Origin of the sequence: Flocculibacter collagenilyticus (assembly GCF_016469335.1) — a bacterium.
Classification (GTDB): domain Bacteria; phylum Pseudomonadota; class Gammaproteobacteria; order Enterobacterales; family Alteromonadaceae; genus Flocculibacter; species Flocculibacter collagenilyticus.
Genome location: NZ_CP059888.1, coordinates 3,517,745 through 3,973,578, shown reverse-complemented (window position 1 = coordinate 3,973,578; position 455,834 = coordinate 3,517,745). Strand labels below are relative to the sequence as shown.

Genomic DNA, 455,834 nt, shown 5'->3' with positions numbered 1-455,834 from the left:
AGTGTAATTGTGTAAGTTATAAAAAGGTTATCCATATTTTCCACTTATACATGTGGATAACTGACTAATTTTTGATGTTTTATCACTTAAAAATATAGTTAGAATACAAAGGATCAATACAGATCCGAGATCAACCGGCATCAATAAATACAAGTTTGAACCGGCAAACCACCAACGATCATCACTGATCCTCCCCCGCTAACATATTGATCTCTGCCCCTAAGACACAATATCACCACGATATACCGCTAACCTTGCAATATAACGTTGACTTTTTGTTCAGTAGTCCGTAAAATCGCGCCTCTTTTGTAAATCAACGAAAAGGATCGCTACCTTTTTGTTATTGTAATAACCGATCGGACGGACATTAATATGAAACGTACATTTCAACCTAGCGTACTAAAACGCAAACGCGACCATGGCTTCCGTGCTCGCATGGCTACTAAAAACGGCCGTAAATGTTTAGCACGTCGTCGTGCTAAAGGTCGTGCTAAACTATCTGCTTAATTAGCATTTAGGTGGTAGAGCATACCTTCGGAAGGGAGTTAAGACTTTTAACTCCCTCTCAGTTTTCCCGCATATTCAATGAACCAGCCAAAGCTGCATCTCCTTTCTTTACTGTTTTAGCAAAACCTAATCAATTATCACATCCTCGTATTGGCATTACTGTCGCTAAAAAACGAGTGAAAAAAGCCGTTAATCGAAATACCGTTAAGCGAATCGTAAGAGAAAGTTTTCGTTTAAATCAGCATAATCTTCCTCCAATAGATATTGTAATCATGGCCAAGTCAGGCATTGATCAGCAAACTAATGCTGAATTATTTAAACAATTGGAAAAGCTATGGCGCAAAATCGCACAGCGTACCAGTCAGGAGTAATTCTGCTAATTCGCGGCTACCAAAAATGGATTAGCCCGCTATTTGCACCAAGCTGTCGTTTTACTCCAACTTGTTCACATTATGCTATTGAGGCAATTTCTCGATTTGGCGTAATAAAAGGTTGTTGGTTATCGGGCAAACGTATTTTAAAATGTCACCCTTTGCACGCTGGGGGAAATGACCCAGTTCCTGAACTTAAAAATAAAGACGAGAAATAAGCTGTTATGGAATCGCAACGTTCATTTATGTTTATCGGTCTGTTGTTAGTATCGTTTCTACTTTACCAACAATGGCAATTAGATTACGGGCCAAAGCCAGTAATTACCGAGACACAATCACAACAAGATACTCAAGCCGCCTCTGTGAATAATCAGGCTGACGATGTACCTGCATCTTCTGATTCTGAAATTTCTGTAGCAGCGGCCTCTCGCCAAGTTATTAATGTTAAAACGAACGTATTTGATATCGATATCGATACCAAAGGTGGCGACATTATTTCTTCAACATTGCTAAAGTTTCCTGTTGAGCAAGGTGGCGAAGAAAAACTGCATTTATTTACACCAAATAACGACAAGTTGTATATTGCACAAAGTGGTTTAGTGGGTCGTGATGGTCCTGACGCAAGTAGTAAAGGGCGTCCGGTATACACCAGCGCACAAACTGACTACCAAGTGACTGATGGCAAACTAACAGTGCCTTTAACATACACAAACGAATTTGGCATGACGTTTACGAAAACGTTTACCTTTGACGCCAACAGTTACGCCATTGAAGTAAAATACGACGTCACTAATAACACTAGCGACATTCGTACCGTACAGTTTTATGGTCAATTAAAGCAAAGCATTGCGGGTGACGAAGGCAGTATGATGATGCCAACTTACCGCGGCGCAGCATACTCTACACAAGACGACACATACGAAAAGTATGACTTTGACGACATGGTCGATCGTAACCTTAATAAACCAACGTTAGGTGGTTGGGTTGCGATGATCCAACATTACTTTGTGTCTGCGTGGATCCCACAAAGTGATGATCAAAATACTTTATACAGCCGAGTGGTTTCTGGTGGTAACGGCATTGTTGGTGCGAAGTCATCTCCAATAGATATTCAGCCAGGCGAGAATATGACTTACTCTGCCATGCTGTATAACGGTCCAAAAGATCAAGATGTGCTTGAACAACTTTCTCCTACATTAGACCTAACCGTTGATTACGGTATTTTCTGGTTTATCTCTCAGCCATTATTCTGGTTATTGAAAGTGCTGTATGGTTTAGTTCACAACTGGGGCTTTGCAATTATTTTGATTACGATTATCGTGAAAACGGTAATGTATCCACTAACGAAAGCACAATACACCTCAATGGCGAAAATGCGTAACCTACAGCCTAAACTCGCTTCATTAAAAGAGCGTTATGGTGAAGACCGCCAAAAAATGGGTCAAGCCATGATGGAGCTGTATCGCAAAGAAAAAGTTAATCCTATGGGTGGCTGTTTACCCATGCTAATTCAAATGCCAATTTTCTTAGCGCTTTACTGGGTATTTTTAGAAAGTACCGAGCTACGTCAAGCAGAGTTTGGTTTATGGATTACTGATTTATCTGCAAAAGACCCGTACTTTGTATTACCAATTTTATTTGGTGCGAGTATGTTCTTAATGCAGAAGTTACAACCTACGCCAATGACAGATCCGATGCAGCAAAAAATCATGATGTGGATGCCAGTAATGTTCTCGGTATTCTTCTTATGGTTCCCTGCTGGTCTAGTACTTTACTGGTTAGTGAGTAACTTAATCTCAATTGCACAAATGCTTATCATTTATCGTGCAATGGATAAAGACAAAGAAAAAGCCAAGGCCAAATAACAGGCCGTTGGGGATGCAGCTAAGCGACAAGCATCTGAATCCCCATAAGCTTAGATAAACTAAGCGATTAGGCTGAAGATGCGCAGTCAACAACGCTACATCTTCAAATGGGACAGATATAAAAAGGTGGCGTAAGTCACCTTTTTTTGTAGCGGGTATCAACGACTGCTATGCTTGCCAAACCAATGTATTTAATTTATTTAGACAACTTATAGCGCTTCAATCATGACAGACCAAGCCTCATCAAATAGCTCACAACAATCAGCAGCGACATTCGATAGCCCTGATACTATTGTTGCACAAGCCACCGCTCCCGGTCGTGGTGGTGTAGGCATAGTGCGTGTTTCAGGCCCAGCCGCAACATTAGTAGCAGAGCGTATATTAGGTAAAGTACCCAAGGTACGTTACGCCGAGTATTTACCGTTTAAGGATGAACAACAACAGCCATTGGATGAAGGGATTGCACTCTTTTTTAAAGCCCCTCACTCATTCACTGGTGAAGACGTGCTAGAGCTACAAGGTCATGGTGGCCCTGTCATTATTGATATGCTAATTCGCGCTATTTGCCAAATCGGTAATATTCGTATTGCCCGCCCTGGTGAGTTCAGTGAGCGCGCATTTCTCAATGATAAAATCGACTTAACTCAAGCTGAAGCCATTGCCGATTTAATTGATTCAAACTCTGAACAAGCGGCTCGTTCAGCATTACAGTCGTTGCAAGGTGAGTTTTCTGAAAAAATTCATACGTTAGTTGAACACGTGATCCATTTACGTATGTACGTTGAGGCAGCGATTGACTTTCCAGATGAAGAAATAGATTTTTTGTCTGACGGCAAAGTAGCGCAAGATCTCAACAATATCATCACTAGCTTAGAAGCGGTTCGCTCGGAAGCTAAACAAGGCAGTATTATCCGTGAAGGCATGCGCGTGGTTATCGCAGGCCGCCCAAATGCGGGTAAATCTAGCTTACTCAATGCACTAGCTGGCCGTGATGCCGCTATTGTCACAGACATTGCCGGCACCACTCGTGACGTGCTGCGTGAACACATTCATATTGATGGAATGCCTCTGCACATTATCGACACCGCTGGTCTACGTGAAAGCCCAGACAAGGTGGAGCAAATAGGTATTCAACGTGCTTGGGATGAAATAAAACAGGCCGACCGCGTACTCTTTATGGTAGACGCAACCACAACAGATGAAACTGATCCTCACAAAATTTGGCCAGAATTTGTCGCGCGATTACCAGAGAACATAGGGTTAACCGTGATCCGCAATAAAGTCGATTTATCAGGTGAAAGTGCTGGCCAATCAGACGCAAATCAGCATCCCGTGTACCATTTATCTGCTAAAGACGGCAGCGGTATTACGTTGCTTAAACAGCATCTTAAAGATTGTATGGGCTTTCAAGGCTCAACAGAAGGTGGCTTCATGGCACGCCGTCGTCACTTAGACGCACTCGACAATGCTGCACACCATTTATACTCAGGAAAAGACCAACTAGAAGCACACATTGCAGGCGAAATACTGGCTGAAGAGCTACGTATTACACAGCAATACCTCAATGAAATTACTGGCGAATTTAGTTCTGATGATTTATTGGGCAAAATTTTCAGTAGCTTTTGTATCGGTAAATAATCAACTTGCCTTTGTTGCTCACATAGCTTGCCGCGAGAAACTTTCTTCGGCAAGCTCAATTAATGATGATAAATATTTTCCACATCCATGCCATGTAACACTTCACCCACGTCAAGCAATTGAAAATCTTCTAAATCCAGTACATCTAATACCTGCGCGCCGAAACGCTCCCAGTCACTATCAAAACTTGCGTTACATAATTTACCTGGCGCACCAACCATGTGCTCAGCTAATTTTAACAGTGCAAATAATTGCTTTTCTGTCGCTTCGCCCGACGCCAGCATAATTGAACAACTATGATGATACGCAATTACGTTAGACATCGCCGCATCCAGTCCCCATGTTTGTGCAATTAAAAAGCCAAGCACTTCATGTGACGATGCAATTTCACGTTCTTCATATTCACTGATTGACTCTTCAGTTTGCTCATAAGCGTGCCGTAGCACATCGGGGTAATCTGGGCGTTGATCAAAAATTAACGCTATCCCAGCATCATGAAACATACCTACCGTGTAAGCTTCGTCCGCCATTCCTAAATCAAGGTGCTTGGCTAATGCCGAACAAGCATTGGCTACTTGCGTAGAGGTATTCCACAACTTATGGGTGAATGCGTCTTCATTGCCACCACTTACAGCAAAACGTAGCGCCACACTGCGCACTAATTTAATCAGCCGATGTAGACCTAAAAAAATACAAGCATGCTCTATTGAGTTCACTTTTCGGGATAATCCCATTACAGGCGAATTAACTACCTTTAGTGTAAATCCAGCAATGCCAATATCCTGATTTATCAGATGAGCAATCGTTTTTATATCTGGCGAATCGCTTTCAATTTCTTCTTGTAATTTCACCAACATGTCAGGACGAGGGGGAATGGTGAAGCCTTCGAGTAGTTTATCTATTTTTGCAAGGTCCACGGGAGTTGCCATTTAAATCACCAACGTAACTTATCATTTATCAGCAAGAGAAAATTAACTTTAAGAGCAAAGTTAACCACGATATTAAGAATATAGATGGGGTTTCTAAAACTTACCAAATGATTTAGGAGCTTTATTGATAAACATATATGTATTTAATTTTAAAATAACTTTTCCGCTCTGTTTGTACCTATAACACTTCAAGTAGCGTTATCCATACTAAGTTTTATTAGGGAAATCAGGTCGCTACCAATTCGCATTAGGCAAGGGAAAATAAAGCCACTAACACCGCCAACACCACCGCAATAGCAAAACATAAACGAATTGCCCTCGCCCATGTTGGGTTACTAAAAACGTGTTTAAGCATGGCACCGAATAGCAGCCATAACCCGTCAACTATGATTGCAACCACAAAGCACACCAATGCCATCACAACCAAACTATATTTCGCATCATGAGCTGTATTGTATTGAGAGAATAAGGCGAGAAATGCGGCATACGCTTTAGGGTTAACTAAATTAAGAATAAAGCCGTCAGCTAAAGAAGGTAAGGCAGCCTTGTTATTATCAGCGCTAATCATTGGTGCGCGTGCAATTTTAAACGCCACGTAAATAATATACAGCACGCCGATGATTTGTAGCACTAACCCCATTTTTGGCCATTGGGTTAACAGTGCCGCTAAACCAAGCCCAGTAGCAATAATCACCCACGCTAAACCACCCAAGATGCCAATTAAAAATGGTGTACTTTGCTTTACACCAAATGTCGCGCCTGTAGCCGCTAACGCTAACGGAGCTGGCCCGGGCGAACCTAACAATAACGCCGTTGCAGTTGCTAATAAAATTAATTGCTCTGTCATCAATGTCACACCTATCATTTACACTGTAATGTATTTACAGCTACATCAATATGTTAGGCGTAGTATGCAGTAATGCTTTCATCTACACTAATCACGCTAATTAACATTGAACATTAACGCCGAATATAATTGCGTATAACACGCTGTACCAATCTAAGGAAAGTAATCACATGATAGTAATACTGGCAGCAGATATTTTCGGTATAAAAGACTATCTATATCAATTTGCCGAAGAGCTTAGTCAGGCAGGATTTAAGCCGTTAATCGTATCGCCTTACTCAATTAATACGCCGCCGTTTTATCACGAAACGGAGGCTTACCAGCATTTTTGCAGCGTGACTAGCGTTGAAAAATACACCGCGAAATTAGCAGATATTGTTGCCAGCCAAACCGATAACGTCATTATAGTTGGATTTAGCGTAGGAGCAGCCGCTAGCTATGTATTAGCCACATCCACGCCCGTTAACAAAGTTATTGCCTTTTATGGTAGTCAAATACGTCATTACAGCCACTTAGCGCCGCTGTGTGAACTGCTAGCAATACTACCTGAAAGTGAGCAGCACTTTTGTATTTCATCGTTACACAGCAGTCTTACGCGCCATCACAATGTAACGTGTATGCCTACTCCTTATCAACATGGCTTTATGAACCCGCATTCAAGCGCGTATCAAGTCACTGCCGCACATAATTGGCAAAGCAAAGTCATCACCCTACTTCACACACCCACACCATAAATGCGATATTCGATTAAGATTTGTAATAAACATTTGCTATTAACTTATGCCATAATTACGCCCACTTTTTAGCAAAGAACTACATCGTATTTATGAAACATATTGAAATTATTATTGGTAGCCAAATGGGCGGTGCTGAATATACCGCTGAACAAATGGAACAAAAGCTAACAGCTAAAGGCTGGAGCGTGAACTTACACGAAACGCCGCAGCTAGATGCCATGTCAACAAAGAATGTAATTTGGTTAGTATGTACGTCGACCCACGGCGCAGGCGATCTACCAGATAATATTCAACCGTTTTATGATGAGTTAGACGCACAGTCGCCAGATCTTAGTGAACTAGAATATAGCGTGTTGTGTATTGGAGATAGCAGCTACGACACCTACTGTGGTGCTGGAACAACTATGGATCAAAAATTGGCCGAATTAGGTGCTAAACAAATTACCGAAATGGCTGCCATTGATGTAATGGAGCATCCACTGCCTGAAGAGTTTGCTTTAGAATGGTTAGACAGCTGGATAAAAAAAGCCAGTCAGTAACCAGCTTAAGTGTAACACTGAAGATCTGATGTGCAGGTAATGTGCAGGTGATGAGGTAATCGCCTGCATATTACGACACATGCGCAGTACAATATTCGCTTATACGCATAACGGTTAATGCTTTGCGTGTGCCCTTTGCGTTACTTTATAACCAACCAAATATAACAAGCCAGTTATTAACCATACCCACGCTGCCAAAAGAGCAAAGTCTGTTACCAGCTCAGGCTTTCTTACCCACAATTGCAGCGCCAGTAAACCACGAATAATGCATAGCGTAGCAATGGCATAAATACCAAACGTTAGTAACGGCAATTTACGAATCACCTTCGCGCCCGACAACGCATATAAACCAAGCAATACAAAAATGGCTGACACAAAAGTAGTGCCTAACGGCGCTAATAATGTGCCTAACGGCGCTAATAATGTGCCTTGTTTTGCCGACTCAATAATTTGTGGAGGTGCCATTTGTGCTGCATAACACGCGGGGCCTAACGCAATACACGACATGTGCGCTATCGCTGTACCAAACGCTACCAGCGCAGCAATCATTAAACAAACGCTTCCTAAACGCATACCAATACAACCCTTTTCTTAATACTAAAAGCTGACTTTGCCACGCATTTGTTTAACCTTACCACGCTGGTTCTTCTTATCCATACGTTTACGCTGAGACGATTTCGTAGGCTTGGTTGGACGACGTGACTTTTGGATCACGGTGGCAGATCGGATTAACGCCACTAAACGATTAATAGCATCTTCACGATTGAGTTCTTGAGTACGAAATTGCTGCGCTTTTAAAATAACCTCGCCTTCTTTGGTAATGCGGCTATCTTTCAGTGCAAGTAGGCGTTCTTTATAAAATTCAGGAAGACTAGAATTGCGAATATTAAAACGTAAATGAATAGCACTGGACACTTTATTGACGTTTTGCCCACCCGCGCCTTGCGCACGGATCGCAGTTAGCTCAACTTCTTCGGGCTTTATACTAACGGCGTTAGAAATAATAATCATGCTGGTATTCTTATGGCGGGATCGCCCTTGGTTTAAAAATAAAGCCGTAACACTTCTATTGCTACGGCTTTGCTATTATAACCAAATCCCCAAATAAGGATACCTAAAGAAATTAAGCCGCATGCTGAAGCACAACCTCTTTATCTACGATTGCTGGTGCATTTCTTTCTTTAGCGAACAACCAATAAAACATGGGCAGAATAAATAGGGTAAATAACGTGCCTACTAACATGCCAACCACGAGAATAATACCAATACTATTCCGTGCTTCTGCGCCTGCGCCCGTTACCAACACTAAGGGAAAGTGGCCAAAAACAGTAGCAGCCGTTGTCATTAAAATAGGGCGTAACCGCGTTTGCGCCGCTTCCGTTATAGCTTGCAGTTTTGACTTACCCGCTTCTTGCACACTGTTAGCAAATTCCACAATTAAAATACCGTTCTTCGCAATTAAGCCGATTAACGTAATCAAACCTATTTGCGAGTAAATGTTTAACGTGGTTAAACCAAAGAAAGGCAAGATTAATGCCCCTGAAAGCGCTAAGAATACACAGCCACCAAACACAATAAGGGGATCTCTAAAGCTATTAAATTGAATGGTTAAAATAAGATAAACAATAAATAATGAAAGCCCCATGGTGGTAATCAATTGGCCACTGGAGCGTCTAATCTCACGCGACTCACCCGCATAATCCACATAATAGTGTGCAGGTAGAATATCTGCCGCAGCTTGCTCTAATGCCGCTAACGCCTTTTCTTTGGTTGATGATGGCAAAATACCACCAAACACACGGAACGCGTTCTGTTGCCCGAATGAGTTTAATTGCCTTGGTGCGGTTTGCCACTGTATTGAAGCGACCGCAGCTAAGGTAATAAGATCGCCCGACGGTGTTTTAATGGGTAACGATAAGATTTCGTCAGGATTTGAACGACTTACTTCATCCAATATGGGAATAACTTTATAGGCTTTTCCACTTGCATCATAACGGTTAGCGTAATTCGTTGTTAGATAAACGCTTAACTGCTCACTCACACTGCTCATCGTCATATTGTGATCAGCAATTTTATTGGCATCAAATGACAGCAGCATTTGTGGTAAATCAATTTTCAAATCGGTGTCTGCATATAAAAATTCACCACTTTGAAATGCGGCACCAACGAGTTTGTCAGCATATTCTTTCATCTCTTCGTATGGCGCTGCGGCTTTTACAATAAATTCAATATCAAATTGACCCGCCGTAGGTAATGAAGACGGCATGATGGGTAATAAATTCAGTCCTGCCGAACCTGATAAGTAACCGTAAATTTCTGGCAGCTTTTCACTGGTGCTGTAATCGCGTTCGGAAGACGACTTAAACTCTAAGCCACCGAAGCCACCAGCAGGGTATAAGTTTTGCCACATTTGATTCGTCCCTTCGATAGCAAGCAATGAATCAACCACACTGGTCATTCTGTCTTCGTTATAAGTAAGTGAAGAATCTGGCGGCGACTGCACTAACACAAAGATATTGCTTTGATCTTCAATGGGCGCGAGCTCTTTTGCTGACCCTAAATAAAAAGGCACCATCAGCAGTGTAACTACAAATGCAAAGACGATGAGTTGCGGCGTCCATGCAAAACAACGTTTCAGCACGCTTACATAACGCTGGCTTAATGCATCAAACAGCGCATTCACTTTTTTAGTAAAGCGGCTTTCTTTGCCCCCTTCTAGTGCCACATTGGCACTCATAATTGGCGATAAAGTTATCGCAATAATGCCTGAAATAATCACCGCAATCGCTAGTGAGAAAGCAAATTCTTTAAATAAAATACCGGTTAAGCCGTCCAAAAAGCCAATGGGTATATACACCATCGCCAGCGTCAGCGTCATTGAAATAATCGGAATTAATAATTGTCTGGAACTGATTAAAGCAGCTTGCAAACGCGAGTGTCCATTACGCATATGACGACTCACATTTTCTACCACCACAATGGCATCATCCACCACTAATCCAACTGATAAAACAATCGCTAGCACAGTAAGTAAATTAAGCGAGAAGCCCACTAAATAAATGGCTGCAATTGCGCCTAAAATAGAAATAGGAATAGTCACTAAAGGCACTAATGCAGTGCGCATTGACCCCATCATTAACAGCACCACAATGCCCACAATAATTATGGTTTCAACTAAGGTGGTTGTAATTTCTTTGAGTGAATCACGCATGTACAACGTGCCATCATAAGCAAAGTTGATGCTAAGGCCGTTGGGTAGCGTTTTATTGATTTCAGCAACCGATTGGTAAAGCTTGTCACCTATGGCAATTTCATTTTCCCCCGGTAACGGCCACACCGCTAAATACACAGTATCTTCTTGGTTTAATCTCGCACTGATCATTGGCTGAGTATGCGCACGTTCTATACGGGCAATGTCTTTTAAGTGTATATTTCTGTTACCTAAGTTTTTAACAATGATGTTTTCAAACTCAGCCACGGTTTGTAATTGGGTATTAGCCACAATATCTATTTTTTGCTGCTGACTATCCGTAAAGCCAAAAGTGGCCAGTGTGTTATTGGCTTTTAATGCTTGGTTGATGTCGGCTGCACTTAAACCATAGGCATGCATTTGATCAGGCGCTAGCCAAATACGCATGGCAGGTGTTCTATTCCCTTCGATATCTACTTTTTGTACGCCCGGTATGTTATTCAAAATTGGCGTGACTTGGCGACTCATAAAGTCGGTAATGGCTGTTAAGTCATAGCCCTGCGTTTTTACATTTAAATAAAATAAGGCATGAGGACGGTCGGTTCGACTTACCGTGATAACAGGATCTTCTGCGGCTTGGGGTAATTCAAAACCTACCTGACTTAATTTTGCCGACATTTCTGCCAGTGCCCGCGTGCTATCTTCGTTTAAATTTAGCCATGCCGTGACTGTACTTGAGCCTGCTTTAGACACCGAGTCAACATAATCAACCCCCGGTACGGTAGACGCTACCCGTTCAATCGGATCAGTCACAAAGCCTTTGATAATGTCTGCCGATGCTCCGGTGTAATTCGTGGTAATCACTAACGAAGCACTTTCCAGCCGAGGAAACTGCATCACTGAAATATATACCAGTGCATAAATTCCAGCACAGCAAAATGCGATAGACAATATAATGGACAGAATCGGTTTATTGACAAACTTATCTACCCAACTACCAGCGTTGGCTCGAGCACTCATAATGACGCTCCTTGCACTGACTGCGTGGCGTTATCGTCTGTTGTGGTGTTGGCCGCAGGCACAATATTCACTTTAATCGTAGGCCACAGTTTAAAGCTTCCTTCTAACGCAATTAACTCGCCCCCTGATAAACCCGACTCAATTACTACATGATTCGCTTTGCGCGCTAACACTTTCACTTCTTGGCGATAAGCACGATGAGTTCCCTGTTCATCTTGATTAATCAAATAAACAAACTGACTTAACCGGTCTGACACTAATGCTAAATTAGGCACATGAATTTTTTGCTGTACCTCTGCAATCGGCACCGTTACATTCACCATATGGTTATGACGCAACACCAAATCGGCATTTAATAGTTTCGCACGATATTTAAGGTGCCTGGTATTGTGAGTAAACACTGGAGAAACCGAAGCGACTTGCGCAGTCACGCCTTGATTATCGGCATCGGGTGTCGTTACTAATACTTTGGTATTTAGCACTAACTTTGGGTAATGCTGTGGAATATGAAAATCTATCCAACTATAGTCTTTGCTGCCAATAATCTGTGCAACTTGGCTATTCGCCGTTAAATACTGTCCCACTTGTAAGTCGTGAATATCCATCATGCCATCGAACGGCGCTTTAATTATTTTTTTATCAATTACGGTTTCCAGCACCGCAATGTCGGCCCTAAACACGTCTTGTTGTGTTAGTGCTTCTTCTAGCTTCTCTTCACTAATTTTGTTGGTTTTAAATAGCTTTTCGTAGCGACGTACCACCTTTTCCTGCAATGCCAATTTAGCTTTTGCTGCGGTCAGCTGCGCTTGTTCAATTCTGTGATCGAGAATCAATAAAATATCATCTTGCTTAACTGTTTCACCGGATGAAAAATACAGCTGTGAAATTGTGCCGGCTAATTCATTACTGATATTGAGTGTTTGCCTTGCCTGATTGACACCTTTTACCGTTAAGGTTGGTTGATACTGAGACTGATCAACCACTAATGTTGTGATCGTCGCTGTTGGTTCTCCCATATTGTTTTGTTTGCTATCAGCAATTAACGTTTGTTTATACAGCACAATACTAGAAACAATAAGCGCGATTAAAGTAATGGCAATAAACCATTTTATGTATTTCATGTGACGAATTCCTTCTGTTGACGAGTAAGGTGCTGAGTCTGACGTCTGCCTCAGCACGCTTTACTCACGGTAAAAACGATTTACCAAAACATTTGCAAACTTAAGCGCTAAGCAACGGGCCTGTATTCCGCGCTTTCTTGCTTAAGCTGACTATGTGCAACAGCAAGTTGACCTGCTACTTCGGCGGTATTAATCAACACTTTCATGTTGGCTGTTGCCGACCGCCCCTGCGTGACCTCATCAATGGCATGCATGATGTACTTCGTCACACCGTTACCCGATACACCATCACGTTTTGCAGCGGCAATGGCTTTATTGATCTCGGCATCAATTTCGTTACTGTCGATGGCATCTTCTTCCTTCGTTGGCGTGGTAATTAATACCGCACCTTTTTTGCCTAAATTCCAATACGTTTCGATGGTGCGCGCAATCATATGCGGATCATCAATGCGGTGTGGGCTTGGCAAGCCGCTAGAGCGACAATAAAATGCAGGAAAATCGTCATAACGATAAGAAACCAAAGGCACACACTGCGTTTCTAAAAACTCCATCGTTAACCCCAAATCCAATATGTTCTTCGCACCAGCGCATACCACCGCCACTTTTGAGCGCGTAAACTGAATTAAATCTGACGAAATATCCATGCTGGTTTCAGCACCTCGGTGAACACCACCAATCCCTGCTGATGAAAAAAATGGAATATTAGCTAGCTCTGCCGCCACCAGCGACGATGCCACCGTTGACGCGCCTAAGCCGCCCTTTGCTAATACCACAGGCAAATCTCGGCTAGACACTTTTGGAATGCCGCTTTCGGTGGCAAAACGCGTTTTCATGTGATCGGTCATGCCTATCAAAAACTGGCCATTCTCAATGCCAATGGTCGCAGGGATCGCACCGCCCTTCCTTACGGCTTCTTCGACTAAGTTTGCCGTTTCAAGGTTGTACGGATACTTAAGACCATGGCTAATTACATTAGACTCAAGCGCGACAACCGGCAGACCTTGCTGAATGGCATCATGCACTTCTTCAGTAAAGATCAATGGAATTGGGCTATGGGTATCTTTTATTGCTTTGTTCATTCGCGTTCCCTTATGCAAGCGTTTCTGTATTGGTGTTTGATGCCATGGCTTTTAGGCTCGTTGATAGCTCATCAATCCCTGACTGTTTTAACAAACTGTAGTGATCGGCGGTTAACTCTATGACGGTTGGAGTTTGACGTGAGAAGCCATGACTATTTTCAATAAACGAATAATTGTCGCCCTGCGCCTTAAGAATGGTGATCTTGGCCTTTAGCTGACGTTCTTGTAGCTCTTTGAATGAATACTCAAACTCATAGGTTTGTTTAACAATTTGCGTAATTCTCAGCACCAACCCCACATCTAAGTGCGGATAACGCTCGTTAATAAAAGTCGCAAAGCTGATTTCGTCTTTTGCCACTTTCAAGCATTGTTTTAGCGCTGGGCTGTCAATATTGTGCGCAAATACCGAGAACAGTATGGTCACAAACCCTAAATTATTGAACGTGGGTTGATTACCATGTTGCGATTCCATTTCTGCATGCAACTTTGGCGAACCGGGCGCAATTAATACCAGCTCTTTAACGTCATCACCCTGCTGTTCTAATTGATAAGCCGTTTCAAATGCGACACGTGCCCCAAACGAATATCCCCACAATGTATAAGGACCAGTAGGCTGCTGGCGTTTTATCGCAGCAATATCACGCGTCGCCATTTCCGCAATCGTTGGGTAAGGCATTTCGCCTTCATTGATCCCGTAAGCTTGAATGCCCACAAACGGCTGATGGATATGCGCTGAATTGGCAAGTAAGCGTAAATTCATTGGATAACCACCTAATCCAGGCCAGCAATAAATCGGCTTCTCGCTGACTGACACTTCACTGTTTATTGCATCTGGTTTATTGCCTTTGCTAAGTGGGATCAGTCGTGATGAAGGTCGGCTATTTTGCTCTGTCACCTTGCGTGCTAACGCCTCTACCGTTGGCGCTTCAAACAGTACTTGTAACGGCAATTGAATTTGAAATTGTTTATTAATTTTATTGATCATCGACACTGCCATCAGTGAATTACCACCTGACTCGAAAAAGTCGTCCGTCACTGACACGGCATCCCACTTCATCGCAGCTTTCCAAATATCGCCAAGCTTCTCTTCAACCTCGGTTCTTGGTGCAATAAATGGCTTATCAATTTGGTCGCTATTAAGCGCTTCACTGGCTTCTAGCGCTTTGTAATCAATTTTTCCGTTTGCTGTTTGTGGCAGTGCATCCATAATAATGATTTTGTTGGGCACCATATAATTAGGCAGCAAGTTCAATAAATCATCTTTAATCATTTCAACCGGGCCACGCATGTGAATGGTATCTTCTTTCATCCCTTCACTTTCACGTTGCTCGTCACTAATTCTGCCCCCAATACAGAAATAGAAGGCCGACACCTCTAATTGGTTTCTGTTTAAGATGGATTTGATACGAGTTGCTGATGGTAAGTCATTACCTGACTTAGAGCTGTACCCCGACGACATTAAGCCTAAGTTTAAGTCGTTCATTTGTAATAACTGAAGCTTTCTACCCAAGGCAATGTAATGTTGCCAGCTAAGCTCTGACTCACACACCATTGAAATACCAAAGCTGGCACGCTCGTATACTTGTTGATTAATCGCAATTACATCTTTTTTCAGAATGAGTTCATCATCAAGCCGCACTAATTGATTATCACGATACTGATATTGTCCCGCAGGCATGCCAGCGATGCGGTCAGCATGGGTTTGTACATAAATGGCCACGTCTTGCTTGGTCGGCTTATTACAAAACGAAACCAGTGGAAAGCTTCCTAAATAGAAATCCTCTTCCGCACAATCTAAATGCGGTTTAACACTGTCAATGAATTCGCCTGTTCCTACTGATAAACCGTAGCTTGGTAAAATCTTGTCGAATAAACCCAACATGTGACCCACTTCCATTTCCAACACTTCTTGAATGTTGTTTTTGTAAACGGGTTCAATGGCACTGTTTTTACCCATAAAGTGAATATTGATTGCGGGTTGTGAAGACGGTGTCACCGAGGTAATTAAAATCAGCTCGTGATGCACTGGATGATAGTAATAAACGCCACTTTCTAAGCCAGCAATATGGTGCATTTCCAAATACATTTGCGTTGCATATAACGCGCCCGGCGAGGCATAACCGTATTTTGGTAGTAGTCGCTCTGGACTAGAAAACTGGCCAAAGTTACGCAGTAATTTACTAAGCGACTCAAAGTTTAAATCAGACAAGTCAATCGCAGAGGTTAACGGTGGCTGGGCAGATAACAACGTGAGTAAATCCTCTTTTGCCACCTCACCACCTTCAAAAAAGCGGTATGTTTTACGCGAATAGGCCAAGGCACGTTGCGCTGGAGTCGCGTCTTTATGTAATAGCGTAATTAATGTTTGATTATCATCGTCACGCTCGCGACAGCCTTTATTAGATAACTGTGCTTTAACTTGCAACTTACTCTTTTTCGACTGATGGTGTGCGCCGTGGTTACCTTGGTCCATTAACGCGGCTTCTTTTGGGTTTAGCTCTATACATGCAATTAAGTTCTGAAAGCTTGTTCTTGCATCATGCTTAATAATCATCGCGGCATTTTTAACCCAGCTATGATCTTCAATCGCTAAACGAATTTCATCTAACTCAACTCTAAAGCCACGTAATTTAATTTGGTTATCAACGCGCCCCGAAAACTGCACAGAGCCATTATCATTCCAGTATGCTAAATCTCCTGTTCGGTATAACTTCTCACTTAACGCCTGTTCATCTGTATGAATAAATGGATTATCAACAAAGCGTTCATTGGTCATATCTGCTTTATGCAAATAACCTCGCGCTAATTGAATACCACCAATAAACAATTCTCCAATCTCACCGACTGCGGCCTTTTCGCCTTTACTATCTAAAATATAATATTGCGTATTAGCAACCGGATAACCGATAGACAATGCATTAGGACCACCTGCAACCTGCGCTTTATCAATCACGTATGCAGAAGAGTTTATTGTGCACTCCGTTGGCCCGTATAAATTAACCAGTGTTGTTTCTGGCAATGTTTCAAAACATTGATTAGCAAGGTGTTTTGTTAAAATCTCACCGCCGCTGAAGATGTGTTTTAGCGAGGTGCAATCATGCGCCCCAATCGTATCCAACATCGCTTGCAGCAACGTAGGTACACACTGGAATGAAGTGACTTGATGGCGAATAATGGTTTTGATAATCCCTTCAGGATCACGATAAACGCCAGGTGCGCCAACAACGACTGTTGCTCCAAAACAAGGAGCCAATATCTCCCATTGCGCCGCATCAAAACTCATTGGCGTTTTTTGCAATACGATGGTGTGCTTATCAAAGCGATATGCTTGCTGTAGCCATGCCATTTGGTTCACAATACTTTTGTGTTCAATCATTACCCCTTTAGGCCTGCCAGTACTGCCAGAGGTGTAAATGATGTAAGCCAAATTGCTTGCAGCGACTGTGCTTTCTAATGTTAATAGCGCGCTGGTTGATAAGTCTTTGCTATAAAAATGAATATCTGACGGTGTAATAATGGTCACATGGTTAGGAATTAAGCTGGTTAATCGCGCCTTTAAATTATCTTGGCAGAAAACCACTTCAATCTTTGAATCTTCAACCATGTATTTAATGCGTTCTTCAGGGTATTCAGGCGATAGTGGCAAATATGCGGCACCAGCCAGAATAATTCCCCAACTGCCAATCATTAGCTCCATTGATGGATCAACAAACAAACCAACACACGTATCTGGCGTAATACCTATAAATTGCAGATATTGAGCTAATTCAGCGCTTTGCTGAGCCAACTCCTGATAAGTGAGTGACTCATGATCGTAAATAACCGCTGTATGGTCTGGTTGCTTTTTCACTTGTTCAATAAATAGATCTGTTAAGCATCTATTGTCAGTGATCGATGTAGATGGATTGTTATTAGTAAAAGTTTCCATAATCGAATTTTTAATTCCTTTACCGTTGCGAGTACAAATATCTTTTGCACATTTCATGTAAGGTAACTCTGTTTAATGAAGATACACTTACGGTGTTGAAAAATCTGAGTCTCGTACAACAAAAACTAAAAGCTCAGCAGTTAATAGCCGCTAAATCTTGCAAAGCGTGCTGCCAATAATAAACCTTGATGACAAGTTACTACATATCAAGATACTTTATATAAAGATACATGAAGAAAAACAATAGTCAACTATCTTTACGTAAAGAAAAAATAGTGTTACTGTCGCTTTATGAAAAAAGATCATGTAGATACAGTACTAGAGCAGTGGGAAAAAGAACGTCCTGACTTGGATTCATCCCCTATGGCGGTGATGGGTAGGTTAGTTAGAACTAGTAGTTTTTTTCATGCCGAATTGCAAAAGGTGTTCTCAACGTTTAGCCTGAACAGCGGCGAATTTGACGTGCTTGCCACGTTATTACGCACAGGAAAACCTTACGAGCTTACGCCTAATCAGCTTTTAAATACGTTAATGCTATCGTCAGGCGCAATGACAAATCGAGTGGATCGACTAGAAGCAAAAGGTTACGTAAAACGCTCTCCTGATCCCAACGACCGTCGCGGCGTATTAGTTTCATTAACCGATGAAGGCTATAAACTAATTAGTGAAGTGATAGTTGCTCATGTTGATAAAGGTAACTTTTTAGTTAGCCCCCTTTCGAAGCAAGAGCAAACCGAGCTTGCTGACTTACTAAAAAAGCTGATTTTGGCGCATCAGAAAAACGATAGTTCGATTAGTTAAACACTATCATCCTTCTATTTAACTTCTTATTTATGATTGAACCCTAACAGCTGACTCTTTTCAGCTGCTAGGCTTAAAAGGGCGTCACTATTACTTAGCGAGTTTCTGCGACGTTTTCCGTAATTCAGCTAAATATTTATCAACACAAAGGGGAGTTTTTAGTGGGCTGGTGTCTGTTATATTCAAATGCTTTACAAAGTCCACTTGCTCGCCAGACACGTGCTGTCTGATCGCTAACTGACCTTCAAGTGCTCTTTCCACCGCTGTCGATGGGTGCTCTACATCGATTCCCAGCGCTAGTCTTTCTTCTAATATCCATTTGTCCAGTTTCTCATAGCGCTCCCTCAAATCCTGCTCTGCTTCCGTTAATAAAGACTCAACAGGTAGCTCGATGAATAAAGCTTCTTTGGCAGTAAGTGCTGTAAACGTGGCAAACCCACCTTCACTAAAGTTATTTAATCCCCAGTAAGCATAAATAAATGCTTCCTTAATGTGCTCTGCACTTTCTCGCCTTGAACCTTCATCATAACTTAGCTTTGCGGTAACGAGTGAACGACGAACTAAATGCTTAAGCGCATAATAAGATGCTCCTTGTACTAATAACCGCTTGGCAATTTCACTTTTTTTACCTTGGTCAGCCAGTGAATGTTGAACAAACGCCACCATAGCCCATTTATCATCATTAAAAGCCAATGCCTCTAATTGTTCTAGTGGCAATGCTTCATAGGGTTTCATTAAGTTAACGTTAGGAAAGTACCTTTCATCCATATGAAACTCAAAAGGATCCTCTCTAAATGATGCCTTTCCTATTATTCTATTCCACTCTTCAGCTTGAGTTTGCGCATAAAGATTATCGCTTTCATTTAATTCAACGTCAGGAAAACACCATTCATCTTCGTAGTTTTTCTTCGGTGGGCTTGCTTTATTTGTAGTCATTGCTGACAGCTCCACTTTTTCTGTGATGCCATTATCTACAAGTTTATTACTCGCTTTATGCGATAGAGAACCAGCCCTATCAGCGGGCTGCGCCTTAGTATTTATCTCAATGATATTAGCTGCACTCTCATTTGTGTTCTCACAGGTAAGGCATTCATCACTAGAATAACCCACGCTCAAAAAGATAATGGCGACAGTACTTAGGCACATTCCAAGCCAAAGCTTATTTTTATTTTTCAATGATATTTACCTTGTTTGCGTTAGAGATAAAAACGGTAGGCTAAAAGACACATACACTTACCGTGCTTTTGCTGTAACTCAAAAAAGTAAGAGGATTGTTTAAGTGTAAAAATAAGGAGAGATTGATGCATTCCATGGCTCATTTAACTTCATTTAATTAAAGGTCTTCGCTATTTAGGTTGACTATTTTAATGCTTTCTAGCTCGTTTACAATATTATCTATGAGGCATAGTGCACTGACCATTGCTTTGGGTATGGCTGGAAAAATGCCGCAGGGAGAGTGCGGCATTGCATGGTTGGACTAAGCAGCATCCTTGCCGCATGGTTGTCACACAAGCATATTGTTATTCTCGCTGCTAGAGATGCGCCTCCAACGAGCAAGAATGCACAATATTAGGTAAAGCACAGTCAACCTCGACTATGTTTTATTAAGCTACAGACATTTCTAAAGCAGGATAATCGGTGTATCCGCGATGGTCGCCACCGTAAAGCGTGTTACCATCCATTTCATTGAATGGCGCGCCTTCTTTGATGCGTGTGATTAAGTCTGGGTTGGCGATGAATAACGCACCAAAACATACGGCATCGGCGGTATTATTACTTAGCACTTTTTCAGCAATCTCAGGTGTTACTGGGCCAGACTCAGACGTTTCATGTGGGTTGAGTAAAAATGCACCTTGCCACTGTTGGCGTAACGCTAAAATATGTTCACGATTACCTGCTTCCATTATGTGAATAAATGCAATATCCGGTAGGCGTGATAATAAATCTTGATACTGCGCAACTGATTCTGCTTCATGGATATCGTTGTAAGGATTATCCGGAGAAAGACGAATACCAGTGCGCGCTTTACCAATTTCTGCAATGACTGCGTCAACGACATCTAAGGTAAAATTAGAACGCCTCGAGATATCACCACCGTATATATCGTTACGTTGATTAGTATTGTCAGATAAAAACTGATGCAATAAAAAGCCATTACCGGCATGAATTTCCACGCCATCAAACCCTGCACGGATCGCGTTCTTAGCAGCACGCGCAAAGTCTTCTATTGTTTGTTTTATCGCCTCTACCGTTAGTGCTATGGGTGTGGGGTAATCTTCCATACCTGTAGGGGTAAATGTTTGACCTTGCGCTGCAATGGGGCTTGGGCCTACGGGTAAATGTTGACTTGGATATAAAGAAGGATGACCAATACGGCCTGCATGCATTAATTGCGCAATAATTTTACCGCCTTTTGCGTGCACCGCCGCCGTCACTTGTTTCCATGATTCAACTTGTGCTTCGCTATGTAAGCCCGGCGAATTCATAAAACCCTGTCCTTGCTGGCTAGGCTGTATACCTTCAGAAATAATTAGCCCTGCATCGGCACGCTGTGCGTAATACGTTGCCATTAAGGGGGTCGCTAAACCTTCTGTGGTGGCGCGATTACGGCTCATAGGAGCCATAATAATACGATTTTGTAATTTCATATCGCCTAACTTTATGGCGTCGAACATATCTAACCCAGATGTTTGATTAGTCATAATTAGTTTCCTTGTGTGCTTTTTATATTTATTTGATTGAGCGGATCAGTAGCGATGGTTGCACCTTTAGTCGTAACAAGTGTCGGCCCTGCTGGCTTGCGGCTATCTGACTGCGCGTTAGTAGTTGGTTTAGCTTGACGAGGTTGTGCCATTAAAATTGCGGCAATAATCGCAACGGCACCTGCAATTTGATAAAGGTTAAAGGTTTGATTTAAAAATACATATCCTAAAATAGTGGCAGTCAGTGGACTGGCGAAAGAAATAAACGACACACTGATGGCCGGTAAACGCTCAAGACCTTTAAACCAAATCATATATGAAAGCACGGCACCGAAAACACTGAGATAAATGTAACCAATCCAGTTATTTAAGGTTAAAGTGCTGGGTAACGTTTCGTGCATAAATGCCAGCGGTAATAAAACCAATCCGCCCACGGCTAATTGCCAGCCTGTAAAATTAAGCACGCTCACGCCTTCAGGTCGCCCCCAACGTTTAGTCAGCACTATGCCTATTGCCATGCTTAATGCACCAGCAAGCCCTGCAAATACGCCCGTTGAGTCTAATGTTTCAACCGGTTTAAGAACTAAAAGCGCCACACCGAGAATCCCGACGGCACATGCTGCAATTTGCAACATTTTAATGCGCTGGCTTAATAAAAGTGCGCCCAGTACCAAGACTAAAATAGGCTGGCACGACATAACTAATGCAGCAATGCCGCCAGGCAAGTGATATGCCGCAACAAATAAGAAGTAGAAGAATGCGCCAATATTTAATGCTCCCAATACTATTGCTCTAAACCACCACACGCCTTTGGGCAATTTGCCACCGATTAATAATAACAATAACCCCGCAGGTAATGCCCTGATCACAGAAGCAAATAAAGGAGTGTCAGCTGGTAGTAGCTCTGTTGTTACCAAATATGTGCTTCCCCAGATAATGGGGGCAATAGCAGTAATAAGGGCATACTTAATGAGGTTATTTATCATTATCTTGCTCCTGAGTCTTGAGTACCGAAATATCGATCACCAAAATCACCAATGCCGGGCACCATAAAGGCATGCTCGTTCATCCGTTTTTCAATTGATGAGGTAACGATACGAAGCTTTGGATATGCTTCTGTTATTCTTTTGATCCCGTCTGGCGACGCTAGCAAGTTAATAAAGATGATGTTTTCTTCTTTAACGCCATGTTCTAACAACACATTTAGCGCTTCTATTGCTGATCCACCCGTGGCCAACATGGGCTCAAGCAGCAAAACATGGCGACTGGCAATATCTTCAGGCAAGTTGCTATAAGAATATGTTGCTAATTTGGTTTCTTTATCGCGCTGTACCAGTATTTTGCCTAATGGAATGCCAGCAAATACTGAGCGTAATTCGGTTTCCATGCTTTCACCAGCACGGATAACGGATACGGCACATACGTCAGTGGCAAGTTCAAGCCCTTCAAAGGTTTCACCTATAGGTGTAACCACTGATTGTGAGCGAAATGGTAGTAAATTAATGCCAGCTTCTAATAGCAAGCGGATCACTTGATCCGAATAATAAATAAAATCTTCTTGGCTAGTTGTTTTGTCGCGTATTTGTAAATGAAGCGACAGCAGCTGATTAGTTTGTGGTAAAACATGCACTGCATTTTCACAAAACATACTTAAAATCCCTGTATTTAATTTTAGTAATGGTTGATTCATAACAGCACTAGCAAGTTAACAACCGAGCATTATATTTATGTGTCAACTTGCCAGTATGTAATTAGTCGGCTTAAGCACCTTCAATTTCTGCAAACGCTTTGTTTGCTTCAGCAAAAAATTTCTTTACCTTATTACGATCTTTTCTACCGTCAGGGCCTTCAAGTCCGGTGTGCGCATCAACCGCAGCAGGTTTAACTTTACGAATTGCATCTGCAACGTTGTCTGGGTTCAAGCCACCAGCCATCATTAATGGCTTAGGTGAACGACGCACTAATTCAGCACTTACGTCCCAGTTATGAGTTAGCCCAGTCGCGCCTTTCGCGCCCGTTTTAGGATCAAATGTGTCTGTAATAAACATGTCCACATATTCAGCACACTCATCCACCAGTGTTAATAATTCGTCAGCGTTATCTTCTTTCACTACTAAGCTTTTTAGTACGTAAAGATCGGGACGCATTTGTTTAAGTTTACGAAGCTCTGCCACTTCAACGTCACCGTGTAGTTGCACAGCGGTAAAACCTAATTCTGTACAAAATTGGCTAATTTCGTCTGCTTTAACCATATAGCTGATTAATACACCCGCTTGCGGAGCAGATAAACTTTCAATAATTTTCTTTGCCGCAGGTTCAGAAATATCATCTTTACCTGAAGGTAAACGCAGTGGAAAACCTAACCACTGAACGCCTTCGTCAGCGATTAATTTTGCTTCATTCTCGTCAATAATCCCTGCGACTTGTATTAGCTTTTCCATTAATTTGGATCCTTATTGTTTTAAAATTTCTTATCTATTAACAAGATAACTCGTTAATACGTAAATTGTGTGTAAGGTTAATATACGTTTATATAAAGTATCTCTTCATAAAGATACTTTATATAAAGTTACATACTTTTAAGATACTGTCAAATTTAAAATGTCATTTATCGATAATAAACTTGATAGGTTAGGCGCTTGATTAATAGAAAATTAATGCTACTGTCGAAACGGTGATTAGGCTTGGTACCTAATTCACTCACATGCAGGTTGCCCTGTATTTAAATAACAATAACTAAGGAAAGAACGATGTCTGAAACTAACGCACGCCGCCGTGGTGCCATTGACTATATTGAGCTCCCTTCTAATGACTTAACCAAGTCTGAATCTTTTTTCAGTGAGCTATTTGGCTGGACCTTTCAAAGCTATAGCCCAGAATACTTAGCGTTTAATGACGGGCATACCGATGGCGGTTTTTATGTAAGTGACTTAAAAGCTAATACCGAAAATGGCTCTGCACTAGTGGTGTTTTACCATGAAGATTTAGAAAACCTCTGTAAACAGGTGACCAACTTAGGCGGCAGTATTAAAAAGGAAATATTTAGTTTTCCGGGAGGTCGTCGTTTTCACTTTACCGACTTAACCGGCAACGAATACGCGGTGTGGAGCGACAAGTAAAGTCACTCTTCATGCCCTACTAGACATAAAAAAACGGCGAAGCTTTTATACTTCGCCGTTTTTACATTAAACTTTTTACATTAAACGTAGTTAAGAATTGTAAGCCTTAGATTATGGACGACAGCCGCGGCGCGTACATAAACGACGCAGTAACACAAAGTCAGTAGCTGTAAAGCGACCGTCTTGGTTTAGGTCTAATTCAGGGTCAATCTCATCACCGTTACGGACTGCACGTAAAAATAACAATAAGTCATTTCTATCTACATCACCGTCACCATCTAAATCACCTAATACACCGGCATCAAGCTGGAAGCTCATTAATACAGGATCGTGATCAGACATACGGTATGCATCAGCCGCATAGAAGTCGATAAGCTGTTGGCTAGATTTCTTCTCAGTATTGTAATCTAGCGCTAATGGCTCGTCGGCATTAATGTGCCAGTCTTTCGTATCTACGGCTTTTTCCAGTAGGCTAGCAGACGCTAGGCCATGATCTAAATAACCAAACTCACCACCAAAGCTATACGAGTACGCATTTTCACCATTAAAGTGCTTAATTAGGTTAGTGAAACCTACCTCAGTGAAGGCACGGATTGGATCTTCCATGGCGTAGGCGTTTAAGTCACCCATCACAAGTACATCTTCGTCAGCAGTGATAGTAGGCTCGTTGGCTAACCAAGTAATTAGCGCTTGTGCTTGTGCAGTACGGCGAGCGTTATAACAGCCTTGGCCATCGCCTTGGTCTTTGTCATCACCCGATGCACCACCGCATGCTTTTGCTTTAAAGTGGTTAACCACAACCGATAACGCTTCATTATTACTGGTTAATGCAAAACGTTGCGCTAATGGCGGACGATTAAAGATAGCGTCCATATTAATTGCAGGAGCGCCTACAGGCGTTACCGTTGCCACTTTATAAAGTAGTGCAACAGCAATTTCGTCAGTACCTAACGCGGTGCCTGTATCAATAGCAGCGTACACAGTTTCACCTAACGCGGTATTTAAACGATTCACTAGCTCAGTAACAACACTGTTCGCTGAAAAACCGTCATTCTCAATTTCCATTAGGCCAATAATATCAGCGTTCATTGCCAATAGTGCTGCCACTGTTTTATCAATTTGACGTTGGTATTCTTCAGCAGTATCAGCACCGCGTGAGGTAGGGAAACCTGCGCCTTGGCCGTCACCGTTAAATAAGTTTAATACGTTAATACTTGCTACCGTTAGGTTGCCTTGCGTCAACTCTGGCTCGGCAGTGCGCGCATTATCATGCGAGAAACTTGGTGCTTCTGTTGGCACTACGCGGTATTTGCCATAGCTAAAGTCAACAACACCCGTTAATGCTGTTACCGTGTCGCCATTACGTAATGTGTTGCTGGCACTTAAACCACCAGTAGGATAAATAACGTTTTCAGGGTAAGTACCTGACACACCATCGTCGAGCGTGATCTTATTCAGTGCATTTTCAGCTGCTAAGTTTAGGGCGGCTTCAGAATTTGGTAAGAACTTGTTAGTAGGCTTATATAAACGACCGTTAGACAGTGTTACTTCACCGTATTTAAACAGGTCTTTGTTATCACTTACTGTTAATGGGTTAGTAATAGTAACATACATGCCTTCATGCGCTTCTTGATGCTCTGCAGACGCGAACGGTAACACTAACGCTTGAGCAGTAAACTCAGCACTACCACAATTAAGCGCTGCCGCACTTGCTGCTAGTTGGGTTTTACCATAACGCTCTTCAACTTTACCAACCACACGAACTCGGTCGCCTACATCAGGCATACCGTCGTTATTACCATAATAAACGTATATACCTTCAGACGTTAGTGTATTGTTGTCTTGGTGCTCAGTATCTTCTAACAAATAGAAGCCTTTAGACGCTGGGAATGTCGCTGTTACAATCGCTTCCAATATATGGTTTTCATTACGTACTGGAGATTCAAATCCCTCACCTTGAATAGCATTAATGGCTGTTGCTGGATCTGCACACTGGCCAATTACCGGATCTTCGTTACCACCGCTATCAGGGCCTGTGCCTGGTGTACCGTAGTCGCCAGCACCATAAGTTTCACTGGACTCTGCAACCCAATTACTACCAACGTTATTATCAGTAGACGCATCAATTAAGGTCATTGATTTGCCCGAAGGATCTGGCCAAACCGCACCACCATCGTATGCTACAGTATCTACAACGTCACCACTTGGTGTTACTAGTACAATTTCGTCTGCGCCATTTGATAGCGTCATTCCGTTACCATACGCGTAAGCAACTGAAGTTAAGCCGCCATTAACGTTACTGTCGCCATTTTTAGCAAATACTGCGTAACTATTCGCAGCAATGATAACGTCAGTGGTAATAGTAAATGAATCTGAACCATCGTCACGAATGGTCCAACCATTTAAATTAACAGGGCTTGAATCTGTGTTTAAAATTTCAAACCACTCACCTTTATCATCGTTTACTGCACTTGGGTTTTGCATCACTTCAGTGATAACTAGATTACCAGTTGGCGTACCCGGATCGGTTGGGTTGTCATTACCACAAGCTGGCGCTGAGTATAATGTATCTACCCACTCTGGATGGTCAACAAACGGGTTACGGTTACCTTGGTATTGGTAAATTTTATTGTTACGGTGCTGCTCAGTTGCATCTACTGGATCAGCTTGATGCCATTCTAATAAACGACATAAACGACCTAAAGCAGGCTCACCCACACTCGTTAAGCTATCGACAACTCGTAAATCTGGCGTTAGGTTATCCGCACCTTCATAGCGTGTATCCATGTACATCACCATACGTGCAACATCACCTTTTACTGCATCTCTTGGCTCAAAAGAGTCGTTATCAACGCGATTAATTGGGGATTCTGGTAATGCTGAGTCGCTGTTATCAAAATCTAAATTGCCACGCGAGGCATTAACTGAAATATCAGTTGGGCGTAAGTGGTGAATATCGGTGTAAGCACGGTAACCTGAGCTTGAGAAGCCATGGCTTTTCGGCCATACGTGTTCACGGTTCCAATTATCTGGGTTGTTGCTTTGACTGCCACTACCGTTCGACCATTTAGCAAGTGTCGTGCCTTTGTAGAACAATGTAACATTGTTGGTGTTACTTGGATCTTCATCCGTTGCAGTTAACGCTGTCCAAACTTCACTATAAGTAAGCTGACGGTGATTTTGCGAAATAATTGCATTGATAGCAGCTTTAATCTCTCCAGCAGATAAATTGTTATTTACCGCTGCAATGGCATTGGCATAATAAACCGCATCATCAAACGCGGTTGGATCTGCAATTGGGTCTAGGTCAGGACAGTTATAACAGGCGTCACGTAATTGACCACCTGTGCCCGGGTCTGTGGGATCAGTCGGATCCGTTGGGTCTGTAGGGTCGGTTGGATCTGTCGGATCAGTGCCATCACCCGGTGCGTAACCCGTTAGTGGAAATGGATTTGGCGCAGTAGCATTTGATGTTTGACCGTCTAATGCATTTGGGCCGCTAAACACCCAGTTAGCCGCAACAAATGTGCTGCCATCAGGACCTGTGCTGGCGTTACGCGATGCCCAACCGTCAAGGTATTCCCACGCTTGGCCAGAACCATCGGTATTAATATCACCAAACACATCAATTACTGTACCGTTACAGTAAAGCTCTATCGCATCATCGCCATTAATGTTAGCAGCACCATGTGTATAAGTGGGCGCAAAGCCAAAAAAGTCAGCAAATTTAACGCCTTCAGAAGCTACATAAATATAAGAACCTGCCGTTGCTGAAGCAGCAGGAAAAGTAAACTCTTGACCGTCTGTGCCACCGCCATTATTAGCAGAACCAATACCACACACACTTAAGTCTGTAATATCGTTTGATACATATAATTGAACGGCTTTGGGTAAGCCACCTGGTAATGGACCATCAATCACACCTGTTAATACTAGATCGCTTGCGTTGGCAGTCGCTGCACAACTTAGCGCTAGTAAGGCGGAAATTTTATACTTCATTTGTAACTCCTGAGCGTAGGGGTAAATTTCAAAAATGTTGAATTAATTGAAAGCGATAAATACAGGAGAAGAATTTAATACAGAGGTATGACTAGATGATGACAGTTTAAGCAAATCCATTCAGACAAACCTGATGCAAAAAACGCTCACTCCGTTTTATTATTATTTTGTAATTTTTATTTTTTCTACATCAAAGTCATAGGCAATTAAGCAAAACTTGTCCAATAATACATTGTGAAAAAGTTTCACAATTTTTACTGATTTGGACACTGTTTTTCACACTCAAACCACTCATTCACAAACTCTGTTTTTCTCATTTTTTTGTGAATTGCAATTCGCTTGAAACCAGCGCTACATCAGCGTTTAATTGATTTATTGAACGCTTAAAAAAGTGGGTAAATGATACCAGCTACTGATGGAAAAATAACCTGATTTTTTATTACCTTTATGGAATAAAATTACATAACAAATCCTCATTTAACGGTACAACCAGCTGCAAAGTGCATTTGTACCTTAGATTTATTACTATTATTTGTAGTTGATTTTCATCGTCTATTTCAGCCACACCAGACTGGTAAAATTAACGCTTGAATATCAAACAAAGGTGCCACACTTATTACACTCATATATACTCTGCCTCACGCTTCACTTTATAAAGAATTCAAGGAAACATAATGAAACTGTATGGCTCAACAACGTCCCCTTACGTTCGCCGCTTACGTATTTGGCTAGATGGTTCGCCATTTGAATTTTTTAATATGGATATTTTTGATGAACCACAACGACAAGTGCTGCGTGAAAAGAACCCGATTTTAAAAATTCCCTTTATTGAAGATGGCGAGCAATGCATTTTCGACTCAAGGCAAATTGTCAGATATATCAGCAGTAAGGGGAGTGATAACACAAGCTCAGCTTACCCTTCAGAAACGCTAAATTGGTCAGCTGAAAATACCTTATCCATGATTGACGCTGCGAATGATGCCCTTGTTAACATGCTAGTGTTAACGCGCAGCGGTTATGATACCAACGATGACACCTTATATTTTAATTTGCACCGCGAACGTTTAGCGCTCACATTTGAACAATTAAATAATAAAGTGCTAGCAGGCGAGTTTGCCAACTGGGACTACCTGTCCATCAGTTTATATTGTCTGATAGATTGGGCGTTATTTAGATCGCTCTACCACTTTGAAAACTACCCTAACCTCGTTGCCTTTCATCATATGCACAACCACAGAGCATCTGTTGTAGCTACAGATCCACGAGGCTAGTGTGAGAAAATTTAGAAACGCGACAGATGCACCGGTAACCAGCTTTAACTGGCAAGCGCTAAATTCACTTTGGCCATTTATGTTAGAGTTTAAGCAACGAGTATTTTTAGCGCTAAGCTGCCTTATTTTTGCCAAAGTCGCCAGTGTTGGCTTGCCGTTTATTCTAAAATATATTGTTGATGATTTAGAGCAAGCAAACGATTTAAAAACAGCAATCATCGCTGTCCCTTTCGCATTAATCATTGCCTATGGCGTGGTGCGTTTTCTTAATGTGATCCTAGGCGAAGTGCGCGATACTTTATTTGGGCGCGTCACTGAACGCGCGATGCGACGGGTTGGATTACAAGTCTTTAATCATCTGCATAAATTAGATCTCAACTTTCACTTAAATCGACAAACTGGTGGACTATCTCGCGACATGGAGCGCGGTACGTCGGGGATCAGCTTCCTGATGCGTTTTATGGTATTCAATATTGTGCCCACACTATTGGAAATCCTGTTTGTGGTTGGCATCCTGTTCTATAACTACGGCGTATACTTTGCGCTGATCACCTTTGTATCAGTTGCGCTATATATTGCTTATACCGCTGTTGCTACTGAGTGGCGCACCCATTATGTACGCGAAGCTAACGCCGCCGACTCCACCAGCAATAGCCGAGCAATAGACAGTTTACTTAATTATGAAACCGTAAAATATTTCAATAATGAGCAGTTTGAAGCCGACAGATATGACAAAGAGTTAGCCAGCTGGGAAGATGCGCGTCGCAAAAATCGCCTTACATTATTTGCCTTAAATGGCGGACAAGCATTAATCATCGCCACCGCAATGACCAGCATGCTCGCACTCGCAGGCTACCGCGTAGCCGAACAAACCATGACGCTCGGCGACTTTGTTTTAATTAATGCCTTTATGATGCAAATTTTTATGCCGCTGAACTTTTTAGGGTTTGTATACCGTGAAATTAAAGGTTCATTGGCGAATATTGAAAACATGTTTGGGTTAATAAAACAAACGTCAACAATTGTTGATGATAAAAACGCTAAAGAAATCAAAGTTTCACGTGGAACCATTGCCTTTCATAATGTCGACTTTGCCTACCACAGTGAACGGCCAATCTTAAAGCAGCTTAGTTTTGACGTTGCAGCCGGGCACAAAGTCGCCATTGTGGGCGAAAGTGGCGCAGGAAAGTCGACCATAGGTAAACTGCTTTTTCGATTTTATGATCCCACTGCAGGCAGCATCACCATCGACGGCCAAAACATTAAGCACATGACGCAACATTCCCTACGTCAATCCATTGGGATTGTTCCGCAAGATACCGTTTTATTCAACGACAGCATTTTTGAAAATGTGCGCTACGGCAACCCACAAGCTGACGAACAACAAGTATGGCAAGCGATTGAGTTGGCACATTTAAATCACTTTGTACAATCACTGCCTGAAAAAGAACATACGGTTGTGGGCGAACGAGGGCTAAAACTGTCTGGTGGTGAAAAACAGCGTGTTGCCATTGCGCGCACAATTTTAAAACGTCCCCCAATCTTGTTATTTGATGAAGCCACCTCATCCCTTGATTCCGGTTCCGAGCAAGCAATTCTTAGCGCACTAAAAGAAATTGCTGAAGGCCACACTTCATTGGTGATCGCACATCGCTTATCAACAGTGATAGATGCAGACAACATTATTGTGTTGCAACAAGGAGAAATTGCAGAGCAAGGCACCCACAGTGAGCTGCTTGCCAAACAAGGATTATATGCAAAAATGTGGGCCATGCAGCAAGAAGAAAAGCACACAGCCGCTTCCACAAACATCGGCGATACGACAACAACAACGGAAAATAACCATGCTCGATAAATACGCCATGTTAGAAGCCATAAACACCACCATGCCTTTCGGCAAATATGCGGGCAGTAAATTATTAGACTTACCCGAACCATACTTAGTGTGGTTTCATCAACAAGGTTTTCCTGAAGGCAAGTTAGGCCAACAACTCGCCCTGATGTATGAAATAAAACGCAACGGGCTTGAAAAAATACTAAGGCCACTGGTGCATAACTAATATTAGCTAAACACTTTCTCATAAAAACAAGCAAAATTAATCACATGCACTACTCTTTAGGTTATTAACTTTAATGTGTTAAGCAATAAAAACCTAAATGATTTCTGCACCTTTACCTAAAAGTGAACAAGATAGAATACTGACACTACAGAACTATGCCGTACTAGACTCGGATGAGGAAACATTATTCGATGATATTACGTTTGTTGCGGCAGAAATATGTGAAGTGCCAATTGCACTGATCTCTTTAATTGACTCTGATCGACAATGGTTTAAGTCAAGGTTTGGCTTGGACGCCAAAGAAACACCAAGAAACATTGCCTTTTGTGCTCATGCCATACTTAGTGACGAGATAATAGAAATTCCTGACGCAAAACTCGATCCTCGCTTTGAAGATAATCCACTAGTTACTGGCGCCCCATATATTCGCTTTTATGCAGGCGCGCCACTTATAGCACCAAATGGGGAGAAAATAGGCACGTTGTGTGTGATTGACCGCGAACCCAAACGCCTTGACGATAAGCAAAAAAATCTACTAAAAGTGTTAGCAAGAGATGTGGTTGCACAATTAGAGATACGCAATAAAACTCAGGCACTTAAAGAAAGCCAAGAGTTACAAACATTAATAAATGAAACAAACCAAGATTTAATTTTTGTCAAAGACGAAGAGTTCAAAATTGTATATGCCAACAAAGCTTTTATGAACATATACCCCAAAGAATTACATGACAAAGTGCTGGGCTTCACAACAATAGAAGAATATAGCCCAGAGCAAGCAGAATTCTTTTTAACGCAAGACAGAATCGCGTTTGAAAAAGGTAAAAGCCAAATCGTCGAAACAATCCATTTACCCAATAAAGAAAAGCGGGTGTTAAATAGCACCAAGCAACGCTTCACCAGTGTAGGCGGTCAACGCTATATTTTATGTGTGTCACATGACATTACAGAGCGTGAGCTATTAATGGATGAGTTAAAACAAACCAATCGAGATTTGGATGATTTTGCTTATATTGCATCACACGATTTAAAGGCTCCGCTTAATGCCGTAAAAAGGTTGCTTGAATGGATAAAAGAAGACTGTGAACATTTGTTACCCGAAGATAGCTTGGAAAATTTTCATTTAGCTATTGGCCGAGTTAATCGTATGCACAAATTACTTAAAGACTTACTGTCATACGCTCGTATCAATAAAAGCTACGAAAACAGCGAAGTCGTCAACTTAACGGAGTGTGTTAATAGTCTTCATAATCTACTTGATGTGCCTGATAGCTTCACCATAACAGCAGAAAGTAAAGTCATAGTTGTACCGCGTATTCCATTAGAAACGATTATTCGAAACCTAATTTCTAATAGTATTAAACATCACCATCAAGAAAGTGGCACCATCAAAATAACCTGCGATGAAACCAAAGCCGAGTATATTCTCACAGTTTCTGATGACGGACCGGGTATCGAACAAAAGTATCATCAAAAAGTTTTTGAATTGTTTCAAACCCTTAAACCTCGAGATACTGTTGAAGGCAGTGGTATGGGGTTATCAGTCGTCAAGCGACTAACTGAACACTATGGTGGCAGCGTGAATATCTCTGCTAATAAGCCAAGTGGTACGGTGTTTACAATTCATTGGCCCAAAGAAAATGTGGCTAAAAAAATAAAAGAGACATTTAATGACTAAATTCTCCGACAATAATGAAGACATAAATATTACAACTTTATTTGTTGTAGAAGATGATGATGTCGACTTTAAAACGCTTATGCGCGCAATGAAAAAACGTAAAATAACTAATCCAGTTATACGGGCCTACGATGGCCTTGAAGCACTAGAAATGCTAAAGAAAAATGAAATTCCAAAGCCATTTATTATGTTGGTCGATTTACAAATGCCCAGAATGAGCGGGAGTGAATTATTACAAAAAATTCGACAAGAGGATGAGTTAAAAACCAATGTTGTTTTCATCTTAACCACATCTCAAGATGTCAATGACATACGACAAAGCTACGAAAATCAGGTTGCAGGTTATTTTTTGAAGGACGATGCCGAACAGAGTATCTTTCGCGTAGTTGATGCCATTGATGCTTATTGGAACATAGTACAATTACCACGGTAGGTTAGCATGAATATATTAATTGTTGATGATGATGTTGTTGATAGAAAAATAATTAAACGTACCATCGCAAAAAAGAATATCAACGCTAAGGTCACTGAAGTCTCTTCTGTTCAAGAAGGTTTAGAAAAATTAGCAAAGCATGACTTTGATATTATTTTGCTCGACTTTAGAATGCCTAAAGTCGATGGTATCGAAATGGTAATCGAGCTTCGTTCCCGTACTGATTTAGGTAGAACTGCCATCATCATGATGAGTTCGTCAGAAAGCGAGCAACTAGCAATAAACTGTATAGAAGCTGGGGCTCAAGACTTTATCGCTAAAAGTGAGCTGACCGAATCAAAACTGCAACGCGCCATCATACATGCACAAAAACGATTTACTTTAGAAAAGAAACTACACGACAGCTATATGACCGCTAAACGTATGGCTGAAAAGGATCAGCTTACTGGGCTTTCGAATCGTTACCACTTCGAAGAGAACTTAAGGGTGATGCTAGCCAATACACGGCGCACGAACGAGAAAGTGGCGTTATTGATGCTCGATTTGGACAACTTTAAATACGTTAATGACTCTTTTGGTCATGATGCTGGCGATCAATTATTGATACAAATTGTGCAGCGAATTGGCCGTTGCTTAAGAAAAGACGAAGGGTTTGCCAGATTAGGTGGAGATGAGTTCGCTATTCTAATATGCGGCATAAACTCGATGGGAGAAATAAGCAATATTGCTCAACGCATATTAGCAGTATTTGAAGCCACGTTTAACCTTAACGGGCATGAGGTCAGCAGCGGTGTAAGTATAGGTGTAGCGTTGTACCCTATTAATACCTATAAAAGTGAAGAGCTAATGAAATTTGCCGATATTGCCATGTATCGAGCAAAGCAAAGCGGTAAAAACACTGTTTGTTTTTATGAACAAAAAATGCAAGAAGAGTTTAGCCAACGTTATGCGATCCAAACCGCTATAAAAAAAGCTATCCAACAGTCTTCATTTGAGCTGCATTTTCAGCCAGTTTTTGCAATAAAAGATAATCAACTTACCAGTTTTGAAGCATTAATTCGTTGGCCCACACATAGTGAGACCAAGTATACACCTGATGTTTTTATCCCCATTGCAGAAGAAACGCATCAAATTTATGATATAGGTAACTGGGTTATTGAGAATGCTATACAACACCTAGCACATTGGCAGAAAAAAACATCCCAAGACATTTCTGTTTCTATCAATATTTCCCCTGTTCAATTACAACAAGATAACACCACAAATTTTATAAAAACAAACATTACAAAACACAACATTAAACCAGCCAATGTTATTTTAGAAATAACTGAAACCGCCTTATTTAAAGAAAGTGATAAGATAAAAAGTTCACTGGAAATACTATCAAAATTCGGTTGTAGGATAGCATTAGACGACTTTGGCACAGGTTACTCTTCCATTTCTCACTTAATCACATACCCAATAGATATTGTAAAAATTGATAAATCGTTGTTTTCCCAAAACAACGAAGACATTAAAAGAGTTAAAATTTTTAAAGGTTTAGCATTAATGCTGAAAACACTCGACTTTTCCATTATCGCCGAAGGTGTAGAAACACAAGAGCAACTGACATTATGCAAAGAGTTAAGTATTCATAAGGTGCAAGGATACTTATTAGGTAAGCCCACCAGCACCAGCGAGATTGAGGATAAATATATCGACGACTAAATTAAGTAAAGAATAACGACTGTGACGAAATACTGTGGTTAAATAAAGAAGAACAACCCTATTCTAAAAATAACCTAACGGTAAGAAGTCATCATGAGCCAATTTAGCGAATTAACCCACCCACTTATTCAGCATAAATTAACTGAAATGCGTGACAAGCACACGCCGAAAAAACTGTTTAATCAAAACTTGTTCGAAATAACCCAACTGATGACCTACGCAGTAACCCAAGATTTACCACTGCAAACTACAACCGTAACCACTCCCTTGTGCGACTATGAAGCACCAACCTTGTTAGATGACAATATTGTTATTGTGCCAATTCTACGTGCTGGGCTTGGTATGTCGCACGCGGTTGAAGCGCTCATTCCCACCGCTAGCATTGGCTGCATAGGCGTATATCGTGATGAAGAAACCAAGCGCCCGGTTGAGTATTTAATCAAATTACCTGATCTCACCAATAAACAAATCATAGTAACCGATCCAATGCTAGCAACGGGCCATTCCGCCGCTTATGCGATTAAGCTATTAGTTGAACGTGGCGCAACAGAGCAAAACATAAGACTGATGACGCTAGTGGCTTGCCCGGAAGGATTACAGGTGATTGCTGAAGCTTTTCCGCAAGTTCACACGTATACCGCTGCGTTAGACAGTCATTTAGACGAAAATGCTTATATTGTGCCCGGGTTAGGCGATGCAGGTGACCGGTTGTTTGGAACAGAGCATTAACCTACTCTCAATTGTTGTTCGTTCGACAAATAAAAAAGGCGCTTACATTTACGTTAAGCGCCTTTAAAATTAATAATAGAGTAGCTGTTGATTAAGCTACTTTAGTCATAATGTCTGGACAAATATCTTCGAGTAAACGGCGTGCTAGTGTTTGATAGCAGCCAAAGTCGGTCCAATCTTGAATGAGTAACTGCGTGTTGTAGCGGCGGCAAATATGCGGTAAAAACGTATCGTGGCAGTCAGACACTAGCTGCAAATATTCCTGCGTAGTACCTGCTTCAGCATCACGTGAACGTGCCAACATACGTTGATATGACTTCACTGGATCTGACTTTAGGTAGACGACCGCTGACACTTGCGGGTAATCTGTTAATTTGTCTTGAATGTCGTAGTAATAGTCTAAATCTTTACCGTCTGGACGACAGGCTTCAGCCAAATTCGCTTGGCAAAACACTAAGTCTGAAAATAACGAACGTTCAATAACATAGTTATAGTTTGGATCTAACCCTTGGCAAATATCGGCGCGCTTGTTAGTAATATAACGCTGAAACTCTATGCGACGACTAGGGTCAACCGTAAACGCTTTAAGTAAGCGTTGAAACTCAGGATCAGTGTCTACGTCTTCAATAATTAAGCGCCATTGTTCTGTAGAGCTCGTATTCAGCTCGTTAACCAGTTGTGGTAATAACGTGGACTTACCCACTCCAATATTGCCTTCAATTGCAATTAATTTAAACTGATTAACATTCGTCATACAACACCTCTAAAAAATCGACGAGCAAGACTATCAGAGTATTAAATTGAATAAAATGCTAGGGGAAAGGCTTTCGTTATTTGATGGTTTAAACGGTCAAAATAGAAACGATATGCGCATATTTCAACCGTTTTAAAATTAAAAAAATAGCGTCTATTTTATTTTTTTAAAAAAAATTCGTACTCACTGTGGTTTTTAATTTGCGATGTATCAAATTCTGTATGTTGTAATGGCTCGTTTGCTAATACACTATTAACAACTTGCTTGTTAAAATCGAGCACGCTATCCATCGCCAAATATTCTTCAACGGGCATCCATCGTGCTTTGCCAATTTCTGTTTCATCAATTTGAATGTCAAAGCTAGTGGGATACAAACGACACACCGCATAGATGTTAGACGTACTGAATTGTCCGCCATGATAATGGCGAAACCCAATTAAGCCGCCAAAAGTGGTGGAAATGCCTGTTTCCTCGAATACTTCTCGTCTAACCCCATCTGCAATCATTTCGCCCGGCTCTAACATCCCCCCCGGAAACTTAAACAGGTTAGGACGCGTGGCCATATGCAACTGTTCGACAATAGTCAGAATTTGGTTATCTTCACTGATCACCACCCCACCCGTTCCAATGGTATGAGTCGCAAAGTTAGGTACTTCAGATCCTGCCTCTAATCGTTTAGTTAACGTTAGCTGCTCATTTTTAGCATGATGGAACGTAAACCCCTGCTCAATGGCAACAGGTATATGCGAAGATAACGTTTGTGGCACTGAAAGCCACACCACTTTATATTGCTGCTGTTGCCAATCAAGTAATGAAGCCACCAGCTGCAGCTTAAATTCTGCAACATCGGTAGGTAACTTATCAGCTAATACTTGAATACCTTGGTAAATGTTTGGGGTTGCAGCAAGGGTGTTATTAGAGTGCATTTAATAGGCTCCAAGTACTTTATATTAATAATTAAAAAAGGCCTTAATAAATATTAAGGCCTTTTTTAGCTTATGCCTGTGTAGCGGCTATAAATTCAGGGTCTGTGAACAACTCACCTAAAAGCTTCTGGATAATCACAGGATAATTAATTTGCCCGTTAGGTATAGCTACCGCTCCAACAAAAGAAGAGTCCCATTCGTGCTTAGCACTAAGTGTTTTTTGATAAGTTACTTTTTCGTCTTGCTTAACCGTAAACTTTACTGTCATATCACCTTCTCCAATAGAGAAGCCTGAAATATCAATATTATTCTTTAAAAGTACGCCTTCTACTTGAATATTAGATACGCTTGAATAAAGCTTAGCTTGTTCTAATTCTTGCTTCAAAGCACTTTCTAAGTACTTTCCGAAAGACTTTTCAATTGGAGAAACAAAAGAAGATCCTCTTAAAGAAAGCTTATTAACTTTTTTTGAATCTTTAATAGTACCAACATCCATTTTATTTAGAGAGGCTAACTTCAACTTCTGAGTATTATCTAACGAAACCTGATAATTAGGTGCAACAACGGTACAAGCACTCAATAACACACTTGCTAATATAATTAAAATTCTCATTTTTTATCCTTATAGCTTAGCGCTGTTATTTAATTCTACTGCCAATTTCTTAAATGCTTCTTCTGAAGCTCTATGAGCTGAAAGGCCGAAATCTTTAACAAACTCTTTGAATTCTGCGTGACCTTTACCAGTTACCGTTTTATCCCAAACTAAATTACCAGCTTTATCGAGCGCCTTAATCGTAAGATTAAAAGTGAAGTCAGTCGCAGGCCAAGTCATTAAGCTTTTTGAGCTTGAATCTGTAACAATTTTTGGAATAAAAATAAGGGAGATGTTTTGTTCTTCAATAAACTTTTTGTCATCTAATGAAGCAACTGTCCAAACATTTTTGAACTTACCTGAAAGTACTTTATGTAAAGCTGCTTCCGTATCTTTATACGGTGTATATGTAATTTTATCACCGCCACCGCCTGGTGTTACCACCTTGCGATTTTTTTCTTCCTTAGCAATATAATACCCAACTACAGCATCACTTTTATTCTCTGACTCTTCTAGTTGAGTTAAATTTGGACTTATTTGAATTTGATGCGCACATCCCGTTACAAATAACGTCGCTATCACCAAAACTGGTTTTAATAGGTTTTTCATTATTGTTCTCTACTACTTAAATTTAAAGTGATAGTGAAATGGAACAATAGTGCAAAATAATTGAATTCCATTTCGATTACTATCAATATGAGTTGTCTTTTTTGACGGCGAGAATTGTATAGTTTGCTAAGATAAATTCAAACTAAAATTACTGCTAGTTTACAATTAATGTGAGAGCTTCAATAACATGAATTATTTAATATTCGGATATATTCTTTTCTATCAATAAGTTAATTTATCTCAACCTCCAACTGCGCTAAAAAGCCTTTCATATACTCTATTCTTTGTCGTGCTTCTTGTTTTGCGCCTGTGGTTTGCATTAACTCTGCAAGTTTAAATAATTTTACATAAAAGTGGTCAACGCTAAATTGCTTGTCTTGTGGTGATCGGGTATGACAAAACGGGTCGTCTTGATTGTAAAAACTTGCGCCGAATGATGCGCCAGTAATAAAACAACGCACAATACCTATTGCACCTAGCCCGTCTAATCGGTCAGCATCCTGTACTATTTTAGCTTCAAGCGATGTTGCAGAAATGCCTGCACTGAAACTGTGCGCTTCTACGGCATGGCATACCTCATCAATCCACGCTGGTGGATAATCAATACTACTTAGAAATCGTTTTGCTTCTTGTGCTGCTAACGTAGAGGCTTGCGCCCTGTCTGGATGGTTTTTAGGTAACGTGATGCAATCATGTAACCATGCCCCGGCAATAACAACTTCGATGTTACAAGGGTGGTTAAGGGACTCTTTTGCCGCTATCGATTTTGCATTAGCCACCACCCGCATCACATGATTTATATCATGAGCGGGATCGGTGCTAATCCGTTCACTCATGTATTGATAGAAATGAGCTTCGTATTTGGACGTATAAGAGGTTAATCCTGTGGTGTTATCTGGCATAAACTAATGTCTTCTAAAGAAAGTAATAATAACGACAATATCAAGTAAACGCTGTGGCCTTTTAATCTAGTGTTCAGCAGGCTTTTCAGGCCATAAAATATGACAAAATTTATCATCTTCATCTTTACTGATCAGAATTCTAGCAAACACTTCTTGCTGATTAACATCAGCTGCGATTGAACGATTTAGGCCAATAATTACCTCGGCGTAGTCTTCTGGATCAGGCACAAAATCCAATGAGGCTAACCAAATAGCTTCCTGTGGATCGCGCGCTTCAACAAAACCAATTTGTTCCGCTTGTTGATCAAATTCATCGAGCTTCTCAGCACTTAAATTATCTTCTGCTAATTCATAAAAAATATCTTCGGCGAGTTCGGAAACCTGTTCAATGGATAACATGCGTAAGCCTTTTAATGATTGAGAGTAGCGCTATTGTAACCGAGCCAACGCCGAGTTGTTGACCATTTACAGCAAAAAATTGTTAGTTATCGCAAATAACTGGTTGCCACTAATAAAATATGGTAACAAGAAGCTCAAATAATAAAGTCAGTCGTTATGGCTTGTGCGTTCGTTGCTACACCATATCCTGCAATAAAATATCTAACACCGTACCTGTACAACTATTTTGGTATGCCGTTAGGCCTAGCGCCAATGTGCGCTAACCAAAAAAATGATGATAAAATTTACAGAGAATTACATGAAAAAACTTTCTATTTCTGCAGTTGCAGCTGCATTACTACTTGCGGGTTGTGGTGATGATGCCGCACAAACAATAACGACATCAACAGAAACACCTGCAAGTGCTTCGTCAAGCAAAACACTATCAGAAGTGAGCATCAGCAACCCATTTTTTAGCGATTATCAAACACCGTACGGCATCCCTCCATTTGAAAAAATTAAACTGGCACATTACAAGCCTGCGTTTATGAAAGGCATTGCCGAGCATAAAGCAGAGATTGAACAAATTGCCAATAATACCGCGCCAGCCACGTTTGAAAATACGATTGTAGCAATGGAGCGCGCTGGTCAGTTATTAAGTAAAGTTGAGTATGTGTTTTATAACCTAACGTCTGCCAATACCAGTGATGAAATGCAGGCGTTATCAAAAGAAATGTCTCCATTACTGTCTTCACACAGCGATGATATTAATTTAAACGCTAAACTCTTTGCGCGTGTAAAGTCGGTTTATGACAACCAAGAAAGGTTAAATTTAAACACTGCTCAAGCTAAGTTATTGAAAGACAATTACATTAGCTTTACGCGTAATGGTGCCAACTTAAACGACACTCAAAAAACAACATTGCGTAGCTTAAATGAACAGCTTAGTAAGCTGTCGATAGAGTTTGGTGAAAATGCCTTAAAAGAAGTACAAAACTTCAAATTAGTGATCGATAAGAAAGAAGACTTAGCTGGATTGTCAGACAGCGTGATTGCTGCTGCCGCCGACACCGCTAAAAAGCAAGGATTAGAAGGTAAGTGGGTATTTACAACTAGCCGACCTAGCTTCACACCATTCGTTACTTACGCCGATAATCGTGAGCTACGCCAGCAAATGTTTGAAGCGTACACCAACGTAGCAAACAATGATAATGAGTTCGACAATAAAGAAATTGTTGCCAAAATGGCCGCATTACGTGCTGAAAAAGCCCAGTTACTCGGTTATAAAACCCACGCGCATTATGTGTTAGAAGAACGCACAGCTAAAACACCTGAAAATGCTTATGCATTGTTAAATAAAGTATGGCCAGCTGCCATTGCACGTGCCAAAGCTGAAGTGAAAGACATGCAAGCATTGGCTAACAAACAAGGTGACAACATTACCATTGCAGCATGGGACCACTGGTACTACGCTGAAAAAATCCGTAAAGCTAAATACGATTTAGACGAAGAACTTACTCGTCCTTACTTCTCACTGGAAGCCACTTTAGATGGCGTATTTTATACGGTTAACCAATTATTCGGCTTAACAGTAAAAGAGCGTCATGACTTACCGAAATACCATGACGATGTGCGTACCTTTGAAGTATTCGACAAAGACGGCTCTTTATTAGGTATCTTTTTAACCGATCATTATGTGCGTGACAGCAAACGTGCAGGCGCATGGATGAATGCATACCGTAAACAACATAAAGTTGATGGTAAAAATATCAAACCTATTATTGTTAACGTACTAAACTACCCTCGCCCAACCGCTGATCAGCCATCGTTACTTACCTTTGATCAAGCAAGCACATTGTTCCATGAGTTTGGTCATGCCTTACATGGCTTATTGTCTGATGGTGTGTACGAATCTCAAACTGGCACAGCAGTACCACGTGACTTTGTTGAGTACCCGTCACAAGTAATGGAAAACTGGATGACAGAACCACAAGTGCTAGCAAAATTTGCAAAACACTACCAAACCGGTGAAGTGATCCCACAAGCCATGATTGAAAAAATTCAAGCTGCTGCACAATTTAACCAAGGCTTTGGCACCACTGAATATTTAGCCGCAGCGTATTTAGATTTATACTGGCATACACTTGAAACAACCGATTTAAAAGACACCGCACAATTTGAAAAAGCGGCCATGGCAGAGTTAGGGTTAATCGACGAAATTGCACCGCGTTATCGCAGTACTTATTTCCGCCATATTTTCTCTGGTGGCTACTCAGCTGGTTATTACAGCTACATTTGGTCAGAACAGTTTGATGCTGATACGTATGACGCATTTAAAGAAAACGGTATTTTTGATCAAAAAACCGCGCAATCATTCCGCGACAATATTTTATCTCAAGGTGGTACCGATGATGCCCTTACCTTATTTAAAAAGTTCCGCGGCCGTGACGCAAAAGTAGAGCCGTTACTGAAGAAAAAAGGACTGGTTGTCGCAGACAAGGCGTCAAAACTGTAAGCGAAACACCATGCATACCACCATAGCTCACTTGCGTGAGCTATGGTATTTCAATCATTTAGGTAGAAAAATACGCGCTATCTAATCCCTCGTTTCATACAAAAATCTGCAATTCCAACTACACTTGTTTTTACTAAACCCGCTGAATTTAACCTAATAAACTGTTAATTCAGTTAGTTATCACAATAAGTAACTTGAGTTGGATGCTGCATGAAAATAATTAATAACTTATCCTTTAAAATAAAGCTGCTCATGCTGGTGTTAATACCTTTATTGGGTTGTTTGTATTTTAGTTTGACTCAAGTCATTGCTGACTTTCAAAAGCGACAAGTGTTAAACGATATATCAGAACTATCACAGCTCGCTATCTTAAATAACGCGATGGTTCACGAACTGCAAAAAGAAAGAGGGATGTCGGCAGTTTACATTGGCTCTAATGGTCAACGTTTCAAGACCGAGTTAAGCCAGCAACATGCGCTGACAGATACACAAAAAAACAAAGTTTCACAGTTTATTAGTCATCTTGATAGCACCACCGATGAAGCTAACACGCTTATTAAGCAAATACAGGCTAAGCTTGCTGAATTAGATTCCATAAGACAACAAATATTAGCGCTCACTATTTCAAAGCCAGATGCACTTAACTATTACACAACTACCAACCACTCAGTTTTATTATTTACCAATTATTTTATTTCTATTAGTCCAAAAGAAACGGTAAACATTGCGACCGCTTACTACAATTTTTTAGAAGCGAAAGAACGAGCAGGCATAGAACGCGCCGTTGCAAGTGGCGGCTTGGCAAACAATCGTTTCTCTAGCGATAACTTTGAAAAGCTAATTAGTTTAATTACCGCACAAAATATTTACACCCAACAGTTTTTGTTGTCGGCAAGTCAGCCCACTCAGCAGCAGTACCAGTCAATGCTAAATGACAATGCGGTAAAAGAAGTGATGCGTATTAGAAAACTCATTATTAACATTGGGGCAAGTGGCCCGTATGAAACAGAGGCGGCTTACTGGTTCGACATGGCAACAAAGCGCATTAACTTACTAAAAAATAATGAAAACTATATTGCTGAACACTTTGCTAATGAAATTGACACCCTATTAAGCAATATGAATACGCAATTACTCGTTAATCTTGCCACTGTGATCATAGTCATCCTGATTACCGCGTTCGTTGCATATACGATATTAACCGTGATGCTAAAACAGCTAGATAGCTTAGTACTTACGCTGAAGAAAGTCGCTAAAGAGCACGATTTAACGGCACGAAGCGAAATATATACCCGTGACGAATTAGGTAATATGGCAATGGCACTCAATAATACCCTAGAGTCGTTTGCTGGCGCTATCGATCAAATTAGCAATAACAGTGTTAAACTTTCCGAATCAGCTAATGAAACGGCAACCACCATCCAACTCAACACGGTTAGTATACAAAGTCAGCAAGATGAAACCGCTCAAGTTGCTACTGCAATTGAACAAATGAGTGCAACCGTAGAAGAGGTCGCGCGCAGTGCAAGCCAAGCGCTTCAAACTGCACAAAATGCCAATAACAAAGCCATCAACAGCCAAACTGTTGTAGGTGAGTCATTAACTGCAATCGATAATTTAGTGCAACAAGTAAATGAAATTGGCAGCCGTATTAGTACGTTACACGAAACAAGCAACCAAATTGTTACCGTTATTGATGTAATAAAAAGTGTTGCAGAACAAACTAACCTCTTAGCGTTGAATGCAGCCATTGAAGCCGCCCGAGCAGGAGAACAAGGACGAGGCTTTGCCGTTGTTGCCGACGAAGTGCGTACCTTAGCTCAGCGCACCCAAACGTCCACCGTAGAGATAGAAACCATTATTAACCAACTGCAACAAGAAGCAGATAATGCTTATAAAGAAATTGATAGCTCGCAAGAAAATGTGAAAAAGACCGTTGAAAGCGCTGAAAAAATAGAATTCTCGCTGACCGAAATAGTAACTGGCATTTCAGACATTAATGCCATGATTGAACAAATTGCCACAGCAACAGAAGAACAAGTCAGTGTGACCACCGAAATTAATAAAAATATTTCTGATATAGATTCCGCCACCAAACAAATTGCACAAGGCTCGGAACAAGTATCAAATTCAGCCAACAATCAGGCGTCTTTAGCCAATAATTTACAACAACTTGCCACTACTTATCGAATTTAGTGGCTAACGATAATAAATACATCACTTATAACGGTTAGTTTTAGTGTTGCTTAAGGCAATTTTACACGCCTATCGCTTATCTCGAAGGTTTACGCATAAACTGCTGATAAAAAATCCGCTGTATCGCTATGGCCTGCAGAGGTTCAATCAGTTTAAATTGCACCGTACAACCAGCGGTGCATTGGCTTAATCTAAAAGCATCAACAGGTAAAATGTTACCTAATACAGGATAGCCTCCTAAGGTTTGGCGATCTTTTAAAAGTATAATCGGCTCACCACTTGGGGGAACTTGCACCGCGGCAAAACTGATCCCTTGCGAGCAAGTGAGCTCGTTCATATTGCTCAGGGGATTAATCGTGCTAGCGCTAGTGCTATTGTTATGTTGAGCGCGTAGTCGATACCCCATGCGATCGCTGTGACTGGTTACCTGAAACCTATGCGCTAATAAATAATCCATTGTTGGTTGCGATAATGCATCAAATTGATACCCGGGTATCAAGCGTAACGGTAATACCTGCTTTTCATTCGTACCATAATAATGTGGAATAAATTTAGGTGATAGACTGCGCAAACCCGACATATCCTCAAGCCCAACCGCATGGCAGGCTAATAAATCACCTTGTGCTATTTTGCTGCCATCTTGATTAAACCCACCTATTTTTTCGCGCTCAACGGTAGCACAACTGCCCCACATATCGGCGCAAATAAAGCCGTTCATCACTGCAAAATAACTATAAACACCTCTTCTGGCATAACCTAGTTTAATTTCGTCTCCTCGGCTAATTGTATGAACATGCCAAAGCGGTTTGGCTATGCCATTAATCGTGAAAGTGCATTGTGCGCCCGTTACCACAACACAGGTATCTACTTGTGCGATTAATTGCAGCCCACCTATCGTCACTTCCAATTGCGGGGTATGCAGTGCGTTTCCTAATAACTGATTCGCCCATAAATAGGCATATTCATCCATGACACCGCCTGTTGTTACGCCTAACGGTAAAGCGTTTAATCGCCCACCGTCTTGCACCGTAGTATATACGCCCGACTGTTTGACCAGAAAACCGGACTTAGTCAAGTTGCCCTCCTAATTCGAGAAACGTATGGCGGCTAATCGCATTAAATTGCACTGCTAACCCTAAAGACAATAAGGAATATGGCGCTGTTGTAGGATCAAATAAAGTAACAGGCGTACGGCCAATAACATGCCAGCCTGCTGGTGAAGACTGTGGATAAATGGCAGTTTTATTACCCGCAATGGCCACACTGCCCGCAGCAACATTGGTAACAGGAGTGGCTTTTCTGGGGAGTTGTAGTGGCGAAGGTAATTCAGCTAGATAACCAAAACCAGGAGCAAAGCCTATTGCCTCAACATGATAAGTTGGCGCGCAATGCAGTTCGATGATTTGCTCGACAGATAATTGCAACTTTTGACTAATCGCGAGCAGATCCGCTGCTACTTCATTGTCATAATAAACCGGAATAGTAAGTACCGAGTCATGGGATTTACTTTGCTCGTTATCCTTATCGTTTATGGGTTCAGCGTTAATCAGCTGATGAGTGTTAACACCAGGCAAAACCAGGCTTAAACATGCAGCTAAACGTTCTACACACTGCAGATGATCCAAAATCATCACATCAAACGTTAACAGTATCTGATGGTACGCGCCAAAATTAACCACAAAATGAGGATCAGCAGCTTTTAATCCTGTACTAATCGTATTAATCACATCAGAACCACACCTTTGTTGACTGTTTTCAATATGTGTATTGAAAAATGAAAGCAACAGTCCATCCACGCCAGCTACACGGATTTCAATTAAAAAACCTGCAATATGTAAGGTGTTAATGAGGGCTTTATGCTGGGTAATCGTATTCACCTACTGTTTATTCACATTCGCTTTAGCCATTAGATACTGTCGCTCGTGACTAATGCCAATGCAAAGGGTCAACCGCGTAATAACGACAAAATAACTGGTACATGTGCGGATAATGGCGAGCAAAATCTTGTGTTTGTTCAAAAAACACTTCCGATGCCACTGCAAAAAACTCAGCAGGATTGGTTGCGCCATAATAATCAAACAAACTGGCCTGCCCCGTCGCCTGTTGATATTTTAATTGCTTAAATGCTTGATCTAATGCATCAGACCACTGCTGATAATTTATCGAGCTAGGTAATAACGGCGCTCCATTAGCATGACCACTTTCTTGATCTAGCTGGTGGGCGAATTCATGAATAACCACATTACTGCCATCACACGGATCTTCAGCTCCCGCCACTGTATCTTGCCAAGATAAGATCACTTTGCCCAATTGCCAGCTTTCGCCCAACATAACGGTACGTCTTTCGGTTTCTAAACCGGCATGATCCAGCTCTCTTTGCGTTTTCGCAAATGCACCAGGATATACAACTATCCGCTCTAACTTCGGATAATAATTTGTTTTCCGATTTAACAGCAGTAAACATGCTTGCAGCGCGATCGTGACTTTTATTTCATCAGTAATGTTTAAATTAGCGCCACCAACAAAGGTTTTTTCGGCAATAAACACCTGCACATGCTTCTTTAATTGTAGCTGCAAGTCGGCAGGCATTTTTTTAAAATATGGAAAACGGCGTTTAATAATTTCACGCCACGCTTTAGGAAAGGCTTGTTGTTTAATTTTATGACGTTGATACGCTTGCCAATAAGGCTTACCAAAAATCCAACCTAATATAACCATACCAATGGCTAATATAATTAATAATTGCAACTCACTCTCTCTTATCCTGCCAGTATTTAGCAAGGTGTTACACCACAGATATAAATGAGATAAGGCTAATAATCGGATTCACAAGCCATCTTGTTATTCTATTCTGAACTAAGTTAAGATAACTTTTAATGTGATCAGCTAAGGCTCGTTATTTTATGATTCAGTGTTGCTAGCGTCACACATCGCTTTGAGTTGCTTAATCACATGGATCGCAGCAGGATTATCACCATGAACGCACAAGGTTGAAGCATTCAGTAATAATGAATTGCCAGATAATGTGGTGATGGCTGAGCCATTTATCAAATGACTCGCCTGAGTATATATTTGGCTTTCATCAGTATACACAGCGCCTGATTGACTGCGTTCAATCAGTTTACCGTCGTCACCATAAGCACGATCAGCAAATGCTTCAAACCGTAATTTAATATTATAAGACTGTGCAAGTGCAGCCCACTTATCATTATCTTTTGTCGCCATCACACACAAAAATAACGTAGGGTCGTAGGCGTGTATTGCCTCTACTATTGCACAAAAAATATCTGGATCTTGATGCATGTCATGATACAGCGCACCATGCGGCTTAACATACTCCAGCTTAACCTGTTGTGACTGACAAAGCGCAGCTAATGCTCCCACTTGATATAGTATTAATGCGTAAATTTCATTGGGACTAAATGCCATGCTCCGACGGCCAAACCCTTGTAAATCAGGGTATCCCGGATGTGCGCCCACACTTACATGATGCTGCTTCGCTAACCGAATAGTGTTTAACATAATACTTGGATCAGAAGCATGAAAACCGCATGCAATATTTGCCATATCAATATACGGCATGATCTTTTCGTCCGATTGCAGCGACCAGATCCCAAAACTTTCGCCAAGATCACTATTCAATTTCATTCTATTTTTCATTATTTAGGACAAATTTCCAGTAAGACACAAAAAAATACGATCATTGAGTAAATTCCTAAAATGCGATTGATCGTAGTTATACACAGATCATAGCTGATCAACAAAACAACTCATAACACGACACATAAATAAAAATAAACCATTGAATTAAAAGAAATTAATTTATAATCTCGATTAAATAGGATCTTTCTTTCACAATCAACACAGAGTTATCAACAGATTTAGTCTGTATATAACCTATATGTGCATAAGTTAACGATCTAATCATGTATATCCTATTATTATCCTATGCAGCAAATCTAAACTTTATTGCCCTGTGGATAAACCATGCTTTTGATCCCAGCTTATTTGCCTGTTGATCCAAGCTAATACACATCAATTGATCTAACCTAACGTTATGATCTAAAAATAATAAAACGACTTACTCACAGAGATCGTCTGATCTAATAATAAGATCAATAAAAGATCTTTAAATAGATCTTATATATATTAAGTAGGATCCTTTAAATAACTTGAACATTATTTAACCATTTATCTTCTGATAAAATAGAGGTAGAATACGCGCCCTTTTTGAGTTATCTCATTAATGCTGTTTTTAGATCTACTTGTTGGAGTTGTGTTTCTATGTTTTATCATGAACATTTTGATGTCATCGTTGTTGGTGGTGGTCATGCAGGTACCGAAGCTGCCTTAGCCTCTGCACGTATGGGCGTCAATACCTTATTATTAACACACAATGTTGATACGTTAGGTCAAATGTCATGCAACCCTGCTATCGGTGGTATTGGTAAAGGCCATTTAGTAAAAGAAGTTGATGCGCTGGGTGGATCAATGGCATTAGCCATCGATAAAGCCGGGATCCAATTTCGAACACTCAACTCTTCTAAAGGCCCTGCGGTTCGTGCAACTCGTGCACAAGCGGATCGCCAATTATACAAATCAGCCATTCGAGAAACGTTAGAAAATCAACCCAACTTAAAAATATTCCAACAATCTTGTGATGATCTCATTGTTGAAAACGATCAAGTTACAGGTGTTGTAACGACTATGGGATTGAAGTTTTCTGCGCGTACCGTAGTACTAACCGTAGGAACATTTCTAGGTGGTCAAATTCACATTGGTTTAGAAAACTTTAGTGGTGGTCGTGCTGGTGATCCACCATCGATCGCATTAGCTAATCGTTTACGTGCTCTACCATTTCGTGTTGATCGCTTAAAAACAGGTACACCCCCTCGAATTGATGCGAGAACCATTGATTTTACTAAGCTTCAAGCGCAGCCGGGCGATAACCCAACACCTGTATTTTCTTTTATGGGTAAACAAAGCGATCATCCAACGCAGATCCCATGTTATATCACGTACACCAATGAACAAACGCACGATGTGATCCGCAATAATTTGGATCGCAGTCCAATGTATGCAGGTGTTATTGATGGCATTGGGCCAAGATATTGTCCGTCTATTGAAGACAAAGTCATGCGCTTTGCAGATAAAGACAAACACCAGATCTTCATTGAGCCAGAAGGGTTAACAACCCATGAAATTTATCCTAATGGCATATCGACAAGCTTACCGTTTGACGTGCAGGTAAAAATTGTTCAGTCAATGGAAGGGTTTGAAAATGCACACATTGTGCGACCGGGTTATGCGATTGAATATGATTATTTTGATCCAAGGGATCTCAACCAATCTTTAGAAACAAAGTTTATTCGTGGACTATTCTTCGCTGGGCAAATTAACGGTACTACCGGTTACGAAGAAGCGGCTGCACAAGGTTTGATTGCAGGGATGAATGCGGCACTTCAAGTTCAAGAGAAAGCAGCATGGAGCCCACGTCGCGACCAAGCTTACATGGGCGTATTGATAGATGACTTATCAACGTTAGGTACTAAAGAACCTTACCGCATGTTTACTAGCCGTGCAGAGTATCGTTTGCTGTTACGTGAAGACAATGCTGACATTCGCTTAACAGAAAAAGGCCGTGAGTTAGGTTTGGTTGATGATCAACGTTGGGCTGCATTTAATGAAAAAATGGACGTGATGGAAAAAGAGCGCCAGCGACTCAAAGATACATGGATCCATAAAAATCACGAACAAATTGATGCGGTTAATAACTTGCTCAAATCACCAATAACCCGTGAGGCGAGTTTAGAAGATCTTGTTCGTCGTCCAGAAGTGAGCTACTTTGAGTTGATGCAAATTCCTACATTGGGACCCGCGCCAGAAAACCACCAAGCAGCGGAACAGGCTGAGATCCAAATTAAGTATCAAGGGTATATTGATCGTCAATTAGATGAAATTGCTAAGCAGCAACGCCACGAAAATACATTATTGCCTCGCGATTTTGATTATGCGTCAGTGTCTGGTTTATCCAACGAAGTCATTGCAAAATTAAATGACGCACAGCCAGAAACCGTAGGTAAAGCATCACGTATTTCAGGCATTACACCTGCTGCGATATCGTTGTTATTAGTTTTTATGAAAAAACAAGGGATCTTGCGTAAATCTGCCTAAGATCGTTTGCTGATTTTGATTCTCTAGTGCAGTTAACTAAGTTCAAGTTAATTGCACTAAGCTTAAGCGTCACAAGGAAATTCCATTGAACTCTTCAGATCCAACACTTATCTCGCAATTAACTGCTTTAATCAAACAAACATCACTCACAGTAACCGAGTCACAAATTACTCAACTAGTTGGCTATGTAAATTTATTGCACAAATGGAACAAAGCTTATAATTTAACCTCAGTACGCAATCCTGAAGAGATGCTGGTAAAACATATCATGGACAGTTTAGCGGTAACCGATTATCTTACCGAAAAGCGTTACATTGATGTTGGCACTGGTCCGGGGTTACCGGGTATTCCGCTAGCCATCGTGAACCCAGATAAACACTTTGTGCTACTAGATAGCTTAGGTAAGCGCGTTAGGTTTTTAAATCAAGTGAAATTAGAGCTTGGATTAACTAATATTGAGCCTGTACAATCAAGGGTTGAAGATTACAAGCCAAATATACCGCTTGATGCAGTTTTAAGCCGTGCCTTTGCGTCTATCAGTGATATGGTCAATTGGTGCCAGCACCTTATTGAGCCTGGTAAGCAATTTTTAGCCATGAAAGGCCAGCTTAATGAACAAGAAATGGCGCAATTACCGGAAAATGTTTCAGTGATACAGACAAATAATTTGTTTGTGCCACAATTGGAAGGCGAAAGGCATTTAGTTCAGTTGCAAAAGCAGTAAAAATAACACCTGTAATCATATATAACGACGATAATTAGAGCGGATGTCTGCTCAACTACTTTTCAAAATAATCAGGGGTAACAGTGGCAAAAACAATTGCAATTGCCAATCAAAAAGGTGGTGTTGGAAAAACAACCACAGCAGTTAATTTAGCTGCTTCATTAGCTGCCACCAAGCGTAAAGTATTGCTTATCGATCTTGATCCTCAAGGTAATGCCACTATGGGTAGTGGTATTGATAAATACGAATCTCCTGCAACCTGTTACGAACTCCTCGTTGAAGAAAAACCATTAGCACAAGTCGTTAGTAAAGACACTTCGGGTGAATACGATTTAGTAGCAGGTAATAGCGACTTAACCGCGGTTGAAATTAAATTAATGGAAATGCTAGGCCGCGAAGTGCGTTTACGTAATGCGTTAAAAGCCGCGCAAGATGAATACGACTTTATTTTTATTGACTGTCCACCGTCTTTAAATATGCTAACCGTAAATGCAATGGCGGCGGCAGATTCTGTATTAGTGCCAATGCAGTGTGAATATTATGCCCTTGAAGGCTTAACAGCATTAATGAATACCATAGAGCAGCTGGCGTCATTTGTTAATCCAGCATTGCAAATTGAAGGTATTTTGCGCACCATGTACGATCCGCGTAATCGCTTGGCAAACGATGTGTCTGAGCAACTAAAACATCATTTTGGTGAAAAAGTATACCGCACGGTGATCCCACGTAATGTTCGCTTAGCGGAAGCTCCCAGTTTTGGTGCTCCGGCGATGTATTACGATAAATCATCGACAGGTGCGAAAGCGTACCTCGCGTTAGCGGGTGAAATGATTCGCCGCGAAGAAACTAAAAAAACAAAAGACTCAGTATCTGCATAAATGCAGATTGATTAAGCGGCACACCGCATTTTACAAGGGTTTAAAACATGTCAGTTAAAAAACGTGGCCTTGGCAGAGGCTTAGATGCCTTATTAACATCTGCCAAGCCATCTGAATCAGCGGTTGAAGCACAACCAGCAGCTGCCGAACACACGGAACCTAAGCAACAAGAATTACAACACTTACCGGTTGAACAATTAAGGCCTGGTAAATATCAGCCACGCAAAGATATGTCTGAGGACGCGTTAGAAGACTTAGCTAACTCGATTAAAGCGCAAGGCGTGATCCAGCCGATAGTCGTGCGAGAAATCAATCCCAATGACTTTGAAATTATTGCCGGTGAGCGTCGCTGGCGCGCGGCACAATTAGCCCAATTAGACGTTGTCCCTTGTTTAATTAAAAGTGTGCCAGACGAAGCCGCAGTAGCAATTGCACTGATTGAAAATATTCAGCGTGAAGATTTAAATGCGATGGAAGAAGCCATCGCGTTAGACCGACTAATGAAAGAGTTTGAATTAACCCATCAGCAAACTGCAGATGCGGTAGGCAAATCACGTACAACGGTCACCAACTTATTACGACTAAATCAACTCAACGATGAAGTAAAAACACTACTAGAGCATGGTGACTTAGAAATGGGGCATGCCCGTGCATTATTAGCATTATCGGGTGATGAGCAAACCACAATTGCCCGTCAGGTGGTGGCGAAAGCACTTACGGTACGTGATACCGAAAAGTTGATCCGTAAAATTTTAGAACCAGTAGAAGAAAAGCAAAAAACGGATAAAGATCCTGATGTTTCACTACTAGAAACACAGCTTTCAGAGAATTTAGGCGCTAAAGTAGACATTAATTACAACCGTAAAGGCAAAGGTAAAATGGTGATTTCTTATGCCTCGTTAGAAGAGCTTGACGGTATTATCGCTAAAATAAATCAAGAGCAATCAGATTTCTAAAATTAATCAGCATCTTGATAGAGTGAAAAGTAAACATTAACTGTGCGAGAAGGCGCGGTTATTCCTTGCAAAACTGGCGTAAATCAGTATACTTTCGCCAGTTTTTTTGTGCCTTGTAATAAATTGTTACGCAGGGCATTACAGAGGTTAAACATAAAGTGGCAGAACAAATAGCCAAACCCAGACGACAACAAGCGTTTAAATGGGTTGCATTTCAAGGGCTTATCGTAATCATTCTGTCACTGATTAGTTATATTGGTTGGGGATCACAATACGCTTCATCGACATTTTTCGGTGGCGCTGTCGTTGTTATCCCTAACTTTGTTTTTACTGTTTATGCTTTTCGCTTTGCAGGAGCAAGACAGGCAAAACAAATTGTTGCGTCAATGTCGCGTGGAGTGAGCTTAAAACTTTTTTTAACTGCAGTACTGTCAGTATTAGCGTTAAAAGGAGGGCAATTAAACAGCGCGGCATTTTTTGTGGCCTTTTTTATTGTGCTAATGACGCAATGGCTATTACCAGTTTTCTTTAAACAACAAAAATTAGGGTAATTTAACTATGGCAGCGGGTGGAGAGCAAACACAGTCTCAATACATCATCCACCATTTGACCAACTGGTCTGTCGGCGAAGGGTTTTGGACCTGGCACGTCGATACACTGATCTGGTCAATTGGTTTAGGTTTAATTTTTCTGGCAATTTTCCGTAGTGCCGCTAAAAAAGCAGATACGGGCGTACCAGGTAAATTTCAATGTTTCATTGAAATGATTGTCGAATTTGTCAATGATACCGTTACGGGTACCTTCCATGGCAGAAACCCATTAATTGCTCCGTTAGCGCTAACTATTTTCGTATGGGTATTGCTAATGAACTTAATGGATTTAGTGCCTGTCGACTTTATTCCTTATCTAGCACAAGTTATTGGTGAACATGTATTTGGCATGGATCCTCATCATGTATACATGAAAGTGGTACCTACTACTGACTTGAACATGACATTTGCACTTTCTATCGGTGTATTTGTTCTCATGATTTACTACTCAATTAAAATTAAGGGTATTGGCGGCTTCATGAAAGAGCTTTCTTTTACGCCATTTAACCACTGGGCATTTATTCCAGTAAACCTAGTACTTGAGTTAGTTACTTTATTCGCTAAGCCGTTATCACTAGCACTACGTTTGTTTGGTAACTTATATGCGGGTGAGCTTATCTTTATTCTAATTGCATTGACTGGGCTTTATCAGCTACCAATGCACTTTGTTTGGGCGGTCTTCCACTTGTTGGTAATTCCTCTTCAAGCATTTATCTTCATGATGCTGACGATTGTTTACTTAAGCATGGCTCACGAAGATCATTAATAAATAATTTTACAATTTAACTTTAACTTTCAATTTAAACTTAACTAAAAAAAGGTGAAATAAAAATGGGTGAACTTTATATTGCTGTTGGTATCCTAATCGGTCTTTGTGCTTTAGGTCCTGCAATCGGTTTCGGTATCCTAGGTGGTAAATTCCTAGAAGCATCAGCACGTCAACCTGAGTTAGCTCCTGCACTACAAACTCGTATGTTCATCGTAGCTGGTCTAATCGATGCTATCGCGATGATCGGTGTAGCAATCGCTCTATACATGTTGTTCGTTCTAGGTGCTGCATAATCATTAGTGTAAAGCGTTTTTTAGAACAATTAACATATTAAGGAGCAGCGCTTGTGAATATCAACGCCACTCTATTGGGTGAATTAATTGCATTTATAGTGTTTGTTTGGTTCTGCATGAAGTTTGTGTGGCCACCACTCATTGGAGCAATTGAAGAGCGCCAAAAGAAAATTGAAGAAGGTTTAGCAGCGACAGATCGTGCTGAAAAAGACCTTCAGTTGGCTCAAGAAAAAGCAGCTGAGAAGCTGAAAGAAGCGAAACAGCAAGCGGCAGAAATCATCGAACAAGCTAAAAAGCGTGGTACGCAAATTGTTGATGAAGAGTCGCAACGCGGCCAAGAAGAGCGTGAGAAAATCATTGCTCAAGGTCACGCTGAGATTGAAGCCGAAAGAAATCGTGCAAAAGAAGATTTACGTAAACAAGTTGCAGTGTTAGCTGTTGCTGGTGCGGAGAAGATTCTTGAGCGTCAAATTGACGAAGCTGCGCATAGCGACATTGTTGAAAAACTTGTTGCTGAGCTATAAAGGAGAGAATGAGCATGTCTGAATTGACTACCGTTGCTCGTCCTTATGCTAAAGCAGCATTTGATTTTGCTGTTGAGCAGGGCGCTATTGATAAATGGTTAGAGATGCTGGTTTTTGCATCTGAAGTAGCTAAAAATGAAGCTATGGTTCAATTTATTAATGGTGCTGCCTCTCCTGATAAAATGTCTGGAACATTTATTCAAATTTGTGGAGAGCAGCTCAACGAACACGGCCAGAACTTAATTAAAGTAATGGCTGAAAATGGACGTCTACCAGCACTACCTGGTGTCGCTGACATGTTTGCTGAATTAAAAGCTGAATATGAAAAAGAAGTAACTGTAGATGTAGCATCTGCAACCACTTTAAGTGATGCACAACAGGATAAATTAAGTGCTGCGCTAGAGCATCGTCTCGCACGCAAAGTTAAGCTGAATTGCAGTGTAGATCCTACTGTAGTTGGCGGCATGGTAATCAGAGCCGGCGACACTGTTATTGATGGATCTATTCGCGGCAAATTAAATCGTTTAGCCGATACACTGCAATCATAATTGGGGAAAGAGCATGCAACTGAATTCCACTGAAATTGCTGAACTGATCAAACAACGTATTGAGCAGTTTGAAGTTGTTAGTGAAGCTCGTAACGAAGGTACTATCGTATCTGTAACTGACGGTATCATCCGCATTCACGGTCTAGCTGACTGTATGCAAGGTGAGATGATCGAGCTTCCTGGCAACCGTTTTGCAATGGCACTAAACCTTGAGCGTGACTCAGTAGGTGCTGTTGTAATGGGACCTTACGCTGATTTGCAAGAAGGTCAAAAAGTTCACTCTACTGGTCGTATTCTTGAAGTACCAGTAGGTCGTAACTTATTAGGTCGTGTTGTAAACACACTAGGTCAACCAATCGATGGTAAAGGCCCTATTGATTCTGACGGATTCCAACCTGTTGAGAAAATTGCTCCGGGTGTAATCGAGCGTCAATCAGTAGATCAGCCAGTACAAATTGGTTACAAATCTATCGACTCTATGATCCCTGTAGGTCGTGGTCAGCGTGAGCTTATCATCGGTGACCGTCAAACAGGTAAAACAGCACTTGCAATCGATGCCATTATCAACCAAAAAGGTACTGGCGTTAAATGTGTGTATGTAGCTGTTGGTCAGAAAGCGTCTACTATTGCAAACGTTGTACGTAAACTAGAAGAGCACGGTGCATTAGAGCACACAATCGTTGTTGCATCTTCTGCGTCTGAATCAGCTGCGCTTCAATTCTTAGCGCCGTATGCTGGTTGTACAATGGGTGAATACTTCCGTGACCGTGGTGAAGACGCGTTAATCGTATACGATGACTTGTCTAAGCAAGCTGTTGCGTATCGTCAAATTTCACTACTTCTTCGTCGTCCGCCAGGTCGTGAAGCATACCCTGGTGATGTTTTCTATCTTCACTCACGTCTTCTAGAGCGTGCATCTCGTGTAAACGAGCACTACGTTGAAGCGTACACAAAAGGTGAAGTGAAAGGTAAGACAGGTTCATTAACTGCACTACCAATCATTGAAACACAAGCTGGTGACGTTTCTGCATTCGTACCTACTAACGTAATTTCAATTACTGATGGTCAAATCTTCCTTGAAACTGACTTATTCAACGCAGGTATTCGTCCTGCTGTGAATGCGGGTATCTCAGTATCTCGTGTTGGTGGTGCAGCGCAAACTAAAATCATCAAGAAACTAGGTGGTGGTATCCGTCTAGCACTAGCACAGTATCGTGAACTTGCAGCATTTGCTCAGTTCGCTTCTGATCTTGATGATGCGACTCGTGCACAATTAGAGCATGGTCAACGTGTTACCGAATTAATGAAGCAGAAGCAATTTGCACCAATGTCAGTTGCTGACATGGGCGTTTCTATCTTCGCTGTTGAAAAAGGCTACATGAACGACGTTCAGAATGACAAAATTCAGGACTTCGAAGGTGCGCTTCTTTCATTCATGAACAGTGAATATGCTGAGCTAATGGCTAACATTAACGAAACTGGTAATTACAACGGCGAGATTGAAGCAAGTCTTAAAGAAGGTATTGAGAAATTTAAGGCTACTCAAACTTGGTAATTAACCTTAGGTGGCAATGTAAGTTGTCACCTATTAACGTTTCGGAGAAATAGTCATGGCCGGCGGTAAAGAGATAAAAACCAAGATCGGGAGTATTAAGAATACTCAAAAGATCACTAGCGCTATGGAAATGGTTGCTGCGTCAAAAATGAAAAAGGCGCAAGAACGTATGGCTTCAAGCCGTCCGTATGCAGAAAACATGCGTAAAGTGATCGGTCATATCGCGCAAGGTAACCTTGAATATCGCCATCCATATTTGGAAGAGCGTGAGGTTAAGCGTGTAGGTTATATCATAATTTCGTCAGATCGCGGCTTATGTGGTGGCTTGAATACAAATGAATTCAAAGCAGCTGCAAAAGATATTAAACATTACCAAGACAGTGGCGTTGAAATAGATTTCGCCGCTATCGGCTCAAAAGCATCAGGCTTTTTTAGTCGTTTTGGTGGTAATGTGGTAGCTGCAAAGTCTGGCTTAGGCGATGCGCCATCTGTACAAGATGTAGTTGGTGCTGTACGCGTGATGTTACAAGCATTTGACGAAGGCAAGATTGACCGCTTATTTGTGGTATACAATAAATTTGTAAATACCATGAAGCAAGAACCAACGATCGATCAGCTATTACCTTTGCCAAAGGCAGAAGATGAACAATTGGCCCACCGTTGGGATTACATTTACGAACCGGATCCAAAACATATTTTGGACGCATTATTAATTCGTTATGTTGAATCTCAAGTATACCAAGGTGTAGTCGAGAACGCTGCGTCAGAGCAAGCGGCTCGAATGGTTGCGATGAAAGCTGCAACCGATAATGCAGGCAACTTAATTGATGACTTGCAACTGGTATACAACAAAGCTCGTCAAGCAGCAATTACTCAGGAAATTTCTGAAATTGTTAGCGGCGCGGCTTCGGTGTAAGCAAAGGTAAAGTATTTTAAAAGATTAGAGGAATAGTCATGAGTCAAGGTAAGGTTGTCCAAATCATTGGCGCCGTTGTGGACATTGAGTTTCCACAAGATGCAGTCCCTCAAGTATATGATGCAATTAGAATCACTGAAGGTGATTTATCTGGACTGACACTTGAAGTTCAGCAGCAGCTTGGCGGCGGCGTTGTGCGCGCGATCGCACTTGGTACTACAGACGGTCTACGTCGTGGTATCGCAGTAGAAAATACTGGTAACCCAATTATGGTTCCAGTGGGTACAGCAACACTTGGTCGTATTATGGATGTATTAGGTAATCCAATCGACGAAGCTGGCCCAATTGGTGAAGAGACGAGAATGTCTATTCACCGTGAAGCACCTTCTTACGAAGATCAGTCAAGCTCGACTGAACTTTTAGAAACTGGTATCAAAGTAATCGACTTAGTATGTCCTTTCGCGAAAGGTGGTAAAGTTGGTTTATTCGGTGGTGCTGGTGTAGGTAAAACAGTAAACATGATGGAACTTATCCGTAACATCGCAATCGAGCACAGCGGCTACTCAGTATTCGCTGGTGTTGGTGAGCGTACTCGTGAGGGTAACGATTTCTATCATGAAATGAACGAATCAAACGTACTAGATAAAGTATCACTAGTATATGGTCAGATGAACGAGCCACCAGGAAACCGTTTACGTGTAGCACTAACGGGTCTAACAATGGCTGAAAAATTCCGTGACGAAGGTCGTGACGTACTATTTTTCGTAGATAACATCTACCGTTATACACTAGCAGGTACAGAAGTATCAGCACTATTAGGTCGTATGCCTTCTGCGGTAGGTTACCAGCCTACGCTAGCTGAAGAAATGGGTGTACTTCAAGAGCGTATTACTTCAACTAAGACAGGTTCAATCACTTCAATCCAAGCGGTATACGTACCAGCGGATGATTTGACTGACCCATCTCCAGCAACAACGTTTGCTCACTTAGATGCAACAGTAGTACTTTCACGTGATATCGCGTCTTTAGGTATTTACCCTGCGGTTGATCCACTAGACTCGACTTCTCGTCAGCTTGATCCGCTAGTAGTGGGTAACGAGCACTATGAAGTAGCACGTGGTGTTCAAACAATTCTACAGCGTTATAAAGAGCTGAAAGATATCATTGCTATCTTAGGTATGGACGAGCTATCTGAAGAAGATAAGCAAGTTGTTAACCGTGCTCGTAAGATTCAACGTTTCTTATCACAGCCTTTCTTCGTAGCAGAAGTATTTACAGGCTCTCCAGGTAAGTATGTATCACTTAAAGACACAATCAGTGGCTTTAAAGGTATTCTGGACGGTGAATTCGATCACTTGCCAGAGCAAGCATTCTACATGGTAGGTTCAATTGAAGAAGCGCTTGAAAAAGCGAAAGGCATGTAATTAACCTGTAGGAGGTTTGAATGGCGGCTATGACTGTACATCTGGATGTAGTAAGCGCGGAACAGAACATTTTTTCTGGTCGTGTTGAGACTATCCAGGTCACTGGTAGCGAAGGTGATTTAGGTATTTATCCTGGTCACGCACCTCTTTTGACTGCCCTTAAACCTGGAATGGTTCGCTTGGTTAAGCAGCACGGTGTTGAAGAGCTGATTTACATTGCGGGAGGAATTTTAGAAGTTCAACCTGGTAATGTATCGGTACTAGCTGATGTAGCTACACGTGCTACGGATCTAGATGAAGCAGCGGCACTAGAAGCTAAGAAAAATGCTGAAGAGTTAATTGCTAACCCTTCAAACGATTTTAACTATGCTGAAGCTGCATCTGAGCTAGCGCAAGCTATTGCTCAACTTAGAGTTATCAATAAGTTGAAAAAGCAAATAGGTTAATCGCTTAATCATCCAAATAAATACAAAAGCCCAGCAGTTGCTGGGTTTTTTTATGCCTGTCAGCAAATGGGTGCTAAAGCAAATAAGTGGATGAATGAGAATTACTTAACAAAACATGCGCACATGGTTTGTTTGGAGCTTATATTCGTGCTTTGGTGCTATGCGTTGAGTTTGCATCTGTTAAACACTCGCAATACACTGTGACAACGTTTGTTGATCTATTCTTATTAGTAGTGGAGCCAATCGCTAATGAGTCCAGAAAATTGCCCAAAATGTAATGGCACCATTCAGCCATTGAGTATGACACTTTGCTGGTTTCCATTTTTCTTACGTTGCTCTCATTGCAATGTTAAATTAAAGCTGAAATCTTATAGAGTATTAGCGTTAACTGCTGTTGCATATATTGCGCTTATGATAGTCAGCATTATGTTAGTGCCGTTTGTTAGAAGTTATGGCTTAGGCATACTGTTGGGTGTATTTGGCTGGTATGTTGTTTATTATTATGCAGCTAGATATATGTTGAATAAAGATAACTTGCAGCTTTTAGAGTAAAGCACTAGATAGCTTCAATCTATTTCAGCACATACTACCGCTGCACATAAATTGAATAATAACGGTAGAATTTTACTCGCGCTGTGTTGTAGTACAACTTCCATCACCGCTCTTGTTGTAGGTAATGCGTATTTGAAAACATGCTACCCCTCTTTTTTATTATTGTGATAAAAATCGACAATAAAGCTTTTGTAAAAATATCCTACCATCAATGATTTTTTGAACAGTAACGCCAGGGCAAGAGCATTTTAATTTCCCCTTACAAGTAGTTCAGCTCTAAAATCATCATCTAATGCCGCCATTTTTAGCTTTCGCTTCATGCTGGCTTTTTTTGTTGTATCTGTTTTCACAATATTCAACGCCAATTTTCTAAATGCGCTCATGACTTCGGCTGCATTGCCCCGCCTAATACGTGAATCGTCTTCATGGAATGTCATATCTAGCGTCCAGTGTAAGCAGTTTTCAACGCCCCAGTGATTGCGAATTATGCCATTTAATCGCTCTGCATTTAGCCCCAATGAGCTGATGTAATAACGCGTTTCGGAAGTCATTTTATCTCCAATATGACGCTTAGACTCTACACTGACGACCGTTTGAATACTGCTCCAGTTTTCATTATCGGTTATCCAATTGTTATCAATTTCCAATTGGGTACACGTTCTTTCTTCTATTCGACCATGGCCGCTGTCAATGTGCGCATAAATACTATGAGCTGTGTTAACGAGTTTTTCTCTGTGGCACTTATGAAACCATGCTTGAACCTCTTCATTGAGTGTACTTTGATTGCCTTTTAGTGCAATGACGTAATCAGCACCTTTGGATTGAATTTTCTTTGTAATTGCGTGCTGACATCCCATAGCGTCTAACGTAACGGTTGCACCTTTTACATCAAGTAAATCCAGCAGCTTGGGGATAGCTGTTATCTCATTGGATTTATCATCTACTTTTTGTTGTCCTAGTACCAGACCATTGCCACAACTCCATGCACTGACCATATGCAACGGGTTCTTTCTGTCTTTGGTTGTGAAGCTTCTACGAGCGGTTTTTCCATCAATGGCGATAACTTCGCCATTCACTTGCTCGGCGATTTCATTTACCCAATTGATAAAGCTGGTTTGAATGGCTACAGGGTCTAAACGGCTCATTACTCGGGCTATGGTGTCATGCTTGGGAATACCATTTGCAAAGGGGAGATAACGCTTTAACCAGTCAACTTTTACATGTCCGAAATCTTCGATATCTTCCCAGCCTTCTGCGCCTGATAGCACGGCACAGATAGATAAAAATAAAATATCTATCAACTCATGCTTTTTACAACGGTCTATTCGCGGGTCTTCTATGATGGAAAAGTAAGTGATGAAGTTGTTGGTCATGCTAGGAAACCTGTAGTTATTATTTCCTGCTCTGATCATGAAAATATCATTTAGTTCAATTTATAATGATCTTGCCCTGACAGTAACGCGCTTCTAATATGCAACGTTATTGAATAAACCCTGTAGTCGTGATAAAAAGCCTGCGAATATTATTAACATAGTTAAATGGAAATTCACAATTACAGGATTATAGATGCTTATATTAAATAGCATATATTTAACCGCAGTACGGTACGTATCAAAAGCTACTCGTACAGGGATGAAATTAACTAACAATAAGGATGAACTTCAAATGCATTTAAACAATTCTAATATTAATAAACCAACCGCTGCTTATATTTTTGCTTCATGGGGCGCATTGGCAATAGGTGTGCTTGGCTACTTAATCGGACTTTGGAACGCGACGTTAGAGTTGAATGAAAAAGGCTATTATTTTGCCGTTTTTTTATTAGCAATGTTTGCTGCTGTTACATTACAAAAAACGATTAGAGATAAAGAAGAGGGTATTCCTGTTACGAATATATTTGCTGGGATGTGTTGGTTTGCATTTTCTTCAGCGATTGCTCTTTTAGTGGTTGGGCTTATAAATGCGACAATGCTATTAAGTGAAAAAGGCTTTTATGGGATGTCGTTTGTGCTCTCATTATTTGCCATCATAACGATACAAAAAAATATCAGAGACATGACGAACGAACAAGGCATGACAGATCCCGCCGCATTCCCTCGCGCTACCCAAGGTTTAGATGCAACTTTAGAAGCTGCCAGTATTATTGACTAACACATGAATGTGTCTGGCTAGAGAAAGTCATTAAATTTACTTACAACCTGTTTCTCACCTTGAAGTCTAATTAAGCATTAAACTTTAAGGTGAAAGCTTAGTATTTAGAAGGGGATTAGGCACTAAATCTCCCATATTTTTTTCAATGAGCTGCTGATTAAATCTACTCCAATCAAATTGCCAAGGATCTGACTTTCTATCAGGAGCAATGTGTACGTGGCCAACAATACTGCTGATGGGGAATTGTTGCGCGAGAAGGTGCGATAATTGGCTTACTGCATCATATTGCTCATCAGTGTATCCAGAGTCCTCAGTGGCAATCAGTTCTATCCCAATACTAAAGTCATTCAACCTTGTTCTACCGTCTATAGGATGCTCGCTGGCTCCTGCATGCCAAGCTCGCATGTTGGGGGCTACCAATTCAAATGTATTACCATCGCGGGCAATTAAATAATGTGCTGAAACATGATGATGGTGCAAACACTGACAGCATTGCTCGGGCATGAACTTGTCTGCTTGGCAGGTTGCAAACGGATTGTACATAGAGTGCAAGACTAGGGTGTCAATTTGTGTATTGGCGGGCCGGTGATCAAAATCGGGAAGAGTAAGCTGACGCTGAATTTTCATTAGAGTTATGACTTGATATTTATTAATTACTATTTATCCTATCACTTTTATTTTGGAAGCCTCAATAATGACAGTAAATATTGCACAGTGGCCAAAAGCTAAGCAAGAAGCCATTCAACATGATTTAATGGCTTCGTTGTGGGTACACAATGTAAAAATTGGCAAAATGAGTAAAGCGGATATCGAGTTTAAAATTCGCGATACGTTTAATAACCCCGAGTTGCAGCAGCACTTACGTAACCGTGTAGATTACTACATGCACATGCCCGCATCAGGCTATTAACGCAACCACCGTATGCGAGCACAATCTTAGTATTAGTCTCAATATTAGTGAAACACTTGGCTACTAAAATGCGCGGTTTTATAACCCTTAGTTAATTTAATAAAGTCACTATGGCTGAGGTGAATTAAGGTTTGATGATCACCTGCTTCTAAATACACATCAGCTTGATCAAACAAGGCTTCATCATATACTGCATCCATTTCATAAGCCTTGGCGACTGGCGGCACAGCACCATGTTCACAGTCACTAAATAACTTAAATACTTCCTGCTCGTTAATTAAATGAAACTCTCGGTGCGTAGCATCATTCAATTTCGACAAGCTTATTTTGTTATTGCCCGGTAACACCGCCATTACTTTTTTCCCTTCATGGTCGGCCAACATCACAGCTTTAGCTATATTCGCAAATGGGATCTGAGAGGATATTGCGGTAGATAGCGAGTTGTTACTATGCGGGTGTTCAACCACATCGAAAGGAATTTGATTATTTTTTAAGTATGAATAGACTCGGTTAGCAACGGTCATATTGTCCTCCTACTTATTAATGGTTAGCTGGGTTCAGCGTGCTGTAGGACTTATAATTATAGCAGTCAATTGGTTTTCTGCGTTGTGATAGGTACCTATATTGTGCGGCCAAAAAACACGGGCTAGCCACTTCTGTTTATCCTGTTCTATAAGTGAGCTACTTAGTGGCTGGTTGTTCGTAAATATAATAACTGCAACGTCTTGCTTCATTGAGAATATGTTCAACCCGCTCGACATGCACACTTTCGCCAAGCACGGTTCGAAAAGTTGCTAATTCTGATCGACAAAAATTTTGGCAGCTTGCTGCTGCAGCGCAAATAGGGCAGTGATTTTCAATTAAAAGAAAGCCTTTTTGGTGAGGCTCATATACGGCCATATAGCCTTCCTGTTCTCGCAAGTGTGTAAGCTTAGCCACTTTATTTTCTAAGCTATCGCTCGGCTTAATAGACGATAAGTAAAGCGCTTGCGTGTGTTGCTCGCGTTGGGTAATCATTTTATTTAGGCCTTCGTCACCGAAGATAGATTTAACGGAATCGAGCATTTGAATCGTGAGTTCAGCGTGGCGGTCGGGAAAGCGCTGATGACCCGCAGGCGTTAACTGCCAGTATTTGGCGGGGCGACCTCGTTTTTCCGCTTTATCAAATGTGCTTACTAGCCCTTCACTTTCTAATACCTGTAAGTGCTGCCGTGAACCCATCGAGGTCATATCAAGGGTGTGCGCTAAGGTTTGCGCGGTTTGTGGCCCATCGGATTTTAATAGATAAAGAATTCGCTCACTATTTACTTTTTTAGCCATAATTACAAAAGAGTTATGTTGGTATAGGACAAGTATAAACGCTACTTAATAAGATAAACACTTTATTTATTTTAAGGGTATTGAGCAAGTTGGCTTAGTATTTAGTGGGCTGTTAAATATTCATCGGTTTAATAAAACCACTTAACACTAGATGGCGTACTAACTTTATCAATCATTATTTTATGATGGCGTGATAAATGGCAAGAGCAGATGCAATCGAAGAGTTGATCATTGCCCGACACAAGTGGGGGCGCGGATTTCGCTATAACTACCCAGACGGTGAATGGATAACGTGTAAGCAAGTGCTCAAGCGCATTAAAAATTTAACCATTCCACCTTCATGGCAAAAGGTAAGAATTAATGACAAGCCAGATGCTAAATTGCAGGCATTAGGTCATGACAGCCGTGAGCGGCGTCAGTATATTTACCATCCTCATTGGCAGCAGCGTCAACAGCAAAAAAAGTTTGCCAAGTTAACTGAATTTGGCGTGCATTTACCCGCCATGCGCAGCTATTGTGTCTCACTGCTGGAGCAAAATAGCTGGTCGAAGGAAAAAGTATTGGCACTCATGGTGTTGGTGCTTGATCAAACAGGCATTCGTATTGGTAATGCCAAATACACTCAAGAGAACGACACCTATGGTTTATCAACACTCAGGCGCAAGCATATTCAACTGGTTAAAGACGACTTACAGTTCAGCTTTGTAGGCAAAAGCAATAAACCGCGACAAGTGAATATTTCATGTCCAACACTGGTGGACGCAATAAAACAAAGCGCTGATCAACCAGGCTACGATGTATTCAGGTATCAAAACGAAAAGCGGCAATGGGTGGATGTGGATAATTACGATGTGAATGCATTTATTCAGTCTTATATGCACCCAGAGTTTTCTTGTAAAGATTTCCGCATGTGGACAGCTTGCCGCTTAGCCATTGAGCTTTATCCTGAGGCTAAACACATTAAACAGCAACAACCACGTAGCAGTATTTTTAATATATTAGTTAAATTAGTGGCCGCAGAGCTGGGTAATACAGTAAAAATATGTCGTGACTATTATTTACACCCTAAACTGACTAAGGCAATAAAAGCTAACCAATTACCCATTGTGAATAATTTACCATGTGATCATGAATTGAATGAAGCGTTAACGGAATCGGAATGTATTTTGATGGATGTGCTTAATTAGCCGTTACAGCACGCTGGTGGCAGTAACATCGTTGATAACAATATTCACTGCTACGCATGCAGTGAATATCGCTGTTTATACTATGTTGCTAATTACTTAGCGAGCTCGAGAACTTTAGCCACGAGTTTTTCAATGCCTGAGTTAGCTTCTACAATGGAACCTGCCAACATATAAGCAGGAGTACTAACAACTTTGTGTTCTTCATCAACTACAATTTGTGACACCGTACTGTCTACATGGTCACCACCCATTGCTTGCACGGCCGCGGCCGTATCACGGTCAATCCCTATCGTTAATGAGGTATTTTTCCCATATATATGTGGGATCATCACAGGTGAAATACAAATATAGCCCGCAGGTTTTTTGGCATCCGCAAATTGTTTACAGGCTTGCAGTACGTCTTCGTGTATTTCACACTCAGCGCCTTTAACTGCAAAGTTACATAAATTTTTAGCTGCACCAAAACCGCCTGGCAAAATAAGCGCATCAAAATCATCTGCTTGTAACTCAGTAAGTGGTTTTACATTACCCCGTGCGATGCGCGCCGCCTCTACAAGCACATTGCGGGTTACACCGCTTGTTTCTTCGCCAGTAAGATGATTAATGACATGGTGCTGCTCAATATCAGGGGCAAAACATTGGTAGCTGGCTTCAGATTTTTCAAGATGAAGTAAGGTTAATACGGCTTCATGTATTTCAGATCCGTCGTATACGCCGCAGCCACTTAAAATAATTGCTACTTTTTTCATTTGTGCTCCTTTGTTTAAATAATGAGAGGTTATCGCTAAACCTAAGCGTCTAAACCGCATAAATACTAGCTTATGCTAAATAATTATTTAAGGCTGTATTTTTAGCTTAAAAAAAGTTTAATATTTTTCTTTTAATCTACCTTGTTTATGGTAGTCTAGCTCTCCGATTTTTCCTTTATTGGTTAAATTTTGAACGGGCTTAGTAAACGTTTACTGTCACCAGCAAATAATAAGCACTACTAAGATCCTTTTCCACACGATGGAAAATAATAATAAAAAACAAAAGGATCGTCAGATTTCTCCTTTTATTTATTAAAATTCAAAAACTTACGTTCAGCGCTTCGCTTCTGGAACGATCTCCTTAGGCATATTTGCTGATCTTATAAACAAAGTTATCCACAACTTGTTATTCCCATGATCCCACTTCAAACCTAGGTTTTTATTGATTATTAGTACATTGATCGCTAGGGTTCATATTCTGTTATAAACAACAATTAATTTGTGATTGAGAAGATCAAAATGGCTCAGATTCCGCAAAATCCTTTTATTCTTGTAGACGGCTCTTCCTATTTATTTCGCGCTTATCATTCTCCACCGCATCTCACTAATTCAAAAGGTGAAGCAACAGGTGCCATTTATGGTGTAGTAAACATGCTTAAAAGCTTAATTAGGCAGTTTGAACCTACGCATATGGTGGTGGTATTTGATGCCAAAGGTCCTACGTTCCGTAATGATATGTATGCTGACTATAAAGCGCATCGCCCACCAATGCCGGACGATTTGCGTACGCAAATAGAGCCGCTACATAACATCATTAAAGCCATGGGCTTACCGTTAATTAGCATTGAAGGCGTAGAGGCCGATGATGTGATTGGTACGTTGGCTTGTCATGCTGCTAAGCAAGGTCACCATACGCTAATCAGTACGGGTGATAAAGACATGGCACAGTTGGTTAATGAGCATGTGACGTTAATCAATACCATGACAGACACCGTATTAGATCCAGCAGGCGTAAAAGAAAAATTTGGCATAGAAGCTGATCTGATCATCGACTATTTAGCGTTGATGGGCGATAAAATTGATAACATTCCGGGCTTACCAGGAGTCGGAGAAAAAACTGCACTGGCACTATTGCAGGGCTTGGGATCAATTGAAAGTATTTATGAAAATATTGATAAAGTGGCTGATCTTGGTTTTCGCGGCTCGAAAAAAATGCCTGAAAAATTGCAAGAGCACAAAGCGCAATTAACACTGTCTTATGAATTAGCGACGATCAAACTTGATGTTGAAGTGGACGAAGACATCGAGCAGCTAAAAGTGACAGAGCCAGATGCTGATCGATTAGCAGAATTGTACGGCGCTTGTGAATTTAGGCGTTGGCTGGCAGAAGTGTTAGATGGTACAAGCCCAATTCAACAGGCGGCACAGCACAATTTAGGTGCAGAGCCTGTTAAGTCAGCGCCTACCATCGATCGCAGTGCTTACCAAACGCTATTAACTGAAACTGATTTAAACAGCTGGTGTGCTTTATTAAAAGAAGCTGAACTGTTTGCTTTTGATACGGAAACCACCAGCTTAGATTATATGAAAGCAGAGTTGGTTGGTATGTCATTTGCGGTAGAAAAAGACGGGAAAATACTGGCTGCGTATCTACCCCTTGCCCATGACTATATTGATGCACCTGAACAGCTTTCCAAAGCAGTAGTATTTAAGGCGCTTGCGCCGATATTAGAAAGCGAAGAACACGCCAAAGTTGGCCAAAATTTGAAGTACGATAAAAGCGTATTGGCACGTGCTGGCATCGTATTACGTGGTATTAAATACGATACGATGTTGGAGTCGTATGTATTTAATAGTGTGGGCTCGCGTCATGATATGGATAGCTTAGCACTTAAGTACCTGTCGCATAAAAACATTAGCTTTGAAGAGATTGCAGGTAAAGGCAAAAAACAATTAACCTTTAATCAAATTGACTTAGCGCAAGCTGCTCCTTATGCCGCGGAAGATGCAGATATTACTTTGCGATTACATCAAGCACTGTGGCCGAAAATAGAAGCAGAACCAAGCCTTTTGACCGTGTTTAACGATATAGAGATGCCGTTGGTGTCGGTGTTATCTCAAGTAGAACGAAATGGTGTGTTAATTGAAAGCCAAACGCTAAACGTACACAGCCAGCAGTTAGCTGTACGTTTAATGGAGCTAGAACAAGAAGCCTATGACATTGCAGGTAAAGAGTTTAACTTAGCATCCCCAAAGCAGCTGCAAGAAATTTTATTCGAGCAGCTGGGCTTACCTGTTATTAAGAAAACGCCAAAAGGTGCACCATCTACTGCTGAAGAAGTGTTGGTAGAATTGGCACATGACTACCCATTACCGAAAATCATTATTGAGCACCGCGGCTTAAGTAAGCTTAAATCAACTTATACGGATAAACTGCCGTTGATGGTGAACGAGCATACAGGGCGAGTTCATACGTCATATCACCAAGCCGTTACAGCAACAGGGCGCTTATCATCAACCGATCCTAACTTGCAAAATATTCCAATTCGTAATGCGGAAGGTCGTCGTATTCGTCAGGCATTTATTGCACCAAAAGACCATAAAATTGTGGCGGCTGACTATTCACAAATAGAGTTACGGATAATGGCGCACCTATCGCAAGACAAAGGCTTATTAAATGCATTTGCTAGTGGCCAAGACATTCATAAAGCAACGGCTGCGGAAGTGTTTGATGTGGCAATTGACAAGGTGACTAGTGAACAACGACGCAGCGCAAAAGCAGTAAACTTTGGCTTAATTTATGGCATGTCAGCATTTGGTTTATCTCGTCAGCTAAATATTCCGCGTGGCGAAGCGCAAAAGTATATGGATTTATATTTTGAGCGTTTTCCTGGTGTGCTTGAATATATGGAACGTACGCGCGAGTCTGCAAGAGATAAGGGCTATGTAGAGACTATTTTTGGCCGTCGATTACACTTACCAGAAATTAAAGCACAAAATGGTGCCAGACGAAAAGCCGCAGAGCGTGCTGCGATTAATGCTCCGATGCAAGGCACGGCCGCTGACATTATTAAACTAGCAATGATTAAAGTTGCTAACTGGATTGATGCGGAAGCCAGTGACGATGTAACCATGATCATGCAAGTGCACGATGAATTAGTGTTTGAGGTAAAAAATGAAGCGGTTGATCAAGTGATACCTAAAATACAAGCGATTATGGCTGATGCGGCTAGTTTAGATGTTCCATTATTAGCAGAAGCTGATGTGGGTGATTGTTGGGATGAAGCGCATTAATCAGCGTAAGCAAAACAAGGGTGAACTGAGAAAATAAAATTAATTTAAAAAAATGATAATTAATTTGAACTTTTAGGGATCAGGTTAGTCCTACTTAATAGCAGTAACGTTTTAGAAAGTTTTTTCTCTCCCTTTATGTAAATAGTTTTGACCCCGTCATGATGGCGGGGTTTTTTTTTGACTTCGATTTATGCATTGACTTATTAAAAAATTAACCTACACAAAACTGTAATATTTATCCGTTATATCAAGTTGTTTTGATGGTTTTCGTATAATTTGTAGTGTTTATTGGTAATAAAATTACAAAATAGGCTTTAATTTTCTTTATTAGGTGTGTATAGTTTCGCCTGTAGGGTACAGAGGTACGAAGGTTGTTATCTTCAAACCTTTTGTTTAGCCCTGGCAGGCACCTGCTGGGGCAATTTTTCTTCTTCACCTACTACCCACATTTCACACGTTTATCTTATCTAACGTCACTATCAAAGCCACAATACAACCGGTTTATAATTTCTAGTATATTTAGCTATTTAGGCTAGTTTCTTGTGCATAAAATAAGTAACCTAAGCGCTTAAGTTGATGTAAGGAAAGGCAACGTGAACGCGGAATTAAAACAAAAGATACTGGCTGTATGCGACCAAAAAATTAAGCAAAAGGGCAACAACGTAGGGCTGTCGTTTTACGCTTTTTTTGCGAATAAGAACGATAATCCCGAGCAACTAATGGAAGTGGCTACTTGGTGGATTCAAACTCATCAGCTAGATCATTTTGAAAAAGCGATAAAAATCAAACAAATGATAGAAATATCAAACCACTAGTTAGCGTTTCATGGCTAACACTAAAACGAACAAATTATACAAGGCACAACAATGACTCAACAGCAAGCTTATCCGATTGGTCAACCCGGTAAAAAATGGCAACAAGAAGAAAAGCAAACCTGGCTGGCTCAGCAAAGTGTTAAGCGCTCATATCAAGAGGAAGTGGTAGCAAAAATAACACCGTTAGCTAACCGTTTCAGTGTAGAGCAGTACGGTGCGCTTTCTTATGATGAGTCACGCTATCCACTATACATTGTGAAAAGTCAGCAGTGGGACGAAACTAAGCCCACAGTGTTAGTCACTGGTGGCGTTCATGGTTATGAAACCAGTGGGGTTCATGGCGCGATTCGTTTTTTGGAAACCGTTGCCACTGAATACCAGAACCAATTTAATATTCTGGTTGTGCCCTGTGTGAGTCCATGGGGATATGAAACGATTAATCGATGGAATCCCAATGCCGTCGATCCAAATCGTTCATTTTTGAGTAATAGCCCAGCGGAAGAGTCAGCGAAGCTAATGGAGTGTCTATCTAGCATTCAAGCAAACATTACCAGTGAAATTATTGCTCATTTCGATTTACATGAAACGACCGATACTGACAACACCGAATTCCGACCTGCTTTAGCTGCCCGTGACGCCTCTACTCATACTAATTGGAATATTCCAGACGGCTTTTATTTAGTTGCCGACGTTAAGCAGCCACAAACTGCCTTTCAAACCGCTATTATAGAATCTGTTGCGAAAGTTACTCATATAGCCCCAGCCGATGAAAACGGCAAATTAATTGGGGTCGCCATTGAGCAAGAAGGTGTCATTAATTACGCAGCAGCAGGGTTAGGGCTGTGTATGGGAGTGACGAATGCGATATATAAAACAACAACGGAAGTTTACCCAGACAGCCCAAAAGTAGACGACGAAAATTGTATTAATGCGCAAGTGGCTGCAATCGTGGGTGGATTAGCTTTTATTGTGGAGTAAGTGCAAGAGTATACATAGATAGTGGTTTATTGGGCTGATAACTTACGAACATGTTTTGCAACAATATTAATAAAAATATAATATACCAGCCCACATTTATTTACACATAAACAAGGACAGTATGAGTTGGCCACAGTTTCATTTTAAGTGCCGTTTTTTCACACAATATCTACAGCAAGGACGAACTATTGCTGAAGCCGAGCAGCAGTATCAGAACAGTGGATTATCTACACTTCATTCAAATCATCAACTTGAGCCAGCGCAGCAAAGCTTATTTGAACGCGCCGCGGTCGTTAGCAATAAGCAAGTGAGTGCAGGTCTAAAGGTTGAGCACAGTGCGCTGGCTTATTATGCTGGGCTAGATTTAGAACAGAAACTAAAAGCGTCAAAAAAGTATGAGTCAATATTAAATAAGCTTTATTATATGGTGTCTTTAGCGTTGATTTACATCGCGCTTAGTAGTGTTCATAAGGTGTTTGTGCACCCTGTTTTTTCTGAGTTCATTGCGCAATATCCACGATTAAATAATCCTTATTTTGAAGCATTTAATATGGTTTGGATGGTAGGCTTGATAGTGTCTGCAAGCATAATCGCGTTTAGCTTTATGATCAGTGTGTTGATCAAAAATATGGATAAGATCATCATTCAAGGAGCCACTCAGTGGCAGAAATCTATTTTACCCAAGTCAATATTGTTAGAAGTGAATGAACTTAACAATATTATTACACTGCCCATAAAAGATGAAAGCCTTGATAGCGAACTGTATAAAAAGATCCATACAATAAGTGAGTTGGGATTAGATAAAAATATTGAATTATTTAGCTTATTTAATAAACACACAGAGAGATTGGAACAAAAAGTGTGGCAAATGATAAGTAGAATGCAGCTGTTACTGGCACCCATCCTTTTCTGCAGCATCGCATTTTATATTATTAATATTTATATCCCTATCTTTTCAATTGGAGAAGTAATGTCATGAAGGAAAATGGATTTACACTGATAGAATTGATGGTTGTGGTCGCAATAGTTGGCATTTTGTCATCAGTTGCATTACCTCAATATCATATGTACACCTTGAAAACGCATGTCGTTGAAGCTTACCAATACGCTGACAATATCCGTCAACCCGTTACTGAGTATTATGGAAAACATCTGCGCTTTCCTGAAAATAACCAACAAGCAGGGTTGCCTGCGCCTGATAAGCTTATTTCTAATAAAATAGAAAGTGTATCAATTAAAAATGGCGCAATTCATATCCTTCTTGGCAACAATGTGCCGGAACCGTTACAGGGAAAGTATTTAAGTTTTCGTCCAGCGGTCGTTGAAGGTAGTGCAGTTAGCCCTATTTCATGGCTGTGTGGCTATGCAGAGGCAGTAAAGGGGATGACTGCGATAGGTCAAAATAAAACAGACATTGATGTCGAGCACCTAGCGGGCGACTGCATTAAAATGGATGCTTAACGAGATAACTGTGTACCAAAAGATAAAGTACTATTGAGGGTTACCTTTTAATGAAACACGCATATAACGCTGTAGGGTTAGTTTTATTCATCAACCTGTTAATGAGCATCAGTGCAGCCGCACAATCAATAAACACTAATCCGTTTAACGATGGTCCTTATATTCTTATTGAAGGTGATAAGTTTATTAGTAAGTCGATTGAAAACGGTAAGGTCATAGTCCAACGTAGTGAGCAAACATTCCCTACCGACTTTGCTGCAGAAGCGACGTACTATCAAGGTGTGACTCATATTGCGGCAATCAGTGACATCCACGGTCAGCATGATATTTTTCTTAATATCTTAAAAAATAACAAGGTTATTAATCAGCAACATCAATGGATATATGGAGACGGACACTTAGTCATTACGGGTGATATATTCGATAGAGGGCCGCAAGTGCTAGATAGCTTATGGTTTGTGTTCAATTTAGAGCAACAGGCAAAGGCTGCTGGTGGTAAGGTGCATTTTTTATTAGGTAATCATGAATACATGGTATTACGTGGTCGACTAGATTATTTACACCCTAATTACCATCAAACGGCTACGTTACTTAATACGGATTACAAGGCGCTGTTTAATGAGCAAACTGTTTTAGGTCGTTGGTTAAGATCAAAAGCTACGGTGATAAAAATTAATGATACGGTATTTTTACACGGCGGTATTTCAACAAAATTACTCTCTTCACAGCTAGATTTACACGACATTAATCAGCATTTTCGAGCCAGTATCGGTTTGTCTAAAACCGCAGTGAAGCAGCACCCTATTTACTCGCAGTTACATGCTTCTTCAGGGCCAATTTGGTACCGAGGGTATTTTGATGCGGGGTTAACCAATACAGTGGTTGATCAAATTCTTAGTATATTAAAAGCATCACGCATTGTTGTTGGTCACACATCAGGCGAAGAAATAAAACAACTAAATGATGGTCGCATTTTTGCTGTTGATACCAGCATCAAAAACGGTGAAGACGGTGAAATATTACTTTTTAATAATCAGTCTGCATACCGCGGCACCTATACGGGTGAAAAAATAAAGCTGCTATAACCAATTAATTCGTAAAGGATACATTATGGGTACCTATATTCTGCTCTTACGTGCAATTAATGTAGGTGGCAAAAACTTACTGCCAATGAAAGAGCTAGTGCCTTTGCTTGAAACGTTGGGCTATCACCATATACAAACCTACATTCAAACTGGCAACGTAGTATTTCAAAGTGAACAGTTGCCATGTACGGATACTATTCAAAAATCCATTGAGCAACAATTTTCGTTTAAACCATCATTGATGATACTCACATTAGATGCGTTTAACGAAGCATTAGCAAATAACCCGTTTAAACAGCGCGAAGGTAAGCTAGTGCATTATTATTTCTGCCAGCCACAACCTAGCCTTGATTTAGATAAGATTAACCAGCTTAAAACACCAACCGAGCTGTACGCATACCATAATCATGTGTTTTATTTATATGCACCTGACGGTATTGGCCGTTCCAAGTTAGTTGCTAATATTGAAAAGTGCCTTGGTGTTGATGCAACAGGAAGAAACTTAAATACGGTTAATAAGTTACAAACCATGCTGCTAAATAAAAGTATGAAATCTGAGTAAAGTTAAGCTAGTAGTGCTTGGAAATTTGTGTTGTCCTAAGTTCAATACAGGCTCTTTGATTATGTCATCACTTATATTTGATTAGCGCCCAGCATATTTACAATCTTCTCTTTACAAACACTTCTATTGATAACCCATAAGCTATAGCTAATCGGTAACACCTCAATTCCTGCTCGTTTGAAAATTTTATATGTGTCTAACTCAAAGAAGCCTTCCCATGGTCCAGGGTATCCAATTAGGTCAAGTGCAAGATATTTATCTTTATGTTTACACAAAATATCTATTTCAACTCCCGCAATCGTATACCCAGACCATGTTTCTATTTTTAGTTTTTTTAATTCCGATATAATTTCATTCTGAAACTCGTCAAGTTGAGGCTTTGTTAAATGAATCGCTTTAAACTGACCAACTGAATTCATGTATCGCTTCAATAAGTTGCTTTCTGAAAGCGTTGCTTCGTCTATAGATAAAAACAACACTTGTTTCTGCCTTGCGCGAGTAATGGTGACGTTAAACACATCTTCTCTGTTTAAGTATGCCGTAGTTCTCTTTGAATTATTATCTACTGCAAAAGAAATGAACATGACATCTCTTTCTTCCCCTTGAAATCCAAACGGCGTTGCTACGCGTATTTTATGTTTAGTGATCTCAGACTCAGTAAAACAAGAATTAACAGTCTTAGACAAGTATTCTGCTTGATGTCTAAATGGAGAAATAACACCAATACTGTGAATTAGTCCCGTTTGGCCATCTTCATTAATTTGTTGTTTTATTGATTCGATCAGGTGCGATGCTTCTATCTCATTTATCCCTGCATTATTTCTAATGCCATTCACTCGCTTAACATGAAGATACCCACTACTGGTACAGGGTCTGTGCTGCATAACTTTTAGCTTATTTTGGTAAAAAGAGTGGTTACTAAAATGAATTATTTCCGGCTTGCTTCTGAAATGTTCGTCCAAAAAGGCAAGTTGCTGATGGCTATTAAGCATACATAATGCTAGATCTAGAATGGAGTTGTCTCGATAGCTCAGTACACCATTAGTACTGGTTGATACGTTATTTTTAGATAAGAGTTGAGCCTCTTTATTTTTAGCGAGAAAGGAGTAATGTTTTAGTTGTTTCGTATCTCCTATCACTATCGCTCTTTTTGCGCGATATAGCGCAGGCAAACAGCTAGTAATATTGCACTGTGTCGCCTCATCAATAATCACTAAATCAAACATTTCTGCTTTTAATGGTAATACTCGATACAATGAATTTAGGCTTACAAGCCAAACTGGAAAAGCTGACAGTAGTGCTGAGTATTCAATATCGTTAAATTGCTCGAATTGTTTTTTTGATGTTCGACTACGAATAGCCTTGTTGAAGGCCTGAAGTGATTTTCGATGCGTTTCAACTAGCGTTTTTAAATTCTCATTTTTTATTGCATTTAGATAATTACTTGCAAGCTTTTCTCGTATTGACTGCTTAGAGTTGATCTTCTCTAAAGAGGACCACTCTTGGGTTAACCTGTGGATCTCATTTCGAGTAAAAGCTAAATATATGCTTTTCATCCAGCGCGAATTACTTTCATCAAGGCGCTTTATTCTTTGGCCGTTATACACCGTTTTTTGACAATACTTAATAAAGCGTTTTTCTAGTTTATTTAAGGTGTTATTAATTTCACTTAACTCTGATTCGCATGTTATAGGGTGTGTTTGTATATCGTTGGAGTAGTAGCCAGATAGTAGATCAGATATGTAGCTTTTTAACTTTTTTAGGAATTCACTTTGACCAGCCCTAATAGATACATCTCCAAGATTAAAGTTGCCCTCTAATTTTTCTGAGATTACATCAAGAGCTGTCTCATTGTTTGCAACAATAAGTACCGATTCACCTCTTGCGATATGCTCTGCTGCTATTGCTGCAATTGTGTAAGTTTTGCCTGTTCCTGGTGGCCCTGAAACACAGCCCAAACTTGCATTCGCCGCAATGGAAATAACCTTTTTTTGAGAAATGGAAAGTAACCCCGGCAGATAGTCATACTTTAGTTTTTTCTGATAATACGGCGTGTTAGAGGTATCAAAAAGGTTTGCTAAAGGAGGTGATAATGTATCTGAAGAAATTATTGTTTCGAGCTCATGCAGAATACCTCGATTGCTTTTTGATCTTTCAACAAATGCAAGCACAGAGGCTGGCAGTAGTGAGGGTATTTTCTGTCTAAGTGCTCTTTTTAACGCTTTGGCATCTACAAGTGAGGGATAATTTAGTAGCTCAACAAGGTTTAGTTTGTGAGGGCTATTCTTTAATAACGCAGTCCAATAGGATGGAGAGTGGTAATCACCTAAGTTATCATCTTGTAAAGTGCTATTTCCTTCTGGTAAGAGAGTTTGAATTAATGACTCATTAATTTCTAGTACGTGACTTTTTAATGAAAAGTAATAATCACCTTTATCTTTTATTATTTCAGCCTCATTGAATACTAATGGTGCTACAACAGTTTTCACTTCGCCATTTATCTCTAGTCTTCCTGTAATCATAAAGCGGGCATACAGTAGCACTCGTTCTCTTTGATACAAATTGATACGCTTTATCATTTGCGAAGCAAAACTTTCAGGTATGGGAAGTCTAGGAAGAAAACCAGAGCCTAAGTCATCTTGCCCTTCTAAGATGAGGTAATCTTCGCTATTTAGTTTAGTGAGATTCCATAAATTAAGATCTGCGCTGTCTTCTTTATAGCAATCTCGATAATAAGAAAGGGTGTTTTTAATATTCAACACAAAGATTCCACAATAAGGTTACTAAAACTTCTTGGTAGTTCAACTGCTCCACAAATATAGTTGTTGCAGGTTATTGAATCTATCGAGATGTTGACGCGATATAGAGGGCAAGCATTATTATGCGGAAAGTTTACTATATAGACAACCAGCCAATAATTTACAGAAATAAAAAATTAGAGTAAATACTTTAATTTTTTATTTGGTTGGGTATAATGGCATCAGTTTTTAATTTGTTCGATTAAAAACGCCCTGTAGATTTAACAATTTGAATAGCTTCTCCCCGATTGCTATAACCAGCTGAATTTGTCAGCTGGTTTTTTTTTTGCCTGATTTTCTTCTGAATAATACTGTAATGCTTGTGTATGACTATCTTCGACTATTGAATGCGTTGATGGAGCATACTAAGAGGCGGCTGTGCTTTACTCTTTGATTGACGGGTTTTGATTGAAGGGTGTAGTAGCGTTTGAATGAAAATATTTGCGGCTAGTGGCTTGGCGAAAAAAAGCTGCAAAAGTTGATTTGCAGCTTATCTATGGTGTGGGCTTATGATACGGGCTTATTTTTGAGTCTATGAAGCTTGATCGTCTTCGTCAGCTAGTGTGCTGATGTGCTGAGCCTCTTCACTGTTTGCGCCATTGGCTGCTGCGTTATCTTGGCCAAAATCATCACTGAACCATTCATCAAGTTTTTGCGATAGCTCTTTCACCCCGAAGTGTTTTAACGATGAAAAGGCGTGCACCGTAACATCACCTTGGAAAGCGAGTGAAGCTTCGCGAATTTTTAACAGTTCCGCTTTGCGCTTACCGGATTTTAATTTATCTGCCTTGGTAAGTAGCACTAAAACAGGGATATTGCTGTCTACCGCCCAAAAAATTAAATCTTGATCGAGATCTTTCATCGGATGGCGAATGTCCATTAATACCACTAAGCCACGTAAGCATTCGCGCTTTTCTAAGTATTCACCTAATGATTTTTGCCATTTCAGCTTCATTTCTAGTGGTACTTTTGCAAAGCCATAGCCAGGTAAGTCGATAAGGCGGCGATCTTCGCCAATATCAAACGCATTAATAAGCTGAGTACGACCCGGGGTTTTACTGGTTCTTGCTAAACCTTTCTGGTGAGTTAGCGTGTTTAAGGCACTAGATTTACCGGCGTTAGAACGACCAGCAAATGCGACTTCCATTCCACCGTTAGGTAGTCTGCGAATATCTGGCGCGCTAGTTAAAAACGTTGCGCCTGTGTAATTGAATCGAGATTTAGCCACGCTAAGCTCCTATATAAATTTCGCGCTATTTTACTGTATCACCCTAGGGTGCACAATGGTGGTGCTATAGTCGGTTTAGTACAAAATCAGAACTAATCATAACTTTTGAGCCAAGAAACAACGAAAGAGGGTTGTTTTTCTATGAAATTTTGTCATTAGAAGTTTTACTGCCATAATATTTGTGTAAAATATAGCGGTTCATAAATAAATATAACTTGCCTGCCAGCACATGCAGGGACAAAACAGAGAAATAACCATGAAGAAATTTGCACTATCTTTAACTTTGTTAGTAGGGCTAGTCGGCGGTGTAAACGCGGCTGAGGGCGATCCAGAAGCTGGAAAAGCAAAGGCAGCAACGTGTGCCGCTTGTCATGGTGCTGATGGTAATAGTATGGTTGATATGTACCCTAAAATTGCAGGGCAACATGCTGAGTACATTTATAAGCAATTAAAAGAATTTAAATTAGGCATGACGTCTGGCGGTAGCGAAGGCCGAGTTGACCCAGTAATGGGTGGGATGGCGATGCCGTTATCTGATCAAGATATGAAAGATGTATCAGCATTTTTTGCTAGCCAAACCATGACGCAAGGTGCAACACCAGAAAACGTGATTGAAAAAGGTGAAGCGTTATACCGTGGTGGCGACTTAGAGCGTGGTATTCCTGCTTGTCAGGCGTGTCATGGTCCGCGTGGTGTAGGTCAAAGTCTTGCAGGCTTTCCTATGATATCTTTCCAACATGCAAATTATACAAAAATTCAGTTAGAAAAATTCCGTAGTGGTGAGCGTGCAAACGACATGAATGCCATTATGCGCGACATTGCTAAAAAGCTAACTGATGAAGATATTGAAATTCTTTCTAAGTATGTTGCTGGTTTACACTAGTCAGATGTAAATATCGCGCTGATAAAGCGTTTAAACTTGTATTAAGGGTAGCTAAACGGCTGCCCTTTTTGTTTATGTATCGCTAATCTTTAATATATAGCGCTGGTGACGGAGTAAAAAAGCATAAAAGTGCTCTTGATCAGTTGAAAAATAAATTTGTGACCCTATCTATAATTTAGGTTCATTGGTAAGACCGCTTTTGGCTTTATTGTTAGCGATTGTCATGCTGCCAAATAATATTAACTAATTAGTGATTGAAATTGTTAATAAAAAATTCAAATAGCCTTCTAGATGCTGTTTTAGCTATTCCCGCTCGTAAGATATCTCTCACAAAATATGTAAGACTTTACCCATTAATAAATGTAAGAGATTGCCTTAATTAAATTTATTTTTAACATTAACTATTGAAAATATAGGTCTTTTTTTAATCGCTTTAAAAAAAGTTCATTTTTTTTGTAAAAAGGTGTTGTTTGAAATTGAGGATTCAGTAAATTGTTTACCGTCGTTTAACAACAGGGTTGGCAGTTAGATTTAACTGTATTAAACCACTGAGCTTAGCAACAAAAATAATAACAATAAAAAAATAATAAAGCAGGGCAAAACGACTAGGATAGCGAAAGAAGGAAGTGACCCTAATTGGGTATAGAGAAATACACAACAATGATGTATTTGCTGCTATACGATAGGGATGCTCTAGGGACGAACTAAGAAAGCGTTAGCGGAAGACCAATAAAAAGAAATACATACACGGATGTTAAACAAAAAAAATACGGATAACTAATAAAGACTAAGACAGGGGTGTCGACTTTAGGGATGGAACTCCATGTAGAATTGTAGTCGAAATGGTACGAGTGTCATAAATGCGCTAAGCTGATTAAGCTGTGCGACACTAAATTAATAGGCGGAAGAGTTTAACTCTTTCGCCTTTTTTATATGCGCTGTTTACATTACACTGCCTTTCAACTTACGCCTTCGTATCTTTAACCGCTAAAGTAATTAATCATGTTTAACCGATCAGAGCCAAATTTATCTTGCCCGTTATGTGCGCACTTCACAGTCACTCCCTTCCATCAAGATAAAAAGCGGGAGTATTTGCGTTGTGTGCAGTGCGCATTAGTCTTTGTGCCTGCGCAATTTCATTTATCTGCTGAGGACGAGAAGGCGGAATACGACAAGCATGAGAACGATGTAACTGATAGTGGATACGTAAATTTTTTACAACGTGCGGCTAACCCGTTGCTTGAGCGACTATCAACCGTTTCAACCAGATTGAGTGGGCTCGACTTTGGTTGTGGGCCAGCACCTGCACTGGCTGAGCTACTGCAAGCTGCGGGGCACAACGTTGCGCTATACGATTACTACTATCATCCTGATAATGCAGTATTGTCGCGACAATACGATTTTGTTACTTGTACCGAAGTGATAGAGCATTTTAATCAACCTGCGGAAGGTTGGGCACAACTGCTTTCATTATTAAAGCCGCAAGGACACTTAGTTATTATGACCAAGTTAGTGATAGACGAAGCTCGGTTTAGTCAATGGCACTACAAAAATGATCCCACGCACGTTAGCTTTTTTAGCCGTGAAACGTTTGATTTTTTAGCAGATAAACATCATCTTTCCGTAGAGTATGTGGGTAATGATGTCATCTTATTCCAATCGCGCACTGGTTAATTTTAATCAGTCTGGTAAATACGTATGCGTGCAACGTGTGAATGAGTTAAAATAAAAGCAATTGTGTATCGCTAAGAAGCTATTATGACTCGTATAAAGAAATCTCGTAAATCTGGCCCGTTGGCCCCTCGTAAATTACCAAAAGAAGAACAAGACCGCACTGTCGTTGATCCGAAAGCCAAAAAGCGCAAAGGCAATAAGCCGGGTAGTCGCCATTCAATTGATGCGACTAAGGCACCAACAAGCCAGCAAGCTAATAAAAACCAAGACAAGCGCCATGGTAGCCGTACTCCAATTGCGTTAACGCCTGTTGAAGAACCTAAACTACGTGAAGATTTAAAGCCGCAAGTTAAATTGAAGAAAGTAGATAACGCTGAAAAGTTAACACCAGAGCAAGAATTAGCTGCAATTGAATCAAATGAACAGCTGCTAGCGCTAATGGAGCGAGTAGAAAATGGCGAAATTTTGCAGGGCAAAGAAGCTAAATTCTTTAATAAGCAAATGGCGCGTCATGCAGAGCTGTATGAAATCTTAGGCTTAGACGAAGAAGAAGAGAGCGACGATCCGCTTTCTAATATCGATAAACTAGGCTGGGAAGATGATTACCAAGCTGAGAAAGATAAGCTATAACACTATCGGTATGAGCAACATAGGTACTATTAAATGAATGCTTATTGGCTTATCGCCATTGTGATTGGTGCATCAATTATTGCTGCACTCTCTTATTATGCTGGCAAGCTGTTATGGCAGGTTAAACAGCAATCTATTAAACAACAAAAGCAGCAACAAGCTGCATTAGCTAAGCGTGAAGAGCGCAAAGAGTCGATGCGAGAAAGCATAGTGTTTATCGCAAAAGCCATGCTAGAAAAACAATGTGAAATGTCGGAAGGCTGTTTAAGAATTTGGATGTTACTCGAGTATTACCTTGAGGATCCTAAACCAGATTATCAACGTTTATATCCCGGCGTATTTGCCATGTACGATGCAATTAAAGACATGCCAACGCATGAAGCGCGTAACAAATACAGCAAAAAAGAAATTAGAAAAATGGATATGGAGCGCTACCGTGCGGAAGACAAGCACGAAGAGCAAGTGGTAATTGATTTAGAACAGCTGATAGTGAGCTTTGATAGACCATCAACCAGTATTCATTAAATAAACATCGATATTGAAGTTTAGCGGGGCGTAACAGAATAAATATTTTGTTGCGCTTTTTTTGTACTTTATCGAGAGGGAAGGCTGGCTAAAAATGGCGCTCTCGGCAGGAATCGAACCTGCAACTTAACTTCCGGAGAGTCACGTGATATCCATTTCACTACGAGAGCGCAAATTTAGGCTTCGAATTCTATAAAAAAACGCGCGTCTTTGCGAGCTATCTTACCGAACTTACTTAATTTTATCTTTTTTAATGTGTGTTTGTACGTTAACTAACCAGCCTGACGCTTACTAAAACAGTTTATTTTTCAGCGTTAAGTGAAGATTGAGACGTTGGAATAAGCGGTAATACGATGGTGGCGACGGCACCATCACCATCGAGTTTATTTTTTAGTGATAACTGACCATTGTGGTTTTGGATGATTTGTCGCGATAAGGTTAAACCAATACCGCTACCTTGTGTTTTTGTGGTGTAGAAAGGCACAAATAAATTATTTAGGTTAGCGATCCCGGTTCCTGAGTCTTCAATTTGTATGTGTAACTGTGTTTGGTGGCGTTGTTGTTTTTTAGAGTTTGATTGCGTAGAAAACGATGCGGTATTGCTCACATGTGCGCTTATTTTTATCGGAGGCGTATTTGTACTCGGCAATGAGGTATTGTCAGGGGTATTAGCTTGGACGCTGGCTTCTTTTGCATTTTTTAGTAGGTTGATAAGCACTTGTTCTATTTGTTGAGGGTCAACATATACCTCGTGAGGCAGTGCGTTGTCAGTTGAGTGCTGACTTAGTTGGCTACAGTCGATGTTTAGCTGATGATCGGCTTCGACCATTAATGAGCAAGTTTTATTGATCAGAGCCCGCCAATCTGTAGGTTGTCGCTGTGGGTTGGGTAAATGAGTAAGCTGGCTATACTGGGCAATGAAGCGCTGTAGTGATTGACCGCGTTCATGAATAATATTGAGGCCGTCATTAAATTGCAGCAAGGTGTGATTAATCGTTGATTGTGTTTCATTGTCATTGCTTGTGTTATGTTGTTGTTCTGCAAGGCGGGCGAGTTTATTACGCATGGTGTGGCTAAAACTGATGATCGGCGCTAATGAATTATTTAATTCATGGCTGAGTACGCGAAGTAAACTCTGCCATGCTTGTCGCTCTTGCTCGCGTAACAATCGGTCTGCGCGTGTGATCAAATATAATTGATGCGTGGTTCCATGACTCATAAAGCTATCTCGGTACACAAAACAGCTGGTATCAACGAGTGTGGCATCGTCCCGCTTATCTGACGTTAACTCCCCATTTGAATGGTGCTGGATGAGCGGTAGCTCAATAATGCCAGAACTGTTTGGTAGCGCTAATTTTTGCAGCAAGCTTGCGGCTATTTGAACGTTGTCAGAAAGAGAAGTATCGGCTGTTCTTGTATTAAACAATAGGCGTTGTGCTGCGCGGTTGGCCATAATGACTTGCCCGTGTTTATTGCAGCTAAAAATCATCGCATCCATCTGCTCAATGACTTTTTCTAATAATAACTGGCTCTCTTGTGCACTCATTTTATGCTGTTGTAGTGTTTCAGCGAGTAAGTTTATTTGTGCTAATAAGTCGGTAAATGCTTGGCTTTTATGTTGTCTACCACGCAATGAATAATCGCCTTCAATCATTGCTTCTACTAAGTTTGAAATGGTGTGCAACTGTTGCTCGGTGTTTTGCTGCACGGCATAGGTTGCGTAGCTGATCACAAGAGCAAGTATTATCATTGTACAAATGATGAGATACACCGAAATACCAGACCACCATAATGAAATGGCCGCGATGAGCAAACTGGGAATTGCTGCGAGTAACACTAACCCTTGTTGGGTATGAGTAAATGTAAATGCCATGATTAAGAAGGTTCGGTAAATTTTGATAAGCGACGATAATAACCGCTGCGGCTTAAACCAAGCGACTTAGCTGTTTGCGATACGTTACCGTTAAAGTGTTCCAGCCGTTGTATCATGCTTTGTTGTTCAATTTCGTTTAACGTTAGCAGTATGTCATTGGGTGAAGCGTGAGTGCTGGTAGTTTCATGCGTGGGAGCTGCGGTTAAGCTAAGTTGACTGGCTTCAATCTTGTTATTAACGGCGCTAAATACCGCCCGCTCCATGGTGTGATTCAGTTCGCGAACATTCCCCGGCCAAGCATAATGAGTGAGTGTGTGTTTTGCTGATTCGGTTAATACAATATTGGCTTTGCGATATTTATGGCAATGCTGTTGCAAGAACTGCTGCGCTAAAGGAATAATATCTGTTTGGCGTTCCCGCAGTGCAGGTACACGTAATTCGATGGTGTTTAAACGATAATATAAGTCTTGGCGAAATAAACTATCTTTAATCGCTTGGTCTAAATTAGCGTTTGTGGCTGAAATCACACGCACATCACTATGTAGGGTTTGATTACTGCCGACAGGTTCAAAGGACTTTTCTTCTAACACCCTTAATAACGTTGCTTGTTGTGGTAATGGAATATTGGCCAGCTCATCGAAAAAGAGTGTGCCGTGATCCGCCATTTCAAAGCGACCAATGCGGTTTTCTTTCGCATCGGTAAATGCGCCTTTTTTATGGCCAAACATTTCACTTTCAAAAAGAGTATCGGGAATTGCACCCATATTAACTGCAATGAATGGCTGTGTTTGACGAGCTGAAGCTTGGTGAATGTAATGTGCCAGTAAGCTTTTACCTGTGCCATTTTCACCAGTTAATAATATATTCATGTCTGACTGGGCGAGCTGACGCAACTGTTGCATTAACTGTTGCATCACAGGTGACACTGCAATAATTGCTGAGCCTGGATCAGTGGCTGTGTTGCTAAGACCTGTAAGCTGTTCACTTAGTTGTGCATTGAGCTGTTTATTATGTTGCGAAAGCCGAGCAACTTGATGCTCGGTTTCTATCATATGTAATTGCGTTTTAATGGCATGTACAAGGTGTTCGTCATTCCATGGTTTTTGCACAAAATCGCTCGCGCCTGCTTTTAGTGCATTAACGGCAATGTCTATTGTGGCCCAACCGGTCATCACAATGATGGGTAAGCGTGAGTCAGTATGTGCTTGATGTTGTGCTAACAACTCGCCGATTAACGTTAAGCCTTCTTCGCCCGACGTGGTGTCGCGTTGGAAGTTCATGTCCATTAATACTAAATCGATGGTTTGCTGCTGCAATGCCGCTTTAGTCGCGCTGGGCGTGGTGGTAGCTACAACAGTGAAGTCATCTTCCAATAAAAATTTCAGGCTGGCGATAATATTGATGTCGTCGTCGGCAATTAAAATAGTGTGGGTCATTCAGTTATTCTTCTTAATCGGGCACAGCTAGCCAGCCTAGAACATGACTAGGCTGGCTTTAACAGTTATACAGTTACCATATTCAATTGTTATTCATAACGCAATGCATGGCTGGGTTCTAATGTAACTGCTTTGCGAGCAGGAAGGTATACTGCCGTTAATACAACGAACGTAAGCAACACGCACACGGTAACTGCAATGGTGGGAAACATATAAACTGGCAGGTGCCCTTCAGAAAAATTGTAGAATATATATGAAATGGCGCTAAACAATAGCAGGCTAACGCTTAAGCCCGTGAGTAGTTGCCAGCTACCTTGACGTAAGAATAGTTTAATTAATTGCTGCTCACTGGCACCTACCGCACGACGTATGCCAATTTCATGGGTGCGTTGCACCACTGCGTTGGCGGTAATACCATAAATGCCTGTTACCGCGAGCAATAATGCAAATGCGCCGGCTGAAAAAGTTATATTTGCCATTAATTTCATACTGCTTCGCATCATGCTGAAATTTCTTTCTGCTGAACGCACTTCGTAGTTTTCAATTGCACTGTCTAGCTGGAATAAACGTTGGTAAAACTGTTTTTCAGCTGTTTTTTCATTACCAGAGTATTTCATTTTTACTTTCAACCATGGCGTTGGGTATTGATAGCCAGAAATATACACCTCATCTTCAACGCTTTTGTGGCTAAATATACTGCTGCCATTCATACGGTCTGAAATGACGCCCACAATGCTAAATGGCACTGGCTGGTCATTAATTTTTAATTGTATTTGCTGTTCTAGCGCTGTACTCAATGGCTGCGATGGCCAATGACGCTTAACAAAAGACTCACTAACCACAATAACGCGTCTTGCATTGTGCGAATCGTGATGGCTTAAGTGCCTGCCAGCCATGATGCGTAAGCCATGTAATTCGGTTTTGCCTACTAGTGCGACGGTGTTTATTTTGGGCCATTGTTCATCATCCATATTCTCTGAACCCAGTAAGTTAAAAGGTAGGTGATCGATATAATGCCAATTAACGGCATTGTCGATATTCGGTTGCTGATTTAAGGCGTCAACGAGTGATTGAGTAAATTGTCTTTGTTGTTGTTCATTAGCGTATCGCTGCTCTGGTAATACGATTTCGGCCATTAATACCTTAGAAAAGTCTTCGCCTAAGTCCATATTTAACAAATGCATTGAAATCATGGCAGAAACACCACCAATCATCATCAGCAAGGCAATAATAAATATTTGAACAGTGACTAAAAAACGAGAGACTCTGCCCGCTTTGCGGCCTTGTGCACCGCGTGTACCGTCGCGCAATGTAATGTTGATATCTTGCTGAGTTGCACGATAAGCCGGTACAAATGAGGCTAAGAAAATCGTCGTTACGGTAAAAGCAATTGCCATTAATAACGTGGGGAAATCAAATTGCCAACGCCACCAAAATGGACGATTGGTAGATAGCTCGCTTTGAAGTACTACATTAGTAAAGTCGAGCGCGCCAGCAACCAATAGTACCGCTAAAATGCCGCCAACAACGCAAATGATCACGCCTTCCCACATCAGTTGGCTAATCAATCGGCTTGAGGTTGCACCAAGTGCGGCGCGTATCGCTGTTTCCTTATTGCGTTGCACCGCACGCGCTAATAGCAGGTTGCCAACGTTAATACAGGCAAGCAGTAAAATAAGAAAGGCGACAATATTAAGAAACGCGAAAATCATGGTGCCTTGATTGTCGGCTTGCGCCATCGCGAAGGTGTTCAACTTAACGGTGATGTTGCCTGCTGTTTTTTGATAATGCGTAACATTTTCTTGGTAAAGAGTATTAACCGCCTGCGTCATTTCTTGATTGGCCGACGCCACGGAAACATGTGGCTTTAAGCGAGCAAAAGCGCGAATACTCTCTGTACTTGATGCGGTGGGTGTTAACATCTTTTTGGGCATAGGTAGCCATAATTGGCTGCTAACTGGGAATAAGTAACCCTTAGGCATCACACCAATAACGGTGGTCGGTGTTTGATTAATATTAATGACCTTACCAATAACCGACGTGGGATCGCTGTTTTGTTGTTGTCCGCTGAAATAGCCTTGCCACAGATTAAAACTCAATACCACTACAGGAGGTGCATCAGCCTGCATGTCAGTATGGTCAATGGTTCTACCTGCGATAGGTGACACCTGAGTAAACGGAAAAAAGTTGGCTTCTACGTATGAACCCCGGGCATTATAGGCTTCGTCATCAAACATAATCAGGCTATTAGTGCTTTGGTAAACGCCAAACTCCTTAAATGCAGTAAATTGCTTTCTTGCGGTTAAAAGCTCATAAGCTGGCAAAAGACGGTGATTACCATTGATAAAGTTAGTAACACGATAAATGGATTCGCCGTTGGGTAACGGTAATGGCTTATAAAGCATTGAGTACAAAAAAGAAAACGTAAACAAGCTAATGGCTAAGCCACCTGTTAATACAAGCAAAGTAATGCCGGTGAACTTTGGCGCTTTTAGCAGTAACCGTAAGGCGTACTTAATATCAATCCAAACAGACATAATAGCTTCCTAAAAAGATGAAACAGCAAGATTTGTGGTGTTGTAATTGTCAGCAACAATTTTGCCATCAAACATATCAATTTGGCGGCTGGCTCGCTTTGCAGAAGCTTCATCATGGGTCACCATTACAATTGTGCAGCCTTCACGATGTAAATCGTCAAGCAACGCCATCACAGCGGCTGCGTTTTTCGAATCTAAGTTACCTGTTGGCTCATCCGCTAAAATAAAGTCAGGGTTATTAACTAGCGCTCTTGCCACCGCGACACGTTGTTGTTGTCCGCCAGATAATTGCGACGGAAAATGTTGTTTACGGTGCTGCATTTGTACTTTTTTTAGTACGCTATCAACGCGTTGTTGTCGTTCTTTTTTACTTAGGGTGGGTGTTTGATAGGTCAGAGGAAGCATCACATTTTCGGCCACAGTCAGATCTGAAATAAGATTAAACGACTGAAACACAAAGCCAATATGCTGACCGCGAATACGGGCGCGTTGATTACGGTTTAACGCTGCTACATCTTGATTTTGTAGCATTATGCTGCCTTGTGTTGGCGTGTCTAGTAAACCGAGAATAGCCAGTAACGTCGATTTACCACAGCCTGATGGCCCGCTAAGAGAAACATATTCACCTTTTTTAATACTAAGATTAATATTGCTAATCGCACGTGTTTCTATCTCGTCGGTAAAAAATATTTTATTGATGTCATTCAGTGTAACCAGTGTTTCTGTGTGTTGGCTGTTATTCATTCTTATTTTCCTTAATTAATCAGTACGTGTTCGTGCGTTAACCATTCGTCAGTATTTGAAATAACGATACGTTCACCTTGATTAAGCCCAGCTTCAATTTGAATATAATTCACTGACCGTTGGCCAAAGGTGACGTTCGTTTTGGTGGCTAGCTGGCCATCAGGTGAAATACGGTAAACAAATGCCTCGCTAAGGCGGGGTGAAAACGCGGGACGTTTAACAAAAGTGGTTTGCTCAAATTCACTGATGATAATGCGCCCCTCTACATTCAAATCGGGCCTTGCTTCACTGGGTAAGTCGTCAACCATTTTCACATCTATTTTCACCATGCCGTTGATTACCGCAGGGTCGATTCGTGCTACTTCCCCGAGTACTTGCGACTGGCGCGTATCAATCCACACTTTTTGGCCTCGTTGAATATGTTGCACCTGTAACTCTTGTACATCTAATTCAGCAATCAGTTTATTTTGGTTGGCGATAAGCGCAACGGCGTCCCCTTGATGAACTTGCTCACCTAAATTTAATGACACTTGTTGTACCACACCTGCATTGGTGGCGACGACAGTGAGTGCGGCAACTTCGTCTTGAATCTGCTGATAATTGTTGGTTACTAACCCCAATTTGGCATGATGTGCTTGTTGAATGGCTGTTAGGTTGGTTTGCATTTTTACTAACCGTTTTTGCTGCGCTTGCCAGCGGTGGTGCTGCTGTTTTAGTTCTAGCTCAGTGCGCTTGAATTCAATAGCCGATATTGACCCTTTGCGCTGGGCGATAAGATTACGCTCGGCATCTAGCTTCAGTTTAATGGCTTGGTAGTTAAATTGCGCTTGAATAACACTGGTTTCAAGTTCAAGCAATTGCGATTCTAACGCCACTAGTGCAGCATGATGCTCAGCTTTGGTTGCTTTAACTTCCCATTCAGCGTGTTTCAGTTGACGCACTAACGACGGATTAAAGAGGGTGAGTAGCGTTTGCCCTTTAGCGACCACGCTACCCGGCTTTACTAGTACCTGCTCAACTCTGCCGCTTACTTGGGCTGACTCCCAGCGCATGATGTCTGGCTTTAATACGCCGATACCGCGTATTTCTACATTAAACTTGCCCTTCTCTACGACTGCGGTTTGAATGCTACTTTCTTTCACAATGTAGGACGCATCCCCCAAAAAATGGCTTTTAATCGCCCATGCTGCAATAGGAATGATTGCCAACAAAATAAAATAATAATACTTGTTCATTTTGCGCAGTGTAGATTTGCCTGATAACTGTCTTTGAATATCCATAGTACTTTTCCAATACATGATGATATCTAGTTATAACAAGCTTTATGCCAGAATGAATTTGTATGTAAGTTATTGAATTTAATGGTATTGCCTTTGGTGTGATAGTTTTTTATAAACTAGGTGTGTCATTGTCGACACAGTTCACAATATAACGTGTCTCGATTATGACGCAGGTAAAATGATATTCAGTTCGGTTTTAGCGAGTGTTAGTAAAGCAATTAAATGATTACATCACCAATGTCGCGCCTTTATATTATCAAGGCATGAGGTGGTGCAGCGAATGCCATTAGATTTTAATCAAATGGAGCTGCTTTTTGAGTAACTTGGTATTTGCACAATCTTTTCGGTAATAAACAATAGCCGCAAGACAACGGCTATAAAAATACCTACAATGACGACTTTAATGTTGTATGGGTGAACGTTGTTTTGTTTTCACTAGAATCTGTTTTAAAGCGCTCTATTCCACAATTTTTAGTGGTGTTTGCCGCTATTTTCTACACCTTTTATGCACCCGAGCAGGTCTCGCAGTGGTTTTCTCAACTTAATTGGTTAAGCCATATTATGCTAGTGGTAGCGGCGGCAATTTCGTGGCAATTTGGTCGAACGCGCATCGTGTATTTGTCATTACTTCTGCTGGCACTGCTACTTCAAGATCATATTGCTGCTACCTTTTTTAATTTTCAGCCGAGCATTCTTTTTACCAGCTGCATTTTAACAAGTACACTTTTAATGCTAGATAAAGACCGCGGTATCAAAGTAAACACCAGCTTAATTTATCTCGTCGTATTTGTATTGCTTACTGTATTCGCCGACTTTTTATGGCAGCTGTCACACAATGTAAATGCCGTTAGTAGTGACTCGTCATTCATCAATCATTTAGTGGCGGCAATCCGATGGGTTGAGCAATTATATGCAGGACTATCGAATACCATTTCTGCGCAATTAACAGGTGACGTATTTGTTCTCTATGGGGTAGTAATTATAGCTGCGCTGGTGAGGTTAGTGTGGCTGCCAACCAATACTCACACGGCTATTTTTGTCACAATAATCAGCTTAGTGTATTTACAATTTCAAACGAGTGAAACACCAATAAGCACGGTGTTACTGCATAGTGTAATTTTAACGTTATCGGGTATTTTTATTCTCTCAGCATTAATAGACAGCCATAATATGGCGTTTAAAGATGAGTTAACGGGTATACCGTCGCGCCGTGCACTGATGCAATATGTTCCCACTTTGGGGCGTAAATACGTTGTTGTAATGGCGGATGTAGATCATTTTAAAAAGTTTAACGACACCTATGGTCACGATGTCGGCGACCAAGTATTAAAGCTGGTGGCCGCGAAGCTTAATCAAGTAACAGGTGGTGGCAAGGCATTTCGTTATGGTGGCGAAGAATTTACGCTGGTGTTTCCGAACAAGTCGAATCAAGAGGTTGTTCCTCATTTAGACGTATTGCGCCAAGCTATTGCTGACTACGACATTGTATTGCGTGGTAAAGACAGGCCTGTAACTAGTGAGCAAGATCGGAAAACAAAAACTCCTGCAAAACAGAAAACCGTTAATGTAACCATTAGTTTAGGGTTAGCCAGTCGTAGCAAAGAAATGAGTGAATTTCATGCCATTATGAAGCAAGCCGACGAAGCGTTATATCGTGCTAAAAAAGCAGGGCGAAATTGTGTTAAGGAATAGGATTAATCCATAGTGCTTGTTAATCACATGCGCTCGTTATACTCTGCTTCAGGAAGTCGCAGTATTGTCGACGGCAGGTATTTATCCCAACCACGTTGGGTTTATAGTGAATGATTAAAGATAAACACAAATACACAGTATGCATTATCTGTTCGACAATTTTGAATTTAATAGTGAAACATTAATACTCACCCAACAAGGCGAAACACTCGATTTACGCCCTTACGAATTGAAATTACTCGCTTTTTTAATAAGTAACGCTGATTCCGTTGTGAGCAAAGAAGCGATCCTAGAGCATGTTTGGCAAGGGAAAGTGGTTGCAGATCAGGTGGTTTTTCAGAATATCAGTCATTTAAGACGTATTTTTGGTAGCGAAGCCATCAAAACCTACTCAAAGCGAGGTTATCAGTGGCAGCCACACGTTAAGATAAAAGTGTCTGAAGAGCAAGCACCTGATACACGCAATCTAAATACGCGCAATCTGAGAGCATCCAGTTCTGCTACTAATACAAATAAGCGCAATATGAGTCGTATTATGGCGTTTTCCGCAACCGCGCTCGCTTTTTTGTGTATATTGATAATAGGCGGTTATGTAAATTCAGGCTCAGCTTCGCTTAATACCACTCAATTTAGCGTGATCCCATTAAAGGGAATGCAAGAACACACCACACACGCTTTATTACAAGAGAATGAAATTCGTTTCACCATTAACCAAGATATAACTTACCAAGACTTTTTAAATTCGTATGAATATATCTCACCTGCGACAGCGATGCATGAAGGTGTGTTTCTTACAGGTGAAGTACGGACCACCGTTCACCTTGATCAGCCCACACTCCATCTAGATTTTCTTATTAAAAGCGCACAAATTGACTGGCGCGGTAACATTGCAGGGCGTTCGTTAACAGACATATTTACTGAATTATCAGATCATATTAGTCAGCCAGCGCTAAAAGCACTCTTTGCTACTACGTTAAAGCCAGAAAATAAACTGGCAAAATTGCAAATAGCCCATCAAGCCAATCCAGAAGACGTAATAATATTGAGTAATTTAATTGAATTACTAGTCGGCCAACATGAGCTAGATAAAGCGATGGTGTTTGCTGAGAAACTACTTCAGCTAAGCGCTCAGCAGTCGTCTCCCTATTACCAAGGTGTGGCACTGTTAAAGCAAAGTGCCGTGCTTGCCTTGAAAAAACTGTATCCTTTAAGTGGCAAGAAACTTAAGCGTGCGATGTCATTGTTTGCGTCAATTCAAGATCACAAACAACTCGCTGACAGTTTGCTAGTATCCACTTGGCTTGCGCATTATCAAAAAGATTATCAAGCCATTAAAACCAGTTTGCTGTCAGCCGTAAATGAAGCCAATTTAGCAAGCGATCCCCTTAAAGAGATCAATGCGTTAACTTACTTATCTGTGATGGCGCACAAGTACAAGCAAGACAAAGATAAATACCACTATCTGCATATTGCCGAGAAAAAAATCGAAGCATATCGTTTGCCCGATCACCACAAAGCGGTGATCCCTTATCATTACGCTATATTTGGCCACAACACCGATGCAAGCGAACCTCACTATAAACAAGTTATAGCGCTGACTCAGCAGGTAAAACACCACAAGTTAGCACAATCAAGTCAACGTAGTTTATTAACGTATTATCTTAATAAAGGCCGTGAAGATGATGCCGTGGCGTTGTTGAATACGTTGGAGGATGACGACGCATCAGCATTATATTTACGCATGCAATATGCCAAATATAAAAATAATCACGCTGAAATCACCGCACATGCAATACGAGCATTTGAATTAGCTGAAGGGAAAGGAGAAAGAATACTGAGTTTGGATGTTGCGTTAGCGCTATGTGACCTATCGCCAAGCAGCCATGCTTTTTACTGCCAATTTATTCAAGAGCAAGCCCCTCAACATTGGCTGGATAGGCGGAAAATCAACCTCGATAGTTTATCTGTATAAGATTATTGGCAGTGGGACAGTTAGTTCTCTTACTTATAACACCCACTGCATTGAATTGAGAGAATATTACTGGATGATAGTTTCAGCCAAACGAAATCCTTCACCTAACGCACTTGGATTGTCTTTACCTGCGTGCCCTCCGCCAGTGATTAGCGCGCGCCTTTCACTGAAACCATAAGAGCCTCCTTTTTTCAGTATTTTAGCGTCTGCGGCGTCGCATCCTTTAGTCCAAGCGCTGCCATCAAGTGGTGCGTTCTCATAATCGTTATGTTCACAATCTTCAACAAATTCAAACACATTTCCTAGCATATCGTGCAATCCGAAAGGGTTCGCCTGAAAAGAACCAACTTTAGCGGTGTACTCAACACCATCATCGCAGTTTACGCCTTTCGGTTTCTGCTTGTAATCACGGTACATCGCAACTTCGCCAGATTGATCTAAGATATTGGCGTATTTGCAAATTTCTGATGCATCATTGCCAAAATAATACACTGTTGTTTGATTACCAAGTGCCGCATATTCCCATTCAGCTTCTGTCGGTAACCGAAAACTTCTTCCGGTTTTATTGCTTAACCATTTGGCGTAGGCCTTGGCGTCATACCAAGTTACACACATAACAGGGTGCTTATCTGAAGGCGCATAAGCGTTATCTGACCAACTGCCTTTTTCTCGCTTCATAAACCATTTATAGCTAGGCGTTTTTTCTGACCAGTTCCAGCAAACGTCTCGGGTTTTGTGTCCTGTAGCGTTCACAAATTGCCTAAATTCTCCTACCGTGATCTCATACTTAGCCAACTTAAAGCGTTTAACATTCACCTGTTGCTTTAACATACCGTTATTGGACTCACGTTCACGAACATAACTACCAGCCGGAATGGTTTGCATTTCTGGTAAAGTGAAAGACGCTTGGTGGGCAAAAGAGGAAAAAGTACTAAAACCTAACATGCTCACTATTGCTAACTGAACACTACATTGCATGTATGAATGATGAATAAACTGCATTGTTACTCCATTAAAACTATGACACTGAGTTAAGAAATAACAACTTATACAGACGCAGCGTTAAGATCTTATAAAAAATCTATTTTATTGATTTAATTGTAATAATAGAAAAATAATAGATTTTATATTTGTCGTGAAAGCCTTAAATACACTTGGTATTTACGTTTGGGGTGATAAATTATTTATTGCTAAAGCGCTCAATTTCGTCGGCTAATTCTTGATCCCAATTAACGTCAATATTGAATTTACCTGTTGGCTCTAGAGTGAATGCTGCTCGATTCCATTTTTTTCCAGAGTCAAATGATGTGATTTTATGAAGTCGATGAAAGTCGCTGATTATTCTTCGGTCAAAGTTCCTAAATTTAAATGAAATAAAGTCATTACTCTTAGTTTTGTAACCTCCTTCAAGTTCCAGTGCACTTTCATCATAGTACTCTACTGTAATAAAAGCATTAGCCCAGTCATTTATGAAAATGTTATCTACCATGTTGTCTGCAATACTTTGATGTATATTTTCAATCGTCAAACTAGCCTCCAAGATTATTGTTTATTTTACATACTTTTCTATATCATTTATTTCGTAAAATATATCAAAATGTTCTGGGCTTTTACTATCGAGTTATAGCGGCGCTCATTTGTACATTGAGGAACTTTTCGCCCGTGTATTTATATGCCCTACGCTGCGTTGGTGCTGCTTTTGCGACATTTGGTAACTGGCGGTATAGGGCACGCACTATCATAATGACTGAGGGCACTTATTAGCTTAAGATTTTTGGTTGAGCGTCGATTTTTTAACACCTAGTCACGGCATAAAATACGTGACTAGGTGTGAGGTGGATAGTGAATACTATTGGTTATGCGGTAGTGCATTAGACATCGCAACAATATCCGCCATTACGCGCTTTTCACCTAATGAAGCTAAAAAGGATAAATGTTCAAGCACTGGTACTTTTTTTAAGTTTTCTAATTTAGGCTCTCCACCAAGTGCAAGGGCAGGCTCAAAACCATACATTTCGTCAGAAGAAAGCTCGCCAAGTTTTTCAGCTGCTCGTTCAAAAAGAGGTTTATCGTTAATGTCTTTTTGCTCCATGCTTTCTTTGCTCAGACAAGAAAAAAATAAATCAACACTCATTGTCGGGCCGTTTTCGTTAAGCTTTGCTGTTTTATCTGTAGGGAAAATCATTCCGAAGTTACTTTCGATACTGAGGCTCTGGCCAGACTTTTCCCCCCAAATAAATAGTTCGCCAAACGCACTGCGAGCAATCACATAATAAGCATCATTCTCTGGAAAAGGGGTGTCTTGTAGCCACTCTTGTAAAATATCTTCATAATCTTCTGGATTTACCGTCCAAAATAATCCTTCTCCCCAACCGCAAAAGCCATATTCTTGCCAACACTCAATTAAACGATCAGGTAATTTTCCTGTGTATTTTGCTATTACATCTTTGGCTGGGGCTACTGCTTTGATAGCAGGACCAAAACCTTCGTAATTATAAAAATCATCAAATAGTGCGTTCATTCTCTTATTTACACCTGTGTAATTTCACATTCATATTGGTATTTTGGCCAAATTCGACTAATGCTTTTTTGCTTCAATATCCATTAGCTCAACGCACTTACTAGCCCATAATTTTTGACTGAACGTGGATTTTTTAACACCTAGTCACGGCATAAAATACGTGACTAGGTGAAATGAGGTGGATAGTGAATACTATTGGTTATGCGGTAGTGCATTTGACATCGCGACAATGTCAGCCATTACGCGCTTTTCACCTAATGAAGCTAAAAAGGATAAATGCTCAAGCACAGGCACTTTTTTTAGGTTTTCTAATTTAGGCTCACCACCTAGTGCAAGCGCTGGTTCAAAACCATACATTTCGTCGGAGGATAACTCTCCGAGCTTTTTGAATGTTCGTTCAAATAGCGGTTTATCATCTATACCTAACAAGTCTATAGATTCTTTATATAAACTTGAAAAAAATAGCTCAATAGTCAATGTCGCTCCATCTTCATTCAGATCGTCTGTACAATCGGTTGGAAATATCATTCCGTAATTTCCCTCAATCTTAATGCTTTGACCAGTCCTCTCCCCCCATACAAACAATTTGCCAAACGCACCACGTGCAATTACATAATAGTCATCGTTCTCTTCAAAAGGTGTGCCTTGCAACCATTCTCGTAAAATATCTTCATAATCATCTGGGTTTACCGTCCAAAATAATCCGTCCCCCCAACCGCAAAAGCCATATTCTTGCCAGTACTCTAATAGCCTATCAGGTAACTTACCTTTGTATTTATCTAAGGTTGCTTGGCTTGGGGTTATACTTTTTATTGCAGGCCCAAAGCCACTAAAGTTATAAAATTCATCAAAATATTCATTCATTTATTTACACCTGTGTAATTTCACATGCATATTGGTATTTTGGCCAAATTCGACTAATACTTTTTTTGCTTCAATATCCATTAGCTCAACGCACTTACTAGCCCATGATTTTTGACTGAACGTGGATTCTTTAACACCTAATCACGGCATAAATATATGACTAGGTGTGAGGTGGATAGTGAATACTATTGGTTATGCGGTAGTGCATTAGACATCGCAACAATGTCAGCCATTACGCGCTTTTCACCTAATGAAGCTAAAAAGGATAAATGCTCAAGAACAGGTACTTTTTTTAAGTTTTCTAATTTAGGCTCACCACCTAGTGCAAGGGCAGGCTCAAAACCGTACATTTCGTCGGGGGAAAGCTCGCCGAGTTTTTTTACAGCACGCTCAAATATAAGTTCATCCTTATCATCTTTTTTATTTAACGACTCTTTCCTCTTACACGCAAAGAAACTATCTAATACTGCATCTTGTCCTCTTCTCGCAAGTGAATCACTCTCATCTGTAGGAAAGATCATGCTGAAAGAAGGTTCAAGAGTAAGGCTTTGCCCTGACTGTTTTCCCCATACGAACAGCTCCCCAAACGCACTACGCGCAATCACATAATAAATATCATTTTCTTCAAAGGGTGTCCCTTGCAGCCATTCTTGTAAAATATCTTCATAGTCCTCTGGGTTTACTGTCCAAAATAATCCGTCACCCCAACCGCAAAATCCATATTCTTGCCAGTACTCTAATAACCTGTCTGGTAACCTGCCTTTGTACTCATCTAAAATTGCTTGGCTTGGAGGTATACTTTTTATTGCAGGACCAAAGCCCTTAAAATTATAGAAATTATCGAAAGCTTTATTCATGTTTTTATTTACACCTGTGTAAATTGATATTCATTTTAGTGTGAGGCCCATATACTTCTAGTGTTTTCTGCGCCTCTATATCCATTAAGTCAACACGCTTACTTACTGCACCACCTTTTCTATTCCACTGGGAACCAATTGACTGATTGACACTAGCATCACCTAAATCTAGAACTTTATCATAACCACCTGCGATCATATCGGGATTGTGTAGAGCATTTAACGTTTTCATATCCTGCTTAACTAATGCAGCTATTTTATTCTCAGCTTCAAGACCATAAAAACCCTCTTCTTCAAGTTGTTTTTCATATTTCTCTATAAGTTTTGACTTAAACTTTTCTCGAGCTTCCTTCTGCGCAGCTCCTGTTCCTTTACGGCCAATCTCTTTAAAGGCTTTTCGGTTATCAAGATATTCTTTCACGGTCATGTTATTCAGGCCAGCTTGTTGCCCTGCTAGCTGTCGGTCATACTCTGCCACATTGCCTTTTTTATTTTTCTTAAAACAGGCTACATCATGTTGTTTCATCTTAACAACTTTTGCGCCTTTTAAGTCATTCCCTTCTGGCTTATCTAACTCCGCTGTTTTTACTTTATTAGGTGTATTTGTATTCCCTCGATGCGGCAATTCCCCTTCATACTTCTGTATCGCTTGATTGACTTTTCCTTCAATCTGGCTGGTGGCGTGGTTAATACCTTGGTCGATTTTCGGTAACAGATTACGCAAGGCTTGTTCGGTGTGGGTGAAGTTCTCAATAGCTTCTCTTGGTAATGACCAGCGGATGAAGGCGGTGTTTAAGATTTCGTTTAACGCATCGGCCACGGTGGTGATTTTTTCTTTAATCAGTTGGCTGCTTTGTTTGCCTAAGTCTTGCCAGTCTATCTTGTTGATATAGGCGATAGGGTCGCCGTAACCGAGTTTTCTAAGTACCGCGGCGGCGGTGGCAATGGCGTTGTCGATGTGTTTGACAATCACTTTGCCTACGCCTTTGACTGCGGAGCCAACAACAGGCACAAAGCCTATACCTGTGAGGGTGAGGGCTATCCAACCGTCGGTGTCGTTGGCGTCATTATCGTCGGTCAGTAGCATGGCGTTGGCACACACATCACGACAATCCATGATTTGGTCGACAACAGGTATCATTGAGATAAGGCTGCCCACCACAATTTGGCTGGTGCTGGGGTGTTCGTTAAAGTCGCCTTGTAAGGTGCCCCATAACCAATCACCCGCTTGTGCGCCCAGTTGGCCTGCTTGGTCGAGTAGGCTGGTATCGCCTTGCTCCACCATTTTGACCGCTTGTGTCGGGGTGATTTTACCGTATAGCGGATTGGGGGTGGTGTGAGCATCTTTTAATTGGTAGTCGCGGGTGTCTTCACCGAGCTGAATTAAGTACTGCCCCAGTGGCATGTTGGGGATAGTGGCTTGCCCTTGGCCGTCTAATTGCCCACTGACTTGGGTGCCGTCACTGACGGTCAGGATATAAGGGGCGTGCTGCACTGGCTCGCCATCTTGGTATTGATAGGCTAACTGAATATCGTTCGGAGTCACATCTGCCACGGTGTCGTCATTTAGCGTTAATGGCGGTACGCGTGGAATGGTACTTGGTGACACTGTACTCGGTGCACTGGCCGTCTCTGGTCCACTAATTTGATAATCAACGGGGCCGTCTAGGGTAATCATTGCGCCGTTTAAGGTGAGCATGTCTTTACCGATGAGGCTAACGTTACCTTGGCTGTCGAGCTTAATTTCTCCGCCTTGGTTGTGCAGGCGAATGTCACCTTGGCCTGTGCCTTTAATGGTGATATTGCCATCCACCTGTAACACAGTGCTGCCTTGTGGCACGCTGAGGTTAATAGCGCCGTTGGGGGTGTTGATGGCAATGTCGCTGTTAGCATGGGCATTCACACTGCGACCACTTAACCAGCTGATATCGGCGTTGGCGGTGTGGGTTTGGCTGCCGGTGTGCGTGTCTAACGTAGTGGCGGCTTGATAATGCATACTGTCTTTGGCGGTGGTTTGGCTAATTGTGCCAGTAACATCAATACATTGATTGCCGTGTACTACATAACGTACATCGGCCTCTTCTGCGTGCAGGCATAAATCGGTGCCTGCATATAAATTCACACTGCCAAACCGACTCACCCATTCCAACATGGGTTGAGTACTGCCATTTAGCACAATGTGCTGCGCACTTTGCTCTGGGGTTACCCCTAAGGTGTGTAATAAAATTTGCGGGGCGGTGGGGCTGTCATCAAATAATAGTTGATGGCCTGCACTGCTGGTCAGTCGATTATGGTGTGGCGTGGCTGAGGTCACCACGGACGGTTGTGCTTCGTTCATGCAAAACCCGACAATATAACTCTGGTTCGGGTCGTTGTTCATGCAGCCAACTAATACTTGGCTGTCGTTGACTAAAGGAAAATGCCAGCCTGTGGCGTGTGATTGATTGGCACAGGCATACATGGCGAGCTTTTTTAATGGTCGCCCACCTTGACCAACCGCACGTGCTGTATCATCAAATACTAACCGTGTTATATAGTCACCCTGTGCGGTTAATTGGGCATGTTGACTGGGTGACTCAACACGTGCCGAAAATAGCATGGGTTTATCAGTAGGACGCGGCATGGTTGATTTATATGGCGTACTACGGGGAATACAGGTAACCGTACAACTGTGCTTACTTAAGCCGTCTTGGCGTGATTCATCAGCAGGTTGTTGACTGGTGTGCGACACCTTAATACATAAGTAATCGCCACTGGCATTTAAGCGTGAGCGGTCATCAAGGGTAAAACTACATCCGGCAAAGATATCTGGCACATTACCAGTGAGTGTCAATGTGGTGGCTAAGGCTTGTTGAGCGAGGCTTTGATGGGTTGCGAATGATGCGGCGGCTGATACCGTTTCAGCGACTGGCTCATAATGGGCAAGGTGCTTACCTTGGCCTGCCCGAGCAGCATTAGCACGCGCAGTCGCGGTGTCGTTATCGGGGTGACTGCCATGACGCAGTGGTGGGTGCGACAATGTAGTGGTGGTCACCCGATTGGCGGTATAGCGGCACCGCTCTTCGATACTGTTAAAGCCAACAAACGGCAGGCGCGCTCGGCCTTGTGTTTGGTTACTGGTATTAGTACCAGTATTGGTATTGGTACTGGCATTCCCATGAAGCTCAGAGCTTTTATCAAGCTGTAATCCCGCACGGTCAAACCCATACGAGGAATACACGGCAATAGCCGTACGAGATAAATACGGGCTACGTAAATTGCCATCACTGATGACCAGTATTTCTTGCTGATGCTGAGTTTCAAACCAATACAATAAGCCGTATTGCGCCACAATGCGTTGAAACAACTGGTAGTTTGATTCCATGGCCTGCACAAACTGCGGGCAACCGGGAAGCGATTGAGACAAGCGCCAATCAATTTGGCTAGGATGATAACCCGCTTCACTGGCTAAACAGGTTAACAAGGTGGCAACATCGGTATCAACAAACACCCGACTGTGCTCGGTGCCTTGGAGTGCTTCTAAGCGAGAGGTTAAGGTAATAGCAAAACGACGATAGGGAACAGGCACGTGATGGGTACTGCTATTAGACAGCATAAAACGGCCACGCGCTTCCACTTCGCACACTGCGCCCGCTAACATGCGGGAGTGGCCGTCTGGGGCAATAAACTCCAGCACCACGCTTTGACCTAATATAGAAAAACAATCAACCGTTTGAGGGACTTCTATCCAAACACAATAACGAAATGCACCGTTTAACTGCTCTTCTCCTGCCACATGCATTACCGACAAACGCGAATCTAAACAATGCAACGCAATGCGCGTACGTGACAGGTCCTTTGTCATGGGGAATACCTCTGTGAAAAAACATGAATGACGAAACTAAAAATGTATTTTCACTATTTAATGCTATTAATGCAACTTAATTTTCACAAAGGTTAAAGTGGTTCGTCTTAAAATAAATTATCGCTAATGAAGAAGGCGCCCTTAATAATTAAGGAACTGACGAAAGCTGGTGTTACTTTCCAGTGCAGCTTTGGTGCCTTTTAAAGAGAACCGTTTACCGCACAAATCGTAATGACTTAAATTAGCAATGTTATTGATAATAGCTTCGCTATCTAGCGGTGAAAACGTGGCCGTATAGTCGTACCCATCAAGTCGTTCTACGGTAAGCGGTCTATATGAAGCCGCGTTATTAAACGTAAGCGTTTGGCAACGTTCATCGCCAACCGCTGTGCGCAGTGTCCACACAGAAACTGCATCAGCGGTGTGCTCTGTACTGCTTTCAGCCTGCCAGTTAATCATTAAACTTTGATGTTCATCTAATAGTAAACTAAAGTCGGTCGGCATTAATAAGCGTGCTTGAATGTTAACAGTTTCAGGAGGCGCTTGCGTAACCGCTGCGTCTTCAGTATGTGTCGCATCGTTGGACTCAGGATCAGATAGTAATGAAATAAGCAGCACAACCACAATAATGACTATTCCAGCAATGCCCATGATTAATATTTTAGGGTTAAGCTGTTTAGCGGTATGAATAACAGGAGAGCAATACGCTTCAAGCTTTTGCCAGTATTGTGTTAGTCCAGGAATGGCGTGAGGATCATGAGTAGCATCATCTTGTGCGCTTTCATGAGGGGCGGCTTGATTACTCGTTTTAACCGTAGGTGCTTTATTGGGCTGATGCGATACGTGAACGTGTGGCTCTATTGTTTCAGCGTGTGCCGATTTTTTGGGGGCTGAAGTAGTTGCTTTCACTTCAGGTTGTTGGTGCACTTCATGCTCTTCAGGGTGAAGAACATGATCATTAAACTTAGGCTCTATGCGCCGTGTAATCTTTGGTTGGTTGTTTTCTGGATTAAGTAACTTAGTTAAAGACTTAATGATTTTCACGATTCCTCCAAACAAACAACCAGTTAAAAAATAAGTAACGTATAGCGTAAAGTAATGAATCTAATACGTTAGTTTAGCCGAAAAGGCTAAAAAGGTGGATGAATGTAGCATAGAACGTTTTTAATACCAATATTATCCCCTTCATACTTGAAGATGCCTCGTTGTTAACGGCACGCTTTCATCCTAATCACTTAGTCAGCCCAAGCGATTAGGATAAATTTCAAAATGAAGAAGCGTGAGTGCGTATTAATGTGTACTGGAGGTTGGCTGCGTTTCTTCTTCAGGTTTATTCACGGGTTCTTCGTCCCATTCTTGGTATGGCGCGCCATCGATCATCCATTGTGGGGCAGGTTTGCCCTTCAAATGGTGATCAAAAAATGCTTTCATTTTTATGGTGTAGTCTACTTTGTTGGGGTACTTCTTAAGGTGGTGAGGTTCACCTTCATATTGCAACATAATCACGGGCTTATTAAGTCGTCGCATAGCAAGGTACATTTCAATACCTTGTTGCCATGGTACTGCACCGTCAATGTCGCCGAATTGAATTAAGAGTGGTGTGTTAATGCGATCGGCGTAGAACACAGGTGAATTTTCAATATATAAATTTAGCTTATCGAATAAGCTTGCGCCGATACGGCTTTGCCCTTGCTCATATTGAAACTGTCGAGCTAAGCCAGACTTTAAGCGAATGCCACTGTAAGCGCTGGTCATATTTGTTACTGGTGCACCAGCAACTGCCGCTTTGAATATGTCGGTTTGAGTGATTACAAAAGCGGTTTGATAACCAGACCAACTATGGCCATGTAAACCAATGGCGTCTGGATCCGCCACTCCCATATTAATAATTTTTTGGATACCCGGTACAAGTGAGTCTGTTGCTGATTTACCGGGGGTACCTACATCAAATTTAATATCTGGCAAGAACACCGCATAATCGTGGCTGGTGTAATACGGAAAGTTTGGACGATGATTCACTTTCATCGGATTAAATTGGTACATGCGCTGAGTAAAATAGCGATAGTAATAGACTAATACAGGGTATTTTTTTCCGGCTTGGTAATTAGCAGGCTTAATTAAAATACCTTGTAATGGCTTGCCTGTATTGGAACGCCAATCAATTAACTCTGGTTTACCCCAGTTAAAATCTTTGATTTGAGGATTTACATTGGTGACTTTGTTCGGGTTAGCAAAATCGCTTGATGTGACCCACAGGTCAGGAAACTCATGCATGTCTTCTTGAGTAAACAGCAATACGTCTGCATCATCAGCGTTGGCAACATAAGAGAAGGTTTTTTGCGCTTCGATAAGTTTTTTTAGCGATGCAGAGCGTAAGTTAAGCTGATAAAACCCAGAGTGTTTTAATTTATCGTAATAGGCATGAAGTAACAGCGGCTTGTTAACATCAATCACCTCAGTTTCGTTATCGGTATCGATAATACGGTAAACCACTTCGCGATTGCGGCCGTCATTTTGTGTTAGGTTTAGCGCGCGCCCAGACACATTGAGTTGCCATACATCATATCTGTCATAAACTAAAACGCTATCGCCTTGTGCTAACCAGCCTGCAATGCCATAACTGGGCGTGCGGCTTGGATAGTCGTGCAGCTCATTAGCAAAAGACACATCTAAGGATTGGGTAAAGTTACTTTTGCGCATGTTTTTCGCGTCAAATACATGAAACGCTTGGTCTTGGTAATACGCCACATAGCGACCATTTGGCGACACATGGGCGATTTCATCAGCAAGTACTTTTTTGCTGATTAAAACCTTTTTCCCTGTTTTTAAATCCACATGATATAAATCATGAAAGAAGCCTTCCCATGTCATGTTTTTATAATACGGCAGTGGATTATGTCCCAGCACGGCATGGTTATTTTCAGTAATGTCGATATCAGGCATTTGCTTGTCGGCCAATGGCACAAATCGATTGTTTTTAAGGTGATAAACACTTAAATACACGTGCGCTTGATCATCACTATATTCGGTTATTTGTTGTGGTTTAATGCGAGGATCGTCACCATGCCACACTTGTAGACTACGTTTAGCGGTTAGTTTATCTAGGTTATATAAATCTTGTTTAGTGGCTACCTTGCTGTTTGGTTCAGGATTGCGCGCTTGGTTAGGTTGATGACCAAAAAACAGACGCTGCCCGTCTTTACTCCAAATTAGCTTATTGTTATGGCTAATGAACCAACCGTTACGCGCAACTTTTAGTGTGGTGGCTTTTTTAGCGCCGGTTTTATACATCATAAGCTGGTGAGGGCGATAGCGTTCGGCTGCTTGATAGTTACCCACTAAAAACGCGAGGTGCGTACCTTTTTTATTCCAGCTTAAATGAGGGTAAGCATTAAATGCTGCTTGCGCTAACGTAATGGGCGTATTGAAAGTTGCGCTATCTTCTTTGTTATTTTGAGCAAGAGATAACACCGCAAGCGTATTGGCTTGGTCTTCAGGTGTGATAACCGTATAGGCAAGTTGGCCACCTTCTTCTGCAAACGTATAGTGTTGAACATGTTCGATAATATGAGTGTTTGGTGAGGTTGTATTGTTGTTCTCTAGGGTAACGGTGCCCGATAAGCGAATAACATGCAAAGTACTGCCAATCATGTCTTCTTTAAAATAGTGGAGCGGGGTTTCAGGCTGTTCTTGCTCTTGGCTAACTGCGCCTTCACGCTCATTTTCATTATTCGACGGCGTTGCCGTGTTAGCTTGTTCGGTAGCCTGTGATGTTGGCTCTGCATTTGGGTTTAACTGCGATTCTATAGTTTGGCAGTCTTCATTTGTAACATTACTGTCAGACGCCTGCTTATCTTCGTCTTCCGGGTAAAAATGGACGGCAAATAATTGGCTGTCACCGCTAAATGCGAACGACTTCACACGCTCAAAAGATTGCTGTGTACCCGTTTCTGTATTAATTAAAATGGCATTAGTTTTTAGTTTATCGCGTGCTTTTTCTTCTGTTTTTTCGTATTCAAGTAGCGGAATCGCCTGTTTAAATGCAACCCATTGACCATTGTTACTAATGATTGGGTATTGGCCGTAAGGGATAACGTACGCGGCATTTTTTTGTGTGGCTTTAATATGACCAACTGGATCACCGCGATCAGGTTGTGCACTATAAGCAATCCAATCACCTTGTTTAGATATTGTAGTGTGTTCAATATCTTTAAACTTCATAATATCGGCTAGCGTAAGTGCTGCCTTTTCCTGTACACCAGTAATGTGGGTATTAGTTTGGTGCGGGCTTGATTGAGCTGGGCTGGCTATTACCTGCAAGCTACTAACAAGTAACCACACAACCAATATGTCTTGTAAAGGGAAAAAGCGTTTATTCATGCTTACCTGCCTGTTATTCCATGTTGAACATATTCAAAATACCTAAAGCTATCCATAGAGGGAAGTAAACTTAGAGTATTAATATACTGCTGGTTTAAGTTTATCGGCATTCTATCACTTTTATGAGGGTTGCAATCAGGCAATCCACTCAATTAAATGTAATTTAATGCATGGGCGTATTTAACATTTATTATAGGTTAGCAAGTTACCGGCCAATATTTAAAAACACCCTATCATTTTGAACGTTACCCTATTGTGTATTTTGTATGCGTTTTCCTGCTACCCAAGTTTCTAAGACTTGCGTTTTCCATAACTCGTTCGTCGGTATTGTAAAAATATCGCGATCTACCATAATAAAATCGGCCCACTTACCTGTTTCTAAACCGCCTAGACTGTGTTCTTGATGCGCTGCGTAAGCAGCGTCAATGGTGAAGCCACGCACGGCTTGTGCAACGGTCATTGCTTCTTCAGGTATCCAGCCATTTACTGGTTGATTATCGCGGTTTTGGCGTGTTACCGCCGCGTGGATTCCAAAAAATGGGTTAGCCAGTTCAATGGGAAAGTCGGAGCCTAGTGCAATCACCGAGTTTTGTTTTAAGAGCGTTTGCCATGCATAAGCACCAGCAAGGCGTTGCTTGCCGACACGATCACCCGCCATGTTCATGTCTGACGTTGCATGAGTGGGCTGCATTGAAGGGATAATATTCAGTGCTTTAAAGCGTGGAATATCGTCAACACTAATGACTTGTGCATGTTCTACTCGATGACGCAGTGCTTGGTTTGCAGGGTTCTGCTTAAATGCAAAGCTAAATTCATCTAATGCAATACGGTTTGCGCGATCGCCAATGGCATGAAGATTTATTTGAAAGTTATGCGCCAATGTTTGTTGCATTAATTGGCGCAATTGCGTTTGTGAAGTGACTAATAATCCATGATTATCAGGCTGATCTTGATAGGGTTTCAATAGTGCAGCACCGCGGCTACCTAATGCGCCGTCGCCATAAATCTTCACGCTGCGAATAGATAAAAAATCTGCTTCATCTTTAACATGGCCTTTTTCAAGCATCGTTTCGAAGTGCGGATCGTTGGCTGAAATCATGGCATAAATGCGCATGTCTAACGTATTGTTTGCGGCTTTGTCTTTGTATAAATGATACGTATTGTGGTCAATTCCGGCATCGTGCACGCTGGTTACGCCCAGCGCTAACAAATGCTTAGAGGCAATATCTAACGCCATTTGCTTTTCTTTATTGGTTGGCTTGGGTAGCTTTTTTTCAACCAAGTTCATGGCATTATCTATCAGTATGCCCGTAGGTTGGCCATTTTCATCTTTAATGATCTCGCCACCTTCAGGGCTTATTGTGCTGCTGTTAATGCCTGCTAACTGCAATGCTTTGGTATTTAACCAGCTGGCATGACCGTCTACTCTTGTTAGCATAACAGGGCGATCGGCAATCACTTCATCTAGGTCGTTTGCGGTTGGAAATTGCTTACTAGGCCACAACACCTGATTCCAGCCGCGCCCTTTGATCCATTGTTGTTGCGGATTTTGGTTGGCATAGTCAGCGACTTTTTTAGCGGTTGCCTGTGCTGATGTTAAACCGCGAACATCGACGTTCATACGATTAAACCCTAATCCCAGAATATGTCCATGCGCATCAGTCATACCGGGTAACACAGTTCTACCTTGACCATTTAGCCGCGTTATTTTTTGATCCTGATATTTTTTTAATAGGTTATCACCAATTTCGTGAATCTTGCCGTGACGAATAAGCATGCTGGAAAAGCGCTGCAATTTGCGGTCAGTAGTAAAGGTGTAGCCATTGATGTTGTGCACCAGTAACGAGGTTGATTCATCAGCAGGCATCACGTTTTTATGCTTACTGTGTTGATGAGCATTGCCGTGTGCATAACTGGAAAAGGCAGCGCATAAGCTAAGTAGCAAGCTAATAAAAGTTATTACTGTAATAGTTGGGTGTTTGATTCGTGTAACCGTGGCGAGAAAAGCAGACTGGGGCGAAATATTCATGATTCTTCACGTTATTATTATTCTTATGATTACCATCATAGATCAGCTATCGCAAAGAAAAAAGGCCTGACTAAGTGTTCCTTAATCAAGCCTTTAGGTTAGGGCGTGTTGGCTTTAATGCATATACGATGCGCTAACGCCATCAGCGGTCGATGCTATTAAAAGTTAAATACTAAAGTCACAAATGTTTCAGTATCAGTATTTTCTTTATCTGCATCTACGTCAGAGTTGTTTGTTACATTAAAACCAGCTTTCATTTGCATTGAACCGTTAATTTTAGCGGTTAGGGCAGTTTCTGATTTTGTTACTGTATTGTCTGAGCCGTAGTTTACGCTTAGCTTTTGTGTGAATTTAGCACTTTTGCTAATTTGCCATTCGTATTCTGCATTGGCACGTAAAATCATGCCATCAATGCTTTCGCCTGGTGTTTCGCCATCACCTTGCTTTTCACCAGACGCATAACCCGGACCAATATCAGCATCTAAATAGCTACTCTCGCTTTCATATAAACGAGTACCGTAACCGACAGAAACAACAGTGTAGTCAGCTAATGGGCCAAACTGATCTTTTAAGTGTGATCCATACACAAATAACGAGTCATGCTTCTTTTCTAATTTGTAATTACCCTGTGCAGAGAAAAAGTATTTATCTGCCGTTTTTACCGTATCTTCTTCGCCTGTATCGTTATTTTCTACTTTATCTTCTTTGAATAAACCGTCGAAAATATATTGATTTGACCACTTTTCTAGCTCTTGAGTCGCATCCACTTTACCTTTTACAGAGGTCGTTTCAGTGTTACCTGTTGTTAATATAACGCCTAATTCAGCTGATAATTTCCACGTTTTGTCTTGTTCTTCTTCTGCCGCCTGTATTGAAAAAGTCAGTACAGCCAGAACTACATATAAAAAAGCCTTTTGCATAGAAAACATCTCCAAGGTTTAATCGTTTTTAGATAAATGAACATCCATTTGTGGATAAGGTATTGTTATGTCGGCAGCATCAAGCGCCAATTTAATTTGTTCGTGCAAGTCAAAATACACAGCCCAATAATCAACCGTGTTCACCCAAGGGCGAACTACAAAATTAACAGAGGAATCTGCCAGTGCTTGCACTGCGACTACAGGAGCCGGTGATTCTAGCACCTTCTCATGTTGCGTGACCACTTTCGTGAGGACTTCTTTGGCCACTTTTAAATCAGAGTCATAGCTGACGCCGATTTTTAGATCAACCCGGCGGGTAGGTTGCTGTGTAAAGTTGGTAATTGGAGCTTCAGTTATTTGTGCGTTGGGGACCGTAATAATTTTATTATCCGCAGACGTGAAGATGGTTGAGAAGATTTTTATTTCTCGAACGGTGCCCGCAACGCCACCTGCTTCAACCCAATCGCCTGCACGAAATGGCTTAAGCACAATGATCATTACCCCAGAAGCAAAATTAGACAAAGAGTCTTTAAGCGCTAAGCCTACCGCTAAGCCTGCAGCACCTAACACTGCAATTAGCGAGGTGGTTTCAATGCCCACGTGAGATAGCGCCATCAGTAGAATGGCCACCATTGCCACTGAAAATACGATGCTGGTTAGAAACGAAATGATAGCTTCATCTACGTTTTTAACAGTGAGAGATTTGCGTAATAGCGATGCTAATCCTCGCGCTGCAAATTTACCAATAATGACGATGAAAATAGCAACAACTACTTTAATACCAAACGTGATAATTAAATCACGATTGTCCATGATCCACGCTAACGCACTTTCCATACCCACCTCTTAATGGCTAATGTTAATAACCTATGCAGCTAAGATAGACACGTGCTTAGCTGAATATGGTTCTATTATTCGGTTATAAAATAAAGGTTATCACGATAACCAATTGATAAGATAGAAGCTATAGTTAGGAATGTCAGGTTATTTTCAATAATTGAGAGAGCACACAACGATAGAAAAGGGTAAAGAACGGGATTTGATTTACTAGAAAAAATTATTTGATAATCATTCAATTTATTGTAGAATGCGCATCCCGCTCTGGGAACAACATAAAACCAAGTCATTAGTCAGTAATGCACTTAGGTCATCATGTTATGGCGGCTGTAGCTCAGTTGGTAGAGCCCCGGATTGTGATTCCGGTTGTCGTGGGTTCAATCCCCATCAGTCGCCCCATTTTTTCCTACAATACTAACTGCCAAAGCAATTACAAAAAAGCTTAGCTTTATTTTTATTTTTCATTTAGCCCCTGTACCTCAAGCTTGATATATAACTTTTCAGCTGAAAATCTAGTAATTGAGATGTTGCCGAATACTTTTTGAAATTGCTCGTCGGCTATCGTCCACACACCACCTTCTGACAAGCTACCCGACCAATTGCTGTCTTCGGCCCAGCCTTGCTGATTCATTTGCGAGACAAAATGTTGATATAGTCTATCCAAAGGCATGGTTGTATCAATAAATAGTTCAGTCGATTTTCTGATGTTATTTCCGCCTGAGCTTGAGCCAGCACCATAAGGAAGAAAAGGTGTTTCGATATTATCTGGTAATGAGAGGGTTGGATAAGGTAAATCTTTTGCCATAATTATATTTTTGCGCTCTGCCTGCTGTATTGAGCAAATAGCGTAGAGGGGGTGATGAGTAATCGTTAACATGGACTCAGAATTGGATAAGTCATGTGTTGATATTTGCATAAATCCATCTTTTTTATGGCAAAAAGGGGCGTTCCGATTGGATGTCCGCTGATTAGTAATATTGGGTTCAGGCTGATTAGTAATAAAGCCTGTAGGGTTGACATGCTGTAATAAATGCAAGTTACTCCATTGATTTGCTTCTAACGTGTGTATTACTGCTTGTTTTAATAAGGCCTTATTCTTGCTCGACTTTAATATTAATATAGTGGCCCCTTGAAATTTGGCTCGCTTGTAACTACCAAAAACACTAACGTCTTTTCCCCAGTCCTGAATTGGAAATTGACTCGGCATTTTATTTAATATCAGTGCATCCTTATCTTCTGCTAGTAATACTCCTGCTTCTTGTAACGTGAGGTAGTTTTTTTCAAGTTCTGATGCGTTTAATGATGAGCTTAGCGCTATTGCGGTGATTGTAGCTAGCGTCTTTATAGATAACCTCGCTAGTATATTATGTTTCCTTAAGTGCATTACTTGCTTCCTGTTAATTAGTCAATTCGGTGGCTGTTTCGGTGGCTGTGGTGCAATACAGTTAAGACTAGTAGAAAAAATAGAAACAGGGAGCTGTTTCCTATATGGTTAATACGCATTATCGAGCATCTAAAACATAAGCGACTTTGTGGATGAGACTAATACTTTAATATTCAAATGGTTATTGTAAAAATATAATTTAAATTTTAGAATGGCCTAAGCTGATTAGCAGCAAGGAAGGGTAGCGATTGATGGCTGCGAGTACTCTCTTTAACATTACACTGGACGTAAAAATGAACCTATTATCTCTTTCCACTAAGTTACCACTGTACTTCATACTGTTTGGTTTATTTGCAGTCTCATGGCCTCTATTAGCTAATAGTGAATTTAGTGCGCAGCAACCGCGTTCATTGCAGCAAAGCGTTGAAGCAGAACAGCCTACAATGAATAACGTGAAATCTTGTTTTAGCGGTCCTTTTTCCAGTTACTCTTCGTGGTTCAAGTTTTTACAACAACGAAAAAAGAAATTTAATCAAGAACGCTTTACCGCAACGTATCCCCAGTCGTTATACGACGAAAATAAAGCAGCTATTGAATGCTATGATTTCACTTATCAAGTTGATGGGCTGAGCGTTGCAGGTTATTACCTTGCGCCCAAGGATATGCACCCTGAGCAAGGCGATAAGAAACTACCTGTGCTTGTATTTAACCGAGGAGGAAATGCAGGTTTTGGGGCAGTAAAGTTTGGCAAAAAACTTGGCTTTTTATCTGAGCTGGCAAAAAGTGGATATATTGTTATTGGCAGCCAGTACAGAGGCAGTTCTCGTTTTTTGGAAAATAATGGTCATGATGAATTTGGTGGTCAAGACGTGAATGACGTACTTGCATTAATGGACTTAATTAAAACAATACCAAGCGCAGATGCGGAGCACATTGGTATGTTTGGCTGGAGTCGCGGTGGCATGCAAACATTTTTGGCCGCCAAGCATCTACCCAATCTTAAAACGCTAGTAGCGATAGCGGGGAATAGCGATGTTGAAAAGGCGCTGGCGTGGCGTCCTGCAATGAATCGGGTATATCAACGGCGAGTGCCTGATTTTGAAAAAAACAGAACGGAAGCACTTCGTCAGCGCTCAGTGGTTCATTGGTTAGATAAGCTGCCAAAACATGCTCCAATACTGTTGTTGCATGGCGATCAAGATAAGCGAGTTAATGTCGCGCAGTCAGTGGAGCTTGCTGAGTTACTGAAAAAGAACAACCACCCACATCAATTGGTGGTGTTCTCTGGCGGTGATCACGGGTTATACCAACACCGCAAGGAATTAGTAAGCCATTTAAAGCATTGGTTTGCCAAACACCTATAACTCACTACACAGCTTTCTTGCTACGCTTTTACCTTAGGTAGTAACTCATCTTTAAACCATTCTTCAATTAACTTTTTATCATAATAAAAAGTATCATTACTACGTAATCGAGGGCTGGTCATAAACCCCATATCTTTTAGGTTGGCCGAACCTTTAGACACTACAGCTGCATCAGATGCAGTGACGATATAATCAAATTTAATCTTAGGAAAGTAAATGGGCTTAATGATACGTACTTCGTTGATGCCAATGCGCACGTCTCCAGCCAAGTCTAAGTCGTTAACTGTGATAGTTAGGGTGTAACCATCTGGTAGTTTTCTTGCGAGCTTTTCAATATGGTCGTTAAAATGCTTTTCAATATTTTTATGAAAGGCTTTTTTATTGTGATTGGCAGGTGCGACATCGGTATAGCGGTCAAAGTCTTTCCATTTAATAACGGCTTCTGTTGCATATAGAGAGGTTGTAGCCACACTGCATAATAAGCCAACGCTGGCTGCGAATAATGGTAGTCGAGTTTTGCTCAGTTTGCGTTTCATGTTGCCCCCTTTTAACTTATATCTCTACGTTACACCATTACCATTTAATAAGTAGCACTTAATAAGTTCCACTCAATAAATAATAAGACCGGATTTATGCGGTTTTAGTTCAGGGGGTGTTAATCCCAGTACTTCCAACCTTCTAAGTAATAGTACAGCACATTGGGTTTATCTAAGGTGCTGATGCTAGCACCTTTCATTTGCATATCTTTAGGAAAAGAACGCATGGCTATTTCCATTTGCTCTGAATAAAAACGCGTTGCTACGTTCAGTGTGGGTGTTGTATGGCACACACGGTGGCATGCCATTACAAAGCCCCATTCGCCAAATGATGGAATATTCACGTGGTAAGGTAAAGTATTGGCAAAACCAGCGCTGGTGACCGTTTCATAAATAGACCAGAATACTTTTTTTGCGAAAAATGGGCTAGTGGCTTGAGTCACCATAATGCCATTAGGCTGTAAGTGTTGCTTTAACTTAACGTAAAACTGTTTGCTGTATAAACGCGCTAGGCTAATGGTTTTAGGATCGGGTAAATCTACAAGAATAAGGTCATACAGCTGTTGTGATGTATCTAAAAACTGCCATGCATCTTGATGATGTATGGTTACTTTATGGTGGGTAAGGGCATTCTTGTTAAGCTTAGTAAGGTGCGGATTGCGCTGAGCAAGCTCAGCAATAGCAGGATCTAAGTCAACAAGAGTAATTGTGCTAATGGACGTGTACTTAAGTAGCTCTCGCACTGCTAAGCCGTCGCCACCACCTAATATTAAAACTTTACTAGGGTTTGTTAGGCGTGACATCGCAGGGTGAACCAGTGTTTCATGATAGCGATATTCATCAATGGAAGAAAACTGTAAGCCGCCATTTAAGAATAGGCGAATATCGTCTTTATGGCGGGTTAGCGCTATTTGTTGATAGGCAGTTTGTTCGCTGTGTAATACGCGGTCATTGTAAACATGATTGTTCCACGCTTTATTAATTTGGTGGCTGGCCAGAAATAGTCCAATTAACAGTATGAAAATACTGACTAATGCAGTTTTTAATATCCTTTTACGTGAGGTGGTAAGCCGATCAATAAAAAACCATAACAGGCTTAACGCGATGGATAAATTTACTAGCCCAAAAATAAGAGAGGTTTTAAACACGCCCATCCATGGCAGTAAAATAAAGGGAAATATTAGTGTTGCAATGAGTGCACCGAAGTAGTCAACCGACAGCACGTTGGCGATATTCGCCTTTAAAGTGTAGTGCTTTTCCATAAGACGGCTTAACAAAGGGATTTCTAGTCCAATCAAGACACCGATAATGGCAGTTAATAGCGCCGAAACCCATGCCAGAGGCAGGTCTATCGCGTAACTGGCATACAGCAGCGGCACACTGCTACCACCCAGCAATGCCAGCAACAGCTCAAAGCCAATGAAGTACTCTAGAAGGTGTTGGTCACTTATCCATTTTGACACATATGAGCCTACGCCCATAAATGCCATATAAATACCAATAGTCAGAGAGAACTGGGTGATGCTATCACCCAAAAAGTAAGCGCTGGTAGTGGCGATTAGCAGTTCGTAAATAATAGAGCATAAGCCAGCAATGAAAATGCTGAAGATAAGCACATGGCTTTCACGAACCATTATTTACCGCCAGTAGAGCCGCCAGAACGAAAGTGTGCACCAGACAAACTTTGTTGGCGTAAATCGCGATCAACCGTGACATTACGATGAGTGTTCGCCACATAAATCCAATTTATGTCATCGTCATCTTTAATCGAGCCCCAAGCGGTTAGTGCGAATAGTGGGATAAAAAATATCGCAATCAGTATCCAAATACTCATGGTTTTCTTGGTTTTTATGTCGCGCATACTGAGTATCGGGTTGACCCTATCATCTTTAGTTTCGGCTCGAAAGATGAATACTGCAAAGCAAATAGCGACCACACCGCCCACTAACCATAGAAAAGGCATCAGTTTTGATATATCACCGTGAAGTGGCACGGCCCTAAATCGAAACGTATGAGTATCAACAATACTACTACGGTTTATATTATGAGAGTCAGAAATAAAGGCAACATATGTTCCTGCTTTAGCAAAACGCTGATTAATAGATGCTTTTTTACGATATTCTGTCCACCTGCCGTCAGAGTCGTAGCCACTTTCAGACCAAAGCTCATCAGTATAAGTAAATAGATAGTTTTCCTTGTCGTCGTATATATCCATTGCAATCGACTTCCAGCGATTCATCGGCATGGTTCCGCGGATCTCAAGTCGCATTATTTGCCCATCGTTTGGAACAGTAAACGTGTAGCCTTTATCTTGATTACTCCACTGAGTACTGGACTGATAGTCGGTGTGGTTTGTTGGCGCATCTAGTATTGATCGAATGAAAAAACCGACGATCAACGTTAATACCGCAACACAAAATAACTTGGTCATGCTCATAAGGTTTTCTACCGTTACAGCGCAAATAGAATAACAGTCGCGACAGTGATGGCGATAGCACCTTCAAATAACGCAAGAGAAGAGTTGTGATCGCGTTGAATTGCATCATCAATAGACACAGTCGGCAGTAACAGTTTGTCGATCAATAGCCGTAAGATAGGAAAGAGCACGAGCGCAATAACCGCATCTAACATAAACAGTGACAAGCTGGTTTGCCAAGATACAAAACTACCTAGCATGGCATGATATAACACTATGCCTACAGCGATTAGCGTGGCCGACAAACTAATTGATGCCGCAATATTGCCTTGGCGTAACTCTGTTTGTAAATCGAATTGAGTGAACCTATCGTAAATGCGAGTAAATACAATCAGCAATACTTGCCCTAATGCATAAAAAGCGATTGCTGAAATAATATTGCCATCACCACGAAGTGCACCACCAATAATTAATCCAGACGCAATGTAGCTAGCTGCTTGCGCAATGCCAGTGGCCAAACACTTTTTTTCATGCAGGTGGGTATGATTGCAGTAGCTGTGCAGCAAGACTTTGTCGTTGATGATCCGAGAAAGAATCAGTAATACCATTCCCAGTGCGGTGTACATAGCAATGTTCGCCACGTCTTCTAAAAGTCCTAAACTGGGTCCTTTCATGACGTTAACGTAAATAATGGTGACACCTGCTAAATAACCAACTATAGAAGCAGACAGGGCAGTATTATTCTTATTTTTTAGTTCTTTAAAAGTATTATAAGGAGTAGAGAAGTGATAAATAAATTTAGCTACAACCATCACGACGATAAAAAGGGCGACATAGCTGCTATTTGTAAGGTAATTATTAAGTACAATATCCATGATGTTTTTACTGCAGAGTTTTTTGCGCGGCATCCTACCACAACTAAACACACATTATAAATATGGAAATGAAAGTTTATTGGAATGTAATAAAAATAATTAAGAGAAGAGAAATAAAATAATGAAAATAGAAAAGGGGGATGAGATTAAAATTAAATCAGTTACCGACAAGGTGCCGGTAACTGTATAGCAGTTTCGTTAAACTAAATTATAGTGCAACGATGTTTTCTGCTTGAGGGCCTTTTTGACCTTGAGTTACTTCAAACTCAACTTGTTGGCCTTCAGCCAACGTTTTGAAACCAGTGCTAACGATTTGTCTGAAATGAGCAAATACGTCTGGACCGTTTTCTTGAGAAATAAAACCGAAACCTTTAGATTCGTTGAACCACTTTACAGTGCCTTTAACTTTGTTAGACATAATAATATCCTGAAATTTAAATAATAATTTGCGCCTCTATGAGGCAATGTAGCTTAAAAATAGACTGTAACTTATAAACTTCAGAAAGATAAAACTAACTTTGAAATGTATATTGTAATCTAGAGTATTTCTTAAAGCCGAGTCATTGTATATTATCTGTTCAGCATGTCAATCATTATTTTGCTTTTACTTAAAATAAGACGTGGGTGAATGGCTTGTATATTCTGACTTATGCCATTTTGATTAGTTATTATTACCTAAATATAAGCGAAACGCTCAATCCAACGTTTTAATGAGTGAGCATGTTTAATTCAGTGTCTATTTTTTTTACAAGTTTGTACCTAATAGTTCCCCTTAAAATCGACCTCAAAAATTCTGTTTATTTAATAAGCCTTTATATTGTTTATTTTTTTCTGGCGTGGAATTTGCCTTAGTAAACCTAGCTGTTCAAGCTGATTAATGCTTACTAGTGAAGATAATGTTTGTTAGTTATTTAAGGAAAGAATAATGAACAAGTTATTACTAGGAGCAGTTGCTTTAGGTTTAAGTTTTTCGTCTGAAGCGAGTTTAATTAATGTTGGTGGTGTGCAATGGGATCCTATGCAAGTGCTGTCATTTCCCGGCCTTACCGACTTTTCTTCAAATGGTACTGTATTTGAAAATTTTGCGATCACGCCAGGCGATATTGTATCTGGCTGGGGGCAATTCACGCATTTAAATAGTGCCATCACTAATCAAAATAGCTTTTGCCCGGGTTGTGAGCTTACTTATACCTTTGATATGGAATTGGTTTCTTTTACAGGAACACCAGCCAGCGGTGATTTTATTTTCAAAGACTTGATGATAAGTATGTTTGTTGATCACACGCCTGATTTCAATGGGACTGAACCTACCGCGTCTGATGGTGATTTATGGTTAGAGTTAGCGCTACCTGTCGGTGAGATGTTAACTGGCATAGGTACTAACCTTGGCACAGGCAGTGATGCAGGCGGCGGTTTCGCACTATTAGAGGTTGTCGGGGGCATGGCGGCTTATCACTTTGATACAAACCGAATGACTCGAGGAGCAGATATGCAGCTAACGTCTTCTTTTCAAGCAACAGGTGGTGCGCCAAATATGTTAAACGGTACCTTTGATTTGACCGCGAAAAGTGTTCCTGAGCCGTCTACTCTGGGCTTGTTTGGGGCTTTCTTACTGGGCTTTGCAGGCTTATATGGCCGTAAACGTGATTAGTATTAACGCACTCGCAATATAATGGGCTACAACAGAATCGCTATTAACCTCGCCAATCGGTGAGGTTATTTTTTGCAAGTGATATTTTGCTGCTCAAACACCTTCACTCTCAATGACAAATGTTTTGTCGGTTTATTTTACACATTGATATCGTTATCTAGGTAAATAAAATTGGCTCATTTTTCTTTTTTAAACTTTTTAGGTACTTAAAAAATAACTGCAAGTATGGCGTAAAATATGCCTCATGTAGGGTAGCTAAGGCTTAGGATGCAAACAGCCTTTAGCGGATTAGAAGAACTAGTGAAAAACAATAGAGAGTAGTTATTTAAGGAGAAAATAATGAAGAAGTTATTACTAGTAGTGTTAGCCTTATCGTCCAGCATAAGCGCGCAAGCGGCAATTATTAATGTTGGCGGTGTCCACTGGGATCCTGAACAAGGTCTCGCCTTTCCTGCCTTAACCGATTTTGTTGCAAACGGTACTATTTTTGAAGACGTTGCCGTCAACCCAGGTGATATTGTTACTGGGCGTGGCGAGGTAACTCATGTAAATAGTGCGGTAACTAATCAAGGGATATTTTGTCCTGGGTGTGAATTAACATTTCATTTTGAAATGGAGTTAGTGTCATTTGTGGGCGCTCCAACAGGTGTTGGCGGTAGTATTGATGGTGACTTTACCTTTAAAGATTTGGTGATTGACTTTATGGTTGATGATACGCCTGAGTTTGACGGTACTATGCCTACTGCGACTGATGGCGATCTTTGGTTAAGATTGGCATTACCATTTGGTGAATTTTTAACAGGTACGGGTGACAATTTAGGCAGTGGTAGCGACTCAGGTACAGGTACAGCATTAATGGATGTAATGGGTGGTTTGGCCGCGGCCAATTTTGATACCAACACCCAAGCAGGTGGTGCCGATATGGTGCTTTCATCGTCATTTCAACCTACCGCGGGCGATCCTAATACGCTCAATGGTACGTTTGATTTAACAGGTAATAGTATTGCCGTACCAGAGCCATCAGCGTTAGCTCTTTTAGGCGCTGCATTTTTAGGATTTGTTCGACTATTTGGTCGACGCTCTACCGAGCAAGTTTAATACAAAGGAAATGTGTCCAAGCCTTGAGCATTAGTTCAAGGCTTTACAGACGTAGAGTTAGGATCCATTTTTGCGCGCTCAATGACTCTTCTTGGCATTAATTCTTCTAACTCTTTAAGTAATTGCTGGGCACGTTGGTGTTGTTTATTATTTTGATAAATAGTGTGGTGCAGCCAGCCATAAGACATTTCAAAATCCAGTGGACTACCGTGACCATCTAAAAATATTTCCACTAGCCTAATACGCGCATTAACATTACCTAACGCTGCCGCTTCACGTAAATAAACAATGGCTTTATCAACGTCAGTTTGCATAAAACGGCCAATATGGTAGTACCGTCCTAGCTGCTCTAACCCTTCAGCAAGGCCTTGATCCGCGGCTTGGCGCATGTAGTAAACACCCAACTCAACATCTTTTTTAACGCACACTCCGTAGGCTAGCATGTCGCCGTAGAGAAACTGATATGCCGGAATTTTCATGATACTGGCGCGTGCTTCAATATCTTGCACTAATTGGCATTCATCTTTTTTTACGCGATCAAGGTGTGTGTTTTCCTTAATCATGTTTAATAAATCATTTTGCGAATAGATTTGAATGGCTTGAATGGGATCAGCCGCATAACTAACGTTAATCCATAACGTAAGGGAAGATATTAACAAAGTGAACGCAGCAAGATATTGAGAATACGTGTGTGGTCTATTTTGCGTTGATTTCATATATGGTACTCATGTGTCGCGTAATACTGGGTTTTATAGTGCTAACAATTAGCAATATACAATCTATTCAAAACTACTATTCAACAATTCATATTCAAAATTTGTACCATGATAATGACGATTGATTGACCCACTTACTTATTCTATTTGTTGCCACGCTTCTTTGAGTTCGGTCATCACTTTTTTTGCTTCAGCAAAATTCCCTTTTTCTGCTTCATCTTGGCAGTAAGTATATAAACGGCTTAGATTTTCTGTCAGCTCGGGTGCAACATCTTTATTTAGCGCTTGTTTCAAAATAGCCAGCTCTGCTTGTAGCTGTGCATTATCTTTTTCTTCACACGCTGTGATAGCGCTATCATAGTGCGCCAAAATATTCTCTAAGTGTGCTTGGTTATCGGTTGCTGTCATAATTCCCCCTTAATAAATCATGCTGTTTAATTATTCGTTTTATGTACCTGATAATATGGCGGCTTTCAGAGTGCTTTTCCAGTCATATTTTGTTCTTTGCTTACTTTTCTAACGAGTTGTAAGCGTTTGGCGCGCTTATGTTTGTCATTGCTCAGCACCACCTTGCCGTTGCGTATACTTATACCAAGTGCAGAAAAGCTCTCGTTAAAATCTGGAAACTGGGTAAGCTTGGTCACCGCCTTAAATGTGGGATAGAACACGCTGTCGCCTGCAAGTTGATCAAAGGTTTTTGCAAGTTGTTCACCTGTCCACGAATTAGGGTGATGGCGGCAACATTGATTAAACTTTTGCAGCACCTCTGCCACGGACTTAAGTTTGTAATTACCAGTCATTAGTTTGACATCTACATTAAGAAAATAAACAGCGCCACTCCAATATACACGCATGTAGCTACCTAGTTTGTGCATGCGTTTGCTAGATGAACTCAGGGTTTGCTGCGTATACGCGCTGGCGGCTTGCCCTCGTTGAAAGCCTTCATATAGGCGTTGCCATGCAGTTTGTTCTGAAATTATGTCGTTTTTCGCCATCAATAAATATTGTAAGTAAGACGCTAAACCTTCTGAAAACCAAATATCATTATCTCCTGGAAAAGGAATATATAAATGGCTGAATTCATGCACTGCGGTCCAGTCATTATTTAATTCAGAGAGGGTGGCTTGGGGTTGAATATAAAAACGCACGCCTTCTGGATGGTGGCGGATCACTTGTGCCCATGGAACGGGTCCATCGCCACGGTTGGCTGCACTTACATTCACCTGTGTGATAGAAAGTGGAAATTCACCGTATAAGGATGCCGTGGTTTCAATTGCTTGGCTTAGCCATTGCACAACGGTGGAGTGATTATCCTTGGGAATTTTCTCATCGATATACAACTCTATTCGGGTATTAGGGTGTGCAAGCTCGAAATAGCTTTGTGCGTGAGTTATTTTGCTCATTACAGCACTCATTAAAACGAACAGGCCAATCCAAATATGAGCAAATTTATACATACGGGTATTACTCTACTAAGTAGTGATTACAAACGAGCTGTTAAGTGTTTAAGTTTTCAGGTGAATCACCGCTCATTTGATGGTGCAGTTATTCGTCGCCCAGTTATATCTTCAATTGCGTTAATTATTTAGTATAGAAAATAAGGTTAGTAGGCCTTAAAACTTAAATTACTTTGTGTATTAAGATTAGTGTAGACTATTTTTTTGCGCCATTAAGACAAGTTCAAACTCAGCAGCATGTTACTTATCATTTAATATTACGATTAATTTCAATGTTTTGGTGAAACAGGGTTGTGGCTCACTATGGTATTAGTAAACAAAGCGCCATCTTTATTCATTTACGTTTTTTTATTACTGACGTTGGTCACCACTGTACTTAAACCGGTGCATGCGGTAGCGCCTATCCATGTGGCGGTAGCAAGTAATTTTTTGGTGCCCGCAAGGCATTTAGTTAACCAATTTAAGTTAGAGACAGGCTACGATGTCGTGCTGATAAGTGGTGCGTCGGGTAATTTATATACTCAAATGATAAAAGGGGCGCCTATTGATGTTTTTTTATCAGCAGACAGTAAGTTGCCACAGCAACTAGTTAAAGATGACATGGCACTGCCTGAGTCTCTATATACCTATGCAGAAGGCCAATTAGTGTTATGGAGTGGCAATTCGGCGCTGCAATTAAATCAGCATACAGTTGCCACGTGGCCGCACAGGCTAGCCATCGCGAATCCACGCTTTGCGCCTTATGGTGCTGCTGCACTTGAATATTTAAGTGCGCATGATGTATTAGACAGCTACCAGCATCGATTAATAAAAGCGAATAATGTTAATCAAGCCTTTCAATTTATTGATTCCGGCAATGTTCAATTAGGTATGATACCGCTTTCGCTGTTAAAAGTGGCCTATCAAAAGTCCAAAGCGCAAAAATACCTTCATTACTATCCCTTACCTAATAAACCGAAAATCATTCAACAAATGGTTATTTTGTCTCGTGCTCAAAATAAGCTGATGGCATGGAAGTGGTTAAACTTTGTAACGTCCGAAAAGGCACAGCAATACTTGGCGAGTGTGGGTTATATTGCACAGACTAGCCAGCAAATTGCGCAACAGCGAGTGCATAATATGCAGTTAAAGCAATAAGATGCCAGACAAGGGAATATATGATGATCGATGAGGACCTTACTGCACTGACCTTAACATTACAGCTAGCGATTACGACTACGCTAATTCTGCTAATGATAGGTTTACCTGTGGCGTGGAAATTGTCGCGCTACCACGGGCGCTTAAAGCCAGTTTACGAAGCTATTATCGCTTTACCTTTAGTATTACCTCCAACCGTTTTAGGCTTTTATTTGTTAATGGCATTTGCGCCAGATACGTTTTTCGGGCAATTGTGGGTTGGGTTAACAGGACAGCAATTGGCTTTTAGCTTTTCAGGTATTTTATTAGGATCATTAATTTATTCCTTACCCTTTGTGGTGCAACCGCTATATAGCGGCTTTTGTCAGGTCGGCCAGCAATATGATCAAGTTGCTGCCAGTCTTGGGATCTCGCGTGTGCGGCGTTTAATAAAAATAACGTTACCCTTAATGAAGCCCGCGATATTGAGTGCCGTTACGTTGGGTTTTGCTCATACGCTTGGTGAATTTGGTTTAATTCTGATGATTGGTGGCAATATTCCCGGTGAAACGCAGGTTGTTTCGATTGCACTGTATAACCACGTTGAAGCGATAGATTATCAGCATGCTCACCGATTAGCGGCGGTATTGTTGACCATTTCATTTATCAGCTTAGTGTTGCTCTATAAGTTTAATCGGCGTGCATTAACTGGCATGACAACAACTGTTGCTGCTGATCCTACCCCTAATAAAATAAAGGCCAGAGGGACACACGTATGATAGCGAAGGCGATGAGAGCGAAACTAACTCAAGTGACTGATGCACCCTATCATACCGCAGATTTGACCATTGCAATGACGCATCATGTTTCTCATCATCAGGCTGGCTTTGATTTATCCGTACACACCACGTTGCCGCTCAGTAAGGGTAATATTGGTATTTTTGGTGCGTCAGGTGCAGGAAAATCAACGCTGTTACGTTGCATGGCGGGGTTAATACCCGCTAAACCATCAGATCATCATTCTGTGGTAATGTTGGGTAAAGAGATCTCTACACAACGCGTTGAACAAAACCCATTTGTATATCAATTTCAGCAAGGCATGCTTTTCCCTCATTTGTCAGTTCAGCAAAATTTAACTCTTGTGGCGAATCAACCCAATGTCTACAAACCTTTGCCATATTCACTAGACCAAGTAGTGGCGTGGTGCCAAATAGAAACGTTGTTAACTAAAAATGCAACCGTGTTGTCGGGCGGAGAAGCTCAACGTGTGGCATTTGCCAGAACGTTGCTGTCAGGTAAGCCTATTATGTTACTCGATGAACCTTTTTCAGCGCTAGATTGGCATAGTCGCCAACATTATTTAGCGTTAATCAGGTGGTTATCTACGCAGTACCGCTTGCGATTTATTTTGGTGAGCCATATTTTGCAGGACTTGGCGGCGTGTACTCAGTCAACGCTACAGCTTGATGCGGGTGCCTTGGTAAGGCTTGATGATACCGCTGAAATAGTGCGGACATTAAGCATGCACAGGAGCGCCAGCCATACGCAGGGGACTGGCGACAAGTCTGTAATTAAGTACGATGCATTTAGTGTGTTGCACGGAAGAGTAAAGCAGCATTTACCACAGTACGGATTAACTGAAGTACAGTTAATGGCGCCTTCGCAGCAATCGTTATTCATTCACACTCAAGAATTTGCTCATGGTGTTGATGTGGCTGAAGAAGCTATAGTTGAAGAAGCTATAGTAGAAGAAGCTATGGTTGAAGAGACGGTGGCTAAAAAAGTGATGGCTAAAGACATTATAATAGTCCAGCTACCTGCGAACAAAGTCAGTTTAGCGAAGCAGGCTCCTAATACTTCGAGCATACTTAATTGCTTAACGGGGGTGATCACCAGTATTGAGCTAGATGCACACCATGCCACGGTTCAAGTAAACGTTGATCAGCAAGCGGTGCTTGCTGAAATTTCTTTGATGTCAGCCGAGTCGTTGGCTTTATCAGTAGGTGATATTATTTATTTGCAGTTTAAAGCAATATAAATTGGCTATTGAGTGTCTATTGTTTAAGAGCAAAATTAACACATTAACAATGTGTAAAAAGTATGAGACGCTAACTCATCAGATCTAAAGGATGAATAATTTGACGAACAATGGGCAGCACAGTGTTACAGACAAGACTTTGTTAACAGATAATTTTGGTCGGCAGTTTCAATACTTACGCTTGTCGATCACGGATGCTTGCAACTTTCGTTGTCAATATTGCTTACCAAACGGCTACCATGCAGAGCATGATAGACAATTCCTTAGTTTGAACGAAATAGACACACTGATAACCGCTTTTGCGCGATTAGGTATGCGCAAAGTTCGCATTACGGGTGGCGAGCCCGGCTTGCGCAAAGATCTTCCTGATATTATTTCACTGTGCCGCAGTACGGCAGGCATTGAGCAAATCGCGTTAACCACCAATGGCTTTAATTTAGAAAAAAACATTCAACACTGGGCTGATGCAGGCTTAACCGCATTGAATGTAAGCGCTGACAGTTTAGATACGCAGTTATTCGCTAGTTTAACTGGGCAGGCAAAATTACAGACCATACTGCGGGGTATCGCCAAAGCAGAACAGTCGGGTATCAAAAATATTAAATTGAATGCGGTGTTGCTTAAACATTTTAACGGACAACAATTAGACGAATATTTAGCGTGGATCAAGCAGCGCAATCTTGCCATTCGGTTTATTGAACTAATGGAAGTAGGCAGCAATAAAACGTTTTTTAATAAGCAGCATATTTCGGGTGAGGTGATTAAAGGCAAACTGCTAGATCAAGGTTGGTTTGCCATGCCTCGTGCGCCTTTGGCCGGCCCGGCACAAGAGTTTTCACATCCAGATTATCAAGGCAGAGTTGGCTTAATTATGCCGTATAGCAAAGATTTTTGTCAGAACTGCAACCGATTACGTATGTCAGCAATGGGGAAATTACATTTATGTTTATTTTCAGAGCAAGGTATCAATATACGGCCTTGGTTAACTGCTGGTGATGTAAAAGGAACTTGTGAGGCGGTGAGGCAAGCGCTAACAGATAAATCGGCATCGCACAGTTTGCACTTACATCAAACTGGTGCAACAAAACATTTAGCCATGATTGGCGGGTAGTAACACTTAAGAGTATTTAGGTAATAAACGAATAAGTAGAGATTGCATGATTAACATTCTATTTTTTGGTCAACTGAAAGAGCGTTTACAGTGTGGTCAATTACAGTTTGAATTAACGCAAAGTATAACGGTCGCGCAGCTAAAACAGCAGTTACAACGCCGCGGTGAACAATGGCAATTATATTTGGCTGAAGAGAATGTACTATGCGCACTTAACCACACTATGGTCGCTAACTCTGCGTCAGTAAAAACGGGCGATGAAGTGGCATTTTTCCCACCTGTTACGGGAGGATAATTTAAGCTTGTTAAACGATTAAATAGTCATTCACACGATTTAGCCCGTGTGAACAGTGTTAACTTCCTGTTTTATCTAGTTTCTGTTAAATAACTTCATAATAATTATTTAGTTATGCCTGTATATTGTTCAATTTATTCATTTTTTGTATATCAATAATAAAAATATGGTTTATAACATACTGCTAACAATGATTAAGGTGTATACTTCAATAAATTTACTTTGCTACTTTATGTTCGCTTCAACACATGTAAATAAGTCGAGTTGTTAGTTATTTCACATCTTTAAGTATTGAGTTTCTAGTTCAGCTACGCATCCCATTACACAGTAAGTGAAAAGCGAAGATAAGCGATAAATTAGAAGATAAGATGAACGAATTAACAAAATCAAATGGACTTTATCATGGCGGATAGCATTAAACCCCCTTTACCCAATATTAGTCGACGCCACTTTATTAAATCCGCCAGTGTGGCAACCGCAGCATTAGCCACTACGCCATTGATGGCAGCCACATTTGGTAATGTGGCTAGCGAGAATAACGCGACAAATACCGCTCAGCCCAGTATGACAATGAAGCAACTGGCTGAAAAAATGGAACATCGTCACTGGCCAAAATATAACGATGTCACCGTGGTTGATGCACTTAGCTTGACCTTTGACCTTAGTAAAAACCAATTTAACGAAACGACCCTTAGTCAAATAGCAAATAGTGGTGTATCTGCAATTCACGCTACCGTTACATATCCCGGCGCAAACTTTGAAAAAACCGTTGCCAGCATCGCAAAAATTAAGAAGCTGATTCGCGATCATCACCATGTATTCTGTGAAGCAAACAGCATCGAAGAGATTGAAAAGGCTAAGCATTGTGGAAAAGTGGCAGTTATCATGGGGTTCCAGTCAGCAGAAATGCTGGTGGATAGTCACAATGAGGTTAAGTTTGAACGTATCCCGTTATTTTCAAATTTAGGCATTCGCGTCATGCAGCTAACCTATAACCGTCGCAGTCCATTTGGCGATGGTAGCTTAGTGAATATTTCTCGTGGGATCACCAAGCTAGGTGTACAAGCGATTGAAGTTATGGAAGATAGCAATGTATTGGTAGACTTAAGCCATGCCTCTAAAAAAACCATTCAAACTAGCATAAAGCACTGTAAAAAGCCGATAGCCATTACACATACTGGCTGTAGTTCAATTTATTGTCACCCTAGAAATACAGACGATGAAGAGTTACGGGCTGTTGCAAAATGTGGTGGTGTTGTAGGTATTTATGCCATGCCATTCTTGGCAGGCGGTACCGCACCGATTACAGCTGATAACTTTATACAGCATATTGATCATGCGATTAACGTGTGTGGCGAAGATCATGTCGGTATTGGTACCGATCAAAGCTTAATTCCTGTGGTAGACGATCAGCAATATCAGGCAACTATTAAAGAAGAGCTTAAACAGCGTAAAGCCGCAGGTATTTCTGCGCCGGGTGAAACCGATGAACGCCCTTTGTATATTCCTGATCTTAATCATGAACGTCGTATGGAATTAATTGCTTGGCATTTAGCGAAAAAAGGTTACAAAGATGCCCGCATTGAAAAAGTACTGGGCGCTAATTTTATGCGATTGTTTGGAGAGGTGTGGAGCTAGTTGTAGTTGTTAAGCGCAACTATGAAATAAAAATGAGAGTTCGTGACCATGTACACGAACTCTCATAGATAAGCTTGTATGAATTTATAGCTTGATAATATTATCGGCGCTATCGCGATCTACAAGTTTTACGAACGGGTCGATACCTGCAAACTTAGGCAGCTTCTTCTCATTCTTCGGCAGTTCAATAGTGATCACGTTTTCACCACTTTTGATTAAGTGTTTTTCGTTATAGATCACTGTATCAGTTGCCTTTAAACTTTCTGGATCAGCACTAAATAATACTACATCCACCATTTCTGATAATGGCACATCGGTTTCCATGCCTTTGCTGTCTGACGTAACACGCTTTGCTTGCACGGTTAAGGTCACTGTTTGTGAGTTGCTGCCAGTGTCAGCGACTTCAACTTTCTCAGCTTTTAGGTCGTAAAGCGTAATATCTTCAAACAAGCTAGTAATAAAAGCTTGCTCTTCCGCTGTGGCGTTAGCTTTGAGTGCAGCAACTAAATCTAGCGTTGTTGGATAAGGCGTGCTTTGATATTGATAAGTTTGTAAAAAACCTTTCAATGCTTGGTTTACGTGCGCTTCGCCTAGTCGGTCGCGTAACGACGCCATAATTACCGATCCTTTACGGTAATGAATATATTGCTGGTTTTCAGCACGTAGCATAGGTTGCTCGCCAATTTGCTCTGAAGTACGGCCACTTAAATAACGATCTAACTCGTATTTTAAGAACTTACGCAGCTTTTCAGGGCCATATTTCTTTTCCAATACCATCACAGCACTGTATTGCGATAGGGTTTCAGAAATAATCGCGCTACCCTGAACATTGGCTGCACCAACTTGATGTCCCCACCACTGATGCGCCATCTCATGCGCGGTAACGTAATACACCATATTAATATCTTCAGGATCACGTAAGTCGGCAATAAAGCCTATGTCTTCAGAGTATGGTACGGTGTTAGCAAAGCTTTGTGCAAAACCACGGTATCGAGGAAATTCGATAATGCGCATTTGCTTATGCTGGTATGGAGAAAATTCGCGGCCAAAATAGTCGAGTGAGTCTTTAACCGACTCAATCATCACATCAACATTTTTGTTATGTTCAGGATGATAGTAAACCTCTATATTCACACCGTCGTGTTGATCTTGCTTCACTTCAAAGCGGGCAGATAAGAAGGCATAAAAATGGGCCATTGGTGAATCCATCTTGTAATGGAAGTAACGTTTACCATTTTCAGTCCATTCTTTTTGCAAATAGCCCGGCGCAATCGCGACTTGATCTTCAGCCGTTGAAACCGTGGCTTCAAAGTCAATAAAGTCGGTACCCTTACCAAAAAAGCTTTCATTATGAAACGCTTCATCTTCTAGCTTATTGGCGCGATCACGTGGTGCTAAATCGTGGCTTTTGCGTTTATGCCTATCCATTAAGATAAAGCTTCGGTTAAAGCCAAAACTTGGGAATAATTCAAAGTTATTGATAAATGTACCATTTTCAACTAATTGAACGTCAAAGTCTCGATCTTTAAACCCTTGATGCTGGCGAGCCACTGAAAGAGTTCCAGTGCGTGTTTCATTTGGTTGTAGCGGCAGTTCAAACTCAAACCACGCGGTGTTGTATCGCTCATCAATTTCCGTTACAGCACCACCAGCTAATTCTACCTGCCACGAAGAACTATGCTGTGGAATATTAACCAGAAAACGCTTGATTGGTTGGCTAGATTTATTCACTACTTCAACGTTGGCACTGGCAGTTAAGCTACGCTGATAGGGTGAGAGATCGACGGTTGCATTCACTTTAGTGATCACAGGTATCTCATCATGCTCAAATTGAACATATTTCTTTTCGTAATCGACTTGTCGTGTTTCTAATTCGTCCTGACCGATAAATTGATTCAGCACCGTGGTGTTGTAATAAATATATCCGCCAGATAGCACTGCAACCAGCAAAGCACTTGCAACTGTCGCTTTACCCATGGTACCCATTTGATAACTCATTAACGCTAAACGCGCTTTTAATGAGGTTTGCGGGCCACGCTGCCATAGTGCATAACCTAGTGTACTTAGCATGACTGCAATCGCGGTCCAGTACAGCATGTACCAAGAGTGAATTTCTAGGAATATACCGTAGCCGTTCATATCTGAGTAGGTCATGCTTGGTGCGCCAGCGTAATCAACTAAGTTGTGCTCTAAGCCAATTTGATCAAATGCCATATTTGCGAAAATATAGCCTACGAAAATCAGCATACCCACAAACTTATTTGGACTAAGTACTTGAATAAAGAAAGACAGAACAGCCAGTAAGCACATAGGTAGTGCAAAGAAGTATAAGATACTAATTAAGTATTGAGCGAGGTCGATATTTTGATAACCCATAGCAAATTGATAGCCGATAGAAATCAGCATACCAACCATTAATAAGCTGCAAATTACCAGACATACAGCAACGAGTTTAGACAGCCAAAAGGCAATATTAAATACAGGTGTGGCATCGATAATATCGCCCATGCCAGAGTTACGCTCTCGCCACACAACCTCACCGCTGTAATAGGTTACTACCACAATCAACATCAGCGAGAATGCGCCGTTAACTTGCTCAACCATAGTTTGTGTAAGTGGCCAGTTTGGTGTGCCATACATGCCAGTGAAGTTAATAAACATCATGACCATGTTAAACGCAGAGAAAATTAATAGAATGTAGAATGGTGCGCTAAATACCACCTGTTTAATTTCAAACTGTGTGCGGCTAATAAACTTGCCCCAGCTAGCGGCATTATTCCCTTTTACAGCAATATTGTTACCAAATGGCGGTATCACTTTTTCTAATTTAAGCTGTTTTTTACTCTTTTTGGCCGACGGTTTATGAATTTGAATGTGGTGTAAACTGCCAAATACGGCTAACACGACAACACCAAATGCTATCCAGATAAGTCGGTTTTGTAGCAACACGCCGCTAAGCTCAATAACTTGCGTATTACGCTCGTGTACTGTCCAGTATCGGCTAATATCAGCAAATGTGCGTAAACCGAAAGGGTCAGAAAGTGCAGATAAAGTGCGATATTGAGGATCGTCTAATAAGCTACCTGTCGCTATATATAAAATAAATAACGCGACAGCTGCTAAGTAAACGGCCATTAAACTACGAAAACGAACAGCAGCACTGTAAAACAAGCAAGCCAGAACAAAGAGTGTTGGCATTGTGAAATAGAAAAAGGTAGTGCCATAGAAGGCTAAGTTTGTAGGGCCAACCCGTTCCGCATCTACCCAAGGCATTGCACAACCTAGCATAATACCTAGTGGCACCATGGCAAATACTAAAACGGTGATAAAGTATGTGCCAAAAAATCGCCCTAGTTGGTAGGAAAACGCGTTAATTGGTTTAGAGTAAATAATTTCTGCCATTTGGCTGGTGTCGTTTCTTGTGGCTGTATTTGCAACAAAATTGATCACCAAAAACATCGAGAAAAGCCCAAGAATGAGCATGGTTTGCGTGATAGCAAATGAGCCGTTATATAGCACATTGCCGCCGCCACCAATTTGAATATTTTCGCTCACCGTAGCGAGAAAGGGGAGTAAGAAAAAAATCAGACATGTTACATAAAACGATGGCTGACGCAGATAATATCGCCATTCAAAGGCGAACATTTTTGCAAACATCAGTATCTTCCTTATGCAGCTTGGGCTGAATCAGTTTTTTTATGTGCATTACGTGAATTGTGTAGCGTTGAAAAGTACACATCTTCAAGATTGGCAGGGGCAACTTCAAAGCCTTCAGGTGCACTATCCGCTAAAACATGCACAACAATTTGGCCAGCAAATAAGCGTTGCGAAATCACTTTATAATGCTGCTCAATTTCTGCAAACTCGCTTTGTGTAACAGTTTTGCGCCAAATTTGACCGTTAAGACGATTAGTTAATTCAATAGGGTTGCCTTGTAATAGAATTTGACCCGCGCCTAGTACTGCCATATTCGGGCACAGCTCAGATACATCTTCAACAATATGGGTTGATAGAATAATGACTTTTTCTTCACCTAAGCTGACTAACAAATTATGAAAACGGTTGCGTTCTTCAGGATCTAGGCCAGCAGTGGGTTCGTCAACAATTAATAAATCAGGATCACCTAACAATGCTTGTGCAATACCAAAGCGCTGACGCATGCCGCCAGAAAAACCGCTCACCGCATTTTTACGATGTTGAAATAGGTTAGTGTGCGCTAACAAACCTTCAACCACTTCTTTTCTTTGTTTTTTGTTATCTAGCCCTTTTAAAATAGCTAAATGATCCAAAAGGTCGTATGCGCTTACACGCGGGTAAACACCAAAGTCTTGAGGCAAGTAGCCTAGGCGTTGGCGTAGTTCGTTTGGCTGTTTAAGTACGTCAATGTCGTTAAATTTAATGCTGCCAGAGTCGGGTTGTTGCAGCGTTGAAATGGTGCGCATGAGTGATGATTTTCCAGCACCATTAGGGCCTAATAAACCGAACATGCCTTTAGGGATTGAAAGGTTAACGTTATTAAGCGCGTGTACGCCGTTATCATACGTTTTTGACAAATTTGAAATGGTTAACATCACATTTCCTCTTTTATTATATTGTCTTCCGTTGGCTAACAGGACGATGAAAATCTCTCAGTTAGCGATGTAGTAAGTATGCTTCTATCTTATAAAAATAGGGAATATACATATTCGTAATTTAATGATTACATCGGTAATTTCAATCTAAAAGATGTAACAACAGGTATATGCGTTGTATGACCTTGTGTCAGCGCAATGAGTATGAATCACTGGCTTAAAGCAGCCAGTGATATAGTATGAAAGTTGTTATTATTAAGTGTATTTTCCTTTTGAAAAGTATTGATATAATGCTGGCAATACAAATAAAGTCAACAATGTGGATGTGAATAACCCTCCCACCACTACAGTCGCAAGTGGGCGCTGAATTTCTGCGCCAACACCACTCGACATTAGCATAGGTATTAAGCCTAACGCTGAAGTTAGCGCGGTCATTAATACCGGCCTTAGCCTTGATACGGCACCTGCAAACGCTGCGTTGTTTAGGGTGTGTTTGATAGATGCGCTGCTCGGCGGAGTATGCTGTTCAACACGCTGATTAATACTTTCAACTAACACCACGCCATTAAGCACAGCAAGACCAAATAGGGTAATAAAGCCGACTGCGCTAGGTACTGATAAATATTGACCGGAAAAATAGAGTGCAAAAATACCCCCAATTGTTGCCAGTGGCACATTAAGTAATATCAGTGCGGCTTGGTTAAATGATGAAAACGTTAGGTAGAGCAGTAGGGCAATGAATGCTAGTGCCATGGGCACGACAATCATGAGGCGTTGTTGTGCCCGTTGTTGGCTTTCGAATTGCCCGCCAATCATCACCGAATATCCTGAAGGCAATGCAATATTTTGTGCAATTGTACGTTGAATATCGGCCACGACACTGCCCATATCTCGCCCTTGGACATTGGCTTGAATCACAACTCGACGCTGCACATCGTCACGGCGAATTTGTGGTGGCCCTGACTCAATGGTCACGTCAGCCACGTCTGCTAAACGTACCCAAGCGCCAGTGGGTGATTGCAGGCGCAGTTCTGCAATACTGTGCTGATTATCTCTAAATTGCTTGGCTAATCGAACGTAAATATCGTAGCGTTCATTACCATTAACAATTTGCCCTGCGCTTTGCCCGCCGATACCGCTGCCTATGACTTCCATCAAATCGGCAACGGATAAACCAAATCGAGATAACTCGTCACGCTTTGGTTTAATCACCAATTGTGCCTCGCCTTCAATTTGCTCAATGGCAACGTCTATTGCGCCATCAATTTGATTGATCTGTTGCTCAATCTCACGACCTTTTTGCGCGAGTACGGCCAAATCGGGGCCAAACAGCTTGATGGCGAGTTGGGCTTTGACGCCTGACAGTAGTTCATCCACGCGCGTGGCAATGGGTTGTGAAAAATTAAGCAATAATCCCGGATGCTGGGCAAGCTTATTTGCCATGAGCTGCTGTAATTCATGGCGATTACTTGCATTTTTCCATTTCGAAATTGGCTTCAAACCAATATAAATTTCAATATTATTAACGGGTTCAGGATCACCACCAATCTCTGCTCGGCCAATTCGACTTAGCGCATACTCAACCTCGTCAAACGTTAGCAGCATAGCTTCAAGTTTCGGCGCGACCGTTAGTGCGGTATCAAGGCTGCTGGAAGGTGCAAGGGTGACACGTAAATTCAGAGTGCCTTCTTCTAACTCAGGAATAAACTCTGTACCAATACGCGGTAATAATGTGAGCGCGCTCGCAAATAACGACACGGCCAATAATAAAACGATTTTACGATGCGATAAGCTCCATTGTAGGCTGCGTTTATACCAGCGTTCGACAGGTAACAGTAAGTCGCGTTTTGTAGGTGCTATGCCGTTAGCAAACAAATAACTAGCGATGGCAGGTACAACCGTTAGCGCCACGATTAATGCTGATATCAGTGCCAACATAATGCTGATTGCCATAGGCTGGAATAGCTTTGCTTCAACGCCTTCGAAGGTAAACATGGGGGTAAACACAAGCAAAATAATGGTGGTTGCAAAGAACACAGGACGTGCGACGCTTTGGCACGCCATTATGAGTATTGTTTTGGTGCTTTCCTTGGTAGGTGCTGCATGACGATGACTAAGCTGCTTAACCATGTTTTCAACCATTACCACTGAGCCGTCTACCAACATGCCGATAGCAAGGGCAATGCCACCTAATGACATTAAATTTGCAGACAGACCCCACCAAGCCATCACAGTAAGCGCAATACTTATTGAAATGGGGATAGAGAGGAGTACTAATATCGTGGCATTTACATTCATTAAAAACAGCAATAACACGATTACAATCAGCACAAATGCTAGCAATAACGCATCCCGTACGGTGTTTATTGCTTTGGTGATTAAGTCTGCTTGATTGTAAAAAGGTACGATTGTTACCCCATCGGGCAAAGCTTGGTTGATATAAGGCAAGCGCGCTTCAATGCCTGAAATAGTGCTATTAGTGTTAGCGCCAACACGTTTGAGTACAATCCCAGAAACCACCTCACCCAGCGCTTCGGTTGAGGTGGGCATTGATTTATCATGACTGGAAACACGTCGGGTCATGGTGACTGCGCCTTGGCGAATTTCGCTACCAAACTCAACGCGTGCGACATCAGCCAGTTTTACTACGGTTCCATTCACTGTTTTTAATGGCACTTGTGCGATGTCGTCTAGGCCCTGCTTGCCCGCGCTGAGCCAGCCAGTACCTCGGATCACCAACTGCTCTTGCCCACGACGTAAATACCAGCCGCCAGTGTTCACATTATTACGATTTAGTGCATTGGTGATGTCTTGCTGAGTCAGCTGATAGGCTAGCAATAACGAGGGATCTAAATTTACTTGATACTGTTTTACTTCGCCACCGAATGACAATACATCAGTAACACCATCAATCGGCATTAACAGCAGTTTAACTACCCAATCATTTAAACTACGTAACGCCATGTGATCGTAACCTGATTGCTCGTCGGCTAATAACAGATATTGATATACTTGCCCTAACCCCGACGTATTTGGCCCTAGCTCAGGTGTGCCTACATTATTTGGGATCATTTCTTTTGCTTGTTGTAACCGCTCGAATACCAGCTGACGCGCAAAATAAATATCAGTGCCTTCTTTGAATACGACGGTAATCCCCGAAAGGCCCGTCTTTGAAATTGAACGAACCTCGGCAACATCGGGTAATGCATACATTACAGCTTCAATTGGAAAGGTAATGAGTTGCTCCACCTCTTCTGCCGCTAAACCAGGGGCTTCGGTATTAACGGTAACTTGTACGTTAGTTACATCTGGAAAAGCATTTAAATTCAGTTTAGGGATGGTAAATGCCGCTGTTAGCATAAATAACAGTAAAGCAATAGTAATAAGTAAGCGTTGGCGTATTGCCCAATCTATAACTCGGTTTAACATGAAATGATCTCCGCTCATTAATGATTGTGCGGATCAAAACCGCTTTTCGCTTGTTCAGAAGCAATGAAAAATGCACCTTGAATCACTACTTTTGCCCCAGCTGGCACGCCAGTAATTTCGCGTAATGAGGTTATGGAGCTTGCGCTATTAAGAGGGCGTAAGGCTGGTCCGAGCGTTACCGTTATCGCCTCATATTCGCCAGCGTCATCATGCTCAATAAAAACTGACCAGTCGCCATCAGGGTTGCGAATGAGTGCGGCTTCTGGCACAGCAATAACAGGTTGTGGCGTTGTTACTGTAAATTCAACATTGCCGAATTGCCCCGGATGTAAACTATGATCGCTGTTTGTCACCGCTAGCCGGATCACCCGTGTGCGCGTTTGGCTGTCAATGGTGTGCGTGTGTTGAATTACTTCAGCGCTATAACGTTTTTGCCCTATGATGAGTTGTGCTTGAGTGCCAGCGGGTAAATTGTAGTTGGCAATTGGCGGTAGCTTGGCTTCTACCCAAAGTAGCGACTCGTCAACCAGTGTTAGCAGAGTTTGACCGGCATTAATACGTTGACCTTGATGGAAATCGTCGTTTAATACGGAGCCGGACTGACTGGCAAATAAGGTGTATTCACCTAATGGCAAGGTATCGTTGTCGGTCAGCGATTTAATTGCCGCCTTGCTGAGTCCCAAGGCCGCTAATGTGCTTTTTGCTGCGATATAACGTGTACGGGCTTCGCTTAATGTACTTTCACTTAATGTGCTGTTTTTTAAATTTTTTACACGCCGCCACTCGGTTGCAAATATTTGATAGTCGGCTTGAGCTTGCGCCATAGATTCACTAAACAGCGTGACTAATGGCTGTCCTGTTGTTACATGCTCACCCAAGGCGACGTGGCGCTTTATGACCACGGAGTCTACACGTGGCGATACCCAAAAACTGGTATAGCCATTAGCCTTTACTTCTGCAGGGGCTAGTATCACGTTCGCGCTAATTTGTGGCGTCAGCTGTGCGACTTCAATGCCTGCTAGCTTTCGGCTTGCCGCTGTTAAGTAAACCTTGCTGGGCTCGTTATGCTCATTGGCATGGCTAGTATGCTGTTTGGTATGCCTTTCATTGCGATGTGATGTTTGTTGTTTATGACGGTGACTATTGTGTGGTTCAAGGTCTTCATGCTCATGTGTTTGAGAATGCCCATGTTCAGTTTCAGTCTCGGGGTGCTGCTTGTTACCCTGCTGCATGGTTAAGTATGAAAGATCGATTAAATTTTTTGCGCTAACTTGGGGTGCAACCAAAGATAATAATGTGCACGTGCTTACTGCCAGCATAAGGCTAGCCGTTATAGTGTTTTTCATATTTTGCTCTTAATTCAAATTTAATATCGCAGTGAGCAGTGCCCATAGAGGCAATCTAACTCACCTGAATTAGGCTTAAGAAAATAAATAAGCCCGGATTAAATAAGAATTAAGCGATAGGGGGGCGAAATAAGTTATCGAGCTGAATGCCGTGAATATGTAACGTAGTGAAATAGCGTTGCAACGTATGGCGCTTAATTAATAAGCTAAACGTGTTGGGTGTTAACCACTGCGCATGTGAACCATGACAGTGTCCACAATGGTGGCAGTCGGCGGTATCGTGTTCATCACCATTAATGTCATTAACATTAGCAGTGTTAAAATCAGATTCATGAGAATGTTCAACGCTCATGTGCTCAGTATCAATTTGATGCACTTGTTGCGAGCTAGCCACGGCTAAACCTGATTGCAGAACAATCAAGATAATCATGATGTAGTTAAGTGAGCGACTCAACATTAACGTGGCGAACCCTACAAATAATTGAAATTGGTATCACAGTTAACCAGTATAGTACTGACTAACATTAAGCGTACCTTTTAAGAAGCCAGCATTGTAAAAGGTTTTAACGCTGAAAGCTATTGTATGTTTTATATTCGATGCAACAACAAAACGCATAAATCTTAACAAAGCTAAGCACTAACGTTGCAGCAAGCTTGAAAGCTTATCCTAATCACTCTTTTTCTCCCCGCATTCAGCCTGTTCATTTCACGAATATATGAACTAATAAAGGAATTAAATGCATCGCGTTTAAAACAGATATGGCAAGTTACATATATGAAGCATTTGTATATTCAGACAAACACAGTGACAATTTCATCCGAGTGCTCACTAATATGTATTCTAAAACGGATTTTTTATCTCATCTAAATGCAATTGGCGTGCTTTAAAGCACGCTAATTTTTTACATCCAAGAGCGTTTGCTTTGCTCCACCTGATAAAGTGAGCGGTCAATCAGTGAATACGCTTGTGCCTCAGCAATAAAGGGGATGGATACCGAACCTGAGGCCAAGACTAATTGCACAGTAGCCAATTGGTGAGGTTTCATAAATCGACTTTGTTTATAAGCTGTTTGTTGAATTTTATAAATGGGAACGCAGTAATAATCCACGCCAATCATCCCTTTTCGTACATATATATAATTATCATCCATGGCAAAGCCCCAGCGTTTCCATGTTTGAATGGCACCAGCCACACTGAGTATGCTAAGGATAATTAAGCCGGTCGATAACCACATAACTTGTTGCAGTACAAATGAAGCGATACCCGCGATAAAAAGTGGTAGTGCATATAACATGATGGGGCGCACCAAATAACGTGCATTAACAGCCATATAGCGGATCTTGCTTAACTGATTATCAGGATAGACATTATCGATCAACGCTTGTGACTCACTGGGGGTAATTGACGGGACCATGATTTTGCTCGAAACACCCGACTCGGCCATGTTTTGAATATTTGCATTTACCTGTTCATATTTTAAATTAACCCGCTGGATGAGCCTATCTAGCCAATCTTGTCGTTGGACTATCATCTGTAAACGTGACAGGCGCATAGTTACTTCATGCTTGGTAAAAAGGCCGCTGCGCCTAATGTACTTGTCGCCATCTTTACTTAATTGATAGCCATAAAAGCTCATGACGGCACCAATAATAGAAAACACGGCCAGTACCATCATTAACATGAAAAATAACATAAAACCGTAAATCCCAATTTGCCACCAACTTTGTGTTTCAGTACTAAATAGATTGGCTAAGTTAATACCAAATAAGGAAAACACATCACTTAAGTAGGTAAAAATATTGTCGAAGAACGGTGCCATCACGCCTAAAAAAATCCAGATACGATTACTACTAATACCATGAATGACGAGATCTTTTACCGAGCGGGTAATTAAGGTCGTTTCTTGTGTGGTTGTTGCAGCTGAGCTTTCAGGTACAGGTGCGGCATTACCTTCTGCAGCGTGAGTGTGAGGAGAAGATGCCGACTGTGCATGTTGAGTAAGAATTTTTTGTTTTAGCTTTTCTGCAAAGCCTAGTGGCAAGGCAACAACTTGTGCTTCTTGTTTTGATGAGCCCGCAGTGTCTAATTGCAGGCAGGCGTAACCAGTTAGCCGGTAATAAATAGGTTGTTCGAGTTTTACGTTCTGTACGCGTTCAAACGGTAAATTAATGTGGCTTTTAGACAAAACTCCTGAACGAATCTCGATGGTATTTTGGTGTAAACGGTATTGATAAAAGCGGAATTTTAATAGTGCAATCACAACAAAAAGCGCAATGCAGCTAAGGATAACAGGTAGCCATAGCCCGGGTTGTTCTTTAATCTGGCTAAAACCCACTACGATGGCAGGTAAAAGGTACATAAAGTTACTAACTAACATTTTTGCCATACGCGTACCAAAGTACACAATAGCGATAGGCGATAAACGCTGCCATTTGGCAGTATCGTCGATTGGTTGGTTGGCATGCTTTGGCGCAGTTAATTTGCTGCTGTTATGTGCAGGCTGCTCCGGCTCGGCTATTTGCAAGGGTGCTTCCGTGAGTGGCTCAACAGATTTATTAGCCATGCTGTGCAACATCCTTATGCTGTAAGATAAACTGTCGAAGTTGTTGTGCTTTTTCTAATGCCAGCCCCGGTATTTCAAAGGTATGCATTACCCCGCCCGCACTAAATATTTGTAAAGTGGCTAGGCCAAACTTGCGTTCTAAAGGGCCACGCTGTAATTCAATATGCTGAATGCGCAGCACGGGTTGTGTCACCGTTTTTCTAAAAAATAACCCAGAAGTAAAACTAATATCTTGTTCACGTAAAGCGTAACGTTTAATAGGATCGGCAAAAAAATGATACAGCGTCACAACGACACCCAAGGTTAGTACTATCCACTTACTAAAAGCGATAATGGCGCTGAACTCTTCTGGAAATTGAAAAAATGTTTGCGCGTACAGCGCGAAGCTAACCAAAAACAATACGGTAAAAATGGTGAAGTTAGCGCCAATATTAAGCCAGCGGTAGCGTGGGCTCAGTGCGATAAATTCAAGCGCTTCTGTGGTTGGTAATTGCGCTTCGGCAAGAGGGGTATTTGAAAACGATAAGCTTGTCATGCGAGTCCTTGCGAACAGGTTGAAACAGTACAATGCGCTAATATACGATTTTTTACAGCAAAAAGGTATCTTGCACTATTTTGCGCGTGTAAAAACTTATTTCAACAAGGTTTGAAAGCAACGCCGTTGTAAATTATGTCAGCGGTCGCAATAACTGCACCTCTGACACTCCAGTACAAGCATGCTGACAGGCGAGCCTTACGCCTTGCTCAAGTTGTTTTTTACTTAATTTCTCTCGCTCTGCTGGATGCACTGGGCTACTTTTCGTTAGTTTCACTCTACACAAACCACAGCTACCACCGCCCCCGCAATCGGATGTTAAGCTAAGGTTATGTTGCGCCAAACCATCCAGTAAATTTAGCTCTAATAGCTGCTGATGTTCGGTTAATTCAACGCGTTTCAAGCGTTCGCCATGATGATTGTTTATGGTAATTTGGTGAGGTGACTCAGGGGTTAATGGCGCTTTTTCATTGTTGTTTTTTAATGTAAGTTTGTGGCGTAAGGCATTGAGAGAAAAGCGGAGTTGTCCAGACGCGATTAACTGAACTAACCAAATCATGCCAGACACGCTGAGCGTCAAAGCAATAAAGCCAAAGACAATGGCAAACACATTATTAAAACTGCCTTCGCGTTGATAATCCATAAAATGCAGCATAAACATAATATCTCGAAAGCGTCGCCAATCGTTTACATGGGCGACAATCCTTCCCGTATGTTCATTAATGTATACCGAGGTCGCTACATCGTCAGTAAAGTCGATGCGCCATAAATTATTACGCTCTTTTGGTACGTCAGAAAACGGCGGGGGAAGTTTTTCAATCCGACTTACTTTACCTGTGCCAATATAAGATTTTACTGCAATTTGTTGTGCGAAGTTTTCATCGATGTGTTGAATTTTCCCGGTGTTGGCATTGATCAATGTGGCGTTAACTGGCCAGTAATGGTGGGCCGGTAGGTTATGCGCAAGCAAGTAATAAGGCTGTTCAAGCATGGTGATGAGCTTAACTTGGCTTACTGGTTCCAATGCCTCTTGATGTGTATTGAGTGCTTGTTCAATTGGGATTAATTTTTGTTGCTCTGCAGGATTAATGGCGGGCCGACTTAAGTCACGATAGGTATTGCCACTAAAAAAGTTAAAGTCCATCAAATTAAAAAATAGCCCCGTTATCAGCCAGATAACCATTTGAATGCCGACCAATAAAGAGGCCCATTTGTGGAATTGTTTAATGATTGGCATGACGGACTCCTTTCGTGTGAGGAGTGCGCTGGGTAAAGCGAATATAGCTTAATATTCCTCCAAATATGGCAGCGGCAATGCCGAATACGGTAAACCAGCGGAGCAGTAAATTATCTACATCGTGCCCAGTTTCATACTCCATAATGTGTAAACGCCACATCCAGTCAAAAATGCGCCAAGCAGTGTGGCGTTTAGTTATGACTTGCCCACTATACTGATTAATGTAAAACGTTTCTGTGCCTAAGGTATCAAATGTTACTTGCCATGCAGGTAGCCAAAAAGTGGATAATTCATCGGGCGCTTGCTCAGTGAATAACGTAACAGAGTTAATCTTTACTGGCTTTGAAGAGTTGGTTGTATACCTGTCTAACGCGATCGCGCGTGCTTGTGCTTCATTAATCGGTGGCAGTAATTGGCCAGTTGTTGCTCCTACTAAATGTATTTGATTGTTATAGCTAAATTGATAGGTAGGCTGCCCAAGCACGCTTGCTAAGTGCTGAGTGAGCATGATATTGGTGGCAGCAGGATAATCTTGAGTTAATTGATTAATAGAGTAGTGAATTTGTGTTGCATCAATAGGTTTAAGTGGTTTGGCGACCAAGTGGTCACCATGAATGTAATCAATATCCACTACCACCATATACACACCGCTGGCGCACCATATTAAAAATTGCACACCTAACAATGCCATTAACCATTTATGGTATTTCCTTGCAAAACTAGCTAACGAAAAGGTGTTAGGCACATTAGGCGTGTTGGTCGTCATATTTACATTCTTATTATTATTGATATTTTGGTGTTCGCCACAGTAGATATAATGCAGGCAGCACCAGTAAAGTCAATAAAATAGCACTAAACATGCCTCCGACCATGGGCGCTGCAATGCGGCTCATTACTTCGGAACCTGTGCCTGTACCGTATAAAATGGGCAGTAAGCCTACCACAACGGTAGCAACGGTCATCATTACTGGGCGGACCCGTAATCCTGCCCCTTGTTTAATGGCTGCCACGATATCGCTGCGTTCAACAGTACGGCCGTGTTGTTGGCATTGCTGTTGTTGTGCGTGATAGGCTTGATTAAGATAAACCAACATAATCACCCCAATTTCTACAGCAACCCCAGCCAATGCAATAAAGCCAACACCAACTGCCACAGAATAATTAAATCCTTCAAGGTATAGTAGCCAAATACCGCCAATCATTGCTAATGGTAAGGTGCCCATAATCAATGCGACTTCTACAAAGCTGCGAAAGTTTAAATATAATAAAATCACAATAATGGCTAAGGTAAGCGGCAGTACGTAGGCTAATTTATCCTTAGCGCGTTCCATATATTCATATTGCCCAGCCCAATTGATAGAGTAACCCGCAGGTAAGGTGAGTTGCTCGTTCACGGCTTGTTGTGCACGTGTAACATAGCTGCCCACATCGCTGTCATCAATATCAATAAACACCCAACCATTAAGCCGCGCATTTTCACTTTTGATACCCGGCGCGCCATCTTCTATGCGAACTGTTGCAACATCAGCTAACGCAATGCGTTCACCGTTGGGGGTAATAATAGGTAATAGCATGAGTTGTTCTGGCGAATTTCGATAAGCTTGCGGGTAACGTAAATTTACTGGATAGCGCTCTTGCCCTTCTACTGTTTGCGTTACGTTCATGCCGCCGATCGCGGTTGCAACCACTTGTTGCACGTCAGCAATATTTAAGCCGTAGCGTGCGGCTTTATTTCTATCAATATCAACCTTAATATAACGCCCGCCAGCTACGCGTTCTGAATAAACGGATGCAGTACCCGGTACGTTATTTAAGATCTGTTCAAGTTGCTCGCCAATGGCTTGAATTTCCGTTAAATCTGTTCCCGCAATTTTTATTCCGACAGGGGTTTTAATGCCTGTGGCTAACATATCAATGCGCGTTTTTATTGGCATTACCCATGCGTTGGTTAAGCCGGGTAATTGGACTAACTGATTAAGTTCTTCTTTTAAGCTGGTGGTAGTTACACCTTCGCGCCATTGATCTTTAGGTTTTAACTGAATAATCGTTTCAATCATGGTCAGTGGCGCAGGATCGGTGGCAGATTCGGCTCGGCCCACTTTGCCAAACACATTTTCGACTTCAGGCAGGGTACGAATGAGTTTATCGGTTTGCTGTAACAGCTCGCGCGCTTTTCCAATAGAAACCCCCGGATGTGTGGTTGGCATGTACATTAAGTCGCCTTCATCCAAAGGTGGAATAAATTCGCTACCGATTTTACTGGCAGGATAAAAGCCAATCACAGTAATGATCAACGCCATAATGAGAGTGAGCCTAGGAAACGTTAAAACGATATTCAGCACTGGCATATAAATAGCGATAAGCAGCCGGTTTAACGGATTTTTTTGCTCAGAGGTCACTTTACCACGAATAAAATACCCCATGAGTACGGGCACTACCGTAATGGCTAAGCCCGCAGCAGCAGCCATGGCATAAGTTTTGGTGTAAGCCAGCGGTGAAAACATGCGGCCTTCTTGTGCTTCTAGAATAAACACAGGTAAAAAGCTCACCGTAATAATTAACAAACTAAAGAATAATGCAGGCCCCACTTCTGAGGCGGCTTTAGCCACCACTTGCCATCGATTTTCAGAGGTAAGCGGTTGTTTTTCCATGTGCTTGTGCATGTTTTCAATCATCACGATTGCACCATCTGTCATCGCGCCTATCGCAATGGCAATGCCACCCAATGACATGATGTTGGCATTAATGCCCTGACTGTACATAACAATAAAGGCTATCAATATGCCTAGCGGTAAGCTAATAACGGCCACAATCGACGAGCGAACATGGAATAGAAACGCGACACACACTAATGCGACGACCAACAATTCTTGCAGCAGTTTGCTCCATAAATTATCAACCGCACGTTCAATTAAATTAGCGCGATCGTAAACGGGGATGACCTCTACACCAGCGGGTAAACCGCGCTTAAGTTGCTCAAGTTTAGCTTTAACCCCCTTGATGGTTGCTTGCGCGTTTTCACCAAAGCGCATCACAACCACGCCGCCAACTACTTCGCCTTCACCATTTAATTCGGCTACACCACGGCGCATTTGTGGCCCTAATTGAATATCAGCGATATCACGCAATTGTAGCGGCGTGCCTTTCGCATTAAGTCCCAGTGGGATACTGGCAAGATCAGTAACACTTTCTATATATCCCGTGGCGCTGACCATGTATTCGGCTTCTGCCATTTCAATAACTGATGCGCCCATTTCTTGGTTGCCGCGTTGAATGGCAAGTTGCACTTGGCTTAATGGAATACTGTAAGCGCGTAATTTATCTGGGTCAACGCGCACCTGATATTGCTTCACCATGCCGCCAACCGTGGCAACTTCAGACACACCCGCTACGGTTTGTAACTCGTATTTTAAGAACCAGTCCTGAATACTACGCAACTGGCTAATATCATGTTGGCCGGTACGGTCAACCAACGCGTATTGGTAAATCCAGCCTACGCCTGTTGCATCGGGTCCTAATGCGGCTTTGGCGGTTGCAGGCAAGGCATTGGCTGCTTGCATTAAGTATTCTTGTACGCGACTTCTGGCCCAGTAAATATCGGTATTATCATCAAAAATAACGTATACGTAAGAATCACCAAAAAACGAAAAGCCGCGTACGGTTTTGGCACCGGGCACTGACAACATGGCAGTTGTTAATGGAAAGGTGACCTGATCTTGCACTACTTGCGGTGCCTGACCGGGGTAACTGGTTTTCACAATCACTTGAACATCAGATAAATCGGGCAGGGCATCAACAGGTGTATGTTTAATCGAAAATATACCTGCGCCTATTACAATGGCAGTAGCAAGGAGCACAAATAAACGGTTGTTGATGGACCAATGAATAATAGCTTGAATCATTAGTTTACGGCTCCGTGATGTTGATGCTCATCAATGGCTGACAACGCGGTAATAATAAACTCGCCATTTTTTATCACAAAGGTGAAGTGAATGGCTTGGTCAGGTTTAAACGCAGTAATATCAATATTTTCGTCAATTAAAAAGTCCATTGTAGTTGCGGGGCGCTGCCATTTTTTAATCGCTTCACGGTTAATATTTATACTCCGGTCATCATAATTAATATGATTGATGGTGCCGTTCACCGTTGCTGTAGGTAATGCCGCTTCCATGGTGTGAGAAGATTCCATATCCATGCGCATAAAGTCAGACGTTTTGCTCGATTCAGAATCAATCAAAAATTGCGCTGAAATAACCACTTCATCGTCTTGCTTAAGTCCTTGAGTAACTGCGATGTAGTCTGCATTCGACTCGCCAAGTTGTACTGCCACAGACTTAAATTTGCCATCGCCAAGTGCGAGTACAATACGGTTTTGTTGGCCCGTACGAATCACAGCTTGTCTTGGAACCAATAAGCGGGGCTGTTGCTGCTGGCTTTGAATGGTAACCTGCGCAAACATATTGGGTTTAAGTAACTGCCCATGATTATCAAATACCAGCCTAGCGCGAGCCGTGCGGGTGTTAGCATCTACGGTTGGATAAACGTAATCCACTGTGCCTTGCCACGTTTTTTCAGGGATATAATCTAGTGTCATCGTCACCGGTTGTGCGACAGCAACTTGAGCTGCTTGACGCTCGAATATTTCAACTTCTACCCAAACTTTGTCTAAACTGCCAATACTCATCAAAGTACTACCCGGTTTAACAAAAAAGCCCTCAACGATATTCAGGTTGGCGATAACGCCAGTTTGTGGTGCGTAAAACGTGACCGACTGTTTCACTTTTCGAGTGCGAGTTAACTCATCAATAAATGACGATGGCAACGCAAGGGCAGCTAAGCGCGCTTTAGAGGCAGCCTTGAGCTCCTTGCTATTACGATTTAGGGCCAGTAAATACTCTTCTTGGGCATTAACTAATTGCGGTGAATATAGCTGATATAGTGGATCGCCTTGTTGTACCGTTTCGCCCGCGGCATTAACGAATAGCTTATCAACCCACCCTTCCACGCGTGGATGAATATGTACCAGTTGATCTTGGTCGTATTGAATATAACCTACGGTATTAATGGATTGTACCAGTGGACGATATTCTACTTTTGCAGTGCGCACGCCTAAATTATTCACGACTTGAGGAGTAATACTCACCGTTCCTACTTCGTCCTCGTTGTCGTTAGCATATACAGGTACTAAATCCATTCCCATGGGGGATTTACCGGGTTTGTCGCGACGAAAGTTGTCGTCCATCGGGGCTACCCAGTACAGCGGCTTGTTTTCGTCTTTTGAACTAGTGGCGTCATCACTGTTGGCGGGTGATTGAACATTTAATGTGAAAAAAAGTACCGCACTGACAATGGCAGAAAAAGTGGCACCTATAAGCAAGCCCGTTATTAATGATGAGGAAACTGCACCACGGGATGAGATAAAAGAATGGGTAAACGTAGTCATGGATTAATACTCGGTATATTCAGCGTTTAAATAATATTGCAAATCGAACACGGTTTGATAGCGCTCAACCTTAATTGTTAATGCGTCAATCGCTGCATTTAGTGCAGCGATACGGGCACGGATCACTTCACTAAAGTCGCCGTCATCGTGGGTATAAGCACTTAACGTTGCATCACTTTGTTGTTTAATTTGATGTAATAATTGAGATTGATATAACCGATCGCGCTGATTTAAGGTATTCAGTTGTTGTGCTTTTGCCCGGGTTGCCGCCATCAGTTGCTTAATCAAGAGAAGCTGCTCGGTTTTTACCGATTCGGTTGTGAGTTTGGCAGCGTTCAGTTGTTGGTCCTGTTTTTTGTTTGTGAAGAGGGGCAAATCAAAACTAACGCCTATCGAAAAGAAATCATCACGTGATGAGTCACCCATTAAGCCATTTGGCGCATCATCTCGATAGCCATAGCTTGCGTTAATACCCCATTGTGGTTGATATGCTTGTTCGGCAAGGTCAATGTCGTGTTTAGCAACGGTAATGGCCTGCTTACTATTTTGAACGGTGGGATGCGTTTGCAGCTGTAAGTACAGCTCGTGCTGGGTAAGGGTAACGCCGCTATTCAGCCAAGTCTGTTGCTGTGCACTTAATGTGGGCCATACTTTTGCAAGCTGAAAAGGCGCTGTATTCACTGCACTATATTCGTTAGTACCTATTAAAGTGGCAATTTGACTCGCTGCCATTGCTGCATGCTGTTGGTACGTGACTAACCTATCAGCTAAACGTGTCAGCGCCAGTTGTGCTTGAATCATATCTTGTTGGCGGGTGTTACCCAGTGCAGATGAATAATTCGCTTGGGTAGTTTCCACCAACTGCTGGAACAGCACTTTGTCATCTTCAATTAACGCAATTTGCTGTTCAGCAAGAAATGCCTGCAGCCATAAGGTAGTTAATTGATTGGTCAGTAGTGCACGACGGTTAGCTTGTTGAGCAGGGTGCTGTGCAGCTTGGGCATTCAGTTTACTGCGTTTTATATTAAGCTCATCTCCCCGTGGAAATTGCTGGCTAATCCCTACTTTAAGTTGCGTCATGGCTTCTTGATCAAAACTCAATGAGCTCATGGGTAAATTATTTAAGCTCAGCGACATTTTTGGATCTGGCAGCTGAGCAACGGCGGTACGTTGCGCTAAAGTAGCTTGTTGTTGTTGATGGTTGGCGGTAAGCCAAGGGTCATTTTTAATAGCAAGATCAATTGCTTGCTGAAGTGTAATAGGTGCGCTGGCTTGTACAGGGAATATTGCCAATACACTCACTAAAAAAGCCAGCACAAAGCCAAAGCATGCAAACTTTTGTGATGTTAAGAAAATAAAATGTTGATACATAATGTTGCCATATAGCTGCTGTTAATGCTTGCCGACATGGATGATTTAATTGAATAAATCACTGCCAAGCTCTCGACAAATAAAATATAAGTCCGTATTTTAGTTACTAAAATTTAAACGGATCGATCCTGTATTAAGCAGTAATGGGTGGACGAAATAGATTAGAGCGGTGAATAGCGAGCAGGTTAGTACCAGCGGAAATGACTTTGCCAGTAGGGGTTAACATAAGCTCTGGGGTTGCAGATTTATTTAACAGTACTAAATTGTGACACGCACTGTTTGGGCAACTGCACTCAGTGTCACAACAGTCGTCAGCTAGTTGTTCAAGCGATGCAGTCATTGGTTTTGGTGTTTCATCACAATGCGAGGTTGAAGATTCAGATGTGATAGATGGGGTAGGTGCGATAGGTGCGTTGTTATGATGCGAGTTCATCATCATATCATTGCAAGGCATAGCAAGCGCCAGCATACTTTGTAAACAAAGTATCACACTCATTAATATTGCAACCATTGAACGCATGAAAAACCCAACTCTGAGATATCGAAAATAATACTAAGCAGATCCATTGTTGAATGCTTAATACCGCTACACATTCGCCAGTATAAGAGTTATTAACAATATAGCAAGGGTATCGTCATACAAGGAATAATGAACATGACAAAAACGGCAACACTGTACCGCATGCACAACGATAAACATATTTGTCCTTTTGGGTTAAAAGCAAAAGACTTACTACAGCGGGAAGGCTATCAAGTTGAGGATCATAAACTCACTTCACGCGAGCAAACAGACCAATTCAAGCAAGAACACGAGGTAAAAACAACGCCACAAGCCTTTATTAATGGTGATCGTATTGGTGGTTATGATGATTTGCGCAAGCACTTTGACAAAGGGGAAGCAGGACAAACAGGGGAAACTTATACGCCAGTAATGAGCATCTTTGCCGTGGCATTGCTAATGGCGGTGGCCTTTGTGTATTCGACGAGCACTACGTTGTTGTCAATGCGGGTGGTGGAGTTGTTTATTGCACTATCGATGGCGATTTTAGCCATTCAGAAATTACGAGATTTATATGCGTTTTCTAACTCGTTTATCACCTACGACTTACTCGCCATGAAAGTTGTGCGCTATGCCTATGTATATCCTTTTGTTGAAGCCTATGTTGGCATCGGCATGATTGCGGGTCTGCCTGCTTATATGGTTGCGCCGTTTTCATTATTTATCGGTACGATAGGCGCAATCTCAGTATTTAAAGCGGTATATCTTGATAAGCGCGATTTAAAATGTGCCTGTGTGGGCGGCAATAGTAACGTACCGCTAGGCTTTGTTTCACTCACTGAAAACTTATTTATGATTGCTGCTGGGATATGGATGTTGGTGCGTTAGGGAATTGACACCAAATGTGTAAACCGAGCGAAAATACACGCTCGGTTTATGTTTATATTTTCAATATATTATCAAAGGAGTGCGTTAAGCTTGCGGCTCGGTACGTGCTTCATTGGTGGCTGTGGTTGGCACGTTCTCTATATTTTTAGCATCCCTTTCTGCTTTTAACGCTTCAGCCCGTTGTTTTTCTTTTTGCCACATACTGAAAAAGTCGGCGGTGAGTTTTTGTTCAATAAAGTTCACTTGTTTAACTGGACAAAATACAGAAAAAGACACTTTAACCTTTCCTAAATCGGTTGTGGTGAATTTAACACTGGGTTCCGGTCCTGAAATTTTAATGTCTAAACGATTTTCTATCAGCGTATTATATCGCTCACCAACTTTGGCGAAATTGGCACAATATTGCATGGCACGTTCAGTTAATGCTTGCTTAATAATGTATGGATCTACATCAGCATCTTCTCTTACTAAATAAAAGCTGTGGTTTACGTAGCGGCGCATAAAATTAAGATTTTTAATTGGCTGCGTCATCAATTGGCTGTTAGGAATAAACACGGTTTTGCCCGTATATTCGTAATTGTTTAAATCGACTTCTGAAATGGTGACTTTTGCCCAATCGGTGGCCATTACTTCACCAGTAAAGTTATTCGTCTGTATCCAATCACCAACCCGAAACGGATTGGTACTCGACAAATAAATAAAGCCAATAAAGCACTGAATGACCTCTTTAGTGGCTAACACAATTGCCACCATGAAGGCTGCAATTGATAAAGCAAATTTTTGTAGCTCAACGCTCCACAGCAATAATAAAGACAAGAACAACACTAAGTTAGCCACATTTCTAGATGTGTTCATCTCGTGACGTTTATCTTGTTTTTGTTGTGCGGCCGACTTTTTAAAGTGTTTTATGATTAAAAATTTTGCAATCACGCTAAGCGTGATAAGCACCGCAGTAGTTGCAATTTTGTACTCTAAAAAAATTTCCACGAAAAACGTTCCTTAATGCTAATACTTGCAGAAAAATGACGGCTTACAGCAGTACTAAGCTACCCAAGCCTAAAAACACCACAAAGCCAACTACATCGGTCACAGTGGTTAAGATAACCGAACCTGATAATGCAGGATCTATTTTTAACCGATTAAGTATAGAAGGAATTAGTACCCCAGACGCAGCTGCTGCCAGTAAATTGAGTAAAATGGCTAAGCTAATCACAATACTGAGTTCCCATTGGTTAAACCATAGGTAAGTAATGCCACCGATCACCAATGACCAAATAACCCCGTTAACTGCACCGACTTTCAGCTCTTTTTGTAGTAGCGCTTTTCGATTCGCATCAGTAATTTGTCCTAACGCCAGCCCGCGCACTATTACAGTAAGTGTCTGACTACCCGATATGCCTCCCATAGATGCCACCACTGGCATCAGTACGGCTAGCGCAACGACTTGTTGTAAGGTAGCTTCAAATAAGCCAATAAACCAAGACGCTAGAAAAGCCGTAGCTAAGTTAATGCCTAACCAAATACCGCGGTTTTTCGCACTTTTACGTACGCTTGAGAATAAGTCTTCGTCTTCACTTAAACCACCAGCATGCGCAGTTTGCTCGTCTAATAATTCTTGTTTAATTTGATAGGCGGATGCAATGTGTACGCGCCCTAAAAAACAACCTTGTTCATCTATAACTGGTAATGCCATTTTGCCTGACAAGATCACCGCATCAGCGGCTTCGCTCAAATTGTCAGTGGCGTTAAGTACAACCGCGTCGGTTTCAATTAATTGCTCCAACATGTCTGTATCATTTGCTGCAAGTAAAGCGTTAAGTGGTAATTCGCCTATCAATTTGCCTTCTTTATTTACAGCATAAAATGCATCGGTATAGGCCGTAATACCCTTATTTAATAAGCGTTTAGCACTCGACGTTTTAAGCTTATTAGAAATACGCACATAGTCGTAATCTAACCAGTGACCAATATGTTCGTCGTCGTATTGTTGGGCTTGTTGGTAGTGCTGGCGTTGTTGTTCATCAAGGTGCTTAATCGCATAATTCAAAAAACGATCGGGAATTTCTTCAGCTAATTCAAGTACCTCTTCAACGTCTAGCTGAGCTAATAGCTCAAAGCAAGCGTCATCACTCAAGGCATCCATTAACCATGTGCGAGTGTCTTTACCCGAAAGCACAAATGCTTGGCGTTGGTTTTGTTCGTTTAAACCATGCCACACCGTTAATCGTTGTGCTGGTGGTACCGCCTCAATTAACAGCGCAAACTGCTCAGGTGCAAAACTGTCTTGCAAAGGCTGAATAATGTCAGCAATTTGTGCATCATGTTCAGTATTTAAAATGTCATTAATGACAGAAGATAACTGGTCGCTGGCGATTTCTAACATGATGTTCCTTGCTGATAAGTAAATAAGGCGCCTTTATAGCTGAGAGTGAGCAATAAATCACACATTATTTTAAATATATCAATATATTGAATGTTATGGGGGATTTAATGGGTAATCAGTTAGTAGTGAAAATTATTTTGAAGAGAGGATTAGGCTGCGAGGTTTACATTGTGAAGAGCAAAAGTGTGGTCATTTGAATGAAGGCGGAGGCATTTTTCGTGCTCTACGTCCGCCATCAATGATGATTAACTTAATTTTTTCTTATGACGAAAATGCGATAAGCCAAGCGCTACAAAACCTAAAAAAGCAAGAGAAGCGGGTTCAGGAACTTGTGCAGGCGCTACAATTGAGAACGTGCCGTATGTTTCTGCAGGAAGTGCATTATTAAATATGGCTGATGTAAAGCCAACATCTTGCAACTGCCCACTTTTAAGTTGAAAGTGAATTTGCCCTGATGCTTGGTCACCTTGGTGAAAAACATCATTCAAGATGAGCTTAAATTGATGCGGGTTACGGCTTCTTAACCGTTTAAATGGGTCGTCACCTAACATTAAATCTTGCGAAATAATATCAGCCGCATTATTTAAACCGCCAATTTGTCCACTAAAACCCAGCGCGTTAATATTCCTTGTAACATCAGCTTCAATTGAACCTGTAGCTGTGAGTAAACCTTCAGTATCACTGATTCTTTCAAGTGTGAATATGAGTGTTGCATTCGCTGAATGGGTGAAAAAAAGGGTTAGAAATACAAAGATATTTAATATTTTTATTAACTGCATTAGGTACTCTTACTGCTTGTTGGATTAATTAACGGAGAGGCTAATAGCAAAAAGTACACCAGTATTAGGTTGTAAATAAAATCAAATATTATCAGATGGTTAGACTGATTTGTAAAAACTCAATATTTGATGTTGTAAAAAAAACTGACAGAAAAGGTGTAGCGCGTCAATGGACAATTGCATTCGGTGTACGGCCATTATGTCAACTTGGGAAACCAAGCTGAGCCTTCAATTTAGACGCTTGTCTACGCGATATTTCTACGTCACTTCCATCAGATAACTACTCATTAATTTTGTCGACTAATGCTGTTGTGCTACTGCTATCAAACAACTTATTAAAAAGCGGTAACTCGTTAGTATAATGTTATATAAGTACTTTTTTGCTAAATATTTAGGCAAAAGAATAGTCACGAATTATCCCCTTATTAATCAACTTGTACCAATAATTGCACTTATAAATTAATTAGTTATCTACATTGACTGAGTCTCTTTTTATCATGTAAGGTAATGGTTGCAATTAAGTTAACGAGGTTGTGAGCACATGGGTCATGGATAAAGGTAACAAAGCGCAAAGCCGTTACATTATTAATCAGTGTTGGCAGTTTATCCCAGGGCAAAAATTACTTAAGCAGCCAGGCCACAGTCATGTGCTACGCAATAAAACGGCCGATGTGTTACTTTTACTGTTACAAACACCGGGGCAAGTTGTACAAACGAGTACGTTTTTTGATGTTGTATGGCGCGGAAAGTTTGTGAGTGAGAATGTGCTCAAGCAAAGTATTAGTGAAATTCGGCAATGCTTGGGTGATGAACATAAAAAGCTTATCGTCACCTTACCCAAAACAGGCTACTTGTTGCAGTGTGATGTTGATATTAGTGATAACGAAACAGATAAGCTTTTACCAGAAGAACCTGCCTCGCTCCCCCCTGAACTTGATACCGCCCAATTTGAAACTAACAACCCTAGCCAGCCTACAGCCAACGCGCCTTCCGCTATTGAAAACAACAAAGCCGTTACTTCTCAGCAAATTAGGCTAGCAAAATATAGCACCTTGGCTGCTTCAGTGGCCTTTATTATTGGTGGAGTAATTTTGGCGACCTTTCTGTATTCACAGCAAGCGGATTTACAAGCAAGTTATAATAAAAACGACGAGTTGAACGCGGGCTTGGCGTTATACAGAGAGTTACATAAGGTGTCTGTGCAGCATTCGCAGCAAGCGCCCCAAGACGCTAAGTGGTTGCTAGATAAGAAACTACAAGAGTTGCTCGACACACAAAGCACTGATTTTACTTATATTGGTCAATTAGAGGCGCTAAAAGAACTGTACTTTAGAAAAGGGCATTTCAGTGAAGCGCGATTACTGGCGGGTAGGTTAGAACGCTGTATTGAGTCTCGTTATGGCCAATATTCCGAGCGCTCTATTCGCACTAAACTAGATACCATCACCATTTTGCTGGAGCTGAGGCGCCGGGAAGAGGCCTTTAATTTAGGCAATTATGTACTGGCAGAAGTACAAGAACATTTTCCTAACAACAAAAAACTTCTGGCCGACGTTAATTATCATGTTAGCCGAGTTAACTTATTCTGTGTTGAACCGTTTTGCCAACGGAAGTTGTCATTGGCGCATGGTGAGCAATATGCTAGAAAAGCGCTGGATTTTTATCAAACTAAACCTGAGCAATTCAACATAGAGATAGCCGATACCAAAGTGTTATTAAATTGGTTTTTGTTTAATGGGCAAGAGAAAAAAGCGCTGATGGATGACGCATTGCGCATTTATTTACATGAGTTTGGTCAATACCATACGAAAACCATTGATGCTCAGGAAGAGCTGAGCCGTGCGCTAGCCTTTTATGAACATAATTGGGATGAAGCTGAACGCTTGTTAACATTGGCTGCTATTGCGCGTAATAAAATGATGCCGGAAAAGCATCAGAGTATCGCCAAACAAAAACGGTACTTAGGCGAGCTTTATTTTATGAGTGGCAAATTTCAGCAATCTATTCCCGCACTGACTCAAGCAAAAGTACTCACTGCACATAATATTGGTAAGAATAATAATGTTTACTTAGAGCAGTTGATGCTTAAGGCGCGCGCACACCTCTATTTAGGGCAAGTGCAAGAAAGTATGAACGAGCTAAATGAAGCGCATACATTAATTGAAGAGTCGAAAATGACGCCGGGCATTATCATCAAGCGTGCGATAGAGGTCACTCAACTGCGATTAGATACATTCTTACAACGTAGTAACCAAAGCCCTGCCGAAATCCAACAAGCAATGGCAGAGCATAAGGATGTATTTAAGTCGCCCAAATCGGTCGCAATTCATGAATATCAAAGTCAATTACTAGCGCTTTACCCGAAAGAGGTTAATGAACAATACTTGTCTTCAATTAAGGCGCTAAAACAGCAGTTAAACGTTAGAAATCGTTATTTTTATCCTGCTGACTATGCGTTTATTCAAGCACGAGCGCTGTATCTTTGTCAGCAACACAGCGCCACATTTTGTAAGCAAGTAGCCAATTTAGTGGCAGAAGGGCCAAACACACTTGTGGATGTTGCCATGCTTTATTCAAAAGATGGCAAGCCAGTGAATCAGTAATTTAAGTGCTTGCTAACCTTACGCTTTTTCAACATCAGCATTGTGGCTGGGAAGAGTGAACGGGTCAGCGCTGAAAAACATATCATCAATGCTCGCCCATAGCTGAAAGATTGGCTCACAGCTGAAAACAAGAGTGCCAAGTGGTTGCTTTAAGCTAAATCGCTTTAATAAACCGAGCTGGCAGAATGATTCTAATAAGTCATTAGCGGTTGATACGCTAATACTTAATTGTTTGCATGCGTACTCTAAAGTAACTAGCGGTTGCTCGAACAGTAAATCTAATAACGAAGTGGCTAATTTCGGCTTGGCGACTAGCAGGAGCATATTTTCTAAACGAGTACGCACAGCCAGTACTTTTTGGGTAATGTCGACGCTGATTGCATTTTGCCACTCAAATGCCCGCTTCCAGTAAGCAATAACGTTACTCCAGTCACCGTCGAGCATTGCGCGCGGCGTCGCAAATAGTTCAACCTTCGATTCTTCAAAATGATTAAGCCGATAGAGAACAGGGCTCAAAAATGAAGTATAAGACTCCTCGCCTAATAAAAAGTGGGTATACAACAATCGTGACAATCGTCCGTTACCATCAGCAAAAGGGTGAAGCACAATAAAATAGCTAAAGGCTAGCAGTGCAGCAGTATTGTCGTGTAAGTGGTGTTGTTTAACAAAGTCTTCCCACTCCGCTAATAGCGGTTTTACCTTTTCAGGGGGCGGAGTAATAATGCTGGCCGACTCAATCCCTTCTTTGCCAAGCCAGTTTTGATGGCTTCTAATTTGACCTCTTAGCTTCACTTCGGGTGAGAGTAGCTCGTGTAAGTCACATAACAGCTCAATACTCATTTGCTGCTTTCTGGATATTTTTAATGCAACTTCATAACGCTCTATTCTTTGGGCAATGGACTCAGCAAGCACATCTTCATTTCGTACACCTGCCATCGCAATACTTAACCGTTTTCGGCTTACTTTTCTGCCCTCTTTTAAACTGGTTCCGCCGCATAAATAACGTGCGGTAAAACGTGTCATATTCATGTGAGGAATAGAAAAGTTAAGATCAGGAAGCGCTGCGATTAACGGTTGCAGTTGCTCAAATTGAGAAGCCAAAGGTAAAAGTGCGTTAACGCTAAGTGGTGCTGCTTTTTTAGATTCCATATTGTTTTTCCAACGGCGATATTCATTCGCTTTTTAATCACTAATCATACGATCAAAGAGGCGCTTTACGCGCCTCTTTTGGTTTAACTTAATAGTTTATAAAGAGTAGTTTTGGTTGCGTGTGGTAAAGCCAAACATAATATTGTTCGACTCGTAACGACCACCAGCTCCCCAGCCACCTTTGCCATAGATTTTTGCGTAAGCTTTTAAACAGAAGTGCCCAGTATTGTTTTTAAACACATCATTGCGCGCAGTTCTTACATTCCAAGCACGGTCAATCACAGCGGTTAATCCTCTTACCGCAGGTGTTTGATAGCTATCTGAAATCACCTTATTGCGGTTAAAGTCTGGTACTGTGCTTGTGCTAGAGAAACAAGACTGTACCGTCTTATCTTTATAACACGGGCCAATAAAACAGCCTCCGCGTGAAACGTCTAAACGCTCATCAATTTTAGTTGGCGTTTTGTAGGTAATGCGCTCAGCTCTTTGCAAACATTGTGAGTTGTTAACCGTGTCGTAGCAGGTATTTTCAACAGGCTGATGACACTTGCTCCACTCGCCTTGATTCATGCAGTAGTTAGCATAGTTAGTCACCATGTTTTTCACCGCTTGACACATATCCATTTCATTCACAGTGCCTTGGAAGTAGGTTTCACCAAAACCATCAATGAACTCTGTTAACGCATCTTCACCTATTTTATTAGGATCAAGCATCCAGCAGCGTTGTGAAAGTTGTGAGTCAAAGTTATCCCAAATACGCAGCTTGTCTCTGTACACCGTAAAATCTGAGAACACATTGTAATGCGGCTGTCCTAGCATCGAGCTTGGAATTGGGTAGTCTTTTTCAGTCGACTCAATATTCACTAGCGCATCATTTGAGCTATTCGCAAAGTTTTGTAATACCGTCATAAATTGACCAATATCATTCAACTGTAATAAGTTACTTGAAGAGTCTGCCCCCGCTTGTGCCCCTTTAATATCAAAGGTATAGCTTGAAAACTGGCTTTCAATTTCACTGCGCTCTGAAGAATCAAAGTTACCATCTGCGCCATAGCTATCAAGCGATGCTTTTAACTGTGCCGTTTTTGATTTTATTTCAGAGTTACTTTCAGTCACACTTTCAATACGAATAGTGAACGTCATCTTGCGTCCAGTAGTTACTGAGTCAAGATACTGATCACCACAATGCTTACGAAACTCCTTTTTATAACCGTTTTCTAACAGCGACTCTTTGTCATTATCCATTTGCAGTACAGACGCTTGTTTAGCTTTATATTTATTTTGCTTATCAACAAAAGAAGCAACAATAACAGACGTATCAGTCACTTTTTCAGTTGTGCTATACAATGAATAGCTGCTAGAGCCTCCAATCGAGAAACCACCAAAAGACAAGTTCAACCCGCCAGAACGCTTAATGTCTAACGTTTGCGCCAATTGTGTATAGGTATCTACTTGGCTAAATAAATACTTTTGGTCGTTAACATATTCAACGCTATCAATCATGCTGCTACCATCGGTCGCCCAACAATTTGCATTGTGAAGTTCGCCTTTTAGAGCATCAAAGCCCACACCTAACGCAGAAAGCGCGGTGTCTTGCTCGTTCATTGTGGTTAACGCACCTTTGCCTGCAAATGGGGTAGAGCCGGGTCTAGCTTGGTCTAATGGCTTAGTGTTAATACCATCACTATCGTAACTGCCATTAATCACCAAGTATGGCGAGTACTCATAACCACTACAGCCCGCACTGTTACACGCTCTTATTGCATAACGCACGGTTTTGTTAATGCCCGCGTTATAAATTTTTGCTCGGCTTGAGCCAGAGTAAATGCGTGAACGGCTACCGCTTTTTGGCTCTTCGTATACTTCATACCTAAAGCCAGTTCCGTTGCCGGGTGATGTAGCTGGCCAATTTAATGTAACCGTGCTCGACCCTTCCTTATATTTAACAAATAAATGGTTTACTGCGCTTGGTTTAGTAGGAGTTGGTGTGCCGCCGCCACCGCCAGACGTGTCAGTCGAGTCACATCCAGTATCGCCACTTGAACAGAAAGCCGAAGCCCAACCCCAGCCATCTTTATTCTCGTCAGTCGCATTTTCAAAATCACCTTGGTCTTCAAAAAATTCAGTATTATCAACCTGAGGTGCACTAGCAGCCATTGCAAAGCTACTTAAACCCAACCCCATCGCTCCGATCAGTAGCGAAATTTTGTTTAGATTAGACATGTTTTTACCTTCAATCAGTAACTATGTTTTTTATTTTTATGTAAGGTGAACTAACAAACTTGTACTGTTAATTCTGTCCCATGTATTTCTCTCAATAAGCAATAAACAGCACTTGCTTCCTATCTTTAATTGCTCAGTAAAATGACCAATCGCTAAGTAAAGTGCATTTTTTAAGCATGAAAAAACTGAAAAAAACGTGAATTAAAGCTGATTTGACAGAAATTGTAGGGATTCAGGAGGGATTGAAGGTTTTGGGGAGTGAGTGTTGAGGAATTTGGCTTCTGGGAAGTTTGGTAATTTAAAGACGCTATTGGATAACCAAATAGAAAGTCGTGGATAATGAGGCTAGCCTTAAAAGAGGTAAGTTGTAGACGTTCAGGCTAGTCTGACAATAACCTTAAACTTGATATGTCAGATCAGGTTGAAACTTTCATACCTTATATTTATTCCTATTAAAAATCATCCTCTTATTGTAGTATTTTAAATTAGCTCACATGCAGATTTGTTGGTTGCGCTTCGCAACCTGTGACAACATGGTCTAAGTGACTCGCCTTCTTGGATGATCCATATGCTTGAACCACTCGCTAGCGGCGCGTAAGAGTGCATGTGAGCTACTTTTCTAAGAAAAATACATTAGGGAATAATTTGATTCATAGAAGAAACTTTTTACTGCTTAAACAGGCGAAAACCAAACCTGAGTTAGCTTCAATATTGGGCGTTTCAGCCGCTTTTCTTACTAACACTCTGTATAAGCCGGGCGTTAAGTCGCACGTAAATTCGCACTATCATCAATTCGACATTACTAAAAAATCTGGTGGTGTCAGGATTATCAGTGCACCGTCAGATGAATTAAAAGACCTACAACGTAAATTGTCGGATTTACTATTGGATTGTAAAACCGTAATTCAGTCTGACAATAAAATTAAATGCACTCTTTCGCATGGGTTTGAGCGAGAGAAATCCATAATTACCAATGCACGTATACACTGCGGAAAAAAAAATGTATTAAATTTAGATTTGGCAGATTTTTTTGGTAGCTTCAATTTTGGTAGGGTTCGAGGGTATTTCATTGCCAATAAGGATTTCCAGTTGGATCCTCATATTGCAACAGTAATTGCTCAAATTGCTTGTTATAAAGACACGTTGCCACAAGGCAGCCCATGCTCTCCAGTTATAGCAAATCTAATAACTAACAGTCTCGATATAAAGTTATCAAAGTTAGCTAAAAGAAATGGCTGTTCTTATACCAGATATGCCGATGACATTACTTTTTCAACCAGAAAAAAGAGCTTTCCCACTGCCATAGTTAGCGACATTGAAAATTTAACATTAGGTTCAAAGCTATTAGGTGAAATAAGGCGAGCAGGGTTTTCCGTAAACTTCAAAAAAACTAGGCTACAATTTAAAGATTCAAGGCAAGAAGCTACGGGCCTAGTTGTAAACAAAAAAGTAAGTGTTAAATCGGAATATTGGCGTTTGACCAGAGCTATGGCTCACTCTCTATTTAAAACTGGAAAATTTCAAGTTGCTGAACAAGATGGCTCCTTTAGAGATGGAAATATTTCGGAGTTAGAAGGCAGGTTAACTTTTATCGATTCTATCGATTTTTATAATAACTTAGAGAAAAAGAAGCACCCAAAACCCAAATTTGAACCAAAGATCCACTCTGGACTCAACAAATTCAAAGGCAAATTAAACTCACGAGAAAAAGTGTATGGTAGATTTCTACAATACAAACATTTTTTTGCGAATGAATACCCAACAATTTTGACTGAAGGTAAAACAGATAATGTTTACTTAAAAAGTGCTTTAAGTCGCCTTCAAGCTGATTACCCTAATTTAGTAACCCCAAAATCAGCTACCACAGCCTATTCACCCAAACTAAAGTTTCCTGAGCTGAATCGTAAAACAATGTATTTACTTGATATAGGTGATGGTGCAACGCCATTTGTAAGGTTTGTTAAAAGGTATGCCGATGAATTAAAGTACTTTGAAAAAAAGAAAGCTAAAAACCCAGTAATTTTAGTATTGGATAATGATACTGGCCCCAACGAATTATTGAACTATTTAACCCCAACTCGGGATAAGAATTTGAAAATTTAAGGAACTAAATGCCTGCTCCACGATCAGATCTTTCGACCAAAAAAGAAAGTGACCAAAAAAGGAACAGGCATGAATAAATTAGTTGAACTCTTCTGTGATGTCGATGATTTTTGCAAAGTATTTATTCCCGAATGGGAAAAGCAATTGATTGCAGACGGCACACAAAAACGTAAGCGTCGAAGTAGATTGACGATGAGTGAAGTCATGACAATTATCATTGGCTTCCACATGTCCCATTACCGAGATTTTAAAAATTATTACACTGGTCATGTCAGTCGCTTTTGTCGAGAAGAATTTCCACATTTGCTTAGTTATACACGCTTTTTAGAGCTAATGCCGCGAACAATAGTGCCAATGTGTGCGTACTTCACCTCACTTAAAGGTAAGCCTACAGGCATTGAGTTCATTGACTCCACTACTTTAACCGTTTGTCATAATATTCGAATTCCCAGACATAAAACATTTAATGGTATAGCAAGGCGAGGGAAATCGACGATGGGCTGGTTTTATGGTTTCAAACTTCACCTTATCGTTAATTATCGGGGAGAGATCGTTGCAGCCAAAGTCACCACAGGCAACGTTCATGATACTAAACCAGTCGAAGAGCTAGCTGCTGGTTTGACAGATAAATTGTACGGAGATAAAGGTTATCTCAGCAAAGCACTGGAAGCTTCGTTGTTTGAAAAAGGGGTGACATTAATTACTACCGTTCGCAAGAATATGAAAGCCAAAGCGATGTCGTTATGGGACAGAGCGATGCTATCTAAGCGATTTATTATTGAAACTATTAATGACCAATTAAAGAATATCTCCCAAATTGAACACTCCAGACATCGCAGTATGAATGGTTTTATGTTGAACTTAATGGCAGGATTAGTGGCTTACTGCCTTAAAGACAATAAGCCAAGCCTTAATTTAACTGACTCAGAGCTTAATTCTATGATCGTGGCTTAAACCGATCTGGGGTTATTTAGTGAGTAACGTTAGATCATGCCCTAACGATAAAGCCATGTTAAAGAGAGGTGACTTTATTCATTTATTCCATAATTTGTATCTTATTTTGACTCCTCTTAATGCTGGAGGAGAAGACTCAGCAATGGAAGATCTATTTGATGCAGCAACTCGTGGTCGTACTATCAATGGAAAAACTTTTTCAGCAGATAAAGATTTTGATGAAACCAAACACTACGGCAAACATATCTTTTCAACTAAAGTAGTGCGGTCAGATAAAGCAAATATCAATTTTGATAAGTTTAAGTATATTTTTGATGAAATTGAAAAAGTAAAAAAGCACTTTCAAACATTTAATGACACATTTTGATTTTTAAAGGTCATCTTTATTAATAGTTCAAGAATTTTATTTGTACCTGTTAGTGGTCGTCAGTGGTTAACCATATCCTGAACGTTATAAATTTAACTCTTCTTGAGTAAAAACGACCGCATAATGTGACCGTTCTTGTTTTGTTCTCTATTTCTTGTAGCGAACTTATAAGGTTCGTACTTTCAAATTAGTTGCGCACATTAAACATTGTTTCGATCATTATTTAACGTGCACATGTGGGAGAGTAATAAAGTTTCATACTAATTCGCTCTGAAGACATTGAACTTGCTCTGGGTATCTAGTACTTCCAAAAATAAAGTTTCATACTGAATACTTAATTACTGACGAATTCAAGCCAAACGTGAGTAATAAAGTATCATACTAAAACTATAAATTAGCCACATTTACCTTGATTTCAGGCTGATTTTTTCGAGCTCTAATTACTATGCTATCTTCATAATCTTGGACTAACTCAACCAATTGCTCTAGCTCATCGCCTTCTGGTGTGCCTTTTTCTGCACCCCATATATCATCGAGCCTTAATAATGCGACTCTTAACTCATCATCATTTTTAATAGATTGAATATTCATATTGCTTCCTTAATCAAGGATGTGCTTTTACCAAATAATGCATCCCCTGGAATTCAACTATTACTCTATTTAAAGGATGCTTGGATGACTTCATTTGTCTACAAATTGAGTTATATTCTCGTACAAAGGATGCCCACTTTTTAACTTTGCAGCTTAAATTAATCAGCTTGATTCGACACTTAGAAGCTTTATTAAATGAAATAACATCGCCAACCTCAGCATAATCACCATAAACTTTCTTTGGCATAGATAGAATTGACTCGCCAGTCTGTTTATTTTCCTCTAATCGCGTTCGATGAGGTAGGTTTCCCATATCGGCATTTGTTACGATAAATTTACTTTTTAATTGGCTAAACAAAGCATCTGATTTCATCTGTATTCCAAATAAAGAGTTAAGCTTACTATCTATAATAAGACAAAACCCAAAGCTTGAACATTACTCAACCATTAATTACTATGTAGCTGTCTCGTCAACAACCGCCTATTCAATATTGCAATAGGTCGTTAAAGAGATAGGCATATAAAGCCTGCGTAATGCTTTGGATCCAAACGATTGGATGTCGGTAAATTTATATATACTTCGTATCATCACCAAAATATTTCTTTTTGCATGTGTTGCGATGAAAACCAAAGCCGTCAAAACCATAAATCAATTTTAAAGAGATATTTAAATGAATAATTCTATTTTTCCTGCATCTAATGATGCATTCAAACTATTTACTAAAAACTTAAATGACAAGTTAATTAAAGGGTCAAACGGCCAATACCGCCGAAAACAAACCTTTCTATCAGCAATGATAGCAGAATCACTACCAGGCAAAGACGCAAATTATAATATCAATACCCTAAAAGCAGATCTCAAACAAAATAGTACCAAGTCAATAAATAGTACTTCTGTATTTACTTCTTATAACTCTAATACCCTTTACAAAATAGTGAAAGAAGGGAAGAAACTAAGAAAAGAAACAGGTGTGGATCTTTGGGATGCATATTGCGAGGTAGCCAGTAATTATCAATTACCCAATCCTAATGAAATAGCTACAGCCTGCAAAATTCCTGTAACAAATAATGAATTCCATAGAGTGATAATTGGGAAAATTATTATCGCTCTATTTGTTGGTAGAGGTTCCAGACATAGTTCAAATCGTGATTTAAACATTGTTGGCTATACAATGCCTGATAAATGCAAATATAGTGAAAAGGATTTTGTTATTGGATGTGTGTCTTATGGCGATATGCTAACTATTGGATATCCAACAGAGTTTGGAAACAGAAAAGTGGATATAAACGCTTATCATATTTGCAAATATTCTCAAAGCGAAGCCAGAATACCATTGCTAGCACTAGAAAGAAATGAAATAGAGCTTCTTGCAAAACATTTATGCATTAAGCTTGAAGGGCAAACTACAGAAACACCTGAAAACATCCCTTTCAACAACATAACTTCATCACAACTTTATTATCACCTGCAAGAATGGGCTTTAAGACATACTGCTATAGCTAAAAACTCTACAAGCCCATACTTTGAAAACTGGGGAAATATTGCTTTAAACCGACCGATGAATATTTCTCACCTTTAACCAATAAAGCCGATTATCCTATAGAGTAATCGGCTTCAAATTTGATTAATATGTATTACTTAATCACTAAGGCTAACTTAATGGTACTACTAAACACGTATGAAGATCGAGATGAAGCTGAAAACGCCGAAAGCCTGATCTCTGGCAAGAAGCGATTGGCTAGCGAACGTGATGGAACTGAACTAATTTTCAACTTATTCGGCCAGCCTAGTTGGAATAATTTGTATAAACTAAAAATGTTCGACCTTCCATTACTAAAAGAACTAATTGAACTACGCAAAGCCAATGTGGATTACGACATTGTTAAGCATAAAGAAATTATTACTATGCTTAAATTCGCCGCCAATACATTTGAATTAGATATACCTAGACATTGGCTATGATGTATGAGCGTAGCGAGTGCCTTTCTTTAGCTCTTGCCAACATCATTTTATGATTGGGTTGTTAGTATGTAAAATGAGAGTTACCACCTTTTGGTTGTTTTGATTAAAAGATTCGACACATTTATCAAAACGGGTAACTCTCAATTTATCAACTCGAAATGTCAGATATTGTCTGAGCTAATTCAATTGAAGTGCCATACTATGTTATCTGCACATGATTAAAAGAAGTTATTTTTGATTCAGGGATTTTATATATTAGAACATCACAAAAAATAGCGAAATGTCCTGCTCTTTGAGCTAAGCTTTTCAAATCATCAGGGCTAAGGCACTTTATTGATTTATGGGCTCCCAACTGCGCTTTGTTCGTAGAAACCACATAACCTTCAAAATCTATAAGGTTTTTTAACGAATGAAAGCCTAACCCAATACTTTCAGAAATTATGCGCATTAAATCATTATGTGATGTAATAAAATGAATGACCTGCACCGTATCCCAAGTTAAGCTACTCGATTTCTTATATTTTGTACTATTGGCTTTATTATGTTCAAATATTTTTGGATATTTAGATTTTACTTCATCAATAGACAATTCAAAAATTGTTCTTAGTCCGCAAGCAATGATTTCAGAATAATCAACTTTAGACTTATACAACTCTGAAGATTGATTGATCAACTGTGCAACAACAGGAATCCTTACATTATAACTTTTATTTGAGGCTAAAGTGAAAAGCTGTTTCTTTGATTTTTCAGCACCAGAGACTAATCCCCTAGGGGTGAAAAAGTTCAGATTTAGTCTTTCAATAACTTCTCCAGTCTGATTATCATAATACTTGTAATCAACTTTTTTTATGCACTCTTCATTAGTGCTAGGAATAATTGAAGAAGCTTCTTCTCCATCAATTTCTATTTTTATTTCACTATTGGAAACCAACCTACCCGAACTATCAGTTACAGTAGAAATAAACGCTAATAAATCCAGTTGTGATGAAGGTATTTGGAACCGTTTAGGAAGGCTATTTTTCAAGTTAATCTTTGCTACTTGAGGCACACCTTGCTCTAAACTTTGTTCAAATCCTGAAACTGGTGAGGCTCTGCCAGTTATTACACGACCAAAATTTTCCTTATCTTGATCTTTTAGTTCAGATGCAATGCTTTGAATTTTTTTGTTAAGAGCGGCTATGTCGGTTAGTATCTTGTTAGTTAAGTTACTTTCTACAAAGTTAGTTCTATCCGAGTTAAACTCAATTTCTTTATGAGAGCTATAAACGCGAACATAACCAGTCATCTGAGGCATTGATTTACCAGATTTTGCCGAACGATTTATATTTGAATCGAAAATTACATAGTTATTAAATAGATTGTTGTTTATAAATAATAATGGAGATAGCAGCTCATCAGGTTCCCTATAGAATAGCTTTGAAATATTTTTGCCTCTCCCACCTTCCAAGTGGTAAATTAACAAATCTAATTCCGCACGGTATAAGCCTGAAGAAATCTTAAATGTTGTTTCTTTTACTAACTTCCCTTCTCTATAAAATTTCAGTCTAGAATCAACTGAAGAGTAGCTCACTTTACAAAATTGCTTATCAATAGCTTCGTCCAAAAAGTCGTTAAAATCTCTAGTTTCAGACTCGCCATTCAAAGTTTCTAGTTTTATCTTAAATGAAGGATCAAAAAATGCGTTAACAGCTTTACTGGTGTTTTTTTCTTCTATGAAATAATTATTTAAGTTATCTAAGGCTTCATCCTCAAGTGCCACAGTGATTTTAGTACCTTTACCTTCCTCCTTTATTAAAGTTGGTGTTACTTTAAACCTGCTAGCGTTATTTTTTGATATCAACTTATTCTTATCAACTGTAAACTCGATTTTATTTCCACCATGAAATGACTCCCAAGTAACTCTATGACCAAACTTGAATACAGACAAAAATCCCAAGCCTTTCGATCCTTGGACATACCTAGTCTTACCATCATGAGTTTTTTTACTGCCGTATCTTTTAGTACTACTTGCTATGTGGAAAAGCTTCTTAACCTCACTCTCCCCCATGCCTAATCCATCATCTTTAATAATTAATTGAGAATTAACAGTATCAATATTTATTTGAACAGTGTCAGAGAAAGCATCATACGCATTCTTTGTTAATTCGTTTAATGCAAATATGTTAGAAGGTATTGTGCTGGATAGCTCATCTATAACTTTTCCATCAAATTTCAAACCTACAGGATTCACCACAAACTCCTTTTTTTATTAATAATTAAGCTAACTATAAATTAATTTATAACCACTTTGATTAGGAAAAATCCATATCAAATGCAGTTCTAGCTTTATAATCAACAAAATAGCTAGACATTAATTCCTCTATAAATGGAGTACGTAATTGTTTAACTCTTTTACCGCTCATTGAAATAGATTTATCTGTTACAGTTACAGGAAATTTATTATCCTCAAACATGGTAAATACGCTATATTTAACTGGCAGTTTTTCTTTTAATTTATCACCGTTAACAACACTCTCTTTAAACACAGAAAAACGTTTAATCCACCCAGGAAGAAATAACAGCTCATTATCATTCTGACCTACAGTAAAACTCAATTCTCCTTTAGTATTAAAAACAGCAAGATCAAGCAGATGTGAGTTAACACTGATAGCACCGCTGAAATCAAATCTGTAATATTCTTTCTTTGTTGAATCAGATGCCTTCTGCATCATGTAGTACTTATCCAAGTTTTGGTCATCTCTAAATTCAGCAGGACTTCTTTTTTTCACTACAAAAGGAATCAATAATACTTCTTTCGCATTTCTATCCCCTGTGCTTCCACGAACGTTTAAATCACAAAGCTGGTCAATCAATATATATTGCTTTTCATCCTCTCCTTCCCTAAAGCTAAAAACATCTCCGCAAGATAATGGGCTATGTATTATATTTATTGAAAAATCAAACATTTCATTGTGTCTTAACGAGATGAAGTGAGGGGAATTCATCATTGACTTTTTGATGTATGCATCTTCGTGTTTATTTGAAATGGCACCTTGCACAGAGCGAAAACTTTTTAATTTATCAATTAAACTAGGGTTATCCGTTAAATTTTTATGCATCACTTCTTTTTGCTTGATTGCAAAAAGTCTGTGTAATAAATCGAACTCTGATAAACCTTCTCCTAAAGACTTACTAAAAATGGCTGTATCTACTTCATAGATAGAGTTTTGGCTAAGGATATCTTTTAACTCATCCAATGAAGTAGATATTGTAGTTTTAACAGTATCGACCATTTCACTACTTAGCTTTCTTAAAAAAATTCTCTTTAAGAATTCAGCAGATTTAAAGTCCAATGACACTTTCCCGTCACCTTCATCAAGAATGTTTTTAGATAAAACCGAGAAATGGTGATGGTCCGTATTAGGGTCCAATTTATCGATAATACTCTTTCGGGCAGCCTCTTCTTCAATCCCAACATTTGTTTCACTCGTAAAGAGAACAAAATAACAATCCTCAGTGTCAAGGTTCACTAACTCACAAATGATACTTTCGCCGTGGTCGGCAGGTAACCCTTCCTTTTCAAAGTTCAAATCAATAAGAAAGAGTTTAGTACCAGTAGTCTCAATAATATTTTCTTTTTTTTCTAGCCACTTAGTATGAGACAAATGTAGTATCGATTGAGATGCTTCATTAAGCAAAGTTATGAGTTCATCGAATTGTTTATGGGACAAATCAGGTATTCTTTTATTTAATTGACTATAAAAGGCTGAAATCGAAACATCATCTGTTGGAATATCTTCTTTTATAACTTCAAAAGGTAATTCCCAATTTATTCCATCAAAAATAGGTAAAGAAGCAATCTCTTCAGTATTCTCATTTTCATGCAACACTGATATTTCAAGTAAGTATTCGTCTACGAGTTTACTTGCCCCCTCTGCAAACCTATCATCAATCCAGATAATTTGATTTAATCCTATGGCATCAAACACACTCTTTTTAAAATCAGTTTGTAAATCCATTATACAATCGCCTCAATCAGGTCTATTTCAAATTTAAATCTTCTACCATATGTATTTCTCTCTTGAAGAAGAGAAATAGAACAGTTTTTTTCACTTAAAAGTGTTTTAGTTATATATAAACCTAGGCCTTGGCCAAACTCTTTATCAGATGCAAACATATCAAATAATACATCTTCTAATGGAGGTCTAATCCCTTTGGCATTATCCCAAATAGTTACCTTATTTCTATCAATATCAATGGTTAATATACACTTATGCTCAGGATTATGTATCTGGTATATAGCTAGCCAATGTTCTGAGTTTCTAACTATATTATCAATTATTTGAAATAGCTTACCTCGATTGAATTGGATGAGCTTAGAGTCACCTTTGTCACTAATCTTTATTGAAATCAATTTCCTTTCAAAGTAACTAGTACGCAAATTGACATAATCTTCGATAAAATCAGAAATATTAAGTTTTTCAATAACTTCTCGCTGCGCCTTAACTAGAGGGTTTAGTGATGATATTGATTTTGAAAGGGTTTGAGAGTCCCCTCTAATGCCATTCAGTTCTTTTGTTAATTTACTATCTTTTATACCTAATTCATTAATTCTCTTTTTAGCGGAATCAAGATGAAAACGAATATTTCTCGTTTGTTCATTGGCTTCGTGAGCAAGAGTTTGAGCAGATAGACCAATAGCAACGTGATCATAAAAGTTTTTTATTTGATTCTCATAGCTTTTGATTTCATCCAAAACCTTTTTAGTTGAGTGGACATGTGACGCAAGCTCATCATTAAAACTTTTATAATTAGCTAGATTAGAGTTTGTTTCCTCTTCTAGAAAATTAAGCATTTTTTTAATAGACAATAATTCTTTTTCTAAAACAGGATCCTTGTACATATCCTGCTGATTCTTTGCTATAGAGTCATCAATTTGTTTTTTATTGTTAAGAAATGTGGTTTTTATCTTATCTACTTGCTTTGTAACTTTAGGTTGTAGTGTAACGCTTTTTTTAACCAGATTATCAAGTTCAACTGTAGCCAATCTCGCGGAGTAGCCCTTAGGTTTACCAGCATCTTTAAGTATTTTATCATCAAGGTAATCAAGAGATCTTCGTCTAGAAGTATTCAAAAATTTATTAATAGTACTTAATGCATATTGGCAGATAGCATAAAAGCTACGATATTCAATATTATCGACGAAGCTTTCTCGATCTGATTTTTCTATGAGGGCTTTGTTTTTATTCGACGACAAGTTTATGTAACCCGTTACATTGCTAGGCCTTAACGAATAAGCACCTGCACCTGAAGTCATCTCATTTGAGAGACCAAGCCAATCTTTATTGTTAGAGCCAATACGAAACCCATCTCTATAAGGTGAAATATCACCAGCTATGGTTTTAATTGATTCTTTAATTTTTGTGAAGCTTAAATCTTCAATGTCCAATGCTTCTTTGCTTAACAGAAAGTTATATATTCTACTTTCAAAGCCACCAGGATGAGCAAATTGGCTGAGTTTTAAGTCGACATCACCGAGTTCAATCATATGCTCGAATTTAAGAAAATACTTGCCCTCAAGCAACTCCATTTTAAAGTCGTTTAATGTTGCCTGTTCTTTGAGATAATGAAAAAATTGCACACCATTATCTGAGTTTATATATTCTTCATAAACTGCTTTTCGGTTATTGGTATTTGGCTTAAAAGGTAGTAGTTCAATCATTCCTGTTACAGAAATAAAATCACCATCTAGATTAAAATCAAAGATACTAGAAGCCTGTTCCAGTAAATGTTCAGAAAACGTTTCTAATTCGATAGATAGTCCATTGTGAACATAAAAAGTTTTGAATTTACTGATTTGTCCGTGAGGTGAAACCATTGAAGCTATTTTGGTTGGAAACTCAATGCTTCCTGCTCCTTCCCAAAAAGCTAAATTTTTAATACCAATGGCTTCTATTATTGTACCCGTTTCTTTTTTGGCTGGGACAGCTTGTTCTGAGACATGCACAGAGTCCAAAGTTTTTCCATGTATGAAATCATCCCATGAAAATGAAACACATATTCCCTCATTTTCAGGCTTCGATTGCGTAGATATTCTACAAATAGTGCCTAGCTGCATTGAGCCCAGCCTACCTAACCCTTTATCTCCAGTTAAAGACCTTTTAAATTTTTCAGTAACTTTATTGTTTTTTTTTGCCTCTTTTTTTTCTGAGTAACTAACTGTTAACCAAGATCTATTTATTCTGCTTCTATCCATTCCATGACCGTTATCTCGGATAGATATTTTGCCTTTGTATGTAATAGGAGTCTTAATTTCTTCGCCGTCAACAATATCAATATGATCAATCGTTTCAGTATAATTAGTATCTACATCTATATAACAAAAGCTTGCGTCAGCATCATGAGAGTTTTTAATTAACTCCAAAAGAGCTATTTCTGGACCACTAATAAGCTCTGCACCTAGCTGCTGGATTACATGGGCATCAATTTTTAACTTCAATTTTTCCTTGTCCATTTTATCTCCGCATAATTAGGACTGATTCTTTGCCCATAGTTGATGCTATTTGATTCCTTGAAGCCATACGTTTACTAGGTATAGTCCTTTCAATTTCATAAACATAAGTGCATCCCCTTGATTCTAAGAGCTCACGCATAATTTTATCTAATGGAACTTCAATATCAGAAATCCTACGATTTCCCAAAGTCCAAATCATATAGGCATTATCTCTCAATTCATCAATCGCATTTTTCAACGATAAATCTAGGTCATAAACAAAACTGACTAATTTTTTAATATTCTCTGGATTAACTTTTAATATTTTTTCAATGCATATGTCCAGCGAAGATGAGCGATTTATCAATTTTAAGCGTTTATCTTCTGACTCTTTCAATGAACCACCAAGGCTAGAACTATCAATGGCATTTTGATAACTAAGTATTGATGGATCTATTTTTTCATTAATATCGGATAAATCAATCCATTGGAGAGGAAGGTATGAAAATTGACCATACGTTACAGTTGTAGAGTTATCTCCATATGGCGGAGAGCTAATCAATAAATCAAATTTTTGTTTAGATTTTTTACGCAATTTTGCGTCAACATTTTTAATCGATACTTTGCTAACGCTTTTTGAGCGTTTCAAATGCCCATTTTTAGTAAGCATTTCTTTATGTGCTTTAATATTTTCAAAACTCTTCAACAAGTTCTTTTTAAAAATAACTTTTGCAGAACCAATTTTTTCAATTTGTTCTTCAGACTTTATATGTAGTTTATACGTTGAACTTCTAGAGTTACATGTAGACCTAACAGTATTACTCAATGCTAACCAAAATATTTTACGTGCCCACTTTGATGGTTCTGCTTTAATTGCTAAGTAAATAGAACTTAACTCTAATTGAATTTCTTTTAAGAACCATTTATCAATACCTTTAAAGTTTACAGCTACCTCATTGCTATTACTTAACTCAATAGCACTAAGTAAATCACTTATTTTATCGTTGAGTTTTTTAACATAAAGCGGGCCACTTTTGACCTCACAAGCAAGTATGGCTAATGGATTGATATCGTGCCCCACAAAATCAAGACCACGCATCATAGATTCGCCCATTGTGGTTCCTGATCCCACAAAAGGATCAAACACAGTGGTTATATTGGGGTCAACACTTTGAATTGCATCAATTAATTCTCCCTGCATTTCAGGAACCATCATTGCAGGATATTGAATCAGTCCATGGCAATGGTTTCTTTTAGAACGCCCTTTAAAAGACCAATAAGATGCATCCTGCAAAGAATAAGCAGCTATATTTTGAATCAATGTATTGTCTACATTTAAATCTTCTCTTCGAACGAGTGCTTGATTCATAGGTAACTCATTAATTTTATTAGATCAATTTATACACACAATAATATCAGTTTGAAATTAAACTATCCAGGATTGATTACAATTACTCTTAACACAATTTTTGATAAAATCGTTTGCTCCAGTTATTAATATCTTCATGCGTTAAGCTTCCATTCTTACCAGACTGTTGATGAGATATACCGAAGTGATTACTTTTCCCTACAAAATTATCAAAATACTCTTTTGGCCAAGACAATGAGCCTTTAAGTAAGCTCCTTTCAACATTTTCGATAAAGCTTTCAAATTTAACCACTTTAAATGCTTCTATAACCTTGGTTGATAATGGTTTGTTAGTATCCGAAGTGTCAACTTCCAATAAATAATATGAGCTGTTATCTGTTTTTATATATGAGACAGACAAGCATCTCGGGTTACCATCTGTTACTAACAAATGCTTAGTACATCTAGGTAATTTAGGCAATTTTCGTAATGAATAACTAATGACTTCGCATCCGTATTCAACTTTAAGTAACTCAAGCATTTTGAAGTAACTTTCAAACTTATTGATATACAAATGACTATCATCGGTCTGATCATCAATATTATCCCAATCAGCATTTGGCAGTTCACCTATAGTAGTAGCTTCATCAGTACTGACATCTTTTGAAGCTTTATCAGGTACTTCATCATCTTTTTTACCATTACTACTAATTCTATTCTTTTGAGCAATTTTTATCGTTTCAACAGCCTTATTAAATGACAAAGTGATGCTAGGCGGTTTTATTATTACTGTTTTGTTGTCGATGTTAGCGCTCGCTTCATCATCAACATTATGTTCGGCTGGACGCACAGTTCCCGCAGCATAACCACCATTACCTTTACCAATAACATCTTTAGTAAAATTAGGATGTGAAAATAATATTTTTTCAGGTAAATCATTAGGTATATCTGCAAGTCCTTCTATTTCATGCACAAACATCGCGTTTAAATCAGGATCAAACCAGCCTTTTACTGAAAAGCGGGTATTTGCCAGCAGCGGTGGATCAAACTTAAAATCCCACACTCTGTATTTACCAAGTTCTTTACCTTCAATTAGTTGATAACGACCAATACTCTCATACGAGCGACGCGCGTTTTCATCGACTAATATCCAGCTAAGCAGCCTCCTACAGCTTGGTTCGTTATAATAGTCGATTTTATACGTACAGCTCGGCATTACATCAATTGTTGCTATCCCTGTGTCTTTATTCACCATGACATCAAATTCAGCTTGTAATACATCTGGTGTCATAGCCGTGCGTGATAAGTAGCCATCATGAAAAAAGAGCGCTCTAGCTAATTCAAATTGAGGCAAGTAAACAGTCGTACCATCACCTATCTGAAATACAAAACAATACTGTTCACCATCCGCTTTACGATGATGTTTAATAACTGGGCAGTCTTTTACCTTAGCAACCTGCCATTCACGAGTATCTTTGATAGGAAAAGATTTATGGTATCCTTTTTTACTAACCTCAGTTTTTGAATTTAGGACTCTTTGCCGCACAATAATGGGGGATTGAGACAAGGTAAGATATGAGCGTTCACTTTTTACAGGAGAAGTAGATATATTGATACGCCATAGAGAGCCGTCATTTCTTCGAAACAAAGAGCCTATACCATTGATGACTGAATCATCGCTAAATCCATCTATTCTAAATTTATCCATTAAATCCGTATAATGTTCAGTAGAAAAGCATCAGCAAGAGGCGTCAACCTATGCTCGCTTAACCCCGACATCCTTAGTATATTCCATCGTCGTAACATGCTATTAGTAAGGCTTTGTTTAATAACAGCACACGTTATTCTTCTTATTTGATATTCAGCAATATTTTCACAAAACCTCAAGAAAAACAATTTACAAAGTGGTAGATCATTTAAATGTTTACCAATCGTTGATCCATGATAAAGTTTTGAAAAATACCAGTTCATAGAGTGACGTGGATCATCTAGCTTAAGTTCTGAATCATTTTTTATATGGCATAGTAATTTTACTAAATGTCTATCTCTCTTACTCCAATCAATCCTCGGGTTTTTAATTATGTTAGGTGCTTTATTCTGTTTATTCACTCGTAACAGCCACACCTTATCATGACGATATAACCACGCATATACGTGACCAAATTTATGCTTGCGAGCATTATTTACTCCGTTTTTGGCGACTACCGATAACCATAGATCCCTAAATTTACTCTTATCTTTTTCTGATGCATCAAGCTGTGGTATCGCTAATACCTTACGTTCTTTGGGTTGCAAACATATCCGCTTAAAGATATCTGCAACCCGCCATTCGTCTTCAAACAAGCTATGCCAGACAACTAGATGTTCTAAGTAACTAAATGCTTTTCTGTGTTTGCGAAATATTGTTTTTAGCCAACATGTTTCACTTTCTTCAGGGTATAAGCCATATTTTTTAAGCCACTTGCTTCCAAAGCACAAAACTACTTTTTCTTTTAACCTGCTGTAATCAATATGCTTTCCGCGATTTAATCCACGTTCAACTAGTGTTGCCCTATAGTAATTTGTCCACTGCTCTGAACTTGGTGAATCAAAAGGTTTAAGCTGTAATAGCTCATCTACACTCTGAGTTATTAAATCAGATTGAATACAACTTGGTGGCTGGATATCATCCGTTCGACAAGAGTGATGAGTCGCAGGTGTATATTCATGCTTATGAACTGGATGCCTCGGTACACTGGAATCAATTAAAGCTCCATGTAACAAACAACTATCGACACCTGAAACCTGCCAATTGCGTAACCAATAATATTCACCAAATTTGTTTCTTTGTTCCAAAAGACAAGCGGGGCAATATCTCAACCATCTAGGCTGTTTTACGCGAGAAGCAGCAACACCTAGAGCTAAGTGTGTACTTCCTTTTGCTTGTTTCTTCATAAAACTAAGGCATTTCTTCCTGCGTTTTTCATCAACAAATGGAGCATATAGTGGGAAAAGGGTATGTGAATAGATTAGTTCCACAGGAGAAGTTGTTTTTCTCTGCGGAAACAAACTAGAAATTTTATTAATATGACTAGGCAAATCAACAGTAGCAACTACCTTTCGGTCATTATAAACATCATCCAATATCTCTTTAGGAGAAACAATCCCTTGATGAACCCCATACCTTGCGATAACACTGTAAATCAGCTCATCACGATAAGGTAAAGGAAAGTCAAACATGTTAACCGATTTGTTTTATCCAACCAGGTAAGTCAAATAATTCATCCCTATAGCTTAAGTTTTTATATAAATCTCCTTTTTTAGCCTGAGAGAATTTAAAACGCATGTCATCTGAGTCTAATGTATGCCAGTTTGTTTGTTGAACATTCTTCTGCTTTTTATTTGTTTTAGACTTAACTGGTTTTTCATACCAATCTAATACTATAGGCATTAGCTCCCGCACAGTTAAATTAGGGTAATCTTTGAAAGCCCGTTCAATCAGCGGTGGTAAAATTTGAGAGTCACAGTCCATTGCCAATAGCAAGTTAAAAAGTCGCATCGCTTGCTCATTGTTTTGAAATGGTTGCTCTTTATCTTGCTTAGCTTTTAATTCATCTATTTTTTGCCGTAAATCTAGTACCTTTTTATCAATATCAACTAGCTGTAAATCTGAATATTTAGCAATTAATTCAACGTCGCCTGAACGTAATGCTGCCAGCATAGGATGTACAGGCTTAAGCTCATCTTGATAAACCTGTTTTAGTAAATTTACCGTTATACGCTCAACACCTGTAGCTATTGCCCTAAGCTGCGCTAAAACGAATAATTTGACAACAATATCTAGTACCCCTTGTGATAAGTCATACCAGCATTCACGGATATCTTCAGAAAGCGTTTCATCTCTTTTTAGTAACCACTGATAGCGCCATAATTTATCACTAAATGCTATCCACTCTGTTTTACGTAATTCCCCTGTTTTGCGATCTTTACTCGGTTTTTCAGCTCTCATTGGTTGCCAAAACAGTGAACCAAATCCAGCACTTCGTCGGCCTGACTGCAACTCCAATTCAAAAATAGGTCTAGCTTTTGGTGTACCAACCATAACTACTGGAACACCAATAACATTAACCAATGCAACAAAAAACTCCAGCATTTTTTCCTTACCACCAGAGCGTCTTTGACTTAAACGCTGAATTTCGTCAATGACTAATATGCCTATTGCTTTTTGAGTAGCAGCCTGACTCATTAATGCCAGTAAAACCTCAGTGCTATGGCGTTTTTTAGCATATTTATCTTCATAATTTGTATGAAGTACCCTGTCTAGTTCACGAAAGAAATTTAGACACAAGCTTTTTAAAGAACCATCGTGAGGACATTCGATTTTTAAATAAGATAGCTGAATAAAGTTATGTTGCTCATGGTATATAACTTGAGGGTACGTCGCTAAAATTCGATTTATAGTTGTACTTTTTCCGCTGCCTGAACAACCGATTAAAGATAAACTTTTGGCTGTTGAATTAGTTTGAGCAAAGCGGAAGTTATCCAATTCACCAGACATAATTCTTTCGTATCCGTTTTGCATGTGAGTATTAAGCGAGCCATCAGCTAAGTTTCTCCCAACATACCCTCCACGGATCATGATAGATATTTTTTCTTCAAGCTGTAAATGGTTGGCTATCGGCTGAAAGAAGTCATCAAGAAGTGCTGCTACTTCATGAGCGCGTTCCCGGGCATTACTAAACACGTCCTGAGGGTTATATTTAATTTCCCCTGTCAGCCTTGTTTTAATTTGCTGTACAGACATTATTGGTGTTAATGCTTCAATAAATGGATTACCACGATACCGTTCAATACCAGGGTCCTTGTATATTGCGGAGACAAAATTACTTGGTAACGTCATAACTAGTCATCCTCACTAAATAATTCATCAATATGATCAGGATAACTGTAATCTTCATCTACTTGCTCTGTTAGGTGAATGATATCAGCTTGTTTTTCATTAACATTTTCTTCTGGCCTATATGCATTACTTTGCCTTTCTATGGCTTTAATCTTTCGCTTATTTTCATTGATAGATGATATTTTTTCAGCATTAGATAATGGTTTAAGACCTGAAGCAATTTTCACTGCTTGCTTAATTTTATTTGCTACAAACTCTTCATGTTCTCGCTTCTTCTGCTCTGCTAACAACTTGCTTTTGGCCATGGTTTGTTTTTGTTCTTCTTGAATTTGCCAAACATCCCAAAAAGACGCACCTTCAAACTCTCTTGAGCGAGGTGTTAATTTAAAGATCCAATATTTAGTGGAGTTTTTTTCTGGAAATATATAAATATGATCTGCTGAAGCAGGGTCATACGCTGCATCTAGCTTTTCAGGTCTTTTAGCTTCCGAAGAACGATGTAGCCAGCCTTGTTGAACAACCTCAACGGAGGTGTAATAAACGCCATAAATACAAACGCCCAAATCTGAAAGTGTCGCTTTAACTCTTGGTAATAAGGATACTCTCAACGCATCATACGATGCAGTTCTTAATCTACCAGTCCTATGTTGTAACCCCCACTGCCATAGCTCTTTCGGCACTAAAGGCAGATCACTTGGCATATCAGCATCGCGATCGTATTTTTCGAGGGTCGCGAATTGATTATGGTACAACACAGAAGACAAAATAATTTCTTTAAATGCCCGAACTGTTAGTTTCGCATCCAATCGATAATCTTTTCCACCTCGTTTTTTGACCTTCGTGCCAGTGACCACACCTGGTGCAAATGGAGTAAAGTCGGCTTGAATAGTTTTAAAGTTTCGCTCTACAATACCTTTGGCATCACCTCGATAAGGTGGTGTATTTTCAATACGTATGGAAAAGTTACTTTCTAAGCTTTCTATTTGATATCCGAGTATTTCCCCTCTGTCCGCTAAAATGGCATCAGGCAATCCAACAGCCGGCCAATCTTCGCTTGTTATCTCAAAACCGTATTTCCTGCAAAACTCAACTTTATCTGTCATAGCCATTGCTAACGACTGTATTGCGGCAATGTATGATGCATTTTCAAATCCAACATAAAAACCAGCAACCATTCGACTAAACACGTCAATAACCATGTAGATGACAGGGCGACCAACTATATTAGCCTTATCACTATCTGACACTAAATAAATATCAGCAATTGTCGCGTCTATTTCATATCGAGATCCTGGTCCAAGTACTTGAGTGTTTGCAGTACTAATTAACGGCCTAACATCCTTATTATATTCGATGCGCGAAACTCGCCTTTGTATTTTATCTACCTGTTGATATTCCCTTTTATAAAAGTGCATCATTTGCCAATTGGTCGGAATTTCTTCTTCTTGAGTATTCGGAAAGTGGTTTTCATACAAAGATTTAAATCTTCGGTGAGCGTAGGGAAATGAGTAACCTTTATCAGTTAACAAGTACTTATCAATTGCAATTCGAAATAGCCTCTCAATAAATGAGTCAATGATTGCACCGGTACCTGGCATATACTTCCTTGGTCGGCCTAGTTTCTTATTAGTTGCAAGGCGCTTTTTGCCTTTTGCTCCTGAGTTTTTGTAATCAGGAAGCAACGCATTTTGAGTTTGCCCTCGTTGCCAATAACGCCGAGCTAAACGATAAAGCGTTTGTTTGGTTGAACCATGCTTCTCGATAATTTGATTAATAATCGCTGAGCGCGACTTAGCAAGGTAAAACTCTGATGATTCCACTAAAGGCTTTATCAACTGATAATTGTTATCTCGTTTTGTTTTTGCAATTGTACCTTCTTCAGGAGTTTGAAAAGAAAGTTCAGAATAGGGGTCATCTATTCGAGTTAATACCTCTTCATCAATAGCAATTTCTAGTTCCTTTTTATCTACCAACTGTGGAAATGCGGAAGTACTATCTAATGCGATCCATATCAGGTGATCGGGCATCAGCATTAACACTCTAAAAGGCACTTCGTTGTACTTAACAACCTCATTGATTTGAAACACGGTAGGCCTCCTGCAACAATTTGGCTGTCCCTGTTTTTAATTGCTTTGCCTTTAATTTTGACGCTAGGACAAAAATATCAAATGTAAAACAGCGTTTAGCCAATAAGTGCCTAACTTCTCCTAATGACTCACCAACTTGAAGTTCATATGCTATATCTAAGTTCTTACAAATATCGATGATGTTTTTATTGGGGTTCTTAGTAAAGTGATGGTCATAATAATCAACGCGCTGAATTAACAACTCCATATCTATTTCGTCACGCTGGGCAGGGTACAACCATTTAATATTTTTGATGACTGTTTCAGGTATATCCCTCTCCGTTATCAAAAACCAAGGTACTTCTTTCAACTGCCAATATCTTCGTTCTAACTCTAATTTTTCAATTGTTCTAGCATCACTCAATGCCTCTGAATGCTTTACCTGGAGTACAAATTTAGGCTGATTAGGATCTTGTGAGTTAACGAGAAAATCTGAAGACATATATTGCATAACACCAGATAAACTGGGGTGGTCAATACCAGATTCTAAAGCTATTTGCCGTGTAGTTTCTATTTCTAAAGGAAATTGTTCGCGAATTTGCACAATATCCTGATGCCACTCGAGTAACAAAAAAACAGCAAGCTCTATATCTGAAAGCAAATGATGAGTGCGTTGTGATTTATGACCAAATACTCTATGAACTCGACCATCAGAAGGTAAGTCCCTAACGGTTATCCAAGGCTTATACTCCGAATGTTGACCAGAGCCTCGACCTTCTTTAATCCATTTATTGTTTTTAGCCTCCGAGTTTCCTAATTTTCTCGATGCCATAAAAAACCGCCTTGTTTATGCTCATAAATTAAGCATAGATAAGACGGTTTCAGTATGCAACTTTATTACTCAGTATGATACTTTAATACTTAGTATTAAACTTTATTACTCTCCCACAGCACAGCAATCAACAAGCTCCTTTTTACTCGACCGTCACAGACTTCGCTAAGTTTCTTGGTTGGTCTACGTCTGTGCCTTTGATTAAGGCTACGTGGTAAGACAGCAGTTGCAGTGGAATGGTGTATAAAATTGGTGCGACTACTTCGTCGATGTGGCTAACGTTGAGTACTCGCATGGTGTCGTCGCTGGCAAATTGGGCGTCTTTGTCGGCGAATACGTATAGGATGCCGCCGCGTGCGCGTACTTCTTCTACGTTTGATTTTAACTTTTCTAGTAGGTCGTTATTTGGTGCGACGACGATGATTGGCATTTCTGCATCTATCAGGGCGAGTGGGCCATGCTTTAATTCACCTGCGGCGTACGCTTCGGCATGAATGTATGAAATTTCTTTTAGCTTAAGCGCGCCTTCCATTGCAATTGGATATTGGTTGCCGCGACCTAAGAATAAACTGTGGTTTTTGTCGGCAAATTCTTCTGCAAGCTTTTCAATGTCGTTGGCGAGATCTAATGACTCTTCTAACTTGTTTGGCAGGCTTTGTAGTGCCGCTACAATATTTTGTTGTTGTTCTGCGCTTAGGTTTTTATGCTTGCCTAGTGCAAGTACTAACATTAGTAAGCTAACAAGCTGTGTTGTAAATGCTTTAGTGGAAGCTACACCTATTTCTGCGCCTGCGCGGGTCATAAAGTTAAAATCTGACTCACGAACGAGCGATGAACCCGGTACGTTACAAATGGTTAAGCTTGATTTATAGCCAATTTCTTTTGCTAAACGTAACGCCGCTAAGGTGTCTGCGGTTTCACCTGATTGTGAAATGGTTACAATCATAGCGTTTTTAGGCACGAACGATTTGCGGTAGCGGAACTCTGAGGCAATTTCGATATTACATGCTACGCCTGCTAATTCTTCTAACCAGTAACGGGCAACCATGCCTGCGTGGTAACTGGTGCCACATGCAATAATTTGTACGTGCTCAATGTCTTTAAACACGTCGGCTGCGTTGTGGCCAAATGCGTCGTCGATTACCGTGCCGTTGGCAAGGCGGCCTTCCAGTGTATTACGTACTGAAATAGGTTGCTCAAAAATTTCTTTTAGCATGTAGTGGCGGTATACGCCTTTGTCGCCTGCGTCATGCGTCACGTCTGATTCAATTTCTTCGCGCTCTACAGGGTTACCGTCTTTATCAAAAATACGCACGCTGGTTTTAGTTACTTCAGCTACATCGCCTTCTTCTAAGAAGATAAAACGACGTGTTACAGGTAATAACGCGAGCTGATCAGAGGCGATAAAGTTTTCTTCAAAACCTAAGCCAATTACTAATGGTGAGCCTGAACGTGCTGCTACCATAGTGTCTTTATCATTTTGGTCGAACATTACTGTGCCGTAAGCACCATCAAGTTGTTTCACCATTTTTTGTAGGGCTTCTACAAGGCTACCGCTAGATTGGCGTTCGTGGTGCATTAAGTGCGCCATTACTTCTGTGTCGGTATCTGACGTGAACTGGTAACCTTTTTCTTTTAGCATGTCGCGCAGTGGCGCGTGATTTTCAATAATACCGTTGTGTACCAGTGCGATGTTGGTTGACTTGTGTGGGTGTGCGTTGGCTTCGGTTACGCTGCCATGAGTTGCCCAGCGCGTGTGCGCGATACCCGTTGTTCCTGCCACCGGCGATGCTTCAATGGCGTTAACAAGTTCTTGCACTTTACCCACTGCACGTACACGCTGAATGTGTTGACTATTATCAACAAGCGCGACGCCTGCTGAGTCGTAACCACGGTATTCTAAACGTTTTAGGCCTTCAAGTAGGATGTTTACTACATTCCTTTCTGCTACTGCGCCAACTATTCCACACATCTTGTGTTCTCCTAAGTATTTATTCTGCGGCGCGAATGACGCGCACACCTTGTTGTTCGATAATTCGCGTTGCTTCGTCGCTTAACGCGGTGTCTGTGATTAATACTGAAATTGCCGACCACGGTAATTCCAGATTATGAATTTTTCTGCCTACTTTATCTGACTCGGCCATCACCACGACTTCACGTGCCACTTCCGCCATCACTTGTGACAAGCTGTATAGCTCATTATAGGTGGTTGTGCCACTAGCAAGGTCGATGCCGTCGCAACCAATAAATAATTGGTCAAAGTCGTAGGCGCGTAGTACTTGTTCTGCTAATTTACCTTGAAATGACTCAGAACGTGGATCCCATGTACCGCCTGTCATCAGTAGTGTGGGTTCATTTTCAAGCTCGTGAATGGCATCAGCAATAGAAAGTGAGTTAGTCATTACCACTAAACCATTTTTGGCAATCAGTTCTGGTAATAATGCTGAGGTGGTTGAGCCGCTGTCGATGATAATACGATTATGATCACGAATGAGTGAGGCGGCAGCTTGAGCAAGTGCTTGCTTTCGTTTTGAAACTTTTTCTTCAATAGCAGGGCTAATAATTTCTTGTGGCACAGGCACTGCACCACCAAAGCGGCGTAACAGCAAGCCATTACTTTCTAGTGCGGCAAGATCTTTACGAATGGTCACTTCTGATGTTGCTAAACGTTGCGCGAGTTGATCGACACTGACTTCACCGTGCTCGGTAAGCAGGTCGACAATATGGCGTCTTCGCTGTTGCGTATTTCGTTTTTGCATAAAAAGTGGAAATTAGTGTCATTAAGTTTCAATTTGAAACATATTCTAAGTAACAAGTTTCGTTATGACAAGTTTGAAAGTAAAAAAGATCAAAAAAAGAGCGGCAGTCGCTCTTTTTTAATAATGTGATTGAACAGTATGCTTATTTCTTTTCAGGGCGCTGCCAGCTGCTGATATTACGCTGTTTGCCACGGGCGACGGCAAGTTCTTCAGCTTCAACATTTTTGACAATGGTTGAACCTGCGCCAACAGTAGCGTTGTCTGCAATACTTACTGGTGCCACTAATGACGAGTTAGAACCGATAAAGGCGCCAGCACCAATGTGGGTTTGAAACTTATTTACACCGTCGTAGTTGCAGGTAATAGTGCCCGCGCCAATATTGGCTTTTTCACCAACGGTCGTATCACCTAGGTAAGTAAAGTGATTCGCTTTTGCCCCTTTGCCAAGTGTGGACTTTTTCATTTCAACAAAGTTACCTAATTTAGCACCTTGTTCCATGACTGAGCCCGGTCTTAGGCGGCCGAATGGGCCAATTGTGCACTGCTCTGCAACGCTGGCATCATCAATAATGGAATTAGCTTCAATCACCGTGTTATCACCAATTTGGCAATCACGTAAAATGCAGTTTGCACCGATTTTTACGTTATTACCTATTGTTACCTTGCCTTCAAAAATAACGTTAACGTCAATGCTGACATCTTGTCCTGTTGTTACGTCGCCGCGTACGTCTATACGCGCAGGATCAGCTAAGCTAGCCCCATTTAACATTAGTGTTTCGGCTTGGCGCGCCTGAAAAGCACGCTCTAATGCAGCAAGTTGTACGCGGTTGTTAGCGCCTTCTACTTCAATCGCAGAGGCTGGATGCGCAGTTTCTATTTGGCAACCTTGCTCGTGCGCCATGGCAATAATATCGGTTAGGTAGTATTCGCCTTGTGCGTTGTCATTAGAAAGGTTGTTTAACCAATTTTTTAGGTTGCTGGCATCGGCTACTAGTATGCCTGTATTTACTTCATTGATTAGCAGCTGCTCGGGTGCTGCGTCTTTTTGTTCAATAATGCCGACTACGCGGTTATCTTCACGTACAATGCGACCGTAGCCCATGGGATCGTCAAGAATGACCGTTAATAAGCCAATGCCGTTGTCTGGTTTTACGGCCATTAGTTTTTCAAGTGTGGAAAGCTGAGTTAGCGGCACATCGCCATATAAAATAACAACGCGATGATCATCAGGAATGTTCGGCATTGCTACTTGTACGGCATGCCCTGTACCTAGCTGTTCGGCTTGAAGTACCCATTCAACGTTATTATGAGAAAGTTGCTCTTTTAATTGTTCACCACCATGGCCATACACTAGGTGTATATTGTTGGCGCCAATGCCGTTGGCGGTATCAATAACATGTTGCACCATAGGTTTATTGGCGATCGGGTGAAGAACTTTTGGTAGACTTGAACGCATGCGAGTACCTTTACCCGCCGCTAAAATAATGACGCTAATTCCCATAAATTAAACCTTATTTGTCATCCTGTGCAATTGGCTGTTAATGCTAAAACTATAAAGTGACAATGTTAATACAAAATGTGCAGGTACAGGAAATTAACTCGTCACTTTTTTAGCTGGTATTGAACAAAATGTTGATCGGTTTACTACAAAATCCGTGAATATCGCTGTTGTTGCGCAGTATTGCTTATATATGCATCGAACGCTGTACAAATCATCCGAGCAAATAATCTCCCTTTATTGGTAATATAAATGCTGCGATCAATAATTTGAATCAATTCATCAGTTATGAAGGGCTGAATGCTTGCTAAGCTATCACTAAAGTATTGTTCAAAATTAATATTGAATTGCTCTTCAATTTTGCGCATTGAAAGCACTGAGTGACACAGTAAACTTTTTATCACGGCGGCGCGAATACGGTCATCTTTAGACAAATTGAGCCCTACAGTAACTGCCGAGGCATCCTCATTTAACTTTTTATAGTAGTGTTTTAATTGTTTTTCATTTTGAAAGATACTGCTGCCAATTTGGCTAATAGAGGATACACCGAGCCCTAATAAGTCACTGTCTTTAAGGGTGGTATAGCCTTGAAAGTTGCGATGCAAGTTACCTTTACGTTGTGCTATTGCGAGGCTGTCGTCTTTTTTAGCAAAATGATCAATGCCAATGTATTGATAGCCTGCTTGCGTCATTTGCTGAATGGTATTTTTGAACATCATTAGCTTGTGGCTAGGTGATGGTAAAGCGTGGCTATCAATCTTGCGTTGTGCGGCAAAGCGTTCAGGCAAATGCGCATAGTTAAATACCGATACGCGGTCTGGCGACAGGTCTAGTAGCATATCGATACTCTTTTTAAATGATTCGGGGGTTTGGTGCGGCAAGCCATAAATAAAGTCGGCATTTACTGAGTCAAATTGTAAAGCGCGCGCTTGTTCAAATAATGCTGCAATTTGTTCGTAACTTTGCTCACGGTTAACCGCTTGTTGTACGTCTGGATTAAAGTCTTGAATGCCAATACTGATTCGATTAAATCCAAGCTTTTTTAATAAACACAGTGATGATGGTCTTAAGCTTCTGGGATCTATTTCTATGCTGACTTCAGCCGTTTTGTGAAGCGTAAATGCAGCATTAATTGCCTTCATAATACGTATCATTTGCTCATCAGTTAAAAACGTAGGCGTGCCACCACCAAAGTGCAGCTGATTAATCGTGTAATGGCTAAAGTTGGGGGCCTGTTGAGTCAGCTCTTCAATCAAAAAGTCAAGGTATTGATCGGCTTTGTGCTGGTGGCGCGTGATCACTTTATTACAGCCACAGTAGTAACAAAGTTGATGACAAAACGGAATGTGAATATACAGCGATAGGGTGTTGTTCGCGCTATTATTGATTGCATGTTGAACGTCATCAGCGGAGTAATTGGGCTGAAAAGACAACGCTGTAGGATAAGACGTATAGCGCGGCCCCGACACATTGTATTTTGTGATGAGTGCTTCGTCCCACTCTATATTATTGATAGCACTGAGTTCGATAGCGTTGAGATCGGGCTCAGGACGATTAAGTATGTGCTGCTTATTCATAGTGGTTGTAGCTAAAGAGATCGCATTTGACATTGCCGTACTCACGTATAAGATAAATTACTGTAAATCCAAATTCACATATAACCTTGTTTGCTGCCCACTGGTTACAAGTAACAGGTTACATAAGATGAAGTTTGTCGTTATCGCTGTACATAGATTGGGCGTCATCATAGAGTATGCAGGGTGTGGCTTTTATGATCTGTCGCAATAAATAGCGTGATAGTGTCTTATATCATTAGTAACGCTAAGCACAAGATGATGAATTTAACAGCGTTCCAACCCATTAAAATAATAAAAGGACAACGCGCGTGAAGTTACCCATAAGTACCCTCTTTAAACTAACTTGTAATAATCAATCTTTGACTCGCTCACGCTTACAACAAATGTGCGGTATCACATCATGTTTATTTGCTAGTGCCATGGTGATTAATAGTGCGCAGGCGGCTACGCTGATACACGCAGGTAAAGTGATAGATGGTGTGTCTGATGAGATCCAGTCGAATATGACCATTGTGGTTGATGGCAACGAAATCATAAAGTTAAGTCAAGGCTTTATCGAGCCACAACAAGGCGACACTGTTATAAATATGAAGCAGCGTACAGTGATGCCGGGACTTATGGATATGCATACGCACTTTTCTTACCAGTCTAGCCCAGCGTCTTATTCTGAAGGCTTTAAATTAAACCCTGCGGATTATGCGCTAAGAGCGACGGTATATGCGAAAAAAACACTGCAAGCAGGGTTTACTACCGTACGAGATTTAGGTGACGCACATAATATTACGGTGGCATTACGTAATGCTATTGACCAAGGCTGGGTAAGCGGGCCGCGCATCTATACCGCTGCGAAATCGATTGCAACGACTGGCGGACATGCCGATCAAACCAATGGCTATCGTGCCAATTTAGCGCCTGATCCTGGGCCAAAAGAAGGGGTGATTAACAGTGCTGCCGAAGCGCGAAAAGCGGTGCGCCAGCGTTATAAAGATGGTGCTGATCTTATTAAAATCACGGCAACGGGTGGCGTGCTTAGTATGGCAAAAAGCGGTCAAAATCCGCAGTTTACGACGAATGAGCTTAACGGCATTATGGAAGCGGCTAATGACTATGGCATGACCGTCGCAGTTCACGCGCATGGCAAAGAAGGCATGAAGCGTGCGGTGCAGGCCGGAGTCAGCTCAATTGAGCATGGAACTTACATGGACGATGAAGTAATCGCGTTGATGAAAAAACATGGTACTTATTATGTGCCGACAATAAGCGCGGGTAAATTTGTGGCAAAAAAAGCGCGTATTCGTGGTTATTTTCCTGACATGGTAAGACCCAAAGCCGCTAAAATTGGCCCATTAATTCAGCAAACGTTTACTAAAGCTTATCGCGCAGGCGTAAATATTGCGTTTGGCACTGATGCTGGTGTGTTTCCGCATGGTGAAAACTACAAAGAGTTTGAATACATGGTAGAAGGTGGTATGCCTGCCATGGTAGCAATTAAGTCGGCAACCATTGAAGCAGCGAAACTATTACGTATTGACGATAAACTTGGCACGCTTGAGTCAGGCAAATTAGCTGACATCATCGCAGTGAATGGTGATCCGTTAGAGAATATTAAGCTAATGGGAAGCGTGACTATGGTTATGAAAAACGGCGAAGTGGTGCTTAATACGACAAACCCATAATTGCTAACCGATAGCCTGATAAATGCAGGTGTAATCAGCCTGCACTTATTCTCATAGCCTTTTTATTTTAACCTCGCAAGGTGCACTTTTCTTAGCGCGATTGTTACTGCTAACAGTCGCGCACTATCAATGCGTGTGATAGTAATGCGCCTGCTAATTTAGTGCATGTAATGATGTAAAGATTCAATGCAACCTTAATTGCGTCATCTACACTTAATTATATTCGTTCCACTTGAAGATGCTGTGTTGTTGATTGTACGCTTTCACCCCAATCATTGAGTTTATCTAAGTTCATGGGGACGCAATTTTTTGTCGCCTAGCCGCACTTTCAATGGCTTTATGTATATACCGTTGAAAATCAGGCTCGTTTCAGTTTAAAGTGGTTAATAATTTACCCAGCAGCGGCGGTGTTCAGTCACCGTTTAGAGCTTTGATATGAAGTTAAACTAGTAGGAAGATGTAATGAAAGTGACTCAATATCAGCTGATAGACAGGCAGTGGCAAACCAATTTGCCAAACAATAGTAGCGCAAACTGGGTGTTGGCGTTTGGCGAGCGTGGACTAATGGAAGATGCTGCCTTACAACAACAAATTCGAACGGCTTTTCCTCATGTTGAACTGATTGGTTGCTCAACCAGCGGAGAAATAATTGGCTGTGTTCTGGAAGACGATACACTTGTGCTTTCCGCCATTGAATTTGAACATACGCAAGTTACAGCAGTTCATATTAATATTGATGATGTCGACTCCCCTGAAATTGCGGCAACCCAGCTTGCTGCTCAACTTCCTACTGATAGTTTAAAGCACGTTGTTTTACTGTGTGACGGCCAGCGAATAAATGTGTCTGTATTAGTAAAAGCAATGGAAAGTGCATTGCCAGAAGGCGTTGCGATTACGGGCGGAATGGCAGGGGATGCAACGCGCTTTCAAAAAACGGTGTTATGGCACAACGAGGTAGCTGAATCGGGTTTGATTGTTGCCTGCGGGTTGTATGGCGATGCGATTCGAGTAGGTTATGGCAGCATGGGAGGCTGGGAAGAGTTTGGCCCAGAGCGCATTATTACTAAAGCGAAAGGCAATGCGCTGTATGAGTTAGATGGACAACCCGCTTTGCAATTATATAAGCGTTATTTGGGCGATGCTGCTGAACAATTGCCTGCTTCAGGCACCCGCTTTCCTTTGAGTATGAGCGAGCCAGGCGCTGATGAAAGTGTTGTACGCAGTGTGATGAGTGTAGATGAAGCACAGCAGTGTTTGTATTTTGGTGGCGACATGCCAGAAGGCGCTAAAGTGAAGTTAATGTCTGCCAATTTTGACAATTTAATTGAAGGGGCGCATGGTGCAGCGCAACACGCAATGGTGGCGGTGGAGAATATGCCCGCGTTTGCTTTACTGGTAAGCTGCGTAGGAAGAAAAATCGTTTTAAAACAAGAAACAGAAAGTGAGTTAGAAGCGGTGCAAGAAGTACTAACAAGTGACTGTACAATAACTGGTTTCTATTCTTACGGAGAAATTTCACCATTACTTAATAGCCATACCTGTAGCTTGCATAACCAAAGTATGACTATTACTACCTTTGCCGAATATTCGCCAAATAACGAGGCTGCCGAGTAACTACAATGCATCGTTTATTAGCGCGCCAGTTAAAACGTTATTTAGCCGATAAATCATTCTCTCCTGAAATGGAACGTTTTATTAAAGCCATTGATCAAGCATACACGCAGGCAGATGAAGATCTTAAGATTTTTCAACGTTCACTTGCGGTAACATCAGAAGAGCTTAACGAGCGTAATGCTATGTTAGAGCAGGAAGTCGAAAAACAGCTGATTGCGCAGCAAGACTTAAAAGAATCATTAGCCGTACTTAATGCAACCTTTGACTCAACCGGCGAAGCCATCATCACTTTTGATATTGATGGATTAGTTAAAAAATACAATCAACCCGCGGAAGCATTTTTTGAATTAGAAGGTGTGCAAGTCCCTTTAACAGTTTCTCACTTCAAGGGGATGTTTAAAGTTATTAAGGATGTACAAGGGATTACTCGCGATCTTGCACATATTAAAGCAGATCCTGATTGCGAAATTTTTGGGCAATTTGAGCTGTATACAGGGCGAATTTATGAATACCACTCGTTAGCGCAAATAGATGATGGCAAATTATATGGCAGAGTGTGGTGTTTTAGAGATGTTACCGATCTTAAGAAAAGCGAAGCGCTAGTTAAGCATCAAGCTTATCATGATGCGCTAACCAACTTACCAAATCGTATTTTACTGGATGATCGATTACAGCATGCCGTGAATTACTCCGCACGGTATGGCACACAAGTCGCTGTCTTATTCATTGATTTAGATGACTTCAAAAAAGTGAATGACTACGCCGGACATCAGGCGGGCGATCAGGTCTTAACCGAAGTGTCGCAACGCATTCAGAGTTGTACACGTGAGATAGACACATTAGCCCGTTTAGGTGGTGACGAGTTTGTAGTGTTACTAGAGAATTTAGAAGATTATCGCATTGCCAGCGCCACTTCCCATCGAATTATAGAATCACTTGCTCAGCCATTTCACATAGATGAAAACGACTTTTATATATCTTCCAGTATAGGTATTAGTGTTTATCCAAAAGACAGTGACACACCTGACGAGTTATTAAGAAAAGCAGATATGGCGATGTATCACGCTAAATCACAAGGCAAGAGTAACCATCAATATTTTGATGCTGCGCTAGAGCAACATTCACTTCGCCAAATGCAACTAGAGCGTTTATTGCGTGACGCCATAGATAAAAAGCAATTAAGCGTATATTACCAACCTAAAGTGGACTTAAAAGACGGTGCAGTTACGTCACTTGAAGCATTAATTCGGTGGACAACGGAGGCGGGCCATATGATTTTGCCAACCGAATTTATTCCTATCGCAGAACAAACAGGTTTAATTAACCAGATAGGTATATTAGTGTTTGAACGCTGTTGCCAGCAATTAGCACAATGGCAAACGTTAGGCATTAGCGATATGCAAATTTCGTTGAATATTTCGCCGATAGAATTTTGTAATAAAGACTTGTGCCATCAATTGAAAGGCATGTTAGATAAATACAACGTACCTGCAAAGCAAATAGAATTAGAGATCACAGAATCGTTACTCTTAGATGATATGCATTACGCAAAACAAGTGTTAAGGCAACTTCGAGAAATGGACTTTTCAGTAGCAATTGACGACTTTGGCACGGGATATTCTTCGCTAAAATATTTACAGCAATTGGAAATAGACACCCTGAAAATTGATAAGTCGTTTGTCATAAACTTAAACGCGCAATCACAAGGCGCCGCCATAGCCGATACAATTATCACCCTAGCTCATAACCTTAATTTAAAAGTGGTCGCTGAAGGGGTTGAAAATGAAAAGGCGCTCTCTTTTTTAAAAGAACGTGGATGCGATGTGGTGCAAGGCTTTTATTACTACAAACCCATGCCGAGCGAACAAGTTACAGCAGTGCTATTAGGGCTAGAGAAAAAATCTAAATAACCGCCAGACTTCCTTCCAAAGTAAATACGACATTTTTTCAAGAGAGTAATCCAAAGGTTAGAAGCTGAAAAAGTTAGAGCTAAACTTTTAGGTTAATAATAGTTAGCTTTTCTTTAATGGAGGTGGGGATAGTTTGGATTTTTCTTTATCCCAATAATCGACTTCTTCATAAAAATTCATGCACCAGTAGTCTTCGTGCCACTGATCTTTATCATCAATATAAACGGAAGGATAAAGCTGCATCCCTTTAAATTTCATGTGTTTAATTTTATCTCTGAGTTTTGAGTTAATAATTGGAAATACGCCATTCATTAACACATCAGTAATAGGTAGATTAATGCCTTTTTCAATTGCTTCTTCTTTATATCCATTTTCAAAAAATAATGGCTCTTGTCCTAGCGTTAATTTTTCAAATTCATAATTTCTATTTGCAATTTTTCTTAGTGGCTTTGTGTATATTGTCTGCTCATGATAATCGTTTAATACAATAAAATAGTCGTGATTATAACTGTCCATCATTACTCCTGTGTAAGCGCTTTACACTAAGTTGATAATATACCCGTTCCACTTGAAGATGCTGCGTTGTTGACTGCGCGCTTCCCCCCAATCACTTAGTGTATCTAAGCTCATGGGGACTCAGTTGCTTGTCGCCTAGCCGCATCTCCAATTGCTTTGGGTATAAAATTTTGTGTAGGTGATTGCTTTGGTTTTTTATTCTTTTCAGCATTAGGATTTAAATAATGAGCTTGCCCTTGGTGATTGCGGATGTGGTAGCAGCGATCTAATCTGTCTTGTACTTCTGATACTTTCACTTTATTAGTTCAGCCCTCATGCTCATACTGTTACATTAGAGGGCTGGATGATTTAAGGTATCTAAATAATATGCAATTACTTAAAACTGCATACCCTCCTCAAATTGTGACACTCTAACTAACTTAATGCCCGAAGGGTTATCTTCCATCAGTATTTTTGCGAGTTCGTAGTGAATGAATACGTAACCCATTCCTCTGTCCATTTTAAATATTAATCTTTCAGAAAGAGGAATTCGGTCTAACTTATCTGCATCCAAAACATATTTATATATATCTACGACCAATGCGTTAGGATTTGCTGCAAGACGCTTCTGGCTTGTTTTTGATAGTTTGGATTTTTCTTTATCCCAGTAATCGACTTCTTCCCAAAAGTTCATACACCAATAATCTTCATGCCACTGCTCTTTGTCATCAATATAGACAGAAGGATAAAGCTGCATCCCTTTAAACTTCATGTGTTTAATTTTATCTCTGAGTTTTGTGCTAATAATTGGAAGAACACCATCCATCAATACATCTGTTACAGGCAGGTTAATGCCATTTTCAATTGCTTCTTCTTTATATCCATTTTCAAAAAAAAGTGGTTCTTGGCCTAACGTTAACTTTTCAAATTCATAATTTCTATTTGCAGTTTTTTTAAATGGCTTTGTGTATATCGTTTGCTCATGATAGTCGTTTAATACAATAAAATAATCGTGATCATAACTGTCCATCATTACTCCTGTATTAGCGCTTTACGCTAAGTTGATAATAAGATTTTGTGTAAGTAATTTCTTTTGGGTTTTTATTCTTTTCAGCATGAGGGTTTAAGTAGTGCGTTTGCCCTTGGTGATTGCGGTCATGATAACAACGCCCCACTCTGTCTTGCACTTCTGAGATTTTCACTTTATTCGCACAACCCACATAACTGGAAGGCTTAAAGTTTCTAAATACAGAGGTCAGTGGTATTCTAAACTGTGAAATTTTTTCAACTAAATCAAGACTAATTTCATTCATTAGCATATCAACGTAGTTTTTACCTTCAATTTTACTAGAGCAATTGGTGAACTGGTTTTTTAACTTCTTAACCATAGCTTTCACCTGATCATGATACGGCTTTTCACCGGGGAGCGCATAAGTGTGATCGCCTTTATGCAGTTGCACTCTTAATTGGCAAGCACCTTCAAACGTACTGGGTAAATACACTAGGTTTTCTAGTTCGTTAATGTCATAGCCGCGGTGCTCTAATAAGCTACCTAGCTCTGATAATTCCACTCCTTTGGCTGATATTAAATGATGCGCTGCCATATGAATGCCGTTGTTAATTGGGTGGTTGTCATCATGTTTTACAGCGCGTTGCATTCGGCCGAGGTACTTTTTATCCTTTTGCGCGTTGCCTCTTAAACTTCGTGGAGTGACATGTTCGGTACTTTTGCATAAGCGGCAGCGTTGGTTGCGTCGTTCGTTGTCTTTTTTTCTTACCAATGTGGTGTTATTTGATGAAGACTGAATAATGCCTTTGTTTCTAGCTTTCATCAGTTTGTTACCAAGGTCTTTTAGTTTTGCGCTACAGTGCACAACATCACCCACTGTTTTACTTAGCGCATTAATGGCGGCTTGGGCGTGTTGTATTTTGCTATTCGCTTGTGCGGCTTTAGCACTGCTGGCTGTTAATTTAGCCAATAACATGCTGGCTCGTGCAGCGGTGCCTGTGCCAGCGGTAAACAGTGCCGTAATAATCAGTAGCATGACTTCAATGGCAAGATAAGCACCGCCTTTACCATTCACATAGCTGTAAAAATTAGGTGGCACAGACTCAATAATTAAACTGGTATAGGCTGCGTAAGCAAGGGCGGTGTCGTGGTCGGCAATAAGCTCAAGCACAGCATGAAAGTGTTTGCTTTGCTTAATAGTGTTCGCAAAGTCGGCATCAATATCCATTAATGCGTTGTCAATAAAGTACTGAATTTTGTTCACGTCACCTGCTGCAATGATATCGGGTAGCGCAGCAATGGTATGGCGATGGGTTATTAATGCGGCTAAGGTTTGCTGACTGTGTTGCAGTAAATCACCTGCATCTGTTAACCCCTGTTGAGCTTGAGTTTGTACATTACCGTATATGACTTTTGCTTCATTCAGCGCTTCGTTGCTTTGGCTACGCCACCAGTTCCAGCTGGCTAACTTATCCGCATTATCGGCAACCCAATCTGTGGTTTGGTTTGCGCTGTCTCTTATTTCAATATAAGTATCATGTGCATAGTCAGCGGCATAGTCTAAGGCTTTGTCGGTTAAGCTGGTAATGTCGGTGGCGATACTTGACCATGTTTCTATTTCAAATAAATCCGCTTGTTCTTCTAGCCATTTGTCTGCCCCTGCGTACAGCCCTTGTGCGCCTGCAATTGCGATAGCAGCATAACCGTAATCGTCCCATTGCGCTTGGAATGGTGCCATACTTTTTACGGTATCACGGTAAGCGCCGTCTAAAATGGTGATGATAGATTGGCGTAAAGATGCAATTTCCTGTTCAATACCTGTTTGTGAAGCAAATTCAACGGCAACGGCGCCTTTTGGCATTTTATCTACCACATGCACACCAGCTTCATCTTTGGTGCGAGTAGCAGCAGGTAAGGAAGTCGAAAAGGTATTAACGCCTGTGCCTGTATTTAATGAAATGGAGGACTGGTATACCTTGCCATCAATTTTAAGGGTAATGTTTTCAGTGGGCATTGGTGTATGCCAGTTGTCATCATAATAAGCTTGAACCTTTAACCATCCAGTAAGCTTTTGCTCTGCAATGACTTCAAAATGGCTGACTTGTGTCATTTGACCCGCTGTAGCAGTTAACTTGTATTTGCCAGGTCTTAAGTACATGTTGTACGACCAGCCCATTAGGCCATGCATGTATGCTCTTTTGCCTACATCAGCGACTCCGCTACCTGAGCTTGGCCCTTCCCATGTTAAGTTAACCCACTGCGACACACTAACTGAGCCCGTTGCATTTAGCCGCCGTTGTGCGTCGTGGGCCTTATTATCCGTAAATGTAATGACACTGCCATTGCTTGGGTAACTAAGATAAACCGAGGGTTGTATTGGCTCTGATTCAGGCACGTGGCGGAAAAATTGCTGAATTTCAAGCTGAGTTAAGCCACGTTTTTTCTTTTTGGGGGCAGGAGCATAATGGCTGCATTTGGGGTGAAATGGCGCCAATAGAATACGCTGTGCTGCACGGCTTTGGCGTTTAAAGTCGGTAAACGTGGTTTTATACCACTGCTTTTTATTAAACACCCAAAACTGGCAATCACGACGGTAACGAAATAGTTCACTACTACTGTCAGGAATTAAGCAATAGGTGCTGTTACGCAACTGTTGTTTTATTTCTCGTGGGAGTGCTTGATGTTGGTCTTGGTTTAACGGTGTAGCGACTAGTTTGCGATAAGCGATTTCTGAAGGTGGTATTTGTGCTGCAACGTTTAATTCCCAGTCAACGTCTGAGGTGGGCTCTGAATTATTATGCGCACCTCTGAATGTATTCCAGAAGTTGTCTTTCATGTCACATTCCGTTGTAATAATAATGCTTGTAATATTTTGGTGGCAAGATGTTAACATGAGGTTTAATAAAATCAATTATTTTATGTGACGTGAGAAAAGATCTTTTTTAACTTCGTATGCTAACTGGCTTTATATCCCTACGGCAGTACGTCGGATTATTTGTTGGATGGCGGACTTACGCAATGTTGCAGTAAGTTGGAAAAGGCGTAGGCGCCTTCCGACATTTTGTATAGTTTGATGATACTTGTAAGACAGATGATGCTCGAAATTGGTAACTATGAAGCTGAGATTGAAGCAGCTATATGTAAGTACTTCCCAGTTGATTAGTGTTAAACATTGTTTAAGTAACAATAACCCGAGATTAGCCAAGCAAATCCTAGAGTGATGAATTAGTAGTGCTCACCCACGCTAGCAATCTTACCATGCAATGATATGATGCTCATTGTATTCAACTTCACACTTCATATAAAAATATAAAGCAATAATACATGCGCATTATTCATACATCCGACTGGCATTTAGGCCAACATTTTTATGGTAAAACCCGCTTAAATGAACATCAGCAGTTTTTAACGTGGTTGGTTGACTTAGTGCAACAAGAACAAGTAGACGCTGTTATTGTTGCGGGTGATATTTTTGATACGGGTGCGCCACCTAGCTATGCGCGCGAGTTATTTAATCGATGTGTGATTGCACTAAAGCAAGTGGGTTGTCAGTTGGTGCTATTAGGTGGGAATCATGACTCGGTGGCGATGTTAACGGAGTCGCGCCAAATACTGACATTTATTGATACTGCATTAATTCCTGCAGCTACTCATGATTATCAATCTCATATTATTGAATTAACAGACAAGAATGATGCAGTGTCTGCCATTGTGGGGGCTATTCCCTTTATTCGCGCACGCGATGTGGTTACCAGTAGCGCAGGACAAACCGGCGATCAAAAAAAGCAGCAATTACAGCAAGCGATTAGTGACTATTACGCCAATATTTATCAGTGCGCGCAGCAGCGACAACAAGCATTGCGTGAACAAGGCACAGAAGTGCCTATTATTTTGACTGGGCATTTAACAACCGTTAATAGTCAAACTAGTGAGTCGGTACGAGACTTATACATAGGCACGTTAGATGCCTTCCCCGCTGATGGCTTTCCGCCAGCAGATTATATTGCGCTGGGTCATATTCATCGCGCGCAAAAAGTGGGCGGTACTGAACATATTCGGTATAGCGGCTCACCTATTCCATTAAGTTTTGATGAGCTAAATAAAGCGAAAACCGTTAATTTGGTTGAGTTTGATATGGGGCAACTGCATCAGGTTACGCCGATTGAAGTACCACTTTTTCAACCCATGAAAGTGATTAAAGGCGAGATGGCACATATTAAAGAACAGCTTGAAGTGTTGGCACGCAATGCACAAGCTGATGCCTGCTCTACGCAGGATAGCGACCAGCCAACGTGGCTAGATATTGAAGTGGTTGCTAGCGATTTCATTAGCGACATTCAAACTCAGCTGCAACAACTAACGCGTGAGTTACATGTAGAAGTGTTACTAAGTCGTCGTGCCAAAGTAAACCGTGAACATGGGCTTAATGAAAACAACAAAGAGTCATTGCATGAATTAAGTGTCCAAGAGGTATTTGCGCGAAGATTACAGTTAGAAAGTGATTACCTAAGTGAAAAAGAGCAGGATCCTGATCCGCAGCTCGATAAGTACATGCGTGTAAAAAACATGTTTACTGAGATCACTCAATCAATTGAGCTGGCGAATAAAAATAGTAACGATGCCTCATGAAAATACTTAGTCTTAGATTTAAAAACTTAAACTCGCTTAAAGGTGAATGGTGTATTGATTTTACCCAGTCGCCTTTTAACGACAATGGCTTATTTGCGATTACAGGACCAACCGGGGCAGGAAAAACCACATTACTGGACGGAATTTGTTTGGCGTTGTATCACCAAACCCCCCGATTAACGAATATTTCAGCCAATACCAATGATTTGATGACACGCCATACTGCTGAATGTTTGGCGGAAGTTGAATTTGAAGTCAAAGGTAAGGCGTATCGTGCGTTTTGGTCGCAGCGTCGTGCCCGAGGTCAAGCCAATGGTAAGCTTCAGCCACCTAAAGCTGAGTTGGCAGAAGGTGATAGCGGTAATATTTTGGCCGAAAAAATGCCGGAAGTGAAAGCGAAAGTGGTGGCGTTAACAGGGTTAGATTTTTCTCGATTCACCAAGTCGATGATGTTGTCGCAAGGTAAATTTGCCGAGTTTTTAAATGCTAGTGATAACGACCGCGCAGAGCTGCTAGAAGAGTTAACCGGTACTGAGATATACAGCCAAATATCCAAAGCGGCGTTCGAACGTGCCAAAGAAGAAAAAAATAACCTCGCTATCTTACAGGCAAAATTAGAAGGCGTGGCGTTATTATCAGCTGAAGAAGAAGCTGAACTCACCACACGGTTAGCGGCACTAAGCGAACAAGCACGCACGCTACAAACAACCAAAAGTGAATTGCAGCAGCAGTTAATATGGCATCAAGCATGGTTGGAGCACAGCAAAGGGCTAGCGGACGCGCACATTTCGCAACAGCAATTAGCGCAGCAATGGCGCGAAGCACAGCCAAGCTTTCATCAATTAACGAAAGCAAAATTAGCGGAAAAAATATCACCTCATTACATTGCTTATCAACAAGTGCAAACTCAGCGTGACCACACAGATAGCCAATTAACGAATCTTGCAGAAGACATCACACAGTTGCAGGCGAAATGGGCAAACTTGCAAGCCCAGCACGAAGCAGCTAAACAGTCGCACACTCAATGTTTACACCAGCAAAGTGAGACCGAAGCGCTTATTAATAAGCAAATTATTCCGTTGGATAATCAAATTCATCAATTAACCCAAGGGCTGACAGAAAAACAGCAAGCCGTAAGTAAGTACCAACAGCAATCTCAAGAAGTTCAGCACAATATAGCGCAGCTTAATACCAATAAAGTCGCGTTATCCACCGAGTTAGATAAGGCTGAAAGCTATTTGGCGCAGCATTCACAACATCAACAACTGCACGAAATGTTGCCTTTATGGGAACAAACGTATGCGGGTATTGTTAAAGCGGTTGGCCAAGAGCAACAACTTACAGCGGAATTACACAACATTGCGCAACAGCGGTTAACTAGGCAGCAAAATAAAGCAGCGTTAGAGGCCGCTGCGTTACAACAGCAGCATCAGTTAACACAACTGCAAGCGCAATTAGTTGATGTAAAAACGCAACTTGCCAATGAATTGGGTGAACACACCGCGCAGCAATTAAAACAAGCGTTACAACTGACCGAGCAACAATACTTCGGTTTTCAGCGTTTAGTAGAATACAGCGAGCAAGCGAAAGCGCTACAGCAAGATCAATTGGATAACCAAGAGGCGATGAGCGATTTAGTATATTCGTCCAACCGTATTGAGCAAACCATTCAGTCGCAACGCGAGCAATATAAAGCGATACAAAACCACGTTAAAGATGTGGCTGATAAACTTAAGCTAGAACAGCAAATAGCCTCGCTGGAAGAGTATCGACAGCAATTGCAACCAACGCAGGAATGCCCGTTATGCGGTTCAACCGAGCACCCTGCGATTACCGATTATCAAGCAATTAATGTGAGTGACACTGAAGCTAAGTTACAGCAGTTACAAACGCAACTAGAAGCGTTAGAAAAGGCAGGAAAAGACAGTCTAGAAAAGCAAGTAGCTACTAGCACAAAGCTAGAAAACGCAAAACAAACTAATGCTCAATTCGCAACGCAGTTATCTCAGCTGGCTGATAAGTGGCAACAAGTGATTGATGAATATCAACTGAGTAAAATTGACGAGAGTCATCACTTGCTTTGGCAGCATCAACTGGCTGCAAACTTCACTTCAATAACGCAATTGCATTCGCAACAACAAGACCAATATCAGGCGTTATCGAACAGTGTGCAGGCCATTACGCGTTTAGATGAACAGGTGCAAACGCACACGACAGAGTTACACGTTCAACAAAGCCAATTGCAACAAATCCAAAATGATATCAGCTTGCAGCAGCAAGCGTTGCAAGCGCTAAGCAATCAGCAAAGTGATATACAGCAACGGCTTGACGATGTAAGTCAGAATTTAGCAGAACAATGGCAGCAATTAACGCATTCGATAGCCAATCTTGGGCTCAGTTTAGCCGCAGTGGATGAGACAAGTATAAAGCGTTATGAAATAGACGCAGCATGGTTTAACAACACCGCGCAATTAGCGAAGGTATGGCAAGAAAAGTACGAATCTCAACAGCATTCAAAGCAACAGTTAGCTGAATTAGCGATCCAAGAAACGCATTTAATCGAAAAACAAACGCATATCAGTAAAGAATTAGTGACTCATGAGCACGAACTAGCAACCATCTCGGCCAGCTTAACGGCTGCTAAAGCGCAGCGAACCAAGCTGTTTGGTGAGCAAAACGTTGAAGCTTGCAGACATGCATTGATTCAACAAGTGCAATCTCATCAACAAGCGGTTGAACATGCGTTTTCTGAAGCGCAGCAAACGGCGTTGCTATTAGAAAAACAACAAGGTACTAAGGAAAGTTTGACGACACAATTGGCGAGTCTCAACGATGCCCTTGTTCAACATCAAGATACGTGGCAAGCGGCGTTAGCACAAAGTGACTTTGCCACTGAGCAAGCTTATTTAAATGCCAAACTTGATGAGCAGCAGCAACAGACGATTATGGAATTGCAGCAACGTCTTCAACGTCAACACGATCAAATAGACGCTAGCATTACGCAATATAAACAGCAGTTGCAAAAATTACTTACACAAGCAAACGCGCAAAGGGTTGGTGGAGACGGCATTATTGCTGAGCTTAATGCGCGCTCTGCATCAGAGCTTGACGCTAACTTAATAGACACTATTACTCAGCACAGTAAAAGTTCGTTAATAGAAGTAGAACAAGGATACACGGAAACAGAAAGTGCAATACAACGGCTGCATGTTGAGCAAGGGGTGATCCAGCAACAATTAGATAATGAAACGCAGAAGAAGCAAAACCAGCAAGACATTATTCAGCGCATTGAACACCAGCACCAACAATATCAAGACTGGGAATATTTAAACTACTTAATTGGCTCGGCGGAAGGTGACAAGTTTAGGAAATTCGCTCAAGGCTTAACCCTTGAACATCTCGTTTATCTTGCCAATCAACAACTTCAGCGCCTGCATGGTCGATATTTATTACAGCGCAAAACGGATGGGGTATTAACCTTGGAAGTTGTTGATACTTGGCAGGCAGATACCGTACGCGATACCAAAACCTTATCAGGCGGTGAAAGCTTTTTAGTCAGCTTAGCCCTCGCCCTCGCGCTATCAGATTTAGTCAGCCATAAAACCAGTATCGACTCCTTATTTTTAGATGAAGGCTTCGGCACACTAGATGCTGAAACACTCGACATGGCGCTTGATGCCCTCGATCACCTTAATGCCAGCGGAAAAATGATCGGTGTGATCAGCCACATTGAAGCATTAAAAGAGCGCATCGCTGTTCAAATTAAAGTTAAAAAAGTCAATGGCTTGGGAGTTAGTCAGTTGGATGAGGGGTATCGGGTGGTATAAAATCGTTATAGTAGCGTCCTACAATATTAATGAGCGACCCGATATAAATGTGCTTAACAGTAATTCCTATATTATTAAGTAATCTTTTCTTTTAAAACTGGTTCGAATGAAAACAAAACAATCAATATTAAACATACTAATGTAGTCGGTATAGGAATATTAAATGTATTTGTTAATGGAGAGAATACAAACATATTTATGATAAATAGTATGACCGTTAGAAACGCAAACTTTTTGAAGTTGGTCTTATATTGATAGGCTGCGTGACAATTTGAACATGTATTTGGTGTTTTTAACATGTCAAAAATTATGAAAGGCAGTTTCTTATTGCATTGTGGGCATTTCATATTGATTCCTTTTATTAAACTTTGTCTATTTTAAAGCCATGAATTTTAGATTGTTTTACTAGTTCTTCATAAAAAGCTTTATCATCGATGGAATAATGATCTGAATGAAAGTGAGGAGCGAGATGATAATGATGTTTAGCGAAGCTTTTTATATCGAATGCATAGTGTGATAGCTTTTTAAGTATGGTCGCCGTCTCGATGGCAGTCCACAGCACTTCAGTTTGCTCACCTTCAGGACCATAGGCAATGCTTTTATCTGAGAGAATTAGAGAGTTTGTTATAGACTTCTTATGTGCTATATAACTTTTATAACAAAGTACGGGAAATACCAATAAGCCTACAAATGCAGCATAACCCTTTGCGGGAATCTCGATGTCAGTAAAGACGATGTCATAGGCTAATTTTAGGCTAAGCAAAAATAGAGGTATAAATACGAATAGTGTATAAAGAGGTGTTTTTGTATACTTGTACTTTAGGTTCATAATCTAATCTAGCTTTTTAATCATGTGCTCATATTATATTAATGATAAATAGTATGACCGCCAGAAACACAAACTTTTTGAAATTGGTCTTATAGAGGCTGCGTGACAACTTGAACATGTATTTGGTATTTTTAACATGTCAAAATTACGAAAGGCAGTTTCTTATTACATTGTGGGCATTTCATATTGATTCCTTTTATTAAACTTTGTCTATTTTAAAGCCATGAGTTTTAGATTGTTTTACTAGTTCTTTATAAAAAGCCTTATCATCGATGGAATAATGATCTGAATGAAAGTGAGGAGCGAGATGATAATGATGTTTAGCGAAGCTTTTTATATCAAAAGCATAGTGTGATAGCTTTTTAATTATGGTCGCCGTCTCGATGGCAGTCCACAGCACTTCAGTTTGCTCACCTTCAGGACCAAAGGCAATGCTTTTATCTGAGATCACTAGGGTGTTTATTGAAGACTTTTTATGTGCCTCATAGATTTTAATGCCTAATAAAGGAAGTAGGATTAAGCCCAAAAAGGAAGTGTAAGCTTTTGCAGGCAATTCTGCATCAGTAAAGGCAATATCATAAGCTAATTTTAGGCAAAGCAAAAAACATGGCATGATGATAAGTAATGCAATAAGTGGTTTTTTTATGTAGTTATATTCTTTTGTCATAAATCCATCTAATTATTTGTAATAACGCACCCGCATGTTGCAGATAAAAAGACTTTATATGTTATCACGACTATAGTTAGGCTATACCTTAAACCGCTTTCAAGAATAAATTTTGTAATGAAAATTCATATTCTATCGCCTTTACGATAAAACGCCTTTTTTAACTAAGCTTGCTGCCCATCGTTTGATGGGAAATTATAAGGCATCTGAGATCTTGTCAATGCAATATGAAAGGAACTTACCCAATCCCCTGTCTATAATTAAACAGTTAGGTCAACACGCACTAACGGTTAGATTTTGTAATCAGATCAATAAGGTGAGGTTAGACGAGGGGATATGGCTAAAAATCAAGAAAAAGCTCAGGCGTTTTATATACGAGATTCAGCCATTGAACAATTGCCTGAGTCGCAAGTAACCGATGAAAGTGTTTATTTACAGCGCCGTACTTTATTAAAGCGCTTAGGTTATTTAGGTGCTGGCGCATTATTGTCACAACATGCGCTTTCTTCTTCAGCACATGCAGATGTATTGGGCTTTTTTTCTAACGATGATGACAAAAAGTCAGGTTTTAAGCGCTCCCCACTTACTTTTTCGCAGCCAAAAGCTTTTGATAAAACACAGGCTGGTGAACAACTTGTGCTAACACCAGAAAAAAAAGTAACCACGTATAATAATTTTTACGAATTTGGTGCGAAGAAAGATCAGCCTGCTGAATATGCACAAGACTTTAAAGTGAATCCGTGGCAATTAAAAATTGGTGGGGAAGTTGAAAAACCAATTACGCTAGATTATGACGACTTAATTAAAAAATTTCCCCTTGAAGAGCGTATTTATCGATTACGATGCGTTGAAGCATGGTCTATGGTGATCCCTTGGGTTGGCTTTTCGCTCGCGGCATTGATTAAACATGTAAAGCCAACCTCAAAAGCAAAGTATGTAGCATTTCAAACCTTGTACGATCCTGAGCAAATGCCAGGACAAAAAAGCCGCTTTTTAGGTGGAGGAATTGATTATCCCTACGTGGAAGGGTTACGGTTAGATGAAGCGCTTCATCCGTTATCATTAATGGCGGTGGGGTTGTATGGCAAAACATTACCCCCACAAAACGGTGCGCCAATTAGGCTGGTGGTACCTTGGAAATATGGTTTTAAAAGTATTAAGTCGATTGTCAGTATTCAACTAACTGAACGCCAACCGCCCACCACATGGAATATTCTGGCACCGCAAGAATATGGCTTTTATGCCAATGTGAATCCAAAAGTTGCACACCCAAGATGGAGCCAAGCAAGCGAACGACGTATTACCACGGGTGGCTTGTTTGCACGCAATCGAATTCCTACGCAACTGTTTAATGGCTATGCCGAGCAAGTGGCGCATTTATATAAAGATATGGATTTAACAAAGTATTACTAGGTTTGTGAATAGGTACGTATGGAAAATAATATTGTAGAAGACGATAACGTCGACAGGATGAAAACCCGAGGATTTTCAACCAAAACAAAAGTATGGTTAATAAAAGGGGTGATGCATGTATCGGCCTTAGTACCTATTTTCTACTTATATTTTCAAGCTTGGCAGGATCAACTCGGGGCAGATCCCGTTGACGCCGTGATTCATTTTACTGGTGTTGGTGCATTAAACTGTTTAATTGTGACTTTAATGCTTGCGCCGTTAGCAAGACGGTTACGTATGGGGTATTTATTACAAACCCGACGTTTAATAGGCTTATATGCTTTTTTATATGCCTGTTTACACCTCGCTAATTATATTTTGTTTGAATTGCAGCTCGACTTTTCATTAGTCATCAGCGAAATTGTCGAGCGTCCCTACATTACTGTTGGTATGGTGGCGTTTTTAATATTGTTTGCGTTAACGTTAACCTCTCCGATGATTGCCCGTAAACGCATGGGCAGAAAATGGCAACAACTGCATAATTTTGTGTATTTAGCGGTGCTGTTAATTTGCATTCATTTTTATTGGTCGCAAAAAGCCGATGTTATTGAGCCTATAATTTACTTTTTTATCGTTTTCTTTTTATTCTGGTTGCGAAAAGATAAGTTATTAAAATGGATTAAGTATCGCTAGTTGTTTATTTGGCGAAAAGGGGGTTATATTTGAAGGCTGCTTTAGTGTTTAGAGACAAATATAGAGTTACATGATGATTTCATTGTTGATCGAATCACCACGTAACCTACTCATTTTATTCTTAGTTACATAGCCTAACAGCTTGCCCATCTACGCTGGTCTTAGGTGAAGAGCATACTTGCCCAGATACACTTCCATTCGCCGAACGTAAAATAATTCGATTATCTGTTTGGTTGATAATAGTTGATTTGTGGCTACGCTGATAACCAGGGGTTACTTGCGCTAACTTTTCATAGTATAACGCATCGTTTTGGTCGTTTAAGTCTTTATTAATAAGCTTCACACTTTCAGCAATACCTAGCGAAAGCTCTTGAGCTAGATCGTGTTGAGAGTTTGTAAGCCATTTTTTTGCGTTTTTAGACACGAAGTAATCCCTTGTTTTAAGGTATCTTTTAACTTTTTCAGTACGCTTTAGGTAGTTGCTACGCTCAATTAATGTTTTACGCTTCTTTTCTGGTAAAGCAAAATATTCAGCTTTTATTTCTGCAAGTTGATCCGCAATGTCTGCTTCTGATGCTTCAGCTACAGGTAGCATTTTAGTAAAGTATGAGAACGTATTTTGGTACAAAGTGACATTATCTTTCCACTTTTCTCCTCTTCTAGTTATTGAAGTTTTACTCCGAATCACTGCATGGCGAAACCCTGAGCCCATTTTGAAGCTCACTTCGATGCACAGAAACTCCTCACCAGTTTTTGTTTGTAAATAAATATCATCAAGCCTTTTAACAACTTGGAAGGCCTCTAGATTCAGGTTAGGTGATTGAATGGTTTTTTGAGCCTCATTTAAATATAGTTGATTGAAGTCGTAGCCACTGAGATGTGCGCTTAGGTGTTCTAAGTTTTTTTCAGCTGTACTCATGTTTTTATTATTTTCACTTGATGCAATAGCATGTTGTACCACGCTGCCAACGATTAAGCCTGCTAAGCCGAATTGTATAGCAACTGGGGTGGAATCTACATGGACTGACGGCAACTCAGCTTCTAATCCTTTTTGACTAATAACGATAAATGTCTTTAGGTTTTTGGGGCTTTCTGTCGGCGTGTACGGCACCTTATGAGGAGTTACATTACAACCTGTTAATACTAGAAAGCTCAATAAAAGAATACAACTTAATCTCATTACTGCTCCGATTTAATTATTTTTTATTGAAGTAAGAAGTGCAAAAGGCGCAGGATTATAGGCTCTTGGTAAGCCCTTTTCAAGCAGTAAAAACACTTATTTCATATGATAAAGGTTAACGCAATGTTTCTTATAAAAAAGCGCTTATAAAAATAGAAGTTATTTTTGTAAGTGTGTAATTACTTTCTTTACAGCTTCCGTTACTTGATGGTTATCATCCCAATTTATCGATTTCCAATTTATGTTTTTTATTTCATTTAGCACATTGATTGTTAATAGCTTTTTTACTGTTTGTCCAGTAATGATGTGATCAAAACCAAAATTACCATGATGAACGGCTTGTGGTGTTTTTGTGGTTATATTTACACCAGAAAGTATATCTTTAATCATCAAGTTTATTGTTTTTTTATCTGTAGCATTAAGGACTTTTTTATTATGTGCAGTTTTATATTCTTGTTCGATGCTTAAAACTTGCTTCTTTATTTTAATGAAAGGGTGAGCCATTCCATTTTCATATGCTTGAAGCACACTTGGGTAGCGAGTTAGTACGTTGTAGTTATCATATGCTCCCATTGAAATGCCCAGCATACTCGCCATTTCTGATACGGTGATTGCTTTTAAACCAATTTGTTTATTTGCTAACGAGAGTGTTTCAATTTCATCTTTTGCCGACAAAAAAGCGGCTAACTTACCGTATTGTGGCAAGTCTTCACGACTGGAGTTTTCTTGAAATTGTTTGGTTTTTTTAAGTAGTGGTGGTTGCTCATATACTTTAAATTGTGCCGCGACATTAACGCCGAAGGCATAAATCATGGCAAAAAATCGGCGATGACCGGTGAGTATTTGATAGCGGCTCTCTGAGATTGGGTATACCGTTGGTGCTTGAATAAGCTCCGATACCTTAATGTTTTCTGACAATTCTAAAATAGAATCAATACTCTTTTGTGCCTTTTTACGTTCAATGGACTGACTGTCTAACAGATTTATCATGCAAGACTTGCCAATTAAAATGGTCTGCTCTGCTTGGTAAATATTAATAAGCTGCTGACGACTTAATTTATGTTGTGCAAACTGCTCAGCGTGATGATCTTCAATAATAGTAGCTGGAAAAAAACGTGCATTGGTTACATCAGGATTAACACAACTAATAAACAGCGCAGTATAGGTATGTTGATCGGCGTTTAGCAGTGACTCATTACTTGTATTCAGTGTCGCAATCATTTGGTTAATCAGTGTCGGTTCCATGGTCTTCCTTGAAGTTATTTTTTCTGCAAATAAAATAGTTGGGGTTGTGTGAGTCGGGCTTGATTAATGTTGCTGCGCAAGCTGCCCGCTTAATAAAGTAATGATGTGATCTGATTCAACCTGAAAATGGCAGTCAAATCGCATGCCTTGCTGTAGCTCGTCAGATAAGTGCTCGGTTAACACGAATGAGATGGTTTTTGAGTTAGCACAAAATTCAACGACCTCAGCAGCTTCAAAGCCGAAAAACTGACCAACATATTTATGTAGCGCTTTAAATAATGTTTCTTTGGCTGAAAAAGTAATGGTAAGCAACTGTTCGAAACTAAAATACTGATCATTTATTGAATATGATTGCAACAAATGCTCTTCATCAATATTGATAATGCTTTGCTTTATTTCAGCTGCGGTGTGCAAATCTAGCCAACGCTCAACATCTACACCTAAAAAGTCGGTGTCGTTGTCTATGCCTAGTGCGCACATTCCGATGGAGTCGGTATGAGAAATAGACGCTACCACACCTTGTGGCCAAATAGGTTGGCGTTGTGTGCCTACGGGAATGCTTAAGGCGTTAATTTTAAAATGTTTCAACACTTGTTGCGCACAGTAACGACCAATTAAGAATTCAGCTTGACGTTTTTCCACGGCACCTTGAACGCTTTCTGGGCGGTCTACACCAAATTCGCTAAATAAATCTGGATTAAAGTATTGAGTGTTATAGTGGCAATAGAACACCTTTACGTTGAGCATATTTTCCATTTCTATAAAGCCACATTGTTGAATAAAGTGACTTGAATCTGGCTGTGTTTGAGTTTGTGTTGGAAAATGCATTAGCAACGGCTCCCTGCGATAACCTGAATAAAATTAAGCATTTGCTTTTGGTTTTTTTGAAGACGGCTTACGCTTAGGCTCGTTTGAAGACTCTGGTTTTAGTTCTTCAAGACATTTTTCTAGGCTTTCGCAGAACAAAATAGTGCCTAAACTAATATTTGCATGCATATTTGAGTGCGTTGTAGTGAAAGACACTTTTTCATTTGTTTGTAATGTATTAACATTAGCGTTTGATGTGTGGCTATATGAATATGCATTTGTTGAAAAAAGTGCAGCACATGTAAGAGAAGTTGTTATTAGCTTCAAAGTTAGTTTTGAGATATTCATTTTTCATTACCTATTCATTTGTAATTATGTTTTAAGCCAAGTAGGTAGAACCATTTTTGTGTTGGCTGGTTTGTTGGATTTAAGAATAGGCTTGAAAAAAAAACTTAAACTCTTGCAATGCTCTCGTTTTTAACTTTAAATTGTTTTTATACCGTAATTGAATTATCGCGAAATTATCACGAAGCAGTATTCGCCCCGTATTCACGGCCTTTTAAGCAATCCTCTGTTTAAATTTAGTGTCGTGAAATGACTCAGAAAAATAGAAAAATAACAGTCATAAGAAGGCTAATCTTATATGCATGCTACAATCGGAAAGTGGATTGTATTGGTCGAAGAGTTAAAGCTGACTCTTGGTGATGAAGCATTTGATGTTGAACCTAAGGTCATGGACTTATTAGTGTACCTAATGGAACACCAAGGAAAGGTATTATCGAGAGATACGTTAGTTAATGAAGTGTGGAAGGGTGTCATCGTTAGTGATCACGCTATCACGTCATGTATTGCAAAACTTAGGAAGATTTTTAAACACGATACTGAATTCTCAAATTACATTGAGACAATCTCAAAGCGTGGCTATCGATTAAATGAGTCGCTTAACGTAGCGTTTGTTGAGCACCCTACACAATTAAAGCCTACAGATATAGATATAGTGCAAGACACTTCTGCTAGTGTTTCAAGTGCACTGATAAATCGTGATGCTATACAAGCCGTCATTACAGAAACGTCAGCAGCTCAACAAGAGCAGGTAGGTAAGCCCGAATCGGCAAGTCACCTAAATGACGAGATGGATACACGACAACATACGGCTCGTATTGCAAATAATGCGAGGGCAGAGTCGCGCTTATTCCAACTGAAAAACTGGTTGGGTATATTGATCTTAATTCCTACTATGTTTACCTCTTATTTTTCATTTAAAGATTATCTTTTTACAACTAACCATACGGCAATTAAGTCTAATTATATTGGCTTAGAACCTGTAACCAGTTTAATTGGGGCAGAAAAAGAGCCTGCCATGTCAAGGGATGGACGTTTTCTTAGTTATTTGCACTTTCAAAAAGAGTCGGGCAAGTGGAATTTAAATATTACCTACACCGACTCTGTGCAGATTCTGCACGTGTTTGAAGATGTGGGTGAATATACGCGGCCAGCTTGGTCGCCGAATGGTGATAGCATCATCTTCCATCGTAGCAACAGTGATGGGTGTAACATTTATACGGCTGGCAGCTTTAATACACCAATGCAGGTAATTGAAGAGAAAAAAGTACTGAGCTGTAGCCCTCATAGTAAAGATATCAGCTTTGCGTGGGATAAAAATAGAGAGTTAGTGTATTTTAATGAAAGTGCATCGCGCACCGAGCCTCGTGCTATTTATCAATTAAACTTGAATACAGGTAAAAAAGTTCAGCTAACCAACCCGCAAATAAATGGCTTTGGCGACTACCATTTGCGCTTTTCAGCTGGGTTAAACGCGTTGTTTTTTTTAAGAAATAAGTATTGGCATAAAGAAACTGAATTTCTTAGTTTAGATGTGCAAAATAACCACATTGACCAGTTATTAACGGAAGATAAGTTGGTTAAATCGTTTACGATTGACTCAAAAGGCAACCCCATCTTCTCGGAAAATAAGTATGAATTTGCTTATTATGATCTAATCAATCAAGAGAAGCATATTGTTTATCGTGCAGGTTTTCCTGTGTATCACCCAATTTTAACTGCTGATGATGAGAAAATGCTGTTTGTAACAGAAGCGTTTCAGGGAAAAGATATAGAGTCGATATCTATTGCGGACGCTGCAATCGTGCCAACACCTAACATTTTGAATACATCCAGAGATGACTTCTCACCTGCATTCGCTAATAGAACGAATCTAGTGGCGTTTATTTCTAATCGGACAGGCTCAAAGCAGGTTTATATTGCAGATTTACAAGGAAATCTCATTGCGTCTACCAAGTTAGATAAAAAAATCAGCCCTAAAGTATTGGTCTGGTCACCTGATGATGCAAAGCTCTTTTTTGTGGACGATAACTACCTTTTCCATATTAATGCACACAATGGTGCGCACTATAAGGTGGAGTTACCTTACGACAAAATGATGCTAACAGCGGTATCTGGCGACGGTAAGTCGTTTTATTTTGCATCAGATCATTATCAAGATTGGCAAATATATCGCCTAACTAATAACGAGCTTATTCAGGTAACCAAATCTGGCGGATATGAAGGCATGGAGGGTCACTTTGGTCGTTATTTATATTTCACTAAGTTTAGAAATCATGGCTTATGGCGTTTAGATTTAAATAATGGAGTGGAAGAAGAAATTATTGCAGATATCAACATTTTGATCCCAGGTAGCTTCAAGGTGGGAAAAGATGCTATTTATTACAAACTGCGTTCAGAAGTGGGATTTAAAGTATTTAAACATGCCTTTAACAGCCAAACGAGCGAGGAAATCATTGAAATAGTGGGAGACAGTGAGCGCGGAATAACGGTATCGCAAGATGAAAAATTCATTCTTTATCAAAAATACAGTAATGATAAAGAGTCAGATATTGTTATGGCGAATAAAGTAAAGCTGTAGTCTTACCGCTTTACTTTATTTGAACACGAAATGCGAACACGAAGACAAGCCTAGGTGAGCTCCTTTTATTAGTAAGGAGATATCACCAGCCAGACAAGCGTGGTTAATTGGGTGGGCTAGAAGGCATAATTTCAAGACTACCTTTTACTTCGGTGATTAACGCTTCAGACTTGATGAACTGTTTCAATACAATAGATGGGCAAATATGTAGACCTTCATTGCCATCACGCTTGCCAAGCTCATAACCTTTTTTAAAAGCAACGCTAATTAGCGCTTCTACATCAATACTACTCATTACTACAACTTCCCTGCAAAATCTTGTTACAGATTATTATTCTGTTCAAATTATCATCTGATTAACGTCAACGCAACCTATTTTGTGCTGTTGTTTTTATCACATTATAAATGTGATAAAAATGCTTGGAGAGAGATAAGGAACACTAAGAAGTTGCTGGTAAGTAATTGCTAACCTATTATATTTATTCGTTTTTTAAACTAACCTAGTTAACCCTTAAAGTGGTACAATATGCCCCCTTTAAAGATTCATTTGTTACTAACTGGCTTGGGGTTTATTAAAATATGGTTTCGCTTGAACAAGAAATGGCATCAGCACTAAGAAATGAAGGCTCTGATACGCTTTTTATTGATCAGCCGTATGATTATAAATCCATTTTCCTAAATCGCGTTTTTCCGGATAAAACCAACCCTCGCTTTTTGCCTGCAATCATTATGTCTGATCGCCATGCTTATCAAGTCGCTACAAGGCAATTGACGAAGAAACAACTCATTGAAATTTATGATGCTAATAATAAGGTCTTAATTGGTAAGGGTTGCGCCGTGAACTGTTGCGAGTATGGCTCATTAGATTGGAAAAAAGCGAATGAGTCGATAGAGTCGATTATTGAGCTAGCAGATAACGTTGCTGTTTCTGAAATTATTCAAGTGCCGACTTTATTTCCGATTGCAGATGGCAACTATCAAATCTTAACGGGGCATCGTCGTTTCTTTGCCATGATCTATGCACACGGTGCTGATGGTGCCGCGCACTTTAAAGTGTATGACGACAAGCCGCTGCTACAAAAAACCAAACAGTTTCAAGAGAACGCAAGCCGAGAGGATTTACCTCAATACGGTAAATTACGTGCATTTCAAGATGCCATTCTAGAAATTGAATTATGGAGTACAACGCGTAAGCGCATGGGCGGAAAAGGATTAACCGTAAAAGAAACAGCAAGTACATTGGGTATTTCTATGGGAGCTTACGATAACTATAACGTGCTAACGCGTTATCCAGTGGTTATTGAAGCTTACGAAAACGGGAATGTATTACCATTTGTGAAGATGAAGAAAATGGTACTTGCTGTTGAGTCGGAGTTTAAAGCCGAAACAGATAAAACACTGCTTAACGTGGCTGATAAGAAGCAAATTAACGGACGTCTTGCCAAGTTACTTAATGGCGAAGCAGCGGATAAACCGAAGCCGAGTAGTGTGTCAGGATACCGCTTTAAACCAGTGAGTTCTGCTAACAGCCTAAAAACACTGCTTAGTAGCAATGTGATGGAGTTAGATACTGGAGTTGAGTGGGACGCGTTAGATTGGCAAGACAAAAACGCGGTAAATAAGGCTTTAACTAGTGTGGTTGAATATTTAAATAAAAATAATGACGAGTAATTAAAAGATCTCACGCGTGAGATCTTTTTCATCCTGCTGTCATATTGCTATGCTATTTCATTAGTCATATTCATTAATATTTGATTGAGGTGGCTAATGACAGCCGTTTTATTTTTTTCAACAAAGAAATGGTCTCCACTCAGATAGTTTATATTTACCTCATTGTGGGTTAACGTCTGCCAAGCGGTGAGTTGATCTTTGGTTATTTTCACATCTTCAGTGCCGCTTATTACGTGAATGGGGCAAGAGAGCTTTTTCGGAGTAGCCTGATAGCACTCTGCGATGGCGAAGTCTGCACGCAGCAATGGTAAAACAAAATTCATCAACTCATCATTTTCTAATACTTCTTTAGGCGTACCATTTAAGCTTTTTAGCTTTTCTTTAAATTGCAGGTCAGGCAGGTTATAGCTATATGTCTCGGTAAAGGGTAAGTGCGGTGCTTTACTGCCTGAAGCAATGATAAAGTGTGGTGTGGGTAAGTTCATTTGCTCTAGTCGAGAGGCTAGCTCGTAGGCAACTCGGCTACCTAAACTATGGCCAAAAAACGCATAGGGAGTGGCTGTTATTTCGTTAGCATGTAATAAAATTTCGCTAACTAAATGGTCCATGGTGTTGTGCGCTTGTTCAATGATTCTTGTTGCCCGGCCTGGGGGCTGTACTGCAATGAGCTCTATTTCATCCGGTAATTGGTGTGACCAGTTAAGATAGGTGGACGCATTGCCGCCAGCATATGGAAAACAAAACAATCGCAGGGCTGGATTTGGCTTAGGATGAGGAATAATAAATAGTTTGTTTTCTATCATTTTACTGCCTATTGCTTAATTACACTTCACGGAGGGCTAACAGCATTAATTGCTTTACCTGCTTAGGTCTTCACCTTAGAATGAACCAGAATAGCGATTATTAATTACAAAGCAAGTATTTACATTGAATAACTTTTTAAGCCAATTACCGTCATTTAGTCGCACGCTGTTTTGTGCCGATATCAAGTTCTGGTTGTTACAGTTACTGGGGTGGATCCCATTTTTTTTATTTCAATTTGCGTTAATCGGTAATGTACCGCTGTTAGCGGAAGAAAATATAGTATTTGCATCACTAGCAACTACCTTTGCAATATTCGGCTCACTATTTTTAAGACTCATTTATAAAAAAGATACGGCACTGCGAGTGAACCGTTATCCGCACATTATTGTGGTGCCTTTAGCGAGCTTGGCAATTGCACTGGGTGCCGATTTGTTACTTAATCAATCATTACTTGGGTTAAGCTTATTCAGTGAGCGACTGGCATCAGTCGGCAATCTCCAACCGGCATGGTCTAATGCGCCTTTCATGTTTTTGTCATATCTTATTTGGAGTATTTTATATTTGTTGATCACCAAGCAGCGCCATTTGCAGGCTGCGATCCGTGAGAGGCAAGACATGACGTTAGCACTTCGCGAGAGTCAAATAAAAAACTTAGAGAATCAGCTAAATCCGCATTTTATGTTTAATACAATTAATAATATCAGAGCATTAATTTTAGTGGATGGAGAACGAGCACGAGATTCATTAAGTAAGTTTGCCGATATTATGCGTGCGCAAATTAATTATGAAGGCAATGCCAGTATTACACTAAAAGATGAGTTGCAATTTGTACGCGATTATATGGATTTAATGTTGCTGCAATTTGGTAAGCGACTTGAATACCATGAGCAAATTGACGATGAATTATTAACTCAAACTGTGCCGCGTTTGTCATTGCACTTGTTGGTAGAAAATGCGATTAAACACGGGGTCATCCCTACTAATGAAGCCGGAAAGTTAGCGGTGTATGTAGGCTATGCTAAAAATGGCTGGTACATTGCCACACGTAATAAAGGCACCTTGAATATAGACAAAAGCAGTAGTGGTATTGGGCTAACCAATCTTCAACAACGGTTACAATACCAATTTGGTGAAGGGTGTCAGTTTAAGATCTATCAGCAAGGAGATGAAGTAGTTAGCCGGATAGATTTTTACCACAATAATTTAGCCCAAGCAGTGTAGTAGGGAGAACAAGTAATGGTTAAAGCGGTTATTATTGAAGATTCAGAATTGGCGCGACTAGAGCTGTCGACCATGTTAAAGCAATACACTGAGGTTGAGGTGATAGATGAAGCCGACAGCGTTGAAAGTGCTGTGATGGCCATTGAGCAAGGTCAACCTGACTTAGTATTTATGGATATAGATATTATTGGTGGTAATGCATTTGATGTATTAGAACAACTCACGCATGTGCCAGCATTAATTTTTACCACGGCGTTTGAGCAGCATGCTTTAGCGGCATTTAATTTTAATACGGTAGATTATTTGCTAAAACCCGTGAATAAAGAACGCCTAGCTGCAGCGATGCAAAAGTTTACTCAAAAAATAGACGTTACTGACACCACCCCAGCATTTGCACCAGATAACCGTATTTTTATAAAAGATGGTGAGCAGTGCTGGTTAGTAAAAGTGGCTGATATTCAATATATTGAAGCTGTAGGCAATTACAGCCGTGTTTATTTCGATAATCATTCGCCGATGGTTTATCGTTCCCTGAATAAAGTGGAAGAACGTCTTAGTGCCGCTCGTTTTCTACGAGCCAACAGACAGCAGCTAATTAATTTAGACTATGTCACTGAGATAGAACCATGGAACACCGGCAGCTTTTTATTAAGCCTATCAAACGGTCGGAAAATAGAAGTATCAAGGCGTCAGGCCACTAAATTAAAGCAAATGATAAGTTTATAAGCACGGTTTATACAAAAAGGAGTGTTGGAATAACCGCTTAAATAGTAAATCTACCACTTATCATAAAGCCAAGTGTTGAGTAGTCATTGTTGGTTATAGTTACACCGTAGTTTGAAGCAAGGGGCTGATAACTAAACATAATAAAATGAATAACAAGATGAAGGTGAAACATATGAAAAACGTAACAACTAAAAAATCAGTATTCAGTGCATTGGTATTGGCAATGACTGCATCGTTAACATCTGCAACCGCAATTGCGCATGATCATAACGATAAAGTTGAACCAAAAGTGATAAAAAATGCAATGGCGCAACAACAAAATGAAGCTAAGACGAAACAGTTTGCGGTTGATCAAGCACTGGCGGGTAAGCCGAATCAAGCGAATGCAGAGTTAATGGTATCGGCACTTAAAGCAGGAAATTTTCAGGTGATCGAATATTTAATGAATGCTGGCTTAGATATTAATACGCCATTAATTGGTGATGGTACGCCATTGATGCTGGCAACGAAACAGGGTAACCATGAGCATGTAGCAAAGCTGCTGGAATTAGGTGCGCTTCCTGATGCAACATCTGAAGGTGATGGCAATCCATTGATAGTGGCGGCGCAGCATAATATGACGGCAATCGCGAAAACCTTGATAGACCATGGTGCTGATGTGAATGCGATAGTAGTGGGTGACGAAACGCCTTTAATTAATGCGAGTCGTTTTGGTCATCAAGATATGGTCGAGCTGCTAGTGAATAATGGCGCTGATGTGAACTTAGCCGTAACGGTTGAAAATGGAAAAATTCGTTCGCCGCTTAATCAGTCTGCTACGTCTTCAATACGCGGCTACCTTGAGCAGCATGGTGCTAACTAATGTGGTTTCAACTACTCTATCTTGGCTATCAAGATAGAGTAGATATTTTTTCAGTACGCTATATCAAGTGTAACATTACCTTGGTATGGCGTTTTTGCGTTTAGATGGCTAAACAAAATTATTAATGAGTTTAAGCATTTAACACTTGCCGAACATGATTAATGATGATTAATATATGGCATCACTTACTTGACGTTATGTTGTCGTGTCATTCGCTTTTTTTATTTTTTATACAAAATAAGTCGTAATATGCATTGCAACCCCTAGCGACAAAACAAACAAGAAAGCACGCCTACTCTTCGCAGTAAAAGTGCAGAAATTACGAGAATAAAAAGAATAATAAATTGTGTATCGACACAACTTGCATAGAAAATACCACATGGTAACCGTATGCCTTTGATAAGCTGCTTTGTGTGTTGTGAGAATTCGATCTTCAGAAAACCAGTAACAAATTTGTCATTAATTGGATAAGAAGTATAACGATATCCGTAAAAAGCATTATCCAATTAGCACTTGCTGTGTAAACAGCATAAGTTATGTCGCCAGTTTTGGCCCTACAGGAGGATTGTAAAAAGTGGTTGAAGTAAAGGAAGGTAAAAGTAATCGTCTATTAAAAAGGGCTATTATTTTTATATTGATACCCTGTGTAATCGCTAGCTTATGGTTGTTTAGCTATTTAAAGTCCAGCTTACCCACACAACATGGCACCTTTCCCGTTACTGGGATTAACGCTAACGTTAAGATTCAGCGTGATGAATATGGTGTTCCCTCCATTCAAGCGAAAACAGATAACGATGCGTTTTTTGCAATGGGATATGTACATGCCCAAGATAGATTATGGCAGCTTGAATTTCAGCGTCGCCTTGCTTACGGTGAACTAAGCGAATTATTTGGTTATAAAATGCTAGACCAAGATCGCTGGATGCGTACGTTAGGGTTGAAATATGTCGCGGAAAAATCATGGCATAGTCTTGCTCCGCATGCGCAAGCTTCGTTACAAGCATACAGTGACGGTATTAACGCTTGGTTAAAACAAACCAAAACACTGCCTCCAGAATTTGAGTTTTTAGAGATACAACCCAGAGCATGGACTGCAATAGATTCTTTAGTGTGGAATAAGTTCTTTGCCTTAAACTTAGCGAAAAATGTGACCACCGAGGTGGAGTACTTCCTTTCTAAGCAAGCTTTAACTGATCAGCAAGTGGCAGAATTATTTCCGGACTACCGTGCCAGCGACGCATACAGTGAAGTCGAAAAAAACTCAGACAGTAATAACTCAGATACACTGAACGCTTTAGAGTCAGTATTGAATATTCACAATGACTTAAAAGACCTGTTCCAAGTAGGTGGAAAGTACGTAGGCAGTAATGCATGGGTTGTTGCGGGTAAACATACTAAAAATAATCAGCCTATTTTAGCGAATGACCCACATTTAGGGATTCAAATCCCTTCACTTTGGTACGCTGTCAATGTGCAGGGCGATAAATTACATGCGTCAGGGATGAGCTTAATTGGTTTGCCATTAGTAATTTTTGGTCATAACCAGCATATCGCATGGGGTGGCACGAATATGATGGCCGACGTGCAAGATTTATACTTTGAGCAAGTTAATCCAATGAATCCGAATCAGTATAAATTGGATGAACAATGGCTGCCGTTTGAAACTCGCCAAGAAGTCATCAAAGTGAGAGCTGAATATCCAGCCTCATTACGACCAGCGCTAGAACCGGTTACCCATAATGTAAGAACAACAAAAACGGGACCGATTGTTAGTGATATTTTAGCGGTATTCGAGCAACCTATTTCGTTAAGCTGGGTAGGATTGACTGAACAAGACACGACTTATCAGGCATTACTAGATGCGAATTACGCAACAGACTGGACCAGCTTTCAACAAGCGATGAGCCAGCATGTAGCACCCGCCCTTAATTTTTTATACAGCGATAAAGCCGGTAATATTGGTTATTTAGCCGCGGGACGGTTACCGCAACGTGGCATTGGTGAAGGTATGGCCATTTTGCCCGCATGGCAAAGTCAGTATCGCTGGCAAGGTGAAGTGCCTTATGCACAAATGCCTAAAATCTATAATCCTGCATCAGGATATTTATATCAGGCAAACAATGAAGTCGTAACGGATGAATCGCTATTTATTTCTAATGATTGGGCGTCACCGGCACGTGCCAATCGTATTAATACCTTACTAACACAAAAGATTGATGCGGGTGAACAGATTGACTCTGCTTATATGCAAGCCATGCAAACCGATGCGGTTGACTCGTCGGTATCGGCACTTCTACCCTATTTAACGGCATTGCAAGCCGAAACCGCACAACAGCAAGCGGCGTTGAGTTCGTTACAGAAATGGCAGGGTGAGATGTCACTGGATAGTGTGGGTGCCTCGGTCTTTCATGTGTGGATGAAGCATCTACGTGCGCAAATCATAGCAAGCAACTTGTCTGACAAATGGGGTGATGCAAGAAAGCGTGGTCGCTTGTATGCAATTTCTGGCCAGTTAGAGATTGATGATATGCCTCGAGTGCTTTCTAAGCCAGAGGTATGGTGTAACACTGATAATACGCAATCAGCGTCGTGTGATAAATTATTGCTAAGCAGCTTGAATATGGCAATTGATGAGCTGGATAAATTCTTTGGCGCAGACGTTGACGACTGGCAGTGGGGAGACTTACAAAGTGCTTATTATCGTCATAATCCATTTAGTGAAATTAAAATCCTTAATATGTTTTTTGAACGCACACATGCGGCCGCTGGTTCACCCAATACGATTAATGCAGCCAGTTCTCGTTTTGATAAAACAGATGGTTACTTAAAAACGTTTGGTGCAGGATTTCGCTTTGTGATTGATCTTGATAACACAACGTTTGATCTTAATTACATTAATTCAGCGGGTCAGTCGGGTCACTTTTTAAGTGACAATTATGACGACATGATCCCAAAATTTCATCGTGGTGATTTACTCTCAATTCACTTGCCTGCTGAGGATCAATCAACATTGACCTTAGTGCCTAGTCAAACTAATTAGAAGTACAATACAATGAAACTGTTTTCTACATTTAGCCAAAAAGCACCTAATAAGGTTTTTATCTCCATTGTGTTGGGGGCGTTATCAGGGGTTAGTTATGCCTTCTTAATTCCGATTGTGATGATGAGTTTAGCTGATCATCCGCAAGGGTTAAGCGCGGTTGATCAAAACGTGCAAAGCGTGCTGTCGGTAGACGTACAAAATTACGAACTAGCGGTACTGTTTTTCTTCACTTGCTTGTTTATTTTAGTGGCTCGCTCTATTTCGCAAATCACCTTAATTCGTATTTCGATTGATGTGATTAAAGATTTACGTGAACATATTTATCGTAAAATCATGAAAGCACCTATTCGTGACCTAGAAAGAATGGGATCAGCTAAGCTAGTGGCTACCATAGCAACCGATGTACAACGCATCGTTATGGGCGCAAGAATGTTGCCAGATTTACTGGTTAATATTGTTACCCTGATGGGCACACTTGGTTTCTTACTGTACTTAAACTCTAAAGTGTTTGTGTATGTGATTAGTGCCATTGGTTTTGGTGTGGTGACGTATCAAATTCCGATGATTTTTGGTAACCGTTTTTTTGCAAAAGCACGTAATCACATGGATGACCTACAAGAAGCAATTCGTGGCTTAATTTATGGTGCAAAAGAACTTAAGTTAGCGGGCAATAAGTCTGATAGCTACTTTAATGATGTGTTGCTAAAAACGGAAAAAACGGTACTCGATTTTGATAAAAAAGGTTTTACTATTGTACGTGCGGCCATGAATTATGGCGATCTAATTAGCTTTTTTGTGATTGGTTTCGTGACTTATATTTTTATTAATTACCACTCGATCACATCACAAGAGCTAATTGGTACCATCATGGCGCTACTGTATGTCACTGCACCCGTGGCAGTGATATTAAGCTTTATTCCTCAAATCTTTTTAGCGCGGGTGTCATTGCGCAAAGTCAATGCATTATTAGATGAAATTCCGAGTGAAGACATTAATGAAACAGTGTCTGAGCTGCCTAAATGGCAAACGATTAAGTTTGATAATGTGCATTATCAGTATTCAAATAGCGAAGATCGTAAATTCGCGGTTGGTCCAGTGAGCTTTGAAATTGAAAAAGGCGAAATTACCTTCTTAATCGGCGGTAATGGCTCTGGTAAATCAACATTAGCTAAAGTTATTTCACTTTATTATCAGCCAAGCGGTGGTCGTATTTTATTTGGTAATACTGAAGTAAATAGTGACACATTAAAATCTTGCCGTGAGCGAGTGAGCGCAATCTTTACTGATTTTTATCTATTCGATCGTATTTTAGGTGTTAATTCAAAAGTCAGCGATGACGTTGTTAACCAATACCTTAAAGAGCTTAAGCTGGAAGATAAGGTAACGGTAAAGAATGGTAACTTCTCAACCATTCATCTTTCGGACGGACAACGTAAACGTCTTGCCTTATTAATTGCGTTCTTAGATGACAATGAATTGTACTTGTTTGATGAGTGGGCGGCAGACCAAGATCCTATGTTTAAAGATGTGTTCTATTACCAGATTTTGCCTAACTTAAAAGCGCAAGGTAAGGCTATTGTGGTGATAAGTCATGACGATAGATATTTTGATATTGCAGATAAAACCATTGTGCTTAATGAAGGTAAGTTGTCACATATTGAATATGGCAGTAAGGCACAGAAAGTATCTTAGTCATGTATTCAGTTAAATAAGTACATAGCCTGAGCGTAAGGTATGTCAATCATCATGTAGTTATGGCGTCAATCGTATAAGTAACTACATGATGAACAGTACTTCAAAGAATAATAAGCCTGTTTACAGGTAAATAAGTATGTGTGTTAAAGGCAGAAATTTCATGGAAACAAAGATATATCCGCTAAGTCTTAGTCAACGCGATATATATTTCGATCAGTTGCACCGCATGAATAACCCTATGTACAACATAGGTGGTTATATGACTTTAGCCGAGCTAGATATTGCTAAATTAGAAGCTGCGCATAAAACGCTAGTGGAAAGTTATGCTGCATTTGGTGTAAGAGTAAAAAGTGGCGATACTGACGTATATCAATATATTACGGAGCAGCGCACTACGTGTTTACCACTGATAGACTTTTCTCAGCATGAGAACCCGTCGGCAGCGGCTGATGAGTGGTTAACGGCGCTGTTTGAAACGCCGATTAACATACACGAGTCTGAATTATTTAAAGCGTATTTATTAAAACTATCAGAGCAAGAATATCGCTACATTGGTTTAGCACATCACTTAATTATGGACGGTTGGGGATTTGCTAATTGGACCTATGATTTATGCTGTTTTTATAACGGAGATATTCCTAAAGGCAATGATAAGTGGCTAGAAACGATTGAAAAAGAGCAGCAATATCTAACCTCAGCGAAATATGAAAAAGACCAAGCCTTTTGGCACCAGCATTGTGCGCAACTGGGAGAAAAATTATTTACGCCGTTTTACCAAACTCAATTTGAAAAGAAAAAAACACCTAGTGGCCGCTCGATTACCCGATTAAATAAAGCGGACTTTGATGGACTGGTTGCACTTAGCAAAACCCACCAATTAGGGCTGGCGCAGTTATTATTAGCATGTACGGCATCTTACTTTGCCAACACGTATCAAGTTGAGCACTTTACCTTTGGTATTCCGTCTCATAACCGTAAAGGGTTTCAAGAAAAGTCATCTATTGGTGTATCCGTGGGTGTTAACCCACTTAATATTCAATTATCTCGAGACATGCCGTTGTTGCAATTGGCCAAACAGTTAGGTTTACAGCAAAAGCAGGCATTTAGGCACCAACGCTTCCCGATGGGCCATGTTATTTCACAATTAGACGGATTAACCGATAAATCTGAATTGTATGAAGTGGGCTTTAATTATTTAAAATTGGATAGCCAACTCAACTTTAATGGTCACCGTGCCAAACTAGTATATTTAAGCAATAACCATGAGACGACGCCTCTGCTATTAACCATTTGGGATTATGGTGATGAAGGCATGGTGGAATTGCAGCTTGATTACAGTCATGCGTATTTTACGGAACAAGAAGCAGAGTTAGTTGGTAAACGTTTACAATTTACCATTGAGCAAATGGTTAAAAACCCTGATGCTAGCGTAAATCAATTAAAGGTAGTGCCGCCTTGTGAAAGGCAACTCATTACACAGTTTACTCATGGCCAACATATTTCCCTGAATCCCAATACAACACTGATAGATTTGTTTGAGCAAACCGTTAAACAGCACCGACATAGCACGGCTGCCGTTTTTAACGAGCAGCAACTCACTTACCAGCATTTACAACAACAAGCTGATCAGGTCGCTGCGTTTTTACAAGCACAAGGTATAAAAAGTGGCGCCTCGGTAGGGGTGTGTTTGCAGCGTGGCCTCAGTATGCTGAGTACTATTTTAGGTATTATGAAAACAGGCGCGACTTATATTCCGCTGGATCCAAATTACCCAAGTAGTCGTTTGCAACACATCATCAATGACAGTCATATTCAACATGTTATGACCGAAACGGATACCCGCGCTTTACTGAAGACATTTAATGATGTCAGTTTACATCTTGTTGCAGACATTTTGGCAAATACAAACGACGCTGATATGCCGGGGCCGTTTGTGGCGCCACAAATTGCTGCAAACGACGTTGCTTATGTAATATACACGTCTGGCTCGACTGGTTTACCTAAAGGGGTAGAGATCACTCATCAAAATGCCGTGGCAATGGTTGAGTGGGCAATGCAGCAATATACCCAACAGCAGCTCAGTAATGTGCTAGTTTCAACGTCACTTAATTTTGACTTATCGATATTTGAAATCTTTGTCCCGTTGAGTGTGGGGGGATGCTGCGTTGTCGTGAAAGATGCATTGGCACTGCTCGATGCTGACTTTACGACTACATTACAGCAGTGTCACAATATCGAACTTAGCTTAATTAATACCGTGCCTTCAGCAATGAAAGCACTGCTTGAAATGAACGCGATACCGTCATCGGTAAGTGTTGTTAATTTAGCGGGTGAAGCCTTAGCAAAAACAGTGGTTAATGATATTTTAATCACCACGAAGGTTAAGCAAGTGTATAACTTGTATGGCCCATCTGAAGATACAACCTATTCAACCTTTGCCGTATTTGATAAGCCTCTTACAGTGTCACCTAGCATTGGTTGCCCAATTGCAAATACGCAAGCATATATTGTAGCTTCAGATGAGCAAATACAGCCGTTAGGCATTCCAGGTGAACTGTATTTATCAGGAGCCGGTGTTGCTAAACAGTACCGCAATAACGCGCTATTAACCGCAGAAAAGTTTGCGCCATGTCAGGCCGCAGGCAATCACATTGCATATCGCACTGGTGATTTAGTGCGTTTAACTACACTAGGTCAACTTGAGTTTCTGGGACGCTTAGATCATCAAGTAAAAGTCCGAGGGTTTCGCGTTGAGTTAGGTGAAATTGAGCATCAGCTAAACCGCTTACCCAGCATTAAAGAGTCGATTGTGGTCGTGCATGGTGAATACGAAGATGCACAATTAATTGCTTACGTTGTAGCGGATGACAATGCTCAAGAAAACCAGCAAGTAGCTGATATTGAGGGAGAGCAGATCTTATCCACATTGGCCAATGTACTGCCAGATTATATGGTGCCAACAATCATCACCGTATTGCCTAGCATGCCACTTACGCCCAACGGAAAAATTGATCGCAAAGCATTAACCGCAATGCCAATTAAACCGATGGCGGTGGGTACTAGCAATCAATCATTGCATACATCAACAGAAAAACAGCTCGCTGGCATTTGGTCTGACGTATTAGGTGTGCAAGAGCTTGGCAGGTATAGTGACTTCTTTACGTGTGGTGGGCATTCATTGTTAGCCATTCGTTTATTGACGCGTATTGGCGAGCAATTTTTAATTGCGATGACGCTACCTGACTTATTTCAGCATGCATCACTTTATGAAATGGCTGCATTTATTGATGCAAGCCAATGTCAGCCTCAACATGGCATCAATAACACGGCTATTGAAGCCGCACCACAATATGCAGACATCCCATTATCGCAACAGCAAGCGGGATTATGGTTATTAGAACAAGCGCAAGGGCCAAGCGCAAAATATAATATGACCATTGCATTAACGCTGACAGGTCAATTAGATGTACATGCTATGGAGCAGGCGATACGCCAAGTTGCATTAAACCATAAGGTGTTACGCACACAATTGATTGATAGCGAGCTTGGTGTTACCCAACGTTTTTCCGAGCAAGCTAACTTTCCATTTGAATTAAGCCAGCTAGCAAGTGCGCAGAACATTCAAGCGCACGTCACACAAGAAATGGCAACGCCACTCGCGCTTAATAGTAGCAGCTTAATGCGTGCTAAATTATTACGCATTGAGCCAACATGCGGTAACGCAGAAGCAACGCAACATGTGTTATTGATTACGTTGCACCATATTATATGTGATGGCTGGTCGTTAAATATTATTGCCCAAGACTTATCTGCATCTTATGCGCTATCTCTTGATGCTGACCCGTCAATACTAGCCGCTTCAACAGTAGTAAGTATGGAAACGGAAGCGTTAACCTATGCCGATTACGCTTATGCCCAAGCGTCGAGCTTACCTATTAATCAAAAGGACTTGGAATTTTGGCAGGCTAAATTGCAGGGCGCTCCTAAATTACATACGCTACCCGTTATTGGTCCGCGTGTGGCGCAGCAAGCCAGCATGGGGCACAGCATTACCGAAACGCTGAGCGAACAACAATATCAAAAACTGCGAACACTCGCAGCCACATTAAAAGTAACGCCATCTACAATATTACAAGCTGCATATACCATATTATTGTCACGCTGGAGTAATAGTGACGACATCGTGATTGGGGTACCGCACACTGGCCGCGATTTACAGCAAACCCACTCAATGGTGGGCTGTTTTACTAACGTGTTAGCTAATCGTTGTGAACTGGATGTTCAGCAAAGTGTGACTGACTTAATACATCAAGTACATCAAGATTATATATCCACAACTCAGTACGCACATGTGCCACTGAGTAAACTTGTTGAACAGTTAGTCACAGAGCGCAGCCAAAGTTACCACCCGTTAGTGCAGCTACTATTTAATTATCAAGAAGTATCTGAGCGAACGATTGCATTTGAAGGGCTTGATACAGCGCTTATCGATGTTGAAGAAACGAATATTCGTTTCGATTTGGAGCTACATGTTGAGCATGATGGTCATGCCATGGCACTCAAGTGGCTATATGCAGATGGGCTATTTGAACCTGCTTTAATGCAACGCATGGTAGGGAGTTTTGCGGTGTTGTTGGATGCAATGTTAAATACGCCAACAACATCGGTAGGTGCGCTGCCATTAGTGACTGCGGCAGCTAAGCTAGAATCGGTTGAGGCAGGTGCGTCGACTTCGGCAATGCATTTAACTGAATTAGTGACGCAGCAAGCACAGAAAAACCCTGATGCAATTGCGGTGTCAGCGGTGAATGAGCAGTTAAGTTATGCCGACTTAGAATTAAGAACAAATCAATTAGCTGGGCACTTAATTGAGAGCGGTGTTCAGCTTGGTGATGCTGTAGGGGTATCACTTGATCGTGATAGCCATCTGATTATTGCTGTGTTAGCAATATTGAAAGCGGGCGCACATTATATTCCACTTGATCCAAGTTACCCGAAAGAGCGCTTAGCCTATATCATTGATGATTGCGCTGCCGTTAATAACGGTAAGATGCATGTTATATGCAATCAGCATCATCAAGCACTATTTACGGCAACGGATGACGTTCAACTGCATGATGTTAATTCAGTGACGTCGCATTTAGCGGAGTCTATTGCACAAACTAACACTGATTTAGCTCAGCGCTTATCGGCAATAAATGCTGAACATTTGGCATATGTTATTTATACCTCTGGCTCAACGGGTAAGCCCAAAGGAGTCGAAATAAGGCATCGCAACGCATTGGCGTTGGTAGAATGGGCGTTAGCATATTTCAAGCCGAGTGATTTGCGTGCAGTATTGGCGAGTACGTCACTTAACTTTGATTTGTCAGTGTTTGAGATTTTTGTGACGCTAGCCGCAGGTGGTCAATGTGTTGTTGTCAAAGATGCGTTAAGCTTACTCGATAGCACCTATACAAATAATACGATAGACATTAGTTTGATTAACACTGTGCCTTCAGCAATGAAGGTGTTATTAGAGCAGGGAGCCGTTCCTGCATCGACTCAGGTAATTAATTTAGCGGGTGAGCCGTTAAGCGCGTCGGTCGTTAATCACATATTAGCCACCACGTCTGTTCATGCGGTTTATAATCTTTATGGCCCATCAGAAGATACAACTTACTCTACGGTAGCTAAATTTACTTCACCTATGAATCAAGCGCCAACGATAGGTCAGCCGATATCACAAACGCAAGCTTATGTAGTTGCTCAAGGCGGTCAACTTCAGCCTGCTGGTGCGCCGGGCGAGTTATATTTAGGCGGCGAAGGTGTGGCGAAAGGTTATCGTGGTTTGGCTAAGATGACAGCAGAGAAATTTGTTGATAATTATTTTGATGCAACGCCAAATGGAAGCAAGCTGTATAAAACAGGTGACTTAGTGCGTTATAACGAAGCGCATCAGCTTGAGTTTTTAGGGCGTACTGACTACCAAGTTAAGCTAAGAGGCTTCCGTATTGAATTAGGTGAAATTGAAGTAGGCTTGCAGCAATTAGCATTAGTGAAAGAAGCCGTAGTCACCGTGCTGGAGAGCAAACAGGATGATCAGCAGCTAGTCGCGTACATCACGTTAGAAGAGATAAGCGACGAGCAAGCCAGCCAGATTTACGCTGAACCGTTACAGTTAAACCAGACATTAAGCGAATTTGTGCCAGATTACATGTTGCCGCAACATATAATGGTTTTGGATACGCTGCCATTAACGCCTAATGGCAAGATAGATCGTAAATCACTGCCTGTACCAAGTATTAACCAACATGCAAGTGCCGAAAGTACGGAACACTCTGCAACACGTATTCAACTGCCAACATCGGAGTTAGAGCAGCAAATAGCAACGATTTGGCAGCAATTATTGGGTCGAGACTCAATCAGTATTACCGATAACTTTTTTGCAATTGGTGGCCACTCTTTACTGGCTGCGCGCATGGTGCATTTAGCCGCACAACAATACAATATTCAAGTAAAGCCGCAATGGGTTTATAAAGCACAATCGATAGCTGAATTAGCGAAGGTTATTGAGCAACACCAAGATAACCACATACGTGTAAACTCAGAACATAAAGCTGATAGTGAGAAGGTATCGTCACTAACTCCATTAGCCGCTCAGCGATTAACATCGGCACCGTTATCCAGCTCGCAGTATCGTATTTGGTTTATTGAACAACTCAAAGGGGCAACCACAGAGCACAATATCGTCGGCGGTATATGGTTGCAGGGTAACGTTACACAACAACAAGTTGGGTCGTGCTTAGCGCAACTGGCTGAACGTCATCCAATATTGAAAATGCAGCTACAATTACGCGATCATCAACCCTCTCAAAAGATTAATCCAGACTTTTGTCCTCAGCTTAATTATCACGACTGTACAGCTGAATATCATATTGAAAATGCTCGGCAGCAACTTGTTACAGCGCATAGTGAGCATGTGTTTAACATTAATGCAGCCGCAACGGACGCACAGACACCGCAAAACGCGGAATTATGGTCTGCCCTGATGATTCAAGTAGCGCCAGAACGCGCATTCTTACATTTTAATTTTCATCATCTATTGATAGATGGTTGGTCGTTAAGCTTATTTGTTCAAGATTTACTGCAATTACTCAACCAACAACAGCTCAGCGCTGAAGGCGAGCGAGTAGACTATTTTGATTATGCACATTGGCAGCAACAGCAGTTGGCCAGCCAAACAATGGCCGACTCTTTAGCATTCTGGCAATCGTATTTGAAAGGGTGTAATGACGGAATCAGTTTGCCGTTTGATGCGCCAACAGAGGCAGAGCTAGATGAAACTGAATACACGATAACGCTAGATAATGAGTTGACCGTTGCGCTTGGTGAATTAGCGAATAAGCATAATGGCAGCTTAGTTAACGTATTGCACAGTGGTTTAGCTTTATTATTGGCGCGTTTAACGGGTGAGCTAGACATTAATATAGGGATCCCCGTTTCAGGGCGTATGCAGTCTGCGATAGCGCAGACTGTCGGTAATTTTATTAATAACTTGCCACTACGCAGTCAGTTAACCCTGCAACAATCATTTGTCAGCTTGTTACAGCAGGAAATTGAAAATAGTCACCAAGTGCTTGCGCATCAGGATGTGCCATTTGAAAGTATCTTAGAGCAGCATGAGGGCGTAAGAGGGCAAGGAACAGCAAGTACACCGTTATTCCAAGTGTTCTTCAACATGCTTAATTTACCAACGATCAATACGCAAGATGAAAACGCCGCGGTGACAGCAGACATCGAAATAAGTAATACGGCAGCAAGTAAATTTGATTTAACCCTGTATGTGCAACCTGTTGAAGAAAACGATGAGCAAAGCACCGTCATTCGTTTTAATTACAATACCAGCAAGTTTGCGCGTTCATCGATAGTCATGTTTGCCCAGCAGTATGTTGCGCTATTGCAGCAGATAATTATGCAGCCTGATATGCCATGTGGAGCATATTCACTAACGCCTTCAATGATTAACCAATATAGTGATGATGAACGACTAAGCAATGTATCACTGCCAGATATGGCGCAGCCATTGGATATGCCATGGCCAGGCTCGGTGACAGACTTAATTGCGCAGCAAGCACAAACCCAACCCAATGCGGTTGCAATAGAGCACCTTAATCGTCAGTGGACCTACAAAGAGGTTGATAACATCACCAGTGGTATCGCGCAGCAGTTGCAAATACAAGGGGTAACTGCCGGCGATACAGTCGCGATTGCGACAACACGTACCGACTTACAAGTGTGTGCGACGCTCGCTGTATTAAAGCTGGGCGCAGCTTTTGTGATGATGTCAGCCAACTGGCCAGCAGAGCGCAGTCATCATATTGTGTCTATGAGCCAAGCGAAGGTGATTATCACACTAGATCAAAATGGCGCGGACTATGCGAAACAATTATCGCGTGGCATTATCGTGGCACTAGATGCCGAGCAGCTTCAAGCTTATAGCATAACGGCTTATCCAGACGTAGCCTATAATGTGCAACCCGATGATACGGCGTACATTGCGTTTACCTCGGGCACTGAAGGAAAGCCAAAAGGCGTAAAAGGCAGCCATCGCTCGTTAACGCAATTTAATGCGTGGATGTCGCAAGCGTTTAACTTAACTCACACTGATCGCTTTGGCATGTTATCTGGATTGGTGCACGACCCATTACATCGCGATATGTTCACGCCACTTATGCTAGGTGCCACGTTGGTTGTACCGACGCAATCCGAGTTTGAATATGACCGTTTAGGGCGCTGGCTAATTGAGCAGCGCATCAGCGTATTGCACTTAACGCCAAGTTTAGGGGCGCTCATTGCACAGACATCGGCCACTCAAACTATATCGTCGCTGCATTGCTGTTTCTTTGTTGGCGAGAAGCTAACTAAAGCGCATGTTAGCCAATTTAAGCAGTTTGCGCCTAATATGCAGATAGTTAACCTTTATGGTTCCACGGAAACCAGTCGTGCTGTTGGTTATTACGTGATTAAGTCTGACAGCCATGTTGATGACTTGCCTGATGTCTCACCTGCGGGTGTTGGTGTAAAGGGGGCGCAATTATTAGTATTAAATGATCAGCAACAATTATGTGGCGTTGCGGAACTAGGACAAATAGCAATTCGCAGTCATGGTTTAGCATTAGGGTATTTGCATGATGATGCACTTACAGCGCAACGCTTTATGTGTATAGCAGGGCAACAAGAGCGCTTTTATTTAACGGGCGATTTAGGGCGCTATGACAGCGCTGGCAATGTTATTTGCTTAGGTCGCCGAGACCGACAAGTGAAAATCAGAGGCTTCCGTGTTGAACTCGCTGAGCTTGAGGTGGCCTGTGCAGCCTTACCTACAGTATCGCAATGTGTGGTATTGGCGGATGAGTCATCAGGCGACGTTAAGTTACGTTTATATGTAGTGTTAGCAGCCGATAATGTGGCTGGCGATGAAGTTGATGAGGCTAATGCGTTGATTAATCAGCAGCAAATTCAGTCTGCATTAGCTCAGCAATTACCAGATTATATGAGGCCAGACTCAATGACTGTAGTAGCCGCTATTCCACAAACGGAAAACGGTAAAGTAGATAATCATGCATTACTCGCACTAACAACCACCACATTAGAAGCTGAGGCTGATATTCCGCCTAGCACGCCGTTAGAAAGCCAGCTTTGCCAACTATGGTCGTCAATCTTAGGGGCAGAATCAGTGGGTATTAATCGCAACTTCTTTGATATCGGTGGCAACTCGTTGTTAATGACACAGTTACTTGCCAGATTACAAAGCGATTTTAACGTTACTATCAGCTACCAAGATTTTTTTGAGAATGCTTCAGTACAGGCAGTCGCTGCGGCGATTACGCATCAACAAGCGATACAGCAAGTATTTGCTAAGAATAAAAACAAGAAAAAGGTATTACTCTAATGTCAAAAATGGGATGTGAACAGCCACAGGCTAGCCAACAGGCTCATTCAATCGACATGCTGTTGTCGAAGAAATATAGCGAGCTAGTTGAGTTATTATCGTCTAATCAAAAAGCGCCATTACCTGCGTTTAACTCGGTGCCTCAACAAGATGAGTATCGTAGTTTTGTTGATATGTACGCCACGATTTATACCGTGAACAATGTGCCGCTGATTATTTCAAAGGCATTAGTTGATGAGTTTGATGAAGTTACTGCGTCACTCAGTCGTATTTTCCAAAAGGTTTATATGGTGTATGCGCAGCAAGACGGTAATGCATTTGCCGAGCATATTGGTGAGTCACCGTTATTTTTTGAAATTATGAAAGAATATAAAGTAGACGCGAGAGACATTTTAATGCGTCACGATATTATTATTTCAAAAGGTCAAATCAAGTTAATTGAAATTAATGCGGGTAGCCAAATTGGAGGCTGGCAGGTGGACTTTTTTGAACCTGCGATGCGCGCCATTATGGCGCAAGACGCTACCATGTCGAAGTGGAATGTAAAGTACAAGCCAGCACTGCAAGCGCTATTTGCTTCAGTCATCAATTCAGTTCGCAGACTCAAGCCCAGAGCGCGTGGTAATGTCGTCATCGTGCTAGATCTTGAAAGCAAATATGCTGAAATGAAAAGCATACTTGAAGCGTTGTTTGCCAAGGTCACCCACCATATTTTTGATCACGGCCAGCTATTTTCAATTGGTGCAATTGAAGATCTTAACTATCACGATGATAAAGTGTTTTATCAAGGGGTAGAAATTGATGCGGTGCTGTTATCAACGGAAGAAGAAATTCCACAACAGCCACTAATGCATCTTGTGCGCGCCAATATGGAAGGGCAATGCTATGTACCGGATGCGCCTATTTTTACTTGGATTAATAACAAAAACTTAATGCCTGTGATGCATGAATCAAGAGTACAGCAGTGGTTAACTGCCGACGAAATTGCATTTATTAATAAGTTTGTACCGTGGGGGCAAATTTTAGGGCGTTTTAACGGTTCGCACGATGCTCGCGAAGCATTAAAGAAACGCTTAATCGAGCAACAACAACACCTTGTGTTAAAAAAGGCAAAGTCGTTACAAGGCATCGATGTTGTAGTGGGTAAGTTTACCCCAACCGACACTTGGCTGCGCTATGTAGAGCAGCATATTGATAATCCAGAATGGTTAGCTCAAGAATATTGTGAACCCGATCAAATGACCGGCTTTCTAGCTGATGTGGGAAAAACGTCGTGCTCGCAAGTGTGGGGGATATTCGACTTTGAAAATAGTTATAAAGGTGGCTTTGTACGAGCTGCATGGCAAGGCAGTTGCGCTGATGGCGTAATCAACTCGGCCAAAGGGGCAACAGAGTTTATGTTGTTTGAAGAACAAAAGAAAAATAAAAAAATAGTGTTATAGCAGGGGATGGTGCCACAAATGATGTTGGAAAAAATATTACTGCAATGTGCCGATGAAGGCGTTCAGCTAGACCTAGACGGAAACGAATTAGAGCTTTACTTTGATGATGAAATATCTGACTCGTTACTCGACTTACTGCGTAACAATAAACAAGCGTTAATTGATTATTTAAAGCGCCATCAAAATACTAATGCGTCGTACTTAACGGCTAGTATTGAGACAGTTGATAGCCAGCAACCACAACCCTTGTCGTTCTCTCAGCAAAGGTTATGGTTAATTGAGCAGCTAGACGGCAGCCATTCACAATATAATTTACCAGCCGCATTTGCATTTGAGGGGCAGTTTGATGTGAACGCCGCCAATGCTGCTATGAATCAGATTTTGTCACGCCATCAAGTGCTGCAAAGCAAATTTTCGTCCAGCCAAGGTGTGGTGAGTCAAACGGTTAGCAACACGCACACGTTTACGTTTTCAGAGCATCATGTAGACGATCAGCAGCAAGCTAAGCAGCTACTTTTAGCGCATACTCAAACAGCGTTTAATATTGCAGAAGACTTATTGATAAACGGATGTGTAGCATTCACGTCACCTACTAGTGGTATGATGGCGATTAATATGCACCACATCGTGACCGACGGATGGTCAATTGGTGTATTAGTGAAAGAATTTGTGGCGCTATATCATTCACTGGTAGAACAAAGAGACGCACAGCTGCCTGCATTACCAGTACAATATTTAGATTATGCGAGTTGGCAACACCAGCACCTAACGGCGACAGCATTAGAGCCACAGTTATTTTATTGGCAGAAACAATTAGCCGATTTACCTGCCATCCACAGTTTACCGCTAGATTTTACGCGTCCAGTACAACAATCCTTTACCGGTGACCGAGTTACTTGCACACTGCCTAATCGCATTACTACTGAGCTTAACCAATTAGCGCAAACTCAGAATGTAACGCTGTTTATTTTATTACACACGGCGTTTTCAGTTTTACTCTCTCGTTTTAGTAATCAGCAAGATATTGTGGTGGGCACCCCTGTTGCTAATCGCAGAAAGCCTGAACTAGAAACGCTTATTGGTTATTTTGCCAATACCTTAGTATTAAGGTTGGCAGTTGGTGATGTAACGTTTAGTGAGTTACTTCAACAAGCTAAAACCGTTAATTTGGCCGCGTTGGAAAACCAAGACGTGCCGTTTGAAATGTTAGTTGAGCGTTTATCGCCAGAGCGTACAGCCAGCTACACACCGTTGTTTCAGGTGATGTTTGCGATGAATAACACTGCAGATGCAAGCTTAACGCTACCAAACTTACAACTTACTCAGCTTGATAAATTACATACTGCCGCTAAGTTTGACTTAACCTTAAACGTACGCGAAGCAAATGGTTCACTTGAGCTGGAGTTTGAGTATGCTACGGCATTATTTGAGCAACAAACCATTGCACGCTTAGCAAAAAGTTTTGAATTACTACTTAATGGTATTATTGCATCGCCTCAGCAAGCAGTTAATGCGCTGCCAGTGGTAGCTGACGATGACATCCAGCAAATCACACAATACCTACAGCCACAACACACCGATGTTAAAGAGGCCGACTCGGCATGGTTACATCAACTCATTGAGCAACAAGTTACACAGCAGCCTCAGCAAACAGCCTTGTGTTACGGTCAAACTGAGTGGACTTACGCAGCACTAAATCAACGAGCTAACCAAATTGCCCATTATTTGGTAGCGCAAGGTGTACAAGTTGGACAAAGTGTTGCAGTTGCAATGCCGCGAAGTAATGACATGGTAGCGGTATTATTAGCTGTGCTAAAAGCGGGCGCGCACTATATTCCTTTGGACCCTAAATACCCTGCTGAGCGTTTAAATTATATGTTAAACGACAGTCAATGTGGTTGGTTGATTAGTGACAAAAGCCACACGTTAATGGGGATTAATGAGCAAGCCCAGCGCATTATTTTAACCGATCAGCAAACCAGTGCCGCTATTGGCAGCCAAGCAGGTAGCAATCTTGACTTACCATTAGGTGATAACGCGGAACGTTTGGCGTATGTGATTTACACGTCAGGCTCGACGGGTAAGCCTAAAGGCGTGCAAATAAGCCACGCCAATGTATTAACCTTCCTGAGCGGTATGCAGGATAAGCTAGTGAGCGGGCAAAATGGCAGCAATCGTGTTTGGTTAGCATTAACCAGTATTTCCTTTGATATTTCCGTACTGGAAATATTTGGGGCGTTAGCAAATGGGTTTAATGTTGTTGTCGCCAAAGAACGCGATCACTCTGCATCTACTCAACAGCCTTTGCGCTTAACCAAACCGCTGAATTTCAGCTTGTTTTATTTTGGTAATGACTCGGTGCAGGCGGGCAATAAGTACAGCTTATTACTGGATGGTGCTAAGTTTGCTGATAATAACGGGTTTACTGCGGTATGGACGCCAGAGCGTCACTTTTCAGAATTTGGTGGCATCTATCCAGAACCGAGCGTCACTGGTGCAGCCGTTGCAGCCATTACAAGCAATGTACAAATTCGTGCAGGAAGCTGCGTGTTGCCGTTGCATAACCCAATAAAGGTGGCAGAGCGTTGGTCGGTTATTGACAATTTATCTAATGGTCGCGTAGGGTTAGCGTTTGCTTCTGGGTGGAATGCGAATGACTTTACATTGGCTCCTAATGCTTATCAGCAGCGTTACGAATTATTAGAACAAGGGATCGACACATTCAAACAGTTGTGGCAAGGTAATAGTGTGACTCGCCAAAATGGTGTAGCACAAGACACAACCGTTGAGATTTATCCAAAGCCAATTCAAGCACTGCCAAGTATGTGGATGACAGCAGCAGGCAACCCTGACACCTTCAAGCGTGCGGGCGAATTAGGCTTAAATCTATTAACGCACATGTTAGGGCAAACCTTCGGTGAGTTAGAACAAAAAATTAAGTTGTATCGTGATGCATGGCAAGCAGCAGGGCATCAAGGTGAAGGGCAAGTCACGCTCACGTTGCACACCTATGTAGGTGAAACGGAAGAAGCCACACTAGAAAAAGTGAAAGCACCGTTTAAGCGCTATTTAGCAACGTCACTTAATCTATTAAATTCTGTGCGTCGCAGTGCCGGCAGTGAAGGGGCTGATTTAGATCAAGAGCAAGTATTAGAAGTTGCCTTTAATCGTTACTATAAAACAGCCACTCTGTTTGGCTCAGTTGAGCGGTGTCGCGACATTATTCAACAAGTGGCACAGCTTGATGTTGACGAAATTAGCTGTTTAATCGATTTTGGTATCGACAATGAAAGTGTCTTACAAAGCTTACAGCGTTTAGCGTTATTAAAAGACGACGTTAATATGAGTGTTGCGGACGAGACCGACGAAGAGAGTTCGGTTTCCTTGGCGCAATTAATTGAGCAGCACCAAGTTAGTCACATGCAGTGTACGCCGTCATATTTAGCGAGTTGGTTAGCAACGGTTGAAAAACCAGCGCAATTAGCAAGTTTAAACACCTTATTTGTAGGCGGGGAAGCGTTTCCAGAGTCATTAAAGGCTGCAATTAAACAAAAAAGCGATGCTCGTGTTTTTAATATGTACGGGCCAACAGAAGCTACGGTGTGGAGTAGCTGCCAAGAAGTTGTGGAAAATGAAGTTGTTTCGTTAGGTAAGCCTTTTGCCAACTATCGTTTTTATATTGTCGATAATGCGATGCAGCCTGTCCCTCTGGGGGTAGAAGGTGAGTTACTCATTGCGGGTTCAGCGTTAGCCACAGGGTATTACAAACGTGAAGCACTAACGAATGAGCGTTTTGTTAAAAATAACTTAAGTAGCAGTCCTGCTTTTGCTACCGCTTATAAAACGGGCGACTTAGTTCGGCTGAATAATCAGGGGCAATTACTGTTTGTCGGTCGTAAAGATCATCAAGTTAAATTGCGTGGTTACCGTATTGAGTGTGGTGAGATAGAAACGCACCTTGAGCAATCTGAACAAGTGAAATCGTGTGTGGTAGTAGTGAATGCGCATCCGCAACGAGGGCAATTGCTGGTGGCTTATATCGTTGCCACAACAGATGAGCATGACGAAATTAAAGTGCAACTACAGCAGCAGCTGAAGCAAGCATTACCTAGTTATATGGTGCCAGACTTGTTTGTATTTTTGGCAGAGTTACCAAAAACCAATAATGGAAAAATTAACCGTAATGCGTTACCCGAACCGCAGCAGTTAGCAGTGCAAGAAACGTATGTGGCACCTGAAACAGAGTCAGAGAAGCAGCTGGTACAGATTTGGTCAGATTTATTAAAACTGGATGTGTCGGATATTAGCCGCAATGCAAACTTTTTTGAGTTAGGCGGCCATTCTTTATTACTGATGCGTTTAGTTGGTGAAATACAGGAACAACTAGGACTTACGATCACCATGCGTCAGGCATTTGATGCGCCCGTATTATCAGACCTAGGTTTGGTAGTGGATGTTGCTTATACCGAGAAAGAAGCCATGGACAGTTATAACCAATTAACGCAAGTTGCAACACAGGAAGATGAGAAGGCGTTCACAATATGAATTTAAAGGCATTAATTGATTGGTGTTTGTGTAACAACATTAACCTTGTTCTTGAAGACGGCAATATTCAAATTTATGGCGATAAGTCATTAATTACACCGGATGTACTACACGCATTTAAACAAAATAAGCCAGCGCTAGTTGAATGGCTAAGTGAAAATGCGAAAAAGCAGCACGCCAATCAGACGAGTATTCAACCTTTTCATAGTGAATCTGGGCATTATCCATTGTCATTTGCACAGCAGCGACTGTGGATGGTGGAATCGATAGAAGGTGCAAGCAGTCACTACAATATGCCTGGGGCATTTAAAGTATCGGGTAAGTTTGATACGAACTTAGCCGAACAAGCTTTTGCTGAAATTGTAAAACGACATCAAGTATTAAGAACGCAATTTCATGCAAGCAATGTTGTTGACCTGTCTGGCGAAAGCGCGGCTCCTTATCAAATCATCAATCAGCATCCTGAGTTTTCGTTAACCTTGTTATCTATCTCGGCTACTGATGATCAAGAAGCTCAATTAAGAACACTGGCCAATCAACATGCTAATAGCACATTCGACTTAAGCAAAGACTTACTACTAAAAGTTGCTTTTGTTCGGCTTACTGATGATGAAGGTGTGCTACTGATTAATTTGCATCATATTGCTTCTGATGGTTGGTCGATTAATATATTAGTGAATGAATTTCGCACTTTGTATACCAGCCTAAAACAGCAAACGGTTGCGCAACTGCCAGAGCTACCAGTGCAATATACAGATTATGCTAACTGGCAACGAGAAGCAGAAACGTCGGGTAAATTAGCTGAGTCATTAACCTTTTGGCGTGAGCAACTATCTGGCTTACCGAATGTGCATAATCTGCCGCTGGATATGCCGCGAGGTGCTCATCAAACTTTTACTGCACTGAGTCATATTCAGTGGTTAGATAAAGCGCTATTCGATGAACTGAAACAATTTTGTCAGCAACATAACATTACGTTGTTTATGGCGTTACAAGCGGTATTTGCCGTACTGTTATCGCGTTGGAGTAATGAAAACGACATTGTAATGGCTGTGCCTGTTGCAGGTCGTGAACAATCTGAAGTCAGCCATTTAATTGGTTGCTTTATTAATACCTTAGCGTTTAGAACGCAGCTTGAGCCTCAGCTCACTTTTGCAGAACTATTAGCGCAAACTAAAGAATTCACCTTAAATGCGTTTAGTCATCAGCAGGTGCCGTTTGAATTATTGCTAGATGAACTAAAGCCTGAGCGTAGCTTAGCTTACAACACACTATGCCAAGTGAAGTTATTACTGCAAAACCATGAATTAGACGACTTCCAAATGCACGCAGCTGATTTTACGATCAGTAACTTTGCTTGCTATGACGAGCAAATACGGTTTGATTTAGATCTGAACGTGACAGAGTCAGAGCGAGGGTTGCATTTACAGTGGCAGTTTAAAAAGGACTTATTTCTACCTGAAACGATAGCGCGACTGGGACAAAGTTTCGAGCAACTATTGCGTACTATTTTGCAGCAACCACATTGCAGCATTGCGTCATTACCTTTATCAACGGTACAGCAACAGCAAGCGCTGATAGCCCTAGGTCAAGGTGAACGCAACGCCGTACCTGCTAGCTCAGATACACTGGCGCATTTAGCCGAACAGTTTGCACAACAGGCCGCGCAAACCCCAGATGCAATTGCTGTACGCGACAGCGAATTAAGCCTCAGTTATCAAGAGCTAGATGGGTTAGCTAATCGTTTAAGTCAATGTTTATACGAAGAGCTTATTGAAGATGAAGACCTAGCGCGCGCGCCACGCGTAGGTATTTATTTACCACGCAATGCCGCGTTGATGGTGAGTTTACTCGGTACGCTAAAAGCAGGATGTTGTTATGTGCCATTTGAAGCAAGAAACAGCAAAGGGCGTTTAGGACAAATCATTAAAGATGCCGATATAGCATGTGTTATTACCTGTTCAGACTGGGTAGAAAATCTTCCCGTCGAAGGCATTGATTTACTGTTACTAGACGAACTTACCGAAGACAGTTGGTTACACGATTATGATAGTGATGCGTTAGATGAAGACCAAGTTCGCTATCACAGTAATGACAGTGCTTATGTGATTTACACTTCAGGGTCAACGGGCACCCCGAAAGGCGTTGAAGTGACGCATCATAACGTGATTGATTACTGTGATTATGCACAACGCAGTTACTATCACACAGGATTAATGGGCTCAGTGGTTGTCACGTCACACGGCTTCGACATTACCGTCCCGAGCTTGTACTTACCATTACTGGCAGGTGGCTGTGTTGAACTACTACCACTTGACGATGAGCTCACACACTTAGCTACCCATTTAACAACGTCACATCAGGCTCAACTACTGCGTATGACACCGATGCACGTTAGCGCCTTATTAGAGCTAACAGCAGGTGAGATTGCTGGCCGTCACGTATTTGTAATAGGCGGTGAAAGCTTCCCGGTGAGCGTAGCGAAAGCACTGCAAGCACGTTTCCCAAACAGCCAAATTTTTAACCACTATGGACCATCAGAAACCACCGTAGGGTGTACGATATTTGATGTCAGCCAACACTTAAGTGCACTGAGCTACAGTATTCCGATTGGTCGTGCCATGGCAAATACCCAGCTTTATGTATTGGATGCACAGCAACAGCTGTGTCCTCAAGGCGTCACAGGCGAGTTGTATATTGGTGGTCACGGCGTAGCGAAAGGGTATGTGAATCAAGCAGCACTAACAGCAGAAAAATTCATTGCTAACCCGTTTATCAGTGAGGCAACGAACACCATTGCTCCGCGACTTTATCGCACCGGAGACTTAGTAAGATGGAATGCGCAAGGGCAGCTGGAATATGTGGGCCGTAATGATAATCAAGTAAAAATACGCGGTTTCCGCATTGAGCTAGGCGATATCGAAGCGAGTCTGTATCAACATGAAGCCGTGCGTGAAGCGGTAGTGGATGTGCAAGGTGAAAAAGGCAGCGAACGCCTAATTGCCTTTGTGGTAGCTGGAACGTCAGAGCAGGCAACATTGACAGATGAGTTGATGGCACAACTGAAAGCGAGCTATCCGGATTATATGGTACCAGCGGCGATAGAAGTGTTAGCGGCATTACCGAAAAGTGCCAATGGCAAAATTGACCGCAAGGCGTTACCTGAATTTGACCGTAACGCTTTGCAGCAGGGAGCGTATCAAGCGCCGCGTAATCAAACAGAACAGATATTATGTGACATTTGGCAAGCGCTGTTAAACGTAGAACAAGTCAGCATTAATGATAACTTTTTTAGTTTGGGTGGAGACTCTATTCTTTCCATTCAAATGGCGTCACGCGCTGCTAAACAAGGTTTGAAAGTGAATACGCGTTTGTTATTTGAATATCAAACGATTGCAGAATTAGCGGAGCAAGTTAAAGACACATCAGTTACCGCAACCAGCCAAACGCAGGTGACGGGTGAGCAACGTTTACTACCAATTCAAGCGTCGTTCTTAAACCAAACGATGCAATGTGATGAGCAACACGCACAGTCAGTCGCACATTATAATCAGGCTGTTCTATTAGCATTACCAACACCGATGTCGGCTGATGACTTAGTGGCTATCGCTACGGCGCTGTACCAGCGTCACGATGCCCTAAGATTGGCGTTTGTTAAGGCGGATGCTCGTTGGCAGGCCGTCTATCAAGATGATGAGATCACAACTCAACTTGGCAAAGCGGCTGTGTTTAATGAAGTTAACTCAAGTAATGAAAGCGATAACAGCTGGCTTGCAGCAAGGTGTCAGCATTATCAAGAAAGCTTTGATTTAAGTGAAGGACCATTATTAAAACTGGTGCAGTTGCAAAGCAGTGCAGATGCACCAACTCAACAAACACGCCTGTTTATTGTTGCGCATCACTTAGTGGTTGATGGCGTTTCGTGGCGTATTATTCTTGCTGATCTAGCAAAGGCGCAGCAACAGTTGCAGCGTGGAGAAGTCATCGCGCTAGATAATAAAACCACCTCATTGCAAACATGGGCAGAGCAACTTAATCACTATGCACAAAGCGAGGTATTGCGTACAGAGTTACCATTTTGGCAAGCTCAGCAGAAACCATCCCCCTGCTTATTTGAAGGTAGCAATGATGTACCAGCACAATCACTAGGACTAGCACAGCAAGGCACGGCTAAAGCGTTATCTATTGCGTTATCTGCGCAACAAACGTCAGCATTGTTAACCCAGTGCACCTCTGCCTATAACACCAAAATTAACGAATTATTATTAGCCAGTATTATGTGGGCGAGTCATCAGCTTGATGAAACCGCACAGTTAAAAGTGATGATGGAAGGCCATGGTCGTGAAGACTTGTTTGAAGAGTTAGACATCACAGAGACAGTAGGCTGGTTTACGAGTAAGTACCCAGTACTACTGAATATATCTGGAAAGGATGCTAAACCGAGTATTGCGTCGGTTATCATGCAAGTTAAAGAGCAACTTCGAGCCGTGCCGAACAATGGGATCGGTTATGGTGTGTTAACTCAGTATACCGATGAGCTCGTTGAGCAAGATGACGATCACGCGCTGCTATTTAACTATTTAGGGCAGCTAGATCAATCAGGCAGTGATGATGCTCAGTTTACGCTTTCAAATGAAGGTTGTGGCAATGCGGTGAGTGATCATTATTTGCGTCGCCATCGTATGGGGTTAATCAGCAAAGTGGTTAATCAACAACTTGAGATGACGCTCGACTTTAGCGCGTTACAATATACCACTGAAAGTATGCAGGCATTCTTAGATGCAATTCATGATGCTTTAGGTGATGTTATAGAGCATTGCCAAACACTATCACAGCCGACTTTAACACCGAGTGATTTCATCAGTGACAAGTTTGGTCGTTATTTAACACAACCGTTTGTGACTCAAGCAAACTTAACGCAGTGGCAAACACGTTATCATATCGACAAGTTGTATCCAGCGACCGCGATGCAGCAAGGCATGTTATTTCAAAGTGCTATTTCAGATAACGCCTACATTGCACAAACAGGGGTAACTTTAACCGGTTACTTAGAGCCGAGCTTGTTTCAACAAGCATGGCAGCACGTTATCAATCAACATGACATATTTAAAACAGCATTTGTTGAAACGGACTTACATACGTTGCAATTAGTCGTAAAAGAAGCACGATTAGATTGGCATTATCAAGATTGGTCAGATTACAGTGACCCACAAGTTAGTGCTGCACTAGCAGATTATAAGCAGCAAGATGCCGCGCGTGGTTTTGATGTTACATGTGCGCCGCTAACGCGCATTGCCGTTTTTAAGTTATCAACGAATAGTTTCTATATGTTGTGGAGCTATCATCATGCCTTAATAGATGGTTGGTGCTCGCCACTGATTTATCGTGATGTGATGCAGTATTATCAAGATTTAATTGATTTGCGTCCGCTTCAGGCTGCAAATACTAAGCCTTACCAACACTATATTCAGTGGCTAACGGCACAAAATCAGGATGCGGCAGTAGATTATTGGCAACAGTACTTAAAGAATGCAGAGCCAACGGAGCTAAGCTTACCAGCACCGTCGGTAAATGAGGCAGGATTAAGCACGTCACAGCTCAATTTAGATACCAATGCCAACAGTCAATTAATCGCGTGGGCAAAACAGCACAAAGTCACAGTTAATACCGTATTACAGTTTTTGTGGGGACAAGTACTGAGCCGTTATTGTGGTCGTGACGATGTGATTTTTGGTGCGACCATTTCAGGTCGCCCACCAGAAGTCGCTGGTGTTGAAGATATGATTGGCTTATTCATCAATACCGTGCCTGTAAGAGTGAAAGCCGCACAAAACCTAGCGATCAGTGACGAGCTTCAAACCCTTCAAATTGCTTTTCAAAATAATAATCATTTTGGTTATTTACCGCTAAATAGCATTTATGAAGCGGCTGGGCAGTCTGGTATTGGTCGCTTATTTGATTCCATCATGGTATTTGAAAATTACCCGTTAGACGCTGCGTTAAAGCAAGATGCGTCAGACAGCTTATTAAAGGTATCTCAATTAGATAGCTATATTGATAATGGATTACCGTTAACGCTCAATGTAAGCAGTGGTGCGCAATTGCGTATCAAGTTTGTATATCAAGCGGCAATGTTCAACAAAGAAGACATTAATGCAATGGTTGACCATATGCACCGTTTACTTGATATGTTAACGGCACAAAGTGGTGCTACCTTCACAACACAGCAATTACATACTCAGATGTATACGCAGCAGCAACAGCAAGCGCTGATAGCCCTAGGTCAAGGTGAACGCAACGCCGTACCTGCTAGCTCAGATACATTGGCGCATTTAGCCGAACAGTTTGCACAACAGGCCGCGCAAACCCCAGATGCAATTGCTGTACGCGACAGCGAATTAAGCCTCAGTTATCAAGAGCTAGATGGGTTAGCTAATCGTTTAAGTCAATGTTTATACGAAGAGCTTATTGAAGATGAAGACCTAGCGCGCGCGCCACGCGTAGGTATTTATTTACCACGCAATGCCGCGTTGATGGTGAGTTTACTCGGTACGCTAAAAGCAGGATGTTGTTATGTGCCATTTGAAGCAAGAAACAGCAAAGGGCGTTTAGGACAAATCATTAAAGATGCCGATATAGCATGTGTTATTACCTGTTCAGACTGGGTAGAAAATCTTCCCGTCGAAGGCATTGATTTACTGTTACTAGACGAACTTACCGAAGACAGTTGGTTACACGATTATGATAGTGATGCGTTAGATGAAGACCAAGTTCGCTATCACAGTAATGACAGTGCTTATGTGATTTACACTTCAGGGTCAACGGGCACCCCGAAAGGCGTTGAAGTGACGCATCATAACGTGATTGATTACTGTGATTATGCACAACGCAGTTACTATCACACAGGATTAATGGGCTCAGTGGTTGTCACGTCACACGGCTTCGACATTACCGTCCCGAGCTTGTACTTACCATTACTGGCAGGTGGCTGTGTTGAACTACTACCACTTGACGATGAGCTCACACACTTAGCTACCCATTTAACAACGTCACATCAGGCTCAACTACTGCGTATGACACCGATGCACGTTAGCGCCTTATTAGAGCTAACAGCAGGTGAGATTGCTGGCCGTCACGTATTTGTAATAGGCGGTGAAAGCTTCCCGGTGAGCGTAGCGAAAGCACTGCAAGCACGTTTCCCAAACAGCCAAATTTTTAACCACTATGGACCATCAGAAACCACCGTAGGGTGTACGATATTTGATGTCAGCCAACACTTAAGTGCACTGAGCTACAGTATTCCGATTGGTCGTGCCATGGCAAATACCCAGCTTTATGTATTGGATGCACAGCAACAGCTGTGTCCTCAAGGCGTCACAGGCGAGTTGTATATTGGTGGTCACGGCGTAGCGAAAGGGTATGTGAATCAAGCAGCACTAACAGCAGAAAAATTCATTGCTAACCCGTTTATCAGTGAGGCAACGAACACCATTGCTCCGCGACTTTATCGCACCGGAGACTTAGTAAGATGGAATGCGCAAGGGCAGCTGGAATATGTGGGCCGTAATGATAATCAAGTAAAAATACGCGGTTTCCGCATTGAGCTAGGCGATATCGAAGCGAGTCTGTATCAACATGAAGCCGTGCGTGAAGCGGTAGTGGATGTGCAAGGTGAAAAAGGCAGCGAACGCCTAATTGCCTTTGTGGTAGCTGGAACGTCAGAGCAGGCAACATTGACAGATGAGTTGATGGCACAACTGAAAGCGAGTTATCCGGATTATATGGTACCAGCGGCGATAGAAGTGTTAGCGGCATTACCGAAAAGTGCTAATGGTAAAATTGACCGCAAGGCGCTGGCTAACTTAGCGGAGCAACAAGCTGGCGCGCGCTTTGTGGCAGCCAGCACCGAAACGCAAAGCAAACTGGTTGCAGTGTGGAGTGAGTTACTAAACATAGATGAAGTCAGCGTTGAAGCTAGCTTCTTCGAGTTAGGGGGGAACTCAATCACCGCAATGCGTCTAGTGAATAGAATTAATAACGATTTCGCAGTCACAATTACACTACAGGCGTTGATGGACGAACAAACGATTGCTCGTTTAGCAGATCTGATTGACAGCGCCAAATTGATAGAACAAAAAATGACAGAGCAGGCTGACTCAGAAAGCCAGTTTGACATGGAGTGGTAACGATGAATATGCATAAACTAATAACAATAATGAGCGAGCATCAAGTTTATCCTTACTTGGAAGACGGGAAATTAAAAACACGTTCAAGTTCCAATAAATTACCAGCAGAACTGATCAGTTTAATTAAGCAACACAAACAAGACTTAATTGATTACTTGAAAACAGTGTCTACGGAAAAAGTGTCAAACATTCAACGCCAAAGTGATGATTACAGCGAGTTACAGCTATCATTTAACCAAGAGCGCTTGTGGTTAACTAACCAAATTGGCGAAGGCAGCGCACAATACAATATTTCCACAGCTCTTAAGCTAAGTGGTGAGCTAAATATTGCTGCGTTTCAGTATGCATTTGATCAAATTATTACGCGTCATGAAGTATTGCGCACACAGTTTTTTGATAACAATGGTGAATGTGGTTTAAAGCTGGCGCAACGTAGCGATGTACCCATTAACATCATTGATTTATCGCACTACAGCGATATTGAGCAAACACAAAAAGTGAATGCTTTGTCAAAACGTGAAGCGGAGCAACCGTTTAATTTAGAGCATGATTTGATGCTGAGAGTGACATTATTAAAGCTCACTCAGGATCAGCACATTTTGCTATTTACACTTCACCACATCGCATCAGATGGGTGGTCAATTGGTATATTAGTTAAAGAGTTTGTTGCGTTATACACTGCTCATCTTCAGCAACAACCTTCACCATTGCCAGATAATCAATTGCGTTATGTTGATTTTGCACATTGGCAACGCGACAAACTCAGTGGCGATAACCTAGAACGTGCGCTAGATTTTTGGAAAAATAAACTTAACAACATTCCCAAGCTACATAACCTACCGTTAGATAACCTACGCCCTGCCCAGCAAACTTACACAGGTAGCCGTATTTCAACCCGATTAGATGCAAGTTTAACGCAGCAATTGAACAAATTGGCGGAGGCGAACGGCTGTACGTTGTTTATGGTACTGCAATGTGCGTACGCATTGCTAATTGCAAAGTACAGTGGTGATAATGATGTGGTGATCGGGAGCCCAGTTGCAGGGCGGACACACCAATCAACAGAGTCATTGATTGGCTTTTTTGCTAACGCATTAGCTTATCGCAATCAAATTTTTGAAGATGATGACTTTCAGTCCATGTTAATGCGCTGCAAGCAGTATTCAACAGAAGTGTTTGAATATCAGGACATGCCGTTTTCATTGTTAGTAAAAGAGCTGGAAAACTCACGAAGCTTAGCCTATTCACCAATTTTCCAGCTAAGTTTTACTATGCAAAATAATGAACGAAGTGAGCTAAAACTGGATAATTTGGCGATCGACTACGTGCCTGTTAGCCAATCAAAAACACTATTTGACCTTAGCTTATTTGCAACAGAAATGGATGGTGAGATTGTTTGTGAGTGGCTGTATTACGATCAAATTTTTAATTCAGATACAATTAAACAACTTGGGACAAGTTTTACCACCTTACTTACGCAGGTTGTCGCGCAGCCTCAACAAAAGCTAGCAACAATAAACCTGGCCGATTCGGCAACGCTTACCCTTAACAAGGCACTAACTCATAATGTAGACCAGCCAATTCATCATTTGTTTGAACAGCAAGCGGTTGCTACACCAAACGCCACCGCTTTATATATGGAAGCAGACGAAGAGGAACACACGCTAAGCTATGATGAGCTTAATCAAGAAGCGAATAAACTTGCTCATTATTTACTGAGCAAGGGAGTGGGTAGCGAAAACATCGTAGGCATTTGCGTAGAACGCTCAATGGAAATGATTATTGCCGTGTTAGGCGTGTTAAAAGCGGGCGCGGCTTACCTTCCATTAGATCCGAGTATTCCTGCCGAACGTTTAGCCTTTATGGTTGAAGATGCTCAGGTAACAACATTAGTTACGCAGCAGACTTTAATGAGTGCCATTGACGCAGATATAGAAACCACCGTGCTCGTGGATAAAAATTGGCGCGACATGCTGTTTAAGGCGCAGCCTATAACTAATCCAATGTTGCCAGTTGCACCAAATCACCTTGCTTATGTTATTTATACGTCTGGTTCAACGGGTACGCCAAAAGGTGTCATGATTGAGCACCGTTCGTTGGTCAATAATGCATTCGCGCAACAGCACGCGTATGACATTTCTGCAAAGAGCAATCTTTTGCAATTCGTATCTTTTAGTTTTGACGTGGCTACATCAGACTGGGCGTCAGCATTAACTTGTGGCGCACAGCTTACAATCTTAAGCGAGCAACAACGACTGCAAACCGACACATTCGCGGCCATTGCAACACGTACCAACGCGACTCATCTACAGCTTCCTGCGGCCATGCTATCACAATTGCCTGCTACAGCATTTCCAACGCTAACGACGTTAATTCTGGGTGGTAGCCAAGTTGCTAGTGCACTACTATCACCGTGGCATCAGCGTGGTTGTAAAATTATCAACGCGTACGGCCCAACGGAAACGACCGTTGCATCAAGTGCTGCGGTTATTACGCCGAATAGTGTAATCAGCAATATTGGCGGTGCATTGCCTAATCTTGGCTATTGGGTGGTAGACACGCACAATCAGCCTTTACAAGCAGGTAGCGTTGGTGAGTTATTGATTGCGGGCGTGGGTCTTGCTCGTGGTTATCTAAATCAACCTGATTTAACGGCTGAAAAATTTGTCTCATTAGAAGTGAATCAACACGGTGTTCATGGTAGCGCTAGCGCCATTCGTTTTTATCGCACTGGCGATTTAGTGAAATGGTGTGATGACGGTAGTTGTGAGTTTGTTGGTCGCATTGATGACCAAGTGAAGATCCGTGGTTTTAGAATTGAGCTTGGTGAAGTGGAAGCTGCGCTAGGCGCACTGGATGGCGTTAAAGAAGTCGCTGTGCTGGCTGTTAAAAATGACGTATCAGAATCATTAGCAGCCTATTTTGTGGCAAACGAGCCAGTGGCTGAAGCAGATATGGTAGCCACGTTGAACCGCTGGCGAGCGCAAGCAGAAAACACGCTACCAGATTATATGATCCCTAGTGCAATGATGATTTTGCCTGAATTTCCATTAACGGTGAATGGTAAAGTTGATAAGAAATCCCTTCCAGAAATAGATATGAGTGCCAACATTGCGGCAGACTATATTGCTCCCAGCAATGACGTAGAGCGCCACTTATGTGATATTTGGCAATCGTTATTGCAAGTGGAAAGGGTTGGAGTTAGTGATAACTTTTTTGCGTTAGGTGGTGACTCGATTATCTCTATTCAGGTTGTTGCTCGTGCTAAACAGCAAGGTATTGCGATAACCACGCGTTTATTGTTTGAGCATCAAACCATTGCAGAGCTAGCGCCTCATGCTGAGCAAGTTGCATCAGAAATGACAGAGCAACAAGCCGTAGTTGGTGAACAAACGTTATTACCTATTCAACATCAATTTTTACAGTTAGCAGAAACCAATCATGCACACTTCAACCAGAGTGTATTGCTTATTGCTCCTGAAAAATTAAATCAAGCAAACAGTTTGCAAATATTAACGGCAATTTATCAGCGCCATGATGTTTTACGGTTAATATTAAACTTCAATGATAATGCCCAGAATAATCACACAGCGATGCCGTCGCTGAATTATCAGGAATTAACCGATCAACTTATTGCACAAAGTTTCATTGAGCATCAGCTGTCAGACGAAAACTTCGCTGAACAAGTGGCGACAATTTGTAATGATGTTCAAACTAGTTTTTCATTAACGACTGGACCTTTATTTAAAATAGTGTTGATGCATAGCGAAACACAACGTCGTGTGTTGCTATTAGCCCATCACTTAGTGGTTGATGGTGTATCGTGGCGTATTTTATTGAGTGATATTGAACGCGCATACCAGCAAATTATGGATCATGAAGCGGTACAGCTGGCGGCAAAAACCACCTCTTACCAAACTTGGGGTGAACAACTCAATCAGCTGGCTCAGTCAGAAGAAATTAAAGCAACGCAGGATTATTGGCAGCAGCAAATGCAGCAAGCTGAGTCGTTACCTAAAGATTTTACGGCCGACAAAGCGTATCGCCGCAGTAGTCAAACCGTACCAGTGACCTTTACTAACGCGCAAACGACCAGATTATTGACACAATGTCAGAGTTTATATTCGACCAAGGTTAATGAATTACTGCTTGCAGGCGTGTTGATTGGACTACAACGCTGGAGTGGCAATTCGAGCTTTAACATTGAGCAAGAAGGGCATGGCCGTGAAGACATCGCCTCAGAGCTAGATGTGACGGAAACGGTTGGGTGGTTCACGACCACTTACCCTATGTACCTGTCAGTTGCTGATAATGATGTAGGTGAGATCATTATTGCGTGTAAAGAACACTGCCGAAATGTACCAGACAACGGACTGAGTTTTGGCCTGTTACGTTACCTAAGTAATGAGTTAACTACCACCGAACAGTCGCACAGCAATAGTATTGCGTTTAACTATTTAGGTCAGTTTGATCAAAGCGTTAATAATGATTCTGAATTTAAACCAGCGCAAGAATTCGCGGGCGATAATATTAGCCGCGATTCGCTACGTAACTACCATCTCGGCTTAAACGGTAAAATCGTTAATAACACGCTGCACTTTAATTTAGATTTCAGCACGGAAGAATATCAATTATCTACCATGGAAGCGCTGGCTGAACACATTCAGCAAGGCATTAGCGCTGTGATTGAGCATTGTGCTCAAACAGCTGCGCAGGACGCTATTCGCACTATTTACACGCCGAGTGATTTTCCATTAGCGAAGGTATCGCAAGAAACCTTAAATTTGTGGCAATCAGATCATCAAATTAGCAAGTTATATCCAGCAACTCCAATGCAAAAAGGGATGCTTTATCATAGTTTGTTGGACAGCAGTGCATACGTCTCGCAAGCTATGCCAACATTACGTGGCCGTGTAGACTTGTCGCTATTTAGACAAGCGTGGCAGCATGTGGTGGCGCAGTTTGATATCTTCCGCACAGCCTTTGTGGGTCAAGGTGACGATATTCACCAACTTGTGGTTGAACATGCTGAAATGGATTGGTACGAAGAAGACTTACGCCATTTATCACAGGCGCAACAGCAGCGTCATGTAACGGAATATCAACAGTCAGACCGACGTAAAGGCTTTGACTTCTTAACCGCACCATTACAACGCATCAGTGTGTTCTGGTTGGAAGATGATTGTTATCAACTATTATGGAGTCATCATCACGCATTACTTGATGGTTGGTGCTCACCGATTGTTTATCAACATGTGATCACCGCTTATCAAACCTTGCTTGCGGGTCAGCCTCTAACATCAGCATCAGTACCGGTTTATCAACACTATATTGAATGGTTACATCAGCAAAACCCAAATGCTGCGCAACAGTTTTGGGGAGAATATTTAGACGGTGTTGAACAAGCAACCGACTTATCTATTTTAAAGCCAGGCGCTGCGAAAGCGAGTGAGCAAAAAATGGCAGCGTTCCAATTCAGTGCTGAACAAACCGCAGCATTGAAAACATTAGCCAGCCAATACAGCACCACAGTCAATACCGTGTTACAGCTTGCATGGGGCTATTTATTACACCGTTACTCTGATGATGATACGGTGGTATTTGGTACGCCAGTGTCAGGTCGTCCACCGGAAGTCGATGGTATTGAAGAAATGGTGGGCTTATTTATCAATACTGTGCCGGTTAAAGTGGACTTTAAGGGGCAGCATAATGTGGGTGAAATGTTGCAAACGCTTCATACCGCATTTCAAGCGTGTAATGCGTATGGCTTTTTACCCTTAACGGATATTCAGCAACAAAGTGCAGTCACACAAGGGCAGTCATTATTTAGCAGCATGCTTATCTTTGAAAATTATCCGTTAGATACGGCGGCTAATGAACAAGCTGAGCGCAATGCAACGCCATTTACTATTGAAAAATATGAATCATATGAAGGCGCGGCCTATGCTATGGCAATGAGCGCATCGTTACGTGAACAACTATCACTTAAATTGTACTACGACAGTGCGGTGTTGGCAGAGGATGGAGCGCAGCGTGTAATTGAGCACTTTAAGCAAATATTACGAGGGCTCGCTGCGGAAACGTCGTTACCTAATATCAATGTAATGTCTGCGGCAGAGCAGGCTAACTTAGCTCAAGCCCGCAGTCAGATAACGCCTTATCCAGATAATTTATGCCTGCACCAACTGTTTGAACAAACGGTTGTGCAGTATTCACAGCATACGGCATTGGTGCATGGTCATGAAGAGATAAGCTACGACCAATTAAATCGTTACGCTAACCAATTAGCAAGATGGCTCATTGAACAGGGCGTCCAGCCTGAAACAAAAGTCGCGTTATTACTGGATCGCAGTGCTGACAGCTTTATTGCGTTATTAGCTATTTTAAAAGCAGGAGCGGCTTACGTACCAATTGATATGAGCAACCCAGTAGCGCGTATCGAACATATCCTAGCTGAAAGTGACAGTCGTTTAGTGATATCTGCATTTGCGCCAGAACAGGCATTAACCGAGCAAGTGTCCAAAACGCGTCCGATGCATACTATCTCTCGTCACATGTACGCCCATTATGATGATAGCAATGTAGCAACAGCGGTTATGGTCAATAACTTGGCGTATATCATTTTTACTTCGGGCTCAACAGGGCTACCAAAAGGCGTCATGGTTGAACATCAAGGATTGGTGAACTTGGTGTGTAACGATGTGAAGCGCTTTGAAATCACCCCGCAAAGTAAGTTATTGCATTGTACTTCTATGGGCTTTGACGCGGGTACGGCGCACATGTTTAAAACACTATGTGGTGGTGGTGCATTGCACATTGTGGAACCACATTCGGCATTAGAAACCTATATTGAAGATCAACAAATCACACACTTAGCGCTGCCTGTTGCACGCTTAGAAATGATGCATCAGTGCCAGCTTAGCAGCTTAAAAGTATTGATTACTGGAGCGGAAGCGGTATCTGAAGCGCTTGTGAGCAAGTGGGCGCATCAATGTAAGTTCTTTAATGTGTATGGCCCAACTGAAATCACCATTGCTGCGACAACGGCGGTATTAAATCCAGAACAGCCAGTCACAATAGGGCAAGCTAACGCAAATACGTATTTGTATGTTTTAGACAGCCAACAGCGTGAAGTGCCGAATCTTGTGGCTGGTGAGCTATATATTGGTGGAGTCGGCGTATCTCGTGGTTATATTAATCAGCCAGCATTAACCGCTACTCAGTTTATTGATAACCCATTTGGCCATCCGCATGCGCCAGTCCTGTATCGTACGGGTGATTTGGTAAGGCGATTACCGAATGGTGATTTAGACTTTATTTGTCGTATTGATAAACAAGTTAAAATTCGTGGCTTCCGCATTGAACTAGGCGAAATTAAAGCGAAGATCCAACATCATGTTGATGTAAGAGAGGCGCATGTATCTGTGCAAGGTGAAGGTGCAGATAAACGTTTGGTTTGTCACTACTCTACTGAGTCAAAAATGCCACTTTCAATGGTAGAAATGAAGCTGTTTTTAACGGAGCGTTTACCTGAATATATGGTGCCAACGGTGTTTGAATATATGGAACAAATGCCATTAACACCAAATGGAAAAATTGATGTAAGGGCATTGCCAGAGCCTCAAATGACATTAGAAGCTAACTACGTTGCGCCGTCGAGTGAAATAGAGCTGCAAATTGCAGACATCTGGCGCAACTGCTTGAGCATGGACTCCGTTGGTGTTTGTTCTAATTTCTTCGAACTTGGTGGCAACTCACTTCAGCTGTCAAAAATCTTATATGAGGTTAATCAAGCGTTTGATGTTCAACTTGACCTAAAACAATTATTTGAAGCAGCAACTATTGCTGAAATGGCGCTACTTATCGAAAGTTTAGCCATCAGTATTGACGAGGATGCTGCTACCAATTCAGAGATGGAAGAAGGGGTACTGTAATGTTGTTAGCAATCCTTCGTGAAGCCAAAAAACGCCAAGTATCGTTTTATTTGAAAGATGACAACCAGCTGGCATTTAAAGCGCCAGCGGGAGCACTGGCAGGTGAGTTTAAGCAAGATGTTATTGCGCACAAAGCCGAGTTGATTGCATTTTTACGTGGTAATCACAGTGATGATGGACCAAGTGCAGTCACCAGAGCAGCGCACATGCCATTGTCTTTTGCGCAGCAACGTTTATGGTTTATTGACACGTTAGAAGACGGCAGTGCTCAGTACAATATTCCGATTGCAATTAAGCTAACGGGCCGTCTAAACGTGGCAGGATTGCAGCATGCGATTAATTGCATTGTTGCGCGACACGAAATATTGCGAACGTGTTACGGTAATAACAATGGCGTAGGTTATCAAACGGTGCAACAGGCGCAGCCGGTAGATATTATTGACATTGATGCCTCGCAATTGTCAGAACAGCAAGCCGATCAGCAAATTAAGTCGTTGTTGGCTGATGAAGTGGCGCGATCATTTGATTTGAAAACAGACGTAATGCTAAGAGCAACGTTAATTCGAAAAGCAGATAATGAGCATATTTTACTTTTCACCGTGCACCATATAGCTGCAGACGGCTGGTCGATAGGGGTTATTGTAAAAGAGTTTAGCCAGTTTTATCAGCAGTTTATTGAAGGTAGCAAAAGCAGTGAGGCGAAGGCTGATATTGCCACTCAGCTGTCAGCAATGCCAATTCAATATGTTGACTATGCTGCATGGCAACAAGAAACATTGGCTGGCGACACGCTAGCTGAATATATTGATTTTTGGAGCCAGCAATTACACGGCATGCCAGAAACACATAATTTACCGCTTGATCAAGCGCGTCCTGCAAATCAATGTTTTGATGGCGCTGTGCATCAACAAACCATTTCACTGGACGTGCTAAATAAATTAGAAAAACTGGCTAGTGAACACAACGCTACGTTGTTTATGTTATTGCAAAGTGCGTTTGCTTTACTCCTCGCACGCTGGAGTAATAGTAACGATATTGTAATGGGCACCCCTGTTGCAGGCCGTAATCATAAAAGTTTAGAGAATTTGGTCGGCTTATTTGTAAACAGTTTAGTCTTACGAACAGAGATAGATTACAGCGTCGACTTTACAACGTTTTTATCGAACAATCGCCAATCATTGCTTCAAGCATTTAACTATCAGCAAGTACCGTTCGAATCGCTAGTGGATGAGTTGCATCCTTCGCGCAGTTTAAGTTATAGCCCACTATTTCAAATCATGTTTAGCTTACAAAACTTGGATAACAAGCCGATTAGTTTGCCTGATTTACAAATTGAAAGTGTGGCAGCTGAAAAGATCACCGCAAAGTTTGATTTAGATCTTTCCGCAGCGACAACTGAACAAGGGCTACATTTTTCATGGATTTATGCCACTTCACTATTTACAGACGTGACTATTGAAAGAATGGCGGAAGGCTTTGCGTTGCTGCTTAATGCGATTGCCAATCACTCTAAATTGCCCTTAGCGCACCTACCTATTAATCCAGAGCAACATGCGGTAGATAATGCAAAGACTGTTAAAACGATTTCTAGCAACAGCGCTGAAGCCAACCAGCAGTTAATTCAAGACTGGGTTGAGCGACGAGAAATGGATGCGCCAGAGCATATTGCGGTTAAAGATCAGCATACCGCACTGACTTACCGCATGTTAAACCAACGTGCCAATCAGTTGGCGCATCACCTTATTAAGCAAGGCGTTAACAACGGCGAATTTGTTGCCCTTTGTACTACTCGTGGTACGCAGCAATTAATAGCAATGTTGGCTATTTTAAAGGCTGGTGCGGCTTATATGCCGATTGACCCAGAATATCCTGCCACACGGATTGAGCACATGATTCATGACAGTGGTACGCGCTGGGTTATTTCTGAAACCTCTTTAGCGACAGAAATAGGGTTATCATCAGCTTGCGGTGAGCGAACGCCACTGAATGTTATTATGCTAGATGACGCTACTAGTTGGGATGAGCGTTTAGCCAATCCATCAGTTGTTCAGTCAGCAGCAGATGCGGCCTATCTTATTTATACGTCAGGCACGACAGGCAAGCCAAAAGGTGTTGTGGTTCAGCATCAGGCCATTGTGTCGCATATCCATGCGGTGTCAGCACATTTTGACTTAACTGAACAAGATGTAGTGTTGCCGTTTGCCACAATTAGTGTGGATGCTGCCTTAGACTTAATTTTTTCTGCGTGGCATAAAGGAGCGTGTGTGTCGGTTCGCGATGGTGGCTTACCGTCAGCGGCTGAGTTTTATCGCCAATGTACTCAGTTTGCCGTAACAGTGACTGACCTGCCACCAGCATACTTGGTCGATTTGCTGAAACAGCAAACATTATCGCAACCCTTTTGGCAAAGCAGCGCCATTCGCTTAGTGGTGTTAGGTGGGGAAGCGTTTAGTCCAGCTATTTTAGAAAAATGGCAACAATGGTCTCTTTTTGACAAGTGCCACTTAATAAATGCTTATGGCCCTACTGAAGCTGTGGTTACCGCCACCTTAAAGCATTTTGATCATTACCAACCGATTACCATTGGTAGTGTGGTGGGATCGCGTACTTTACATGTGCTTGATCAATGGCAGCAACCCGTGCCACATGGGGTGATTGGTGAGTTATATATTGCTGGCGATTGTTTGGCTCTGGAATACTTAAACCAACCAGAGATGACCGCTGAACGTTTTGTTACTCATCACGAAGTGTCACCGTATCGTATGTACAAAACCGGAGACTTGGTTCGCTATACTGTGGATGGCGAATTAGCTTATTGTGGCCGTGTGGATCAGCAAGTTCAAATTCGTGGATTTAGGGTAGAGCCAGAAGAAATTCGTGGTGCAATATTAAGGGTTGAGCTGACCTATGCGAATGAATCTGAGCACGCAATGGTTATTGATGAATGTATTGTTCAAGTGCGCCATCGCTCTACAGATGCAGCAGAGCAACAGGTACTCGTGGCCTATCTGCTTGGTACGGGAAGTGAGCAATCCAGCGCTGAGCAAGAAAAGCTAAATGTTATGTTGCGCGAAAAGTTGGCGGACGAATTGCCCGATTATATGACGCCAGCAAGGTTTATTTGGGTTGATACTTTTTCTTATACCGCTAACGGTAAAATTGATACGAACAAACTGCCCGCATGTGATTTTAGTTCGCTTGCAACAGTACAAGCGCCAACTACTGAATTAGAGCATACATTATGTGATATTTGGTCAACCGTATTAGAGACCAAGGTAGCTTGTGTTAACCAAAGTTTCTTCGAGTTGGGTGGGCATTCATTACTGGCTGTACGTGTGACCAGCGCGGTGACTCAGCAATTAGGGGTTGTCGTTAATGTGCGCGACTTATTCTTGCATAGCTCAATTAACGCATTTGCCCTGTTTATTGAAGCCCAGCAGCAAGATGAATATAAGAAGATCCCAAGTTGCGACAAAACACAGCCCGTTGCATTGTCGTACAGCCAACAACGTTTATGGTTTATTGATGCACTAGAAGGTGCAAGCCAGCAATATAATATGCCAACGGCATTAAAGCTGACAGGTAAGCTGGATTTTGCTGCCTTACAATTTGCTTTAGATACACTAGTAGCACGGCATCAGATATTACGTACCTGTTACTTTAATCAGGACGGTACGGGCGTGCAGCGCATTTTGCCTGCTCGTTCAGTCAATATTAAGCAAATTGATTTAAGTCACCAAGGCAATGTTGACCAACAAGTACTGGCAATAGTTAATGATGAGTATAAAACCAGTTTTGATTTAGCGAATGATTTAATGCTGCGAATGACGCTAATTAAAGAAGCCGATCAACAGCATGTTATTGTATTAAACACTCACCATATTGCATCAGATGGCTGGTCAGTTGGATTGATTATTAAAGAGTTTTGCCATTGCTACCAACAGCATTTGCGCGGTCAATCCGTTCAACTACCTGAATTATCGGTTCAGTATGCTGATTTTGCGGCGTGGCAGCGTCAACATATCAGCGAAGCGGAATTGGCTGATAAGCTAACGTTTTGGCAAGATTATTTAGCTGATTTACCGCCGATCCAAACACTGCCTCTCGATTTCTCTCGTCCTGCCCAATTAGATTATAAAGGGGCATTAATACACCAAACACTCGATGCCTCGTTGTTAGCCGAGTTAGAAACTTTTGCGTTAGATCACGATGTTACCTTGTTTATGTTATTACAAACTGCGTTTTCCGTATTGGTGGCACGTTGGAGTGATAGCAATGATGTTGTGATGGGTAGCCCAATAGCAGGGCGCGACAGGCCAGAATTAGAGAATTTGGTTGGTTTATTTGTCAACACTTTGGTGTTGCGTACACAGGTTGATGCAAAACTTACTTTTACGCAGTTACTCGCGCAACAAAAATCATCATTGCTTAATGTGTTTTCACATCAAGATGTGCCATTTGAAATGCTGGTAGATATGTTGCAACCTGAGCGTGCAGTGAATCATATGCCGTTATTCCAAATTATGTTTAGCATGCAGAACTTAGAGCAAAATACATTATTGCTTCCGGGATTAAATGTTGAAAGTTTGATGGCGTCAGCCCACCAAGCAAAAGTTGATTTGGAGCTGTCAGCAGGGGTAGTAGATGGACAATTAAAGCTGACTTGGAACTATGCCACTGCATTGTTTTCAGAAAGTACAATTCATCGTTTATCAGAAAGCTTTGCTTTATTACTTAATCAAATCGTTATAAAGCACCATGACAGTATTGGCTGTTTTGATGTTCTACCGATGCAAGATAAAACACATATTGCACAGTGGAATAATACAGAAGTAGCACTTAGCACAACGCTAAAAGTCCATGAGCAGTTTGAACAACAAGTAACGGCAACACCCGATGCGATAGCATTACGTTTTGCTGAGCAAACGCTTACCTACCAGCAATTAAATCGCCGAGCGAATAAATTAGCACATTATTTAACGCAGCAAGGTATTGGCCCTGAATCTACCGTTGCTATTTGTAGTTACCGCTGTGTTGAAATGGTAGTGGCGATTTATGCAGTATTGAAAGCGGGAGCAGCATACTTGCCACTGGATCCTGAGTTGCCAGCGTCGCGCATAGATATGATAGTGAATGACTCGCAAATGAATTATCTGTTGTATCAAGACCAAACGGCAGCGGTGATTAATGCAGTTGCGTCTGCTAACTCATTAGCAAAATCATCATTAAGCAACGCAAGTGTGTGGGCGTCGTGTGACGATAATAACTTGGCGGTAGAGATTGCAGATAATCATGCGGCGTACATGATTTATACATCAGGCACTACAGGCCGACCGAAAGGCGTGGTTATTGAGCATCTAGCCTTGAACAACCGTATTCAATGGATGCAGCATGAGTATCAACTTGCTAAGGATGACGTAGTACTACAGAAAACACCATTTAGTTTTGATGTATCAGTATGGGAGTTTATCTGGCCATTCACGGTAGGCGCTAGCTTAGTGGTGGCGAAACCTGACGGGCATAAAGATCCGCTGTATTTAGCGTCATTAATTCAGCAAACGCAAGTGACAACATTGCACTTTGTACCGTCGATGTTAAACCTAATGCTGCAAAGTGACTGTTTGCAACAATGCTCATCTATTAAACAGGTATTTTGTAGCGGTGAAGCGCTGCCAACAGAAGTATGCTTACAATTTCATCAACAACACTCTGCGCAATTACACAATTTATATGGCCCAACAGAAGCTGCGATTGATGTGAGCTTTTGGCAAAGTCAGGCAGACAACGCCTTGGGTTGTATCCCAATTGGTAAACCGATCCATAATATTCAGTTGTATATTTTAGATGACAACATGCATCAAGTGCCTGTTGGCGTTGCGGGCGAGCTACATATAGCAGGTATCGGGTTAGCGAGAGAGTATCGCAATCAGCCTGCGCTGACCGCCGAAAAGTTTGTTATTTGGCAACAGGGCGATATACAGCAACGGGTGTATAAAACCGGTGATATGGTGAAATGGTTACCATGCGGCAATATTGAGTATTTAGGCCGTAACGATCATCAAGTGAAATTAAATGGCTTGCGTGTTGAGTTAACGGAAATTGAGTCGGCTATTTTGGCTCATGCCGAAATTAAAGAAGTGGCGGTAGTCGCAGTAGCAAATCAGGCCAATGCTACTGGCGCTGATGGGCAGCAGTTGGTGGCTTATATTAGCAGTCATGGACAGCAGGCAGATGAAGCGGCGCTGAGTAATGCGTTGTCCGCTAGCTTAGCGAAGCAACTACCGAGTTATATGGTGCCGTCGGTGTTTATGCTACTTGATGAAATGCCATTATCAGCAAATGGAAAATTAGACCGTAAACAGTTACCTCACCCACAAACAGAGCAAGTAACGCAAACAACATATGTTGCCCCAGTGACATCGCTTGAGAAACAAATTTGTGCAATCTGGCAAGACATATTGCACACAACAAGCCCAGATCACAACGTGGGTATACACGATGGTTTCTTTAAAATTGGTGGAGATTCAATTAAAGCCATTGCAGTAGTCACTGCAATGAAAAAAGCGGGATTTGATATTAGCGTTAAAGATATTTTTAATGCGAATACGATTGCGAAATTGGCAGAGCTTATCAGCAGTAACAGCAATAGTAGTGAACATATTACTGAGTACGCGCCGTTTGAATTATTAAGTGATGAGGAAATGGCTGCGGTGGATGAGCAGTCAAAAAAATCAACGTTAGTTGATGCGTATCCATTGACGTATTTGCAGCAAGGCATGTTCTTTTACGGCCAATTACATCAGGATGCAGGCGTATATCACGATGTATTTAACGCTAAAATTCAAACTGAGTTGGAACAGCATGCATTTACAGCCGCGCTGGCATCGTTGGTACAGCAACATGAAATACTGCGTGCCTCGTTAATGTTACATGGAAAACGTCCATTACAGCTCATTCATCAAGACATTGAATTGCCGTTGCGCATATTAGATTTTTCAACACATAGCGCTGCACAACAGCAATCTTTAATTAGTGAACTGTTGTTAGAAGTACGCTCAACCCCTGTTGAGATGACAGCGCGTTATTGGCAAATTACGCTAGTAAAGTTGTCTGATACGAGTTTCCAATATGTATTAGACTTTCATCATGCGATGTGGGATGGCTGGAGTATTGCTAGCTTTAACAGTGCATTATTTAGCGAATACCGCAATTGCTTAGTAGCACAAGTCGCTGAACGTACTCCAGCGTATGTTGTTGCGGCTGAGCCTACTGAAGCGCCGTTACCTTATCGTTATTATGTGGGAGCAGAGCAAGCGGCATTACATAACCAAGAGACGCGTAATTACTGGCAAGCCCATTTAGAAAATGCGGTATCGCCTTGGTGGTCGGCATATCCGCTGACGACGACACACCACCATAATATTGAAATTACGGATCAACTGGCTAATCGTATAAATGCATTAGCAGCGCAGTTAAATATACAAGAAAAGTCGGTGTTTTTAGCAGCTCATACGGTATTGATGGCAGTGATGGCAGGCAATCAAAATGTGCTCACTAGTTATGTAACTAATGGCCGGCCAGAATTAGCAGGCAGTGAATTAACGTTAGGATTATTTTTAAATACTTTGCCATTGTCGATGTCACTTGAAGCCATTACCTGGCAGACATTATTCACAGTGGTAGAGCAAAATATTCAACAAGCACATACACATCGCTACTTCCCCGTTGCTGAAATTCAAGCCGATACTCAGCTCGACTTTTCGGCTTCTATGTTCAATTACACCAATTTTCATGTGTATGAAGGCAAGTCGATAGGAAATAATGCCAAAGTAGAGGAAAGCTTTGAGCAAAATAACTACTTATGGGCCACTGAAGTTGCTAAAAGTGGTAATGCTGAGCACTTAGCGTATCAGATAAAGTTGTCAGGTGAGCAAGCTGTATTTCCAACTAGCATGCTGACACGGATTGGCGACTGTTTCTGTGCCATATTGACGCAGATGGTTGAAGCTAAAGTGACGGACGCGACAACCAACGTTAATTTTGCTGCTTTACTGTCTCATTCAGATCAAGCATTAATTACCAAGCAACTCTCTTTTGCCGAGCCAAGCCACTTTGACTTACTCAGGGTGATTCAGCAGCAAGCTCAACGCCATTCTCAGTCAATAGCATTGATGGCAAACGGTACAGCGCACATGAGTAATAACAATCATCAAGTTACGTATGCGCAACTGCATGAGCAGGTTGAGCAAACAGCTCGTGGGTTATTACACCTTGGGGTTAAAGCAAAACAGATTGTGGCGGTGTGTCTTCCTCGTTCTATTGACTACGTTACGGTGATGCTGGCGCTATACCGCATAGGTGCAGTTTACTTGCCAATGGACCCAAATCATCCCGCTGATCGATTAGTTATGATGCTAGAAGACAGTCAAGCAGCGTATTTAATTGGCAATGATGAGGTAACTGCAAATCACGAGTCTAACTGCACGCTAATTACGCCATTGATGCTACAACAGTCAATTAGCCAAGCCAGCAATGTTGAGCATGCTGAGCTGCTAGCTGAGCCAGTAGATGAAGAAAGCTTAGCTTATATTATCTATACCTCAGGTTCGACAGGGCGTCCTAAAGGCGTAATGATTTCAAGAAAAGCATTTAATCAATTTTTAGATGCTGCCATTCACCGATTGCAGCTGAACACGAATACCCAGTGGTTAGCATTAACCACGACAATTTTTGATATCTCGTTATTAGAGCTAGTGGCACCGTTATGCAGTGGCGGCACAGTGCATATTTTGCCAAGTATGTCTGAAAAAGATGGGCGACTGATTGCGCAATACTTAGATAATCAGCCCATTAATGTATTACAAGCAACGCCATCAGGCTGGAAGTTATTATTAGCTGCGGGTTGGCAGGGTAAAACCGGGCTGCTGGGGTTAACCGGTGGTGAGGCATTGTCTTCAGAACTGGCCTCTCAGCTGTTGGCTAAATGTGAGCAAGGATTAGTGAACTGTTTTGGTCCAACCGAAGCGACGATTTGGTCACACATGGCTGAGGTGACTCAATCGGATGCCGTACATTTAGGTCAGGCGTTATCAGGATACGGCTTTACCATTGTAGACAGTCAATTGAGTCCAGTGATGCCAGGCGTGCCCGGAGAATTAGTGTTGTCTGGACACGCATTAGCGCAAGGATACTTAGGCCGTAGCGAGTTAACTGCTGAGAAATTCACAACACTTCATATCCGCCACGATGATGGTAAGCAGCAAACAATAACTATTTACCGTACTGGCGATTTGGTGAAGCAAGATGAAGCACAACAGCTTATTTATCTAGGGCGAATGGATGACCAAGTAAAAATACGTGGATACCGCATTGAGCTAGGTGAAATTGAAGCGAAAATGCGCACGTTACCAATGGTTGAGGATGTTGTGGTTGCGGTACAAACGCTTAATGGCCAGCAAGCACTGATTGGGTATGTAATACCTGCTAAAGCAGACGGTGAATATCTTGAGCAAGACATACTTGCAGCATTAAGCAAAGAGTTACCAGAGTATATGCTACCCACTGTGATTATGCAGATTGACGCCATTCCACTCACGCCAAATGGCAAGGTCAATAAACGTGGGTTACCAGCGCCAAAACTACAAACACAGCAAGCGTATATTGCGCCGGCAAATGAAACTGAGCGCCAGCTAGCGGATATATGGCAGCGTCTTTTAAGTAAGCAAGGTACTGAGCAATACAGCACTCAAGTCAAATTTTTTGATGTGGGTGGAGACTCTTTATTGGCAACTCGTTTGCTAACTGAAATTAGCTTTCAGTTTAACGTGGAATTTTCGATTAAAGATATATTCACTCACCAAACAATGGTCGACCAAGCAATGCATATTGATTATTTAAAATTAAGTACCGCAGCAACAGTCCAGCAAACGGATGAAGAGACTGCGGAAATGGAGTGGTAATGATGGATACGAAGCATCTTTTGGTTTCCTTAAGTCGACAAGGTATCGAGTGCTTTCTTGATGAAGGCAAACTGAAAACGCGCGCAGCGCCGGGGGCAATTACCCCTGAGATTGCAACCCAAATAAAAGCGAATAAAGCTCAGTTAATTGCCTTATTGGATGCCGCGAAAACAACAAGTAATGCAATCACTGATAATACAATGATTGTGCCCAAATTTGATCGTCACAGCGCGTTGCCTTTATCGTTTTCGCAGCAGCGCTTGTGGTTTATTGACTCGTTAGAAAAAAATGGTAGCCAATATAATTTGCCAACCGCATTAAAATTAACGGGTGATCTTGATATTGGTGCGTTACAACAAGCGTTAAACGTGATTGTTGAACGCCATGAGATCCTGCGTACCTACTATGCAGAGCATAATGGCGAAGGTAGGCAGTGTATTGCAGCAGCGAAGCCAGTAGAGATTACTTGGATTGATATTGCGTCTTATGCTGATGAATCGCGTCAGCAACGTATTGAAGAATTGGTTAGCGAAGAAGTCGCGAAGCCGTTTGATCTCACTAACGATTTGATGTTGCGAGTAAGTGTTATTAAAGCGGCCGAACATGAACACGTATTGCTATTTACCATGCATCATATTGCTTCAGATGGTTGGTCTTTAGGCATATTAGTAAAGGAGTTTAGTGCCTTATATAGCAGCGCTGTGTTGCAGCAGCTGCCTAGCCTTACGGCGCTGCCATTGCAATATGCAGATTTTGCCATGTGGCAGCGTAGCGAGCTAAGTGGCGAAAAATTAGCTGCACACCTAAGTTATTGGCAAACCACACTGGCCGATATGCCGGAAATACACCAAATCCCGCTTGATTATATTCGCCCTGCTAATCAATCGTTTGCAGGCAAGCTATATCAACATCGTTTGTCGGTTGCATTACAACAGCAGTTACAGCAATTGGCGAAACAACATAATGTGACTTTATTTATGTTACTGCAAAGCGCCTTTGCATTGTTGATAGGGCGCTGGAGTAACAGCAACGACGTCGTTATGGGTACTCCGAGTGCGGGACGTCAGCACAAGCAAGTGGAAGCGTTAATTGGATTTTTCGTTAATAGTTTAGTGCTTAGAAATAAGCTCGATTTAACGGTGTCATTTAATGATTACCTGACACAATCAGCCAGTAATACATTGGATGTATTTAATCATCAAGCTGTGCCATTTGAGTTGCTAGTGGATGAACTGCAACCCACCCGAAGCTTAAGTCATACCCCACTTTTTCAAATAATGTTTAGTTTACAGAACTTTGGTAAAGCGGATTTGTCGCTGCCAAATTTAACGGTATCTGGCATTAAGAATGACACAGTAACTGCAAAGTTTGATTTAGAATTAAGCGTGGCAACATCTGAGCAAGGGCTAAATCTAAGCTGGACGTATGCATCAGCCTTGTTTGACGAGCAAACGATTACGAGTATGGCACATAGCTTCGAGGCGTTACTTGAAGACATTATCTTGCAACCCAATAAAGCGCTAGGGCAGTTAAATATCGTTCCCGCTCAGCCAGAGTTAGGTGAAGTGCGATTAGCGCAGTTGTCACAAGGTAAGCCATCACCGACACCATTGCCCAATAATATTAGCTCGGCCTTTGATACGGCTGCTGCACTTTTCCCTAATAATATTGCTGCGGTGCACGGCGACCGTACCATAACCTACCAAGCGTTATTCGAACAAAGTAACCAATTAGCGAACCACTTATTAGCGATGGGAGTACAGCCAAAGCAAAATATTGGATTATGCTGCCACCGCTCAATCGAAATGGTCGTCAGTATGCTGGCGATATTGAAAGTGGGTGGTGCGTATGTGCCGTTAGATGTGAGTTATCCACAAAGACGTACCACATATATGCTGGAAGATAGCGAGATTAACGTTGTATTAGGACATGCCGATTTAATTGAACAATTGGCGTTACCGGAAGCCCTACAGCAGCGGGCGGTTGCATTAGATCACGCTGCCACTTGGCAACACCATTCGTCGTCACTATCCGAAAACGCTCCGGTGATTGATTCTCCAAACGCAATTGCATGCATTTTTTATACTTCAGGCACTACAGGAAACCCCAAAGGAACCTTGGTGACTCATCAAGGTATTTTAAGACTTAGCTATTTTGAATACCCGGTAGCGATTGATGAAAGCAATGTGTTTGCACAATTAGCCTCGATTTCGTTTGATGCAGCGTCATTCGAAATATGGACGAGCCTTTTGCATGGCAGTAAGTTAGCTATTTATCCGCAACAACAAATGGACTTAGATGTTGTGAATCAACTATTTGACGAACAGCAAGTGGATACTGTGTTTTTTACTGCGGGGTTATTCGATCAATGGAGTCGTCAGTGCCAATCTGCAAGCTCGTTGCGGTTAATATTAACGGGCGGAGATGTTTTCAATAAGTCTGCTGCCGAACGAGTACTCGCCACTTTGCCAAAGGCGTGTTTGTCGAATATCTATGGCCCAACAGAATGCACCACATTTGCAACGATTTACCCTGTTACAGCAGGTTTAGCTGAGAATAGACAGGTACCCATCGGCCATGTGCTAAACGAAACCAGTGTGCATATATTAGATAGCCAGCAGCAACCGCAGCCGATTGGTGCAATAGGAGAGTTATATATAGGTGGTAAAGGGGTTGTTAAAGGCTATTTGAATCAACCCGAATTAACCCAGAAGAGTTTTGTTCGCTTGCCTCGTATTAGCGCTGACACGCTTTACCGAACCGGTGATATGGTTAGGTTTAATAGTGAAGGGCAGATAGAGTTTATTGGGCGTGTCGATCACCAAGTTAAAGTGCGCGGATTTAGAATTGAATTGTCTGAAATTGAGCACGGTTTTGAACAACATGCATTAGTGAAGAAAGCAAAGGTGCTAGCACTAGGTGAAAAGAATAATAAAGTCCTTGTTTGTTACGTATTACTTGAATCTAATGAATTACACAGTCAAATAGATGAAATAGCTCGCGCTGTAAGCGGGGAATTGCCGAACTATATGACGCCAGACTCTGTGCTTGCTGTTGAGCAATTTCCACTAACAGTGAATGGAAAGCTTGATACCAACGCGCTCACCGCACTGTATACAGTTCCAAGCAAACCGATAGCGACTAAACCAAAATCAGACATGGAACAGGCAGTGTGTAAGGTGTGGAGCAGAGTGCTGAATACCCAAGCGCTCGCTGTCGATCAGCCTTTTTTCAAAGTAGGTGGTAATTCCATCAACATGCTGGAATTAAAATACGAATTAACTGATGCAGGCTTAGCATTATCACTAAAGCAGTTAATGGAACACCAAACGATTGCGGCACAAGCAAGTTTATTAGAGCAACTAGCCAATGACGCTGAGCAAGCGGCCGCAAATAGCCAGCAAATTAAAGAATGCATTGTTAAGCTCAACAACCATGATGGTGAAACGCCGCTATTTATTGTGCATCCATTTGGTGGTGGTGTTGAAGGATATCGAAATATTGCAACCCAGCTAGCACCATATTGCGGTGTTTATGGTATTCAAGCTCCCTTTATGTTCGGTATGAAGTTTAATCACGATAACTTAGTGGAGTTAGCACAGCTGTATTGTAAAGCTCTGTGTCAGTATTGGTCGGGCGACACCATTATGTTGGCAGGGTATTCAGGTGGTGGGCAACTCGCCGCAATCATGACTAAATTGTTAAAAAAAGAAGGAAAAATAATTAAATATGTGGCACTGTTTGATGCATATTTTGAAGATCCAGATAAAGTGCCAAATGAAACGAGCTTTAGCCGTTTAACGCGCTTTCTCTATAGCAAGTCCCTGATAGATGACACGGCGGAAGTGCCTCAAGCATGGCAAGCATTAGATTACCCATCTCAGCTTGAGCAATTCGCTGAATTTGTGGTCAGCAGAACACAAGGTCGTATCAGAAAAGCCGATGCACTATTGGCGTTAGCATTTAGTAATGATCTGTTGGCAGCCGACATGATGCAATTTACCGAGCAACTTGATGTTGAGCGGTGTCACTATTTTATTAGTGACAGTAATCTGCATTATCAGCAAAACGTAGAACAATGGACCGCGGTATTTGGGCAGCAGCTGCACACTGTTAGCGTGCCTTATCCGCATGATGTATTTATGGATCAGCAAGCCATTGCTGAAATGATGCCTCATATTATAAAAATCTGTGATAACAACAAGAATTAAAAAGGAAGTACAGATGACTAACCAACAATTTTTCTTAAAAGAAAACGTATTTGTAGAACCATTAGTGAACAACTGGTATGCATGGCCTAACCTTATTTCCCCTATTCCTTATTCCATGTACATGGTGAAAACCCATCTTAGGTTAATGAAGTCATTCGTTAATAATTACGAATTGCATATTATTGCGAACCAAAATCCAGAAATGGCTGGTGGCGGCGAGTTTGTTGATTGCAGTGCCGAGCAAGTGGAAGACGTTAAACGCTTAATTGAAAAATTTGAAAACGAAGGTGCCATTTTTAAAGAGCTGGCAGATTCAGTTTCAGCGCTGGATGATTTGATTAAATCGCATAAGTCAGGTGAAACCATAGAACCTTTATATGATCAGGTGCCAGAGCACTTAAAAGGTTATGTGGAATTGTTTATGGACTTATATCACAACCCTTCATACCGCTTAATTGAAGGGCTGTTATACGACAGCGAATATTATAAAAGAGAATTACAGTCAGTTTCTTTTGGTATTCTAGATGATGATGCGAATCGTCCTTTTGTACTCAGTACTCCACGTTTAGCTGATCAAAACAACATTCAACTGCGTTTACCCTTTGCTTCTCCTCTTTGGGACATTATTTTTAAAGCGCGTGAGCTTCCCATTAGCAAAGCGCAAATAGACCAAGTGTTTCAAGCGGGCGACACTCAAGGTGGATTGGATTACATGGAGCTGTTTACCACCGAACCACCTAGCTTAACCTATCAAGCGCCAGAACAAGGTAGTGAAGCCAGTTATATCGGTCATGCTGGCTTTATGGTGCACAATAAAGAGGTTGCCGTCGTTATCGATCCGGTAATTGCATACCGCACGAACAAAATAAAGCATGATGTCATTAGCTTTAGTCAGCTTCCGCCTAAAATCGATTACTTATGCTTAACTCATAATCATTCTGACCACGTTAACATTGAATCGCTTCTGCAAATCCGCCACAAAGTAGACACCGTCTTAGTACCCAAAAATAATGGTGGTAGCTTGTGCGATCCATCACTAAAACTTATTTTGCAGCAAATTGGTTTTAAAGTTATGGAACTCGAAGATATGGAAGTAATTGGTTTACCTGAAGGTAAGTTAATGAGCATCCCATTCTTAGGAGAGCATGGTGACTTAAATATTCGCAGTAAAACAGCTTGGTTTATCGAATTAGCCGGAAAGCGCATGTACTTCGGTGCAGACTCTGCCAATGTTGAACCAAAAATGTACCAACACATCGCTAAAATAACGGGCGAATTGGATATTTTAGCGATAGGTATGGAGTGTGTTGGCGCGCCTTATACTTGGCTTTATGGTGCATTAACAACCGATCCTGTCAGCAAAAACATTAAAGACTCAAGACGACTAAACGGGTCTGATTTCGACAAAGCATCAAACATGATCAAGATATTTAATGCCAAACAAGTGCTCATTTATGCGCTAGGACTAGAGCCTTGGTATGGCTACTTTATGGGGGTTGATTATAGCGATGACTCTGAACAAATTGTGCAGTCTAATCAACTGCTTGAACATTGTTCATCGTTAAATATTCCATGCGAACGTGCTTATGGCATCAGAAATATCGCGCTATAACCAACACCATACAAAATAATATTGAGAATACCGATGAGTACAAATAACCCTTTTACGATTGCTGAATTGGCGCCAATTGCAGGTAAGCCGTTATTAATGAATGTGGACCTAAATGGTAGTAAGGCGCTGCAATGGGCAGAAGAGAATAAACATAGTATTAACCAACTTTTATTAGACAACGGAGCTTTATTAATACGTGGCCTAAAACTTCACAGCAGTAAACAGTTTTCCAAAGTGCTAACGGCACTGTTTGACGAAGACTTACTGTCTTATAGTTATCGCTCAACACCGCGCACAGAGCTAAAAGGCAGTGTTTATACGGCGACCGAGTACCACAGTGACCAATCAATTTTACAGCACAACGAGAACTCTTATACCAATCATTGGGCAATGAATTTAGGCTTTATGTGTTTACTGCCATCTACGGAAGGTGGCGAAACCCCTATCTGCGACAGTAGAACGGTTTATCAGCAAATTCCTACGGCAATTCGCGATAAATTTGAGCGCCATGGTGTGCTGTATATGCGTAATTATTCGGATATTGATTTACCTTGGTCCGAAGTATTTCAAACGGACAACAAGGCCGAAGTAGAAGCGTACTGTTATGAAAACAATATTCAATTTGAATGGCTAGAAAATGGCGGATTACGCACCAAGCAAGTTAATCAAGCGGTAGCCATTCATCCTAAAACCAAAGAAAAAGTATGGTTCAACCAAGCGCATTTATTTCATGTAACTGCACTACCAGAATCTATCCGTAATGACATTATCGCGCTGCGCGGCGAAGAAAACGTGCCGCGTAACACATATTACGGTGATGGCACTCCAATTAGTGAAGCAGACCTTAATACGATTAAGGCTATTTACGAAAAAAATATGATCAAGTTTTCATGGCAGAAAGGTGATTTGATGCTGCTTGATAACATGCTATTCACCCATGGTCGTACCCCATTCTCAGGCGAACGCAAAGTATTAGTGGGGATGGCTAATCCATACGGTACTGAGCAAATGAATCGAGAGATGACTCAAACCAATGAAGCGTCTGCCTTAGCGGAAGCATAACTATCCACGTTAGCCCGTTAGAGAAAGCTGTCAATTAGGAAAAAAGATGGATGTAATTAAACAGAAAAAGAAAAGTGTCGAGCTCTGGTCTAAAAAAACATTATTAGTGAGCGCGTTAGTGATTGGTGCCATGGGCGCTTATTTAATGCTGAATGAAGGAGGGGCGTCGGCGTCTGTGCAGCGAGAGCAAATTACACTCGCAAAAGTGCAACAAGGCGATATCGCTATTGAACTTAGTGGCTATGGTAAATTAAAAGCACTTAAGCAAAAGTTATTATCTGCCCAGCGCGAAGCCACGGTAGAGGAGATTATTCTTAAACCAGGTGCCATTGTCACTCCAGATAGTGTGATAGTGCAGTTAAGTAACCCTAATCTTCAGCAAGAGTTACTTAATGCTGAGCAAGAATATGCTCAAGCGGTGAGTCAATTACGTGCAGTGAAACTAAACCAAGAAAAAAGCTTATTAGTTGAACAGGCTGTGTTAGAAAAATTAAATGCAAGTTTTGAGTCGGCCACGCTTAAACTCGAATCGCAAAAAGAATTACAAGCCCGTGGGATTGTTTCTAAATTCGATCTAAAACAAGCTGTCATCACTGAAAAAGAAATTAGAAAGCAAATTGCAATTCAAAAAAATACCATCGAAAAAATTAAACTGATGAATACAGAAGAGCTGAATATTGAAGATAACAAAATTGAGCAATTTCGTATTAAGCATCAATCTGCTTTAGATAATGTTGCAGCCCTAACCGTGAAAGCGGGCATGTCGGGCGTACTGCAAGAGCTAACCGTAGAGCTAGGTGAAAGTTTAGCCATTGGTAAAAAAATAGGCATTGTGGGTAAAACAGATAGCTTGATTGCTTTACTTAAAATTCCTCAAGCGCAAGCAGAACAAATCGAAATTGGTCAACAAGCAGTGATTGATACACGAAAAGATCTTATCAATGGTGAAGTTGCACGTATTGATCCCGTTGTTACAGAAGGAACAGTATCTGTCGAGATCACATTGAAAGGCGCATTACCAAGCAGTGCAAGGCCAGAACTGAATGTGGATGGCAAAATCATGATCGACACCTTTGAGAATGTGAATTACATCAAACGACCAAGTAATGCGCGTGCATCGTCAGATGCTTATGTCTACAAAGTTGATCAAAATAATAACCAAGCACTACTTACAAAAGTTGAGTATGGTACTGAGTCTGGAAATTATATTGTTATTAAACAAGGGCTTAATGAGAATGATCTGGTGATAGCGTCAGATATGTCGGCGTATGAAAATAAAGCATCATTAAAAATAGTTAACTAGCCAATAAGAATAATAAAATGGAGAGTAAAATGAAAAGAATCATAGAGTTAAAAGAAATAAGCAAAGTTTTTCATACTGACGAAGTAGACACTTATGCGTTAAATGGCGTCAATTTAGCTATTTTTGAAGGCGATTATATTTCTATCTCAGGCCCTTCTGGTGGTGGTAAATCAACCTTATTATCAATTTTGGGTTTATTAGACGAACCAACATCGGGTGAATACTTATTAGCGGGTGAAAATGTAAGTCATTTAAGCTTGTCTGATAGTGCTAAAAATCGTTGTGAAAATATTGGCTTTGTTTTTCAGTCGTTTAACTTAATTGATGAATTATCGGTTTTCGACAATGTCGCTTTACCATTAACTTACTCAGTAAAAAATCATTCAAAGGAAGAAATAGAAAAGCGGGTGAAAGACTGCTTAGAAAAAGTAGAAATTGCACACCGTATTCATCATAAGCCAAACCAGTTGTCAGGTGGACAGCAGCAACGCGTTGCAATCGCGCGTGCTTTGGTTGCTAAGCCAGCCATTTTACTGGTTGACGAGCCAACAGGAAACTTGGACTCGAAAAACGGTGATGCAGTAATGGCGCTACTCGAAAAATTAAATCAAAACGGTACGACGATTTGCATGGTAACGCATGATCCACGATATGCCGATATGGCAAAACGCAGAGTGCATTTACTTGATGGAAAGATTGTTGATAAGACGCCAGTAACTGAAAAATCCCAAGCGAAGCAATCACCACAAAAAGTTGTTGAAGAAGCACTTGAAGCATTGTAATAGCAAGGAAGAATAATGAATAAATTGACGACATTGTTTCGGGCGTCCATCGCTAATTTAAAGCGTTCACCGGGATTTGTAATTACCGTTCTACTGTCATTAGGTATCACTATCGGTACACTATTGTCAGCAGTAAGTTTAAATCATTTAGTCTTTGTAAAAGCGTTGCCTTACCCTGATCACAACAGCTTGTTTGTGGCTGAAGGCGTTGTGCTAGACAAAGGGGAAGAAGCATATCGTGGTTTGCATACCTATCCAGCAGTAGCGCATTTAGTTAAGCAGCAATCTGTGCTAACTCAAGCTACCGGGCTTAAATACGGTAATGCGTTTATCACCAGCTTGGCGGATCAGCCAAAAGTAGATATTGCTTTTACCACACCAAACTATTTTACGTTAACGGGTAACCAGTTGGCGCAAGGACGTGGCTTTGATGATCGTGAAGACATTAATAAAGCATTACCTGTCGCGGTTATTAGCCATAAAATGTGGCAGCAACGGTTTGCTAGTCAGCCTGACATTTTGCAACAAACCGTACAAGTAGGTGAAGTGAGCTATCAAATAGTCGGTGTGACGGCAGAAACATTTGTCGAGCCTGCATTGCATTCCATCGAACGTAAAACAGAAGTCTTTTTACCTTGGGATTTCATTACGCAAAATGAACAGGCTAAAAATGACTGGGTGAATTTTAATGATAAATATCGACTCATTGGTCGTTTAGCTTCAGAGATTTCTCCGCTAGCTGCTAGTCAAGCTTTAACAGAGCAACTAAATAAAATATTTAAAGAACGTACCGCGGGTGTGGGCTTTTTCAAGACCATTTCTGTGAAAGTTGATCTTAAATCGTTCGAGCAAGTGATCTTAGGTGGTAGCAAGTCTACCGTGCTGATGTTACTTATCGGTGTGTTAGTGATTGTGCTTATTGCGAGTGCCAATATTTGTAATTTATTTTTGTCACGCATCGCAGAAAAACAACGTCAAATGGCGATACAAGCGACATTGGGTGCCGAGAAAAAGCACTTGCTGCAAGGCATTATGATGGAAACCAGTATTTTAGTGGGTGCATCACTCATTTTTGCAATGATGGTGAGCCAAGTGGAAGTCATGTTTTTAGCTAAATATGGTAGCGACTTGTTACCAAGAGTGAACGAAATGCGCTTAGACATTGGTGTGTTAGGCTTGGTTCTGCTGTTCTGTATTAGCTTAGTTGCCTTATTTAGTTTTATATCTATTAAAGCGGTAAATTACCGTTCATTGCGCAGCATGTTGCAGTCAAGTGGTAAAGGTACAAGCACACAGGTTTCTAGTAAGATTAGAAGTATCCTTATTGCGAGCCAAGTCGCACTTGCTTTACTAATGATTTCAGCGTCATTGTCTATGACGTTTCATTCGCAAAAAGTACTCAACCAAGATCGCGGTTTTGCAGTTAACGATATCTATGAATTAAGCATAGATGCTGGAAACCGTAAGCTAACGCGTGAGATGCGATTAGAGTATATTCGTTCTATTAAGCAAGCGCTAACCAGTCAAGCGGAAGTAAACGCTGTGAGTGTGTCAGGTTCATCTGCAGTATCTACCTCTATGTGGGCAACTTCTGCTGCACTATCTCAAGGAAGTAGCAACTCCATCAAGCCAAATACTAATTTAGTTGATGAGCAGTTTTTCCCAATGCATGACATCAACATGATTGCTGGTAGCAACTTTAGTAGCACCGATGTAGCGGATAAGGCAAATGTTGTGGTGATTAACCAAGCGTTAGCGCAGCAGCTTGATATTGATAATGTTGCTATCGATAAAAACTTATACTGGGAAGATAAAGCAGATCCCTACCGTGTAATTGGTGTTGTTGAAAATACCCGTTTACCAGGGATTGAAGCACAACCAAGACTCTATTTACCCGGTAGTTCTTCGCTTAACTTTATTATTCAAATGAAGTCACAGCAAACCCTGTCGAAAGTGAATATCGTGAATTTAGTGCAAAGCGTAGATGGAAACTTTAAGGTATCTAAGTACGCGCACACTGATGAGGTTTATCAGCAATTACTGTTCAGAGACAAGTTAACAGCCACACTGACCTTATTGCTAACAATTGCGACGTTATTTTTAGCAACTGTAGGCATTTATGGCGTGATCAGTTTTGGTGTTAGATTAAAGCGATACGAGCTTGGTATCCACATGGCGGTCGGGGCCACGAAAAAAGCGGTATTTATGCGAGTATTTACCGAATATGCTAAGCCTGTTGTGGCGGGTGCCATGTTATCCGTTGCTATTATCTTAGCCACATTGGTTGCCACTGATCAGACAATCTTAGACATATTGCCGCTTAGCTGGTTATCAGTAAGCTTAACTGCATTACTCGTGCTGTTTGCGGTGGTACTGTCGTGCCAGTTAGGACTACAGAAAATAGTCAATAACAAACCGGCATTTTTGTTAAGAAACCAAGAAGGCTAATTCAGCCGTTTTTAATTAAAAGCCCCCGCATAGTAAATATGCGGGGGCTTTTGTTTTTCATTCAGGTTAGGGTCGCTAGCTTTTAATATCAGTCATGTGATATTTATCAATTAGCGCGTACAAGGTTGGTCGCGTGACACCTAACAGTGAAGCCGCTTTGGAAATATTATGATTAGCAATTGAATACGCTTTTCGAATTGCATGGCTTTCTGCTTTTTCTCGTACTTCTTTTAAATTAAGTACTGGCATTGCCTCTTCTTCATTACTGGGTGTTAAATTTAGGTCTTCAGCAGTGATATTTTTGCCTTCAGCCATAATGATGGCTGACTTCAACTTATTTTGGAGCTCGCGAATATTACCCGGCCAAGAATGATGCAACAATGCGTTAATAGCATCTTCAGAAAACCCTCTGATATTCCTGCTAAACTCTTGATTATATTGAGATAAAAAGTACTTTGATAATAAAATAATGTCTTGATCCCGCTCTTTCAGTGAGGGGATGTTTAACGTCATTTCACTGATGCGATAATATAAATCTTCACGAAACGTTTCGTCGTGCGTCATTTTTGATAAATCGCGATGGGTGGCGCATACCACACGTACATCAACGGCGATTTCACTCCTACCACCGATACGTTCAATCACGCGCTCTTGTAAAAAGCGAAGTAATTTGGCTTGAAGCGCTTGTGGCATATCGCCAATTTCATCTAGAAACAATGTGCCATGATGAGCTGTTTCTATTTTTCCTTTCGTGGTTTTGTGAGCGCCCGTAAATGCGCCTTTTTCATATCCAAATAACTCACTTTCTAACAAATTCTCAGGAATAGAAGCACAGTTAATCGCTACGAATGGCTTATCACTGCGTAAGCTGCGCTCGTGCAATGTGCGGGCAAACACTTCTTTACCTGTGCCACTTTCACCTAGCAATAGCGTGGTAATTTCGGTAGGAGCGATGCGCTCTACAATTTTACATGCACGTTGAATGGCAGGGCTGTTACCAATAATATTGCCTAAACTGGATACACGTTGATGCAGTGCTTTATTTTCTGATTCAAGTTCACATAACTTAAACGCACGATCAACAATCACATTAATGGTGTCGGTATCCACAGGCTTTTGGTAAAAATCATAGGCGCCTAATGCAATGGCTTTGAGTGCGTGTTCTTTATCATCATTACCTGTGATCACAATAACTTTCGTATTAGGGGCTAATTCTAGTATTTCAGATAATGCTGCGAGCCCTTCAGATGCGTTGGCCGGATCAGGCGGTAATCCTAAATCAAGTGTGATAACTTGAGGCTCGTGGCGTCTAAGCTGGGCAATAGCTGACGCGCGATCTTCAGCAAAGAACAGTTCGTAGCCACTAAAGCTCCACTTTAATTGTTTTTGAATACCTAGGTCGTCATCAACAATGAGCAATTTTTGCATCGGTTAATTCCATTTGGTTACTATGCGGGAAGATTAATTTGAACGTTGTGCCTACATCAGGTTTGCTGGTGACCAGCAAGTCTCCACCTAATTGTTCCATGAAGGCTTTTGCATCGTAAGCACCGATGCCCATGCCTGCATTACCTTTGGTGGTATCAAACGGCTTGAATAAACGTTCAGCGATAAATTCTTGTGTCATGCCGCAGCCAGTATCGGTAATGATAATGATGGTGGCATAAGCTTGTTGTTCTAATTCAACAATAACTGTGCCGCTATCTTCGGTTGCTTGTTGTGCATTGTCAATCAGATGCGTTAAAACATTGGTTAATTTATCTTTATCGATAACGAGGTTAACGATTTCGTCAGGAGTTTTTAACTCGGGTATCGGTTTTATATTAGATAACTTAACAACAATATCTTGAATTAATTGTTTTAGATCAACATCTTGCTGGGCTGTATTTGACACGTTTTTATTAAGTAATTGGTCAAGCATTTTATTCATACGTTGACGAGTATGCTGGAGCGTTTCGAAGGTATCATCAATAAACTCTGGGTTATGCTTATGTTTTTCAGCATTGTCCAAAATGAGTGTAATTTGTGCGACCACATTTTTTAAGTCGTGCATAACAAATGCTGACATGCGATTGAATGCATCAAATTGTGCATTTTCACGTAACTGTTCACCAGACTGGTGTACCCTATAAAAGCTGCCTACTTGCGCGGTGACAGCGGTCAGATAATCTCTCGTTTCCCAATTCAGTGTAATTTGTTTGTCTTTTTGCGTGTGTAAAAGAAATACACCTTGTAGTTTGTCATCATTAAACATCGGCACAATAAGGCTGAAAGTAGAAGTGTCTAACAACTCTGGGTCGATAATTAATTCAGGATAGTTTTTAGGGGTGCGGCTGTACTCATTTAAATCAATCATCCAATGATGTTGACGAATAAATGCCAGTGTGGCTTTAATCAGTTGCACGTGCTTGATGCTAATTTGATTCATGTTGATACTAGCCACTGGGCGTAATAAATTTTTATCAGTGATGCTTAAATAGCTGCCATAATTATAGTTAATGGCCTGCATCATGCCTTTAATACCTACTTCGTAAAAGTTATGCTCAGACTCTTTATGTGTATTCAGGGTATGAATAAGGCGTAGCCACTCTTCACGATAATCGTACTGATTCGCAAAAAAGTGCTTGGTAATATATACCTTAATATTTTTTCGTAAACTACCTGATAAAAACAACGCAATTAAGAGCGCAAAAGCAATGACGACAAATGATATTTGCACAACCCCCGACCAAGCTGCGCCAGATTGTTTGATGTAAAAGCCAACCACTGCCATTAGCATTAAATACGCGCCCGCGCCAACAACCATCGAACTTTGCAGGACGATATCCCGAGAGATAAAAATACGAATACCCCAATTGGTTGTGCGTTTAATGCTGATTAAAATAAAGGGAACGATAGCTGCGTAAATAAAGCCACGAGCAGCCACGTAATCTAAATTAATCGTCTTAAGCAATAAAGCTTCCGAGTATAAGAAAAAGTCGAACACACTCATGGTCGAGATGGCTAGGATCATAGGCTTAAATTGCCATCGGCTAGCTTCATCCGATTTGCGATACCACTGCTCAATGAGTGCAAGCTGCAAGGTGCACACCAGTAGCGGAAAAGCAAAATGCACGATGGGAATGAGCGTATCAAAAGTGTAGGTAGCAATGCCGCTAATAATGAGCGTAATAAAAATCGTACCGATGGCATAACGTACGAAGCGAAACTGTAGGTGCGTTTTTATATTGCTAATTTCGCTATTCAGTACCGCGGTTAAAAAGAAAATCCAAGCTGCATTCTTAACATGATCTAGGTACATGAGTAAGGATAAGGAGGGTTCAAGAAGGGCTGTAAAACTGGCAGCAAATACAGCAGACCACACAGCAATCATTGAAAACGTGACAATAAGTTGCGTTTTTATATAGTGTTTAGATTTAGCGGTAAATAGTAAAAACACCGCTGCTGCAAACATGAGAAAGGCAAAAAAGTACCCGCTAGAATAAATCCAATTCATATATTTTAATTTGCTTATTTATTATCCAGTGTTTTTTTATTAAAATACCACCGATTGCAACTTGTTATCACGTATTTTTTAGTCGAATGCTAACAATTACAACTTGCCTTGTGGCGTGATTATTGCAGTATAAGTAGTAAAAGTGGTCAATTTATCTGATTTTGTAAAGTAAACTGACACTTTTAGCCGTAAGATTATTGAGTAGGTATGGATATGAGCCCGGAACACAACACTACACATAAACCCGCTAATGACAAAGGAACCGCATTAGCAGCTTCAAGACGTAAATTTATTACGCGTGCAGCAATAGGGTCTTTACCGGTTATTTTTTCTTTAAATAGTCGTTCTGCTTGGGCAACGGGCATGAATTGTTCTACGACGGGGATTATGTCTGGTAACCAATCGGTTCAAGGTGTGTGTAGCCAAGGTGAACGTATTCTTTCTTCACACGGCTTTTGGAAAAATCATTATCCTACTTATCCTGTGATGCACAGACGCAGAGGTACCCCATCAGGCGTTATTAGAGATAGCCTGAATAACCTCGATGTTAATGAAGATAAATCAACCTTATTTGTTGATGTGTTCAAAGTGAATACCTTTCCAGGAAAATCTTTACAATGGGTATTACGTAGAGGCCCTGATAGCTTAAGTCGCAATATCGTTGCCGTATATTTAGATACACTGTATGAGCAAGTCTATTCCGCAAATGCTGAGCAAATTGGCACACCAGCGATGAATATTGGCTTAACGACGAAAAACATTGTGCAGTCTTACCAAATTGCGATGGGCGATGTGTCAGGGAGTGAAGCAAACCAACTGGCAGCTACCCTTGAATATTTGATTGATGGTGTTTAATCAAGCTATTAATGCTTACGCTAAGTAAATACCTATGACCATGCAGCACTCTGCTAATCATGAACACGCGGAAGCCCATGAAATCAGCATGGACTTCCAAGATTCGGTAGCTTATTTCAATAGAAAAACGGGTCAAACCCGAATTGAATATAAAGCGACGAATGTAAATGCGGCAACTGATGCTGAAGCTAGCGCTGCATCTGACGCAGAAAATACCCAAGGAGTCGGTTCTGAGTCATCCTCCCCTTCCAGTGATCATTAATTCTGGGCCTTTTGTTTTTTCATTTTCGAGTCCTCACCGAGTACCTTATTTAGCAAAGCTTTATAAGCAGTGCCTAATTGAAAAGAGTGATGACTATAAAGGCATTATCGATTTTTATGTTGATGTGCAACCCGTGTCAGGTATTCGTCACTGGCTTCGCCCGCAAGTAAAATTTCAGTTAGATAAGTTTGAACCTTTTAAGCCCATGCCCGCATCGCATGTGGGACCCATTTTAGAATGGGGTATGAATTGGTGTGTCAGTTCGCATATCCATGAATGTTTAAATATTCACGCTGCGGTAGTGGAAAAAAATGGAAAGGCGATCATTTTGCCCGGTGATCCGGGCTCAGGCAAAAGCACGCTTACTGCATTACTTGTTCATAATGGCTGGCGTTTACTGTCAGACGAAATGACGCTTTACTCGTTAACTGAGCATCAAGTTATTCCTGCAGTGCGTCCAATTAGTTTAAAAAATCAATCCATCGAGCTTATTCGTAAACTTTATCCAACTACGTATTTATCACCTGCATCGCTTGATACTATTAAAGGTACTGTTGCGCACATGGCTATTCCAGACGACGCTATAGCGGGTATGTATCAACCTGCAACACCTGTCGCTATTGTTTACCCAAAATATAAGCAAGGTGTCGATACACAGGTTTGTGAAGTTGGAGAAGGGCAAACCTTTATGCATATTATTAGAAATGCCTTTAATTACGATGTGTTGGGCGAAGTGGGTTTTGCCCGTGCTGCTGCGCTAACAAAAAGCACTCAAGGTTATTATTGTGAATATAGCCAATTTACTGATATTGCTGAATTTTTCGACGAGCTAGTGTGTGATGAATAATGAAGCGCTATTAATAGCGGTATTAGCGAATCCGGCTATTGTTAAGCATGCTGAAGCTGAATCATTTGATGAAGTAACTTGGTCATTGTTGCTAAGTGCTGCACGCCAGCAGAAAATGTTGGCGACATTATATTATTTGCTAGACGATTATCAGTTGCTAGACGAAATACCGGAAAAAGCGCGCATTCATTTAGCATCGTCTGCCTTGTATTGTAATAAATTGCATCAAAGCTTGGCGTATGAATTACAGCAAATTAGCTCAGCGCTAAAAACAGTAGGCTATTCAGCAACATTATTGAAAGGCGGTGCATATGTTTTGGCTAATAAGAAGGCAGGGCGTGGTCGCTTTTTTTCTGATATTGATTTGTTATTACCAAAAGAACAGCTTGAAACGGCAAAAAACGTTTTATTTTTAAAAGGATGGATACAGCAATCTGTGGACCAATACGACGATCACTATTATCGTGAGTGGACCCATGAGCTACCGCCGCTAGTACATTTAGAGCGAGCCTCTGTGGTTGATCTGCATCATGCTATTTTTCCTGTTGTGTCTCACCATGCATTTTCAGTTGTCCCACTGATGCGAAATACGGTTAAGCCTGACGATGAATATGAAGTGGATGTGTTAGCCCCTGAAGGAATGTTTATACATAGCGCAGTGCATTTATTTATGCAGGAAGATTTTGACAAACTGGTGCGCGACAGTTTTGATATGCACCGTTTAATAGCTGAACATGGACATGAGGAAACATTTTGGACGCGCTTACAAGGGTTAGCGATTGAATTGAAGGTGCAAACGGCGGTTGCTGATGCATTACATTGCTGTAAGCAATGGTATAACTCGCCCATTCAGCAACACGTTTTTCAAGCGTTAAATAAAGAAAACTTACTTACTAAACTGCGAAGACGCTGTTTGCATCACTTACTGTTTTCTTCAAATAAAATACACTTAACATTTGCGCATTATTACTTATATTTACGTGGCCACTTATTAAAAATGCCACTACATATTTTGCTTCCGCATTTGTGTTGGAAAACCATTAAGCAATTAAAACAAAGTATTAAGCAGGTTACCGCACACGGTCGATAGCACAGCGCTAGTTTTTAATCACTTGCTTCATTAACTCGTGAACATGTTTAACGGGTATTGCGTAGGTAATGCCGCTTGGCGCTGACAACACATTTTCTTTCGTTTCTTTAATGAATACTTTATTGATCACACCAATGACTTCAGCGTTATCTTGCAAATAAATAGGGCTGCCGCTATTGCCTGGGTAAGCGGTAGCATCAAGCTGGTAAATTGAAAAAGGTGCTTTCAGCCGCTTAATCATTTCAACACTCAATTTGTCGGCATTCACAGAGGGGGTAGCAATCGGCGTATACGCGGCAATAATGCCTCTATGTGTGGCAGGATATAACCCCAACACTGCACCAATTGGAAAGCCTGTAAAAGCAATATCAGCACCGTCAGGTACTCGTGTTGCGTTGGCCAATTTAAGAGGGGCAACGTATTGATCAATTTTTAAAATGGCCAGATCGTGAGTTGGGTCGCGCGCTACCACTTTTGCTTTAACTACTTTGGGGTGTTGCCCTTCGCCAACAAACACTACTCTATTTTGTACCCGCAATTCATCTAATGGCTTTGCGATTACATGATAATTAGTCACAATATGATAGCCATCATGAATAGCAAATCCGGTCCCTTGCAGTTGGGTTTTCGGGGCGGCTAACGCATCATAAATACCGATCCCAACTACAGCAGGTTTAACGTGTTTTACTGTGTCAACAAGGGGTGAATGTGCCTTAGTAAAAGCGCTAAAACCACAAGCGATAATAAGAAAAAAGGATAAAAATAGGTAAATGACGGTTTTTTTTATATTCATGAGCAAAAATAGCTTTAATTGAAATACAACCAGCATATACTAGTCGAAACAATCTACTATTAACATGAAAATGTGACAGGGATCGAGATGTTAGAAGAAAAATTGGGGCAAGTAAAACTATGTATCGTAGGTCTTGGATACGTAGGCTTACCTTTAGCAGTAGCATTTGGTAAAAAAGTAGAAACAATTGGTTTCGATATTAACGAAGAGCGAATTGCGCAATTAAATGATGGTGTAGACAACACCCTAGAAGTTGAAAGTGATGAGCTAAAAGCCACCACAAATCTTACGTTCAGTAACGACATTCAACAAATTGCAGATTGCAATATTTACATTGTTACCGTACCCACGCCGATAGACGAATTTAAACAGCCTGATATGAGGCCGTTACAAAGCGCGAGTAAAATGATTGGCGGCATTGTTAAAAAAGGCGATATTGTCATATATGAGTCAACCGTTTATCCGGGCGCGACTGAAGAAGTATGCATTCCAATTATTGAGCAGCAATCTGGCTTAACCTTTAACCAAGACTTCTTTGCAGGCTATAGCCCTGAACGTATCAATCCAGGTGACAAAACGCATCGCCTTGAAAGTATTGTTAAAGTGACTTCTGGCTCAACCCCTGACATAGCAGAAAAAGTAAATGCCTTGTATGCCTCTATTATTACCGCAGGTACGCATCAGGCATCATCAATCAAAGTTGCTGAAGCAGCAAAAGTTATTGAAAACACCCAACGCGACTTAAACATTGCGCTAATTAATGAATTAGCCATGATTTTCAATCGACTAGACATTGATACTGAAGAAGTATTAAAAGCCGCTGGTACCAAGTGGAATTTCCTTGGTTTCAGGCCGGGTTTAGTGGGCGGTCATTGTATTGGTGTCGACCCGTACTATTTAACTCATAAAGCAGAGCAAATTGGTCACCATCCTAATGTCATTTTAGCGGGGCGTCGTATTAACGACGAAATGGGGCAATATGTGGTGTCTAACTTAGTTCGCGAAATGCTCAATAAAAAAATCATGGTGAACGGGGCGCGGGTATTACTACTAGGTATTACGTTTAAAGAAAACTGTCCTGATATTCGTAACACTAAGGTAGTAGACATTGTTTCTGAGCTACACCATTTCCATGCTGATGTAGATATTTACGACCCATGGGCAAGCGCAGCTGAAGTGAAACATGAATACGGCTTAGCACTCGTTGAGCAGCCTGAAGAAGGTGCGTACGACGCAGTGATTGCCGCTGTAGCGCATGATGAATTTAAAGTGTATGACGCTAAAAAACTTGCATCATTATGTAAAGTAGACAGCGTAATTTACGATTTAAAATATATTTTTGACAAAGAAGCCGTTGATATCAGGCTATAAAGGGAAAAAAATGAAAGTATTAGTAACAGGTGCAGCAGGGTTTATTGGTTTTCATACCTCTTTATTCTTATTAAATCGCGGCGACGAAGTAGTGGGTTTAGATAACCTAAACGACTACTACGATGTTAACTTAAAACTGGATCGCTTAAAGCAAATTGAAAATCGTGAAAATAAAGTTAGCGACTTTAGATTTGTTAAATTAGATCTTGCTGATAAAGAAGGCATGGCTGAACTTTTCGAAAAAGAAAAATTCGATAAAGTAATTAACCTAGCTGCACAAGCAGGTGTGCGTTATTCAATTGAAAATCCGCATGCGTATATGGACAGCAACATTATTGGTTACATGAACATTCTTGAAGGATGTCGCCATAATAAAGTAAAACATCTGGTATACGCATCTTCTAGTTCAGTGTATGGCGCAAATGAGTCAATGCCATTTTCAGTGCACGACAACGTAGATCATCCGTTATCACTGTACGCAGCCAGTAAAAAGGCTAACGAGCTAATGGCGCATACGTACAGTAACCTGTATGGTTTACCAACTACCGGCTTACGTTTCTTTACAGTGTATGGCCCTTGGGGTCGTCCAGATATGGCATTGTTCTTATTCACTAAAGCCATTATGGAAGACAAGCCAATTCAAGTATTTAACTATGGTAATCATAAGCGCGACTTTACTTATATTGACGATATTGTAAAAGGCATTGTCCATACGCTTGACCATACCGCAGAGCCAAACCCTGAGTGGAGCGGCGCACAACCTGATCCAGGTACAAGTAAAGCACCGTGGCGCGTATATAACATTGGTGCACAAACACCAGTACAGTTAATGGAATACATCACCACGCTAGAAGAGCATTTAGGCAAAGAAGCTGAAAAAGAGCTACTGCCTATGCAAGCTGGTGATGTAGAGTCTACTTATGCAGACGTGGAAGCGTTGGTGAACGATGTAGGCTATCGCCCAACTACGACCATCAAAGAAGGTATCAGTAACTTTGTAAATTGGTATCGTGATTACTACAAAGTATAAACAACCGCTATTAAATAAGTTAATCGCCTAAATGGCCGTTTAGGTAACAAGAAATGGAAATGTCATTCTATTTCTTATTTAAAAAATGGGTGGGGGCGCTGTTTGCTCCCTTACCTATCGTTATTTTATTAATCGTGATTGCCTTTATTTTACGAAAAAAATCGCAAACACTGTTTAATACGCTTTTTGTTTGTTCTTTTTCACTCCTGCTGATCTTTTCATTACCTTTCACTAGTAACTTACTGTTGCGTCCACTTGAGTTATATAACGACAATCACACTCGTGACATAGCACAATTCAGTCATATTAAGCATATTGTTGTACTTGGCTGTAAACACCATGAAGAGCCATTGCAGCCGCTTGTTAGCCAAATTCATAACTGTTCATTTAAGCGAGTAGTGCAAGGAGTTTTGCTATATCAGCAATTAACCAAGCTGCACCAAACAACGCTATATTTTTCCGGCAGTACAGGGCGTATCAATCAAATTGCTGAAGCTAATATGAATGCAGCGCTAGCCACACAGCTTGGTGTGCCAAGCCACCACCAAATAGTCTTAGCTTCGCCGCGCGACACTTATCAAGAAGCGCAAGCACTCGCGCCGTATTTGTCTGGCAAAACGGTTGCTTTGGTAACATCAGCCAGTCATTTTGGTCGGGCAATCGATTATTTTGCGCAGCACAATATTAACGTTGAGCCATTTCCAGTAGAGCACTTAAGCAGCCAATATCAAGGTTACAAACCAAGTCAGTTTATTCCTAGCGCCGCCGCATTACAGCGAAGTGAAAGAGCCATGTATGAATACTTGGGAAGAGCAGCGAAGCATTTGGGGATGAAGTAAGTGAGAGTTTAATCAAGGGAGTTTGCACTCCCTTGTTATTTAAAGGCTAGCTTTAATTACCAGTATATTAGTTGACTTTGAAGCCGGGTATACAACTAACAGTATCGTATCTACCTGCAACAGAGTGGATATGAGTTGCGATTAGCTCGTACTCTTTTCCATCTTCAACATCTAATGTGACTAAGGTATCTCCATAAAAGTAAGTGCTTAAGGGAGCAAATTTTGTTGTGCCCACAGAACAATCTAATCTAAAAACTTGCTTACCAGTATTAAGAGGTATTAATTGATCGTCATAACTATTTTCGTAATCTTCAACAACTATCTCATCTACTGCTTTAAGAGTAATACTAATCCACAGATCAGTCCCATAAGTTGGATGAGGGATTATCTTTCTAAAGTTTTTCATTACAGCTGTATCTGCCATAACAGGCGCAGCAGCAGTTAATAAAGAGCCTACTAATAAAGTGGCGGTTGTTATTGTTTTAATCATTTTTACATCCTTATGTAATGGTGATTTGTATTGAATCATTCAATAAGTGTGATACGAGTAATGATAATGCGTTTATATCATTGCACGTATGGATATTTCGAGAGATTAAAAAGGGAGAGCTTCCCTTAGTGTTAGCGGTACTATCTATCTGTTTATTTTAATACCTGGGATGCAGTGAGCAGTATCGTACCAACCACGCTTGAAATGAAATAAGTCCGGATATAGTTCGTATTCAACGCCTTCTTCAACTTCAAGAGTCAGGGTTGTCCCGCCTGAAATACTAGTTGAGCGAAGTGGAGTGAAATCTTGGTAATTAACACCAGTATTCACTAAGCATTTAATATTGATCATTTGTTTTCCAGCTTCAATTGGTCTTAGTTGTCCATCAAAGCTGTTTTCATAATCTTCTACTATATTTCCTGCTGGATCTGGGTAAGGGCTGCTATCGCGTTTCTCAATAGACTGCACTACAACTTGAACCCAAGTATCAGTACCATAAGTTGGGTGCGGTACTACTTGTCTAAAGTTTTTAATATGAGACTCAGCCATAGCAGGTGCAGTAGCAGTTAATAAAGAGCCTACTAATAAAGTGGCGGTTGTTATTGTTTTAATCATTTTTACATCCTTATGTAATGTTGATTTGTATTGAATCATTCAATAAATGTGATACGAGCAATAATGAAAACCTGAGGGTATTCTTGATGACTCGTAAAGAAGTGCACTATATAAAAAGTTATTACCTTCAATAAGTTAGCGCGAGTGGCATACTATGGGAATGTTTCATTTAGATCAATAAAATGAATATTTTTGTAACTTAATTGTTTTAATATTTCGTAATCTTTTTTTTACAGCTATTTGTTCCCGTTATTCAATAGAAATCCCAATAATTTAAGCCATACTTTAATTCAGTGCGAATTTAGTACAAGAATTAACCTTCTGTGAGTAAGAGTAACCAATGGAAAATCTAATTGTTGAGAGTAACAAAGGAAAACCAATGACAGTAGTGCCTGTATTTTCGGGCGGAGGAACTAGGCTGCTTGCACATATCGGCATTTTGCAAGCCATTGAAGAATTAGATATTAACTTTGATCATGTTGTGGGGGTGTCAGGTGGTAGCATTGTGTCTAGTTTGTATGCGTCTGGAATGCCATTGGAAGAAATTAAGCAGTTAGCTTTTCAAACCGATTTTAATCAATTTAAAGATTTTTCGTTGTTGCGATTATTAAAAGATGGTGGCTTGTCGTCAGGCGCAAAGTTCGAACAATGGATTGACCAGCGGCTAGAAGGGCGCACTTTTAAAGACATGGACATAGACTTTCATGTACTCGCCACCGATGTCAATGGTGGTGGGCCGGTAGTATTTAATAAAACTAATAGCCCAGATTTAAAAGTGTCGCGTGCGGTGCGGTTTTCCATGTCGATACCGTTAGTATTTAGCTTTCAGGCGTTTCAGCAACATATATTGGTGGATGGTGCCATTTTGGCTGAAGATGCGTTATTTCGGGATTGGTCGGGCGAGGGCACGCCTGTATTATGCTTCAGGCTGAAAAGTGAACAAGAAGCTAACCAACAATTTAAGCGATCGTTTTTTTCTTTAAAAGCCTATGTATTAATGCTGATAAAAACCTTTATGGATGCCATTTCGCGTGAATACGTGCATGCCGAGCATTGGCATAATACTATTGTTGTTAATACAGGTAAGTCGTCGTCGGTAGACTTTAATATGTCGCTTGCACAAAAAGAAGCGCTTTTTCAGGCAGGTTATACAACGGCGCTGTCGTTTATTCCTAAAAAATTAGTGTTGCCAGACCAGTCCATCACTCCGTCACATTTATCCATGCATTAAACCCATAATCAGTAGCAAGCTGACACACGTTCGATTTTTAGAAAGTGCAGCGAAGCTTAATCATAATCGCAATCACAGTCACAATACAATCACAACGTTATACCTACGAAATTGAAAACAACAAATATTTCTAGTGATAGGCAACCCATCATTGCTGTCCAAGAAAGTTAATGACAGAAAAGATTTAAAGCAGGGAATATAAAAGTGAAGGTGAAAGCTGAATTAAAAAACAGGTATATAAGGATGGGAGGAGTAGGAGGTTAGTGAAATAGTATAAAGGTGGCTTGAAGGAAATACAGGTAAGAAGTATAGGTAAAAATATAGGTAAGAAATACAGATAATAAAAAACCCTGAAATAAATTCAGGGTTTTACACTTTGTATAAATAAATTAGTACAAATTAGTCAATACAAGTATTAATTATGCTTTCTTACGACGAGCCGCACCAGCAAAACCTAGTAAACCTAAACCTAACAATGCAATTGAAGAAGGTTCTGGAATACTGTTACCTGTTAAATCAAACGTACCGTTTAATAAACCAGGTTGGCCTTGAGTTGGTTGGAATGAAGAAGATAATACCATATCTGCTCCGTTAACCTGCGTATTAGTATCAAAGTTACCAGCAGCCATGCCACCAAGCACATCAATTAATGCTGTACCTGTACCAGAATCACTACCAGTACCTAGGTTAGTACCTGTGCCAGTTAGAAATTCTCCTGGTGGTAAACCTAGGCTTAACCATAGATTACCATCGCCTGCCGTTGGTGCTGTACCGTCAAAGTCTGGTGTATGATCTACATAAAAATCAATAAATAAATCTCTAAACTTAAATGTATTTGATACATCAAAATCTTCGTCAAGTACCATTGAAAATGTAAAGGTTAACTCACAGCCAGGACAAAATGCTGCATTATTAGGTAATGAGCTATTGAAATTAGTTACTTGGCCACGGCCAGTAACAACATCACCTTCTTGAACAGCACCAGTTTCAAAAATTGTTCCGTTAGCAACGAAGTCGCTTAACGCTGGAAACGCTAGAGTTTGATCTGGATCCCACTGAACACCGCCTACATTGATCATACTTGCTTGGGCAGACATACTTAAACCTAGGGTTAATGCTGCGCCTACTAACAACTTCTTCATTCTTTTCTCCTTAAATAACTAGTCCGAGTTATTTTTATTAAACTAGTAACACTATTAAAACTACCGCAATTTGTAATAAGCAATTTATAGACCACAAATAAATTTTTCTTCAACTTATTGTTTTTATTGGTTTTTAATTTATTTCCGGCGATTGTGTTATTAGTATTAATTCAGTTTGTAAAGTTACCTGACAGCCATAAACACATTTTAGAGTACGCGTAAGGTAATTATTGTGTGTTTGCCAAACTTGATGTCTATTAACGCTTTTTTGCTGCCTTATATAATTTTGGTGTAAAAATAATTGACGTTACTTTTGAAAACTCGCGATACTGCGGCGTTTACTATGGTGTGCTAATGGCTGATCATAAAACCCAACTCTAAAGAACATTAATGTTCTACCATTTTTGGTAAAAGCGTTGATTTCGCTTCTTACATTCGTCATTTCTTGCTGTATATCTTCATCGCTAAGCTGCACCACATCAAGGGCAACTACACCTGGTGCTGCGTAAGGATGAACTGATAAATTGTGTTTTGTTGCCATTAGCCATGTGCGTAATACTGCACGACCACCGTTAATAATATTCACACGACGTGAGTAGTTAGGATCTAGATGTTGTTCTTCATGTAAAGGATTTATGGTTAATTGACATAAGGCAGGTGAAAGTTTCATTGGCAAGGACACAGAGCGTTGCGCAATTAGTTTGGCGCCGCCAATTTTGTTAAATCGATTCATCCATCGCCATTTACTGATTAACTTAAAAAATGGACGGGCGGGCTTTTCAATTTCTAAGTCATCGTAGGTCATGCCTTCATCTGCTGTGCCATCGGTATTAATAGAACTGAAAATTTCTTGGTGTAAGGTTTCAGATTTAAAGCGCAATGCTTCGGCTTTAGCAACTAATGAAATGGCTTGGTTTTTACTTTTTGATTCAGTGAACCAATTTAATGCACAGTCTAACGATTGCGCAGCACGTGACATTTCGTCCATGATTGTTTGTGTAGGCATGCCTTTGAAAGGAAAACGGCGATCGGTTTGCCTTTGATCTAGAAATGTTGCAAGAGCATGTAACTCTGCGTTTGGCATCGGCATATTATTGCTAGTGCTATGAACTGGTTGGCTAAATTGAATGGTGCAAGGTAGATAAGGGTTGTTAGTAGGAAAATAGCTAATAGAAACATCTAATTCTTGCTCTGCGGCTTTTACCACTATAGCTTCCAGTACTGAGCCTATAGCAAGATCGGATAAAAAAAACGTTGCATCTGATGCTTTGCCTGAGCGTGTTTCATCTATCCATAATTCGAGGGTGTTGTCGTTTTGCCATTGATATAGCCAAGGTTGAGAATTATCAGCTGACGGAGCGGTTACTGCAGCCTGTAATAATTGTTGTTTAATTGCTTCAGTTAACATAAGTGGCCTTATCGTGTTTTATTATTCTTATAAGTATGGGCACAGTTAATTAATGATGTAGCGGCAAATGCATGCTTTCTCACATGTATTGGCTACGGGCTTAGTCAAGACCAAAATGTCGCTTACCTAAATACACTTGCAAACGGAATAGCGGGTTTTTGTGACCCAGTGGCAACCAAGTTTTTTTCAGTTTATTTTCGTAAGCATCGAATTGCATGCCCCACGGCGCTTTTACCAATGTTCCCCGATTAAGCAGAATTTTAGCAACGTATGCCGCTGCCATGCCTGCACACAAGTCGCAGCCCACAATAGTGGAAGGCCCTTTTTTTTCTTTTAGGTTAAGGCGGGTTGGGTCAACCAAATAATTGGTGTGCAATCGTGCAGGGGCTAATCCAAGATAGAAGCGTAAAAACTTTTCCATTTCAGACTTACCGTTCATCCCAAAGTATTCTTCAAATGACATGCTGTCGGGAGTAAAGGCTAAAAATGCGGTTCCCATACCTAGCGGCGCAGCAGTGATTGCTGGAATGCCTTTTTTTCTGCATAGTTCGAACACGGCTATACGTGGTTCAATAGCAAAAAAGTCGAGGCTATCTACATAGATATCAACGCCATCGAGAAATTCTTCTACATTTTCTTTAGAAATGCCTTTTGGAAATTGTTTTAACTCCATTTCTGGGTTGATGTCTTTGGCCATATTACAAATTGTGTCTAGTTTGTTATGGCCTATGGTTGACATGGTTGCGCCAATTTGGCGGTTGAAGTTTTCTACTTCGAAGGAGTCAAAATCTGAAACATGAAAGGCGCCAATGCCCATGCGTGCCAGTGTGGTTACATGGATGCCGCCCACTCCGCCGCAGCCTGCAATAGCTACTTTTTTTCCTCTAAAAATATGCTGTTCTTGTTCGGTAAACCAGCCAATATTTCTGGAAAAAGCTTTATCGTAGTCAAAAGCACTGTTTGTCATGGATCTTCCTTTAATTAGAAGTCTGTAGGGTCAACAAAAGGAACAAGTAACACTTGCTCTAATAAATCTTGCTTAACAGTATTAAATAACTCTAGTAATTCGTCATTAAGGTGCGAAGTAAAATGTTCAGAAGGTAAATAGAATAATGCACGCAAACCATGATAATCCATGGCTTCACCTACTTGTTGAAAAGGTAAACCTAATCGGTCAAGACGGCGTTGCAGTCGCGGCTCCATCATCACAAAGGTGGCATCGTGATTACATATTTGTACTAACGCGATACTTGCTAAATATAAGCCCATGGCAATATTTGGAAAGTTACGACGTTCTTCTTCAGAAAAAACGTGGCGCATATTAACGTCATTAATAATAAAGGGCTGATCTTTTTCATTAGGACGACGTCTAAATGCCGATGGCACAGCAAGCCGAGATATTTCTCCAAACGAGCCTCGGCGAAATGTGCGGGGATCAATAGCACCTTCTAATAAACTATCTAAACAATTTTTTTCTAACGGTGTTTGCTTTTCAGGGCTGGTAAGAGGAGGAATAACAACCCTAACACAGCCCGCAAACACGCCAGTGCTTTTATGCTCTAATAAGCAATGAAAGGCATATTGGTCGTATTCATCGGTTTCCATTTTGTTATCACGTAATGCTTCCCAGCCCAGTTCTTCACAATATACACTGTGTCTTATTTGAAACGCAGCTTGCCGAAGCGCTTTTGAGTTGGCAAATCGTACTGAAAAATACTTCTTAAAATTTTCAGCTAAAGATAATTGTGTCATTGCTACTCCTATGATCCCTCAGTCCGTTTTAATAGTGCCTAATGGAATGAACTCATTAACTATAGATCAAATTTCCGCTTTAGATTATTCAGTTGTTCTTGTTGTTGCGCATTAGCGGGAGAAATATTTTTAGATAATGTGATTGCTTCTTGCTTATTATCAGCAAGCATCAGCGTTTGCAATAACCGTAATTGCAGATCAACGTTATTAGGTTGAACCGTTAATGCTTGTTCAAAATAGCGAATGGCGGCAGCATAATCGTTACTAGCAATTGCGATGGTGCCTAGTGTATCTAAAATATTAACGGATTGCGGCGCATTGTTTAGCGCCTGTTCTGCCGTCGCTAATGCTTCTTCTAAGCGATCTTGCTTGTATAACGTCCATGCAAGGTTGTTAAGGGTGATTGCACTGTTTTTGTTAATAGTGAGTAGCGTTCGGTAATGTTGTTCTGCCTGAGCATATTGGTTGTGCTGCAAATAGAATTCAGCTAAAGAATTCAGCTTTTGTTGATCCTTAGGTGTTTTTGCAAGATCTTGCTCTAAAAATTTAGCAGAGGCTTCTGGTCCGTTAAGCTGCCTTTCGGCCATCGCTACTTTTACGGCACTTTCATAGTTAGGATTGATGTCGTAATTTTTGACGTAAAATGAGTAAGCTTTTTTGTAATCTTTCTCAACCCATGCTAAATCGCCTTGATATTTAAGTAATTTTTCGGCTGGCACATTCAGCTGATACAGTTTAGTGACTAGCTTATTGGCTTGCTCTAGTTGGTTTGTACGAGTTAGGTATCCTAATTTAAGCAGCTGTATTACAATTACATTTTGAATGCTTTCAGGTGCGTCTTCAATAAGTTCTAGCGCACCATTAAGATCACCATTCATATCTCTGATACCTATACCACGTAGCCAAGCGGCATAAGAGGTAGGGTGTTTTCTACGCCATTCATCGTAGTATCGCTGGGCGCTAGCCGGACCTTTCACTTTAAGGTTAGCGTCAGCAAATAGGAGCCAGGCATCGCTATTCAATACGGTTCTAAATTTATCAAGCTGCGCAATTACTTGTTGTGGCTTGTTTTGCAACTTATATAATGTTGCTAATGCTATGCGCGGAGAAAGATAATTAGGATAGTTCTCAATATGATTTAGCAAGTGACGCTCGACGCTATCTAGTGATTTAGTCTCTAGGCCGATACTGACTTGCTGCATTAGCGCTCTTTGATGATTAGGCCATTTATCAATAATTCGCTGGGAGAGTGAGCGAGCTTGGTCATATTGTTTTTTGTTATATTCAATTTCGACTAAATCCATGAGTGCAGGTATTAAATCGGGCTGTACTTCAAGCGCTTCATAGTAATATTTAGCTGCTTGTTCTACCTTGTTATCAAGTGATAAGATTTTGCCTTTTATAACTTTAGCATTAGCAACGTCTGTTTCTTCCCATTGCTCAGCAATATCCCACGCTTTATCCATTTCGTTATGCTTAATATAGTACAACGCTAGCACTAACCAGCCTCGTTCTAAGTTTGGATCTTGCTCGAGTGCTTGTTCAATGTTAGTTAAGCCACTTGCATCGTCAGATGCCACTTTGATAACGCCTGCATGTAATAAGTTTTCAGGGGTGCTGTTTAAGCTGGTTGCCTTTTTAAGATAGCTTTGTGCAGAGATTAAGTCTCCACTGAATGCAAGCCTTACACCTGTATTCGCTAATAAGTCTGCGTCACTTTCTGAAATGTCTGTTAAATTTTCAACGGTGCTTTGGGCGTCAGTGATATAACCCAATTGCAATTGTAGGTAAGCGTATAGGCGATGTAGTTTGTGTTCTTTGGGCAAGTTCACTATTGAATTAGAGAGGTAATGATAGGCTTGCTCAAGCTTATCTAATTTATAAGCAGAAATACCCGCCAATATTCTTGTAACTGGAGTTTGAAAGCTATTTTGGTGCGCTTTTTCTATATGATTTAGTGTTTCTTGATAGTTACCTTTATTAAACTCACTTTGACCTTTTAGGAAATTAACAAAACCATTATTCGGTAACCGTTGTAATAACGAAGCAATCAGTGTGTTTGCTGCTTCTGTTTCACCTAATTCGAGATGAGTTTGTGCAAGTAATAACTGTGCTCGCAAGTCGAAAGGCGTTAACGCTTTATACTTTAGTAGTGCGTCTCTTGTGGCAGCATGATTGTTATTTGTGCGATGAAGTTGTGCTTGCAGTAACAATGTATGCGCATGTTCCGGCTGCTGAGCCAAAATGCCTTCGGTGATACTAATAGCCTCATTAATAGCCTGTTGATGTTGAGCAACATATGCTTGTGCTAATCGTGTATGCAGAGATTCTGTTGATATAGCTTTGGCATTGTTAAACGTATCCATTGCATCTTCGAGCTTATTTAATGCTAAATGAGATATGGTTTGGTACAAGAAAATGATATTTTGCTGTTCAGGCGTGAGATTATTAAGTGTTTTAGAATATGAAAGGATTTCGGAATAATTATTTTGCAGATACATCGCGTGGACGATTTTGATTGAAATGTCATCTGCAGGATAGCCGAGCTCTAGTGCTTTAGTTAATTCTTTTCTGGCTGGCTTAGCTTGACCCAGCGTTAAATAGGTAGAGCCTAATATGTATCTTGCGCTGGCGTTTTCCATATCGGCTTTAATTGCATTCTTAAGCTCTAAAATAGCAGCTTGATTTTTTCCTTCATCTAATAGCGTTTGGGCATTAGTAATATATTCTTGAGGAGTTTTATTATTACAACCCGATAATATAGTCATTAAAGTGAAAGATAAGATAGCAACTTTCGGCATCTTAAGGCTTTTCATATTCAACTCCATCCTGAGATAAAACCAACAACAGTAAATCACTGTCGTTTAAAGTCATTGTTTGCTGGTAGTGTAATGCTCCAGTTTGCTCTTTAGTAAATAACATATCAAGTCACTAATAAATAAAAAATATAATGATATAACGTTTATATAAATAATCTGTGACCGACACAGGTATAAAGAGGGAGAGGCGAAGCAGATAATGTGGATTAAACCACCTAGCCCTTAATATACAAATAATAAATATAAAGATAAATACTGTTCGTGTAGGGTAAATCAATGACTTAAACGCTGTTCTGGTTAACAAATAACCGAACAAACAAAAAAGATAAAAAAGTACTTGCGCTGTTTTTAAATCTCCCTATAATGCGCCTCCACACCAACGGGGAAGCAAGCAACATCAGCCAAACCAAACGGTTTAACAAGCACTAAGTTCAAACGTTAAATCAGGTGCCAAGGTTAACCAGTTAATCGAATTTGAAAGAGTGAAGTTTTAAAAAAACTCCTCAAAAAATAAATTAGATTAACTGCTTGACTTTGAAAACGGAAAGCGTAGAATGCGCATCCCGCTTCGAGCTAAACGGTAACAAGTTACCAACCAGCACCAAGCACTGTTCTTTAACAATTTGTAATCAATCATCTGTGTGAGCACTCACAATAGAGATTAGAATCTAAGAGCTTCGGCTCAATACGATATTTAAATCTCAATAGTTTTGTAGAGTGACTCAACAGTCAATATATACAGAATTCATTGAGCTGAAACTTCGGTTTCAACAAAACTTTTAATTGAAGAGTTTGATCATGGCTCAGATTGAACGCTGGCGGCAGGCCTAACACATGCAAGTCGAGCGGTAACATTTCTAGCTTGCTAGAAGATGACGAGCGGCGGACGGGTGAGTAATGCTTGGGTATATGCCTTAAGGTGGGGGACAACAGTTGGAAACGACTGCTAATACCGCATAATGTCTACGGACCAAAGTGGGGGACCTTCGGGCCTCACGCCTTAAGATTAGCCCAAGTGGGATTAGCTTGTTGGTGAGGTAATGGCTCACCAAGGCAACGATCCCTAGCTGGTCTGAGAGGATGATCAGCCACACTGGAACTGAGACACGGTCCAGACTCCTACGGGAGGCAGCAGTGGGGAATATTGGACAATGGGCGCAAGCCTGATCCAGCCATGCCGCGTGTGTGAAGAAGGCCTTCGGGTTGTAAAGCACTTTCAGCGAGGAGGAAAGGTTGTCAGTTAATAGCTGTCAGCTGTGACGTTACTCGCAGAAGAAGCACCGGCTAACTCCGTGCCAGCAGCCGCGGTAATACGGAGGGTGCGAGCGTTAATCGGAATTACTGGGCGTAAAGGGCACGCAGGCGGTTAATTAAGTCAGATGTGAAAGCCCCGGGCTCAACCCGGGAACTGCATTTGAAACTGGTTAACTAGAGTACGAGAGAGGAAAGTAGAATTTCAGGTGTAGCGGTGAAATGCGTAGAGATCTGAAGGAATACCGATGGCGAAGGCAGCTTTCTGGCTCGATACTGACGCTCATGTGCGAAAGCGTGGGGAGCAAACAGGATTAGATACCCTGGTAGTCCACGCCGTAAACGATGTCTACTAGCAGCTCGGTTCGTCAAGAACTGTTTTGCGCAGCTAACGCATTAAGTAGACCGCCTGGGGAGTACGGCCGCAAGGTTAAAACTCAAATGAATTGACGGGGGCCCGCACAAGCGGTGGAGCATGTGGTTTAATTCGATGCAACGCGAAGAACCTTACCATCCCTTGACATCCAGAGAACTTACTAGAGATAGTTTGGTGCCTTCGGGAACTCTGAGACAGGTGCTGCATGGCTGTCGTCAGCTCGTGTTGTGAGATGTTGGGTTAAGTCCCGCAACGAGCGCAACCCCTATCCTTAGTTGCTAGCAGGTAATGCTGAGAACTCTAAGGAGACTGCCGGTGATAAACCGGAGGAAGGTGGGGACGACGTCAAGTCATCATGGCCCTTACGGGATGGGCTACACACGTGCTACAATGGTAGATACAAAGGGCAGCAAGACCGCGAGGTGGAGCGAATCCCATAAAGTCTATCGTAGTCCGGATTGGAGTCTGCAACTCGACTCCATGAAGTCGGAATCGCTAGTAATCGTAGATCAGAATGCTACGGTGAATACGTTCCCGGGCCTTGTACACACCGCCCGTCACACCATGGGAGTGGGTTGCTCCAGAAGTGGTTAGCCTAACCTTCGGGAGGGCGATCACCACGGAGTGATTCATGACTGGGGTGAAGTCGTAACAAGGTAGCCCTAGGGGAACCTGGGGCTGGATCACCTCCTTACCAAAAGATTCGACGCTATTGTCGAGTGTTCACACAGATGATTAGATTACAAAATCAGAGCAAAGAACAATCCCTCCTTATCGGAATGGGTAAAATAGGCCTGTAGCTCAGCTGGTTAGAGCGCACCCCTGATAAGGGTGAGGTCGGCAGTTCAAGTCTGCCCAGGCCTACCAACTATTCTATTGAATCGCACTAATTCAAAAGTAAATGTTCTTATCAAGAATCTTTACTTTTGAGCTTCTGCTCAAAACTGCTCTTTAACAATGTGGAAAAGCTGATAATTAAATCCAGCGTATGAATAACTGAGCAACAGGCAACTGTTGATTCATACGCTAATGACGTAAATGTCACTCTATTTGGTGGTGTCGCAATTGCGATTATCAATCAATTACTCATAGAGCGTCGTTATTAATCATAACGACATTGTCCATCTTTGGACAAAACTAGCGCATACTAACACAAAGTTGGTCAAACAATTTTGGGTTGTATGGTTAAGTGACTAAGCGTACACGGTGGATGCCTAGGCAATTGGAGGCGATGAAGGACGTGTTAATCTGCGATAAGCGTGGTTAAGGTGATAAAAACCGTTATAGACCACGATTTCCGAATGGGGAAACCCACCTGCTTGCAGGTATCTTATAGTGAATACATAGCTATAAGAGGCAAACCCGGAGAACTGAAACATCTAAGTACCCGGAGGAAAAGAAATCAACCGAGATTTCGCTAGTAGCGGCGAGCGAACGCGAATTAGCCCTTAAGCAGCTTACAAGTCAGTGGAATGTGCTGGAAAGCACAGCGATACAGGGTGATAGCCCCGTACACGAAGACGAATTTGTTGTGAAATCGAGTAGGTCGGGACACGTGATATCTTGACTGAATATGGGGGGACCATCCTCCAAGGCTAAATACTCCCAATTGACCGATAGTGAACCAGTACCGTGAGGGAAAGGCGAAAAGAACCCCTGTGAGGGGAGTGAAATAGAACCTGAAACCGTGTACGTACAAGCAGTGGGAGCCGACTTGTTCGGTGACTGCGTACCTTTTGTATAATGGGTCAGCGACTTATATTTTGTAGCAAGGTTAACCGATTAGGGGAGCCGTAGGGAAACCGAGTCTTAACTGGGCGTCGAGTTGCAAGGTATAGACCCGAAACCCGGTGATCTAGCCATGGGCAGGTTGAAGGTGCAGTAACATGCACTGGAGGACCGAACCCACTAACGTTGAAAAGTTAGGGGATGACCTGTGGCTAGGAGTGAAAGGCTAATCAAACCGGGAGATAGCTGGTTCTCCCCGAAAACTATTTAGGTAGTGCCTCGAGCGGACACTTACGGGGGTAGAGCACTGTTTGGGCTAGGGGGTCATCCCGACTTACCAACCCCATGCAAACTCCGAATACCGTAAAGTGATACTCGGGAGACACACGGCGGGTGCTAACGTCCGTCGTGAAGAGGGAAACAACCCAGACCGCCAGCTAAGGTCCCAAAGTGTATGTTAAGTGGGAAACGATGTGGAAAGGCTCAGACAGCCAGGAGGTTGGCTTAGAAGCAGCCATCCTTTAAAGAAAGCGTAATAGCTCACTGGTCGAGTCGGTCTGCGCGGAAGATGTAACGGGGCTAACATGCCACCGAAGCTGCGGATTCACCTTTTAGGTGAGTGGTAGGGGAGCGTTCTGTAAGCGGTTGAAGGTGAGTCGTAAGGCTTGCTGGACGTATCAGAAGTGCGAATGCTGACATGAGTAACGATAATGGGGGTGAAAAACCCCCACGCCGGAAGACCAAGGGTTCCTATCCCATGTTAATCAGGGTAGGGTGAGTCGACCCCTAAGGCGAGGCCGAGAGGCGTAGTCGATGGGAAACAGGTTAATATTCCTGTACTTGTTATTATTGCGACGGAGGGACGGAGAAGGCTAGGTGAGCGTGGCGTTGGTTGTCCACGTGAAAGTGAGTAGGCTGTCGGTTTAGGTAAATCCGGACTGACACTAGGCTGAGACACGAGACGACACTCTACGGAGTGGAAGTCATTGATGCCCTGCTTCCAGGAAAAGCTTCTAAGCTTCAGATAATAACGAATCGTACCCCAAACCGACACAGGTGGTCAGGTAGAGAATACTCAGGCGCTTGAGAGAACTCGGGTGAAGGAACTAGGCAAAATGGTACCGTAACTTCGGGAGAAGGTACGCCGCTGTCGGTGATTGGACTTGCTCCATAAGCTGACGGCGGTCGCAGAAAATTGGTGGCTGCAACTGTTTATTAAAAACACAGCACTGTGCTAAATCGAAAGATGACGTATACGGTGTGACACCTGCCCGGTGCCGGAAGGTTAATTGATTGGGTTAGCGTAAGCGAAGCTCATGATCGAAGCCCCGGTAAACGGCGGCCGTAACTATAACGGTCCTAAGGTAGCGAAATTCCTTGTCGGGTAAGTTCCGACCTGCACGAATGGTGTAATGATGGCCACGCTGTCTCCACCCGAGACTCAGTGAAATTGAAATCGCTGTGAAGATGCAGTGTACCCGCGGCTAGACGGAAAGACCCCGTGAACCTTTACTACAGCTTGACACTGAACATTGAGCCTACATGTGTAGGATAGGTGGGAGGCTTTGAAACCATGTCGCCAGATATGGTGGAGCCAATCTTGAAATACCACCCTTGTATGTTTGATGTTCTAACATTGCTCCATTATCTGGAGTGTGGACAGTGTCTGGTGGGTAGTTTGACTGGGGCGGTCTCCTCCCAAAGAGTAACGGAGGAGCACGAAGGTTGGCTAAGTACGGTCGGACATCGTACGGTTAGTGTAATGGTAGAAGCCAGCTTAACTGCGAGACAGACACGTCGAGCAGGTACGAAAGTAGGTCATAGTGATCCGGTGGTTCTGAATGGAAGGGCCATCGCTCAACGGATAAAAGGTACTCCGGGGATAACAGGCTGATACCGCCCAAGAGTTCATATCGACGGCGGTGTTTGGCACCTCGATGTCGGCTCATCACATCCTGGGGCTGAAGTCGGTCCCAAGGGTATGGCTGTTCGCCATTTAAAGTGGTACGCGAGCTGGGTTTAGAACGTCGTGAGACAGTTCGGTCCCTATCTGCCGTGGGCGTTGGATGATTGAGAGGGGCTGCTCCTAGTACGAGAGGACCGGAGTGGACGAACCTCTGGTGTTCGGGTTGTCACGCCAGTGGCATTGCCCGGTAGCTATGTTCGGAATCGATAACCGCTGAAAGCATCTAAGCGGGAAGCGAGCCTCGAGATGAGTCATCCCTAGAACTTTAAGTTCTCTAAAGGGTTGTTGAAGACTACAACGTTGATAGGCAAGGTGTGGAAGCGCTGTGAGGCGTTAAGCTAACTTGTACTAATTGCCCGTGAGGCTTAACCATACAACACCAAAGTTGTGTGAAGCGCTAACGAGATTGATTGATAGACATCAATTGAGTGACACTGATTTAATTATCACTGGAATTGTTATAACAATTTCCAGTATGACCTCTATTCATTGAGGCCTTGCTTTTCCAGTATTGTGGGATGAATTTATCAACTACATCCATGTAGTTGACCCTAACGGGCCGCACTAAAGTGCGTTAAATTTTGTTCCAAACAAAATTTTGCCTGGTGACAATAGCGTTGTGGAACCACCTGACTCCATTTCGAACTCAGAAGTGAAACGCAACAGCGGCGATGGTAGTGTGGGAGATCCCATGTGAGAGTAGCACATCGCCAGGCTCCCTATTAAAGAAACCCGTTCACACTGTGAGCGGGTTTTTTGCTATGTGGGGTTTGTAATTTAGTATTTAGCATTCAGTAAGTGGCATGCCTCATTTAGCATTTAGCGTTAAAGACTCGCTATTTAGGCGCCAGTACTTAGCAAATATGTACTTATAAATGCGTATTGAGCGCTCAGTACTAAGCTGTATATATTTAGGAATAGGTATTTAGAAATAAGCTAGCTGAACACGCTGACTAGTCCGTTGGCTCTGTTGCGGCTAAGGAAAGTGAGCAGGCTATTGGTGTGACTTCCATGTCTCTGCTACTTCTAACAGCACAGGTCTAGCATGAATGGCGGGGTTATTTTTATTCAAATACACGCAGGTGATTCGACATAGAGCGATGTTTAAATCATACAGAATCTTGGCCTTTCATTAGCCTAAGTTGGTATAAATAGCTGTATCACCTTAGCATTGCTACATTTCATATCTTTATCATTTTGAATGAGCGGTTTAACTTTCAAGATCACTCTGATTATTTAATCTTTATATTTTAGCCAGCGCTTGCATCCTTCCCTATAAATCTCGTACTGTAATCATACCATTATGTTATTGGTTCGTAGATATGTCAGACATAGATGTCAATACAACAACGATAAAACCTGAAACAACTGCCGCCCCACCTACTGATAAGAACGAATCGACGTTATCGTTTTCTGCTAAGCAAAAATGGCTAATGATGTTTAGCTTGGTCTTTGCTGGCGAAATTATTTTTAGCTTGCCATTTCATGTAGCTCGTTTTTTTCGTCCAACTGTTCTAGATGTTTTTCAACTGAGTCACGCCCAGCTTGGTGATATATTTGCGATTTATGGGGTTACAGCAATGCTTGCTTATTTTCCAGGTGGAGCATTAGCGGACAAATTTAGCGCGCGTGCACTACTGATCACTTCATTATTTTTGACTGCCATGGGTGGGCTAGTTTTTATGACGGTGCCAAACGCATTCGTGTTAGCTGTTCTATACGGTTATTGGGGCATTACCACTATTTTTTTATTTTGGGCGGCACTGCTAAAGGTCACTCGCCTATGGGGTGGTGATGATGATCAAGGAAAAGCTTTTGGTTTGCTTGATGGTGGTCGAGGATTGATTGCAGCAGGTTTGGCTTCACTAATGGTGTTATTTTTTAGTTCTCTCTTACCTGATGATTTAGCGGCTATTTCAGCCGAACAGCGAATATATGCACTACGATCGGTTATTGCACTATATAGTGCAGCTACTTTATTGGGTGTAGTGTTTGTGTGGTTATGGGTACCAAAAATGCAAATAAAGCGCCTTCACTCTACTCGGCAGTCGATGCAGGGGATCAAAGAAATTATTTCCAAGCCTCGAATTTGGTTGCAAGCCATTATCGTTGTAATGGCGTATACTGCCTATAAGTCACTCGACTTTTATGCAAGTTACGCAGTAGAAGTATTGGGGATGAATGAAGTTTCAGCTGCTCAATTAGTAAGTAATGCTGCGTATTTAAGAGTATTTTCAGCCATTGCTGCCGGTTATTTCGCCGATAAGTTCAGTGCAGGAAAAGTGATTATTGCTTTATTTATTAGCTTATTAGCCACTTATCTGTCACTCGCATTATTAGGAGAGCAAATAAGCCTGCACACTCATTCTGGTATATTTGTGTTGGGTAGTAATATTTTAGTGTCATTTGCTGCTGTATATGCACTACGTGGCGTTTACTTTGCATTGTTACAAGATGTTGGGGTAAAAAAGGCATATACGGGAACGGCAATTGGTGTGGTATCGGTAATAGGCTATACCCCAGATGTATTTTTAGGTTCGGTTGCTGGTAGGGTTTTAGATGCTAACCCAGGCGCTACTGGCTATTACCATTTCTTTTTAATGTTGTGTGGTGTGGCTATTGTCGGCATAGTGGTTAGTGCGGTGTTATTGTATTTTAATCAAAAGCAATCTACAGCCAGCGAAAAAGTGTCATGCTAATGTCTTTGGATAGACTTGCTAAGTTGTTACAATGCACAAATGTCACGATTGTTAAAATAGATTTAGTTTAATAGGTATATATTATGGGCTCTTTAGCTGACCAATTACTTAAAGCGGGTTTGACCACGAAACAAAAGGCTAAGCAAGCCAACACTGCGAAAAGAAAGCAGCAAAAGCAACAACGCAAAGGTAATGTAGCCGTTGAAGACGATTTAAAGAAAGAGATTGAGCAGGCTAAACAAGCAAAACTAGAGAAAGATCGTGAACTAGCGGCGCAGAAAAAAGCTGAATTAACAGCAAAAGAAAATAAAGCCGCGGTAAAGCAAATGGTGTTACAACACCATATCAAAGACAGTGAAGGCGAAAGTGTTTTTAACTTTACTTATGATAATAAAGTAAAAGAGTTAAAAGTAACGGAGTCACTTCGTAATAGTTTAGCTGCGGGTACAGTTGGTGTGTGCGCTGTTGATAAAGAGTTTTATTTATTACCAGCAGAATTAATTCAGCGAATTGCTACACGAGATGATTCAGTCATTGCCTGCTTACATGATCAAGATGATAACCAAGTACTCGATGAAGACGATCCGTATGCAGATTATGTTATCCCAGATGATTTAATGTGGTAGATATTATGCCTTTACTTAATCATCTGATAAAACGTCATCTGCACACCTTTAGCCTTGCATTTTTTGCATTCATTTTTGTCATTGTTTCCTTACAGGCGAGTGCTGCACCGGCTATTTGGCAGGTGAGTAAACACGGCCATAATAGCTATTTGGTAGGCACTGTGCATATTGGCGATGCCAGCATGCAGCAGTTAGATCCTAAGATTACTCAGTTAGTGACACAAACAAAACAACTTGCTGTTGAAGTCGATATGAGCCGCTTATCAGATGCTGACATGATGCGTATTACCGAGCTGAAAAGTCAGTTACCTGCAGGAAAAACACTAAAACAGTTACTCTCTCCTACTACCTACAAGAAAGTACAACATTATTTTTCCCAAGCAGGCTTACCTATAGCTGCATTTGAGCATAAACAACCTTGGATGCTAGCGCTCACATTAGCATCAATCGAATTTGCTAAGGCGGGGTATTCCCCGCAATACGGTGTAGACAGCAAAATCATTGCAGAAGCGAATACGCTAGATAAGCCTATTATTAGCTTAGAAACATTTGAGCAGCAACTTGGCTTTTTTGATGCGTTCAACGGTAAACATGGTGAAGCCTTTTTGCTTGATGGACTAAATGAAATTGAGCAAATTGAGAACATGACTAACCAGTTAGTCGAAAGCTGGAAAAAGGGCGATACCGATACATTGTTAAGCTTATATCAAGCGTCTATGCAGCAAACTGAATTTGATAAAAAAGCCGAAGACATTCTGTTAAAAGATAGAAATCTACGCTGGTTTGCTAAGCTAGAGCCTATGTTTAGACAACAGCCCACATTGGTTGCAGTAGGAGCCATGCACTTAATTGGCGATAAAAGCCTTGTTCATATTTTTAAAAATGCAGGTTGGAAAGTAGTTAGAGTACAATAGCTTTGAGGCTTTGCGAAAAGAATAACCTGAGCCGCGGCTATTACATGTTCCCCGCTCAGGTTAACGCTTATTATTTAGTAGCGCTTTCTACTTGTGAAAAATAATAAAACAGATGTTACAAGCAACCAAGTTGGAGGCTCAGGAATAGTTTGTGGCGGGTTGAAGTTGAATGTACCTACGCTTTGATAACTTACAAAACGTTGATCCAGCGCTGTCGATGAACCATCTAAAAGGCTTTCAAAGTTAGCTTGATGATATGCTTCATTCCTGAAGAGTGCATCTTTACCACTATTGGCGTTTAACAAATGAGAGATATCTGAAAACGAAATAGTACCGTTTTGATCAAAATTAAACGCAGAATGTTGTGCACTTGTATTATCAATATTAATTGATAAGTGCTCAAGATAGAACGAAGCATGAGACTCGACGCCAGTACTGGTTAATAAATCTTCATCGATATTGTAACCAAATTCAAAAGCGACTTCTGACAGTGCACCTTCAGTAATTGTTGACTGAGTTTGATCGTATTCCCCTTTAACTCTCATTCTAAAATACCAAGGCGTGGTATAAGAAAAAAATGGTGTAATAAGGCTCGACTCTAAAGTCTGTTGAAAGGGGGAGTTGATACTCGTCATATCCAAGTTATACACGCTCCACCAATCACCATTGCTTTGTGAATGAAAAACAGGCTGTAAATTATTTTCATTCAGTGTCAGTGTTGGTGAGTAAGTAATATCACCATTGAAGTTGCTGTCTTGGCTACCGTTTTCATGTCGAGTAAAAGAGTCAAAGTTAAAGGTTAACAGGCCAGCTGTAGCTGTATGTGTGCTGATTATTGCCAATAACGAAAGTGTGGCAGCTAAAATCCAATTATTATTTTTCATTAGTTATCCATTTTTTGTTAATTAAACGACTTAATGCACGCCCGTTGGTTTTTTAATCTAAGTCATGCTCTATTTAAATCACTTGGCATAAATATATTCAACGCTGTTACACCCACCAATTATGGGGCGCACTGTACTTTCCAATGTTTTATTGTACAACGACTTACTATGTTCCCATTTTTAACAATATGAATTTCATTATAATTTAATTTTTCATACTTGCTTCATAACTGAATATCAGCTATAAATCTGTCAACTTGATTTGGCAACATTATTGTGCTGAATTTTTATGAAATCTTGTCGGAGCGCCTAAATAGGCTGAGACCGTGAAAACGGGATCCGTTGAACCTGCCCGGGGTAATACCTGCGAAGGAAACAAGTAAGAATAGATAGTTCCGTTTTTATTATTGTAAATATAAGTAGGTTAAAATGACACCTGCTGACAATAATGCTGTTTATCTATTTCACCTATCTTGTGATCGATGGCCAACACTAAACAGAGTCGTATACTATACCTCGTTTGTTTAGTTGTTAGCTTAATAGCGATTAATTCAACGTTACTCGACAAGCAAATTCTTAACTATAAAAAAGTGAGTTTGCATGTCTATACATATACAATCTTCAACTAACACCACTAATCCAGAAAAGCTGTCACGCCGTCAAACGCGTCAACAAGCTCAAACCTTTTTAAATGAACTAAGTGGTGAAACTTGGCCAAGTTCAAAGCGCACATATTTACCGGGGTCGCGCTCTGACATTCAAGTAGCAATTCGTGAGATTATTCAAACACAAGGGCGTAATAGCAATGTCATTATGACTGACGCGCCAAGTGCCTCTATTAACCCCCCCATTCCGGTATATGACACCTCAGGGCCTTATGGCGACCCGAATATCAATATTGATGTGAGCAAAGGTATAAAAGCTATACGCCAGCCATGGATTGAAGAACGTCAAGATTGTCAGCGCTTAAGTGACGATCAGTTAGTACGCCCTGATTATGACGATAACACGCAGTCATTAAAGCAATGTATGACTCACCAACCGAACATTTATAGGGGTAAAGCTGGGCGACGAGTTACCCAGCTATATTATGCGCGCCAAGGCATAATAACGCCTGAAATGGAGTACATAGCGATTCGTGAAAACATGGGCCGAGAGCGCATTAAAGACGAAATGCTTACTCAACAGCATAAAGGAGAGCATTTTGGTGCTAACTTGCCAGAGCAAATTACTCCAGAGTTTGTGAGAAAGGAAGTTGCTGAAGGGCGTGCCATTATTCCTGCGAATATTAATCACCCTGAAGCCGAACCAATGATCATTGGTCGTAACTTCTTAGTTAAAGTGAATGCGAATATTGGTAATTCTTCTGTTACATCATCGATTGAAGAAGAAGTTGAAAAGTTGGTATGGTCAACCCGTTGGGGCGCTGACACGTTAATGGATTTATCAACAGGCCGCGACATTCATCAAACGCGGGAATGGATAATTCGTAACAGCCCGGTGCCAGTTGGTACGGTGCCTATTTATCAAGCGCTGGAAAAGGTTAATGGCGTAGCAGAAGACTTAAACTGGGATGTATTCAAAGCCACGTTGATTGAGCAAGCACAGCAAGGGGTCGACTATTTTACAATACATGCAGGAGTGCTATTAGCATATGTGCCGTTAGCAGCTAATCGTGTGACTGGCATTGTGTCCCGTGGTGGCTCAATCATGGCGAAATGGTGCATTACTCACCATCAAGAAAGCTTTTTATATACCCGCTTTAGGCAAATATGTGAAATCTGTGCGCAATACGATGTGTCATTAAGCTTAGGTGACGGTTTGCGTCCGGGGTCAATTGCAGATGCAAACGATGAAGCACAATTTGCAGAATTAAAAACCCTTGGCGAATTAACGAAAATTGCTTGGCAATACGACGTGCAAGTGATGATTGAAGGCCCCGGGCATGTGCCAATGCACTTAGTAAAAGAAAATATGACGATGCAACTAGAGCACTGTCACGAAGCGCCGTTTTACACATTGGGACCACTGACTACCGACATTGCGCCGGGCTATGATCATTTTACCTCAGGCATTGGTGCGGCCATGATTGCATGGTACGGTTGTGCAATGCTGTGCTATGTCACCCCAAAAGAGCATTTGGGGCTGCCCAATAAGGAAGATGTTAAACAAGGCTTGATCACTTATAAAATTGCAGCACACGCGGCTGATTTAGCAAAAGGTCACGCGGGTGCACAAATTCGTGATAACGCCTTGTCAAAAGCGCGCTTTGAATTCCGCTGGGAAGATCAATTTAACTTATCTTTAGACCCTTTCACCGCCAAAGCTTATCACGATGAAACGCTACCTCAAGAGTCGAACAAAGTGGCAGAGTTCTGCTCTATGTGTGGCCCTAAGTTCTGTTCGATGAAAATTAGCCAAGACGTGAAAGATTTTGCTGACGATGCACAAGGGTTAAAAAAACACAGTTCCCAGCCAGCTAATCACACGGCAGTAGAGTTAGCGGGAGAAATCGATGATGAATGACAGCACCAACCCGTCTACAAAAATGCCAGTTATGTGGAGTGTGGCGGGTTCAGACAATAGTGCTGGTGCAGGCATTCAAGCAGATTTAAAAACTGGTCATTGCTTAGGTGCACAGGTGTGCACCATAGTGACAACAGTGACAGCGCAAAATCATCAACACGTACTTATAAATGAAACGGTATCAATAACCGCGCTGAATGCTCAGTTTACTAGCTTAATCAAGGATGAGAGCGCTGCATATTGGCCAGCCGTTATTAAAATTGGCGTAATACCCAGCGAAAAGCACCTGCGCTGTATTGTTGAAAATTTGCAGAAAGTGCAAATGATGGCCGCGCAAGACACTAACAAAGTGATGCCTTTTGTGGTGTACGATCCGGTGTTAGTAGCATCGTGCGGAGCAGAATTAGTTGCAGAGCAGCAAACATTTATTACCCAAGTGATAGCGCTGCTATTACCTTGGGTAACGGTTATCACGCCAAATAAGCCTGAACTATTGGTATTAGCACAATGCTTAAATCACGATGTAATCAATAGTACAACTCAGCCGCATCAGCCGCAAGAGCTTAGTATTAGCGCTGCAATTAACTCATTGCTCGCAACTGGTTGCAACAATGTATTACTAAAAGGTGGGCACGATGATGCATCGATAAATAACTGTGATGACTACTTATTTACACCAGAATCTACCTGGTTAATGCGTAGCAACAGAAAGCATAACTCCACAGATACCAGTGATAAAAATGAACCGATCCATTTTCGCGGCACAGGTTGCACACTATCTAGCGCATTATCTGCTGCGTTAGCGCTGGGCTTTTATGAGCAGGGATCAGTAACCGAGTCTAAGAATAATCTTGTTGCCACAAATGTGATTGATGCTGCGGTGGTGGCTAAGGCTTATATTAATCAAACCCTAGATGAAACAAACGCATACTCTCAGGTTTTGCATCATGGCGGTTGGCCAGAGCGGAGCAAAGACTTTCCTCAGTTATTTCGTTTTAATAAAACCGCTTATCTAGATTCAAAGCAACCTCATTTAACGGCGCAAGATAGCTGGTTGATGCATTCCGCTGCTTTTTTGCCTCATCAGTTTTGTGAATATACGGCCAGTGAAAAAGCGTTATACCCAGTTGTGCCTGACTTAATATGGTTAGAGAGAATGTTGCAGCTAGGTATTTCCACTGTGCAGATAAGGGTGAAAGTGCCGATTACAAGCAATAAGGCTGATGAGGATGAGTTAACACTAGAGCAAATTATTGCGAAAGCGGTAGCGCTCGGTCAACAATATAAAGCCAAAGTATTTATTAATGACCATTGGCAGTTGGCCATTAAATATCAAGCCTATGGTGTGCATTTAGGACAAGAGGATTTACAGATCGCTGACTTAACTGCCATTAAACAAGCGGGGTTACGGTTAGGTATTTCGACGCATAGCTACAGCGAACTGCTGATTGCAAAACAATTACAGCCTTCCTACATAGCGCTAGGGCATATTTTTGCAACAAACACCAAACAAATGTCATCTGAACCTCAAGGCTTAGCAAGGTTAGCACGCTATTTAAAGCTGGTGGAAAACATACCAACGGTAGCGATAGGTGGCATTAAGCAGCATCATTTAACGGATATGACGAAAATGGCAGTGGATGCTATCGCTGTGGTAACTGCAATTACAGAGGCGGATGACTGGCACAAGGCCACGTTGGAATTATTGCAGCAACTTGAAGAAAAAGCGTTTGCGCCAATTGATGTGTGTTATCACGGCGAAACTGATAAGCAAAAGGAGTTAGCATAATGACAACAGGCTTATCAGATAAAGCGTTTATTCGTTATAGCCGCCAAATTATGCTGCCAGACATCGCTGAAGCAGGGCAATTAGCACTGACGAATGCCAAAGTATTAATTGTAGGAGCTGGCGGGTTAGGTTGTGCTGCTGCAATGTACTTAGCCGCAGCGGGCGTTGGACGTATTGACATTGCTGACGGCGATGCAGTTGAGCTGAGTAATTTGCAACGGCAGGTATTGTTTTCGGTAGAGGATATTAATCAGAATAAAGCGCAGTGCGCCCAGCAGCGATTATCTTTACTTAATCCGCTAGTGACTATTAATGCCATCGCGCAGCACTTAACTTCTGCTGAGTTGCACGACCGAGTACCTCACATGGACTTGGTGTTAGATTGCACTGATAACACCGCAACGCGTCACGCCGTTAATCAGGCGTGTGTCTCTGCGATGAAGCCGTTAGTGAGCGGTGCAGCGAGTGGGTTTGATGGACAGTTAGCAGTATTTTCCAATCAAGCTGCATCAGCCTGTTATCACTGTCTTTTCCCTGCTAACCATACATCACAGCAACCTAGCGAAGCACAAAACTGTGGTGCGCTTGGCGTGATTGCGCCATTAGTTGGTGTGGTTGGCTCAATGCAAGCGATGCAAGCGATTAAGATATTGTGTGGACTGCAAACGAGCACGTTTTTTATGACCTTACCCATGCTGAGTGATCTTGCGTCAAACAGCCAGGCCGCTGATGTAGGCTGGCAAGTGCTTTCAATTCAACCAGATCCTCATTGCAAAGTGTGCGCTCAATGCAATTCACAAGCTGACCAAGCGTCTTCCTCGTTATCAAATCAACTAAAACCGCAGCGGGCTAGCCACTCTACGACTGCTCTCCCGAAAAGGATGCCATAATGCAAATTTGGATCAACCATACCCTCATTGATGTGCCAAGCAATTGTACACTGGAGCAGGCCATGCCGACGGTGTTTAAACATCAACAAAGCCAAACTAAGAACGCCATGAAAACAGAGCAGGCATGGCGTGAAGGTGTTGCGGTAGCTGTGAATAACACCGTAATTCCAAAAGTTAAATGGGCTAAGCATTTGTTAGAACCACACGCTAAAGTGCATGTTTTTCATGCCATTGCAGGAGGGTAGTATTATGTTGACGATAGCAGGTAAGCAGTTTAATTCGCGATTATTTACGGGGACAGGAAAATTTGCAAGTGGTCAATTAATGCAAGATGCCCTGCTGGCAAGTGGTACTGAACTCGTTACTGTGGCGCTTAAACGCATGGTGATAAATTCAGAAACAGAGTCACAACAAATTTCTGAGCAAGCCGTTGACTCTATCATGCCTTTTTTGCAACCTTTGATGGAAAATAAGCGTATTTCGTTATTGCCAAATACGTCCGGAGCGAAAACAGCCCAAGAAGCGATTTTTGCCGCCGAGTTGGCACGAGAAGCGCTGCAAACCAATTGGCTAAAATTAGAAATTCACCCCGATCCCTATTATTTAATGCCCGATCCCATTGAAACCTTAAAAGCGGCTGAGCAGTTATGCAAGCAGGGCTTTATTGTGCTGCCTTACTGTGGTGCTGATCCTGTGTTGTGTAAGCGTTTAGAAGAGGTGGGCTGTGCGGCTGTCATGCCTCTTGGTGCACCAATAGGTTCTAATCAAGGCTTGGCCACTCAGGCAATGCTCGAAATTATCATTGAACAGGCCCAAGTGCCCGTAGTGGTTGATGCGGGAATAGGTAAACCCTCCCATGCGTGTGCGGCTATTGAAATGGGAGCTGACGCCGTACTGGTTAATACGGCAATGGCAGTAGCTAATGATCCCGTAGCAATGGCAAATGCATTTAAACATGCCGTGGATGCTGGTTGGCAGGGACGACGGGCAGGATTAGCTGCCGATAACGCCATGACTAACGCTAGCAGCAAGTTGAGTGCAATAGGTACTAGCCCCTTAACCGACTTTTTGTTAGATGAGCATGGATAAATAATGTGTGATGTCGTGGTTTTTATCAACCAAACGCAGGAATAGTGTTCATGGACTATTTATCATCCAGTTTTTTTAGTCATTGGCAGCAAAACACAGTACAACAAGCATTAGCAGTACGGACTGCGTCAGATGTTGAGCAGGTATTAAACAAAGTCGCACGGGCAAAAAGCTATAACATGCTGTCAGTAGATGACTTAGCTACACTAATCTCTGATGCTGCAAATCCATATTTAGAGGTAATGGCGCAGCTGTCGCAGCAATTAACGCGACAACGATTTGGCCATGCTTTACAGCTATTTATTCCACTGTATTTATCTAACTTATGCGCGAATGAATGCAGTTATTGTGGCTTTTCAATGAGCAATAAGATCAAGCGAAAAACACTTACATGGGAAGAAGTTGATGCTGAGTGTTTAGCCATTAAAGCAATGGGTTATGACGCAATTTTATTGGTAACCGGAGAGCACGAAACAAAAGTAGGTATGGCCTATTTTGAACAAATACTGCCGATTGTAAAAAAGCATTTTAGTTACGTAATGTTAGAGTGCCAACCGTTATCGCAGCACCAGTACGCATTGGTGAAACAATGGGGAGTGGATGCGGTAATGGTGTATCAAGAAACCTATCACAAGCCGAGTTATCAACAATATCATTTGCGTGGTAATAAACGCGACTTTCGCTGGCGGCTGGAAGCGCCTGATAGATTAGGAGCGGCGAAAATGGATAAAGTGGGACTCGGCTGTTTGTTTGGCTTGCATGATTCGTGGCAAGAAGATGCGTTATCGTTAGCGAGCCACTTACAATATTTGCAAAAACGCTATTGGCGAACACGTTATTCAGTTGCGTTTCCACGCTTACGCCCTTGCACAGGCAATAATAACCAATTGACTCCACAAGCCGCATTATCTGATCGCAGCCTCACTAAGCTTATATGTGCATTTCGGCTATTTAATCCGCAATTAGAGGTTGTGTTATCAACCCGAGAGCCTGCAAAACTAAGAGATAATCTATTGCCATTGGGAGTTACCCATTTAAGTGCGGGTTCGCAAACCCAACCAGGTGGCTATGTTGATGAAACAGCTTTGAAAAAGCCGCAACTAGCGCAATTTGATATTGATGATGTTCGCGCGCCTGCGGAAGTGGCTGCGAGTATTAAACATAGAGGCTTTGATGTGATTTGGACCGACTGGAATAAAAGCTACTCTGGATAACATAACACCCTTATAACCGTTCGAATATTATGGCAAATGCGCTATGGTTAAGTACGTATGATTAAGTACGTTATGATTAAGTACGCTGCAACTGCCAAAAAGCTTGTACTAGTGGGTTATTAAGCTGTTTTTTCAAGCAGCTTAACCCCAAATTGAATGCTTGAGGCTGAACGGGCACGGGTAAAATGCGTACTTTATTTTTAACCGGACTATTCTCAATAACTAAGTCGGGAGCAATGCTCACCCCGCAACCTAGCGCAACCATGCTGACAATGGCTTCATGACCAGACACTTGCGCATACTCTTGTGGTTTTAACTTCATGGCTTTTAACCACGCCATTAAGTGGCTGCGCGCCGGGCCAGCTTCTGGCATAACAAAAGGCAGTGCTTGCCAATTAATTTCTGTACCTTGTAATGCGTCACTAAAAGCGGTGTGCTGCGTAGGTGCAATAATACGTAGGGGAATGTCGGCAATGGCTTGAAACGCAAATTTATCTGCAAGTGAGTCCGGCCGTGCTGCAATGGCAATATCTACATCATGTTTCGCTATTTTTTCAATCGCTAAACTTGCATCACCCGTAGTTAAATGAATATCCACTAAAGGGTGTTGCTGGTGGAAGCGTTCAAGCATATTAGGTAAAAAACTGTGCGCTGCGGTTACGGTACAGAAGATTTTCAATTCGCCACTTAGCTGTGTGTGATGCTGCTGAACATCATGTTTTAACGCCTGCCATTGACTAACAACCTGCTGAGCAAACAATGCGAAACGCTCGCCTTCGGCAGTGAGTGTGACGCTACGATTATCGCGTTTAAATAGAGGGTAACCAAACGTTTCTTCTAGTCGCTGGATCATTCTACTTAACGTGGGCGGACTAACGTGAATGGCGTCAGCCGTCATCGAAAAATGTAACGTACTTCGTAGGTGTAAAAATGCGTTCAGCGATTTTAGATCCATGTTCTTTTTACTCTTTTCTTATATTTCATAAATAGAAATAATAAGTTTCAAATATATCAATTTACGAAATAATAAACCCAGCCTACACTTTGCTCAAGTTAATTGATTACATATCCCTATTGTTTTACCCGAGGAAAGTTATGAGTAACCAACATGCTGAGCAAAATTATTTTAATCAGTTGAGCCTTCGCCAACAGCTTGCTCAACTTGGCGTGTGCCGTTTTATGGCGCGAGACGAATTTGAACAAGGTTGTCAATTTCTTAAGGGTAAAAAAATAGTCATTATTGGTTGTGGCGCTCAAGGCTTAAACCAAGGTTTAAATATGCGTGATTCTGGGCTGTCCATTGCGTATGCCTTACGCCCTGAAGCGATCACCCAACAACGCCTGTCTTGGCAACGTGCGACAGAAAACGATTTTGAAGTTGGGGATTACCAAACGCTCATTCCTGATGCCGATCTAGTCTATAACTTAACGCCCGATAAACAGCATAGTCAAGTGGTTGCAGCGGTGATGCCACTGATGAAGCAAGGTGCCACACTTGCTTATTCGCACGGTTTTAACATTGTTGAAGAAGGTCAGAAAATCCGTTCAGATATCACCGTGGTAATGTGTGCACCTAAGTGCCCAGGCACCGAAGTGCGTGAAGAATACAAACGTGGGTTTGGTGTACCGACTTTAATTGCAGTGCACCCAGAGAATGATCCCCAACAGCAAGGTTTCGAGATTGCAAAAGCACTAGCCTCTGCAACTGGGGGTGACCGTGCTGGCGTATTAGCATCGTCGTTTGTCGCTGAAGTGAAGTCGGATTTAATGGGTGAACAAACCATATTATGCGGAATGTTACAAACGGCTGCCATTCTAGGTTACGACAAAATGATGGAAGCTGATATTGCACCAGCATATGCTGCCGAACTTATTCAGCAAGGATTAGAAACCATCACTGAAGCCCTAAAAATTGGTGGTATTAGTCATATGATGGATAGACTTTCTAATCCATCTAAACTGGCGGCATTTGAGCTAAGCGAGCAACTAAAACATACATTAAGACCGCTTTTTGAAAAGCACATGGATGACATTTTATCCGGTGACTTTTCGCAGAATATGATTGCTGATTGGCACAATAATGATAAAAATTTACTGACATGGCGTGAACAAACCAATGAAACTGGGTTTGAGCAAGCGCCTGCTAGCGAAGAAAAGCTAGAAGAGCAAACATACTTTGAACAGGGTATTTTCCTAGTCGCGATGATAAAAGCAGGTGTTGAATTGGCATTTGAAGTGATGGTTGAGTCGGGCATTTTACCTGAATCAGCTTATTACGAGTCACTACACGAAACGCCATTAATTGCGAATACTATTGCGCGAAAACGCCTATATGAAATGAACGTGGTGATCTCAGATACTGCGGAATATGGCAATTACCTTTTTGCCAACGCTGCCGTACCAATGTTGCGTGACACTATCATGCCGAAACTAACCACAGAGCAAATAGGTAAAGGGTTAGCGTTAGATTCGCTGAGCGTTGATAATCAAGCGTTAGCCACTGTGAACGACGCAATTAGACAGCATCACATAGAGCAAGTGGGTCGCGAACTGCGTGGTTATATGAAGGACATGAAAGCGATTATTAAAAGTCACTAACTGTAGATAAAAGTGATAATTATGATGCTAAAAGTAATGAAAATACATTGAATTTTATTTATGTTGTTAACCAGTAATAAATGGCTTCTTATTCCTAAAAAGAATATAGCCATAACTAAAGGAACTTGATAAAGGCGTTGACTTTAACTGCATAGGCGCCTAAAAATAAAAGAACAAAGCTGACCAGTTGTTGGCTTTTTTCTAAGCGCTTCAACATTAACATGGCTTGAAGTGACATTTTTAGCATAACGCTTAACCTAATTTTTAGTGTAAACGAGAAACAGTATTTAAAGTATGAACAGCCTAATCACCCTAATTAACAACATTATTATTTCAGTGGTCGTCGTGATTATTCGCGCACGGCGGGGTGTGTTATTGGGTAACTAGCTGCAACAGTTTCCGAAAACCCCCGCTCCGCAAGGACCGGGGGTTTTTTTATGACCAAAAAAAGTAATTAGGCATCAAATAAATAACGGTAGAACAAAAAATGAATGGCGCAGAATTGGTACTTCACACATTGCAGCAGCACAACATAGATAGTGTTTTTGGCTATCCGGGTGGTGCCATTATGCCAATTTATGACGCTCTGTATGACAGCGAAATTAACCACTATTTGTGCCGCCACGAGCAAGGTGCAGGATTTGCGGCACTAGGCTATGCGCGTTCAAGTGGCAAAACAGGCGTTTGTTTTGCGACCAGTGGCCCTGGCGCTACGAACCTTATTACTGCGCTTGCTGATGCTAAGTTAGATTCTGTGCCACTAGTGGCAATTACCGGTCAAGTTGCCAGCCAAGTAATGGGCACCGACGCTTTTCAAGAAGTGGATGTGCTGGGATTGTCACTGACGGTGACCAAACATAGCTTTTTGGTTGAGTCTGTTGAACAGCTGGCCGACACGCTAAAAGCGGCAATTGCATTAGCACATGATGGTCGTCCCGGCCCAGTGTTGGTAGATATTCCAAAAGATATTCAATTAGCGCATATTGATGGGAAAGAGCTGGATGAGGAAATGCTGGATGAAAAACCCCTGATCAATAACGCACCGGCTAATTACAACGCGCAACCACAACACGCGCCTCAATTAATGACTACAACACCTGACCCGAGTGATCTTTCCAAGCGTTTACAGCAAGCCGCAAAGTTGATGAGTGATGCCCAGCGCCCATTACTTTATATTGGCGGTGGTGTGCATATGGCGAAGGCGAAAGAGGAATTCAACGCATTGCTTAACGCAGCCAAATGGCCAGTGGTAAGTACCTTAAAGGCGCTAGGCACGGTTGCCACAGATTATCCGCTTGATTTAGGTATGCTGGGTATGCACGGCAGCCAAGCTGCCAACTATACTGTACAAGCCTGTGATTTATTAATGTGTATTGGCGCGCGCTTCGATGACCGTGTAACCGGAAAATTAGATGAGTTTGCCGCTGATGCCACTGTGATACATTGCGATATTGATGCTGCGGAAATCAACAAACTGCGTGCCGCTGATGTGGCGTTTGTAGAACCCTTCAAGCATTTGCTGCCGCAATTAACCGCAGGGCTACTTGCGAGTAATGACAAGCAAATTGATCTTACACCGTGGCAGCAACAAGTGGAATCTTGGCAACGAACCTATGCATGGAATTACGATCAAGTCTCAACGGCAACCCCAAATGCGCAAGAAGATGACGGTGTCACTAGTAAAATTGATGGGCCACACTTCTTAAAACAATTAAGTGATACGTTACCGTCTAATAAAGTTGTGTGTTGCGACGTAGGGCAGCATCAAATGTGGGTAGCGCAGCATATGCAATTTGCGCAACCTAGCGATCATTTAACTAGCGGTGGCTTAGGCACCATGGGCTTTGGTTTACCTGCTGCGATTGGCGCACAGCTAGCAAGAACTGGCGATACTGTGGTAGCAGTATCTGGTGACGGTAGCTTTATGATGAATGTGCAAGAGTTAGCAACGATTAAGCGATTTGGTTTGCCTGTTAAAATCATCATTATGGATAACAGTCGATTAGGTATGGTGAAGCAATGGCAAGAACTGTTTTTCGATAAACGTTTTAGTCATACCGACTTATCTGACAACCCCGATTTTGTGCAATTAGCCGCCGCATTTGATATTCCAGGGTTAACGATTGACAGTTCACAAGATATTCCACAAGCGTTGGAAGCCATGCTGAGTTGGCAAGGCGCGTTTTTATTGCATGTAAAAATTAACGAAACCGACAATGTATGGCCATTAGTACCCCCTAATCGCCCCAATCATGAAATGCTAACGGAGTTAACGCAATGAATAATCAACAGTCTTTAACGATTTTAGCGCACCAGACTCCAGCGGCCTTAGAGCGTATTTTGCAGACCATGCGTTTTCGCGGATTTCAGCTATTACAGCTCACCACACAGCAAGTGTTGATTGCTAACGAATATCAACAAGATGATCAGCAAATGTTACTAATATCAGTTACAGTAACTAGCAACCATGCGATCCATTTATTAACGCACCAGTTAGAAAAATTATTTGACGTGGCTACAGTTAACGTACTGGATACGCAGCCAACACTAGAAAAAATGTCGAATACAATGGATATCGCAACAATAAATAGCCGTACAACGAATGTTGCCTTGGCACTACGATCGTAAATGATGGATCAGGTGAATACGTACAGAACGTGTTTATATGCCATGGCAACGCACAACACAAAGAATGAAAAGTAAGGAATTACAATGAGTGTAGATAAAATTTGGTTTAATGGAAAAATGATGCCGTATGCTGACGCTAAAGTGCATGTATTAAGCCATGCATTGCATTATGGATCGTCGGTATTTGAAGGTGTTCGCGCTTACGATACGCCTAACGGCCCATGCATTTTTCGGTTAGAGGAACACACTCGTCGCTTATTCGATTCAGCAAAAATCTACCGCATGGTTATCCCTTATACCGAAGCGCAAATAAACCAAGCATGTAAAGACGTGATTAAAGAAAACGGCATGAAGTCAGCGTACTTACGCCCGGTCGCCTTTTATGGAGAAATCGGTCTTGGGCTACGTGTACCCGCGGGCACTGAAACCGACGTTGCTGTAGCAGCAATGAATTGGGGCGCATATTTAGGTGACGAAGCACTTGAAAATGGTGTTGATGCCGGTGTGTCTTCATGGTCAAGATTAGCGGCAAACACCATACCTACTGGTGCAAAAGCGGGTGGTAATTACCTTTCTTCACAGCTTATCTCAATTGAAGCGGCGCAACATGGTTATGGTGAAGGCATCGCCTTAGACGTGCATGGTTATGTGAGTGAAGGTGCAGGTGAAAACTTATTTGTGATCCGCGATAACGTGGTCATGACTACCCCATTAACTGCCGCAATTTTACCGGGGATCACCCGTGCCACGATTATTACCTTACTACAAGAAATGGGCTACGAAGTGCGTGAACAAAATATTCCGCGCGAGTCATTGTACCTTGCGGATGAAATTTTAATGTGTGGCACAGCCGCAGAAGTAACACCAGTACGCAGTGTTGATGGTATTGCTGTGGGTAATGGCGGCCGAGGTCCAATTACTGAAAAGGTACAAAAGGCATTTTTTGGTTTGTTTAACGGTCAAACTGAAGATAAATGGGGCTGGTTAACACCAGTAAATAGTTAACCTTAATCACATTAACCAATGAAAAAAGTAGGCAATAGTAAGGAACCAATAATGACGAGTACGAACCGTAAAATTACCCTGCGCTCTGCAACCACAACGCAAGGCCGTAACATGGCTGGTGCACGTGCGCTTTGGCGCGCCACGGGGGTGAAAGATCAGGACTTTGGTAAACCGATTATTGCCGTAGTTAACTCGTTTACCCAGTTTGTGCCTGGTCATGTCCATTTAAAAGACTTAGGCCAGTTGGTTGCACGCGAAATAGAGCAGGCAGGTGGCATTGCCAAAGAATTTAATACTATTGCTGTAGACGATGGTATTGCAATGGGGCACAGCGGTATGCTGTACAGTTTACCTTCGCGAGAGCTGATTGCTGATTCGGTCGAATATATGGTGAATGCACACTGTGCGGATGCCATGGTATGTATTTCAAATTGCGACAAAATTACACCGGGCATGTTAATGGCCGCCATGCGCTTGAATATTCCAGTGGTGTTTGTTTCTGGCGGGCCGATGGAAGCGGGTAAAACTAAACTGTCTGATCAAATCATTAAGCTTGATTTAGTCGATGCGATGGTCAGTGCTGCTGATCCTACTGTGTCGGACGAACAAACTGAACAAATAGAACGCTCTGCTTGTCCAACGTGTGGCTCATGCTCTGGCATGTTTACCGCTAATTCGATGAACTGTTTAACGGAAGCGCTGGGGTTATCATTACCGGGTAATGGCTCGATGCTGGCGACTCATCAAGACCGAGAAAAACTCTTTTTACACGCAGGAAAGCGCATCGTTGAGCTATGTCAGCAATATTATGACAATGGTAACGAAGCCGTATTGCCACGTAACATTGCTAACAAATCTGCGTTTGAAAATGCGATGTGTTTAGATATTGCGATGGGCGGTTCAACTAATACGGTATTGCACCTGCTTGCTGCGGCGCAAGAAGCAAATATTAACTTCACCATGGACGATATTGATCGCTTGTCACGTATCGTACCGCATTTATGTAAAGTCGCGCCGTCTACACCAAAATATCATATGGAAGATGTACATCGCGCTGGTGGCGTGATAGGCATTTTAGGCGAGCTGGCACGCGCCAATTTATTGAATACAGATGTTGGCCATGTCGCTGCTGATACGCTGGCGAACGTGCTGCAACAGTGGGATGTAAAAATTACCAAAGATGACACTGTTAACTCCTTCTTTAGGGCAGGACCTGCTGGTATTCGTACCACGAAAGCGTTTAGTCAAGATTGTCGTTTCGATACCCTTGATGATGACAGGGAAGCAGGTTGTATTCGCAGTCGTGAGTTTGCTTATAGCCAAGATGGCGGGTTAGCTGTATTAAGTGGCAACTTAGCTGAAAAGGGATGTATTGTAAAAACGGCAGGTGTTGATGAAGACAGTTTAATATTCAGTGGTAAAGCCATTGTGTTTGAAAGCCAAGATGACGCGGTGAGCGGCATTCTTAGTGGACAAGTAAAAGCAGGGCACGTAGTAGTTATTCGTTATGAAGGCCCAAAAGGCGGCCCGGGAATGCAAGAAATGCTTTATCCAACAAGCTATTTAAAGTCGATGGGGCTAGGCAAAGCGTGTGCATTAATTACTGACGGGCGCTTTTCAGGTGGCACATCAGGCTTGTCGATTGGTCATGTATCGCCAGAAGCCGCAAGTGGTGGCGTGATTGCGTTAGTTGAAAACGACGACCCAATTGATATCAATATTCCTGAACGAACTATTCAGCTAGCAATAAGCGATGATGAATTAGCGTCGCGTAAACAGCAGATGTTGCAACGTGGTAATAAAGCATGGAAACCGCTTAACCGTGAGCGACCAGTTTCAGCCGCGTTAAAAACTTATGCCATGTTAGCAACCAGTGCTGATCAAGGGGCGGTACGTGATTTAGCAAAACTGGAGCAGGACTAATGTCGTCGCAAACTGCTTGTCAATTGAACCATGATTTATCTGTTGCTGATTCATCCAGCGAACCCTTACTGACTTGGTCAGTTGAACAGTACATTAAGCAGATTTTATTGGCTCCTGTGTATGATGTGGCTCAACATACACCATTAAGTAGTTTGCATAAATTAAGTGCGCGGTTAGGCCATAAAATCAGCCTTAAGCGTGAAGATATGCAGCCTGTGCATTCATTTAAAATCCGTGGAGCCTACAACAAAATAGTGACACTGTCTGCTTCACAGCGCGCTGCTGGTGTTATCGCTGCGTCAGCAGGTAATCATGCTCAAGGCGTAGCGCTGTCCAGTACTAAGCTGGCGATTAACGCTACGATTGTAATGCCTATCACTACTCCAGAAATCAAAGTGAGTGCCGTGAAGCGCTTGGGCGCTGATGTTGTGTTGCACGGTAAAAATTTTGATGAAGCACAACAACAAGCGCGGTGCATTGCGCGTGAAACAGGCGCTACGTTTATTCCGCCGTTTGATGATGCCAATGTGATAGCTGGACAAGGCACCGTTGCGAAAGAGTTACTTGAACAGCAACCTAAGTTGGATGCGGTGTTTATTCCTGTTGGTGGTGGCGGCTTATTGGCGGGAATGGCGCTGTATATTAAGTACCTTATGCCCAGCATCAAGGTGATTGGTGTTGAACCTCACGATGCAGCGTGTTTTCAACATGCGTTAACAATGCATCATGCCAATGTAGCTAGTGAAGCAGAAAATACTGACACTGCAGTGCCTGCGGCGTTGTCGCGTGTTGGCACATTTGCGGATGGCGTAGCGGTAAAGCAAATGGGAAAAGAAACCTTTCGATTAGCAAGCCAATACTGCGATGAAGTGATCACTGTTAGCAGTGACGAAATTTGTGCTGCCATAAAAGATATTTTTGATGATGTAAGAGCCATTGCAGAGCCTGCGGGCGCATTAGCATTGGCAGGCTTAAAGAAATATGCTGCAAAGCATCATGAAGTGCCATTGCAGTTATCTGCGGTGCTGTCAGGAGCTAATATGAACTTCGATACGCTGCGCTACGTGTCGGAACGTACCGAGCTAGGTGAACAAAAAGAAGCGGTGCTGGCGGTAAAAATTCCTGAGCATAAAGGCAGTTATCTCGCATTTTGCCAAGCATTAGGGGGTAAAGCGATCACCGAGTTTAATTATCGGCAAGCGGCATCATCGCATGCACATATTTATGTAGGCATTAAGCTCACAGAAGGCGCGGCCGAACTGACCGAACTTAAACAGCAACTCAGCAATAATAGTTATGAATATGTAGATATGTCGGATGATGAAACGGCTAAGTTACATGTGCGGCATATGGTGGGTGGGCGTTCGAATGCCACCTTAACCGAGCGCGTTTACCGTTTTGAGTTTCCTGAATGCAGTGGCGCGCTGCTCACATTTTTAGACACATTAGGCGCACGTTGGAATATTACGTTATTTCATTATCGCAATCATGGTGCTGCCATCGGGCAAGTGCTTGCAGGGTTTGAATTACCAGATAACGAGCACCTTGAATTTCATCAGTTCTTAACAGCGTTGGGTTATGGTTGGAAAGATGAAACTAACAACCCAAGCTATCAACTTTTTTTACAATAATAATGAGCAACAAAGGAATATTATTATGACATCGCAGCATACCTCTCTGCATGGTTCCAATGCAGATACGCCCGATAAAGCTGAGCACAATCAGCAAGGTTCTCCAATGTTATCTGGTGCCGAAATGGTGGTCGCTGCGCTTAGAGATTTAGGCGTAAAACATCTATTTGGTTACCCGGGTGGCGCGGTATTGGATATTTACGACGCGTTATTTAAAGACAGCGAAATAGAGCACATTTTAGTGCGACACGAGCAAGCTGCTGTTCATGCAGCCGACGGTTATGCCAGAGCCACCGGAGAAGTGGGCTCGGTGTTAGTGACGTCAGGTCCCGGTGCGACCAATACGATCACCGGTATTGCAACCGCGTACATGGACTCAATTCCATTAGTCGTGCTGTCTGGGCAAGTACCAACCACCATGATTGGTGAAGACGCGTTCCAAGAAACCGATATGGTGGGGTGCTCGCGTCCGATTGTAAAACATAGTTTCTTATGTAAAAAAGCCACCGATATTCCTGCCGCCATCGCTAAGGCTTATTATTTAGCAAGCACAGGCCGACCGGGGCCGGTTGTTGTTGATTTGCCAAAAGACGCGGTTAATCCACAGCATAAATTTCCTTACCAATTACCGCGCGATATTAAAATGCGCTCATATAACCCAACGGATAAAGGACATTCGCGCCAAATTAAAAAAGCCGTTGAAGCCATCGTTAACGCTAAACGTCCTATTATCTACAGCGGTGGGGGCGTCATAGCGGCTAATGCCTCTGCCGAGTTAACAGAATTTGCTGAAAAATTAAATGCCCCTGTCACTAATACATTAATGGGATTGGGCTGCATATCGGGTACGCATCCGCAATTTGTAGGCATGTTAGGCATGCACGGAACGCTAGAAGCAAATAACGCAATGGCTAACGCTGACTTAATTATTGCACTGGGTGCACGCTTTGATGATCGCGTTACCAATAATGTCAAAAAGTTCTGCCCTAATGCCACGGTATTACATGTAGACGTTGATCCTGCCTCTATTTCAAAAACGATTGAGGCGCATATTCCCATTGTGGGCAATGTAAAAACGGTGCTTAAGCAACTAATGAAATTGATATCGCGCGCAAACCTACAGCTGGATAACGACGCAATATCCGCGTGGTGGCAACAAATTAACGACTGGCGTGCGCAACAATGCTTGGCCTTTCAGCCGCCAGCACAACAAGAAAAAATTAAACCGCAGCAAGCCATTCAAGCGCTATATCAAGCAACAAATGGCGATGCTTATGTCACTTCTGATGTGGGCCAGCATCAAATGTTTGCGGCGTTATATTATCCTTTTGCCAAACCAAGGCGCTGGATAAATTCAGGTGGGCTAGGCACCATGGGCTTTGGCTTTCCTGCTGCAATGGGCGTTAAGCTAGCGTTTCCAAATGAAACCGTGGTGTGCGTAACTGGTGATGGCTCTATTCAAATGAATATTCAAGAGCTTTCAACCTGTATGCAATACAATATTCCGGTAAAAATAATCTCTTTAAATAATGGGTCGCTAGGCATGGTGCGCCAATGGCAAGACATGATTTATGGCGGTCGTCACTCGCAATCTTACATGGCGTCATTACCCGACTTTGTGAAATTGGTGGAAGCGTATGGACATGTTGGACTGCGAGTAGAGCGTGCAGAAGATCTCCAAAGCACTTTAGAGCATGCAATGTCGTTAACCGACAGGCTAGTATTTGTAGACATTATCGTTGATGAAACTGAGCACGTGTATCCGATGCAAATCAAAGGTGGCGCAATGGATGAGATGGTTTTGAGCAAAGGAGATAAATAATGAAGCGCATTCTTTCAATCTTAATGGAAAATGAACCGGGCTCATTGTCTCGTGTAGTCGGGTTATTTTCACAACGTGGCTATAACATTGAAACCTTATCGGTTGCGCCGACGGACGATGAAACATTATCTCGGCTGACGATAACCACTTTTGGTGACGATCGTGTGTTAGAGCAAATTACCAAACAAGTGAATAAGCTGGTGGATGTGCTTAAGGTTAGCAATTTAACTGAAAAGGCACATATCGAGCGTGAACTGATGTTGATTAAAGTAAGCGCCAGTTCATCCGAACAGCGAGCAGAAGTGGTACGTTGCAACGACATTTTTCGTGGTCAAATTGTAGATGTTACCGCTAATATCTTTACCATCCAGCTGATTGGCAATAACGAAAAACTGACAGGATTTATCGCCGCGTTAAACGATCAAATTAGTGTACTAGAAGTGGTGCGCTCAGGCACCGTTGGGATTGCTCGCGGTGAAAGGGCATTGAAAATATAACGTTCCGAAACATCAAGTAACATTCCTGATACGCCAATACACACTTCCTCGTGTATGCTTTTTGAGCATATATCGTTAGTTCATGGTTAGATGAAAAATACAAAGGAATCGTGATGTTGGCACTTCATATACTTGGCGGGGTTTTAGTACTTCTTTTCGCAACAGTGGCGCTACTTGCTAAAAAAGGCGGTAAGTTTCATCGTTTTGGTGGCAACATCTTTTTTGTTTCTATGGTGTTGGTATCAACATCGGCGATTTATTTAGATATTGCCAGTGGCGATACCCCGGCTATTTCGGTTCTTGCGTTGTACCTTGTGGTTACATCATGGGTAACGATAAAGCGTAAGGAAGGAACCATAGGACTGTTTGAAAAATTGGCGTTTGTTGCAATTACTGCGGTTGCTATTGGCCTTTACAGTGTGGGGTGGCATATCTCATCGGCTGACGGGGTAACCAAAAATGGTGTGCCTGCAGCTATGTATTTTGTTTTTGGCACCTTAGCGCTATTTGCTGCGGCGTTAGACTTAATCATGATTGTCAAAGGTGGGGTAACGGGAAAGCATCGTATTGCTAGGCATCTTTGGCGGATGTGTATACCTGTTGTGATGGCTACCATGTCGGTATTATCGCAAAAGTCTGTGATCCCTGTTGCACTGCAAGGCAAACCTATTTTGTGGCTACCTATTTTGCTGCTGCTTTCGCTCATGTTTTTTTGGTTGATAAAGGTGTTATTTACTAAGTGGCATCAGAGCCGACAACCAGCCAAAGTAGAGGCAACCTGATGCGAACTTGAAGGGATAATACGCGTATTGCTGGGTATTTATTTACCCAGCGTCAATTCAATATATTCTTTTTTAGCGCGCGTTTTTACTTGGGAAAGTAAATAAATATAACGGCCGATAATCACCACCCACGGTATGATGGTTAGTAATAAACCAAAACCCATTGCTACGCTATAGCGGTAATCTTCTTCATCTTGCAGACTGTATTCGGCAGGGATCGGTAAATAAAAGTGCGCATAAAAGCTGGTTAGGCCAATACAAACAACCAAAGCAAATACACAGTGCAGCAACAAGTACGCCATGTTTGGCGTATGCTTTTGCAACAATTGTTGTAGCAGTTTGGTGTCTATTTCTATGTCTTTCGCTGTGCTTGTTGGTTTCTTACCCAAATATTCTTCGTTGTTGGGATTGTTTGAACCGTTATTTGAGTTGTTATCTGAATTTTGCATGGTATTAAAGCCTGTAAAACATATGCGGGCATATTACCATGAAGTTGACAGCTAGCCTACGCTGGCAAAGAACTCACGTTGGACTAGGTTTAAGATATGAAACGTACTTAGGTTAAGCTGAGTAAGAGGCACAGTTGACTGCATTACAGCTTCAAGACATCATGTATCCACTTCAATCATTTGCTCACATTTATTTGGTAATCATAATGCGTTTGACTCGCTTAACAGCTCTATATGCTTTGTGCTCTCTGTTACTTTCCTTCTTCACTTGTCAGTTAGCTAACGCCAGCGAGGCCAATCAAGCCAATACGCTGAACGCGCATGCTACTTTTATGGCTGAGCCTATAACCGCAAGTCATATTGGGCAGATGGCCCCGGCAAAAACGAGCCACTTATGTAACGTGGCCGAGCAAACACAGCAATATTTAGCAAGTGGAAAGACATTTGATGCGTTTGCTAATCATAAGGGAGAGGTATTTGATAGCAGCGTTACTTTCGAGCGTGTGACACAAACACTTGCATATATTTGTGAGGTGTATCGAGATGATGTAAGAAACAAACGCCAAAGCCGATTGCAAGATCCTGACTTTTTAGCCGCAAATTTTGAATTCATGCGCTGGCAGCCAGATTTACAAAAAGCGCAACAATATGCCGATAACAGCAAAAATGATAAAAAATCGCGGTTATTACGGAATATTCCTACTCAGTCTATTTTACTCACGAAATATTACACTAAATTATTGAATGCGAGTGAGCAGCCAACTGCAGTGTTTAATCAGGCGTTATATCAATTGCCTGATGATGAGTACGGTTTAACGAAAGAACAGGCATTAGCTAAAAAACATGAATTGACGCGTTTTAAGTTTACCCGCCAACAAATTATACAAGGTGCGCTGCGCAAACAAAATTTGGCCAAACCGTTAATTTGGCTATCAGAAGACAGTTTGCACGATGTGTTACTGCAAGGTACTGGCGTGATCAATACTGCAGCGGGGATGCGTTATTTTAATGTTCATCGAAATAACGGCATTGCTTATGACTACACATTGGGCAAGCGCGAACAGCCACGCTATTGGTATTTTGCTGAAGTGCCTAGCATTTTAGGTTATGGAAAGAGCCTACAACACAAAATAAAAGTGCAACCTCATGTCACTTTTGCTGGCAATGTTAAGCAATTGGGGCTGGGTAAATTAATGATGGTGCAATACCAACAAAAAGATACAGAAGGGAAGTCACAGTCCGTTAGCCGTTTAGGCATATTGGCTGACCAAGGTGGCGCCTTTGATGACAACTTATTTCAGCTAGATATGCTGGTGGACAGCTATTACGGTTGGCAGGACTACTATCAAGCAAACAAGCATATTGCAGATTATGCGCAGGCATGGTTGTTGTTGAAGAAATAATCATGCCTTAAATTTTTAAATGTGTGCACTTAATAGTTGAAATTAGATACTAATTTATTCAACTTTTGAGTCACACGTTGAAGGTTTTCACTAATTTTTTGAGTTTCTTCAATACCGGTTAAGTTTTGATCTGACATCGAGGCAATATCATTAATATTTTTACTAATTTCATCAGATACCACAGCCTGTTGCTCTGCTGCTGAAGAAATCTGAAAACTCATATCGCTAATTTGAGAAACATCATCGTTGATATTGGCAATAGACTGTTCGGTGGTGTTCATTTTATCAACCGAATCGGCAGCGAGTGTAGCACTTTTCTCAATCACTTTTGATGCTTGATTTGAGCTGCTTTGTAAACTTTCAATAATTTGATTAATTTCTTCCGTAGACTTTTGCGTTCGCGAAGCTAGGCTGCGCACTTCGTCTGCAACTACCGAAAAACCCCGCCCGTGTTCGCCCGCTCTGGCGGCTTCAATTGCCGCGTTAAGAGCAAGTAAGTTGGTTTGCTCTGCTACAGACTGGATCACATCAGTCACTGAGTTTATGTCGTTACTTCTTTGATTTACTTCAGAAATTACATTGGCAGAATTTTCTACTTGTTTAGCTAAATCATCAATCTCATTACTGGTCTGAGATACAGTTTGTTGAACTGAATTTGTTTTATCAGATGCTTGCTGGGCAGAGCTAGAAGAGTGAGAGATGTCAGCAGCCACTTTCTCAACTGTGCTAGACATTTGCTCCATTGCTGTGGCTGCTTGAAGCGCATTCTCGCGTTGAATGTCAATGTTAGAACGTGTTTGTATAACTATATCAGTTAGTTGCGACGTGGAGTTCAGTAATTCCGTGGCGGAGTTTGAAATCTCCGTAATAGTATCTTTTAAGTTGTCTCGCATGCGCAAAATAGCTCGATTAATGGTAGCAAATTCGTCTTTCCCCTTAACTTTAACAGTACCATTTAAGTTGCCATCCGCTATTGCATTCGTGGACTTTATTATCATTGAAATGCTACGAGATACTCTATTTGTGACAAAGTATGCTACTACGCACGCGATAATTAGGCTTAATAGCAGTATTGAAGTTAACAAGGTCACGGCAAAACTATGGTTGGCAATACTATCAGCTTTGTCTGCGTCAAGTGCTTTCTCATTGATATCTACAATGGCCGCGATACTGTCGGTAGCTCTATCACTGATCTCACGCCCTTTGCCTGATGATAGGGCAAAAGCCTGCTGGTTATTGCCAGCTAAAGCTAGGTTTATTACCTGTTTATTTACGGCAAGGTATTCGTCCCAAAGTGACGCAAATTCGTCGAGCTTTTGTTTTCCATCGTCATCAACTAATTCGCGTAGCTGATTCCGTCTCAATTGCATATCTTCTTGAATGCTATCAATAAAGGTAATGTACTCTTGCATACCTGATTGCTCTTTTTCCAAAATAATATTTTTTTCTGCTCGAGAAACGGCAATAGCATCTTGATTAATTCTGGCGCCCAATTTGATTTTAATTGCTGAGCTATCGGCAATTTTTTCAATCCTATCTTGCATTGAGCTTAGTTTGTTGTAAGCAACAATAGACGATATTAATAGTAATGATATGAATATTGCAAAACTTGCAATTAACAGTGCTTTTAAAGAAATATTATTCATAAAATGTTTGCTTACCTGTTTTGTTGATGGCAAAAGGAAGTCTAGTTGAAATTAGTTATTGTAGTTAATACGTGCGGATGTTTATGGCGGTTTGGTAGTCAATATTCTATGGTTGTATGAACCTATTACTAGTTTTGGTAAACCTATGTTCGATGCATGGCGCAATTTATCCATCCAAAAAAAGCTGCTAACCGCAATGGCAGCGGCATTAATTTTATCGCTTGGGTTATTAACCATTCTGAATAATTACCTGACCAGCAACATTATAAAAAACAGGTTGGAAAATAATGAGCTGCCTTTTGTTATGTCTAATATTCGACTTAATGTGCAAAAAGAAATCGCATTGGCAATTGATGGCTCAAAGCAGGTTGCAGAAAACCAATACATTATCGATTGGATATTAAATGGTGAAGCAAAAGCCGGAGTGGATAATTTGGTGGCATATTTGGACCGTATCAATCGTGTGAATAAAGCGGGTGAAACCTTTGTGGGTTCCGTTAACAGTAACGACTACTATACGCAAAATGGTTTAGTGAAAACGATGTCGAAAAGCAATCCAATGGATAGTTGGTACTTCAAATTTTTTGCTGATAAGTTGGGTTATGACACAGGTATTGGCCCCAATAAAGACACGGGTGAATTAACGCTATTTATTAATTATTTAGTGCAGGATAAAGGCGAGCCATTGGGCGTGGCGGGCATGGGTGTAAGCATTCAGCATTTTGTTGATTATGTAAATAATTTCAAAATTGGTGAATCGGGCCGTGTGTTTGTAGTGGCAAAAGATGGCACGATTAAAATACATTCAAATTCAGCGCTGGCAGACAAAGCCAAGTTAACTTCACTTAATGGCTATGCGGACACAGCATCTACGCTACTTGCAGGTAATAGCTTTACATTAGTGGAAGCCAGTATTGATGGCGATAATTATTTCTTGGCGTCAGACTTTATTGAAGAGCTTGGTTGGTATGTGATTGCTGAAGTACCGCAAAGTGAGGTGTATGGCGAGTTAAACGCAGTCACCCGCAATAGTATTATGATTACCATCATCGTGATTGCGATATTTTTATTTCTTTCGGTTTATGTGGTGCGGGGGATTAGCTCTCCTATTGTGCACACGTCCAATTTGTTAAAGCAAGTTGCGCAAGGTGAAGCTGATTTACGTCAGCGTTTACCTGTCAACTCGAAGGATGAGCTTGGCGCATTAGCAGAAAACTTCAATGCATTTATCAGTCAAATTCAAGACATTATTCAGCAGGTAAAAAATAACTGTGATGCTTTATTAGTAAAAGTGAGTGAAGTGAATCAACTTAGCCATCAAACATCAACGGATTTAGCTCTACAAAAAGACAAAACCATTCAAGTAGCCACCGCTGTAACGCAAATGGGATCGACAATTCAAGATATAGCACGCAGTGCGACAGAAACGGCAAGCTCTGCTGAGGACGCGTCTAATAAAGTGGCAGAAGGATCCGGCGTAGTAACCGATACCATCAATTATATTGAGCAATTATCAGGCGAAATGTCTGAGTCGAGTCGAGTTATCAACGAGCTTGCTGAACACACCGATGCAATTGGTTCAGTGTTAAGTGTTATTCGCGGGATCTCAGAACAAACTAATTTATTGGCACTTAATGCTGCTATTGAAGCGGCGCGTGCTGGTGAGCAAGGCAGAGGGTTTGCAGTGGTGGCAGATGAGGTGCGCAGTTTAGCAATGCGCACGCACACATCAACAGAAGAAATTCAGCAAATGATTGAAAAATTGCAGGGTGGATCGAAAAATGCGGTTAATGCTATTGAAGCCGGTCGGTCGCAAACGGAAAAAAGCGTAGAAGCATCAACCAAAGCGGGTGAAGCATTGCAGGCTATCGATAAGTCAGTAGAAACCATTCAAGGAATGAGTATTCAAATGGCCACTGCAACGGAAGAGCAAAGTGTGGTGGTTGAAGATATTAACACGAATGTGATTAGTATTAGCGACGTGACCCAAACAACGGCAGAAGCCGCCACATTGAGTTCTCATGCTTGTGAGGAGCTAAGAGCCTTAACAGAAGAGCTGAATCAGGTAGTGGGACGTTTTAAAGTATAAACAGTTAACCAAACCGCCACCCCATCACTTCCTACTTAATGTGTAAAGCAGTGGCGTATTCACGCTGCTGCTTTACCAATCTTTGTGCTTATTCAATAAATTAGTTACTATCTTGGCGCTCGAAAAATTAAAACAATAATTAATAGGTTTAAATAATGCGTAAGCTTACAGCAATTACACTGTTAGCCAGCTCTTTCATGGTTCAGGCCGACGAAGGAATGTGGCAACCCAATCAACTTCCTCAAATTAAACAACAATTAAAAGCGAAAGGCTTGGAAATTGCGCCAGAAAAAATTTCTAGCTTAACCGAATTCCCTATGAATGCAGTGATCAGCTTAGGCGGATGTACAGCATCATTTGTTTCTCCAAAAGGGCTAGTAGTCACTAATCACCACTGTGCTTATGGTTCTATTCAGTACAACAGTAGTGCCGATAACAACCTAATTGATAAAGGCTTTTTAGCGAAAGATTTTTCAAAAGAATTACCCGGCGCACCGGGTTCTCGTATTTATGTTACTGAATCATTGGTTGATGTAACCGATAAAGTAGTAGGTAAATTAAGCGATGAGCTAAGCGGTGAAGCACGTTTTAAAGCGATTGAAAAAACCAATAAAGCGTTAGTGTCTGAGTGTGAAAAAGATGAAGGCTATCGCTGTGAAATATATAGTTACTACGGCGGTGCAGAGTATTTCTTAATTAAGCAACTTGCTATTCGTGATGTGCGTTTAGTGTATGCACCGCCAGCAAGTATTGGTAAATTTGGTGGCGACACTGATAACTGGATGTGGCCGCGCCACACTGGAGACTGGTCTTTTTATCGAGCTTATGTAAACAAAGACGGTCAGCCAGCAGACTTTCATAAAGACAATGTACCTTATGAGCCAAAAAGCCACTTAAAAGTGTCTGCTAAAGGTGTAGATAAAGGTGACTTTGTTATGGTGACAGGCTATCCGGGTCGTACTAACCGTTATCGTACCGCGCAAGAAGTAGAAAACCAGTTTACTTGGGTATATCCAACGGCTAAGCAATACCGTGAAGACTTTATTGAAACCATTAAGCAAGTAGCACCAGAAGGCTCAGAAGCCCGCATTAAGTACGAAAGTAGCATTGCTGGCTTAGCTAACTACGCGAAAAACTATGGTTCAATGGTAGAAAGCTACCAAAAAGGCGACATGTTAGCGCGTAAGAAAACGTTAGAAGCTGAGTTGAATGCATGGGTAAATGCATCTGACGAGCGTAAAGCTGAATACGGTCAAGCGATTGATGAGTTGAACGAATTAATAGAGAAAAGTAAGCAACACCAAGCACGTGACTTAGTGATGGCTTATATGGCACGTACATCAATGCTGAGTACAGCCAAACGTTTATACCGTTTAGCGCATGAAAAACAAAAGCCTGATGCAGATCGCGATCCAGGTTATCAAGAGCGTGACATGACCCGTTTCACTGAAGCAATGAAGCGTGTTTCACGCCGTTATCACCCAGACGTTGACCAAGCGGTATTGCTGCACTTCATTAAAGAATACTCTAAATTACCTAAATCAGAGCGCGTTGCGGTATTCGATCGTTACTTTGGTATGGAAAAAGCGTTTAACGAAGAGGCTGTAAAAGCGAAAATTGCCGCAATGTATGACAATACAAAATTAGGTAATGAAGAAAAGCGCCTAGCATTAATGGATGCTAAAGTTGAAGACTTTAAAAACAGCTTTGACCCATTCTTAATGTTCGCGGTAGCTATGTATGATTACGACAGTAAACAACGTGAAGCTGACAAAGCGTTAAAAGGTGAGCTACAGCAGGCACGTCCGCAATACATGAGAGCCATTTTGGCATACAACAAAAGCCTGAATAAACCTGTTTATGCTGATGCAAATAGCAGCTTACGTGTAACGTACGGTACCGTAAAAGGTTACTCACCGAAAGACGGAATGATGGCTACGCCATTTACTACGCTTGAAGGCCTTCGTGCGAAATACATTGAGGGTGACGCAGAATTTAATGTGTCCGCTAAGCAATTGAAAGCGATTGATAACAAGCAGTATGGCCGTTATTTCAACGAGACAGTTGACTCAGTACCTGTAAACTTTTTAAGTACAGTGGATACCACTGGAGGGAATTCAGGCTCACCAACACTTAATGGCAAAGCAGAATTAGTTGGCTTGTTGTTTGACGGTGTATACGAAAGTATTATTGGCGATTGGGATTATGATCCTTCATTAAACCGTTCAATTCATGCTGATAGCCGCTATATGCTATGGGTAATGGAATATGTTGACGGTGCTGATAATCTGATCAAAGAAATGGATATTGTAGAGTAGTGACTTTAGGTCACTGACCTTCACTATTGTTCCAAACGGAAACGGTAGCCTAGGCTACCGTTTTTATTTTGTATGCCGTAACTTTTTTCAATTACTGCTATTTGATGAGCTATGCTTTACCCCTAGGTTAATGAATTTATAGGGCATTTAATGATAGCTCGCTTTTCCCGCAAATATGTCTCACTACTTAGCGAATACCCCAGTATTTTGATTGGCTTGGTGCTGGCCGTCGTATTAGTGCTTAGCTATAAAGCGCCAGCATTTAGAATGGACGCCTCCTCAGAAACGCTAGTATTAGAGCGCGATAAGGCGTTAAGTTATTACCGAAATATTAAGCAGCAGTACGGTAACGATGAGTTTTTGGTTATTACTTATAGTCCTCAGCAGCCATTATTCAATGAGGCGGTACTTAGCGATATTGCATTATTGCAACAACGATTAGGCGAATTGTCGGGCGTCAGCTCGGTGGTTAGTATTCTTACCGTACCATTAATTCAAAGCCCACCGATGACGTTGTCAGAAGTCGCACAAAATGTCATTACCTTACAATCGCCTAATGTGGATGTGTTGTTGGCGGAACAAGAGTTAACCTCAAGTCCACTATATCGTAATTTACTTATCAGCGAAGACGCCAGTACCACGGCGATGCAAATTAACTTAGCGTTAGATAGCGAATATGAAGCGTTGCAAAAACAACGAGATGCGTTATATCAGCAGGAACCAGATTCAGGCTTTAATATTGCGCAGCGAAAGCAGCTTAATCAATTACAGCAACGCATTAAAAAAGCCAATACCAGACGAGTAGAGGCGCAAGCTGCGCTCATCGATGATGTGCGCAGTATTATGGATAAGCACCGTGCTAATGCAACGTTATTTTTAGGTGGTGTACCAATGATTGCGGCCGATTCGGTTGCGTTCATCAGTAACGATTTGGTGGTATTTGGTGCAGGTGTACTGATTTTTTTAATTCTCACCCTTGTCATTATTTTTCATCAAATACGGTGGGTGGTTATTCCATTACTGATCTGTTCATTAGCATGTGTTTCCATGCTTGGTATTCTAGGTTGGCTAGACTGGCCTGTAACGGTAGTGTCATCAAACTTTATCTCATTGATGCTGATTATTACGCTGTCGCTGACGATTCATTTAATTGTACGGTATCGCGAATGTCAGCAATGTCATCCGAGTTGGACTAGCCAACAGCTTGTAGTTGAAGCGGTGAGTAGTAAAGTAGTGCCCTGTTTTTATACAGCCATAACTACTATGGTGGCATTTGGTTCGTTATTGGTTAGCGGTATTCGCCCTGTGATGGACTTTGGCTGGATGATGGTAATCGGTTTAGCCATTGCATTTATCTTAGCATTTACGTTATTCCCAGCCATTGCCATTCAGCTACAGCCAAAACCGTACGCGTATGAACGTGACTTCAGTAAAAAAGTAACGCTAAGTTTGGCAAAGCCCATTGCTCAACATCCAATATTGCTAGGCGCATTATTTGTCGGGGTTCTGTTATTCAGTGCTTGGGGGATCAGCCTGCTAAGTGTGGAAAACCGTTTTATTGATTACTTTAAGGACGATACTGAAATACATCAAGGCATGTTATTGATTGATCGCAAGTTAGGCGGTACTACCCCACTTGATGTGATGATTAATGCGCCAGCTGCTTTTTATGCCTCACAAAATAGTGAAGAAGATGAAGCCGCAGATGTGCCGGCAGAGCAAGAAGGTTATGATCCTGAGTTAGGCTTTGACCCGGCAGATTTGGCGTTAGATGATGGCACTGAAGCAAGCATCACGACCACAAGCTATTGGTTTAATATGTTTCAGTTACCTGAAGTTGCTCGAATTCACGAGTATTTAGAAAGTTTGCCCGAAACTGGCAAGGTCATGTCGTTGTCATCCAGTATTAGCTTATTAAAAATATTAGATCGTAAAGTGGCCGAAGATAATTTCTTGCTGGCTGTTTTTCACAAGCGACTACCAGACACAATAAAAAATGCGTTAATTACGCCCTATATGAGTGAAGATGGCAATCAGGTGCGGTTTTCAATACGGGTATATGATTCAGATCCGAACTTAAATCGCCAACAATTGATAAAAAAAATCCGTGCAGATCTAGTTAACAAACTAGGGCTAGCGCCCGAGCAAATTCGCATCACAGGTATGTTGGTGCTGTATAACAATTTACTGCAAAGCTTGTTTGAATCGCAAATCTTAACGATTGGTGTGGTGTTTTTAATGATATTAGCCATGTTTATGCTGCTGTTTAAAAACTTAAAGCTAGCGTTAATTGCGATCACCCCTAATATGTTGGCTGCAGCACTAGTGTTAGGAATTATGGGGTGGCTGAATATTCCTTTAGATATTATGACCATTACCATCGCCGCCATCGTTATCGGTATTGCAGTAGATAACTCGATTCATTACGTGCACCGCTTCCGTCATGAGTTTTCAGCGGATCCAACGTTAAGTTATCCAGCCACCGTCAAAATTTGTCATGGGAGTATTGGCAAAGCGCTGTATTTTACGTCAATTACCGTTACGCTGGGTTTTTCGATATTAGTGTTGTCAAACTTTGTTCCCACGGTATATTTTGGCGTGTTAACAGGCTTTTCAATGATTGTTGCCTTACTGGCTAATTTAACCCTACTTCCTTTATTGCTGGTGGTATTTGAGCCGTTTGGAACGAGAGACTAGTCTCAGTACTAAGCGTTGAACTTCAATATTAATCATTGAAAGCATATACTTTTTTCTTTATTGGTTTTGGTTTTTCTATCATATGGCTCTGCTTTCCTTCCACCAATACCATATTGAGTTCCCCAGATCTGAGGTTTTCCACTATGTAGCCTATATCTATCTTCTGATGCACAGACAAGCCAGTTTATAGACGGAAATGTGGGTTCATTTTTTTTAATAGATAAAGCGAGTTGAAGTGCTCGGTAAAAATTATTGTGATTAGCTGTATGCATTAACAAAATGGCAGAGTGGAATTTGTCCATATTGTTTAGAAATAATTGCGATTGAAGAATATTTTCAACTCTAGCGGAACGTTCTGCATCTTTCATAATGCTAATTTGAAATGATCTTCTGTCATGTTGATCCATATGATACATAGTATCGATGGTTTTATTTGAGAATGAGTGATGGTCAGCATTTTGGTGAGATTCTATAAGTTGTTTATAGTTTTGATTGTAAGCTTCAGGTGAACTATTTCTTAATAATTGAAGTTTTTCTTCAAGATCAAAGCAGTGGGGTATTGATGCAGGTGTACTACTCTTAATAGGAAAAGATATTATCAATATAAAGTAGAGTAGTACGAGTAAAAATCTTTTCATGTAATGAATCCAAGTTGGCAATGCTACTTTTTAGCGTTTAGTTTCTTACGATGTTTATTAATGACTCTACAAAATTGAGAGCGATGTTCACCGTAAAGTATTGGATTAAAGTCGCTATTATTGCAGTAGGCGCGGTAAAACTTTTTTACTTTTTCAGGCGAAGCGGTGGTCCGGGTGATGTAATCTATTTCAGCCGTTGAGTATTGATCAAAATGTGTGTTCATTTCTTTAAGGATAAGGGCATGACCTTTAGGACTTTTATCTACAACGCCTGCCGCTTTATTTTTTGCCCAGTCGATTGCAGAGCTGCGGTATTGATTAAGAACGACATGGTCATATGACCATAGAAAGCCGATGAAAATAGCTGCGAAAATAAATTTTTTCATAAAACGTCCTTAATAATTGTTTCAAATCAATATTAATTGAATGAATAAACTAATCAACATAAAAAATGTGTGTATAATCCGACCCGTTCAACGAAGTGAAAGAATTAGGGACAAAAATTCTTAATTCGATTAAATATTTATCCAAAGTAGTTGGTGGTGTAGCTAGGCGATAAGCAAGTCAATCCCAATGAACTTAGCGAACTAAGTAATTGGAGTAAATGCATATTGTCGGCTATTCGTTAAAAACCTGCGCTATCGACTATGGTGGGTATGTCTCTGCAAAATTGGAAAGGCTGCTATGAATGACCGAATAGAGATCAAGAACATTCCTGTCGATGTTGAAGTACACAAACCCGATCCCAGCAAACAGGGGGGTTATAGCCCTGAAAGCCACATCTATGTCCGTTCAGTAAAAGGAACATTTCAACGTTTAAGGCGCTATATGGGCGCTGTGTTCATGTTACTGTTTATGATAACACCTTGGATACAGTATCAAGGTCATCAAGCCATTCTATTTGATATCGAGCAGCAAAAATTCCATTTATTTGCATTAACATTGTGGCCGCAAGATTTATTGGTGGTTGCGTTTATTTTTATGATTGCAGCATTTGCGCTATTTTTTGTTACTGCTTTTTATGGGCGGGTGTGGTGCGGCTATATGTGCCCACAAACGGTATGGACGCTGATTTATATTTGGATGGAAGAAAAAATTGAAGGTACGGCCAATCAGCGAAAATTATTAGATAAACAGCCATGGACAGCAAAGAAGGTGATGCTTAAAACCGCTAAACACAGTGCGTGGATCGCGTTTTCAGTCTTTACTGCGTTAACCTTTGTTGGGTACTTCACGCCCATTGGCCAACTGTTCATCGACTTCTTTATGCTTTCAGCAAGTGCTGCTGCTACGGTCAGCGTATGGTTTTTTGCAGCATGCACCTACGGTAATGCGGGTTGGATGCGAGAAATTATGTGTTTACATATTTGCCCGTACTCACGCTTCCAATCGGCCATGTTTGATAAAGACACTTTTACGGTAACGTACGATTATCATCGTGGAGAGTCAAGAGGGCCACGCAGTCGTAAACAAGATCATAAAGCGTTAGGGCTGGGCGACTGTATCGACTGTAATTTGTGTGTGCAAGTATGCCCGACAGGGATTGATATTCGCAATGGCTTGCAATACGAATGTATTAACTGTGGTTTATGTATTGATGCATGCGATGGTGTAATGGATAAAATGGGTTATCCCAAAGGGTTAATTAAATACTCTACTGAGCACGAATTAGAGGGTAAAAAAACCAAAACGGTTCGCATGAAGTTTCTTGGCTACCTAGCGATGATGCTGATTATGTGTGGTGCATTGGCGTGGTCAATTGCAGCGCGAGTGCCATTCGAATTAGATATTATTCGAGATAGAAATCAGCTATATCGTGTTACCAGCGAAGGCTTAATCGAAAACGTATATACCTTAAAATTACTGAATAAATCGCAACAAGATGTCACTGTTACACTTGATGTAACCGGGCTCAGTAAGTTTGACTTTATTGGCAGACAGCGCGTTGAAATTCAAGCAGGAGAAGTGTTTACTTTACCTGTGAGTGTCGCAGTAGACCCATATGAGTTAAAATCTCCCATCACAGAGATATATTTTGTTGTTACCCAAGAAGGCGGCGAGTCGTTTAGCATTAAACAAGACAGCCGTTTTATCAAAGGTAAAGGTTAGGATTATCAGCTAGCCTTTGTCGCTAGCTGAAAAAGGTAAAATTAATGAGCCAGTTTTGTTTTACCGGGCTAAGCCCGGATCTAATTTTAGATGCCATTGAAAGCATTGGTATTTATCCTGATTCTGGCTTACTAGCTTTAAATAGCTATGAAAACCGTGTCTATCAGTTTCATGATGAAGCGCTAAAGCGTTATGTGGTGAAATTTTATCGCCCGCAACGTTGGACAAAAGAACAAATTCAAGAAGAACACGATTTTTCGTTTGAACTGCAAGAAGACGAAATTCCTATGGTTGCGCCGCTTAAATTTGCGGGACAGTCGCTATTTGAATATCAGGGCTACATGTTTGCGGTTTACCCCAGTGCGGGTGGTCGCATTTTTGAAGTTGATAATTTAGATCAGTTAGAGTGGATGGGGCGATTTATTGGCCGTATTCATACCGTAGGGCAGCGGCAAGCGTTTACAGCGCGCCCTACCATCACAACTGAAGAATACCTAAGCCAAGCGGCAGACACGTTAAAACAAAGTGGCTATATACCGTCGCACTTAGATGAAGCGTTTTTTACTATTTTAAACCATGTATGCAAATTAGCGGCAGAGCAGTATCACGAAACGAACCTTATTCGGTTACACGGTGACTGCCATGCCGGTAATATTTTGTGGACCGACGGTGGCCCGCATTTTGTAGACTTAGACGATGCGAGAATGGGACCCGCTATTCAAGATCTATGGATGATGCTTAGTGGAGACAGACAAACGCAATTACTACAGCTTGATACGTTGATTTCAGGTTATGAAGAGTTTTGTGATATTGACCATGGTCAATTTAAGCTCATCGAGCCACTGCGTGCCATGCGCATGGTTAATTACATGGCATGGTTAGCTAAGCGATGGCAAGACCCGGCATTTCCGCGCAGTTTTACTTGGTTTAATACCGACAAGTATTGGGAGCAACAAATTCTGGCGTTAAAAGAGCAAATGTCGGCGTTACAAGAGCCCACACTGCGTTTGTTGCCTTAAACCAGTACTCGTGACATGTTTTGTAACAGTTTTTGGTTGTAAATTAACGCATCATCTTTTGTAATGATGCGTTAATAAAATCAATAAGTATTCAACCAACATGATCACAGTGCGTAACGGCTTTTTCTTAAAAGCACTCTTCTTTTTTGTCACTCTTTCATTTTCGTTTTTATCTTCGACAACCTTTGCTAAGCAATTTGAACAAGGCGTTCATTTTGATGTGATTGAAGGAAAGCCTTCTAATGAACCGGTGTTAACAGAGTATTTCTCATACTATTGTCGCCATTGTTTTAACTTTGAGCCCGCTTTAAAGAGTCTAAAGACGAAACTTCCTAACGACATGCGCTTTAAAAAAGTCCATGTTGATTTTTATCCTGGCAAAGATAAAAGCGTGCAACAGGCGCTAACACGCGCATTAATTGTGGCTGAACACCTAAAAACTGATGAAGCCATTAATAAAGCGGTATTTAATTACATTCATACTCAGCGTGCGACATTTAAATCTGAACAAGACATTGTAAACCTATTTATCTTGCACGGTGCAGACGGCGATAACGTGACAAAGTTAATGACAAGCTTTCCCGTTAAAGGAAAAGCGAATGCAATGAAAAAAGCACAAGAAGCACTATCTCGCAAACACGTGTTAACGGGGGTGCCCGCACTCATCGTTAATGATAAATATAAAATTAATTTATCACGTATTGATGGTAACAACTTTGAAGGTGAGCTCAGCGAGCTTATTCAATATTTATCAAAATCGCCAAAATAAACGCGCGATTCAGGTAGGGTTCACATACAAGATGCTGTAATCGCAAGCATTGTGAGTAGAGAGTTGTCGAAGATATAAATTTCTATATAGGGCTGCTGCTTTTTAGTTGAATTATGCTAATCTAGCGTCAGATTTGACAACGTCATACAACAGGCGTGTTTAACGCTTGATAATTAACTAACCATAAGATATTAATTATGAAAAAACTGATTACCCTTATTTTTATTACGTTATTATTGCCTTTAACGGCATGTGCTAAACAGTTTGAAGAAGGTACTCATTACACTACTTTTGAAGGAATGGAATCAAGCAAGCCTGAAGTAAAAGAATACTTTTCTTTTTATTGTCCGCACTGTTTTAACTTTGAACCTTTAGTGAAAAGTATTAAAGGTAACTTACCTGAAGGTGTGAAATTTGAAAAAAGCCATGTTGACTTCCTTCGTGCAGCATCGCCTGAAATTCAACACGCACTAACACGTGCAATGGTAGTAGCAAAACATTTAAAAATGGAAGATAAATTAAACAAAGCCATTTTTGAATATATTCACAAGCAACGCGCGCCGTTCACTTCTGAGAAAGACATTCGCAACTTATTTGTTTTACAAGGCGTAGATGGCGAAAAGTTTGATAAATTAATGAAAAGCTTTCCTGTTAAAGGCAAAGCAAACGCAATGAAAAAGTCACAAGACGAATTAACACGTCGTGGTGTATTAACTAGCGTTCCTACGTTTATTGTAAATGGTAAATATAAAATTATTTTTGATGACTTAGACAGAAATAATTTTGAAGCTGAGCTAAAAGCATTAATTGCACATTTATCAGCAAAGAAATAACACCGTTTATTTAATACAGTCTTATTTGTACAGTTAAAAAGGAGCAAAGTGCTCCTTTTTTGCTTTTTGACCTAGCTGGTTTATTACCACGTATTTCATAGTATGTTTTGTTTACAGTCAGGATGAGAACCAAATGCCTTCAATTATTAAAGCGCTCGGCTATTTAGGCTTAGTCCCATTTATCTATTTAGCCATTGTTACTTGGTTACCAGCGGTCAACGTGTTTTCATTGAACGCCGCCGTTGTTTTTCGATTTTACAGTGCGGTTATTTTAAGCTTTATGGCTGGCGCATTATGGCCCCTTGCTTTTTTAAAAGTGTCACCAGAAAAAGCAGGTGCAGCAGTTTCGGTAAACCCTAGAATCGCGTTTACTGCGATTGGCTTTTCACTATTAGCTTGGGGCGCAATATTAATGGGAATGAAGGCCGCTTTATTTGTGTTGGGTGTGGCATTTATTGCGCTGTGGAAGACCGAAGAAAACATTGGTGTGAATGGTTATTACCCGCAGTGGTATCAATGGTTGCGAGCGCAATTAACGGTAACAGTAGCCGTGTGCCATATTGTGGTATGGCTAGCGGTAGAATAGATGGCTCGCCTAATTAAAGGCGAGCTAGTAGCACTTGTTAACTCGATACAGTTTAACTAGTACAGTTTAACCGATACAATTTAACGCGTTATAGTAAGGTTATGCGCCAATTAGCCCCACATAAGCGCCGCTTGGATCTTGAATCACGCACATGCGTTTTTCGCCCATAGCACGAGGCGGATCAATGACTTTACCTCCTTGGGTTTCACAGGCTGTCACTGCATCGTCAATTGAGGCAACATTAAAGTAAACCAACCACTGATTAGGTATTTTGCTATTACAGCCTTTGCGATGGCATACGCCAGTTTGGGCGTTTTCATCTTCAGGAGAGATCATCGCATAATCTTGGTACTTGTTGCCCTTATCATCTGTCATATCCACACCTTTTGACTCAAGGCCAATAACAGATTGATAAAAATCGCGAATTTCCGAAGCGTTATCTGTGGTTAAGTCGGCCCAACAAATGCCACCTAGTTTGTCACTGTACATAATGCTCTCCTGATAGTTGCGGTAATACCGAGGGTTGTGAAATGGTAGAAAAATCTTGCCCGGTAGGGGCTTGGAACGCACGTAAATCAAAATTAACCAATTGAGTATAAATGCTTTCAATCACACTTGCTTGAATGTGCTCGTAACTGACCCAGTTTTTGTCTTGGCTAAAGCAATAAATTTCAAGTGGTAACCCCTGTGCACCTGGCGGAAGTTGCCTTACCATACAGGTCATATTATGGTTGATCCTTGGGTGATGTTTTAACTGTGCTTCTACGTATTCGCGAAATAAGCCAAGGTTAGTTTGAGTACGCTCTTGGAATAGAAAGTCATTTAACTGTTTACTAATTTGTGTTTTTTCATCATCTGAAATTGCTTTAATCGATTGAATATCAATAAGAATTGCCCGCTTAATTCGACGCCCTTGCGATTCTTGCATGCCACGCCAATTTTTAAAAGAATCACTGATTAAGGCATAAGTGGGAATAGAGGTAACAGTATTATCCCAGTTCTTCACTTTAACTGTATTGAGCCCTAAATCTAACACTTCACCGTCGGCACCGTATTTTTCCACTTCGATCCAATCACCAATGGCGACTAAGCGATTAGCCGCTATTTGAATGCTGGCCACAAAACCTAAAATGGTGTCCTTAAAGACCAAGATCAGTACTGCAGTTAGTGCACCAATACCTGACAGCAAATATAGAGGTGATTTATTCACTAAAATACTAATAAGTAAAATGGTGGTAACAATAAATGTGAGTAGTTTGAGTACTTGAATGAGCCCTTTAATGGGTACATCACGGGAGAACTTAAGCTGGTTATACAAGCTACCAATTAAATTTAAGATGGCGGTAATAATTAACCCCACAACGATGTAGAAATAGATGTGCGATAAAATAAAACTCGCGCCTTTGATGGACGCTAGATGACCAATATAAAACTCTTCGAAATTTAGCCAAACTAGCACAAAACCAAGGTGTGAAAGGTAGAGCGATAGCGCTTTTTTATGTCGAGGACGGACAGCCTCTAACGATGTGATCCGAGCCAAAACAGAGAAGAAAACAGGCATAAACAACAGTTGCACTGCGTAAAATGTAACAAGACCGATAAGTATAAAGACAACGAAACTAGATACTGAACTGAGCGCCTCGCTGTAGGGTAAATGAGAGAGAAAAGAGTGAATAAGATCTTTCATGGCCAAGTGATAAGTCTCCTTTATATCTGCTTGAGTGGCTAGTAAGCCACTAAACTACAGCGTTTGGCAACGAGTTACAACTGGGTGTGTATCCACTCAATATGTCATGAAATGTAAATTAGATTACATACACTTCAATAATTTCATTGGTTTATCTGCAGCCATAGCACAACCGCGCTGTTCATCTGTGGCGGCTTTGCATTGTTTTAATAGTTCACTGTTACTGGGTGCATTGTCGCCGAGTATTTTTTTGCTGTGTTTAACCACTTCATCACAGCGCTCTTTTGCGACGGGTTCGGCAGTGCTACAACCAGATAATGAAACAGAGAATGCTAATATTCCCGTGGTGAATAAAATCGCGACTTTAGACATAATCTTCCTCTACAATATATGAGTAATGGATATTTTGCTTTCACTCAGTGTAGCTAGTGTCTTACGATCTTTCATATTAGTTGTGAAGAAACATACAATTAATCGATAACTACAACATAAAAGAGAACAATGTATGCGTAAAATTATTTTATCAGTGTTATTTTTTTACAGTGTGATGATAAACGCACATGCTGGAGAGTCAGCCAAACTTGATCCTAAGTTGGCGATGTTTGAGCCCTACTTAGGCACATGGGAAGCCGTATTTGAAGAAAAAGATGGTAAACCGACTGTGGTAGATGTTTCGCATTGGGAGCGAGCGTTAAATGGTAAAGCACTGCGCACTTTGCATTCAATTAACGAGGGAGCTTACGGCGGTGAGTCGTTAGTTTTTTGGGATAAAGAAAAGCAGAAAATAGTGTTTTTCTATTTTACAACCGCCGACTTTTACACGACGGGTGAAATGGAAGTGATTGACGATAAAACCTTTGTTGCTTATGAAGAGGTAACGGGTGAAAGTGCAATGAGTAAGGGGATCACCAAGGTGAAGTCAACTAGCACGCTTAAAGGCGATAAAATGGAAGTTGCAACGTCATATTTAAAACATGGTAAATGGTTACCACCTGAAACAAGAACCTATGTTCGCTCTGATAAAACGGTAAAATTTAAGTAGCAATTAACGTTTATAGGTTACTTGGTTCGTAAAAAGTAGTTTAGTTGAGGCCAACTAAGCTACACATTCAACATTGCGTTTTTGTTGATACATCTTGGTATCAGCTTGGTGTAGCAGGTGTTCTAAGCTGACTTTTTCTTCTTGCTTACTGGTTGCTAATCCTAAGCTAAACTTCAACGGGAAAGGTAAATTATTAGACTGGTTGAAGTTTTCAACAGACTGTCTGAAGCGTGTAAGAATGTGGTGTGCAGTCGACTCGTCAGTATCATTTAAGAGTATTGCAAATTCGTCACCGCCCATTCTCGCGTAAACGTCCATTTCACGTAGTTGCTGCTGTAACATTTGTGCGAACGTAACTAATGCACGATCACCTGCTTGATGGCCGTACGTATCATTAATTGTTTTAAAGTGATTTAAGTCTATGTAAGCAAGCGTAGCTGGCATGGCTTGGCGATGACAAAAGTCTAAACTTTTTCGAGCGCTGTACTCAAAACCGCGGCGATTATGGATCATGGTCAATTCGTCAATCGTTGCCATCGCGAGAGCGCTTAACTCACGTTCAACCATTGACGCTAAATCAATCAAATCTTGGAGGTCGTTGTGTGATAACGCTTTAGGCTCATCATCAATCACGCACAATGTGCCAATTTTATAGCCGTTAGGGCCAGTCAGTGGACAACCAGCATAGAAGCGAATGTTAGGTTCGCCGGTTACTAATGGATTATCGTGAAAGCGATCGTCTGCTAAGGCATCATTAATAATAAATGGTTCATCACCTAAAATGGTGTGGCCACAAAATGAAATATCGCGCGGAGTTTCGGTGGCATTTAAGCCAATGGAAGACTTGAACCATTGACGATTACTGTCCACCAGGCTGACCAATGCAATTTTAGTATTAAACAAACGTCTAGCTAATCGGGTGATACGATCAAAGCGTTCCTCGCTAGGTGTATCTAGTACATTTAAACAATGTAACGAAGCGACACGTTCAGCTTCGTGATCAGGCATTTTTGGCGTTTGCATACAACAACCTTACTTCTATGAATGCATCAACGAATTTAAAGTGGCGATATAATAATCAAATATTTCTACGCAGTGAAGTACTAATTAAAATATATATTCACAAAAATTGCATGTACGTACTTGAGCAACAACCAGCTTCAACTACCCAGCTGTTTTGCTAGGTTACGTGCTAGCCTAGCATTTGTGCAATAAGTTTATCTTTCTGTTGCCATTTTTCGTTAAGCCATACTTGAAAACGATTTTTAAAAGAGTCGTCGTTAAAGTAATCGCCAATCACGTCTGTAGTGACTTCTACTTGCTCAACTTGAATATGAATACGCTTTAGGTTGCCAGATAACAGGTCAAACATAACGCGGCCTTGGTTGTCTGGGTAAAGTATAGTGATGTTTAATACTTTATCGAATTGCTCACCCATTGCGGCCAGCGTGAAGGCAATGCCGCCTGCTTTTGGAGCCAGTAGATGTCTGAATTTAGAACCGGTCTTTTGGTGTTTTTCAGCAGTAAAACGGGTGCCTTCAACAAAGTTGATAATGCTGGTTGGATGATCTTTAAACTTTTCGCACGATTTTTTAGTGGTTTCGATGTCCTTACCTTTTAAGTGCGGATTTTTTTCTAAATATTGACGGCTGTATCGCTTCATAAAGGGCATGTCTAGTGCCCAGCATGCAGTGCCAATAAACGGTACCCAGCGTAATTCTTCTTTTAAAAAGAATTTAGGTGCAGGTATTTTGAATAAGGCAAATTGGCTGATCACTAATATATCAATCCAGCTTTGATGATTGGCAATAATTAAATACCAGCTTTTTAAATCTAATTTATCGTCACCTTCCACTTCCCACTGGAGTGGGTTAGTTAAGCGCATAATTGAAAAATTTATGATGGCCCATAAGCGATAAACCGCATGCATAACTGTGTAGTTAACGCGATGGCAGGCGCTGAAGGGTAATAGCAACTTAAGAATGCCGCCAAATAAAATAATCATCCCGCAAAAAGCTAAGTTTAATGAATATAAGGTAAAGGAGAATGGGATCATTAAGAATCCAGGTAAAAACGATAACATGCTAGTTAACCTCATGTTTTGTTAGCTGCTTTAGTTCTGCATCTTTGGCTTGCCAAAGTTGATTAACCCAAAGCTGGAATTTACTTTTAAACTCTGGATCGTCAGAGTAATCGCCAATTAAGCTGCGATCGATGTTTTGTACATCAACCCGCACACTAATTTCGTTTACTTTGCCAGAAATAAAGTCCCAAAATGTCGGTACTTTTTTAGGGTAATAAATCGTTACGTTCAGTAACTTAGTAAGGTGCTCGCCCATTGCATTAAGTACAAATGCAATTCCTCCGGCTTTGGGAGTAAGTAGGTACTGATAAGGTGACGCTTGCTGATTATGCTTCACTGGCGTAAATCGGGTACCTTCTAAAAAGTTCATGACGCTGACAGGCTTATGCTTAAACTTTTCGCAAGATTTTCGTGTTGTCTCAATATCTTTGCCTTTTAGATGTGGATGTTTTTCTAAAAATTTACGGCTATAACGTTTCATAAATGGGAAGTCGAGTGCCCACCACGCTACGCCTAAAAATGGTACGTAGATGAGTTCTTTTTTTAAGAAGAACTTTAAAAAGGGAATACGGCGATTAAATATTCGTTGCAGTACTAAAATATCGACCCATGATTGATGATTAGACACCACTAAATACCATTCTTTTGGTGATAATTTATCTAGACCAGTGATATCCCACTTAATTTTTGTGGTGATGTTTTGGGTAAAACCATTAATACTTATCCATGCCGATGCGCAGCTATCTAACGCATAGGTAATTAAGCGTTGCCACGGCTTAATCGGCAGAAACTTAAAAAAGGACAAAAATACAATGGGAACAACCCAAAACAGCGTATTGACCATGTACATTAAAAATGAAAAACAACCGAGAATCGGTTTAGGTAGAAAATGCAGCATACATCACTCTTATATCGAAAACGTACCATGAACCATAACTGCTGAGATTTTACCCAAAAGTATGGCTCAACGGTATCATTTTATTAATCACACGTGTACGCTGAAATGAGGCGGGTTAAGCCTTATTAATCTTCAAAATACGTGTATCCATCCAAGCCTGCATCCAATTCTGCAAGAAACTGTGCTTTTTCTTGTTCGCTCAATCCATGACAACGTGTTAGCTGTATGTGGTATGACTCACGTAACTGTGCAGGGTCAAAATGGACAAACTTAAGTACGTCGGAAACAGAGTCGCCCTTAATAACCTGACTTAACGTGTGTGAACCATCATCGTTTAACGCAACGTGCACCGAGTCGGTGTCACCAAATAAGTTATGTAAATCTCCCAGAATTTCTTGATAAGCGCCCACCATAAACATGCCCATTAAGTATTCTTCACCATCACGATATTCAGGCACTGGCAAGCTGGTTTCGATACCTGCACCATCAGCATATTGACGAATTTGGCCGTCGGAGTCACAGGTAATATCTTGAATAATTGCACGATTTTCTAACGACTCATTCATTCGGTTGATAGGGGTAATGGGGAATAATTGTTCTATTCCCCATACATCTGGCATTGATTGAAACAATGAGAAGTTTAGAAACAGTTTATCGGCTAATTTTTCATTGAGCTCATCTAATATTTCGCGGTGCGCGCGTGCATTCGGATTTAAGTGTTTTCTTACTTTATGTAAAGTCGCAAAATATAAACGTTCTAGCTGCGCCCATTGTTGTAGCGTCATCATGCCATGAACATATTGCACATGTGCATCATAAAAGTGATGCACTGCATCATGGTAAATTTCTAATGCATTACGTTCATGAATTTTATGATAGCCCTGCCATAACGCGGTAATATCGTTGGGTGCGTCAAGGGCGGGTTGAGGAATATTGATGTCGTCGGGTGCTTTTTCTATATCAATGGCATCCGTAATTAACACGGCATGATGTGCTGTCATCGCACGGCCAGACTCGGTAATAATATTGGGTTGAGGCAAGTTATGCTGTCTTGCAACGTCAGCAAACGCATTGACTACGTTTTTGGCGTATTCGGCCACGGTATAGTTCATGGAGCATGCGCTACGTGATCCCGAACCTTCATAATCAACACCCAACCCGCCGCCGACGTCGACGGTTTTAATAGGCACATGTAATTGATATAGCTCGGCATAGTGGCGAGCACACTCGTTCAAGGCTTGATGAATGTCGCGGATGTTTGCGACTTGTGAACCAATATGAAAATGCACCAGCTGCAATAAATCGAGCTTATTAGCCGTTCTAAGAATGTCTACAGCTTCCAGCACTTGGCTAGCTGTTAAACCAAATTTACCTTTTTCACCGCCCGTATTTTGCCACTTACCTTTACCAACAGAGTTTAATCGAATGCGGATACCTATCATGGGAGCGAAGCCAAGCTTATCTATTTCGGTAAGCAATGTGCGCAGTTCGGTAATTTTTTCAATCACCACATATATTTGATGCCCCATACGTTGGCCAATGGCAGCCAAACGTAAAAATTCACTGTCTTTATAGCCGTTACACACAATTTTAAGTGGGGTGGTACCAGCACCTAAAATAGCCATGAGTTCTGGCTTACTGCCTGCTTCTAATCCCACCTTGCCACTGTGATGAGCAAGTAGTTTTTTGATCACTGAATATTGCTGATTCACTTTTATGGGATAAACAGCAGTATATTCACCTTGGTAATCTCGCTCCGTTTTTGCCGCTTTAAAAGCATCCACAAGGGTGTCTACACGATTTTGTAGAATATCGGTAAACCGAACAAGCACAGGGTAGGTGAGGTTATGGGCAGCAAATTCTTGGCATAATTGATAAAGGTTAATGCCCTGCTTTTGCGTGTCTTTGTCAGGAAAAGCAACCATTTCACCAGCGTCATTAATATTAAAATAGCCTTCGCTCCATTGTTCAACATTGTAAATAGACTTGGCTTGAGTGACGTATGATGGCGTTTTGCTCATACCTTACTTCCCCTTGATAACGTAAATCGAATGCTAATAGTGTATACCCATCTAAGCGCATCAGCCTCTGGTGAGTATATAGCCTGTAAAATTGACGCGATTTTATCGCGAAAAAAGTGAATTCACCTAGAATTAAAACAATTCTTTTAAATAAAAATTGTGTGTTTTTAGTAACGCTGGCAGAATTGCGGCAAATTTTGTACGAGGAAGATTTTTAATGACGAATTTGGATCCTAAACAGTGGATAACTGAAGAGCATGAAGGGTGCGGCAGCGCATTTTCTTTACGTATTGCGCGTAAGCTAGAAGAAAAGCAGTCTCCATTTCAAAAAGTTGAAATGTATGAAACGACCGACTTTGGTAATTTTATGCTGATTGATGGCTGTACCATGGTGAGCACTCGTGAAAACTTTCTCTACCATGAAATGATTGCCCATCCAGCGCTATATTCTCATCCTTGTCCGAAAGATGTGGTGATTATTGGCGGAGGTGATTGCGGCACATTACGTGAAGTACTTAAACATGACTCAGTGACCAGCGCGACCCAAATTGATATTGACCAAGTAGTCACGGAAATGGCTGAAAAATACTTCCCTGAATTATGCGAGTCGAATAACGATCCTCGTGCGACCATAAAATTTGATGACGGCATTAAGTTTATGGCTGACGCGGCACCTGAATCAACGGATATCATCATTGTGGACTCAACCGATCCCGTCGGTCCTGGTGAAGGTTTGTTTAACCATGCGTTTTATAAAAACTGTTTAAAAGCACTTCGTCCGGGTGGTATTTTAGTGCAACAAAGTGACTCGCCACTTTTACATTTAGCATTACTTTGCGAAATGCGCGACGCAATGACAGAAGTGGGCTTTGCTGATTTGCAAACACTCAACTTTCCACAGATGATTTATCCATCAGGTTGGTGGAGCTGCACCATGGCACGTAAAGAAGTGGCCTTTGATGGCTTTAGACAGGATGATGCTGACGCCGCTTCATTTGACACTGAGTATTACAATAGTGAAATTCATCAGGCCGCAATGGCCACGCCAAATTTTGTGAAAAAGGCGTTTAAAAAATAACGAATGCCACGATTAGGGTGAGTAATCCCCCTAATCGTATGAGGTATAGATGGATACTTTTCCTTGTTCTAGGGACTCTTCCAATGGCTGGGTCAATAACTTTTCTAGCTCTTCCACTTCATTAATAGAAATATTATTGACTACCACCCAGCAGTTCCGCTTTTTGCGTTTACCGTAATACAAAGCAGCATCGGCTAAGCTAATCAATTTTGACCAAATCTCCACATAAGGCGGTGGACCATTTTGGATAAATGGATAAGTGAGTGCGCCCATGGTGCAGGTGACTTCAATTTCAGTATTATTAGATAATTTAAAGGGTTTGCTATTGATGGCGGTTGTTACTCGATCCGCTAGGTATGACAAACGCTCACATGAGTCGATGCGAGCAATGTACACAAACTCCTCGCCTCCCCAACGGATAAATAAGTCGGTATTACGAATGGTTTGATTAACCCGTTTACTTAACTCGATGAGTACTTCATCACCCAGTTGATGGCCGTAAGTGTCATTTATTTGTTTAAAGTGATCAATATCCATGATGTAGATGCCTAGCGCACACTTTTGCCCGCCAATGACGTCACGTTTAATTAAAGAAAGTTCACGCTCAATCTGTTGCTCTAAATAACGACGGTTACCTAATTTGGTCAGCGGATCTCGCGTGCTCATTTCTTCAAATTGCTGAGCCAGCTTTTGTTTTTGCCGTAGTTGCAGCACCACAAATAGAATGGACATAAATAAGATAACGAACAATGCAATGAATAAGCGTTGTTGCGTACTACGCTTGTCAGATTCTGCCACCTTTAAAGCACGCTCTTTCTCAATAAATTGCGTTTTTAATTCTGACTCGCGTTGCAGTCTGTTCAGCTCGGTATTTGATGCTGCTTTAGACCCGCGGCTTTTCAATTGCGGTATGAGCTTTTCATTAAACAGTTTGTAAAGTTTACGTAAGGTGATGAGCTCAACGTCTTGATAGTTAAGTGCTATTAAGCGCTCATAGAGATCTAATTTAACCTCTACGGCAGTGTTAGGGTGAAGATTAATGCAGTGAGATAAGCTTTGCGTTTTATCCCAGTGATAAATTGCTAATTCGCGATAACACGCCAAATATGTATCTTTCACTATATTGCCATTTTTGTAGTCTTGATGTTCTGCAATGTAGTTTTTTGCTTGTTGATGCTTTCCTAATTCTGCTGCGGCAAGGGCTGCAAAGCTGAGTGCTTCCGTTGACAAGGCCGTTTTATATTCAAACGTATCACTAAAATGAATAAGCGCATTATCGTTATCATTTAAATGCAGCATGTACGCAATGCCCAAATTAAATGACGAAAGGATGTAGTTTTGTTTTACTGGCTCAGGTGCGTTTTTAGGATCACGATTAATCACCTCTAAGCTATGCTGTTTTATTTCTTTAAGTAGATCAATGCCTTTTTTGATGTAGGTAATGTCACCATTAACGATGTACACGGTGGCGGTATTAAACATGATCACATCAAGTGCATCTTGGTCCAGATCTTTTGCCATAGATAAGGCCATTTCAAAACTTTCAAGCGCAGCGGTTACGTAACCTGCCTGAGACTGACGCCATCCGATACTTGCCATATTATTGGCTGCAATCTCGAACTGACCAGAATTATTAGCGTCTTGCACAATGTCTACCATGGCTTCGATATATTTATCATAATCACCGTAAAACGGCTCAGTACATTGTGTGCGGTAATGGAAGTCAAGTTCTTGGGGTGGCACATCAATACAATGCTGAGCGACTTTATCAAGTAGCTCTTGGCGGACATATTGTGCAACTAATGCTCTGGTTAATTGATATTCGATGACTTCATGCGGTGACTCATCAAGCCGGCTTTTTAGCCACTCTATTTGACCGTTTGAATCTAGCTGATAATAGCTTTCTGGAAAATCAGGAAGCTGTTTTACGTCATTGTAAGAAAAGGCTGCGTACGCATAAAAAGCATTCACTGCTAAAACAAATACAAATAACTGTAAAAGAGGTTTTGCCGTCACAATATATTCCTTACCAAAACAGCCTTAGTATTTTTATGCGTAAAATATAAGAGGTGTCATTTAGACAAGCTTATTAAGCGTAGCAAAGAATTTTAAAAAGAATAACTTAGCAGTAAAAAAGTTACTCTTTTCAGGTAGTCATAGGTGAAAATGGCAGAATAATGAGCGCTGAACCACGTTAGTCTTTTGGCAGAGTATCAGCAACATGTGCGCCACGTTTGCCCATTTCTTTCGGCTCGCCTTCGGTGGTGTCTTGGGTGTTGTGATGCTCGATGGCAGCGTTCACTTCAGCCCCTAAAATAATGATGTAAGCAGTCAGTAATAACCAAAGCATTAAAACAATCACACTGCCAAGTGAACCATAGGTTTCGTTATATCGTGCAAAATGACTAACATAATATGAAAAACCATACGACGCGCCTATCCACAATACAGAGGCTAAAATACTGCCCGGTGTAACCCAGCGCCACTTTGGTGAGCGACGATGCGGGCCATAACGGTACAACGAAGCTAAGCCAAAGTTAAAGAGTAATGCCAATAATGGCCATGAAATTAACTTTACCGCTATGTCGGTATCATGTTGAAAGCCAAGAGAATCTAGTGCAATGGGCAAAATACTAATAATTGCCAGCGCTGAAATCAGTAAGCCAATGGTAGCGGTCGTGATCACTAAATTAATAAAAATTAGCTTGATAAAACTACGTTTGGTGCCTTCGCTATAACTAATGTTCAGGGCAATCACAAGGGCTTTAGCCCCTTTACTGCCGCCCCACAGAGCTAAAAGAAAACTGAGCACGGCACTGATAGTAAGGGTTTTGTCAGACTTAGAAGTAATTTCGGTAATTTGTTCGAGAATGATTTCACGGCTAGCTTCAGGCAGTAAGCCAATAAGTTGCTCAACATGTCCGGCAATATCACCCGGCGAGGAAAAGAAGCCATAAATTGAAACGAATGCAAAGAGCATCGGAAAAATGGCCAGCAGAAAATAAAAAGCCACACCAGCAGCAACTAAATTAAGGTTGTCTTTTTGAATTTTTTTAAATGTATTCATTGCTACAGCAAACCAAGCCTTGAGAGGTAGCCGATGAGGCAGTTTTGCTTGGTATGTTGATGTGCTGTCTTTTTTCAAAATTTTTCCTTACTTCTTAATTAGTTGTGCAAGCATAGCGTACTGGTTGAAAAAATATACTGTAAACTTCTTCACTATAAGAAGGTTGCTTGTCATGTTTTTGCTATTCATCTCAAATTTGTTCCTAATACTTTGTTTTAATAGCATTATGCAGTAACGTAAAACTAGTCCACTAAGAACAATTATTACAAGGAAAGCACATGATAAGACGCAACATTTCATCCTCAACAGGCATTGCTCCTGCCCAAAACGCAATTAAAAAATCATTAATTGGCATGTTAATGCTAACAGGAGTATTTAGTTTATCTGCGCTTGCGGCTGAGCAAGTTATCGTCAACAAAATTTATTCTGAAAAAGGAGAGGCGGGAGAGCAAACGTTTTCTCAGGTAAGCGAAAACAAATACGAAGGTAAACTAAAGTTGGCTTGGAATAACCGCCGACTGTTGATTGATGATACGTTAACCGTTAATGACAAAGGTTTGCCGATTAATTACACCGCTGAAGGGCAGTCTGCATTTGGCGCAAAAATTCAAGAGTCGTTTAGTTGGCGAGATGGTGTAGTAACTTGGCAAAGCTTAAAAGACGAAGGACAAAAGCAAACTAATCAAACTGGGTTTTATGTGCCTTCAGATAATTCAGGCAGTGCCAATAATATGCTCGTTAAAGCATTATTAAAATCGCCCACGCGCTCACTAACGATGTTTCCAAATGGTACTGCAACATTAAAAGAATTAAAGAGTGTTGAAGTAGAAAACAACGGAAAAAAAGCCACCGTTAAACTTTATGCAATTAGCGGCATGGGCTTTAATCCTGATTTTGCTTGGTATGACGAAGACGGTAACTTTTTTGCGAAAGACATGAGCGGGTTTATGCGGGTGATTCGTGATGGGTTTAGCCTAGACAATTTTGAACATTTAAAAACAATTCAAAAACAAGCTGAACAACAATACCTTGAAGAGTTAGCGCGAGAGCTAACCTATCAATATGATCATTTACTGATTAAAAATGTCAACGTGGTCGATGTTGAACAAAGCAAGGTAATAGCAAATCAAGATGTATGGTTAGCAGATGGCAAAATAGAAAAAATCGTTGATACTGGGCAGCCTCACACGGCAGAACATGATGCGGATATCAATAAGAAAAAGCCATTTGTAGTTGATGGAAGAGGCAAAACACTGATCCCAGCATTATGGGATATGCACGGCCATTTATCGAAAAATGACGGTTTACTTAACATTGCATCTGGCGTAGTAAATGTGCGCGATGTAGGTAATAGTCATGACAATATTATGGAAGTTGAACGCCTATTCGACTCGAATAAAGTGATCGGTAGCCGAGTATATCGTGCAGGCTTTTTAGATCAATACAGTCAATATTCGGCAGGCTTGTCGGTCCGTTCGCTTGAAGAGGCGCATGAAAAAATAGATTGGTTTGCTGACAATGGTTATCTGCAAATTAAACTGTATAGCTCGATCAATCCTAAATGGGTGAAGCCAATGGCCGAGCACGCACACCGCAGAGGGATGCGAGTAAGTGGGCACGTACCTGCGTTTATGACTGCGAAGCAAGCTATTGAGCGCGGTTACGATGAAATTCAACACGTTAATATGCTGTTTTTAAATTTCTTAGCGGGCACTAAGGTAGACACGCGTAAGAAGTTACGTTTCTCTTTAATTGGTGAAAAAGCAGGAGAAATGGACTTAAACAGCAAAAAAATGAATGACTTTATTAAATTACTGGCAGATAAAAAGATTGTGGTAGACCCAACTGTTTCAACGTTCCGCACGTTATTGCTGGGTAAGCCAAAACAAATGAGCCCTGAGTATATTGATATTGCCGATCATTTACCGCCAAGTGTGGTGCGTTCATTAAAAGGTGCTGAAATGAGTGTGGCAGACGATCAGCTCGACAGTTATCAAAAAGGAGCAGATGCATTGGTTGCTATGATCAAAAAGCTTTACGATAACAAGGTCACCTTTGTGCCGGGAACGGATCATATTGCTGGTATCACTATTCATCGTGAGCTAGAGCTTTATGCGCAAGCAGGTATACCTAACATTGAGGTGTTAAAGATTGCTTCTTTAGTACCCGCGCAAGTTGTCGGTGCAGCCCATAAAACTGGATCGATTGCTGAAGGAAAATACGCTGACTTATTATTGATTGATGGCGACCCAACAAAAGACATGAGCGATATTCGTAACGGTGTCATGGTGTTTAAAGGTAGCCAATACTACAAGCCTAATGAGTTATTTAGCAGCATTGGTGTTAAGCCATTTGTAAAGTCGCAAGACATCGCAAAAGCGCACTAACCTAAGCTGTTTATACGTGTCCTATTGTCAGTACTGCAAGTATTGTTAAATTGAAGAAATGTGTAACACTTATATTCAATTGCGTGACAATTAGGACACGGTTATGACAATCGAACAGTTGACGGCTTTTTTTGGTTGGATGGCAGTAATCAATATAGGCTTTTTAACACTCGCGTTTATATTATTAACCCTCTTTCGTGGTGCCATTATTGGCATCCACAGCCAAGTCTATAAAGTTAGCGAGCCTGATTTACAAAAAATTTATTTAACTTATTTGGCGCAGTATAAAATTTTCACGTTTATTTTTAGCGTTGCCCCGTTTGTCGCATTAAAATTTTTTCTTTAAATTGCGATAAAAATGAAAGGCTAACCAACGTTAAACAGTGTGTTTAGCGGAGCACACCTGCTTTCTAAAATAAGCAATATTATTGCGTTGCAATAATGCTTCAACATGCTGTTTATGCTGTGAATCATCTAAATTAATGATGTAAAGTTTGGTGCCTTGGTCATGCCCTTCAGTATCAATGCTTAGCTCGGTATTGGTGCGATGACTAAGCCCATTCATTTTTTCTTTCATGCGCTGTAAATTATCATCACTTTTAAAATACCCAACTTGTAACGCTGCATAGCAGGTATCCATGCTTTGTGTCATTACTTTTGTATTTGCTTCGACTGGCTGTTGAGCGACTTGTTCTAAGTCTTGAGATTTTTGTGGCTGTGGTTGAGTAGGCTTTTGCTCTGCTGGTGGGTTAGCCGCATAACGCTCTTGTTTTGCTCTGTATTGATTGACTTTAGCTAGCCATTGTTTTTTTGCTTCGTTAGACGTTGCAGCGACGGTGCGTCGGTTTACCGTTTGCGGAAACACATAACTAATGCCAAGAAAAGGCGTTACGCTTAAGTCGCTGTCTCCAAATCCTGAATAAAAATTAGCACCTAAATTTAAATACCATTGCTTAGAAAACTGCCAATAAAACTTTTGTCCCAAATAGGCCGAGGTGTCCCACTTTTCATGCATGGTTTGCAAAGCGGTTTTCGCTTCATTTGATGCTGACGCTAAGCCTAACTCAGATACCCAAAGTACCGTATCTTCAGCTTGGTAGGCATAGTTAACGCCCACATTCACAAAGTTAATATCTTGTTCAAGGGTACGAATACTGTAATCTTGCTCAAAGTCTTGAATCATTGTGTAGCCCGCACTCATTCCCCAATTGGACTCGATAAATCGTGCATAAAGCTGTGTGGTGAGCCCCGGTTTACCTTGAGTAGAAACCGCAACATCGGCAATGAGTGGGAAGGTGATGGCATGACTTGTAAAAGGTAAAACAACTAAACTTGTAAGCGCTATTATTATTTTTTTCATTCGCTTGGCCGTTCCATACGCTAAGTGTTGGTCGTATAGTTGCATCACCGCTCACAACTATTTTTTATTATGATTTGATCTATTTTTATTATTTTTCAGGTAATAAGCAAAGTGCTTATAGACACAACGTAATTACATTAACATCAAAAAAGTAAGTGACCAACAATTTTTATGCTGTTGACTTAGCAGCACAACCCATTACGTGCTAAATCTACTGTACATGAGGGAATGCTGAACAATGCCATCGGTTCTCTAAACTACGATACTAATTTCGATCGCCAGGAAATGGATTCCACTGCGCTTGGCCTGAGCCAATTTCATGGAGAACACGACCAATCTTATTTCTGCTTGTATGGGCATTGGAAAGCCACACCTTTACTTCCCCGTTTTCACCAAAACCTACAATGATATACGGGTAGATTTCTTTTTCTTCTTCACTTGAGCTTCTCCATGTAAACGTAGGTAGATTTTTTGCAAGCAGGCCAGCATTACCGTTAAGCGGAATATCAGCAAAATAAATGCGTTCTTGATCTAAATCAGACCAGACGACAGAGACTTTTTGGGGGAATGGTTTGTTATATACACCTGATTGAGCACCTGCTTCCTGCCAGCAGCATGCCAAGCTACCAACCGGCATGCCCCATTGGTCATCAAACTTAATTTGACTGACCATTAGCTCGTTACCCTTTACTGTACTGGCACTGACAACCATATAATCAATTACAGGTTGGCTACTTTTACAGCCAAGTGACAGTAAACTGGTAATAATCAGAAATAAATAAATGAGTCTTTTCACCATACGATGTGCTGCTTAATTAATCCTGCTCCTCAGGAAAGGGATTCCACTGAGCTTGCCCTGAGCCAATTTCGTGTAGGACGCGGCCAATCTTATTCCTGTTGGAATGTGCATTAGATAGCCACACTTTAACTTCGCCATGCTCGCCAAAACCTACAATGATATAAGGTTTTATTTTCTTTTCTACTTTACCACTGCTTTCCCAAGTATAATTTGGTAAGTTTATAGCGAGTTGACCGCTATTAGAGGCTAATTTAACATCCGTAAAATAAATACGTTCTTGATCTAAATCCGACCAGACCACAGAGACTTTTTGTGGAAAGGGCTTGTCGTATACACCAGAGGAAGCTCCTGCTTCTTGCCAACAGCATGCTAAGCTACCAACTGGCATGCCCCATTGGTCATCAAACTTAATTTGACTGACCATTAGCTCGTTACCCTTTACTGTACTGGCACTGACAACCATATAATCAATCACAGGTTGGCTACTTTTACAGCCAAGTGACTGTAAACTGGTAATAATCAGTAATAAAAAGGCTAGTCTTTGCGTCATACGGTGTTTGCTGCTTGATTAATCATGGTCATCAGGAAATGGATTCCACTGCGCTTGGCCTGAGCCAATTTCGTGGAGAACGCGACCAACTCTATTTCTTTCTGAACGTGCATTTGATAGCCACACTTTGACTTCGCCATTTTCACCAAAACCTACAATGATATAGGGCTTTATCTTAGTTTCTATCTCGCCACTACTTTCCCAAGTATAACTTGGTAAGTTAATAGCGAGTTGTCCCGCATTACCGTTAAGCGGAATATCAGTAAAATAAATGCGTTCTTGATCTAAATCTGACCAAACCACAGAGACTTTTTGTGGAAATGGGATGTTTCTTAGGCTTGAAGTGCCTCCAGCATGAGTCCAGCAGCAGCTCACACTACCTCCCGCTGCTCTCCATTTATCATCAAATTCAATTTTCCCTACCATAATATCGTTACCTTTTGGTGTCCCCTTGCCAACAACCATATAATCAATTACAGGCTGGCTACTTTTACAGCCAAGTGACAATAAGCTGGTAACAATCAGTAATATATAAATTAGTCTTTGCGCCATACGGTGTCTACTCCTGATAAATAAGGTGTCCAACAATCGGGTTGCGGTTCTGCGTTGGTTGGTTCGTTATAAAATAGTTCGCGCTGGCCATTGTCTGCCACCACGACGGCTTCTTCTTCTGGGCCATGAGCCAGCGTAAAATACTTTACGCTGTGATGAATGTAGTTAATGTATAATTCTGCCCATGCTTGGCTAGCGGGGCCTTGTGCATAGGCACAATCCACTAAATTCCTTAAACGTGGCGTTAAAGTATAAGCATAGGTACGCTGGCCATCAGGCTGGTAAAGATTGCCAAGTACTTCAATAGGTTTTAGTGGTACACCCGCTTGTATAGCGGCATAGTACATTTTATGTAGACTGTAATGCGAAAGTTCAGGCATTACCTGCCTAAACCACACGACTTTGTATGGGGTGTATAAGGCGTGACGAGATTCGCGCCGTAACCGACGTGGTCGGTTGTTAATTCGGGTGGCTAATGCTCTAAAGTGTAAGTGCATGCCTGGCCATTGGTACTCACGCTCTAATTCTGCTTTACGCTGTAGAACTAGTGCGTCGTGCGCTGGGTCGCCAGGCTTGCCGATAATGTTTTGTGTTGGATAATGAATTTCAGACGATGTGGGACCATAACCCCCACCCACATCGCAATGGGCGCCGGGTAACACTAACTCTTGATGGTTAGAAGCCAAGCTAAGTTGCGCTGTTTTTAACGAATGCACAGGAAATTTGTCGCGTCGTTCGTCATAGGCAACAAGGTGCATGACTTGTGCCGCGGTGGTTTCGCTAATATCTAAATTAATATCGACATCAAGTTCGTCATTTACGGCCATTTCGCTATGATCATCATCGCCGTCGCCCATGGTGGAGGCAACGGTATCGAATATCCCCAAAAAGCGCACCATGACTTTCGCACCGCCCCAAAAGTCAGGCTGGTTACGATTAATATAATGCACTTGGTTAGCAAAAGCGCGCGCTTGTGACGCACCACGGCTAAAACCAAAGATATCGATGATGCCGACTTTTATGTAAGCAAATTCTTTGAAAAAATTTCGTGTCTCTTCAATAGTTTCTACTAGTCGTTCATCAAATGAATAAGCTAATGCTAAATCCAGCGTGGTGTCACTTTTACCTGCTTTGGTGCCAATACCTTCAGAGTAATGATATCCGATGTAATTTCCGATATTGTATAGCTCGTACAACTTAGCCACATTAGTCGGCTCTTTATCATCGCCAATCACTTTGTTGTCATTAATGCGGTTATTGCCTGTACCATCAAAAAACACGCCGAAAGTGGGCGGTTGTGCTAGTAACGTTATTTCTGGGTAGCCATTGCCATTAACTTGGTGGTTAAGTAGTTGCATGCCACCGTTTTCACCAATATTGAGATCTGCCACTTTGTTTGCGTCTAAGTAATCGCTATAGGGCATACTTGGGGCGATTGGTTGTTCAGGCACACCGGCAATTTTTGCATCTATTTTATAGTTGCCCGTTTCTTTTAACTTGGCGAACAGTAAGCGATTTTCAGTGTAGCCTTGGTTGTTACGGCATAAGGTTATACCTTCACCACGAGCTGTAATACTGATTGTGCGGTCACCTTCAATATTAATAATAATACGCTTTTCATCTTCATCGGCGGCTTGATCAACACTAATTGGAATAACCGCTGCGGTCGTGTTTGTCTGTCCGTGAACCGCATTGGTGCGCGGTGCTATAAATGGGTTTTTTGCTTGATTAGATAAAGGCGGTGGCACTATTGGCGCTGGCGAACAGTGTTGTTTAGTTGATTTAAAAGCGGCTTTATTTTTTATAATAAGCAGGTTTGATGGATGGTATTGTGACGTTAATGCAGTGCGAACGGGTGTCCACGTATTGTTTTTCTTAATAAATAGTTGCGTATGATGATCTGCGCGTATGGTGGTACTACGCGAGCTGCTTTGTGCTTGTTGCTTAGGTACAATCCAATGGCTTGCATGTGGCTTTAATTTTATGCGCACTTCTTGTGGCAACTGTTGTGCGGGTATGTGCGGTGGCAGCACAATGGGCCGTTTGGGATAAATCATCTCAACGTCGAAAGGATCATCAAAGCAGAGTTGCTTTTTAGGCGTAAAATCTAACGTTAAACTAAAGGGATCTTGAGTCAGCATGTAAACAGTCCGTGTTATTAAGTAGTGTGACTAATTTTTAGCTAGTTTATTTTTTTGTAACAAATAATGCAAAATAAATTTACAGAAACGTTTGTATGCGGGAAATACGTAGTTTGCGCTATATTAACGATGTACTTGATAAGTGTTCATCAGCAAAATGAGGAGAGTAATATTTTTAGTTGGTTAGTTCACACCATCGCAGTACCAATATGGTTAGTATTAATAATATGTACGTTATTGCTGTTAACAACGCTAATCTGCATATTTGCCCTTAAAAAGCAAAGTACGCCACACTATCAGCGTTATAAAAAAGATCGCCTGTTTGGTGCAGTTTGGCGCTGGCGTTGGCAAGATAATACGATGATAAGCTTATGGTGTTACTGTCCTGAATGTGATGATGAGTTATTATATAACGAAGATAAAGGCCGCAGCCTTTATGGGCAAGTTTATAAAACTCATTTTATTTGTGCCAATTGTGATAATCAGGTAAAAGCCACCGTACCGGGTGGCAATAAAGAAGATGCGCTTATTGCAGTAGAACGCGAGATTTACCGTAAAGTTAGAAATGGGCAGTTTAAACAAGCAATTAAATCATTTTAGTTTAGGTGCCTATTTAACAGCGTAATGGCAAGCCCTTTGCGTTTTTTTAGTAAGCCTTGGTAAGTTGGTGCTGTGATATTAAAGGCAAAATAGTAAGTGTCTTGTTTATCTGTTGTTTCGAGATAGCCAACATACCAACCAATGACCGTATTTTTATCAATTCTGCCGGTGCCCGTTTTGGCATATAAATGATAATCGTTGATGAGTTGTTTTTCAGCCGGATGACGAGACTCGTTTACTCGCATTACCTGCTTAAAATGCTGATAGGTGCTCTCTGCCACACCTAGTTTTTGTAATCGTATGTTGCGTAGAAAGTTTACTTGCTCTAATGCCGAAATTTTTAAGCTGTTATTAAGCCAGAAGCTATCGACTGGGCCGCTCACATCGCTATTGCCATAATTAAATTGGCGAACATATTTAGCAAATGTAGGTTTGCCTATTTTTACGGTCAAGGTTTGAAATAAGGGTAATGCAGAGTGCTGAAAGGCGGATTTAAGATTATGCTGTTGTTCAGTCCAGCTAGCTCGCCACCACTGCTGTGTAGGAAAGCGTTGCTCGTCTCTTAATAATATTTGCGATTCAATGTCGGTGACTGCTTTTGTATCTAACGCAATTAAGCTGCTTGCTATTTTAAACGTTGAAAACGGCGAAAATTGCTGCATTGCACGTGTTAAGTTATGTATTACAACCGTATTCGGCTCAGATTCTTTAAGCAGTACAAAAGTGCATTGTGCATTACCTTCCTCACATACATTACCTAATTGTTTTTGATTACTATAGGGCTCTTTTTGAATAGAGTGGGGATCAGGCTTCGCCACAGCCATAGTAGGAAAAAATAAGAGGATGCAAAGCACCGCGTTTATTAAATAGTGATAAGTCTGAAAAAGTAGCTGATTTAGGTTGTTAGGTGCATGGTTCATAAGGCGTTATTGATAGAGTTATTGTTATATCTTCAAATAGTAGCTACTTCTTACGTGTTGTGTGATGGCGATGTAATGATCAATACTGGCAAAAATATGGCAATCCCTGTGTTTTCCTTGCTACAACTTTTAATAAGCAACATATTTTTAGAAACATATATTAAACAACATAGATTTAAATATTTGCGGTAGAAAAACTGACCCTGCGTACCTTGCAACTGAGAAGTTCAGATCTATACTCATATCATAAAGCTAAATAAGACGTACTCGCAGGGCAAGAGCATTTTAATTTCCCCTCAGAAGTAACTCGGCTCTAAAATCATCATCTAATGCCGCCATTTTTAGCTTTCGTTTCATGCTGGCTTTTTTCGTTGTATCTGTTTTCACAATATTCAACGCCAATTTTCTAAATGCATTCATGACTTCAGCTGCATTGCCCCGCCTAATACGTGAATCGTCTTCATGGAATGTCATATCTAGCGTCCAGTGTAAGCAGTTTTCAACGCCCCAGTGATTGCGAATTATGCCATTTAATCGTTCTGCATTTAGTCCTAATGAGCTGATGTAATAACGCGTTTCGGAAGTCATTTTATCTCCAATATGACGCTTAGATTCTACACTGACAACCGTTTGAATACTGCTCCAGTTTTCATTATCGGTTATCCAATTGTTATCAATTTCCAATTGGGTACACGTTCTTTCTTCTATTCGACCATGGCCGCTGTCAATGTGCTCATAAATACTATGAGCTGTGTTAGCGAGTTTTTCTCTGTGGCACTTATGAAACCATGCTTGAACCTCTTCATTGAGTGTACTTTGATTGCCTTTTAGTGCAATGACGTAATCAGCACCTTTGGATTGAATTTTCTTTGTAATTGCGTGCTGACATCCCATGGCGTCTAACGTAACGGTTGCACCTTTTACATCAAGTAAATCCAGCAGCTTGGGGATGGCTGTTATCTCATTGGATTTATCATCTACTTTTTGTTGTCCTAGTACCAGACCATTGCCACAACTCCATGCACTGACCATATGCAACGGGTTCTTTCTGTCTTTGGTTGTGAAGCTTCTACGAGCGGCTTTTCCATCAATGGCGATAACTTCGCCATCCACTTGCTCGGCGATTTCATTTACCCAATTGATAAAGCTGGTTTGAATGGCTACAGGGTCTAAACGGCTCATTACTCGGGCTATGGTGTCATGCTTGGGAATACCATTTGCAAAGGGGAGATAACGCTTTAACCAGTCAATTTTTACATGTCCGAAATCTTCGATATCTTCCCAGCCTTCTGCGCCTGATAGCACGGCACAGATAGATAAAAATAAAATATCTATCAACTCATGCTTTTTACAACGGTCTATTCGCGGGTCTTCTATGATGGAAAAGTAAGTGATGAAGTTGTTGGTCATGCTAGGAAACCTGTAGTTATTATTTCCCGCTCTGATCATGAAACTATCATTTAGTTCAATTTATAATGATCTTGCCCTGGACGTACTCGTATTTATTCTTGATAATCATTATCATTTAGATTAGTATGCGTGGGTGTTTTTTGATCAGATAGAGATAAGTTTGATATGTACGTTTGTATCTGCCATGGTGTAACAGACAAAACAATTGAAAAATCAATAGATAACGGTGCAACCACCATGAAGCAACTTCGTCAGGAGTTAAAAGTTACTTCACAGTGTGGCAAGTGTACACAGTGCACAAAAAAAGTACTTAACCGTAAACTATTACAAATTGCAGAACCACAGCCGTGCGTTGCGTAAACAAATAACCTACGCTTATGCGTGCTTATGTCGCAACGTCCATTATAACAATGCCTTTAACGTAACGTTTTTAACACTGAGACTGTAAATAGTTTTTAATTCCAATACTTTTAATTAAGCCTTGCTGCTCTTCAAGCCAATCAATATGCGCTTCTGCGCTAGTTAATATTTCAGTTAATAACTTGCGGCTTATATAGTCGTTGTGATCTTCGCAATGTTTAATTGCATCTTTAAGTGTTGGTAAACTTTGCATTTCAAGCTTTAAGTTAGCGCCAATCATTTCTTCGCTGTCTTCACCAATCATCAAGCGACCTAAATCTTGTACGTTGGGTAAACCTTCTAAAAATAAAATACGTTCCATTAGGTAATCAGCATTTTTCATGGCTTGAATAGAACGTTTATAGTCAGCACTATTTAGCTTGTTAAATCCCCAATTTTTAAACATGCGTGCATGTAAAAAGTACTGGTTAATAGCAATAAGCTCGTTAGCTAGTACGTTGTTTAGTTGCATGATGACAGATTTTTCGCTTTTCATTTCGTATATCCTACAGTCGTTAAATTAGTACTAGCCCATTTGAGATTGGATGTAATTTGGCAAACCAATTTTATCGATTAAGCCAACTTGCTGTTCTAGCCAAAATACGTGATCTTCTTCAGTATCAAATAACAGCTTTTGTAAAATATTACGACTTTCGTAATCGTGCTCTGCTTCACAAATGGCAATCACTTCTCGTACTGCTTTTACTACTTCTAATTCCAGTGTTAAATCATTCTTCATCATCGATTCAACATCATCACCTATTAATAAAGGGCGACGCTTAGACATATTTGGCGTACCTTCTAAAAACAGAATACGTTTAATAATCCAATCGCAGTGTTGTTTTTCTTCATCCATTTCATGATCTAAACGTTCGTACAATTTATCGTAACCCCAGTCTTGATACATGCGAGAGTGAATAAAGTATTGATCAATAGCGGAAAGCTCGTTTTCTAATAAGCGGTTTAAACTGTCAATGACCTTTTTATTACCATGCATAGTAGTGCCCCTATAAATTGGTTGATCTATTAGAATAGACGATTTTTAAATTTAATTAGATGTAATTACACCCGTTTTGAATACGATTTTGTAAGGTGATTTTAAGCAAATTGGTATGAGATCCCTCAGCGGTATATACTAGCGTTTTTTACATCATCATAAGAAGCGTCATGCTCTGTTTAATTAAGAATGTGTCGTTACTATCACGATCAATGTTACGCTCCCAAGCTATTTGGGTTAAATAGGTATATACCATGGAATTATTACAAAATTATATTTTTACTTATCAATTCGCCTTACTGATATTTGTTCTGGTTATTTTAAAATCGAGCATACAATTTGTGCCGCAGAATCGCGCCTATCTTGTTGAACGATTTGGTAAATATCGTACCACAATTGAAGCAGGACTAAATTTTATTGTGCCATTTATGGACAAAATTTCTGCCGACCGTTCATTAAAAGAACAAGCATTTGACGTGCAAGGCCAGTCAGTTATTACTAAAGATAACATTTCGTTAGTGGTTGATGGTGTGTTGTATTTTCGTGTGCTTGACCCATACAAAGCAACCTATGGCGTAGAAGACTATGTTTTTGCCGTGATTCAGCTAGCGCAAACAACCATGCGTAGCGAGTTGGGTAAAATGAACATGGACGAAACGTTTGAAAGCCGTGAGCAGCTTAATACCAATATCGTGATTGCGCTTAACGAGGCAAGTGCGACATGGGGCGTGCAGGTTATGCGTTACGAAATAAAAGATATTGTACCGCCAACGTCAGTACTCGATGCCATGGAGCGCCAAATGAAGGCCGAACGTGAGCGTCGTGCACAAGTATTAGAGTCTGAAGGTCAGCGCCAAGCGGCCATTAATGTTGCGGAAGGTGAAAAACAGTCGCGCGTACTAGCTGCGGAAGCTGAAAAAGCAGAACAAGTGCTTAAAGCACAAGGTGAAGCCGAAGCGATTAAAGCCGTTGCATTTGCACAAGCTGAAGCGCTTGAAACGGTTGGTCGTGCCGCTGCTACTCATGAAGGGCAAAAAGCGATGCAATTAGACCTAGCGACAAAAGCAATTGAAGCAAAAGAAGCTATTGCGAAAGAGTCTTCCGTGGTGCTATTGCCAGATGGAAGTACAGAAGCGGCTTCAGTGGTTACGCAAGCAATGAGTATTATTAATACACTTAATAAATCAAATTAAGACTGTTAATGATGTTGCCTAGCAACATCATTAATCCCGTAAAATGTAAGGAGTAAATAATGTTACAGCAAGCGATGTTACCGCAAGACGTATATCAGTACTTGATACTGGCAGGTATTGCATTACTCATTATTGAAGTTGTTATTTTAGGCTTCTCTACCTTCTTTTTATTCTTCTTAGGTGTGGCCGCGATCATCACGGGTGGATTAGTTTTCGCTGATATCTTAACTAATTGGATTCAAGTGATTGTAAGCTTAGCGGTGATCACGGCAGTTAGCGCTGGACTATTATGGCAACCGTTAAAGCGCATGCAAAAAACGCAAGGAATCAAGCAAGTAGCGACAGATTTTGACGGTTATGAGTTTACTTGTGAGCATGCGATTACACCGAATGGCGATTCAAGCTACGCTTACTCGGGGATTACATGGAAGCTATACAGCGATGAATTAATCCCAGCTAATAGTAAAGTCAAAGTTGTGAAAGTAGACGTGGGAACTTGGCATGTTAAGCAAGTTTAATAGCTAGCGCGTTTATCTGAAATCGATATATTACGTATTAACTCGCCACGGCGGGTTAATGCGGTTTTCTCCAGCCCAATAAAGCTTTATTTTATTCCCGCTTGGGTCAAATAGCACCGCTTCTCGCCATAAATAACGCATATCTTGTGGTAACTGTTCAAATACAATGCCTTTTTCAATTAAAGCAGCAACTAACGTGTCGAGTTGTTCATGCTCAAAATAAATAGTTGTTGAGCTACTAGGAGTTACCGTTGATGAGTTTGTTGCCGTTTGCTGTGGTTTATCCGCTAACGAAAGCGAAAATGTGGCATTACCTTCAGGGCACAAAAAGCGGGCGTAATGAGGCGTATCAACAATCAGTTCAAAGCCCATACATTGATAAAATGTAACCGCTTCTGCCATATCAAATACGGTTAAGGTGACTTGGTTTAATTGCATATTTAGCCCTTTTCTCGCCAGTTTCGATACTTTGAATGCACGCCACGAGAAAGTATTGAAGAATATTCTTCCAGCATATCCACACCATAAAGGATGGCGACGACCACTAACGATAACTTTATTGCCGTCACATTATCAATTACCGCAATACAAACACCCAAAGCGGCCAGTGCCCAAATGGAAGCGGCTGAGGTAACACCAACCACCACGCCTTCACGGGTTAACATCACACCTGCGCCTAAAAAGCCAATGCCAGTGACCACTTGCCCTATTATTCTGGAAGGGTCGGTAATGCTGGTAGCAACAGCCATAGACGATGCTACAAAAATATAGGTGCCTAATACGATTAACGATGAAGTTCGAATGCCAATTGGCTTTCCTCGCAGCTGGCGTTCTAGTCCAATAATAATGCCACAAATAATTGCGGAGCCAATGGCGCTCCAACTGTAAGGCGAAATAGCAAAAATAACGTCAGGATTCATGGTTTTTTCCTAGAAAAATAAGGCAGCGGTACCCACTATATAGAAAGTAAGTACTAAAATGTATTGCATTGATTAAGTTTCTTATTAACCAATAATAGATATTAAGCTTAATAATCAAAAGTATATCTGCTAGTCTAATTTTGAAAGTTTACACAATAATTGTCACGAAGGAATGCATCATTGAGTAGAGTCACGTTAAGTATTTTGTTAGTTTGGGTAGTGCTTGGCCTGCAAGGATGTCAGTCTAATCAGGGGAGTTCACAAGATCACGGCTCAGTGACAAACCGCTCGGCTAATCAATTACCTAAATTTGCGTTCAAAAATGTTAAAGTAAGCCATCAAGATGTCGCTCAGGCCGATAAAAAATACGCAACCATTTCAATTTCTGAATTCCGTTTAAATGCTCACAAATTGTATTTAGCTCAATTTAACAACGACATGTTGTTCGAATTTGATAAGTCCGATACCCAATTAATTAATCGTAAAGACATCGCCACATTTGCCAAGTTTTATCGTGATGGCAAGCTTGGTAAGTACCTGTATGTTGTTGGTCATACCGACGCGACCGGTTCTAAAACCTACAACCAAAGTTTAAGCGCTCGGCGCGCATGGTCGGTGGCATCATTGCTATCTAAAAATGGCGTAAACGCAGACAATATTAAATTGGTACCTGCAGGTGAAATTTTGCCACACACCACGAATAAAACGGCGAAAGGGCGCGCTAAAAATAGGCGGGTAGAAATTTTATCGGCTGACAGCAGAGCGCTAGCAATTAGTTATTTTAGGCAAATTGATTGCACAAAAGTGGATCCCGCCTGCGAAAAAGCGTTATTACCCGTCTTAGATATTAAACAAAAAAACGGTGAACTCTTTATTCAACAAGGCAAAGATCAAACATTGGCTACTTTGTCACCAGAGCTTAACAAGCTCAGCATGCTTGATAAGTCGTTGCGAACGAACAGTAGCGATGTTGATGTGCGTATGGGGCAACATAACGATCATGTGCGGTTAAGCAAACTGACCGGAAAAACACGTAAAAAATTAGCAGTACCATTAGATGTACGTAAAATGTTTAATGTGAATCAACAGGTAAGGAAGCCACTGTTATTACCTAAAAAATACTTATTTATCAAAAAAGAAGGAGAGTAGATCTTGGAAGAGCTTAAAATGTCTTTTGATAAGTTACTGAATGAATCCCCCATTGACGAGGCAAACAGGCATCAAGATGAACATCATCTTAGCCAACTCGTGATGGAAGAAGTGGCTGATAGCAAAACGGGAGTAATTTTAACCGATAAAAACTATCGTACTAATCGTATTCGAGAAGCCGCAATAAATGGCATTAAAGAGCGATTAGGTCGTTGGGCTGAGTTTCGAAACGACATTCTGATAAAAGCGGGCGCGAAAAAGAATGAAGCAAAAAATTCAGAAATGGATGTAAAGCTGAAAAAACTGCAAGAAGACCGTGAAGAACAAAAGTCGCAGGCGCGTGATAAATATATGCGACGCAATGACTATGCCGACTTAAAAAGTGATCATGAGTTGACGAAACACCGTTATGAAACCATGCGGGCAGAAATGGGTGGTAAGCCACCAGTCAAAAGCAAAATATTTATTTACCTTATTTCTATACTGGCGATTGGCTTTATCGAGTGGTTTATAAACTACAGCACCTTTAACATGAAGTACCCTTCAGGTATTGCCTTCGGTGCCACGGTATTAATTGCCCTGTCAATTGCGCTAGCGTCACATTTTCATGGCGCATTGCTTAAGCAACGTGTCGCCTTGTTTGCCAAGCACCGCAAAAAAGAAGACAAGCGGCAAATTATCATCAAGCAAAGCTTCTTCTCACTGCTGCTGATTATTTCTTTAGCCATCGTTACTTATAATCGTTATGACCTACTGATGGAGCAAATGGTGAACACCGGAGGTGTGATGTTACCTGGTGATGAAGTTGCCGAGGTGTCAGTATGGAGCGAACTATGGCCATTCGTCATGATGAACGTATTAGTGTGGGTAGTTGGCGTTGCCATTTCCTATTTCACACATGATGAACAGCCTGATTATCAAGAGTCACTAGTACATTACAATAAAGCGAAACATAAATTCCATAAAGCAGATGCAGGCCTTAAAGAGGAAGAAAACCGCATTGATGAAGAGTTTGAAGCTAAGCTAAGAGCATTAAAAAACTCGCAGGCGTCACATGTGCATTCAAGCAAAGAATTAGACAGTTATTTCGAGCGGTTAAACGCCAAAGAACAGCGTTTAGTTAGCCAAGCTGTAACAGCAATAAACGGCATGCTTGAACAACATCAAATGATGCTTGTGACCATGTTACGACAAAGTGGAAATGAGTCAGTGAAGTTTGGTCCTGATTTAATCTCGTTAGACCAATATCAGAATAAAAATATTACGGTTGATGCAGCCTACGTGCGAGAAATACTCGCTATGGAGACAATTTAATGTTTAAAAAAATAATAAGCCTGTCGCTAATTCTATTTTCAGCAAGTGCAGCCGCAGACGGATTACTAAGAACCACCAATTTAAAAAAATACTGTGCTCAAGACGGCGTGCATCGCCAAACCATTATTTACCTAGATCAAGGCATTATCGCGCGCAAGGATCCTAACTGGTATAAAGATATCTTAAATAAAACCAAGTTTTTACCCGGCGAGCGCATTCAAGTTGTTACCATTAAATCGGGTGGCTCAACCGTAGAGCAAGCTTGGGATAGTTGTTATCCAAGTTATACCAAAGAAAAATACCAGCAGCTAAAAAAAGAAGAAGGCTTTGGTAGCATGTTTACTGGTGGGGTAGACGAAAACATGAAAAACGATGTTAAGTCGTTCACCAAATGGTTTAAACAAGCACTCGCGCACCCGCTACAAGACACGAAACACGAAACCCCTCCGAGCTACGCCTCGGGTAACTTTCCAGATAAAAAATTAGTTGAAGCATTGTATTACGATGCAAAACGAATGGATTTAGAAAATGGCATCAGCCGGGTGATCATTTTTTCAGATATGATGGAAAAGTCTGATTTACTTGATCAGCAAAAATTTGAACCAGCGAAACGCGCAGAAGCAGTAGCCAAGCGTTTTCCTATGTTCTTAAATCACGCCAGCATTTATGTTTACGGCATTAACTATACTAACCAAGACACGGCATTGAATGAAAAAATGCAGCGTTTTTGGGAGCAATACTTGCTAACGTCGGGCGCGCATTTAGAGCAATACGGCACGCAATTAGTATTACCACGCGATAACAAAGTGTTTGATGCACACAGCTATAGTGGCAAATTAACGCAATCTGACGGAAAAAAGCTGGCAACCAGTATGCGGTTAGCATACTCCGATAAAGGCGAGTTGGTACACAGTTGGGTAACCATTAGCGATCATTATCTGCCAATCAGCGGTACATTAAATTGCAGCGGCCAAAATTGCACGGTATTAGCCAGTATTGAAGCCTCAACCTTTGATGGCTTCGAGAAAAAAGATGTATTAAAACTCAGTGGCAGCATGAAAGCGTTGTCAGGTTCAATTGGCGCCAGAGACGATTCAGTGATTGATGAACAGGGCAAGATATACCGTTTTGATGTGGAGTACGCAAAAGATAAGAATTTATCTTTGTAGTGTTCTTTGAAAGTAAACTAACGATTCAGCTATCAACACAAAACAGCCAATGTGTTTTGGCTTTGTGTTGATAGCCATAGTTGATAGCAATATTAAAAAGCAAGCTAGCGTAATGGGTAACATTACCCGCTAGCAATAATATCGCTAAGCTTACTCTAGCAACAGTCAACTAGTGCTTTTAGATGATTTTTTCTTACTAAATTTTCGCTTTTTATATGCCGGCTTTTGCTCGCACTTGATGCCTTGTAAGCAGGTAGGAAGTTGTGATTTTGCACTATCAATAAGTGTCATCAGCGTTTGGTTTAATGGCGTCATAAAGCTTTGATAGCTGGCAGACTTTTCACTAATTGCATTAAGAGTGGCTTCCCATTCTGCGGTCATGTCAGGTTGGGTTGCCATTTCTGGTAAGGCTGCTATCAGTCCTTTTCCTGCTGGTGTTGCGTGAATTTGCTTGCCTTGACGGTATAAAAAGCCACGTTTAAATAATAAATCGATAATACCTGCGCGGGTAGCTTCTGTACCTAATCCATCAGTGTCTTTAAGAATTTTTTTAATGTCTGGGTTGGTTACGTAGCGATTAATCCCCGTCATTGCTGCTAATAAAGTTGCATCAGTAAATGCCTTGGGCGGCTGCGTCATTTTTTCCAGCAACTCGCCTTTATCACACAGCAAAATATCCCCTTGTTTCACATCAGGTAATGTATGGTTCAAGTGTTCGTCAGGTGCGTTTTCTGGTGCGGAAGCTTCACTGCTATTGGCGTGTTTATTGGTATTTGTATTGCGCTGGAATAACACCTTCCAACCAAGCTGTTGCGGTACTTTGGCACTGGCTTTAAATAAACCACCAGCAATAGTTAAGGATATTTGAGTATGATGAAATTGGTATGCAGGGTAAAACTGTGCAAGGTACTGGCGCACAATGAGTCCGTATATGTTTTTTTCAAATGGATTAAGGCTAATATTATCTGCCATTTTATCGGTGGGAATAATCGCATGGTGAGCGCCCACCTGTTTGTCATTCCATGCTTTACTAACAAGCTTAGTATCTGCTTGTGCTGCCGCCTTAGCATATAGATGTTGTGAACTAGCGAGTTTTTTTACAATATTGGCCGCTTGTTTATGCTGCTCTTTGGGTAAATAGCGGCAGTCAGAGCGAGGGTAGGTGATCAATTTGTGTTTTTCGTAGAGTGCTTGGCATACGTCTAGTACCAGCTTGGCATTCATTGAAAACTGTTTGGCTGCGTCGATTTGAAGTGCAGATAAATTATAAGGCAGTGGCGCGTTTTGTTTTTTAAGTTGCTTATTTACTTCGGTAACATGTGCTGGCTGCTGTGTAATTCGTCTAACGACATTTTCTGCTAGGCCTTTTACAACCACCCTGCCGTCTTCATCCATATAAGGTTCGCACGCTTCACTTGGCTGCCACTTCGCTGTGAATGCTTGCGTTGCTGCTGACGAGTGTGATGCGGGCAAAGACACATGCGCCATTACTTCATAAAACGGTTTACTACTGAACTGCTCAATATCTTCATCGCGCTTCACTACCAGCCCTAGAATAGGTGTTTGTACACGCCCAACCGAGAGTACGCCTCCATAGCCTACCTTTTGACCCTGAATGGTATAAGCACGAGTCAGGTTGATGCCATACAACCAGTCGGCGCGACTTCTTGCCAACGCAGACACAGACAGTGGCATGTAATCTTTATTCGGCTTTAAGTTAGTTAAGGCGCGTTTCACCGCAGGCAAATTAAGATCGCTGATTAGTAAGCGTTGTACATTTTGCTTTTTCTTCTGACTAACGTTTAAAAAATCAATGACTTCATCAACTAATAATTGGCCCTCACGGTCTGGGTCGCCGGCATGGATTAATTGGTCGGCTTGTTTTACCCACTTTCTTAATACTGCAAGTTGTGACTTTGTTTTGCTTTTTGCTTTTAATTGCCATTGTTCAGGAATGATTGGTAGATGTTCGAGCTGCCATTTTTTGAATGCAGGATCGTAAGCGTCGGGCTCGGCTTGTTCTAAAATATGCCCAATACACCAACTGACTACATCGCCGTTTGCGGCCTGAATATAGCCTTGATTATTTTTTAACGGTTTAGGTAAGGCCGCAGCAATTGCTCGACCTAAGCTTGGCTTTTCGGCGATGTATAACTTCATGTTGTGATTTTTTATTATGCCAGTCAGTATAAATCAGCATACTAGCTGGATACTGTTTTTATGTACAGTTAAATGTGTGTGCTAAACCCGCGTACCAGTGTTCCCGTATTAGAGAAAGTAGAAAAGTTAAAGGGTTACAGGTTGTTGAATTACATCTTTGAACTAAACTGATTGAATAATAATTGTGCAGTATAACAGGTTGTAAAATAACTTAATCATTCATTTAAATCATAAACATTTACCTAAGTAAATGGCAATGAGGAACTGTTATGAATACGTGCTTTAAAAAAGTAGTTGGGGTCGCCGCACTTATATTTTCGTCGGTTTTTGTACACGCTGAAACTGTTAAAGTGGGTATGACCACTGCATTAACTGGCCCTGCCGCGGCACTGGGAGAGGGAATGAAAACAGGGATCACTGCATACTTTGATAAGGTAAATAAAGCAGGTGGGGTTAATGGTCACCAATTGCAGCTAATAGCACTTGATGATGGCTATGAACCCGACAAAGCAGCGCAAAACATGCGTAAGCTGATTGATGAGGAAAAAGTAATTGCGGTTGCTGGCAATGTGGGTACGCCAACTGCCATAGTCACGGTTCCTATTGCTAACGAGAAGAAAACATTGCTATTTGGTGCCTTCACTGGTGCTGGCGTGTTAAGAAATACTCCACCAGACAGGTATGTTATTAATTACCGCCCCAGTTATGCGCAAGAAACAGCCACAATGATTGACCTGTTATTGGCGAAAGGCATTAAACCAGAAGAAATTGCATTTTTTACACAGAATGATGGTTATGGTGACGCTGGTTATAAAGGTGCAATGAAAGCGTTAAAAGCAAAAGGGTTTAGCCAAGCAGAGCAACTTGCCCATGGTCGTTATACCCGTAATACAGAAAATGTAGAGGCAGGGCTTACGACTATACTTGAAGCCGATGTTCCTCCTAAAGCTATTATCATGGTTGGTGCTTACCGCCCTATTTCAAAATTTATTAAAGAGTCTAAAGACTTCTTTGAAGAAGAGGTGCATTACCTTAATGTTTCTTTTGTTGGTAGCGTTGCGTTACTTAACGCACTTGGCAGTGATGCTGAAGGGGTGATAGTGACACAAGCTGTACCGCATTATGAGTCTAACTTGCCGATTATTAAAGAGTACCAAGCTGCGGTGCCAGCCGATAAGCAAGGGTTTGTGTCATTAGAAGGCTATATTGTGGGAAAAATATTGGTTGAGGGGTTAAAGAAATCTAGCTCAATAAAAGACCGAGAAGCGTTGATTGACGGCATGCATAAGTTAACAAATTTAGACATAGGCTTGGGTGTGCCAGTTTCATTTTCTTCTAGCAGGCATCAAGCGATTGATAAAGTGTGGCCGACAGAGATTAAGAACGGTAAGTATGTAGAAATCAAGTGATCACTTAAGCAAGTGGGTGGAATCAGACATGAAGCAATCTGTGAGTTTTACCTCGCTATCAATTAAGTCGTTGTTAAAAGCATGGTCGGGTATAACGCTAGTATTGGTTATACTGCTGGGTGCAGGCAGTATAGTTATCACAAACACCATGTCTGGTTCAATTAAATCAATAACGGGTAATGTTGTCCCGCTTGAACGAAATAATGTGCTTATTTATCAAGCCACATCATTAATTTTAGCATGGCAAATAAGTGTGTTTAATGCCAAAGATACAGCGCAGTTAAATTCAGTGGGCACTGCTGATGAGTATGAAGCAAAGCTGAATCAGTCGTTAAACAGTGTTGAACAATTAAGCTTGCAAGGGGTAACGCCGTATATTAAGCAACTAAAGGAAGTATCTAATGCTGTTACTTCACTGAATGATGAGTTGCTTATAAAAAAGCAGCAATATTTAGCGCTTCAAGCGTCAATTAAAGCGCAAGCAACAAGTATCAATCAATTAACTGAGCAGTTGCAAATTGAAACAGATGGCATTGCGGGTAAATCTAAACTGCAAGAAAAGCGTGAAGAAATTAAAATTAAGCGATTAATCAAGCGAGGAAATACCGAGGATATTGCTGATAGGGTATTGGGCTTCTTAAATAGTGATTTATCATCCATCAAATCATCATCAGATAAAATCAGGTTTCGAGCAACCAAACTAGGTGAAGTAATCGGGCTTATTTTATTGGTAAAAAGTCAGGACGAGTTAACCAGTTTATCGAGCAATGTACTTTCACAGAATTTATCCAGTTTAGAACAGCAAGTTGAAGCCTTATCGAAAAATGTAGCTGGAAATTCACGTTATGCAGAATCAGCGGAGAATATTGCTGCGCTAGTAGATGAACTAAAAGCAAAAGTTTCCGAAGGCTCGCAATCTATTACAAGCTTAATGGAAAGTGCATTTCAGCTAGAAGCAGACATGGAGGCGTTGCAAAAACGCTCAGCTTCGCAAAGTGCGGACTTATTGTCGGCAGTTGATGCGATATCTCGTTTCGCAAAACAGCTGGCGGAATCAGAAGATAATCAAGCAAATGAATTATCAAATCAAGCGCTGTGGTTTTCTTTTATTTTAATTATTGTGGCTGCAATTTTAGTAATTAGTCTAAGTGTTTTATTGTACCGCCGTATTCAGCAGCCACTTGACCACTTAATGGATGTGATAAAGTCAGTTGCCGTTGGAGATTTAACGCGCACCATTGACGTACCTCATAATGACGAATTTGGCGCGTTGGCACTGGAATTAAAAGTAACCTTAGAGCGATTGCGCTTTAACCTAAAAACTATGTCTGAAGTGTCTGGCGCTATCAACGAAGTATCAGCTGATCTTTCAATGACTTCTGATGATGCCAATCGCGGCATTCAAACCCAATTTCATGGTGCTGAGTCGTTGGCATCTGCCATGAGTGAAATGGCAGCTAGTGTTGCAGAAGTTGCGAATAATGCAGTGAACACCTCAGAAACTACAAAAATGGCAACTGAAGAAGTGCAGCATTCACAACAAGAATTAGCGAGCACTTCATCGTCAATTTCTGAGTTAGCATCACAAATCAATGAAGCCGCGACTGTTATTGGAGGCTTAGCCAGTGATGCTGAACGAATAGGTAGCGTATTAGAAGTGATTCGTAGTATTTCAGAGCAAACTAATTTACTGGCGCTTAATGCTGCTATAGAAGCTGCAAGGGCAGGGGACGCAGGTAGAGGTTTTGCCGTGGTGGCGGACGAAGTACGTACGTTGGCGCAGCGCACCCAAGATTCAACCCATGAAATTAACGAGATTATTAATAATATCCAATCAGGCACTCAAGGCGCAGTGGGGGCAATGGCGAAAAGTCAGGACGAGGCGACGGCCACGGTAGAGCAAGCACGAGAAACGTTAGAACACTTGCAGAAAATTACTAATTTAGTTGAAGAAATTAATGACATGAACATGCAAAACACAACGGCCACAGATGAGCAAAGTTCAGTAACAAGTGAAATGGCAAAAAGTATTGTTGAAATACGTGATGTAGCGGAAGAAACGTCAAATGCTGCCAGCATGGTAGATGTAAAAGCAAAAGAACTCGATGTTCAAGCAAGGCAACTACAAAAAGTGGTGTCAAATTATACATATTAAAACTAACCATTAATATTATTATGGCATTACTTGCAACATCCATTATCCCGAGTCTAGATCCACTAAGTGAATGCCTGATGGTGAGTATTAATCGCATCAGGCAAAGTGAAGTCAGCAATAATAGGTTCACTAGTGTGAAGAGAGTACTCGAAGCAGAAGTATGGTGCCAAGTACTAACATCATATAGTAGAAGACTCTGGAACTTGTGCTTTTGCGGTTACAAAAGAAAAGTTATCAATACCGAGTCGGCTAACTGAAATGAAAGGGTCGTGAAATATTGCTAACGAAAGACGAATGACACTTAAAAAGCCAACAAAGCCGCGATGTCCATCTAGTATTTCTGAAATAACAAAGTTTTCGTTAGTTGGGAGCATGATCTCTGTATCATTGTAGAGAGTGTTCAGAATTTTGTGCTGGCCTATAGCTGACTTTGTTTCTGTTATTAAAAAATATTAGCTTGTTGGTTTTTCTTCAATAAGTTAATCTGCTTTCTGGTAAGGCCAGCTTTACCATATCGGTAGCATAAATAATCTGAAATATCTTGTTCATGTGTTGAAATTATGACTTGCCTATCTCGCAACTCAACACGCAGTAAATCACTCAATGACGCGATATTAATCTCATCCATACACTGTGTTGGATCGTCAATGAATACAAACGCTGTTTTGGCATACTTTTTATTTAAAGCAAGAAACAATGACAACGACAGAGCGCTGATTTGCCCACTGCTCATTGACAGAGTAGCATCATGCTGAGAATCGCAAACTGTTGAAAAGTTCATAGTAGCAGTTTTTCGGTTAGCACTTGGTGTATCAATAAATACTCCCAAGCCACTTTGATAATTTTGAAGTAAACGACCACTGTATATGTGGAAAAGTGACTCCATTTGCCCAATTGTTCTGTTCATGTATTCTGTTTGGGAGTGTTTTAACTTAGTCTCAATTTTTTCTAGTCCGCTATAAAGTGTTTTCAAATGAGTTATTCTTTCATCACAGTTTTTTAGTTCACTTTTTATTTTAATAATAGAGGCATTTAGAGTTAAATTGTGTTGTTGTTGAATATAGCTACGTTTCAAATCGATCAAATCTTCATTCAGTTTTTCTAAATTATTTGGTTCCCCAAAAATATTAATAAAAAAGTTCAATTCTTGGTTTGAAATTAATCCGTCTTCAGGTTCCAATGATTGTAAGATTGCATCTTTAACATTTGATATTTGTTCTGATTGAGCTACTTTTTCTGAAGCGTAATGCTGCGGCAACTCTATACCCTGCTCAATCAATTGTTTACCAATAGATTTTAATCTATTTGCCTGATGTGTATGGGTAATTAACTCAGAATGAAGAGTCTCTTCATACTCTTTCTTCGCTAAGCCTAGCAACGGAACATATTTCGTTTTTAACGGGGCTAGAATTTTTTCTATATCTTGGTAACATTGCGTGATTCTTAGTCCGATATTATCTAATTGTTGTTTTAGTAGATTTGTTTTCACTTTTATAGCTGAAATCAATAACGTACGTTCTTTGTAATCAAACCCGCAAAGAGGGCAGTCATGGCTTTCATCTCCACAGACTTGAATTAACTTTTCACGAAATTGTATCATTTCGGTTTGCTTTCTACTTACACCACCATGCTCAAGTATAAGCTTATTTTTATTTTTCAAAAGGTTAGACAGCTCTTCAGCTGATTGTTTTTCAAGATACGTTGAAAAAATTGCGTTATGTGACGGAGTAAGCTTTGATATTTCAAGGTTCAATAAATTACACACTTTATCTAATTGGTGTAGTTGAGCTTTCTTCTTATTTAACTTTGGTAACTGGTCAATATGGTGATAAAGTCTGACCGCAACACCAAACTCATCTTTTTGAGTAAATTCGACTTTTTGCTTATTTTTGAGCTTCTTTAAGATTTCATTTTTACCAACGTATATACGTTTTAATAGGTCTACTTGTTCTATTAGGTGCTCTAGATTTTTGTGATTCTCTGACGAAAAAGGGGATTCAAGATCCCATTGAGGCGTAACACGTAAATTTGTTAGCTTAGTATAACTTACCTTTATGGAATCACTTACAGTAAGGTACTGTTTCAGCTCTTCTAGCGAAGCGTTTTTAGTTTGATATTCGTCCTTAGCTTTACTTAATTGTGCTTTAGATTCAGCTTTTAGTTTTTCAAAATGATCAATACGTTTTTCTAACTTATCTAGATTAAGAAGGTGGCTTATTTGAGCTGTCCTATTCCTATTGTCACATGCATCAGGTACAACTATAGATTTACTATCTTGTTGGAGATAATTAAGCACTGAAAAGTTGCTTAAAAACTTGTCACCAAACTTTTTTGACCAGAATTCTTTTTCATTATCAATTAACTGTGGATTTAGGTCATCAAAACTCTTTAGTTCATACAACTTAAATTCGTTAAAGCTATTAGGTTTGTTTTTACTTCTATTTAAATCTTCTTTTTTAGCCAGTCTCATAACATAAAGCGACTCAGTTCCTTTTTTGAACTCAGCAGCTATCGAGACATTCGAATGGCTATGATGATTTTGATATATGCTTTTATTAAATTTCTTGTTACCAGAAATTTTTAGTGCTCCAAGCCTTGCTATTATTCTTGGAAGGTTATTACAGAAGAGAAGTTGTTTGGCATCAAAAAGTGAGGTTTTACCGAAGCCGTTTGGTCCATCGTAAACAACTAGATCCGTTGAGTAACTTTCTTCAAAATTGCTGAATAGCTTGAAACCATTAACCTTCAGTTTGTGAATTCGCCATCTTTCCATGAATATACTCCTCAACTATAGTTTGGTAGCAGCGTTCGCTGCTATCTATTAACCTTTCAAACTCTTTACTTAATTCTAAATACCCCTCTTCTTGCAAGTAATCGTTGGCTAGTTCGCATGGGTCGTCTAGTTCAGATTCATCTACTGGGATAGATAAAAAAGGAAGTTTAATGAATATTCGGCTAGCGATACCATATTCTGATGCTTCTAAAGGGGCGTTTTTGTATAAGTTAAATTTGCTTTGATTTTTAATTAAATCGACAATACTTTTTATATCTAAGCTACTTAAAAGCGCTACTTCGTCATTTGTGTAATATAGAACGTGTTTTTTAAAGCTATAACTGTCTTCCTCAATAGCAAAAATCTCATGCTCATAATTCACGATATTCTTTAGGTGCCCTAGCTCAAATAGAAACACAACATCAGTATTTTTAGCAAAAGTAGGCTGTTCTCTTAGCTGTTTAGGTGTTTTGTCTAGAACCCATTTGTTCAGCTCGCTTGGTTTCATGAGCTTAGTTATTTTTATTACAGCTAAAAAACGTTGATGCTCTATTGAACTGGCTTGATAGAAATTAAAATCAACTGATTCTTGTTCGATGGGTTTAAACTTACAAAGTGAATTATAAGAAAGCTCAGCAATTATTTTATTAATCATTTATCTCACTAGTTGCATCAGCCATGGACACAAACCTTACGTTATTAATTTTGGTGATTCGACTTTTATCAGGTTCTGAAATATCTGTAAATTTACCAATTGCGCTTGATTCATTACATAGCTGAAATGAGTTGCTATCCATATGGACAATTAAATTGTCGAAATCATAAAGTAAATCCTGTACAGTAAGATTCCCCCTTATTCCATTAACATTCTCTTGGATCTGGTTCACATCCAGTTCTTGATTTATAGAATCAAGTGTCATCGCAGTTGGTATGTATGAGCCATAGCCATCTTTAAAATAATGAGGTAAGTCTTCAGTGGTTTTTACTCCAATAATCTTCCAAATTATCCTTAGGTACTGATCAACTGTATCATTACTAAATCCCGCTAAAGTAATGGCGTTTTGGCTAGGTTTCTTTGAATAATAAAGACGAGTTAATAGAGGAATATCCATATTTGCCACGGCATATCTACAAATAAAAATTCCATTTAAATCAATGTCTTGGTTGCTTTCGAGAGTGTCTAATATTTGAGAGGTTCTGTTTAAGAGGGTTTTTCTAAATTCAAATAAAATTGCTTGAGGATCATTACTAGGGATTACTTCCGACATTAGGCAACCAACAATCTCCAGAAATGAAATAGGAATAGATTCTGCGGCTTCAAATTTATTTAAAGACTCATGTTGGTTTCGATAGTGCGCTAAATTAACTTTACTTGCCAGTAATGCCTCTAATTTAGCCAGTTTATAGGAGATCTGCTCTTCTGTGGATGGTAGTTCATGTACTTTTAAGTACTGAGTAACAATTTCACTCAGTTTTATATCAATAGCATTTGTTTCAACATAATAGCGTTCATCATGATACTTATAAAATTGAACAAGATGTTCACCGTCAGCATGATTTTCAGTTTTATCTGAAAAATCATCAAGTGCAATCGCAACATGAAACCATCTAACTGTGTTTTGGTTACATTTTTCAGAGAACTTTGAAGCTTGTTTTAAAGCAGGGTTATATGAAGAGCGCTTATCACTTTTCATAGCTTTCACTTGATGAAGAGATAGAACGTTTTCTTTACTATCATAAATAGCGAAATCATCTAAATGTTCAACTCGAAGGTAATGCGCTTCAGAATTTCTTTGTACAAGGAGTCGGATAGCGTGATAGAGGGCTACTTTTCCTTGATATACAAATCCACTCCATGTAGGAATTGCACTACTGTTAATTACTTGAGAGGATACTTCTGTCAATCTAGCTCTTCCTTTTACTCCAAAGATGACAACGTTTTCTAGTTTGTAATCTAAAGAAAAAAAAGTAAAGTAAGTAATAGATCAGAAGTAGAATATAACTTAAAAGTTTAAGAAAAAAGTTCGCTTTAATGATGAACAGATCATGTGTAATTGGTAAAACTTCGAGTTTAAGAGCTAGAACTAGAGCGTGTTGATCTTTCGAGTACATTTTCTAATCAACCCACATCGGTAGCCACATGAGTGAAAAAGCAAGGGCTACCACGCTCATGTAACTCCTAGCCAATTTGTCATATCGAGTTGCTACTGCTCGATGTTTCTTTATCTTCAAAAACGCATTTTCAACTAAGTGACGATATCTGTACATAGACCAATCAATGTCGTCATTTCCTTGCTTACTATTGCCTTTTCTCGGTATTACATGCTTAGCATTGCGACTTTTAATTAGCTCTCTAATCGATTGACTATCATAACCTTTATCTGCAACTACCACTTCGGCATCTGGTGATGAAACCACTAAGCTTTTGCCATAACTTACGTCATGAACCTGCCCGCCTGATAGTTCAAAGTGAACTGGCAAACCACAACTATCAACCGCCAAGTGGATTTTAGTTGATTTACCACCACGGCTTTTACTTATAGCTTGCTCTGCTTGTGAGCCAATATTCGTGCAGTCTTGATGAGCTTTGACAATACTGCCATCAAGAAACAGCCATTGAGCGTCATTTTCCTGAGAAAGAAATTGAAATATCTCTGTTATCACACCTTTTTTAGACCACAAGTTAAACCGTCTAAATACAGCACTCCAGCCGCCGAATTCGCTTGGTAAATCTCGCCATGGAATACCAGTGCGCATACGGTATAAAATACCTTCGAGTGTCATTCTGTGTTCAGGTTTATTATAAATACGACCTGTTAAATACATGATTCTTGATAGCAATTTCCAACTATCATCTGTTAGCATTAGTCTCGGCATCTGGGAAAGTTAAACTGATTTTTGGCGAAACCATTATAACCAACCCATTTGCCGTTTACTTTTCATACCACAAAGATCAACACGCTCTAGTTTAAGTGTGGTTTTCAGAGTAAATTAAACCTGATAACAGTCAGATGACTGTAAGCTCAAATATGGACTACTACCTCTAATCAAGCTCACGATGAGGATTAGCCAAGTACATCGCACCGTGGGCTTCAATTTGTCCGTCGCAATTGCCACTTTTTATTTCATTATCACTTAAGGTAGCTTTACCTGAATTGAGTAATACCAAAGCTCTAGTGCGGCGGTCGCATACAAGCCGATCAGGGAAGTCATTATCTGTTCGTTTGCTTAATACTTGCTCAATTAACAAAATATAGCCGCCGCCCACTACAAATGCATTAGGAATATTAGTATCAACCAACATCGCCACATTACACGCTTGTGCGCTGTCAAAATGGTTCTTTATTTTAAGCGTTTGATGATTGCGCTTAACAACAATGTCGCATTGGTTTTCAATATGAATATTAAAGTTACCTAATTGCCAAACATGTGAAGTGGGGTCTGTAGATAAAGCTTCAGTGTGGCATGAAAAACATAACACTATGATGAATAGAAATAGTTGTGGCATTAATATGTTCTCTTAACGTGTAATGTATACGACTAATGGCTTGCGGCGCGCGATCGAGCATCATCATTTTTCGGCAGTAATAATGAAACACCACCTGCAATAGCAATAAATAACGCTGACACCCATAAACAAGTCACTAAGCCATACGCTTGAAACAGCCAGCCAGACAGGAGTGTTCCAATGAGTCGACCCATCGCATTTGCCATGTAGTAAAAACCAATATCTAAAGAAACGCCATCGTGTCGGGCGTAACTGACAATCAGATAACTGTGTAACGATGAGTTAACCGCAAACGCAATGCCAAATAATCCCAGTCCGATTATTAATATACCTGCCGTTATCGTTGTGCTTGAATCGGTGGCAAAAGTTAACCCAAGTGCGATTGCCACTGGTGTGAGCAGCAAGATACTCGCCCAAAATACTGCACTGTTACCATCAGGCGGGGTTGTGTTGGTGCGATTGGAGTTTGTTTTTATACCTGTAATATAGGGCGCAACGCTTTGTACAATTCCGTATGCGATGATCCACAGTGCAAGGAAGCTACCAACAGTCCAATGTTCCCAGTCTAATGCCGTTGCTAAATAAACGGGTAACGCGACGACAAACCATACATCACGCGCTCCAAATAAGAATAGCCGCGCAGCAGAGAGCAAGTTAATGGCTTTACTACTAGAAAACAACTGATTAAATCTGGGCTTATTCTTGGCTTTGCCTAAGTCTTGCTTGAGATTAGTGATACTAAATAGCCATACCAGTACTAGCATGACAGCCATGCTAGCAATAGCGCCTGTAAAATCTAGCGTGGTAAGCAATACGCCACCTAGAAAAAAACCAACGCCTTTTAGCGCATTTTTTGAGCCAGTAAGTACGGCTACCCATTTGTATAGTGTGTGTTGTGACGTGCCATTGCCATTGTCGGGAACAAGGTGCTTTATCGCGCTTTTGGCGCTCATTTTATTAAGATCTTTTGCAATACCAGACAGCGCTTGTGCGGCCATTACCCAAGGAATGAGTAGCCATTCGCTGGGAACTAACAACATGGATAAGGCTATGATTTGCAAGAAAAGGCCAATATTCATCGTGCGATTAAGGCCAATTCGTGCGCCTAGCCAACCGCCAAGTAAGTTTGTAACCACACCAAAAAATTCATAAAACAGGAATAACATGGCAATACTGAGAGGGTTATAGCCAAGCTGATGAAAGTACAGTACTACTAACATACGCAGCGCACCATCGGTTAATGTAAATGCCCAATAGTTGCCTGTAACGATCAAGTATTGTTTTAATGCAGGAGTGAGAGTTGAAGTATGCTGCACACGGTTGCCCTTACGGTGAATTTTTTAGTTTTCAAGTAGTTGGCGCGCCGTTGCTAATCAACGAACACGCCTAATGGCCTATTTAAGATGCTTGTGCCCGTTGCTGGTCAATTTTTCCAACTAATTCCACCAACTCAGCAGTGCGATTTGCATAACCCCATTCATTGTCGTACCACACGTACAGCTTAACTTGAGTTTCATTAATCACCATGGTGGAAAGCGCATCGATAATACAAGAGCGTGGATCGGTTTTATAATCAATCGACACAAGTGGGCGTTCTTCGTAACCCATTATATTGTGAAGCTCTTCGTCAGCGGCTGTTTTTAATATGTCATTAATTTCTTCAACGCTGGTGGGTTTTTCTAACTCAAACACACAATCAGTAAGCGATGCATTGGCAAGGGGTACTCGTACTGCGTGGCCATTTAACTTACCTTTTAGCTCTGGGAAAATATGAGTGATGGCAGTTGCAGAGCCCGTTGTGGTTGGAATTAAGCTCATGCCACAGGCACGTGCACGGCGTAAGTCTTTGTGGGGAGCATCTAAAATTGTTTGTGTATTGGTGATGTCATGAATGGTGGTCATGGAACCATGCTTAATCCCAATTTTTTGATGCAGTACTTTGACAACGGGGGCTAAGCAGTTGGTGGTGCATGATGCGGCGGTGACAATCTGGTGCTCATCGGCATCATATTGCTGGTGATTAACCCCCATAACAATATTCAGTACGCCTTCTTCTTTAACGGGCGCGGTGACCACAACGCGTTTTACGCCTTGATCTAAATATGCTTGCAGTAACGCTTTGGTTTTCATTTTACCAGACGCTTCAACCACAACATCGCAGCCAGACCAGTCCGTGTCACTGATATTGGTATGCTGTGTACAGCCAATATTACTTTCGTTTATCGTAATAAATTCACTATTATCGTTTTCATCACGCTGATGACTCGCATCATGGTGCCAAGTGCCATGAACAGAATCAAAGTTAATTAGGTGTGCTAATGTTTCAGCGTTGCCGGCGGGGTCGTTAATGTGCACTATTTCAATGTCTTGGTTGTCGAACAGTGCACGAAAAGTAAGACGTCCCATGCGGCCAAAGCCGTTAATACCTATACGAAGTGCCATTGTGTAATCCTTAAAAGTAGTTCTGGGTGATATGTGCTAACAGCATGCTGTTTGTCGGCTCGGACGACTGCCCATGCTATTTAATAACGAAAGCGCTGGCGCGATGTACTCAGTGCTTTCGCTTAGTGTTTGTTTAATAATGCCTTTTTGCCATTCTGGTAATGCATCATGAATGCGATAAAACATCCATTGCCCCTCTTTACGTGCGCTAATTACATGTTGCTCGCGCAATAAAGCTAAATGTCGTGATACTTTGGGCTGACTTAATGCGAGCGCCTTAGTGAGCTCGCATACACATAGCTCTTGTTGATCTTCTATTAATAATAGACAGCGTAACCGCGTATCGTCTGCCAAACATTTATAAAATTGAATAGGTGACATAGTGCAAAACATAATAAGGTGAATGACGAAAAGTATATATGAAATTTCATATACATTAAAAGCAAATGTGTACTTTATTCCCAATTTGCTACCAAGTCGTGGTTCTAGGTATCATATGCCCTAATCACACGTGGGTTTTAGTAATAAAAAGTAGGCTATGGATGCAACACATTAATTTCCCCTTATCCTTAAATAATGAGTGGACAAGCGATTATGCGCGTTTTGAGCTCTCGCCCAATTTAGCTGATTGGTTACTACATACAGGCTCATTAACAGAGCGACTGAAAGCATCGTGTGATGTATTTTATGTGGAGTTATTAGGGCAACATCAGATTCAGTTATCTAACAATATGCAAAAATTGCTGGACTGTGATGATGAACAAGCATGTTTGCGTGAAGTGATTTTACGCTGTGATGATAAGCCCATTGTTTACGCACAAAGCCTTTTCCCACTTAGTTCGCTAACGGGAGAGCAACAACGCTTAGCGCACTTAGGTCATCAGCCACTGGGTGAGGTATTGTTTCAAGATCCAAGTATGCAGCGTCAGCCGTTTGAATTAGCAACATTTGATAACACATCAGCAGTGGCAAAATTATCGAACATGCTCGGTCATACCGCAGTGCAGCCAATGTTTGGTCGTCGATCTGTCTTTCGAGTCAATCATAAACCAATACTTGTAAATGAGATTTTTTTGCCGCTTAGCACGGCGTACCAATAGGGTGAGCGTGCAAATATCTTTATTATCGCTAAGCACTATTTCCATTAATTGCGAAACGCACAACTAATTTATCAGGTACGTTTATGTCTGTATTGCAACTTACCCCCGCGCATTGGTCTGCTTATAGCCGCCTGATGCGACTAGAAAAACCCATTGGTATTTACCTTTTATTATGGCCAACTTTGTGGGCACTTTGGATAGCGTCTGATGGTGTGCCAGCACTAAAGTATTTGGTGATTTTTGTGTGCGGTGTGGCGATTATGCGCTCTGCTGGCTGCGTGATAAATGATTACGCAGATCGCAATATTGATGGTGCGGTTAAACGCACGCAAATGCGCCCGCTGGCTGCAAAAGAGATAACTGAAAAAGAAGCATTACAGCTTTTTGCAGTGCTGATTGTGTGCGCGTTTAGTTTAGTTATCTGGTTAAGTTGGCAAACAATCGCATTATCAGCGGTAGGCTTATTGCTTGCTGCAAGCTACCCATTTATGAAGCGCTACACCCATTTTCCTCAAGTGGTATTGGGTGCTGCGTATAGTTGGGGGATGCCAATGGCGTTCATGGCGGTGCAAGGACACATTCCAACCGTGCTGTGGTTAATGTATATCGCCAACTTAGCGTGGACGGTTGCTTACGATACTATGTATGCCATGGTAGACAGAGATGATGATTTGCGCATTGGGGTAAAAAGTACCGCAGTGTTTTTTGGTCGATTTGATAAGTTAGCCATCGCCTTATTACAATTAGTCACGTTAAGCTTACTGATTGCAGTGGGCTTGATCTTGTCATTTTCTATTTACTACTTTATTGGTATTGCCGTTGCGGCGAGTTTCTTTGCATATCAGCAAATGTTAATTCAACATCGTGAACGCGATGCTTGCTTTCGCGCTTTTCTGAATAATCATTATGCGGGCTTTGCGGTATTTATCGGTATTGTGGTGCATTACTTGTTAAGGTAATGCAGCTATATAGCTTTGTTTCTTATTAATTGCTAGTCCCAAGACGAAGTTCTTGGTATTCATCCACACTAAACACACTGACACGATAGGTGTGTTTAGTGGTGTCGCTTTTTGCAATTACTTTTGTATACGATGCTCGCTGAGTAAGTAAATGATCCGATTGCTGAAGGTGGTGATAGAAGTAGTTTAATTCACTGCACATAAAGCGATTACAAGTTTCAGAACGCAGCCAATTGGGTAGGCTACAACCGTGCTTTCCATGAAATATACAAGAGTTCTGGTAGTGAAGCGTTGGAATATAGCAGCAATATAAGCGTTCAAGCTGTTGCAGAGAAGTGATATTTAGCTTCTCAATAATGCCCTTTAAACTGGTTAAATCTAAAAACGCCGTGTTGCCCGCTTGTGTACAACAATGGCCGCCACATGTACGACAAAAATGGCCTAACAACGTTTTTGTATCAGGCGCTTGTGAATACACTTCAAATAGACTTTCTACATAATGGTCGGCTTCAGGGTGATGGGTAATTTCGTTAAACTGCTGGCTTAAGTACGCTTTAAATTGAAGCGCATTCGCTTCATTGTTGACGATAACGGTGCGCTCATTGGCGGGAGAATGAAACGTGGCAGCATATTTGTGTTGCTCATCAGTTTGAGTTGTATTTGCTCGCGGTGGCTGCGACTCATTCATCTTCGTCTGGATACTCATCTCTGATCGCCAAAAACGCATCTAAATTATTTAGTAAAATATTCACGAGCTTTGGCTCAAAATGTTTACCCGAATTTTGTTTAAGAAATTCAATCACTTTTTCAGTTGGCCAAGGTGGTTTATAGCAGCGTGAGCTGGCTAAAGCGTCAAACACATCGGCAAGCGCGCTTATTCTTCCTTCGATCGAAATCTCTAATTCTTTCAGCTGGTTGGGATAGCCTGTACCGTCCCATTTTTCATGGTGTTGGTGCGCAATGATTGCGCCCACTTTTATGATGTCATTTTTAGACTTACGCAAGATCTCGTAGCCTAATTGCGCGTGGGTTTTCATGATTTCCCATTCGGCATCATCAAGCTGAGAGGTTTTATTTAGAATGCGATCCGGAATGCCTATTTTGCCTACATCATGGAGTGGCGAAGCGAGTTTAATAACCTCAGCTTCATATTCAGAAAGGCCGTATTTGATAGCGAGTAAGTGGCTAAATAGCGCCACTCTTTTTACATGGCTACCGGTTTCTTTAGAACGTTTTTCAACGGCTTCACCAAGAATGTAGGATAATTCTTTTTGTGATTCACGGCTTATTTCACGTAAACGAATGCGCTCGTACGCAATGGCAATATTGTTGGCGAATAATTCTAGTAAGCGATGTTCATGGCGCTCTAGTGGAGACTGCTTACTCACATACAATAAATGCTCTATGTTGTTTGACGAAGTATAGTAGCCAACAAAGTAATCATGGTGATGAATACTTTGTTTTGAGTTATGGGCATCTTCAAGTGCTTGCTTAATGGGGGCTGGGATCCGTGTTTTACACTGCTGATCAGGGCATGGTTCTTCGCCGGAAAGCGCCAGTATTTCATAATTATCGGCTTCTTCGTACACTGTATTAGTGGCCGCGCAACAATATACGGTATCAGGCTCAACGGTTAATACATGTGCGGTTTGCGCTAATAACACTTCAGCAAATTGGTGAAGTGTGTCGCACTCAACAAAATGAGCAGTCACGGATATCAGCCGTTCTAAGCTTTTATTTTGATACTTAATGGTGCATAAATCGCGATAGCCACGCAGTGCACTGTACATTAAGCTTTTTAGTTTAATGGAAGTGAGCTCAGTTTTGTTTTTGTAATCGTTAATGTCAAAATCACGAATGACAGATTCTTCAGGTGCTTCACCCGGTTGCCCCGTTCTAAGAATTAAACGGGTAAAGGTATTTTGTTGAACGTTTCGTACATGTTTAATTAATTCTAGCCCCGCATTATTGGTTTCCATCACAACATCAACCAGTGCTACCGCGATATCATTGTGTTGTTCAAAATACGTTTTTGCCTCTTCCCCAGAATAGGCGTTTATAAATTTGAGTGGCTTGTTATCAAATTCAAAGCTGCTTAGCACCAGCCGAGTTATTTCATGGATGTCATCTTCGTCATCAATAACCAGTACGCGCCAGCAGTGTTCGTCTTGCGATTCTGGTTGCTCAGGCTCATCATCTTCAGAGTAAAATTTGAAAAGCGTTTCTGCCACGTTAGTGTCCTCTATATCGTCTCTTTGAGTATAGAAGTCGCGGCTAGAAATGCGAGTGTATTCAGTAAGGTGAGGGTGTGTTAATTATCTTCTAGATTTTCCAGTTCTATATTAATAGCGTCGCAGGAAATCTGAATTTCATACAGCGAAATAAATAAAGAAAGCAATAACGAAATAAGGCTAATGCCGAAGCACCATTGGCCTGCAATCATTAACTCTACAAACATAAAAAACATCGCAAATGTGCAAAACATAAAAGCGAGTACACCAAACCATTGCATGGCACGGATGAGCACGATGCGTTTTTTAAGATTAGAGATCTGCCGCTTTGCCATTTCTCTTGCTTGGTTTTGTTCGCGGCTATTAAGTTGTCTAATTAATTGCGCTAACACTAAAAAGCGATTGGTATAAGCCAAAAATAATAATGAAATGGCAGGAAATAAAAGTGCTGGGGTAGTGATAGTCATAATATTTGCGTTGCTAAGTAAGATAATCCGATGCTATAAAGGTCTGGTCGGTTTTGCAACAATTAGTGATTAGGTTAAGCTGCCACACCACACGCTTGGTAGCAGATTAATGAGCGGCCATATTCACCCTATTATTGATGTTAAGCCATTAATTTTTTTGTAGTCACTTACTGATTGCTCCTCACAATAAGGAATGCCATGGACATTATTACAGCAGCCGTCACATTATTCTTAATTATGGATCCTTTGGGCAACTTACCAATCGTGATCTCAGCGTTAAAAAATGTGGAAAAATCTCGACGAAACATCGTGCTCATTCGCGAACTTATTTTGTCGTTGCTGATAATGTTAATGTTTCTTTTTGCAGGCGAATCCATTCTAGACTTTCTTAATTTACGGCAAGAATCGGTAAGTATTGCTGGTGGTATTATTTTATTCTTAATTGCGATTAAAATGATTTTTCCCTCTCCCGGTGGCGTTATTGGTGTGAAAGAAGGCGAAGAGCCGTTTTTAGTGCCTATTGCAGTGCCTATGATCGCGGGGCCGTCAATTTTAGCAGCCTTACTGCTGTTAGCTAACCAAGATCCAAATCGTATGATGGACTGGAGCCTTGCGTTGATTGGCGCTTGGTTAATCAGTGCAGTTATATTAATGTTTTCTGGCGCGCTTCACCGTATGTTAGGAGAGCGAGGATTAACAGCACTAGAACGACTAATGGGTATGATACTGGTGATGATAGCGGTACAAATGCTATTAGATGGCATTGGCGTTTACTTTAAGCTGTAAACATGAAATGAAAGTGAGATAAATAAAAATAGTTTCATTGAAATGCGCTGCGATTACAGCGCATTTTTCAAATCGTATAGGTAATAAAAAGAGTATTGTTACTTCATATAAAAATAATAATAAAGCGGTAATATGATGACTCAACAAGAAGCAACATTAGAACTCGTTAATTCTCGTCAATTTTCAGCAGAAAACGAGCAAGAAAAACGCGCTAAAGTGAACGAAAATACTAATAGTCCTGTTAGTACTTCCGAGGATCATGCGCTAACGCCTACAGGTAATATTAAGCAAGCAATTAGTGCGTTTAGCCACGAACTAATGCAACAAATAGATGCAGAGCGCGCAGCATTAGTTGCCGCACATCAGGTGCAGCATCAAGCTCAATTAGCGCATTTGCAGCAGCAACTAACGCAGTTTAATAAAGATAATCTGCACCTACAAAAAGTGATTGCGCAACAAACAGCCGATTTCAATAAAGAGCGCGAAACTTTCACGCAAAATAACCAAGAAGAGGCGTTATCAAATCAGATCTCACAGCTTGAGATCAGTAACGCAGCGTATGAGAAAAAACAGCAGCAACAACGGCAGTATATTGAAACATTAAAAGCAGAATTAGACGAAGCGTTAGTAGCAGTAAAAACGCAAACGCAACACGCTGCGCAAGTCGCACAAGAGCAACAATGTGAACGTGAACAGCAAGCTGCTGATTTTCAAAAAGAACAGCAAGGCTTACAGCTTGCGCTAGATGAGATGTTGGCAAAATATGCAGGCATACAGCAAGCCGAGCAGCAACTTAAAAGCGCACTTAGTGAAAGTGAACAGCAAGTACAATTATTGACTGACACCTTAAAAGATATGGAGTTGGCTCTGGAAGACCAAATTGCTGAAACAGAAAGCAATAAAGCGAATGCCTCGCATTTTGAAAGCCAGATAATCACTCTTAATCAGCAAATAGTAGAAGCAAAGCAAGCGCATCATACAGAACTGTCGTCAGCGCAAACGCTATTAAAAAATGAACAGCAATTGGTTGCTAAATTGCAACAACAGCATGCCGCGAATACGGCTGAATTGTCGTCACTTCAGCATCAGCTAACTGCTCAGCAGCAAGAAAGCGAGGCCCAAATGGCAGCGCAACAGCAACAAGCTGAGTCACAATTCCAACAAACACAATCTCAATTGCAAGCAACACATCAACACGCGTTAACCGATTTAGCACAGCAACTAAGCAGGCTTGAAGACGATAAAGATAAATTAACGGATGAAGTCAATAGTTTAAAAGCTGACATTACTGCGGCTGAAACCAGTAAAGAACAACTGCTGATAGCACACCAAGAGCAAGAGCAGCAATGGCAAGACAGCTTAGCGCAAGCTCAAGCGTCAGCACGTCAAGCAGAGCAAGCGCTAACTAACAAAGAACAAGCCATGTTAGACATTCAGCAACATATCACACAGCTACAAACGCGCTATACGCACACGCATACCAAGCTTGATAATGATTCACAACAAGCGCGTGAAACCATTAAAGCGCTACGCGAGCAAATTGAAGGTTTGCAAACACAATTTGTCGAAACACAATCTGACATGGAAGCAAAAGTCACTGAATATCGCTTAAAATTTGAATATGCGCAGTCACAATTAACAAAGGAAAACTAATTGATGTAAGCGTTGCACTTACATCAAATCATTAATTATGAAAACAATAAATATTGCGCGTTTCGCGGTGGGGCTAAGTTGGATTTACCACGGATTATTTCCAAAGTTAATGCATGTTGCACCGCTGGAAAAGTTAATAACCAGTACAATGGGATTTAGTGAGTATTTTTCTTATTGGATAACCAAAGTAGCAGGCATCGGTGAAGTGATCTTTGGTGTACTCTTGATAATACTTTTTAAAAGTAAATCATTAATTTGGTTAAATATATTTGGTTTAGTGATGCTGCTGTTGTATGTTGCCATACAAGTACCATATGTGCTTGTTGAAGCATTTAATCCAGTAACAACAAACCTTTTAATGATCGCGATGAGTGTTATTTGGCTTAAAGAGCTACAACATCGTCAGTATCAACCGTCCGAAAAATAACTAACGCATAAAACACATGAAGGGAGTCAAATATGGCCTATGAAATGCTGGTGGGATTACAGGTAAAAGATAACGAAATATATCAACAATATCGTGATGCAATGATGCCTATCTTACAATCATTTGGTGGTAGTTTTGGGGTCGACTTTAAAGTGGCTGAAGTATTAAAGCCAGCAGAAGGCAGTAAAATTAATCGCGTTTTCACTATCAACTTTCCTGATAAGCAAGCAATGGATGCGTTTTTTAGCAATCCAGAATATCTCCAAGCAAAAGAGCGCTTCTTTGAAAAGTCAGTGGCCGAAACAACGATTATTGCGAGCTATGAAATAAGTTAAGTGCAAAGGAGATGTCCGATAAAAATGTTTCACCTGTAGGATGGTATGTTGGCTCATATCTCATAAGGTTTATTGAGCTTGAAGAAGATGGAAACTTTGACGAAGAGAATAGGTTCCTTTCATGGGAAAGTACCATATTGGTTAAAGCATCTAGCCTTGATGACGCATACGATAAAATTGAACATGAAGCTAAAGAGCATACTGAGCCATATAAAGGTGGTTATAAAGGCACTCCTGTACAGTGGGTTTACGAAGGGGTTACGGAAATAATACCAATCTATGACGAGTTAGAGCACGGAGCAGAAATAATGTATTCGGAGTCTACTCGTAAACTAAAAAACCTAAAGAAATTAGTTAAGAAAAAAGGTCAATTTCATCAATAATTGCACCTAACAAGCTTATATTGGACACAAACACGTTGGCTCGCGTAAGCGCGATTATAGCCAACTATTTTTCGTCGCCTACTGGGGCGTTAGTTTTATGAAGGAGGCATTGTGGAAATCTGGAAGCTACTTTTCTTTATCCCTGTGTGTTTTGCACTCAATATGACACCTGGTCCAAATAACCTTTTGTCTATGAATAATGCTCGTTGCTATGGCTTCCGGTCTGCGTTTATTGCAGGTCTTGGACGGATTGCTGCATTTTCGGTAATGATTGCGTTAGCTGCTTCAGGTTTGGCTGTTGTGCTGTATGCTTCTGAAACTTTGTTCCTCACAATTAAAATATTGGGCGCTGCCTACTTGCTTTGGATCGCCTACAACCTGTGGCGCTCAGAAGTGAGCCCTGTTTCTGAAATAGCCATAATTCAGAATCGTTTTAGTTTAGCTAAACAAGAATTTGTATTAGCAGCTGGTAATCCTAAAGCTATCTTAATATTTACAGCATTCCTACCGCAGTTTGTGGATGTGTCTGCGAGCGTGAATGAACAATTTTTTGTATTAGGCAGCACGTTCTTAATTCTGGAGTTAGCGGCGATATCTATTTACGCTATGTTTGGGATATATCTGAGACAATGGTTTTCGAAGCCCCAAATGGCAAAGCGGTTTAATAGAGCGTGTGCGACCTTTTTAGCTGTGTCGGGAGGCAACCTGTTATTTAGCCGTCAGCAATAATACATACAAGGCATTTAAGGCAGGCTTCCAACGCTTGGTGCTTTCGGTTTGATTCAACTTAAGTGTTTACGGCACAATGGTTTAAGTATGGTGATCTGCGTTGATCATCACTTAACGCGGCGTTAGCTATCCATCAATGACAATGGGTGTAATATGAGAATTTTGCTTTTCTTTTTCCTGTTTTGTATAGCATTTATCAGCAATGCTGTAGTGATTCGGCATGATATTCCTTCAAAAAATTATAAATTAGACAAAGCTCCTGAATATTTAATTGATATGCCCCACGAAGGGCATGGAGTGCTGATAAGCCCACAATGGATCTTAACTGTGGCTCATACCATCTTTTATGACTACTCAGGTAAAAATTTAAAGGTGGGTTCCAAAAATTTTGAAATAGAAAAAGTTTATATACACCGAGGCTATGTTAAAGCTGACAAAGCCTTATTCGAGGGTGACGCTACTCCTTTAATGAATTTTCTCAAATCTAGAAGTGACATTGCACTAATTAAACTTTCTAGACCCGTAACCGATCTAAAACCAATCGACATATACCCAAATGCTAATGAAAAAGGCAAAGAAATTACAGTGTTTGGTCGCGGTGCAAAGGGAGATGGAATAACCGGTGAAAATATTGAGACAAAATCTTTACGAGAGCTAAATCACTTTAAAAATATTGTTGAAACTACAGATGAGAAGTGGTTATCGTTTAAATTTGATAAAGCGCCGAATGCATTACCTCTTGAGGGGATGCATGGTTCGGGTGATAGCGGTGGTGCATCGATCATATTTGAAAACGGTACTCCATATTTAGTTGGCTTATCAAGCTGGCAACTTTGGGAGGGTGACCTTGCTTCCTTTAAAGGTGGTTTATATGGCACTACTGCTTATCAAGTTAGAGTTTCAAAATACCGAGACTGGATAATGAGTGTATTGGGTAGCTAACAAGAGACGATAGCATCAATGGCTAATTTATGGCTTTTAGCGCTTCCTACATAACCTCATCTCTTAGCATAGAATTTCATATCACAATCACTTTTCTGACATAGACAATCAGTGCCACTTTTTAGGCTTTCCAGCTGTAACTAATTTGTGATATTGCGTTTTATAAGCAGGGATGAACACTACGCTCTACGTGCTTGCGCTCGTTATTGAAAGTAGCTATACGGTTGACGTTTGAGTTGCTAGTGATACTATAGTGATACTTTGTTTATTGAGAGTTGATACTATGAAAGTTGAATTAGTTACCACATTAAAAAGACAAGCTACTAAAATATTAGCTGATCTTCACTCTACTAAAGAGCCTGTATTAATCACTGAACATGGAAAGCCGTCAGCCTATCTAGTTGATGTTGAGGATTATGAAATGATGCAAAGACGCATGGCCATATTGGAAGGCATCGCTAGAGGGGAACAGGCGATTAGAAATGATCAGGTAGTGACAAATGAACAAGCCAAAGAGCAAATGAATAAATGGCTGAAATAATATGGACAAGGCCCGCTCTAGACGAACTCAATGAGATTGCTGATTATATAGCTGTTGCTAATTTAGCTGCCGCCCAAAAACTAGTTCAAACAATTTTCGACAAAACGGAAAGATTGGAAACTCATCCAGAATCGGGGAGAGTTCCTCCTGAAATACCGACTCTAAATTACAGAGAAATCGTAGTAAGCCCATGCCGGATTTTTTATAAACTCGACGGAAATAGACTTTTTATATTACACGTGATGCGTCAAGAACAAGATCTGAGGCGTTTTTTACTAATTTAGTGATTTGTATAGCTAACAAGAGACGGTGGCACCTATGGCTAATTTTAAGCTTTTGGCGCTTCCCAAATAACTTTATCTCTTAGCATAGAATGTCATATCACAATCACTTTTCCGAGACAGGCAGTCAGAGTCTCTTTTTTCGGTTTTCTCGCCGTAACTAAGTTTGTTATGCTGCTATGATAGCAGTTCTAATCAGGCGCCCAAATTAACTATGTCATTACAGTCAGGAGTATCATATAAATGACTAGATTGATATTTTCCATAGTGTTTTATTTTTTTGCCTCTTTTTTTGTGGTTGCTCACTCTGAGTGGGGGACGTTATCTACTGAGCTTAAATGCCCAGAAGGAGAGGGAGGCACTAGTATTGAAGTTGTGATACACAATAACTTTAATGATCCTATTGAAATTCGAGAAAGTGATTTGGGGTTAAATAAGGAACTTCGATATGGCTTAGTTAGTGTGATTCCTTATGACTTACTATACAAGCACGCAACAATAGATATAACAGAGTCACCTAAGTGGCTAAGAATGCCAATTAATGGGCCTGATAAGACGGTTACTATTGCTCCATGGCAAACATTAAGGTACACGCTTAATCTTGATAAGCACTTTAAGTTAAGTTCAAATAAAGAGTATATAGTGTATTTTTTATCGCCTAGAATTCCTAATTTTTCTGGTTACTTTCCTGAGACATTTACGATATATACGAATCAGTTACATTTTGGAGCCAAAAAGTGTGAGTTTTTTAGTGCTGAGCAATATGTAGATGTTATTGAAAAGCAAACGAAGGCACTAAATAAGTTCAATAAAAATTAAATGCATCGTTTATTCTCACGTGAAATGTGATGGGTATTTATGTTTTAGGGTAGATAGAGCACAGTGATTTTTGCTGTGCTTTTTTAGATTGAATTCAAATAATGCTATACCTTTCGCAAACAGGTATGATCTCAACATTTTTATAATCACAGTCGCATACAAAAAATGAAACGATCAAATTACATTACCCGCGATGGCTGGGATGCGCTTGAACGCGAACTAAAATATTTATGGAAAGAAGAGCGCCCTAGAATTACGCAGTCTGTGTCTGAAGCGGCTGCGCTGGGCGACCGTAGTGAAAATGCAGAATATATTTATGGTAAACGACGCTTGCGTGAAATTGACAGGCGCGTTCGCTATTTAGACAAGCGCTTAGAAGTATTAGAAATTGTTAACTATTCACCGCAGCAGGAAGGTAAGGTATTTTTTGGGGCGTGGGTGGAAGTGGAAAACGATGAGGGTGAAACATTACGCTGTCGTATTGTTGGCTCTGATGAGATTGATACTAAAAAAAACTACATTACGATTGATTCGCCCATGGCTCGCGCTTTAATTGGTAAAGAAATTGATGACGAGGTAACAGTAAATACGCCTTCTGGTGTAAAAGAATGGTATATCAATACAATACAATATAAACCGTTTGAAGAGTGAAAGTCAGGTGTACCCTGTTGAAAAAAGAATAGCTTATTAGACAATAATTTAAACGCTTTTTGCTTATTATTTCATCTTAAGCATATTTTATTCTCCTTAATTTTGTTAAGGTTATAGCATAATAAAAAATCATTTTCATAATAGTAGTAGTAATGAAAATTAATCATTTATGCCTCGCCGTGTGTGGCGAAGGGAAAGGGCGGATGAGCGTTAGTTCTCGTTCACTATTAACATCGGCTTGCCTGTTGCTCATCACATCGTTTATTACGTTGTTCATCTTAAGTACCATTAGTGGTGAGGCATTTGCACACTCACGCTCTTATTACGCCAGTCAGTTTAACAATCAAATTACGTCAAATGACACCCCGCCGCATCGTGTTCTTGAGTTAGACAAAAGCTTTTCTAGCTATGAAGGCTTGTCTGATACCACAGTGTTTTCTATGGTGCAGGATAAACAGGGCTTCTTATGGTTCGGTACGGTAGATGGGCTGAACCGTTATGACGGTACGCAATTTAAAGTATTTCGTCATGACTCGGCAAATCCATCCTCTATTTCCAGTAGTTTAGCGGGCAATTTGTTTATTGATTCGAAAGATCGGCTATGGGTTGGAACATGGGGTGGTGGTGCTAATCGTTATGATGCCAGTACAGAAACGTTCACACGCTTTCGCCATCGCGTTGAAGATCCCACCAGCATTTCTGCTGATCGGGTGCAGTCATTTTTTGAAGATAAAGAACACCGCTTGTGGATGGGGACGAATGGCGGTGGTTTAAATTTATTTGAAGAACAGTTAAAGACCTTTACACGTTATGAGCACGATAAAGATAACCCGCATAGTATTTCTAATAATCGTGTGTGGAGCATTATTCAGGCGCCAGATGGTAATTTATGGGTTGGCACGTCAGATGGTTTAAATTACTTTGATATTGAACGTGAAGTATTTAAGACCGTACCATTTTATGTGCCGCACATCAATTCATCCGACCAAAACGAAGCACGCACTTTATTAATTGATAATAAAGCGCGCTTGTGGGTTGGTTCAGAAGGTCAACTCAGTTATTTAGATCCTCATACTGAAACGTTTGTACATGTCCCATTTCCGCATGGTAAAGAGGCCATCGTTAACCACTTGATTGAAGATGGCAGCCAAGGTATTTGGGTGGCAACTATGACAGGGTTGCTTTACTTAGACTTAAATACACTTTCATTCTTGCCACTTTCGGAGCAAGGCGAATTTATTATGTTTGCCAATAAAAGTATAAAAGATGTGCACCAAGATGCATCGGGAATGATCTGGATTACCACTGCAGCGTCCGGTGTTAAGAAGTTGCGAATTAAGCAGCAAGTGTTTGAAAGTAAGATTAATTATCACGAAGCATTGGGGCTTTCAGGCGCTTATAGCCAAATTAGTAGTATGCTAACGGATGATTCGGGCGTGCTATGGTTGGGCACACGTGGTGGTGTCATTTTGTATGATCCAAGTACAAATACATTCACTGCACTTGAACATGCTTACCAGCAAAAGCTGGATTCTGTTATTTGGCGGTTAGCGAAAAGTTATAATGGCAACATTTGGATTAGTGCTTCAAATGGTGTTTATTTATTTGATTTTGCAAGTAAGACGCTAGTGGATTATCGAGCAACGCTCCAATCACTGAATATTTCAAACATCGTAGACATCCATGAAGATAAAAACAAGCAAGTGTGGTTTATTGAAAAGGACAGAGGGCTAGTTAAATGGTCGCCTGAAGATAATAGTGTTGAGCGTTTTACATCGCATGCTGACCACACGTTTTTTTATCAAGACTCGCTAGGAAGGTTTTGGTTAGGCAGTAATGACAGCGGACTGAGTTTATTTCTACCAGAACACAAAACGTTTCAATATTTTAGCTATGATATGGCAGACAAAAGGAGTTTGAATGGCAACTGGGTGACCGATATTTTACAAGCGCGTGACGGCACTATTTGGGTTGCCACCCATTACGGCTTGAACCAGATGTTAAGCTTAGATGGAACATTCAAACGATACGACACAAACAATGGCTTAGTGAACCGCGCGGTGCAATCTATTTTGCAGGACGAAAATGACGCACTGTGGCTAAGTACTCGCCGCGGCTTGGTTCGTTTCGATCATGCCAATGACCAGTTTACGTTTTTCTCAAAATCTGATGGTTTGCATTCAGATGCCTTCAGCGTTTCGTCAGCGTACATTGATCCCAACGGCAAGCTTTATTTTAGCGGCCATGATGGATTTACTGCGTTCTATCCAAAAGATATCAGCGTTAATCAGCATAAGCCAAATACCGTTGTCACTCAGGTGTTAGTGGACAATGAACCAGTTCAGTTTATTAATAACGAAATTCATCTAAACGTTAAAAATAAAAGCATAACGTTTAAATTTTCTTCACTTGATTATGTTGCGCCTGAAGAAAACTTATACAGTTATAAAATGGAAGGCTATGACGAGGAGTGGTTGCCTGTTAGCCGTCAGCGCACGGCGACTTACACAAATTTAGACTTAGGTGAATATGTGTTCCAAGTGCAAGGCTCTAATAATGCAGGCATATTTGGAAGCACGGCAGTAATAAAAATCTACGTACCGCAACCGTGGTGGGAGTCTATTTGGTTAAAGCTAGTTGGGATTTTGTGTTTATTAGGGCTTACTTACTTATGGCAGCAGAGACGTGTGCGCCGTATTTGCGAAATTAACCAAAAATTAGAATTGAAAGTGTCGGAACGCACAGCAGAGCTGCAATCACGTACATTCGAATTAAAAGCGGCCAACGAGCAGTTAACTCAACTTTCTCTTACCGACTTCTTAACTAAATTACCTAATCGTCGTGGTTTTCAAAATGAAGTGGATGCGGCATTAGTTCGGTTTAAACGAAATTGTTCTACGTTTAGTATTGCCATTGCTGATATCGATCATTTCAAGCAATTTAATGATAACTATGGCCACAAAGCTGGGGATTATGTACTTAGAAGTGTGGCGAAAGTATTAAAGGCATCCGTCAGAGAGCAAGATGTTGTGGCTAGATGGGGCGGCGAAGAGTTTATCTTTTTATTTCCCGATACGAACATTACAGGGGCCAAATTAATTGCTGAAAAAATTCGCGTAAGAATACAAAATGCGCCTTTTGAGTATGAAGAACACCAGTTTGATGTCACGCTAACATTTGGTGTATGCCAATACGCTGCTGGCGTTGACTTTGATACGTGCCTAAACCGCGCAGATGAAGCCTTGTATAAGGGTAAAAAATCTGGACGTAATAAGGTTGTGATTGACGCATTAAGCGCATATGCAGGACCTGTAAGGCAAGGTGTCGACAGCAATATTAAATCGGAAACTAAGCGAAGCAATATTGACGCAGTAACAGAGGAGTAACGTTAAACTTTGTAACAAACTTCTGATGCTGTAGTCATTTGTATTTCATACAGATTGCCTTATAGTAGTGCTAATAGAATTAATAATAAAAGCGGATTACTCATGGGACAGGAAACTTCCAAAATCTTAGTGGTAGATGACGATATGCGATTACGTTCATTACTTGAGCGTTATTTAGTTGAGCAAGGTTATATCGTGCGTTCGGCGGCAAATTCTGAGCAAATGGATAGGTTACTAGAACGCGAAAATTTCCATATGATGGTACTTGATCTCATGTTACCCGGTGAAGATGGTTTGTCTATTTGCCGTCGTTTACGCCAAAAAGAAAATGAAATCCCGATTATTATGCTTACTGCAAAAGGTGACGAAGTCGATCGCATTATTGGCCTTGAATTGGGTGCCGACGATTATTTGCCAAAACCTTTTAACCCAAGAGAATTACTTGCTCGTATTAAAGCAGTGCTACGCCGCAAAACGCAGGATGTGCCTGGTGCGCCTAATGCCGAAGAAGGGACGGTAGAGTTTGGTGAGTTCTCGCTGAATTTAGCTACAAGAGAAATGCGTCGTGGTGACGAAATGATGCCACTGACTAGCGGCGAATTTGCGGTATTAAAATCCTTAGTCACACATCCTAGGGAGCCTTTATCGCGAGATAAGCTAATGAACTTGGCTCGTGGTAGAGATTATTCTGCCTTAGAACGTAGTATCGACGTACAAGTGTCGCGTTTGCGTAAAATGGTTGAAGAAGATCATACAAAGCCGCGTTATATTCAAACAGTTTGGGGCCTAGGTTACGTTTTTGTTCCAGACGGTGAGCAACAGGCTTAAGTAAAGCTACCTTTTTTGTTCTTTAAAGTCGCTAATATTACCTCGCTGATATTAGCGCTTAGGATGACATGAAACTATTACCTCGTTCAGCATTTGGCCAAACGGTATTTTTAATTGGTGTTTTATTGCTACTTAACCAATTGGTCTCTTATCTTACCGTGACGTTTTACGTCATGAAACCAACCACCCAACAAATTAACTACCTTATTGCCAAGCAAATTAAAGTCGTGTTTTTAGATGTGGATACGGAAGAGTTAGATATTCCGGAAGAACTATCAACCCACTTTTTTGAAGCAACAGGTATACAAGTATTACTTGATAGTGAAGCCAATAAGCATGGATTAGCGGATGCGGCGTTCTATCATTATTTATCTGATGAAATGTCGAAACAACTTGGTGGCCCTGCTGAAGTGCGTATTTCGCAAGGTGAAACCTATTTTTATTGGGTAAAGCCACCGCAAGCCCCTAATTTATGGGTAAAAATACCACTGAGTGGCCATGATGAAGCCGACTTTTCACCATTGTTAGTGTACTTGGTCGTGATTGGTGTATTAAGTGTGGCAGGGGGCTGGCTGTTTGTTAGGCAGTTAAATCGTCCACTAAAAGAGCTTGAACGAGCCGCTATATTAGTCGGAAAAGGCGAATTTCCCGAGCCAATTAAAGCGAAAGGATCCACTGAAATTCAAGCGGTAACACGCGCATTTAATCAAATGTCGAACGGCATTAAACAGCTTGAAGAAGATCGTAACGTGTTGATGGCAGGTGTTAGTCATGATTTGCGCACCCCACTAACACGAATTCGCTTAGCGACAGAGATGATGTCACCCAATGAAGATTACCTAAGAGAAGGAATAATTGGTGACATAGAAGATATGAATGCGATTATTGATCAATTCATGGCGTACATTCGTCACCATAGACAAGAGCCACTGATTGAACAAGATTTAAATTTAATAGTAGCAGAAGTGGTTGAAGCCGAAGGCAGCCATCGTCGCGACATACGTACCGAGCTAGATGATGCTTTGCCAGCCATCCCGTTACGATATATTGCAATTAAGCGAGTGCTTACTAACTTAATTGAGAATGCGATTCGTTATTCTGATGGTATTATTGAAGTAGAAACAGGCTTTGATAAAAAGCGTAATCAGGCGTGGGTCATTGTTAGTGATTATGGCCCCGGCATTCCCGAGCAAGATATAGAACGACTATTCCAGCCGTTTACGCAAGGCGATTTAGCACGAGGCAGTGAAGGCAGTGGTTTAGGCTTGGCTATTATTAAGCGCATTATTGATATGCACAATGGCCAAGTAGAGCTATCTAATTTAGCTAGAGGCGGGTTAGCAGCGAAGGTAACGTTTGAGATAAGCTTATAGCATTGATGTGGGTGTTAATTGCCTCACAATAACCTTATTTAGGATGAGGCATACCAAACAAAAAAGGCTAGATTGATAAAATCTAGCCTTTTAAATATAACCTGTAAAGCAAAGGGTTATTTAAGTTTTGGACCTGCTTTTACAATCTCTGCTGATACATCGTATTTCTTGAAGTTTTCAACAAAGTCTTGTGCAAGTTTGCGCGCATATTCTTGATACTTTTCTTTGTCATCCCATGTATTGATTGGGTTTAACAATTCGCTATCTACACCCGGTACTTTAACGGGTACATCTAGGTTTAGTACATCAATGTGCTGCGTTTCAGCTTTTGCTAATTTTCCAGACACAATCGCGTCAACCACAGCACGTGTAGTTGGAATATCAAAACGCGAACCAATTCCGTATGGACCACCCGTCCAGCCAGTGTTTACTAGGTAAACTTTTGCGCCGAACTCTCTAACACGCTTCATTAGTAATTCAGCATACACGCCAGCAGGACGTGGGAAGAAAGGTGCGCCGAAACAAGTTGAGAAGGTTGATTCAATGGCAGATGTTGAACCGATCTCAGTTGATCCTACTTTCGCAGTGTATCCACTTAAGAAGTGATAAGCGGCAGCTTCTTCATTTAAAATTGATACAGGCGGTAATACACCACTTACATCACATGTTAAAAACACAACGGCTTTTGGTTCGCCAGCGCGGTTTTCAATCACACGCTTTTCGATGTGCTCTAATGGGTAAGCTGCACGCGTATTTTGCGTTAAGTTATCATTTTTATAATCAGCAACACGTTGCTCGTCTAATACAACGTTTTCTAAAATTGTGCCGAAACGAATAGCGTCCCAAATAACGGGTTCATTTTTCTGAGATAAGTCGATACATTTTGCATAACAACCACCTTCAATATTGAACACACTGCCCGGTGCCCAACCGTGCTCGTCATCACCAATTAGGAAGCGTGTTGGATCCGCAGATAACGTAGTTTTCCCTGTGCCTGATAAACCAAAGAATAATGCTGTGTCACCTTTTTCACCTACATTTGCAGAACAGTGCATTGGTAATACACCTTTTGCTGGAAGTAGGAAGTTTTGCACTGAGAACATAGACTTTTTCATTTCACCCGCGTAATGCATACCAGCAAGTAGTACTTTGCGTTGGGCAAAATTGATCATGACTGTGCCGTCGCTATTGGTGCCATCGCGCTCAGGCTCGCACACAAATGAAGGGACGTTTAAGATTTGCCATGCTGGTTTATTTGCTTGGTTCCATTCTTCAGGAATGATGAAAAGGTTTTTAGCAAACACATGATGCCAAGCTGTTTCGGTAGTAACGATTAGCGGCTGATAGTGCTCTGGATCTGCGCCTACTTCTAAGTGAGAAACAAAGTGATCTTTGTCAACAATGTGGTTTTCAACTCTTTGCCATAACGCATCAAACTTTTCAGCTTCGATAGGTTGGTTAACCGCGCCCCACTGAATATCATTTTCAGTAGATGGCTCTTTCACAATATAGCGATCTTTTGGCGAGCGGCCAGTACGACGACCTGTAACAGCAACAAAAGCGCCATTTGCAGCTAATGTTCCTTCATTGCGGTTGACTGCAAGTTCTATCAATTCTGCTACTGATAGATCAACGTACCGAGTTGCGCTAGACGACATGTAGGGACTCCGTTTTGGTAATTAATAGGTTGTTAATTAGTTTTTTGTTCGATGTCTTGAAAGGATACAAAGTCTACTACAAAAAGTGATTGGTAAAAACCCAAAAAGCACATTGAAGATACCAGAATTGCAAATATTTTTAACATTTTTAGCGTGAACATTCATATTGTAAAACGCCAGCGTCGGGATTTTATTTTTTTGCCGTCTACACTTGTACAAGTGCGTCTATTTTTACGTAGTAAAAGTTAGCGTCACTTCTTCACTAGTCAGTCTTCAAGAAGGTATTAGATTATGTCTACATCTACGTTATCGAAATTGCTAACGTCCTGCGTACTCCTCTTTATTTGTGTCAGTGTTTTAACATGGCTAACCGCTGTTCAGGCCAACACTGGCCAGTTAGTCCAAACACATGAGCAGATTAAACTTAGTCCTGTGATGCAACCTGAAGTCACACATATCAACTATGCCAAAAACAATACCAAAAATTATGCCAAAGTGAAAAATGCTGCGGTTAGCAATACGCAGTGGCCTCAGGAGGCATACTACATTATTCAGTTAACCGACGCGCCGATAATCAAAAGTAGGGCTTTCAAACAAATGAAGGCGATAACTAAGCTGCACCAGCAAGGCAGGCAGTTAACGTTGAGCGATAAGAATGCGCAAAGGCAATTGCAGCAACAAATTAGCTTGCACCATATTACTTTAGCTAAGCAGCGCGATGCAGTCATGAAACGGATTCAGGCACGCTTTTCAAAAGTAGCGGTACAACGTTATTACGATACAGTATTTAACGGCATTGCTATTAAAGCAACGGCGGAACAAGCGGAGAACATACAGCAAATAAAGGGGATAAAGCGCGTTTATAAAAATAATAAAGTGTACCCGAAATTAGACCGCTCGCATGATGTGATTAACTCTGCAACGGCTTGGGCGTTAGCGGGCGGACGAGCTGATGCAGGTAAAAATATTAAAGTCGCTATTATTGATTCTGGTATTCGTCCCACACATCCAATGTTCAGCGGTAGTGGTTTTAGCGCGCCAGATTTATCTGGCAATAGCCATATAACCAATAATCCTGACTATTGCAGAGCGGTGGATGCCACCTTTTGTAACAATAAGCTGATTATTGCGCGCTACTCTAATCCTACTTTTGCTATTTATGAAGATGAGCACCTTTCACCATTAGGCTTTGATGGACATGGCACACATGTAGCGGGGATTGCTGTTGGGAATGAGGTGACAGCGCCTTTTGCTAATCAATCGCTTAATATTTCGGGTGTTGCCCCGGGCGCCTATTTATTAGTGTATAAAGCCCTTTTTGCATCAGCAGGCGATGCAACTGATATTTCAGGTGACGATGTGATGTTGTTAGAAGCGCTTGATCATGCTGTAAAAGATGGTGCGGATGTCATTAATAATTCATGGGGTGGTGGCGCTGGCGGTAATCCGGCAACCAGTGTTTATCGCACTGTATTTGAAGATGCTGAAGCGGCAGGCGTAGTGGTAGTTAGCGCTGCTGGTAATGAAGGGAGTGGTACAAGTACGATTTCGTGTCCAGGCTGTATTGAGGCGGGTATCACGGTGGGTAATACCACTCACGGCCGCTTTTTTAGTAATGTGGTAACGCTTGCAGGTGTAGATTATTTAGCTGTTGAAGGAAGTAATAATTTATTAACGAGTAATCTTAATTTGCCATTGATTGCAGCTAAGCAAGTCGATAGTAATAACGAGTTAGGGTGTAATGCATTTCCCGCTGGTGCGTTTGATAATGCCATTGCATTGGTGTCGCGTGGCGTATGTTTATTTACAGAAAAAGCTGCAAATGCCAGAGCCGCAGGCGCTGATGCAATCATTATTTATAATAATGTGGCGTCAGCGCCATTTACTATGACAATGGATGAGTCCTTGCTTCCTGCGGTGATGGTGTCACAGCAAAACGGAGAAAAAATACTGGAGCAGTTGTCACAAAGCGCCGGACAAACTGCATTTATTAACGCTTCTACTACTCGTGTGATTGATGAGTTTTATTCGGATAATTTAGTCGCCAGTAGTTCGCGCGGACCCAATACCCAGCTATCATTTTTAAAGCCTGATATTGTTGCGCCAGGGGGCAGTATTTTATCGGCTATATCGCCTGAAGATCCCACGGCGCTTAATCAAGATTATGCGCTATTAACTGGCACTAGCATGGCCAGTCCGCACGTTGCAGGGGCGGCGGCAGTGCTTAAGCAACTCAAGCCTAATTGGAATGCTAAGCAAATCAAAAGTGCGTTAATGTCGACCAGTGACTTTATTAATTTAGTGACAGAAGACAGCGAAACGGTTGCTTCGCTATTTGATCGCGGAGCAGGGCGGTTGAACTTAGGTAAAGCCAGCCAAACCAACACCACCTTTAATAAAGCATCGTATGCGAACAGCGCCTGTATCAGTGCGTGTAGTGTGGTTAACTCGGTGACTAATCACAACAATGTTGTTATGCAATGGTCTGCGGTGGTGATCATGGATGACGATGAGGTAAATGGTACCGTGTCGCCAGCTGATATCACGCTATCTAGTAACCAAACGCTGTCATTTACCACCAGGATTGATACGTCTACCGCAACTGAAGCAAAATGGTATTTCGGACGAGTGCAGTTCACCAGTACAACAGGTTTACAACGTCATATCCCGATTGTGGTTTTTGCAACCGAATCAAATAATAATGCCGTTGTGAATACTTTCACTACTGACCCTCAGCCGTTAATTGGTGAGAACGTGCCAATAACCGCAGAGCTACAAAATGCCGGTTATAAAGGAAATATTACCTTTGAGGTTGCTACGCCTACTGAGGCTGAGTTTGTTAATAATACACTGCAAGTCAATGTTGAAAGGGGTAGCACTACTTCGCAAAGTCAAACATCGAATAAACTACAGTGGCAGGGGCTGTTAGATGCGGAATCGCTAACGGTAGAGCCAGATGCAACACCGTGGGGCAATATCCCACTAAGTGGATTTGGGGCCGGCCCCGTGGCATGTGCAAATGGCTGTGATGACTTTTCATTTAGCATTGATTTTAACTTTAGTTATAACGGACAAAGTTACTCACAACTGGTGGTGTCTGATAATGGTTTGGTTATTCCGGGGGGGAATCAAGACTTAGAAAATGCATCGACCAATCAGTTATTACCCAGTTTTAATGCTCCCAATAATGTTATTGCGCCATTATGGGCGGATTTTGATTTAGATGAGGCAGGTGTTACAGACTCTGGTGGCGGTGTGATCAGGCAGCACATTCTGCAAAGCGATGGCAAACAATATTTAGTTGTAGAGTGGGATAAAGTTAGGTTATACAGCGAAGACAATAGTGAAACAGATGAATACAGTTTTCAGGTTATTGTTGAAGAAAATACTGACAATATTTGGTTCAATTATTTAGCACTGCCACAAATGCCCAATGTAGCAACAGTGGGAGCCGAAAATAGCGACGGTACAGTAGGGGTGAATTACTATCACAATACCAATTACCCTGCTACGCCCTCTGCGCCATCTGGTAGTACGCCAATTTTAACTGGTGCAGCATTAGCGCAATCTGGCTTTTCGCTTGAGCTGAAAAAGTTGGCTGGTGGGAAGGTGACATTGAGCTATCAGCTGCAATCAAATAGCACCAATAATTACACAAAAGCCGATATGTTGATAGTTGAAGAAAATGCATCAGGGTCTATTAATGTGTTAAGCAATGACGATGCAACTGCTCAAGTTACGGTGAATGCGACCGCGACATTGGGTACGTTAGTGCAAGAAGCATCGCAGTTAATTGTACTGGCGGCAGACGGCGGATTAGATGCATCAAGTTTAAGCTTAACGCAATTGCCACAGTATGGTCAGGCTGAAATCACCTCTGCAGGTGTGATCAAGTACACGCCAAATGCCGGTTTTTCAGGTATTGATACACTGCGCTATCAGGTATCAGATCAGCAAGGTCGTCAGTCAAACCCAACTGATGTATCAATTACGGTAGAAAATTTAAATAATGCACCTGTGCTTACAGCAGGCTCAGCGGTGACAGTGGCAGAAGGAGGAAGTATTACGCTCACTATTAGTGCCAGTGACGACGATGGCGATACCTTAAGTTTTAATTGGCAGCAAACATCAGGGCCAGCGGTTTCATTGGCAACCGATGGAAACACTGCTACTTTTATTGCCCCTCAGGTTACCACCAATACTACGCTTCAATTTTCAGTAACAGCCAATGATGGTACAAGCGACAGCAATACGGTCACGCTTAATGTTACGGTAACAAACACAGTGTCGTCAGGACAAAGCGGAGGAGGGAGCAGCGGAGGAAGTATTGGGTACTGGTTATTGATGTGGTTTCTGTTGTATGTAAGCCGTCAGCAGTTGTGCAAAGCCAAGTAGATTAAATATTTTGTACCTAAATAAATACGTTATAAGTTAATACATTAATGCAAAGAGGTGAGTAACATACCGCAAATGAGCGATTTTCATGAGCTGGACTATAATTATTAACTAGCTGATGTCCTACGTCGTAATGGATTGCAAGTGGAGTAATCCATTACAAACTTCCGCAAGGGGGCATAACATGAAAGTCCAGCAAAAGCGCATTATTGTGTGTTGTGATGGTACGTGGAACGAACCAGATAGTAATCCTACTAACGTAATCAAGCTGGTGCGAAGTATTAAAGCGGTGGATGAAGAAGGTCGCCATCAGGTTGTGTTTTATGATCAAGGTATTGGCACGCACAACTATACGGATAAGGTTGCGGGCGGTGTATTTGGTCTTGGTTTAGCGAAAAACATGCTAGACGGGTATCGATTTATTGTTCATAACTACCAACAAGGTGATGACATTTTTTTGTTTGGTTTCAGCCGTGGTGCGTACACTGTTCGCGCTCTGGCAGGCATGATTGATACGGTTGGACTGCTTAAAAAATCACAGCTTACTGAGCTTCGCCAAGCGTATGAATATTATCGAACGCCACCTCATCAACGCGCTTATAATCGTTATGTTAATAATTTAAAACCTGATATTACTTTATTAGGTGTATGGGATACAGTTGGTGCGTTAGGCGCGCCTACCCCCTTGTTGAAAACACTGTCAAACCGTTGGGTTGGTTTTTTTAACACCCAACTTAGCAGTATTGTGCGCAACGCCTACCACGCATTAGCGCTGGATGAAAAACGCCATGCATTCAAACCTGCACTCTGGACGGGGCAAATATCGCCCAGTCAAATCGTAGAGCAAACCTGGTTTGCAGGCGTGCATTCAGACATTGGTGGTGGGTATGAAGAGCACGGTTTGTCAGACATTACATTAATGTGGATGATAGAAAAAGCGCAAAAAATCGGACTCTCGGTTGATGAAGATTACATCAATAACACTGAATTCTGCGCGCCGTCAGCGGTTGGACAATTACATGATTCCCACTCCCTCACTCATCAATGGTTAGAACGTTTTCAAAATAAAAACGGTGTACGCAATATTGAAGGCGACATTAATAATCCCGCAATCAATGTGACTGTGCATCAAAGTGTAAAATTAAGAATGAAGTCATTAGATGACTATCGACCAGAAAATCTAGAGCGCAAAGTGCCTGAAAGCCAAGCGCATGAGCGTCGCAACTTTGAGCGGAAAGTGATAGACAATTTGACCGGAGATTTACAGAGAAATAAAAAACACACTGACTGCAATATACTCGACTTTTCCGTACTGGGTGGTGCACGCATTGAATGTGATACCAAGCTGAAAAAAAACGACAAAGTCACCTTGGCATCTCCTGAATTCGCCCGCACTGTTGCCACGTGTGTGTGGGCAAAAGGTGGGCAATACGGCGTACAATTTGCGGCGTAGTTTGGGCCTGTTTATGGGCTCACTGCACTAAACGCAGCGTTGATTTAACGTTACGTTTAGTGTGCTCAACAATGTTGCTCGTATCACAATATCGAACCAGTTCACTAATAAGGCTTTTAATTTCAAAGCGCAATGGTAGAATCTTGGCAGTTTATTAATTTGCAGTTACAGTAAAATAAGTAAGTGTTTGCTTACTTATCAATTACCTTATTAATTGCGCTACATCACAGGTTAAACATGTCCAAGCCTAAGGCTAATAATTTTCAACGTATTCGTTTACTCAGTTTTGAACAACAAGCGCTGATTGCAGCTACTTTGTTAGAGCGTATGCTGCCTAATTATCAATTGTTTTCGGAAGTGACCGAGTTTGGTGATTATGATGTAGTTGCCAATGCATTAGATTTAATTTGGCAGCGTTTGTGCATTGCTGGTACTAAAGTGAATATTGAAAAGTTAATTGAAAAAGTTGAACCTAATATTCCTGAGGTTGAACAGTTCGATATGTTTGGCGTTTATCCTGCCATTGACACATTAACTGCGATGATTAGCTTACTGACTGCATTATTAAATAAAGATGCTGAAGAGTTACTGAATGTAACCAAAATTTCGCAAGCGAGCGTAAGTAAATACATTGAGTACAGTTTTGATGTAAGCGAACAAGAATTCGATAATCATGATGTGCGTGAGCATCCACTTATGCAACGTGAGATTGCGTTTTTGAAAGACACTATTGATAAAGTGGAGCCGTTAAAGCCGTCAAATGAGACAGCAAAGCAACTAAAAGCGCTTGCTAAAGAAGATGGCATGACGAATATTGGTATTGAAATCGCGTAATACCGAGTTTGATATGTATTCAGTGTCTTTTTCGTTATCCAATAAAACAACACGCAAGCAATATAAAACAGAGTCAGGTGCGTTGCGGGGTATTCGTCACTGGTTAGCTAAACATCAAAGCGAGCCAAATAAATCAGCACTGTTGTTTGCTCCTAATACTACGCCAGAGTTATTTACAGACAGTGAGCAGTTGCTGACTGATGCACCACAGGTAGATAATTTTTATAGCAGCCTTGCTTGGCAAAAACTACGTGTTGAAGCGTTAGTGAGGTATGGAGCAAAATGCGTGTTATGTGGCGCAGATGCTAATGACGCTAAGTTGCAGGTTGATCATATTAAGCCCCGCTCGCTGTATCCAGATTTAGCATTAGACATTAATAACTTACAAATTTTATGCGAGCCCTGTAATAAGGGGAAATCTAATTTGTATGACATGCAATGGCGCTAAACTTAGCGCTTTACGCAACGTTCATACAAACGGTAGGCAACTTGCCCCGCAATTTTTTCCTTTAGCAGCTGCCACGAATCAGGCACAACAGGCTCGCCTAACTCACTTTCCATTTCTAAATAAATAACCGCATCGTCCGCTAACCAGTCGTTTTTTTCAAGCAAGTCGCACACTGGTGTGGCTAGGTTTTTGCGAAAAGGTGGGTCAATAAAGACTAAATTATGAGGGTGTCCATCACTTGCCAAGACCTTTAAGGCATCACCCTGTGTTAGCGTTGCATTGGTAATATCTAACAGTTGTAGATTCTGTTTTATTTGTTCTGCCGCTTGCTTGTTCATTTCTATAATAGTCGCACTCTCTGCATGGCGGGAAAGGGCTTCAAATGCCAACCCACCTGAACCAGCAAAACAATCTAATACAACTGCATTCGCACAATATGGCATGAGCCAATTAAATACCGTTTCTTTAACGCGATCTGTGGTTGGACGAAGCCCTTCGGCATCTTTTACTGGCAGGCGACGGCCTTTAAATTTGCCGCTAATAATTCGAATACTGCCCGATTTTCCCGCTGATTTATGGGCTTTAGTGTTGGCGCGCTGAGATGACTTGCTACGTTGCATGGTATTGACTTAAAGCTTCTTCGTTAGTTTATGGTTGGTAATAAAATATAGATTAATCTTTCTGCAATCAGGGTTTTTATGCTAATCGGGAAAATGATACCATAGCGCCATTTTAAAAGATAAATTTCTATTTCTCGCCTTTATGGATGTGCCACTAAGGCTTACTTTACGGTTTAATATTCGATGTCAAAGAAAAACAAGTTATTTTCATGGTTCGGTTTTAATAAGAAAAACAAAGAAGATAAGAAAGAGCAAGTCACCACAGAAGCGCAACAAGCTCCTGTAGATAACCAGCCAGAAAAGCAAGTAGAAGCTCCTGCGGTACAACCACAAGTTATTGAGGACGTACCGGCCTCAGATTTAGATGCAAAAGCAAATGAAGCGGTTGAGCCAACAGACGAACGTGACTTAGTGAGTAGTGACCCTGCTAAACGCGATGCAGAAGTAACAATTGAAAAAAGCACGTTAGTTAGTGAAGCAGAGGTTTCAGCTGAGGCTCACATCGAAGCATTGAATGATACTGATACACAAGATCATACCTTATCGGGTGAAGAAGATGCACTGGCTTTCAATACTGCTGACATGTTGCAAGCGGACCAAATGGATAAGGTTATTGAACAAAAGCAGGTGCCGACTCCTGAGATAGAAACTACGCCTGCACCTATTATCGATGCTCCGAAACCTGAGCCTGTCGCTGAAGTAGAACAAGAAGTAGCACCAGAAGTAGCATCGGAAATAGCGCCAGAAGTAATTGCAACGTCGGAAGAGGCAGTACAGCCAGCAGAAAACACTGCTGAAAAAGCTCTACCTGAGGCCAAAGCAGGCGAGGCCATTTCTGAAACGGTGCAAACGCCTACAGAAATTAAACCTGAACCTGTTGTTGAACCTGTTGAACCTGTTGAGCCAGCCAAACCCATAGAAAAAGAAAAACCTGCAGAGAAACAAGGCTTCTTCAGCCGTTTAAAGCAAGGCTTACTGAAAACCAAGCAAAATATTGGTAGTGGGTTTGCGTCGTTATTCAGTGGTAAAAAAATTGATGACGAGCTATTTGAAGAATTAGAAACACAGTTGTTGGTTGCTGACGTAGGCATTGAAACCACCACTAAAATTATTGATAACTTAACCGATCATGCCGACAGAAAACAGCTAAAAGATGGCGATGCGCTGTATGGCTTATTACAGCAAGAGCTTGCTGATATGTTAGAGCAAGTAGACAAGCCGCTGGTGATTAAAAACGATAACGGTCCATTTGTTATTTTAATGGTTGGAGTAAATGGCGTTGGTAAAACCACCACGATTGGTAAATTAGCGAAACAATACCAAGCACAAGGTCACTCGGTGATGTTGGCGGCGGGTGACACATTCCGTGCCGCAGCGGTAGAGCAGTTGCAAGTGTGGGGAGAACGTAACGATATCCCTGTGATTGCACAACATACCGGTGCTGATAGCGCCTCAGTTATTTACGACGCATTTGAAGCTGCCAAAGCAAGAAAAGTGGACGTACTTATTGCAGATACCGCAGGACGATTACAAAACAAAGCACATTTGATGGATGAGCTAAGTAAAATTGTGCGTGTGATGAAGAAGTTAGATCCAAACGCACCACATGAAATAATGCTAACGATTGACGCAGCAACAGGTCAAAACGCTATCAGCCAAACTCAATTGTTTAATGATGCCGTTGGACTTACAGGGATCACCCTGACTAAGCTGGACGGCACTGCTAAAGGTGGGGTTATTTTTGCCGTTGCAGATAAATTCGATATTCCAATTCGCTACATAGGAGTAGGCGAAGGCATTGATGATTTACGCGAATTTAAGAGTAACGACTTTATCAAAGCGTTATTTGATAGAGAGTTATAACAAACGAATATAAATATCGTAGTAGAAAGTTAGCGATGTATCAGTAAGGAAGCAACATGATAAAGTTTGAACATGTAAGTAAAACCTATCCAGGCGGACATAGAGCATTAGAAAAAGTCCACTTTCATATCAAACCAGGTGACATGTGTTTTCTTACTGGGCATTCCGGAGCGGGTAAAAGCACGCTATTAAAATTAATTAGCGTTATGGAACGCCCCTCGGCAGGGCGCGTTTCTATCAATGGCACCGACCTTGCCAATGTATCTAAAGCACAAGTGCCATTTGTACGCCGAGACATTGGCATGATCTTTCAAAATCACCGTTTACTGCGTGATCATAATGTTTTCGACAATATTGCATTACCCCTAGTTATAGAAGGCTACACCCGTAGCGACATTGAACGAAGAGTGATGGCTGCGTTAGATAAAGTGGGTTTGTCTGATAAAGCTAAATGTTACCCTGATACCCTTTCAGGTGGAGAGCAGCAGCGCGTAGGTATTGCTCGTGCCGTGGTTAATAAACCTCCCTTACTTTTGGCTGATGAACCTACTGGTAATTTAGATCCCGAACTATCAAAAGACATCATGAATATTTTTGAGCAGTTCAATCAGGCTGGGGTAACCGTGTTAATTGCAACGCACGACCTTGGCTTAATTGCTCGCATGAAATACCGCACACTTACGCTAGATAATGGTCGTATGATCAATGATCCCTTAGCGTTAGAAATGTCGCCTAGCACTTAATAAGACAAAGGACACGTATGAGCTTGTTATTTAAAGAAAGACAAACAGGTGCAGCAACAATTCAACGTGGCGCGGTACAACGTTTTGTAATGGCAATGATTCATCACATTCGACAAGCAATTGGTAGTTTGGGTGAATTATGGCGTACACCCGCAGCATCACTGATGACCATTGGTGTATTAGGAATAAGCTTAACCCTACCCACCACTCTGCATTTAATTGTGAAGAATATGAGCACGATTAGTAATAGTTGGGATAGCGCAGCTGAGATAACATTATTTTTAAAGCAAGATATTAGTACGAAACAGCGAGCAGGATTAATTCAGCGGGTCAGTTTATTTAAAGAGGTTGAGTCGGTCGATTTTATCTCTAAAGAACAAGGGTTGCAGGATTTTCAGCGTTTATCAGGTTTTGGTCCTGCGTTGAACGCATTAAATAACAACCCGCTACCTGATGTATTGCTGGTGGTGCCTCAAATTAAACATCGCACACCAGAGCAAGCAAAAATATTATTAACTAAGCTACAAAAGCAGCGTGAAGTAGAGTTCGGTAAGTTAGATATTGACTGGCTGGAACGTTTAAACGCCATTGTTAACTTACTTAAACAAAGCGTTTTTTCCATTGCGGTACTCTTATTAGCTGCGGTGTTACTGATTATTGGTAACACTATTCGATTAAACATCATGAATAAAAAAGAAGAAATCGAAGTGATGAAGTTAGTTGGCGCTACCGAGTCATTTATTCGCTGGCCATTTTTATACACAGGTGCTTGGTATGGTTTATTTGGTGGTGTACTCGCATTTTTATGTGTCACTGGCTTAATTGTGTGGCTAGACGGTGCTATCAGCCGAGTGGCAGGTTTATACGACAGTGATTTCAGCCTCAACCACCTTACCTTTACGGAATTAGGTACCTTATTGTTGGTATCAGTAATTTTAGGCTTAGTTGGGTCGTGGTTATCAGTTAACCGTTATGTCGCACAAATCGAGCCAGATTAAGGTAGTTTTATTTAATACTGACGAAACTGTTTGCCCATTTGATTGCTTCATAATAAGCGTCATGAATACATTCGTCAGTCAACTCTAAACTATCAACAAGTTTCATGACTACTTCCCAATCTGCTTTTTCGTAGGCGATGGCGAGAGTAAGATATTCACCTAGCTGACCATGAAACTTGATAATGGCGGCTTTTATTTCGTCTTGTACAGGCAACATGGCCATGACTTCATCTAGAGTCATATCGAGCATGGCGTCAATCAATGAAAATAATCCAGTTAAAAATGCGGTGGGTGGGTTTTCAGGTTCTAAGCGATGTATGGCAATATTTGAACAAAACTTAGCGCGTACAATCGACATTGAAATAAGCTCGTCAGTTTTATCTTCACATAAGCGTGAGAGTGCAATGAGCGAAATAAACTTTTTCAGCTCTACTTGTCCCATGTATACCAGCGCATGTTTCAAAGATGCAATTTCTTGTTGGTTAGAAAATGCCGCACTATTAATAAAGCGTAATAGTTTATAAGACAGTGCCACATCACATTGTATAATTTCAGTAACCTTGTCTAAGTCCAGCTCAGGTTTGGCTGTTTCGCCAATAAGGTCAAATAATGCGTGTTTGGCCGGGGTAATGTTACGTTGTTTTAGAATTTCAGGCTTGGCAAAAAAGTATCCTTGAAATAGGGTAAAGCCGAGCTGTTTTAATTTATTATATTGTTCTCGGGTTTCTACTTTTTCAGCCAGTAGCGTTATTTTACTGGTATCGATATCGCGTACCATTTTAGCAATTTGCAAAATATTGTATTCTAAAATGTCTACTTTAATAATTGAGATGTAAGGGGTTAGTGGCTCCCAGCGTGGGTCAAAATCAAAGTCATCAAAGGCAATTTGGTAGCCAGCTTCATGCAGTTTGTTACAGGTACTTATTAATTCGTCGCTAATCGGGACATCTTCCAATACTTCAATAATGACCGTTTTAGGGTCAAACGATGTGGGAAAGTTATGTAAAAGGGTGTCCTCACTAAAGTTAACGAACGCTAACTTATTTTGGACAATCGCTTCAAGGCCCGACACTAGGTGGCTTTGCGTGATGAGCCTTGAGGTTGCTTGGTTTGAATCTATATGAACCGGAAAACTATTGTTATTACCATCGCGATATAATAACTCGTAGGCTACAACATTATTGTTTTCATCAAAAATGGCCTGACGTGCTACAAAATAATACATGCTGTACCTTAGTTTGAATGACCTAATAAGTTAATCTAACAAGGAATCAATTAAATGCAACTTAAAAGACAAATTGATTTGAAGTATGCATTAAGCCAAAGTAATGTTTCCAAGTGATAGCTAACGTACCAGTAATAAGTAGCCTTTATTATTTTTTATATCATTTGTGAATCTTTTTATAAAAGACTGGTCTTACAATTCAAGAATAAATATTAGCACTCTCGACTTTAGAGTGCTAAACTCAGGTCACTTTAATAGGATTGAGGTACTCAATGAGCAAACAAATGCAATCAATGGCACTGACTGTTCCTTCTGGTGGCAGTATTGAGTCATACATGCAAATGGTAAACGGCATCCCAATGTTAACTGCTGCTGAAGAAAAGCAATTAGCAGAGCGCTTAGTGCAAGACGAAGATCTGCAAGCTGCGCAAAAGTTGATTATGTCGCACCTAAGGTTTGTTGTGCATATTGCTAAAGGCTATGCAGGCTATGGTTTACCGCAGGCTGATTTAATTCAGGAAGGGAATATAGGCTTGATGAAAGCCGTAAAACGTTTTGATCCAACTGTGGGTGTGCGCTTAGTGTCTTTTGCGGTACATTGGATTAAAGCAGAAATTCATGAATTCGTTTTAAAAAATTGGCGCATTGTAAAAGTTGCGACTACTAAAGCGCAGCGTAAATTATTCTTTAATTTACGTAAGTCTAAAAAGCGTTTAGGCTGGTTTAATCGTGAAGAGATTAAAACAGTTGCTGAAACACTTGGTGTTTCAGAGCGTGAAGTGGTTGAGATGGAATCGCGTATGAGTAATAGCGATATGGCATTTGATTTATCTAACGATGATGATGACAATGCAACTACAAGCTTTGCGCCAGTTCAGTATTTAGAAGACCATAGCTCTGATGTTGCCGACACGGTTGAGCAACAGCAATGGGATAATCACGCTAATCAAAAATTAGCAGCGGCGTTACGTACCCTTGATGAACGTAGCCAAGACATTATTAATTCAAGATGGTTGCTTGATAGTAAGCAAACACTGCAAGACTTGGCTGATAAGTACTCTGTTTCTGCAGAGCGTGTTCGTCAGTTAGAAAAAAATGCAATGAAAAAGCTACAAGCTGCAATGTCTTAACTGAGTTTAAACGCTGTAATAAATACAAAAAGGGCTGCTTATGATAAGCAGCCCTTTTTTGTGCGTTTAATTTACTGTGCGTTTAATTTACAGTGCGATCAATTAATCTACTGTTACCCTGCCGTTACTCCAAAATAAAATGAGTGCAGGTTAGCTTACTCTGTCGCCAGCCCGCTTTTAACGACCGGACGACTCACTTTAGTCGCTTCAATGGTAGACGGTTTGGGGGCTTTAGTCGCACTATGATTGTCAGGACGATTATTTTTAGTACTGCCGTTTTCGGCTCTGGCCAATAATATATTGTTTGGCTGAGGTAATAGCTCTGAAATAGGTACTAAATCTACGTTATATTTTGACTTTAGCTCAGGTAGATACTTTCTTAAAAACGTAAAGGTTTCAGGATAGGGGTGTGCAATCGCAACTGCCGACTTGTAGCGTTGTGCGATGCGGATCATTCGCTTAAACTCTTTCAGCATCTCTTGTTCTGTTTGAATGTTATCAAGAAATACATGGCGGTGCAGAGCATGAACGCCATTTTGTTTGGCTACTGTTTCGGCTTTACTGTGCGCAACGGTTTTGCTGTCTAAAAAGAACATATTATGTTTGCGCAAAAATTCCATTGTCCATTGCATTGGTTGTTGCATAGCGGTTAGTCGGCTGCCCATGTGATTATTCACACCCACAGCAAATGGAATTTCTTGTTTTGCCCGCATTAATGACAAAATTACTTCGTCTTTTTTCATTGCAGCAGTAAGAGCGCCTGGCCCTAGGGCTTTACCACTCATTGCCTCCATCGGAATATGCAGCATGACATCTTTATTAAGCTGTTGAGCGTGTTTAGCAATTTTTTCTGCATAAGGCGTGTGAGGTAAAATGGACGCAGTTATGTGTCCAGGCAGTTCAACTGCTTGCATATCGTAATGATGGTATCCAAGATCATCAATGACAATGGCAACCCTACCGACAGCAGTGTGATCAGTTGTCGCGTTAGTGTTATTGGCAAATGCATTAAAAGCACACAGCAACATGCCAACAGATATAAGTGTTGTTCTTTTTAAGCGCACGTATTTTCTTATTATTTTTTATTTTTAGCGTATTTTTATTAGTAAATATTAGGGTAATACGCTTTCATTAAACAGCATCGAGTTATTGTTGCTATCATCCTTGTAGACTGATTTACGGTATAGCTAATAATTTCAATGTGATTACGTCTTTATTATTGTTGCTCAGTGTAACGTGTATTGTTGATGATGACGACAGTTAAGCTTGGCAAAAGATCACTTTTAATGATTATTTAGCGTACTATGTTTACTTAAATTACGCTTGTTTACATTTGCATTACTCAGCTCTTTTTCAGCTTCGATCAGTTGTGCGTCAAACTCGGCAAGTTGCTTACCACTGGGTAAGCCGCTGCTACTGTTGTCTAACTGATTAAGTACATCATGCGCAATTTTTTGTTGAATAACTTTATCAGGATTGATCCCCACACCATCAATAGACTGCCCATTGGGTGTTAAATAAAGAGCGGTAGTGAGTTTAATGGCCGACTTACCTTGATTAATGGGAATGAGAGATTGAACGGAACCTTTACCGTAAGATTTTTCACCTAATAAAATTGCACGTTTATGTGCCTGTAATGCACCAGCAACAATTTCTGCGGCTGAAGCTGAGCCATTATTAATTAGCACCACCATATTGATACCACTTAAAATATCGCCGGGCGTGGCATAATATAAATTGTTCGCTTGAGAAAAGCGTCCTTTAGTGCTCACAATAGTGCCTGCATTAAGAAATAAGTCTGCCACACCAATAGCGCTTTCTAACACGCCACCCGGGTTATCTCTTAAGTCGAGCACTAATCCAGCTAAGTAGTTTTCATTGTTGAGTAATAATTCTTGAATATGTTTTGCGAGCTCTACGGTGGTATGATTTTGGAACGAGTAGAGCTTGATGTAGCCGATATCGTTGTCGCGTAATTCACTTTGTACACTTTGTACTTCTAAGTCAGCTTGTGTCACGTCAAACGATAAAGGGTGGGGGTAGGCGTCACGGGCTACAAGCATATTTATTGTTTGATCTTTATGTATTTGTAAAATACGCGCAATATCACTAATTTCTTTGCCTTCGGTAGTTTCACCATTCACACTCAAAATGATATCGCCTTTTTGCAGGCCTGCTATTTCAGCTGGTGAATTTGCTAAAGAACTCATAATAATCATGTGCTCGCCACGTTTCTCTACTTCAATGCCTAAACCGTTATATTTGCCTTCAGTGATGTCGAGCAGTCGCCTTAGTTCTTTTTCGTCGAGAAAGCTTGAATAGGGATCAAGTTGGCTAAAAATATGTTGAATGGCGGCATGCAGCAATGCGTTGCTATTGGTATCTTCAACGTAGTAAGTATCTATTTGGTAAAGAATTTGACTTAACGTAACAGGAGTGACAATGGTACTGGGCAGCTCGGATGATGACGCACTAGCACCTTCAAGTTGACGGCTAGGATGCGTCGCATTGTTTGTATGCTCTGTATCTTTAGGGGGATTAGCATTGGCAGGCAGGAAAATAAAAATGACAAAAAATACAAGTAGTAAGGCATATAGCAGGGTATGCTTCGACAGTTTTAACATAAACCTTTCCACCCTATCTCGATAGCAATGATGGTTGCATACGTCATATTGCAACAATGCTTTTAGCTATCGAATAACGAAATAAGAAACACCACATTGGTGTACAGGACACGGCTCTAACCACCTCAGTGATAAGAATACCTACTAGTAAAAGCGTGCAGCTACGCTGTGAACTTCTACTGTTGCTAGGCTTAAAGGCTTGAGATCGTTAACCTTTACGGCACCATGTTGCGGGATCTAATGCTTGCCCTTTGTGTCTTATTTCAAAGTATAGACTAGGTTCGGTTTGTCCGCCGCTTTGACCCACCAGTGCGATGGGCTCGCCAGTTTCTACTTTTTCACCTACTGACTTCAGTAAGGTTTGGTTATGACCATATAAACTCATATAGCCGTCGCCATGATCAATCACAATCACCCAGCCAAAGCCATTTAACCAATCAGCAAACAACACCTGACCTTGATGGACAGTTGTGACTGGTGTGCCGGTTTTTCCCGCAAGTAGTGTGCCTTTCCAACGTAAACGGCCTTTCCTGCGGTGGCCAAACTTATGCTTCACTTGCCCTTTACTTGGCCAATGTAATTGGCCTTTCAGTTTACTTAATCCGGCTAACTCGATAGCTTCGCTGGTCACGTTACGCATTGCTTCTAATGCTTTACGGATTGTTTCTTCGCTTTCAATCAGTTGGGCTAATTTTTGTTGCTCGCTGTTTAACGTCGCATCGAGTTTTTTAAGGGTGCGCTTTCTATCTTTTTGATAGGCTAGCAGGTTTTGCTGTTGCTGCTGTTGTTCGAGCTTTAATAAATTTAGCTCAGAAAGTTTATTGGCGAGCGTTTTAGTGACTGTTTCAAGTTCGGTTATGGTGTGAGTTAGATCGCTTATTTGCGCTAACCGTGCTTTATTTAAGTATTGATAATAACTTAACATGCGCTCGAATTGGCTGGGTTCTTGTTGGTTTAGCAGCATCTTGCTGTAATCATGACTGCCAGACATATACGCGCTGGCTATTTGTCCTGCAAGTAACTTTTCTTGTTGAAGCTGCTCAGTGATAAGTTGTTTTTTCTGTTGTTGGAGTGCATCAACTTCGTTGCGATACTTGGCAATGTTGCTATTGGTGCCGTTAAGCGCTCTGGCAACGGTAGCGATTTCTTGCTCAGCGGTTTTTAGGCGCTTGCTTAATGAGGCGCGATCTTGACGCTGCTTTTTTATTAACTTATTGCGTTCAGATATTTGCTGCTTAACTTCATCTAGCTTTTGTTGTTGATGCGTTTTATCAAGCGTTTGTGCCAATACACTTGGAGCAGTCGTAATACAAGCAATGCATACACTGAACATGACGAGCATACTCCAGCTAGGAAGTACGGACTTGTGTAAACGGTGAATAAGTTTTAACACACTATTATGCTCGCCTTGTTCAACTGCATTAGGTAAGTAACGCTACGCCAGCAACATTAGTGCTGCTTCAGCGTTATCATCGATTGGCCAGTCATTTCTGTTGGTTGTTCCATATCTAAAATATGTAGCATAGTAGGTGCGATGTCACTTAACTTGCCCACTTGCTGTACAACCTCTGCGTCACGGCCAACATAAATAAATGGCACTGGCTCGCTGGTGTGTGCGGTATGCGCTTGCCCAGACGTTTCGCTCAGCATTTGCTCTGCATTGCCATGGTCGGCGGTAATAATACACTCTCCTCCATGTTCTTTTAATGCTTCAACCACACGACCCACACTTTTATCAACGGCTTCACAGGCGACAACGGCGGCGTCAAATTTACCGGTATGACCAACCATGTCACCATTTGGATAATTACAAATAATCACATCGAAAGTTTGTGACTTAATCGCTTCAACCAATTTATCGGTTAGCAGTGGGGCGTTCATTTCTGGTTGTAAATCATACGTAGCAACTTTTGGTGAAGGCACTAATATACGTTGCTCGCCATCAAACTCTTCTTCACGGCCGCCGCTAAAAAAGAAGGTAACATGAGCATACTTTTCTGTTTCAGAAATGCGTAACTGTGTTTTATTGTGTTTTGCTAACCAATCGCCTAGCACGTTATCCAGTGATTCAGATGGGTAAGCGATTGCAGCGTCAATATCATCGGCATATTCAGTTAACATTACAAACTGGCTTAATGCTGGTGCTTTTTTACGGTTAAACTCGGTAAATGCTGTATTGACGAAAGTGCGTGTCATTTGACGAGCACGATCGGCCCTAAAATTCATAAAAATAACGGCATCGCCATCATCAATAGTGGCGCTTGGCTGATCGGTTGCTTGAATGACGGTCGCTTTTACAAATTCATCATTTTCATCGCGCTCATAAGCTGCGCTTAAAGCGTTTAGTGCATTGTCGGCTTTATATTCCGCTTCAGCCAGAGTCATTAAATTGTATGCAGCTTCAATGCGATCCCAACGCTGGTCGCGATCCATGGCATAGTAGCGCCCAACTATGGACGCAATACGGCCGTTACCAAGCTGTTCAAAACAGTTATGTACTTTTTCAAGTGACGCTTTTGCGCTGCGCGGTGGCGTATCACGGCCATCAAGAAAGGCATGTAAATATACTTGTTTAACACCGCGGTCTTTTGCGAGTTTCATCATGGCAATAATATGGTCTTCATGGCTATGTACGCCACCAGGGGACAGCAAGCCCATTAAGTGTAATGCTTTGCCTGATTTAGCCAGATTATCCAAAGTAGCTAAAGATACCGTATTTTGTGCAAAACTACCGTCGTCAATGGCCTTTGAAATGCGCGTAAAGTCTTGATAAACAATACGACCCGAACCTAAATTAACATGGCCGACTTCAGAATTACCCATTTGGCCGTCAGGTAAACCCACATCCATGCCTGAGCCAGAAATCAGTGCATGTGGGCAGTCTTGCCATAATTTATCAAGAACAGGGGTGTTAGCATGGTGAATGGCATTATGACTGGCGTCTTCACGGTAACCCCAACCATCTAAAATAAGTAATACAAGCGGCTTTTTACTAACTGACATACAAATCCCTATTGGCACACTGAAATGTACAAATGCGTACGGTAATTTAAAGTGGCTAAATACTACCTGTTTTTTGTGCTTTTTTAAATCGCTTGAAGGCCTACGCTTTTTAAGAAACGCTTAGCTAACTTTAAATACTTCTTCGAGCATTTGTTTTAGTTCATCTAGGTAGCGCTGATTAACAGAAGGGCGCAATAATTTGGAAAGCTCATAGCCAGTTTGAGTTAATTTGAAGTAAGTAAGCACTAAGCCGTTTGACTTAGGTTTTAATGCTAAGGTGCTGGTAGCAAAATGTAGTACTAATCCTTCTTTTTGATCGATTTCTCCTGACTCAATTTCCGACTGATATAACAATCCAACTTCAGATAAGGTGAGTAAATCAGTGTATGGAAAGCCAAACTTGCTTAAGTTCATCACGTTTTTTGACTTAGGGTTAAGTAAATTAAATAAAGATGGTTTGCGATAGTAACCAAATATCACCTTGCCACCTTTATCGCGTTTAGTTTTGCATATTAGCTTACATACATGTTGAAAAGAATTGGCTTCTTTTAATGTCATTTGCTTTAGTAATTGCAGGCTTTTATATGAAAAAGTGCCTGGAAAAGATAGTTCGCCAACCAATATTTTTGCCCAAAGCTCTTGCATGGCTGGTGAAGATATTTGTTCGGCTAGCGTAATAAAATGGTTAAACCAGTCTGGGTCGATATTTTCTTCGTTTTGGGTATCTAAATTATAGTTAAGCGCTAGTGCAAAAATACGTTCAATATTATGTTGTTTACGCGCTTCTTGAATTTGTTTGCGTTTATTGGCTCGTTGCAAAATACTTGGGCCACTAGGATCAAATACCGTTTGTACGTTAATACCACTGGCATTAGCTTGCGAGGTTAACTTAGCATTATTAGTTTGACTGGTACCACTTGAGGCTTTTTGTGTGCTAGTTGAGCCTGTAGGCGCTTTTTGCTTGATCGACTCAGAACCTAAATTTTTTCCAATTAAGTTCATTAATTTATCGGCGCTGCTAAGATTAGATACTTTGGTCATTGAGCCATCTCGAATCAAGTATGTATAAGCGTGCTACAGTTTTATCATATTATGCAGAAAATAAATAATTCTGTATTAATAACGGCTGATTAGCGAACCATATTAAGAAAAAAATGTAATTTTATATATTGTTAGCGAATAGCTACAGAAATTGATATTTATGGATATACTTAAAGTTGATTGTTTGGGTGAGTGCTTTCAGAAATTAGGCTTTAGTAATATATAAAAGTGGTCTAACTGTGAAAAAATGCGTAAAAGAAAGATATACGTGTTTTTTATATTTATGATACGGATAGATTGGGAATAACAACTTAATGGCGTCAGCAATGCAAAAAGAAGGTATGTTGTTTTTGGTAGAAGACGAATCTGAAGATGAAATTCAACACGAAGTGAGTGACGAATGGAATATTTTGATTGTTGATGACGATGAAGAAATTCATACGGTTACCCGCCTTGCGCTTTCCGATCTGATTATATTCGATAGAAAGTTAGCGTTTCATGGGGTGCATTCCGGTAAAGAAGCCATAGAGTTTTTGTCGAAGCATGATGATATTGCGGTTGTGCTGCTTGATGTAGTGATGGAAGAGGATGACTCAGGCTTACAAGTTGTTCGCGCAATGCGAGAAATGCTCAAGCTTCACTCCACACGTATTATTTTACGAACGGGTCAGCCTGGTTATGCGCCTGAAGAACATATAATTGCTGAATATGACATCAATGACTATAAAACCAAAACAGAGCTAACACGAAAAAAACTCGCCAATAGCTTAATTGCCGCAATCCGCTCTTATACTCAAATAAAATCACTAGAATATGGCCGTAAAGGGCTCAAAGATATTATTGCAGCATCGACTGAGTTAATGGACAAACAGTCGGTTGGGTTATTCGCCGATGGTGTATTAACACATATTCACTCGATGTTTAAATTTAGCCCGAATGCGCTGTTTTGCTCTGCTGTAAAAGAGATCATAGATGAAGAAGAATTGCCAAGTGGTAACTTTGTGGTGTCGGCATCAGGAAAATATAAGCCTTTTCGCGACATTAAGCTAGATCAAGTAGATGACGCAAGTGTGGTAAATCAGGTGACGCTATGCCTGCAGCAGCACGAGCATATTTTTACTGAATTTGACGTTACATTATATTTAAAAGGCAACAACACCGCAGCAGCAATTTATTTTGATAAAAGTGTGGTGCTGGAAGAAACAGAGCTGCAGTTATTACAAGTATTTTTAGCTAATATTAGTATTGGTTACGACAACGTTAATCATATACAGCAACTTAGTCATGCGGCGTATACCGACAGACTCACCAAATTAGCCAACCGTACTGAAGTAGTCAACTTACTTGATCAGTACATGCGCAACCAAATTGAAGGCGATATCTTTGTATTAATCGACATAGATCATTTTTCAGACATTAATGATGGATTAGGGCATGATGTTGGAAATTTATTATTACTGGCGCTAGTTAAACGTTTGCGCGAAAGTGTGGCCGAAGGGGGGATCATTGCACGGGTAGGGCCTGATGTGTTTGCGATAATAGGCGAAGAAGAGCAGCTGACTCCGCAATTTTTCTTTCAATTAACGCAAGAGCCATTTAAGGCTGGCGAACATTATCTACAGCTTAATTTATCAATCGGCTTCTGTCGTAAAGAAAATAGTTCTCGTTCTGGGCTATCCATTCTAAAGCAAACTAACATAGCGTTAAATCGCGCTAAAAAAGATATTCATAAAAATTACGAGTATTACTCGTTAGAAATGGAAGAGGAAACGGCGTGGCGTTTGGGTGTCATTCGTCAATTAAGGCAAGATTTTTCCCAGCGAAAATTACAACTCTGGTATCAGCCCCAAATATCGCTAGCATCAAAAAAAGTGATTGGGGTTGAAGCGCTATTACGTTGGCCAACAGAAGACGGCAGTTATATTTCACCTGCGGTATTTGTGCCGTTGGCAGAGTATTCTGGCTTGATAGTTAAAATTGGCGAGTGGGTGGTTGAAGAAGCATGTAAAGAAGTTAAGCACCTTGATGCACTGGGTTTTAATGATATTCGTATTTCTGTCAATGTGTCTATGCCGCAATTTAGAAGTGCTAACTTTGTGCCAAGGGTAATGGAAATTTTAGAGCACCATGATGTGCCTAAGCATCGTATTGAATTAGAAATTACAGAAAGTGTCGTAATGGATGAGCCTGACATGGTAATTAGTGCACTACAGCAACTTAAAGCCACAGGCATGAGCGTGGCAATAGATGACTTTGGTACCGGGTTTTCTTCTTTAAGTTACTTACAACAGTTACCGCTAGATCGTATAAAAGTAGATCGCGCCTTTGTAAAAGACATTGAAAACCCAAAAGGAGGGGACATTCTTGCCAAAACAGTTATCGAGTTAGGTAAAAAGTTAGGCTTGCATACGATAGCGGAAGGGGTTGAAACCGAAGTGCAAGAAAAAAGATTACGCGATATGGGGTGTGAAGAAGTACAAGGGTTTATGTACGCCAAGCCAATGCCATCGCAAGAATTAAAAAGCTTTTTATTAGCAAGAAAAAAATCGGACGAAGAGGAGGGCAATTAAATACCTCACAATCTATAAAAATGCTTTTAAAGCATAACATTACCTGTAACAATAATTACGAAAACTAAAAAGCAATTTTTTAAAAGTATAGGATGACACAACCTTGAACACACAATCGGAATCGTTTATTAGCTCGTTCTTTAAAATGGAAGCTGCGGGGGGGATTCTATTAATCTGTTCTGCTTTGCTAGCTATTGTATGTGCTAATACTTTTCTACATGAATATTACAAACTGTTTTTATCTACGCCCGTCGCCATTACCATTGGCACCTTTAATATTGCTAAGCCATTGTTATTATGGATAAACGACGGCTTAATGGCCATTTTCTTCTTTTTAGTAGGATTAGAGCTCAAGCGAGAGTTACTAGAAGGGGAGCTATCTGACAAGCGCAACATTATTTTGCCCGGCATAGGTGCAATAGGTGGCATGCTAGTGCCAGCGCTTATTTATGTGTATTTCAATTATGATGATCCCGTTGCTGTAAAAGGTTGGGCAATACCTGCGGCGACGGATATCGCCTTTGCTTTAGGTGTGTTAAGTCTTCTAGGTTCAAGAGTGCCAGTCACACTAAAAGTGTTTTTAACCTCGTTAGCCATATTTGATGATATTGGCGCAATATTGATTATTGCCTTTTTCTATACTTCTAAAATATCAATGGCAGCATTAATAGCAGTCGCCATTTGTATTCCAATCTTAACAATGATGAACCGGGCTAATGTGATCTCAAAAAGCCCGTATATATTAATTGGCATTATTATGTGGGCCGCAATGCTTAAGTCAGGCGTGCATGCCACCTTGGCGGGTGTGTTATTGGCAATGTTTATCCCGATGAGATCAAAAGAGTTCCCTAAATTATCCCCATTAAAAACACTAGAGCACGATTTGCATTCAATCGTCGCATTTTTTGTATTACCTGTGTTTGCTTTTGCCAATGCGGGGTTAAATTTACGAGGAATAAGTGCAGAGCAAGTGTTACATGATGTGCCAATTGGCATCGCACTAGGTTTATTTATTGGTAAATTAGTGGGTATTTTTGGTTTGTGCGGATTAGCAATCAAAATGAATATGACTCAACTACCTAAAGGCATGAATTGGGCTTCATTATTCGGTACGGCTGCGCTATGTGGTATTGGCTTTACCATGAGTTTGTTTGTTGGTTCACTGGCATTCGAAGAAACAGGCGTAAATTTACTCTTTGATGAGCGCCTAGGCATTATTATTGGCTCATTAGCATCGGGTATATTAGGTTACTTAGTGTTGGCTAAGTCGTTACCTAAAGTTGCACCAGTAGCAAAGTAATCCCTTAACAATATCAATCTCATGTTCTTGGCGATTATGTTGTTAGCTTGTTTAGTGCTACCTACATTGTGGTTAGCACTACACTTTTATCGTGACTTTTATTCAGTCGATAAACAGTCTTTAGCAACGTTTCAAATAGTGGGGTGTGTTTGCCTAATTAGCTATGTGTTTATTATCTTAGGCTGCGGTATTGAGTCTTTTTTAACGTTAATAGTAGATGAAGGCTATCAAAGGCAAATAATTGGTACATGGAGCTTTATACTTCCCGGTATCGCATTTGCGTTAGTGATCTTTCCCTATCAAGCATCAGAACTGTGTGCTAACTATATGTCATTAAGCCAGCTCAAGTTAAATTATTATTTACGCTGGCTTGGGCTGTTGGTGTTTTTGTTTATAGGCATTCGGCATTGGCTTGTTCTATTTTAATGACGCCAACATGTTCTAAATTGAACGAATAATAAGAGGAAAATGATGTTCGCAGTGATTTTTAAAGCAACCATGAACCCTAATATAAGTGCAGCAGAATACGACTTATACCTCACAACCGCGACAAAAATGCGCGAGCTAGCTTTCGCTGAGTATGGTTGTATCGACTTTACAGCGGTCACTGAGGGGCAAGAAGAAATCGCTATCTCTTATTGGCATGATGAAGCTGCGATTAAGAAATGGAAGTCCGATACTGAACACGCGCTAGCACAAGCGCATGGGCAGCATCATTGGTATAAGGCTTATACAGTAGAAGTTGTGGAAATTAAACGCGCTTACCAATTTTCTGCCAGCTAAATACAATAAACATGTTAAGGACAACATATGGCACCTACATTAAATACTCAACATCTTATTATTAGGCCATTCACGAGTGCCGACTTACCCGCGTTTGCGCGCTATAGAGCGATCCCCTCAATCGCTAAGTACCAAAGCTGGCATGAGTACCACCTTGATGATGCTATTGCGCTATTTGAAAGCACTCATTACGATGCGTTCGGAGCGGCTGAGCAGTGGTTTCAGCTCGCGATCATTGATAAACATACGCAGCAATTAGCGGGAGATGTCGCAGTACACTTTATTGATGAGCATCAAGTGGAAATCGGTTTTACTATTGCACCGCAATTTCAAAGGCTTGGTATCGCTAAAACGGCGGTTCGATGTGTATTAACTTACCTGTTTAACGCTATGAACAAACACAGAGTGATTGCTATTACTGACGTGAGAAATGACGCCTCTTGTGGTTTACTTCGTGCGTTGGGATTTCGGCAAGAAGCACATTTCATAAAGAATGTATTTTTTAAAGGCGAATGGGGCGACGAATATTTGTTTGCGATATTGCAAAGTGAATTTAGCGATGCCCATACAGTGTCATGCTGATGTAACAAAATACGTAGTAGCTGTACTAGCGGTATTAGCTAAGCGCTATTGTTGCCCATAATCCAACTCTAGCCTGCCTTACACCTTAAATTGTCGCGCGATGGTTTCGAGATCTTGAGCAAGTTCAGCCAAGTCAGCACTGGCATTGGAAATTTGCTCAGAGCTTTTTTCAGTTTGATCAGTATGACCGTAAATTAAATCGACGTTGCTAACGATATCTTGAGAAACTTGCTGTTGGTCATCGGTGGACTTGGCGATGAATGTATTCATTTCGCTAATTTTACTTATTGTGCTGGTGATCTCTTGTAATGAAGAACCCGCGCTATTTGCGGTTTCCACACTAGACTCCGCTTCAGAAGTACTGTTCGACATTTTTTGTACCGCACTGCGCGCCGCGGTTTGTAGCTGCTCAATGGTTGCTTGAATCTCAGCGGTAGACTCTTGAGTGCGTGACGCAAGGGTTCTTACTTCATCTGCAACAACTGCAAATCCGCGCCCTTGTTCTCCTGCTCGTGCGGCTTCGATGGCAGCATTTAATGCCAGCAAATTGGTTTGTTCTGCAATGCTTTTAATCACATCTAAAATAGCGCCAACCTGTGTACTGTCGTTTTCTAACTGCTGGATCACCTCAGCGGTTTCACTAATGTTGCTAGCTAGATTTCTAATGCTAGAAACGGTTTGATTAACCGTATTTTGGCCACGCTCAGCAGCTGTATTTGAGTCATTCGCGGCGGAGGCTGCTTCGGCTGCATTCGCAGCAACATCGGCCACGCTCATGCTCATACTGTCTACGGCATGTTTAGCACTTTCAGCACTTTGTTTTTGTTGTGCAATGATATGGTTGGTTTCTTCTGTCAGTTGGTTTAGTTTCTGCGCTAAATCAGACAGGGGAATAGTAATTTGTACGATTTGACGAATCACCTCTTGCAGTTTTTCCATAAACGAATTGAACCAAAATGCTAAATCACCAATTTCATCTTTATTACTGGTTTTAATTCGCACCGTAAGGTCGCCATCTTCCTCGGCAAGATCTTTTAATGACGTGATAACTTGGTTCATGCTTTTAGAAATACCGCGTACCACAGGATAAGCAGTCATAAATAACAATAGAGCGGTGACCACAAACATAATTGCACCAATCACAATCATGTTTTGTGCTTCATCAGTAGCACCTTGAATAGTACTTCTGAACTGTTCTAATTGGGTATCACGAAATTTACTGAGTTGTTGTAGGGCAGTATCAAAGTGCTCATTCATTTTTTTAGAGCGTTCTGCCAGAGTTGAAAAGTCAGCGGTGTTATTGACCATTTCTTGAGAGACTTTAAAGGCCATTTCATAATAGGCGTTAAAGTGCTGCTCAATATTGCTGACTTCAGTGGATAGCTTAGGGGCATTGCCTTTGATTTCTGATAACTCTTTTTGGAATTTCTGCGCCAAGGTATTAGCCACATTCAGCGCTTCTTCATCGCCTGTGGTAACCGCACTTTCGAGTTTTTCTTTTACATTTTGCATATCTACAAGGGCTTGACTAGCAGCTTGTAACACAGGAAAACGCACGTCTCGTGCATCATGTAGTGTTTCAACGTTATTTAGCGCAGTATTAGTGGAAATAAGTACGTAAATCAGAAAGCTAATAGTGCCAATTATTGGAATAATGTATATTTTTTGCGCGATTTTTAAACTGAGCAGAAAGTTCATATAAAATTCCGTTGGTTAAAGTCTAATAATTCAAGCACTACTCGCAACAGACAAAAAGTCCGAATAGAAGTAAGGGCTTATATTTATATAGCACAATATTTTAAATTTACTTTAAATAACGAAATTTTATACGGAATTTTTTTATAAAAATTAAGCAAATAAGTGCTTAAATTTAGCGGTTTACTTATTCATCATAAGGCGCAATAGTGATGCCTTCCATGGTGTAGCCAACTTGTGCAATATCACCTTTCCAGCCTTTCGTGCTAATTTTACCCGTAAGTACGACGGCATCATATAAACTGTCAACAGCAGCACCTTTAGGATACTTAACATGGATAATTTGATTTGGTGGCGGTGGTGGAACATGAATACATGCACCAAAAAACGGTACAAGTAAAAACTCAGTAACATGAGTGTCATTCCCTTCTAACGGTACTACAAAGCCAGGGATTTTAACGGTCTTTCCATTTAAGCTGTCCACAACAGGTGCATCTAACGACATTTGCGCACTGGCTAAGTCTGTGGCGTCATGATCAACTGCGGACTGTTCTGGCTCAAAGCCGATGGGCATTAAGTCGTCCCAGAAGATTTCTTGTATTTCGTTTGAGCTAACTGTTGCGGTGGTTTTATTTGCAGCATAAGCAAACGGTGTTGTAATGCTGGCACTTACTCCCGCTAGTAATACAAATGCAGCACTTAATGTTAATTGCTTAAAAATATAAAATGTCATGTTGTTTTCCAATGAGTTACCGATCAGACCTTTACGTTCATGCCATCACTGAGCGACATACGATAAGCCTTAAACGCTGGTATGGCTCCAATAATAACACTTGCGCCTAAAATGACCGAGAGCAACTGCCACTCTAATCGACTAATAAATGATAATTCTAGATAAACGCCCAATGTTGACGCAGCGATAGGCTGTAAAGCTATCATACTCACATAAAGTAATGCGATACCTAATAGGCAGCCAAACAAGGTAATTAGAAACGCTTCGCTAATCATTAAAATAATAATGTGATGAGGCCTTGCACCAACCGAGCGTAATATTGCCATTTCGCGGCGGCGCTCATTTAACGAGGTTAACAATGTGGTTAGCATGCCAATCAGGGCTGATACCAATACACATGCTGAAATAATCAGTAATGCTTGCTCTACTAAGTCCATCATTTCCCAGAGCTGGTGCAAGGTTAGATTGGGCATAATAGCTAGTAATGGCTCAGCCTTGAATTGATTTATTTGTCTTTGTGCCATTAGCGTCATAATACGGCTTTTTAGCCCTAGTAGAAAAGCGGTGATCTGTTGCGGCGGCTGGTTTTGCAGCAGTTGCGTAGGCTTTTCATGTTCATGTTCATGTTCATGCTCGTGTTCATCTTCATCTTTATGCTCGTGTTTGTGATCACTCGCTTCTTTGGCGTGGCCAGTGCTATGCATGGCCTCAATGCCTGCTAACGACACATAAATAGCACGATCAACAGGGGTGCCGGTGGCTTGCAGAATGCCTGTCACAGTAAAAGGAGCATGGTTGTGCATGGCAAAGCTTGTATTGCCTGTTCCATGCGCCATGACTAACTGGTCGCCCATTTTATAATTTAACGTTGCGGCTACCGCTGCACCAAGTACCACATCAAATGAGCGAGAAAAAGAGTGACCTTCAGCCAATATTAACGCTTGTTTATTACCAAATTGGTAGTGCTGAAAAAACGCATTAGTCGTGCCAACAACACGGTAACCTTTATGCGAATCGCCCAGCGAAAGTGGGATCGACCATTTTACATTGGGCTGGTTAGCAATGCGTTGGTAGGTTTGCCACGACACGTTATTCGTGGCATTACCAATGTGAAAAATAGAAGAAAGTAATAACTGAATTTCACCTGTTCGCGCACCAACAATCATGTCGGTTCCAGACACCGTATTAGCAAAGTTTGCTTTCGTTTGAGTACGAATGCGCTCAACGCTGAGCAACAGGGTAACGCTTATGGCGATCGATAGCATGGTGAGCAACACCGTGTAACGGCGGTTAAGTAAGCTCTTCAGTGCAAGTTTAAATACTAGCATGCGTTCGCCCCTACACTCGCTGTGCCCACATGAGTGTGTATTGCGGCCTGATTTAACTGAGCGAAGTCAATCACGTAATCAAACATATGTTGCAATGTAGGGTCGTGGCTAACAAACAATAAACTGGTTTTACTTTTAGTGCATTCGGTAAGTAACAAAGACATAAACGCTTCACGTGCAGAAAAATCGAGGGCAGAAGTAGGTTCATCGGCAATGAGTATTTCGGGCGAGCCAATCAGTGCGCGAGCTGCGGCCACACGCTGTTGTTGACCAATACTCAATTCTGCTACCGAGCGTGCATGCAGCGCCTCAGGCAGGCCTAAATGGGTTAATAAGCGCGTTGCTTCATCAACTAATGTACTGCCATTATTAATGATTTTAGCCTCACGATAACGAGAAAACTGGCAGCCTAGCATCACATTTTCAATAATCGACAAATAAGGTAATAAATTAAATTGTTGAAAAATATAACCAATATGATCGGCACGAAAAATATCGCGCTTACGCTGTGGCAACTGGCTAATGGGTTTACCCAGTAATACTACATCGCCATGTTGTGGTGTATTAATCCCTGTTATTAAAGACAGCAGGGTCGATTTACCAGAGCCACTCGCACCCTTAATAAACACCTTTTCACCTTGGTTAATTGCTAAATGCGGTATCTTAATTGTGGGGGTAACTTGCTTTGGCCAGCTAAATGTTACCTCTGAAAGCGATAAAATATGTTGCAGCGTCATTAAGCTTTTTTCCCGTTCTACACGTTATATCAACTAAGTTTGTTTAACAGTCCACCTGTCATTACCATACATCACAATATTCTGCTGGCTAGGAGCAAACGGAATGTTGCGCGAAAGCACTAACGAGCATAGCGCAAAGCCCGCACCTATCATAAATACCGCAATGTTTGAATATAACCATAATATGCCAAGTAACGCAGGGATCGCCACCGCTGCAATATGATTAATGGTAAAGCTTACCGCTGCTGATGCGGCAATGTCTTCTGGCTCAGCAATTTTTTGAAAGTACGTTTTTATTGCAATGGCAAGGGCGAAAAATAAATGATCAATAACGTATAAGCCAGCCGCAATAGTGCTATTTTCCACAAATGCGTAACCTGTAAACACACAAATTAACCCTATGTACTCTAGTGTTAGTGCTTTACGTTCGCCTACTTTGCCAATCCATTTACCAATTTTGGCGGCAAATAATAAATTAAACACATAATTTATGCCAAATAGCAGCGAGATATCGCCCACGCTATAACCAAACTTTTCTACCATCATAAAACCCGCAAACACCATAAAAATTTGGCGACGAGCACCGCTTAAAAACGTCAGTGAGTAATAAAGCCAATACTTTTTGCGTAGGATGATGCTTTTATGTTGCGTATGAGGTTGTTTAAATTGAGGAAACATCAGCCAAATAGCGAAAACGACAGCAATACCAACCCCTCCGGCTAACAGGTACATAGTTTGATAGCTAACTTGCAGCCATTCCATTAATAGCCAGATGGAAGAAAACGCCAGCAATGAAGCAAATGCTTTAACCGCTAACGCTTTACCCATAAAGTGTGCGGTGTGATCTTTATGTACCCATTGTAAAGTCAGTGACTGATTAACCGTTTCAAAATAATGAAAGCCAACCGACATTAGTATAGTGGTGAGATACAAGCCGATAACGCTGGGAAAGAAGCCAGTAATCGCTACGCCAACACTCATTACCAATAACGATAAAATGGCAAAGCGTTGCTCTTTAATAAAAATTAACAAGTAGATAGCGGTAAAGGCTAAAAAGCCGGGTACTTCTCGTAAGCTTTGCAGTAAGCCAATTTCTTTACCCGTAAACTGTGCTTTTTCAATAACAAAGTTGTTCAGTAATGCATTCCATACCGAAAAGGTGAGAGGCATCACAAACGCCATTAGCAGTAGTAGGTTTTCAGGGCGGGCAAAAAAGGCGCGGAACTTCATTATATATTCCTTATGATAGCTTTACTGCATAGATAGCAAAACAGGCTGTAATCGCCCTTTTATTTGAACAATACCTTACATGCTTTCAAGTTGTGAGCGTATGTTAAGGTGCGATAGAAACGTACATTTGGAGTGCGAAAAACTGCGGGAATCATACAAAAAAAAGCTCGCAATTGCGAGCTTTATCATGGTGTTAGTCTTCTTGGAAATAGAAGGCTGTTTGCTTAGGCTTTAGCACGCTCAAAAGAAGTTAGGATTTCTTCTTTCGCAGCTTTTGCGTCTTCCCAACCTTCAACTTTTACCCATTTACCTGCTTCAAGCTCTTTATAACGCTCAAAGAAGTGTTTAATTTGGTCTTTTAATAGTTGGTCTACGTCGTTGATGTCAGTAATGTGATCGTACATTTTAGTTAGTTTGCTAACTGGAACCGCAATCACTTTCGCATCTTCACCAGACTCATCCGTCATTTTAAGTACGCCAACAGGACGACACTTAATAACCGCACCCGGAATTAATGGGTAAGGTGTTGGTACTAGTACGTCAACAGGGTCGCCGTCTAGCGATAGCGTGTTGTTTACGTAGCCGTAGTTACATGGGTAGAACATAGGTGTCGCCATGAAACGGTCTACAAAAACTGCACCTGAGTCTTTATCTACTTCGTATTTAATCGGATCAGCATTTGCTGGAATTTCAATAATTACGTTAATTTCATCAGGGATGTTTTTACCTGCTGGTACGTCATTAAGACTCATATGTATTTCCTTTGAACAATATTTAAATGTTGTGGCGTTATTTTCAACGTTATATCAAAATGGATAGCGCCACAGCCAATGTTTTAAAAAATGGGGGGTAGTTTAACGAATTCAATCCTACCATTCATGTTATTTTTACGCTTTTTGGTGATAACTCAAACAGGTTTCAACTTCATTTTTTGAACCTAAAATAACCGCAACGCGCTGATGAATTTCAGATGGTTGAATATCAAGAATATTTTCATATCCTGTGGACGCTAGTCCGCCTGCCTGTTCTACTAACATTGCCATTGGCATGGCTTCGTATAGTAAACGTAATTTGTACGGTTTATTTGGATTTTTAGTGTCTTGCGGGTAAGTAAATATACCGCCGCGGCATAATACGCGGTGCACATCGCCCACCATTGCGGCAATCCAGCGCATATTGTAATTTTTAGCCAGCGGCCCCGTTTCGCCCTTTATACAGTCAGCAATGTAGTGTTGCATTGCAGGCTGCCAATGGCGCTGGTTAGACATATTGATAGCAAATTCTTTGGTGTCTTTAGGAACTTGCACATTCGAGTGCGTTTCTAAAAATTCACCGTGGGTTTTATCTAACGTGAAAAAACGTACGCCGTTACCAGTAGTAAGCGCAAGCATGGTAGACGGGCCATAAAGCACGTAACCTGCAGCTACTTGTGCGCGACCTTTTTGTAAAAATAAAGCAGGGTCGTTCGCGGCAATATCTTTTGGCGCTTTCATCACCGAGAAAATAGTGCCAATTAAGCTGTTAATGTCGGTATTTGATGAGCCGTCTAATGGGTCAAACGACACAATATAGTCGCCATTTTCATCGCCCGCTACCGTCGTGTCTTCCTCTTCAGAGGCAATAGCTTTCACCACACCAGATTCAAGTAACACATCTTTAATTAGTTGATTAGAAATAACATCCAACTTTTTTTGTTGCTCGCCCTGAATATTTTCATCTGCCGTAGCGCCTAGCATGCCAGCTAAATCGCCTTGACTCACATGAAAAGAGATTTCTTTACACGCAGTCAGCAGGGTTTGAATTAAAGACATTAAATTAGAGTTTACGCCATCTTGGCGCAGCACTGGAGCGAGTTGACGCATGTTGTTGCTACCTTTTTTTTTATGCTGGCTAACAGGGCTGATGCCCATTGTTATACGAAGATATTTCTTCTGTGTGTTAGGGTACAGAGTGCTGAATATTAACGCAGTTTCTAATGAATTTCAGTTAAAATTCTTAGTCGTAGCAGTTTAGCTTAGCTGCTACAACATCATCGTAAGAAAAGAGAAGAGTCTTTTAAATTATAAAGAGTGTTGGAAAGCGCTTACGACTTTTCCAACATCAGTTTTTGTAAGTCGGTTAAGCGAAGCGCCGTCCGACAGATTAATTTGTACTGCAGGAGCTCGAAAATAACTATATTGATAGTCATGATCTAAGGTCTCTTAACACCTCCACTTAGTACACTGTCACGGTATTTGATGGTGCTGAAAAGGCACTGCATAAATTGTCGCTATTGCACGCTTTAACGCGATATCGATAAGAGCGAACTTGTTGGTTAGTATAAGCTGCACTTGTTCCAGTAAATGTGGTTGGGCTTTTCCAGCTGCCATTATCAATGCTTACTTCGCGAATGTAGTACGAGGCATTGTTAACAGCATTCCACGTGATAGTAATGGTATTACCGTTAGATAGTGATGCATTAGGGGCGCTTGGTATGGATGGATAAGGTGGTTGTACCGTCACGGTATTTGATGGTGCTGAAAAGGCACTGCATAAATTGTCGCTATTGCACGCTTTAACGCGATATCGATAAGAGCGAACTTGCTGGTTAGTATAAGCTGCACTTGTTCCAGTAAATGTGGTTGGGCTTTTCCAGCTGCCATTATCAATGCTTACTTCGCGAATGTAGTACGAGGCATTGTTAACAGCATTCCACGTGATAGTAATGGTATTACCGTTAGATAGTGATGCATTAGGGGCGCTTGGTATGGATGGATAAGGTGGTTGTACCGTCACGGTATTTGATGGTGCTGAAAAGGCACTGCATAAATTGTCGCTATTGCACGCTTTAACGCGATATCGATAAGAGCGAACTTGCTGGTTAGTATAAGCTGCACTTGTTCCAGTAAATGTGGTTGGGTTTTTCCAGCTGTCATTATCAATACTTACTTCGCGAATGTAGTACGAGGCATTGTTAACAGCATTCCACGTGATAGTAATGGTATTACCGTTAGATAGTGATGCATTAGGGGCGCTTGGTATGGATGGATAAGGTGGTTGTACCGTCACGGTATTTGATGGTGCTGAAAAGGCACTGCATAAATTGTCGCTATTGCACGCTTTAACGCGATATCGATAAGAGCGAACTTGCTGGTTAGTATAAGCTGCACTTGTTCCAGTAAATGTGGTTGGGCTTTTCCAGCTGCCATTATCAATGCTTACTTCGCGAATGTAGTACGAGGCATTGTTAACAGCATTCCACGTGATAGTAATGGTATTACCGTTAGATAGTGATGCATTAGGGGCGCTTGGTATGGATGGATAAGGTGGTTGTACCGTCACGGTATTTGATGGTGCTGAAAAGGCACTGCATAAATTGTCGCTGTTGCACGCTTTAACGCGATATCGATAAGAGCGAACTTGCTGGTTAGTATAAGCTGCACTTGTTCCAGTAAATGTGGTTGGGTTTTTCCAGCTGCCATTATCAATACTTACTTCGCGAATGTAGTACGAGGCATTGTTAACAGCATTCCACGTGATAGTAATGGTATTACCGTTAGATAGTGATGCATTAGGGGCGCTTGGTATGGATGGATAAGGTGGTTGTACCGTCACGGTATTTGATGGTGCTGAAAAGGCACTGCATAAATTGTCGCTATTGCACGCTTTAACGCGATATCGATAAGAACGAACTTGCTGGTTAGTATAAGCTGCACTTGTTCCAGTAAATGTGGTTGGGCTTTTCCAGCTGCCATTATCAATGCTTACTTCGCGAATGTAGTACGAGGCATTGTTAACAGCATTCCACGTGATAGTAATGGTATTACCGTTAGATAGTGATGCATTAGGGGCGCTTGGTATGGATGGATAAGGTGGTTGTACCGTCACGGTACTTGATGGTGATGAAAACGCACTACACTGATTATTGTTGTTACATGCTTTTACTCTATAACGGTATGATCGAACTTGCTGGTTAGCATAAACAGCGCTCGTTCCCGAAAATGTGGTTGGGTTGATCCAGCTACCACTATTAATACTTACTTCTCTAACATAATACGAAGAGTGCTCTACCGGATCCCAATTAATAGTGATGGTGTTACCATTTGAGATCACGGCGGTAGGTGCGTTAGGCACAGATGGAGTAGGAGGTAATACTATCACGGTACTTGATGGTGCTGAAAACGCACTACACTGATTATTGTTGTTACATGCTTTTACTCTATAACGGTATGATCGAACTTGCTGGTTAGCATAAACAGCGCTCGTTCCCAAAAATGTGGTTGGGTTGATCCAGCTACCACTATTAATACTTACTTCTCGAACGTAATACGAAGAGTGTTCTATCGGATCCCAATTAATAGTGATGGTATTACTATTTGAGAGCACAGCGGTAGGAGCGTTAGGCACAGATGGAGTCAATGAGGTTATAGTAACTGCATTCGATGGTGAGGAATAAGAGCTACAGTGGTCAAAGCTATTGCAGGCTTTAACCCTATATTGGTATCTAGCCAAATCTAGATCTTTAAAAACATGTTCATTTTGTGAGTGCTGCTTGCTGTCTAATATCCAAGAACCTCCATCAGTACTACTTATGATATGGTAATAGGCTGCGTTTTTAACGGCTTGCCATGTCAGCTTAATATTATCACCATTATGTAGATCCGCTATTAAATTCATTGGCATTGAAAGTGAAGACATTGGCATTGTTTGAATACTCCCACTTGTTCCATAATAATGTATGGGTAAGCGCTGAGTGCTTTTTACAGGATCGGAACTTGACCAAAAAAATGAAAAGTCTAGAGCACTCTGGTAGGTTTTATTATAAACATCTCGGATATAATTATGATGTCTACCATCACTGGTTAATTCAGAGATATAGGCGCCACTTTGATTTAATATAGAGATATGACCGCCAGCCAACATCTTAGTCGACTCGTTGTCTTGTGTTGGCATGTAAATATTTCCATTGAACAAATCAATAAAGCCAGAAGAGTAATTGTGATTAACGTCAAATAAACTACCACTCAAAGTCTGAGATTCAACAGAGCCTGTCCGGCTGATAGTTTTTAAGTGTAATGATCGGCTGTCACTAAAATTTGTAGGATCGGCTGTTTTAGCTAACGAATATAAAATTAATACTTCATCATTATTATTAATTTTTATATCTTTTAAATACACGTAATAACCGCTTTCGCGATAGTTTCCAATGATTTCTGTTCTTGAGTCAAATTTTTCAAGCGGTTGCCTTGCTCCGGTTAAGATTTCTAGCGGATCATTATCTTTGTTTACCCAAGTACTTCCACCATCAAAAGATTGCATGAAATATAGGTTGGTTCTGGCATCTGGACTATGTTCATTTCTTCCACGTTCATCGTGAGAATTATAGGCCATAACGATATGATCGCCTTTAGCATATGAGATAGCGTAATGCCCCCCTTTTACCATTTTTACCGAAGCTTTATCTTCGTGTCTAATATAGAGCTCTCTTCCGTCTGTGTATTGTGTATGGAGTAAAACTTTATTATTACTGATAGTCAGCCAAGGCTGAGGGTAAGAAAAGTCTGATATCTCTTCAATTTCACCATCAATTGTGAGCTTCATTTCTTCAAAACGACTGATATCACCTTGTTTGTTACTTCTATATAGTTGTCCAGGCCTCTTGGTATTTCTTCCACTGACGTAGACCCAAATAAAATTATCCTTGTCAATAAGAAGTGAAGCATTATCGTGCTGATCAACAACTTTATCTTTAATTGTTATAAGTGTCGGCTTACTGCATAGTTGTTTCAGTATATGATCATAACATCCTACGTAGATTGCCATATTATTATTACTGTTCGGATCTAACCCCCCATAAGTAAAAAAAGTCTTATTAGATTGGTCAGAGTATATGGCTAGAGGTTTATGTTTATTAGTAGCTGTACCCATTGCGCCCGAATATTTTGAAATTTTGCGTTCAACATCAAAATATTGTGGCAATTCATACCAAAGGCCTTCATAACCGTCAGCAAGAGCTATAGGCAAGTAAATGACCCAAGCACAAGCTGCAAGTAAGATTTTTTTCATAGTTATTCCTTTAATTAATAATTGTATCTAGGTTTAGATCAATGATTTACATTACTTATAATGTCTTCGTAATCGAATTTGATTTATTGAGCTTTCATAGGCTCTATTGTATCCTTTTCTATCAAAAGTTTGTTGGATGTTCTACGAGAAGTTAGGTGACTAACATTAATATAGGAGTGATGTGATTCATATGTTATAATTTTGCATTAATGTATTTGTAATCGTATCACATAAAGCCAACTATTGTAACGATCGAAAATTAATAGGGTCAGTGAACATGATTGCAAACTTAGAGGACGTTTACCGCTTTTCTAAGCCTCGCAGCTACTAATTATACAATTCTGATAATTAAATACTACAACTAAAAATTACAACGAATTTATCGCCGCCTACTAAACAAACAGGGCAAGATCATTATAAATTGAACTAAATGATAGTTTCATGATCAGAGCGGGAAACAAACCAGCTTTATCAATTGGGTAAATGAAATCGCCGAGCAAGTGAATGGCGAAGTTATCGCCATTGATGGAAAAACCGCTCATAGAAGCTTCACAACCAAAGGCAGAAAGAACCCGTTGCATATGGTCAGTGCATGGAATTGTGGCAATGGACTGGTACTAGGACAACAAAAAGTAGGTGATAAATCCAATGAGATAACAGCCACCCCCAAGTTGCTGGATTTACTTGATGTAAAAGGTGTAACCGTTACGTTGAACGCCATGGGATGTCAGCACGCAATTGCAAAGAAAATTCAATCCAGAGGTGTTGATTACGTCATTGCACTAAAAGACAATCAAAGTACACTCAATGGAGAGGTTCAAGCTTATATCAGCTCATTGGGGCTAAATGCAGAGCGATTAAATGGCATAATTCGCAATCACTGAGGCGTTGAAAACTGCTTACACTGGACGTTAGATATGACATTCCATGAAGACGATTCGCGTATTAGGCGGGGCAATGCAGTTGAAGTCATGAATGCATTTAGAAAATTGGCGTTGAATATTGTCAAAACAGATACGACGAAAAAAGCCAGTATGAAGCGAAAGCTAAAAATGGCGGCGTTAGATGATGATTTTAGAACCGAGTTACTTCTAAGGGGTAATTTAAATGCTCTTGCCCTGACTAAACAAAGCGCAACTCAACAAATTACCTACAATCAAACACTCCTCCAGTTGATAATCTCTCTAATCATCCCCATAGATTGAAATACTTGCATCATTATTAAATGCACCTTTCAGATCGTTATCGCTTTGCGGTATTCTTAACTGCAAATGCTTCAATACAATAGGTTTTTCTATGCATATTCATATTTTGGGAATATGTGGCACCTTTATGGGTGGCATCGCGGTTATTGCCAAACAACTTGGGTTTAAAGTGACGGGCTCTGACGCTAATGTGTATCCGCCCATGAGTACACAGCTTGAAGACATCGGCATTGAGCTGATGCAAGGTTACCAGCCTGAGCATTTGTCGCCTGAGCCAGATTTAGTGATTGTTGGTAATGCGATGTCGCGTGGAAATCCTGCTGTAGAGTATATGTTAGCGCGAAATATTCCGTACACATCTGGCCCGCAGTGGCTGCTTGAAAATGTATTAAAAGATCGATGGGTGTTAGCGGTTGCAGGCACCCACGGTAAAACTACCACAGCCAGTATGCTGGCGTGGATTTTAGAATACGCTAAATTACCCCCCGGTTTTTTAATTGGTGGCGTACCACAAAACTTTGATAGCTCGGCGCGATTAGGCGACTCGCCTTTTTTTGTAATTGAAGCCGATGAATACGACACCGCATTTTTCGACAAACGTTCTAAATTTGTTCATTACCGTCCTAAAACCGTTATTTTAAATAATCTAGAATTTGATCACGCTGATATTTTTGCGGATTTAGCGGCTATTCAAACCCAATTCCATCATTTAATGCGCATGGTACCAAGCAATGGTTTGGCGATTTATCCGCAAGAGGATGCCGCGTTACAGCAAACACTACAATTAGGGTGCTGGACGCCACTTGAAACTGTTGGTGAAGAAGGCACGTGGCGTGCCGAGCTTATTGAAGCTGACGGTAGCAAATTTAAGGTATTGTTGAATCAACAAGTGGTGGGAGAGGTGAGTTGGACGTGTATTGGTGCGCACAATGTAAGTAATGGTTTAATGGCGATTGCAGCGGCGCGTCATGCGGGTGTGCCTGTAGAGCACTGCATTGCGGGTTTGAATCAGTTTATGTCGCCAAAGCGTAGAATGGAATTTAAAGGAAGGGTAAATGGGATTACTGTTATTGACGACTTTGCTCACCATCCTACTGCTATTCATACAACGGTTGCGGGGCTACGCGCTAATGTGGGTAACGATAGAATTTTAGCAGTATTAGAGCCTCGTTCAAATACCATGAAGTTGGGCGTGCATAAAAATGAGTTAGCGGATTCATTGGTACAAGCCGACGAAGTTTTTATTTATCAGCCAGCAAATATTCCGTGGTCAGTTACCGAAATCGCTGAGCACTGTCAGCAGCCAGCGCATTGCCATAAAGACATTGATGATTTAGTACAGACGCTAGTGGTAGAAGCCCAACGCGGCGATACTATACTAATTATGAGTAATGGTGGTTTTGGCGGCATTCACGACAAACTTATAGAAGCATTAGAAGATAAATATGACAGTTAAAGACTCAGCATTTTCAGGCCAAATTACGTTGGCGTGGACGGGAGCCTCTGGTGCGCCTTATGGCTTAAAGTTATTAGAAGCTTTGTTAAACGCTAACTATCAAGTTTTTTTGTTGGTTTCGAGTGCTGCAAGAGTAGTATTTGATACAGAATCACACCTTAAAATTCCTAGCCACCCAGAGCGTGCGGCCGCGTTTTTGGCTGAAAAATACCACGCTAAGGAAAATCAATTAAAGGTATTTGGTAAAGAAGAGTGGTTCTCGCCAGTGGCATCTGGCTCGGCGGCGCCAAAGCATATGGTGGTGTGTCCGTGCAGTACTAGTACATTAGCGTCTATTGCGCTGGCAACCAGCGATAATTTAATTGAGCGCGCAGCAGATGTTGTGCTGAAAGAACGTGGAAAATTAGTGTTAGTACCACGAGAAACGCCTTATAACAGTATTCATTTAGAGCACATGCTTAAGCTGTCACAATTGGGGGCGGTTATTTTACCTGCATCACCGGGCTTTTATCACGAACCTAAAACGATTGATGATTTAGTGGATTTTGTGGTGGCACGAATTTTAGATCACCTTGGTGTTGATCAGGCATTGGTACCACGCTGGGGTTACGGGCATTAACTACATTTTCTTCAAATTAAAACGAGGAAGTAAATTGGAAACACAACGCAAAGGTAGGCGAGAAATATGACTGCATTGCAGATTAAAGGGTTAAAGAAAACATATAAAGGTGGAGTACAAGCCGTAAAAGGAATTGACCTAGAAGTTAAAGAGGGTGATTTTTTTGCTTTACTAGGCCCCAATGGCGCGGGTAAATCAACCACCATCGGGGTGATTACGTCGTTAGTTAATAAAACCGAAGGGCAAGTTAAAGTTAGCGGTTATGATATTGATACTGAGCTTGATTTAGCAAAAAGCCAAATTGGACTAGTACCGCAGGAGTTTAACTTTAATCAGTTTGAAACGCCGCATCAAATTGTGGTGAACCAAGCAGGTTATTATGGCGTACCGCGCGACGTTGCAATTCAGCGTGCTGAAACTTATTTAAAACAGTTAGATTTGTGGGACAAACGCGATGTACCGTCTCGCACCCTATCGGGCGGCATGAAGCGTCGATTAATGATTGCCAGAGCATTAATGCATGAACCTAAAATACTCATTCTGGATGAGCCAACCGCGGGTGTAGATATTGAAATTCGCCGCTCAATGTGGACATTTTTGCGTGATATCAATGCAAAAGGCATCACTATCATTCTAACTACCCATTATTTAGAAGAAGCCGAAATGCTATGCCGCAATATCGCAATCATCGATAAAGGCACTATTGTGGAACATACCACAATGAAAGACTTATTAAGCAAACTCAATATTGAAACCTTTATTTTAGACTTGGCGCCAAACAGCGGTGATTACACGCTAACAGGGTTAGAAAATCGTAAAATTGACAATACTACGCTTGAAATTGATGTAGAAAAAGAGAAAGGGCTTAATGCCGTATTTTCACAACTTTCTGAACAAAAAATAGAAGTGTTAAGTATGAGGAATAAGGCAAACCGCCTTGAAGAATTGTTTGTTAATTTGGTTGAAAAAAATAATCAAACTCAGTCAGCTACACAAAATAATAAATCAGCATAAAGGTAGATAGTATTTATGAGCATGTCGACCAATTACATTGCCCTTAAAAGTATTTTAATTAAAGAGTGCACGCGTTTTATGCGCATTTGGGTGCAAACCCTCGTTCCTCCTGCCATTACCATGTCGTTGTATTTTGTTATTTTTGGTAACTTAATTGGTAGCCGCATTGGCGAAATGGGCGGTTTTAACTATATGGAATTTATTGTGCCGGGTTTGATTATGATGTCGGTGATCACCAACTCATACTCCAACGTGGCCTCCTCATTCTACAGTGCTAAATTTCAGCGTAATGTGGAAGAATTACTGGTAGCGCCTGTACCCAATTACATTATTGTATTTGGTTATATTGGTGGCGGCATGGCGCGCGGCATGTTGGTGGGATTAATTGTGACACTGGTGTCACTATTTTTTGCCAACATTCAAATTCATAATCTTGGGGTAATTATCTTAACAGTAGTGCTAACCTCGGCTCTGTTTTCAATTGGTGGATTAATTAATGCCATATTTGCAAAGTCGTTCGATGATATTAGTATTATTCCTACCTTTGTATTAACGCCACTAACCTATCTTGGTGGTGTGTTTTATTCTATTTCAATGCTGCCGGACTTTTGGCAGAACGTGTCGCAAGCCAATCCAATCATTTATATGGTAAATGCGTTTCGCTACGGATTTTTAGGGGTGAGCGATGTTAATTTATACTTTGCATTTGGCATTATCTTAGTGTTTATCGCAGCGTTGTTTACAACAGCAATGACCTTAATAACAAAAGGGGTAGGGTTACGTTCGTGATTAAAAACTCTGATGCGCAGGCGCAATCTCGCCGGGTTATTTCAAATCAAGATGGTGTTCATGAGGACTTAGCGCCGTTAGTGAAAAAGTACTTATCAACACCATTCAAAAAACCGTATTCGCAACATACATTAAATGCATTTAATCATGCTAATCAGCGCGTACAAGCATTTGAAGGGCCAATTATTTTAGACTCTTGCTGTGGGGTTGGTGCCAGTACTATTAATATTGCCAAACAGCATCCTCATGCTTTAGTGATTGGGATTGATAAGTCTGAAGTGCGCATTGAAAAGCATCAAGGCCACGTTGACCATGAATTAAATACCCACGCTGAATTGCCTAATTATATGTTGGCAAGAGCTGACTTAAATGATTTTTGGCGTTTAGCTGTTGAAGCAGGCTGGAAAATTGAAAAGCATTTTTTGCTTTATCCAAACCCATGGCCAAAAGCGAAACACATTAAGCGTCGTTGGCATGGCAGTGCCGTGTTCCCATACATTGTAAAACTGGGTGGATTGTTAGAGGTGCGCAGTAACTGGCAGCTTTATATTGAAGAGTTTGCTGTGGCGTTATCGTTAGCTGGTGTTCAAACTAACGTTGAAGAGTACCAATCAGACACAGCGATCACGCCATTTGAAAAAAAATATTGGGAAAGTGGCCAGCAAACATGGCGGATTAAGGTGTCACTTTAGCATCTAAAATAAACGAGAAGATCCGAACCATCTTCTCGTTTTTTCCGAGTGTGAACCTGATAATTAAAGCACCCACAGCGTTTGCTCCATTTACAAAATGAGTCTCACGCACTACCTTTCAAAAACAATACTTTATGCGATGAAGTTTATGCTTGGATAACGAAAACGATTTATCTGAGAATAATTTTTATATCAATAGTGTATTGCTCACCAAGAAGAGTGGTGAGTTACAGTCAGCATCCCTTTCATCACAAAGTTTTCACACCTTTCTAGATAAGCTGTTTTCATCAGCATTATCTGGGATGGAAGAAAATGGACGAATATATTCAATTAACAGCGGTTAGCCATCAATTTAAATTATTAGAGGAATCGGATAGTTGGTGGTTTGCGCGGTTAAAAAGGTGGTTGGCTAAGTGGAATAATCGTGGTGATACGAACAGCACTTGCCTGAAGCGAGTGAGTTTATTTCATGATGTGTCATTAAAGGTTCATCGCGGTGAGAGTATTTCAATCGTCGGCCCTTCCGGTTCCGGTAAGTCATCACTAATGTTGCTAATGGCTGGGTTTGAAAAGCCAAGCAAGGGTGATATTGAGTTATATCAAGATGGCCAGATAGTGAGCGAACCATGGCAAACGCGTGTGGGGTTCATCTTTCAGCAATTTCATTTGTTGCCGGAATTGGATGCACTCAGTAATGTTGCTTTACCACTGCGCTTAAAAGGCGATAAAAAAGCTGATTCGAAAGCAAAGCAGTGGTTAGCGCAAGTGGGGCTGGCAACGCGTTTGTATCATAAGCCCTTTGCGCTGAGCGGCGGCGAACAACAGCGAGTTGCCATAGCGCGGGCATTTGCAGCTGAACCTGCCTTTATCTTCGCCGACGAGCCAACGGGAAATTTGGATCAAGAAACCGCCAGTGGAATTGCAGACTTAATGCTACAGTGTGCTAAGCGCTCGAATGCTGCGCTGGTATTGGTCACCCATGATAACGCCCTTGCTCAACTGACTGACAAGCAGTATCAAATTGTTGATAAACAGTTAGTGTTGCACTCTTCATCACTTCATTTAGCGCATGCTAAGCCTCATCCAACTGCACGCAACCTTGTTTATGCGGAGGAAAAATGAAGCGCGCTCAAACGTATTGTTCCCACCAGAAATTTACAACATTGCTTACGTTGGCATTTCAGCAGAGTGTGCACAGTTTACGTACGGCTGATGGACGAATTTCTGCTATTACTCAAATATTACTCAGTAGTCTTTTGTTATGTTTAGCACTAGTGAGCGGCGCTATACAAACGCACTTGGCGCAAAATCTAGCGCAATTTTTGGGTGCGGATTTAATTGTTACTCATGCCGACACACTCACTCCGCAACAATTAGATTACGTAGCACAGCGCGCAACACACATTAGTGTGAACCAACTGATTGACGTGACGCTAGTGAATAACGAGCAGTGGCAACGAGCAGAATTAAAAATAGTAGATGAACATTACCCCGTTAAGGGAACCGTTACTTTGATGGCGTGGCAGCAAACCAGTGAAGGCACGTTCGTTGTTGGTGACTCTGTGAAAACGGTGCAAAGTGGTCCTGCGGAGGGAGAAATTTGGGTTGATAGTCGCTTATTTTCTAGTTTACAGCTTGCTCATAACCAGACATTAAGCGTTGGTAATTCACGATTAACCGTGACGCATATCATTCAGCATGAGCCAGACCGGTTATCACAAGGGCATTCAGTTGCAATGCGCGCGATGGTTAACACGAACAGCCTCAATCTTAAAGACTGGCAACATAGTAATGCAAAATACCGATATTTAGTGAATAGCGATGACTTATCTACTCGTCAACTTATTAATTGGCTTTACGTGACATTACCCAGTGCCCTTGTGGTGCATAAGTTTGGTGCTCACCCATTAGCAGGATTTTGGCAGCGAGTAGAAAATTTTTTGGGGCTCGCTTCAGTGCTTATTTTCTTAATGGCTGGGGTGGCGTTAAGCCAGTCGGGTAGGCGACAGCTTAAGCGGTATCAGCAATTTACAGCACTGTGCTTAACCATGGGGATTAATAAGCAGTTTGGCGTTAGGCTAATGCTATTGCAATGGTTAGTTGGTTTTGTATTTTTTATGCTTGTTGCCACAGCAATTGCGTTAATACTACATTGGGGAGCCATTCAGTTATTACAGCAATACTTTCATGATATCAGTGCGTCAGTTTTACCAACAATATGGTTTAAAACCGTTGCAGTGTTATTGCTGTTATTAAGTTGTTTTCAGCTGCCTATTTGGCTCCAACTTGCATCGACACCCATTGCGGGCTTAATTCGCCAATCACAGCAAGTAACCGTTTTCACGGGAAAATTGAAATGGCTAAACGCTTGCTTTTTTACTTTGTGTATTGCATTGCTTGCTGCGCTTTACTCTGATAATTGGCGACTAACTGTTATGATGTTGGTCAGTATGTTGTTAGCCGTTGCATTAATGGCTGTTACAACTTGGGCTGGACTATGGTGTGCAGCACGTTTGAGCAAACATGGAAGTGGCTGGTTTTTTCTGACTTTACAGTTAATGAAGCAACGCTTAGTTGTAAAGATAAATCAAATACTGGGAGTGGGACTTAGCTTATTCTTACTGTTGTTTAGCCTTATGTTATTAAAAGACATAGGCAATATGACGCAACAATATACATTGCAGCACGACGGTAATGTCATGATCGCACAGGCAAACCAAGTACAAGCAAGTGCGCTGAAACACTGGTTAAACCAACATAGTAACTCGCAAATTAAGTCGCTTAAGCCTTATTTTCAGGGGCAGTTAATCGCAGTCAATCATCAACCATTAATGCAACATATTACTACGCCCAGCGAATCGTTATCTTCAGTGCAGGAAGGTTCAAGAATTCATTTTACTCGCCACCTGCCGGATAATAATAAGTTAATTGCGGGCCATTGGTGGCAAGAAGCTAACACGAATTCGGATAGTGATTGGCAGCAAATTTCGGTTGAAGAAGAAGTGATGACAGATCTTAATCTGAAAGTGGGGGATTCGTTAACATTTGGTTTTGGTCATGCTACTTATCATTTCGACATTGTTGCCTCGCATATTTTTCAGTCAGGAAAAGATTCAATCACGTTTTGGTTTCAAATACCTGAAGCAGCAATCCATTTTATTGAAAGTAAACACTTTTTAATGGGGAGTATTGAAGTGCCACAACAAGACTGGGCATCGTTAGTAGCACTTTGGGCTGAACATCCAACGCTTCGCTTAATTACGCTGGCAGACATGAAAGCGCGTTTTAACTCTGTGTTAGCGGTAGTGAATCAGGCCATCTTCATATTCACAGCATTATTGCTCATGATGACAAGCTTGATCTTTGCAGGTGCTATTTACGGTAATTTAAAAGACGACCAACGTAAAAATGCACTGTTGCTGAGTTTTGGTCAAACCCGACGTTGGTGCGTGTTAATGCTGGCCGCAGAGTGGCTCTTTACTGGCGTTATTGCGTGTGTTGGTGCGGTAGTGGGAGCTTGGGTAGCTGGGCAATTAATTTATCAAGCGCAATTTTCTATGCACTATCATCCCGATATGGCGTGGTTATCGGTGGTATTAATAAGTACATTGGCTCTAGTGGTAACGCTGGGTACGGTTATGAGTCGGGCATCATTAAAGGTGTCACTGAGGCAATTACTTCACGAATAATAATGTGATGAAAAATGTTGAAAGGGCAGTATGATTTCACATTTGCGTCACATTACGTTTGGCAATCTGGTGAGTATCAGTTACCTACAAAACAGTGAAATTAGTTTTAACAGGGCTGGGATTGAAGTTGACTATTAATCAATATTGTACGGAATTGTACGGAGATAATAAGATGAGTGATACCACCGCGATGAGAAACATAACATTAAAGCTAATCATAACCTTATTGGCAATGTTGCTGTATTTTTTTGGTTATGTGAGTACGAGTGTTGCCAGTGATAACAATAAAAAAACAGTATTAATGGTTGTAAGTAGTTACGGTGTAGACCAAGGTAAAACCCAGCCCGGTTATGAGTTTGAAGAGTTTTCTAAGGCGTATCAGATTTTTAAAACAAACGGTATTGCCGTGGAAGTTGCAAGCCCAAAGGGCGGGGCAGTAGAAGCTGATGAGTTTAACCCTACGCGGCCTGCCATTGCTGCCACCTTAGCTGATGAAGAAGTGATGGGGCAGTTAAGAAACACGCTGAGCACGGCGAATGTGAAGGCGAATAAGTATCAAGGCATGTTTATTGTGGGGGGAAAAGGAGCGATGTTTGATTTACCAAAAGACCGTGCCTTACAGCAGTTAATTGCTCATTTGTACGAACAAGAGCACGCGATTGCTGCAGTATGCCATGGCCCTGCTGCACTGGTTAACGTTAAATTAGCCGATGGCAGTTACTTAGTGTCGGGTAAAGCGATTAATGGATTTACGAATTTAGAAGAAAAACTATTTGGTAAAAAGTGGAGCAAGCAATTCGACTTTTTATTAGAAACTAAACTAAAAGAACGTGGCGCACATTTTGAGCACGCAGACTTAATGCTAAGTCACGTAGCGATTGAACCTAATTTGATAACGGGTCAAAACCCGACATCTACCGCAGGTACTGCTTTAGAGCTGGTGCGACAATTGGGTATAACGCCAAAAGCGTACACGCTGGATGAGCACGACAGAACATTTGCGTTGATCAGTCAATTACTGGTGAACGACACTAAGGCGAAAGCGGCTTATCAGCAAAATAAGCAACAGTATGCAGCTCCGTTAATTGGCATGTATGGATACTATTATCTGGAAGCGGCAGCATCTAACCAGCAAGTAGAAGGTGCGTTAATGTTAATGACGCTTACCCAATCTGAAATTAATAACCCCCAGTTAGACTTAGCAATTGCAAAAGCTTATCAGCAGCTAGGGAATAAACATCAAGCTAAGGTAACATTAGATAACATTATCGCGCAGCATCCAGAGCGGGAGTCAGAAAAAAATGCTGCTCTGGAAATGATGA

At 41.1% G+C, this 455,834-nt stretch carries 343 protein-coding genes, 3 tRNA genes, 3 rRNA genes and 1 riboswitch (1 of these 350 cut by a window edge); of the genes, 183 read left to right on the top strand and 166 right to left on the bottom strand.

Going from position 1 to position 455,834, the window contains the following annotated elements:
- Positions 1-372 precede the first annotated feature (372 nt).
- The 5 genes from rpmH (at position 373) to mnmE (ending at position 4,381) form a co-directional block, all read left to right on the top strand.
- Positions 373-507, top strand: coding sequence for a 50S ribosomal protein L34 (gene rpmH / locus HUU81_RS17370; RefSeq protein ID WP_199610147.1), 135 nt, complete (start codon positions 373-375; stop codon positions 505-507).
- An 11-nt stretch (positions 508-518) separates the two neighbouring features.
- On the top strand, positions 519-878 hold the full coding sequence (rnpA, locus tag HUU81_RS17365; RefSeq protein WP_199610146.1) for a ribonuclease P protein component: 360 nt from the start codon (positions 519-521) through the stop codon (positions 876-878).
- The gene (gene yidD, locus HUU81_RS17360; protein ID WP_199610145.1) at positions 842-1,096 is read left to right on the top strand and encodes a membrane protein insertion efficiency factor YidD; all 255 of its coding nucleotides are present in this window, start codon (positions 842-844) and stop codon (positions 1,094-1,096) included. The genes rnpA and yidD overlap by 37 nt, the downstream gene beginning before the upstream one ends.
- 6 nt (positions 1,097-1,102) lie before the next feature.
- Complete coding sequence (gene yidC / locus HUU81_RS17355; RefSeq protein ID WP_199610144.1) at positions 1,103-2,743, top strand: membrane protein insertase YidC; 1,641 nt, start codon at positions 1,103-1,105, stop codon at positions 2,741-2,743.
- A 225-nt stretch (positions 2,744-2,968) separates the two neighbouring features.
- Entirely contained in the window at positions 2,969-4,381 is a 1,413-nt protein-coding gene (mnmE, locus tag HUU81_RS17350) for a tRNA uridine-5-carboxymethylaminomethyl(34) synthesis GTPase MnmE (protein ID WP_199610143.1), read from the top strand.
- Positions 4,382-4,440: 59 nt separating this feature from the next.
- Here the strand turns inward: mnmE and HUU81_RS17345 are convergent, their stop codons facing one another.
- Both HUU81_RS17345 and HUU81_RS17340 read right to left on the bottom strand, forming a co-directional pair.
- Entirely contained in the window at positions 4,441-5,310 is an 870-nt protein-coding gene (locus HUU81_RS17345) for an HDOD domain-containing protein (RefSeq protein ID WP_199610142.1), read from the bottom strand.
- Positions 5,311-5,557: 247 nt separating this feature from the next.
- The gene (locus HUU81_RS17340) at positions 5,558-6,157 is read right to left on the bottom strand and encodes a LysE family translocator (RefSeq protein ID WP_199610141.1); all 600 of its coding nucleotides are present in this window, start codon (positions 6,155-6,157) and stop codon (positions 5,558-5,560) included.
- A gap of 125 nt (positions 6,158-6,282) precedes the next feature.
- Here HUU81_RS17340 and HUU81_RS17335 point away from each other — a divergent pair, with 125 nt between their 5' ends.
- Together HUU81_RS17335 and mioC are read left to right on the top strand one after the other, a co-directional pair.
- Complete coding sequence (locus HUU81_RS17335; RefSeq protein WP_325071804.1) at positions 6,283-6,891, top strand: dienelactone hydrolase family protein; 609 nt, start codon at positions 6,283-6,285, stop codon at positions 6,889-6,891.
- Between the two features lie 92 nt (positions 6,892-6,983).
- Positions 6,984-7,433 (top strand): FMN-binding protein MioC, encoded by a 450-nt coding sequence (gene mioC, locus HUU81_RS17330; RefSeq protein WP_199610139.1) that lies wholly within the window; start codon positions 6,984-6,986, stop codon positions 7,431-7,433.
- A 114-nt stretch (positions 7,434-7,547) separates the two neighbouring features.
- Here the strand turns inward: mioC and HUU81_RS17325 are convergent, their stop codons facing one another.
- From HUU81_RS17325 to HUU81_RS17300, 6 genes are all read right to left on the bottom strand, one after another.
- On the bottom strand, positions 7,548-8,006 hold the full coding sequence (locus HUU81_RS17325) for a hypothetical protein (RefSeq protein WP_233520546.1): 459 nt from the start codon (positions 8,004-8,006) through the stop codon (positions 7,548-7,550).
- Positions 8,007-8,030: 24 nt separating this feature from the next.
- Positions 8,031-8,444, bottom strand: a complete 414-nt coding sequence (gene arfB, locus HUU81_RS17320; protein ID WP_199610138.1) for an alternative ribosome rescue aminoacyl-tRNA hydrolase ArfB — start codon at positions 8,442-8,444, stop codon at positions 8,031-8,033.
- Between the two features lie 112 nt (positions 8,445-8,556).
- Positions 8,557-11,643 (bottom strand): efflux RND transporter permease subunit, encoded by a 3,087-nt coding sequence (locus HUU81_RS17315; protein WP_199610137.1) that lies wholly within the window; start codon positions 11,641-11,643, stop codon positions 8,557-8,559.
- The gene (locus HUU81_RS17310) at positions 11,640-12,764 is read right to left on the bottom strand and encodes an efflux RND transporter periplasmic adaptor subunit (protein WP_199610136.1); all 1,125 of its coding nucleotides are present in this window, start codon (positions 12,762-12,764) and stop codon (positions 11,640-11,642) included. Before HUU81_RS17310 ends, HUU81_RS17315 begins: the two co-directional genes overlap by 4 nt.
- A 107-nt stretch (positions 12,765-12,871) precedes the next feature.
- Positions 12,872-13,843, bottom strand: coding sequence for a pseudouridine-5'-phosphate glycosidase (locus tag HUU81_RS17305; RefSeq protein ID WP_199610135.1), 972 nt, complete (start codon positions 13,841-13,843; stop codon positions 12,872-12,874).
- A 10-nt stretch (positions 13,844-13,853) separates the two neighbouring features.
- The gene (locus HUU81_RS17300; RefSeq protein WP_199610134.1) at positions 13,854-17,771 is read right to left on the bottom strand and encodes an amino acid adenylation domain-containing protein; all 3,918 of its coding nucleotides are present in this window, start codon (positions 17,769-17,771) and stop codon (positions 13,854-13,856) included.
- 291 nt (positions 17,772-18,062) lie between these two features.
- On the opposite strand from HUU81_RS17300, the gene HUU81_RS17295 reads away from it, so the two are divergent.
- A complete protein-coding gene (locus tag HUU81_RS17295; protein WP_199610133.1) occupies positions 18,063-18,572 on the top strand; it encodes a MarR family winged helix-turn-helix transcriptional regulator in 510 nt (169 codons plus the stop codon).
- A gap of 90 nt (positions 18,573-18,662) precedes the next feature.
- On the opposite strand, the gene HUU81_RS17290 is transcribed toward HUU81_RS17295, so the two are convergent.
- From HUU81_RS17290 to HUU81_RS17270, 5 genes are all read right to left on the bottom strand, one after another.
- Positions 18,663-19,748, bottom strand: a complete 1,086-nt coding sequence (locus HUU81_RS17290; protein WP_199610132.1) for a hypothetical protein — start codon at positions 19,746-19,748, stop codon at positions 18,663-18,665.
- 428 nt (positions 19,749-20,176) lie between these two features.
- Complete coding sequence (locus HUU81_RS17285) at positions 20,177-21,274, bottom strand: alkene reductase (protein WP_233520545.1); 1,098 nt, start codon at positions 21,272-21,274, stop codon at positions 20,177-20,179.
- Between the two features lie 2 nt (positions 21,275-21,276).
- On the bottom strand, positions 21,277-22,260 hold the full coding sequence (locus tag HUU81_RS17280) for an EamA family transporter (RefSeq protein ID WP_199610131.1): 984 nt from the start codon (positions 22,258-22,260) through the stop codon (positions 21,277-21,279).
- Positions 22,260-22,964 carry a uracil phosphoribosyltransferase gene (gene upp / locus HUU81_RS17275; RefSeq protein WP_233520544.1) on the bottom strand — a complete coding sequence of 235 codons (705 nt, stop codon included), beginning with the start codon at positions 22,962-22,964 and terminating at the stop codon, positions 22,260-22,262. Before upp (HUU81_RS17275) ends, HUU81_RS17280 begins: the two co-directional genes overlap by 1 nt.
- Positions 22,965-23,034: 70 nt before the next feature.
- On the bottom strand, positions 23,035-23,715 hold the full coding sequence (locus HUU81_RS17270) for a phosphoribosylanthranilate isomerase (protein WP_199610130.1): 681 nt from the start codon (positions 23,713-23,715) through the stop codon (positions 23,035-23,037).
- Positions 23,716-24,024: 309 nt separating this feature from the next.
- Here HUU81_RS17270 and HUU81_RS17265 point away from each other — a divergent pair, with 309 nt between their 5' ends.
- Positions 24,025-24,393: a VOC family protein gene (locus HUU81_RS17265; protein WP_199610129.1), complete on the top strand. Its 369-nt coding sequence runs from the start codon at positions 24,025-24,027 to the stop codon at positions 24,391-24,393.
- A gap of 111 nt (positions 24,394-24,504) precedes the next feature.
- On the opposite strand, the gene HUU81_RS17260 is transcribed toward HUU81_RS17265, so the two are convergent.
- The gene (locus HUU81_RS17260; RefSeq protein WP_199610128.1) at positions 24,505-28,392 is read right to left on the bottom strand and encodes an ExeM/NucH family extracellular endonuclease; all 3,888 of its coding nucleotides are present in this window, start codon (positions 28,390-28,392) and stop codon (positions 24,505-24,507) included.
- Positions 28,393-29,066: 674 nt separating this feature from the next.
- Between HUU81_RS17260 and HUU81_RS17255 the strand changes: the two genes are divergently transcribed.
- The 7 genes from HUU81_RS17255 (at position 29,067) to upp (HUU81_RS17225) (ending at position 36,267) form a co-directional block, all read left to right on the top strand.
- The gene (locus HUU81_RS17255; RefSeq protein ID WP_199610127.1) at positions 29,067-29,663 is read left to right on the top strand and encodes a glutathione S-transferase family protein; all 597 of its coding nucleotides are present in this window, start codon (positions 29,067-29,069) and stop codon (positions 29,661-29,663) included.
- Between the two features lies 1 nt (position 29,664).
- On the top strand, positions 29,665-31,518 hold the full coding sequence (locus HUU81_RS17250) for an ABCB family ABC transporter ATP-binding protein/permease (protein WP_233520543.1): 1,854 nt from the start codon (positions 29,665-29,667) through the stop codon (positions 31,516-31,518).
- Entirely contained in the window at positions 31,508-31,723 is a 216-nt protein-coding gene (locus HUU81_RS17245) for a DUF3820 family protein (protein WP_199610126.1), read from the top strand. Before HUU81_RS17250 ends, HUU81_RS17245 begins: the two co-directional genes overlap by 11 nt.
- 97 nt (positions 31,724-31,820) lie before the next feature.
- Positions 31,821-33,398 carry a sensor histidine kinase gene (locus HUU81_RS17240; protein WP_199610125.1) on the top strand — a complete coding sequence of 526 codons (1,578 nt, stop codon included), beginning with the start codon at positions 31,821-31,823 and terminating at the stop codon, positions 33,396-33,398.
- Complete coding sequence (locus tag HUU81_RS17235) at positions 33,391-33,831, top strand: response regulator (protein WP_199610124.1); 441 nt, start codon at positions 33,391-33,393, stop codon at positions 33,829-33,831. The genes HUU81_RS17240 and HUU81_RS17235 overlap by 8 nt, the downstream gene beginning before the upstream one ends.
- A 6-nt stretch (positions 33,832-33,837) precedes the next feature.
- Positions 33,838-35,538, top strand: coding sequence for a two-component system response regulator (locus HUU81_RS17230; RefSeq protein WP_199610123.1), 1,701 nt, complete (start codon positions 33,838-33,840; stop codon positions 35,536-35,538).
- Between the two features lie 93 nt (positions 35,539-35,631).
- Positions 35,632-36,267 (top strand): uracil phosphoribosyltransferase, encoded by a 636-nt coding sequence (gene upp / locus HUU81_RS17225; RefSeq protein WP_199610122.1) that lies wholly within the window; start codon positions 35,632-35,634, stop codon positions 36,265-36,267.
- A gap of 91 nt (positions 36,268-36,358) precedes the next feature.
- On the opposite strand, the gene HUU81_RS17220 is transcribed toward upp (HUU81_RS17225), so the two are convergent.
- The 6 genes from HUU81_RS17220 to HUU81_RS17195 all read right to left on the bottom strand — a co-directional run bounded on the left by HUU81_RS17220 (position 36,359) and on the right by HUU81_RS17195 (position 40,449).
- Positions 36,359-37,021, bottom strand: coding sequence for a deoxynucleoside kinase (locus HUU81_RS17220; protein WP_199610121.1), 663 nt, complete (start codon positions 37,019-37,021; stop codon positions 36,359-36,361).
- A 158-nt stretch (positions 37,022-37,179) separates the two neighbouring features.
- On the bottom strand, positions 37,180-37,947 hold the full coding sequence (locus HUU81_RS17215) for an NUDIX domain-containing protein (protein WP_199610120.1): 768 nt from the start codon (positions 37,945-37,947) through the stop codon (positions 37,180-37,182).
- Positions 37,948-38,017: 70 nt separating this feature from the next.
- Positions 38,018-38,560, bottom strand: a complete 543-nt coding sequence (locus HUU81_RS17210) for a hypothetical protein (RefSeq protein ID WP_199610119.1) — start codon at positions 38,558-38,560, stop codon at positions 38,018-38,020.
- Between the two features lie 9 nt (positions 38,561-38,569).
- A complete protein-coding gene (locus tag HUU81_RS17205; RefSeq protein WP_199610118.1) occupies positions 38,570-39,148 on the bottom strand; it encodes a hypothetical protein in 579 nt (192 codons plus the stop codon).
- A 230-nt stretch (positions 39,149-39,378) separates the two neighbouring features.
- Positions 39,379-40,050 carry an HD domain-containing protein gene (locus HUU81_RS17200; protein ID WP_199610117.1) on the bottom strand — a complete coding sequence of 224 codons (672 nt, stop codon included), beginning with the start codon at positions 40,048-40,050 and terminating at the stop codon, positions 39,379-39,381.
- A gap of 66 nt (positions 40,051-40,116) precedes the next feature.
- Positions 40,117-40,449 carry a DUF440 family protein gene (locus tag HUU81_RS17195; RefSeq protein ID WP_199610116.1) on the bottom strand — a complete coding sequence of 111 codons (333 nt, stop codon included), beginning with the start codon at positions 40,447-40,449 and terminating at the stop codon, positions 40,117-40,119.
- A 298-nt stretch (positions 40,450-40,747) separates the two neighbouring features.
- Between HUU81_RS17195 and HUU81_RS17190 the strand changes: the two genes are divergently transcribed.
- Both HUU81_RS17190 and HUU81_RS17185 read left to right on the top strand, forming a co-directional pair.
- Positions 40,748-42,943, top strand: coding sequence for a M3 family metallopeptidase (locus HUU81_RS17190; RefSeq protein WP_199610115.1), 2,196 nt, complete (start codon positions 40,748-40,750; stop codon positions 42,941-42,943).
- Between the two features lie 210 nt (positions 42,944-43,153).
- Positions 43,154-45,139 carry a methyl-accepting chemotaxis protein gene (locus HUU81_RS17185; RefSeq protein ID WP_199610114.1) on the top strand — a complete coding sequence of 662 codons (1,986 nt, stop codon included), beginning with the start codon at positions 43,154-43,156 and terminating at the stop codon, positions 45,137-45,139.
- 76 nt (positions 45,140-45,215) lie between these two features.
- Here the strand turns inward: HUU81_RS17185 and HUU81_RS17180 are convergent, their stop codons facing one another.
- The 4 genes from HUU81_RS17180 to HUU81_RS17165 form a co-directional block, all read right to left on the bottom strand.
- Positions 45,216-46,214, bottom strand: coding sequence for a 5-oxoprolinase subunit C family protein (locus HUU81_RS17180; protein ID WP_199610113.1), 999 nt, complete (start codon positions 46,212-46,214; stop codon positions 45,216-45,218).
- The gene (locus HUU81_RS17175) at positions 46,207-47,016 is read right to left on the bottom strand and encodes a 5-oxoprolinase subunit B family protein (protein WP_199610112.1); all 810 of its coding nucleotides are present in this window, start codon (positions 47,014-47,016) and stop codon (positions 46,207-46,209) included. Before HUU81_RS17175 ends, HUU81_RS17180 begins: the two co-directional genes overlap by 8 nt.
- Before the next feature lie 49 nt (positions 47,017-47,065).
- Positions 47,066-47,857, bottom strand: a complete 792-nt coding sequence (locus HUU81_RS17170) for a M90 family metallopeptidase (protein ID WP_199612129.1) — start codon at positions 47,855-47,857, stop codon at positions 47,066-47,068.
- A 183-nt stretch (positions 47,858-48,040) separates the two neighbouring features.
- The gene (locus HUU81_RS17165; RefSeq protein ID WP_199610111.1) at positions 48,041-48,787 is read right to left on the bottom strand and encodes a 5-oxoprolinase subunit PxpA; all 747 of its coding nucleotides are present in this window, start codon (positions 48,785-48,787) and stop codon (positions 48,041-48,043) included.
- Between the two features lie 636 nt (positions 48,788-49,423).
- Here HUU81_RS17165 and mnmG point away from each other — a divergent pair.
- From mnmG to HUU81_RS17095, 14 genes are all read left to right on the top strand, one after another.
- The gene (mnmG, locus tag HUU81_RS17160; protein ID WP_199610110.1) at positions 49,424-51,313 is read left to right on the top strand and encodes a tRNA uridine-5-carboxymethylaminomethyl(34) synthesis enzyme MnmG; all 1,890 of its coding nucleotides are present in this window, start codon (positions 49,424-49,426) and stop codon (positions 51,311-51,313) included.
- Positions 51,314-51,398: 85 nt separating this feature from the next.
- Positions 51,399-52,037: a 16S rRNA (guanine(527)-N(7))-methyltransferase RsmG gene (rsmG, locus tag HUU81_RS17155; protein WP_199610109.1), complete on the top strand. Its 639-nt coding sequence runs from the start codon at positions 51,399-51,401 to the stop codon at positions 52,035-52,037.
- An 83-nt stretch (positions 52,038-52,120) separates the two neighbouring features.
- Complete coding sequence (locus tag HUU81_RS17150; protein ID WP_199610108.1) at positions 52,121-52,915, top strand: ParA family protein; 795 nt, start codon at positions 52,121-52,123, stop codon at positions 52,913-52,915.
- A 47-nt stretch (positions 52,916-52,962) separates the two neighbouring features.
- Positions 52,963-53,871, top strand: a complete 909-nt coding sequence (locus tag HUU81_RS17145) for a ParB/RepB/Spo0J family partition protein (RefSeq protein WP_199610107.1) — start codon at positions 52,963-52,965, stop codon at positions 53,869-53,871.
- A 158-nt stretch (positions 53,872-54,029) separates the two neighbouring features.
- Positions 54,030-54,422, top strand: a complete 393-nt coding sequence (locus tag HUU81_RS17140; RefSeq protein WP_199610106.1) for an ATP synthase subunit I — start codon at positions 54,030-54,032, stop codon at positions 54,420-54,422.
- A 7-nt stretch (positions 54,423-54,429) separates the two neighbouring features.
- On the top strand, positions 54,430-55,227 hold the full coding sequence (gene atpB / locus HUU81_RS17135; RefSeq protein WP_199610105.1) for a F0F1 ATP synthase subunit A: 798 nt from the start codon (positions 54,430-54,432) through the stop codon (positions 55,225-55,227).
- Positions 55,228-55,292: 65 nt separating this feature from the next.
- Positions 55,293-55,523, top strand: a complete 231-nt coding sequence (atpE, locus tag HUU81_RS17130; protein WP_199610104.1) for a F0F1 ATP synthase subunit C — start codon at positions 55,293-55,295, stop codon at positions 55,521-55,523.
- 53 nt (positions 55,524-55,576) lie between these two features.
- Entirely contained in the window at positions 55,577-56,047 is a 471-nt protein-coding gene (gene atpF / locus HUU81_RS17125; RefSeq protein WP_199610103.1) for a F0F1 ATP synthase subunit B, read from the top strand.
- A gap of 14 nt (positions 56,048-56,061) precedes the next feature.
- Entirely contained in the window at positions 56,062-56,595 is a 534-nt protein-coding gene (gene atpH / locus HUU81_RS17120) for a F0F1 ATP synthase subunit delta (protein WP_199610102.1), read from the top strand.
- 13 nt (positions 56,596-56,608) lie between these two features.
- Positions 56,609-58,150, top strand: a complete 1,542-nt coding sequence (gene atpA / locus HUU81_RS17115) for a F0F1 ATP synthase subunit alpha (RefSeq protein ID WP_199610101.1) — start codon at positions 56,609-56,611, stop codon at positions 58,148-58,150.
- 55 nt (positions 58,151-58,205) lie between these two features.
- Positions 58,206-59,066 carry a F0F1 ATP synthase subunit gamma gene (gene atpG / locus HUU81_RS17110; protein WP_199610100.1) on the top strand — a complete coding sequence of 287 codons (861 nt, stop codon included), beginning with the start codon at positions 58,206-58,208 and terminating at the stop codon, positions 59,064-59,066.
- A 38-nt stretch (positions 59,067-59,104) separates the two neighbouring features.
- Positions 59,105-60,490: a F0F1 ATP synthase subunit beta gene (gene atpD / locus HUU81_RS17105; RefSeq protein ID WP_199610099.1), complete on the top strand. Its 1,386-nt coding sequence runs from the start codon at positions 59,105-59,107 to the stop codon at positions 60,488-60,490.
- 20 nt (positions 60,491-60,510) lie between these two features.
- Complete coding sequence (locus HUU81_RS17100; RefSeq protein ID WP_199610098.1) at positions 60,511-60,936, top strand: F0F1 ATP synthase subunit epsilon; 426 nt, start codon at positions 60,511-60,513, stop codon at positions 60,934-60,936.
- Positions 60,937-61,185: 249 nt separating this feature from the next.
- The gene (locus HUU81_RS17095) at positions 61,186-61,488 is read left to right on the top strand and encodes a hypothetical protein (protein ID WP_199610097.1); all 303 of its coding nucleotides are present in this window, start codon (positions 61,186-61,188) and stop codon (positions 61,486-61,488) included.
- A gap of 248 nt (positions 61,489-61,736) precedes the next feature.
- On the opposite strand, the gene HUU81_RS17090 is transcribed toward HUU81_RS17095, so the two are convergent.
- Positions 61,737-62,861: an ISAs1 family transposase gene (locus tag HUU81_RS17090; RefSeq protein ID WP_199610096.1), complete on the bottom strand. Its 1,125-nt coding sequence runs from the start codon at positions 62,859-62,861 to the stop codon at positions 61,737-61,739.
- 193 nt (positions 62,862-63,054) lie between these two features.
- Here HUU81_RS17090 and yiaA point away from each other — a divergent pair, with 193 nt between their 5' ends.
- Positions 63,055-63,639 (top strand): inner membrane protein YiaA, encoded by a 585-nt coding sequence (yiaA, locus tag HUU81_RS17085; protein WP_267983422.1) that lies wholly within the window; start codon positions 63,055-63,057, stop codon positions 63,637-63,639.
- 84 nt (positions 63,640-63,723) lie between these two features.
- Here yiaA and HUU81_RS17080 read toward each other — a convergent pair whose 3' ends face one another.
- Complete coding sequence (locus tag HUU81_RS17080; RefSeq protein WP_199610095.1) at positions 63,724-64,266, bottom strand: N-acetylmuramoyl-L-alanine amidase; 543 nt, start codon at positions 64,264-64,266, stop codon at positions 63,724-63,726.
- 67 nt (positions 64,267-64,333) lie between these two features.
- On the opposite strand from HUU81_RS17080, the gene HUU81_RS17075 reads away from it, so the two are divergent.
- The gene (locus tag HUU81_RS17075) at positions 64,334-64,549 is read left to right on the top strand and encodes a hypothetical protein (protein WP_199610094.1); all 216 of its coding nucleotides are present in this window, start codon (positions 64,334-64,336) and stop codon (positions 64,547-64,549) included.
- Between the two features lie 44 nt (positions 64,550-64,593).
- Here HUU81_RS17075 and HUU81_RS17070 read toward each other — a convergent pair whose 3' ends face one another.
- Both HUU81_RS17070 and HUU81_RS17065 read right to left on the bottom strand, forming a co-directional pair.
- Positions 64,594-65,073, bottom strand: coding sequence for an aminoacyl-tRNA deacylase (locus tag HUU81_RS17070; protein WP_199610093.1), 480 nt, complete (start codon positions 65,071-65,073; stop codon positions 64,594-64,596).
- A gap of 157 nt (positions 65,074-65,230) precedes the next feature.
- The gene (locus tag HUU81_RS17065) at positions 65,231-65,869 is read right to left on the bottom strand and encodes a helix-turn-helix transcriptional regulator (RefSeq protein ID WP_199610092.1); all 639 of its coding nucleotides are present in this window, start codon (positions 65,867-65,869) and stop codon (positions 65,231-65,233) included.
- A gap of 197 nt (positions 65,870-66,066) precedes the next feature.
- Between HUU81_RS17065 and HUU81_RS17060 the strand changes: the two genes are divergently transcribed.
- Positions 66,067-67,056, top strand: coding sequence for a DNA topoisomerase IB (locus tag HUU81_RS17060; RefSeq protein ID WP_199610091.1), 990 nt, complete (start codon positions 66,067-66,069; stop codon positions 67,054-67,056).
- Positions 67,057-67,148: 92 nt separating this feature from the next.
- Here HUU81_RS17060 and elbB read toward each other — a convergent pair whose 3' ends face one another.
- Entirely contained in the window at positions 67,149-67,805 is a 657-nt protein-coding gene (gene elbB / locus HUU81_RS17055) for an isoprenoid biosynthesis glyoxalase ElbB (RefSeq protein WP_199610090.1), read from the bottom strand.
- Between the two features lie 519 nt (positions 67,806-68,324).
- Here elbB and polA point away from each other — a divergent pair.
- The 7 genes from polA to HUU81_RS17020 all read left to right on the top strand — a co-directional run bounded on the left by polA (position 68,325) and on the right by HUU81_RS17020 (position 76,000).
- Entirely contained in the window at positions 68,325-71,099 is a 2,775-nt protein-coding gene (polA, locus tag HUU81_RS17050; protein WP_199610089.1) for a DNA polymerase I, read from the top strand.
- A gap of 593 nt (positions 71,100-71,692) precedes the next feature.
- Entirely contained in the window at positions 71,693-71,914 is a 222-nt protein-coding gene (locus HUU81_RS17045) for a DUF6500 family protein (RefSeq protein WP_199610088.1), read from the top strand.
- A gap of 51 nt (positions 71,915-71,965) precedes the next feature.
- Complete coding sequence (locus HUU81_RS17040; RefSeq protein WP_199610087.1) at positions 71,966-72,892, top strand: M14 family metallopeptidase; 927 nt, start codon at positions 71,966-71,968, stop codon at positions 72,890-72,892.
- A gap of 121 nt (positions 72,893-73,013) precedes the next feature.
- A complete protein-coding gene (locus HUU81_RS17035; protein ID WP_199610086.1) occupies positions 73,014-73,871 on the top strand; it encodes a hypothetical protein in 858 nt (285 codons plus the stop codon).
- Positions 73,868-74,353, top strand: a complete 486-nt coding sequence (locus HUU81_RS17030; protein WP_199610085.1) for a pilin — start codon at positions 73,868-73,870, stop codon at positions 74,351-74,353. The genes HUU81_RS17035 and HUU81_RS17030 overlap by 4 nt, the downstream gene beginning before the upstream one ends.
- A 50-nt stretch (positions 74,354-74,403) precedes the next feature.
- Positions 74,404-75,438, top strand: a complete 1,035-nt coding sequence (locus HUU81_RS17025) for a metallophosphoesterase (protein WP_199610084.1) — start codon at positions 74,404-74,406, stop codon at positions 75,436-75,438.
- Positions 75,439-75,463: 25 nt separating this feature from the next.
- Positions 75,464-76,000 (top strand): DUF1697 domain-containing protein, encoded by a 537-nt coding sequence (locus HUU81_RS17020; RefSeq protein ID WP_199610083.1) that lies wholly within the window; start codon positions 75,464-75,466, stop codon positions 75,998-76,000.
- A 71-nt stretch (positions 76,001-76,071) separates the two neighbouring features.
- On the opposite strand, the gene HUU81_RS17015 is transcribed toward HUU81_RS17020, so the two are convergent.
- Both HUU81_RS17015 and yihA read right to left on the bottom strand, forming a co-directional pair.
- Complete coding sequence (locus HUU81_RS17015) at positions 76,072-78,762, bottom strand: AAA domain-containing protein (RefSeq protein ID WP_199610082.1); 2,691 nt, start codon at positions 78,760-78,762, stop codon at positions 76,072-76,074.
- 568 nt (positions 78,763-79,330) lie between these two features.
- Complete coding sequence (gene yihA, locus HUU81_RS17010; RefSeq protein ID WP_199610081.1) at positions 79,331-80,026, bottom strand: ribosome biogenesis GTP-binding protein YihA/YsxC; 696 nt, start codon at positions 80,024-80,026, stop codon at positions 79,331-79,333.
- A 256-nt stretch (positions 80,027-80,282) separates the two neighbouring features.
- Here yihA and HUU81_RS17005 point away from each other — a divergent pair, with 256 nt between their 5' ends.
- From HUU81_RS17005 to HUU81_RS16990, 4 genes are all read left to right on the top strand, one after another.
- Positions 80,283-80,909, top strand: a complete 627-nt coding sequence (locus HUU81_RS17005) for a c-type cytochrome (protein WP_199610080.1) — start codon at positions 80,283-80,285, stop codon at positions 80,907-80,909.
- 1,002 nt (positions 80,910-81,911) lie between these two features.
- On the top strand, positions 81,912-82,583 hold the full coding sequence (locus tag HUU81_RS17000; protein ID WP_199610079.1) for a class I SAM-dependent methyltransferase: 672 nt from the start codon (positions 81,912-81,914) through the stop codon (positions 82,581-82,583).
- Between the two features lie 84 nt (positions 82,584-82,667).
- Entirely contained in the window at positions 82,668-83,213 is a 546-nt protein-coding gene (gene yihI, locus HUU81_RS16995) for a Der GTPase-activating protein YihI (protein WP_199610078.1), read from the top strand.
- A gap of 33 nt (positions 83,214-83,246) precedes the next feature.
- Positions 83,247-83,738 (top strand): DUF2489 domain-containing protein, encoded by a 492-nt coding sequence (locus tag HUU81_RS16990; RefSeq protein WP_199610077.1) that lies wholly within the window; start codon positions 83,247-83,249, stop codon positions 83,736-83,738.
- A gap of 95 nt (positions 83,739-83,833) precedes the next feature.
- Here the strand turns inward: HUU81_RS16990 and HUU81_RS16985 are convergent.
- The 6 genes from HUU81_RS16985 to HUU81_RS16960 all read right to left on the bottom strand — a co-directional run bounded on the left by HUU81_RS16985 (position 83,834) and on the right by HUU81_RS16960 (position 91,608).
- A tRNA-Arg gene (locus HUU81_RS16985) sits at positions 83,834-83,908 on the bottom strand.
- A gap of 131 nt (positions 83,909-84,039) precedes the next feature.
- Positions 84,040-85,611: a sensor histidine kinase gene (locus HUU81_RS17595; RefSeq protein ID WP_199610076.1), complete on the bottom strand. Its 1,572-nt coding sequence runs from the start codon at positions 85,609-85,611 to the stop codon at positions 84,040-84,042.
- 2 nt (positions 85,612-85,613) lie between these two features.
- Positions 85,614-87,047: a sigma-54-dependent transcriptional regulator gene (locus tag HUU81_RS16975; protein ID WP_199610075.1), complete on the bottom strand. Its 1,434-nt coding sequence runs from the start codon at positions 87,045-87,047 to the stop codon at positions 85,614-85,616.
- 89 nt (positions 87,048-87,136) lie between these two features.
- The gene (locus tag HUU81_RS16970; protein WP_199610074.1) at positions 87,137-89,584 is read right to left on the bottom strand and encodes an ABC transporter permease; all 2,448 of its coding nucleotides are present in this window, start codon (positions 89,582-89,584) and stop codon (positions 87,137-87,139) included.
- Between the two features lie 9 nt (positions 89,585-89,593).
- A complete protein-coding gene (locus HUU81_RS16965) occupies positions 89,594-90,328 on the bottom strand; it encodes an ABC transporter ATP-binding protein (protein ID WP_199610073.1) in 735 nt (244 codons plus the stop codon).
- A gap of 11 nt (positions 90,329-90,339) precedes the next feature.
- Complete coding sequence (locus tag HUU81_RS16960) at positions 90,340-91,608, bottom strand: efflux RND transporter periplasmic adaptor subunit (RefSeq protein WP_199610072.1); 1,269 nt, start codon at positions 91,606-91,608, stop codon at positions 90,340-90,342.
- Positions 91,609-92,034: 426 nt separating this feature from the next.
- Here HUU81_RS16960 and HUU81_RS16955 point away from each other — a divergent pair, with 426 nt between their 5' ends.
- Both HUU81_RS16955 and HUU81_RS16950 read left to right on the top strand, forming a co-directional pair.
- Positions 92,035-93,300, top strand: coding sequence for a GGDEF domain-containing protein (locus HUU81_RS16955; protein ID WP_233520541.1), 1,266 nt, complete (start codon positions 92,035-92,037; stop codon positions 93,298-93,300).
- 139 nt (positions 93,301-93,439) lie between these two features.
- On the top strand, positions 93,440-95,272 hold the full coding sequence (locus HUU81_RS16950) for a winged helix-turn-helix domain-containing protein (RefSeq protein WP_199610071.1): 1,833 nt from the start codon (positions 93,440-93,442) through the stop codon (positions 95,270-95,272).
- Between the two features lie 66 nt (positions 95,273-95,338).
- Here HUU81_RS16950 and HUU81_RS16945 read toward each other — a convergent pair whose 3' ends face one another.
- From HUU81_RS16945 to HUU81_RS16895, 11 genes are all read right to left on the bottom strand, one after another.
- Entirely contained in the window at positions 95,339-96,274 is a 936-nt protein-coding gene (locus HUU81_RS16945; protein ID WP_199610070.1) for a formylglycine-generating enzyme family protein, read from the bottom strand.
- A 178-nt stretch (positions 96,275-96,452) separates the two neighbouring features.
- Positions 96,453-96,800 carry a hypothetical protein gene (locus HUU81_RS16940; protein ID WP_199610069.1) on the bottom strand — a complete coding sequence of 116 codons (348 nt, stop codon included), beginning with the start codon at positions 96,798-96,800 and terminating at the stop codon, positions 96,453-96,455.
- 321 nt (positions 96,801-97,121) lie between these two features.
- Positions 97,122-97,793, bottom strand: coding sequence for a GAD-like domain-containing protein (locus HUU81_RS16935; RefSeq protein ID WP_199610068.1), 672 nt, complete (start codon positions 97,791-97,793; stop codon positions 97,122-97,124).
- A 192-nt stretch (positions 97,794-97,985) separates the two neighbouring features.
- Positions 97,986-98,657: a GAD-like domain-containing protein gene (locus tag HUU81_RS16930; RefSeq protein ID WP_199610067.1), complete on the bottom strand. Its 672-nt coding sequence runs from the start codon at positions 98,655-98,657 to the stop codon at positions 97,986-97,988.
- 185 nt (positions 98,658-98,842) lie between these two features.
- Positions 98,843-99,514: a GAD-like domain-containing protein gene (locus HUU81_RS16925; protein WP_199610066.1), complete on the bottom strand. Its 672-nt coding sequence runs from the start codon at positions 99,512-99,514 to the stop codon at positions 98,843-98,845.
- A gap of 4 nt (positions 99,515-99,518) precedes the next feature.
- Positions 99,519-103,358, bottom strand: a complete 3,840-nt coding sequence (locus HUU81_RS16920) for a contractile injection system protein, VgrG/Pvc8 family (RefSeq protein WP_199610065.1) — start codon at positions 103,356-103,358, stop codon at positions 99,519-99,521.
- A gap of 141 nt (positions 103,359-103,499) precedes the next feature.
- A complete protein-coding gene (locus HUU81_RS16915) occupies positions 103,500-104,402 on the bottom strand; it encodes a hypothetical protein (RefSeq protein WP_199610064.1) in 903 nt (300 codons plus the stop codon).
- A gap of 246 nt (positions 104,403-104,648) precedes the next feature.
- The gene (locus HUU81_RS16910) at positions 104,649-107,738 is read right to left on the bottom strand and encodes an alpha/beta hydrolase family protein (protein ID WP_199610063.1); all 3,090 of its coding nucleotides are present in this window, start codon (positions 107,736-107,738) and stop codon (positions 104,649-104,651) included.
- Positions 107,739-107,988: 250 nt separating this feature from the next.
- Positions 107,989-109,767, bottom strand: a complete 1,779-nt coding sequence (locus HUU81_RS16905) for an amidohydrolase (RefSeq protein WP_233520540.1) — start codon at positions 109,765-109,767, stop codon at positions 107,989-107,991.
- Between the two features lie 158 nt (positions 109,768-109,925).
- A complete protein-coding gene (locus HUU81_RS16900; protein WP_199610062.1) occupies positions 109,926-110,687 on the bottom strand; it encodes a DUF481 domain-containing protein in 762 nt (253 codons plus the stop codon).
- An 18-nt stretch (positions 110,688-110,705) separates the two neighbouring features.
- On the bottom strand, positions 110,706-111,524 hold the full coding sequence (locus HUU81_RS16895; protein WP_199610061.1) for a mechanosensitive ion channel family protein: 819 nt from the start codon (positions 111,522-111,524) through the stop codon (positions 110,706-110,708).
- A gap of 323 nt (positions 111,525-111,847) precedes the next feature.
- Here HUU81_RS16895 and HUU81_RS16890 point away from each other — a divergent pair.
- Positions 111,848-111,923: transfer RNA gene (locus HUU81_RS16890), tRNA-His, on the top strand.
- A gap of 55 nt (positions 111,924-111,978) precedes the next feature.
- Here the strand turns inward: HUU81_RS16890 and HUU81_RS16885 are convergent.
- Positions 111,979-112,908: a hypothetical protein gene (locus tag HUU81_RS16885; protein ID WP_199610060.1), complete on the bottom strand. Its 930-nt coding sequence runs from the start codon at positions 112,906-112,908 to the stop codon at positions 111,979-111,981.
- Between the two features lie 293 nt (positions 112,909-113,201).
- On the opposite strand from HUU81_RS16885, the gene HUU81_RS16880 reads away from it, so the two are divergent.
- Positions 113,202-114,272: an alpha/beta hydrolase family protein gene (locus tag HUU81_RS16880; protein ID WP_199610059.1), complete on the top strand. Its 1,071-nt coding sequence runs from the start codon at positions 113,202-113,204 to the stop codon at positions 114,270-114,272.
- A gap of 20 nt (positions 114,273-114,292) precedes the next feature.
- Here HUU81_RS16880 and HUU81_RS16875 read toward each other — a convergent pair whose 3' ends face one another.
- The 5 genes from HUU81_RS16875 to HUU81_RS16855 all read right to left on the bottom strand — a co-directional run bounded on the left by HUU81_RS16875 (position 114,293) and on the right by HUU81_RS16855 (position 118,517).
- The gene (locus tag HUU81_RS16875; protein ID WP_199610058.1) at positions 114,293-114,808 is read right to left on the bottom strand and encodes a DUF3016 domain-containing protein; all 516 of its coding nucleotides are present in this window, start codon (positions 114,806-114,808) and stop codon (positions 114,293-114,295) included.
- A 119-nt stretch (positions 114,809-114,927) separates the two neighbouring features.
- Entirely contained in the window at positions 114,928-116,442 is a 1,515-nt protein-coding gene (locus HUU81_RS16870) for a polyamine aminopropyltransferase (protein WP_199610057.1), read from the bottom strand.
- Positions 116,442-117,239, bottom strand: a complete 798-nt coding sequence (locus HUU81_RS16865; RefSeq protein ID WP_199610056.1) for a hypothetical protein — start codon at positions 117,237-117,239, stop codon at positions 116,442-116,444. Before HUU81_RS16865 ends, HUU81_RS16870 begins: the two co-directional genes overlap by 1 nt.
- A gap of 20 nt (positions 117,240-117,259) precedes the next feature.
- Positions 117,260-118,099 carry a DUF350 domain-containing protein gene (locus tag HUU81_RS16860; protein ID WP_199610055.1) on the bottom strand — a complete coding sequence of 280 codons (840 nt, stop codon included), beginning with the start codon at positions 118,097-118,099 and terminating at the stop codon, positions 117,260-117,262.
- A 208-nt stretch (positions 118,100-118,307) separates the two neighbouring features.
- Complete coding sequence (locus tag HUU81_RS16855) at positions 118,308-118,517, bottom strand: cold-shock protein (RefSeq protein ID WP_199610054.1); 210 nt, start codon at positions 118,515-118,517, stop codon at positions 118,308-118,310.
- A gap of 507 nt (positions 118,518-119,024) precedes the next feature.
- On the opposite strand from HUU81_RS16855, the gene HUU81_RS16850 reads away from it, so the two are divergent.
- Both HUU81_RS16850 and HUU81_RS16845 read left to right on the top strand, forming a co-directional pair.
- On the top strand, positions 119,025-119,750 hold the full coding sequence (locus HUU81_RS16850; RefSeq protein WP_199610053.1) for a PEP-CTERM sorting domain-containing protein: 726 nt from the start codon (positions 119,025-119,027) through the stop codon (positions 119,748-119,750).
- 339 nt (positions 119,751-120,089) lie between these two features.
- Positions 120,090-120,848: a PEP-CTERM sorting domain-containing protein gene (locus HUU81_RS16845; protein WP_199610052.1), complete on the top strand. Its 759-nt coding sequence runs from the start codon at positions 120,090-120,092 to the stop codon at positions 120,846-120,848.
- A 35-nt stretch (positions 120,849-120,883) separates the two neighbouring features.
- On the opposite strand, the gene HUU81_RS16840 is transcribed toward HUU81_RS16845, so the two are convergent.
- The 3 genes from HUU81_RS16840 to HUU81_RS16830 all read right to left on the bottom strand — a co-directional run bounded on the left by HUU81_RS16840 (position 120,884) and on the right by HUU81_RS16830 (position 122,967).
- Positions 120,884-121,564 carry a tetratricopeptide repeat protein gene (locus HUU81_RS16840; protein WP_199610051.1) on the bottom strand — a complete coding sequence of 227 codons (681 nt, stop codon included), beginning with the start codon at positions 121,562-121,564 and terminating at the stop codon, positions 120,884-120,886.
- Positions 121,565-121,702: 138 nt separating this feature from the next.
- Complete coding sequence (locus HUU81_RS16835; RefSeq protein WP_199610050.1) at positions 121,703-121,972, bottom strand: flagellar protein FliS; 270 nt, start codon at positions 121,970-121,972, stop codon at positions 121,703-121,705.
- Positions 121,973-122,037: 65 nt separating this feature from the next.
- A complete protein-coding gene (locus tag HUU81_RS16830) occupies positions 122,038-122,967 on the bottom strand; it encodes a M61 family metallopeptidase (protein ID WP_199610049.1) in 930 nt (309 codons plus the stop codon).
- Between the two features lie 357 nt (positions 122,968-123,324).
- Between HUU81_RS16830 and modA the strand changes: the two genes are divergently transcribed.
- The 6 genes from modA (at position 123,325) to HUU81_RS16800 (ending at position 129,219) form a co-directional block, all read left to right on the top strand.
- On the top strand, positions 123,325-124,158 hold the full coding sequence (gene modA / locus HUU81_RS16825; protein ID WP_199610048.1) for a molybdate ABC transporter substrate-binding protein: 834 nt from the start codon (positions 123,325-123,327) through the stop codon (positions 124,156-124,158).
- Positions 124,159-124,181: 23 nt separating this feature from the next.
- On the top strand, positions 124,182-124,916 hold the full coding sequence (gene modB, locus HUU81_RS16820) for a molybdate ABC transporter permease subunit (protein ID WP_199612125.1): 735 nt from the start codon (positions 124,182-124,184) through the stop codon (positions 124,914-124,916).
- Complete coding sequence (locus tag HUU81_RS16815; protein WP_199610047.1) at positions 124,913-126,175, top strand: ATP-binding cassette domain-containing protein; 1,263 nt, start codon at positions 124,913-124,915, stop codon at positions 126,173-126,175. Before modB ends, HUU81_RS16815 begins: the two co-directional genes overlap by 4 nt.
- Positions 126,176-126,314: 139 nt before the next feature.
- The gene (gene moaA / locus HUU81_RS16810; protein WP_199612124.1) at positions 126,315-127,286 is read left to right on the top strand and encodes a GTP 3',8-cyclase MoaA; all 972 of its coding nucleotides are present in this window, start codon (positions 126,315-126,317) and stop codon (positions 127,284-127,286) included.
- Between the two features lie 46 nt (positions 127,287-127,332).
- Positions 127,333-127,581 carry a molybdopterin converting factor subunit 1 gene (gene moaD, locus HUU81_RS16805; protein WP_199610046.1) on the top strand — a complete coding sequence of 83 codons (249 nt, stop codon included), beginning with the start codon at positions 127,333-127,335 and terminating at the stop codon, positions 127,579-127,581.
- A gap of 402 nt (positions 127,582-127,983) precedes the next feature.
- A complete protein-coding gene (locus HUU81_RS16800; RefSeq protein ID WP_199610045.1) occupies positions 127,984-129,219 on the top strand; it encodes a membrane dipeptidase in 1,236 nt (411 codons plus the stop codon).
- 84 nt (positions 129,220-129,303) lie between these two features.
- Here HUU81_RS16800 and HUU81_RS16795 read toward each other — a convergent pair whose 3' ends face one another.
- From HUU81_RS16795 to HUU81_RS16735, 13 genes are all read right to left on the bottom strand, one after another.
- The gene (locus tag HUU81_RS16795; protein ID WP_199610044.1) at positions 129,304-132,876 is read right to left on the bottom strand and encodes an ABC transporter permease/M1 family aminopeptidase; all 3,573 of its coding nucleotides are present in this window, start codon (positions 132,874-132,876) and stop codon (positions 129,304-129,306) included.
- A gap of 11 nt (positions 132,877-132,887) precedes the next feature.
- Positions 132,888-133,790: an ABC transporter ATP-binding protein gene (locus HUU81_RS16790; protein ID WP_199610043.1), complete on the bottom strand. Its 903-nt coding sequence runs from the start codon at positions 133,788-133,790 to the stop codon at positions 132,888-132,890.
- A gap of 255 nt (positions 133,791-134,045) precedes the next feature.
- A complete protein-coding gene (locus tag HUU81_RS16785; protein ID WP_199610042.1) occupies positions 134,046-137,219 on the bottom strand; it encodes an efflux RND transporter permease subunit in 3,174 nt (1,057 codons plus the stop codon).
- A gap of 17 nt (positions 137,220-137,236) precedes the next feature.
- A complete protein-coding gene (locus HUU81_RS16780) occupies positions 137,237-138,565 on the bottom strand; it encodes an efflux RND transporter periplasmic adaptor subunit (protein ID WP_199610041.1) in 1,329 nt (442 codons plus the stop codon).
- Between the two features lie 109 nt (positions 138,566-138,674).
- The gene (locus HUU81_RS16775) at positions 138,675-139,022 is read right to left on the bottom strand and encodes a hypothetical protein (RefSeq protein WP_199610040.1); all 348 of its coding nucleotides are present in this window, start codon (positions 139,020-139,022) and stop codon (positions 138,675-138,677) included.
- Positions 139,023-139,467: 445 nt separating this feature from the next.
- Positions 139,468-141,129 carry a PH domain-containing protein gene (locus tag HUU81_RS16770; RefSeq protein ID WP_199610039.1) on the bottom strand — a complete coding sequence of 554 codons (1,662 nt, stop codon included), beginning with the start codon at positions 141,127-141,129 and terminating at the stop codon, positions 139,468-139,470.
- Positions 141,122-141,664: a PH domain-containing protein gene (locus HUU81_RS16765; RefSeq protein ID WP_199610038.1), complete on the bottom strand. Its 543-nt coding sequence runs from the start codon at positions 141,662-141,664 to the stop codon at positions 141,122-141,124. Before HUU81_RS16765 ends, HUU81_RS16770 begins: the two co-directional genes overlap by 8 nt.
- Positions 141,665-141,797: 133 nt before the next feature.
- Positions 141,798-142,901: a 2Fe-2S iron-sulfur cluster-binding protein gene (locus HUU81_RS16760; RefSeq protein ID WP_199610037.1), complete on the bottom strand. Its 1,104-nt coding sequence runs from the start codon at positions 142,899-142,901 to the stop codon at positions 141,798-141,800.
- On the bottom strand, positions 142,888-143,667 hold the full coding sequence (locus HUU81_RS16755; protein WP_199610036.1) for a PepSY domain-containing protein: 780 nt from the start codon (positions 143,665-143,667) through the stop codon (positions 142,888-142,890). The genes HUU81_RS16760 and HUU81_RS16755 overlap by 14 nt, the downstream gene beginning before the upstream one ends.
- 16 nt (positions 143,668-143,683) lie before the next feature.
- Positions 143,684-146,803 carry an efflux RND transporter permease subunit gene (locus HUU81_RS16750; RefSeq protein ID WP_199610035.1) on the bottom strand — a complete coding sequence of 1,040 codons (3,120 nt, stop codon included), beginning with the start codon at positions 146,801-146,803 and terminating at the stop codon, positions 143,684-143,686.
- Positions 146,803-148,344 (bottom strand): efflux RND transporter periplasmic adaptor subunit, encoded by a 1,542-nt coding sequence (locus HUU81_RS16745; protein ID WP_199610034.1) that lies wholly within the window; start codon positions 148,342-148,344, stop codon positions 146,803-146,805. The genes HUU81_RS16750 and HUU81_RS16745 overlap by 1 nt, the downstream gene beginning before the upstream one ends.
- Before the next feature lie 3 nt (positions 148,345-148,347).
- Positions 148,348-149,715, bottom strand: coding sequence for a TolC family protein (locus tag HUU81_RS16740; protein WP_199610033.1), 1,368 nt, complete (start codon positions 149,713-149,715; stop codon positions 148,348-148,350).
- 133 nt (positions 149,716-149,848) lie between these two features.
- The gene (locus HUU81_RS16735; protein WP_199610032.1) at positions 149,849-150,235 is read right to left on the bottom strand and encodes a hypothetical protein; all 387 of its coding nucleotides are present in this window, start codon (positions 150,233-150,235) and stop codon (positions 149,849-149,851) included.
- Positions 150,236-150,370: 135 nt separating this feature from the next.
- Between HUU81_RS16735 and HUU81_RS16730 the strand changes: the two genes are divergently transcribed.
- Complete coding sequence (locus HUU81_RS16730) at positions 150,371-151,102, top strand: MauE/DoxX family redox-associated membrane protein (RefSeq protein WP_199610031.1); 732 nt, start codon at positions 150,371-150,373, stop codon at positions 151,100-151,102.
- An 84-nt stretch (positions 151,103-151,186) separates the two neighbouring features.
- On the opposite strand, the gene HUU81_RS16725 is transcribed toward HUU81_RS16730, so the two are convergent.
- The 3 genes from HUU81_RS16725 to HUU81_RS16715 all read right to left on the bottom strand — a co-directional run bounded on the left by HUU81_RS16725 (position 151,187) and on the right by HUU81_RS16715 (position 154,264).
- Positions 151,187-152,089 carry a mechanosensitive ion channel family protein gene (locus HUU81_RS16725; RefSeq protein WP_233520539.1) on the bottom strand — a complete coding sequence of 301 codons (903 nt, stop codon included), beginning with the start codon at positions 152,087-152,089 and terminating at the stop codon, positions 151,187-151,189.
- Between the two features lie 43 nt (positions 152,090-152,132).
- Positions 152,133-153,485 carry a magnesium transporter gene (locus tag HUU81_RS16720; RefSeq protein ID WP_199610030.1) on the bottom strand — a complete coding sequence of 451 codons (1,353 nt, stop codon included), beginning with the start codon at positions 153,483-153,485 and terminating at the stop codon, positions 152,133-152,135.
- A 245-nt stretch (positions 153,486-153,730) separates the two neighbouring features.
- Positions 153,731-154,264, bottom strand: coding sequence for a PEP-CTERM sorting domain-containing protein (locus HUU81_RS16715; protein ID WP_199610029.1), 534 nt, complete (start codon positions 154,262-154,264; stop codon positions 153,731-153,733).
- Between the two features lie 548 nt (positions 154,265-154,812).
- On the opposite strand from HUU81_RS16715, the gene HUU81_RS16710 reads away from it, so the two are divergent.
- Positions 154,813-156,867 (top strand): transcriptional regulator, encoded by a 2,055-nt coding sequence (locus HUU81_RS16710; protein WP_199610028.1) that lies wholly within the window; start codon positions 154,813-154,815, stop codon positions 156,865-156,867.
- Between the two features lie 18 nt (positions 156,868-156,885).
- On the opposite strand, the gene HUU81_RS16705 is transcribed toward HUU81_RS16710, so the two are convergent.
- Together HUU81_RS16705 and HUU81_RS16700 are read right to left on the bottom strand one after the other, a co-directional pair.
- A complete protein-coding gene (locus HUU81_RS16705; RefSeq protein ID WP_199610027.1) occupies positions 156,886-158,016 on the bottom strand; it encodes a Fic family protein in 1,131 nt (376 codons plus the stop codon).
- A gap of 96 nt (positions 158,017-158,112) precedes the next feature.
- On the bottom strand, positions 158,113-160,239 hold the full coding sequence (locus HUU81_RS16700; protein ID WP_199610026.1) for a hypothetical protein: 2,127 nt from the start codon (positions 160,237-160,239) through the stop codon (positions 158,113-158,115).
- Between the two features lie 606 nt (positions 160,240-160,845).
- On the opposite strand from HUU81_RS16700, the gene HUU81_RS16695 reads away from it, so the two are divergent.
- The 3 genes from HUU81_RS16695 (at position 160,846) to HUU81_RS16685 (ending at position 163,663) form a co-directional block, all read left to right on the top strand.
- Complete coding sequence (locus HUU81_RS16695; RefSeq protein WP_233520538.1) at positions 160,846-162,342, top strand: retron Ec67 family RNA-directed DNA polymerase/endonuclease; 1,497 nt, start codon at positions 160,846-160,848, stop codon at positions 162,340-162,342.
- Between the two features lie 69 nt (positions 162,343-162,411).
- Positions 162,412-163,296, top strand: coding sequence for an IS982 family transposase (locus HUU81_RS16690; RefSeq protein WP_199610025.1), 885 nt, complete (start codon positions 162,412-162,414; stop codon positions 163,294-163,296).
- A gap of 19 nt (positions 163,297-163,315) precedes the next feature.
- Positions 163,316-163,663, top strand: a complete 348-nt coding sequence (locus HUU81_RS16685; protein ID WP_199610024.1) for a hypothetical protein — start codon at positions 163,316-163,318, stop codon at positions 163,661-163,663.
- A gap of 387 nt (positions 163,664-164,050) precedes the next feature.
- Here the strand turns inward: HUU81_RS16685 and HUU81_RS16680 are convergent, their stop codons facing one another.
- Positions 164,051-164,254 carry a hypothetical protein gene (locus HUU81_RS16680; protein ID WP_199610023.1) on the bottom strand — a complete coding sequence of 68 codons (204 nt, stop codon included), beginning with the start codon at positions 164,252-164,254 and terminating at the stop codon, positions 164,051-164,053.
- Positions 164,255-164,267: 13 nt separating this feature from the next.
- Positions 164,268-164,627, bottom strand: a complete 360-nt coding sequence (locus HUU81_RS16675) for a hypothetical protein (RefSeq protein ID WP_199610022.1) — start codon at positions 164,625-164,627, stop codon at positions 164,268-164,270.
- Between the two features lie 298 nt (positions 164,628-164,925).
- Here HUU81_RS16675 and HUU81_RS16670 point away from each other — a divergent pair, with 298 nt between their 5' ends.
- Both HUU81_RS16670 and HUU81_RS16665 read left to right on the top strand, forming a co-directional pair.
- Positions 164,926-165,834, top strand: a complete 909-nt coding sequence (locus HUU81_RS16670) for a hypothetical protein (protein WP_199610021.1) — start codon at positions 164,926-164,928, stop codon at positions 165,832-165,834.
- Between the two features lie 80 nt (positions 165,835-165,914).
- Positions 165,915-166,217: a hypothetical protein gene (locus tag HUU81_RS16665; protein WP_199610020.1), complete on the top strand. Its 303-nt coding sequence runs from the start codon at positions 165,915-165,917 to the stop codon at positions 166,215-166,217.
- A 199-nt stretch (positions 166,218-166,416) separates the two neighbouring features.
- Here the strand turns inward: HUU81_RS16665 and HUU81_RS16660 are convergent, their stop codons facing one another.
- From HUU81_RS16660 to hemN, 13 genes are all read right to left on the bottom strand, one after another.
- On the bottom strand, positions 166,417-168,447 hold the full coding sequence (locus tag HUU81_RS16660; RefSeq protein ID WP_199610019.1) for an ATP-binding protein: 2,031 nt from the start codon (positions 168,445-168,447) through the stop codon (positions 166,417-166,419).
- A gap of 61 nt (positions 168,448-168,508) precedes the next feature.
- Positions 168,509-170,215, bottom strand: a complete 1,707-nt coding sequence (locus tag HUU81_RS16655; RefSeq protein ID WP_199610018.1) for a hypothetical protein — start codon at positions 170,213-170,215, stop codon at positions 168,509-168,511.
- Positions 170,215-172,710, bottom strand: a complete 2,496-nt coding sequence (locus tag HUU81_RS16650) for an ATP-binding protein (protein ID WP_199610017.1) — start codon at positions 172,708-172,710, stop codon at positions 170,215-170,217. The genes HUU81_RS16655 and HUU81_RS16650 overlap by 1 nt, the downstream gene beginning before the upstream one ends.
- 1 nt (position 172,711) lies before the next feature.
- Entirely contained in the window at positions 172,712-174,058 is a 1,347-nt protein-coding gene (locus HUU81_RS16645) for a TRM11 family methyltransferase (RefSeq protein WP_199610016.1), read from the bottom strand.
- Positions 174,059-174,146: 88 nt separating this feature from the next.
- Positions 174,147-175,745, bottom strand: coding sequence for a Tn7-like element transposition protein TnsE (locus HUU81_RS16640; protein ID WP_199610015.1), 1,599 nt, complete (start codon positions 175,743-175,745; stop codon positions 174,147-174,149).
- The gene (locus HUU81_RS16635; RefSeq protein ID WP_199610014.1) at positions 175,745-177,256 is read right to left on the bottom strand and encodes a TnsD family Tn7-like transposition protein; all 1,512 of its coding nucleotides are present in this window, start codon (positions 177,254-177,256) and stop codon (positions 175,745-175,747) included. The genes HUU81_RS16640 and HUU81_RS16635 overlap by 1 nt, the downstream gene beginning before the upstream one ends.
- Before the next feature lies 1 nt (position 177,257).
- Positions 177,258-178,916 (bottom strand): AAA family ATPase, encoded by a 1,659-nt coding sequence (locus HUU81_RS16630; protein ID WP_199610013.1) that lies wholly within the window; start codon positions 178,914-178,916, stop codon positions 177,258-177,260.
- Between the two features lie 2 nt (positions 178,917-178,918).
- Positions 178,919-181,003: a DDE-type integrase/transposase/recombinase gene (locus HUU81_RS16625; protein WP_199610012.1), complete on the bottom strand. Its 2,085-nt coding sequence runs from the start codon at positions 181,001-181,003 to the stop codon at positions 178,919-178,921.
- On the bottom strand, positions 180,987-181,814 hold the full coding sequence (locus tag HUU81_RS16620; RefSeq protein ID WP_199610011.1) for a TnsA endonuclease C-terminal domain-containing protein: 828 nt from the start codon (positions 181,812-181,814) through the stop codon (positions 180,987-180,989). Before HUU81_RS16620 ends, HUU81_RS16625 begins: the two co-directional genes overlap by 17 nt.
- A 142-nt stretch (positions 181,815-181,956) precedes the next feature.
- Entirely contained in the window at positions 181,957-183,786 is a 1,830-nt protein-coding gene (gene glmS / locus HUU81_RS16615; protein WP_199610010.1) for a glutamine--fructose-6-phosphate transaminase (isomerizing), read from the bottom strand.
- Between the two features lie 19 nt (positions 183,787-183,805).
- The gene (locus HUU81_RS16610; RefSeq protein WP_199610009.1) at positions 183,806-184,573 is read right to left on the bottom strand and encodes a DeoR/GlpR family DNA-binding transcription regulator; all 768 of its coding nucleotides are present in this window, start codon (positions 184,571-184,573) and stop codon (positions 183,806-183,808) included.
- 142 nt (positions 184,574-184,715) lie between these two features.
- Entirely contained in the window at positions 184,716-186,074 is a 1,359-nt protein-coding gene (gene glmU / locus HUU81_RS16605) for a bifunctional UDP-N-acetylglucosamine diphosphorylase/glucosamine-1-phosphate N-acetyltransferase GlmU (protein ID WP_199610008.1), read from the bottom strand.
- Positions 186,075-186,217: 143 nt separating this feature from the next.
- The gene (hemN, locus tag HUU81_RS16600) at positions 186,218-187,681 is read right to left on the bottom strand and encodes an oxygen-independent coproporphyrinogen III oxidase (RefSeq protein WP_233520537.1); all 1,464 of its coding nucleotides are present in this window, start codon (positions 187,679-187,681) and stop codon (positions 186,218-186,220) included.
- A gap of 350 nt (positions 187,682-188,031) precedes the next feature.
- Between hemN and HUU81_RS16595 the strand changes: the two genes are divergently transcribed.
- The 3 genes from HUU81_RS16595 to HUU81_RS16585 all read left to right on the top strand — a co-directional run bounded on the left by HUU81_RS16595 (position 188,032) and on the right by HUU81_RS16585 (position 192,848).
- Positions 188,032-189,324, top strand: coding sequence for a metal-dependent hydrolase family protein (locus HUU81_RS16595; protein ID WP_199612121.1), 1,293 nt, complete (start codon positions 188,032-188,034; stop codon positions 189,322-189,324).
- Between the two features lie 462 nt (positions 189,325-189,786).
- A complete protein-coding gene (locus HUU81_RS16590; protein WP_199610007.1) occupies positions 189,787-190,938 on the top strand; it encodes an FIST signal transduction protein in 1,152 nt (383 codons plus the stop codon).
- Positions 190,939-190,943: 5 nt separating this feature from the next.
- Positions 190,944-192,848, top strand: coding sequence for a putative bifunctional diguanylate cyclase/phosphodiesterase (locus tag HUU81_RS16585; RefSeq protein ID WP_199610006.1), 1,905 nt, complete (start codon positions 190,944-190,946; stop codon positions 192,846-192,848).
- 102 nt (positions 192,849-192,950) lie between these two features.
- Here HUU81_RS16585 and HUU81_RS16580 read toward each other — a convergent pair whose 3' ends face one another.
- From HUU81_RS16580 to HUU81_RS16570, 3 genes are all read right to left on the bottom strand, one after another.
- Positions 192,951-193,367 (bottom strand): hypothetical protein, encoded by a 417-nt coding sequence (locus tag HUU81_RS16580; protein ID WP_199610005.1) that lies wholly within the window; start codon positions 193,365-193,367, stop codon positions 192,951-192,953.
- A gap of 373 nt (positions 193,368-193,740) precedes the next feature.
- On the bottom strand, positions 193,741-194,376 hold the full coding sequence (locus HUU81_RS16575) for an imm11 family protein (RefSeq protein ID WP_233520536.1): 636 nt from the start codon (positions 194,374-194,376) through the stop codon (positions 193,741-193,743).
- Between the two features lie 10 nt (positions 194,377-194,386).
- Entirely contained in the window at positions 194,387-197,188 is a 2,802-nt protein-coding gene (locus tag HUU81_RS16570; protein ID WP_199610004.1) for an AHH domain-containing protein, read from the bottom strand.
- Between the two features lie 488 nt (positions 197,189-197,676).
- Here HUU81_RS16570 and sbcD point away from each other — a divergent pair, with 488 nt between their 5' ends.
- Positions 197,677-198,981: an exonuclease subunit SbcD gene (gene sbcD / locus HUU81_RS16565; RefSeq protein WP_199610003.1), complete on the top strand. Its 1,305-nt coding sequence runs from the start codon at positions 197,677-197,679 to the stop codon at positions 198,979-198,981.
- The gene (locus HUU81_RS16560; protein WP_199610002.1) at positions 198,978-202,808 is read left to right on the top strand and encodes an AAA family ATPase; all 3,831 of its coding nucleotides are present in this window, start codon (positions 198,978-198,980) and stop codon (positions 202,806-202,808) included. Before sbcD ends, HUU81_RS16560 begins: the two co-directional genes overlap by 4 nt.
- Positions 202,809-203,169: 361 nt before the next feature.
- Here HUU81_RS16560 and HUU81_RS16555 read toward each other — a convergent pair whose 3' ends face one another.
- Together HUU81_RS16555 and HUU81_RS16550 are read right to left on the bottom strand one after the other, a co-directional pair.
- On the bottom strand, positions 203,170-203,637 hold the full coding sequence (locus tag HUU81_RS16555; RefSeq protein ID WP_199610001.1) for a hypothetical protein: 468 nt from the start codon (positions 203,635-203,637) through the stop codon (positions 203,170-203,172).
- Positions 203,638-203,836: 199 nt separating this feature from the next.
- The gene (locus HUU81_RS16550) at positions 203,837-204,304 is read right to left on the bottom strand and encodes a hypothetical protein (RefSeq protein WP_199610000.1); all 468 of its coding nucleotides are present in this window, start codon (positions 204,302-204,304) and stop codon (positions 203,837-203,839) included.
- 336 nt (positions 204,305-204,640) lie between these two features.
- On the opposite strand from HUU81_RS16550, the gene msrP reads away from it, so the two are divergent.
- Together msrP and msrQ are read left to right on the top strand one after the other, a co-directional pair.
- On the top strand, positions 204,641-205,717 hold the full coding sequence (gene msrP / locus HUU81_RS16545) for a protein-methionine-sulfoxide reductase catalytic subunit MsrP (protein ID WP_199609999.1): 1,077 nt from the start codon (positions 204,641-204,643) through the stop codon (positions 205,715-205,717).
- 18 nt (positions 205,718-205,735) lie between these two features.
- The gene (gene msrQ / locus HUU81_RS16540; RefSeq protein ID WP_233520535.1) at positions 205,736-206,389 is read left to right on the top strand and encodes a protein-methionine-sulfoxide reductase heme-binding subunit MsrQ; all 654 of its coding nucleotides are present in this window, start codon (positions 205,736-205,738) and stop codon (positions 206,387-206,389) included.
- A 121-nt stretch (positions 206,390-206,510) separates the two neighbouring features.
- Here the strand turns inward: msrQ and HUU81_RS16535 are convergent, their stop codons facing one another.
- From HUU81_RS16535 to HUU81_RS16520, 4 genes are all read right to left on the bottom strand, one after another.
- Complete coding sequence (locus HUU81_RS16535) at positions 206,511-207,569, bottom strand: hypothetical protein (protein ID WP_199609998.1); 1,059 nt, start codon at positions 207,567-207,569, stop codon at positions 206,511-206,513.
- Between the two features lie 159 nt (positions 207,570-207,728).
- Positions 207,729-208,814 carry a ParB N-terminal domain-containing protein gene (locus tag HUU81_RS16530; protein WP_199609997.1) on the bottom strand — a complete coding sequence of 362 codons (1,086 nt, stop codon included), beginning with the start codon at positions 208,812-208,814 and terminating at the stop codon, positions 207,729-207,731.
- A 63-nt stretch (positions 208,815-208,877) separates the two neighbouring features.
- On the bottom strand, positions 208,878-209,642 hold the full coding sequence (locus tag HUU81_RS16525; RefSeq protein WP_199609996.1) for a 4'-phosphopantetheinyl transferase family protein: 765 nt from the start codon (positions 209,640-209,642) through the stop codon (positions 208,878-208,880).
- 33 nt (positions 209,643-209,675) lie between these two features.
- Complete coding sequence (locus tag HUU81_RS16520; RefSeq protein WP_199609995.1) at positions 209,676-209,969, bottom strand: hypothetical protein; 294 nt, start codon at positions 209,967-209,969, stop codon at positions 209,676-209,678.
- A gap of 295 nt (positions 209,970-210,264) precedes the next feature.
- Here HUU81_RS16520 and HUU81_RS16515 point away from each other — a divergent pair, with 295 nt between their 5' ends.
- Positions 210,265-212,544: a winged helix-turn-helix domain-containing protein gene (locus HUU81_RS16515; RefSeq protein WP_199609994.1), complete on the top strand. Its 2,280-nt coding sequence runs from the start codon at positions 210,265-210,267 to the stop codon at positions 212,542-212,544.
- Positions 212,545-212,647: 103 nt separating this feature from the next.
- Here the strand turns inward: HUU81_RS16515 and HUU81_RS16510 are convergent, their stop codons facing one another.
- Positions 212,648-212,839: a hypothetical protein gene (locus HUU81_RS16510; protein ID WP_199609993.1), complete on the bottom strand. Its 192-nt coding sequence runs from the start codon at positions 212,837-212,839 to the stop codon at positions 212,648-212,650.
- A 284-nt stretch (positions 212,840-213,123) separates the two neighbouring features.
- Here HUU81_RS16510 and HUU81_RS16505 point away from each other — a divergent pair, with 284 nt between their 5' ends.
- Positions 213,124-214,215 (top strand): ParB/RepB/Spo0J family partition protein, encoded by a 1,092-nt coding sequence (locus tag HUU81_RS16505; RefSeq protein ID WP_199609992.1) that lies wholly within the window; start codon positions 213,124-213,126, stop codon positions 214,213-214,215.
- A 47-nt stretch (positions 214,216-214,262) separates the two neighbouring features.
- On the opposite strand, the gene HUU81_RS16500 is transcribed toward HUU81_RS16505, so the two are convergent.
- Positions 214,263-215,018 carry a thioesterase II family protein gene (locus tag HUU81_RS16500; protein ID WP_233520534.1) on the bottom strand — a complete coding sequence of 252 codons (756 nt, stop codon included), beginning with the start codon at positions 215,016-215,018 and terminating at the stop codon, positions 214,263-214,265.
- Positions 215,019-215,142: 124 nt separating this feature from the next.
- On the opposite strand from HUU81_RS16500, the gene HUU81_RS16495 reads away from it, so the two are divergent.
- The 17 genes from HUU81_RS16495 to HUU81_RS16415 all read left to right on the top strand — a co-directional run bounded on the left by HUU81_RS16495 (position 215,143) and on the right by HUU81_RS16415 (position 275,984).
- Complete coding sequence (locus HUU81_RS16495; RefSeq protein ID WP_199609991.1) at positions 215,143-216,240, top strand: sensor histidine kinase; 1,098 nt, start codon at positions 215,143-215,145, stop codon at positions 216,238-216,240.
- A gap of 15 nt (positions 216,241-216,255) precedes the next feature.
- Positions 216,256-216,966, top strand: a complete 711-nt coding sequence (locus HUU81_RS16490) for a LytR/AlgR family response regulator transcription factor (RefSeq protein ID WP_199609990.1) — start codon at positions 216,256-216,258, stop codon at positions 216,964-216,966.
- 172 nt (positions 216,967-217,138) lie between these two features.
- Positions 217,139-217,828, top strand: coding sequence for an ankyrin repeat domain-containing protein (locus tag HUU81_RS16485; protein ID WP_199609989.1), 690 nt, complete (start codon positions 217,139-217,141; stop codon positions 217,826-217,828).
- Between the two features lie 574 nt (positions 217,829-218,402).
- Positions 218,403-220,868 carry a penicillin acylase family protein gene (locus HUU81_RS16480; RefSeq protein WP_199609988.1) on the top strand — a complete coding sequence of 822 codons (2,466 nt, stop codon included), beginning with the start codon at positions 218,403-218,405 and terminating at the stop codon, positions 220,866-220,868.
- A gap of 12 nt (positions 220,869-220,880) precedes the next feature.
- Positions 220,881-222,563 carry a cyclic peptide export ABC transporter gene (locus HUU81_RS16475; RefSeq protein WP_199609987.1) on the top strand — a complete coding sequence of 561 codons (1,683 nt, stop codon included), beginning with the start codon at positions 220,881-220,883 and terminating at the stop codon, positions 222,561-222,563.
- Between the two features lie 163 nt (positions 222,564-222,726).
- On the top strand, positions 222,727-232,500 hold the full coding sequence (locus HUU81_RS16470) for a non-ribosomal peptide synthetase (RefSeq protein ID WP_199609986.1): 9,774 nt from the start codon (positions 222,727-222,729) through the stop codon (positions 232,498-232,500).
- Positions 232,500-233,942, top strand: a complete 1,443-nt coding sequence (locus HUU81_RS16465; protein ID WP_199609985.1) for a hypothetical protein — start codon at positions 232,500-232,502, stop codon at positions 233,940-233,942. The genes HUU81_RS16470 and HUU81_RS16465 overlap by 1 nt, the downstream gene beginning before the upstream one ends.
- 18 nt (positions 233,943-233,960) lie before the next feature.
- Positions 233,961-238,487 (top strand): MupA/Atu3671 family FMN-dependent luciferase-like monooxygenase, encoded by a 4,527-nt coding sequence (locus HUU81_RS16460; RefSeq protein WP_199609984.1) that lies wholly within the window; start codon positions 233,961-233,963, stop codon positions 238,485-238,487.
- A complete protein-coding gene (locus HUU81_RS16455) occupies positions 238,484-246,673 on the top strand; it encodes a non-ribosomal peptide synthetase (RefSeq protein WP_199609983.1) in 8,190 nt (2,729 codons plus the stop codon). The genes HUU81_RS16460 and HUU81_RS16455 overlap by 4 nt, the downstream gene beginning before the upstream one ends.
- A gap of 2 nt (positions 246,674-246,675) precedes the next feature.
- A complete protein-coding gene (locus HUU81_RS16450) occupies positions 246,676-254,607 on the top strand; it encodes a non-ribosomal peptide synthetase (protein ID WP_199609982.1) in 7,932 nt (2,643 codons plus the stop codon).
- The gene (locus HUU81_RS16445) at positions 254,607-264,566 is read left to right on the top strand and encodes a non-ribosomal peptide synthetase (protein WP_199609981.1); all 9,960 of its coding nucleotides are present in this window, start codon (positions 254,607-254,609) and stop codon (positions 264,564-264,566) included. The genes HUU81_RS16450 and HUU81_RS16445 overlap by 1 nt, the downstream gene beginning before the upstream one ends.
- Positions 264,566-268,777 carry a non-ribosomal peptide synthetase gene (locus HUU81_RS16440; RefSeq protein WP_199609980.1) on the top strand — a complete coding sequence of 1,404 codons (4,212 nt, stop codon included), beginning with the start codon at positions 264,566-264,568 and terminating at the stop codon, positions 268,775-268,777. Before HUU81_RS16445 ends, HUU81_RS16440 begins: the two co-directional genes overlap by 1 nt.
- A 13-nt stretch (positions 268,778-268,790) precedes the next feature.
- The gene (locus tag HUU81_RS16435; RefSeq protein ID WP_199609979.1) at positions 268,791-270,389 is read left to right on the top strand and encodes an MBL fold metallo-hydrolase; all 1,599 of its coding nucleotides are present in this window, start codon (positions 268,791-268,793) and stop codon (positions 270,387-270,389) included.
- A gap of 33 nt (positions 270,390-270,422) precedes the next feature.
- On the top strand, positions 270,423-271,451 hold the full coding sequence (locus HUU81_RS16430) for a TauD/TfdA family dioxygenase (RefSeq protein ID WP_199609978.1): 1,029 nt from the start codon (positions 270,423-270,425) through the stop codon (positions 271,449-271,451).
- 46 nt (positions 271,452-271,497) lie between these two features.
- A complete protein-coding gene (locus HUU81_RS16425) occupies positions 271,498-272,754 on the top strand; it encodes an efflux RND transporter periplasmic adaptor subunit (RefSeq protein ID WP_199609977.1) in 1,257 nt (418 codons plus the stop codon).
- Between the two features lie 29 nt (positions 272,755-272,783).
- Positions 272,784-273,536, top strand: coding sequence for an ABC transporter ATP-binding protein (locus HUU81_RS16420; protein ID WP_199609976.1), 753 nt, complete (start codon positions 272,784-272,786; stop codon positions 273,534-273,536).
- Between the two features lie 15 nt (positions 273,537-273,551).
- On the top strand, positions 273,552-275,984 hold the full coding sequence (locus HUU81_RS16415) for an ABC transporter permease (RefSeq protein WP_199609975.1): 2,433 nt from the start codon (positions 273,552-273,554) through the stop codon (positions 275,982-275,984).
- Between the two features lie 75 nt (positions 275,985-276,059).
- Here the strand turns inward: HUU81_RS16415 and prsR are convergent, their stop codons facing one another.
- Positions 276,060-277,412 (bottom strand): PEP-CTERM-box response regulator transcription factor, encoded by a 1,353-nt coding sequence (gene prsR, locus HUU81_RS16410; protein WP_199609974.1) that lies wholly within the window; start codon positions 277,410-277,412, stop codon positions 276,060-276,062.
- Entirely contained in the window at positions 277,390-279,480 is a 2,091-nt protein-coding gene (gene prsK, locus HUU81_RS16405) for an XrtA/PEP-CTERM system histidine kinase PrsK (protein WP_199609973.1), read from the bottom strand. The genes prsR and prsK overlap by 23 nt, the downstream gene beginning before the upstream one ends.
- A gap of 213 nt (positions 279,481-279,693) precedes the next feature.
- On the opposite strand from prsK, the gene HUU81_RS16400 reads away from it, so the two are divergent.
- Genes HUU81_RS16400 through HUU81_RS16385 form a run of 4 tightly spaced genes read left to right on the top strand, consistent with a single transcriptional unit; the run spans position 279,694 to position 282,534 of the window.
- Entirely contained in the window at positions 279,694-280,335 is a 642-nt protein-coding gene (locus tag HUU81_RS16400) for a hypothetical protein (RefSeq protein ID WP_199609972.1), read from the top strand.
- A 34-nt stretch (positions 280,336-280,369) separates the two neighbouring features.
- On the top strand, positions 280,370-280,597 hold the full coding sequence (locus HUU81_RS16395; protein WP_199609971.1) for a hypothetical protein: 228 nt from the start codon (positions 280,370-280,372) through the stop codon (positions 280,595-280,597).
- A complete protein-coding gene (locus HUU81_RS16390) occupies positions 280,587-281,444 on the top strand; it encodes an HprK-related kinase A (protein WP_199609970.1) in 858 nt (285 codons plus the stop codon). Before HUU81_RS16395 ends, HUU81_RS16390 begins: the two co-directional genes overlap by 11 nt.
- Entirely contained in the window at positions 281,437-282,534 is a 1,098-nt protein-coding gene (locus HUU81_RS16385) for a nucleotidyltransferase domain-containing protein (RefSeq protein WP_233520633.1), read from the top strand. The genes HUU81_RS16390 and HUU81_RS16385 overlap by 8 nt, the downstream gene beginning before the upstream one ends.
- Before the next feature lie 7 nt (positions 282,535-282,541).
- On the opposite strand, the gene HUU81_RS16380 is transcribed toward HUU81_RS16385, so the two are convergent.
- Positions 282,542-283,327, bottom strand: coding sequence for a S1 family peptidase (locus HUU81_RS16380; protein ID WP_199609968.1), 786 nt, complete (start codon positions 283,325-283,327; stop codon positions 282,542-282,544).
- A gap of 87 nt (positions 283,328-283,414) precedes the next feature.
- On the opposite strand from HUU81_RS16380, the gene tviB reads away from it, so the two are divergent.
- Genes tviB through HUU81_RS16365 form a run of 3 tightly spaced genes read left to right on the top strand, consistent with a single transcriptional unit; the run spans position 283,415 to position 286,567 of the window.
- Positions 283,415-284,698 carry a Vi polysaccharide biosynthesis UDP-N-acetylglucosamine C-6 dehydrogenase TviB gene (gene tviB / locus HUU81_RS16375; RefSeq protein WP_199609967.1) on the top strand — a complete coding sequence of 428 codons (1,284 nt, stop codon included), beginning with the start codon at positions 283,415-283,417 and terminating at the stop codon, positions 284,696-284,698.
- A gap of 10 nt (positions 284,699-284,708) precedes the next feature.
- A complete protein-coding gene (locus tag HUU81_RS16370) occupies positions 284,709-285,728 on the top strand; it encodes an NAD-dependent epimerase (RefSeq protein ID WP_199609966.1) in 1,020 nt (339 codons plus the stop codon).
- A gap of 53 nt (positions 285,729-285,781) precedes the next feature.
- Positions 285,782-286,567, top strand: coding sequence for an ElyC/SanA/YdcF family protein (locus HUU81_RS16365; protein WP_199609965.1), 786 nt, complete (start codon positions 285,782-285,784; stop codon positions 286,565-286,567).
- Between the two features lie 67 nt (positions 286,568-286,634).
- Here HUU81_RS16365 and HUU81_RS16360 read toward each other — a convergent pair whose 3' ends face one another.
- Positions 286,635-287,057, bottom strand: a complete 423-nt coding sequence (locus tag HUU81_RS16360; RefSeq protein ID WP_199609964.1) for a hypothetical protein — start codon at positions 287,055-287,057, stop codon at positions 286,635-286,637.
- Between the two features lie 144 nt (positions 287,058-287,201).
- Positions 287,202-287,672, bottom strand: coding sequence for a hypothetical protein (locus HUU81_RS16355; RefSeq protein WP_199609963.1), 471 nt, complete (start codon positions 287,670-287,672; stop codon positions 287,202-287,204).
- A gap of 340 nt (positions 287,673-288,012) precedes the next feature.
- On the opposite strand from HUU81_RS16355, the gene HUU81_RS16350 reads away from it, so the two are divergent.
- A complete protein-coding gene (locus HUU81_RS16350; RefSeq protein ID WP_199609962.1) occupies positions 288,013-288,903 on the top strand; it encodes a patatin-like phospholipase family protein in 891 nt (296 codons plus the stop codon).
- Positions 288,904-289,322: 419 nt separating this feature from the next.
- Here the strand turns inward: HUU81_RS16350 and HUU81_RS16345 are convergent, their stop codons facing one another.
- The 5 genes from HUU81_RS16345 to prsT form a co-directional block, all read right to left on the bottom strand.
- Complete coding sequence (locus tag HUU81_RS16345) at positions 289,323-290,045, bottom strand: PEP-CTERM sorting domain-containing protein (protein ID WP_199609961.1); 723 nt, start codon at positions 290,043-290,045, stop codon at positions 289,323-289,325.
- Positions 290,046-290,352: 307 nt separating this feature from the next.
- Positions 290,353-291,453 carry a nitroreductase family protein gene (locus tag HUU81_RS16340; RefSeq protein ID WP_199609960.1) on the bottom strand — a complete coding sequence of 367 codons (1,101 nt, stop codon included), beginning with the start codon at positions 291,451-291,453 and terminating at the stop codon, positions 290,353-290,355.
- Between the two features lie 100 nt (positions 291,454-291,553).
- A complete protein-coding gene (locus tag HUU81_RS16335) occupies positions 291,554-292,420 on the bottom strand; it encodes a ThiF family adenylyltransferase (protein ID WP_199609959.1) in 867 nt (288 codons plus the stop codon).
- A 14-nt stretch (positions 292,421-292,434) separates the two neighbouring features.
- Positions 292,435-293,205 (bottom strand): PEP-CTERM/exosortase system-associated acyltransferase, encoded by a 771-nt coding sequence (locus HUU81_RS16330; RefSeq protein WP_199609958.1) that lies wholly within the window; start codon positions 293,203-293,205, stop codon positions 292,435-292,437.
- A gap of 59 nt (positions 293,206-293,264) precedes the next feature.
- On the bottom strand, positions 293,265-296,021 hold the full coding sequence (gene prsT / locus HUU81_RS16325) for an XrtA/PEP-CTERM system TPR-repeat protein PrsT (protein WP_199609957.1): 2,757 nt from the start codon (positions 296,019-296,021) through the stop codon (positions 293,265-293,267).
- 783 nt (positions 296,022-296,804) lie between these two features.
- Between prsT and HUU81_RS16320 the strand changes: the two genes are divergently transcribed.
- The 7 genes from HUU81_RS16320 (at position 296,805) to HUU81_RS16290 (ending at position 305,584) form a co-directional block, all read left to right on the top strand.
- Positions 296,805-298,345 (top strand): 16S ribosomal RNA (locus HUU81_RS16320).
- A 96-nt stretch (positions 298,346-298,441) separates the two neighbouring features.
- A tRNA-Ile gene (locus HUU81_RS16315) sits at positions 298,442-298,518 on the top strand.
- A gap of 316 nt (positions 298,519-298,834) precedes the next feature.
- Positions 298,835-301,718 (top strand): 23S ribosomal RNA (locus HUU81_RS16310).
- Positions 301,719-301,946: 228 nt separating this feature from the next.
- Positions 301,947-302,061 (top strand): 5S ribosomal RNA (gene rrf, locus HUU81_RS16305).
- Together the 16S, 23S and 5S rRNA genes with 1 tRNA gene alongside form the textbook arrangement of a ribosomal RNA operon.
- A 606-nt stretch (positions 302,062-302,667) precedes the next feature.
- Positions 302,668-304,044 carry an MFS transporter gene (locus HUU81_RS16300; protein WP_199609956.1) on the top strand — a complete coding sequence of 459 codons (1,377 nt, stop codon included), beginning with the start codon at positions 302,668-302,670 and terminating at the stop codon, positions 304,042-304,044.
- Positions 304,045-304,127: 83 nt separating this feature from the next.
- Positions 304,128-304,670, top strand: a complete 543-nt coding sequence (locus HUU81_RS16295; protein ID WP_199609955.1) for a DUF2058 domain-containing protein — start codon at positions 304,128-304,130, stop codon at positions 304,668-304,670.
- A gap of 5 nt (positions 304,671-304,675) precedes the next feature.
- The gene (locus HUU81_RS16290; RefSeq protein ID WP_199609954.1) at positions 304,676-305,584 is read left to right on the top strand and encodes a TraB/GumN family protein; all 909 of its coding nucleotides are present in this window, start codon (positions 304,676-304,678) and stop codon (positions 305,582-305,584) included.
- A gap of 74 nt (positions 305,585-305,658) precedes the next feature.
- Here HUU81_RS16290 and HUU81_RS16285 read toward each other — a convergent pair whose 3' ends face one another.
- Positions 305,659-306,468, bottom strand: a complete 810-nt coding sequence (locus tag HUU81_RS16285; RefSeq protein WP_199609953.1) for a hypothetical protein — start codon at positions 306,466-306,468, stop codon at positions 305,659-305,661.
- A gap of 291 nt (positions 306,469-306,759) precedes the next feature.
- A riboswitch (TPP riboswitch) is annotated at positions 306,760-306,860 on the top strand.
- 208 nt (positions 306,861-307,068) lie between these two features.
- Here HUU81_RS16285 and thiC point away from each other — a divergent pair.
- Genes thiC through thiH form a run of 6 tightly spaced genes read left to right on the top strand, consistent with a single transcriptional unit; the run spans position 307,069 to position 313,976 of the window.
- The gene (gene thiC, locus HUU81_RS16280) at positions 307,069-308,994 is read left to right on the top strand and encodes a phosphomethylpyrimidine synthase ThiC (RefSeq protein ID WP_199609952.1); all 1,926 of its coding nucleotides are present in this window, start codon (positions 307,069-307,071) and stop codon (positions 308,992-308,994) included.
- Complete coding sequence (thiE, locus tag HUU81_RS16275) at positions 308,984-310,783, top strand: thiamine phosphate synthase (protein WP_199609951.1); 1,800 nt, start codon at positions 308,984-308,986, stop codon at positions 310,781-310,783. Before thiC ends, thiE begins: the two co-directional genes overlap by 11 nt.
- Positions 310,783-311,673 carry a HesA/MoeB/ThiF family protein gene (locus HUU81_RS16270; protein WP_199609950.1) on the top strand — a complete coding sequence of 297 codons (891 nt, stop codon included), beginning with the start codon at positions 310,783-310,785 and terminating at the stop codon, positions 311,671-311,673. Before thiE ends, HUU81_RS16270 begins: the two co-directional genes overlap by 1 nt.
- The gene (gene thiS, locus HUU81_RS16265; protein ID WP_199609949.1) at positions 311,673-311,918 is read left to right on the top strand and encodes a sulfur carrier protein ThiS; all 246 of its coding nucleotides are present in this window, start codon (positions 311,673-311,675) and stop codon (positions 311,916-311,918) included. Before HUU81_RS16270 ends, thiS begins: the two co-directional genes overlap by 1 nt.
- 4 nt (positions 311,919-311,922) lie before the next feature.
- Positions 311,923-312,762, top strand: a complete 840-nt coding sequence (locus tag HUU81_RS16260; RefSeq protein WP_199609948.1) for a thiazole synthase — start codon at positions 311,923-311,925, stop codon at positions 312,760-312,762.
- A gap of 50 nt (positions 312,763-312,812) precedes the next feature.
- Positions 312,813-313,976: a 2-iminoacetate synthase ThiH gene (gene thiH / locus HUU81_RS16255; RefSeq protein ID WP_199609947.1), complete on the top strand. Its 1,164-nt coding sequence runs from the start codon at positions 312,813-312,815 to the stop codon at positions 313,974-313,976.
- Positions 313,977-314,052: 76 nt separating this feature from the next.
- On the opposite strand, the gene ilvY is transcribed toward thiH, so the two are convergent.
- Positions 314,053-314,931: an HTH-type transcriptional activator IlvY gene (gene ilvY / locus HUU81_RS16250; protein ID WP_199609946.1), complete on the bottom strand. Its 879-nt coding sequence runs from the start codon at positions 314,929-314,931 to the stop codon at positions 314,053-314,055.
- 140 nt (positions 314,932-315,071) lie between these two features.
- On the opposite strand from ilvY, the gene ilvC reads away from it, so the two are divergent.
- From ilvC to HUU81_RS16205, 9 genes are all read left to right on the top strand, one after another.
- Positions 315,072-316,574 (top strand): ketol-acid reductoisomerase, encoded by a 1,503-nt coding sequence (ilvC, locus tag HUU81_RS16245; protein WP_199609945.1) that lies wholly within the window; start codon positions 315,072-315,074, stop codon positions 316,572-316,574.
- Positions 316,575-317,061: 487 nt separating this feature from the next.
- Positions 317,062-318,855: an acetolactate synthase 2 catalytic subunit gene (gene ilvG / locus HUU81_RS16240; protein ID WP_199609944.1), complete on the top strand. Its 1,794-nt coding sequence runs from the start codon at positions 317,062-317,064 to the stop codon at positions 318,853-318,855.
- Entirely contained in the window at positions 318,852-319,202 is a 351-nt protein-coding gene (gene ilvM / locus HUU81_RS16235) for an acetolactate synthase 2 small subunit (RefSeq protein ID WP_199609943.1), read from the top strand. The genes ilvG and ilvM overlap by 4 nt, the downstream gene beginning before the upstream one ends.
- An 84-nt stretch (positions 319,203-319,286) precedes the next feature.
- Positions 319,287-320,207: a branched-chain amino acid transaminase gene (locus HUU81_RS16230; RefSeq protein WP_199609942.1), complete on the top strand. Its 921-nt coding sequence runs from the start codon at positions 319,287-319,289 to the stop codon at positions 320,205-320,207.
- Positions 320,208-320,258: 51 nt separating this feature from the next.
- Entirely contained in the window at positions 320,259-322,130 is a 1,872-nt protein-coding gene (ilvD, locus tag HUU81_RS16225) for a dihydroxy-acid dehydratase (RefSeq protein ID WP_199609941.1), read from the top strand.
- Positions 322,130-323,761 carry a threonine ammonia-lyase, biosynthetic gene (ilvA, locus tag HUU81_RS16220; protein ID WP_199609940.1) on the top strand — a complete coding sequence of 544 codons (1,632 nt, stop codon included), beginning with the start codon at positions 322,130-322,132 and terminating at the stop codon, positions 323,759-323,761. The genes ilvD and ilvA overlap by 1 nt, the downstream gene beginning before the upstream one ends.
- Positions 323,762-323,867: 106 nt before the next feature.
- Positions 323,868-325,583, top strand: a complete 1,716-nt coding sequence (locus HUU81_RS16215; protein WP_199612117.1) for an acetolactate synthase 3 large subunit — start codon at positions 323,868-323,870, stop codon at positions 325,581-325,583.
- Positions 325,583-326,080, top strand: a complete 498-nt coding sequence (ilvN, locus tag HUU81_RS16210; protein ID WP_199609939.1) for an acetolactate synthase small subunit — start codon at positions 325,583-325,585, stop codon at positions 326,078-326,080. Before HUU81_RS16215 ends, ilvN begins: the two co-directional genes overlap by 1 nt.
- A 113-nt stretch (positions 326,081-326,193) precedes the next feature.
- Complete coding sequence (locus HUU81_RS16205; protein WP_199609938.1) at positions 326,194-326,862, top strand: DUF2306 domain-containing protein; 669 nt, start codon at positions 326,194-326,196, stop codon at positions 326,860-326,862.
- A gap of 38 nt (positions 326,863-326,900) precedes the next feature.
- Here HUU81_RS16205 and HUU81_RS16200 read toward each other — a convergent pair whose 3' ends face one another.
- A complete protein-coding gene (locus tag HUU81_RS16200) occupies positions 326,901-327,311 on the bottom strand; it encodes a hypothetical protein (RefSeq protein ID WP_199609937.1) in 411 nt (136 codons plus the stop codon).
- 206 nt (positions 327,312-327,517) lie between these two features.
- On the opposite strand from HUU81_RS16200, the gene HUU81_RS16195 reads away from it, so the two are divergent.
- Positions 327,518-328,714: an MltA domain-containing protein gene (locus tag HUU81_RS16195; protein ID WP_199609936.1), complete on the top strand. Its 1,197-nt coding sequence runs from the start codon at positions 327,518-327,520 to the stop codon at positions 328,712-328,714.
- Between the two features lie 29 nt (positions 328,715-328,743).
- On the opposite strand, the gene HUU81_RS16190 is transcribed toward HUU81_RS16195, so the two are convergent.
- On the bottom strand, positions 328,744-330,360 hold the full coding sequence (locus HUU81_RS16190) for a methyl-accepting chemotaxis protein (RefSeq protein WP_199609935.1): 1,617 nt from the start codon (positions 330,358-330,360) through the stop codon (positions 328,744-328,746).
- 145 nt (positions 330,361-330,505) lie between these two features.
- Here HUU81_RS16190 and HUU81_RS16185 point away from each other — a divergent pair, with 145 nt between their 5' ends.
- The 3 genes from HUU81_RS16185 (at position 330,506) to HUU81_RS16175 (ending at position 337,464) form a co-directional block, all read left to right on the top strand.
- On the top strand, positions 330,506-332,449 hold the full coding sequence (locus HUU81_RS16185) for a methyl-accepting chemotaxis protein (RefSeq protein WP_199609934.1): 1,944 nt from the start codon (positions 330,506-330,508) through the stop codon (positions 332,447-332,449).
- Positions 332,450-332,604: 155 nt separating this feature from the next.
- Complete coding sequence (locus tag HUU81_RS16180; RefSeq protein WP_199609933.1) at positions 332,605-334,767, top strand: S46 family peptidase; 2,163 nt, start codon at positions 332,605-332,607, stop codon at positions 334,765-334,767.
- Positions 334,768-334,917: 150 nt separating this feature from the next.
- Positions 334,918-337,464 (top strand): efflux RND transporter permease subunit, encoded by a 2,547-nt coding sequence (locus HUU81_RS16175; RefSeq protein ID WP_199609932.1) that lies wholly within the window; start codon positions 334,918-334,920, stop codon positions 337,462-337,464.
- A 32-nt stretch (positions 337,465-337,496) separates the two neighbouring features.
- Here HUU81_RS16175 and HUU81_RS16170 read toward each other — a convergent pair whose 3' ends face one another.
- Together HUU81_RS16170 and HUU81_RS16165 are read right to left on the bottom strand one after the other, a co-directional pair.
- Positions 337,497-338,102 carry a hypothetical protein gene (locus HUU81_RS16170; protein ID WP_199609931.1) on the bottom strand — a complete coding sequence of 202 codons (606 nt, stop codon included), beginning with the start codon at positions 338,100-338,102 and terminating at the stop codon, positions 337,497-337,499.
- A 23-nt stretch (positions 338,103-338,125) separates the two neighbouring features.
- On the bottom strand, positions 338,126-338,488 hold the full coding sequence (locus HUU81_RS16165; protein WP_199609930.1) for a hypothetical protein: 363 nt from the start codon (positions 338,486-338,488) through the stop codon (positions 338,126-338,128).
- A 298-nt stretch (positions 338,489-338,786) separates the two neighbouring features.
- Between HUU81_RS16165 and ccoG the strand changes: the two genes are divergently transcribed.
- The 5 genes from ccoG (at position 338,787) to HUU81_RS16140 (ending at position 343,418) form a co-directional block, all read left to right on the top strand.
- Positions 338,787-340,211, top strand: coding sequence for a cytochrome c oxidase accessory protein CcoG (gene ccoG, locus HUU81_RS16160; protein WP_199609929.1), 1,425 nt, complete (start codon positions 338,787-338,789; stop codon positions 340,209-340,211).
- A 44-nt stretch (positions 340,212-340,255) separates the two neighbouring features.
- On the top strand, positions 340,256-341,230 hold the full coding sequence (locus tag HUU81_RS16155; protein ID WP_199609928.1) for a serine/threonine protein kinase: 975 nt from the start codon (positions 340,256-340,258) through the stop codon (positions 341,228-341,230).
- Between the two features lie 100 nt (positions 341,231-341,330).
- A complete protein-coding gene (locus HUU81_RS16150) occupies positions 341,331-341,999 on the top strand; it encodes a thiol:disulfide interchange protein DsbA/DsbL (RefSeq protein WP_199609927.1) in 669 nt (222 codons plus the stop codon).
- A 197-nt stretch (positions 342,000-342,196) separates the two neighbouring features.
- A complete protein-coding gene (locus HUU81_RS16145; RefSeq protein ID WP_199609926.1) occupies positions 342,197-342,832 on the top strand; it encodes a thiol:disulfide interchange protein DsbA/DsbL in 636 nt (211 codons plus the stop codon).
- A gap of 133 nt (positions 342,833-342,965) precedes the next feature.
- Entirely contained in the window at positions 342,966-343,418 is a 453-nt protein-coding gene (locus tag HUU81_RS16140; RefSeq protein WP_199609925.1) for a DUF3429 domain-containing protein, read from the top strand.
- A 99-nt stretch (positions 343,419-343,517) separates the two neighbouring features.
- Here the strand turns inward: HUU81_RS16140 and HUU81_RS16135 are convergent, their stop codons facing one another.
- The 3 genes from HUU81_RS16135 to HUU81_RS16125 form a co-directional block, all read right to left on the bottom strand.
- A complete protein-coding gene (locus tag HUU81_RS16135) occupies positions 343,518-343,907 on the bottom strand; it encodes a VOC family protein (protein ID WP_199609924.1) in 390 nt (129 codons plus the stop codon).
- Positions 343,897-345,111, bottom strand: a complete 1,215-nt coding sequence (locus HUU81_RS16130) for a mechanosensitive ion channel family protein (RefSeq protein WP_407644828.1) — start codon at positions 345,109-345,111, stop codon at positions 343,897-343,899. The genes HUU81_RS16135 and HUU81_RS16130 overlap by 11 nt, the downstream gene beginning before the upstream one ends.
- A gap of 117 nt (positions 345,112-345,228) precedes the next feature.
- Positions 345,229-345,477, bottom strand: a complete 249-nt coding sequence (locus HUU81_RS16125) for a hypothetical protein (RefSeq protein WP_199609923.1) — start codon at positions 345,475-345,477, stop codon at positions 345,229-345,231.
- A gap of 133 nt (positions 345,478-345,610) precedes the next feature.
- Here HUU81_RS16125 and HUU81_RS16120 point away from each other — a divergent pair, with 133 nt between their 5' ends.
- Positions 345,611-346,147, top strand: coding sequence for a hypothetical protein (locus HUU81_RS16120; RefSeq protein WP_199609922.1), 537 nt, complete (start codon positions 345,611-345,613; stop codon positions 346,145-346,147).
- A 54-nt stretch (positions 346,148-346,201) separates the two neighbouring features.
- Here HUU81_RS16120 and HUU81_RS16115 read toward each other — a convergent pair whose 3' ends face one another.
- The 4 genes from HUU81_RS16115 to speA form a co-directional block, all read right to left on the bottom strand.
- Complete coding sequence (locus HUU81_RS16115) at positions 346,202-347,170, bottom strand: sensor domain-containing diguanylate cyclase (protein ID WP_199609921.1); 969 nt, start codon at positions 347,168-347,170, stop codon at positions 346,202-346,204.
- Positions 347,171-347,339: 169 nt separating this feature from the next.
- Positions 347,340-348,230, bottom strand: a complete 891-nt coding sequence (locus HUU81_RS16110; RefSeq protein WP_199609920.1) for an acyltransferase — start codon at positions 348,228-348,230, stop codon at positions 347,340-347,342.
- Position 348,231: 1 nt separating this feature from the next.
- Positions 348,232-349,128, bottom strand: coding sequence for an acyltransferase (locus tag HUU81_RS16105; protein WP_199609919.1), 897 nt, complete (start codon positions 349,126-349,128; stop codon positions 348,232-348,234).
- 125 nt (positions 349,129-349,253) lie between these two features.
- Positions 349,254-351,149 carry a biosynthetic arginine decarboxylase gene (speA, locus tag HUU81_RS16100; protein WP_199609918.1) on the bottom strand — a complete coding sequence of 632 codons (1,896 nt, stop codon included), beginning with the start codon at positions 351,147-351,149 and terminating at the stop codon, positions 349,254-349,256.
- Positions 351,150-351,366: 217 nt separating this feature from the next.
- Here speA and speE point away from each other — a divergent pair, with 217 nt between their 5' ends.
- Positions 351,367-352,227 (top strand): polyamine aminopropyltransferase, encoded by an 861-nt coding sequence (gene speE / locus HUU81_RS16095; RefSeq protein ID WP_199609917.1) that lies wholly within the window; start codon positions 351,367-351,369, stop codon positions 352,225-352,227.
- 30 nt (positions 352,228-352,257) lie between these two features.
- On the opposite strand, the gene HUU81_RS16090 is transcribed toward speE, so the two are convergent.
- Complete coding sequence (locus HUU81_RS16090) at positions 352,258-354,243, bottom strand: GGDEF domain-containing protein (RefSeq protein ID WP_199609916.1); 1,986 nt, start codon at positions 354,241-354,243, stop codon at positions 352,258-352,260.
- Positions 354,244-354,421: 178 nt separating this feature from the next.
- On the bottom strand, positions 354,422-355,372 hold the full coding sequence (locus HUU81_RS16085; RefSeq protein ID WP_233520533.1) for a YihY/virulence factor BrkB family protein: 951 nt from the start codon (positions 355,370-355,372) through the stop codon (positions 354,422-354,424).
- A gap of 200 nt (positions 355,373-355,572) precedes the next feature.
- Here HUU81_RS16085 and HUU81_RS16080 point away from each other — a divergent pair, with 200 nt between their 5' ends.
- Both HUU81_RS16080 and HUU81_RS16075 read left to right on the top strand, forming a co-directional pair.
- Positions 355,573-357,681: an amidohydrolase family protein gene (locus HUU81_RS16080; RefSeq protein WP_199609915.1), complete on the top strand. Its 2,109-nt coding sequence runs from the start codon at positions 355,573-355,575 to the stop codon at positions 357,679-357,681.
- Positions 357,682-357,784: 103 nt separating this feature from the next.
- Positions 357,785-358,027 carry a DUF6868 family protein gene (locus HUU81_RS16075; protein ID WP_199609914.1) on the top strand — a complete coding sequence of 81 codons (243 nt, stop codon included), beginning with the start codon at positions 357,785-357,787 and terminating at the stop codon, positions 358,025-358,027.
- A gap of 30 nt (positions 358,028-358,057) precedes the next feature.
- On the opposite strand, the gene HUU81_RS16070 is transcribed toward HUU81_RS16075, so the two are convergent.
- From HUU81_RS16070 to HUU81_RS16050, 5 genes are all read right to left on the bottom strand, one after another.
- The gene (locus HUU81_RS16070) at positions 358,058-359,041 is read right to left on the bottom strand and encodes a hypothetical protein (RefSeq protein WP_199609913.1); all 984 of its coding nucleotides are present in this window, start codon (positions 359,039-359,041) and stop codon (positions 358,058-358,060) included.
- 265 nt (positions 359,042-359,306) lie between these two features.
- Positions 359,307-359,840 (bottom strand): DUF2931 family protein, encoded by a 534-nt coding sequence (locus HUU81_RS16065; RefSeq protein ID WP_199609912.1) that lies wholly within the window; start codon positions 359,838-359,840, stop codon positions 359,307-359,309.
- Positions 359,841-359,856: 16 nt separating this feature from the next.
- Positions 359,857-360,390, bottom strand: coding sequence for a DUF2931 family protein (locus HUU81_RS16060; RefSeq protein WP_199609911.1), 534 nt, complete (start codon positions 360,388-360,390; stop codon positions 359,857-359,859).
- An 18-nt stretch (positions 360,391-360,408) separates the two neighbouring features.
- A complete protein-coding gene (locus HUU81_RS16055; protein WP_199609910.1) occupies positions 360,409-360,942 on the bottom strand; it encodes a DUF2931 family protein in 534 nt (177 codons plus the stop codon).
- Complete coding sequence (locus tag HUU81_RS16050; RefSeq protein ID WP_199609909.1) at positions 360,927-363,083, bottom strand: T6SS phospholipase effector Tle1-like catalytic domain-containing protein; 2,157 nt, start codon at positions 363,081-363,083, stop codon at positions 360,927-360,929. The genes HUU81_RS16055 and HUU81_RS16050 overlap by 16 nt, the downstream gene beginning before the upstream one ends.
- Positions 363,084-363,149: 66 nt before the next feature.
- On the opposite strand from HUU81_RS16050, the gene HUU81_RS16045 reads away from it, so the two are divergent.
- Positions 363,150-363,683: a hypothetical protein gene (locus HUU81_RS16045; protein WP_199609908.1), complete on the top strand. Its 534-nt coding sequence runs from the start codon at positions 363,150-363,152 to the stop codon at positions 363,681-363,683.
- Here HUU81_RS16045 and HUU81_RS16040 read toward each other — a convergent pair.
- Positions 363,680-364,507, bottom strand: a complete 828-nt coding sequence (locus HUU81_RS16040) for a class D beta-lactamase (protein ID WP_199609907.1) — start codon at positions 364,505-364,507, stop codon at positions 363,680-363,682. The two genes, HUU81_RS16045 and HUU81_RS16040, sit on opposite strands and share 4 nt — an antisense overlap.
- A 381-nt stretch (positions 364,508-364,888) precedes the next feature.
- Positions 364,889-366,013, bottom strand: a complete 1,125-nt coding sequence (locus HUU81_RS16035; protein ID WP_199609906.1) for an ISAs1 family transposase — start codon at positions 366,011-366,013, stop codon at positions 364,889-364,891.
- 165 nt (positions 366,014-366,178) lie between these two features.
- On the opposite strand from HUU81_RS16035, the gene HUU81_RS16030 reads away from it, so the two are divergent.
- Complete coding sequence (locus HUU81_RS16030) at positions 366,179-366,373, top strand: (2Fe-2S)-binding protein (RefSeq protein WP_199609905.1); 195 nt, start codon at positions 366,179-366,181, stop codon at positions 366,371-366,373.
- A 70-nt stretch (positions 366,374-366,443) separates the two neighbouring features.
- On the opposite strand, the gene bfr (HUU81_RS16025) is transcribed toward HUU81_RS16030, so the two are convergent.
- Both bfr (HUU81_RS16025) and bfr (HUU81_RS16020) read right to left on the bottom strand, forming a co-directional pair.
- The gene (gene bfr / locus HUU81_RS16025; RefSeq protein WP_199609904.1) at positions 366,444-366,908 is read right to left on the bottom strand and encodes a bacterioferritin; all 465 of its coding nucleotides are present in this window, start codon (positions 366,906-366,908) and stop codon (positions 366,444-366,446) included.
- Positions 366,909-366,938: 30 nt separating this feature from the next.
- Entirely contained in the window at positions 366,939-367,409 is a 471-nt protein-coding gene (bfr, locus tag HUU81_RS16020) for a bacterioferritin (RefSeq protein WP_199609903.1), read from the bottom strand.
- 254 nt (positions 367,410-367,663) lie between these two features.
- On the opposite strand from bfr (HUU81_RS16020), the gene HUU81_RS16015 reads away from it, so the two are divergent.
- Together HUU81_RS16015 and HUU81_RS16010 are read left to right on the top strand one after the other, a co-directional pair.
- The gene (locus HUU81_RS16015; protein WP_199609902.1) at positions 367,664-368,602 is read left to right on the top strand and encodes an SPFH domain-containing protein; all 939 of its coding nucleotides are present in this window, start codon (positions 367,664-367,666) and stop codon (positions 368,600-368,602) included.
- A 59-nt stretch (positions 368,603-368,661) separates the two neighbouring features.
- The gene (locus HUU81_RS16010) at positions 368,662-369,120 is read left to right on the top strand and encodes an NfeD family protein (protein WP_199609901.1); all 459 of its coding nucleotides are present in this window, start codon (positions 368,662-368,664) and stop codon (positions 369,118-369,120) included.
- Positions 369,121-369,150: 30 nt separating this feature from the next.
- Here the strand turns inward: HUU81_RS16010 and HUU81_RS16005 are convergent, their stop codons facing one another.
- Together HUU81_RS16005 and HUU81_RS16000 are read right to left on the bottom strand one after the other, a co-directional pair.
- Positions 369,151-369,558, bottom strand: coding sequence for a VOC family protein (locus HUU81_RS16005; protein WP_199609900.1), 408 nt, complete (start codon positions 369,556-369,558; stop codon positions 369,151-369,153).
- Between the two features lie 2 nt (positions 369,559-369,560).
- Positions 369,561-370,040 (bottom strand): MgtC/SapB family protein, encoded by a 480-nt coding sequence (locus tag HUU81_RS16000; RefSeq protein WP_199609899.1) that lies wholly within the window; start codon positions 370,038-370,040, stop codon positions 369,561-369,563.
- Positions 370,041-370,220: 180 nt separating this feature from the next.
- Here HUU81_RS16000 and HUU81_RS15995 point away from each other — a divergent pair, with 180 nt between their 5' ends.
- Genes HUU81_RS15995 through HUU81_RS15985 form a run of 3 tightly spaced genes read left to right on the top strand, consistent with a single transcriptional unit; the run spans position 370,221 to position 373,672 of the window.
- Positions 370,221-371,189 carry an OmpA family protein gene (locus tag HUU81_RS15995; protein ID WP_233520532.1) on the top strand — a complete coding sequence of 323 codons (969 nt, stop codon included), beginning with the start codon at positions 370,221-370,223 and terminating at the stop codon, positions 371,187-371,189.
- A gap of 3 nt (positions 371,190-371,192) precedes the next feature.
- Entirely contained in the window at positions 371,193-372,503 is a 1,311-nt protein-coding gene (locus tag HUU81_RS15990) for a hypothetical protein (protein WP_199609898.1), read from the top strand.
- Positions 372,503-373,672 (top strand): hypothetical protein, encoded by a 1,170-nt coding sequence (locus HUU81_RS15985; RefSeq protein ID WP_199609897.1) that lies wholly within the window; start codon positions 372,503-372,505, stop codon positions 373,670-373,672. Before HUU81_RS15990 ends, HUU81_RS15985 begins: the two co-directional genes overlap by 1 nt.
- Positions 373,673-373,837: 165 nt before the next feature.
- Here HUU81_RS15985 and HUU81_RS15980 read toward each other — a convergent pair whose 3' ends face one another.
- On the bottom strand, positions 373,838-375,832 hold the full coding sequence (locus tag HUU81_RS15980; protein ID WP_199609896.1) for a DNA topoisomerase III: 1,995 nt from the start codon (positions 375,830-375,832) through the stop codon (positions 373,838-373,840).
- A 269-nt stretch (positions 375,833-376,101) separates the two neighbouring features.
- Here HUU81_RS15980 and HUU81_RS15975 point away from each other — a divergent pair, with 269 nt between their 5' ends.
- Complete coding sequence (locus HUU81_RS15975; RefSeq protein WP_199609895.1) at positions 376,102-377,241, top strand: ABC transporter substrate-binding protein; 1,140 nt, start codon at positions 376,102-376,104, stop codon at positions 377,239-377,241.
- A 28-nt stretch (positions 377,242-377,269) separates the two neighbouring features.
- Positions 377,270-379,396, top strand: a complete 2,127-nt coding sequence (locus HUU81_RS15970; RefSeq protein ID WP_199609894.1) for a methyl-accepting chemotaxis protein — start codon at positions 377,270-377,272, stop codon at positions 379,394-379,396.
- 179 nt (positions 379,397-379,575) lie between these two features.
- On the opposite strand, the gene HUU81_RS15965 is transcribed toward HUU81_RS15970, so the two are convergent.
- The 9 genes from HUU81_RS15965 to HUU81_RS15925 form a co-directional block, all read right to left on the bottom strand.
- The gene (locus HUU81_RS15965; RefSeq protein ID WP_199609893.1) at positions 379,576-379,770 is read right to left on the bottom strand and encodes a hypothetical protein; all 195 of its coding nucleotides are present in this window, start codon (positions 379,768-379,770) and stop codon (positions 379,576-379,578) included.
- 68 nt (positions 379,771-379,838) lie between these two features.
- Positions 379,839-382,169 (bottom strand): AAA family ATPase, encoded by a 2,331-nt coding sequence (locus HUU81_RS15960; RefSeq protein ID WP_199609892.1) that lies wholly within the window; start codon positions 382,167-382,169, stop codon positions 379,839-379,841.
- Complete coding sequence (locus HUU81_RS15955) at positions 382,135-382,824, bottom strand: ABC-three component system middle component 1 (RefSeq protein ID WP_199609891.1); 690 nt, start codon at positions 382,822-382,824, stop codon at positions 382,135-382,137. Before HUU81_RS15955 ends, HUU81_RS15960 begins: the two co-directional genes overlap by 35 nt.
- Positions 382,817-384,073: an ABC-three component system protein gene (locus tag HUU81_RS15950; RefSeq protein WP_199609890.1), complete on the bottom strand. Its 1,257-nt coding sequence runs from the start codon at positions 384,071-384,073 to the stop codon at positions 382,817-382,819. Before HUU81_RS15950 ends, HUU81_RS15955 begins: the two co-directional genes overlap by 8 nt.
- 211 nt (positions 384,074-384,284) lie before the next feature.
- Positions 384,285-385,046: an IS5 family transposase gene (locus HUU81_RS15945; RefSeq protein WP_199609889.1), complete on the bottom strand. Its 762-nt coding sequence runs from the start codon at positions 385,044-385,046 to the stop codon at positions 384,285-384,287.
- A gap of 166 nt (positions 385,047-385,212) precedes the next feature.
- Positions 385,213-385,677 carry a hypothetical protein gene (locus HUU81_RS15940; RefSeq protein WP_199609888.1) on the bottom strand — a complete coding sequence of 155 codons (465 nt, stop codon included), beginning with the start codon at positions 385,675-385,677 and terminating at the stop codon, positions 385,213-385,215.
- A 32-nt stretch (positions 385,678-385,709) separates the two neighbouring features.
- A complete protein-coding gene (gene arsJ, locus HUU81_RS15935) occupies positions 385,710-386,993 on the bottom strand; it encodes an organoarsenical effux MFS transporter ArsJ (protein WP_199609887.1) in 1,284 nt (427 codons plus the stop codon).
- Positions 386,994-387,075: 82 nt separating this feature from the next.
- Positions 387,076-388,119 carry an ArsJ-associated glyceraldehyde-3-phosphate dehydrogenase gene (locus HUU81_RS15930; RefSeq protein WP_199609886.1) on the bottom strand — a complete coding sequence of 348 codons (1,044 nt, stop codon included), beginning with the start codon at positions 388,117-388,119 and terminating at the stop codon, positions 387,076-387,078.
- A 36-nt stretch (positions 388,120-388,155) separates the two neighbouring features.
- Complete coding sequence (locus HUU81_RS15925) at positions 388,156-388,500, bottom strand: metalloregulator ArsR/SmtB family transcription factor (protein WP_199609885.1); 345 nt, start codon at positions 388,498-388,500, stop codon at positions 388,156-388,158.
- A 161-nt stretch (positions 388,501-388,661) separates the two neighbouring features.
- Between HUU81_RS15925 and HUU81_RS15920 the strand changes: the two genes are divergently transcribed.
- Positions 388,662-389,219 carry a chorismate--pyruvate lyase family protein gene (locus HUU81_RS15920; protein ID WP_199609884.1) on the top strand — a complete coding sequence of 186 codons (558 nt, stop codon included), beginning with the start codon at positions 388,662-388,664 and terminating at the stop codon, positions 389,217-389,219.
- Between the two features lie 83 nt (positions 389,220-389,302).
- Positions 389,303-390,178 carry a 4-hydroxybenzoate octaprenyltransferase gene (ubiA, locus tag HUU81_RS15915; RefSeq protein WP_199609883.1) on the top strand — a complete coding sequence of 292 codons (876 nt, stop codon included), beginning with the start codon at positions 389,303-389,305 and terminating at the stop codon, positions 390,176-390,178.
- A 25-nt stretch (positions 390,179-390,203) separates the two neighbouring features.
- Here ubiA and HUU81_RS15910 read toward each other — a convergent pair whose 3' ends face one another.
- The 3 genes from HUU81_RS15910 to HUU81_RS15900 form a co-directional block, all read right to left on the bottom strand.
- Positions 390,204-390,884 (bottom strand): hypothetical protein, encoded by a 681-nt coding sequence (locus tag HUU81_RS15910; RefSeq protein ID WP_199609882.1) that lies wholly within the window; start codon positions 390,882-390,884, stop codon positions 390,204-390,206.
- Entirely contained in the window at positions 390,859-392,409 is a 1,551-nt protein-coding gene (locus HUU81_RS15905) for a DUF3369 domain-containing protein (RefSeq protein WP_199609881.1), read from the bottom strand. Before HUU81_RS15905 ends, HUU81_RS15910 begins: the two co-directional genes overlap by 26 nt.
- An 80-nt stretch (positions 392,410-392,489) precedes the next feature.
- The gene (locus HUU81_RS15900; RefSeq protein WP_199609880.1) at positions 392,490-392,876 is read right to left on the bottom strand and encodes a DUF2721 domain-containing protein; all 387 of its coding nucleotides are present in this window, start codon (positions 392,874-392,876) and stop codon (positions 392,490-392,492) included.
- A 198-nt stretch (positions 392,877-393,074) separates the two neighbouring features.
- On the opposite strand from HUU81_RS15900, the gene HUU81_RS15895 reads away from it, so the two are divergent.
- The 14 genes from HUU81_RS15895 to envZ all read left to right on the top strand — a co-directional run bounded on the left by HUU81_RS15895 (position 393,075) and on the right by envZ (position 406,010).
- Complete coding sequence (locus HUU81_RS15895; RefSeq protein ID WP_199609879.1) at positions 393,075-393,662, top strand: YhgN family NAAT transporter; 588 nt, start codon at positions 393,075-393,077, stop codon at positions 393,660-393,662.
- A gap of 132 nt (positions 393,663-393,794) precedes the next feature.
- A complete protein-coding gene (locus HUU81_RS15890; RefSeq protein WP_199609878.1) occupies positions 393,795-395,315 on the top strand; it encodes a coiled-coil domain-containing protein in 1,521 nt (506 codons plus the stop codon).
- Between the two features lie 37 nt (positions 395,316-395,352).
- The gene (locus tag HUU81_RS15885) at positions 395,353-395,742 is read left to right on the top strand and encodes a DoxX-like family protein (RefSeq protein WP_199609877.1); all 390 of its coding nucleotides are present in this window, start codon (positions 395,353-395,355) and stop codon (positions 395,740-395,742) included.
- A 32-nt stretch (positions 395,743-395,774) separates the two neighbouring features.
- On the top strand, positions 395,775-396,077 hold the full coding sequence (locus HUU81_RS15880) for a DUF1330 domain-containing protein (RefSeq protein WP_199609876.1): 303 nt from the start codon (positions 395,775-395,777) through the stop codon (positions 396,075-396,077).
- 11 nt (positions 396,078-396,088) lie between these two features.
- Positions 396,089-396,460, top strand: a complete 372-nt coding sequence (locus HUU81_RS15875; RefSeq protein WP_199609875.1) for a DUF4288 domain-containing protein — start codon at positions 396,089-396,091, stop codon at positions 396,458-396,460.
- Positions 396,461-396,571: 111 nt separating this feature from the next.
- Positions 396,572-397,189 carry a LysE family translocator gene (locus tag HUU81_RS15870; protein ID WP_199609874.1) on the top strand — a complete coding sequence of 206 codons (618 nt, stop codon included), beginning with the start codon at positions 396,572-396,574 and terminating at the stop codon, positions 397,187-397,189.
- Between the two features lie 153 nt (positions 397,190-397,342).
- On the top strand, positions 397,343-398,131 hold the full coding sequence (locus HUU81_RS15865; RefSeq protein ID WP_199609873.1) for a S1 family peptidase: 789 nt from the start codon (positions 397,343-397,345) through the stop codon (positions 398,129-398,131).
- A gap of 283 nt (positions 398,132-398,414) precedes the next feature.
- Positions 398,415-398,672: a type II toxin-antitoxin system Phd/YefM family antitoxin gene (locus HUU81_RS15860; RefSeq protein ID WP_199609872.1), complete on the top strand. Its 258-nt coding sequence runs from the start codon at positions 398,415-398,417 to the stop codon at positions 398,670-398,672.
- Positions 398,660-398,956 carry a type II toxin-antitoxin system RelE/ParE family toxin gene (locus tag HUU81_RS15855; RefSeq protein WP_199609871.1) on the top strand — a complete coding sequence of 99 codons (297 nt, stop codon included), beginning with the start codon at positions 398,660-398,662 and terminating at the stop codon, positions 398,954-398,956. The genes HUU81_RS15860 and HUU81_RS15855 overlap by 13 nt, the downstream gene beginning before the upstream one ends.
- A 240-nt stretch (positions 398,957-399,196) precedes the next feature.
- Complete coding sequence (locus HUU81_RS15850) at positions 399,197-399,772, top strand: hypothetical protein (RefSeq protein ID WP_199609870.1); 576 nt, start codon at positions 399,197-399,199, stop codon at positions 399,770-399,772.
- 165 nt (positions 399,773-399,937) lie between these two features.
- Positions 399,938-400,423 carry a transcription elongation factor GreB gene (greB, locus tag HUU81_RS15845; protein ID WP_199609869.1) on the top strand — a complete coding sequence of 162 codons (486 nt, stop codon included), beginning with the start codon at positions 399,938-399,940 and terminating at the stop codon, positions 400,421-400,423.
- A 152-nt stretch (positions 400,424-400,575) separates the two neighbouring features.
- Positions 400,576-403,809, top strand: a complete 3,234-nt coding sequence (locus HUU81_RS15840) for a ligand-binding sensor domain-containing protein (protein WP_199609868.1) — start codon at positions 400,576-400,578, stop codon at positions 403,807-403,809.
- Between the two features lie 102 nt (positions 403,810-403,911).
- Positions 403,912-404,637, top strand: a complete 726-nt coding sequence (gene ompR / locus HUU81_RS15835) for an osmolarity response regulator transcription factor OmpR (protein WP_325071749.1) — start codon at positions 403,912-403,914, stop codon at positions 404,635-404,637.
- A 68-nt stretch (positions 404,638-404,705) separates the two neighbouring features.
- On the top strand, positions 404,706-406,010 hold the full coding sequence (gene envZ / locus HUU81_RS15830) for a two-component system sensor histidine kinase EnvZ (RefSeq protein ID WP_199609867.1): 1,305 nt from the start codon (positions 404,706-404,708) through the stop codon (positions 406,008-406,010).
- Positions 406,011-406,126: 116 nt separating this feature from the next.
- On the opposite strand, the gene HUU81_RS15825 is transcribed toward envZ, so the two are convergent.
- Complete coding sequence (locus HUU81_RS15825) at positions 406,127-407,668, bottom strand: phosphoenolpyruvate carboxykinase (RefSeq protein ID WP_199609866.1); 1,542 nt, start codon at positions 407,666-407,668, stop codon at positions 406,127-406,129.
- A 291-nt stretch (positions 407,669-407,959) separates the two neighbouring features.
- On the opposite strand from HUU81_RS15825, the gene HUU81_RS17590 reads away from it, so the two are divergent.
- The 4 genes from HUU81_RS17590 to HUU81_RS15805 all read left to right on the top strand — a co-directional run bounded on the left by HUU81_RS17590 (position 407,960) and on the right by HUU81_RS15805 (position 414,798).
- On the top strand, positions 407,960-412,063 hold the full coding sequence (locus tag HUU81_RS17590) for a S8 family serine peptidase (RefSeq protein WP_199609865.1): 4,104 nt from the start codon (positions 407,960-407,962) through the stop codon (positions 412,061-412,063).
- A gap of 184 nt (positions 412,064-412,247) precedes the next feature.
- Positions 412,248-413,516 carry a DUF2235 domain-containing protein gene (locus tag HUU81_RS15815; protein ID WP_199609864.1) on the top strand — a complete coding sequence of 423 codons (1,269 nt, stop codon included), beginning with the start codon at positions 412,248-412,250 and terminating at the stop codon, positions 413,514-413,516.
- Positions 413,517-413,753: 237 nt separating this feature from the next.
- Positions 413,754-414,350: a YjaG family protein gene (locus tag HUU81_RS15810; protein ID WP_199609863.1), complete on the top strand. Its 597-nt coding sequence runs from the start codon at positions 413,754-413,756 to the stop codon at positions 414,348-414,350.
- Entirely contained in the window at positions 414,337-414,798 is a 462-nt protein-coding gene (locus tag HUU81_RS15805) for an HNH endonuclease (RefSeq protein WP_199609862.1), read from the top strand. The genes HUU81_RS15810 and HUU81_RS15805 overlap by 14 nt, the downstream gene beginning before the upstream one ends.
- A gap of 2 nt (positions 414,799-414,800) precedes the next feature.
- Here the strand turns inward: HUU81_RS15805 and rsmD are convergent, their stop codons facing one another.
- The gene (gene rsmD / locus HUU81_RS15800) at positions 414,801-415,418 is read right to left on the bottom strand and encodes a 16S rRNA (guanine(966)-N(2))-methyltransferase RsmD (RefSeq protein ID WP_199609861.1); all 618 of its coding nucleotides are present in this window, start codon (positions 415,416-415,418) and stop codon (positions 414,801-414,803) included.
- Between the two features lie 183 nt (positions 415,419-415,601).
- Between rsmD and ftsY the strand changes: the two genes are divergently transcribed.
- Genes ftsY through ftsX form a run of 3 tightly spaced genes read left to right on the top strand, consistent with a single transcriptional unit; the run spans position 415,602 to position 419,022 of the window.
- Positions 415,602-417,281 carry a signal recognition particle-docking protein FtsY gene (gene ftsY, locus HUU81_RS15795; protein WP_199609860.1) on the top strand — a complete coding sequence of 560 codons (1,680 nt, stop codon included), beginning with the start codon at positions 415,602-415,604 and terminating at the stop codon, positions 417,279-417,281.
- Between the two features lie 56 nt (positions 417,282-417,337).
- Positions 417,338-418,024 carry a cell division ATP-binding protein FtsE gene (ftsE, locus tag HUU81_RS15790; protein ID WP_199609859.1) on the top strand — a complete coding sequence of 229 codons (687 nt, stop codon included), beginning with the start codon at positions 417,338-417,340 and terminating at the stop codon, positions 418,022-418,024.
- Positions 418,025-418,041: 17 nt separating this feature from the next.
- Positions 418,042-419,022, top strand: a complete 981-nt coding sequence (gene ftsX, locus HUU81_RS15785; protein ID WP_199609858.1) for a permease-like cell division protein FtsX — start codon at positions 418,042-418,044, stop codon at positions 419,020-419,022.
- A gap of 7 nt (positions 419,023-419,029) precedes the next feature.
- Here ftsX and HUU81_RS15780 read toward each other — a convergent pair whose 3' ends face one another.
- Positions 419,030-420,247, bottom strand: coding sequence for an EAL and HDOD domain-containing protein (locus tag HUU81_RS15780; RefSeq protein WP_199609857.1), 1,218 nt, complete (start codon positions 420,245-420,247; stop codon positions 419,030-419,032).
- Positions 420,248-420,519: 272 nt separating this feature from the next.
- Here HUU81_RS15780 and rpoH point away from each other — a divergent pair, with 272 nt between their 5' ends.
- Positions 420,520-421,377 (top strand): RNA polymerase sigma factor RpoH, encoded by an 858-nt coding sequence (gene rpoH, locus HUU81_RS15775; protein ID WP_199609856.1) that lies wholly within the window; start codon positions 420,520-420,522, stop codon positions 421,375-421,377.
- A gap of 155 nt (positions 421,378-421,532) precedes the next feature.
- Here the strand turns inward: rpoH and HUU81_RS15770 are convergent, their stop codons facing one another.
- The 5 genes from HUU81_RS15770 to HUU81_RS15750 form a co-directional block, all read right to left on the bottom strand.
- Positions 421,533-422,441, bottom strand: coding sequence for a divergent polysaccharide deacetylase family protein (locus tag HUU81_RS15770; protein ID WP_233520531.1), 909 nt, complete (start codon positions 422,439-422,441; stop codon positions 421,533-421,535).
- A gap of 219 nt (positions 422,442-422,660) precedes the next feature.
- On the bottom strand, positions 422,661-424,001 hold the full coding sequence (locus tag HUU81_RS15765; protein ID WP_199609855.1) for a S41 family peptidase: 1,341 nt from the start codon (positions 423,999-424,001) through the stop codon (positions 422,661-422,663).
- Between the two features lie 208 nt (positions 424,002-424,209).
- Positions 424,210-425,394: a murein hydrolase activator EnvC family protein gene (locus HUU81_RS15760; protein ID WP_199609854.1), complete on the bottom strand. Its 1,185-nt coding sequence runs from the start codon at positions 425,392-425,394 to the stop codon at positions 424,210-424,212.
- A gap of 56 nt (positions 425,395-425,450) precedes the next feature.
- The gene (gene gpmM / locus HUU81_RS15755) at positions 425,451-427,004 is read right to left on the bottom strand and encodes a 2,3-bisphosphoglycerate-independent phosphoglycerate mutase (protein ID WP_199609853.1); all 1,554 of its coding nucleotides are present in this window, start codon (positions 427,002-427,004) and stop codon (positions 425,451-425,453) included.
- Positions 427,005-427,124: 120 nt separating this feature from the next.
- The gene (locus tag HUU81_RS15750; RefSeq protein ID WP_199609852.1) at positions 427,125-428,045 is read right to left on the bottom strand and encodes a TIGR03899 family protein; all 921 of its coding nucleotides are present in this window, start codon (positions 428,043-428,045) and stop codon (positions 427,125-427,127) included.
- A 314-nt stretch (positions 428,046-428,359) separates the two neighbouring features.
- Here HUU81_RS15750 and HUU81_RS15745 point away from each other — a divergent pair, with 314 nt between their 5' ends.
- From HUU81_RS15745 to HUU81_RS15725, 5 genes are all read left to right on the top strand, one after another.
- A complete protein-coding gene (locus HUU81_RS15745) occupies positions 428,360-430,615 on the top strand; it encodes a bifunctional diguanylate cyclase/phosphodiesterase (protein ID WP_199609851.1) in 2,256 nt (751 codons plus the stop codon).
- 103 nt (positions 430,616-430,718) lie between these two features.
- Positions 430,719-431,915 (top strand): Na+/H+ antiporter NhaA, encoded by a 1,197-nt coding sequence (gene nhaA / locus HUU81_RS15740; protein ID WP_199609850.1) that lies wholly within the window; start codon positions 430,719-430,721, stop codon positions 431,913-431,915.
- A gap of 36 nt (positions 431,916-431,951) precedes the next feature.
- Positions 431,952-432,341 carry a hypothetical protein gene (locus tag HUU81_RS15735; RefSeq protein WP_199609849.1) on the top strand — a complete coding sequence of 130 codons (390 nt, stop codon included), beginning with the start codon at positions 431,952-431,954 and terminating at the stop codon, positions 432,339-432,341.
- 42 nt (positions 432,342-432,383) lie between these two features.
- Complete coding sequence (locus tag HUU81_RS15730; RefSeq protein ID WP_233520530.1) at positions 432,384-432,698, top strand: antibiotic biosynthesis monooxygenase family protein; 315 nt, start codon at positions 432,384-432,386, stop codon at positions 432,696-432,698.
- 27 nt (positions 432,699-432,725) lie between these two features.
- Complete coding sequence (locus HUU81_RS15725) at positions 432,726-433,280, top strand: GNAT family N-acetyltransferase (protein WP_199609848.1); 555 nt, start codon at positions 432,726-432,728, stop codon at positions 433,278-433,280.
- A 78-nt stretch (positions 433,281-433,358) separates the two neighbouring features.
- On the opposite strand, the gene HUU81_RS15720 is transcribed toward HUU81_RS15725, so the two are convergent.
- From HUU81_RS15720 to HUU81_RS15685, 8 genes are all read right to left on the bottom strand, one after another.
- Complete coding sequence (locus tag HUU81_RS15720) at positions 433,359-434,978, bottom strand: methyl-accepting chemotaxis protein (protein WP_199609847.1); 1,620 nt, start codon at positions 434,976-434,978, stop codon at positions 433,359-433,361.
- Positions 434,979-435,162: 184 nt separating this feature from the next.
- Positions 435,163-435,708 (bottom strand): DUF3299 domain-containing protein, encoded by a 546-nt coding sequence (locus HUU81_RS15715; protein ID WP_199609846.1) that lies wholly within the window; start codon positions 435,706-435,708, stop codon positions 435,163-435,165.
- Positions 435,709-435,731: 23 nt separating this feature from the next.
- The gene (locus tag HUU81_RS15710; RefSeq protein WP_199609845.1) at positions 435,732-437,036 is read right to left on the bottom strand and encodes an ABC transporter permease; all 1,305 of its coding nucleotides are present in this window, start codon (positions 437,034-437,036) and stop codon (positions 435,732-435,734) included.
- Positions 437,030-437,773, bottom strand: a complete 744-nt coding sequence (locus HUU81_RS15705) for an ABC transporter ATP-binding protein (protein WP_199609844.1) — start codon at positions 437,771-437,773, stop codon at positions 437,030-437,032. The genes HUU81_RS15710 and HUU81_RS15705 overlap by 7 nt, the downstream gene beginning before the upstream one ends.
- Positions 437,774-437,806: 33 nt before the next feature.
- A complete protein-coding gene (locus HUU81_RS15700; RefSeq protein WP_199609843.1) occupies positions 437,807-439,003 on the bottom strand; it encodes an MFS transporter in 1,197 nt (398 codons plus the stop codon).
- 224 nt (positions 439,004-439,227) lie between these two features.
- Positions 439,228-439,755 carry an inorganic diphosphatase gene (gene ppa, locus HUU81_RS15695; RefSeq protein WP_199609842.1) on the bottom strand — a complete coding sequence of 176 codons (528 nt, stop codon included), beginning with the start codon at positions 439,753-439,755 and terminating at the stop codon, positions 439,228-439,230.
- 135 nt (positions 439,756-439,890) lie between these two features.
- Complete coding sequence (locus HUU81_RS15690; RefSeq protein WP_199609841.1) at positions 439,891-440,865, bottom strand: class 1 fructose-bisphosphatase; 975 nt, start codon at positions 440,863-440,865, stop codon at positions 439,891-439,893.
- 352 nt (positions 440,866-441,217) lie between these two features.
- Entirely contained in the window at positions 441,218-445,048 is a 3,831-nt protein-coding gene (locus HUU81_RS15685; protein ID WP_199609840.1) for a hypothetical protein, read from the bottom strand.
- 470 nt (positions 445,049-445,518) lie between these two features.
- On the opposite strand from HUU81_RS15685, the gene HUU81_RS15680 reads away from it, so the two are divergent.
- The 11 genes from HUU81_RS15680 to HUU81_RS15630 all read left to right on the top strand — a co-directional run.
- Entirely contained in the window at positions 445,519-445,932 is a 414-nt protein-coding gene (locus HUU81_RS15680) for an ISAs1 family transposase (protein WP_199612110.1), read from the top strand.
- Between the two features lie 33 nt (positions 445,933-445,965).
- Entirely contained in the window at positions 445,966-446,253 is a 288-nt protein-coding gene (locus HUU81_RS15675; RefSeq protein ID WP_199609839.1) for a hypothetical protein, read from the top strand.
- Positions 446,254-446,344: 91 nt separating this feature from the next.
- A complete protein-coding gene (gene mpl, locus HUU81_RS15670) occupies positions 446,345-447,709 on the top strand; it encodes a UDP-N-acetylmuramate:L-alanyl-gamma-D-glutamyl-meso-diaminopimelate ligase (RefSeq protein ID WP_199609838.1) in 1,365 nt (454 codons plus the stop codon).
- On the top strand, positions 447,699-448,328 hold the full coding sequence (locus tag HUU81_RS15665; protein WP_199609837.1) for a flavin prenyltransferase UbiX: 630 nt from the start codon (positions 447,699-447,701) through the stop codon (positions 448,326-448,328). The genes mpl and HUU81_RS15665 overlap by 11 nt, the downstream gene beginning before the upstream one ends.
- A gap of 66 nt (positions 448,329-448,394) precedes the next feature.
- A complete protein-coding gene (locus tag HUU81_RS15660) occupies positions 448,395-449,342 on the top strand; it encodes an ABC transporter ATP-binding protein (RefSeq protein ID WP_199609836.1) in 948 nt (315 codons plus the stop codon).
- A 21-nt stretch (positions 449,343-449,363) separates the two neighbouring features.
- Entirely contained in the window at positions 449,364-450,131 is a 768-nt protein-coding gene (locus HUU81_RS15655) for an ABC transporter permease (protein ID WP_199612109.1), read from the top strand.
- The gene (gene trmB / locus HUU81_RS15650) at positions 450,128-450,823 is read left to right on the top strand and encodes a tRNA (guanine(46)-N(7))-methyltransferase TrmB (RefSeq protein ID WP_233520528.1); all 696 of its coding nucleotides are present in this window, start codon (positions 450,128-450,130) and stop codon (positions 450,821-450,823) included. Before HUU81_RS15655 ends, trmB begins: the two co-directional genes overlap by 4 nt.
- A gap of 152 nt (positions 450,824-450,975) precedes the next feature.
- Positions 450,976-451,167 (top strand): hypothetical protein, encoded by a 192-nt coding sequence (locus HUU81_RS15645; RefSeq protein ID WP_199609835.1) that lies wholly within the window; start codon positions 450,976-450,978, stop codon positions 451,165-451,167.
- Complete coding sequence (locus tag HUU81_RS15640) at positions 451,136-451,945, top strand: ABC transporter ATP-binding protein (RefSeq protein ID WP_199609834.1); 810 nt, start codon at positions 451,136-451,138, stop codon at positions 451,943-451,945. The genes HUU81_RS15645 and HUU81_RS15640 overlap by 32 nt, the downstream gene beginning before the upstream one ends.
- Entirely contained in the window at positions 451,942-454,512 is a 2,571-nt protein-coding gene (locus tag HUU81_RS15635; protein WP_199609833.1) for an ABC transporter permease, read from the top strand. Before HUU81_RS15640 ends, HUU81_RS15635 begins: the two co-directional genes overlap by 4 nt.
- Positions 454,513-454,684: 172 nt before the next feature.
- Positions 454,685-455,834, top strand: partial view of a DJ-1/PfpI family protein gene (locus HUU81_RS15630; RefSeq protein ID WP_233520527.1) — the 5' portion only. The gene runs 11 nt beyond the window's last position; the window shows 1,150 of its 1,161 coding nt (coding positions 1-1,150); it begins with the start codon at positions 454,685-454,687; its stop codon lies off the right edge, out of view.

Coding starts and splice junctions, on each gene's coding strand:
- rpoH (WP_199609856.1), top strand. CDS start 420,520: ATGAGCAAACAAATGCAATCAATGGCACTGACTGTTCCTTCTGGTGGC.
- HUU81_RS15635 (WP_199609833.1), top strand. CDS start 451,942: ATGAAGCGCGCTCAAACGTATTGTTCCCACCAGAAATTTACAACATTG.
- HUU81_RS16465 (WP_199609985.1), top strand. CDS start 232,500: ATGTCAAAAATGGGATGTGAACAGCCACAGGCTAGCCAACAGGCTCAT.
- HUU81_RS17060 (WP_199610091.1), top strand. CDS start 66,067: ATGGCAAGAGCAGATGCAATCGAAGAGTTGATCATTGCCCGACACAAG.
- HUU81_RS15860 (WP_199609872.1), top strand. CDS start 398,415: ATGAAAGTTGAATTAGTTACCACATTAAAAAGACAAGCTACTAAAATA.
- HUU81_RS16790 (WP_199610043.1), bottom strand. CDS start 133,790: ATGTTAACCATTTCAAATTTGTCAAAAACGTATGATAACGGCGTACAC.
- HUU81_RS15780 (WP_199609857.1), bottom strand. CDS start 420,247: ATGTATTATTTTGTAGCACGTCAGGCCATTTTTGATGAAAACAATAAT.
- atpH (WP_199610102.1), top strand. CDS start 56,062: ATGTCTGAATTGACTACCGTTGCTCGTCCTTATGCTAAAGCAGCATTT.
- ilvG (WP_199609944.1), top strand. CDS start 317,062: ATGAATGGCGCAGAATTGGTACTTCACACATTGCAGCAGCACAACATA.
- HUU81_RS16525 (WP_199609996.1), bottom strand. CDS start 209,642: ATGCATTTTCCAACACAAACTCAAACACAGCCAGATTCAAGTCACTTT.
- HUU81_RS16205 (WP_199609938.1), top strand. CDS start 326,194: ATGTTGGCACTTCATATACTTGGCGGGGTTTTAGTACTTCTTTTCGCA.
- HUU81_RS16945 (WP_199610070.1), bottom strand. CDS start 96,274: ATGCAGTTTATTCATCATTCATACATGCAATGTAGTGTTCAGTTAGCA.
- HUU81_RS17590 (WP_199609865.1), top strand. CDS start 407,960: ATGTCTACATCTACGTTATCGAAATTGCTAACGTCCTGCGTACTCCTC.
- HUU81_RS16015 (WP_199609902.1), top strand. CDS start 367,664: ATGGAATTATTACAAAATTATATTTTTACTTATCAATTCGCCTTACTG.
- HUU81_RS16840 (WP_199610051.1), bottom strand. CDS start 121,564: ATGAAATCAACGCAAAATAGACCACACACGTATTCTCAATATCTTGCT.
- HUU81_RS16775 (WP_199610040.1), bottom strand. CDS start 139,022: ATGTTGAGTCGCTCACTTAACTACATCATGATTATCTTGATTGTTCTG.
- HUU81_RS16650 (WP_199610017.1), bottom strand. CDS start 172,710: ATGGACAAGGAAAAATTGAAGTTAAAAATTGATGCCCATGTAATCCAG.
- HUU81_RS16965 (WP_199610073.1), bottom strand. CDS start 90,328: ATGAATAACAGCCAACACACAGAAACACTGGTTACACTGAATGACATC.
- HUU81_RS17305 (WP_199610135.1), bottom strand. CDS start 13,843: ATGAACAAAGCAATAAAAGATACCCATAGCCCAATTCCATTGATCTTT.
- HUU81_RS16585 (WP_199610006.1), top strand. CDS start 190,944: ATGCATCGTTTATTAGCGCGCCAGTTAAAACGTTATTTAGCCGATAAA.
- HUU81_RS16770 (WP_199610039.1), bottom strand. CDS start 141,129: ATGGCTAATAAATCTGTTGAGCCACTCACGGAAGCACCCTTGCAAATA.
- HUU81_RS15895 (WP_199609879.1), top strand. CDS start 393,075: ATGGACATTATTACAGCAGCCGTCACATTATTCTTAATTATGGATCCT.
- HUU81_RS16230 (WP_199609942.1), top strand. CDS start 319,287: ATGAGTGTAGATAAAATTTGGTTTAATGGAAAAATGATGCCGTATGCT.
- HUU81_RS16295 (WP_199609955.1), top strand. CDS start 304,128: ATGGGCTCTTTAGCTGACCAATTACTTAAAGCGGGTTTGACCACGAAA.
- thiS (WP_199609949.1), top strand. CDS start 311,673: ATGCAAATTTGGATCAACCATACCCTCATTGATGTGCCAAGCAATTGT.
- HUU81_RS17235 (WP_199610124.1), top strand. CDS start 33,391: ATGACTAAATTCTCCGACAATAATGAAGACATAAATATTACAACTTTA.
- HUU81_RS15960 (WP_199609892.1), bottom strand. CDS start 382,169: ATGGAAAGATGGCGAATTCACAAACTGAAGGTTAATGGTTTCAAGCTA.
- upp (WP_233520544.1), bottom strand. CDS start 22,964: ATGAATCAACCATTACTAAAATTAAATACAGGGATTTTAAGTATGTTT.
- HUU81_RS15965 (WP_199609893.1), bottom strand. CDS start 379,770: ATGCTCCCAACTAACGAAAACTTTGTTATTTCAGAAATACTAGATGGA.
- HUU81_RS16060 (WP_199609911.1), bottom strand. CDS start 360,390: ATGACGCAAAGACTAGCCTTTTTATTACTGATTATTACCAGTTTACAG.
- ilvC (WP_199609945.1), top strand. CDS start 315,072: ATGAGTAACCAACATGCTGAGCAAAATTATTTTAATCAGTTGAGCCTT.
- HUU81_RS15750 (WP_199609852.1), bottom strand. CDS start 428,045: ATGACCAAAGTATCTAATCTTAGCAGCGCCGATAAATTAATGAACTTA.
- mnmG (WP_199610110.1), top strand. CDS start 49,424: ATGTTTTATCATGAACATTTTGATGTCATCGTTGTTGGTGGTGGTCAT.
- HUU81_RS16030 (WP_199609905.1), top strand. CDS start 366,179: ATGTACGTTTGTATCTGCCATGGTGTAACAGACAAAACAATTGAAAAA.
- HUU81_RS17190 (WP_199610115.1), top strand. CDS start 40,748: ATGAAAAAACTTTCTATTTCTGCAGTTGCAGCTGCATTACTACTTGCG.
- ccoG (WP_199609929.1), top strand. CDS start 338,787: ATGAATGACCGAATAGAGATCAAGAACATTCCTGTCGATGTTGAAGTA.
- bfr (WP_199609903.1), bottom strand. CDS start 367,409: ATGCATGGTAATAAAAAGGTCATTGACAGTTTAAACCGCTTATTAGAA.
- HUU81_RS17265 (WP_199610129.1), top strand. CDS start 24,025: ATGTCTGAAACTAACGCACGCCGCCGTGGTGCCATTGACTATATTGAG.
- HUU81_RS17080 (WP_199610095.1), bottom strand. CDS start 64,266: ATGAAAATTCAGCGTCAGCTTACTCTTCCCGATTTTGATCACCGGCCC.
- HUU81_RS15875 (WP_199609875.1), top strand. CDS start 396,089: ATGTCCGATAAAAATGTTTCACCTGTAGGATGGTATGTTGGCTCATAT.
- HUU81_RS15985 (WP_199609897.1), top strand. CDS start 372,503: ATGTTTAAAAAAATAATAAGCCTGTCGCTAATTCTATTTTCAGCAAGT.
- bfr (WP_199609904.1), bottom strand. CDS start 366,908: ATGAAAAGCGAAAAATCTGTCATCATGCAACTAAACAACGTACTAGCT.
- HUU81_RS16485 (WP_199609989.1), top strand. CDS start 217,139: ATGAAAAACGTAACAACTAAAAAATCAGTATTCAGTGCATTGGTATTG.
- msrP (WP_199609999.1), top strand. CDS start 204,641: ATGGCTAAAAATCAAGAAAAAGCTCAGGCGTTTTATATACGAGATTCA.
- HUU81_RS16400 (WP_199609972.1), top strand. CDS start 279,694: ATGAGCCCGGAACACAACACTACACATAAACCCGCTAATGACAAAGGA.
- HUU81_RS16925 (WP_199610066.1), bottom strand. CDS start 99,514: ATGAATAAAGCTTTCGATAATTTCTATAATTTTAAGGGCTTTGGTCCT.
- ubiA (WP_199609883.1), top strand. CDS start 389,303: ATGTCTGTATTGCAACTTACCCCCGCGCATTGGTCTGCTTATAGCCGC.
- HUU81_RS16355 (WP_199609963.1), bottom strand. CDS start 287,672: ATGATTAAAACAATAACAACCGCCACTTTATTAGTAGGCTCTTTATTA.
- HUU81_RS16430 (WP_199609978.1), top strand. CDS start 270,423: ATGAGTACAAATAACCCTTTTACGATTGCTGAATTGGCGCCAATTGCA.
- HUU81_RS16215 (WP_199612117.1), top strand. CDS start 323,868: ATGTTATCTGGTGCCGAAATGGTGGTCGCTGCGCTTAGAGATTTAGGC.
- HUU81_RS16155 (WP_199609928.1), top strand. CDS start 340,256: ATGAGCCAGTTTTGTTTTACCGGGCTAAGCCCGGATCTAATTTTAGAT.
- HUU81_RS16050 (WP_199609909.1), bottom strand. CDS start 363,083: ATGCTGACTCAAGATCCCTTTAGTTTAACGTTAGATTTTACGCCTAAA.
- HUU81_RS15925 (WP_199609885.1), bottom strand. CDS start 388,500: ATGTCACCTATTCAATTTTATAAATGTTTGGCAGACGATACGCGGTTA.
- HUU81_RS16670 (WP_199610021.1), top strand. CDS start 164,926: ATGAATAATTCTATTTTTCCTGCATCTAATGATGCATTCAAACTATTT.
- atpG (WP_199610100.1), top strand. CDS start 58,206: ATGGCCGGCGGTAAAGAGATAAAAACCAAGATCGGGAGTATTAAGAAT.
- HUU81_RS17070 (WP_199610093.1), bottom strand. CDS start 65,073: ATGACCGTTGCTAACCGAGTCTATTCATACTTAAAAAATAATCAAATT.
- HUU81_RS17315 (WP_199610137.1), bottom strand. CDS start 11,643: ATGAGTGCTCGAGCCAACGCTGGTAGTTGGGTAGATAAGTTTGTCAAT.
- HUU81_RS17195 (WP_199610116.1), bottom strand. CDS start 40,449: ATGTTATCCATTGAACAGGTTTCCGAACTCGCCGAAGATATTTTTTAT.
- HUU81_RS15970 (WP_199609894.1), top strand. CDS start 377,270: ATGAAGCAATCTGTGAGTTTTACCTCGCTATCAATTAAGTCGTTGTTA.
- ompR (WP_325071749.1), top strand. CDS start 403,912: ATGGGACAGGAAACTTCCAAAATCTTAGTGGTAGATGACGATATGCGA.
- yidC (WP_199610144.1), top strand. CDS start 1,103: ATGGAATCGCAACGTTCATTTATGTTTATCGGTCTGTTGTTAGTATCG.
- HUU81_RS17295 (WP_199610133.1), top strand. CDS start 18,063: ATGAAAAAAGATCATGTAGATACAGTACTAGAGCAGTGGGAAAAAGAA.
- HUU81_RS15640 (WP_199609834.1), top strand. CDS start 451,136: ATGGACGAATATATTCAATTAACAGCGGTTAGCCATCAATTTAAATTA.
- HUU81_RS15930 (WP_199609886.1), bottom strand. CDS start 388,119: ATGGCACTTCGTATAGGTATTAACGGCTTTGGCCGCATGGGACGTCTT.
- HUU81_RS16335 (WP_199609959.1), bottom strand. CDS start 292,420: ATGACAAACAGTGCTTTTGACTACGATAAAGCTTTTTCCAGAAATATT.
- HUU81_RS17310 (WP_199610136.1), bottom strand. CDS start 12,764: ATGAAATACATAAAATGGTTTATTGCCATTACTTTAATCGCGCTTATT.
- HUU81_RS16340 (WP_199609960.1), bottom strand. CDS start 291,453: ATGTTAACTGAAGCAATTAAACAACAATTATTACAGGCTGCAGTAACC.
- HUU81_RS16885 (WP_199610060.1), bottom strand. CDS start 112,908: ATGCACTTAAGGAAACATAATATACTAGCGAGGTTATCTATAAAGACG.
- HUU81_RS16550 (WP_199610000.1), bottom strand. CDS start 204,304: ATGACAAAAGAATATAACTACATAAAAAAACCACTTATTGCATTACTT.
- HUU81_RS16835 (WP_199610050.1), bottom strand. CDS start 121,972: ATGACAGCAACCGATAACCAAGCACACTTAGAGAATATTTTGGCGCAC.
- HUU81_RS16490 (WP_199609990.1), top strand. CDS start 216,256: ATGGTTAAAGCGGTTATTATTGAAGATTCAGAATTGGCGCGACTAGAG.
- HUU81_RS15855 (WP_199609871.1), top strand. CDS start 398,660: ATGGCTGAAATAATATGGACAAGGCCCGCTCTAGACGAACTCAATGAG.
- HUU81_RS15980 (WP_199609896.1), bottom strand. CDS start 375,832: ATGAAGTTATACATCGCCGAAAAGCCAAGCTTAGGTCGAGCAATTGCT.
- rpmH (WP_199610147.1), top strand. CDS start 373: ATGAAACGTACATTTCAACCTAGCGTACTAAAACGCAAACGCGACCAT.
- HUU81_RS17035 (WP_199610086.1), top strand. CDS start 73,014: ATGAGTTGGCCACAGTTTCATTTTAAGTGCCGTTTTTTCACACAATAT.
- HUU81_RS15720 (WP_199609847.1), bottom strand. CDS start 434,978: ATGAACTTTCTGCTCAGTTTAAAAATCGCGCAAAAAATATACATTATT.
- atpD (WP_199610099.1), top strand. CDS start 59,105: ATGAGTCAAGGTAAGGTTGTCCAAATCATTGGCGCCGTTGTGGACATT.
- HUU81_RS15725 (WP_199609848.1), top strand. CDS start 432,726: ATGGCACCTACATTAAATACTCAACATCTTATTATTAGGCCATTCACG.
- HUU81_RS16780 (WP_199610041.1), bottom strand. CDS start 138,565: ATGAAAAACACTATAACGGCTAGCCTTATGCTGGCAGTAAGCACGTGC.
- HUU81_RS16415 (WP_199609975.1), top strand. CDS start 273,552: ATGAATAAATTGACGACATTGTTTCGGGCGTCCATCGCTAATTTAAAG.
- HUU81_RS16655 (WP_199610018.1), bottom strand. CDS start 170,215: ATGGATTTACAAACTGATTTTAAAAAGAGTGTGTTTGATGCCATAGGA.
- HUU81_RS16970 (WP_199610074.1), bottom strand. CDS start 89,584: ATGTCTGTTTGGATTGATATTAAGTACGCCTTACGGTTACTGCTAAAA.
- HUU81_RS17255 (WP_199610127.1), top strand. CDS start 29,067: ATGAAACTGTATGGCTCAACAACGTCCCCTTACGTTCGCCGCTTACGT.
- sbcD (WP_199610003.1), top strand. CDS start 197,677: ATGCGCATTATTCATACATCCGACTGGCATTTAGGCCAACATTTTTAT.
- HUU81_RS16850 (WP_199610053.1), top strand. CDS start 119,025: ATGAACAAGTTATTACTAGGAGCAGTTGCTTTAGGTTTAAGTTTTTCG.
- HUU81_RS16960 (WP_199610072.1), bottom strand. CDS start 91,608: ATGGATATTCAAAGACAGTTATCAGGCAAATCTACACTGCGCAAAATG.
- HUU81_RS16420 (WP_199609976.1), top strand. CDS start 272,784: ATGAAAAGAATCATAGAGTTAAAAGAAATAAGCAAAGTTTTTCATACT.
- HUU81_RS16500 (WP_233520534.1), bottom strand. CDS start 215,018: ATGATAGAAAACAAACTATTTATTATTCCTCATCCTAAGCCAAATCCA.
- HUU81_RS15920 (WP_199609884.1), top strand. CDS start 388,662: ATGCAACACATTAATTTCCCCTTATCCTTAAATAATGAGTGGACAAGC.
- HUU81_RS15705 (WP_199609844.1), bottom strand. CDS start 437,773: ATGACGCTGCAACATATTTTATCGCTTTCAGAGGTAACATTTAGCTGG.
- HUU81_RS16990 (WP_199610077.1), top strand. CDS start 83,247: ATGAATGCTTATTGGCTTATCGCCATTGTGATTGGTGCATCAATTATT.
- HUU81_RS16505 (WP_199609992.1), top strand. CDS start 213,124: ATGGTTTCGCTTGAACAAGAAATGGCATCAGCACTAAGAAATGAAGGC.
- HUU81_RS16860 (WP_199610055.1), bottom strand. CDS start 118,099: ATGGATATTGTACTTAATAATTACCTTACAAATAGCAGCTATGTCGCC.
- HUU81_RS17595 (WP_199610076.1), bottom strand. CDS start 85,611: ATGGCATTTACATTTACTCATACCCAACAAGGGTTAGTGTTACTCGCA.
- HUU81_RS16690 (WP_199610025.1), top strand. CDS start 162,412: ATGAATAAATTAGTTGAACTCTTCTGTGATGTCGATGATTTTTGCAAA.
- HUU81_RS17280 (WP_199610131.1), bottom strand. CDS start 22,260: ATGATAAATAACCTCATTAAGTATGCCCTTATTACTGCTATTGCCCCC.
- HUU81_RS16285 (WP_199609953.1), bottom strand. CDS start 306,468: ATGAAAAATAATAATTGGATTTTAGCTGCCACACTTTCGTTATTGGCA.
- HUU81_RS17300 (WP_199610134.1), bottom strand. CDS start 17,771: ATGGAAACTTTTACTAATAACAATCCATCTACATCGATCACTGACAAT.
- tviB (WP_199609967.1), top strand. CDS start 283,415: ATGTTAGAAGAAAAATTGGGGCAAGTAAAACTATGTATCGTAGGTCTT.
- HUU81_RS16180 (WP_199609933.1), top strand. CDS start 332,605: ATGCGTAAGCTTACAGCAATTACACTGTTAGCCAGCTCTTTCATGGTT.
- HUU81_RS16370 (WP_199609966.1), top strand. CDS start 284,709: ATGAAAGTATTAGTAACAGGTGCAGCAGGGTTTATTGGTTTTCATACC.
- HUU81_RS16845 (WP_199610052.1), top strand. CDS start 120,090: ATGAAGAAGTTATTACTAGTAGTGTTAGCCTTATCGTCCAGCATAAGC.
- HUU81_RS16580 (WP_199610005.1), bottom strand. CDS start 193,367: ATGATGGACAGTTATAATCACGACTATTTTATTGTATTAAACGATTAT.
- rsmD (WP_199609861.1), bottom strand. CDS start 415,418: ATGCAACGTAGCAAGTCATCTCAGCGCGCCAACACTAAAGCCCATAAA.
- HUU81_RS16875 (WP_199610058.1), bottom strand. CDS start 114,808: ATGAAACGCAAACTGAGCAAAACTCGACTACCATTATTCGCAGCCAGC.
- HUU81_RS16700 (WP_199610026.1), bottom strand. CDS start 160,239: ATGTCTAATCTAAACAAAATTTCGCTACTGATCGGAGCGATGGGGTTG.
- HUU81_RS16115 (WP_199609921.1), bottom strand. CDS start 347,170: ATGCAAACGCCAAAAATGCCTGATCACGAAGCTGAACGTGTCGCTTCG.
- HUU81_RS15975 (WP_199609895.1), top strand. CDS start 376,102: ATGAATACGTGCTTTAAAAAAGTAGTTGGGGTCGCCGCACTTATATTT.
- HUU81_RS16435 (WP_199609979.1), top strand. CDS start 268,791: ATGACTAACCAACAATTTTTCTTAAAAGAAAACGTATTTGTAGAACCA.
- HUU81_RS16900 (WP_199610062.1), bottom strand. CDS start 110,687: ATGCAAAAGGCTTTTTTATATGTAGTTCTGGCTGTACTGACTTTTTCA.
- HUU81_RS17165 (WP_199610111.1), bottom strand. CDS start 48,787: ATGAAATTGAATAGTGATCTTGGCGAAAGTTTTGGGATCTGGTCGCTG.
- HUU81_RS16105 (WP_199609919.1), bottom strand. CDS start 349,128: ATGCTGCATTTTCTACCTAAACCGATTCTCGGTTGTTTTTCATTTTTA.
- HUU81_RS15660 (WP_199609836.1), top strand. CDS start 448,395: ATGACTGCATTGCAGATTAAAGGGTTAAAGAAAACATATAAAGGTGGA.
- HUU81_RS16080 (WP_199609915.1), top strand. CDS start 355,573: ATGATAAGACGCAACATTTCATCCTCAACAGGCATTGCTCCTGCCCAA.
- HUU81_RS17040 (WP_199610087.1), top strand. CDS start 71,966: ATGACTCAACAGCAAGCTTATCCGATTGGTCAACCCGGTAAAAAATGG.
- prsT (WP_199609957.1), bottom strand. CDS start 296,021: ATGAAAAGCCTTAAGATGCCGAAAGTTGCTATCTTATCTTTCACTTTA.
- mioC (WP_199610139.1), top strand. CDS start 6,984: ATGAAACATATTGAAATTATTATTGGTAGCCAAATGGGCGGTGCTGAA.
- HUU81_RS16870 (WP_199610057.1), bottom strand. CDS start 116,442: ATGGTTCGTGAAAGCCATGTGCTTATCTTCAGCATTTTCATTGCTGGC.
- HUU81_RS15655 (WP_199612109.1), top strand. CDS start 449,364: ATGTCGACCAATTACATTGCCCTTAAAAGTATTTTAATTAAAGAGTGC.
- HUU81_RS16530 (WP_199609997.1), bottom strand. CDS start 208,814: ATGGAACCGACACTGATTAACCAAATGATTGCGACACTGAATACAAGT.
- HUU81_RS16865 (WP_199610056.1), bottom strand. CDS start 117,239: ATGACCAAGTTATTTTGTGTTGCGGTATTAACGTTGATCGTCGGTTTT.
- HUU81_RS15710 (WP_199609845.1), bottom strand. CDS start 437,036: ATGCTAGTATTTAAACTTGCACTGAAGAGCTTACTTAACCGCCGTTAC.
- HUU81_RS16745 (WP_199610034.1), bottom strand. CDS start 148,344: ATGACTACGTTTACCCATTCTTTTATCTCATCCCGTGGTGCAGTTTCC.
- yiaA (WP_267983422.1), top strand. CDS start 63,055: ATGCTTATATTAAATAGCATATATTTAACCGCAGTACGGTACGTATCA.
- HUU81_RS17000 (WP_199610079.1), top strand. CDS start 81,912: ATGTTTAACCGATCAGAGCCAAATTTATCTTGCCCGTTATGTGCGCAC.
- HUU81_RS16740 (WP_199610033.1), bottom strand. CDS start 149,715: ATGTATCAACATTTTATTTTCTTAACATCACAAAAGTTTGCATGCTTT.
- HUU81_RS16590 (WP_199610007.1), top strand. CDS start 189,787: ATGAAAGTGACTCAATATCAGCTGATAGACAGGCAGTGGCAAACCAAT.
- msrQ (WP_233520535.1), top strand. CDS start 205,736: ATGGAAAATAATATTGTAGAAGACGATAACGTCGACAGGATGAAAACC.
- HUU81_RS17245 (WP_199610126.1), top strand. CDS start 31,508: ATGCTCGATAAATACGCCATGTTAGAAGCCATAAACACCACCATGCCT.
- HUU81_RS16120 (WP_199609922.1), top strand. CDS start 345,611: ATGCGTAAAATTATTTTATCAGTGTTATTTTTTTACAGTGTGATGATA.
- HUU81_RS17215 (WP_199610120.1), bottom strand. CDS start 37,947: ATGCACTCTAATAACACCCTTGCTGCAACCCCAAACATTTACCAAGGT.
- gpmM (WP_199609853.1), bottom strand. CDS start 427,004: ATGTCAGTTAGTAAAAAGCCGCTTGTATTACTTATTTTAGATGGTTGG.
- HUU81_RS16920 (WP_199610065.1), bottom strand. CDS start 103,358: ATGACAAAGGACCTGTCACGTACGCGCATTGCGTTGCATTGTTTAGAT.
- HUU81_RS16555 (WP_199610001.1), bottom strand. CDS start 203,637: ATGAACCTAAAGTACAAGTATACAAAAACACCTCTTTATACACTATTC.
- HUU81_RS16515 (WP_199609994.1), top strand. CDS start 210,265: ATGCATGCTACAATCGGAAAGTGGATTGTATTGGTCGAAGAGTTAAAG.
- HUU81_RS16620 (WP_199610011.1), bottom strand. CDS start 181,814: ATGGCATCGAGAAAATTAGGAAACTCGGAGGCTAAAAACAATAAATGG.
- HUU81_RS16170 (WP_199609931.1), bottom strand. CDS start 338,102: ATGAAAAGATTTTTACTCGTACTACTCTACTTTATATTGATAATATCT.
- HUU81_RS16140 (WP_199609925.1), top strand. CDS start 342,966: ATGCCTTCAATTATTAAAGCGCTCGGCTATTTAGGCTTAGTCCCATTT.
- HUU81_RS15865 (WP_199609873.1), top strand. CDS start 397,343: ATGAGAATTTTGCTTTTCTTTTTCCTGTTTTGTATAGCATTTATCAGC.
- HUU81_RS16640 (WP_199610015.1), bottom strand. CDS start 175,745: ATGGATAAATTTAGAATAGATGGATTTAGCGATGATTCAGTCATCAAT.
- HUU81_RS16070 (WP_199609913.1), bottom strand. CDS start 359,041: ATGAAAAAAATAATAATAGCGCTTACAAGTTTAGTTGTTTTACCTTTT.
- HUU81_RS16645 (WP_199610016.1), bottom strand. CDS start 174,058: ATGAATCAAGCACTCGTTCGAAGAGAAGATTTAAATGTAGACAATACA.
- thiC (WP_199609952.1), top strand. CDS start 307,069: ATGTCTATACATATACAATCTTCAACTAACACCACTAATCCAGAAAAG.
- HUU81_RS16720 (WP_199610030.1), bottom strand. CDS start 153,485: ATGTTAGAAATCGCCAGCGACCAGTTATCTTCTGTCATTAATGACATT.
- speE (WP_199609917.1), top strand. CDS start 351,367: ATGACGAATTTGGATCCTAAACAGTGGATAACTGAAGAGCATGAAGGG.
- HUU81_RS16680 (WP_199610023.1), bottom strand. CDS start 164,254: ATGAATATTCAATCTATTAAAAATGATGATGAGTTAAGAGTCGCATTA.
- HUU81_RS16930 (WP_199610067.1), bottom strand. CDS start 98,657: ATGAATGAATATTTTGATGAATTTTATAACTTTAGTGGCTTTGGGCCT.
- HUU81_RS16195 (WP_199609936.1), top strand. CDS start 327,518: ATGCGTTTGACTCGCTTAACAGCTCTATATGCTTTGTGCTCTCTGTTA.
- HUU81_RS16290 (WP_199609954.1), top strand. CDS start 304,676: ATGCCTTTACTTAATCATCTGATAAAACGTCATCTGCACACCTTTAGC.
- HUU81_RS17285 (WP_233520545.1), bottom strand. CDS start 21,274: ATGACTAATCAAACATCTGGGTTAGATATGTTCGACGCCATAAAGTTA.
- HUU81_RS17090 (WP_199610096.1), bottom strand. CDS start 62,861: ATGACCAACAACTTCATCACTTACTTTTCCATCATAGAAGACCCGCGA.
- HUU81_RS15665 (WP_199609837.1), top strand. CDS start 447,699: ATGACAGTTAAAGACTCAGCATTTTCAGGCCAAATTACGTTGGCGTGG.
- HUU81_RS15810 (WP_199609863.1), top strand. CDS start 413,754: ATGTCCAAGCCTAAGGCTAATAATTTTCAACGTATTCGTTTACTCAGT.
- HUU81_RS16455 (WP_199609983.1), top strand. CDS start 238,484: ATGAATTTAAAGGCATTAATTGATTGGTGTTTGTGTAACAACATTAAC.
- HUU81_RS17100 (WP_199610098.1), top strand. CDS start 60,511: ATGGCGGCTATGACTGTACATCTGGATGTAGTAAGCGCGGAACAGAAC.
- HUU81_RS16380 (WP_199609968.1), bottom strand. CDS start 283,327: ATGAATATAAAAAAAACCGTCATTTACCTATTTTTATCCTTTTTTCTT.
- HUU81_RS16750 (WP_199610035.1), bottom strand. CDS start 146,803: ATGATTCAAGCTATTATTCATTGGTCCATCAACAACCGTTTATTTGTG.
- HUU81_RS16595 (WP_199612121.1), top strand. CDS start 188,032: ATGTGCGGTATCACATCATGTTTATTTGCTAGTGCCATGGTGATTAAT.
- HUU81_RS16880 (WP_199610059.1), top strand. CDS start 113,202: ATGAACCTATTATCTCTTTCCACTAAGTTACCACTGTACTTCATACTG.
- HUU81_RS16300 (WP_199609956.1), top strand. CDS start 302,668: ATGTCAGACATAGATGTCAATACAACAACGATAAAACCTGAAACAACT.
- HUU81_RS16065 (WP_199609912.1), bottom strand. CDS start 359,840: ATGGTGAAAAGACTCATTTATTTATTTCTGATTATTACCAGTTTACTG.
- HUU81_RS17200 (WP_199610117.1), bottom strand. CDS start 40,050: ATGCCAGATAACACCACAGGATTAACCTCTTATACGTCCAAATACGAA.
- HUU81_RS16175 (WP_199609932.1), top strand. CDS start 334,918: ATGATAGCTCGCTTTTCCCGCAAATATGTCTCACTACTTAGCGAATAC.
- HUU81_RS17260 (WP_199610128.1), bottom strand. CDS start 28,392: ATGAAGTATAAAATTTCCGCCTTACTAGCGCTAAGTTGTGCAGCGACT.
- HUU81_RS16675 (WP_199610022.1), bottom strand. CDS start 164,627: ATGAAATCAGATGCTTTGTTTAGCCAATTAAAAAGTAAATTTATCGTA.
- glmU (WP_199610008.1), bottom strand. CDS start 186,074: ATGGGAATTAGCGTCATTATTTTAGCGGCGGGTAAAGGTACTCGCATG.
- HUU81_RS15730 (WP_233520530.1), top strand. CDS start 432,384: ATGATGTTCGCAGTGATTTTTAAAGCAACCATGAACCCTAATATAAGT.
- HUU81_RS15825 (WP_199609866.1), bottom strand. CDS start 407,668: ATGTCGTCTAGCGCAACTCGGTACGTTGATCTATCAGTAGCAGAATTG.
- HUU81_RS16185 (WP_199609934.1), top strand. CDS start 330,506: ATGTTCGATGCATGGCGCAATTTATCCATCCAAAAAAAGCTGCTAACC.
- HUU81_RS17270 (WP_199610130.1), bottom strand. CDS start 23,715: ATGGAAAAGCTAATACAAGTCGCAGGGATTATTGACGAGAATGAAGCA.
- HUU81_RS15765 (WP_199609855.1), bottom strand. CDS start 424,001: ATGTTAAAACTGTCGAAGCATACCCTGCTATATGCCTTACTACTTGTA.
- HUU81_RS16795 (WP_199610044.1), bottom strand. CDS start 132,876: ATGTTTGCAAAAATGTTCGCCTTTGAATGGCGATATTATCTGCGTCAG.
- HUU81_RS16895 (WP_199610061.1), bottom strand. CDS start 111,524: ATGGAAAGTGCGTTAGCGTGGATCATGGACAATCGTGATTTAATTATC.
- HUU81_RS16815 (WP_199610047.1), top strand. CDS start 124,913: ATGATAGCGAAGGCGATGAGAGCGAAACTAACTCAAGTGACTGATGCA.
- HUU81_RS16715 (WP_199610029.1), bottom strand. CDS start 154,264: ATGCAGTTAATAAAAATATTAAATATCTTTGTATTTCTAACCCTTTTT.
- ilvN (WP_199609939.1), top strand. CDS start 325,583: ATGAAGCGCATTCTTTCAATCTTAATGGAAAATGAACCGGGCTCATTG.
- HUU81_RS16610 (WP_199610009.1), bottom strand. CDS start 184,573: ATGCAAAAACGAAATACGCAACAGCGAAGACGCCATATTGTCGACCTG.
- HUU81_RS15675 (WP_199609839.1), top strand. CDS start 445,966: ATGACATTCCATGAAGACGATTCGCGTATTAGGCGGGGCAATGCAGTT.
- greB (WP_199609869.1), top strand. CDS start 399,938: ATGAAACGATCAAATTACATTACCCGCGATGGCTGGGATGCGCTTGAA.
- HUU81_RS16450 (WP_199609982.1), top strand. CDS start 246,676: ATGAATATGCATAAACTAATAACAATAATGAGCGAGCATCAAGTTTAT.
- atpB (WP_199610105.1), top strand. CDS start 54,430: ATGGCAGCGGGTGGAGAGCAAACACAGTCTCAATACATCATCCACCAT.
- HUU81_RS16270 (WP_199609950.1), top strand. CDS start 310,783: ATGACAACAGGCTTATCAGATAAAGCGTTTATTCGTTATAGCCGCCAA.
- HUU81_RS15745 (WP_199609851.1), top strand. CDS start 428,360: ATGGCGTCAGCAATGCAAAAAGAAGGTATGTTGTTTTTGGTAGAAGAC.
- HUU81_RS16035 (WP_199609906.1), bottom strand. CDS start 366,013: ATGACCAACAACTTCATCACTTACTTTTCCATCATAGAAGACCCGCGA.
- HUU81_RS16635 (WP_199610014.1), bottom strand. CDS start 177,256: ATGTTTGACTTTCCTTTACCTTATCGTGATGAGCTGATTTACAGTGTT.
- ftsX (WP_199609858.1), top strand. CDS start 418,042: ATGAGCTTGTTATTTAAAGAAAGACAAACAGGTGCAGCAACAATTCAA.
- HUU81_RS16425 (WP_199609977.1), top strand. CDS start 271,498: ATGGATGTAATTAAACAGAAAAAGAAAAGTGTCGAGCTCTGGTCTAAA.
- HUU81_RS16365 (WP_199609965.1), top strand. CDS start 285,782: ATGGAAATGTCATTCTATTTCTTATTTAAAAAATGGGTGGGGGCGCTG.
- HUU81_RS15940 (WP_199609888.1), bottom strand. CDS start 385,677: ATGCCACAACTATTTCTATTCATCATAGTGTTATGTTTTTCATGCCAC.
- thiH (WP_199609947.1), top strand. CDS start 312,813: ATGGACTATTTATCATCCAGTTTTTTTAGTCATTGGCAGCAAAACACA.
- HUU81_RS16395 (WP_199609971.1), top strand. CDS start 280,370: ATGACCATGCAGCACTCTGCTAATCATGAACACGCGGAAGCCCATGAA.
- HUU81_RS16055 (WP_199609910.1), bottom strand. CDS start 360,942: ATGGCGCAAAGACTAATTTATATATTACTGATTGTTACCAGCTTATTG.
- HUU81_RS17145 (WP_199610107.1), top strand. CDS start 52,963: ATGTCAGTTAAAAAACGTGGCCTTGGCAGAGGCTTAGATGCCTTATTA.
- HUU81_RS16460 (WP_199609984.1), top strand. CDS start 233,961: ATGATGTTGGAAAAAATATTACTGCAATGTGCCGATGAAGGCGTTCAG.
- polA (WP_199610089.1), top strand. CDS start 68,325: ATGGCTCAGATTCCGCAAAATCCTTTTATTCTTGTAGACGGCTCTTCC.
- HUU81_RS17345 (WP_199610142.1), bottom strand. CDS start 5,310: ATGGCAACTCCCGTGGACCTTGCAAAAATAGATAAACTACTCGAAGGC.
- ilvM (WP_199609943.1), top strand. CDS start 318,852: ATGAATAATCAACAGTCTTTAACGATTTTAGCGCACCAGACTCCAGCG.
- HUU81_RS16910 (WP_199610063.1), bottom strand. CDS start 107,738: ATGAATAAACGCTTTTTCCCTTTACAAGACATATTGGTTGTGTGGTTA.
- HUU81_RS16000 (WP_199609899.1), bottom strand. CDS start 370,040: ATGAATCCTGACGTTATTTTTGCTATTTCGCCTTACAGTTGGAGCGCC.
- HUU81_RS16260 (WP_199609948.1), top strand. CDS start 311,923: ATGTTGACGATAGCAGGTAAGCAGTTTAATTCGCGATTATTTACGGGG.
- HUU81_RS16005 (WP_199609900.1), bottom strand. CDS start 369,558: ATGCAATTAAACCAAGTCACCTTAACCGTATTTGATATGGCAGAAGCG.
- HUU81_RS16735 (WP_199610032.1), bottom strand. CDS start 150,235: ATGCGTTCAATGGTTGCAATATTAATGAGTGTGATACTTTGTTTACAA.
- HUU81_RS16475 (WP_199609987.1), top strand. CDS start 220,881: ATGAAACTGTTTTCTACATTTAGCCAAAAAGCACCTAATAAGGTTTTT.
- HUU81_RS16110 (WP_199609920.1), bottom strand. CDS start 348,230: ATGTTATCGTTTTTACCTGGATTCTTAATGATCCCATTCTCCTTTACC.
- HUU81_RS15955 (WP_199609891.1), bottom strand. CDS start 382,824: ATGATTAATAAAATAATTGCTGAGCTTTCTTATAATTCACTTTGTAAG.
- HUU81_RS16935 (WP_199610068.1), bottom strand. CDS start 97,793: ATGAACGCACTATTTGATGATTTTTATAATTACGAAGGTTTTGGTCCT.
- glmS (WP_199610010.1), bottom strand. CDS start 183,786: ATGTGTGGAATAGTTGGCGCAGTAGCAGAAAGGAATGTAGTAAACATC.
- HUU81_RS16470 (WP_199609986.1), top strand. CDS start 222,727: ATGGAAACAAAGATATATCCGCTAAGTCTTAGTCAACGCGATATATAT.
- HUU81_RS17325 (WP_233520546.1), bottom strand. CDS start 8,006: ATGCGTTTAGGAAGCGTTTGTTTAATGATTGCTGCGCTGGTAGCGTTT.
- envZ (WP_199609867.1), top strand. CDS start 404,706: ATGAAACTATTACCTCGTTCAGCATTTGGCCAAACGGTATTTTTAATT.
- HUU81_RS16950 (WP_199610071.1), top strand. CDS start 93,440: ATGCATTATCTGTTCGACAATTTTGAATTTAATAGTGAAACATTAATA.
- HUU81_RS16040 (WP_199609907.1), bottom strand. CDS start 364,507: ATGGCTGTGGCGAAGCCTGATCCCCACTCTATTCAAAAAGAGCCCTAT.
- HUU81_RS16150 (WP_199609927.1), top strand. CDS start 341,331: ATGATCACAGTGCGTAACGGCTTTTTCTTAAAAGCACTCTTCTTTTTT.
- HUU81_RS16440 (WP_199609980.1), top strand. CDS start 264,566: ATGATGGATACGAAGCATCTTTTGGTTTCCTTAAGTCGACAAGGTATC.
- HUU81_RS16755 (WP_199610036.1), bottom strand. CDS start 143,667: ATGACGACCAACACGCCTAATGTGCCTAACACCTTTTCGTTAGCTAGT.
- HUU81_RS16760 (WP_199610037.1), bottom strand. CDS start 142,901: ATGCCAATCATTAAACAATTCCACAAATGGGCCTCTTTATTGGTCGGC.
- HUU81_RS16330 (WP_199609958.1), bottom strand. CDS start 293,205: ATGACACAATTATCTTTAGCTGAAAATTTTAAGAAGTATTTTTCAGTA.
- moaD (WP_199610046.1), top strand. CDS start 127,333: ATGATTAACATTCTATTTTTTGGTCAACTGAAAGAGCGTTTACAGTGT.
- HUU81_RS16830 (WP_199610049.1), bottom strand. CDS start 122,967: ATGAGCAAAATAACTCACGCACAAAGCTATTTCGAGCTTGCACACCCT.
- HUU81_RS16730 (WP_199610031.1), top strand. CDS start 150,371: ATGACAAAAACGGCAACACTGTACCGCATGCACAACGATAAACATATT.
- HUU81_RS17095 (WP_199610097.1), top strand. CDS start 61,186: ATGAGTCCAGAAAATTGCCCAAAATGTAATGGCACCATTCAGCCATTG.
- HUU81_RS15900 (WP_199609880.1), bottom strand. CDS start 392,876: ATGACTATCACTACCCCAGCACTTTTATTTCCTGCCATTTCATTATTA.
- HUU81_RS16010 (WP_199609901.1), top strand. CDS start 368,662: ATGTTACAGCAAGCGATGTTACCGCAAGACGTATATCAGTACTTGATA.
- modB (WP_199612125.1), top strand. CDS start 124,182: ATGATCGATGAGGACCTTACTGCACTGACCTTAACATTACAGCTAGCG.
- HUU81_RS16710 (WP_199610028.1), top strand. CDS start 154,813: ATGGATAAAGGTAACAAAGCGCAAAGCCGTTACATTATTAATCAGTGT.
- HUU81_RS15910 (WP_199609882.1), bottom strand. CDS start 390,884: ATGAGTATCCAGACGAAGATGAATGAGTCGCAGCCACCGCGAGCAAAT.
- HUU81_RS17220 (WP_199610121.1), bottom strand. CDS start 37,021: ATGACGAATGTTAATCAGTTTAAATTAATTGCAATTGAAGGCAATATT.
- ftsE (WP_199609859.1), top strand. CDS start 417,338: ATGATAAAGTTTGAACATGTAAGTAAAACCTATCCAGGCGGACATAGA.
- HUU81_RS16165 (WP_199609930.1), bottom strand. CDS start 338,488: ATGAAAAAATTTATTTTCGCAGCTATTTTCATCGGCTTTCTATGGTCA.
- arfB (WP_199610138.1), bottom strand. CDS start 8,444: ATGATTATTATTTCTAACGCCGTTAGTATAAAGCCCGAAGAAGTTGAG.
- HUU81_RS16560 (WP_199610002.1), top strand. CDS start 198,978: ATGAAAATACTTAGTCTTAGATTTAAAAACTTAAACTCGCTTAAAGGT.
- HUU81_RS15815 (WP_199609864.1), top strand. CDS start 412,248: ATGAAAGTCCAGCAAAAGCGCATTATTGTGTGTTGTGATGGTACGTGG.
- HUU81_RS16975 (WP_199610075.1), bottom strand. CDS start 87,047: ATGACCCACACTATTTTAATTGCCGACGACGACATCAATATTATCGCC.
- HUU81_RS16135 (WP_199609924.1), bottom strand. CDS start 343,907: ATGTACAGTGACAAACTAGGTGGCATTTGTTGGGCCGACTTAACCACA.
- HUU81_RS15690 (WP_199609841.1), bottom strand. CDS start 440,865: ATGCGTCAACTCGCTCCAGTGCTGCGCCAAGATGGCGTAAACTCTAAT.
- HUU81_RS16800 (WP_199610045.1), top strand. CDS start 127,984: ATGGCGGATAGCATTAAACCCCCTTTACCCAATATTAGTCGACGCCAC.
- HUU81_RS15735 (WP_199609849.1), top strand. CDS start 431,952: ATGTTGTTAGCTTGTTTAGTGCTACCTACATTGTGGTTAGCACTACAC.
- HUU81_RS16705 (WP_199610027.1), bottom strand. CDS start 158,016: ATGGAATCTAAAAAAGCAGCACCACTTAGCGTTAACGCACTTTTACCT.
- HUU81_RS17205 (WP_199610118.1), bottom strand. CDS start 39,148: ATGAAAAACCTATTAAAACCAGTTTTGGTGATAGCGACGTTATTTGTA.
- HUU81_RS16575 (WP_233520536.1), bottom strand. CDS start 194,376: ATGATGGACAGTTATGATCACGATTATTTTATTGTATTAAACGACTAT.
- HUU81_RS16190 (WP_199609935.1), bottom strand. CDS start 330,360: ATGAATAATATTTCTTTAAAAGCACTGTTAATTGCAAGTTTTGCAATA.
- HUU81_RS15890 (WP_199609878.1), top strand. CDS start 393,795: ATGATGACTCAACAAGAAGCAACATTAGAACTCGTTAATTCTCGTCAA.
- HUU81_RS16385 (WP_233520633.1), top strand. CDS start 281,437: ATGAATAATGAAGCGCTATTAATAGCGGTATTAGCGAATCCGGCTATT.
- prsR (WP_199609974.1), bottom strand. CDS start 277,412: ATGCAAAAATTGCTCATTGTTGATGACGACCTAGGTATTCAAAAACAA.
- HUU81_RS17185 (WP_199610114.1), top strand. CDS start 43,154: ATGAAAATAATTAATAACTTATCCTTTAAAATAAAGCTGCTCATGCTG.
- speA (WP_199609918.1), bottom strand. CDS start 351,149: ATGAGCAAAACGCCATCATACGTCACTCAAGCCAAGTCTATTTACAAT.
- ppa (WP_199609842.1), bottom strand. CDS start 439,755: ATGAGTCTTAATGACGTACCAGCAGGTAAAAACATCCCTGATGAAATT.
- HUU81_RS17340 (WP_199610141.1), bottom strand. CDS start 6,157: ATGACAGAGCAATTAATTTTATTAGCAACTGCAACGGCGTTATTGTTA.
- HUU81_RS16075 (WP_199609914.1), top strand. CDS start 357,785: ATGACAATCGAACAGTTGACGGCTTTTTTTGGTTGGATGGCAGTAATC.
- HUU81_RS15715 (WP_199609846.1), bottom strand. CDS start 435,708: ATGACATTTTATATTTTTAAGCAATTAACATTAAGTGCTGCATTTGTA.
- HUU81_RS17075 (WP_199610094.1), top strand. CDS start 64,334: ATGACAGTAAATATTGCACAGTGGCCAAAAGCTAAGCAAGAAGCCATT.
- atpE (WP_199610104.1), top strand. CDS start 55,293: ATGGGTGAACTTTATATTGCTGTTGGTATCCTAATCGGTCTTTGTGCT.
- atpA (WP_199610101.1), top strand. CDS start 56,609: ATGCAACTGAATTCCACTGAAATTGCTGAACTGATCAAACAACGTATT.
- HUU81_RS17170 (WP_199612129.1), bottom strand. CDS start 47,857: ATGGTTATATTAGGTTGGATTTTTGGTAAGCCTTATTGGCAAGCGTAT.
- HUU81_RS17210 (WP_199610119.1), bottom strand. CDS start 38,560: ATGAGAATTTTAATTATATTAGCAAGTGTGTTATTGAGTGCTTGTACC.
- HUU81_RS17230 (WP_199610123.1), top strand. CDS start 33,838: ATGAATATATTAATTGTTGATGATGATGTTGTTGATAGAAAAATAATT.
- prsK (WP_199609973.1), bottom strand. CDS start 279,480: ATGAATTGGATTTATTCTAGCGGGTACTTTTTTGCCTTTCTCATGTTT.
- HUU81_RS16785 (WP_199610042.1), bottom strand. CDS start 137,219: ATGTTAAACCGAGTTATAGATTGGGCAATACGCCAACGCTTACTTATT.
- HUU81_RS15700 (WP_199609843.1), bottom strand. CDS start 439,003: ATGAAGTTCCGCGCCTTTTTTGCCCGCCCTGAAAACCTACTACTGCTA.
- mpl (WP_199609838.1), top strand. CDS start 446,345: ATGCATATTCATATTTTGGGAATATGTGGCACCTTTATGGGTGGCATC.
- HUU81_RS16350 (WP_199609962.1), top strand. CDS start 288,013: ATGGAAAATCTAATTGTTGAGAGTAACAAAGGAAAACCAATGACAGTA.
- hemN (WP_233520537.1), bottom strand. CDS start 187,681: ATGTCAAATGCGATCTCTTTAGCTACAACCACTATGAATAAGCAGCAC.
- yihI (WP_199610078.1), top strand. CDS start 82,668: ATGACTCGTATAAAGAAATCTCGTAAATCTGGCCCGTTGGCCCCTCGT.
- HUU81_RS17065 (WP_199610092.1), bottom strand. CDS start 65,869: ATGGCTAAAAAAGTAAATAGTGAGCGAATTCTTTATCTATTAAAATCC.
- ilvY (WP_199609946.1), bottom strand. CDS start 314,931: ATGGATCTAAAATCGCTGAACGCATTTTTACACCTACGAAGTACGTTA.
- ftsY (WP_199609860.1), top strand. CDS start 415,602: ATGTCAAAGAAAAACAAGTTATTTTCATGGTTCGGTTTTAATAAGAAA.
- HUU81_RS15685 (WP_199609840.1), bottom strand. CDS start 445,048: ATGAAAAAAATCTTACTTGCAGCTTGTGCTTGGGTCATTTACTTGCCT.
- mnmE (WP_199610143.1), top strand. CDS start 2,969: ATGACAGACCAAGCCTCATCAAATAGCTCACAACAATCAGCAGCGACA.
- HUU81_RS16535 (WP_199609998.1), bottom strand. CDS start 207,569: ATGAGATTAAGTTGTATTCTTTTATTGAGCTTTCTAGTATTAACAGGT.
- upp (WP_199610122.1), top strand. CDS start 35,632: ATGAGCCAATTTAGCGAATTAACCCACCCACTTATTCAGCATAAATTA.
- elbB (WP_199610090.1), bottom strand. CDS start 67,805: ATGAAAAAAGTAGCAATTATTTTAAGTGGCTGCGGCGTATACGACGGA.
- HUU81_RS16125 (WP_199609923.1), bottom strand. CDS start 345,477: ATGTCTAAAGTCGCGATTTTATTCACCACGGGAATATTAGCATTCTCT.
- HUU81_RS16145 (WP_199609926.1), top strand. CDS start 342,197: ATGAAAAAACTGATTACCCTTATTTTTATTACGTTATTATTGCCTTTA.
- HUU81_RS15945 (WP_199609889.1), bottom strand. CDS start 385,046: ATGCCGAGACTAATGCTAACAGATGATAGTTGGAAATTGCTATCAAGA.
- HUU81_RS15840 (WP_199609868.1), top strand. CDS start 400,576: ATGAAAATTAATCATTTATGCCTCGCCGTGTGTGGCGAAGGGAAAGGG.
- HUU81_RS16445 (WP_199609981.1), top strand. CDS start 254,607: ATGTTGTTAGCAATCCTTCGTGAAGCCAAAAAACGCCAAGTATCGTTT.
- HUU81_RS15880 (WP_199609876.1), top strand. CDS start 395,775: ATGGCCTATGAAATGCTGGTGGGATTACAGGTAAAAGATAACGAAATA.
- HUU81_RS16510 (WP_199609993.1), bottom strand. CDS start 212,839: ATGAGTAGTATTGATGTAGAAGCGCTAATTAGCGTTGCTTTTAAAAAA.
- HUU81_RS15850 (WP_199609870.1), top strand. CDS start 399,197: ATGACTAGATTGATATTTTCCATAGTGTTTTATTTTTTTGCCTCTTTT.
- HUU81_RS16765 (WP_199610038.1), bottom strand. CDS start 141,664: ATGACAAGCTTATCGTTTTCAAATACCCCTCTTGCCGAAGCGCAATTA.
- ilvD (WP_199609941.1), top strand. CDS start 320,259: ATGACGAGTACGAACCGTAAAATTACCCTGCGCTCTGCAACCACAACG.
- HUU81_RS17030 (WP_199610085.1), top strand. CDS start 73,868: ATGAAGGAAAATGGATTTACACTGATAGAATTGATGGTTGTGGTCGCA.
- modA (WP_199610048.1), top strand. CDS start 123,325: ATGGTATTAGTAAACAAAGCGCCATCTTTATTCATTTACGTTTTTTTA.
- ilvA (WP_199609940.1), top strand. CDS start 322,130: ATGTCGTCGCAAACTGCTTGTCAATTGAACCATGATTTATCTGTTGCT.
- HUU81_RS16855 (WP_199610054.1), bottom strand. CDS start 118,517: ATGTCTAACAAAGTTAAAGGCACTGTAAAGTGGTTCAACGAATCTAAA.
- HUU81_RS17005 (WP_199610080.1), top strand. CDS start 80,283: ATGAAGAAATTTGCACTATCTTTAACTTTGTTAGTAGGGCTAGTCGGC.
- HUU81_RS17240 (WP_199610125.1), top strand. CDS start 31,821: ATGATTTCTGCACCTTTACCTAAAAGTGAACAAGATAGAATACTGACA.
- HUU81_RS17025 (WP_199610084.1), top strand. CDS start 74,404: ATGAAACACGCATATAACGCTGTAGGGTTAGTTTTATTCATCAACCTG.
- HUU81_RS16570 (WP_199610004.1), bottom strand. CDS start 197,188: ATGAAAGACAACTTCTGGAATACATTCAGAGGTGCGCATAATAATTCA.
- HUU81_RS16665 (WP_199610020.1), top strand. CDS start 165,915: ATGGTACTACTAAACACGTATGAAGATCGAGATGAAGCTGAAAACGCC.
- HUU81_RS16905 (WP_233520540.1), bottom strand. CDS start 109,767: ATGAATATTTCGCCCCAGTCTGCTTTTCTCGCCACGGTTACACGAATC.
- HUU81_RS16630 (WP_199610013.1), bottom strand. CDS start 178,916: ATGACGTTACCAAGTAATTTTGTCTCCGCAATATACAAGGACCCTGGT.
- HUU81_RS16200 (WP_199609937.1), bottom strand. CDS start 327,311: ATGCAAAATTCAGATAACAACTCAAATAACGGTTCAAACAATCCCAAC.
- HUU81_RS15885 (WP_199609877.1), top strand. CDS start 395,353: ATGAAAACAATAAATATTGCGCGTTTCGCGGTGGGGCTAAGTTGGATT.
- HUU81_RS16345 (WP_199609961.1), bottom strand. CDS start 290,045: ATGAAGAAGTTGTTAGTAGGCGCAGCATTAACCCTAGGTTTAAGTATG.
- thiE (WP_199609951.1), top strand. CDS start 308,984: ATGATGAATGACAGCACCAACCCGTCTACAAAAATGCCAGTTATGTGG.
- yidD (WP_199610145.1), top strand. CDS start 842: ATGGCGCAAAATCGCACAGCGTACCAGTCAGGAGTAATTCTGCTAATT.
- HUU81_RS16360 (WP_199609964.1), bottom strand. CDS start 287,057: ATGATTAAAACAATAACAACCGCCACTTTATTAGTAGGCTCTTTATTA.
- HUU81_RS17020 (WP_199610083.1), top strand. CDS start 75,464: ATGGGTACCTATATTCTGCTCTTACGTGCAATTAATGTAGGTGGCAAA.
- HUU81_RS16520 (WP_199609995.1), bottom strand. CDS start 209,969: ATGAATATCTCAAAACTAACTTTGAAGCTAATAACAACTTCTCTTACA.
- HUU81_RS16045 (WP_199609908.1), top strand. CDS start 363,150: ATGCAAAATAAATTTACAGAAACGTTTGTATGCGGGAAATACGTAGTT.